Below are 461,373 nucleotides of genomic sequence, written 5' to 3'. Positions count from 1 at the left end.
GGCTTTTACGGCTGCCTGTCCGTGCTCAATGCCATGGGGTTTGCCGCGGTGATGCGGGTCCTCCGGCCCGGGATCCTGACCCGGGTGGTCTGCCACGAGTGGGCCTTTGCCCTCAAGGGCGGGGGCGCTTCCTTTTCCGCCTACGCCATGGTGACCTGGTCCTTTACCCTGGCCCCCATCGCCATGGTGGCGGCGGTGCGGGAGACCAGCATTATTTTTGCCCTGCTCCTTGGGGTGCTGGTGCTCAAGGAGCGGCTGGACCTGATGAAGGTGGTCTCCACCCTCATGACCCTTCTGGGCGTGGGCATCCTGAGGCTGAACCGGTAGGCGGCCATGGCGTGACCGGCGGCCACTTTCTGCAAGTGGGCAGGCCCTGTGCTTTTTTCCATCTGTTCTTTGTCGTCTGATTTGCGGACTTTACCTCCGTCCCTGTCCGATACCCCCGCATCGTAAGGAATAAATCAGTAAAGGCGGTGCTCGGGTATGCCGAATAAATTTGAGAGGTTGGAAACATGACGGTGTGTTCCTTTAGAGGTAGCATTTGTCGCGATATATGGCTTGGTTTTTGAGGGGGACCGATGCCTGTCCGGTATGGTCGGCAGACACGGCTAAGGAACGGAAGGAAAGGAGGCTGCTCTGTATGTTGAAACTCAGTGATATTCCCTTGAAGAAAAAACTGGTGGGAAGTTTTTTGCTGCTCTCGGTGGCAACGGTGGTGATCGGGCTTTTCGGACGATACGCCGCCACCACCATCGGGCGCTACCTTCAGACGGCCACCGAAGAGAGCCTGCCGGCCATGGAGCACATGGCGGAGATGCGTGAGCTGGCAAACCGGTTTGTGCAGGCTCAGCAAGGGCTCCTGAGCGCCTACCTGGACCCGGAGGCCCTCCAGGCTGAATACGAACAGCTGGAGACCATCCGCACGAAATACGGCGAAAGCATGGCGGCCTTTGAGGCCTTTCCCCGGTCACCGGAGGTGGACGCGGCGTGGAAGGCCTACACCCAATCCTTTGATGAGTGGACGGGCGTGAACGACGCCTTCTTTGCCAAGCTCAAAGAGCTGGAGGCCACGGGCATCCTCAATCCCCTTCCCCTCCACGCCGAGACCCTGAAGGCCAAAGGGGCCTTTGACGCCGCCGTCAACCGCATGGCCAGGCGGATCTACACCCTGGAAGACAAGGACGGCACGGACTGGAACGTCATTGCCGAGTCCCTTTATACCTGGGGCCAGAAATACCCCCTCGTCAACGAGGTGATCGAAGGGGAGCTCATGAACATCGAGCTGGAGGCCATGTCCCTGCAGCGGCACTTCAGCCAGATTGATACCTTTGTGGATCAGGGCTTCAGGTCCCGGGCCGCGGGGATTTACCAGCAGGACCTGCTGCCCGTGCAGTCCAGTGTCTCCGAGGCCTTTGCCAGGATCGGCGAGGAGGTGGACAAGGCGGTGGCCGTGAACATCGAACTCAACGCCATGGCCAACGGCCCCTGCCTGGAAAAACAGACCCGGACCCTGGCCCTTCTGGACGAGGCCGTGGCCGCCCTGAGGCAGGACGCCCGGCACCTCACCGAGGACGGGCATGCCCTGTATGCCAAGATCCAGGCCGCCAACTTCATCATCATGGCGGTTGCCGTGGCCCTCTCCCTCTTTTTCGGGGTGGCCATCAGCGTGGCCATCACGTCTCCCCTCCAGGAGGGGGTCGATCTTTCCCGGAGCATGGCCGAAGGGGACCTCACCCGGACCTTGTCGGTGAAACGGGGCGATGAGATCGGGGCCCTGTCGTCGTCGTTGAACAGTGTGGTCAAGAGCCTTCACACCATGATGGGGAGCATCAACGAAGGGGTCGACCACCTGGCCCGTTCTTCCAGTGAACTCTCCGCCGTCACCGCCCAGGTGAAATCCGGGGCCGCAGGGACCTCCGAGCGCTCGGACGCCGTGGCCGCCGCCGCCGAAGAGATGAACACCGGCATCGCCTTTGTGGCCTCCTCCGTGGAAGAGGCGGCCGACAACATCTCCTCGGTGGCCTCCGCTGCCGGGCAGATGGCCTCCACCATCGAAGAGATCGGCAAGAACGCCAACACGGCCAAGGAAATCACGGACTCTGCGGTCTCCGGGACCAAAAACGCCACGGAAAAGGTGGGGGCCCTGGGCGAGTCCGCCCATGAGATCGGCACCATCTCCGAGACCATTTCGGGCATCTCCCAGCAGATCAACCTCTTGGCCCTGAACGCCACCATCGAGGCGGCCCGTGCCGGAGAAGCCGGGCGGGGCTTTGCCGTTGTGGCCGGTGAGATCAAGGACCTGGCCGGTGAGACCTCCGGGGCCACGGAAAAAATCCATGAGCAGGTGGCCGATGTCCAGGCGCAGATCGAGTCCACGGTCTCTGAGATCTCCAATGTCTCCTCCGTGGTGGGAAAGATGGAGGAAATCGTCTCCATCATCGCCTCGGCCATGGAAGAGCAGGCCATTGCCACCAATGAAATCGCCGGAAACATCGAGGCGGCCTCGGCCAAGGTGGAGGATGTGAACCGGCAGGTGGGGAAAAACTCCGCCACCGTGGCCTCCATTGCCCGGGACATCGCCGATGTCAACGTGTCGGCCCGGGAGATCACCGGCAGCACCGACATCCTGACCCGGTGCGCCGGGGACATGAACAGCTTGGCCGGTGAGCTCAAAGGCATGACGGGGCGCTTTACCCTGTAACCCCTCCTTCTTTTGCCTTGTGTTGATTCTGCCCGGATGGCCCACAGCCCGTGAATCTCAGGATTCACGGGCTTTATTTTTGCCCTTTGGCTGGGGGACGGCCCTTTTTCGTCCGTCGGGCGGGCCTGGATCGGGTCGTTTGACAGCGAATCATTGATCGTGGTACGTCCTGTTGACAATAAATCTTCAGCAGGACGGCGGCTTCTTCTTATCCCATTCTTGCTGGCCCGGCCTTTTCTCGCCGGGCATCGCCGCGTCCGTTGCCCGATACAATGACCCCAAACGTAAGTGAATTCGTTTCATGAACTATACATATCGATCCCTTCTTGCTGTCCTTCTGGCCGCCCTTTTGTTTACCGCCTGTGACGAACACGATGAGAACTCTTTATCAGCTGGTGCCGATGTCGCCGACGCCCCGGCCGTGGTGTCGGAAGCACAGGCCCCCGCCCTTCCCCCGGAGCCCCGGGAGACCCTGGTCAAGGGAAAGGTCTCTTCCGGAAACACCGCGGCTTCCATTTTAAAGCAGTGGCTCTCGCCATCGGAAGTCTACGCCTTTGCCGGGGCCTGCACCCCGGTGTACGATCTCACCCTGATCCAGGTGGGCAACACCTGGCAGGTGGCCACCCTGGACGAAGAGTTTGCCCGGTTTGAGTATGCCATTGATTCGGAGAGTTATCTTGAGGTGTCCCGGGAGGGGGAGGACTACACGGCCGTGGTAAAGCCCATCGCCTACGATGTGCGCACCGAGACGGTGACGGGTTCCATTCGGACCTCCCTGTACGGGGCCATGTTTGACGTGGGGGAAAAGCCCGAACTGGCAGTTCGCATCGGCAACCTGATGGGCTGGGAGATCGATTTTGTCCACGACCTGCGGGTGGGGGACACCTTTTCGGTGCTTGTGGAAAAACGGTATGCGGGGGACCGGTTCAAGGGGTACGGAAAGATCCTGGCCGTGGCCTTCACCAATCAGGGGGTGCTCCACGAGGCCTTTCGCATGGAAGAGCCCGACGGCAGCGGTGAGTACTACGCCCCGGACGGCAGGAACCTGCGCCACGTCTTTCTCAAGACCCCCGTGGCCTTTACCCGTATCTCCTCGGGGTTTTCCCTGAGGCGCTACCATCCCATCCAGAAACGCTACAAGCCCCATTACGGCGTGGATTACGCCGCCCCCACCGGAACCCCCATCTACGCCATCGGCAGCGGCACCCTCAAACGGGTGGCCTCCAACAACAGCTCGGGCAACCACATCCTCATCACCCACGGCAACGGCTATGAGAGCGGCTACCTGCACATGTCCCGTTTTGCCAAGGGCATGCGCACCGGCAAAAAGGTCAAGCAGGGAGACCTCATCGGATACGTGGGCTCCACCGGCCTTGCCACCGGGCCCCACCTCTGCTTTCGCATGAAGATCCACGGAAAGCCCGTGGACCCCACCAAGATCGACACCCCCCGTGCCTCGTCCATCGACAAAACCCGCAAAGACGAATTTTCCCGCATCATGGCCCGGTACCGGCCCCAACTTCTGGATTCCATCGCCAAGATCGCAGGCGGCGACCAGAAGGCAGCTGGCGAGGCCACAGAATCCAAAGGGTGATCTATTACCCGTCGCCCGTCCTTAAAGCCAGCCTCCGGCGGGTCGCTTTTTTAAAAAAAAGCTCCGCAAAAAACTCTTCTAAGGCACCCGCGCTACGTTTTGATCGCCCTGAAGGGCGATCAAAACGTAGCGCGGGTGTGAAAATGTCGAAATTATTTCGGCGTAGCCTGGAAGGCTTACTTAAGACCTGTTTGTCAAACTTTTTAAAAGTTTGGCCCCCGGCAGGGCCGCCGGAGGCAATTTTGAGCTGAATAGTTACATGATTTCTAACTATTCAAGGTGCCCCACCTGGCCGCCGGAGACCTGATTTTTCCACCCACTTTAACCATAGAAAGCACAGCTCTTTTTAGTGACTGGCTTCTGCCTGGAAGAGGCAGGCCTCCGGGTCCTTCAGGGCCAGGTGTCCGTCTGTTGCCTGCAGGGTGAGGATACGGCCGTTTTCAGGAAGCCGGATGTCGCCGAGCTCCCAGATGGCCTTGTCCAGGAAGTGGGCCAGGGCTGTTTTGATGGCGATGGCATGGGAAACAAGGAGGATGGCCTGGCCTTGGTGGGCCCGGAAAAGCTCGTCGATGGCGGCAAGGACCCGTGTTTGCACCTGGCTGTACCGTTCGGCCCCGGGCAGGTCAAAGTCCTGGGGCGCTTCCCAGAAGTCCCGGCACGCCTTGGGGTGAATTTTTTCCGCCTCGGCAAGGGGCATGCCCTCCATGGGGCCCAGGCCGATTTCCCGGAGTCCTTCGTGGTGCGTCAGGGAGATGTCGCGGTCTCCGATGATCCCGTTGGCCGTTTCCACGGCGCGGCCCGAGGGGCTTGAAAAGGCTGCGGCGATGGGGGTGCCTGCAAGGATGTCTCCAGCGGCCCGGGCCTGCTTGCGGCCGGTCTCCGTAAGGGGTGAGTTCAGGTGGCCTTGAAGGCGGCGTTCGACGTTCCAGGTGGTCTGGCCGTGACGCACGAGAAAAAGGGTGGTGGGGGCAGGTGTCATGGCAGTATCCCGTCTTCTTGAAGGGTTCATGTGAAAACGTGGATGAGCATACCGCGATGCCTGCAAATTGCAAGGGGGTTGAAAAAAAGAAGGCGATGGTTGCGGGGCGGGTGAGGGACGAGGCAAAGACAGGCCCCCGGGTTCGCAAACACTCCGGGTCCAAAGTCCCTCCACATGTGCTGACGGGTTTAGCAAACAGGCCGTTAAAAAACAGATTCACGCCGATCACCATCAACGGCGAATGCGCTTTTCCCCGAGGAACAAGGGAAAGAGCGCATTGGCAACCTGCTTTGGAGGTGGCTTACCTCTGCGGTTAGTGAAGGACAAGCTCCCGGGCCATTTTGCCTGCGGCACCGGCGTCCGGGGCAAATCCGTCGGCTCCGATGCGGTCCGCAAAGTCCTGGTTCAGGGGCGCGCCGCCCACCATGATCTTCACGGAGTCGCGAAGGCCCGCTTCGTTGATGGCCTCGACGGTCTCTTCCACCACGCACATGGTGGTGGTCAGAAGCGTTGAGAGCCCGATGATGTCTGCCTTGTGTTCGATGGCCGCCTCGATGAATTTTTCTTTCAGCACGTCCACTCCCAGGTCCACCACGTTGAACCCCGCTCCTTCCAGCATGATGCAGACCAGGTTCTTTCCGATGTCGTGCAGGTCCCCGTGCACGGTGCCGATGACGATGGTTCCCACCTTTTGGACGCTCTCCCCGGTGAGCAGGGGTTTCAGGACCTCTACGCCAGCTTTCATGGTGTGGGCGGACATGAGCATTTCGGGGACGAAGGTCTCCCCGGCGGAGAATCGCTCTCCCACAACATCCATGGCCCGGATGAGCCCCTGGTTGAGGATTTCGTCGACGGGGGTTCCGGCTTCAATTTCAGCGTTGACATCTGCAACCACTTTGGCGGGATCAAGGCCGATAACGGCATCGAAGACACTTTCAACAGACATATTGCTTACTCCTTTGATGAAGACGGACAGATGGCATCGTCCTTCCCGGAACCTGGCGGTTGGTTGGGGCCGGGAAGGCGCAACCCAAAGCCTGCGCCTGTGGTCGGGTGCGTACCCGTCCGTCGAAAAAACAGATCGGTTGACTGGACAGGACCTTTTGCGGGGTGCCGTCCTTGCAGCGGGTTCCCTTGAACGGTGCCTGGGCATCAGGGCGTTCCGCTTGCGCGGTGCATGGGGAAGACGGGGGATGGCTGTGTGACAGTGGCTTCCCGGCATCTTCAGGGGCATCATGGCACAGGGGGTATGGGGTGTCAATATAATATGGGAATTAATAATCATTATCCCACAATATGAGAATAATGGGGCGCGGGGGCACCTCGGAACCTGGGATTTTACTTGCAATTTTCTCGGGGCGTGGGTATGTCATCGTTGTGAATTAATGATGGATTCGCGGTATTCTGCAGGCCGGTCCGGCCGAAAGAGAGTGACGGATCCCAAGACACCACAGGTTGGATTCCATGATTCAAGGCGCACAAAGTGTGTATCGTACCCTCAATATATTGAAGATGATCATTCAGCGGGGGGAGTCCCCCACCACCCTCAAAGAGGTGAGCGAGACCATGGAGATCACCACCTCCACGGCCCACAGGCTCCTTTCGGTGCTGACGGACTGCGGGTTCCTCTCCTTTGACCAGAAAAGCAAGACCTACATCATCGGTTCGGACAGCGTGATCTACTCCGGCCTCTCCATGGAGCACTATGTGCGGACGAGCTACGGGGCGCTGGCAGGCAACGTGGCCCGGATGTTCGGGTACACCACCTCCCTGTTTATCCGCGAGGGGGACGACTGCAAATGCGTGGGGATTTACCAGGGCACCAACGTGATCCAGCTGGCCGCCTGTCGGCCCGGAGAGCGGGCGCCCCTGGGATTCGGTTCTCCGTCCATGGGCATGCTGGCCTTCCTCGACGATGCGAGAATTTCAGCCATTCTGGACCGGAACACAGAGCGGCTCCGCGATGTGCTGCTGGTGGACCGTGAGACCTTTATGGAGTTTGTGGCCCTCTCCAGGAAGCTGGGCTACGGGTACGCCGAGTCCTTTCTTGTCCAGGGCGGCCTCGGGGTCTCCTATCCCTTGAAATTCGAGGGGAAAATCGTGGGGGCCATGGCTGTGGATGCCCTTGTGGGGCGTGAATGGGAGTCCAAGCGTGACGAGCTGGTGGGGTACCTGAAGCAGAATATCGTCTGACAGGGCGTTGCCCGGACATGACGTTGCAAGGCTGGCGGATCGCTTTTTTATAAAAGCACCGCCTTTTTTTTTGCAGGTGCCATAAAAAAGCCCCCCTCCACGGATGAAGGGGGGCTGGCTGGCCTTTCGAGTCCACCCTGTGGGGGACCCGGGAGGAAATCAGCAGGCGATGGGGTACTGGCCGAACTCCACGGCGGCCTCCAGCATGGCCACGACATTTTCAGGGGAGATGTCGGACTGCATGTTGTGGACGGAGCCCAGGATGTAGCCGCCGCCCGGGGCGAGGTCCCGGATGCGGGTGGCCACTTCCTTGCGGACGTCGTCCACGCTGCCGTTGGGCAGGACATGGAAGGTGTCGATGGCGCCCCAGAAGGAGAGCTTGTCCCCGAAGCGTTTTTTGAGCTGGTCGGTCTCCATGCCCGTGGCCGAGACCTGGACGGGGTTTAAGATGTCCACGCCGATCTCCACGAGGTCGTCCAGCAGGCCGGTGACGGCTCCGCAGCTGTGGTAGTAGAGCTTTGCCTTGGTCATGCTCTTGATGTAGCTGAAGAGTTCGGCCTGGTAGGGCTTGATGAACTCCCGGTACATGGGCATGGACATGAAGGGGGCGTTCTGCATGGCCAGGTCGTCGGCGCACTGGATGACATCGATGTACTCACCGGCCTCTTGCAGGAAGAGGCGGGCGTTCTCTTTTCGGTGATCGCAGACCTTGCGGAGCAGGGCGTGGGCGAAATCCTTTCTGGCCATCATATCCATGAAAAACTCGGGCATGCCGCGCATGCACCAGCACTGCTCAAAGAGGTTGCCGGGGCTTCCCATGCATCCCACCACCGCATACTCCCCTTCGTCGTGGAGTTTTTTTGCCTCTTCCCGCACATGGCTGAAGTCAAAGTCCGTGGCCGCATGGGGCCACGGGTGGTTTTCAATGGCCTCCAGGGTGGGCTCTTTCATGTTGTACTCATGGATGGTGGCGTATTCACCGTCCACTTTCCTTTTGACTCCCCACTGATCCGTGAAAATTTCGCAGCCGTCTTCGGTGAACTCCTGCTTCACGTCCTCGCCCAGGACCACCATGTTCTTGGGCCGCACATGGCGGAAGTCGGCGTTGTACATTTTCAGGAAGTACTCGTCGATGAAGGCTGTCTGCCACACCTTGGACATGATCTCCGTGGTGAGGTCCTCTTTCCCGTGCTTTTTCTTGAAGGCCTCGTATCCGTTGAGCATGAGGGTGGTGTTGCGACCTCCCAGGTCGATGGGAACCCGGTCCGGCTCTTCGTGGTTCAGGGCGGTGAGTGCGCGTTCTTTATGGTTCATGGATCACTCCTTCATCCCGGAAAGGGATCTCGTGTCTGTGGGTTCACGTCGGTTGAGCACCGGGGCTCCGGGCCCTGTTGCGGGTGCCGGAAAACCCCTTGTTTCTTTAAGCTGCCGTTCAGCTGAACACGGCCGGGGCGGACGCGTGGTCGGCCCGGGGCGTTTTCGGCCGAATCGTCCCCCGGGCCCTTTCAAGGGATCGGGGGACGCCTCCGGTCAGGGTGGCTAACCGGAGGCTGTGGAGGGAAGCACTGGGGTTACTTTGCCTCGAGGGTGGCTTCGACTCGGTCGATGAGGGCCTTGCCGCCGATGAAGTCGTAGAACTCGGGCCAGACCTTCTCCTTGGCCAGGCGGATCCACTCCTCTTCATCGGTGAGGTTGTCCATCTGGACCCCTGCGGCGGCCATGGCTTCTTTGGCCTTGGAGGCTTCGCTCACCTGGAAGAGCAGGTTGTACTGCTGGGCCTCGATACCGGCGCGGGTCAGGATGTCCCGGGTCTTCTGGTCGTATTTCTTCCAGCTGCGCTCACCCACGGAGAGGAACTGCAGGGCATACATGTGGTGCACTTCGGTGCAGTACTTCTGCACTTCCTGGAATTTGGAGGTGTGCATGACGATGTAGGGGTTGTCCTGGCCGTCCACCACGCCCTGCTGAAGGGCGGTGAAGGTCTCGGGCCAGGAGATGGGCACAGGGTTGGCACCCCAGGCCCGGTAGGTGGCCATGTGGATTTTGTTCTGGGGGATACGGATCTTCAGGCCCTTGACGTCCTTGAGGGAGGTCACGGGCCGCTTGTTGTTGGTGAGGTGGCGGAAGTTGGAGTAGACCCAGCCGAGGATACGGAATCCCCCTTTTTTGACGCAGGTCTCGTTCCAGTAAGCGCCGAGTTCGCCGGTGGTGGCTTTCACCGCATCGTACTCGTTTTTGATGAGGTAGGGCATGGTGAGGGTGCCCAGCTCTTTGACAAAGGGAACGGCATTGCCGCTGAAGACCAGGGACATGTCAAGGGTCCCTTTTCGCGTGGTCTGAAGCATCTCGGTTTCGGTGCCTAGGGCGCCGCCGGAGAAGAGCTCCACCTTGATTTCGCCGTCGGAAAGACCCTCCACAACAGCTTTGAAACGCCGGGCGTAAACGCCTTGATCAGATTCTGGGGGATCTCCGTAGCCCAGCTTGATGGTCTGTGCGGCCTGGGCGCCTGAGAGGCCGAACACGGCCAGGGTAAGGAATGAAAGGGCAACGGCAAAAGACTTACGTAACATACTACCTCCTCCTATACGCATTGTTGATTGGGCATATACGGCTTGGGGCGGATTGGGACCCCGGGTCACCATATCAGGGATATATGCCGTGTCCGTTCCCCATGAAGGCAACGGACGGTGTACGCGTTCGCATGGTTCGATCCGCAGCGTTGCGGGTCGAAACAGGGCACCCGGGAGATCGTCGGGCAGAGCGATCCGGGCACCCAGCGGTATGTATCTGGAGGCGGGCCCTGGTGGGCGCCGCGTGGTCTCTTTCTATGGTACGTCCCTGTGACGTCTTGCATTGATGATGTGACCCGTGCCACAGGGCATGGTGGCGCAGTGCAAAGGTTTCAACGTCACAACAGGGATGTCCGTGCCCCTTGGGTTGCGTCGGGGCGGGTTTGCCGAAGAGAGGGGGCATGGACCTCTCTGCTCACCCCGATGGTTGATAAGGTGGCACAACCTTTTGGATGGTGTCAACACAATATGAAAAAATAAAATAGTAATTTCATATTGTGGGAAAATGACAAAAGAAGGATCTACCCGTGCTGTGGTGGATATGCAAGGGTTTGTCTCGTTGATTCAATGGGATATGGGCGATGGATGGTGTGGGCGGGGCACCCGGGGCCGGGAGGTATCTATCCGTCGGGTGGACGACGGATAAGAGGGTGACATGCGTTTTGTGCCCTTTTTCTGGTGTGCGGGTCTTATCTGTGGGGTAACGCGGGGCACATAGGCGAACCCGGGCACCGGCAGGGAAGGAGGGGGCCGAAGCCACAGGGGGACCGCCCCGGTGGTCCGGGGGTGTGGGTTCCCGTTCGTGTTCAGCGGTGCGTGGGACATGGGCTATGGGGTGTCTTCAGGCTGGGTGTGCCCCTTGCAGGGAGAAACGCGATGGGGTGGCGGCGGGGCATTGCCATGGGGCGATGCAGGACAGAGGGCTCTTTTTGTGTCCCGTGTTCGGGTGCTGTGGGGAATGAAAACGCATGGTATCGGCGAGTCGTTGTCACCGGTCAGTACGGGAGGTGGGGATGCCTTGGGGGCTTGTTCAGGGATGCTCTTCCCACCAGCCTTTCCGGATATGGGCTTCCCGCTCCATTTCCGCCACCTGCTTGATCTTGTAAGCGGCGTCCCGGAGGATACCGTAAAGGATCCCGCATCCGCTGTCTTCACGGTCGCTGTCCCCTCTTTCCGCCAGCTGGATCATGGCCTCAACCAGTTCAAGGGTTGTCTTTATGTTGTGGTCACATGCTCTCACGATTTGTCTCCTGCTTGGGTTCCGTTCAACAGGGCGCTCCGCAACGGGCGTTTCCCTGTGATTCAACCTTTCAAGATACATGCCAGAGGTGCGGGAGAACGGGGGATAAGGCAGTGGAAACCGCTGGAGGCCCTTGGGTAACGAAGCAAATGTGCCGTGGCATCAGATAGATCGGGCTGCATGGCGGTCAGGTCATGTCCGGCGGTGCGGCCGAAAATGCGGGGAAGGCTTAAGGGGCGGGCTGTGTCTCACAAAGGAGGAATGAAACAGAGATGTCTTACCAATACAGGGGAGACAGCCCCCGCCGCAGGGGCGGGGGCTGACTCAAAGCTCATCCCGAAGGGACGAATCAGGCCTCTTCCACGGGTTTACCGAAGAAGAAGAGGATGCCGATGAGGGCCGTTACGGCCACGGGCAGGATGATGTACACGGGAACACCGAGGCCTGCGGGGATGTAGCCGAGGAACACGGTGACAAGGGCCACGGTCACGGCGTAGACCAGCTGGGTCCGTGTGTGGTCGATGTGGTCACAGGCCGCCCCCATGGACGAGAGGATGGTGGTGTCGGAGATGGGGGAGCAGTGGTCCCCGAAGATGGCACCGGTGAGGACCGCGCCGATGTTCATGAGCATGTACCCGCTCTCCGGGTTGATGGCGTGGGCCAGGGGAATGGCCAGGGGCATCAGGATCCCCATGGTGCCGTAGGAGGTACCCGTGGCAAAGGAGATAAAGGAGCCCAGGATAAAGATGATGGCCGGCAGCGTAAAGGGCGGGATGGCGTCGGAGAGAACCGACACAAGGTACATGGCGGTGCCGAGCTGCTTGATGACGGAGCTTAAGGACCAGGCCAGAAGGAGGATGACCCCGGTGATGACAAGGGACTTCACGCCCTGGACCCAGGTGTCCACGGCCGCCTCGATGGTGTAGATCTTCTGGGTGACCCCCAGGATCATGGCCACGATGCCGGCGAACAGGGCCGCCTCAAAGAGCACGATGGAGGCGTCCGACGCACCGAAGGCTTCCCGGATGGCGGTGAAGGAGGCCGGGCTCTCGTTGAGGAGCTGGATGAGGGCGGCGTCGTCCCCGCCCATGATGGCGCCCCGACCGTTGAAATAGAAGCCGACGAAGGCCCCCAGGATCAGGGTCATGATGGGGATGATGGCGTTCCAGATGTTGAGCTTGACGGACTCGTCGGGCTCAAGGCCGGTGGACTCGGCGGCCACCATGGGCTTGGCGCCGTCAGCCAGGACCTTGCCGGTTTTGCGTGCCCGCCTCTCGGCGGTGAGCATGGGGCCGAATTCCCGGAGCATCACGGCCGTGGCCACGATGAAGATGAGGATCAGGATGTTGTAGAAGCGAAAGGGGATGGTGCCCACAAAGAGGCCGTAGGCGTTGGCCTCGATGCCAAGCCCTGCGTAGCCGTCCTTGATGAGGCCGATTTCGTAAGCCACCCAGGTGGAGATGAGGGCAATGCCCGCAATGGGGGCGGCCGTGCCGTCGATGATGAAGGCCAGCTTTTCCCTGGAGATCTTCATGCGGTCGGTGACCGGTCGCATGATGGGGCCCACGGTGAGGGAGTTGGCGTAGTCGTCGAAGAAGATCAACAGGCCCATGAACCAGGCGTAGAGCTGGGCGCTGGTGGCGCCGGTGGCTTTTTTGGCCAGGGCCTCGGCGATGGCCTTGGCGCCGCCCATTTTGGAGACCAGGGCGATGAGGCCGCCGATGGCAAGGCACTGCAGGACGATGCCTGCGTTCCAGGGATCGGCAAGGGAGCTCAGAACCTCGTGGTTGAGCTTGATGAAGCCGTTTTGAAAAGCGGAGATCACACCGCCTTCAAGGGAGAGCATGAAGGTGCCGGAGAAGATACCGGCAAACAGGGAGAGCACCACGTTGCGGGTGACAAAGGCCAGCACGATGGCCACCACCGGCGGGATCAGGGTGAGCATCTTGAAATGATCCGCGTTGGCCTTGGCCACCGCAGGATCGGCGGCCAGGAGCATCGCGGGGACTGCAAGGGTCAATAAAAACGAAACGGCCGTAAACAAGGCCATTTTGCGTGAACGAACCATGGGTATCCTCCTTAAACTGTATCGCATGTGTTGCAAGGGTTACCCGGCGGCCAGATCCCACCGGGTCGAGTCGTATGGCAAGGCTGTGTGGCTGCCGTGCAGTGGGGCGTGCCACACCTGTGATGCCGTCAGGGGTATTTCATCGCGCGGCATGCTGACTTTTATGAACGGTTGTCAGTACTTTTCATGAGATTGCCGTCATTGAGAAAAAGCAGGAATGAGGTAGGAAAGCAAGGGAAAAATGAGGGGGATGCCGGGAGAACGTGGTGAGCTGACGGCGGTAAATCAGGGAATAACAGCGCGTTGAAGGGGCGAAAACCCTGTAGGAGAGGGCCTCTGTTCCGGTGGGGTGCGCCCCGCACAGCCCGGATGCGCCGCTGTGCCGGGGAGGCTGTGCCTTGAAAGGAGAAGGCCGATGGGGTATAATTGCACCCATCGAAAATTACCTCAATTTGTCATGTTTCCGTATGGTTTCCCCAGAGTCCTTCTCCACCAGCCCCTTGCAGGGCCACACGGAGGTTGAGCTATGGATGGCGCACCGCTGCAGCAGGCACGTATCACCCAGGCCATAAGGACCCTGCCCCCTGAGATGTCCGGCCTCTTTGTCTCCATGGACCGGAAAAAACATTACCCGGGGAATCCCGACGGCGGCATCCCGGCCATGACCTATTTTACAAACCGGAAGCAGGTTCCCAGGGGCATGCTCAAAGCCATATCCCTGTGGTTTTCCGGGCACGACGCCATGAAAGAGAGTCGCCCGGAATGGGGGGAGTACTATGCCACGGTGCAGGGACTCAGCGGCGGGGAGATGTGCGTCTCCATGCGGGTCCGGGACCAGAAAGGGGCGGGCAGCGTCGAGGTGATGGTGGAGGTCGAAATTATCCACAGCCTGGCCGACGGCAATCCCGTCTCCTGACGCGACGCCCGGACGCTGTGCGATGGGCCGTAAAACGGGGAATCTGTCTTTGTATCTCATGCCTTGTCACCCGGCATGATTCCTAAAATCGTAGCGAAAATCAGTCTTGAATCCTTGAGGCAATGTGAGAACTCATGCGGGGTTGGTCTCGCTTTGGTCTGTGGTATACCCGGGCCCGGAGGAGGGCGCTGCCCGCGCAGAAAGGAGGCATCACCATGGCAAAGGAGAGCAGTGGCGCCAAGCGCATTCCGGGGCGGAAGCATCGCCTGGGCGAACTGATGATGGAGTACGGTTACATCAGCGAAGAGCAGCTGGAGACGGCCCTGAAACGTCAGATGCACGACGGCGGGCAGCTGGGTTCCATCCTCATTGATATGGGGTTCATCGGGGTGGACGATCTGTTGAAGTTTCTGGGCAAGCATTTTGAGGTGAAGCCCGTCAACCTCTTCAGTATCAACATTCCCCAGCATGTCCTGGACATGATCCCCCAGGAGAAGATGCGGACCCTGCGGGTCCTTCCGGTGCGCCTGGAGGGGCATGAGCTTGTCCTTGCCATGGTGGCGCCCCAGGATTTTATGACCATCAACGACCTGGGGTTCTCCCTGGGCATGAAGATCCGGCCCGTGGTGACCCCGAGTTTCATGATGGAGGCGGCCCTCCAGTCCCTTGCAGGAGGCTACGGCGACGGCATCTCCGGGGAGGTGATCCGGCGCACGGCCGAGGCCTTGAGCCTTCGCATCGAAAAGGCGCCGAAGCTGAAAAGCCTGATGGAGGAGATGGTCAAGCAGGGGGCCAGCGATATGTTTATCTCGGCGGGGGCGCCCCCGTCCCTGAAGATCAGCAACCAGCTCAAACGCATGCCCATGGGGGTGCTGTCCCCTGCAGACTGCGAGAAGTATGCCCGCGAGCTGCTCACCGATGATCAGTGGCGCAGGTTCCAGATGGAAAACGATATGGAGATGGCGCTGAACGTCAAGGAGGTGGGGCGGTTCCGTATTGCCCTGTACAAACAGCGCAACACGGTTTCCATCGCCTTTCGGGCCCTGCCCGAGGTGCTGCCCAGCATGGAAGCCCTCGGCCTGCCGGACTGGGTCCATGACTTTGCCCTGAAGCCCCAGGGGCTGATCATGGTGTGCGGACCGGCCGGCCACGGAAAGTCCACCACCCTGGCCAAGATTGTGGACATCATCAATGACAACCGCCGGTGCAACATCATCAGCCTGGAAGACCCGGTGGAGTATCTTCACAAGCACAAGAAGAGCAACGTGAACCAGCGGGAGGTGGGGCGGGACTGCGAGACCTTCCATGACGGGCTGCGAAGCATTTTCCGGCAGTCGCCGGATGTGATCGTGGTGGGAGAGATGCGGGACAAGGAGAGTTTCGAGATCGCACTCCGGGCCGCCAACACCGGGCATCTGGTGGTCAGCACGGTCCATGCCGACAATGCCACGGGGATCATCGAGCAGGTGATCAACATGTTCCCCTCCCATCAGCAGAACCTGATCCGAAGCCTTCTTTCCGCGTCCCTTCTCTGCACGATTTCCCAGCGGCTGATTCCCAGGCAGGACGGCAAGGGCCTGGTTCTGGCTGTTGAAAAGTTCATCAATAGCTACCGCATGAAGAACCTGATTCGCGAAGAGAAGACCCACATGATCCGCACCCAGATGCAGACGGCCGGCGAGGAGTTTGTCCCCCTGGATTTTTCCCTGGCGGACCTTTACTCCAGGGGGGCTGTAAGCTTCGAGGATGCCGCCCGGTACATGGAGAACATCGGGACCCTGCAAAAGGCCTCCACCCGGAACGGGTACATGGCGGCCAGGGAAGGGTAAGGGGCGGAAAGGCTCCCCCGCCCGCGATGTTACTGACCTGATCCCGTTGCCATGTCAGCCTGGTATCGCCTTAACTCTGCGGGAATCCGCTGCACCGCCGCCAGGGAGACACAGGCCATGACGGCTCCCCCTATAAAAGGAATGCGGTAGTCCACCACCCAGAGCAGGCCCCCGATGAAGGGCAGCACCACCGCCGCAATATGGTTGATGGTAAAGCCCGCCGCCATGCTCGGGGCGATGTCCCGGGGATCGGCCACTTTCTGGAAGAAGGTCCGGATGGCGATGGCGAAGTTGAAAAAGATGTGGTCGAGGATGTAGAGGGCGGCCACCAGCACCCTGGACTCCGCAAAGGCGTAGGCGATGAAGATGAAGATAAGGCTCAGGTACTCCAGGGAGAGGATGCGCCGCTCCCCGAAGCGGACGATGGCTTTTCCGATAAAGGGACTCAGGAAATAGTTCACCAGGTTGTTGAAGAGGAACAGCACGGCGATCTCCTGAATGGAGAAGCCAAAGCGCTGAACCATAAGGAAGACCGAAAACGCAACAAAGATCTGCCGCCGTGCCCCGGCCATGAAGGTGAGGAAATAGAAGAGCCAGTAGCGCTTTCGAAAGATCGCCTTTTTGCGCTGGGGAACGGCGTCACTGTGGGTGGGGTCCCCCACAAGGCTGTAGATGCCCAGGGCAACGATGGCCGCGCCGCTGAGGATGTACATGCCCTCAAAGCTCAGGAAGGGGGCGGCGCAGAAGAAGAGGACACTGGCAAAGATGGCGGTGGCGGCCCCGAAACTCCGCAGTTTGCCCAGCACAAGGGGTGCTGTGTCGCGGTCAAAGTATTGAAGGGTAAGGGACTGGTTGACGGTTTCAAAGTAGTGGAACCCGAAGCTCATGGCCAGGGTGGTCAGGGCAAGGCCCCAGAAGCTGGGAAACCATCCCGTGACGCAGACGCCGATGCCGAGAATGATCACGGAAAGCGAGGCGATGCGGTGCTCCTTGAGGAAGAGGGTGACGTACACCACAAGAAGGGCCAGAAAACCCGGGATTTCACGGATGGACTGAATGGCGCCTACATGGCTGCCGTCAAGGCCGATGACCTGTACGGAGAAGTTGTCAAAGAGGATACGCCAGGATTGCAGCCCGAAGGTGGCGCCGAGCGTCAAAAGCAGAAGGAATCGGTACATGGGCCGATTCCACGGTTGGAGAGAGAGTTTTGTCATGGCCTTATATCAGTTGCTGTCTATGGGTAAAGTGCAAAGTATGTCACAGGGTCGCAGGCCGGGCAAGGTCAACCTTTTCCAACGGGGGAGGGTGGTTGAAGGCTCCCCCGCGGAGGAGAGATGAGACAATTGCTGCCGTTCAAGCCCCAGGAGATTGCCCAGGTGGAAGCCCTGGGGGAGTTTCTTCTCAAAGAGGACATGGAAGATTTCAACCGGGATTACTCGGTGTGGTCGCGGCTTCCCGAGTCTGTGTTGAAAATCGCCCTTAAAAAGCGGCTTGCCCTGGAGCGCCAGGTCCTGGAAAAAAACGGGGCCTCATCCAATGAAAATATTCACGCCGTGGTGGACGCCGGGATGCGGCTGATGTCCCTGGCGCGATTCTATTACCAGAGTTCCGAGGCGTATCGCGAGTTGATCCACGAACTCTACCCGGTGCAGCTCCCGTGGTAGCCCCTTGCCAAAAGGGAGGCTCACCATGGAAAGAAGACAAAAGGAGAGGACCATGAATCGCTGGTTTCTGATGGGAAGTGTCTCAATGGTTGTCGGTCTGTTTCTGCTGGTGATGAAAGCCCTGGCCAATCTGATTCCGGGGGATCCCCTTCGGTTCGACTACAGCCTCAAGAGCCTGCTGCCCCCCGAGCGGCTGACGTGGATCGACGGTATCTCCAGCTCCGGGCTCCAGTCCGCAGCCCACTGGATGGAAGCGGCCCCCCTGTATATCTATTGCTTCGGCCTGGGGGCGCTGCTGATTCTTGCCAGCGGGCTGGCACGGGAGTAAAAGACGCTGGTTCCATTTTCTGGGTACGACATGTTCGGCATCAGCGGCAGGACGCCATGATTTTCTCCAGGGTGGCAAGGGCCGAGTAGTAGTTGAAGTTTTCAATGCTGTAGGTGAGCTCTTCGATGAGGTGCACGGCCTCGGGGGGGATGAGGGCCTTGAGAAGGTCTGTTTCCTGGGTGGTCTCAAATTTGTTGTGGGAGAGTTTGTCCCGCAGCCGTACCAGGGTGCGGGTGAGTTGGGCGGTGGTGGCTGATGGGGAGTTGTTCCATTTTTCCGGGGCTTGCTGGGACGGCATGGGCTGGGGGCAGAGGGAACCACGGATCTCCACCAGGCGCCGTGAAAGATGGGTGGGCTTCAGGGGCTTTTTCAGGATGGAGAGGGCCTCAACCTCTTTGAACAGAGACGCCGCGGCGTCGAACATCCCCCCGGAACAGACCGCAAAGGTGTGGGCAATGCCCCGGGGCCAGTCCGGGACAACGGACGGGCCGGAGGGCGACAGCTCGGCATCGGTGAGGAGCCAGAAGGCAAGCTCCCACGGGGGACTGGGGCAGGGCACAGCATGGGCGGGCTGGATGCGGTCCACCCCATAGCCCCACCACTCCAGGCACCGGCGAAGGCCCGTCTCATCAGGGCAGGGGGGCCCGACAAGCACCGCGCGCTCAGAGGACGTGAGGCGCGGTCGGTGCGGGGGGGCTTTCCAGGGGACGGTGAGCTGAAACGTGAAGAGGCTCCCCAGGCCCTGCCTGCTGCGGACGGTGATCTCTCCCCCCAGCAGGGCCACGATTTTTTTGCAGATGGCCAGGCCCAGGCCGGTTCCACCGTACTCCCGGGTGGTGGAGCAGTCCGCCTGGCTGAAGGGCTCGAAGAGAATGCGGGCGTCTCCGTGGGGCAGCCTGGAGAAATCGATGCCGATGCCCGTGTCCCGGACACCGGTCTCCAGGGTGATGAGGTCTGACCCACGCCGGATCACCCGGCAGCAGAGGGTGACGCTCCCCGAGGGGGTGAACTTGACGGCATTGGCCATGAGGTTCACAAGCACCTGCCGGATGCGCAAAGGGTCTCCGGTGACGGTGGCGGGCAGGTCCGGGTCCACCTCCAGGACCAGGGCCAGCCCTTTTTTTTCAGCCTGGGGGGTGAAGGTGTCGGTGACCTCTTCCAGGAGTTCCTGGTAGCTGAAATCAATGACCTCGGCCGTGATTTTTCCCGCATCGGCCCGTGAAAAGTCGAGGATATCGTCGATGAGGGTCATGAGTGCGTGGGACGAGCGCATCATGATCTCAATGTAGTTTCGCTGCTTTTCGGTGAGCCCTTCGGCCTCCAGAAGCTCGGCAACCCCCATGATGGCATTCATGGGGGTTTTTATTTCATGGCTGATGTTGGCCAAAAAGCGGCTTTTGGCCTTGAGGGCGCTCTCGGCCAGGTTTTTGGCCTTGGTGAGCTCCCGGGTCTTTTCCGCCACCTTGTCTTCCAGGCGCTCCCGGTAATCGGTGAGCTCGATCTCAGTGGCTTTTCGGCGGGTGATGTCCGAAAAGGTGCAGAGGGCCGCAGGGCGTCCCAGGTACCTCAGGTGGCTTACGGTGATCTCGATCCACACGGTGCTGCCGTTGCCGTGACGGATGCGGTACGCCCAGGTGCGTGGAGGGCTGTCCGGGTTTCTGAGGGCCGAGTCGAAATAGGTCCAGACGGGGTCGATGTCATCGGGGTGGGTCCACCCCCAGAGGGTGTCGGCGGTGGCTTCGAGGAGTTCCCCGGTGGAGCGGCCGGTGAGGATGCTGCAGGCGGCATTGGTGAAGACGATGCGCTGATCCTGGAGAATCATGACGCCCTGCAGGGTGTTGTCCACCAGGGTCCGGTATTTCTCTTCGTTTTCCTTCAGGGCCTTTTCGGCAATTTTGCGCTTGAGGATCATGCGGTTGGCTGCATCGGCAAGGTGCTTGAACTCGGAGAAGAAGAGCCTGTCCGGGTCGATGGTGGTGAAGTCCCGGGAGGCCTTTTTGAAAAAGGTGCCGAAGGAGGCAAAGGACCGTGCCAGGTGCCTGGCAAAGAACCCCGAGACGATGGCGCTCACGGCAACAGCCGCGCAGAGGATGACGAGGACATAGAGGAGCTGTTCGCGGATTCGTTGCTTCAGGGCATCCTGTTTCTGGCCGAGGGCAAGGCCCATGGCGTGGGTGTCCGCCGACGCTCCGATGACCCACCCCAACCTGGAAAAGGGACGGAGGTAGCCCAGGTAGGCGGTGCTTCCGTCCGGGGCATCGTACTGGATGAATCGCCCCTCCTCCTCCAGGCCCTGGGTGGCAAGGGCGGCGGTGTTTTCTGAGGCAAAGGCGTGGCCGGTCAGGGGAACCCCGGTGTCCGAGAGGATGAAGACGCGGTCGGCCGTGGGGCTTGTGGGGCGGTAGAGCTCCCGGACGATCCGTTTTTTAAGGGTGCGATAGAAGTCGTCATGGTAAAAGCCCGTGCCCACGATCCAGCCCAGGGGCTTGATGAGCCGGATGTAGGTGGTCTTCTGGAAGAGCGGTCCTCCGGGGGCTTCCGGTTTGGGGTAGCGGTAGGTGAGGTACCCCTCTCCGGCGGACAGGGCGAGGTCCACGGCCTGCCTGGCGATGGGAAACTCCTCCTGGGCCGACAGGCGGGCAAAGGGGGTGCCGTCGAGTTCGGGCCGAATGGCGTTGAACATGAGGGTGCCGTCTTCATTCAGGGCGAAGAAGAAACGCTGGTTTTCCTGGGAGCGTGCCTTTCGAAGGGCGTTTCGCATCAGGGCGTGGCGGATCTGGAGGGGCAGCCCGGCCTGGTTTTCCGAATGGATGGCCAAAAGGATGGAGGAGGTCTCCAGGACCCGCTCCTTGAGCTGCTGGCGGCGCTGCTCCTCGGCAATGGTGATGGCCCGGTCCAGGGTTGCCTCCAGGCGATTTGTCATCTCAACGAGGCTCTGCTTGCGGGTCTCCATGAAATGGGTACGGATCTGGTCGGACTGAGCCCGGAGGCGGTTGTTCTCAACCGCAACCCAGAGGGCCCCCAGCCCCGACAGGGCGCAGGTCATCAGGATCATCATGAGGGAGAAGTAGGATTCCGAGATGGTCCAGCGTCTCTTCATGGAGGGGTCAGTTCAGGGGCAGGGTAAAGGTGAACTCAGAGCCCGAGGCGTCGGTGCGCGTCAGGTGGATTTCCCGCCCGTGCCGCGAAAGGATGTGCCGGGTGATGAAGAGCCCCAGCCCCGTGCCTTTGTCGTCGGCTTTTTCAGTAAAAAAGGGTTCGAAGATGGTGTCTATTTTGTCCGGCGGGATGCCGGGGCCGTTGTCCGAGAGGGTGACCCAGGCCGAGTCGTCTGTCTTTCCGGCCCGGATGACGATGGCACCGGAACCGGTGGTGAGAACCTCGGTGGAGTTGTTGATGAGGTTGACAAAGACCTGGGAGATCTGGTGGGGGTCACAGCAGACGCTCAGCTCTTTGGCAACGCCGGAGGTGTTGATCTCCACGCCGCATTTCAGGAGGCGGTACCGGAGCATCTCCAGGGCGTCGTCGATGATGTCGCGCAGCGGGGTCAGGACATTGGAACGTCCCCGTTTCTTGGAGTAGCCCTTGAGCCGGTCGGTGAGGGCGTTGATGCGCTGGGCGCCCTTGACGATGTTGACGGCCCGCTGCTGGATGGAGACCATGTTTCCCCCCAGAATGTCGTCCATGATCATCTCGGCGTTGCCCACCACGTAGTGCAGGGGGTTTTTCACCTCATGGGCGATGGCCGCGGAGAGGGTCCCCAGGGTGGCGAGGCGATCCGAGTGGATGAGCTGGCGGGTGCGGTCGTGGACCAGGCTGTTGAGGCGGTCCCGGTGCATCTTGAGTTCCATGTGGGTGCGCACCCGGGCCTTGACCACCGCAGGGCGGAACGGCTTGGTGATGTAGTCCACGGCCCCCAGCTCCAGGCCGAAGGTCTCGTCTTTTTCGTCGTCCCTGGCCGAGATGAAGATGACGGGGATGTGGGCGTGGTCGGGGTTGTCCTTGATACGCCGGAGGACCTCGTAGCCGTCGATGCCGGGCATCATGATGTCCAGGAGGATGAGGTCCGGGCAATGGTCGTCAACCATCTCAAGGGCTTTGGAGCCGCTCCGGGCAAAGCTGATGTCGTACTCTTTTCTTAAGGTTTCACCGAGAATTTTGATGTTGGTGGGCATGTCGTCCACAATCAGAACGTTCATTCGGTAGGGCGTGGGGCTCATCGTATCTCCTTGCTGCCCGGTTATGACTTGGCCGGTATGTAAGGGGCATGGACGCGGGCATGACTCAATTTGACGTCGGCTCCGGATTTGCATACACAAAGGGCGTTGAGCGGTGCCGAATATCATCGCCAAGGCGGCCGAAACGTGGGATGGTGTGGGTTGTGTGCCGAGCCCCTCACGTACCGGAATATCCTGCGGTGGTCTCTTCCCTGTCGGCATGAATAACTGAGCGAGTCATTTCCTTAGTGATATTCATACCGGATGACAAGGAAGTAAAAAGTGTATCAATATACCTTGTCAAATGCAACATGGATAAGTCTTTTCAATTATGTGTTACCCTATGGGTAACGCGTCTGGTGTGAGATATTCGGGACATGGGAAGGGGCGTTGCCCCCGGTGTGAGATAAGCTGGCCGGATGACAAAAGAAGTTTACGGGACGGAGAGTGTGGAATGGAGATATTGGAGGCCCCCTACGACGAGGTGGTCGGGTATATGAAGGCCCGTTACGGCAAGGGGGCGTTTCATGCCTCGGCGCTGGTACGGGAGGTGATGGTTCACGGCAACCCTCGCTTCTGGGAGGCAAAGGCGTTTTCCGAGGCACCCTCCCTGGCCTCCGCCCTTTCGGAAGAGGTGTGCTTTGCCCCTCCCGGGGTGGAGGAGACTGTTCGACGGGAGGGGGTGGTGAAGGTTCTCCACCGCCTTTCCGACGGCCTGGCCGTGGAGTCGGTGGTGATCCCCATGAAGGGGTATGCCACCTTGTGTGTCTCCACCCAGGTGGGGTGCCGCATGGGGTGCCGGTTTTGTCGTACCGGGCGCATGGGCCTGCATCGGAACCTGACCGCAGCCGAGATCACCGGGCAGCTCTGGAACGCCCGGTTTGTTTTGAAGGCCCCCATCCGAAACGTGGTGTTCATGGGCATGGGGGAGCCCCTGGACAACCTTGAGAACGTGGTGCGGGCCATTCGTGTGATGACGGACGGTCGGGGTTTTTCCATCGGTCCCAGGCGCATCACTGTTTCCACCGTGGGGCTGGCCCATAAGATTTCATCTCTTGCCGACGCAGGGACAGGGGTTCGCCTGGCCCTCTCTCTTAATGCGTCAGACGACGCCGTGCGTTCCGACTTGATGCCGGTGAACAGGCGCTATCCCCTGGCCGCCCTCAAGGACAGCCTGGCGGCCCTGGCCGGGCACAGCGGGATACGGGACGGGGTGCTCTTGGAGTACGTCTTGATCCGGGGGCTAAACGACCGGGGCGAGGACATCTCCAGGCTGGCGGATTTTGCAAGGGGGGTGTCTGCCACCGTGAACCTGATCCCCTTTAATCCCTCCGGGGAAGAGACGTCCTTTGAGCCCCCTTCCGATGCAGAGGTCAACGCCTTCCATGACCGGCTGGTGGCTGAGGGGATCCATGTGCGGCGGCGCTGGTCCCAGGGGGAAGATCTCCTGGCGGCCTGCGGGCAGCTCGGGGAAAAGGCGTGTCCGCACAAAAGCAGGTGACGTCTACAGGGCGGTGTGAAGGAGGACGTCGCCCTCTTTGGCCGGGTCCAGGGAGACAATGCGGTTCCGCCCTGACTCCTTGGCCCGGTAGACGGCGATGTCCGCAAATTTAAGGAGTTGTTCGGGACACCCGGAGTCCCCGGGGGTCATGCAGGAGACGCCGATGCTCAGGGTCACAAAGGGGTGGGTGGGGGATGCCTCGTGGGCAATGCCCAGCTTTTCCGTGGCTCGGACAATGAGGTCGGCCACGATAAGGGCCTTGTCCAGGGGCGTGTGGGGCAGAAGGACCACGAACTCTTCGCCTCCGTACCTGGCCGCCAGGTCGTGGGCGCGTTTGACGCAGGCGTTGATGGCCCCGGCCACCCGTTCCAGGCACCGGTCCCCGGCCTGGTGGCCGTAGTGGTCGTTGAATCGTTTGAAGTGGTCGATGTCGATGAAGATCAGGGAAATGGGGGAGCTTACGCGCGCGGCGCTTCGCCACTGGGCGTCATAGACGGTATCGAAGTGGCGCCTGTTAAATAGGTTGGTGAGGCCGTCGGTGATGGAGATCCGGGCCAGCTTCCGGTTGGTCTCGGCCAGTTTGCGGGCGTTGATGCGCTGGAGCATGGCCTGGAGGAACTCTCGCCGTGCCTCGCTTTCGAGCTGAAAGCATCCGAAGAGGCTGATGAAGAGGGCGGCGCAAAGAACCAGGGCGCTGTTGATCCCCGCCTCCCGCCCCATGGCGGGCATGCTGCCCAGGCTGACGACATAGGCAAAGAGAATGACCGAGGAGGTGATGAGCCCGGTCTTGAACCGGATGCCTGCCACAATGTTACCGAAGATGGCAATGAGGATGATGCCGGTGTAGTAGTGGGCCACATTGGGATGGTGGCTCTGGGTGAGGAGATAGATGATCCCCGAGGAGGTCAGCAGCATCAGCACCATGATAAAGAACTCGCTGTGGCGCCGGAATCGTTTGACGGTCACAAGGCCCATGACCAGCAGGATGGCCGGGGAGACCACAAAAAGCCTGAGCCGCCATGCCGTGGCGGAGATGTCGGGCACCATGATGCGGTCGCTGATGAAAAAGAGGTTGTAGATGACAATGGCCAGGAAGCCGGCCAGGGGGAAGTGGCGGTTCCGTTTGTCGGTTTTCTGATCCCGAAACCGGGACTCCAGGGGCTCGGGAAAAGCGAAGATCCCGAAACGACGGGCCAGGCAACGACGGATGACCTCTTCGTGGGAGAGTCGGCTGTGTGGAGAGTCCAAGGGCACCTCACTCAAGGTCGTCAAGTCCGTGAGAATATCACCGCGCCCGGGGGGGAGGGCCTTGCATGGGATAGGGCAGGGTGCCGGGGCAACCTGAATAGAAACGCATACAAAAAAAGGAGGCAGTCTCCTGCCTCCTTCCTTTGAAAAAATCGAACGGCGATTAGCGCTTGGAGAACTGGAAGCGTGCTCGGGCGCCTTTCTGGCCGTACTTCTTACGCTCTTTGACCCTGGAGTCACGGGTAATGAACCCGGCGCGCTTCAGCACGTCGCGAAGCTCGGGGTCGGCAAGGAGAAGGGCTTTGGTGATGCCGTGACGGATGGCACCGGCCTGTCCCATGATACCGCCGCCTTTGACCTTGACGTTGATGTCATAGGCGTCCTGGGCCTCAACGAGGGCCAGGGGGGAGGCGAGAACAAGGCGAGCCATGGGGTTGGGGAACGCCTCTTCAACAGGTTTATTGTTAACGGTGATTTTGCCGCTACCGGGGGTGATCCAGGTGCGGGCAATGCCGTTTTTCCGTTTGCCGGTGGCGTAGAATACGTTTTCTTTTTCCATGAATATCCTCAGTATCTCTTGATTCGCTGTGATGGTTGCTTAGACTGCGAGGGTCTCAGGCTTCTGGGCCGCATGAGGATGTTCTTCCCCTGCGTACACGAAAAGCTTTTTGTTCAGCTCACGACCCAGTCGGTTCTTGGGCAGCATGCCCTTAACGGCGAAACGGAGCAGATCCTCGGGACGCTTCTCAAGAAGTTTGTCGGCGGTGATGGCGGTGATGCCACCTACGTAGCCGCTGTGACGGTAGTACGTCTTGTTCTTGAGCTTGTTGCCGGTGAGCTTGATCTTGTCGGCGTTGATGACAATGATCCAATCTCCGGTGTCAACATGCGGTGTGTACATGGGGTTGTGCTTACCACGAATGTGTGCTGCGACAACGGAAGCGAGTCGGCCAAGCACCTGATCCTTGGCATCGACGACGAACCATTTCTGTGGATTGTCCGATTTCTTTGCGCTATAGGTATATTTTTTCAATGTTGTATACTCCCGGTCGGTTTTCGTACAAATAACTGAAATTAAATAATTGAATTCACCAGAATTGTCAAGTGGATTCTTAATATTTGGGCACACGTGGTAAAGGCTTGCCGGAGACGTGATACCACAAATCAGATCGTAAAAGAAAGAGGAGATTTCAAAAAAAATGAAAAATGTGGAAGTGGAGGTGAAATACCGTCTGGCCGATGCCGATGCCCTGAGACAACGCCTGATGGATGCCGGGGCAAAGGGGACGGGAAGGGTTTTTGAAGCCAACTCTCGCTATGATACTCCAGATGACGGGATCAGGCAAGCCGGATGTCTGCTCCGACTGAGAAAAGATGGAAAAACACGCCTCACCCACAAAACACCCCACGCCGACACCGGGACGGACGGCTTTAAAATCTTCCGGGAGCTGGAGGTGGAGGTGAGTGACTTCGACACCATGGACAAGATTTTGCACGCCCTGGGCTTTCAGGCGGTCCAGACCTATGAGAAGTGGCGGGAGACCCTTCACTTCAATGGCTGTGAGATCTGCCTGGACACCCTCCCCTACGGCGAGTTCATGGAGATCGAGGGAGAGAAGGCACGCATCGAGGAGGTGGCGGCCCTGCTGGGCCTGGCCCGCAAAGGCCGCATCGCCACCAACTACCTCTCCCTTTTCGAGGCCCTGAAAACCGAGTTTGATCTTCCCTTTTCCGACCTGACCTTCGACAACTTTTCAGGCCTCGCCCACGACTTCGGCACGGTCCTGAAGCGTTTTGAGGCCGCAGGCTGAAACCAAAGGACAGGGCTACGCCTTGACCTTGGCAGCGAAGGGCTTGACCGCCGCTTCTTTGGTCTCGTTGTCGTGGGCGTGGGCCTGTCCCTTGCCGTTGGCGGGCTTGGTACAGGTCACCGCGGCGTTGATCACCCCGCCGGCCTCCACGATGAGGTCTCCGCAGCTCACGGTTCCGGAACAGCAGCCCCCTTTAAGGACAATGAGCTCTTTTTCCGCCTTGAGGGTCCCCTCATAGGTGCCCCCCACGGTGATGGAACTGACGGTGACGTCGCAGAGGGCTTTCCCCTCTTCGGCGATGATGAGGCTGTCCGCCTGGATGGTGCCGTTGACCACCCCTTTGATCACGAGCTGACCCTTGCCGGAGATGTTTCCGGTAAAGGTGAGGCTTTTGTCGATAACGGAGAGATGTTTCGATGGGTTCATTGTGTGACTGTTTCCATATCGTACCCAGGCGGGCCGGGCGGTTAGAGGGTGAATTTTTTCTTATAACGCAGGGCTCCGCCCTGGTCGAAACCGTAGAGGGTGACCTCTTTAAAGGGCAACGTTCCGGGATCTGTTCCAATGGTGAAGGTGTGGTTGGTGAAGTTGCGCATCTTGAACCCTTCCCCGCGGCCGGGGTCTGACGGGACCCCCTTTTTCAGCAGGGCGGGGGGGAGGCAGCGCTGCGCGGTTTCCCCTTTGCCTGGCGGAACCACCAGAAAGAGGGTGCCTTTGATGCGCTTTTTTTCCGGGGTGTCGTTGGCGATCTTGAAGGTGATATTGAGAAAGGAGCCGTCCTCGGTTCTCTGGGCGTCCATGGCGTCCACCCGGATAAAGGGGGGGGCAGGGGGCGCAACAGGTTTTTTGGTTTTGGACGGCGCCTTGGCCGGTGTGGCCTCGGGGGCCTTTGGCTTGACGTTTTTTTCGGCCAGGGCCAGTCGGGCCATGAGCAGCTCCTGGTCGGCGGTCTGTCGGGCCAGGGTCGTGCTGAGGTTGCGTTCCCGCAGGATGCTTTCGGTGAGGGTGTTGCGGGTGTGGAGCCAGAGGCCCGTGATGATGGCAAGGGCGATGAGGAGCAGCCCCATGCATATCAGGGTGGCGGTGACCACCCGGCGGTAGTTGCCGGAGTGGACCATGCGTCCGTCGGTGCTGACAAAAAGGAGGCGCCACTGGCGTGTATGGCGGTAAGGGTTGGGAAGGGCGTAGCGGGCCAGCTCACCTTGCAGGTCTTTGGTGTAGTCGTCCGAGGGCAAAGGATCCTCCTTGAAAACCAGGCCGGGCAGGGGGGCTTCTCCCTCCCGGGGCGTTACAGGGTCGTGCGGCCGGTGGACAGGCTGCGAATATCTCCGGTTAAAACAGGCGTCCTTGAACCGCGTATCCCAAGTGCCTGCAGGCGTCCTGGGAGACCTTTCGCCCGGAGGAGGTTCGGGCGAGAAATCCGATTTTCAGGAGGTAGGGCTCCACCACATCCACAAGGGTGTCGGTCTCCTCCTGAAGGGTGGCGGCAATGGCCTCGATGCCCACGGGGCCGCCGCGGTAGTAGTCGATGATGGTTTTCAAAAAGGCCCGGTCGAGGTTGGTGAGACCCAGACCGTCTACCCCTTCCAGGGCCAGGGCTTTCTCCACCACCTCGTCGGTAAGAACGCCGTCTGCCCTTACATCGGCATAATCCCGCACACGCTTTAGCAGACGGTTCAGGATTCGGGGGGTTCCCCGGGAACGCAGGGCCAGGGCCCGGGCCCCTTCGGGGGTCAGAGGGGTGTTGAGCAGGGCGGCGGATCGCCTGGCAATGCGGATGAGGTCCTCGGTGTCGTAGAAATCCAGGGTGCGGAACATGCCGAAACGGTCCCGCAAGGGGGCCGAGAGCAACCCGATGCGGGTGGTGGCGCCGATGAGGATAAACCGGTTGAGGCGAAACCGATGGCTTCGGGCGTGGACCCCCTTGTCGAAGACGATGTCGATGGAAAAATCTTCCATGGCCGGGTAGAGGAACTCCTCCACGGCCTTGGGGATGCGGTGGATCTCATCGATGAAGAGGATGTCGCCCTGCTTGAGGTTGGTGAGGAGCCCCACGAGGTCTCCTCCCTTTTCCAGGGCCGGGCCCGAGGTGATGGTGAGGTCTCCCCCCATTTCGTTGGCGATGATGTGGGCCAGGGTGGTCTTGCCCAGGCCCGGAGGGCCGTGGAAGAGCACGTGCTCGATGGGCTCGTCTCGTTTTTTGGCCGCTTCGATGGCGATCTCAAGGGTCTCCACGGTCTCCCGTTGTCCGACGTAGTCGGCAAAGGAGTCCGGCCTCAGGGAGAAGACGCTCTCTTCTTCCTCTGGGTTGATGGGATTCCCGGAGACAAGGGGGGTGGTCCGTGGGGACGAACCGGAAGACGAAAATGAGAAGAGATCATCGCTCATCGCGTGGGGGAAACTCCTGGGTTGAGATGGCCGCGGCATGGCGCAAACACACCATGGCAGCGCACCTTCGGGTAAAGGGATGCTTGCATGAATAAGGCCGACACACATCGGGATGATACCTTTTTCCGAAGGTGGAATCAACCGGGAAGCGTGCCGTCTCCGGGGTGGACGGATTTGGCCCCGGCAGGGCTGCCGGGGTCAAAAAACAGGATCCGTTACCCCTTGGGGGCGCGGTAGACTTCGTCCAGGAGCGTCTCGGGGCTGTCGATGTCCGGGTTGCGCGTCATGGCGTCTGCCACCAGGGCCTTGGCATCGCTGCTCTTGTGGCCCAGCTGGTGGGTGAGAACGTCGATGACCTGGTCCACGAAGGCGGCCTTGGGAGGTTCGGGGGCACCGGCTGAAGAGACAGCCTCCAGGGCGAACCGGGCGGTCTTGCCCTCTAAGGTGGCGATGATCTTCTGGGCCGTGCGCTTGCCGATGCCGGGAAGCTTCATGAGGCTCTTTAAGTCTGCCCCCTCGATGGCGGCGGCGATCTCCTCGATGGGAAGGCCCATGGCCTTCACCGCCTTCATGGGGCCGATGTCCTCCACGGAGATGAAGAGCTGGAAGAACTCTTTCTCCTCTTCGGTGTGGAAGCCGATGAGGGTGGCCTTGGGCTGGCGCTCGGTCTGGTGGGTGTAGATGGAAAAGGAGAGCTCGTCTCCGGGCTCGCGTGTGGCGATGGAGGCCATCACCGAGGCGGGAAGCAGGATGTTGTAGCCGACGCCTCCCACGAGAAGGAGAATTTTCTCTTCCTCTTTCTTGAGGAGTCGTCCTTGCAGGTAACCGATCATAGGGGTGTTGTAGCCTCGCAAAAAGTTAGGAGATACGTCTCCTGCGGATGGTGATCAGCGGCGGAGACGGTTGTGCCGGAAGAGGCCGATCATGGCCAGGGCCAGGGCATCGGAGGCATGGTCCGGCCGGATGGGCTCCGGGTGTTTCAGGAAGTCCCGGACAGATCGCTCCAGCTGGGCCTTGCTGGCGTTGCCGTTGCCCGAAAGAATTTTTTTGGCCTCACGCACCGGGACCTCGTTTACCGGAATGCCCGCAGTGCATGCGGCAAGCAAAACCACTCCCACCACCTTGCCCAGCAGGATCCCGGATTTGGGGTAGCGCTCCAGGGAGAAGACGTCTTCCACCACCATGAGGTCCGGGTGCTTGATGGCGATGGCTTCGCTGATCCGGCTGTGGATAAGGTGAAGCCGGGCTGCGGTGCTCATGTCCTTTGTGGTGCGGATGTGACCGAAGGAGTAGTCGGAGACGGTGAGGGCTGCGCCGCTGACCACGCCGATGCCCGTTTCGGCCAGGCCGGGGTCGATCCCCATGACTGTGACCATGCTTTAGGCGCCTTGTTGACGATGCCCCGCCTTGGCATGACGGCGGGGCGGGAAAAAAGAACGGGTGCTGCCGAACCTACTTCTCCAGTTTTTTTCGTGCGATGGAGGCTTCGGCGGTGTCGGGGTATTTTCGCAGGAGTTCCCCCAGGATCAGATGGGCATTTTCGGTTTCGCCCAGGGATTCGAAGGCCAGGCCCTGTTTGAGGTATGCTGCCGGGACCTTGTTGCCGTCCGGGTAGTTTTCAATGACCTTCTGGTACTCGAGGATGGCCTTCTGGAACCATTTTTCCCTGTAGTAGATCTCGCCGATCCAGAACTGGGCGTTGTCCGCGCTGTCCGAAGAGCTGTAGGTCTCCACCACGTCGGAGAATCCTTTTTTGGCGGTGTCCATGTCGCCGGCGTCAAAGGCCTGCTTGGCCTTGAGGTAGGTGCTTTCGGCGTTGGCCTTGGTCTCCGGCGCAGGGGGCTTGCCCTCTGTGGGCTCATAGCCCGTGAAGGCTTCGAGGCGTGCCAGCTTGGCGGCCAGGGCGTCAATACCGGCCTGCATGGCCGTGAGGCTTTTTTCCGTATCGGCTCCCCGGGTGGTGGCCTGGCTGCTGTGGTGGAGGGCTGCCTCCATATCCCCGCGAATGGCCCGGAGCTCCTCTTCCAGTTGCTCGAGTTTGTTGGCCAGACGCACGTTTTTGCTGGTCACAGACTCTTCCACCCCTTTGGAGGCGGACTGGCTTTGGCGCATCTCCTCTTCAAGGAGGGTGATACGTCCGTTCATGGCAACGTAATCCTTTTGAAGGGCGCAGCCGGAGAGACACAGGCCCGCCAGCAGGCAGGCGACGACCTTGGGCTTCATAGCAGGGTACTCCTGATGCAGTCGTGGTTGGGCATGAAAACGAAAACGACCGAAGGGCGTCCGTGGACGCCCTTCGGTAACTTGGATAGACTAAGGTGCTGCCGGCACAGGGCGCCGGAGAGCGAACCTATCGGATGACGAACTCGGCGCGCCGGTTCTTGGCCCAGGCGCTTTCGTTGGCGGCGGGGTCCATGGGACGCTCTTCGCCGTAGCTGACGGTGACCATGCGGTCGGCGTCTACGCCGAGGCTTTCAAGGAAGGCCTTGACGCGTGCGGCACGACGGTCGCCCAGGGCGAGGTTGTAGTCGGTGGTGCCACGGTCGTCGCAGTGTCCTTCGATGGTGATGCGGACGCCGGTGTTCTCTTTGAGCCACTCGGCCTTGGCTTCCAGGACGGCGATCTCAGAGTCCTGAACCGCAGAGCTGTCGTAATTGAAGTAAACAGGGGTGTTTTCAAAGGCGGCACGGGCTTCGGCCCTGGCGGCAGCCTCTTTTTTCATCAGTTCTTCTTCGGCGATCATGGCAGCGTCATCAGCTGCGGCCGCGGCATCGGCGGCTTCCTGGTTCATGGTCTCCTGGGAAGCGGCCTCTGTTGTGGGGTCGGTTTCCACGGGTTTTTGGGAGCACGATACCGCCACCAGCATGGTGAGCAGCACGGTAATGAGCGCTAAGCTTCCTCTCCAGTTTTTTCCCATCATTCCTCCTCGTCAACAAATTTCATTGGGTTAAATTGGGAGACCACACCGGGGCGGTCTGTTCACCGGGCAGTGATACGAGTTGCCGTTGATCTGTGCCGTATGCGTTCATGACATAAATGGATGATCTGCCTCTCCTGTTCGAGGAGAAAACAATCAGGCTGCCATCGGGCGACCAGGACGGGGTCTCGTTATCCCCGGAGTCGTAGGTGAGCTGCATGGGGCGTCCTCCGCGGGCATTGATGACATGAATGTCAAAATGGCCGTTTTTGGATCCGGCGTATGCAATCTGGTCACCTGTAGGGGACCAGGCTGGGCTCGTGTTGTACTTTCCGTCGAAGGTGAGGCGTTCAATGCGGCCGGAGGCCAGGTGTTTGACATAAATCTGGGGGGTGCCAGATCGCTTGGATACAAAGGCCATCCTGTCGCCAGAAGGGGAAAATACCGGAGATACGTCTATTCCCCACTTGCTCCACTTTCTTGTTAACCTTTTACGTATTTTACCCTTTTGGGTCAACAGATAAATCGCTTGATCCCCGTCAATTGTCAACGACGCAGCCATGGTTTTTCCCCCGGGGAGCCACGTCGGCGTGATGTTTGTTGTGCCCTGTGCCGTCACAAGATCGCGTCGGGATCCGGGCCAGGCTCCCTGGATGAAAATATCGGGTTTTTTATTGACATAGGAGGTGTAGGCCAGGGTTGAGCCGTCCGGGGACCAGGAGGGGGTCAGGGTGATGGCGTTGTTCCTGGAAACCTGTACCGGGGCGTGGCCGTCGAAGTCACAGGTCCAGATCTCCTTGATGCCGCTGGTTCCCGTGGAAACAAAGGCGATGCGGCTGCCGAAGAACCCGTGTTTCCCCGAATAGGTCATCATGATCTTGTCGGCGAGTTTCAGAATCAGGGGGCGCAGGGTCTCCCCGGGTGCGCCGGCCCCGCGGAAGCGGACCCCGAAGAGGCTCTTCTGGCGGTAGATATCGTAAAGGTAAAAGTCACCGATGACGGTCTGGGTGCTGACGGTGAGGCTGCCCGTGACAAGGAGCTCCGCACCGGAGGAACGCCACCGGTCGAAGTGGATGTCCTGTTCGGTGATACCGGTGCGGGCAGGCTCTTCCAGGAAGGCGTCGCGGCTGACCATGCGGAAATACCCTGTAAAGGCAAGGGTGTTCTGGAGAAGGGCCACGGCCTCCTCGGCCAGGGCGGCCTCCCGGTCCGTGCTGCCCGTGACCCGGAAGGCGGGAACGGCAACCGGGGTTTTGTTTTCAAAGGGGTTGGTGACTCTCAGGCGCACCCGCTCTTCGGCCTGGGCCGGGGCGGCTGCAACAACAAGAACAATCACAAGGAGAAGATAACGTCCAAGGCTTCTGACTAATGTTTGCATGGCTACCTACAACAGTTCGCTGATGTCAAAGTCAATGACAAAAGGCATCTTTCGATCGGTGATCCCTGCCGGATAAGGGGGCAGGGGAGTGGACTTGTGCACGGCGCTTAGGGCCGAGCGGTCGAAGCTGGCGTTGCCGGACCGCTGGGAAACCCAGACGTCCCGCACGGAGCCGTCGGGCATGACCGTGAAGATGATCTGGGTCTTGAGCTGGGTGTTTGTGCCGACCATCTGGACGGGGTAGGCCCAGTTTTTCCGGATGATGACCTCGATGGTGCGATAGTAGCGCTCTTTCACGGAGATCTGGGCGGCCGTGGGCTGGCCGTCGCTGGTTCCCGACGAGGGCTGGGCCGGAGGCGCTTTGGTGTCGGCCACCTCCTGTTTCAGGCGGTTCATGCGCTCGGAGAGGGGCTCCGGGCTGGATGTCTCCCGGGCCATCTTTTCCAGGGCGCTTTGCACCAGCTCGTCCGGGGTGATCACCTTGTGCTTGCGCTTAACCGATTTTTTCCCGGAGATGGTTTTGGTCACCGGGGTCTGGACCTTTTTCTCGCTTTTTTTGCGAGTGGCCTTCTTGTTCGGCGCGGTGGATGGCTTTGCCTTGGCCGCAGGGGCCGCGGTCTGTTTTTTGCTTTTGGAGACCTTGGCCGGTTTTTTCACGGGCTGTTCAGTCTGCATCAGGTCCACGTCGATGGAGCGCGGGGTCTTGTGAGGCTTGTACCCGCTGGTGGTAAAGACATGGGAGAGGGTGAACAGCAGGACGTGTCCGGTGAGCGAGAGGATCACGGCAAGGGTGAGGAGGCGGTTGTCATCACCGCCGGTGGGGTGCTGTCTGGGCGCAGAAGTCATGTGAGGCGTCTTCGTTCCGGACCTGTGCTGATGATCATTACTTGGTTTCAAGGGGCTCCGTTACCATGCCTAATTTTTCCACGCCGGCGCCCTTGATTTCGGCCATGGTCCGAACCACCGTGCCGTAACTGATGGACTTGTCGGCCCGCAGAAAGACGCGGGTCCCGGGCCGCTCCTTGAGAAGGGCGGTGAGTTTGGGCCGAAGCCTGTCCGAGTCCACGGGAAAATCGTTGATGAAGATCTCTCCGCCACCCTTGATGGTGACGTAAAAGGGCTCGTCGTCATCCCGGGCAAGGGAGCCCGCCGCTGCCTCGGGCAGGGCGACGTCCACCCCCTGGGTCATCATGGGGGCCGCCACCATGAAGATGATGAGGAGCACCAGCATCACGTCCACAAAGGGGGTGACGTTGATCTCGCTCATGAGCTCGTTGTCGTTTCCGCCGGAGATCATTTTCCGTTTCCTTTGCGCAGGATATCCCGCTCCACGATGTTCAAGAAGTCCGAGGAGAAGTTGTTGAGCTCCACCTCGATGATCCGGATGCGCTGGGCAAAATAGTTGTAGGCGATGACCGAGGGGATGGCCACCATGAGGCCCACGGCCGTTGCGATGAGGGCCTCGGCAATGCCGGGGGCCACCACGGCCAGGTTGGCCGAACCTTTGTAGGCGATGCCCTGGAAGGAGTTCATGATGCCCCAGACCGTTCCGAAGAGGCCGATGAAGGGGGCCGTGCTTCCGGCGGTGGCCAGGAAGGGGGTGAGCTGCATGAGTCGGGTGACCTCCTGGGAGGTGGCCCTGCGCAGGGTACGCCGGACGTTGTCCAGGCCGTTGCCGCCCATGACGATGCCCACCTCGCTTGAGGCACCGATGCCCGCGCTGGAGAGCTTCTTCAGCTCGCTGTAGGCGGTGCGGAACACCTTGCCGATGGAGCTGTAGCTGAGCTCTTTGGCCAGGGAGTAGGCGTCGGAGAGGTTTTTGCTCTTCCAGAAGGTTTCCACAAAGACAAGGGACTCCTTGTGGGCGCGCCGGATGGTTCGGAATTTAAGGATGATGATGGTCCAGGAGGTCACGGAAAAGAAGAGAAGCGTTAAGAGGACCAGTTTGACCATGGGGCCGGCCCCGCTGATCATCTGAAAAATACCTAAAGACTCGTTGGCCATGTGTGCCGTCTCCATGTTGGGCAAAAAAAGGAGGTGTCAAGAACGTGCGAAACGACCGCCCGGCCGCTGTTTCACGTTAATCTATACAAGCCGGGGCAGGGTGTCAAGGCTGGAGGTGGAGGGTCGTGCTGCAGGCAAAGTCGGGCAACCCGTTGAAAGCATATAGAAACCCCCTTTTGCCCTGCGGGCAAAAGGGGGAGGATATCAGGGGCTCAGGAAGGCGCCGGGCGGCGCCTTCGCTGAAGCGGTCTTACATCATGCCGCCCATGCCGCCCATGCCACCCATGCCGCCCATGCCGGGTGCGCCGGCGGGCATGGCAGGCTCATCCTTGGAAGGAAGATCAGCGATCATCGCTTCGGTGGTGAGCATGACGGAGGCTACGGAAGCAGCGTTCTGAAGGGCGAGACGAACCACCTTGGTGGGGTCGATAACGCCGGCTTCGAGGAGGTCTTCGTAAACGTCGGTGGCTGCGTTGTAACCGAAGGAACCTTCGCTGTTCTTGACCTTTTCCATGACGACGGAGCCTTCGACACCGGCGTTGTTGGCGATCATGCGGAGGGGCTCTTCGATGGCGCGCATTACGACTTTGACGCCGATCTTCTCTTCGGCTTTTACCTTCATCTTGGTGAGGGCGTCGATGCAGCGAACCAGGGCCACGCCGCCGCCGGGGACGATGCCCTCTTCAACAGCAGCACGGGTGGCGTTGAGTGCATCTTCCACGCGGGCTTTCTTCTCTTTCATCTCGGTCTCGGTGGCTGCGCCGACGCTGATGACGGCAACACCGCCGATGAGCTTGGCCAGACGCTCCTGGAGCTTCTCACGGTCGTAGTCGCTGGTGGACTCTTCGGCCTGGGCGCGGATCATCTTCACGCGGGCTTCCAGAGCGGTGCGGGAACCGGCGCCGTCCACGATGGTGGAGTTGTCTTTGTCGATGACAACGCTCTTGGCCTTGCCGAGGTCTTCCAGGGTGATGCTCTCAAGCTTGACGCCGAGGTCTTCGGAGATGACCTGGCCGCCGGTGAGAACAGCGATGTCTTCGAGCATGGCCTTGCGACGGTCGCCGAAGCCGGGAGCCTTGACGGCGGAGACGTTGAGGGTACCGCGGAGCTTGTTGACCACGAGGGTGGCCAGGGCTTCGCCGTCAACATCTTCGGCAATGATGAGAAGGGGCTTGCCGGTCTTGGCAACCTGCTCAAGGATGGGCAGGAGGTCCTTCATGCTGGAGACCTTCTTCTCGCAGAGGAGGATGAAGGGGTCGTTGAGGGAGCAGACCATCTTCTCGGTTTCGGTGACGAAGTAGGGAGAGAGGTAGCCGCGGTCGAACTGCATGCCTTCCACAACGTCCAGGGTGGTGTCCATGGACTTGGCTTCCTCAACGGTGATGACGCCCTCTTTGCCGACCTTGCTCATGGCCTCGGCGATGATGTTGCCGATGGTGGCGTCGCTGTTGGCGGAGATGGTGCCGACCTGGGCGATCTCATTCTGATCTTTGGTGGGCTTGGAGATCTTGACGAGCTCTTTAACGGCTGTTTCGATGGCTTTGTCGATGCCGCGCTTGATGCTCATGGGGTTGTTGCCGGCAACCACGAGGCGCTGGCCTTCTTCATAGATGGCTCGGGCGAGAACGGTGGCGGTGGTGGTGCCGTCGCCTGCGGTGTCGCTGGTCTTGGAAGAGACTTCCTTGACCATCTGGGCACCCATGTTTTCGAATTTGTCTTCCAGCTCGATCTCTTTGGCGACGGTGACGCCGTCTTTGGTAACCGTGGGGGAACCCCAGGATTTGTCGATGACAACGTTGCGGCCTTTGGGACCTAAGGTAACGACGACAGCGTCAGCAAGGGTCTTAACCCCGGTCAGCATTTTTTCGCGTGCTTTTGCATCGTAAATAATCTGTTTAGCCATGGTTCACCGAACCTCCGTGTATGTTGAAAATGTTGAGTTCAGGTCGTTAGAATATCAATTACAGTCAGGTCGTGGATTGCAAACGGGGCCTAAGCTTCGTCGACGACGCAGAGGATGTCGTCCTGGCCCATGATGAGGAAGTCGTTTCCGTCGAATTTGACTTCGCTTCCGGCGTACTTGCTGAAGAGAACACGGTCGCCGACTTTCAGTTCCATGGGGATGAGGCTGCCGTCTTCTTTGGTTTTACCCTGGCCTGCGGCCACGATACGCCCTTCTGCGGGCTTCTCTTTGGCGGTATCGGGGATGATGATGCCGCCTTTGGTGGTGGTTTGCTCTTCCAGACGTTCTACCAATACTCGGTCCTGTAACGGTCTGATTTTCATGATTCCTGTTCTCCTTTGCGCTGTATCCACGTAAATGGTGTAAGATGTTTATCTGAAGAAGAAATGTCTGGTTAAATAAACACGATATATGCCACGACACCTTAGTAGATCCACAAAAAACAGCTGCCGCCCGGCTTGTTAAAGGCCGCGCCCCCATGGGGGCGGGTGCGTTGCGTTTTTACTGTGTGACGTCCTGCAGGTGCATCATGGTTGCGTCAGAGCCTGGGGGCCCAGGCGTGGCGCCTTGCTTGAAGCCCGGTCGGCCTAAGAGCCGCCGGATGTGCTGGAACCGCCTCCCGTACTGCTGTAGGAGTCAGCGTACCATCCCCCACCCTTTAAGTGGAAGGAACTGTGGGAGATCAGTTTGCGGAGTGGTCCGGAGCATTTTTTGCACCGGGTAAGGGGCGGATCGGTCATTTTCTGGACCGCCTCTTCCACTTCACCGCATTCGGTGCATTCATACTCATAAATCGGCATGGTGGTTACCTCCTCGTCGCTTCTAAGAATCAGATCTCAAAGGCCTTGACGCCTGAGACCTGTGCGTTTGAACGTCTGAAATATAATCAGGATAAAACGCTTGTCAAGAATCCCTTTTAAAAAAAAACACCCGGGGTATGGGCCCAGATTTATTTGCTGCAATGTCGGATCGCCCAGTGTTGGGACATAATTTTTTCAATGCCGGGAAGGCTCGTCCCGGAAAGGATCTCCCGGGTCCGGTCGTGGACCAGTTGCTCTTCGGGCTCCCGCTGGGCCGTGGGCGTGGTGAAACTCTGGAGAAAACGCCCGAAGCGGATGATGTGGACCAGCTCATGCACGAAGATATAGCAGAGGAATGGGAAGATGGCGACGTCGGCGTTGGCCTCCACCTCTTTGAGGATGGCGTGGTCCTGGAGGCAGATCATGTACAGGTCGAATTCCCGGGGGGCGCCCGCGTTGGGGGAGGGAACGCCCCGGTAGCGGATGACCTGGGCAAAGACATCCTGGTTCACGCGCTCCTGATCTGTTAAGTCTTTGCCGGTCTTGACGTCGAACCGGTTTCTAAGCCACTGGCTTTCCGATATTTTGTAATGGTCGCTCACCAGCTCCTCGGAAACGGAGACAGCCCGATTGACCAGGGTGAGTTCGTCGCTGTTGAAAAGGTGTCGGTCCATGGTCTCCTGGAAAAACATGTGGACAAAGTGAGGGTAAAGGTGGTAATTTCTTGTTTTGTGTAACGCCGTAGAATGATGAAAAGGTAAGGAAGTTACATGCTTTCCCGGGTTTACCCAGGGTGAGTGCATGATGGAAGAGACGCTCTTTCCGTGTACCTGACCGTGCAGCGTTTATGTTTCGCTCGGTTTGATTCAGCGGCGGTTACCAAAACACACATTCAATGTGATTATGATTGCATAAAATATCTCTATGAACGGAGGTGGTCTGTTGGGTAGCGTGATTAAAAAACGGCGCAAGAAGATGCGCAAGCACAAGCATAGAAAACTGTTGGCCCGAACTCGTCATCAGCGACGCAAGGGCAAATAGGGTTTCTATCCCGATTTTGTTAAGACAGAAAAAGCACCGGCGCTTGCGCTCAGGTGCTTTTTTTGTGTCCGAGGGCCGGGCAGGGGCCGGCCTGGTAAGCGCGATGTAAGTGCACGGCCCCGAAAGGGCCGTGCACCGAACCTGCTCAGGGGATGCCCCCCTAACGTCTCTCTTTCAGGTACTTGAGAAACTCGGAGTCCGTGGACAGGACCAGGGTGCTCTCTTTGTTGAGGGCGGTCCCGTACACCTCCAGGGATTTGGTGAAGGAGTAGAACTCCGGATCCCGCCCGTAGGCGTCGGCATAGATGCTGGTGACTTCCGCATCGGCCTTACCTTTGAGCTCCTGGGCCGTACGATAGGCCTCGGACTCGATCTTCTTGAGTTCCTTTTCCATCTCACCCTTGATTTTCTGGGCCTCGCCCCGGCCTTCCGACCGGAACTTCTCCACAATCTGGGTTCGCTCGGCGATCATGCGGTCGTAGACCGAATTTCGCACGTCGTCACGGTAGTTGAGCCGCTTGATCTTGACGTCCACCAGGTTGATGCCGAAGCCCTTGAGCTTCTCCCCGGCGTTTGCCATGATCTGGCGGGTGATGACGCTTCGCCCTGCCTTGATGGTCTGGTTGGTCTCGTACTGCTCGGAGACCGCTTTCAGGACCAGGTCGTCCACGTTCTCCAGGCGGCTTGAGTTCCGCACCGTCTCAATGAGGTCGTAGGAGGCGATGGCGTTTTTCACCGCCGGGTCGATGATGTCCCCGATGCGGATGAGGCCGCCGCGGACGTCCCGACAGGTCTGGAAGAAGAGGACCGGGTCCACCACCTGCCAGCGGGCAAAGGTGTTGACCAGGATATAGGTCTTGTTGAGGGTGGGGATCTCACCGCTCTCCCCGTCCCACTGCTGCAGGTTTTTGGGAAAGGGGCTGACCTGGTCCACAAAGGGGAGCTTGAAGTGAAGCCCCGCGTCTGTGGTGGGTTCGCCGATGACCTTACCGAAGCGGGTGATGACCACCTGCTCGGTCTCGTCCACGGTGTAGGCGGACATGACCAGTACGGCCACGGCGGCAAAGACAAGGATCAGTGTTGAAACTGCGGTTGTTTTCATTTGGACATCGCCTCCTTGCCCGGTCCCATGTTCAGCAGGGGAAGCAGGTTCTGCTGCTTTTCATCCACAATGTACTTCCGGCCGAGTTTGGGCAGGATCTCGCCCATTTTTTCCAGGTAGATGCGCCGGGTGGTGACATCTTTGGCCTTGGCGTACTCTTCATACAGGGAGAGGAAGCGTGAGGCGTCACCCTTGGCGCGGTTGATGCGGTCCAGGGCATAGCCTTCGGCCGCCCGGATGGTGCGCTCGGCTTCGCCTCGGGCTGCCGGGATGGCTGTGTTGTAAGCTTCCCGCGCCTTGTAGATCATGGTCTCCTTCTCCTGCTGGGCCTTGTTGACCTCGTTGAAGGAGGGCTGGACCGGTCCCGGGACGTTGGTCTTTTTCATCTCGATGGTGGAGATGGTGATGCCGGTCTTGGCCTCGTTGAGTTCCGTCTGGAGCCTCTCTTTGGCCGCCATGGCGATTTCGTCACGCTTGATGATCACCTCGTTGATGGTGCGGTCCCCCACCACCAGGCGCATGGACGCTTCGGCCATGTCCCGCAGCAGGCTCTCGGGTTGATCCACCTCAAAGAGGTATTTCACCGGATCTTCAATGCGGTACTGCACCAGCCAGGGCACAAGGCCCACGTTGAGGTCGCCGGTGAGCATGAGGGACACATCGTCCCTGGGGGTCACGCCGGGTCGACCGGAATACTGGTTTTCGGTGAACCCGAACTCCTCTTTCCGGATGATGTCGACGTTGACCTTGGTGAGTTTTTCGATGCCGATGGGCAGCTTCAGGTGAAGGCCGGGCAGGGTCTGGCGGGAGTACTGCCCGAACCGCTGGATAACGCCCACTTCACCGACACCGATGGTGTAGATCATGGATTTGCCGAAAAATAGTAGAAAAAGAACGATGAGGATCAGTCCGCCGGGGAGCCTGAAGTTTTTAAACTGATTCATCAGGTCATCCAACTGCGGGGGGTTGGGGCCGTCACCGCCCGATCCTCCGCCGCCACCGAAGGGTTTTTTCTGACTCTGTTGTTCTCTGAGTTTGTCCCAGTCCCAATTCATAGTGGTTCCTGTGGTTTGTGATTGCAGATTCGTGAAGGGTCTCATGCCGAAGGCACACTGTTAAAAATCTAATAAAATGCGTGAAAACTTTCAAGGATCAAAGTGGAAACTCGCATAAAGTTGCGACAGGGACCACACCGGAGGTTGACAGGCAGAGGCAGGTGTGGTGAATCTTCGAGCCATGAAACGACATGAAAAAAAAGACGGGGCCACCCATGTGGGGGATATCCTGTCACAACATATGGGCTCCCTGACCCAGCGTGCGGACCTTGAGCTGCTCTCCCTCTGGAAGACCTGGACCGAGGCCGTGGGCGAGGAGGTGGCACGCCACACCCGCCCCAAGGCCTTTAAAGGGTCCCTGCTCCTCGTGACCGTGGACAGCTCTGTCTGGATTCACCACCTGTCCATGATGAAAGACGAGATCGTGGCAAGGATCAACACCCAGCTCGGGGAGGACACCCTCCGGGAGATCCGTTTTTCCATCGGCCACGTGGCGGAGGACGAGCGTGGGTGATCCCGAGCTCACCGCAGACACCCTGTTTGACGGCGAGCTGGTCCTCTACCAGGAGAAGAGAGGGTACCGGTTCTCCATGGACTCGGTGCTGCTGGCCCATTTTGCAGAGGCCGGAGAAGCGCAATCCCTGCTGGATCTGGGGTGCGGCTGCGGGGTGATGCCCCTGGTCCTGGCGTGTCGGTACCCCGGCCTGAAGCAGGTGGTGGGGGTGGAACTCCAGGCCTCCCTTGCCCGCCTTGCCCGGCGAAACGTCCTGGAAAACAATGTGTCCCACCGGGCCTTCATCCACCATGCCGACATGCGCCGGTGCCGGGGGCCTTACCCCGGCGGTCCCTTTGACCTGGTGATCAGCAACCCCCCTTACACCCCCCTGGGCCGTGGCCGCCTCAACCCCCGGGACCAGAAGGCCATCGCCCGCCATGAGGTAAGCCTCTCCCTTCCCCAGCTCCTGGATGCCGCCCTTGCCAACCTGTCGCCCTCCGGGACCTTTCACCTGGTCTATCCGGCGGAGCGGTGCGAAGAGGTGCTGGCGGCCGCGCAACAGAAAAAACTCTACCCCCGGCGGCTCCGCATGGTCTGTTCCCATGCCGGTGCGCCCCCCAAACGCCTGCTTCTCTCCCTTGGCAGGCTCCCCGGATCCCTCCACACCCTGCCTCCCCTGACGGTCCATGAAAGCGATGGCACCCTGACGGATGAGGTTGATAAAATGTTTAAAAAATAGGATGGTTGATGGCGACGGGTCGTCGCTTCGACCCCCGCGGTCTTTATGGCCCAGCCTGTTGCCTGGTTGACAAAAGGCGTTATCCGCATGGATTGTCCGGCCCTGGCTCCAGGGTGGCTGTGACTCGTGCAACAGCGGGCATGTGAACTCAGCGTTCAAGGAGATGGGGATGAAACGGTTGTTGACGGTTTTTTTCGTGTTGCTGGCAAGCGCGGCAGGGTGGGCGTCGGATGAGGTGACTGTACCGGAACCCCTCGCCCCCTGGCAGGGGTGGGTCATGGACGGTGAGGCGCAGGTGGCCTGCCCCGGACTCAACGGGGAGAGCGGCCGCGTTTTATGCCTCTGGCCGGGAACCCTTCACCTGGTGGCGGATCAGACGCAGGGACGTTTCCGCCAGGAGGTGACCCTTTTTGCCGACGGGTTCGTGGGCCTTCCCGGGGACACCACCCTGAGGCCCCACACGGTGACGGCCGACGGCGCCCCCATCCCCGTGACCCTGGCTGACGGCAGGCCCCGGGTCTACCTTGGGGCCGGGACCCACAGCCTTTCCGGCCGGTTCAGCTGGACCCGCCGTCCCCACGCCATCTCCGTGCCCCCTGCCACAGCCTCCGTTGCCCTGACCGTGGACGGCGGTGTGGTGGAAGCCCCCTACCTTGACGGCGACCATCGCCTCTGGATGAACCGCCCACGGCAGACACCCAGGGAGAACGACCAGCTCTCCGTGGAAGCGGCGCGGCTCTTTGCCGACGTCCTGCCCGCCACCGTCACCACACGCCTTACCCTTTCGGTCTCAGGGGGCAAGCGTCGGGAAACCCTGGAGGGGATTCTCCTGGCCGACACCTCTCCGGTCTCCCTGTCCAGTGACCTGCCTGCCCGCATGGGGGAGGACGGAAGCCTTGAAGTGGACGTGAAACCGGGAAAATGGACGGTGACCGTCACCGCGGTGTACGACGATATCCTTTCCACCCTTGCCCCCTTTGAAGCCCCTTTTGGTTCGGAGGTCTGGGTGTTCAGGCGCTCGTCCTCCATGCGGCTGGTCTCCCTGGAGGGCTTGAAACAGGTGGATCCCCACATGACCCGCCTGCCAGAAGCCTGGAAGCGTTTTCCCGCGTATATGGCGAAAAAGGGCGATGTCCTTGGCGTCACCGAGGTGAGGCGGGGCCAGGGGAAGGGCGCGTCCCGCCTCACCCTGGACCGGGAGGTGTGGCTCGATTTTGACGGGGGCGGGGCCACGGTAAGGGACCGGATCTCCGGTGAGCTCAATGCCCGGCGTTTTGTCTCCCTGCCGGACGGGCCCTTTCAGCCCGGCCGCATCCGCCTGGACGGGCGGGACCGCATGGTGGCTGACTCCGGCCGGAACCGGTTCGGGGTGGAGGTGCAGAAAGGGGCCGTTGCCCTTGATGCCGTCTCCCGCATGGACCGGGACTCCTCGCCCATGGCCCTGCCCGTGGGGTGGAACCTTGCCTTTGACCGGACCTCCATGGTGGTTCACCTGCCCGTGGGCTGGGGGATCCTGGCCGTTGCCGGGGCCGCCGTGGAGTCGGGACGTGTGTTTCTGGATGCCTGGTCCCTCCTTGACTTCTTTTTGATTCTCGTGGTGGGGGTGGCCGCCTTTAAGCTCTGGGGACCGGTCTGGGGGTGCCTCTTTGTCCCCGGCCTGGCCCTTGTGTGGCAGGAGCCCTTTTCACCGGCCCTGCTCTGGCCGGCGGTCCTGGTCACCACCGCCCTGATGCGCCTGGCCGTTGGGGGAGACGGGCGCCTTGCCGGCCTGTGGGGCCGTGGGGTAAGGGGGCTTCACGGAGCCGTCCTCGTCTCCCTTTTTGCCGTCTCCCTTGTGTTTGCATCCCAGCAGCTTCGCCAGGCCCTGTACCCCCAGCTGGAGCTGCGGCATGGGGGGGCGTACCGCGGGGCCGGAATGGAAACGGACGGGGCTGCCCGGTCCATGGAATCCCCCATGGAGTCCATGATGCAGATGGATGAGGTTGTGTCCCGTTCCAGCCTTGCCAAAACAGAGAAAAGGGCCCGCCCGAGGATGGTCCTGCCCCCGGATGAGGGGGAGACCCAGACCGGGCCCGCCCTGCCTGCCTGGCGCTGGATGCGTGTGGCTGCGGTGACGGGCCCGGCCGCAGAGTCCCACAGCGTGACCCTGCACCTTGTCCCCCCGAGCCTTCGGCGCGGGCTCCATGTGGTTCGGGTGGCTGTGCTGCTTCTGCTTCTGTTGCGGGTGGCCCCGGTGGCCCCCGGCGGGTTTTTCCGGCGGAAGGGGGCCCAGCCCCTGTTGCTGGTGGGTGTCTTGCTCTGCATGCTTCCGCGGGTGGCTGCTGCCGACGCCTTTCCTCCGGCCCCTCTCCTTGATGAACTCCGCTCCCGGCTCACGGAACCGCCTCCCTGCGCCCCCTTTTGTGCGGCCCTGTCCCGGGCCGAGCTGGCCCTGCCGCAGAAAGCGTCTGATCCGGCGCGCATGGTGCTGCAGGTGGACGCCCAGGCCCACATGGCTGTTCCCCTTCCGTCCGGGGACGGCAGCTGGCGCCTCGCCTCGGTGGCCGATAAGCGGGGAAAGGCCCTTGAGCTTCTGAAGGTGGACGGGGAGACCTGGGTGCGTGTGACCCCCGGGATCCATACCGTGGTCCTGAGCGCCGAGGGCGGCGGGGCTGAGTGGACCTTCCGGTTCCCCCTTGCGCCGGGAACGGTGCGGGTGAAGGGGGCCAAGGGCTGGCAGGTCTCAGGGCTCACCGATACCCTCCAGGTGGACGGGGTGATCCGGGCCACCCGCATGACAGCCGATGGGGACACGGGCAAGCCCCTTACCGGCAAAGGGCGGCTGTTCAGCTGGTTCCGCGTGCAGCGCCGCATGGAGTTCGGCCTGGAGTGGCGGGTGGTGACCACCGTCACCCGTAACGGAGGGGACCTTTCCGGACCGCCGGTGGTGATGTCCCTGGATCTTTTGGCAGGGGAGGAGATCCGAACCGACCTCAAAGGCGTCAAGCGCACCGGGGACTCCGTTTCCGTGACCTTTCCTTCCGGGGTGACGAGGCGGCGATGGGAGAGCGTGCTTCCCCCGGGCACGCCCCTTGCCCTCAAGGCTCCGGACAGCGGACGCGTGGTGGAAACATGGACCCTTCACCTGGATCCCATCTGGCATCTGGCCTGGAAGGGCATCGCCCCCACAGGGGGCACGGATCGAAAAGGGATGGTGTGGCTGCCCAGGCGGGGAGAGACCGTGAACCTTTCCGTATCGCGCTTTGCAGGTGCCGTGGGACGCACCCTCACCGTGGACCGGGCCCGCGTCACCCTTCGGCCCGGCAGGGGGGAGACCCGCATGGAACTCGAAGCGGGCATCCGCGCCTCCAAGGGATCGGAGGTGGCGGTGGCGAGCCGGTTCAACCCCAACGTCAAGGAGGTGACCGTCTCAGGAGAGCCGGTGCCCGTTCCCGAGGAGGGTGGGGCCCTTACCGTGCCCGTGGACCCGGGAGAAGCCGAGGTACGGGTCTCCTGGCGAGCCTCCGATGCAAAAGGCTTTTCCCTGTTCAGCCTGGTGGTGCCCCGCAAAACCGCCATGCCCGATCTCTCCCTGGGCCGCAGCGCGTCGAACATCGATCTGATCATGCACCTGTCAAGGGATCAATGGATCCTCTGGACCCAAGGGCCCGTGCTGGGCCCTGCCGTGCTGATGTGGAGTCTCGTGGCCCTGGTGATCCTGGCAGGGACCCTGTTGGGCCGGGTTCCCTTTTCGCCCCTGTCCGGTACCGAGTGGGCCCTTCTGGGGCTGGGGCTTGTGACCCGCAGCCTGCCCGCCGTGGTGATGGCCGCCGGATGGTTTTTTGCCCTGGAGGTCAGGCGTCGCAAACGGCCCTCAAGGCGCCTGGTGTTTAACGGCATGCAGCTTGGCCTTGTGGCCTGGGGCGTGTTGGTGGTGCTGGTTCTCTTTGAGGCGGTGAGGTCGGGGCTCCTGGGGATCCCGGACATGCAGGTGTCCGGCAACGGCTCCACCGCCACCCTGCTGCGCTGGACCGTGGACCGTGTGGCCGGGGCTTTTCCCGAACCGGCCGTCTGGACCCTGCCGGTGTGGAGCTTTCGGCTGGTGATGCTTGCCTGGTCCCTCTGGCTGGCCCTGAAGGTGGTGGGCTGGGGCCGGTGGGCCGCAGGCTCCCTGGGGGAAGGCGGTTTTTGGATGAGCAGGCCCGAAAAAAAGAAGGATCCGGAAGCGCCCGCCGCCCATGGGGAACATCCCGAGTCGTAACGTCAAGGCTTCTATGGCCGGTGCTGGCCTCAAAGGCAAGCACCGGCGGCCCTGCCGCAGGGGCAACGCATTTAAAAAGTCAGTTGCCTCCGGCGGGTCGCTTTTTGAAAAAAGCTTCGCAAAAACTTTCCGGTAATAAAATTAAAGAAGAGGGGCTATACCCTGTAGGGACGCACCCTCAAAAAACAAAACCTGTTTGTCAAACTTTTCGAACGTCCCCGGAATCCTTCCGGTTAAAGTCAAGCGAATCCCAAATGCCCCGAAATCGTTTGAAGGATGTCTGCTCCCATGCATTCGCCACAGGGTTTCCAGGTGCCCCACCTGGCCGCCGGAGGCTGGTTTTTTCACCCGCTTTAACCATAGAAGGCCTCTGTTTGTTTGAGCGGGATATAAAAAAAAGCCCCCTTCGATCTGAGTCGAAGGGGGCTTTTTTTTGAAATCTGAAGACACGGGGTGTTCAGCGGTGGTCGTTGATCCTGTCCCGAAGAACCGATGAGCATTTGAAGGTGACGACCTTTCTCTTTTCCAGCATCATGTCGTCTCCGGTGGCCGGGTTGCGCCCTTTTCGTGCGCCTTTTTCTTTGACGCAGAACTTTCCGAACCCGCTGACCAGGACGTCTTCTCCTGACCCGATGGTGTCTTTGATGATTTCAATCAGGGTCTCCACAAGATCACTGCTGCGTTTCCTTGAATACCCTATGCTTTCCTGAACTTGATCCACAATGTTCGTCTTCGTAAGTGCCATTGTCGGTGCTCCCGCAAGATATTTCCAAAACTTGATGTTCCAAGGGTTGCGTGCAAAACAGTTATTCTTTATATGGGTAATTTTAATGAAAATCAAGAGTGTTACGGTGGGGAGGCGCGTTTTTTTTACTGAGGGGCATGTCCGCGTGCTTACCAATTCCCGCTGACTTCACCTGACAATGGGGCGCGAGGATACCCCATGGTTACCACAGGTTCCCGTGGGAGGATCGGTAAATTCGGCGCATCTCCTCAATGACTCCATGGTCGGGGGCGTAGGGGAGGCGGGGACTCCCCGGGGTGGGAAGGGGGAACCGGGCACCTTCCGGGAGCGCGTTTCTGCGCATGCGGCAGGCTTCCACCAGAAGGGGCTCCATGTTGACGGTGTCCGCCACGTTGTAGGCCAGAAGGGTTTCCAGGTAGCGCCGGTCCCCGCTCTGCCTGTAACGGTCCCACATCACCACGGCAGAGGAGCCGTCCACACCGGCCAGGTCCGTGCGCCCCATGCCGAGGGTCTCCTCGCAGCGCTTGAGGCCGCCTTTGATGCCCAGGCTTCCCAGGACGTAGCGCAGGTCGATGTGGGCCATCTCCATGGGAATCCCCAAGACGCGCCGGATGACGGGGATGTCAAAGCATTTTCCGTTGTAGGTCACCACGGTGGTAAAGCCGGAAACAGCCTCTGCGAAGTCTGCCAGGTTCTCCCCGTTGACGTAGGTCCGCACGGTGTTGCCGTCGTACAGGGCAATGGTGGTGATGTCGCACCAGGGACCGTCCCCCGTGGTTTCGATGTCGAGGTAGCAGGTGGTCTCCTGAAAGCCCGGAAAGAGTCTCCAGGCCTCTCCGGCGGGCATGAGCCCCTGGAAGTGGAGGAGGTCGCCTTCCTCATAGCGTCGGCGGGAGGTGCGGATGCCCGGAAGCACGGTGCCGGGCATGGGGAGCTTTTCCCCCCGCTCATGGGCCTCCTCGTAGAGAGACCAGGTGGTGATTCCCCGGTGCCAGAGCTTCTCTTCGGTGGCCTTGCCCACCCCCTGCATGTGGATGAAACTGTGTTGAATCACGGAAATTCCTTTAATGTGTTGACAATGATCTTGCCGGGTTATTATGTTTCCTGTGCCATGACGGCAGGCAGCTTGCCATGCCGTTGCCGGGCGTTTTCCGGTGGTGGCGGCTATGCCGTTTCACTCCGAAAAGATCCGACCGACGACCCATCCATGGGTCAGCCCACCATAAACATCATATTTTCACCAACCTGACAAGGAGTCGTTATGCAGGGACACCCCGTCTCAGAAAGCCGTGTGATCCTCTCCCATCTCATGCTGCCCCAGGACGCCAACCCCGCGGGAAACGTCCACGGCGGCGTGATCATGAAGTACATCGACAACGCCGCAGGGGTGGTGGCCACGCGCCACTCCCGCACCAATTGCGTTACCGCCTCCATCGACCGCCTGGATTTTTTCAAGCCCATGTACATCGGGGAGCTGCTCACCTTGAAGGCAAGCCTCAACATGGTGGGGAGTACCTCCATGGAGATCGGGGTGCGCGTGGAAGGGGAGAATCTTTTGACCGGTGAGAAAAAACACGTGGCCAGCGCGTACCTCACCTTTGTGGCCCTCTACGCCGAGGACTCCAAGGTGAAAAAACTGCTCCCCGTGCTCCCGGAGACCCCGGAGGACAGCCGCCGAAACGAAGAGGCCCGTTACCGAAGGGCCCATCGCCTGGAGGAGAAGCAGCGCATGCTGGCCCGCCAGGAGAAGGCGGGCTCCTGAGTCAGTCCGCGTCAAATGTTTCGATGTATTTTTTTGCGGTGCGCCGGTCCAGCCCCGTGATGCGGGCCACATCGCCGTAGGTGCCGTAACGCCTGTAGAGCATGGCGCAATAGGTGCACGTCAGGGCCTTCAGGTCCATCTCCCCGTTGCGGATTCCCCGGGCAAGGGCCTCGGTGAGGGAGGTGTCGTCCGTATCCCGGGAGAGGAGGTAGCTCTTCTTGATGAGGACCCTTCGGGTGCATTGCTCCAGCTCCCGGACGTTGCCGGGCCATGGGTAATGGGGGCCGAGCTGGCGTTCGATGACCTCCCGGACCATGTCCGTGTACTCGGGGGATGCCTTGCCCACCATGCGGGTGACCGTGTGGTTCAGAAGGGTGGTGAGCTCCTCGGGGTCCTCTTCGATGCGGACCCGCAACGGGGGCACCGTGATGATGTCCGAGCAGAGTCGGTAGAAAAAATCGTCCCGGAACCCCCCGCTGCCCGTGATCTCTTCAAAGGGACGGTTGGTAGCGGCGATGACCCGGCCGTTGAACCGGGTCTTGAGGTGGCTGCCCACCGGGGTGAACTCGCGCTCCTGGAGCACCTGGAGGAGCTTGATCTGGGTGTGGGCCGGGATCTCCCCCAGCTCGTCTAAAAAGATGGCCCCGTTGGGGCTGCACCGCTCCAAAACCCCTTTGTGGTCCTCCACGGCCCCTGTGAAGGCCCCCTTCTTGTGACCGAAAAGTTCCGACTCCAACAGGGTCTCCGGGTACTGGGAGAGGTTCAGGGAGACAAAGGTGCGGGTAAAGCTCTCGGTGAAGGTTTTTCGTTCCGGGTCAAAGGGGATGTAGCCGCTTCGGCCGATGGCGATGGCTGCCGTGCCCTTGCCTGTGCCGGTCTCTCCCAGGAGCAGGGTGGAAAAATCCTCCATGCGGTTGATGAGGTAGCGGGCGTAAAGGCCGATATCGTGGGTGAAGACGTTGTTCCAGAGGTCGCGCCGGAGGTTGCGCATGGCCCGGCTCTCCCCCACCAGGGAGTCCCGGATCAGGAGAAAGGCGCGCCGGAGCTGGTAACACAGGGCCATGTAGTGGCAGAACTGCTCCGTGGTGAACCCCCGGTCCTGAAAAAAAGCCCGGGCCTCGTCGGCAAAGGGGACGGGCAGGGAGGTGTCCCCGGCCTCCACCTGGCGGTGAATCAGGGCGTCGAACCGCTCCCGGAAAAGATAGAAAAATTCAAAGACCAGGGCGTTTTCCACAAGGGTTTTGTCTTTTTTTTCCACCCGGTCGATGCGGGGGCGACCCGACGGCTCAAGGGCCTCCAGTCGGGCGCTGACCTCACGGATGGTCTCGTCGATGAGGCACTCCACACGGGCGCCGGGAAAAAGCCCTGCAATGCGGGTATCGATGGCCTCCCGCTCCTCGGCAAAGGGGTTGGCGTAGATGGCTTCACTGACCAGGGCGAAGAAGATGCGTTGGGTGTCGGTAAGCCGGATCATGGGCTCTCCTCGGGTGGCGCCGGCTGTGCATGAAAAGCACATGGATGACCTTGCGTTGATTTCGGTTGATATGGATGGTACACAAACCATCTGAGTGTGCCCTTGAACCCATGCCTGAGTAAAGGCAAATTTTCGCTCGGCATCAGTTGCCCGGCCCTTCGTCCATCCTTCATGACATGCATTGGGAGACCCGTATGATGATGCCCCGCGAAGACATATCCCCCGACATCCACCAGAAAAAACTGGCCCGGCGCTTCAGCTCGGTGTGGCTCATCGGCCCACCCATGGGAGACGAACTGCAAGCCCTGGTCTGCCATCTTTTTGACCCGGAAGAGGCCCGGGTGGCCCTGGGGCTTCCCTCCTATGTACCCAAAAGACTCAAGGCCGTGGCCCGGCGGGCGCAGATGGCCGAGGCAGAGGCCCTTCCCGTTCTGGAACGCCTTGCCGCGCGGCGGGTGATCTATGGCGGGTCGTCCGGGTATTCTCTTATGCCCCTGATCCCGGGCATCTTTGAGTACTTTCTCATGAACGGCAAAGAGACCCCCATGCACCGGGGCTTCGGGGACCGCATCACCCGGCTCTTCGGCACGGGGTATGTGAAGGATTTCTTAGGCTGGGTCCGGGCCCCTGCCATCCGCAATATTCCCATTGAAGAGCATGTGTCCCACCAGCAGACCGTGGCCGACGCCGACCTGGTGGAAAAACTCCTGGCCGCCCACGACACCTTTGCCGTCTTAAATGTCTGCCAGTGCCGCCAGTCCGTGGCCTTTGCCGGTGGCCGCTGCAAACGGGCCCGGGTGGAGGACGGCTGCCTGCTCTTCGGCTCCTTTGCCGAAGGCGTGGTGCCCCAGGGCACCGGGTACCACGTCACCCGCGAGGAGATGCGGGCCGTGATCCGGGAACGCTGGGAGAGAAACCTCGTGCTGCTCACCGCCAACGTCTCCCACGAAAGCCCCAACGCCATCTGCACCTGCTGCGACTGCTGCTGCCACGGCCTGGAGACCATCAACCACTTCGGCGGCATGGCCCTCATGGCCGAGCCCAGGTTCAAGGCCGTGGTGGATGTTTCCGCCTGCACGAACTGTGGCCGCTGCCTGCGCGCCTGCAACACCCGCGCCCACACCATCGAAAACAAAGAACACCACTACGACCCCACCCGGTGCATCGGCTGCGCCGCCTGCCTCTCCTCGTGCCCGGAAGGGGCCATCTCCCTGGAACCCAACCCCTTGTACATTCCCCCTTCGGAGAGCTTTACCCGCCTTTTCCTCCGGCTGAGCCCCAAGGTGGCCGCCTTCGGCGCCCGCGCCTTCCTGATCCGGTTGAAGGCCAGACTCTAACGATTCAGTTTGCCTTAAAAAGCGTGCCTCCGGCGGCAAGGTGGGGGCACCTTGAAACCCTATGGCGAATGCATGGATGCAGTCATCATGCAAACGTTTTCGGAGCATTCGCGTGATGTGTGATGTCTGGCAACCGCTTTTTCATGATAGGCCCATTTCATTTTTCTGGAAATGCGATGAAGGGTATTGGATATTTGCTTGATTTTAATAAGAAAAGCTATGGCAAGTCGCTTTTTTGAAACAAAGCTCCGCAAATAAAGCGAACAAGTCGAATGTATCCCTGCGAAGCCTGGAAAGTCTTGTTTAAAATTTGGTAACTATTCAGCTTGCCTCCGGCGGGTCGCTTTTTTGAAAAAAGCTCCGCAAAAAACTTTCCGGTAGAAAGGTCAGAACAGTCAGAATCGCTGGAATTCATAGCAAAGCTGTCAAAACCTGTTTGTCAAACTTTTCAAAAGTTTGGCCCCCGGCAGGGCCGCCGGAGGCGTTTTTTATTTATCTTTTGAGTGTTCCAGGGCGTGCCAGATGGAGTGGACGTTGTAGTTCCACCTGGGAAGGATGAGGGTGATGAGAATGGACTCTACGGTGGAGGCCAGGTGGAGGATAGCCGAGAACCGGAAGGGGCCGCTCATGTCCTGGGTGTAGAGGAGGACGAGCAGGGAGATGGAGAGGAGCAGGGTGGCGCTCTTGGAGGTCCAGGTGTGGTAGCTCGGGGTTCTGCCGAACTTGACGTAGCCGCAGGTGAGCTGGGCAAAGCTCCCCACCAGGACGATCATGAAGTAGCGCAGTTCGGCCTCCAGGAGATGGGGCCAGAGCCACCAGATGCAGGGCAGGACCGCCAGGGCCAGGAGGAAGTCGGCCATGCTGTCGAGCTTGGCACCCAGTTCCGTGGTGTGCTTGAGCATGCGTGCAATGGCACCGTCAAAAAGGTCTGAGACCAGGGCAGAGGTGAGGAAGGCCAGGAAAGGGCGTTCTTCTCCGTTCCAGGCAAACCAGAGGATGACCGGTGAACAGGCGAGCCGGAAGAGGCTCAGGGTGTTGGGGACGGCATATAGGATCGTTCGTGCTATCTTTCCAGCCATACGTGGGTGTGCTCCGAGTGAGAATCTGAGGAAAAGTCCCAATGGCAGGGCTTTTGCATTGTTCTTTGAACAATGTACACTTCATATCACCGCAGGTTCCCCTTCGCAAGGAGGATATCCACGAAAAGGTTTGTGTGCGATCTTTTTTTGTGTTCCCGGCCGGGGCAGGGAACATTCCATGGGACGCGCAGGTGATTGAAATATGTTTTTGTTCATAGTACCACTATACCCATTCGTCTTTCAGGCTGTCCACGGAAGCTGACCTTCGGGTAACCCCGGCGGGACACCCTCCGTCAGCCATCAAGGGGCTTTGGATCCCCCGCATGGATTATGGAAACGGCGGCCCCCCGGGATTTCCGGGCCGCACGTTCGATGCGCGGGCTGTTACCATGTCGTTTTTCCGTGGCCCCCAACCCGTGATTTGGAGACCGTCATGTCCCCCATCCGAGACATCTGCATTACCGGCACCGACACCGATGTCGGAAAGAGCGTCCTCTCCCTTCTGGTGATGAAAATCCTTCGCGCCCAGGGCCTGGATCCCCTTTACCTGAAACCCTTTCAGACCGGTTGCCACAGCCCCACGCACCCGTACAGCGACCCCTCCTTTGTCCTGACCCTTATGGGCGGTCGCGACGAGGCCAAGGATTCTGTCCTGTACTGCTTCCGGGAAGCCAAGGCCCCCTATTTCGCGGCCCGGGAAGAGGGAAAAAAAATAGACCCTGAGGCGTTCAAGACCTTTATCCAGGAGAAGAGGGCCCTGGGCCGCCCCCTGGTGGTGGAAGGGGCTGGCGGGGCCCTGGTGCCGGTGACCGAGCGGTTGAACGTCATCGACCTCCTGGCCGAAGAGAAATTTATCCACGTGGTTGCCGCCCGCGCAGGCCTTGGGACCATCAACCATACCCTGCTTACCCTGGAGGCCATGGCCAGCCGGGGCATCACCCACCCCTTTGTGGTCTTCATCGACCGGGACGGCTCCACCGAGCCGGTGATGATCGCCGAACACATGGAAGCGGTGGCGCGCATTACGGGCATCCGTCCCGTGGCGTCCATCGGGCGAATGTGCTGCATCGAAACCGAGGCCGACGCCATGGCCGAGCGCCTGCTCCCCCTGGTGCGGGCCCTGGGGCTCGAAGCGGAATGAGCCGGAGCCCTTATGCGTCCACGGTAACGGTGGGGGAGGCGGTGCCTTCGGGGACCCCCATCCTGGCGTTTCTGGAAGCGCGCTTTCCTGCCGTGCCTTCGGGCACCTGGGAAGCGCGCTTAGACTCCGGGCTCGTCACCGATGAAAAGGGCGCGGCCCTTACCCGGGATGCTGTGGTGGTCCCCATGATGGTGCTGCGCTATTATCGGGAAGTGGCCCATGAAGACCCCATCCCCTTTGCCGAAGAGGTGGTCCATGTGGACGATCACCTCATTGTCGCCTGCAAGCCCCACTTTCTGCCCGTGATCCCTGCCGGTAAGTTCGTGAACGAGACCCTTCTTACCCGATTGCGAAACCGCTTCGAAAATCCGGAGCTGATCCCTGTGAACCGCATCGATCGGGAGACGGCAGGCCTGGTGCTTTTTTCCAGGCGAAAAGAGACCCGCGGGCTCTACCAGGGGCTGTTCATGGAAAAAAAGGTGAGCAAGGTCTACGAGGCCCTCTCCCTGAGCCGTCCGGATGGGGTCGGCCCCTTTCATGTGACGAATCGGCTCGTCAAGGGCGATCCCTGGTTCCGCATGGCCGTAGGGGAAGGGCCCAGCAACGCCGAGTCCACCATTGAGCTTGTGGCACCAAAGGGGGCGGGCGGGTTGTTTCGGATCTCCCCTGTCACCGGCAAGAAACACCAGGTTCGCCTCCACATGTGCGCCATCGGCGCCCCCATTGAAAACGACCACCTCTACCCGGACCTTCTGGACGAGGCCCCGCCCGATTTTGAGCGCCCCTTAAAGCTCCTGGCCAAAGAGGTGCGTTTCATCGATCCCGTCACCCAGACATCCCGTTGCTTTATCTCGCCACGATCCCTTGATTGACTGTGTGCCCCAGGGCAACAACCAGCGCCCCTGGGGGTTGCCTTTCTGTTAACCCTGCGTGGAGACGTAGTTGACAGCTCAGGGGATATGGCTGTATAACGGGCCTTTAAATACAACCAAGGCCCTGTGGCCCGGGGCAAACGCCAGCCGGGCAGCATGCGCAACCGAGACGGTTTTTTGCGGGGCTTTTTATTTAAGGAAAGCGACACGCCACCATGCATACCCATGAACTGATACGCCAACTTATTGCCGACCCCTCCTACCAGGTCGGGGAGGAAGAGGCCCTGCTTCTGTCCGAAGCCGGGCACGAATCCCTCTTTCTCCTGTTTGAAGCCGCCCGGGTGAGGTGCTCCCAGAATCGGGGAGACACGGTGTTCCTCTGCTCCATCGTCAACGCCAAATCGGGCAAATGCTCCCAGGACTGCGCCTTCTGCGCCCAGTCCTCCAGCCACGACACCGGGGTGGACATCTACCCCCTCATGGACGAGGAGACCCTGGTGGAGCGGGGCCATGCCATGGCCCGTGCCGGGGCCACCCGCTTTGGCATCGTCACCAGCGGACACAGCCTGAATGACGCCGAGATCGATCGGGTCTGCCGGGTAACCGAGCGCCTGAGAAAAGAGACAGACCTTGCCATCTGCGGCTCTCTGGGCATGCTGGACGCCAAGCGGGGCGAACGCCTGCGGTCAAGCGGCATGGGGCGGTATCATCACAACCTGGAGACCTCCCGCAGCCACTTCGACGCCATCTGCACCACCCACACCTACGACGAGGACATCGAGACGGTCCAGCTGGCCGCTGAGATGGGCTTCGGCGTCTGCTCCGGCGGAATCCTGGGCATGGGCGAAAGCTGGGCCCAGCGCGTGGAGCTGGCCCTGACCCTGAGGACACTCAACGCCGATACCATCCCCATGAATTTCCTGACCCCGGTGCCCGGGACCCGCATGGAAAATCGTCCCCTGATGCCGGTTTTGGACGCCTTGAAGTCCGTGGCTCTGTTCCGGCTCATCGCCCCTGAAAAGCGCATCACCGTCTGCGGCGGGCGTGAGGTGACCCTCCGGGATTTTCAGTCCTGGCTCTTTCCCGCCGGTGCCGACGGCCTCATGGTGGGCAACTACCTCACCACGGCCGGGCGCTCCCTTGACGACGACCTCAAGATGGTGTCCGACGCCGGGCTCATCGTGGGAGAGGTGTAATGGAAGCCGTCCTGTCCGGACTCTTCCGGTTCGACGGCTCAGACCCTCTGTACAAGGGGCACTTCCCCGGCAACCCCGTGGTACCCGGGAGTCTTGTGGTGGAGGCTTTTTATCATCGCCTCAGGGACGAGGGGCACGCCCCTGTTGCAGCAAAAAATTTCAGGTTCAGGGTGTTTGTTCCGCCCGGGGAGTATCGGTATACGGTCCGTTGCGAAAAGGGGCGGGCAACCTGCACCCTGTTCACCGATGAGGCTCCGGCCGTGACCGGAGAGATGGTGCTGCCATGACGTTTTCCGGACAAACTGTATTGATCGTGGGGGGGAGCTGCGACATGGCTCTCTCTCTGATTCCCTTCCTTGCAGGGGCCGGCCTTCGGCCCGTGTCCACCTTCAGGTCAACGGAAGGGGAACAAAAAATCCGTAATGCTGGCGGCACGCCCTGCGCGTTCGCCCTGCAAAACGCCCTGGAGCCCGATGGGTTTTCAACGCTGGATGCCCTGTTCCAAGACGGCGGCCCCGACTACCTGGTGGACTTTGCCCACGGAAACTTAGAGAGCCTCGTGGCCACGGCCGATGTGGCGGCTGTGGGGCGCTACATGCAGGAGAACGTTACCTGCCGCGCAGCCCTTGTGAAGTGGGCCTCCCGTCGCATGATGGCAGGCCGTTTTGGCCGGATGCTCTACGTCTCCTCCACCGCCGCTGCCCTCCAGAACGGCGGCCAGGGGTTTTACGCCGCCTCCAAGCAGGCCTCGGAATCCCTCTACCGGGGCGCGGGCATCGAGCTGGCCAAAAAGGGCATCACCAGCGCCATCCTGAGGCCCGGCTACGTGTCGGCAGGCCGTGGTACCGATTACCTGGAGACACACGGAGACCGAATTCGCCAGCGGGTACCCCTGGGACGCGCCGCCACCCCCGCCGAGGTGGCCGAGACACTTCTCTTTTTGCTCTCCGACGCCGCACGCCCCATCAACGCCACCGTGGTCACCATGGACGGCGGCCTCACCGCGTGCAAGTAGGGCCTGAAAGCGTGCCTCCGGCGGCGAGGTGAGCCACCTCGAAAGCATTTAGCCCTTGCGCTTTCTCCTTCGTTCCTCAGGAAAAAGCGCAAGGGCCTTTGGCTCGGGCTACGCCCGACATGAACGCTTATGGTTTGTGCGGGTTGGCTCACACGCTTCGAAGCAACAGGATACGTTGTCGCTACTTGCCCAGTATGGATTTAACCGCACTGGCTATAGCATAAATGCTTCAAAAGCAGGTTGCGGGTGAACATCAGGCTCGCTTTTGATTATGCCTGGCACACATGTGGTTTTTTAAAACCTGTTTGTTAAACTTTTTAAAAGTTTAGCCCCCGGCAGGGCCGCCGGAGGCAAGCTGAATCGTTATTCTCTTATATGTGGAGTGATACTGAGCCCATGACTGTTTTTGAAAAAATCCAGGCCACCCTGGCCGATATCCTGGACGTGGACGAAGAGCGCATCGGATCCGAGACCTACCTGTTCCGGGACCTGGACGTGGAGTCCATTGATTTGCTGGAGCTGGCCGTGAGCCTGAGCTCCGAGTTCAACATCGATGTCAACGACGACGAGGTCTTTCTGAAAACCCTGCGGGTCTACCTGAGCGAGCCTGGGGACCACGTCACCGACACCCGGGCCTACCTCATGGAAAAATACCCCTACCTCACCGCGTCCCGCGTGGACGAGATCCTGGCGGACCAGGACGGCGGCCCCGTCCTCAAGGTAAAAGACATCGCGGATTACGTCTCGTGGCGTAGTGATGCTGCATAATTAAGGAGTCTTCATGCGCAGGCGTGTGGTGGTGACGTCCATGGGGGTGGTTTCATCCCTGGGGGCGACATCGGAAGAGATTGGAAAGAGGCTTTCCGTCGGGGCGCCCCGGTTTGTGTTTACCGGGGAGGAGGGGCTCTGGGCGGCGCCGGTGGAGGGCTTTGACCTCAAGGCGTACACCGGGCGTTTCAAGGCCGGGCGGTACCTCAACCGGGGGGCGCAGTTTGCCGTGGCATCGGCTGCCGCGGCCATAGAGGCGTCCGGGCTTTCCGAGAAGCAGCGGGCCGACACCGGGCTGTTCTGTGGGAGCGGGCCCAACTTTGATGTGGGGGAGGAGTTTGCCAGGATCGACCATGGCGAGATCTCCGAGGAGGGTCTCTCTGCCTTGTGGATGCTTCGTTTTCTTCCCAACACGGCGGCATCGGCCATCTCCCGCCTCACCGGCATTCACGGGGAGAACCACACCTGCGGCAGCGCCTGCGCCGCGTCATTGACGGCCCTTGGGGAGGCGTACCGAAAGATCCGGGACGGGTATCTGGACACGGCCCTTGCAGGGGGCGGCGACTCCCGGATCAACCGGGGCGGGCTCCTGGCCTACGGCATGGCCCGGGCCCTGCATCGAAGCGAGATGGACCCGTCCACGGAGTACGCTCCCTTTGATGCCAGCCGAAAGGGCTTCCTGCCCGGGGAGGGCGGGGCGTTTTTCCTTTTTGAAGAGCTGGAACACGCCAGGCGGCGGGGTGCTGAAATCCACGCCGAGGTCCTGGGGTTTGGCTCTTCCCTGGACGGCTACAACATGACGGCCCCGGATCCTTCGGGCACCTGGGCGGAGAAGGCTGTTCGCCTGGCCCTGGACGAGGCCTTTCTGCTGCCCGAAGAGGTGGACGCGGTGTCGGCCCACGGCACGGCCACCGACCTCAACGACCGCATGGAGGCAGATCTTTTCAAACGGGTTTTTACGTCCCGGCAACCGGCCATCCTTGCCCCCAAGGCGTGGCTTGGCCATCTGGCCTCGGCCTGCGGGGCCGTGGAGCTGGCCGTGATGCTGTCAGCCCTGAAGCATGGCGTCCTGCCCTCCAACCCCAACCTCACCGACCCCCTGGACCCGTCCCTGGATGTTGTAACGGGTCCTCGAAGCGCCGACGGGGTCTCGACCCTTTTGTTTGAAAACTTTGGTTTCGGCGGCCAGAACAGCGCCCTGGTGGTGCGCAGGTGGCAACCATGACACAGGTTCTTGAGACCCCTTTTCTGATGCTCTCCCGGATATCGTCCGTTGCGGACAACTCCATGACGGCGGACTCCGCAGAACTGGGCGGCGAGCCCCATGGTCTTCTGGAGGCCATGGCCCAGTGCGCCGCCTATCACGTGCGGCACGTAACCGGTTTTTCCCGCCAGGCCTTTCTCATGAAGGTGACCCGATATCCTTTTCCACCGGCCCCGGTGACAGGGGTGGTACCCCTCACCGCTGTCCTTACGGGATCGGCCACCGATGCCCGGGCCTACCAGGTGTCGGCCGAGGTTGGTGGCGAGACCGTCACGGCCTCCCTTCTCATCGGCACCACCCCCTATGATGACCGTTTCGAGGCGGCCCGCCTCAGCCCCCACTATCAGGAGATTTTTCAATGTTTGACACGCGCTTGAGACAGAAACTGGCCCTCCAGAAAGAGAAGGGGCTTTACCGCAATCCGCCTGTGGTGGAGGGCGGGGACGGGCGCACGGTGACGGTGGATGGCCGTACCCTTGTTAACTTTGCCTCCAACGACTACCTCGGCCTGGGGCGCTGTGAGGCACTTCGCACCAAGGCCGCAGAGGCGTTTTCGCGCTATGGCACCTCCTCGTCGTCCTCACGGCTTGTGTCGGGCAACGGCTCGGCCATCCGCGAGGCGGAAAAAGCCTATGCCGACTACTTCGGCTACGAGGACGCTGTTTTTTTCCCTTCCGGGTACCAGGCCAACCTGGCCATCCTCTCCACCCTTTTCGGGCCGGAGGAGACCCTTTTGTTTGACAAGCACGTCCACGCCAGCACGGTCAAGGGCATGCAGCTGGGATCTGCTCCGTTTAAAGGCTTTCGCCACAACAGCATGGGGCATCTGGAAAAAAGGCTGAAGAGCGCCTCGGGCCAGTCCGTGGTGGTGACCGAATCCCTCTTCAGTATGGACGGGGATACCCCGCCTCTGGCCGAGCTTTCGGACCTGAAAGAGACCCTCGGGTTTCTTACGGTGGTGGATGAGGCCCACGCCTACGGCGCCATGGGCATCGGGGGGCGGGGCATCGCCCGGGGGGTGGCTGACGTGGCTTTAGGTACCTTCGGCAAGGCCATGGGTCTTTTCGGGGCCTTTGTGCTGCTGCCCTCCCTGTACCGGGAGTACCTGTTCAATTTTGCCTCTCCCCTTATTTACACCACGGCCCTGCCCGAAGCCCACGCCGTCACCGCCCTGTCCGTGCTGTCGGAGGTGGAGCAGGGCGATGACCGGAGGGAGCGTCTTTCTTATCTCAGCCGGAAGCTGACCCGGCTCCTCACCGACCGAGGGTTTACCGTCTGCGGCGAGGCCCACATCCTTGCCGTTCAGATCGGCAGCGAAGAGCGTGCCCAGGAGCTGGTGACAAAGCTTTTTAACCAGGGGTACTTTGCCTTTACCGCCCGGTTTCCCACCGTTCCCATGGGGCAGGCCATTATTCGCCTCAGCCTGACGGCCAACCACACCGAAAAAGATCTGGAAGATTTTTCCGACGCACTGGCCGCGTTGGACCGCTAACCCGGATATGCCTCGGGGCATCGACTGAACGCACCGTGCGGCGTGGCGGCGTGTTTGTCCGTGCCGGGGTCCTGGGGCTGTTTCGGCTGGCCGTTCCTTTTTGAATGCATTTGCCAGTTACCGGAAAAGGGTTGATCTTATTTTGTCAAAGTGGTAACAATGTTCACTATAAATAACACGGTGTGAATACAGAATCCGTGACCATGCACTCGGCGTGTTGCCGGCGTGGTTACATGACAACCTCAGGGACCTGTCCCAGCCAGGGAGGACGGCATGGCTTTTTCCGCCCGGGATTTCCGTCGCTATATCGTCTGTGCCTTTTTACTATGTGCCTTTGGTGCGGCAGGGGCTGTGGCGGCCCCCAAGCCCATGAAGGAGTGGGAGCTGGGCGGGGTTGAAGCCAGGACCGGGGTGAACCTGGGGTTCGACAACCTTGTGGTGGATAGAACCGGCGGCAGCTCAAGGTTTGTGCCCGATGATGAGACCAAACCGGACCATTTCCTCGAATTTACCTCCATGGACAGCAGCACCACATACAATGGGGATATCTCCATTGTGGCCGGGAAATACGTTGCCCCACAGCGGCAGTGGTTCATCAAGGACACGGCCAAGGTCCGGAAAGGGGAAGCGGGCATGATCGGCCTGGGCATCGACTGGTACTACAAGCACAAGCGCACGGATCCATACGAGATCAACAAGGGGAGTGACTTTACCCCTCCGGCCGAGGCCCGGGGGGTGACGGCGGTGGTGATCTCCATGGACAACGGCGAGGAGCCCTTTACGGTGGGGGCCAGCAGCAGCAACCTCAATTTTTCCGCCATCGGGTCGTACACGGACATGGGAGAGGACGTCGGTGATCGCATTGTGACCGGGTTGCTGGGGGCGGACACCGGGCTTTTGTCCATGACCGGTGTAAAAAACCTGGGCCAGCGGGTGACCCTCTACCCCATCGGAACCATAGACGGCTACGTCGAAGGGGAGGGCATTGCCCTGGAGCTTCGGAGCAAGACCACCATCGACGAGGTCACCATCTCCCGGGAGATTGGCGGGGAGACCTTCGTCAACCTGAGGGCCTCGGGGATTCACATGCGTGAGAGTTTCAGCCAGGAACTCCATGTTCAGTACAACAGGTGGGGAGACATGGACAAAGACTACTTTGCCAGCGACGCCCCGTCAGAGTACCTGGACAGCACCTACGACCCGGACGGCTTTTTCGGCAGCGACTACAACCCGGACCACCTCATGCTTTCGCGTAACCTGGTGAGGTCCCCGTATACGGGGGGGCCCGGTTATCACAACATGTACGACGGGTTCATGCTCAACGGGAACATCAACCAGATCGATTTTGCCGACCGCATCTCCGGACGAAAGCTGGTTCTGGACCACGGTCAGATGACCGAGGCGGACGTCATTACGGGCAAGAATTTCGACGACCCCGGCAAGCTGGACAACGATTACCAGATCCACAACCAGAACATGGCCAATGACATTGAGATCCTGGAACGTCCCATGACGATCCAGGTGAAGACAGGACGGACCTACAACAGCTTTGATCCGGCAACGGGCCAGCCCGAGCTTGTTTACGATGAGCGGAGTTTTATCGCCATCAACTGGCCTCGCCATGGCTCGGTGCGGGTGGAGGATCTCCAGGGGTTCGTCTCAGATCCCGGGGAGTGGCCCTACAACCAGTTCGGCCCCAGCATGGGGGGCGTGATTCTGGACGGCATGCGTGCCAAGAAGACCTACCTGGAGTTTCCCGGTCGAAAAGAGATGTACGCCATCACGGAACAGAACATCGACAGGTCGGATTCCAATAACTGGGTTCGCCACTACTATCTCTACGAGGCGGGCAAGCTGCCCGATGAGATGAACCCCAACGGCCTTCCCTCCAACCAGCCGGACTGGGACCCCATCGGCCGGGGGCAGCTCGACTTTTTAAGCAAGCTGGGCAATCCGGGAAATCCCACGGGGGGGCGATGGGACATGTACGATATCCAGAAGATCATGCCGGACAACGTGACCTACGACTTCTGGCATATCTACGAGCCGGAGTATCCCGGTTCCGGTGCCCAATGGGTACCGGATCATTGACGGCGATCGAGGCCCTTGAGCGCAAAAGGAGATGGACCATGGGGTGTGAAAACCACAGGCGTGAGTACTCCCGGCGTATCCTGACATGCGTGCTTGTCCTGGCGTGTTTCTGTTCGGGGGCAGCAACGGGGCGTTTTGCCCATGGCGCGGTGTGTCCCATGAGCGACGGTGCCCTGTCCGACATCACGGCCCAGACCAGCCCCATCTCGGTTGATATCGAGCGGGACACGGTGCGGATTTTCATGGACACGTACCTGGAGGTCTATCAGGAGACGGACAGGGTGCGCCTGGGGTACTACTACAAGTCTCCGGCTGAACTCACCACCCGAAAAGGCCTGAACCCGGGGGATTATGTGAGAAAGTACATTCCCTGGTCCGTTCCCGTTTCCTATCACCACCTGTTTGAAAACGGAGATCCCCGGATCGAGTGGCACCCCGGGGATGTGCCGGCCCACGACAGCACACCCTGGGAGAGCAAGCGCTTCAGGGTGGTCATGAACCCCTGGGTCACCGAGGACTCGCAAAAGGTCTATTCCCCCTGGCAGGTGGCCACGGAGTATACCCTGCACAAGGGGGAAGACAGGGACCTCTCCCTGGAGACTGTGTATGTGCCCTACGTGGATGACGACAACTACCTTTACAAGTACAAGTACAAGAAAGTTCTGGATATCGCCCCCTCCCACAGCTGGGTGGACGGGGCGCAAGGGGACAACAACGCCAACGGGCTCTTCTCCACCCGTCCTTATCGCAACCGGAACTATCTGGACTGGGATTTTTCCGTGGACAACCTGAGGATGGGGATCAGCCCGGACGAGCCGGCCCGCATCAACGGGCTTGTGATTCGGCTCAAGTATGACAACATCGCCTCCGCCGATCGAAAGTTGACGGATATCATCGTGGGGACCAACGACCTGCAGGGCGACCTCTCCTTTGATTACAAACGGGCCACGGGGATCTATAGCCCCAAGCTGCCACACCAGGCCCGCCAGATTGCCCTGCAGACCGGAGGGGACGGTAACAGCCTGGCCGGTTCGGACCTCGGAGAAGAGTTCAACTCGACACCCATTCCCGCCATCTATCAACGGGATACCATGATGTCCCTTGTGGATCAGTTCAGCCTGTCCCGCAACTACAAGAACCCCAAGGGAAAATCCTGGGTGGACGCCGTGCCGGACAACCCCTTGAGCAATGCCCAGCATTCGGGATTTTTTATCCGCATCGGCCTGGACCGGAACAGCCCCCATTTCGGGTACCAGCTCGTGGGGGGCTACAGCGAGCGTATTGCCTGCTCGTTCCAGTACAAGGGAGAATCCATCAACACCTCATTGTACAACTGGTGGAACGGCATCGAACCGTCTGCCGCGACGACCCAGTACCCGGCGTCACTCCAGAAGATCTACCAGCATGACCCCAATGTCACCGGGTTTTCCTATTTTGGGCAGGACCCGAACTATTTTCCGTAAACTGTGTGCTGCCCGGTCCGTTCATTTTTATGGGGCGGGTGGCGCGGGATAGGGATCAGGCTTTTGGGTGTCCCGATCAGGTGGCGCACCCTGTAAAAGGAGGCCACAAGGTGTCCGTCCGGTTGAGCACAGTGGGCTCAGCCGGATTTTTCGTTTTGGGAGCCGGGCCACGGCAGGCAGTGCGTCTCCACAGGCGCGTGGGTGTTTACCGGGAACTCCTTTCTTTGCCTTGTGGGATGCCGTTGTGCATTTGCTTCTTTTTCTCTGCGGAAAGGTGTTGCTTTTTATGCATTATTGATATAATTATCCCGCTCGTTTGTTCCTTCTGAATCTCTTCATGTGATTTTCTTTCATCCAATTCGGATCGAGACCTTTGCCCAGAGACGTAAAGTGAGTTCTGTATGACGGCCTTGGAAGAAGCTGAAGGGCGGATTGTGTATGCTGCGTGTGTCGGCTGCCTGCTTGATTGTGGGGGCCGGAAGGCGGAGCATCCGACTCGTCGGGGGGCCCTTTGCGGAAAAGCCGCGGGGTGTGTTTTGCATGCCGGAAGAGATGGTGTGGCAGGGGCAACAGGGCGCGGCGTCATGGGCAGATCCGGGATTTGCCTTGCAAATGATCGCATGAGCCCAAACCGTAACCGTCTATACACATAAGGAAATCAAAATTATGACTCAGGTAAAGAAACATTTTTTCAGCGGCGGCCTGAAAGGGGCTGAAGCAGCATTCGGCGAGCAGGCAGAAAAATACGGAATCTCCGAGACCACCTACGCCTTTGAAGGGCAGACCCTGACCCGGGAGGTGAACGTGGAGATCCTCTCCGAAGAGACCCTCAAAAAGGGCGATGTCAGCATGGAGATCGTCTCTGCCCGCATGGGACGGCGCTACGCCCAGGCCGACAAGATCCGCAAGGTCTTCCAGGTGATTTTTCACATGGTGAACAAAGGCTGCCAGGTGCTGGCCATTGGCTGGATCCAGGACGACAACACCGTCAAAGGCGGCACCGGCTGGGCCGTGGAGCTCGGCAAATTCTTCAACCGCCCCGTCAGCGTTTTCGATCAGGACAAGAACCAGTGGTACACCTGGAAAGAGAACCGCTGGGCCCTGGACACCCCCGTCATCACCCAGGACACCTTCTGCGGCACCGGGACCCGGAACCTTTCCGATGAAGGCAAGGCCGCCATCGACGAGCTGTTCAAACGCTCTTTTGCGTAACGAAAAAAAGCCCCGGCTTTTGCCTGGGGCTTTTAGTGTATTGATCTTTCAAGTGGGGACGTCAGGTGGCGCTTAGGAGTTTTCGTGCTTCATCGCCCACCGTGGTGGTTGCCAGGTCCCAGCCGGTGTAGAGGGTAAAGGGGTGGGAAGATCCCACCAGCTCTTCGGCCTGGGGCCGTGCCGCCTCATCACCCGTGCGGGCGGCAAAGAGCAGGGCAAGGCCTTGCTTGACGGGGTCCGCAGAGCGGAGGTGGCCCCTGACATCGGCCAGGGCAGGCCTCACCTTTTCAGGGTCTGCTTCGGCGAGCCTGCAGAGCCCCCAGAGGGCCCCGCGTTGAAGGATTTCGTGTTCCAGGAAGTTTCCCTCTTCACTGACATAGGAGCAGAGGATACGGTGGTACTCATCGGCGAGCAGCCGGTTGACGGCCGTGATCTCTCCCATGGCCTCGGGCGCTCCCCATCCGATCCCACCGGATTCGTCGTTCAAGGTCCACATCAGGCGTCGCATCACCACCCGCGCCTCTTCCAGATTTTCCCCTGCCAGGGCATCGGTGACCATCCCCAGGGAGGTTACGGCCCGCCATTTAATCTCTTCTTTTCGATCACAGAACAAGCCGATGAGAGGGCTCACCAACCGTCTCAAGGGGAGGCCTAAGAGTGTTGTTTTGACGCTTTCGGGTGTGCCTTCCTCAAGGAGGGGGCGCAGGGTGCGTTTGATCTCCCGTCCACCGGGATTGTCGTTGTCGTTGTCGGTCATGGGCCTCCTTTAGAAATTAATGACGGTGTAACCCTTTTGGATATAGCTTGCCACCGAAGGGTGGCCACTCATATCTGACAAAGGGGCAAGGCCCGATGTTTCAGCGTCGTCTCGTGCACCGAGTTTGGTGGCACACGCAAGGCAATATCCGTCGATAAGGTTTCGCTCAGACGCCTTCTTAAAGAGGGCGGGCAAAGGTGCCTCCTGGGAATCGATGTCGGAAAGCAGGGTGGTGGCCGGTCCCTCCAGAATGATTTTTACGGGGTGACCTTTATCGTCAAGGTCCAGACCGTTTAAGAGTACATGAATGAAGCAGCCGGGTTCCTGGCGGTAAGCGAAGAGAGCAAATGCGGTCGGTTGTGCTGTCATGACGGTCTCCTTGAGGGGACGGATGTGGATCTCTCTGGTGACGACATTTGCCGGAAAGGCTGGGCCCCGGCGGGAATGCCGGAGTCCAACCGGTTTTTATTCCGCGCTTTTGGCCTTGACGGCTTCACCGATGCCGACGCCGTAGTCAAAGCACGCCTTCAGGGCCTCGGAGTCCGGAACGTAGAGGGTGCGCAGGCCGTCGTCGATGCGTTCGAATCCCATGGTGTCCAGCTCGTTGTTGAGGAGCTTGACCGCTTCACCGCTCCAGCCGTAGGAGCCGAAGGCAGCCCCGAGCTTGCCCTTGGGCTTGAGGCCTTTCATGTAGCACAGAACATCGCAGAGGGTGGGAAAGATCCCGTTGTTGAGGGTGGGAGATCCCACCACCAGGGCCCTGGCGTCCATGAGTTCGGTCATGATATCGCTTCGGTGCCAGTTGCGGACGCTCATGGGGATGACCTCGACACCGGTGGACCGGGCGCCGTCCACGATTTTACGGGCCATTTTCTCCGTAGAGTTCCACATGGTGTCGTACATGACGATCACCTTCTCTCTGTTCTCCTGACGTGCCCAGGACGCGTAACGGTCCAGGATCCTCTCCGGATTTTTCCGCCAGAGGATCCCATGGTCCGGGCAGATCATGTTGAGGGGCAGGTCCATGGACTCGATGGATTCCAGGAGTTTTTCCACCCTGGGGGCAAAGGGCAGGAGGATGTTGGCAAAATATTTTTTTGCATGCTCGAAGAGCCCCTCGCCCATCTCATCATCGAAGTTTTCATGGGACGCGTAATGCTGGCCGAAGGCGTCGCTGGAAAAGAGAATGCCGTCCTCTTTGAGGTAGGTGAACATGCTGTCCGGCCAGTGGAGCATGCGGGTTTCGATGAAGCTCAAGGTGCGCTTGCCCAGCTTGAGCTCCGTGCCCGGCTTCACCACGTTCAGGTTGATTTTTTTCCCGTTGAAGTGGGCGGAAAGGGCTTTTTCCCCCATTTTGGAGCAGTAGACAGGGGTCTCTTCTCCAATGAGGTGAAGCACCCGGGGCAGGGCGCCGGAGTGGTCCATCTCCGCATGGTTGCTGATGATCATATCGATTTTCTGGGGATCGATGATCTTGCGGATGTTCTCCATGAACTGATGGGTAAAGGGTTCCTTGACCGTGTCGATGAGCACCACCTTGTCGTCATCGACGATAAGAAAGGCGTTGTAGGTGGTCCCCATGTAGGTGGAGTACCCGTGAAAGTCTCTGATGTTCCAATCCTTGACACCTACATCGTAGATGCCTTCGGCGATTTTAAGTGGTCTCATGGCTTGCTGTCGTCCTTTTTCGTTTCCGGATGGAAAACCCGGATCCCCGTGCGACCATGGTCGAGGGAATCCGGGTTGCAGATACCCGGGGATCTTTCCCGGGGCGTTACCTGTTACACTTCTTCAAACTCAGATTTTCCCACACCGCAGACGGGGCAGAGCCAGTCTTCGGGAAGATCTTCAAAGGCGGTTCCTGCTGCAATTCCGTTTTCGGCGTCTCCCTCTTCCGGGTCGTAGATATAGCCGCATACCGTGCACTCGTACTTTTTCATCGGGTCACCTCACTTGTGTTGTTGGTTGGGTGTGGTTTGGTTTGAAAAAAACCGTCTGTTATTTATCAAAATAGCGTTTCAAAAGCCCGGCAAAGGCCTGGCCGTGTCTTGCCTCGTCCTTGCACATCTCGTGAACGGTGTCGTGGATGGCATCCAGGTTGAGCTGCTTGGCCCGGGTGGCCAGGTCTTTTTTGCCCTGGCAGGCCCCGTGCTCGGCATCCACGCGAACCTGGAGGTTGGTGCGGGTGTCCGCTGCCACCACCTCCCCCAGGAGTTCTGCGAATTTTGCTGCGTGCTCCGCCTCTTCAAAGGCGATGCGCTTGTAGGCTTCGGCCACTTCCGGGTAGCCTTCCCGATCGGCCTGACGGCTCATGGCAAGGTACATGCCCACCTCGGTGCACTCTCCGGTGAAGTTGGCGCGAAGGCCTTCGATGATCTCGGGGTCCACTCCTTGGGCCACACCGATGACGTGTTCGTCGGCCCAGGCCAGGGAGCCACCGGCGCCCTGCTCCCTGAATTTATCTTTGGGGGCCTTGCACTGGGGACAATGGTCCGGGGGCACATCCCCTTCGTGGATGTAACCGCAGACGGTGCACCCCCACTTGGCGGGAGCCTTCTCTTGGGCAACTTCCTTGAATTTATCGGAAGGAACGCCGCACTGGGGGCACGCTTCCGGGGGAGTATCGCCTTCGTGGACATAACCGCATACCGTACAGACAAACGTTTTCATTTCAGCTTTTGCTCCTTTGTTTCCGTTCAATTTTCGCTCCACGTCGCTTCGCTCAGAAGGGCTCAAGGGGTGAGCCCCGGCAAGGAGTGTTTGTATCTCGTTAAAATGATCGATGTTTCCCACCATCTGGCATCCCGTCAGGCAGCCCTTTTGGAACACAATTTTTTTATACGTGCCTTCATCGCTTCGGGTGACGGACTCATGGGTGCCTTCGGCGTCCACGGTCCCAGCCGAAGCAAGGTAGATTCCCGTGACCTTGAGCATGGTGGCAAAGGCGGGCTCGCGGTAGCTGGCAGCCTGGCCGCTCATGTTGAGGCCTGCAATGCGTCCCTGGGCAAGGCCCGTGGACCAGATGCCGTGGACCGTGCCGTTGAAAAGGGCGCAGTCTCCGGCTGCGTAGACCCCGTCAAGGGGCGTCTCCATGGCATCGTTCACAGGAATGCCCTGCTGTGAGGGGATCCCCGAGGCCTCGGCAAGGTCTGAGACCGGCCGGATACCGGCGGAGATCAGCACCATGTCCGCCGGAACCAGGGTGCCCGAGGAGGTGATGACCCCCGTGACCTGCTCATCGCCGGTGATCTCCCTGGCCGCCGCCCCCGTGTGGAACTGAAATCCCTGGGCCACCATTTTTTCCATGAGCAGCTCGGCACCCTTGGCGTCGAGCTGCCGTGGGAGGATTCGGTGGGCATACTCCAGGACGGTGACCTTCTTTCCCCGTTTGATGAGGGCATGCCCTGCTTCCAGGCCCAGGAGACCGCCGCCGATGATCACCACATTGCTGACCTCCGGGGCGTTGGAGATGATTCGCCGTGCGTCTTCGATGCTGCGCAGGGTAACGACTCCTTTTTTCCGGACGCCCTCGATGTCCGGGATGTGGGGGCGCCCTCCGGTGGCGATGAGGGCCTTGTCCCAGCCGATGGATTCTCCCTGTTCCGTGAGGGCCGTGCGGCTGTGGGGATCGAGGTGCGTGATGCGTGTGCCCGTGGCAAGATCCACCCTGTGGGCGGCGTACCACTCCGGGTCCACCCCGGAAAGGTCTGTTTCGGGAAGGTCCCCCGAGATGTAGTCGCAGAGGCGGATCCTGTTGTAAAAAGGGGCCTCTTCGTCGGTCACCATGGTGATGCTGCCGGTGGGATCGTTGTCCCGAATCGTTTCCGCTGCGGTCATTCCGGCAATGCCGCTTCCGATGATCAGGTATCGTTGCATGATGTGTCCGTTGTCTCAGTTGGGCGCGTTACGCACCGGGGGCCCCTGGATGGTGAAGCGGGGCGGCTCATGGGGATTTCAATAAAGCATCTTGCGTGCCAGTATTTTGGATAAAATCAAAAGCTGCCGATTTTACGTTGTTTCCGGGCCTGTGCATGTTTTGCCGGCCTGTTGCCGGGATGGATCCTTCTGTATCAGGGCCTCCCGAATGGATCGAATTGTCTCATTTCCCGTGTGAGACACCCGTGGTTGCGGGCTTAAAGGGTCGGCAGGAGTTTGCGGACCCGGGTTTCCACCTGGCGGATGAGGGCCATGGCCTCGTCGTCGTTTTCCGGGGGGGCCGAAGGCAGGTCCCAGGTGATGTCGGCGGTTATCGTCGGGTTGTTGTTGAGGGAGCCGTCCATATCCACTATCAAACTTGGTGAAAAGGTGTCCAGGGTTTCCTGGAGGGCAAAAACCGGGATGTACCGGATATCCGTTTTCCTGCGTTCCATCCAGGCATCGCACCTGGCCTTGAGCTGGGGCGCAGGCTCAGTGCCTGCATGGCTCACCCAGGTGGTGGATGGCGAAAGGGACATGGCAACGGCCCAGGCAATGCGGCTTTTGACGGCCCCGTCCTTGCACACAAAAAGAAGATGGTGTTTCGGGGGGAACAGGGGCCCTGCGGCGAGGTCGGCGGCTGCGTAGACCCTTTTTTCGGTGTCGGAGCGTTCGGCAAGGGCCCCTTTGCCTTCGGCCCCGCGAAAGGTGAGGGCCCCGGCGTAGGTGGCGTCGATGGCATCAAAAAAGTAGCGGGAGTTGAGGACAAAGGCAGTGAAGAGATCGTCCCCGTGGGTGGCGGCCGAAGAGAGGATATAGCCCCGGCGTCTCTTTTTGCCGGGGTCACTCAGCTTGAGCCTGTATTTGCGTGACCAGAACATCTGGCCCCTGTCCATGGCCGACTTCAACTGGCCGGACGGCCCGTAAAAGTAGACCGGTGAGGCCATGACGATCACCTCGGCCCGGCGAAGCAGGGGGGCGATTTTCAGCGCGTAGTCGTCTTCAAAGATACACCAGCCGCTTTTTTCACACGATCCGCAGCCAATGCAGAATGCGAATTTCAGTTGAGGAATGGGAAGGGTCTCGGTCTGAAAGCCACGATGTTTCAGACGGTTGAGGAAGAGACCCAGGGTATGGTTGTTGTTGCCCCCTTTTCTAGGGCTTCCCTGCAGACCCACTGCTAACATCTGGCGATTCCTTCTTTTGGTGATGAAAGAGAAGCCCGGATCCCGGCAAGAGGGCGGTCACGCCCTTGGGGTAAGGGGCGGGATGCGACGGGCGTTGGCATTTATCTGCCGTGGAATCAGTGCGATAAAGCATTTGTGTCATTATAGCAGTCGGTGAGGCATTTTCAAGGCGGATCTGCAAAAATGGCGGGCCAACGCATTTATAAATTCAGTGGCCTCAGGCGGTTCGCTTTTTTGATAAAAAACTCTGCAAAAACGTAATTATTCAGGACTAAAAACCAGCCTCCGGCGGCAAGGTGTGCCACCTTGAAAGCAGGTAGCCGATGTAATTATTTTTTTATGACCTGTTTGTTAAACTTTTCTAAAAGCTTAGCCCCCGGCAGGGCCGCCGGAGGCAAGATCCAAATGCGCCTGCCCTGGTAAAAGTGGCCGACCCATGCCGGTACGGCGGGTCATGGGGTTGCCCGGGATTCCGTGCAGAGCGCCAGCTGCCCCCCGGTGAGCCGATAGACCCGATCGGCCAGGCGGGCGACCTGGGCCTCGGAGTGGGACACCAGCAGGATGGTGCAGTGTCCTTTCAGGGCCAGGAGCTGGGCCTCGATGTGGTCCCGGCTTTGTGGGTCCAGGGCGGAGGTGGGCTCATCCAGAAGGAGGATCTCCGGTTCGGTGACCAGGGCGCGTGCCAGGGCAAGGCGCTGCTGCTGGCCTCCGGAGAGGTGTGTGGCCGGGGTGTGGAGCCTGTCCTTGACCTCTTCCCAGAGCCCTGCGCGGGTCAGTGCGCGTTCCACCAGCCTGCGGACCTCGTCTTTGTTTTTGATCCCCGCAAAGGAGAGGGGCAGGGAGGCATTTTTGAAGATGGTAAAGGGAAGGGGCGTCGGGGCCTGGAAGACCATGGCCGCTTTGCGCCTCAGGCTGGGCAGGTTAAGGCCAGGGCTCAGCAGGTCCACCTCCCCGTGGGCAAACCTGGCCTTTGCCGAGCCTTCGGCCCGGGCGCCTTCATCGGCGGACCAGAGGCGGTTGACAATGGAAAGCAGGGTGGATTTCCCTTCCCCGGAGGGGCCGGTGACGGCCGTTAAAGAGCCCTCGGGGACCTCCATGGAGACGTTGTCCAGGATGGTGTGGGATCCATAGTAAAAGGAGAGGTCGCGGATGGTTAGTTTCATGGGGCGTCTGCGGCTTTCTTAGGTGTTGGAGGGTTCGGTGCCAAGGCGCTTGGCGATCCCTGCGGAGAGGCCGAAAAGCCCGGCACAGAGCAGCAGGAGGATGAGGGCGGCGCCGTAGCCCCTGGCAAGCTCTTCAGGGCCTGAATACTCCGAGGCGATGGTAAAAACGGTAAAGGAGAGGGCCTCGAACCGCCCGAAGAGGGCGTAGGGCACCCCGGCCGAGGCCACCACCCCGGTGAGCATGATGGCGGCGGTGTCTTCGGCACATCGTCCCAGGGCCAGGATGGCTCCCCGGAAGATACCCGGAGCGGCCATGGGCAGGTAGACCCTGTAGATGGCCTGGACTTGGGTGGCCCCCATGGCCTCGACGGCCCGTCGGGTGTCCGGGCCGATGGCTGCCAGGGCCAGCTGGGTGTTTCGCACGATGCCCGGAAGGACCAGCACCGCAAGGCTGAGGGCGGCCACGCACAACCCGGGGCCGAGGCGGCCGTTGCTGATTTTGTGGAGAAGGACGGCAAAGGAGAACCCGAAGAGCCCCACCACGATGGAGGGGACCCCGGCCAGGGTGTCGATGCACAGTGAAAGGGCCGCTTTTGCCCTTGGGGTGCCGAAGTGGCAGAGCCAGATGCCGGTGAGGACCCCTGCCGGAAGGGCCAGGGCCACGGCCAGGAGCACCAGGCAGAGGGTGCCGCAGATGGCCGGGAAGAGCCCGTCAAAGACGCGGGTGGCAAGGGTGAGGGCCTCCCAGGGGGGCACGTCTCCGAAGATGAGGGACACCTTCAGGGCAGGAAGCCCCTTGAGGACGATGTATCCCAGAAAGCAGCCTGCTCCGCCGAGAAGGGCCAGGGTGGCCATGAGGGCGAATCCGTATAAAAGGGCCCGTTTGAGACGGCTCATGCTTCCGGCCCCCGGGAGAGTCGCCTCACCAGCAGGGTGAGGACAAAGACCAGAAGATAGAGCAACAGGCCGCAGGCAAAGACCGAGCGGAACTCCGGGCTGTCGAAGTCCGCGGCCATGACCAGGGCGATGTGGCTGGTGAGGGTACGGGCCGGTCCCAGGGGGTCGGTGGGGGCTAGCACGGCGTTGCCCGCCAGCATCAGGGCGATGAGGGTGTCCCCGGCGGCACGGCCCAGGCCCAGAAGCAGGGCCCCTGCCATGGCCCGGGAGGCCTGGGGCAGAAGGAGGGTCCACACGGTCTCTTCCGGGGTGGCGCCCATGGCCGCAAAGCTGCGGAGCCACACCCGGGGCACGGCATCAAAGGCGGTGATGAGGATGAGGATCATGGTGGGGCTGATGAGCAGGGCCAGCACAAGGACGGCGGCCACCACCGAAAAGCCGGAGCCCCGCTCCCCCAGCTGCCGGACCAGGGGCACCAGGAGAAAGACGGCGGAAAAACCGTAGACCACCGTGGGGATGCCGGTCATGAAACCGGCCAGGGCCTTGAGGACCCTGCGGAGGCGAACCGGGGCCAGGTGGGTGGCAAAGCAGGCAAACCCAAGGCTCATGGGAAAGGCCAGGAGCGTTGCGGGAAGGGCAACGGCCAGGGTGCCGCCCACCATGGGAAGGATGCCGAAGCGGCCCTGGTCCGGCTGCCATATCGGGGCCAGCAGGGTGGACAGGGCCTCGGTTTTCAGAAGGGGGAGTGCCAGCCAGCCCATGAACCCGAAGATGGCAAGGGTCAGGCCCATGGTGATGAAGGCGGCCCCGGAGGCCGCCTTTTCACCAATGAGCTCGTGGGCTCTCCGGCGTGGTGTCATTACCCCTTCACCGGAATAAAGCCTTTGGCGGCAATGATCTCCTGGCCTCGGGGGGAGTAGAGGGCGTCGATGAACGCCTTGGCAAGGCCCGTTGCTTCCCCTTTGGTGTTGCTGTAAAGACCCCGGGCAATGGGGTATGCGCCGGATTTCACGTTGGCCAGGGTGGGGGCGGTGCCGTCAATGGCAAGGCCTGCCACAGAGGCGTCCAGGTGGCCCACGGAGAGGTAGCCGATGCCGTAGGGGTCCCCTGAAAGGGCGCTTTTCATGGCGCCGTTGGACTTGACGAAGTTGGCCCTGGGGTGGATCTCACCCTTACCCAAAGCCTTTTTCCAGAAGACCGACCGGGTGCCGCTGGAGGCGTCTCGGGTGTAGAGGTTGATGGCGCGGTCCGGGCCGCCCAGCTCCTTCCAGTTGGCCAGGGTTCCGGCGTAGATGGCCCGAAGCTGATCGCTGGTGAGGGCGCGGACCGGGTTGTCCGGGTGCACGGCCACGGCCACGCCGTCCACGGCCCATCGATGGAGGATCAGGCCGTATTTTTTGATCTCGTTGGGTTTCGGGGACCTGCCCGAGTTGCCGATGGTAACGATGCCTTCGCCCACCTGCTTGATGCCGAGGCCGGAACCGCCCCCCGCAATGGAGATCCGCACGGCCGGGGCGGCCTTCATGATCTCGGTGGACAGGGTTTTCATGACGGGGATGTGGGCTGTGCCGCCGGAGATGGCAAGTTCTCCTTTCAAGGGGGCAAAAGCATTCCAGTTGTCTGCCTGGACGTCGGTTGTCAGCGGAGAGAGGGTCCAGGCCAGAAGGGCCGCAAGGATAAAGATGCCACGTTTCACGGGTCGCCTCCTTTGGCGTTTCAGTGATGGTTTTTCCGTATGCGTCATAGTACTATAAAGGGTGAGAGATTCTGCTACCACAAGCGCCCCTCTTCCTCAAATCGATTGATTCAATACAACCTCCCTTTCGTATAGACAAGATCCATGGACCATCTCGGTGCCTGTGGACGCGGCCTCGCCGCTGACCACAAGGCCCCTGCCTCAACCGACACCAGGGGGTGACCCGATGACGCAAGAGAGAGTCGAATCCCGGCCCTTCCATGAGCTGGACAGCCTCTGGCATGCCATCCAGGGGCGCTGGACCATGAACTTTTCACCGGTGGCCACAGGGCTGGCCTTCAGCGACTGGCTCCTTCACCTGGCCAATTCGCCGGGGACCCAGGCCACACTGTGGCTCAGGTTCTGGGAACTGGCCGCCGAGGCCTTAGATGAAAGATCACGTCCCCCGGCCGATGCCACGGAGCTTTCGGATCGGGACCGATCGCGCTGCCGGTGCGACGATCCTGCCTGGGAGTCGGAACCCTACCTCTCCATGCGCGTGATCTATGAAAAGGGCTGCCGGTGGTGGGAGGCCTATGCCACGGACGTGCCGGGCATGAAGCCGAGGCACAAGGCGTTTATCTCCTTTCTCGGCCGGGAAATGCTGGCCTTTTATTCTCCCTGCAATCACCTGTGGACCAACCCGGAGCTCATGCGCCTCACCGCGGAAGAGGGTGGGGCAAACCTTGCCCGTGGGGGGCTTTTCTGGACGGAGGACATGATGCGCCTTTTGGGCTGGCCCGTACCCCGGGATGAACCCGCGCTTTCCGTGGGCAGGGATCTGGCCGTCACCCCCGGAGAGGTCATTTACCGCAACCGCCTCATGGAGCTCATCCAGTATCGGCCCACCACCGGGGAGGTGGTGGACAACCCCGTGCTCATCATTCCTGCCTGGATCATGAAGTACTACATCCTCGATCTCTCCCCGGAAAACTCCATGGTGAAATACCTGGTGGACCAGGGCCACACCGTGTTCATGGTTTCCTGGAAGAATCCGGGGTACGAGGATCGGGAGACCGACCTGGAGGACTACATCGAGCTGGGGGTCATGGAGGCCGTGGATAAGATCGAAGAGGTGATTCCCGGCAAAAAGCTCCATGCCGCGGGCTACTGCCTGGGGGGCACCGTCCTTGCCATGGCTGCTTCGGCCATGGCAAGGGACGGAGATGATCGGTTGAAGAGCCTTACCCTCCTTGCCGCCCAGACCGATTTCAGCGAGGCCGGGGAGCTGATGCTCTTTATCGGCCACGCCCAGCTCAGCTTCCTTGAGGATATCATCCGGTTCCAGGGCTACCTGGACACCGGGCAGATGGCCGCGGCCTTTCAGATGCTCAGGGCCTACGACCTCATCTGGGGTACCTGGGTGACCCGCTACCTCATGGGCAGGCGCGAGCCCTTAAACGATTTGATGACCTGGAACGCCGACGCCACCCGCATGCCGAGCCGCATGCACTGCCGCTACCTTCGGGACCTGTTCCTGAACAACGACTTTTCCGAGGGGCGCTTTCGGGTCAAGGGACGCCCGGTGGTGATCAGCGATATCCACGAACCGGTCTTCCTCGTGGCCACGGAACAGGACCACGTGGCTCCCTGGACCTCGGTCTATAAATTCCACCTCTCCTCGGACGCCCGCTCCGTCACCTTTGTCCTCACCCGGGGCGGCCACAACGCAGGCATCGTCAGCGAACCCGGACACCCCGGGCGCAGATACCGCATCGCCACCATCAGGGAAGGAGATCGCTACATGCCCCCGGGCCACTGGTACCACGACACCCCGGTGAAGGAAGGCTCCTGGTGGATCGACTGGCAGCGGTGGCTCCTGGCAGGGTCCGGGAAAAAGGGGACTCCCCCGCCCATGGGCCGGTTTACAGGCACAGGAGAAGGCTGCCCCGCCCCGGGACGGTACGTGTTCGGAACCTAATCATGGCGTGCATACCTTCTATGGTTAAAGTCGCCGGAAAAAGCATGCCACCGGCGGCGAGGTGGAGCCACCTCGAAAGCTGATAGCCCTTGCGCTTTGCCCTTCGTTCCTCAGGGCAAAGCGCAAGGGCCTTCGGCTCGGGCTGCGCCCGATATAAACGCTGATGGCTTGTGCGGGCTGGCTCACAAGCTTCGACGTTACAGGATACGTTGTCACCACTTGCCCAGTGTTGATTTAACCGCACGGCCTCAGGCGGCAAGGGGCTGTTCCTCTTTACCCCAGGTGCCCGAATGCTTCCGGCCTTCGGGCACCATTGCCAGGGCAGCGCCTGGGAACCAAAGAACATGAAACAGGTCTCTCCTGCAGAGGCGGTTGAGGTATTTCACCCGTCACGCGAATGCCCCGATAATGTACATGTAACGGCTGCCCCCATGCATTCGCCACAGGGTTTCAAGGTGCCCCCACCTTGCCGCCGGAGGCCTTTTATCTCCCTTAATTTATCCCTTTTAATCTCCAGGCTTTTATCGGACTCACCCTTTCTCCAGGCCGTAGGCTTTGATTTTAAGGTGAAGGGTTTTGCGGTTGATGCCCAGGCGCCTTGCGGTTTCGCTTTTGTTGCCTCCGGTCTCCCGGAGGGTGGCGACGATGGCCTCTTTTTCCAGCTCGGCCAGGGGGCGTCCGGCCATGGAGGGGGGGATGTCGTTGTGGGGTGAGGGGTGGTTCCCTGCGGTGAGGGTCATGGGGAGTTCACGTTCGGAGATAAATTCGCCGCACATGAGGATCACGGCCCGTTCCATGGTGTTTTCCAGCTCGCGGACGTTGCCTGGCCAGGGGTGGCGGACAAGGCGGTCCATGGCTTCAGGGGTGATTCCTTTGACTGTTTTCCGGTTTTTTTCAGCGTAGGTGTCGGCAAAGTGCTGGACGAGCAGGGGGATGTCCCCGTGGCGTTTTCGCAGAGGGGGGATGGCAAGGGAGACCACGTTGAGCCGGTAGAAGAGGTCTTCCCGAAAGCGCCCTTCCTTGACCTCCTCGGCCAGGTCCCGGTGGGTGGCGGCGATGATGCGCACGTCCACGGAGATGACGGCCTCTCCCCCCACCCTCTGGAACTCCCGCTCCTGGATCACCCTAAGGAGCTTGGCCTGCATGGCGGCCGAGGTCTCCCCGATCTCGTCCAGAAAGAGGGTGCCGCCGTCGGCCTGCATGAAAAGACCCTCGCGCCGTCGGTCCGCCCCGGTAAAGGCGCCCCGTTCGTGGCCGAAGAGTTCGGACTCCAGAAGGGTGTCGGTGAGGGCGGCGCAGTTCACCACCACCATGGGGTTGTGGTTCCGGGAGCTCTTCCTGTGGATGAGCCGGGCCACCATCTCTTTGCCGGTGCCGCTCTCTCCGGTGATGAGGACCGTGGCCTCGGACGGGGCGATCATCATCAGCATCTCCCCCAGCTCCTTCATGGCCGGGCTGGAGCCGATGATCTCATCCAGGGGCGAATCCCCCATGGTGGCCTTGAGCTTGCGGTTTTCCTCCTTCAGCCCCGCGTGTTCCACGGCCCGGTCCAGGGTCAGCTTCAACAGGTCAAAATCCAAAGGCTTCATCAGGTAGTCGTAAGCCCCGGACTTGAGGGCGCTCACCGCGGTTTCCACCGAGGAGTAGGCGGTCATGATCAAGATGGGGATGGCCGGGTTGTAGGCCTTGATCTCCTTCATGGCGGAGATGCCGTCCATTTCGGCCATGCGCACGTCCATGAGCACGGCATCCCAGGAGGCCTCTTTGATGCTGGATACGGCTTTTTGTCCGTCTTCGGCCATGCCGGTTTCGTGGCCCCAGCTTGTGAGCAGGGTGTTCAATGTGATGCGGTGGCCCCGATCGTCGTCAACGATGAGGACCCGGATTTTTCGGTTCATTTACTCTCCTTGGGGAAGCTCGATGTCAAAGCGCGCGCCTTGTCCCGGGTGGCTGGTTACTTCAATGGTGCCGCCGTGGGCTTCGATGATGTTGTGCACGATGGCAAGGCCCAGGCCCGTTCCGTCGGCTTTGGTGGTGAAATAGGGGTCAAAGAGGCTCGCAAGGGTTTCGGCATTCATACCGCAGCCCGTGTCGGCCACCGACAGGCAGACCGCTCCGGGGGTCTCCTTCAGTGTGACGGCGAGGTGTCCGCCCTGCTGCGCCTTCATGGCCTGAAGGGCGTTGAGGAACAGGTTCAGCAGGGACTGGGTGAGGCGATCCGCGTCCAGAAGGGCCATGACCGGTGCCTCCGGTGCCTCCACCGTGAGGTCCACGCCCAGGGAGTCGGCCTCGGCCTCCACGAGGCGGACGGCGCGCTGCACAATCTCGCCCACGTCGTGGCGGGCCGTGACCAGGCGGGTGGGGCCGGCAATGGTGAGGAGTTCGGTGACGGCCCGGTTGAGGCGGTCCACCTCGTCGATCATGACCTCGGCGGTCTCCCTGGCGTCATGGGATTCGTCAAAGAGCCCCTTGAAATAGGTGGCGATGCCCTTGATGGAGCTTAAGGGGTTTCGGATCTCGTGGGCCACGCCCGCGGCCATGTCCCCGATGGCGGCCAGCTTTTCCTTGTGACGCAGCTCCTTTTCCAGGCGTTTGACCTCCCGCAGGTCCCTTAAGATCACCACGCGCCCCACGCTGTCGCCGTCTTCGTGGACAATGGCGGAGGCGCTGATGCTCACCGGGAGGACCCGATGGGGGGAGAATCGGCAGAGGTGCTCTTCCTCGTGGAGAGGTGTGCCCGCGTCAAGGGCGGAGCTGACGGTCTCCATGAGGCCTGGCAGCACAAAATCGGCGGGTTTGCCCCTCACCTCGTCGTCCGTAAGGCCGGAGAGCTCTTCGGCCGCCTGGTTCATAAAGGCCACGGCCCCGCCTCTGTCCACCACCATGAGCCCCACGGGAAGGGAGGTGACCACCTCCCTTGCCATGGCGCTGGTGTCCCGCAGGCTCTCACGTGTCAGTCGGTAGTTCTGGAACCAGAACAGGGAGGCGATGCCCCCGATTCCCAGCATGAGCAGGAGGCCCGAGATCACCAGGGTGCTTCGCAGGTCCCTGTTTCGCACCACCTCATAGGGGGTCCGGTCCAGGGCCAGCACGATCAGGGGCTTGTCCCTCTCTTCGGGAAAGAGGCGGTGGTCTTTTTTGTCTTTCCATGTCCCCATGTGGTCGTTTCCGTGCATCCTGCCCATGTGATCCCCCATGTGCCCGGCCCGATTGTCGGGGATCAGGGGCCTGAATTCCCGCCAGACCAGGAAGGTGAGGTTTCCGTCTGGCTCTTCTTGCTGAAACATGCGCAGGCCTTTGGCCTCTTTGATTCCCTTGGGAAGCGTCAGGCTCCGGCCCAGAAAATCACGGTCGCTGTGGGCAAGGATCCGTCCCGACGGCGAGGTGATGGCGATAAAGAGGACGCCGGGCTGGTGGCCTGTCTCTTCCAGAAGGTGCTGGAGCTGGCCGCGACCCCACCGCATTCGCAACATCCCGGCCCGGGTGCCCGCTTCAATGGTCCGGATGAGGGCATCCCCCTTTGCAAGGAGGAGCCCCCGGGCGTTATCCACCTCACGGCGATGGTTGCGCACGGCCAGAAGGAGCACCACCAGGATGAGGATCAGGACGGCCCCTGCCGCGACCCAGATTCCGGATCGGTTTGTGTTGGATGATCGTTCCAGTGTCAGTTTCATTGCCGCATACACACCTTTGTTGCAGTGATGGTGAAAAGCGCCTTTCGGCGGATCGGTTCGCGAGGGTCTGTTTGCCGCATGCACGGCTCGGATTCCCCCGATGGGGATTCTTATGCAAGATTGACGCCACCATTATGTGCAGGTGACAGCTGAGGGGCGGGGACCACCCCTGACCGGTGAATCCGGATCTCTGGGGGCGGTCAACACCCCGGGAATAAAATACATCCGTTCCGTGCCTCGGGCCGGGGTGACCCGGAGGGATGACGGTTTTTTTTGGGGGGCGTCTCCCCGTGCCCGGCGCCATGTGGGGCATTTTTGGACACACCCCACCCCGGTCCATGCCCAGTGGGGCATTATACCACACCCTGAGGACGGCTTGCCATGGCCCTACGAAAAGAATGCAGTTTAAATGGGTTGTGTTTTCGGTGGGTTGAAAAATAAAAAACGAACTTGGCACGGCTCTTGGAATATCCTCTTGTCAAACGCCGGCATCTCCAACCGGCATCAGGTTTCAAACCAAACAACACAATCATTTATTTTGGAATACAACAACAAAGGAGTCAGATCATGAAAAAAGTCGCACTTATCCTTATCGCCGTAGCCGTCACCGGGTTCACCGCCACACAGGTCTTTGCAGGACGAGCTCACCAGGGATACAGGGACGGGGGCTGCATCCAGCAGAACCTCACCGATGAACAGATCCAGGCGCGTCAGGCCTTTATGACGGATACCGCCGAGCTTCGCCAGAGCCTTGCGGTAAAGAGGGGAGAGTACCGAGCCCTGATGGCCGGTGAGAACCCCGATGCCAAAGCAGCCGGTAAACTCTCCGGTGAGATCGTGGTCCTCAGGGACCAGCTTCGCGCCAAAGCAGTGGCCGCAGGGGTTCATTACAAAGGAATGGGTATGGGGCCCGGCATGAATCACGGCATGGGTGACGGACCCCACCAGGGGCGTCATCACAACAACTGGTAGCCTCAAACCAAAGGGTCATGACACAACCCCCGGATTGGTACCGAGCGGATCGGTTCGGGGAGTGTCGGCCCTTTTTTTTATGATATGTTTCGTATGATCCGCAAGGAGGTTACGATGTGGCAGTGCGATACCTTATTCGGTTTCTCCGGTATGGGAATTCCCCATGCCTGGGGATGGATTGTTCACCTTCTTTTCTGGGCGGCTCTCATCGGGTTTGTCCTCTGGGCGTTTAAGCGCGTCACCTGCCAGGGGGCCAGTCCGTCCTCTGCCGTGGGAGGCGAGGCCGCCTCCATTCTGGACAGCCGGTTTGCCCGGGGGGAACTGACGGCCGAGGAGTACCGGCAGGCCCGGCAGACCCTCCACAAGAGATGAGCCTGTCCCACATGCTTTCACCCCGAGGAGGGAAAGCATTCGCAACAGGGTTTCCAGGTACCCCAACTGGCCGCCGGAGGCAGCCCGGTTAAAGATGCCTCCGGCGGCCCTGTCGAAGGCTAACGTTTAAAAGTCTGAATAAACAGCGTTTTAAAACAGACTCCGTTTAATCTGAATCAATAGCGAATGAGATTTTCCCTGAGGAACGAAGGGAAAAGTGCATTCGCAACTTGTTTTCGAGGTGGCACACCTCGCCGCCGGAGGCATCGTTTTTGCTTTTTGCTGAGATTTCTTGGTCCTGTGGTTCATTCGACTTTAATCATAACAGGCTTGTTTTACCCGCTTGAATCATGGCCCTGCAGTATCCGAACAACGGTGCATTTTGACTGCACCCGGGTTTCCACCTGTGATATACATGGGGGACACCCAAACCCAATCAGGATGCAGAGAGGCCAGATGACCAATACCCGACCCATGAGTCTTCAGGAAATAACAGAGCAGATGGTGGCCATTGCCTTGGAGTTCGGCGCCTCGGGCGCTGAGGTGGTGGACGCGTCGGCGCTGACGGTGAACCCGGAGCTTGTACGGTACTGCCGTGAACCCCAGTGCCCCAGTTACGGCACCTCCGGGCATTGTCCGCCCCACGGGCCGTCGGCGCGGGAGTTTCAGCTCTCCCTTGCCTGGTATGAAAAGGCGGTGGTGTTCAAGTACGATCTGCCGGTGTCTGTGCTGATGACCGATGAGCGGTTGCCGGTCTCCCGTAAGATCCACGAGACCGCAGCGATTCTGGAGCGGTTTGCCGGACGGGCGGGGTGTGTGGTGACCATGGGTGTGGCCACGGGCGGGTGCAAAACGCTTTTTTGCAGCGGGTTTGACGAGTGCCTGAGGCTCAAAGGGGGGCTCTGCCGTCACGAGGGGCTTTCCAAGCCCTCCATGTCGGGACTCGGCCTGGATTTTACCGCTCTGTGCGAGCTGGCGGGCTGGCCGGTGAACAAGGTGACCTCGGAGAGCTGTGCCTCAGACGGAGAGATGGGGGCCCTGGCCGGTCTGGTTCTTGTGGGCCGGACCCCGTGATGCTGCTTAAACGGCCTCCCTCTGGGTGAGGGTGGCTTTGTGGTTGCTGCAGGTGAGGGTGCAGCTTCCCCCCATGCGGCAGAGGCGGCAGGGAGATCCGGCCTTTGCATCCGTGAACCCCGGGCCGATGGCGATGACCACCGACAGGGTGTTCATGGGGGAGAGGATGGCGTCGTCCCCCTGGGTGATGCCGATGGCGTCCATGGGAAAGAGGGCGCACAGCTCACGCTGGCTGTGGAGTTCCCACCCTTCGATGGAGCCGGGGCTCAAAGGGGGGCTGACACCGACCCCTTCCTGTTTCGCGCGGTTTTCGGCCAGCCGGGTGAGGACTGAGGCGGTGCGGGTGAGGGCGGCCAGGGACCCCATGTTCACGAAGTGGGCCTCCATTTCCCGGTCCTTTGTCGTAAGGCGGTGAAGCAGGGTGTCCACCTTGGGGCCCAGGGTGTACAGGGCGGCCAGGAAACGGGTGGCCCGGTGAAAGTACGGAGAGAATCCGCCGGTGGTGAGGCGGGCCGAGGTGCCGGAGACCGGTTCCGAGATCATGATCTCTCCGTCCAGGACCTTTTCTAAATCAAACCACTGGAACAGGGCCTCGGGGCGGATGATGCGGTTCATCTCCCCCACGATTTTTGCGGCGACGGCCGGGGCCTCCGGTTGGTCGGACCATGCCGAAGCGGCCAGGGCAAGGACCTCTTCCGGCGTGATGCGTGCATCGATGGTAAGGATGCGTCCCGTGTTTCCCATGATGTTACAAAACTCCACAACCTGGTGACCCGTTAGGGACATCGGGTTTTTTTGTGCACAAAAAAAGCCCGCGCGAACGGTCCATCCATAAGGACGTTCAAGCGGGCTACATTGCCGATTATGGGGGCCTACGCCATTGTGGGCACCCGTGATCATTTTTTTTAAAAAAAATAGCACACTCAACGCGCCGAGGGCAAGGCCGAAACGTGGAAGGGCCGCATGCCGTGACATGGGCCCTTCGGGTCGCGCGCGGGATCCGGCACCGGCAGTGTCGGGGGAATACCCCTGCCGGGCAGGGGCGGATCAGGCGACGATGTCGCCGGCGCGCACGGCTTTCAGGTAGTTCATGCAGAAGTTGTCTGCGCCCTTGAGCATGTCGGCGGTTTTCAGCACGGCCATGATCTCTTTGTCCAGGGGATCCATGATGGCCGAATCAAAGCCTTTGGCCATCATCATGGCCAGGAAGATGCGGTTGACCACCTTGCGCTGGGGCAGGCCGTAGGAGATGTTGGAGAGGCCGCCGGTGGTGTGGACCCCTTGGAGTTCGGTCATGATTTTTTCCACGGCGTCCATGGCCATGTTCCCGTTTTCTGGGGCCACGCTCATGGGCTGGATGAGGGGATCGATGAAGATGTCGTCCCGTGCAAAGCCGATGCCTTCGAGTTCGGACACCAGGGTTTTGGCCCGGTGGAAGATATCGTCCACGCTTTTGGGCATGCCCGAGTCGTCCATGCACAGGGCGATGATGCGGCACTCTTTGCCCTTCAGGTACTGCATCATGGGGTCGAACCGGTCTTTCTCCAGGCTGATGGAGTTGATGAGGGGCGTCTGCTCCACCAGGCCGTAGGCCATCTCCAGGATGGCCGGGTCCGGGCTGTCCAGGCACAGGGGGAGCTTGGTGGCCCCCTGGATGACGGAGAGGAGCCACTTCATGTCCTCTTCTTCATGGCCGATGCGGGCCCCGGCGTTGACGTCGATGTAGGTGGCCCCGCAGGCTTCCTGCCGCTTGACGTCTTCTTCGATGTAGTTGGCGTCCCGTTCGGTGACGGCCGCCTTGACCTTTTTCAGGGTGGTGTTGATGCGTTCTCCGATGACGGTAAACATGGTCTCTCCTTACATTGATGAATTCCCGTGAAAAATGAACACCCGCATCGGCAGGTTTACCTGAGCATGGCCTTGGCCAGCTTGCAGGCGGACCCGGCATCGGAGGCGTAGGCGTGGGCGCCGATCTCATCGGCAAAGGCCTGGTTCACCGGTGCCCCGCCCACCATGATCTTCAGGCCCTCGTTTTTGCCGGCCTCGGCGATTTTGTTCACGGTGTCCCGCATGGCCGGCATGGTGGTTGTCAAAAGGGCGGAGAGCCCCACGATATGGGGTTTGAGTTCATTGATGGCTGCGATGAAGGCGTCGGCCTCCACGTCCACGCCCAGGTCGGTTACTTCAAAGCCTGCGCTCTCCATCATCATCACCACGAGGTTTTTCCCGATGTCGTGGAGGTCTCCCTTCACCGTGCCGATGAGCACACGTCCCGCCGAGGTGGCATCCTCTTCGGAGAGCAGGGGTTTTAAGATCTCCACGGCCTCGCCCATGGCCTGGGCGGACATGAGGACTTCGGGGATGAACATCTCCCCGGTCTCCATGCGTTCGCCCACGATGTCCATGCCTGCGATGAGCCCGGAAGAGAGGATATCGTTGGGGGCGGTGCCCTGGGCCAGGGCCTGGTTGACCTGGGCAACGAGGGCGTCGCCGTCTCCGGTGATGAGGGTTTGGGTCAGGGCTGTCATGTCACACATCAAATTAAGGTCTCCGTTGATTGGGTGGTTAGGGCGATGCCCTAAAATAATAATACTTAACGATACGCCGCCTCAAATTCGTTATGTGTCGATGCAACGATCAAAAAACCATGCTGAGGACTTATGGGATGATTCCGTCAAGTGTCATTTATTCTTGGCATGGCCCTTAATCCAGGGCTGCCACGGCTGCGATTTCAACATCCAGGCCGTCGAAAATTCCGGCAGAAGCCACGGTGATCCGGGCCGGAGGATGGTCCGGGAAGTAAGAGGCATAGACGTCGTTGAAGGCATCGAAGTGGTCCATGGAGGAGAGAAAGACGGTGCAGGAGAGGAGGTTTGCCATGGAACTCCCGGCCGCCTCCAGGACGGCTTTGATGTTCTCCATGCAGCGCCGGGTCTGCCGGGCCACGCTTTCCCGCTCAAAAAGGCCTGTGTCGGGGTTCATGGCGAGCTGGCCGGAGAGGTAGAGGGTGTTGCCGTGGCGAACGGCCTGGGCATACGGGCCCACGGCTTCGGGGGCGCGGGGTGTTGTGATGATCTCTTTCACGGTGTGGTCTCCATGATAAACCGGGCGGCAGGGCCGCCCGGAAAGGTTCGGTTAGCGGGGCACTTCATGTTTTTTGAGCAGCTTGACCATGGCAAAGCAGATGGCGATCATCACAAAGATAATCAGCAGGGAGGCGGCGATGGAGGAGAGCTGCAACCCGGAGATCCCTTCCCCGAAGAGCACCAGGGTGACGCTGATGACACCGATGGAGATGGCCCACAGGGCACGGATGGGTTTGGGGGGCACTTCCGGACCCTGGCTTTTCCGCGTGGAGATCTGGGCGCAGACATAGGCAAAGGAGTCCACGGTGGTGGCCAGGAAGAAGAGGACGAGAAAGAGGAACATGACGCCCATGAGGTTGCCGAAGGGCAGGTTGTTCAGCACCGCAAAGATGATATCGCCGGAGCCTGATTTCATCTGGCCCACCAGGTCGATGCCTTGCCTGATCTGCTGGTGCAGGGCGGTGGAGCCGAAGGTGGCGAACCACATCCAGGTGGCAAAAGGGGCCACGGCCATGTGGACAAGAACCACCTCTTTGATGGTGCGGCCCCTGGAGATGGAGGCGATGAACATGCCGGTGGCCGGGGCACAGGCGATCCACCAGGCCCAGTAGAAAATGGTCCACCCCTGGGGAAACCCGCCTGCGGCGATGGGGTCGGTGTGGAAGCTGAACTTGAAGAAGTTGTTGATGTAGATGCCCAGGGAGTTGAAGCCCAGGTCGCAGATGAAAAGCGTGGGACCGAGGACCAGCACCATGGCCATGAGGGCAATGGCCAGGGGGATGTTGATGTTGCTGAGGATTTTGATCCCCTTGTCGATGCCCGAGATGGAGCTTGCCGTGTAGAGGACGAGCCAGATACCGGCGATGAGCAGGTAAAGCACGGTGTTGACCGTCAGCCCGAAGAAGTGGTTGAGGCCCGAGGCAAGCTGCATGATGCCGAAACCGGCCGAGGTTGCGATGCCGAAGATGGTCCCCAGCACGAGGAAGGCATCCAGGGTCTTGCCAAAGCGGCCGTCGGCAAGGGAGCCGATGAGGGGGCGCAGCATGGTGGAGAACCGGGGCGCTTCCTCCCGTCGAAACATCAGGTAGCCGATGGGCGCCGAAATGGCGAGGTACATGGCCCAGGGAGTCCAGCCCCAGTGGAAATAGGTGTAGGCCAGGGCGATCTCTCCGGCCTGCTGGCTCAAGGGGGCGATGCCGAAGGGGGGCGAGGAGTAGAAACTCAGGGGCTCGGCCGCCACCCAGTAGACCACACCGATGCCGTAGCCGCAGGCAAAGATCATGCTGAACCAGGAGAAGAAGGAGAACCGGGGCTTTTCATTGTCTTTTCCCAGCTTGACGTGGCCGAAGGGACCAAAGGCCAGCCAGAGGGCGAAGATGCAGAAAAAGATGCCGGTGATCAGGTAGAGCCAGCCGAACTGGTGGGTTGCGAAGTTGAAAAAGGCCTTCATGGCTTTGCTCATGGCTTCCGGTGCCAGGAGGGTCCAGGCCATGAACCCCACGATGGCTGCCATGGACATGCCCACAACGAACCGGTCCATGCGAAGGAACCAGGCCGCGGAAGGCTCGGCTGGAGTTGGGGTGGGCGGGGTGGTGGTGCTTTCACGTTGACTCATGCTGCTCATCTCACTCCTCCTTACTCTCAGTTGCCGCCGTGTGGGCCGTGACCGTATAGGGGCCAGGGGCACAGGCGGTGGCAGGCATTCCCGACAGGCCCTGGGGCTGCATGGGCCGAGGGCCGGCCGGGAAACAGACGCATACATCATCAAAAAGGGTCGATGGTTTCCGGTCAGGTCAGGTGGTTCAAAACGGTCAGGTCCACTCCTTTTTCCTTCAGGTAATTCTCCAGGGCCTCCTGTGTGTAAGGGGCCAGGGTCGGTTCTTTGTAGGTCCCCACCAGGGACTCCATGGTCTGGTGGACTTTCCCGATGGATGCCTCAAAGGCCGTGGTGCCTTCGGGCAGCGGGCCGCTCACGGCTATGTCGGAGATCCAGGAGGCCTTGCGGCAGTTCTTCATGGTGTGGGGCGAGGTGAGGTATTGCCCCCCCGGGCCTGCCGCCCGCACGGCGTCTACGGCCAGGGCGTCGTCATCCACCGGCGTGTCGGCAAAGAACCGTTCGACCCGGCGGATGATGTCCACATCGGCGATGAATTTCTCAAAGGACATGGCCGCCCACCCGTCAAGGATACCGGCGCTGTGGATGACCAGGCTGACCTGCTCCTGCACCGAGACGAACATGGACATCATGGCTTCGGCCCCGCTTTGGGCCGTGGGGCCGTTGGCGTCGGTGTTGGTGCCGCCGCAGCGGCAGGGGATGCCGTACATGCGGGACAAACCCGCGCAGTAGGTGACGGCCAGGGCGTGGTCCGGTGAGCCGATGTTGACCCCTGCGGTGCGCATGTCCACCGGGGTGGTGTTAATGGCCATGACCACCGGGGTGCCGGGCTGGATGATCTGGGCGATGGCCACACCGGCCAGGGTCTCTGCGTTGCCCTGGGCCAGGCTTCCTGCAAGGGTCACCGGGGCGGTCGTGCCGCACATGACCCCGGCTCCGATGATGACGGGCTGGCGGTGGGTGGCATAAGCCCACAGGGTCTCCAGGGTGTGGGTGTCCATCTGAAGGGGGCTCAGGGTGTTGATGAGGGCGATGAGGCGCGGTTTTTCCCGCAGGGCGTCCGGGCCTCCGAAGAGGATGGCGGCCATCTCCATGACGGCCTCCACCTCCTGGGCGGAGCCGGGCTGGGACATGATGCACTTGTCGGAAAAGCGCATGGCCGCGTAGGTCATGAGGAGCTGGAACTGGTCCGGGGCGATGTCCGAGGGCTGGGCAAGAATCCCCCCGTTGATGCGAAACTCAGGGGTCTGGTGCACCAGCTTGATGAACCGGAGGTAGTCTGCGAAGGTGGCGTTGCGCCTTGACCCGTCGGCTTCGATGATGGCCGGGCTGCCGTATCCGCCGATGTAGGCTGTGGTGCCGGCCCCGACGGTGACGTCATGTTCCGGGTTTCGGGCATGGAGGGTGAAGCTGGACGGGGCCTGGCGAACCCGTTCCATGATCTGCTCCTCGGTGAAGAAGGCGGTGTCTCCCTCCACGCGGATTCCGTTTTTCTTCAAGGTCTCCAGGGTCTGCTGGTGGTGGAGGCGAACGCCCACGTCCCGGAGAATGGTCATGGATGCCTCGTGGATTTTTTGAAGCTTTTGGTTCACGGTGTCCTTATCCTTGGCTTGAAGTGATGGCTTGACTTGTCGTCATTACAGACGGCCCGGCCCCGGGGCACTGGGCCGTTTTTCCCTTACCCCAAGGGCACACGAAGGTACCTGCCGGTGTGTTCCGGGTCCCGGTACTGGTCCATGGGGCCTTGCTCCACAAACCGCCGGTGGCACCGCTCCATGGCTTCCCGGGAGAGGGTCACCCCGAGGCCCGGCCCTTCGGGGACGGGCACGGTGTTGTTGACGACGTTGTACGGCCCTTCCTCAATGACGTCTTCGGTCATGAAGCGGAAGAGGGACTGGTGGGGCTCGCAGATGTGTCGCACGGCGGCGGTGACGTGCATGTAGGCCGTGGTGGCAAGGCCCGTGTCTCCGCTGTAGAACCAGAACCCGATGCCCATGTGCTCACAGGCCGCGATGAACCGCAGGGTCCGGGAGATGCCCCCCAGGGCCGTGAGGTTCAGCACGAAGGTGTCCGGCACCCCGATGCGCGTGGCAAGGGCCAGGTCCGGGGTGTGGGTGGAAAAGGGGATGGCCGAGTGCTTGCGCAGCTTTTCCATCTCCCAGAAGGTGGGGACCGGGTCCTCGAAATTTCTTATGTTGAGGGGTTCGATACCGGCCAGGAGCTGTTGTGCCGAGGGAAGGGTCCAGGCCATGTTGCCGTCCAGGCGGATCATGGCGTCCTCGCCCACGGCCTCCCGTACCGCCCGGGTCACCTCGATGTCCAGGGCGGGGTTGCCTGTGGAGCATTTGCCTTCAAAAAAGGTGGAACCGTGCTCTGCACGCATGCGGGCGCAGTAGTCGGCGATCTCCATGGCTGTTTTCAGGCCCCCGGCGTTTCCGTTTTGGGGGCGGAAGGCGTAGTACTCGGTAAAGGGGATCTCCTTGCGGACCGCGCCCCCGAGCAGCTTGTACAGGGGCATGTCCCAGGCCTTGCCGCGGATGTCCCAGAGGGCCATCTCAATGCCCCCGAAGGATTTCAGGGGGGTGTTGCCGTCCGTGTTGGCCAGAACCTTTGTCTCCGGGACACAGAGGAGTTCGCAGGCTTCCAGGTCAAAGGGGTCCGCCCCCATAAGCCTGGGCGCCATGTGATCGTTGATGTCCGCTTCGCACTCCCAGGACGGCGCCTCTCCGATGCCCACGATCCCGTCATCGGTCTCCACTTCCACGATGACGCGCGTGATGCCCGTGTATTCCCCTACGGACCAGATATAAGGAGCGTCAAAGGGGATGCTGACTGCCGTGGCCTGGACACGAGTTATTTTCATTTGTCTTGTCTCCTGTGTGATGTTGGGCATTGCCTGGTGCATGGGAAAACAAAAACCTCACGGAGGTAACCTTCCGTAAATGGCACTGTTTTTTATTGCAAGAGGAGGGCCATGCTTGCTTTTTTGGCAGGAAAAAAGAGATGAGAGAAGGCCGATTAAAAAAATAGGCTTGTGTTTCAGTGTGTTGTGGCGGAGTGTCGCATTGTAACATGATGGGCGGTTTACGGACAGGGAACACCGGAGGACAAATATTTTTGTCGTTTCTGATGGTGGCTGACAAAAATATTTGTCGGAAAAAGGAAAAAATATTTGTCGGTTTGCTTCACCGGTGCTGTGGGCTGGTGGACGCAGTGAGCACTGGGCTAACGGTGCCGGTCTCCCCGGATGCCGAGTTTTCGCATCTTGTGGTACATGAGCTGGCGGGAAATCCCCAGTGAGCGCGCTGCTTTGGCCGCGTTGCCGTCATGGGTGGCGAGCTGGCGGTCCAGGATGGTCTTTTCATAGGTGTTGAGCAGTTCTGGCAGCGAAGCACCGGTTTTCATGGGCGGCAGGGGGAGAGTCTCCGGGGCCTGGGACGCGGTGCCCTCAACCGGTGGGGCGTCGGGTTGGGTCACCGACGCCATGAAGTGGCTGGGCATGTGGGTGCGTTCAATCTGGTGCCGGTCTCCCACCAGGTTCATGGCCCCTTCGATGACATGCTCCAGCTCCCGGATGTTGCCGGGCCAGGCGTAAGCATGAAAAAGGCCCATGACCTCGTCGGAGATGCTGCGGATGGCCCGGTTGAGCTTGGTGTTGCACTTGGCGATGAAATGATCCACCAGAAGGGGGATGTCCTCCATGCGCTCTCGAAGCGGGGGGATGGCGATGTGGACCACGGCGAGGCGATAGTAGAGGTCCCGCCGAAGGGTGGCGTTCTCGATGGCCTTCCGGGGCTCCTCGTTGACGGAGCTGATCACCTTGAGCTCGATGCTGATCTCCGTGGCCGAGCCCACCCGCCTGATTTTTTTCTCCTGGATGGCCCGAAGCAGTTTGGCCTGGAGCCCCAAGGGCATGGAGTTGACTTCATCCAGGAACAGGGTCCCCCCGTTGGCCTTTTCAAACAGCCCTGCCTTGTCCCGGGCGTCGGTAAAGGCCCCTTTTGAGGTTCCGAAGAGAATACCTTCCAGCAGGGTTTCCGGGATGGCCGAACAGTTGACGGCCACAAAGGGGCTGTCCCGCCAGGGGGCGTCGTTGTGAACGGACTGGGCAAAGAGCTCTTTGCCGGTTCCGCTCTCCCCGTAGATCATGATGGGCGACGGGGAGCCTGCCGCCATCCTGGCGGTGTGAAGGCATTGTTGCAGCCCAGGGGAGCTGCCGACGATGTCACCGAAGGTAAACCGCTTCTCCCTGCCTTTGCCGCCGCTGTTTCCGAGGCGGAACCGCGAGGTTTCGTCCACCTCCCGTTCAATGGCGCTGTACTCCCTGACAAAGCAGATGGCCCCCTTGAGGCGTGGCCCGTCAAAGAGGGGAAACACGTTTTGCATGGCAAAGACCGCCCGCCCGTGCCGGGTTCGGTAAAACTGGGTGTGGTGGATGATGGTTCGGCCCGTGGCCAGGCAGGCAAGGGTGGGGCTGTCCTCTTCGGTGACGGTGTAGACCTCCGTGAGCTGGCGCCCCAGGGCAAGGCTGCGCTCCGTGCTGTCGATGCGGGACAGGGCCTCATTGTAAAAGAGGATCATTCCGTTGGCGTCGGTGATGAGGACCCCGTCGTCGGTTTCGGACAGGATGCCCGTCAGGTCCTCCAGGCTGAGGCCGATGCGTTTGTAGAGAGTGTCCGGATCCGTCATGGCAGCGTCCCTTTTTTAAAGCGGTGGTGGGGTCATGGTGGATGAAAAGAACTCTAAAGGAGGTGGCGTTGTGGTTTCAAGGGGAAAGTGGTTTTAGCCGGGGATAACGCAGTCGCAATCCGGTGGGGCCAGGGGATTGATTCCCTGGCCCCCGGAGGATGGTTTTTCCCGGTGCTTTACGGAAAGCTGAGGGCGTTGATGAAGAGTTCGTTGAACGCCGGGTCATCGGCCAGGTTGAAGACCCGGGTGGTGGCGGCCAGGGCCTCCATGGCGGAGAATTTTTTCCGGTCGCACAGGGCCAGCACCGCCCCGGTACCTGCGGCATTGCCCACAAAGCGGATCTTTCCCCGGCTGCCTTGGGGCAGCATGCCCACGGCCAGGGCATCGTCTTCCCGCAGGACGCTGCCGAAGGCCCCGGCCAGGAGCACCTCGGTGGGGGCGTCCATGCCCGCCCGTTTGAGGAGCAGCTCGATGCCTGCCATGAGGGCGCCCTTGGCCAGCTGCAGGGCCCGGATGTCCTTCTGGGTGATGAGGACCGGCGGAAACCCCGATGCCTTGTTCTCCGGGGCGATGGTGTAGGCCGGGAGCCCTTCGGCGTCCGTGCCCACGGCACCCGGGATGCGCCGGGTGTCAAAGCGGCCGTCCGGGAGCACCAGGCCGGTGCGCAGGAGCTCGGCCATGGCGCCTATGATGCCGGAGCCGCAGATACCGGTGGCCCCGGTGCCGGGCTCGCCGATCTGGGTGAAGCCTGCCCGGCCGGTGTCCGGGTCGATGGTGACGCGGTCCACGGCGCCTTCCACCGCGGGCATGCCGCAGGAAAGGGCGCCGCCTTCAAAGGCAGGGCCCGTGGCGCAGGAGGCGGCGTAGATCCCGTCGTGGTTTTTCAGCATGATCTCCCCGTTGGTGCCGATGTCCACCAGCAGGGTTCCGGGGGGCGCGTTCACCAGGTCCACGGCCAAAGCCGCGCTGACGATGTCGCATCCCAGGAATCCCGAGAGCAGGGGCAGGGTGGTCCACCGTGTGGACGGGGCCAGGGTGAAGACCCGGTCGTCAAAGGCCAGGCGCCTGATATCTGTGAAGACCGGTGCGTAGGGTGCCACGCCCAACGGGGCCGGGCTGACCCCGGCCAGGATGTGGATCATGGTGGTGTTGCCCACGGCCACGATGCTTTTGAGTTGCTCGGCCTGGGTGCCTGCCTGGGTGAGCAATTCCCGGCATCCCCACTCGATGGCTCGCACCACAAGGGTTCGCTGGGTGGCAAGGGCCTCGTCGTTTCTGCGCACCGCGTCGATGCGGGCCATGACGTCGGCCCCGAAGACGGTCTGGGGGTTTTTCACCGACAGGGAGCCCAGGAGTTTTTTGCTGGAGAGGCTCACGAGGTAGAGGGCGATGGTGGTGGTGCCCAGGTCCACGGCCACGCCCAGGTCGTCTTCGCGAAAATCTTCACCTGCCGGGGTGTAGCCCGAGGGGAGCAGGGCCGGGGCCTTGGTGACGGCGGTGGCCGTCATGAGGGTGGCCGCCGGAATGGTGAGTTCGATGTCGCCGTGGACCTTGGTTCGACAGGCCAGGCAGTGAAGCTCCTTGGTGTCGCCACCATCCCCGGAAACACGGTCCGTGGATGACTCCGAGAGGGTGACCCGGCACTTGCCGCAGACCCCCTTGCCCCCGCAGTCCGTGCGCAGGAAGATACCGGCCGATGCCAGGGCCGGTGCGATGAATTCTCCGTCCCGGCAGACGATGACCCGCCGTCCCGGCAGGAGGGTGAGGGTGTGTTGTTTCATTTTAAAAAACATGCCTCCGGCGGCCAGGTGGGGGCACCTGGAAACCCTATGGCGAATGCATGGATGATGTCATTATCTGAACGTTATCGAAGCATTCGCGTGATGTGTGACATGTGGCAACCGTTTTTGCGGGAGATACCCATGTCATTATGTCGAAAGCCAGGATCGTGGTTTTTCTGGTTAACTTGCTTTCTTCTCGGAATAACTCCGGTACCAGGGGGGCTTGGGCCTTAAGGTTGCGCTTTATCAAAATGGAATCAGCCTCTTGATGAATGACGGGAGCGTATTCGGCCTTTTCGACGCGTGGTACCGCTCAATCCAGCCATACCCAGCTTTCGAGGTGTTTTCGCAATCGTGGCTTCGCCACCCTCGCCGCCGGAGGCAGGCTTTTCCATACATTTTAACCCGTGACGGCCTGCGTTTGCCTCTGGCAAATGGGGAAGGGCCGCATGCCAGGCATGGGCCCTTCGGGTCGCGCGCAGGATCCGGTTCCGGCAGGGTCGGGGGAACGCCCCTGCCGGCCAGGGGCGGATCAGGCGACGATGTCGCCGGCACGCACGGCTTTCAGGTAGTTCATGCAGAAGTTGTCTGCGCCTTTGAGCATGTCGGCGGTTTTCAGCACGGCCATGATCTCTTTGTCCAGGGGGTCCATGATGGCTGAGTCGTAGCCCCTGGCCATCATCATGGCCAGGAAGATGCGGTTGACCATTTTGCGCTGGGGCAGGCCGTAGGAGATGTTGGAGAGGCCGCCGGTGGTGTGGACCCCTTCGAGCTCGGTCATGATTCTCTCCACGGCGTCCATGGCCATGTTCCCGTTTTCCGCGGCCACGCTCATGGGCTGGATGAGGGGGTCGATGAAGATGTCGTCCCGTTTGAAGCCAATACCTTCGAGTTCGGCCACCAGGGTTTTGGCCCGGTCGAAGATGTCGTCCACGCTTTTGGGCATGCCCGAGTCGTCCATGCACAGGGCGATGATGCGGCACTCTTTTCCCTTCAGGTACTGCATCATGGGGTCGAACCGGTCCTTTTCCAGGCTGATGGAGTTGATGAGGGGCGTCTGCTCCACCAGGCCGTAGGCCATCTCCAGGATGGCCGGGTCCGGGCTGTCCAGGCACAGGGGAAGCTTGGTGGCTCCCTGGATGACGGAGAGGAGCCACTTCATGTCCTCTTCTTCATGGCCGATGCGGGCCCCGGCGTTGACGTCGATGTAGGTGGCCCCGCATGCTTCCTGCCGTTTGACGTCCTCTGCGATGTAGTCGGCGTCCCGCTCGGTGACGGCCGCCTTGACCTTTTTCAGGGTGGTGTTGATGCGTTCTCCGATGACGGTAAACATGGTCTCTCCTTCATTGATGAATTGCCGTGAAAAATGAACACCCGAACCGGCGGGCTTATTTGAGCATGGCCTTGGCCAGCTTGCAGGCGGACCCGGCATCGGAGGCGTAGGCGTCGGCGCCGATCTCATCGGCAAAGGCCTGGTTCACCGGCGCGCCGCCCACCATGATCTTGATGGCGTCTTTTTTGCCTGCTTCGGCAATTTTGCTCACGGTGTCGCGCATGGCCGGCATGGTGGTTGTCAGAAGGGCGGAGAGCCCGACGATATGGGGGTTGAGCTCTTCGATGGCCTTCATGAAGGCGTCGGCGTCCACGTCCACGCCCAGGTCGGTCACTTCAAAGCCTGCGCTCTCCATCATCATCACCACCAGGTTTTTCCCGATGTCGTGGAGGTCTCCCTTCACCGTGCCGATGACCACGCGGCCTGCGGTGCTGGTCTCTCCTTCGGCAAGCAGGGGTTTCAAGATCTCCACGGCCTCGCCCATGGCCTGGGCGGACATGAGGACCTCGGGGATGAACATCTCCCCGGTTTCCATGCGCTCGCCCACGATGTCCATGCCTGCGATGAGCCCGTCGGACAGGATTTCACCAGCGGGGATTCCCTGGTCGAGGGCCTCTTTGACTTGAACCATGAGGGCGTCGCCGTCGCCGGAGATAAGGGTTTCGGTGATGGTTTTTAAATCAGACATGATGACTCTCCATTGTTGTGTGTCGGGTTGTTGGTGATCCTGTTATCCATCTGCTCAGGCCTTGGGTTTTCCTTCCCGGATCAGTTCCCGGGTGAGGGAGAAGAGAAGGCAGAGCATGACGAAGACAAAGGGAAAGGCTCCGATGATGGAAGCCGTCTGCAGGGCTTTTAGCCCGCCGGACCAGATAAGGACCATGGCAAGGCCGCCCAGCAGCAGGCCCCAGAAGATGATGAGGAGCCGTCCTTCGGGGGATTCCGGCCCCCCTGCGTGGCCGCCGGTGGAAAACCGGCTGATCACGAGGGTGGCGGAATCGGCCGAGGTGATAAAAAACGAGGCGATGAGCAGGTTGGCCAAAAGGGCCAGCACCCCGTAGAGGGGCATGTGCGCCAGGGTTTGGAACAGTGCCGCCTCCAGGCTCTGGCTCACCGCGTTCATCAGGCCCGCTCCCTGCTCCAGCTCCAGCCAGACGGCGGTGCCGCCCAGGGCCGTGGAGAAAAGGATGGAGAAGAGAGCGGGCAGGAACATGACCCCCAGGACGAACTCACGGATGGTCCGGCCCCGGGAGATGGTGGCGATGAAGGCCCCCACAAAGGGGGCCCAGGCGATCCACCACGCCCAGTAAAAGACGGTCCAGCTTTCGGTCCAGGCACGGTTACCGAAGAGGCTGAAGGTCGTGGAGAGCGGGAGGATGCCTGTTGTGTAATCGGCCAGGGCGACCCCCAGGGTTTTGACAATGAACCCGAAGGGGCCCTTGACCATGAAAAAGAGCAGCAGCAGGACCATGAAGGCCACGTTGAGCAGGGAGAGCATGCGGATGCCGCGCTTGACACCGCTCAGGGCCGAGGCGATGTACAGGGCCGTGATGACCCCGATGACTGCCGCCGTGGTGCCCGTGCCTCCGGGAAGTCCCCAGGAGAGGTGAAGCCCGCTGGTGATCTGCAGGGCCCCGAGCCCCAGGGAGGTGACCACCCCCATGACCGTGGCCCAGACCGCCAGCATGTCCACCAGTTTGCCCGTGCCCCGCGAGGCCCCGCCGTTCCGGGCTGCCCGGGGAAAAAGGCAGTTGGAGACGGTTCCGGGCAGGCCCTTGCGGAACTGGAAGTAGGCCAGGGGCAGCCCCACGGCCACGTAAGTCCCCCAGGCATGGATCCCCCAGTGGTGGCAGAAGATCTGGAAGGCCAGGCGGGCCGACTCCGCGGTTGCTCCCGTCCCTTTCGGGGGGGAGGCATAGTGGTAGAGGGGCTCGGCAATGGACCAGAAGACCAGGCCGATACCCATGCCGGCGGAGAAGAGCATGGCAAACCAGCTGAGCCAGCTGTACTCCGGCTTTTCGTCGTCGCGGCCCAGGCGTATCCTGCCGTACGGAGAGAGTGCCAGGGCCAGGGCCGCGACGACGAAGAGGTTGACGCTGGAGAGGTAGAGCCAGCTCCAGCTTTGTGTGAGGTAGCCCAGGGCCGCCCCGCTCATGCTTTTCAGCAGGGCGGGGGCTGCGGCCCCGAGCAGGACAAAGGGAACCACCAGGACGGCTGATCCTGTAAAGACTGCAGTGTCTAGGTGACGTCCGATGCGACGGGTGATTCCTCCGGATTCCATGGTGTGTCCTTTCACGTCTCGGTTAAGCGTTCTTGCGACGGTTCACGTATTCGGTGAGCTCCTTTTCCACGGCCGGGTCGATGTCGGGTTTCTCGTACTTGGCCAGGCGCTGACTCATCTTGTCGCCGGCCACTTCGTGGATGCGCTTCTTGCCTCCGGCGCTCCAGGCATCGTAGTTGGTGCGGGTCATGAGATCGGGAAGGAAGAATTCGGTGCGGCAGAGCTTAAAGGTCTTGGGATTGGTGAGGTACTGCCCGCCGATACCGGTCTGCTTGATCATCTCCACGTCGATGCTCTCTTCGTCAAAGCCGATGGGCTTGAGCATCTGGCGGATCATGCCGGCGAGCTCTTCGTCCATGAGGAATTTTTCAAAGCTCATGGCGATGTAGGAGCCCAGGATGCCTGCGGAGTGGAGGATGAAGTTGATGCCGGACCGGGCTGCCGTGGACAGGGCCAGGGCCGATTCCAGGCCAGCCTGTCCGTCGGGGTAGAGGGCGTCGGTGAGACCCCCGCCGCTTCGGCTGGGCAGGTCGTAGAATCGGGCCATCTGGGCGGTGACGTTGATGTTCTTGGACAGGGCCGGGGCGCCGATGGACAGGGCCCCTGTTTTCATGTCCATGGCAGAGGAGGTGGACCCGTAGATCACCGGGGCCCCTTCCCGCACCATCTGGGCCAGGGTGATGCCGGCCAGGATTTCCGCGTTCTGAAGGGCAGCCACGCCTCCCAGGGTCACGGGGCCCGAGGCACCGGCCATGATGAGGGAGGCCACCACGCAGGCCTGGCCGTGGCGGGCCAGCTCGATGAGGGAGCCCACCATCTCGTCGGAGAACTGCAGGGGGGACAGGGAGTTGATGAGGGAGACCGACACCGGGGTGTCCATGATCTTGTCCTTGCCGCCGAAGACGATGGCAGCCATCTCAATGCCGTCCATGGCGCCCTGGCGCGAGACCGGAGAGCCCATGCAGGGCTTGTCGCAGAGGAGGAAGTTGGAGAGCATCATGTCCATGTGGACGGTCTCCGGCGGCATGTCCGAGGGCTCCACCATCATCCATCCGTTCATGTCGATGTACTTGGAGGTGTGGATGAGCTTGCAGAAGGTGTCGTAGTCTTCCATGACGGCCTCCCGCTGCACCCCGTCGGTGTCGATGATGTACGGGGCGCCGTAGCCGGGGACAAAGACGAAGTCGTCCTTGCCGATGGCCACGTTTTTCGCAGGGTTCCGCCCGGCGACGGTGAAGCTTGCCGGGGCTTTTTCCACGGCGCTTCGCACCTGCGCTTCGGTGAGGAATACTGTCTTGCCCTCTGTTTTCACGCCGTTTTTCCGGAAGATGTCGATGGCTTCCTCATCGTTGAAGACAATTCCCGTGTTCTTGAGAAGATCCATGGCGCTGTCATGGATCCGGGTAAACTCCTCTTGGGTTAGTTCCTGCATTCTGTCGTACATCGATGGTCTCCTTCGTTGGAACATGTCCGGGACATGGTGAAAAACGGGCACCGGCGGAGCCGGTGCCCCGGTTTTGCGGGGCGGCGTCCATGCCCCGCGTGCGGTCTATTCGTCGGGTGTCTCCTTGATGTGTTTGTTCAGCCCCCGGAAGGTGCCCCAGAGGCAGATGAGCAGAAGAAAGATCATGGGAAAGGCCGTGGCGATGGAGGCGGTCTGGATGGCCTTGAGCTTGCCGGTACCGGCAAGGACCGCGGCCACGGCGCCCAGGGCGATGCCCCAGAAGGCCCGCAGGTTGCGTCCCGGGTTCTCTTTGCCGGAGACAAAGCAGGCCAGAGAGAGGGCCGCGGAGTTGGCGCTGGTGACGAAAAAGGTGGTGATGAGAAAGATCAGGAAGATGGCCAGGATGCCGGTTAAGGGCAGGTGCTGGGCAATGGCGAAGATGGCGCTCTCCACCCCGTGCTCCTTGAGGATGGGGGTGACGTCAAAGCTGATGCCCGAGCCGCCCACCACGCCGTACCAGAGGAAGTTCCCCAGGGTAGGAAGGATCAGGACGGCGGCGATGGTCTCACGGATGGAGCGGCCCTTGGAGATGCGGGCGATGAAAACCGAGACAAAGGGCGCCCAGCTCATCCACCACGCCCAGTAGAAGACGGTCCAGCCGCCGATCCAGTTGCCTTCGATGCCCGGTGCCGTGTAGAGGCTCATGGGCAGGAAGTGAACGAGGTACTGGCCCAGGGCGTTGGTGGTGAGGTTGATGAGAAAGATGGTGGGCCCGAAGACGAGGATAAAGAACCAGACCCCGATGAAGACCCACATGTTGACGTCGCCGACGATCTTGATCCCTTTCTCCACCCCGGTGTAGACGGCGATGGTAAAGATGACGGTGAGCACGGCGATGATGATGTAGATGGCGTTGGTGCCCAGCTCCAGGCCGTACTGGTATTTCAGGCCGCTGGAGAGCTGCAGGGCCACCAGGCCCGTGGTGGTGGCAAGCCCCCCTAAGGTGGCGAAGACGGCAAAGATGTCGATGACTTTTCCCCAGATGCCGTAAATGCGTTCACCGATGGCATAGTAGAAGGCGCTGGAAAAATTTAAAGGGAGGTTTTTGGTGTAGCAGGCGTGGGCCAGGGCGATGGTGAGGATGGCGTAGATGGCCCAGGCTGAGAGGCCCCAGTGGAAAAAGGAGTAGGTCATGGCGTTGGCGCCGGTCTCCGGGGTGAGGGCTTCACCGCCGAAGTAAGGGGGCGGGCTCATGAAGTGGTAGGCCGGTTCCGCCGGTCCCCAGAAGACGATGCCTGCGGCAATGGCCGAGCCGAAGAGCATGGCGAACCAGGAGAAGTTGGAAAACTCGGGCTTGTCCCCGGGGAGTCCGAGTTTCAGGCGGCCGTATGTCCCTCCCATGAGGACGAGGCAGCCGGCCACCAGCAGAAACGCCGTCAGGAGATAGAGCCACCCCCACTTCTGGGTGGTCCATCCGAAGACGGCGTTGATGGTTGTGTTCATGTTCTCCGGAAAGAGGATCGACCACAGGATAAACAGCACGGTGACGGATGCCGAAACCCAGAAGATGATCGGATCGAAGGGCCTTGCGTTTTGATGATCGGTCTGAGACATGTGTAACCCCTTTATTAGCCATGATGTTGCATGCGTACGCGGAGGCCGGACGGCCCGGTACGGACTGGAAACCTCATGACCGCACTAAAGAGCAAGGGGTGTGCCAAGGGGTTGTCTTTGCGGTAACATCGGTGGGTTAAAACGTGAGAACGTGCGTGATTGCGGTGGATGGTGCTGAACGCTGTTTTGCGTTGATAGGGCGATCCGGGTGAAAGGATTTTTTCAGTTTTTCGGTTTTGTCAAAATATTTTTCTAAATTCGCAAAATATTTTTCACCCTCCCCCGGACAGACAGGTCCGGGGGAAAAGGCGAGATGATTATTACTTGTTGGTTGGGGATTTTGTTTTTGAGTTCCGTGTGTTGACTTTATTTGATGCGGATGACGCATGGCGGCCCCTAACCGGCGGGTGGATCGGCAAAGGCCTTTCGGTTGAGCTTGTGCTTTTTCATTTTGTAATGGAGGAGCTGCCGGGAGATGCCCAGGATCTTCGAGGCCCTGGAGACGTTGCCGAAGGAGTGGGTAAGGGCATGGGTGATGGTCTGCCGCTCCGTGGCCTTCTGGGACTCCGACAGGTTGTTTGTGGAGGATAGGGGCGCTGCGGCCGGCATGAGCTGGTGAAAAGGACCTGTGTCCGTAGATTCCCAGGCCGTGTCCTCAAGGCTGTCGCCCATGACGTTCAGGGTCTCAAAGGCGGAGGTGAAATGCCGGAGGCCGATGATCTTGTTCTGGCCCGCGCTGTTCATGGCCCCTTCAATGAGGTGCTCCAGCTCCCGGACGTTGCCGGGCCAGCGGTACCCTTTAAACAGGTCGAGGACCCTGGGGGAGACCCCTTTGACGTGGGTCCCGAAGGTGTGGTTGAGGGTGAGGATGAAATGGCTGATGAGGTTTTCCAGGTCATCGAGCCGGTTTCGAAGGGGGGGGATCTGGACGATGACCACGCCCAGGCGATAGAAGAGGTCGGTTCTCAGCTGGCCGTTTTTCACGGCCTCCCTGGGGGAGCCGTTCATGGCGCTGATCACCTTGAGTTCCACCTCCACCTCTTTGTGGGAGCCGATGCGCCGGAATTTTTTCTCCTGCAGGACCCTCAAGAGCTTGGCCTGGAGGGTGGTGGGCATGGCCAGGAGCTCGTCCAGAAAGAGGGTGCCTCCGTTACCCATCTCCAGGAGGCCCGGCTTGTCCAGGGCGCCGGTGAAGGCCCCCTTGACCGTACCGAAGAGCACCCCTTCCAGGAGGTTTTCCGGGATGGCCGCACAGTTAAGGGCGGTATAGGCCTTGTTTTTCCTGGCGCTGTGGTTGTGGATGGACTGGGCAAAGAGCTCTTTGCCCGTGCCGGTCTCGCCGATGAGCATGATGGGTGACGACGAGGATGCCGCCTCCCGGGCCGTGACCATGGCCCGCTGGAGGTCGTAACTGTCTCCGATGATGTCCCCGAAGGTGTAGCGGGTGCCGTTTCCCTTGTTTTTGTTGAAGCTGGGGACGGCGATCATGGGGGTGCTCTTCTGGAGGATGTTGTAGTCTTTGACAAAGCAGATGGCCCCGGTGACGCGGGAGCCGTCGAAAAGGGGAAAGATGGAATGGATGGTGTGGGCCACCTTTCCTTTTAGGGTACGGTAAAAAAAGGTGCGGTTTCGGATGGCGCACTTTTTTTCCATGCATTTGGCAATCATGCTGGTCTCGTCGGAGAGCTCGTAGACCTCGGTGAGATGCTTGCCGATGATCTCCTCGGGATCGGCCCCGTCGATCTGGGCCTGGGTGTCGTTGTAGTAGACGATGATCCCCTGGTGATCGGTGATGATAATGCCTTCGTCAAGCTGGTCCAGCACGCTCAAGAAGTTGATGCGGGTGACATCAAACAGCGACTCGGACCGTGACTTCCTGTGTTGACCCATTGAACAGACTCCACGTATGACTGGGGTTGATACGGTGTTGCCCGGGGCACAGCCTCAGGGCACCGGCCGAGGGCAGTCGGCCGGCCTTGCCGTCCCCGGTGAGGGCGGCAATGCCTTGAGGGTGAATGGTGCCTGATAGGTGTACCTTGAATGATCTCTTCGTGGATGTCAATCTTGTCGGTGCGTTAGACCATATTTATAAGAAGGGAAAACGCGATGCCCCACATGACGAGGCCCACCAGGGTGTCGAGAATGCGCCAGGCCCTTTGCCTCCGAAAGACGGGGGCCAGCAGGTTGCCCCCCAGGCTCAGGAGAAAAAACCAGGCAAAGGAGGCCGTGACCGCACCCAACCCGAACCAGGGGCGCTGCGCCACAGGGTACTGGCCGCTGATGCCCCCCATGAGGACCAGGGTGTCCAGATAGACGTGGGGGTTCAGCAGGGTGACGGCCAGGGTGGCCAGCACCGCGGCTTTAAGGGGCGTGCGTCCCGCCTCTTTAGCCTCCAGGCTGCCTCCCCGGTATGCCGACCGGAAGGCACAGGCCCCGTACCAGAAGAGGAAGGCGGCGCCTCCCCAGGCTGCGATGCGGGTGAGCAGGGGATGGGCGGCCACGGCCGTGCCCACCCCGAGGATGCCCACGGTGATCAACAGGGCGTCGAAGAAGCTGCAGATAAGGGGGATCACCAGGTGATGGTTGCGCTTCACCCCCTGGCTGAGGACAAAGGCGTTTTGGGCGCCTATGGCGATGATCAGGCCTGCGCTGGTGCCGAACCCCTTGAGAAATGGCGAAATCATGATGTCGTGAGTTCCTTGTATTGTAACAGCCGGTGCCACCTCAGGCAGCCGGGATCGTTTCTGTGGAAAGCCGGGGGGCCGTGAGCCTGTCCCTGCGGTGATGACGCCCCCTTTGTAGGGGGATCCGATTGTAAAAGTAAAATTAATTATATATATACATCATAAGAAAAACGAATAATGTGACGGGCCTCAGCCGGTCCGGGGACACGCTTTGTTACGCATTTCGGGAGCACGCCATGCATGACTACAAGCTGATAGAGGCCATGGCCCGCGTGGTTCTGGAGGGGGGCTTTGAAAGGGCGGCCAGGGTTCTCAACATCTCACAATCCGCAGTTTCCCAGCGGGTCAAGCTCCTGGAGGAGCAGGCCGGGCAGGTGCTGTTGAGCCGGACGGCTCCGCCGTCTCCCACCCGGGCCGGAGAGCTCTTCCTGGCTCACTACTTCAAGGTCTCCCACCTGGAGGCGGACCTGGGCGAGACCCTTGCCCCGGGGGCAGATGAAGGCTTTCACACCCTCACCGTGGGGGTCAACGCAGACAGCCTGGAGACCTGGCTCCTGCCCGGGCTGGCCGCATTTCTGGAGAGGGAGCGGGTGCTCCTCGATTTTTGCGTGGATGACCAGGACGAGACCCTGCGTTTTTTAAAGAGCGGAGAGACCGTGGGGTGCATCACCTCCAGTGCGGAGCCTGTCCAGGGGTGCCGCATGGCCTACCTGGGGGCCATGGTGTACCGTATGGTGGCGTCCCCGGCCTTTGCCGAACGCTGGTTTGGCGCCGGGTTCGAAGCTGGCGCCGCGTCGCGGGCCCCGGCAGTGCTCTTCAATCGCAAGGACGAACTCCATGGGCGGTTTCTCAAAGCCTGGTTATCATATCCTCCACGGTCCTTTCCCCGTCATTATGTTCCGTCGTCCGGAAGCGTTGTGACCACCATTGTCCAGGGCATGGGGTATGGCATGGTGCCCATGCAGCAGGCCTCGCCCCTGCTTTCTGCCGGGGCGCTCACGGATGTGGCCCCGGGCAGGGAAATAAAGGTGCCGCTGTTCTGGCATGTCTGGAACGTGAAGTCGGCCCTTTTGGAGCGGTTTTCCCGCGGGCTGGTGGAGGGGGCCCGTCGCACCCTTCTCCAGGAGACGCACGGCGAATCGCCGTGACGGAAGGGCGACGGGGCGAAATGGGAGAGACGTCGCCCTCACGGTGTGATCCGTTCGGCGGGATGCCTCGCCATTCGGTGCATATCAAGGTGGTGGGCGGTGCCGATGCCGCAGGTGAAAAGGGGGAAGGGGGGTGTCTTTTCGTCAACTGGGAATAAAGGTTTTGTCAACTGTGACGAAAAGAACATTAAGGAAAGGCTTGGTGGGGACGTCAGGGTTCGGGGGAAACAATTCACACGGCTGCGTCATGTGGGCCTCCTGTCGGTGCTTTGTATCAGCCTGAAATACATTTGGATTGCCCGGCTGTTTGTGGCCTTGGGATTGCGCCGCAGCTCGGTGCGTGAGCCCCGTTCATCCCGTGTGGGGTGTGCGGCGCTTTTACGAAACACGCAGGGGACATGTGAATGATCAATTTCTCATCATCAACGATGCGCAGACAGACGGAGGGACGAACCGGACGGTTACGTCCATGCGCCCTTTGTTGCCTGTGCCCTGTGGCAGTGCTGCTTTGCCTGGTGGCCTTTCTTTCGGTCTCCTTTGCCGCCCCTTCGGTTCCTGATCCCCTGACTCCCAAACAGCGCAAGTGGCTCGAAGCCCGCAAGGGCCGCCTCACCCTTGCCTTTGAGCCGAACTGGCCCCCGGCCTCCTTTTTCGGAGATGAGGGCCAGGTGCAGGGCATTGCCCCTGAATACATCTCCCTCATCGAAAAAAAACTGGGTTTTGAGTTTACCCGGGTGCGCTACGCCACCTGGGCCGAGATTCTCCAGGCCGGATACCGCGGCGAGGTGGACGTGATCCCCACCATAGCCCGGCTTCCCTCCCGCGAGCAGCACCTGGCATTTACGCGGACCTATTTCCAGGTGCCCACCACCATTGTAACGGGCCCGGAAACGACCGGGGGCATCAACCTGGAGGGCTTGGTGGGCAAGCGGGTCTGCGTGCTGAAAGGGAGCGTGGATCACGAAATCCTGTCCAGAAAGTATCCGGGAATCGTGGTGGACCCCGTGGATTATACCCTTGAGGGGCTTCTCAAGGTGGATCGCCGGGAGGCCGAGGGCCTGGTGTCCGATGTGGCTTCCACCTCCTATCTGATAGAAAAGCACGGGCTGGTGCGGCTTCAGACCCTGGGATACACCCATTACAGCTACGAGATCTGCATGGGGATCTCCCGGCAGCATCCCATGCTGGTGGAGATCATGAACCGGGGACTGTCCCTGATCTCGCCGGAAGAAAAGCGGGATATTTTCAAAAAGTGGCTTTACCTGAAAACCCACCCCGTCTACAGGGATCCTTCCTTTCGTACCTATGCCATCGGCCTGGTGGTGTGCCTGGTGGGGGCGGTCCTCGGCGGTTTTTTTGTCTGGAACCGGAGCCTGCGGCACGCCGTGGACCGCGCCACCCGACTGAGCCGCAGGGCGGAAGAGTCCCTTCGGGCCCAGGCCTCGGAGCTGGAGGGGGCCAGGCAGCGGGTGGCCCGGGCCAACCTGGAGCTGACCCAGGTTTTCAACGCCTCCATTCCCATGCTGATCATTGACCGAAGGTTTCGCCTGCTGCGGATGAACAGCACCTTCAGCGAGCTCTTTGGGGAGGATGCCTCCCTTGCCGTGGGCAAGCACTGCTACGAGGTGATTCGCAGCGATATGTGCCGCACCAATGCCTGTCCCCTGGTCCAGGCCCTCTCCGGGGTCACCCCCGTGCGGGGGGAGAGCCTGTTCTCCACGGCAAGCCGCGAGGGCATCCCCTGCATGGTGGCCGCCAACCCCCTTACGGACCGGGACGGTCGCCTTCTGGGCATCGTGGACAGTTTTATCGATATCTCCCGTCTTTTTCAGGCCGAAGAGGAAAAAGAGCTGTTGCGCGCCCAGCTTCGGAACTCCCAGAAGATGGAGGCCCTGGGCACCCTGGCCGGGGGCATTGCCCACGATTTCAACAATATTCTCTCCCCCATTATCGGGTACGCGGAGATGACCCAGCTTTCCCTGCCCCCGGACAGCCGGGAGGCGGAGAACATGACGGGCATCATCAAGGCTTCCCAACGGGCGAGGGACCTGGTGCGCCGGATCCTGACCCTCTCCAGGCGCCACCAGTCCGAGCTCAAGCCGGTCCATGTCCAGGCCGTGGTCCAGGAGGCCCTGACCCTCCTGCGCTCCACCCTGCCCAGCACCATCGGCATCCGGGAGAGGCTCCACGCCGAAGGCCGCCTGATTTTCGGGGACCCCACCCATGTGCACCAGGTCATCATGAACCTGGGGACCAACGCCTACCACGCCATGGAAGGCATGGGGGGCGGGACCCTGGAGGTGGCCCTGGAGGCGGTCTCCATGAACGAGAAGGAGTCCCCGTTTCCGGGAAATCCCTCGGGATCCTGCCTGAGACTCGTGGTGAAGGACTCGGGGGTGGGCATGGACGCGGCCAGTCGAGACAGGATCTTCGACCCGTACTTCACCACCAAGGAGGAGGGCAAGGGCACGGGCCTGGGATTGTCCGTTGTCCACGGCATCGTCCGGGAGTGCGGCGGCACCATCACCGTGGACAGCGAGCCGGGCAAGGGCAGCACCTTTACCCTCTGTTTCCTTGAGGTGGAAGGGGAGGCCGTGCTTCCGGAGCCCGTTTCCACAGAGGCCCCTCCCAGGGGCCGCGAGACGGTCCTGGTGGTGGACGACGACGAAGAACTCGCCTTTTTGCTCAAGCGGATGCTCAGGCGTGCCGGGTACCGGGTGTCGGTGTTTACGGAGAGCAAAAAGGCGCTGGACCATTACCGGGCGAGCCGGGGCAACTACGATATCGTGGTGAGCGACATGACCATGCCCGGCATGACCGGCATGGCCCTGACCCGGGAGATCAAGGCCATGACTCCCGGGATACCGGTGATCCTCTGCACGGGCTACAACGACCGCAGGGCCCGGCAGGCAGCCGAGACCATCGGCGTTCGGACGTTTTTGATGAAACCCGTGGAGATGCACACCCTGCTCACAGCCGTGCGGCAGGAGCTGGACGCGGGTGATGAGGCGTGGACACCGTCAAAATCAGGTTAAATCCGATGTGTAGCGGGCACAAAGTAAAAGCCAAAAGCGATGTCTTTTAGTGTGAAAGTGCATGGCAAAACCAGCCTCCGGCGGCAAGGTGGGGGCACCTTGAAACCCTATGGCGAATGCATGGAGGCCGTTGCCATGCGAACGCTGTCAGGGCATTGGCGTGAAGGGTGAAGTCTGGCAACCGTCAAGGCAGGGGAGGCCCATGTCATTCTTCTAAAAACATGACGCGGGCGTTCTCAGACTCGTTTGAGTTTTACCGGAATAATTGCCGGTGACAAGGGTGGAGCAACCACTTAAATTAAATGTCCTGAACGCAGGATGCAAATGCGCTTTGTCCGCCGGGAAAAGTCACATTCAACGTGTATAACGGAATCCATTCAAGACGAAATTTTAAGATCTGTTTGTTGGACTTTTTAAAGGTTTAGCCCCCGGCAGGGCCGTCGGGGGCGTCTTTTTACCCTTTTTTCCGTGCCATGCAGCGGATGCCGTCGCCCCTTCGGGCCGGGACAAAGCATCGACAGCAGGAGTTGCACTGGGCGGGGGTGGTGTCTCCCTGTTTCCATCGGGCGATGAGGTTGGGCTCCCGGATGAGGGGGCGGGAGAGACTGATGAGGTCGGCCCGGCCTTCGTCGTGCATGGCAAGGGCGGTCTCAAGGGAGCGGACGCCTCCCACGAGCATCACGGGGACCTGCACCGACTCCTTGACGGCTTTGCCTGCATCGCGGAAGTAGGCTTCTTTTTCCGGGGCGTCGATGCGGGGTCGGATGGGGGCAAGCTCCCCGCTTTCCGGGGTGCCGCCGCTTACCTCGATGGCGTCGATCCCCTCATGGGCCAGACGGACGGCCACGGCGCAGGCCTCGTCCAGGGTAAAGCCACCCTTGACGTGGTCGGCGCTGTTGAGCTTGATGAGCACCGGGTAGTCAGGACCCACGGCATCGCGGATGGCGGTGGTGACCTCCAGGAGAAATCGCATGCGGTGCTCCACGGAGCCGCCGTACCAGTCGCTGCGACGATTTTCCAGGGGGGAGAGGGACTGGCTGAGGAGGTAGCCGTGGGCGCTGTGGATCTGCACCCCGTCGAAACCGGCTTTTTTGGCCCTGACGGCTGCCTCGGCAAAGGCGGTGACCACCAGCTTGAAGTCGCAGGGGCCCATCTCTTTTACCGGGGGCTCTTCGGCTCCGGTGACGGAGATGATGCGCGGGGGACGGCCCGACTCGTCGGTGTTGGCGCGCCTTCCGGCATGGGCCAGCTGGGCCGCAATTTTACCGCCGCGGGCGTGGACCGCCTCCACCATTTTGGTGAGTCCGGGGAGAAACGCGTCGTCGTGGATACCCAACTGTTTCGGGCCTGCCTTGCCTTCGAGTTCCACAAAGGCGTGGCCCGTGATGATGAGGCCCACACCGCCGTCGGCCAGGGTGGCCATGCAGTCGATGAGCCGTTGGGTAACGCAGCCGTCGGGCCCGGCCATCCCTTCCCAGGTGGCGGACCGGACAAAGCGGTTGGCAAGGGTCATGCCGTTGATGGTCATGGGGTCGAAAAGGGGGTGCATTGCGATCTCCTGTCTGGTGTATCAGATATCAATTGTCCTGATGAAGCTATATCAAATGGTTGTGATCACGCCAATAAAAATGTGGCGCTCCTTGTCCGGCCACGGAAGGTCAACCCGATGTCGGCGGGGGAACCGTCGTTTCCACAGGGGTGCCGCCGTATCCTCCCACGGTGACCCCGGTGGGTCTTGTATCATCACAGGCAAGGAGGACATCCATGCGGGACGGGCTGCCCATGGCGTGTCCCTGCTCGAAGATGTAGCGCTCCTGCTGGTGACCGTTCATCCACAGGTAGGCGGCCAGGGCTCCGCTGGCGCTTCCGGTGGCCGACTCCTCATCAATGCCGTATGCCGGGGCAAAGTTCCGGCAGCATGCGGTATGGGCGGGGTTCCGGGGCTCCATGCAGAAGAGGTGGAACCCCACGGTGTCGGTTTCGGTGTTAAAGGCTGCCATGGCCCCGAGGTCCGGGATGACCGCTTCGAGGAGCCTTCGTGAGGGCAGGGGGACCAGGATGTCCGTGAGGCCTGTGGAGACGGGCTGGATGGGCAGGCCCGTTGCGGTGAGCTCCTCGGGCGCAAGCCCCAGGATGGGGGCCACCCGGGCCGGATCAAGTATCGGGTCGAAGGCAGGGGGTTTTTGATCCATCCACACCGCCCCGGAGTTATCCAGGGTCACGCGGATCTCTCCTTCCCTGAGCCCTTGGCGATGTCGTCCCGGTCGCACAAGGCCCAGGTGGGCCATGACAGTCCAGGCCGCCACAGTGGCGTGGCCGCAGAGATCCACTTCGGCCACCGGGGTAAAATAGCGGATGACAGGGCAGCTGCTCAAAAGACCCGAAACAAAGGCGGTTTCCGAGAGTCCCACGTTGCGGGCCAGGGCCTGCATGGCGGCCTCGTCCAAGTCGTCGGCGAAAATCGCCACCCCTGCACCGTTTCCACCGCACCCGGCGTCTGTATAGGCTTGCTGGAGAAAGAGTCGCATCATACTGATTTTGATAGCACGCCGGGGCAACGGGGAAAAGCAGAAACATGGACAAGTAACAACAACGGTTCCTGTTGCGTCGAAACTTGTGATCCAGCCCGCACAAATCATCAGGGTTTATGCCGGGCGAAGCCCGAGTCGAAGGCCCTTGCGCTTTGGCCCGAGGAACGAGGGACAAAGCGCAAGGGCAATATGCTTTCGAGGTGGCTCACCTCGCCGCCGGAGGCACGCTTTTAATGCTGGCTTTGCCATAGACGTCTGCTTTTCTCAATGGCTGGCGCTGATGTCATTGATATTATCATTTTGACATCGGGGGGGCGGCCACACCATTCTACCGTTTACGCCTGAATTTCCCTTACCATGACAGGAGAGACCATTCTCGTGAAAACAGGAAGCCTGCGATCCTTTTCCGACCCTTCCCAATCCATTCTTCCCCGGTGCACCGGCTGCGGCAAGTGCCGGGTGGGGTGCGCTTTTTTGAAAGAGCACGGAAGCCCCCTGGAGATTCGGGAGCTGTTGGAGACCAGGCCGGAGGAGGCCCTTCGCCTGGCGTTTCTCTGCTCTCTGTGCGGGCTCTGCACGGCGGTCTGTCCCGAAGGGGCGGATCCCGCGGCCTTTTTTCTTGCCTTGCGGCGGGAAGCGGCGGAGAGCGGCAAGGTGGATCTGTCGCCTTACACGCGCCTGCTTGCCTACGAGGCCCGGGGGGTGTCCAGACGGTTTACCTGGGCCCATCTGCCCGAAGGGTGCGATACGATCTTTTTTCCGGGGTGCGGCCTGTCGGGAACGCGGTCCCACAAGACCTTTCGCGTCTGGCAGTACATCAGGGAACAGGTCCCCCAGGCGGGCCTGGTTCTGGACTGCTGCACCAAGCCCTCCCATGACCTGGGGCGGCAGGGGGCCTTTGAGAACGCCTTCGGGGAGCTGCATCGCTGGCTTCTGGACCGGGGCGTGCGCCGCGTGGTGGTGGCTTGCCCCAACTGCTTCAAGGTCTTCCATCAGTACGGCTCGGGCCTTGAGACCCAGAGCGTCTATGAGCTCATGGCAGGGGACGCGGACCTTGTCCCAACACCTGTAAGCGGGGCGTTGAGGATGCACGACCCCTGTGCGGTGCGGTTTGAAGAGGGGATCCACGGGGCGACCCGGGAGCTGGCCCTGCGAAGCGGGGTGTCCCTGGTGGAGTCCGCCCGCAGCGGCAGGCGGACCCTCTGCTGCGGGGAGGGGGGCGCTGTGGGGGCGGTCTGTCCCGGCCATGCCGAGGCCTGGCGGCAGAGGATCCAAGGGGATCGGGCCGGAGAGGCGGTCCTCACCTACTGCTCGGGGTGCGCCTCGCGTCTCGGCGGCCGGGGAGGAGCCCGGCATCTTCTGGATTTGTTTTTTAATGACGGCAACACGATTCCCAAAGCCACCGGGAGCCCTCTGACCTATCTTCACCGCCTGGGCCTTAAAAGGCGGGTGAAAAAGATTTCGGAGCCTGCGGTGACCCGTGAGCGGCACGTCTCCATGGGCGGCGGCTCAAAGGGGGCATGGTGGGTCAAGGGGTTGATCCTCATGGCCCTCATCGGCATGGCAGCCGCTTTGAAAATCTCAGGCTTCACGGATTCTCTGGCCCCGGAGGCGGTGAGGCAGTGGGTGGAAGGCTACGGCCTTGCCGCGCCCCTTATCTTTGCGGCCCTCTACTGCATCGGGCCCTGCCTGCTTCTTCCGGCAAGTCCCCTCACCCTTGCCGCAGGGCTTCTTTTTGGTCCGGTCATGGGGCTGGCCTGCACCATGGTGGGTGCCACAGGCGGTGCCACCCTGGCTTTTCTTGTGTCCCGCTACCTGGCAGGGGACTGGGTGCGCGGGAAGGTGGCGGGCACCGGCCTGGAGCGCCTGGACCGCAAGGTGGCCGAGGAGGGGTGGAAGGTGGTGGCCTTTACCCGTCTGGTGCCGGTGTTTCCCTTTGTTCTCCTTAACTACGCATTCGGGCTGACCCGGGTGCGACTCTCCCACTACGTGGCGGCCACCGTTGTCTGCATGTTTCCCGCCACCCTTGCCTTTATTCTCTTTTCCAGCTCCCTGCTGGACCTTCTCCAGGGGCGGATTACCGCGCCCTTTGTGGGGGGATTTCTCCTTTTGTGTGCTGTGGGTACGATTCCTTTTATCGTGAAGCGTTTCTGGAAGAAGGCTCCGTGATACGGCCTCGACAAACAGGCTGTAAGGGGCTATGATACCGGTGCGTTAAGCGGATGAAAGGAGGGGTATGGCGCGTGCTCGGGCTTTGCTTACCGGTGTCTCTCTGTTTTACCTTACCTTCTGGGTTCCCCTGGCGGCGGTTGTCTACACGCCGTTCTGGTACGATGCCGCCTGCGGGATCCATGGCCGTTGCGGGCGTCTGAAAACCGGTCCGCCCAGGGTTCTGGTCCGGGAGCTTACCTCTTTTCTCTCCCATGGCGGGGCCCTTGCCCATGGGGCATGGACGGCCAAAGAGCGCCGTCACCTGGCAGAAGCCCGGGACCGGCTGGACCTTGCTGCGGTGGTCGCGGCAGCGGCCCTTGCCTGCCTTGCCTTTGCCGCGACCCCGTCTTTGCTCAGGGGCAGTGCCCTGGTCAACCTTGCTCTGTTTCCTTTGCTTACGGGGATCTTTCCGTTTTTTTCCACCTTCTGGCGGGACCTGTTTCACCCGCTTCTTTTTTCCAATCAACTCTGGCTCAACACCCCTTTGGATGTCTCCTATTACCTGATGCCCAGGCGATTTTTTTTCTGGACCCTGGCCCTGGGCATCGGTGCTGCCGTGGCTGCCAATCTGATGGTTCTGGCGTGCACACGGATCACGAAACAAAGGGGCGCGAACCGGACCACAACGACAGGAGGCAACATGGCGCGTATCGGCTGGGTGGCAGTGGGGTTGGTGGCAGGGGTTCTTTTGACCTTGGGGGCCCGGATGGTCGTGGGCAGAGGGGATGTCCCGGAACGTGGGATGGATACAGCGGCCCTTGAAGAGACGGTGGCCGGTGAACAGGGCAGTGCGGCCGAGGCCCAAAGCGGTGAAACCGGCGTGAAACCGGTGGCCCGGGAAGCTGAACAGCAGGAGCCCTTTATGCCGGACATGGACCGCATGCGGACAAGCCTTCCCGACAACCTGGCCATCCCGCCCCAGACCGAGGAGGAACGCTGGCAACGGGAGGAGGAGAAAAAGTCCCGCAACGAACTCTTCGGACGCATCAGCGCCAACATCGCCTCCGAGGACGAGGTCCACAGCTATTACGACGAGCAGGCCGTTCTGACACGGGACAGCATCGCCATGCTGGAGTGGATTTTAAAGGAGCATAAATGGGAGATGAGCCAGCGGGACCTGGCCCAGCATCAATTTTTGCTGGAGCAGTTCAAGAAACGGCTGGAGGCCATTCCGGAGCGGGAGGCCCGGGCCCTGGAGCGGATCGAAACCAAGCAGGCCAACGGGTAAGGGCCGAAGGAACCACAGGGACAAGAGGGCCCAGGGAAAAAGCAGGCCCCCGGCAGGGTTGCCGGGGGCCTGAGGTAAATCGTTACGTTGTCTGTCTGTTCCGTGCCTTACAGAGCGCCCATGAGCAGGTCAAGGAGGTCCCAGAGGGGGTAGGGCCTGTTGAGCTCTTCCTCGGTGGGCTCTTCGTAGTACTGCATGGCGGCCATGCCGGCCCCGTTGTTGATGAGGCGGTCGGCGTAGTCTCCCACGTTCATGCCCGTGCCGGTGATGTCGGTGTCGTCAAAGGAGAGGATGCAGGAGCAGTGGCTGTCGTTGAAGGGGCGGTAGTAGGGGACGAAATAGCCGATGTTGCCGTTTTCTGCGTAAAGGTCGTCGTACATGGCCATGAGATAGCCCTGATCCGCGGCCCACATGGCGTGGATCTCTTCTTTGGGCGGGAAGTCGTAGAACCGCTCGTACGAGTAGCCCGAGTAGTTGCCGTCCATGGTGAACTGGGTGTGCGCCAGCTTGTCGGCGGGGTACTGGCGAGACAGGGCCACGCTTAAGCTGCCGTAGTCATCGGCGTCGAAATCACCGGGGATGTCCTGGCCCAGGATGTCGATGACGCTGTCCACGTTCCAGGCACTGCGGATCTTGGTGTGCAGGGGCAACGAGAACTGGGGAGAGTCTTCGGCCGTGGAGTAGATGGGACCGGAGTCGTTGAGGAGGATGGCCTCGCCCACACGATCGCCCAGGCCTTTGCGGATGAAGTGGTAGTTGAGGATGGAGCCGGCGCCTCCGGCGCTGCATCCGCTGACCATGAGCTTGGGAATGGAGTCGAAGTGGTCCTTGAAGGGCCCCTTGGTCATCCAGTTGAGAATTCCCTGGGTGTTGGTGTAGCCGTTGTGGTGCCACTCCAGGCTTTCATCGGAATCCTCGGATTCGTAGGTGGTGGTGTTGTTGCCGATGAAGATGTCCCCGGTGCAGTAGGGGACAAAAATGATGGTCCAGCCCTGGGTGTCCACACGCTCCCAGGGGTGGGCGCGAAAGATAAAGGGCGACATGATGGCGGGGATGGAGAATCCGTCCATGTAGTCGTCGGGGATGCCGTTGGGGTTGGCCGCACCCCGGATTCCGCTTTGTCCCGAGCAGCTGGGGTAGTCCCAGCAGGCCCCGCCGGCCTCAAAATAGATAAGCACATTGTCACTGGTCAAAGACGGGTTGACGAAGAATTTGTAAGGGGACCCGTTTCCGCACACATACTCCACGTCTCCCTCGGGTTCAAGCTGCACAAGGTTCCACTGGTAGTACTTGATGTCCTCGTCGCAGCCCCCGAAAAGAAAGGGGAGCAAAAGCACGATGACCAAAAAAGGAATAACGGACCATCTGCGCATGGCTACATTCTCCTGATTTTGGGTTGGTGGGGTGCCCACGCGGGAAAGGTCCGAAGATCGCCCTGAAAGGGCCGACGCCGGGTGTTGCACGGGGATGACACAGGGAGCCGGTTCCTTTCATGTCGCGTGTGCACGGCATGTCATGGGCGGGGGGGAGGCTCCGGTGGCGGTGTGTGGCCCTGGCGGCTGAGGAATGGGATGAATTGCATTTGGTCTATTAAACGCCGTTCAAATGAAAAAATCAACAATTGATTCATTTCGTTAGGGATGCCCGCGGCTCAACGGCCGTGATGGTGACAAAGCCGTCGTCGTAAAGGGGAGACACCGGGGGATCCAGGTGAGGGGTGAGGCAATCGGCCACGCTCACAAGGTGGATGGGGCGGTCCATGGCACCTATTGTGGCCGCCAGTTTTCGGTACAGGGGAAGGGTCGTCTCCGAAGGCCTCACCGGGCGGTAGAGGTAAAGGAGGGTAACGCCGGAAAGATCGGTGGCAAAGAGGTCCCCGTGGCGCCAGGAGACGCGGTGGTCGGCAATACCCAGGATCCGCTGGAAAAGACGCCCGGCGTTCAGGTGCCCTTTGGAGAGTTCCACCTGCAGGGTGTGGCGGTGGGGGCAAAGGCACTGGAGGAGGAGACCCTGGAGGCCGTTTCCGGCGCCCAGATCGGCCATGCATGTGTCCGGGGAGACAAGCTCCTTTGTCATGAGCAGGGGCAGGAGGCCCCCGGAGAGGCCGTGGAGGCCCTTTTGCTCATCCAGCTGCTTTTTTTCCTCTTCGGTGTATCCGGCTCCTGCGGTGTGGAGGGTGCGGTAGAGCTCCAGCAGGGCATACTCCTGCTCTTCGGTGTCTCCGTCGACCCGGGCGGCGGCAAGGTGGTTGCGCCAGGTTTCGGCTTCCGGGGCGAGACGCAGCACCTCGGGGTGGCCGGCCAGGGTCATGAGGGCTTTTTCGATGATCTCCACCCCCTGTACCGTGCAGATGGTGGCCTCAAGGGCGTTGCGGATGGCGGTGAATCGGTTCTGCAAGGCGTCCATGGTCTCTCCTGGTTCAGCTGGCTCGGGATTGGCAGCACCTGTGGTGCCGGGTCAGTTGACGGCACCTACGGCTCATAGCACAGAGAAGGGCAACTGCAACCAAAAAAGCGTGCCTTCTATGGTTAAAGTGGGCAAGAAAAGCCTGCCTCCGGCGGCCAGGGGATTTTTAGCCTAAGTGGCTTCGCCACCCCTGGACCCCAGGTTGCGAATGCCCTCTCCCTTCGTTCCTCAGGGTGAGGGCATTCGCGAAGGTTTCTGGATAAGTGAGCAAGATCTGTTTACCAAACGTTTCAAAAGTTTGGCCCCCGGCAGGGCCGCCGGAGGCAAACATCTAAATGCGTCAGCCCTGCAAAAAAAGCCCTGCACGCGTGCAGGGCTTTTTTATTATGGCGTTTTCAACGGAATGTGTTTCGGCCTTAGTGGGCGTAAAAATCCTCCTCGGTGACCTTGTGGCTGAAGACGCTGTAGGCCCAGACCTGGTAGGCGATGACCAGGGGGATGAAGATGAGCACCACGGTGAGCATGATCTTCAGGGTCAGGGGGCTGGATGAGGCGTTGAAGGCCGTGAGGCTGAAGGCCGCATCCAGGCTGGAGGGAAAGAGGTTGGGAAAGAGACCGACAATCCCGTAGAAGGTGGCGCCGAAGATGGTGGTGCAGGAGGCGAACCACGCCTTGAACCAGGCTTCTTTGGCGATGAAGAACCGGATGGCCGCAAGGGCCGCCACGGTGATGGCGATGATCACAAAGAGCGCGGGCTGGGCAAGGTAGTTGCCGTAGAGGTCCGTTGCAAACCAGCTGGCGCCCAGGAAGGTGACGGCGGCCACCAGGAGGATGGGCCAGAGGATCCGTGCCGTGCGGATGGTGCGTGCCTGGAGGTCCCCTTCGGTGCGGATGCAGAGCCACAGGGCCCCGTGGAGGGTGAAGAGGAGGACAAAGAGCACGCCCCCTGCCAGGCCGTAGGGATTCAACAGGGTAAAGAGGTTGCCTTCGTACACGCCCTCGCCGTTGAAGGGGATCCCCATGAAGATGTTGGCAAAGGCCACCCCGAAGAGGAGGGCGGGCACAAAGCTGCCGATGAAGATGGTGGTGTCCCAGACCTTTGTCCAGACCGGGCTGACGATCTGGTCCCGGAACTCAAAGGAGACGCCGCGGATGATCAGGGCAAACAGGATGAGCATCAGGGGCGTGTACAGGGCCGAGAACATCACGGCGTACACCGTGGGAAAAGCGGCGAAGGTGACGCCCCCTGCGGTGAGGAGCCACACCTCGTTGCCGTCCCACAAAGGGCCGATGGCGGCCACCATGGTGCGTTTGTCCGTTTCGCTCTTGCCGAGGAAGGGGTAGAGGGTGCCCACCCCGAAGTCAAACCCGTCGGTGATAAAAAAGATGGCCCAGAGGAGCCCCCAGAGAAAAAACCACGTTGACTGCAAAACCATGAATATGTCCTCCCTAATTCAATTCAGAAGATGAGTGCTGCGTGTTCAGCTTAAGCGACGGTTTCCTGTGCAGGCGCCGGACCGGTTTTGGCGTGCTTGATCATGAGCCAGAAGCCCACGAAGCCCAGGAGGCTGTACACCACGATAAATCCGATGAGGCTCGCCAGGACCTGGGACGAGACCACCGGCGATGCTGCCTGGGAGGTCTTCATGAGGCCGTAAACGATCCAGGGCTGCCGTCCCACCTCGGTAAGGACCCATCCGGCTTCGATGGTGAGCAGCGGCAGCGGGATGGCAAGGACCATGGCGGTGAGGAGCCTGCGACTTTCAAGGAGCTTGTTGCGTTTGACAAAGGCCCACACCGTGAGAAAGATCAGCAGGGTGGCGCTGCCCACCATGGTGCGGAAGGCCAGGGAGGTGATGAGGACCGGGGGCCGTTCGTCTTTGGGGATGTCCTTGAGGCCGATGATTTCGGCGTTGAAATCGTGCTTGCCCAGGAAGCTCAGGAGGCCTGGGATGCGGCCGAATTCGATGAGGTTCCGTTCGTTCTTTTCATCGGGAATGGCCAGGATAAAGGAGGGAGCCCGGGTGGTGGTCTCCCAGTGGGATTCCATGGCAGCCAGTTTGGCGGGCTGGGTGTTGGTGACGTTGACCCCGTGCATGTCGCCGGAGACGGCCACCACGATAGCGGAGACAACCCCGAAGATCAGGCCGAGGCGAAAGGCCCGGGTGAAGAGCTCCACGTTCTGCTTCTTAAGAAGGTGCCAGGCGCTGATGCCCATGACAACGAAGGCGCTGTACATGTAAGCGGCCGACAGGGTGTGGGAGATCTCCAGCAAGGCATACTTCTGGGTGATGACCGCCATGAAGTCGGTGAGTTCGGCGCGGCCGTTGCGGATGGTGTAGCCCACGGGGTTCTGCATCCAGGCGTTGGCAATGAGGATCCACACCGAGGAGAGGGAGCCGGCCAGGGCCACCAGCCACATGACCGTGGCGTGGGCTTTGGCCGAGAGCTTTTTCCAGCCGAAGATCCAGATACCGATGAAGGTGGATTCCAGGAAAAAGGCGGCGGTGGCTTCAATGGCGAGCAGGGAGCCGAAGACGTCCCCTACGTATTCGGAGTATCGGGACCAGTTGGTGCCGAACTGAAACTCCAGGGTGATGCCGGTGACCACCCCTAATGCCACGTTGATGAGAAAGAGTTTGCCAAAGAATTTGGTCATGCGAAGCCAGGTCTCATCCCCTGTTTTCGCATAGCGGGTCTCCATGATGGCCACCAGAACGGAGAGCCCCAGGGTCAATGGGACAAAAAGAAAATGGAACATGGTCGCAGCGGCGAACTGCAGACGGGAGAGCATAACGACATCCATGAATTCCTCCTTACAGCCGGGTCCAGGTCAAGATAAATCTTTATAGTAAATTAAGTGGTGTGTACGTCGCCTCCGCACGGACGGCTTCGAATGCCTTGCCAAAGGGGGCCATGCGAAGCCGTCGCGTGTCGGTATGTCCTTGTGTGCATGTTAACCTGCGGTGTTTTTTACATCCAGGATCTCTTTGCAGGAACGGCACGTATGGGTCTTCTCCACTTCGTCCGAGAAAACCTCATTGACGGTCCCGCATTTTTTGCAGGTTACTTCAATGGGTTGAATGCTTTTAAAGGGCTCGTGCCCGGGACAATGTTGGGTGGTGTTCATGGGTGCCTCCTTAAGCGAAAGTGGCTCTTAAACCATCGTTCATTGTTGGGTGGGCCCGGCGGTGTCAACGGTGCGGGCCTCTGCATTCAAACTAGGGACGAAACGGGTCGGCGAACCGAATGCCAGAAAGAAAAGCAAAACATGTGCCAAAAATGAGCGCAGGCAGGGGCCCGGTCGCGGTAACTGGGGTCGGTCAAAAGCAACCACACCGTTGGGTGCGCGGATGGGATCATAATATGGATAGCGGTCGATTCGTCTGTCCAACAGGGGAATCATACGGCTTAATACCATGGGGTGCAAAGGGAAAATGCTTTTTTTTGCTGCAATCTCGAAGGGATGGGGTGTCGCGAGCCATGCGGTCCGGAGACGCTACTGTCTCGAGTCGCTTTTGAGACAGGCCGTGCTGCACATGTGGCGCTTGTTTTTTTTAGTGCATTTCGTACGGGTTAAAGGGGCACCCTGGCTGGGTGCCCGGGGCGGCGCAGCGATGAGGGCGGCCTTCTTGGGGAACGGCGGTCGGTTGGAATGTCTCATTTTTCTAATGGATGGAACAGAGGCCATGGCTCATGATCAGGCCAGGGCGTCGCCTTTGGTGCCCTCCTTGGGAACACTGAAACGCGAAAAATGGCGCACTGACTTGACTTGTTCTGGTTAGGAATTATATATGTGTCTGAAACAGAGGCGGCTAACTGGCGGATTATTAGGGGCTTTGGATGCCCCGTTTTTTTCCGGGACGGTTCGTGCCGCGACGCCGCACCCATCGGGTGGCACGAATCTTGAAACAATTGCCCCTTGAAGTGAAGCACAAGAATATCCGGCTCCGGGGCCTGGCGGCATGAGATTGTCAGTGCCGCAGGGGACTCAATGGCATCAGGCAAAGCCGGAGATGCAGCAGACGTCTAATCGGTTTGAAGGCGAATCGGTTCTTCGCTTTCGACACGTGATCATTTACCATTCTTTAAGGAGAAGAGAGATGGGCCTGGGTTTTAATGCAGACGAAATTTTCGAGATGGCAGAGCAGATTGAACGCAACGGAGCCAAATACTACCGCGATGCAGCCGAGGCGGTAACCAACGCAGATGATAAGGATTTCCTCGTTGAACTGGCCGCCATGGAAGACGACCACGAAGTGACCTTTGCCGGCCTGCGAAAAGAGCTGAGCGCCGACGACAAGGCCGATGTGACCTTTGATCCCGAAGGGGAAGCGGCTCAGTACCTCAAGGCCCTTGCCGACACCCGCGTGTTCTACGACAAGGCCATGGACCTCTCCTCCATGGAGGGCATCCTCAAAGGTGCCATCACCGCGGAAAAAGACTCCATCGTCTTTTACCTCGGCATGAAGGACCTGGTCGCCGGAAACCGCGGCAAAGCCCGCATCGACGACATCATCAAAGAAGAGATGAAGCACATCAAGCTTCTTTCCGGGCGTCTCCTTGCCAACGGCAAGTAAGTGACGGCTTCCGGGGCGCCGTCGACCCGCTGAGGGTGAACCCCCGGATATCAGGATTTCAAGGCACCTGCTCCCTTTACATGACACATGAAGGGGGGCAGGTGTTTTTTTTTGCGGCTTGCCGTGGTTGAAAAACCACGACGCAACGATTCAGGTGTACCTCGGGGGCAATGCTGCCTGGGGAGACAGCAATCCGAATCGTGACAGGATAACTTCTCCTTGAAAAAAAGTCGCAAAAAGGATAAATTTCCAGAATGATTATCAATCATGCCTCAACCGGCTGCCAACGCCCCTTCTTCCTCCTCCTGCGATAGTCCGCCACACTCCTCCGGCGTGTTACTCCCTGCAATCGGTACCGGTTTTTCTGCTTGTGCCGGTGGTGACGTTTTTTAAGCGGCGTCGCCTTCCGGTGTTCTTGATGCGTCCGCCGTTTTATTTGAATCCACGACGAGACCGGCCGTGTCGTCCGAATCACGGGCGACGGCGTTTCCGGTGACTTGCATGAAGGAGGCACGGTATGACCCGACCCGCGTGGCTCACGGGAAAGACCCCCTTAAAAATCCTGGGGTGGGGAGCAGGTTTCGGCATTGTGGCAACGGTGCTTCTGGTGCTTGCCTCAGGGTTTATGATCGAGTCCACCAACACCGACACCTTCTGCGTCCGGTGTCATTACATGAATCCCTTCCGGGATGCCTGGCGCGCGTCCCCCCACGGCGGATCCAACCCCCGGGGCGTGGTTGCCCAGTGCGTGGATTGCCACCTGCCCCACGACAGTTATCTTGAATACCTCATCGTCAAGGCCAAAACCGGCGCCAGCGATTATTACCACAACCTGTTCATCGATCCCTACACCTACGACTGGGCCGCCAACGCCGAAGCCCATCGGCAGTCCTTCACCTTTGACAGCGCCTGCAGGTCCTGCCACATGGACCTGACACCGCCGGGGATGGGGCGTGGGGGCTTTCTGGCCCACCGGGCCAAGCTCCGCGGCGAGACCCAGAAGACATGCACCCAGTGCCATCCCCATGTGGGGCACAAGGACATGCTGGATATGGTGGAACGCTATTTTTCCCAGGGCAAAGCCATGTAAAGCCACCGCACCGTCGGTGGCTTTTTTTATATGTCCTTTCCGGCCCTTTCCCGGGCGGAGAGGCATCCCGTGTTGACCGCAAGGGGCGACCAACCCCCTGCGGCTGGCTCCGCATGGATCATACAGCGCTTTATTATGCAAACCCAAGCAATGGGAGGAGGTGTTCATGTTGAATTCAGGCAGACGGGTTTTGTTGTGGGTGATTGCTTTTCTGACGGGGGTGGTGGCCCACGGGGCTGCGGAGACCGGGTATCCGGACCTGGCGACCAAGGAGTTCAGGATCGTGCGGGGATACAGCCAGGAAGCCCTGGCATGCATCGAATGCCACGCGGCCAAGACCCCCGGGGTGGTGGAAGGGTGGAAGCTGGGGAAGATGGCCCATGCCGGGGTCTCGTGTTACGACTGCCACACCGTGACCAAGCGTTCGCCCATGGCCTCCCAGTGCGAGGGGCTCAAAGGGACGGACACCTTTATTTCCCCCATGGTCTCCTCCGGGACCTGCAGCCGGTGCCATCCCGTGGAGGTGGAGCAGTTCCAGAAGAGCGGCCACGCGGAGCTGGCGGCGGCTCCGGTGGTGGAAAACGAGAAATTCCTGAAGTTGATGTACCACTACGAAGGGGCTGAGTTCATCGGCAACCCCCTGGGTTCCTTTTCCAACCGGGCCGCACGGTCCAGCGGCTGCCAGATGTGTCACGGCACCCAGGTGGAGGTGGGGCCCGACAACAAGCCCATCAAAGAGACCTGGCCCGGCGGTGTGGGGACCCGGTACCCGGACGGCACCATCGGCAACTGCACGGTGTGCCACACCCGTCACCAGTTCTCCATTGCCGAGGCCAGAAAGCCCGAGGCGTGCGCCAGCTGCCACCTGGGGCCGGACCATCCCAACATCGAGATCTATATCGAGAGCAAGCACGGGCAGATGTTCCTTACCCACGGGGAAGAGTGGGAGTGGGACAGCGCCCCGGACACCTGGGAGCCCGGGGACTACACCGCCCCAACCTGCGCCACCTGCCACATGAGCGGCATCGGCGAGCTTGCCACCACCCACAACATCAACGAGCGGCTCAAGTGGGACCTGGTCCATGCGCGAAGCGAGATCCGGAGCGGTGTGCGGGGGGACGGCAAAAAGGGCGAGGAGCTCATGAAGAAGGTGTGCGCCAACTGCCACGGGGCCAGCCATATCAAGGCCCAGCGGGACACCCTGGACAGCACGGTGGAGCTGTACAACTTCTACTGGGACAAGGCCGTGGCCATGAAAGAGGGGCTCCAGGCCAAGGGACTCCTGAAGGACGATCCCTGGAAAGACGGGTTCCAGGAGCTGATGTACTACCTCTGGCACCACACGGGTAGAAGGGCGCGTCACGGCGCAGCCATGGGCGGGCCGGATTATGCCCACTGGCATGGGTTTTTCCAGATTTTCCAGGTCTACAAGGACATGGAAGACCTGTATGATTTTCGTATGAAGGAAAACAAGATCGAACCGTTGAGTCCTGTGATGAGCACCGGTCCCCTTTGATAGCAGGGTAAGTCGGAGACACAAGGGCGGTGCCGCGTGCGGGACCGCCCTTTCTGTGTGGCACGGATCGTGCGTGAGAAACGTCAAGGGAGGAGACGTTCGGCCCGGGCATCGCCCTGGAAAGAAAGAGACCGTGGCCCCTGGCTACAGCTTGCCGTTTTCCGCCAGGTCTTCCAGGCGCTCCACGTCCAGAATAGTGATCTCGCGTCCGGAAACCCGGATGAGTCCCTCGGAGGCCATCTTGGCCTGGATTCGGGAGAGGGTTTCGGGGATGGTGCCCAGAAGGCTTGCCAGCTGGCCTTTGGATATGGTGAGGGTCACTTTCTCCCGGTTGTTCTGTTCTCCGGCAAGGAAAAGCAGGTGGGAGGCAATGCGTCCCGGTACCTCCTTGAGGGAGAGGTTTTCCACCTGGACGGTGAACTGCTTGAGGCGCATGGACAAGACAGCCAGGAGCTTCATGGCCAGGGCCGGTTCTTTGGCGATGAGGCGGATGAAGGCCTCCCTGGGGAAGAAGAGCAGGGTGGTCTTGGCCAGGGTGGCCGCAGAGGCCGGAAAGGGGATGCCTGCAAAGACAGCCACCTCGCCGATGGGCTCACCCGGACCGAAGACATGGAGGATCTGCTCCTTGCCCTCGGCCGAGGCTTTGAACACCTTCACCTGGCCGTCGGCCACGATGTAGAACCCGTCTCCGGGGTCTCCGTCGGAGAAGATGAGTTCGCCTTTCCGGTACTGCTTCTGAATGGCCAGGCCGGCCAGGAGGTCCAGGTCGTGGGGTTCCAGTCCGCTGAACAGGGGAACCGAGGCGAGGATGTCTGGGATGGGTCGGGACATGGGCATACATCTCTTGTGCGGTGAAGGGCCCACGTGCTGTCGGACCTGGTTTAAATAGTGACACGATTTTTTCTGTTTTTGCACGCTCCTTGACCTAAGTCAAGGCACGGGGCCGGGTCGTGGGGTAGGTTGAGATCACGACGGAGAAAGCCCCTTTACCGACAAAACGGCTTTTTCGGCACACACGAACCAACAATGACCCAGACGCCTGGTGAAGGTAAAAATGCCGGCGGGCATGACTCGGGTCCGATAGAGACAACAACCATAAAAAAATGAGCGAGGAGACCACCATGTTTTGTTTTCAGTGTGAGCAAACGGCTAAGGGAACCGGGTGCACCAAGATTGGCGTCTGCGGAAAACAGCCTGAGGTTGCAGCCCTGCAGGACCTTTTGATCCACGCCCTTAAAGGCCTCTCCCTTTACGCGGTGAAGGCAGCCGAGATGGGCCACCGGGATGAGAAGATGGACCTTTTCACCTGTGAGGCCGTTTTTTCCACCCTCACCAACGTGGATTTCGACCCGGCCCGTTTTGTGGAGCTCATCGCCGAGTGCGAGGCATACACCAAGGCCCTGAAAGAGAAGACCAGCCTCAGCCTCGAAGGCGCTTCCTGCACCTGTGCCGGCAAGAGCCAGGCCGAGCTGGTGGCCCTGGGCGAAGGCGTAGGGATCAATGCGGACCCGACCCTGGATGAAGACATCCGCTCTTTGAGGGAGCTCCTCGTGTACGGCATCAAGGGCCTTGCAGCTTACGCAGACCACGCGGCCATCCTCGGTCAGAAGGACCCCGCGGTCTTCGCCTTTGTCTACGAAGCCCTGGCAGCCACCCTGGACAGCACCCTGGGGGTCAACGACCTGGTGGGGCTCTGCCTCAAGTGCGGTGAGGTGAACATCCGCGCCATGGAGCTGCTGGACGCGGGCAACACCGGCACCTACGGCCACCCCGTCCCCACGGAGGTGCCCCTGGGCGCCAAGGCGGGCAAGGCGATCCTCGTCTCCGGCCACGACCTCAAGGACCTGGAGATTCTGCTCAAGCAGACCGAAGGCAAGGGCATCAACATCTACACCCACGGCGAGATGCTTCCCTGCCACGGGTACCCGGAGCTTAAGAAATACGACCACTTCTACGGTCACTACGGCACGGCATGGCAGAACCAGGCCAAGGAGTTCGACGCCTTCCCCGGCGCCATCCTCATGACCACCAACTGCATCCAGAAGCCCAAGGAGACCTACAACGACCGCATCTTCACCACCGGACTGGTGGGATGGCCCGGCGTGTCCCACATCGGCGACAGCAAGGACTTTACCCCGGTGATTGAAAAGGCCCTGGCCAGCGAAGGGTTCCCGGCGGACACCGACAAGGACACCGTCATGGTCGGGTTTGCCAGAAACGCCGTCCTCGGCGTGGCCGACAAGATCATCGACGCGGTGAAGGGCGGGGCCATCCGTCACTTCTTCCTGGTGGGCGGCTGTGACGGCGCCAAGCCGGGTCGAAACTACTACACCGAGATGGTGGAGCAGATCCCCCAGGACTGTGTGGTGCTGACCCTGGCCTGCGGCAAGTTCCGCTTCTTTGACAAGAAACTCGGCGACATCGGCGGCATCCCCAGGCTCCTGGACGTGGGCCAGTGCAACGACGCCTACTCTGCCGTGCGCATCGCCATGGCCTTGGCCGAGGCCTTTGACTGCGGGGTCAACGACCTGCCCCTCTCCTTTATCCTCTCCTGGTACGAGCAGAAGGCCTGCGTCATCCTGCTCTCCCTGCTTCACCTGGGGATCAAGGACATCAAACTGGGGCCCTCCCTGCCGGCCTTTATCTCCCCCAATGTGCTCAACGTACTGGTGGAGAACTTCAACATCGCCCCCACGGGCACCGTTGAGGATGATCTGAAGGCTGCTTTGGGATAGACCAAACCAGGTGATCGCACCACGCGATCACCTTCAGGACCCAAGGCGCCCCGCACCGGATGAGGGGGCGGGGCGCCTTGTTTGAGATCACTGCCGGGCGGGAAACCACCCGAATCAAAGGGGGTGTGCCATGAAATGTCCGGGTCAGGATACCCAGTACTGGGGATACGGTGCCATCTTTGAGGCCGACTGTCCCGAGTGCGGGACCACGGTGGAGTTCTTCAAGGACGACACCATGCGCACCTGCAAGGGGTGCGGCAAGCGGCTGGCCAATCCGAAGCTCGACTTTGGCTGCGCCTCCTATTGTCAGTTCGCCGACGCCTGCCTGGGCTCGTTACCCCCGGAGCTGCTGGCGGAAAAACGGAACCTGATCAAAGACCGGGTGGCCGTTGAAGTGAAAAAACGGTGTGGAAAGGATTTTGCCAGGATCGGCAGGGCCGCACGACTCGCCGCCCATGCCGAGCAGATCGCCACCCGCGAGGCCGGGGCCGATCTTGCGGTCTTGCTCTGCGGGGCCTACCTGGCCGCGCTTTCCCGGGAAGAGGCCCGGGAGGTGCTCGGGGCCATCACCGCACCGGAGGGGCTCATCACCGAGGTGACAGCCCTTTTGGAAGGGGATACCCCTGACCACAAGGCAGATGCGAACCGGATGATCCTTGAGGATGCCCGCCGCATCGCCGATGAAGAGGACCGGTGCGGGGGATCCCCCCTGGATGAGGCGGCCTTTGAAGAGGGACTGGCTCGCCGTCTGAAGACGGCCGGGGCCGTGGACGAGGCCCGCAGGGTCCTTGTGCGGCCGTAAGAACCACCACGCTTAAGATAACATCGCCGTCAGCGGCGTAACGATACAAAGGGGAATGACCATGAAAATCATGCGAAACATCATCGAAATCGACGAAGAAAAATGCACCGGATGCGGGCTCTGCGTTCCGGCCTGTGCCGAAGGGGCCATTGAGATCATCGACGGCAAGGCCAAGGTGATCAAGGACCTGCTCTGCGACGGCCTGGGGGCCTGCATCGGGGAGTGCCCCGAAGACGCCCTGCACATTGTCACCCGCGAGGCCGATGCCTTTGACGAGGAGGCGGTGCACGCCCACCTGGCCGCAAAAGAGACCGCGGACAAAGGGGCTGCCCAGCCCGCGCCACGACCCGGCGGATGCCCGTCTGCGGCCCTCATGGACTTTTCGGGCCCCTCGGCCTGCCAGAAGGCCAATGTGCCCAAGGATCAGGTGTCCGGTGTCTCGGCATTGTCTCACTGGCCGGTACAGATTCGTCTCATTCCCCCCACGGCACCCTTCCTCAAAGGGGCGGACATTCTGGTGACCGCCGACTGCGTTCCCGTCTCGTACCCTGACCTTCACACCACCTATCTCAAGGGTCGCAAGGTGATGCTGGGCTGCCCCAAGTTCGACGACGCCCAGAGCTACATCGAAAAGTTCCGGGACATTTTTTCCGTTGCCGGCATCAAGAGCGTCACCGTGCTCATCATGGAAGTTCCTTGTTGTTCGGGGCTCCCCACCATCGTCAAGAAGGGGATGGAGCTCGCAGGCGTGGATGTTCCCGTGGAAGTGGTGGTTGTCGCCCTTGACGGACGCATCAAAGCATAGGCCTTTTTTAGCCTTTTGTCCCAAAGGCAGGGGCTGCCATGCCGCAACGCATGTTGAGAAAATGATCCCGGTGGGGTATTGTGAAATATACCCCCATCGGCACGAATCATGCAATTGTTTCGGTAAGATCTCCGTATCGGTGACACAGGTGAGGCCTTGAGCCTCACCTGTTCTCCCGCTCGATCTGGTTTGTATTTCGAATGAGACATGATGTCAGGGACTCGGAAACGATGAACGAGGACATACGGAGGTTGCGGCCGGTTCGGCGATGACGCCGACGGTCGGTGAGCCTGGCTGCGTGAGACCGAAACAGCCTTTCAGTCCTCCCCTTGTTGATTTCCATGTCCCTCCCAATCAATCGGTCTGCAGAAGCAGGCTCAACACCAAGATCCGGTGGCCGCGCCACTCCGGTCCAGGTTCCATCCCCGTCTTCGATATCGGCCGGCTGCCCAGGGGAGTGAGTTATGGAAAAATTGGACAAGAAGGTCAAGAAGGCCGTTCCCATCAACGAGGTGACCCAGTGCGAGGCCACCGGCCGCATGCTCGAGAAGGCGAGAAGAGACGGCGTGGTGGTGGCTTTTGACCGGGCCGCTGAGATGAAACCCTGCCCCATCGGGGCGGAGTCGGCCTGTTGCAAGATGTGCTATATGGGGCCTTGCCGCCTCAACGCCAGGGACCCCTACGGCAAGGTGGGGGTGTGCGGCGCCACCATCGATACCATTCAGTCCCGGAACCTGGCCCGCATGGTGGCCTCGGGTTCTGCGGCCCATAACGACCACGGCATGGCGGTCCTGGAACTCTTCAAGGGCGTGGCCAACGGCACCATCACCGATTACACCATCAAAGATCCCTACAAACTCGATGCCCTGTGCGCGGAGCTGGAACTGGACGTGGACGGCATGACCGTTCAGGAGAAGGCCCTGGCCCTGGCCGACGAGCTGGAGAAGACCTATACCCAGACCGAAGGGGAGATCCCCTTTGCCAGGCGCGTGCCCGAAAAGACCCTGGAGACCTGGCGCAAGCTCGATATCGTCCCCCGGGGCGCCATGATCGAGGTGCTGGGCATCATGAGCCGGACCCATATGGGGTGCGATCAGCACTACGAGAACATCACCAAGGCCATCAGCAAGGCGGCCCTAGCCGACGGGTGGGGCGGCTCCATGGTGGCCACGGAGCTTGGGGACATCATGTTCGGAACCCCCTCTCCGGTCCAGGCCGACGTGAACTTCGGGGTCCTTAAAGAGGACCACGTCAACGTCATTGTCCACGGCCACGAACCCAACCTTTTTGAGTCCATGCTGGTGTCGGTGAGCGACCCCTCCCTGGTGAAGATCGCCCGGGAAAAGGGGGCCAAGGGCATTAACCTGGTGGGCATGTGCTGCTCCGGCGCGGAGATGATGTCCCGCCACGGCGTGCCCCATGCCGGAAACTTCATGAGCACCGAGCCTGTCCTTGTGACCGGTGCCGTGGACGCCATGGCCGTGGATATCCAGTGTATCCAGCAGGGCCTGGTGAAAACCGCCGAGTGCTACAAGACCCACCTCATTACCACCAACCCCCGCTGCCACATTGAAGGGGCCCGTCACATCGAGTTCGACGAGCATGTCCCCAGGGAGTGCACCGACGAGATCGTCACCCTGGCCATCGCCCGGTTTGCCGACCGGGGCGTGGACGTGGAGATTCCCAAGATCGTCAACCAGGGGATCCACGGTTTTTCCCACGAGTACATCAACTACATGCTGGGCGGCAGCTTCCGCAGCAGCTATGCCCCCTTGAACGACAACATCATCAACGGCCGTATCCGTGGGGTGGCAGGGGTCGTGGGCTGCGTGAATCCCCGGGTGAAGCAGGACTGGGTCCACGTGGAGCTGGTCAAGGAGCTCATCAAAAACGACGTGCTGGTGATCCAGACCGGCTGTTCCCAGATCGCCCTGGCCAAGGCCGGGCTCACCGTGCCCGAGGCAGCGGTCCTTGCAGGGCCGGGGCTCCGTGAGGTGTGCGAGGCCGTGGGCATGCCGCCGGTATTGGGCCTGGGGTCCTGCGTGGACAACACCCGGATCCTCATCGCCGCCACGGCCATGGTGAACCAGGGTGGCCTGGGGGACTCCATCGCGGATCTGCCCGTGGCCGGAGCCGCGCCCGAGTGGATGAGCGAGAAGGCCGTTGCCATCGGCCAGTACTTTGTGGCCTCGGGTGTGTTCACGGTCTTCGGGGTGGGCTTTCCCACGGTGAAGGATACCAAATTCCACGACCTCCTTTTTGGGGGGTTGGAAAACCAGGGGCTGGGCAAGTGGGGCGTCACCAAAGATCCCTATGAGATGGCCGCCATGATGCTGGCCCATATCGACAAAAAACGTAAAGAACTCGGCATTGACAAGGCGCGGGAACGCGTCCTGACGGACATGGCTTCACGCCGGGAGCTGGCCTGATAAAACACGGGCACAGGGGCGCTGGAGGGCGCCTTGTGCCCGGAAGACAGTGTTGTTCAAAGCGGGGTGCCCGGCACCCGGGCACCCCGCCGCAAGGTTCAGAATTCGTCGATTGGGGCCTTAACGGGCCCTGCGGCACAACCCATGCAGGAAAAAACCATGATTTTATATGACGGCATCTACTCCTGGTCGGGAAAGACAAGCTCGGGAAAGCGGCCGGTCAGCTGGTGGCCCGGGTCCTACCGGGTGAAAATTGTCGACCTGTCCGACACCACGCCGGACGGGGTGTTTCATATCAAGCCCGTGATCTGCCTTTTTGCCGATACGGGTAAAGGGTTCAACGTGCGGAATCATTTTCAGTATTTTGCCCAGTCCATCTGTCAGGAATTCGGGCTTACGTTGAACAAGGTGCTCTGGGTGGAGTATTACCCGGAAGGGACCGCCATGGATGTGGCCACCCTCAACGAAGGGGCCATGGTGGGCAAGGAGAGACTCTATACGGTCCACTGGCGACCCGTCCACGAGGACGAAGCCCAGTTGATCGGGGCCCATAAGGGGACGACAAACGGGCTGTTTGCCTGATCTATACATACGAAGGAGTGAAATCCATGAGCGACGAGCTGATGAAGAACATTGAGATGTCCTGTGCCGTGGTGATGAAAGACCTGGTCTCCTATGCGCCGAATCAGGTGGTGAGCCGGACCCTGGCCACCACCCCCGGGGTGGTCATCACCCTGTTTGCCTTTGACGAGGGCGAGGAGATCAGCGCCCATACCGCCCCCGGGGATGCCCTGGTGCAGGTGCTGGACGGGCGCGTCAAGATCAACATCGACGGTGCTGTCCTGGAGGCTGGGCCCGGAGAATCGGTGGTCATGCCCAAAGACGTGCCCCACGCCCTTGAGGCCCTGACCCCGTTTAAGATGCTGCTGACCGTGGTGAAAAAACCGAAAACCATCGGCACGTTGTGATGCGGCCGTTCCAAGGAAATGGATTGAGCATGAAGTGGACCCAGGAAGCAGAGGCGGCGATCAAAAAGGTTCCGTTTTTTGTCCGCAAACGGGTGAAAACCCGTGTGGAAGAAGAGGCCGCAGAGGCCGGGGTGGACGTGGTGACCCTGAAGGAGGTCAACCGGACCCGGGCGCGGTTTTTAAACAAAATGGAGGACGAAGTGGCAGGCTTTCAGGTGGAAGCCTGTTTCGGCGACGGGGGCTGTCCCCGGCAGGCCTGCGGGAGCAGGGGGCTCCAGGAGAAGGTGAAGGCGCATTTAGAGGACGAAGACATCCTCGGGTTTCTCCGGGAGCGGGTAAAAGGCAAGCTCAAGTTTCACCATGAGCTGCGCGTGGCCTTTGCCGACTGCCCCAACGCCTGTTCGCAGCCCCAGATTCGGGATATCTGCATCATCGGGGCCATGGTGCCGGAGACCTCGGAGACCCCGTGCACCCAGTGCGGTGCCTGCGTCACCGCCTGCGCCGAGGAGGCCGTTACCCTGTCGGATACGGGTCCTGTGCTGGACATGGAGCGCTGCCTGGTCTGCGGCCGGTGCGTTGCGGTCTGCAAACCCGGGACCCTGGTGGGGCTCCGCAGGGGGTATCGCGTCCTTCTGGGCGGGCGATTGGGGCGCCACCCACGCCTTGCCATGGAGGTGCCCGGGATCTTTGATGAAGAAGCCGCCTTTGACATCGTCCGGTACTGCGTGGCCTTTTACAAGGCCCGAAGCACCGGCGGAGAGCGGTTTTCCCGCCTTTTTACCGAGGCTGACTTTCATGAGGTGGTGCTGCGATTCCGCGACAGGTCCCTGACCGCCGTCGGAAGCTCACGGGCTGCCGGTTGAGGAGGAGAAGATGGCTGAGAGGCGTGAATTGAAAGTGGCCGGCATGAACTGCATGCACTGCGCCGGCGCGGTGACCCGGGCCGTGGAGGCGGTGTCCGGCACCGACAACGTCATGGTAAGCCTTGAAGGGGCATGCGTCACCTTTGAGGTGGATGACGACGGGGTCGTGGAGAGGGTCCGGCGGGCCATCACCGCGGCGGGGTATTCCGTCACCATGGCTTGAGCCCGTCCGGGCTCCTGACGGCAGGGGGCAGACCGCGTGAGACGGTGTGCCCTCTTTGCGATGGCAATTGACTTTCCTATCATAATATTCTAACTAAGCTCATTATGAGTGGATTGTCATTGAACAGCATAGTCGGCAACGTCAAGAACCTTGAGCGCATCCTCGATAACCTCAAGGACGGCATCGTTGCACATGATTTCCAGCGCAGGATCTTTTACTTCAACAGTGAAGCCGAGCGCATCACCGGATTCTCCCGGGAAAACGTCATCGGCAAGGATTGCCACGATGCCCTGGGCGGGCCTCTGTGCGGTGCCCGGTGCTCCTTTTGCGGCGAATCTGTGGACCTGGCCGAAACCACCTCCTACCAGACCAATATCGTCACCCGAAGCGGGGAGACCCGCACCGTGGAGATGACCGTCTCCATGATGAAGGACGACGAAGAGCAGCCCTTCGGTGTGCTGGCCGTCTTCCGGGATCTCACCGACCTTCTCGAACTGCGCCGAAAGGCAGGCGAGATGGTGAGCTTCTCCAACATCATCGGGCGCGACGTCAAGATGCTTGATGTGTTTCAGCAGGTGCGGGACGTGGCCGAGTACGATTTCCCCGTTCATCTCTTCGGGGAGACGGGCACCGGCAAGGAGCTGGTGGCCGCGGCCATCCACAACGAAAGCCAGCGGGGCGGCGGCCCCTTTGTGCCCATCAACTGCGGTGCCCTTCCGGAGAACCTCATCGAAAGTGAGCTCTTCGGCCATGTGAAAGGGGCGTTCTCCGGGGCGGTGCGGGACAAGAAGGGACGCTTTGAGCTGGCCGAGGGCGGCACGGTGTTTTTGGACGAGGTGGCCGAGCTCTCCCTGGAGATGCAGGTCAAACTCCTGCGCTTTCTTCAGGAGGGGACCTTTGAAAAGGTGGGGGGCGAAAAGACCCTGACCTCCGACGTCCGCATCATCAGCGCCACCAACAAGGACCTCAAAAAAGAGGTGAAGGCAGGCAGGTTCCGCGAAGACCTTTTTTATCGCCTCAACGTCATTCCCATTATCCTGCCTCCCTTGCGCGAACGGCGCAACGACATCCCCCTTCTCGTGGACCATTTCCTCGATAAGTGCACCATGCGCCACGGCCGCAAGTCCCCCGATTTTTCCAAGGACGCCATGAGCCGTATGGTGGCGTATACCTGGCCCGGGAACGTCCGTGAGCTTGAAAACGCCGTCCAGTTCTCCATTGTCCGGTGCAAGGGAAAAACCGTCATGCCCTCGGACCTGCCCATGGAGCTTGGCGTGGTGCAGGAAGAGTCGGTGAAACGGGGCCCCACCCGGAAGCTGGAGGACGCCTCCGTGCGGGAAGCCCTGGTGAAAACCGGCGGCAACAAAGCCAAGGCGGCCCGTATCCTGGGGGTCGGCCGGGCAACCCTCTACCGGTTTCTGGACGACCACCCGTCCCTTGCCGACGAGTAAACGCCCCACAGACCGTGTTGTGATTTTTTAAGGCGTGCCTTCCTTGTGAGGGCACGCCTTTTTTGTTGCCGGTGGGGGGGGCGGGGTGGCAGACTGAAGGCATCATTGCAACCAGCATGTCAACCCGAGGAGGCCCGGCATGGAGACGTCAGAACCCCGCAGGCAGGTGTTTATCGGATGCAGCGTGATGAAGGAGGAGGCAACCCGCCTTGCCTCCTTGAGCCGGCACCTCACCACCCTGTCGTTCATCGACATGGGGCTCCACGACACACCGAAACGGCTCCATGAATCCATTCAGGAGGCCGTGGACAGCGTGGACGCGTCCCAGGATGTGATCCTTCTGGGCTACGGTCTCTGCAGCAAGGGGCTGGAGGGGATCCGGGCCGGGGAGCTTCCCCTGGTGGTCGCCAGGGCCCACGACTGCGTGACCCTCTTCCTGGGCTCGGCGGAGCGGTACCGTCGCCATTTTTCACGGCACCCCGACACCTACTGGTACATGCCGGGGAGTGTGGAGGGAGGCGAGGTGCGCGGGCCGGAGCGCCATGCCCGGCTCATCCGGGACTACACCGAAAAATACGGGGAGAAAAAGGCCAGGCTCCTCGCCGATCTGGACCGTCAATCCGTGGCCCATTACAGGCGGGCCGCCTTTGTGGACCTGGGCATGGGGGACAGCGCAAAGGCCCGGCAAAAGACACAGGAGGCGGCCCAGTGGCAGGGCTGGGAGTATGAGGAGATCCCCGGAGACAAAGGACTTTTGTCGGATCTCCTGAACGGCCCCTGGGACCGGGAGCGATTTCTTGTGGTCAAGCCCGGTCAGGTCATCGTCCCGGTTTATGACGACACAACCATTTTCGATGCCCGGGACCCGGATGCATAACCACCTGTGCCTCCGTGCGCAGGCAGGCCCGGGCCGTGAATCACTATCTCAATAACCGGGAGCCCCGCTATACCCAGAATTTCTGGGGCTTTCCCTGCTGGATGGGCCGCACCCGTCCTTCAGTTGACCTCTGCTTTATCCCAAAAAACGCCCCCGGTTTCCGGACCGAGCAGGGCGTTTTTTAGTGATCGTCCGGGCAGTCGGTCTTGGGCGGGGAGAGGTAGGTCTCCATGAGGTCAAAGAGGGCGGCCTTTTTAAAGGGCTTGCCCAGGAAGTCATCGCATCCGGCCTCCAGGGCTTTTTGCCGGTCCATGCCGAAGGTGCAGGCCGTCAGGGCGATGACCGGAGTGACGGCCCCTTCGGGGGTGGCCTTGATAAGTTTGGTGGCTTCTATGCCGTCCATCACCGGCATCCGCAGGTCCATGAAGATCAGGTGGGGCCGGATGTCCTGGAACCGGTCAACGGCCTCCTGGCCGTCCACGGCGCAGATGACCTCAAAGCCTGCGGAGGCGAGAAGGCGTTTCAGGAAGAGGCGGTTGGCGGCGTTGTCGTCCACCACCAGGATGCGCCGGGTCTCCGTTGGCATCTCCTTGCCGTCGGCGGACCGCTGCCTGGACGGGGCACAAGGGGGGGCCACCTTTCGGGTGCGCAGGGACAAGCGGAAGAGGGAGCCTTTGCCCGGGGTGCTGGTGACGGTGATGTCCCCGGCCATGAGGCGGGCCAGCTGGCGGCAGATGGTGAGGCCGAGGCCGCTGCCCGGCTTGTTGTGGGGCATGCGCCTGCCCTGGGCAAAGGGGGCGAAGATGTCGGCGAGGTCTTCTGACGGGATGCCCTGGCCCGTGTCCTCAACGTAAAAGAAGAGGTCCGTCAGGTCCTTGTCCCCAGGGCACGGGCGGTGGCTGACATACAGGTGGATATAGCCTGTCTTGGTGAATTTTAGGGCGTTGCCCAGAAGGTTCATCAGCACCTGGCGAAGACGGAGCCGATCCCCCACGATAACCTCGGGGAGCCCCTCCTGCCAGGTGCAGTGAAATTCGATCTCTTTCTCTTTGGCCCGGTGGGCCACGACCTGGAGGATGGAGGCCAGGCCGTTTTGCAGGTGGAAGGGGGCGCTGACAACGGAGATGTCCCCTGATTCGATCTTTGTGAATTCCAGCACATCGTTGATCAGGTCCAGGAGATGTTCGCCGTTTTTCAGGATGATCTCCAGGCTCTCCACGTGACGGCCCGGGAGGTTCTTCTCCTGTTTGATGAGGCCGGAAAACCCGATGATGGCATTAAGGGGGGTCCGCAGCTCGTGGCTCATGTGGGCAAGGAAGGTGCTTTTGGCCCGGTTGGCCGCCTCGGCCTCCTCCTTGGCCCGTTTGAACTGGGCGGTTCGTTCATGGACCTTCTGCTCCAGAAGGGTCCGGGATTGCTCCAGGGTGCGGGCCACCTTCCTGCGGCCCGACAGGTGGACGAGGAGCAGGCAGATGCCCGTGGAGATAAGCAGGGTGTAGGCGCCCACCAGCCACACCAGGGTCTTGTAGGTGGCGTAAAAGGAGAAGGGGCGGTGAACCAGGGTGCTTTCACGGGGAAGGAGATGCTCGGAGATCCCGAATCGTTCAAGCTGGCGGTGGTCGAACAGGTTGCGGTTGGCTCCGCTCTTGACCACGGGGATGGCAAAGGGGGGCGTCCCTGACAACACCTTTTTGGCCAGGACAACCGCCTGCTGCCCCTGGCTGCCGCCGTTGATGAGGTTGCCCCCGAGCAGGCCGTGGCCCAGGTAGAGGTCCAGCAGGCCGTAAACGGGGACGGACGAGGCCCGTGAGATGCGCTCCATGCTCTCCTGTTCGGTGAAGTAGCGGTTGGCGGCGTCCCGGAAATAGACCCCCATAAGGAGGATGGCCGTGTCGGGCAAGGTGGCCAGACGCTTTTCCAGATTTTCCATGGTCAGGTCCGGAAGGTAGGTGATGGCAAGGCGCTCTTCATAGGGTCGCAGCTGCTCCCGTATGGTTCGGGTCCAGGCCAGCCCCGTGGGCAGGTGGTCGTTGAGGACGTAAACGTGGGTGGCATCCGGGTGAATGGCCAGGGCGATGTCCAGGGTCCGGGGGGCATCAAAGGCTTCGGCCACCCCGGTGAAGAGGGGCAGGGCCTCGATCTGTTCGTCGTGGAAAAAGTTGACGCCGCAGAAGACCACCGGCGTTTTGGGAAAAAGGACCTTGTGGCGGGTGCGCATGAATTCAAAGGCGTTGTTGTCGCAGGCGATGACAAGGTCCGGAGGGCGGCGGGAGAACTTGTGTCGGAACAGGTCCGAGAGCTGGGCTTCGTAGGACGGGTCATAGGGCGTCCTTTTGGTGTCCATGTGCTCCACGTGAAGGTCCACGGGGTAGGGAGCGTCCTGCAGTCCCTCCTTGACGGCATGGTAGATCTCCTCTTCCCACACCAGGCTCTGGTGGTAGGAGAAGAGGAGAAGCACCCTGACAGGCGCGGGGGGCGGCTCCGGCCCGGGGACGGAGAACACCGGAGACGGCAGCCAGGTCAGGAGGAGCACCATGCCCCACATAACGGCAGGCCGTGTCCCGGGCCATGGGCGGCCCCGGCGATGTCTGGGGGCAGGGGTCATAACGGTTGTGTCCCTTGATGTTACGACTTTCAAAGGGGCGAGGGCATTTCAGGACAACGGGAGGGCGGTGCGGCAAAAGGGTGCCATGGAGCGGGGAAACGTGATGTCACGGGGGGAATCAGATCCTTTATGTATACCATACTTCCCTGGCGGAGGGGACTCTGAAAAATGAAATCCGGGGCAGCCCCTTTCCCGTCGGGACCTGCACGGATTTCACCAGAAAGCCGTTGACAGGGGCCGCTGTCAACGACTACTTAAGAGCCAGCCACCGGCAGATCCCGGCCGACAGGACAAAGGCCTCGAATATAAACGTGAAGCGTGCCGTGGCGTCCATGGCCCGCAGGGTGTTTTAGAGACGTTTTTGCAAACCTTTTTGAATTCAAAGAGAAAACGAGGGGTACCCATGATGAAACGAGTGATGCTGGCCGTGCTGTGCCTGTGCCTTTCCGCACTGCCCGCCTATGCCGCGGATGAAAAAAATGACGACACACTGGTGATTTACACCTACGACTCCTTTGCCTCGGAGTGGGGCCTGGCCCCCAAGGTGATTCCCTCCTTTGAGAAGATGACCGGGATCAAGGTGGAGCTGATCTCCGTGGGCAGCTCCGGCCAGGTGCTCCAGCGCGCCATGCTGGAGAAGGATCACCCCAGGGCCGACGTGGTCATCGGCATTGACAACAACCTGCTGGCCAAGGCCAGGAAAGCCGATGTGCTCTCCCCCTACCGCTCCAAGGGGATCGATCAGGTGCCCGAGGCCCTTCGGTTTGACCCCGAGTTCCAGGTGACGCCCTTTGATTACGGCTACTTTGCCCTGATCTATGACAGCGAGGTGGTCAAGAACCCTCCCAAAAGCCTGGAAGACCTGACCTCCGAGCGTTTCAAGAAGTCTGTCATCCTCATGGACCCCCGCACCTCCGGCCCCGGCCTCGGTTTTCTGCTCTGGACCGTGTCGGCCTACGGCGACAATTTTGCCGATTACTGGAAGCGCCTGACCCCCAGCATCCTCACCATCACCGACAGCTGGAGCTCCGGCTACGGTCTCTTTACCAACGGCGAAGCCCCGGTGGTGCTGAGCTACAGCAGCAGCCCCGTCTACCATGTGGCCTTTGAAAAGAGTGACCGCTACAAGGCCGCGGCCTTTGAAGAGGGGCACTACATGCAGATCGAAGGGGCAGGGATCCTCAAGGGGGCACCCCATCGCAAGGCCGCCGAGGCCTTCATCGACTTCATGCTCTCCGAGACCTTCCAGAAGGAGATTCCCTTAACCAACATCATGTTCCCGGCCAACAGCGCCACCCCCCTTCCCGAGAGCTTTTCCCACGCGGTGAAGCCCGGGAAAAACCTCCAGCTTTCGCCTGTTGAGATCATGACCAAAAACGAATCCTGGATCTCTACCTGGGTGGATACCGTCTCGAAATGATCCTGTCACCGCACAGGGGGTGGGGGGCGCGGCTTCTCTGGCTCGTGCCCCTCGTTCCCACCCTGATTCTTTTTTACTTCCCCCTGTCGGTGATCCTGATGGAGGCCCTTGACGGGGGGGCGGGAACCTCGCCCTTTGTGCGCCTTTTTTCAAGCCCCTACACCTTCCGGGTCATCGGGTTTACCCTGTGGCAGGCCCTGGTGAGTACGGTGGTCTCCCTGATCCTGGGGCTGCCCGGGGCCTGGCTGCTGGGCCGGGCCTCCTTTCGCGGCAAGCGGCTGCTCAAGGCCCTCACCGCCATTCCCTTTGTGCTGCCCTCCATTCTCGTGGTGCTGGCCTTTGTGATCTTCTACGGCAACAGCGGGGTGCTCAACCGGTTCGCCATGGGGGTTCTGGACCTGAAGCGGCCCCCCTTTCCCATTCTTTACTCCTTTTCCGCCATCATCCTGGCCCACGCCTTTTACAATTTCCCCCTGGCCGCGCGGCTCATCGGCTCGTTCTGGGAACGGCACAACGACGGGCCGGCCCTGGCGGCACGCACCTTGGGGGCCGGGCCATTTCGCACCTTTATTACCGTGACCCTGCCCGGGCTCCTGCCCGCCATCTTTTCCGCCGCCGGGCTCATTTACCTCTTTTGTTTCATGAGCTTTGCCGTGGTCCTGGTGCTGGGGGGCGGGCCCCGGTACACCACCATTGAGGTGGAGATCTACCGCGCCGCCCGCATCAGCCTGGATCTGGACATGGCTGCGGCCCTTGCCGTGGTGGGGGCCGTGCTCACCCTGGCCCTTCTTTTTCTCACCGTAAAGATGCAGCACCGGGCAAGCCATGTGGTGAGGGGCCAGGCCGCCCGGCGCGGCACCATGCGCCTGACGGGACCGATGCGCCTGGTGTGGGGCCTTTACATCCTCATGGTGGTTCTGGTGGTGGCCTCGCCCCTTCTGGCCCTTGTGGGCCGATCGTTCCTGGCCCAGACATCCCGTTCAGGTCCTTTGGTGTGGACCCTGAAATGGTACGGGATGCTCTTTACGGATACCGGGCCGTCCCTTTCCCTTGCGGCGGTGAAAAACAGCCTCACCTTTGCAGGGCTCACCGTCTGTGCCGCCTTGCCCCTGGGCCTTGCCGCGGCCTGGGTCACCACCCGGAGCAAGGGCCCCTTGGGGCGGCTCACGGAAACGGCCATGATGCTTCCCATGGGGGTTTCTTCCGTGGTCCTCGGCCTGGGCTATTTCAAGTGCCTGGCCCTTTTTTTCCCCGATTACAGCGGAAGCCGGGTCGCGGTGGTGGCGGCCCACGTGGTGGTGACCTACCCCTTTGTGCTTCGCTCCGTCTCCGCCTCCCTCAAGCGCATCAGCCCCTCCCTGCCCCAGGCGGCCCGTACCCTGGGTGCCGGGCCCTTTCGCACCTTTTTGACCGTGGAGCTGCCCCTGATCCGGTCCGGCCTGGTGGGCGGGGCCTGTTTTGCCTTTGCCCTCTCCATGGGAGAGATCAACGCCACCTTGATCCTGGCACGGGCCGATACCGTGACCATTCCCCTTGCCCTGTACCGACTCATCGGGGCGTATCGTTATTTTGCCGCCTGTGCCCTGGGAGCCCTTCTCATGGGGTTGTGTGCGGGCTGTTTTTTACTGCTTGAATGGATGGGAGGAGAGAGCCTTGACCCTGAACGTGACTGACCTGTTTCGGACCTACGGCGACTTTCAGTTGCGCGTGGACCTCACCGTGGCCCGGGGGGAGTTTCTGTCGGTGATCGGCCCGTCCGGGTGCGGAAAATCGACCCTCCTGCGCATGGTGGCGGGGCTGGAACCCGCCGACGGCGGAAGCATTGCCTTAAACGGGGACGAGATTTCCGGCCTGGCCCCTGAAAAGCGGGGCATCGGCATGGTGTTCCAGGACTACGCCCTGTTTCCCCACATGCGGGTGGCCGACAACGTGGCCTACGGGCTGAAGCTGAGGCACATGGACAAGGCAGGCAGGAAATCCAGGGTGAGGGAACTCCTGGACCTGGTCCGCCTTACGGACAAGGCCGATGACTTTCCCGCCACCCTCTCCGGCGGGGAGCAGCAGCGGGTGGCCCTGGCCCGGGCCATTGCCCCGAGCCCGTCGGTGCTGCTCCTGGACGAGCCCCTTTCGGCCCTGGACGCAAGACTTCGCATCGATTTGCGTCGGGAGATCAGGGAGGTCCACGACCGTCTTTCCCTCACCACGCTCTACGTGACCCACGACCAGGAGGAGGCCCTGACCCTTTCGGACCGCATCGCCGTTATGAAGCAGGGACGGATTCTCCAGACCGGCAGCCCCCGGTCACTGTACGAGAGCCCGGAGAACCTTTTTACCGGGACGTTCCTGGGGCTTTCCAATGCCCTTGAAGGGCGCCTTCAGGCAGGGTGGTTTGTCACCGAGGAAGGGATCAAGGTAATTCCTGCAGAGGGGGAGGATGGGGACGGGGTGCTGTTTTTTCGGCCCCATCATGTGATGCTTCACGGGGAGCCCGCTCCGGGGAGACTTCCCTTTGAGGTGACGCGGGTGGAGTATTGCGGGGGATGGTCCCTGGTTCATGGAGCCGCAGGGGCCCACAGGGTGGTGGTGTTTGAACCGGCCGAGACCCGGTGGGCCGCAGGCAAAAAAGGCCACCTGGCAGTGGGGGCCGACCGGGCGCGGTTTTTCCGGGGGGAGTAAGGCGTCAGGGGATGTACCCCTCGTTTCTGAGGTAGGCGGCGAATTTCTTGTCGGAGTCGGCCACGTGGGTGGTCCACCAGAATCTCAGAAAGGAGAGCATCTTGTCCGAGAGGTCTTCGACACCCTTTTCATAATCCGAGGCAAACTCTTTGATCCGTTCTGTAAATTTCGAGTGCTCTTTGCTGTGGGCCACGGCCAGGGGATAACTGGTTTCGGCCATGTGGTGGTCTTCGGTGCGGAAGTGGGTCTGGGCAAAGGCCACGAGGACCCGGATGAGGTCCAGAAGCTCTTCGCGGCGTCCCTGGTTGCGCTTGTGGATGATGAGGCGGTTGATGAGCAGGAACAGGTTCCTGTGCTGATCATCGATTTCGTCAATGTGGACCAGCATGTCGTCGGTCCAGTTCAACATGGATACCATGATGTTCTCCTGTATTGACGTGTTGTCATGCGGCCCCTTCAGCTGGGGTGGATGTGGTGGGCGTACAGGGTGTCCGTGTGCGAGACATGGGCGCGCCACCAGTGGGTGAGAAATTCCAGCATGTCGTGAAGCAGGCCCTGTGTGTCGGCCCTGTACTCGTTGATGAACAGGTCCACCTGCTCCATGTAGGCCATGTGTGCCCTGTTGTGCTCCGTAAACCCGGGAAAGTTGTGTTTGGCCATGAGGTTCTCTTCGGTGAGGAAGTGGCGGTCGGAGTAGTCCATGAGGCGCCCGATCTGTGTGAGGACCTCATTGGGGTCCCCGCCCCTTTCATGGATGGCGATGAGGTCGTTGATGATGCCGAACAGGGCCTTGTGCTGGCTGTCGATATCCGGGATGTTTACCGAGATCGCTTCGGTCCATACCAAAGGGTCTGTCATGGGGTGCCTCCCGGGTGAGGGATCGGTCCGGTTGTTGTTTCATGACATGGCCGGGCTATGGCTTGCCGGCGTTGTATCGCTTTTCTGCTGCCTTCCAGTTTGCCAAACCGTCAAAAACACCTTCCACGTATGCCTTTCGCCTGTTCTGCACATCGAGGTAGTAGGCGTGTTCCCACAGATCAATGGTAAAAAGAGGCGTGAGACCTTGGGCAACGGGGGTGTCCGCATTGGCCGTGGTGAGGATGCGAAGGGCACCCTTGTCCCTGACCAGCCATACCCAGCCGCTGCCGAAATGGGAGAGGGACGCCTCAATAAATGCACTCCGAAAGGCATTCCAGCCCCCGAATTCCGTGTTGATGGCCTCGGCCAGTGCGCCTTCGGGCTTTGCGTTGCCTTCCGGGGTGAGGCATGTCCAGAAAAAGGCGTGGTTCCAGGCCTGGGCCGTGTTGTTGAACAGGGCCGTGTGCCTCTTTTTCCCCCGGGTCGCCGCAAGGATCTCCTCAACGGGTTTGCCTTCGTACCGGCTGTTGGCGATGAGCGTGTTGGCCTTGTCCACGTAGGCGGCGTGGTGTTTGCCGTGATGCAGCTTGATGGTGCGCTGGGAGATGAGCGGCTCAAGGGCGTCTGAGGGCCAGGGCAGGGGGGGCAGGGTGAGGGCAGGGCCCTCGGGCTCGGAGCTGCACGCAGCCAGGAGGGCAAGCAGGGCCGCGAAGAGCACGGCGAAACGAACGCCTCGCGGGATGATCCAGTGACAATACGGCGACGACATGGGCATGGCATGGCCTCATCTGTATGGATTCGTAAGGGGGAGACGGTGTGGCGATGTCTCAAAAGGATGTGGGAAAAAGGATTGATATACTTCTATTTATACCTGAGTCGGGTCTGCTTCGCAACTCCACAGTGGCAGGGAACCAGGTCAAACGCATTTAGATTTTGCCTTCGGCGGCCCTGCCGGGGGGCAAGCTTTTGAAAAGTTTGACAAACAGGCTTTATTTTTATGTTTTACCGGAACGTTTTTGCGGAGCTTTTTTCAAAAAGCGACCCGCCGGAGGCAACAGAGGGCAAGGAGCCGTTTATTCGCGGGAAAAGCTCAGCCAGGTGAAGTGAATGAGGCCCGCGGCCATGATGAGGGCGCCTATGGGAAAGGCAAGGCGAAGTTCCAGCAGGTCCATGGTGACCCCGGCGATGAGGGAGCCCAGGAGCATGCCCAGGCTGTGGGCCATGGTGAGAAGGCTCATGACCGACCCGATGCCCTTGACCTCCCGGCCCCGTTCCACGGCCAGGGCCGAGAGGGCAGGAAGGGAGGTGCCCCCGCCGATACCGAAGACAATTACGGCCCCTAAAAGGCTGTAGAATCCCGTGGCCTGGTGGCAGAGCACCATGGAGCCCACGATGAACAGGCCGCCTGCGCCCACCAGGAGTTTCCGGTTCATGCGGTCCGCCACCAGGCCCATGGGGATGTGGAGCAGGCCTCCAGCCAGGACCATCATCATGACGAGGATTCCGGTTTCCGCGCTTCCAAGGCCAAAGGTGACGTCCACGTACAGGGGGAGAAAGCACCAGATCATCCCCACGCAGGTGGTGTAGACCAGCCGGAAGGAGACCAGGGCCAGGATGAGGCGGTCTTTCAAAAGGCCCATGACGGCGATGGATTCGTTGCGGGTGGCGGTGCATCGCTCTTCTGCCACCGGGGGAAGGAAGACCAGGGCCATGACAAAGGCGGCTACGGCAAGGATCCCCATGCCGAGAAAGGCCGCGTCAAGGCCGTAGAGTCGGTTGATAAAGCCCCCCATGAGGGGGCCCATGCTCAGGCTCAGGAACATGGCCATGCTGAAGAGCCCCATGTAAAAACCCTCTTTTCCCTTGGGGGTGATGTCCCCCACATAGGCCTGGGACACGGGCATGATCATGCCCGAGGCAATGCCCTGGAGAAACCGGAGCCCGATGAGGGAGCCCACGGAGCTTGAGATCATGAAACCCAAAGAGACCAGGGCGTAAAAGAGGAGGCCCGGAAGGATAAAGGGCTTTCTTCCGATGCGGTCCGAGGTCTTGCCGAACCAGGGGAGGACCAGGGTGCGGGAGATGGAAAACGCCCCGAAGATCATGCTGATGTAAAGGCCGCTGGCCCCCAGCTCGTGGGCATAGACCGGGAGCAGCGGGATGACGATGCCCACCCCGGTCACTGCCGAGAAGATGGACATGAAGAGGGTGATGAATATTTTTCGATCCTTGGGGTTCATGAAGCGGAGGCCTCGTCGTCCAGCAGGGCAAGCCGGGCAATGCCGTCGATGAGGTGGCCCAGGGCCGCAGCCTCGGTAACGCCCAGGCGCATGCGGTTGCTGATGTCGTAGATCCCCCCGCGGCCTTCGGAGTGCTCCCCGTGGATTCCCCGGACCTGGAGCCCTAAGGCGTTGGCTGTCTTGTGAAGGGCTTCTTCGTCTTCGGCCAGCCCCTTGAGCTTCATGTGCACGCTGGCACGCATGGCCGTGCCCAGGTTGGTGGGGCAGCTGGTGAGGGAGCCCAGGCGCGGGTGGGTCAAGAAGTCCAGATGGGAGGAGAGGGCGGCCACACCGTCGGCCAGGCGCTTGAACACCTCCGTGACGTCACCCCCCTTCTGAAGCGAGATGATCCTGAGCTGGTCCTCTTCGTTGACCCAGACGCTGAAGGCTTCGTCGTGGGAGAGAAAAAGCCCCCGTGCCTCGGGCCAGTCCCGCATAAGGCCCGCCGACAGGAGAAAGCGGTCCTCGTTCTTGAAGAGGAGGTGGCGCTCGATGAGGTCGTCGCGAAGGGCCGGGTCCATCTCCGGCAGGGGATGGTAGGTGCCCTGGAGGTGCTCGGGGAGCCGGGTCAGGGCGGCCTTGATCCTCTCTTCTACCTCACGGCGCTGGCCGGGGGATATGGCAGGCCCCAGGGGAAAGCCCGCAAGGTTCCGCCCCACCCGCACCCGGGTGGAGATGATTTTCCTGGCGGCCGAAACGCTGAGTTCGGGCAGATGGGCCAGGGAGTAGTCCGGGGCGGGATGAGGGCCTGCATTGCCGTGGTACTCCCGGACAACCGGGGTGAGCAACGGGGAAAACAGGTCGTAGGACTCCGCGTCCCCTGCGTAGACACCCACGGAGCTCTCCTGCTGTTCCACGCCGGAGCGGATGAGGTCGGCGGCGGTGTAGCCCGACCCTGTCTCCAGATCCTTCAACTCCTCCCACACACGGCGGGTCAGGTGCCTGCTGAGAAGCGACGCACACCCGGTCCCGAATGCGGGAAACCCTTTTTCTTCCATGAAATCCTCACCCTTTTCAGTCCACAATCATGTGTTTGTGCAAAGTCACTGTATATATCACAACCGAAGACAAAAAGCATGTGGGCCCGGGGCGTTTCACAGGGCCAACGCATTTAACAATTCCGTTGCCTCCGGCGGGGCGCTTTTTGAAAAAAGCTCCGCAAAAATGAGAGGGGCTATGGCTGGCTGCGACGCGTCCAAGAAAATGTAACCTGTTTGTCAAACTTTTCAAAAGTTTGGCCCCCGGCAGGGCCGCCGGAGGCCAAAACCCAGGCCGTCGTCCATCCATAATCGTAGAACCAGAGGCCCGGATATGCTACAAATAAGGGTTTAGAACCGTGTGGGGCGACCGCCCTTTGACCCGAGATGACGCAGCTGAGCAGGAGGAGTGATGATCGCCAGAAGAGCCGAGGAGATGACCTCGTTTATCGTGATGGATGTACTGGAACGTGCCAAGGAGATGGAGCGCGACGGCGTGGATGTCATTCACCTGGAGGTGGGCGAGCCCGACTTCGACACCCCGGACTGCGTGAAGGCCGCGGCCTGCAAAGCCATCAACGAGGGACACACCCACTACACCCACAGCCTGGGGATGATGGAGCTCCGGGAAGCCATCTGCGAGTACTACGACGAGACCTACGGGGTGAGCGTGTCCCCCCACCGTGTGATGGTGACCCAGGGGACCTCCCCGGCCATTTTTTCCGTTTTTTCAGCCATGCTGGAGGCGGGCGATGAGGTGATCCTGTCGGATCCCGGTTACGCCTGCTACCCCAACTTCATCAAGTTTGTCGGGGGCGTGCCCGTGGCTGTTCCCGTCACCGAAGCAGACGGGTTCGAGCTTCGGGTGGCCGAGATCGAAAAGCGGATGACGGACCGCACCAAGGCGATTTTTCTGAACTCCCCGTCCAACCCCACGGGCAACCTTCTCTCCACGGACCGCATGGAACGCATCGCAAAGCTCGGCCCGGCCATTGTCTCCGATGAGATCTACCACGGCCTGGTGTACGAAGGGGAAGAGCACACCATGCTGGAGTTCACGGACAACGCCTTTGTCCTCAACGGGTTTTCCAAGCTCTACGCCATGACCGGCATGCGCCTGGGCTACGTCATCGCTCCGGAAGCCTTTATGCGCCCCTTGCAGAAGATCCAGCAGAATTTTTTCATCTCGGTGAACGCTTCGGCCCAGGTGGCAGGCATTGCCGCCCTGAAAGAGGCCAAGGCCGACACCCAGCGCATGAAGGAGATCTACAACAAACGGCGCCTCTACATGATCGAACGCCTCCGGGCCATGGGCCTGGGGATCACCGTCCCCCCCACCGGCGCCTTCTACGTTTTTGCCAACGCCAAGCACATCTCCATGGACTCGTACAAGCTCGCCTTCGACATCCTGGAAAAAGCCCACGTGGGGGTCACTCCCGGCATCGATTTCGGCAAGAACGCCGAGGGCTACCTGCGCTTCTCCTACGCCAACTCCCTTGAGAACATTGAGCGGGCCATGGATCGGCTTGAGGAATATTTTAAGGCGAAAAGCTAAGGGGGAAAGGCGAGGGGGGCAGGGCAGAGGGGCTGTGATATGAGCGGTGTCGTGGGGTCACGGTTTGAAGGGACGATACGTTCCCTGGGGAGCAAAGGGTTTGGCGTCTGCGACCACCCCGGGGGCGGCGTGTTTTTTGTGCCCGGGACCTGGCCGGGGGATGCGGGGCTGTTTGAGATCACGGATTGTGACAAACGCTACGGCCATGCCCGGCTTGTGGAACTTGTGAGGCCCTCGCCCCACCGGCTGGACCCAGCCTGTCCCCACCACGGGTTCGAAAAGGGGCTTTGCGGGGGCTGCCCCTGGATGTTCGTCTCCTACGAGGCCCAGCTCCGGGAGAAAGAGCGCCAGGTCCGTTACCAGCTGGATCGGGCCGGGTTTTCGTCAACTTCAACGGCGATCCGCTCTGTCATGGGATCCCGGGCGGTCTTCGGGTACCGCAACCGTGCTCAGTTCAAGACCGACGGGAGGACAATCGGTTACGTCTCACCCGTGACCCGCACCCTGGTCCCCGTGTCCGATTGCCCGGTGCTGGACGGGCCCACCCGGGCTCTGTTCCATCAGCTGAAAGGCGAACTTCCCGCCGATGCCTGGCTTCCCGGAGAGGGATTTGCCTGGAACTATCTCGACATCGACAGCGATACCACCCTTGACGCCCTTTCGTTGAACCGGAGGCGCCCCTTCAGGCAGGGCAACGAGGCCCAGAACCGGATCATGAAGGCGTGGCTGAAAGACCGTCTCCACGCCGAAGATCGGAGCGTCGCCATCATGGAGCTGTTTGCAGGCTCCGGGAATTTTACCGAAGAGATCGCGGCCATGGGATTTTCTCAGGTGTGCGTCTCGGAGGTGGCTGGCAACGCGGTTTTGCCCCTTGCCGAACGGGGCCTGCCCGGTGTTACCGTGGTGGCTGCCGACCTGTTCAAACCCCGCACGTGGGCCGATCTTGCCGCGGTCATGCCTTCCCCTGAGATTCTGGTGATGGACCCTCCCCGGGCCGGATTTTCAGGCCTGCCCCGATTCCTCAGGATGTTTCCTTCCATCCGTACGATTTTTTATATCTCATGCGATCTTCCCCACTTTATCCGGGATGTTGCCCAGGCCCGCAAAAAAGGGTTCTCCCTCACCGATCTCCAGCCCCTGGACCTTTTTCCCCATACCCCCCACGTGGAAGTGCTTGGGGTGCTGCAGAAACGGTGAACGTGTCAGGGCGGAGCGACAGCCGGTGGGCATTGCCCATGGCCCAATCCCGGGGAACAAGGCCATGGACAGCCTGATCAAAGCAGGTTGCCTCGCCTTCTGCCGCTTAGCCCGGTTGGGGCTGAAGGGCAGACGGCGAGGTATGTCCGTTATGTTTAGAAAAGTCGACTTGTCGGTAACTTAAGGCCGGCCGAAGTCGCTCGTCAGACCTGTTTGTCAAACTTTCTTGTCGGGCCGTAGCCCTTGGGCGAAGGCGGATTAAATGTTTGGCCCCCGGCAGGGCCGCCGGAGGCGCTTTTGAACTGAATTTAGGTACCACGTCTCATCGTTTGATCTGCCCCCTTTTTTTCATCTGCTTCATCTCCTGGGCCACCCATTGCCAGCGCTCTTTTTCAATGCGGTCCGCGCTTTTGGTCTGTCTGTCGGAGAGGTAGGCAAGCTCCCGTTTCTGCTTGAGGTAGCTCTCCAGCCGCTCGATGTCCAGTTCGCCGGTCCGGCAGGCTTCCCGTACCCTGCACCCGGGTTCCCCCGAATGGGAGCAGTCCGAGAACCGGCACTCGTTGGCCCAGGCCTCGATCTCCGGAAAGGCGCTGTCCGATCCGTCGTCCACATCCCAGAAGGCGATTTCACGAATGCCGGGGTTGTCGATGAGGGCGCCCCCTGTGGGAAGGCGGATGAGGTCCCGGGTGGTGGTGGTGTGGACCCCTTTGCCCACATGGCTGCTCACCTCCCGGGTGGCTTGGATCTCTTCCCCCGCCAGGCAGTTGACCAGGGTGGATTTGCCCGCCCCGGAAGAGCCCAGAAGGGCAACGGTCTGGCCTTTTCCCAGGTAGGGGGCAAGGGCGGCGATGCCATCCTTGTGAACCGATGAGACGGGGTGCACGGGAACGCCGAAGGCCACGGACCCCACCTCGAGAACAAAGGGCTCGGGCGAGTCGTGGAGATCGGCCTTGCTTAAGATAATCACCGGGGTGCATCCGCAGTTGTAGACGAGGGTGAGGTAGCGTTCGATGCGGCGCAGGTTAAAATCCCTGTCCAGGCCGCAGACGATAAAGACCCAGTCCAGGTTGGCGGCAATGATCTGGGTGCGGACGGGGGTGTTCTCTTTTTTGCCCTGCCGCCCGGCAGCCCCCCTTGAAAGGGCGTTTTTTCTGGGGAGCACCGAGGTGATCCTTCCGTCGGTGAGGTGGACCCAGTCCCCGGTGGCCGGAAAGAGCCCGTTTTCATCGGTTTGTTTGTAAAGTTTGCCCGAGGCGGTGGTCAGCGCTTCGGTCTCTCCGTCGCTGACAAGGAAAAAATTCTTCCGAACGCCTGTGACCCTGGCGGTTTTTTCTATGGGGCTTTGGTTGATGTCGGTCTGTTTGTGGTTGTTGATATCCAAGGGTTGTCCCTCCAAAGGGTCTGCACCTGCTTGACGGTGCAGCACATAAAAATCGTGGTGGGGAAGGGCACACCCCCATCCTTGGGATGACGGGTCGAAAGCCTTTCCTGTGTTGTCATGTCATTGATTTTCAGGTGGATACCGTTGCCGGTCCGGAGGGCACACATCTGGTGATGGCGTGCAACGAAAGGTGGGGCTTACGCAAACGCATGGAATGGGTCAAAAGGTGCCGGAGCCTTTGAGGGCCCTTGATGCGGCAGGTGTGACCCGCGTTGAGTCGACGGCCTGGACGGTAAGATAAACCGGGCCTTCGATGTGAGTCCTGTTCCAGTCGTTACCGGGCGGCAACGGGGGATACAAGCTCTTGGAATGTTCCGAACATAAAAAAAACTCCTTTCGGTGCCTGGCACCGTTACGGCCGTCAGGCCGGTGTATCGAATGTCCGATATGTATACCCGGAAAGGGGAGGTGTCAAGATAACGATCACAGGGCCAGCGCATGTACCCGGATATTTCATGAGAAAACAACTGGCCAAAAGGAAAAGTATATAATTTCGGCAGGCTATAATGAAAATGCTGGCTGTTTTGAAAGTGCAAAATGTAAATCAGCGTTTGCTGTTTGATTTTCTCACCCTTCGGGCGAGCCGGGTGCACTCATCTGCTGCGTTATCAGAGCTTTGAGGTAAAAAACTACATCTGCAGCTCTGATGCCTTGCACATGAGTGCACCCGACTCGTGAAATATTCGGGTGTAACAATTCAGTTGCCTCCGGCGGGTCGCTTTTTGAAAAAAGCTCCGCAAAAACGTTCCGGTGAAACATGAAAAGAAGAGGGGTTACGTAAGGTTGATGTGTATACCAAAAAAAACGAAACCTGTTTGTCGAACTTTTCAAAACGTTGGTCCCCGGCAGGGCCGCCGGAGGCAAATATCTAAATGCGTTGGCCCTGGTGACGGTCAGGCGTCGGGGACCTCAAGGGAGACATTGCCCTTGGCGTCCAGATGCCAGAACGGGTTGTGGGCGACCTCCCAGAGGTGGCCGTCCAGATCGGCAAAATAGCCTGAGTAGCCGCCCCAGAACACCTCCTGGGCAGGCTTGACGATGCGTGCCCCTGCCTGTTCAGCCCGTTTCAGGATGTCTTCCACCTCGGTCCGGGAGCGGGCGCAGTACGCAAGGGTTACGCCGGAAAATCCGGAGCCGCGGGCCGGAAGCCCGGCATCTTCGGCAAGGGCCTCCCAGGGGTAGAGGGCAAAGATCACCCCGTTGAGCTGAAAAAACCGGATCTGCTCCTCCGTAGACCCCACGGTCCAGCCCAGCCCTGTTTCGTAAAACCGCTGGGACCGGTCCAGGTTCGCAACGCCCAGTGTCACGACGCTCAATCGCTGGTCCATGGGACCTCCTTCTTATTTTGGCGGGGCACCGTCAGGTATCAGCCGTTTGCCGATGCAGACCACCGGGTCTTGTTTGTAGCCGCAGCCCTCGTAAAAGGAGATCACCGGCTCATTGGTGTCCCGGACCATGAGGTTGATCTTCGGGCACCCCAATTCCACAAGGCGCGATTCCACTTCCCGGAGGAGCGCCACCCCGAACCCTTTTTTCTGATGGCGGGGCAACACGGCCAGGTAGTTGACGGAGCCGCGGTGGCCGTCGTACCCGCCCATGGCCGAGGCCACGACATTGCCCTCCAGCTCGCCCACGAGAAACAGGTCGGCCTTGACGGCCAGTTTGCGCTCAATGTCTTTTTGCGGGTCGTTCCAGGGGACGGTGAGTCCGCATTCCTCCCAGAGGGCGATGACCTCCCGGGCGTCCGAGTCCGTAAAGCAACGTATGTTCATGCTGTGTCCTTTGCAAATAAGCAGAAAGGAGCCCGCTGCCAAGGGCTCCATGGCTTGTTATGACTCCGGGTTGCGTCGAAGGAGCTTGATCTCAAAATGATAGGTGTCGGTGGACGGGTCGTGGCTCACAAGCCTGCAGGAGGAGACATCCACCCACTTTTCAATGGCCAGGATGGTTTTCGGGTAAAACCGAATGTCGGAGTCAAAGCGGATGCCGTAGATCAGCTCGGTGTAGGGGAACCCCTCTTCAACATCTGCCCTGCCCAGAAAGCACACCTCCAACGGGGAGAGCGTCGGCGTTCGGCCCGTTTCATTGCGCTCCATGTCGATGACATGCTCAACGAACAGTTGCCTGTACCTGTCAAAGGCCTTGATGGGGTCCTGGGGCATGTCGGTGCCTCCGTTCAGTCCGAAATGGTTAAAGGGGCCTGAGCCCACGACGATAACTTGAAGTTTACTGCCCTTTTAGGGCTTTGGCAAGATTGACCTGGGGGGTGGGGAATACCGTGGGGAGTGGAGGGGTGGGGCAGGAGAGAGGATACAGCAGCACTAGGGGCAGGCGTGTTTTGCCTGCCCCTGGATCATGCTGTTGCTGGGTCGCCTACTTGGTTTTGTAGGGGCACTTTCTTTTCTCTTTTGCCTTGGCCGTGTACCAGCCGTCTTCCCACTCCATTTTCTGGCCGATGAGGTCGCAGTCGTCCTTTGTCCCTCCGGGTCCGTCTCCCCCTATTCCGTGGCCTTTTTTCTGGGCGTCAAAGCCATAATACCAGCAATCGCATCGTGATGAATCTTCCCTTACTGCCAGGGAAAAAACAGGTATCGCAACCAAAACCATGATGAGAATACCAACTTTAACGAGATGGCGTTTCATGTGCGGTCCTCCTGTTTGGTGACCCGTAGACCGGGTTCTGGGTACACGTGCATGGAAGTGTTGCTTGGTGATGAAATAAGGCAGGCTGTTGTTGATAATGTATATTTCACATACCATGGGGATGGAGGTCAAGTGCTTATTTTGTTTGGTGTTTCTTTTTGTGTTGTGTGGTTTGGAACTGTTGTGAAGCGTGGGGTCAGTTTCATGAAATCTGTCTCAATATGAAAAGGCGAGGAAAAGGGACGGCCCCAATGCCATGGGAGAGAAGCAGGCATTGAGGCCTTTTTTGAAACATCTCAAACTTTCGCCATAAGAGACTATAATAAAACGTTATGTATCTATTTTGGCCTTTAGCCGTTTTCTCATGAAATATCCGGGTCAGGCGGAAAAAGCACGGTTGATGAAGCTTACCAGGGCTTCAACCGCAGCCTCTTTATGCTCGTCGAATATCTGGGTGCCATGGCCGTCGCCAGGGTAGATGGCGAGGGTTTTGGGAGCGTTAAACAGGGTGAGCATGCGATGGTTGTCTGCTGCGCCGTCATCCCCCTCGGAGTTGACCAGCAGCTTGGGAACGGCGATGGCCTTTAACTCTTCGGCGGTGTAAAAAACGGACCCTTCATGCTCAATGGGCGCTGAAAGGGCTGCGACGCCCACGATCTTCTCGTCATGGGGACGTCTTGAGGCCACCTTGAGAGAGGCGACACCGCCCCTGCTCGCCCCGGCAAGGAGGAAGCGGGTGGCACCCATGGAAGCCACATGGGAGATGACCGCTTCAAGGATGTGGGACTGATCAAGGGAAAACCCCGGATAATCATAGGTCACCACCATGTGGGGGCCCGAGGCCAGGGCCTCTACCACGGGCTCCCACTCCCGCTGATCGTTGGTGTCCATGTTGGAGAGGATGACGGCCGTTGTGCCCGAACCATACAGGCTGCCCGAAACGGATGATGTGTTTGACGTGGACTGGCTGATGGAAATGGTCATGGGGGTCATGGTATCTGCCTCTCATTTTTGGCGTAAATCGCGGGTGAACTGTAAGGAAAGATGACAGGGCCGCTTTTGTTATGCCCCGTCATCTTGATGTCAACATGCCGGTGATGGCGCAGGTCAATTCACGTTGCAGACCATGGGCACAAAGACGATGCCGCTTTTTTCCTGCTGCGGGCCTGTGGGGGTGAAGCCGAGTTTTTCATAGGCTGCACGGGCATAGGTCGACGAGTTGACCGTGACCTCCGACAGCTCAGGGTTCATGCTTCGGCACGCTTCCAGGGCGATGCGAAACAGCTCCCTGGCGATTCCCTGGCCGCGGCGTCCCACAAAGAGCAGGGAGACATGGCTGTAGGCGACCATCTCGATAACCCCCACCATGTCGCCTTCGTGCTCTGCAACCACCGCCACCTGGCCTGTGTCGGACCTGGCTGCCATGGCCTCCGGTGAGGCGTATTTGAAAAATTCTCCGATGCCCTCGGGGCTGTATCCGGGGGCCACCAATTCGTTGAAGACTGTTTCAACAAGGGCGCAGGCACGGTGCTCGTCGCCCTTTTTCATGATTCTGTAACGTATGTCCATGGTCATTTCCGTGTTGGCTAGGTCCGCAGCCCCTGCGGCCGGGAAGCGGCACAAGGGCGTGATCGTGTGAAAGAAAAAGTGGAAGACAGCGTAGGCATGTTTGAGCTATTTGGCAAGTTTTTCCTGGGGGATGAAGGAGAAATGGTAAACAGGAAAGAGTGAGCAGGGCATGGTGCATGACAGAAGGGTGTCGGTGGTACTCTGGGGAGACTTTTTTGCTTCTTTTTCCCGGCCGTCTTTCTTTTCACTGTGCTTGTCTTCTCTTTCTTGCGTAAATAGCTAAAAAATATATAGTTACACGAGGGCTTCGGGTGCGAACGGAGGCCGTTCGGATCGTTGCCGTATGGGCAGGTAAACGGAAACACATGAGGGAGGGGGGCGTATGTCTTCAGCAAGGTTTGCCGTCAGGACCATGACTCGACGAGATATGGATATGGCCGTTGCGTGGGCGGCCATGGAGGGGTGGAACCCGGGAATACACGATGCCGAGAGTTTTTTTGCGGCGGATTCCAACGGCTTTTTTATCGGAGAAGTGGACCGGGAGCCGGTGGCCACCCTTTCAGCCGTCTCTTATGGGGACAGGTTCGGGTTCCTTGGCTTTTATATTGTCAAGCCGGAACACCGCGGGAAAGGGTTCGGTATGCAGATATGGAATGCCGGACTGGGCTGGCTCCAGGGACGGAACGTGGGGCTGGACGGCGTGGTTGCCCAGCAGGACAACTATAAAAAGTCCGGCTTTAAGCTGGCGTATCGGAATGTTCGGTACGAGGGGCGCGGCGGGGGACACCTCTCCGCAGACGGCGGACTTCAGCCCCTTACCGCGCTGCCGTTTCAAGCGATAGAGGCCTATGACCGTCCCTTTTTTCCTGAAGAGCGCTCCCGGTTTCTCAGTGCCTGGATTTTTCAGCCCCAGAGCACGGCCCTGGGGGTGGTGAAAAATGGCTCCATTGAAGGGTACGGAGTCATTCGGCCCTGCCAGCGAGGGTTTAAGATTGGCCCCCTCATGGCGGACACGCCCGAGGTGGCGGAGACCCTTTTTCTTGCGTTGAAAGCCGGGGTGCCGCCTTCGGAGCCCGTATATCTCGATGTCCCGGAGGTAAACCGCGAGGCCGTGGCCCTTGCAACCCGCCACCAAATGGATGTCGTCTTTGAGACCGCGCGGATGTACACAGGGGATGCCCCGGAGATCTCCCTGGACCGGCTGTACGGCGTCACCTCCTTTGAACTGGGATGACTCGTGGGGGGCCACTTCTATCCCGGATATGTCATGAGAAAATGATCAGGCCAAGTCCATAGATCCTCAAGCGCCATGTGCTCATCCGAGCCATGGAGAGAATTCACCCAGTCGAGATAGGGCTGTTGAGGCTTGATGATGACTTGTCGATTGATGGAAAACATATGTCCTCGGTATTGATGCTTAGCATTGGTATTTCATGGGTTGAGGCCGGTTGGCTCGCCCGGAGAGACTAAAAAACAGGCCGAAAACGGTTTGTTGCAGTTTGTGTGTTAACACTTGTAAGGGCAGGCTTTTGACTAAATGCCGATAAGCGACAACACGGATTCGGCATCCCTGAAATGGTCCACCTGTTTGGTGTGGCAGAGGCCGTTGCCCACGAGGATAAACTGGTAGTCGAGTTTTCTGCTCGCTTCTTTGTCCCAGGGCCCGTCACCGAAATAGGTTCTGGTGGTAAATTCAGAGTGCCTGCAGCGGGACTCGGCGGTCTGCATGACCCGGGTCCGCTCCACGTGGTCGGAGCAGGAGGCAAAGGCCACGTCCGACGGATCGAATCCGGCTGACCGGAGCTTGGCCTTTGCCGTCTCTTCCCAACCGCCCGTGGCAAGGGCGATCTCCACATCATCCCGTGTCCGCAGCAGGTCCAAAAAGTCCACGGCCCCGTCCACCTCCCGGACTGGCGAACTCTTCAGGTGGGAGGCCACCAGGTGGGTGAACTCCTCTCTGACCTGCCGGTGAAGGGTCGCCCGGTTTTCATGGAGCCCTTCCATGGTAAGGAATTCATCCAGAATGCCCGCGTCCGTGATGTGGGTGTATTGCGTCCAGTCTGTGTTCAGCTCCACCCCGGTTACTTTTTTGACGGCCTGGAGGTAGCATTCCGCGTCAAACCCGCACGATTGGATGAGGGTGCCGTCGATATCAAACATAATGAGGTTCACGCTTCAGTTCCTTTGCAACTGTATCCGTTGCTTCGTTCAAACCGAAAATCACACGTGTGTGAGCCGGTGGGGAGGGTGCCCCGTCGGGTAAAGGTAAAGTTGAGCCGGTCGCCCATCTTGGGATACACGACGTTGTCGATTCTGCACCAGGGAAAGCTCCAGGCGGGGTTGCCGTAAGCTTTGGCAACCTCATGGATAACACAGAAATGGATGTGAAAGGAGAGGGCGTTTTTTGTGTCCTCGATGATCTCCGTGTGGTGGAGCCCTTCCTCAACCGCTGCCTGGACCTGGGCCTTGGTGTACTCGGCAAAGGATCGGAAGCTGTCATCACAAGCCTTGAGGTCGCTTACCGGAACCGCAAAAAGGTTGACGGCCGAGCCTGTTTTCAGCAGCGCCGCCTCTGTCCGTTCGTGGATATCCGTCACCAGGTCCCTGGCCTTTTCCATGCCGAACCGTTCATCCAATACCTTCATCAGGGCGATGAAGTCAAAGGTCGACTCAATGACCGCCCGGGGTGCGCCTCTTTTTTCCAGGGCGAGCCAGTCAGCCTGTTTCATGTGCTTCACTTCGTCGCGCCACCGGTAGAGCACCTTGGGAATGCCCCTGATTCCTACCTCGCGGCGCAAGACGCCCAAGATCTGGCAGAACATCTTTTTTTCGATCTTTTGGAACTCAGGGCCTGCAAGGGAGTCCACGAGCCCGTTGCCGTAATTTGCCATGTGTTCAATATTCATGGGTGCCTCCTTTCATTCCGGGGTTAAGAAGAAACACGCCTGGGATGGGGAGCAACTGCCTGGGTCATGCAAACGATTTGTCTAACCCGGATATTTCTTGAGAAAACGATGGGGGTAGATAAATAATTCATGATTGCAAGAGTTTACTTGGGAAGGCTTAGACGTTTGAAAAATGCAAAATGTTATTCAACATTTTCTGGTCGCATTTTTCACCCTTCGTGAAATATCCGGGCTAAGAAAACGGCTGTGGTGAAAACCAACAGCGTAAACAAGGTGTGCTGTGTCGGCTCAAAGCCGGGTCACCCGAAGAGCCCTGTAAGCTCTGGGGAGACCAGAAAGCAGGCGGGGCCAGGAAGGTGGGTCGCCCAGTCGATGGGAACTCGGTGTACCGGGTGTGCATGGTAACGAGGTCCTGGGGGACCAGTTTCAGTGATGAGAGGGTGGGGCGTGAGGTGAATTTGTCGCTGGCTGAAGTCACACAAGGCCTTCGGGGTCATTCGGGCTGGTGGCTGGTCACTGGAGCGAGCCCGAGGGTATGATGGCCTTGTTTTGAGCGGGGTGCCGATGAGCGGGGGGCTGGTTTTGGAGTCGGTTTATAAAACAGAGCCGATAACACAGTCTACCGGTTTTCTGCTCATAGGGCAAATGATCATATATTTCAGGCTGTCATGGGTGCGGTGTTATCCATGCCTTTACATAAACCTCGCAAGTGATGCCACCAAGAGGGGGGGCTTGCAGGCTCAGGCTAAGAACAGACCGGAATGTACCACTTGGGTTTCATGCGGCCAAAGTCGCGGCGTGTGTTGTGTTTGAGCCCCTTTTTGGAATCAAGGACAACGGACCCTGTGTGTTGCCTGGCAAAGACCACCCAGTGCCAGAACGGCTTGCCGTCTTCCATACGCCATTTGATGGCCAGCAGTGCCTTGTCCGGCAGCTCCTCCCAACCGGTAAAGGGGATTTCAGCCTGTTCCACCGGTACCCCCAGTTCAGAGAGGAGCTGTCTGACATGCCCTGTCTGAGACCATAATGCCTTGTCGCCTGCTAAAATTCCCATGCGGTTGGCGATTGTTCTGCACTCCTGATAGCCGATACCCGCCAGAGCCGCACAGGCAGCAATGCCGCATCCTGTTGTCTCTTCTTGAATGACTGGTTTCATTTTTTTTCCATGCCGGCCTTGGTGCTGAGAGTCGTATGTTTAATCATATGACGTCTTCTGTGTCTTTAAAAACGATACTGGAGAACCTCAGCCAGATCTTTCAGGACAATGTGCCCAAGGGCCAGGAGGTCCTCCGTGGGCTGTGTCATATCGGGAATCTGCACCACGGTCATCCCGGCCGATACGGCGGATTTGACGCCATTGCCTGAGTCTTCCAGGGCAAGGCAATCGGGCGGGGACACGTTGAGCCTGGTTGCCGCCATGGTCTGCACTTTAGATTTTAAACTCCTTTGCCGAGGAAAGGTGGATTTCGACTCGGTTTGACCGCCTTTCGGACACCTCTTCGTCGGTTGCTTGAATAGTTCCCAGGGAACGCTTAATGCTGAAATTATGGGACTCGCCCGGCTGCAGGATCTTGATATTGCTGAGCCAGGTGTTGTCCTGGACGTCAATGAGATTATCCTGTGCATCATAAAATGAGACATTCAGCATGATTTCATTCAGGGGTTGGTTCGAATCGTTGGTAATGGTTGCCACCAGTTTTTCTTTGGTGGGCCAATCGGAGAACGTGTAGTTGACGTTGCTGAAATTGACGTTTTCTTTGATAGCGAGGAATGATCCTATCTCATCAGATTTGTTTTCATCGAGGGTGTGAAAGGCGTTGGAGATGGCGTTAATGGTTTGTGAGGTGAGTTTTGAAATTGCATACTGCGCGGTCAGAGCCGTAAAAACAGGCCAGATGGACAGGGCAATGGCTACGACGATGATGGGACTGTTGAGCAACTTCCAGAGTTTTTTGAGCAAATTCATTGGGGCTCCTTTGAAGAGAGGTGTATGAGGGGGAGTCAGGTAAATGGGGGGGGACGGGTAATAGATACCCCGAACCTTTCGGTGGTTCGGGTACGGTGGGTGTTTTTTGCGGAATGGTGTCATATATGTGTCAGCCGGGCCAGAAATTCTCCATTTTTTGTTTTCTCCAGCCTTTCCGTGTTCCATCCGCAGTCTGAGGCCTTCTCTGACAAGGTGCCGAAATCCACGTGCAGCCAGCGCATCCAGGGGCCGGACTGGCCTTTGAATGAGAGGCGGAATTCTAGTTCTCCCGGGTAGCCAGGGCTGTCGGTGGCCCCCTGGCTCAGGGAGTCGTCCACGGAGTTGGCGAGCAGCTGGCCTCCGGGGGCAAGAAGGGAGGTGCATGTGCTCAGCAATACGGGGATCCGGCTGATGGTTTCGCAGATGCCGATGGTGTGCCCCAGCATGAGGATGGTGTCGAAGGCCTCTTCCGGCATCTCGAAAAAATCGCATTGCCTGATGTCTGTTATCCCGCGTTCTGAAAGGATCTCAACGGCCTGGGGGTTGACCTCCACGGCCGTGACCTTATGTCCTGATTCCTGAAGCGTCACCGCATGGACCCCACCTCCGGCGCCCACGACCAGGATCCGGCCGCGGCACCACGGGAGAACCTTTTCCGTGGGGTAGAACGCCTCCGGGTTTCGGAAAAATTCGGAAACCGGGATGGAGGCCACGCGCCCGGATCTGTATTCATGGTCGAGCCGGGCACCCCTGTCCCCCCGCCAGTAGGCAAGGAGGGCGTTCCCAAAGGGCTCAAGGGCTGAAATATTGCGAGTTTTCATCGTTATTCCCTCAGTTTTTCCTGAAGGTTTTGAAGGTTCTCAGGAAGAGTCCCATTATTGATGGTGCGATATTTGTGTATGAATGTCATGGCGTTTGCATGATCATTGTTGTGGAAATATGAGTAACAGAGCCCTTCAATGATGTGTAAATCACGGGCATATACACCTTTCAGGGACTCTTTTAGAAGTTCGATGGATGCTTCGAACTGCCCTGTTTGAAAGTAGGCTCTGGCAAGTGCCAGGCGATTGTTGACGTTGTCCGTCAATTCAAGTTGTCTCTTCAACTCGTTGATGCCCGGCAACTTTTTGGGTTTTTTCGCTTTTATAATGTTTCTCTTCATCTGTATTTCAGGGAGGTACTCGACGAAAAAATAGATGAGGGAACCGATAACAGGGAAAAAGAGAATGATGAAAATCCAACCGTATCTGCCTGACTTTCCGGCATGAACGCCAAGGTAAATCTGAATGAGAATTTCTACAACACCCATAACCGGCATGGCTGTTTCCTTCCCCAAAGGCATTGAGAGACGAGGCTGAAGCGCATTGTAGCCCGCATAATTCATGAGAAAACCATCGAATCAAAACAATGATGTTTTATCACTGTTCAGCTTATGCATCTGCTTGCCCTGGCGGGGCTAAACTTTAAAAAAGTAGAACAAACAGGGCATAAAAAATACGTTTGAATGAATGTCGTTTAAAGGCGGGTGTGATTTGTCCCGAGGAACGAGGGGCAAAACGCATCCGCTACCTGCTTTCAAGGTGGCACACCTTGCCGCCGGAGGCTGTTATTTGGAGTTGAATGGGTACGATGTAAAGGCCTCATTAGACAAGATACAGGGCTTAGGCCTGGTCTTTGTGCTCAATGAGATTAAAGCTGACCCCTTGCGGATCCTTTACGACGCAGAAACGACCCACGTTGGGAATGTCCGTGGGCGGAAGAACAATCTCTCCGCCGAGTTCCTCGGCCTGTTTTGCCGACAGCTCGACATCGTCAACCGAAAGATAAGGGTCCCAGCAGGGGGCAACATCATCGGGGACGTTGCCCTCCTTGAGCATCATCCCTCCCACAAAGGCACCATCTTTAAAGGCCGTGAGGTATCGGTTTCCGTAGATCGTTTTGGTCTCGGCAAAGCGCCACCCAAACAGGTTGCCATAAAACGCTTTGGCAGCTTCCAGGTCGGTTGTGATGAGCTCGTTCAGGCTGAAAAAGCCGTGTTTCTTAGACGGGTCCGTCATGGTCTGTCACCGATTCATTTTTCAGGTTGGTCACGGGCTGATCCGCTTGCCCTTTGGGCCTTCGACCTCAGCCGGGGGGGGACGCCAAAAGACAGGTCACATGGTCTCGGGGGCCATGGTGCGTGTGTCGCATGCCCGGCATGGGGATACGGACAACCCTGCGCCGGTTTATCTTCTTTGACTTACAGCGGTTTAGCATAAGGAGAGATTGGAGGCAAGGGAGTAAAAGGGACAGGCTCTTTATGCAACACTGAAAGCATAACAGAGCCATGGACCCTGCACATCATGCACGTCATGAACATGAAGTCGAGGTTTGCGTTGCTTGAATCTTGGGAAAGGGGGTTGAAACGCTAACGGGTCAGGGGGTGGGGACAAATCGGGCACAGCTCATCCCGTGGGCTTTGGGGGAGGCCTTCAGGATGCCTAATGTACCAATGTTTTGTCAGGCTCTGTTGCGTCAGTGTCCGGGTTCAGAGCTCTGCCAGACGTTTCAGGGAATACATCCCCTCAACGCCTTTAACTCGCTTTGGAATTTTATCCCGGGTTCCATGAAAATGGGCCTTGAATGTCTGGTAATGTGTCTCCACAAAAGCCCGGGATCCGATAATTCCAGAATCTGTAAAGTATCGTGATCTGTACCGGAAACGTCTCACGCGGTTCATTTCGAACCCTTCTGCGGTCTCTTCCTTCAGCACCTTTTGGGATATGCTTGCTTTGCCACTTTTTTCGATGGCTCCCAAGTGATACAGGTATTTCCGGTACGTTTTGAGCCTCATCAATGGCGTTTCCACTGCCTCATCAGGCATCCCAAAATCCGATGAAAGAAATCTGTCCCTGTTGCCGGTCTGGGCATGGTACCCGATGGAACTCCAGCGGTAATCTTCCGGTCGTTTCACAATACCGGCTCGAACGGCATTTAAATCGATATATGCGAGACAATGGATCAACGTGTTTCCCTGCTCAACAATCACGCTCTTGAATCGTTCTCCCCAGAGGGTTCCCTTTCGCTTTTTACGTTTGTTGTAAAAGCACGAAAACCGTTGTTTGATGTCCTTGACGTAAGCCGACAGGCTGCAGAACCTTTCTCGATATTCTCCCAACCGTGCTTCCGGAAACGCTGCATTCTGACCATAAAGGTGCTTGAATCGCCTTCGCACTTCCTCATCGGAGAGCATGGCGCCGGGACTTACCTCGATCAGCAGGTGAAAATGGTTGCCCATGATGGCAAATCCCAGCACATCTACACAGTAGACCTTTGAAAATTTTTGGATGATTCGCATCAGCTCCTCTTTTTCGATATCCCCAAAGGGAAGACCGTCCAAAGCGGTTCTGCTGATAACATGATACGCGGCTTTTTGTCCTGGATCCGTAACGACAAAACGTGGAATTCGCGGCACGACACCCTCCTTCCTGGCTTTGCGGAGTATGAGGTTTAAGATGACTTGGGACTATATGGAATATTGTATTATTTGGATATGATAAAGATGAAATTAACTTATTCACGGAATGTGTCACATGTCCAGCACAAAACACAAAACATAAAGAGCCTGTCCCCATCCGAATCCGAATTTGAATCAGATAAGCCGACATGAACATGAAATGCCCCGGTTCAGAATGCCTTTTTCCATTGCTCGGTGTCTATGAACCACCGCTCTTCGTAGATTTTGTCGCCTTGGAACTTGAACAGGACGGATAGTTGGGATCCTGCAATTTTTTGGGATTTCCATTCAAGGATTGAGACGACTTCGCCTTCTCCTTCCAGCTGGCGCAGCCCCGTGATTTCAAATCCTGGTGGAAGAATCTCTCCAAGGTGATCCAGCGCCGTACGGAACGCCTCTCGCCCTTTGAGGGTATCGGTCTGGCCCGGCATGATGAATGTCATATCTTTTACGTAATCTGCCACCAAGGCATCATAATTTCCGCTGCCGACCGCATCCCAGCCTCGTTGTACGATATCTGCTAAACGCATGGTTTTGTCCTCTTTTTCAGAAGCCACCTGAAAATAGACGTTTCGCCTGCGTAAATCGAAAACCGGGTGGGGGGCTGGCATGAAAAGGGATGAGTCATCCGCATGGCGGCGGTCCTGTCCGTCTTGCGTCATAGAGATTGAAACCGATGAACACGCTGTCTGTTTTGAGATGGCTTGTGGTGTCCTTGTGTGCAATGCTTTCGCCGAACGCATCAAATACCCGATAACCTGATGGTAACAAGGCTCATTGCGAAGCGGCGAACATTTCGTCATCTTTTGGTTTGTGAACACCCGACACGGGCGTGCATCTCAGAGGGGGCCAGACGTATTGACAGGTCTCCATAAGAGATGCGAAATGTTCCAATGAAACAATAAATTAGCATGCCTGATGGAGCCGGACAAGGGGAGCGTCCGGCCTGTCCGGCAAGCGATATGTGTCGCCGGGGGGGAGAGCTGGGTATATACAGAGCCTGTCTTTAAAAAACACTCCCGGAGCCCTTGGAATATCAGTGCAACCCGGTGATGCGCACGACGCCACTTAACGTGCCTTGCCAGTAAACACCATCCTGGCCGATGTTTCCCGCCATCTGCAAGGTGTCCCCGAATAGCCCGAAGTGGATTTTTTCGCTTTTATCCAGAACCTCGCCGGTATGGAAATCAACGACAGAGAAATAATAACTGTCAACGCCGGTTGTGTTGGGCCCTTCCGATGGCGCCCGGCGTTCGATGGTGTAGATCAGCTCGTCGGCTGTTGATAACTTCGGAACAGCGGCAGAGCGAAGGTTGTTTTCCCAGATGACACAGCATGCCTCGCATGGCTCGTCACAGTCATTGATATCAATACGTACCATGCCGCCGGGAAAATCGGCTTTCTTGGGAACAGAGTCTCCGGCCCCTTCCGGATATTTGGGGTAGGGGTAGCCGTATGTGGATGCAACAATCACTGTATTGTTGATGCCGATGGCTGAGTTTTCCGTCCCGGAATTAAGGGGTGGGGTAAACAGCGATTTGCGGCAAAGCAGATGGCCGTCCTCGGTGTCGCGCACTATAAGGGAAATGCCGCTGTCTGCGTTGTCCGTTATCATGACGTAGTCCGTCCCGGTCATCGGGCCGAAAAATGTGGGCGTGGCGCCGCTGCCGTGGCTTAACTGGCCCGGCTTGCGAGCCGTACCCGCATCGTATCCATGACGCCAGGCAATATGCGGCTGGTTGGCCGTGTCTTGCCATAACACATAAAGAGCCTTGCTGGTTACGATGGCTGCCCTGCCGCATGAGGTTGTGGAAAAGGAATTGTCAATGCGTTCGTCATCGGCAAGTTTTAACCAAGACGTTGACCCTTCTGCCGTATCATATATGCCGACCACGGAGTGTTGGGTGGCGAACCAGATCGTTCCGGCTGTGCCGGGGCTGATGCTCACCACCGAGTCACAGTCACTGCCTCCGCAATGCCCTGTGACAGCAGAAGATATGGTGGCGGTTTCATCAATTGCCAGTGACCATGTGGGGCCATGAAGACCATTCGTCTTTTCAGCTTTAATGCGGATGATCCGTTGGCGTCCGTCCACCATGACCAGGCGGTCCTGACTATCAAGAAACGCGTAAACACCCCCCAGCAGGCTGCCTGCCTCCAATGAAAGTTTCGCCAGTTCCTTGCCGTTACGTTGCTTGAGCAAGCGGGCTACGGGGTGTCTCATGATGTGGTCGGTGCTGAGGACAAAGGGTTTGCCATCGGTTCGTATCAGTACGGTTGGACAGGCAGCCGAGAGGAAGATTTTCGATGACTCCACACCCGAAGAGCCTGGGCCGGGAAGCGGTGTGGTGTCGGATGAGGCAGTATCTCCATGCATGCTGTCGGCACCCTCCATACCGGCATGACAGGGTGTTCCGCAAAGAGGTCCGGCAGTAATAAAGCTGAGAAGAACAACCGTCAAAACACAGGTATTGATCTGTTTCATGTGTACCCTCCTTTTTGCTTTACCCGGATAATCCGTGGGAAAACGGTCTGCCCAAATCAGCGGTGGATTATTGCCGTTGGTTTTATAAGAAACATACGGGTGCTTCAAAATACAATCCAGGAGCACTCCATTTCTCTTCAGCGTTGCCAGGATTTTCAGGTAGATCACATCCTTTGCAGCTCTGCTGCCTTGACTATGGGGCGCGCGTTTGTGACATGTCCGGGTTGGGTGGTTGTGGATGGCGCGTTATTTTTGCGCCGTTACGGTGAATGGGGGGGACGAAAGGTTAGATGCAGGCTTTGCTTGAATGTCGTGAGGTCTCCTGCTCAATTTTGTTACAAAATGATGTTAACTCTTGTCTTCCGTAATCGCTGTCAACGGTAAAGGAGCGAAGGGGGCGCCGGAGAACAAGTTGGGAAAACAGCCTGAAAATCCCGATTAAGTGAAGTTCATGGTAATTGCTGGAAAGCCCCAAGGTCGAGACAAGTGATCCTCCGGCGTTTTGAATTTGCCGGTTCATGGGGGTGAAGATAAAATCAAGCTCAAATCTTTTCAGGGGCGGCCCCCCAAAGGTGGCAAAGGCACTTACGGGCTTGTGTTGAAGTCCCTTGATCTTTTTGAGGTATCGCGCAATGGGGTAGGATGTGTAAGCCCATTTGGGGCCGCCTATACAAACATGATCAAACCCTGACACATCCGGAAACATCGGTGGATGAATATCGTCTTCCGGCTGATGGTAGATGTTGAGCCACCAATGGTAAAAAGAGGCGCTGATCAAAGAGAGACCAACCAGAGGGTATTGGTGGATCTGCCGGAAAAGAAGGCTCCAGCAGCTTTTTTCGCTTTCAACCTCAAGGAAATCCCGTGCGACAGCATGGCCGCGTGATGAGAGCTCATGGGCAATGCGTTCTGCAAGCTTTTCGGTACAACCGGTTCGGGAATAGCAGACAATCAAGATGTTCATGATGCCTCTGACGTGCAGTGAATGCGTTTGTTTTTACCACATGGCCCCTGTTATGGTTTCGTACCAAAATATCGGTCCTTTGTGAATGCATAGACCCATTCGTTTGCATAAAATTCCGACCCGTTTGGAACGTGGCGGAGGGTTTTTACGTATCTCATCCCGATTTTTTCCAAAACCCGTATGGAGGCGATGTTTTGCGGTTTGACGCCTGCAACGATCTCTTCCATGTGTACGCCGGAAAAGCCATAATCCAGAACAGCAGATGCCGCTTCGGTTATGAGGCCTTTGTTCCAGTATACCGGCGTCAGCCCATAAAAGATTTCTGTTTTACAGGGCTCCGGCTCAAAGGGCTGCAACCCGCACCACCCTATGATTTCACAGGTCTCTTTCAGGTGGATCGACAGGTTTGTTCCGGTAAAACCAGTCTCCATGTTGTCCTGGTCTCTTTTGATGAACCACTTGATGATGGCCTCAATATCTTTGAGGAACGGTACATCCTCCGGAAGATAGGCATAAATCTCAGGGTATTGAAGCGCTTTTGCAAATGCCTCTGCATAGTCAAGGCGAAAGGGCTTTAATTCCAGTCTGTCTGTTTCGATATACAAAGATACATTCCTTTTGAACGATTTCGCTATGCCGACGCCGAACGGAAGGTGGGGGGCTGCCCTACACAATGCGTTATGCGTTCAACATAAAGAGCCTGTCCCCTGCTATACTGCTAATTTACAATTCCCGATTCCTTCAGGTGACGCCCGCTTCTTTAAAGGTTTGGATCTCTTCCGGGGTGTAGCCCAGCTCCGTGAGCAATGTGTCTGTGTTCTTTCCAAAGGAGAAGGGGGCGGTGCGGATGCTCCCGGGTGTTTCGCTGAGTTTGACGGGAACGCCAATGGTCTTTGCGGGCTTCCCGTTGCGGTTTCGAGATTCCACCACCATCTCTCGTTCCCGGAACAGTCTGCTGTCCATGGCCTCGGAGAGGGAACTCACCGGGCTCCAGCAGAGGTCCATGGCGTTGAATCGCTCAGACCAGTGGGCCAGTGATTTGGACTTGATGAGGTCGCCCACGGCCTGGATGATCTCTTCCCGTCTGTTGTCGTCGAACTGCAGGGCCTCAAAGCGCTCCAGGCCCGTGGCGCGGCAGAAGGCGACCCAGAACTTGGGCTCCAAGGCGCCCAGGGCGACGAATTTTCCGTCGGCGGTTTCGTAGGTGTTGTAAAAGGCGTAACGGTGGGAGAGGAGGGTGTCGCAGCGCGCGGGCTCTTTGCCTGTCTCCTGGCTGATGTTGAGGGCCAGGTGCATGAGGGCCAAGGTGCCGTCGGTGATGGAGATGTCGATGAACTGGCCCCGGCCGGTGCGCTCCCGGTGGAAGAGGGCCAGAAGGATCCCGGAAACAGCGCTTAAGCTGCCTCCGGCGATGTCGGCCACCTGCAACCCGGGGACATGGGGGGCTTCTCTGGACCCCATGAGGTCCAGGGCCCCTGCTGCGCTCAGGTAGTTGATGTCGTGGCCCGGCGTGTCGCGCAGGGGGCCGGTCTGGCCGTAGCCGGTGATGGAGCAGTAGACAATGCCGGGGTTGACCGCTTTGACGTGGTCGTATCCCACACCCAGGCGATCTGTGACGCCGGGTCGGAAGCCCTCTACGATGACATCGGCCCGGGCGGCCAGCTTCAGGAAGATGGCTCTGCCTGTGTCGGACTTCAGGTCGAGGCCCATGTGCTCTTTGTTGCGGTTGATGAGGTCCGGAAAGGCTCCCTGGGAGGCGTAGCGCGGATTTTCAAGGGCGATGACCCGTGCGCCGTGATCGGCGAGCATCATGGTGCACCAGGGGCCGGGAAGGAGTCGGGACAGGTCGAGGACGGTGATGCCGGACAGTGCGCCGGTGGTCATGGGCTCTCCTTGTACGATTTATTCGGAGCGTAAAATCCGAGATCCGTCACCTGCTTTATGGTAGACTATGGGCACAGGGGACAAACGGGGATGCACATGATTCGGGTACGGCTCGGTGATGGGGCTTTACTGCCCGGGCGGGCCGATCCGGTATTTCGTAACGTTGACTGTAGACGAATGCATCCCATGCCACAACACATTATTTTACGACAATCCGGGGGGAGCGTACCCCCTGGGGTGTTCAGCGAAAGGGGAGCTTATGAAAGTCGTATTGCATCTGGATTCCGATAAGGAGAGGCGCCTTCGCCTGACGTTAAACAACATGAAGAACCTTCTGGCGGCCGTGGAGGGGCGTCCCATCGAAGGGGCCATTGTGGTGAACGGCCCCGGGGCACAGCAGGTGACGGCGAGCATGGACATGGAGCTTTCGGAGCTGGTGACCCGGCTGGCGAATCAGGGCATTGTCTTTTTTGTCTGCAACAACTCACTGACCCAGTTCGGTCTTACCCCTGAGGTGCTCCATCCGGCCTTTAAGGTGACCCGGGCCGGTGTGCTTAAGCTGGTGGAACTCCAGCGGGACGGCTACGCGTACGTGAAACCTTAGAGAGCCACGCAGAGGCACTTTTTGTGGGGAGAACCTGTTTTTTGAAGGGATCGTGCGAAACGGCGATAAACAGGTGTTTATTCTATTTGTTACAGGAGGTTGAGCTCCGGTGTGAGCGTCGGGGGAGAACCGGTTCTATCGCCGCGAAATAATGCGTACGAACAAAAACACCCGGGGCTGTTGAATGCTCAGGGTGTTTTGCGTTGTGGCGAGGATTGTGGTACGTTCGCGCGTATTATATATTGTATACAAAGTATCTACTCGAGGTCGCGAAGCAGCCGTTTCAGAAGGACCCTTTCTTCAAGGCTCAGGTGGGCCAGGGTCTCTTCGTTGGCGTCGGCACGGACCTTGAAAAGGTCGTTGACGATGCTGGAGTTGGCCTGTTCTGTCAGGAGGATACGCTGGACCCGGCGATCGTTCTCATCGCTTTTTTTGGTGATCCAGCCCCCGTCGATGAGCCGGTCGAGGACCCCTGAGACCGTGGCGTTGTCCAGGACGAGACGCTGGCCGATTTCGCTGGCGGTGAGCCCGTTGTTTTCGTAGATGGCACCGAGGACGAGCCCCTGGACCGTGGTGAGGCCATAGGGCTTCATGCGTTTTTTCAGGTTTCTCTGGGCTTTCTGGTTGGCTTTTGCCAGCAGAAAGACAATGCATTCGTTGTACGTAATTTCTGCAGTCATGATGATGTCCGTTGGTCGGGTGTGATGAAACCGCCAAAAGCCGGTGGCACGCGCACTTCATCTGATATCCTGCCCGGCGCATGCGGTGGCTTGGCGTCTGATGTCGGGAAATGTGGGTTGTTGGCTTTAGGAAATGTTTCCAAGATTGATTTGTGCGCAAAGTATCCCGCAAGCTCTGTGCCTGTCAAGGGAAAAGAGACAGTTCCCGCTGAGATGACCACCATCAGGGCAAGGCCCTGCACACGGGGACGTTTTCCAAGCAGTTGTCAAACAGGTTTTGAAGGTATGGCTCCATGCCGCATCAGAGGAGATGCCGGGGGCTCGTGTCGGGGGTGGGGCCTTAGGCGACATCACCAAAAAAAGCGCGCCATGGGAAACCATGGCGCGCTTTTTTAAATCTTTAAGGTCCGGTGTAACTATTTAAGCTTCTCTATCCCGGCTCGCCCGAAGGGTGAGAAAAACAAACAGCAAACCCTGATTTACATTTTGCATTTTATAAAAAGCTGGCATTTTCGTTGTAATATTCTGAAATTATAGAGCTTTTATCTTGGCTGTTTGTTTTCTCATGAAATATCCGGGTTAGAACCGGTAGGAGAGGGTCGTGCCCACGTTCAGCACCGTGCCGTCGGCCACGAGGCTTACCGGGGCGCCTCCGTAGCTGGGGTTCAGAGCCTCGCTCTCCCCGTTGATGGTGCGCTTGCTGGGGATGTCCGCGTAGCTTGCCGCAATGTCCAGGGTGAAGTTCCCGAAGGTGAATCCAGCGCCCAGGGAGAAGGTGTGCTTGTCCCCGTCGGGCCAGATGAAGTCAAGGCTCTCGTCGGGCACGGGAGTGGGATCCCAGACATAGCCGCCGCGAAGGGTCACGGTGGGGTTGACGGTCCATTCCATGCCGATGCTGTATTTGGTGGTGTCGTCCCAGTCGCGGGTAACGGGCAGGCTGGTGACAGGACCTAAAGGGGTCATGAGGGGGGATGAAAACCGCTGGTCCTGAACGTCGTTGATGCTCCATCGGGTCCAGGTGGCGTCCGCTTCCACGAGCAATCCTTTTTTTGCACCAAAGCGATACCCCAGGCCGGCCTGAACCTGCTCAGGGTGATCGTAGTCCAGCATGACCGTGTTGATTTTCGTGCCGTTCACTTTTAGATCCCCTTCAAACTCAGCCTCGGTGCGGCTTCGGTAGGTCAGGCCCATGGAGAGGCGATCCGTGGCCTGGTAGAGGACGCCGATATTGTAGGAGACGTTAAAGTCGTCGGTGAGCTCGGCTTCATAGATATCATTCGTTCCAAGTTGAACGAAATCCGCCCCGGTTTCGGAGCGCCCCAAAGAGACCCCGGCACCCAGGGAGAGTTTTTCGCTGACTTTGTAGGACAGGGCAGGGGTGACGGTGACCCGCTGGTAATACGCCTCGTAGTTGTTGTGGGCCCCGGGGTTGGTTTGCGGGTTTTTGTCCCATTTGACGTGCATGCCCCAGGGCACGCAAAGGGTGATCCCTGCGGCCAGGCGGTCGGACAGGGGCATGGCTGCCCCCAGATGGGGAGCCACCAGGGTACCGGTTTCGTCGGAGAAGTTGGTGGGGGTTTCCAGGTCGGGTCTATGAGGAACTCCCGCAACGCTGTAGTCGTCAATCTCAATGTCCGGGGTGGTGGTCAGGACCCCGGCGGACATGGTGGCGGAAGTGGCCCGGGAAAGACCCGCCGGGTTGTAGTAGGGGGCAAAAACGGGGGAAGGGGCGGCGCTGACAGCGCCTCCCATGGCAGTGGCCCGGGAGCCGATTCCGTAAGTGTCGACCATGCCGGCCCACGTCGGGAGTGCCGAAGTGAGGGTCAGCAGGGCAGTAAGGATGGTCAGGGTTCGTTTCATGGGGCCTCAACATGTTTTCATAAAAAGTTCGTGGGTGCACCGGGTGGCTCCGGTATGTCCAGTCTGTTGCGGTGCGGTGCACCGGTATGGCTCACAAAGCATGCCAGAGCCCCATGGAAAGGCAATATGGAAAGAATAGAGGGGTAATATAGGGTTGAAACCTATATTTTAGAATAGACATTCTATGGAATCGCTTTGGCTGGCAGGGTGTTAATGGAGATGGGAAATCGAGGTGGCTGTGTTATGCCGCGAACGATGTTTTGTCACTGCCCAGGGTACGTGACCCTGTTGTGGCGTCTTATCCCTGCCGCGGCAGGTGGGAACGGTGATTTCATTCAACGCAGGCCATGGCCTCTGGAGAGCCTCGCGGGGCTTTGGGTATATGAATGTCGGAAGAACGGGTTTTTGAGTGTTTTTTGAAGGGGGCTCGGCAGCCAGTTCTTTCCCCTTGCGACCTGCGCACCGTTTCCAAACCAGATTCGCACCTTAAGGGGTGCCCGCTCCGCAGGATGCCCAACGTATACAAAACGACGGATGAATCGGTACCTACCGGGTCAACGAGAGGAGCTGGGTGCGCAGGTTGGCCCCGCTGTTGTTGAGTCCCAGCTTTTTTCGGATGTTGTTGCGGTGAAAATCGATGGTTCCCTTGGAGAGGTGGAGCATGGCCGCCATTTCCTTGGAGGTGTGTCCCTGGCGGATGAACTCGGCAACCTTGAGCTCCATGGGGGTGAGGTTGATAAAGGGGGAGGCCAGGCGCCGGGTGAACGGAGAGATGATCTCAGACAGGCTCGTCATGGCGGCGTCCAGATGCTTTTTCTGGGTGGGGGTCAGGGGGTGGTCTGTGACCTTCTCCAGGGAGGGGAGGACCAGGTGGCGCAGGGTGGCGGTCATGTTCTCACCCAGCTCTTCCTTGTCTTTTTCCCGCTGGGTCAAAAGGGCCCTCAGGGCGGCCTGGCTCTCTTCCAGGCGGCTCACCTTTTCTTCGACTTCTGCCTTGCGGCGTTTCAGGGCCTTTTCCATGCGTACCTGGCGGGTGACGTCCAGAAAGGTCCCGGCCACGGTGAGGACATGGCCGTCGGGCCTTTTTTCCACGGCTTTCCCGCGGGTGCTCATCCAGAGCCAGGCGCCGTCGCGTCCTTTGAACCTGTGGCGTACGTGCACGGCATCTGTTTCACCCTTGAGGTGCAGGGTAAATGAACCGGAGACAAAGGGGCGCTCCGACGGGTGCAGCCGGTCCAGAAACTCGGCCTGGGGCATGGACTCCCCGTCTTTCACCCCGAACCGCTGGCCCCAGCCCCGCTCCAGGGTGACCACTTTTTTGTCCACCCGCCAGTACCAGACCCCGAGCTCTGCCCCTTCCAGGGCCATGATCAGGTTCTCCTCGCGGTTTTTCAGGTCCTCTTCCCGTTTTTTCCGGTCGGTGATGTCCACGGCAATGCCGTGGAGCCGCACAGGCACATCATTTTCCTTGATGAGCCGGGCCCGGGTGGAGATCCAGATGTGGGAACCGTCCTTTCGCCGGACGCGAAACTCCAGGGCTTCGGTGAAGCCTGTTCTCTTTTCCGGGTTACCGAGGATGCCGGTGGCATGGGTTTTCTGGTCTTCCCGGATCAACTCGAAGAAGTTGAGGCCGGGAAGCTCGTGGCGCTGGTAGCCCAGCATCATCAGGGCCGTGTCGTTGGCGTCGATGAAGTTCCCCGAAAAATCAATGACGTATACCGCATCCAGTGCCTTCTCCAGAAGGCCCATAAAGCGGTCGTTGAGTTCCAGTTCATGGATGCGCCGGGTGAGTTCCCGGATTTTGGCGTTTTGGTCCTGCATGGGGGCTCCTGATGAAACGGGTTTTTCCGGTTGCTCGCACCGGGAAAATGAAGCTACCCCTCCTGGTGGCAGATGTCAAATCAAGGGTGTTGTTTTTAAGGGGGATTTTCTATACAATGCCTCCCACATGAGACATGAAGGAAGATCCTTGACAGTGCTTCATGACGGTTGCTGCTCGAGGAACACGAGTTCCATTCGGGCCATGGGGCAGCCGCGATGTCCGAGGCCTCAACCCGCTGCCCGGCGGACCCCGTCGACGGATGCGCACACCACCGAAACCCCCACTCCAATCTGGTGAAAATAACGAAACGGAGTAACGATTCAGTTCAAAAGCGCCTCCGGCGGCCCTGCCGGGGGGCAAACGTTTAAAAAGTTGGACAAACAGGTCTTACGAGCGACTTGGGACGACCTTAAGTTATCGACAAACCGACTCTTCTAAACATAACGGATATGCCTCGCCTTGAGCCGTCCAGCCCCAACAGGGCTGGACGGCTCAAGGCGAGGCCACCGGAACGTTTTTGCGGAGCTTTTTTCAAAAAGCGACCCGCCGGAGGCAACTGAATAGTTACGAAATGGAGAGCCTTTGCACGCATGGAAACGCTGGACCAGGATGTACGGAAAAACCGCGATGTTTCTCGCAGGTCTCCTGGCCCTGTTGGCTTACGGATACCATAACCTGAACTACAACTGGCAGTGGTACAGGGTCTGGCCCTACCTGGTGACGGTCACCGATGAGGGCTTCCGGGCCGGAGTGCTCCTGAAAGGGGCCCTGGTGACCCTGAAGATTTCGGGGCTCAGCCTGGTCCTGACCCTTGTGATCGGCTTTTCCACGGCCTTTATGCGCCTTACCTCCTCTCCGGTGCTCAACGCCCTGGTGGTGGGCTATGTGGAGACCATTCGGAACACGCCGCTTTTGATCCAGCTTTTTGTGATGTATTTCGTGATCTCGCCTGTCATCGACCTGTCTGCGTTCGCCTCGGCCGTCATTGCCCTGTCGCTTTTTGAAGGGGCCTATGCCTCGGAGATCATCCGCTCCGGCATCGCGGCCGTGGACCAGGGGCAGTGGGAGGCCTCCTTCAGCCTCGGCATGACCCCCTTGGGGACCTTTGCCGAGGTGATCCTACCCCAGGCCCTGAGGCAGATGCTCCCCATGCTGGCAGGCCAGGGCGTGTCCCTGATCAAGGACTCAGCGCTGGTGAGCACCATCTCCATTTTTGACCTGACCATGCAGGGCCAGAGCATTGTGGCCGAAACCTTCCTGACCTTTGAGATCTGGTTCACCGTGGCCTTTTGCTACCTGGCCATGACTGCCACCCTGTCCGCCTGTATTGCCCGGTGGGAGGCGAGGGTCAGGATGAGGGGGTAGGGGGGGGGAGGGCAAAAGGCAAAAGGTGAAAGGCGAAGGGCTAAGGGCTAAAGGTGAAAGGCAAAGGTGATGAGTGTTTGGTCTGATTGATCTGGGACATGGCCACCGGCGGAGCTGCCGGGGTTTATCGAATAATAACCCACCGAAGGAGAGAATGATGAGACGATGGCTGGCTTGTGTGATGATGGTATGGGTTCTGCTTGGCTGCGGGCCTCTTTGGGCGGGCGAGAGCGTGATCGAGACGATTCAGAAAAAAGGGGTGATCCGGGTGGGCATGTCCACATTTGTGCCCTGGGCCATGCGGGACAAGACCGGGGAGCTCATGGGCTTTGAGATCGACGTGGCAAGGGAGCTGGCAAAGGACATGGGCGTAAAGGCGGAGTTCGTGCCCACAAACTGGTCGGGCATTATCCCGGCCCTTCTTACGGGCAAATTCGATGTCATCATCGGCGGCATGGGCATCACCCCGGTTCGGAACCTCAAGGTGAATTTTACCGACCCTTATGATTTTACAGGCATGTCCATCGTGGCCCACCGAAAAAAGGCAGAAGGATTTTCCTCCCTTTCGGATTTCAACAAAAAGGAGGTGACCATCGCCGTGCGCATGGGCACCACCGCCGAGATGGCCGCCAAAAAGTACCTGCCCAAAGCTTCCTTTAAGCTTTTTGAAAATGAGAGCCAGGCCCTTCAGGAACTTCACCTGGGGCGGGTCCACGGGGTGGTGTCTTCCGCTCCCCTTCCCCGGTTCCAGGCCTTGAAATACCCGAACAAGCTGACGGTCCCCCTGAAAGAGGATTTTACCCGGGAGCCCATCGGCTTTGCCCTTCGAAAGGGGGACCACGATGCCCTCAACTTTTTTAACAACTGGATTCGCGCCAAACAGGCCGACGGGTTCCTCGCCGAAACCAAGCACTACTGGTTCGAGACCCGGGATTGGGCAGAACGGGTGAAGTAAGCTCTATGATTGGTTTTGGCAAGAAGAGATATCGGTTCGGCATGGTGGACGCCGCGGCCCTGCTGCTGGTGGGGGCGCTTGTTCTGTGGTTTTTCCACCGGGTGGGGGCGGTGCTGGATTACGGATGGGAGTGGGGTGCGGTGCCCTCGTACATCCTGAGGCGGACCGATGAGGGGGGCTGGGTGCCCAACCTGCTTTTGACGGGGTTTTTCACCACGGTGAAGCTCAGCCTCTGGGCCAGTCTCCTGGCCTCGGTCATCGGTATCCCGGCAGGGGCCATGCGGGCCCAGGGCAGCCCGGGTCAGAAGCTTTTGGGCTGGGTGTACGTGGAGACCATCCGGAACATCCCGTCCCTGGTGCTGGTGTTTCTCTTCTACTTTTTCATCAGCAGCCAGTTCCTGGATCTGCTTGGGGTGGATGCCTGGCTCAGGGGGCGTTCAGAAATCACCCGGGCCATTTTTTCCTTTCTCTTTGCAGGTGAGGCCCAGATCAACGCATTCCTCTCGGCCGTCATCACCCTGGCCATCTACGAAGGGGCCTACGTCACGGAGATCGTCCGGGGCGGGCTTTTGGCCGTGCCCTTTGGGCAGAAGGAGGCGGCCCGGGCAACAGGCCTGAAAGAGAGGCAGGTGTTTCGCTACGTGATCCTGCCCCAGGCCTTGCGGAAAATCATCTCGCCCCTGGCCGGTCAGTTTATCTCCACCATCAAGGATTCGGCCATCATGAGCGTTATTTCCATTCAGGAGCTTACCTTCCAGGGCATGGAGGTCATGGCCGCCACCTTTCTCACCTTCGAGGTGTGGCTCACCGTCACCTTCCTCTATTTGATCCTTACCTTCAGCCTCTCACAGGCCGCGGCCTTCATGGACCGCCGCATCGCCAAATACTGAGCCGGTTTATCAGCCAGCCATGCCCCGCACGCCTCGGTAAAATATAGGCGTTGGGTGACCCGGACACTTCGGGTCGTCGGCCACTTGAGACGGTGTCATCAATAAGACCCTGGTGGCCACACGATGACCATGGCCCGGCGAGCCACAAAAGCCCCAGCCTGTGATCTATCCCCCTGTTACCTGATTTACCTGAGTTCTATGTCCGCCTGCCGGATCTGCCGGAGGGCCTGGCGGATGCGCTCTTCGTTCTCCACCAGGGCCAGGCGGAGGTAGCCTTCCCCTTCCTTGCTGAAGCCTGCCCCGGGAGCCACGGCCACGTGGGCTTTTTCCATGAGTTCCATGGCAAAGGCCATGGAGTCGTGGCTGTTTTTGTAGCGTTCGGGGATCTTGACCCAGAGGAACATGCCTGCCTTGGGCGCATCCACTTCCCACTCCATACGCCTGAGGACGTCGCACATGGTGTCCCGTCGTTTCAGGTAGACCTCCACCTGCTCGGCGATGTTGGCCTCGCAGTCGCGAAGGGCCACGATGCCTGCTGCCTGGATGGCGGTGAAGATACCGTAGTCATAGTAGCCCTTGATTTTCTCCAGGCCTGTGATCATCTCGGCGTTGCCCACGCAGTAGCCCATGCGCCATCCGGCCATGTTGTAGGATTTGGAGAAGGAGCCGAACTCCACGCCCACGTCCTTGGCCCCGGGGACCTCGAAGAAGCTGGGGGCCTTGTAGCCGTCGTAGGTGATGCGCGAATAGGCGAAATCCTGGATCACCATGAATCGGTATTTCTTGGCGAGCTTCACCACCTCTTTGAAGAAGTCCACGCTTGTCACCTGACCCGTGGGGTTGTGGGGGTAGTTAAGCATCAGCATCTTGGGCACGGGGTACATGGACTCGCAGAGGTCGGAGATCTGCCTGAGCATGTCCTCGTCCGAGGCCATGGGAAAGCGTACCACGTTGGCCCCGGCGATGATGGCCGCATAAATGTGAACGGGAAACGCGGGGGTGGGCACCATGATGGTGTCGCCGGGGCCCAGGAGGGCCAGGCAGAGGTGGGAAACCCCCTCCTTGGAGCCGATGGTGGTGATCACCTCGGAGCCGGGATCCAGGGAGACCCCGTAGTCTCTGTCGTACATCAGGGCCAGCTCCTGCTTCAGGTGCTTGATGCCTCCGGCCACGGGGTAGCGATGGCTCTTGGGATCCTTGGCCACCTTGCAGAGCATCTCGGTCACCTTGTCCGGTGCCGGGTCCACGGGGTTGCCCATGCCCAGGTCGATGACATCCAGCCCCTTCCGGCGCTTTTCCATCTTCATTTTGTTGATCATGCCGAACAGGTACGGGGGCAGGTGCCCCATTCGTTCCGAGTACTTGATGAGTGGTTCTTCCGTCATGTGTCGCCTCCGGTTGGGTTTGGGGTAAGAAGGCTCAATGGGTCGGTATGTGAGGGCGGGGGCCCCGGGGACAGCCCGGGGCAAAAAAAAAGCCACGGGTTGTCGTCGTCAACCCATGGCGTTCTTACTGCGGTCTATATAATCAGAAGGCAGCGAAACGACAATGGGTTGACCCCATGGCCGCTGCCGCCGCCAATATGTGGCAAGCGTTGTTCATTCTGGTTTCCTTGAGAATAAAAGTTCCCTTTTTGATTACGCGTATTGGCGCCACCTGTCAATCGAAAAACGTGGAGGACGCTTGTCTTCGGAAGGGGCATGGGGGGCGTGCTTTACGTATCCTTGGCCTCAAGGCAGAAGGAACCCAGCGGTTTTGTAACTATTCAGTTTATGTGGGTATGACGCGTTACCGACGGGGTAGGTGAGGTAGGGTGCGCTTGCGCACCGCCGAAGAATCGTAACGGTCATAACAACCAATGTGCGGGTGATCTTCACGCAGCATAGACATGGCAAAAGATGGTGGCTTTCCGAACAAATGGTGCGCAAGCACACCCGACGGGATGTCACATAACAAGCTGTAAATATTATTCTGGCAGTCAGAGGTGGATTGGGCCGAATAGTTGCCTGGTTTTCAAAAATTTGGCCCCCGGCAGGGCCGCCGGAGGCTTTTATTATCGTAATGTCAATGCCGGAAGGTCCACACGATGAGAAGGCCCCCGGCCGTGCCTGTGACGGTGACCTTGTCCAGGGTGGCCTGGATATCCACGCGGGTGAACTCCCGCTTCATCAGGTAGCTTGAAATGAATTTTCGCGATTTCACGGGCAGCTCGGAGTACCTGTCCAGAAGCTCTTGCGGGACCTCAATGGCCCCGGGGATGTACCGTGGATCGTCGGTCAGGCCCCGCGGGCGCGGGCTGACGCGGATGGTCTCCTTGGTGTGCAGCTTCAGGTTGAGGGACTCCTCCGGGCTCAGGTGCACCACCAGGTCCACCGGGGTGTTGTAGCAGCTGAAGTTTGTGAGTTCTGCGGCCCAGTCATTGCCGTTGATGATGTGGTACCAGGGCAGGCCCGGGGTGAGGGAGCCCAGGTTGTCCATGTTTCTCGCGTAGTACCGGTCGTCCCGTTCCCCCAGGGTCAGGTGGGTGGTGTCTCCCTCCCGGTTGTCCAGGATGGTGCCGGACAGGGGGGCACCCGTGGGGTGGAAGGTCCACTGGGTGGTGTCGTCCACCTCGGTGATGTCCTTTTCAAAGTACCCGGTTTCTCCGCCTTCGCTTACGCCTTCCACCCGCAGGGTGCGATGGATGCAGTTACGCCCGATTTTGTGGATGCTGATGCGGTCCGTGATGGTGCCTGAGATTTTCGGGTGGCGGACCCAGTAGGTTGGGATCTGGATGAGGGGGATGAGCTTGTCGCTCTGGTCTTCGTAAGAAGAGGGGAGAAAGGCGTCGGCACCCCCGATATCGAAGTCGTAGAACCGTGTGTACATGTCCCCGTACTTGTTGATGAGAAACAGGTGGGACCCGCTGGTGCTCAGGTTGACGGCCTGGAAGGCCCCCCTTTCCGGCCCGCAGATGCCGTAACTGTAATCCGTTGGCAGCCACGGGTCGTTGTAGATCAGGTCCTGGCCGTTGGGCCCCAGCATCCAGATATGGGAGCATTTGGCCAGCCCCACCTCAAAGAGATTGCCCGCCGGGTCGGTCCAGTACCCGTCTTCCCGCCTTGACACCACGGAAAAATCCCAGGTGATGATCTCGTCGGTGAGTTTCATGCCCGGGCCCATCCAGAAGGGAATACCCCACTCCTTCTGCCAGGTGAAGTCCGATATGTCATCAAGTCCGTTCCACATGGTGTAGATCTGGCGCTCACCGTTCAAGGCGATGATGTGCTCATCGTCCATGGCAAACTCAGTGACCTCTCCGGCAAGGCCTTCGGGAAGCTCAAGCTTGACCCGCGGCTCCGGGGTGTTGACACCGGTTCGCTCCTTGATCCAGATGTCGCCGTCTTTGAGTTTAATGTCGTACCTCGTGTTGAACGATGCCTTGTTGCCCCTGAAACAGACCCGGTCCTCGAAGGTCTCCGCCGAAAGGGCGGTGCATGGGATGAGGGTGAAAAGCAGAAAAACCGTAAGCACGAAACTGTTTTTTCTCATGACGTCTCCCCCTGACTTGATGGTTATGGTTGGCAAATCGTTTGCACAAACCGAGACCGGCAAGAGGGCTCAAACAGCGGGTGCGCAATCCGGGCATGCAGATGCGTGAGCCCTTCGTTCGCGTTGTGTGAGGTGGGATACCCTGAAGTATAGAGAAAGGCGGGGGGAAGTGCAATGAACAAAATAGCCATATGTTCATTTTGTCAGGTTTTGCCTGTTCCGTTGAGAAGGGCTGCAAACCGGGCCTTGAACTCCTGCCGGGAGCCCCCCTGGATCACGGTGACTTTTCGGGAGCCGGTTCGGCTGACCCGGGTTGTGCCGCACCGGTTGTTGGTCTCGTTCTCCGTCATGTCGATGTCCAGGAAGGCCCGGTACGACTGGCAGCTCTGCATGTCCCCGGTCATGACCAGGGTGGCCAGGGGGTCGAAAACGGGGACGGGGATGCCTTCGTTGTGGGGACCGGTTTTCTCAAGGAGGATGCGTTTTGCCAGGGTGGCAAGGGGATCGACGGCGGTAAGTGCCTCTGCCATGTCCGGACCCAGGAGCACGTGGTTGCAGGCGTCCAGGGGAACCAGGGTGAGGGGTATGGGGGAGTCCACGATACGCTTTGCCGCCACAGGGTCGATAAAGACATTCCACTCGGCCCCGTGGTTGGTGGCGTACACCGGGCCCTGGTCCCACGCGTCCCTGGCGTTGTTGAGCAGGGCCACGTTGCCGTCCACATAAACAGCCCCGGCCATGGCGACGATTTTTTCAATGTTGTCGATTCGTGGGGCAGGGAAGGTGTCCATCATGCGGGCAGGGTTGGTGAACCCGCCTAGGCAGAGGAGGGTGATTTTTTCGTCGGTCGCCTCCAGGGTGTCGGCCAGGAACTGCCAGGCCGGGCGCGGCTCCGTTTCAAAGCTGACGGAGGGGTTGAGGCTTCCCAGAAGCCCCATGACACTGTTCATCTCATCCTTGAAGGGTTGGGGAAACCGGTGATCAAACCCCATGGGCGTGCTGGTGCCGGCGCAGACCCGGATCCTGGGCCGGTTGGCCAGCTCTGTGAGGGTTTTGGCGATGAGGGTGCCCCACCGGAGGTCGGTCTCACCGCACCCGGTGACGCAGATGCCGAGGAGATCCACCGAAGGGTGCTTCATGAGGCAGAGAATGGAGAGGATGTCGTCCCATCCCATGTCCGAGTCGACAATGACGCGTTTGCGTGCAGGGTTCACGGAACCTCCTTTGGGCTTTGTGGGGGCGTTCAAACAAAACGTGGGAGTGCGGTTTTTCGCATTTTACACCGGCCGGGCCACCTGAGGCAAAAAACAAAAGCGATGCCTTCCATGGTTAAAGTGGGCAAGAAAAGCCTGCCTCCGGCGGCCAGGGGATTTTTAGCCTAAGAGGCTTCGCCACCCCTGGACCCCAGGTTGCGAATGCCCTCTCCCTTCGTTTCTCAGGGTGAGGACATTCGCGAAGGTTTCTGGATAAGTGAGCAAGACCTGTTTATTAAACGTTTCAAACGTTTGACCCCCGGCAGGTCCGCCTGTGGCTGCTTTTTGGAGCTGAATAGCTACGTTTTACGTTTCAACAGGTTGGCCCAGGAAGGGGAGCCAAACGGAAGTAGCTGCAACAACTCATGCCTTTGCCCGGGGGCGTCCAGGCCCTTCGTTACATTTCTTCACACATTCTCCACAGAATGACACGCACAACCCGTGATAGCCATGGACTCATCGGAAGTCCTGCTGCCCTGAGGCAGCAAAAAACAAACACAAGGCTTGAGGATGCGAGGTGACTATTGTGGGACGGTTTGTTTTTATTGTGATGTGCGTGGTGTTCTGTTGTGCCCCCATGGGCGTATGGGCCGAGGGCCCGGCCCCGGAGGGTGATGAAGGCGGGTTTTACGGCACCGCCATGCTCGGGGGCGGTGTGTCCCATTGGCGGCCCAGTCTTTTGGATGCGGAAGATGGAAACGAAACCATCACCAGCCTGGAGGACACCGCCGATAAAGAGACATCGTTTATCCCCCTGATCACCCTGGAGGGGGGATATTATTTTGATTCCACGGGGACGTGGGTGTCCATGGACGTGGTGGACGGCCTCGAAGAGCTTGAGACAAGCGTCATCGGCAACCTCACCGTGGGACAGTCCCTGGGGGACCTCGGCACCATGGCCTTAAGCTTTTCCCGCCATCGCACCGACGTCTGGAAAGATCCTTACCTCGTGGGGTCGGCCCGGGAGATGACCAAGTCCAAAGACCGCACCCTCGGGCTTTCCTGGGAAGATGTCCTGGGGCTTCCCATCAGCCTGGACGTGGCCTACACCCTTACGCGGGTGCGGGACGACGTATCCGGCAAGAACAACCCGGACCTTGAAAGGGACGGGGAGACCGGTGAAGCCACGGTGTCGTTTCCCCTGTTTTTTGGGGGGCGGTCCATGGTCCTGGCAGGGCTGGGGGGCGTTCAGGGCGACTTTGACGGCAAAAGCAACAGCTACGACGGATACCGCGTGAACCTTATTCACATTCTGGACATGGGGCGCTGGAGCCTCTCTTCGGTGGTGTCCGGAGAGCAGAGACGTTACGATGCCGCCCACCCGGTGTTTGGAAAAACTCGTGAGGACAAGGGGTGGATTTTCAGCACGGAATATGTCTACCACGCCCCGTTGGGGTACGACCGTTATTTCTTTCAGGCAAGGGCGGCCATGGGTGAGATGACAAGCAATATCTCATTTTTTGAAAGCTCTACCCTGATGGTGGGGGCGGGCATCGGGTATACCTTTTAAGCCAGGTATCCTCTTTTACTCTGTTGGGTGGTTCTGCTGATATGACATATCTGAAATTGCTTTCACGGTATGCATTGCCTACAATGCGGAGGCTGATTTTGAGATCAGCTGGCACAGCAGGACATGGCCCTGTAAAGGGGCCAGCCCAAGCGATATCTTGACTGACACACAGAAGGCACACCTTAGGTATGAGAAGCGCGACCAGTGCAGTGGTTTTTTTACTGAGTGTATGGGTTGCAGGGCCTCTTCACGCCCTGACCCTGCAGGACGCCGTAAAGGCGGGCCTGAGAAACAGCCACACCCTGAAAGAGGCGGCCCATGGAACCGATATTGAGAAGTACAGGCGGGACACGGCCCAGGCGGCGCTGATGCCGAAGGTCACCTCCCGCTACGGCTACTCCCGGACAGACCGGTCGGCGGGCGGTGACGGACGGGACAGCTCGTCTGCCGGGGTGACGATGAGCTGGAACCTGTTTAACGGGCTGGCCGACCTCAACGCCTATCGGTCTGCTGCGGCAGGCTATCAGGCCCGGCAGTTTCAGGAGACCGGCCAGGTGGAAGACTACAAGCTCAAGGTGATCAAGGCCTACATCGAGGTGTTGAGTGCCAGAAAGAAGAGGGCGGTGGCCACAGAGTCCGAGGCGCTCCTGCAGTCACAACTCAAGACCACGCGGTTGTCATACAAAGTGGGGCTCTTCCCGAAAAACGAGGTCCTCAAGGTGGAATCCCGGGCCGTGGCCGCCCATCGCAAGGTTCTGGAAGCCCAAAGCAGGGTGCGGGTGGCGATCTTCGACCTGGAGAAGGTGACGGGTCTGTCCCTTTCCAGTGCCGAGCCCCTGACGGATTTCCCGGCGGATACCCCTGGGGTCCCTGCCATGGATCAGCTGAAGGCCATGATGGACACCCACCGCAGCGAGTTGAAATATCTGGACACATTGCTGACCTCCAGGGGGTATGATGCCCGGGCGGCCAAAGGCAGCTGGTGGCCCTCCCTGGACGTGTCCGCCGGGTGGACCCATTACGGGGATTCGGCCATGCCTGATGGCAGGACCTACGGCCACAACGACGATACCGTGGCGCGAGCCGATCTCAGCTGGACCCTTTTTGACGGCACGGCCAGGAAGAGTCGCCTGGCAAGTGCCCGCTCCGAGGTTTCCCGGGCCCAGGAGACCCTTGCAGATACCCGCACGACCCTTGAAACCGCTTTGAAACGGGTGGTGGAGGATTACCGGCTCGCCGTGGCAAGCTATGATGCCGCCCACAGCGAGGTGGCCTCGGCCCGGGAGAACCATCGCGTCACCGAGGCCATGGTCAAGGCCAGGAGCGCCACGCCCACAGATCTCCTGGATGCCAACATGATGCTCACCCAGGCGGAGAACAGCCGCGCCGAGGCGCGGTACGCCATGTACCGGGCCATGGCGGAGATGGAGCGGGCCGTTGAAACGCCCCTGTTTTTTGACGGCGGCAAGAGGTTCTTCGATTATGATTGAGATCAAGGGTCTGCACAAAACATACCCCCTGGGAGAGGGGCGGCTCCATGTGCTCAAGGGCATCGATTTGTCGGTGGGTGAAGGGGAGATGGTGTCGGTGATGGGCTCCTCGGGATCGGGGAAGTCCACCCTTTTGAATATCCTCGGGCTTCTGGACAGCTACGACAGCGGCTCTTACCACCTCAACGGCATGGCCGTGGGTGCCATGGACGAAACCCGGGCAGCACGTCTTCGCAACCGGAACCTGGGCTTCGTCTTCCAGTCCTTTAACCTGATTCCTTTCAAGACAGCCGAAGAGAACGTGGCCCTGCCTTTGTATTACCGGGGCGTTCGGCGGCGCGAGAGAAACCGTCTTGCCAGGTCCCTGTTGGCGCGCGTGGGGCTGGCAGACCGGGCCGGCCACCTTCCCGCAGAGCTCTCCGGCGGGCAGAAGCAGCGGGTGGCCATTGCCCGGGCCCTTATCACCGATCCGCCCCTGATCCTGGCGGACGAGCCCACCGGCGCCCTGGACACCGACACCTCCTACGGGGTGATGGCCCTGCTCCGGGAGATCAACGCCACGGGCAAGACCATCGTCATCATCACCCATGAGCCCGACATCGCGGAGATGACGGACCGCATGATCCGGTTGAAGGACGGACGTATCGAGACCGGCACCCCGGAGCACAAGGGGGGCGGAGATGTTTGACGCGGACAGGTGGCGGGAGGTCTTCGGCGTGCTGAACAGGAATCGCCTGAGGACCCTTCTGACGGGGTTTTCCGTGGCCTGGGGGATCTTTATCCTCATTGTCCTCCTGGGGGCGGGCACCGGCCTTGAAAACGGCCTGCGGGAAAACTTCAAGGGAGAGGCCATGAACGCCATCTCCGTGTACGGCGGGTATACCCAGAAAGACCACGGCGGGGTGTCGGCGGGCCGGGAGATCCGGTTGGCGGAAGGAGATCCAGAGCTGGTCCGCGGACGCATCAGGGGCATTGGCCACATGGCCCCGGTCATTGAACTGAACCTGGAGACCCCGGTGCGCCACGGCAGCGAGTACGGGTTTTTCAACGTGGAGGCCGTCTGCCCGGAGAACCGGCACATTACCCGTGTGGAGATGACCCGGGGGCGCTACCTGAACTCCGTGGATATGCGGGAGACCCGCAAAACAGCGGTGGTGGATGACGAGATTGCCCGGGCTCTCTTTGGAAAGGCAGAGGCCGTGGGCCAGTCCCTTCTCATCGGAGGGATTCCCTTTACCGTGGTGGGTGTCTTCAAGCGCCTTTCCAGCTTCGGCAATCGGACGATCTACATTCCCTTTGCCACGGGACAGCGCCTTTTTCAGGCCGACCGGAAGATCTCGGGGTTTACCTATCTTGTGGACGGCGAGACCCCCCTGGCAAAAAGTCGCCTCATGGAAGCCGGCACCCGGGTTGCCCTGGCCGGCAAGCATCACTTTGACCCGTCGGACAAAGCCGCCCTCATGACCATGAACAGCCAGGAAGAGTCCATCATGATCCGCAAGCTCTTTACGGCCATTCGCCTGTTTCTCTGGATCACAGGTATCGGGACCCTTATTGCGGGCATCGTGGGGATCAGCAACATCATGCTGATCACCGTGCGTGAGCGGACCCGGGAGATCGGTATCCGCAAGGCCGTGGGGGCCACCCCCGCATCCGTGGTGGGCATGGTGGTCACCGAGGCCGTGCTCATCACCGTGGCGGCCGGGTACACCGGCCTGGTGGCAGGGGTGGCCACCCTGGAACTGGTGCAGTGGATTATGGCGGTGACAAGCGCCAAGGCGGCCGAGAGCACAGACGTCCTGGGCAATTTCACCGTGTTTTTGAATCCCACCGTGGATTTCGGCATTGCGGTGAAGGCGTTGCTGCTTCTGTCTGCAGCCGGGGTCCTGGCCGGTTTTTTCCCGGCGCGAAGGGCGGCCCTTGTGAAACCCATTGAGGCCATGCGGGAGTAACGACCATGTTTGATGCGGATTACTGGAAAGAGATTTTCCACACCCTGGGATGCAACAAGACCCGGACGTTTTTGACGGCCTTTGGGGTGTTTTGGGGCCTCTTCATGCTCACCCTCCTGACGGGCGCGGGAAACGCCCTGAGAAACGGAGCCATGAAGGACTTTGACGGGTACGCCAAAAACGGCGCCTATCTCTGGTCCCAGCCCACGGGAAAGCCCGGCGGTGGATACAGCCGGGGTCGGGAGTGGCACATCACCCTGCAGGACGTGGCTGTGCTCAAGCATAAATTGGCCGAGCTCAAAAGCATTGCCCCGCGCCTTCATGCGGGCAGCGGGGCCAAGAACGTTGCCCGGGGGGCCCGGTCGGCCTCCTTCACCGTGGTGGGGGATGTGCCGAGCTGGCGGGATATCGAGTCCATGAAGATTCTGAAGGGCCGGTTTATCAACGGCCTGGACATCCGGGAAAAGCGGAAGGTGTGCGTCATCGGCAAACGGGTGGCCGAGGTGCTCTTTTTACCCGGAGAGGAGCCCATCGGAAAAAAAGTGAAAGTCTTCGGCGGGTATTTCCGGGTGGTGGGGGTGGTGGCCCCCGTCTCCGCCCAGGACCGCCAGAAAAGCCGGACTGTTCACCTGCCCTTTGCCACCCTGGGCGGTCTCCTGAATTTGGGGGACGACATCCATTACATGGGCGTCACCGCCGCCGATGGTGTGAGCGTGGCCACCCTGGAAGAGCGCATCATCGCCATCCTCAAGGAGCGCCACCGCATCGCCCCCGACGATGCCCAGGCCGTGGGCCACCTGAACATCGAGCGCCAGTACAGAAAAATGACGAGCCTCTTTTTCGGGATCTCCGCCCTGTCCTGGGCCGTGGGCTTAGGGACCCTGGCTGCCGGTGTCATCGGGATCTGCAACATCATGCTTCTGGTGATCCGGGAGCGGACCCGCGAAATCGGTATCAAGCGGGCCCTGGGCGCCACGCCCCTCCAGGTCCGGCTCCAGATTGTCTGCGAGTCGGCCCTGCTCACCTGCGTGTCCGGGTATGCGGGCCTGTCTGCCGGGGTGGTGATTCTGGAGGCCGTCAACCGCGTGCTCAAAAAGGCCTCGGCCGTCGGAGAGGGGAGCATGTTCCTCAACCCCTCCATCAGCCTGGACGCGGCCCTGGGAGCCCTGGCCGTCCTGGTGGTGGCAGGCATTCTGGCAGGTCTTCTGCCTGCCCAGCGGGCCGTTCGCATCAAGCCTGTGGAGGCCATCCAGGACGAATAGGTTCGCACATGCTCAGTCCCTTCGTTCCTTAAGGGACGTCTCATTTGCTTACGGGCTGCGCCCGTGAAAAATTGACCGAAGCGGCCTTTTAGTCCGTCGTTACCCGTGCCGCACTGGAGTGCGGCGCTCCAGGGGGCAAAGGGAGGCGGAGGGGATGTAAATTAGGACGACGGTAACTATTAGCGACCCGCCAGAGGCAACCGAATAGTTACGGTAGACGTTTGTTTGAAAGGCGGATGTGATTTGACCCGAGGAACGAGGGGCAAAGCGCATTCGCAACCTGCTTTCAAGGTGGCACACCTTGCCGCCGGAGGCTGCTTTAAGCTGACCCACAATGGTTTGTGGGGGTATGATGCCACGACTATGGAGTGTGATGAAACGATGAAAAAAATAATGACATGCCTTGCTGTGCTTTCCGTTGCCGCTCTGTTTATCGGCACCTTTGTGTTTCTCTACGGCAAGTCCCACGGGCCGGTGGAGACTTTCGGGACGGTTTCGCCGTCCTATGGGGACATTTCCAACCGGATCCTCATCACGGGCCACATCGAGCCGAGAAAGGAGATCAACATCAAGTCCCGGGTGGCGGGCATCATCCAGAATCTGGAAAAAGAGGCGGGCATGTCCGTGAAGAAGGGCGAGATCATCGCCACCATCCAGATCGTGCCTGAGATGATCCAGTTGAGCGCGGCCCGCTCCCGTGTGGAGGTGGCCCGCATCAACCTCGCCAACTGCCGGGATACCCTTCGGCGTAACCGGGAGCTGTTCCAGTCCGCCTCCATTTCAGAGTCCAAGATGGACGAGCACGAGCTCGCCGCCGACCTGGCCCAGGCTGAGCTCAAGGCCGCCAGGGAGAACCTCCAGCTTATTCTGGAGGGACGGGCAGGGGACAGGGACACCGCCTCCAACACCCTTATTCGTTCCACCATCGACGGGATGATCCTGAGTGTTCCGGTGAAGCAGGGGGACTCGGTCATTGAGAGCAACTCCATGAACGAGGGCACCACCATCGCCGTCATCGCGGACATGAAGGACATGATCTTCAAGGGAACCGTGGATGAAATCGACGTGGAAAAGGTGAAGACGGGCATGCCTGTGGCCGTGACCCTGAGCGCGGACCGCCAGAAGGTCCTGTCCGGGGTCACGGAGTTCATCTCCCCCAAGGGCACCCAGACCAACGGGGCAGTGAAGTTTGACCTGCGGGCCACCCTGGACCTTCCCGATGAGGGATTGCTGCGATCGGGCTACAGCGCGGCCGGAGAAATTGTCCTGGCCGAGCGAAAGCACGTGCTCATGATCGATGAAGGGGTGGTGACCTTTGAAGAGAAAGGGGCCTTCGTGAACCTCGTCACCGGTGAAGATCCCCTGGTCTGTGAACACCGCACCGTGACCACGGGCCTCTCCGACGGCATTCACGTGGAGATCGTCGCCGGCCTGGAGTCCGGGGACAAGGTCAAGGCAGACGACAGCCTGGTCAAGAGCCTTGCGGGCCGGCCGGGCGACGAAGAGTCGGACGTGATGTAAGACAACCCGCCATCAGAAAAAAATCATGCCATGAAGAAGATCTTTATCAAATTATACCTGTTGCTGCTGCTGGTTCTGGCGGTGTGGGTCGGGGCGTTTCTGGCCGTGCTGCCCTACCTTGAGTCCCTTGAAAAAGAGAACAACGAGCGCATCATGAAAGGGGTGATGGAACTTGCCGTTCGTGAGTTCCGGGCGGTTCCCCCCTTTCGGTGGCCGGAGCTGGTAAGGGCCTTTGGGGAGGTGTCCGGCAGGCTTGTCTCGGTTGTGCCCCTGGCTGACGTGAAGGGCCTGGAAGACGACGCACTGCAGGGGCTGGTAGACGGTAAGCTCGTGAGTGATTACTCGGAAGACGCCTTTTACCGGCGGCTTGCCAAGAGCGACCAGGTGCTTCTGGTGGAGCCGGGGCGTGACGGGTCGAGCTGGTACACGGGGGAAGACGAGCGGGTCACGGACCTTACCGTGTATCTGATCTCCCGGGAACTTCAGCGACAGGACTCCCTTTCCGCCGAGGAGGCCCTTGCCTCCATCGGGCCGGTCTTCGGGTTTCCCGTTCGGCTGAGCAAGGCCCCTCCCGCCGACGGGGGACAAGGGGCTGTGGACCGCCTGGCACGCAGGGGGATCTGGGTGGACAAGAAGGCAGACATTGCCTGGTGTACCCTCCCCGGTGTTGAGAGTTACCTTGCCCTCGGTTCCCTGGACGAGGGGGAGGCTCTTCTCTATTACGTATCGGTGTACTGTGTCCTTGGCATGTTCCTGGTCCTTATTGCCGCAGGGGTCTTTCTCTGGACCCGGCCCCTGTGGCGGGACCTCGATGCCCTCACCGGGGTGGCCGAGCGGTTCAAAAAAGGGGATCTGTCGGCCCGGGTGGCGGTTTCCAAGGGGTCGGCCGTGCATATCCTTGCCGAAGAGTTCAACGCCATGGCAGCACAGGTCCAGCGGGAGATCTCCTACCGGATAGACCTGGCCGATGCCGTCTCCCATGAGTTGCGCTCGCCCCTGGCGCGCCTCCAGTTTGCCTTCGGGCTGCTGGACGAAGCCACCGATGCCGGGGCAAGGCAGAAACTCAATGCAGAGATCCAGTGCAGCATCGAAGAATTAGACGGGCTGGTGGAAGAGCTGCTCGCTTTTTCCCGCATGGAGCATGGGGGCGAAAAACCTGATTTTCATGAGGTGAACATGACCCGGTGGCTGGAGACGTTTCGTGCCGGGATGTCCGGTGTGAGGCCGGAGGTGGGTGTGGTTTTTCGGGACCTCCTGGAGCCGGAACAGGCAACGGTCCTGGCTGAAGAGCGTCTGTTGGGGCGGGCCCTGGGGAATCTTGTGGGCAATGCGGTGCGGTATGCCCGGAGTGCTGTTGAGGTGTCCCTGGAACGATCAGGGGACGACTTTTTCCTCACCGTGGAGGATGACGGGTGCGGCATTGCCGAGGAACACCGGGAAAACGTCTTTGTGCCCTTTATCCGACTGGATGAGAGCAGGGACAGGGAGTCCGGAAACCACGGCCTGGGCCTTGCCATTGTCCGCAGCATTGCAGAGCGCCACAGGGGCCGCGTGACCATCGGCGAGTCCCGCCTGGGCGGTGCCCTGGTCCGTTTGTCCTGGCCTGTTCAGGCCGTATCTATGACGGATCGTCCCACGCCGTCGTAACAAGCAGGTACCCCGTCGCCCAGACGGTTTTGATTCGTTTGGGGCGCTTGGGGTCATCCCCCACCTTTTTCCTGACCCGGGAGACCAGAACATCCACGGATCGATCCTGCCCGTCGTAGGCCACACCACGAATTGTTGTTGAAATGTCATCACGGCTAACCACCTCGCCCGCCCTGGAGGCCAGGAGGGTGAGCAGGTTGAACTCGTTGGTGGTAAGACTCAAGGGGGTCCCAGAAAGGAACGCGTTTCGGTCCCGGGTGTCGATGACGAGGCTTCCGAACGTGAAGGTGTCCGTGGGATGTCGGGGCTCGGGTTCCGGCTGGGTGCGCCGGAGCAGGGCCGTGAGCCGGGCAAGGAGCACCCGCGGCGTCACGGGCTTGGCCACGTAGTCGTCGGCCCCGAGCTCCAGGCCCACCACGTGGTCGATGTCGTCCCCCTTGGCCGTGAGCATCAGGATGGGGCCGGTAAATGTGGGCCGGATGGCACGGCAAATGGAAAACCCGTCCAGGCCCGGCAGCATGATATCCAGGACAATCACCTTCGGCGAACACTCCGCCAGCCTTTTTTCCGCGCAATCTCCCCGCCGTTCCCATGTCACATCAAATCCATTTTTATCCAGGTACTCTTTGATCATCGGGGCAAGGCGGTTGTCGTCTTCAACCAGCAGCAGGGGGATCTTCTTTTCCATGTCAACAACTCCAGCATGTAACGGAAAAAGATAGCTCTCAGAATCGAAACCCGAGAGGTTTGGCGCGCGGTATCCGACCTTGTCGGGTGGTGCGGCGGGGGAGATACGTAACGACACGAGTCTGGTCGTACCACGGTTTTTTCCGTGGCGGCAACGGGTTTTTGCCATGATGGGAACAGTCACCCCTTTCGGGGACGTATTTCTTCACATTTGTATACATTTTTACACACAATCTCCATAGAATGTGCCCCCTTACCGGCTCTACACTGCGTCTTGAAGTCAACCCCGTCGGCATACCGATGCGTGGTTGCCGGACACACACGCTCCGGCCGCCGCGGCGGAGCTGACCGGACGCTTACTGCAAAGAAAAAGCACAACAAGGAGTCGGAATGAAGGATCAAGGGAACACAGCGGCGGTTGTTTTATTTATTGTCACCCTCATTGCTTGCAGTGTCTGGAGTTCTCCCGTGCTCTCCAAGGGAGCGTGCAGCGGAGGGACGGCACCAGGCATCGGGCCAGTGCCTGCCTCCATGGAGCCAGGCTATAAACGGGCATTCTGCAAGTACACCCGGGTCATGGCACCCAGTGGAAGGCCCATTCATATTTTTGCCCAGGACAAGATCAGCGACCTTCAAATGCTTCGGGCCAAAGGGGTGCTGGAGCATTACCTGAAAGACTTCCCCGGGTCTCTTTACGGCGAGGACAAATCCGCCGTGGCCAACCGAATGGCCGACAACGGCGCGGCGTTGCTTCTGCTCAACGGAAGCGACGATGGGTGGTTTCCGGTGAGGCTGGAGGGGCAACCGCTTTACCAGGATGAAATCCAGGTGGAGGGCGGGGAGTGGTACATGAATCAGGATTACGAACACCACCGGGACGCCACCTTTGAAGAGATCCTGCACCTGGTGCATGATTTCGGCATCGGCGTGGACGGGCCCCATACATTGCCGGGGGTCTTGCCCGGGCTGCAGGCCAGAATTCGTGTGGCCCAGCAATATGCCCTGGCAAACAATTTGATGGGCGACCTGCCGGAGGAGGTGGTTGACGAGTGGAGCCGGGAAAACAGCCTCTCCCAGGAGTACCTGGCCGCCGTGGTGGACAGCTGGTACGGCCTCTGGGGCGCCTGGCCGTGGAATGACCGCGGCATGTACGGGCATTACTGCGCAAAGGACCGGAAAGGCCTTCGACAGAACGATCCCATGGGGGCGGCCATTATGGACAACACCTTTTTTCACCCCTACCTCACCTACAACGCACGCATCGACCCCGGGTTTGAAGGGACCTTCTCCCTGCGGTTCGACCCCGAGCTTCCGTACACCCATCATGCCCGCTACCTCAAAGACATCACCCTGACAGGGGACAAAAACAGCAACGTGCGTGTCAACGGATACAACAACGACATCACGGGCAACAGCGGTGAAAACACCGTGCTGTTCAGCGGAAATTATGCCGAGTACACCATTCGCCTGAGAAGTGGCTTCAGCATCCGCGTTGAGGATGGGGTTTCAAACCGGGACGGCATCAACACCCTGAGAGACGTCGAAGTGCTTACGTTCCGGGATCGTGTTCTGGTGTTGGGCCCCGAGTAACGGTTCAGCTTGCCTCCACCGGAGGGCTTTTTTAGCGGAAGGAGGTTCGGTTTCTCCCGGCGGCCTTGCTTTCGTAAAGGAGGGTGTCGGCGCGTTTGATGAGGCTGTCGATGGAGTCGTCGGGCCGCACGACGGTGGCGCCCATGGAGATGGTGACCCGCAGGGCGTTGCCGTTGTGGATGCATGTGGCATTGGCGATGAGGGTGCGGAGGCGGTTGCCCAGGGACTCCAGGGCCTCGGCCGTGATGTTTCGGATGATGCCGATGAACTCTTCTCCGCCCCATCGCCCGTACAGGTCAAAGGCCCGTGAGTTGGACACGAAGGTATCTGCGATGGCTTTCAGGACCTTGTCTCCGGCGTCATGGCCGTAGGTGTCGTTGACCCTTTTGAAGTGATCGATGTCCATGAAGAGGATGCCGAAGGGCACGCCGTAGCGCTTGTGCTCCTCCAAGTCCCCCTGGAGGGCCCGGAGGATGCCGGTGCGGTTGGCAAGCTGGGTGAGGATGTCCAGGAGAGCCAGCCTTTCCAGCTCCTTGATTCGCTGCTCCGTCAGGGTCTGGTAGCTGATGTCCGTGAAAAGCTCAATGCCCCCCACCACGTTGCCGTCAGGGTCGTTAAGGGTGCTGACCCGGACCGAGACCGGGATGCGGTGGCCGTTTTTGTGGTGCAGGAAGAGCTCGGCCTCCCTCATCTTTTTGTCGGCCATGGTCTTTTCCAGGGGGCACCGGCCGGTGCAGAGCTTGTTTCCCTTGCCGTCCAGGTGGGTGAGGATATTCTCCGAGCATTTTTTGCCGAGGACCTCCCCTGCGGCGTACCCGGTGATGCGTTCTGCGGCTTTGTTCCAGAAGGTGATGGCGCGGTCTTTGTCCACGATGTACAGGCCGTCGTGGATGTTGTCGACGATTTTCGGGAATGCGGTTTTGATGTCCATGGGGCCCTTCTTTCGTGTTTCTGTCTTCAAAGACGGGCCGTGGAGGGGGGTGGAGCGGGGTAAAACCGGGTGTATCTTTTGATGTTACGACCTGTTGCGAGCATATCACAAAGCTTGCGCTGCGGGCAATGAAAGAGACCGGGATGAGCAGGGCGACCAATCCGAAGCGCGGGGACGAAGATGAAAATAACGGTAATTGCGAGGCTGCAAGATAGCCCACAGGTTAATACGTTGTCAGAAGAGATGGCAACGCACCCCGGAGCAGCAGGTACACGCCCCGCTGCCACGTTGCTCATGCGGGTAAACGTCGGTGACGTGATCGTTTGAAAGGCCGTGCAGCCAGAATCGACCACCGTTCACTCGGTTTGCTGCTATTTACAGTACGAAGGAAGATGTATGAAATTTTCACGCCGTATCGAGTCCATGACTTACCACCTTATCAGATCATTAATAACCTTCATCGGGCTGATTCCCCCACAACGAGCCAACCGGCTTGCTCATTTCGTCGGACATGCCTGGTTTAAGTACGATACACGGCATCGAACCGTGGCCATGGACAACCTGACCCACGTCTTCGGTGATTCCATGGACCAGGAAGCGCTTACGGGACTTGCCAAGCTGAATTTTGTCAACACGGTTCGTATTCTTTTTGAAATGGGGCAGAGCACCCGGTGGCCATTGGAGAGTATCTGCCATCGGTTTCGTTATTACGGTATGAACCACGTCATCAATGCCCACAAGAAAGGGAAAGGGGTCTTGCTGGTTATGGCTCATATCGGTAATTGGGAACTTGCGGCCCCAGCTATTATGGCTTCCGGTTTTCAGTCCGCCGCAGTGTATCGAACCCTTGATTTCAAGCCTTTGGACCGATACACCAAGGAGCTTCGGCAAAAGTTTGGGTGCCGTATGTATCCCACGCGAAGGGCTGTCTATGGTATTCGCAAAGAGCTTTTTAAAGGCAATCTCGTGGGGCTGCTTATTGATCAAAATGCCAGCAAACCCCGTCAAAGCGTTTTTGTGGACTTTTTGGGGAGAAAGGCCAGTGCGAATAAAGGTCTGGCCTTCTTTGCCATGGCCACTGACGTGCCCGTAATCTCTCTTTTTGTGGTACGAGAAAACGGCAAATTTCGGGCGGAGTTCGGTCCGGAAGTTCCCGTGGTGAAGACCGGTGACTCGGAGAAGGACCTCGTGGAGAACACCCAGGCCTTTAACCGAGTCATCGAAGAGATGGTGCGGCGCTATCCGGATCAGTGGTTCTGGATCCATCGACGCTGGAAGACAAGACCCCTTCAGGAGAGCGGCTCCGGAAGGGAGGTTGGCCATCTCGAAACCCTGTAGACCTGGTTGGCGTTTGCCTTAAACCGTCGGCCCGTACAGGAACACCGGAGACAAAATCTAAATGCGTTGGACATGCAAGGGTGAGGCGACTTGCTGTTTTCCTGCTTTTGATGACCCTGCTGGGTATTGCCATTATTGGAAATCCATGGCAAGTGAGTGGTGATGTGTTGATGCCGGAATCACCTTTACTCGACGTACAAGGCATAATCTATGACTTCATTTTCATTTCCCCTTATCAGTGATCGCCTCTCTCTCCGTCCCCCCCGGCCAACGGACCGCGATTTTTTCGTGGCCCTTTATGGTGATGAGGACGTGATGCGCTTTATTCCTCCCCACAATGCCCCCCTTGGCGAAGAGGAGGCGGCTCAGCGCCTCTGGGTGCTCATGGACCACTGGCGGGATTTTGGCTACGGGATGTTTGTGGTGTCGTGGAAAGAGACCGACGAACCCCTGGGCTACTGCGGGCTTCGGTACCTTTCGGAAGTGGACGCCATCGAGCTGGGTGCCATCCTGGGCAAGAAGAGCTGGGGGCAGGGTGTGGGCCCCGAGGCCGGGCGGATGTGCATTGCGTTTGCGCGGGATCAGCTGAAGGCGGATCGCATCGTGTCCCTTACAGACCCGGAAAACGCCAGGTCCGGCCATGTCCTCACCGCCTTTGGATTCTCCAGGCGGCCGGAGCTGGACGGGGAGTACCACGGCATGCCCCACCTTTTCTTTGAGATGGCGTTGCAACACGACACCCCTTCGGCCTGATGGGGGCCACCTGTCCCGGTGCAGGCGCTGCTGATCCTTGCTGCGCGCATGCCGGTCCCTCCAACTAAAGAATAATCCCCATGCCCTTGAAGAGTATTCTCCACCCCGGTGCCGAACGCCGGGGTGCCTTGCCCTGAGCCCACGCGCATGACCCTGTTTGGCGGGGCGCTTTTTTTCTGGCGGCCGAGAAGCTGTCGTGGCACGTTTTGTGTAACCTCACTTACCCATACAGAGTTTCATATCAAGTAGACGATTCAGCCGGTGTTGACCGGTATGTATAGCGTAAGGGAGGACCCGTTATGAAGACCGTGAAAAGAGCCTATATGCATGTGGTTTTCACCGCCGTGATCGCAGCATTTGTCATGGCCGTCGCACCGGCCCATGCCGGTTTGTTTGATTTCACTCAAGGCAGGGTGGCTGCTCCGGGCAGTGACCTTCATGCCCTGGGCACCGAGGCCCTTGATCGCGGGCTCGGCGGTGTCAGCTATTTCACCAACGGTGAAGGCCGTGTGGTGGAGGTCCGGGCCAAAGAGATGGCCAACGGGGACCTGCGTGTTGCCGTCAGGCGTGTCCATATCCCGCAAAATTATGTCGCCGATACCCATGATCAGACCCTTGAGGCAGAGCGCACCTGGAACAGCCTGGCAACGCTCTCCGAGCAACAGCCCTGGGTCGGTGGGTACGCAGTGCTGCCCCATGACGAAGGGGTGAAGGCCTATAAACTCGGCGTGATGGTGGAAAACGATTTCAACAGGAACCATCAGCGCGATAACTAAGCCGATCCTGTTTTGCAGGCGATTCCGGGGAGCCCCTTACGGGGGCTCCCCAATATCATAGGGCGAATAAACGGGTGCCTGGCAACATGGTGCCCGCATCTTTACCCCTGAATCCCTTGCCCTTGCACAGACAATGCTGTGTAAATTTGACATAACAATCCGCAGGAAGGAAGCGCGGCACATATTCCGCAGAGATGCGACACCCGGCATGACAACATCCACACGACTCCGCATCCCCCTCCAGTGATCCCTTGACCCGGCTGACCCTTCCCTGGCGTTACCCATATAATCCAACCGCGAACCAGGTATGAGGTGCAGGACCCCATGACAACCGGACGCACATCACACCCTGCGGCATCGGTGCCCCCGGGCATCGCGAAATAAACCGTTTGGCCGGGTTTCACCGGCTTTGATACATCCCAGATAGAGGCAACATCATATGAGAACCTTCAAAGGCATAACGTTTCATATCGTCACCGTAACCGTTGTTATGGTGGCGTTTAGTTTCTCCTCCGGCCCTGCTGTTGCAGGGCTTTTTGACTTTACCAAGGGCACGGTGGCCCAACCCGGCACCGAGCTCCATGAACTGGGGACCCAGGCGTTGATGTCGGGCCTGGACGGCATCAGCTATTTTACCAACGGTGAGGGGAACGTGATGAAGGTCCAGGCCAAGGAGATGAGCAACGGCGATCTGCGTGTCGCCGTGAACAAGGTGCATATCCCCCGGGATTATGTCTCCGAAAACACCGAACAGGTCATGGAGGCGGAGCAAACCTTGAAAGAGCTGGATGTCCTGGCAGATAAGCAGCCCTGGATAGGTGGGTACGCCGTCCTTCCCCATGACGAGGGCGTGAAGGCATACCAGACCGGCGTGATGGTGGAGAACGAGCGGCGGCGAAGTGCCACCGGCGCTTACGACAACAACCGGTCCGATTGCTGCTGGGGTTTCTGATCCGCTTCGGGAACATCCCGACACGGATTCTCTCCGGGCCCTGCCCCGGCTGCTTGTGGAAAGGCCAGCTTCCCGACAGTCGCTGAGAAGGCCCGGGTTACCACATCTTACCCGAACGGGCGCATGAGTTCATGTGCCCGTTTTTTGTTGGGGACGCCTTGCCTCCGGCGGGTCGTTTTTTGAAAAAAGCTTCGCAAAAGCGTTCCGGTAATTAAAAAAGAAGAGGGGCTATGCTTTGCTTTGTAGTGACGCATCTTCAAAAAACAAAACCTGTTTGTCAAACGTTTCAAACGATCTGTCCCCGGCAGGGCCGCCGGAGGCAAAAATCTAAATGCGTTAACCCTGCAAGGGGCCCTTCCCTTCATTGACAGTTTGTCTGCCCTGGCCCATGATGGCCTCCTGAGCTGAATTCATTTGAGGAGATCCCCATGGAACACAACCTGGTTGCCTATACCATCGCCATCACCCTGCTCACCGTCACCCCGGGCGTCGATACCCTCCTGGTGATCCGCAACACCACCCGGGGCGCCGTGAAGGACGGCTTTTTTACCAGCCTGGGCATTTGCTCGGGGCTTTTTGTCCATGCCGCCTTTTCCGCCGTGGGGATCTCAGTGATTCTCCTGCACTCTGCCATGGCCTTCGGACTGCTCAAACTCGCAGGGGCCGCTTACCTTATCTGGCTGGGGATTGTGAGTCTGCGGTCGGCCGTTGCCAAAGGGACCGGGGCTTCGGAAGCAGAGATCCCTCCGGGTTTCGGTGACTTTCGCATGGGCCGCTCCCTTCGGGAGGGGTTTCTCTCCAATGTTTTAAACCCCAAGCCCATTGTCTTTTACATGGCCTTTCTGCCCCAGTTCATCGACCCGGCCCGTCCGGCCCTGGCACAGGCCTTAGGGCTCGCCGGACTGCACTTTGTCATCGCCATGGTATGGCAGACGGGTCTCGCCGCCATGGTGAACCGCGCCAAGGCCATTCTGATGAAAGAGAGGGTTCGCCGCATCATGGACGGCATCACCGGGGTGCTGATGGTGACCTTCGGGGTGCTGTTGGGGTGGGAGAGGTGAGGCAGGAAATAGGTGATAGGAAAAACGGGTGATAGGTTATAGGCGATGGGGTATTTTCTATCACCTATCACCTATCACCTATCACCTATCACCTAATTTACCCGCTTTTTCGGAACACTTCTGCAATGCCCTCCAGGGCCGCCTGGATCACGGGCTCGTTTTTCCGTTTTTTTGCATACCCGAAGGAAAGGGGCAGGGTCAGGTCTTCGCCGTCCCAGACAGCAAGGGTGCCTGATTCTTCTGCCTTTAACGCCTCGTCGCGCAGCATGATGGAGAGGCCGATGCCGGACTGGACCATGGTGCTGATGGTGGACTCGTTGTCCGAGAGCATGGCCGTGCCCGGGCGAATGCCGCCATGCTGCATCAGGGGTGTCAGGGCTTCGTTGTAAGGGCAGTGGGGTGGAAACCCTACCCAGGGCAGGGAGGCGATGGCGTGCCAGGACACTCCTTTGATCCTGTCTGCCCAGGCGGCGGGCCCGGCTATCACCAGGTCGATCTCTTTGAGAAAGAGACCGGAAATCTCGTGGTGGGGGCACGATCCGTAATAGAACCCGCCGTCAATGACACCCGCTTTCAAATCCAGGAGAATTTTGCCGGAAATGCTCTGGTGGTAGGAGAGGTGCACCCCGGGGTGGCGGTTTTTGAGCCAGGTGGCAAAGGGGGCGACCTTGAGTCCGGACGGGTCTGAGTTGAGCCCGATGCGCAGGTCGCCGGTGAGTTCCCGGCGCAGCTTCTGGGCCTGGAGCTCCATGGCGCGGGTTGCCTCCAGGATGGCTTCGGCCGAGGCTTTCAAGACCTTGCCTTCATCGGTAAGGACCATGCCTTTGGGGGTGCGGTGGAACAGGGCGGTGCCCAGGGTCTCTTCAAGGGCCTTGATGTGGGCGCTGACGGCGGGCTGGCTGGTGTTGAGCCGCTCGGCCGCGCGGGTCAGGTGGGCTTCTTCCGCCACCGCCACAAAGGTTTTCAACTGGTAGATTTCCACGGTTTCCCCCTGATCAGGATTTGTGAAGAGGCTGATCCGCTCTTACGATTGGATGAAAATTACCACACCGGTGTAGTGTAAAGACAGTATTATTTACGTTCATTGAGGTGGGGTATGAGACAAACAGTCGGAGCGGTGTGGCAGGTGATCAAAACCCTTTTTACGGCGGAGGATTCCCGGTTGATGAAGGCGGAGTTGCGCTGTACATGGGGAGGAACAAGGTGGGACGGGGTGGTGAAAACCATGGTCTGGTACTGCCTGGCAGGCGCAGGGGTGATGCTGATGGCACGGTTGTAGCCCATTTCTGAATACCCATGGGCCTGAAAACACGGCAATACCCGGTATTCACGTTAAGGTTTTTCAAAGGAACGACCGAAAAGAAAGAGACAAAGCAGCTTCAACGGACGAAAGCCAAGGCAGCGCAGGGGCATCCCGCGGGCTGCCGGATCACACGACACGCGTTGACGGGCACAGGCAATGGTCTCTTTTTTTGGATTTGGAAGCGGAAAACCCGCCGGGCCTCGGCCCCTGGCACCGGGACGGGTGGTGAGGGCCCGGGTGGTTCAGGCCAACCCCGACGGCACCGCCACCCTTAAGATCGGCAAGCGTGAGGTGGAGGCCACCGTGAACCAGCCCATGAAGAGCGGGGCCCTCATGCGCATGCGCGTCACCGATGTGGGCACAGAGCACATCGCCCTGCGCCGCCTGACCTTTGCAAATCATCCCGTGGGCCGCTACCTTGTGGCCCTTCGAAACCTGGGCCGCCAGGGACCGTTCCAACATCTGTTTACCCTCTTTGGCACCGACCTTCCGGCCAAGGGAGCCACCGCCGCCACCCACCTTAAAGAAAAACTCCAGCGCTTTGTCTCCCAGATTGCCGTAAAACCCGGAAAGAGCGGCGTGGAAGATATTCGGCGCATGGTGCGCCAGTCCGGCCTCATGCATGAACACAACCTCATGCAGGGCGGGGGAGAAGGCGAAGAAGACTTAAAGGGACTCTCCCTGAAGCTTTCCCGGGCCGTGAAACGGGAAGAACCCATGGGAAAAGCGGTGAAGGCCCTTATCGACGGCATTGAAAAACTCCAGGTGGTGAACCGCGCCACCGGCGAGGTGTCCGGTCGCTTTCTTTTGCCCCTGCCCATTGTGATGGACGGCAACCTGAGTTTTGGCCAGCTCCTCATCGACCGGGGGGAGGAGGGCGCCTCCGGCGGCGATGCAAAGGACCGGGTGACACGGGTGTCCATGCTTCTGGACCTCACCCGCCTCGGAGAACTCCGGGCCGATATCTCTCTGCTTAAAGGCGCGGTGACCGGTACCTTTTCCGTAACAACCCCGGAGGCCGAAGCCCTCCTCGCAGATGATCTTGAAATGCTGAACCACAGCCTTGCCGAAAGAGGCTTTTCCGTGAGAAAGATGAACGTGCAGCGCGTGGACCGGGCCGTGATGGCGGGAACCTCCCTGGTGGATGAGCTGGTGGATGCAATGGATGGGCTCCATGTCTCCATCTGATAAAAAACGGCAGACCGCCGTGGCCTTAGGGTACAAGACCGGCGAGGGCAACGCGCCCAAAGTCAAGGCCAAGGGCCGCGGGCCCATGGCCGAAAAGATCATCGACCTGGCCCGGGAACACGGGGTGCCCATCCAGAGCGACCCCGACCTGGTGGAAGTCCTGGCAGCCCTGGACCTTGACATGGAGATCCCCGAAGAGATCTACGCCGTGGTGGCCGAACTCCTTGCCTTTGTCTACCGCACCAACAACAAAGCCCCGTAATTCCCCCCTCCTGAGCTTTCATGATCCCCTTTTACTGGGACTGTGCAGCTGAAAAAAGTCTCTGGTGACTCCGCCGGAGGTGCCCCGAATAGTGAAAAAAAAACGAGAAAAATCGATCGAAACGGAGCGCCGCACTCCGGTGCGGCTTTTTAGTCCGTCGTTATGCGTGCCGCACAAAGTGCGGCGCTCCAGGGGGACAAAGGCGTTCGGGGGAGAATACTTACGGGCCTCTCCTGCAAAGACGGTTGCCAGATGTCACACATCATGCGAATGCCCCGATAACGCGGGCAGAATGGTTTCCTTCATGCCTTCGCCAGAGGGCTTCCAGGAGCCCCCACCTTTCCGCCGGAGGTAGTGCGGTTAAATTCGGTAACGGACAAGCGACGACAACGTATCCTGTTGATTCGAAGCTTGTGTGTCAGCCAGCATAAACCATCAGCGTTCATGTCGGGCGAAGCCCGAGCCGAAGGCCCTTGCGCTTTGGCCCGAAGAACGAGGGACAAAGCGCAAGGGCAATATGCTTTCGAGGTGGCTCACCTCGCCGCCGGAGTTATTCCGGTTAAAGTCAAGCGAATCCCAAAAGTTCTGCATCGTGTTTTTAGAAGAATGAAATGGGCCTCTCCTGCAAAGACGGTTGCCGGATGTCACACAACACGCGAATGTCCCGATAACGCAGGCAGAATGGCTGCCTTCATGCATTCGCCATAGGGTTTCAAGGTGCCCCCACCTTGCCGCCGGAGGCCTGTGCCTGCTTTTTCCATCCGTTTTAACCTGTGGGCTAACCGAGGACGATGCCGAAGGGCTGGAGGAGCTGGAAGGCGTTTCCCCGGTCGAAGATGGCCCCTTTGAGGTTGTTGTGGCAGGGGTTGATGATGAAGCCTGCGGCGCCCCTGAAGTCGGCATCTTTGAAGGCACAGCTGGAGAAGGTGGTGGCGCGGAACTGGACGTTGGTAAAATCAGTGTCCCTGAGGGTGCACTCACGGAAGTTGGTCTCTTCGATGGTGCAGTTTGCAAAGGGGGTTTTCCTGAGGTCGAGGCCGGTGAAGGTGCAGGAGATGAGCCTGGTCCCGGCAAAGGCCAGGTTGATGCAGAAATCGTTAAGGGTGCTGAAGTTGATGCCTGCGATTTTGCATGCCTCGAACCGGACCCCGTCAAAGGTGGTACGCAGCACCTCGGACATCATCAGGGAGGAGGAGAGGAAGGTGCAGTCTTCAAAGGTGGTGTTGGTGAGGGTGGTGTCTGCAAAGGTGCAATGTTCGAAGGCACACCCTTCGAAGACCTTGCCGGAGAGGTTGGCGCCCGTGGCGTCCACATGGGTGAAGGTTTCGTCGTAAAAATCGTCCTGGTCGTAAATCATGGCGGTTTGGTGTGTCATCCCGTGGGGTTCCTGTGGTTGAGGCCGTCTTTGTGTCGGGCCCACGATACCACAAGGTGATTTTGTTTCCTATTGGGATTCACGACTTCACATGGGGACGCCCGCGGGCGACCGTTCCTTGAGGAAACGGCCGCCTGCAGGTTGGACGGGCAAGGTGTTCAAGTGCATTCGCGACCTTATCCGATTCCCATGGCAGCCGCCTGGTTGGCGAGCTCGTCACGGAAGTCGGGGTGGGCAATGCTGATGAGGGCCTGGGCCCGCTCCACCGTGGACTTGCCCTTGAGCTGTACCATACCGTATTCGGTGGCCACGTACTGGACCAGGGAGCGGGGCAGGGTGACAATGGAACCCGGGGCCAGGGTGGGGTTGATGCGGGAGTGTACCTCCCCTTTGCTGTCCGTGTAGGTGGAGCTGATACCGATGATCCCCTTGCCGCCCTTGGAGCCGAAGGCGCCGAAGATGAAGTCGAGCTGTCCCCCGGTACCCGAGACCTGGCGGGTGCCTGCGGATTCGGAGCAGACCTGGCTGAAGAGGTCGATGGCCACCGCGTTGTTGACGGCCACCACCTTGGGGTTCAAGGCCACGATCTTGGGGTCGTTGATGTAGTGCACCGGATAGGAGGCGCAGGTGGGGTTGTTGTGGAGGAAGTCGTAGAGCTTCTGGGTGCCCATGGCAAAGGTGTAGGCCATCTTGTACTTGTCGATGACTTTCCTGGCCCCGGTGATCTTGCCGCACTCATAAAGATCCACACAGGAGTCCACCAGCATCTCGGTGTGAACCCCCAGGTCCTTGAGGTCGCTTTCCGCCAGCATGCTGCCGATGACGTTGGGCAGGGCGCCGATGCCCAGCTGGAGACAGGAGCCGTCTTCGATGACCTCCATGATGTGGGCTGCAATGGCCCTGTCGATGTCCGAGGCGTTGGCTCCGGGGACCTCCACGAGGGTGTCGGTGCGACCCTCCACCACCGCGTCCACACGGCTGATGTGGATGGATTCCTGGTTGCCGCCCAGGCAGTTGGGCACGTTGGGGTTCACCTCCACCACCACGCGGCGGGCCTTGTCCACGGCCGCGGAACTCATGGAGTTGGAGAGGCCGTAGTTGAAGTAGCCCCGCTCGTCCATGGGACCTGTGGTGAGGACGACGATGTCGTAGTCCTGGTACTTCCGCATGATGCGGGGGCCCTGGTGATAGGTCAGGGGGATGTAGTTGCAGCGGCCCTGCTTGTGAAGTTTTCGGCTGACGCCTCCGAAGTGCCAGTCGTTGAGGATGAAGTGTTTGCCTTCGGGGTCCACCTCGGCCACTTTGGGCATCTGGGTGAAGCAGACGCTGTCCACGTTGACTCCGGTGACCCGGTCTTTCTGGGCGGCCAGGGCGGCATCGCACAATCTCGGGAAGAGGGTGAACTCCCCGTAAAAGATTCGGTCGCCCGATGTCACTCCCGCCATGGCTTCCGCAGCGCCGGCTCTTTTCAGTTCATATTCACGCTCTACTCGCTCGCTCATCTGGCCCTCCTTACTTGCGGTTCGGTGTGCCGGGAACAACGGTGTTCCCTTGAAAACCACGTGTCGCACCGAGAATAAAAATGATTACACCAGAAAACAGTCACAAATAAAGGAACCGTTATACACGCAAGGTGAGAGAAATTCAATATATTCACAATAAATACACGTCGTTAATATGTGGTAACGCGATTCGCACATAGAAATAGATTCCTGAGTATACGGGGCTGTTTTGTGAGAAATCAGAGGTACGCAATCGCCACCAATTTTAACTTTTGCTGTTTTTTTCCGTGAAAGCCCGGAAAAGGGAATAAAACGGGAACATCAAGTTGACAACACGTTGGTCTTTTTTGGATAGTCAAAAGGTAACCCCGGATATTTCACGAGTCGAGCGCACCCATAGATCTACTGTTTTTCCCCTGGGATGAGGAGGTCGGACCGGCATGAAAATATCAACGATGAGTCTGCTTGAGGAGCTGGAACGCCCCGAGTATGCATCCATGAAAAAAGCCTTTCGAAGGCGGCGCTATGTGAAAAACGAAACCATCGCCTTTCCCGAGGACTCCCCCAACGAGGTGTTTGTGGTGGCTGAAGGACGCCTGCGCGTGTTCAGGGCCTATGAGGAAAAAGAGTTCACCTTTGCAGTGCTGGAGACGGGGGATATCTACAGCAGCCATACCGGCGCCCATGTGGTGGCCCTCACCGACGGGGCCCTTCTCGTCACGGACGTGGGCACCTTTCACCGGGAGATGATGCAGGCCCCGGCCGTGACCCAGGCCATGGTGCGGGTGCTGGGGGGCCTCTTGAAAAATGCCTTTCAGATCATCGACAGCCTGGTCTTCAGCGACAGCACCGCCCGCCTTGCCGCCTTTCTCCTCTCCGAAGCCCGAAATGAGCCACAAGGGCCCGTGGTTCGCCTTGCCGTGACCATCGAAGAGCTTGCCCTTCACCTGGGCATGTCCCGCCAGACCGCCTCCACCCTCCTTGCGGATATGGGCCGCTCCGGCATCATCCAAAAGCTGGGCCGCGGGGTCTACCGCATCGAAGACACCCCACGGCTGGAAGAGTTGGCCCGTCAGGGCAAACGCATTTAGCCCGGATATTTTATGCGTTTCGCTTTACCGGAACGTTCTTGCGGAGCTTTTTTCAAAAAGCGACCCGCCGGAGGCAACTGAATTGTTACGTGCGTTGGCCCTGGTTGGCCTGTTGATTCATCTTACTTCGGTGGGTTATGTCGGCTTGCCGACAGAACCGGGCCATGGGCTGTGCTAGGGTGAAGGTCTAATTCTGGGGTGTTGCGGGCCTTGCCGGAAGGGTTCTGCGAGGCGTGGGCACCGGGAGATGAAGGAGGTCGGCATGGCAAAGGAAAAACGGACGGTGGAAGAGCTTTCCATGTGGGATGACGCCCGGGCGATGATCAAAAAAGCCCGCACCGAAGGCATTGAAACGGCATGGGAGCGCCTTGAACAGCAAACCCCCCATTGCAAATTCTGCGAGCTCGGCACCACGTGTCGGAACTGCACCATGGGGCCCTGCCGCATCAGCCCGAAAAAGGGCGGCAAGATGCAGCGGGGCGTGTGCGGCGCCGACGCAGATGTGGTGGTGGCCCGCAACTTCGGCCGGTTTATCGCCGGCGGGGCTGCGGGTCACTCCGACCACGGCCGGGACCTCATCGAGGTGCTGGCCGGGGTGGCCGAGGGCCAGTGCCCGGACTACGGGATCCGGGACCGGGACAAGCTCATGCGCATTGCCGGGGAGCTGGGCGTGGAGACAGGGGATCGTCCTGACACGGAGATTGCCGGGGACCTTGCCGAGGTGCTCTTCGGGGATTTCGGGAGCCGTAAGGCCGAGGTGGCATTTTTACAGAGGGTGCCTGCACGTCGGCGCGAGACCTGGAAAGAGCTGGGCATGACCCCCCGGGGCGTGGACCGTGAGATCGCCGAGATGATGCACCGAACCCACATGGGCTGCGACAACGACGCCCCGAGCACCCTGATCCACGCGGCGCGCACGGCCCTTGCCGACGGATGGGCCGGGTCCATGATCGGCACCGAGCTTTCGGATATTATCTTCGGCACGCCCACGCCGTCCAAGTCCACGGCCAGCCTGGGGGTGCTCAAGAAAGACCAGGTCAACATCCTGGCTCACGGCCACAATCCCGTGGTCTCTGAGATGATTCTTGCCGCGGCTCGCTTGCCGGAGCTTGTGGACCGGGCCCGGGCAGTCGGGGCGTCCGGCATCAACGTCTGCGGCCTGTGCTGCACGGGCAACGAGCTGCTGATGCGCCAGGGGATTCCCATGGCCGGGAACCACCTCATGACCGAACTCTCCATTGTCACCGGCGCCGTGGAAGCCGTGGTGGTGGACTATCAGTGCATCATGCCCAGCATGGTCCAGATCTCCGGCTGCTACCACACCCGGTTTATCACCACCTCGGGCAAAGCGCGTTTTACAGGGGCCACCCATTTTGACATTCATCCGGAAAACGCCATGGAAAAGGCCACGGAGATCGTTTCCATGGCCGTGGATGCCTTTGCTGAGCGGGATGCCTCCAGGGTAGACATCCCCGACGCGCAGGTCCCCATCATGACCGGGTTCTCCAACGAGGCGATCCTGGCGGCCGTGGGCGGCACCCCCGATCCCCTCATCGAGGCCATGGAGCGAGGTGCCATCCGTGGCGTGGTGGGCATCGTGGGATGCAACAACCCCAAGTTCACCCAGGACGCCCTTAACGTGGGCCTGGCAAAGGCCCTTATTAAAAAGGACATCCTCGTGCTGGTGACGGGCTGCGTCACCACCGCCGCAGGCAAGGCCGGACTCCTCGTGCCCGAGGGCATCGACATGGCCGGTCCCGGGCTCAAAGAGGTGTGCGGATCCCTGGGCATCCCCCCGGTGCTCCACATGGGCAGCTGCGTGGACAACGCCCGCATCCTCCAGCTCTGCGCCCTCCTTGCCGAGACCTGCGGGGTGGATATCTCCGACCTTCCCGTGGCCGCCTCCTCCCCGGAGTGGTACTCGGAAAAAGCCGCCGCCATCGGTCTCTACGCCGTGGCCTCAGGCATCGAGACCCACCTGGGCCATCCCCCCAATATCCTGGGCTCCGACACCGTGACACACCTCGCCACCGAAGGCCTTGAAGACCTTGTGGGCGCGCGGTTTATCATTGAAAAAGATCCGGAAGAGGCCGCTGAACGCCTGGACAGACGCATTACGGCCAAACGGGTGGGGCTGGGGTGGACGCCTTAAGTGAGACAAGGGCTCAGGGAGGAAAAAACAGCCTCCGGCGGCGAGGTGAGCCACCTCGAAAGCTGATTGCCCTTGCGTTTCGCCCTTCGTTCCTCAGGGCAAATCGCAAGGGCGTTCGCCGCGGGCTTCGCCCGCCACCAACGCTGGTGACTGTATGCGTATTGTCACAAGATTTGGCCGGGTGAGGACGTGGTGCTGTTACTTTGTAGAACCGGTATTCATCTGAATGCCTCCGGTGATTTGCCGGGGGCATTTTTTCGTTACGCCGTTGTGAGTTCCTTACTCTCGCTCCCAGGCTCCGCCTGGGTGTGTCGGGCGCAAGGCTTTGCCTTGCCGGAGTATGAAATTAAACAGTGGGGGGACTCACAGGCTTCGGTGGCATCAAAAGACGGAGGCTGAGCCTCCGGGGAGCATTCCCAGGCGGAGCCTGGGAACGAGGAGGCGGTGCCGTTACTTTTTCGGAATGGGTTTTCATCTGAATGCCTCCTGGGATTTGCCGGGGGCATTTTTTCGTTACGCCGTTGTGAGTTCCTTACTCTCGCTCCCAGGCTCTGCCTGGGAGTGTCGGGCGCAAGGCTCTGCCTTGCCGATGTATGAAATCAAACAGTGGGGGGCTCACAGGCTTCGGTGGCATCAAAAGATGGAGGCAGAGCCTCCGGGGAGCATTCCCAGGCGGAGCTTGGGAACGAGGAAGCGGTGCTATTGCTTTACCAGAATCGGTTGACGTTTTTTGACCATGAATACCCAAGCCACTGCCCACGGGCGCAGCCCGTAAGCGAATGCGACACCCCGAGGAACGAGGGGTGGAGCATTCGCGAAACACAGGGTTATTTTTCCCGGATGACTTGGGCCCTTGAGGTAAAGGAGATACCCTGCTGTGCCCGGGTGCTGATCATGATGGTCTCGATGAGGGCCGGAGAGATGGGGCTGCCTGCTTCCCAGGAGACGATGAAGCTGGCGCCGGAGCCTCCGGTCTTGTCGGACTCTTTGAGGATGAAGCGGGTGGCGGCCAGGGGCGCGATGGTCTGGGGCTTGCTGACGTGGCGCCTGAGGAGTTTGCCGTCGGAGCCGTAGTAGTCCACCCGGTTGATGGTGATGGGGCTGTGGGGGTCGGTGTTGCGGATGCTCAAGGTCACGGCCAGGTCAAAGGGCTTTCCCATGTTCCCGCTGTAGATATGGGAGTAGACCGGAACATAGACGGTCTGTCCCTTTGAGGCGGCATGGGCGAAGGGGACGGGCAGGGCGAGAAGGGCCATGAGGGTGAAAGCTGCCAGGGTGCGTGCGAATGTCATGTGTCGGTCCTCTCTGTTGGCTGTTGATGCGTCAGTATACGGTCAGGCGCCCGAAGCCTCTATCTTTTTTTTCTCATGACCTTGGTTTTTCTTTACCAAGGGGCCTATCATACAGCATTTTTCCTATCCCCTATCCCCTATCCCCTATCCCCTATCCCCTATCCCCTATCCCCTGATTTCCCTGCATCTCCTGTTTCAGGTAGCACTTCTGGGCAAAGGCGGCGATTTCCGCTTCCAGGTTGGGCAGCTCCGAATCCCCGAAGACCGCGTCCATGAAGGGCACGATGCGATCGGACGGAGAGCCGGCGTGCATCCTGTGCCTTTGGGTGATGGACTGGATCTGGGAGGTGGCTGCTGTCTCCTGCATGCACCCGAAGGGGCCCACGTGGTAGATGCCGCTGATGCGGGGCATCTCTCCTTTGGTGAAGAGGTAGGCCTCGCCGATGGAAATGGGCGATTCTCCCTGGATGTGCCGGTCGTATACCAGGTCTTTCTGGATCTGGCTGAGGAGGTGCTCGGAGTCGTGGCTCTCCCTGCCTTTGAGAAAGTCCCGGAAGGGAGCGGTGAGTTTTTTGCCCCGGCTCTGCATGTAGCTTTTTTTGATCATGGACAGGACCAGGCGTTTCCAGTTGTAGGCTTTTTTGAACTCCTGGATGGCCGTCTTGTTGGTGTACCCCATCCACTGGCCCAGGGGGGAGAGCATCACCTCCAGCCCGTATTTTTCCAGAAGCAGGATGGACTCCTGGTTCGCGTTGCGGTGGAGCCTTACGAAGATCTCTCCGTTGATGACCACCACGGGTTTTCTGGGGATGCCCGGGTCGATGAGGTCCTGAAATCCTTCCTGGGCCCGGGCCATGAACGCCACAAAGGCCTTGGAGCCGGCGCGCCGGAACACCATGGCGTAGAGCTCGTCGGTGAGGCTGTCGTAGAGGGCCTGGGTCGACCCCGCCTCTTTCTCGTAGGGCCGTGTCCGCAACAGGGCGTTGCCCAGGATGTCCAGGCAGGAGGTTCCCTTGAAGAGCCCGGCCGCCTGCTTCAGGATCTCCCAGTCGGAGACGGGCACGTTGGTGTAATCCTTTTCCGCATCCGGGCTCAGGATGTCCACGTTGCCCAGGCCGTTTTCCCGGAAGAGCTGCTTTAAGATCACATGGTACTGGCCGAACCGGCAGGGGCCCTGGGCCATGGGCTGGAAGACCACGGCTTCGGTGTTGGGGTTGATGCCCTGGTCCATGAGGCTGTAGAGCCACGCCAGGCAGTCCCCCACCTGGTAGGCAAAGGGCATGCAGGTATTGGTGCCCACCATCTTGCGGGCAATCTCCTGGGCCCTGCCGGTCTGGGTGGGCATGACCTCGGCGGTGAAGCCCATGCTTCGGAAGGTGGCGGCCAGCACATGGGAGTTGTCCCCCATGTAGGGAATGCCGATGCGCTTGTTTTTGAGAACCACCGGGCGGATGTTTCGCCGGAAGTCCCCTAAGCGAACGGGTTTGGGCCGATGGGTTTTCACCACCTCGTTGTTGGCCAGGGTGCGGGTGCCGAACTGGGCGTTGCTGGAGTGGCCGTCGGTCTGGAGGATCAGGTGGGGTTTCCCCGCTTTGTTCATGATGGCCTCCTCATGGTAGAGGAGGATGGAGTCGGTGCCGCAGTTGAAGTTGGTGGCCCGCACCGGGTAGAGATTCGGTCCCAGGGCGGTCTCCAGGGTGTACCGGATGATGGTTTTGCCCTGGACCCAGTACATGTTTTCAGCAATGTCGTTGATATCGAACTCCGGGGGCCTGGTGAAAAAGGCGGGCACAAAGTGAAGACCGTGGGAGGCGAAGAGTTCGTGGATACGGGATCCTGCCTTGTTGTCCAGCAGGGTGTAGCCCCGGCCGATGCCCATGAAGATGTTTTCCCCCTTGGCCGTAAGCCCTGCGATGATCTTTTCTCCCCGGCTGTAGATGTCAAAGAGGCATTCGGCCTCGGCTTTGCGGGCACTTTCCACGGCCTCGAACACCCGGCCCAGGGTGAAGCGGGTGCCGAACACCCGGGAGAGGTCCTCCCACACCGCCTTTTCCAGGGGGTGGGCCGGATCATCGAAGTGGAGCACCGGAAGCAGCACGTCCCCGTTGGCAATGCCCACGGCATCTTTGGCCAGGAATCCGTCTCCGGCCACATAGGGGCAGAATCGGTTTTTCTCCCACAGGGCGCCGATGGCGTTGACCAGCAGGATTTTGTCCTTTCCTTGCCGGACGTGCTCTTTGAGAAAGGCGGCGTGGCCGTGGGCCAGTTTCACCGGAAAGCAGGTCTCGGAGTGGGAGTAGTGGATCCCCAAGTTTGTGATCCGGTCGTCGGACTCCGGGGAGAGGGCCACCTCAAAGCCCAGGGAATGATAAAGGGCCGCGTAAAAGATCCCTTTTTCGTTAAGGAAGGTGAGGCTTCGGGGGATCAGGACCCGCTCCGTGTCCGAGGGCGCGTCCAGGGGCGTCGTAAACCGCTGGAGGTGGCGGTTCATGATCTTCTTGTACTTGGCCACGTAGTCCGGCGCCTTGGCCGAGCCCGAGTCCGTGTTTCCCTTGGGGCAGGCCCCGCCCGAGAGGACCCGATCGTGGCCCACGGTGTAGACCTGGAGTTTGCAGTCTTTCAAGGAACAGGAGTCTGGGACCAGGCGGCTGCAGAGGGCCTCGGAGGTGGTGAACTCGGTGTCGGCAAGGCCCAGGCCCCTGAATTTGCAGTCCGCAGGTATTCCCTTTTTGCGGCAGGTCTCCAAGGCCTGGTGGGCGGCAATGGCGGCCCCCAGGGCGCCGAAGAGCTGACGGTGGGGAAAGGCGTGCACCTCCATGTCCGTGTGCAGGGAGAGGGCGGCAAGGCAGGCTTTGCCCTTGAAGGGGCCGCCCTGGGCCGAGGCGAACTCGCCGAAGGGCTCGTTGCCGATGAACTTGTTGACGTAGCCCCCCATGAACCCGTAGGCGATGGCCGCGGCCACCTCCTCCTTGGGAAATCCCAGGGCCACGAGGCGGGCGATGCCGGCCTCGGTGAAGACGCCGCAGGTGTCGTCCACGATGGGGGTCCTTTCGGCCCTTAAGGCGTACTCATGGAAGCTCGTGCCGATATCCAGGCCGATCATCTCCACCATGTTCTGCATGGTCTGGCCGGTGCCGGCCATGCAGCTTAAGTTCATGCGGGATTTTTTGACGGTGCCGTCCGTGTTGAAGAGGGTGAACTTGGCGTCCTGGCCCCCCAGCTCGAAGATGGTGTCCACCTTGTCGTTGAAGTGTTTTACCCCGTAGGCGTGGCAGGTGATCTCGTCCTTGACGATGTCCATGGACGCGAGGTCCGGGTTTTTCCCCGTGTCGGTGAAGAGCTTGTGGTAGAAGGCCCCGGACGAGCCCGTGTAAGCCACGGCCCGGATGGTGAGATCGTTTCCCAGGGTGCCCCGTATCTGTCGGAAGATCTCCTTTGCGGCCTGAAGGGGACGGCCGTTGGTGTTGAGACAGATTTCAGCCACGATGGCAAGGGTTGAGGCGTCGGCCACAATGGCCTTGGTGGTGGTGGAGCCGCCGTCCATGCCCAGGATGACTTCTCGGTGGGCAGGGCCGTCTGTGTCGAACACCGACAGGTCCCTGATTTTGGTGGTGCGGACGGGTTCGTCGTAGATGCGCACCTTGTCCAGGGCCGTGGAGAGGGCAGGGGCGGTCTTGATGGTGCTCTTTTCCGCCTGGGACAGGGCGGTAAGGGCCTCGCTTCGGAAGGTGGCCGGAACATGCCCGGCACAGATCACGGCTCCGATGGCACCTGCACTGCGGAAGAGTTCGGGCACCTCAATGGAGAGGTTTAAGGTACGGGCGAGGAGGGCCACCAGGTGGTGGTTTCCGAAGATCCCCCCGGTGACTACGGCCCGCTCGGATTCGCCGAAGGCCCTGGTTTTGAGGACATCGGACCGGTAGTTTTTGACGATGCGGTCGCACAGGCCTTTCAGGATGTTGGGGATCTCTTCCCCCCGGTTCTGAAGGTGAATCATGTCGGACTGGATCACCACCCCGCAACGGCCCCCCACGTCGATGTCCCGGGTGGCCGCCCCCAAGGCCCCTTCGGCTTTGCCGAAGATGGTCTCCAGTTGCTGCTGGAGAAGAGCCCGGTTGGTTTTGCGGTCGTCCCCCAGGCTGACGGGCACCTCCCCTTCAAAAAATCGGCGGCACTGCTTGGCCATGAGGATGCCGCTGCCCCCGCCGCATTTGGTGCCGGTGGCGTGGTCCGGCACAAAAGCCCTGGATCCGTTTGCCTCCTGGATGGTCTCCCGCTTGAAATAGTAAGGATCCTTGGCCCCGATGTGAAAAATGTGGTCGGCCCACGGCGCAATGAGACCCACGCCGGCGGGGATGGTGAGGGTGTCGTAGAAAAAGGGGACCTTCAGGGCCTGGGCAAAGTATTCGCCGCCGCTTCCGGTAAAGGCCGTGGTGGCGATGTTCTCCTGGCCGTAGCGAGAGATGATTTCGTCAAATATCTCTTTAAGGGCGTCTGCGGGGTTGCCGAAGTGCATCAGGGCCTCCGGGGCGTACTCCACCTCCAACCGGGGCGTCAGAACAACCGAGTGCACAGAATCCGTACCGATGTCAAAACCGACAGCGTAGTGTTTCATGGCAAGTGGTCTTTCATGATGGTTGCGGTTATCTGTTGTGGGAAGGCACGCCATGCGCGGATTGAGCCGCAGGGTTTTCATGGAAAAAAGGCAGGGTGCGGGGCGCTTTGGCGCTGGCGAGCGGCAACGCGTTTCAGAAACGTTCGGGTGTGGTGACGGTCACCCCGGGAAACGGTACGCTCAATGATACCAAAATACCGAAGATAATGAAGAAAAAATTCAATGGGTGTCTTGGGAGAAAAAGTGGCTGGGAAGGCGTATCGCCGCAGATGGCGGGGGGTGGCATGGTGAAAAAAGGTGGTTCGGGTGCGAGGGGATGGAGGGTTCCATTCTGTTGTTCTGTGGCAAAGAGACCCACTTTGTTACCGGTTTTGTCACTGTTCAGCTTGCCTCCGGCGGGTCGCTTTTTTTAAAAAAAAGCTCCGCAAAAAACGTTTCCAATGTGAAAAAGTGGACATTATTTCGGCGGAGCCAGGAAAGGCTTGCTGAATACCTGTTTGTCAAACCCGGTTTTATAAATCAGGCTAATAAGGTTGGCCCCCGGCAGGGCCGCCGGAGGCTTGTTTGAGCTGAATAGTTACAACCGTTTTTTTACTTGATGTACCGGACCCCTTCGCCCTGGGTGACGGTGCCGACGCGGTAGGCTTTTTCGCCCATGGCATCGATGGTGGCCATGACGGCGTCGGCTTCTGCCGGGTCCACGGCGAGGATAAAGCCGATGCCCATGTTAAAGGTCTTGAACATCTCGGCTTCGTCGATGTTGCCCTTCTCCTAGATCAGGGGGAAGAGGGGATGCATCTCCCAGCTGCCCATGGTGATATCGGCACCCAGGCCCTCGGGCAGGACCCGGGGGATGTTTTCGGTAAAGCCCCCGCCGGTGACGTGGACCATGCCGTTGACCGGGTGGTTGGCAAGGATCTCCAGGATCTCTTTGACGTAGATCTTGGTGGGGGCGATGAGGGCCTCGCCCAGGGTCATGCCCAGCTCGTCCACCTGATCGCTTACCTTCATCTCCAGGACGTCGAAGAAGAGCTTGCGCACCAGGGAGTAGCCGTTGGAGTGGATGCCCGAAGAGGGCAGGCCGATGAGGACGTCTCCCTCCTTGATCTTGCTGCCGTCGATGATCTTCTCTTTTTCAACGATGCCCACGGTAAAGCCCGCGATGTCGTACTCGTCGTCGGTGTAGAAACCGGGCATCTCAGCGGTCTCACCGCCGATGAGGGAGGCCCCGGACTGCTTGCAGCCCTCGGCAATGCCCTTGACGATGTCGGCCACCTTGTCGGAGCTGATGCGGCCCGTTGCAATGTAGTCGAGGAAGAAGAGGGGCTTGGCGCCCTGGACCAGGATATCGTTGACGCACATGGCCACCAGGTCGATGCCGGCGGAATCGTGGACGTCCGTGAGAAAAGCGATTTTCAGCTTGGTGCCCACCCCGTCGGTACCGGAGACCAGCACCGGCTTTTTGTAGCCCTCCAGATCCAGCTCAAAGAGCCCGCCAAACCCGCCCAGGCCACCCAGGACACCCTTGGTGAAGGTTTCCTGTACATAGGCTTTCATCTTCTCAACGGCCGCAGCGCCCTCTTCAATATCCACGCCTGCATCAGCATACGTCAGTTTCGTTTTCTCGCTCATATCTTTATCCTCAATATTAGGATGGAATTCTTTAGGGTAAAAAAACAGCCTCCGGCGGCCAGGGGATGATCCCCTGGACCCCATAATGCGAATGCTCACAACCCTCGTTCCTCGGGTTGTTCACATTCGCTGACGGGCTGCGCCCGTAAATAACGGCTCTGGTTGTTTCATTTTCTTCTGCACCCATGATGATGCCGGGAAAATCCACGGGCGAAGCCCGTAAGCAAATGTGACGGCCGAGGAACGAGGCCAGGAGCATTTGCGAACCAGGGGATTTATCCCCTGCTATTCGAACATGAGTTTGTTGACCTCTTCAGGGACGTCCATGGGGTAGTCGCCGTCAAAGCAGGCGGTGCACATGTCGCAGTTGGTCTTGCCCACAGACTCAAGAAGGCCTTTTACGCTGATGTAGCCCAGGGAGTCGGCGCCGATGAGTTCGCGTACTTCTTCGTCGCTCTTGGAGGAGCCCACGAGCTGCTGGCGGTTGGGGGTGTCGATGCCGAAGAAGCAGGGGAATTTCACCGAGGCCGAGCTTACACGCATGTGGACTTCGGTGGCGCCTGCCTTTCTTAAGGCATCCACGATTTTGCGGCTGGTGGTGCCGCGGACGATGGAGTCATCCACCACCACCACGCGCTTGCCCTTGACGTTCTCTTTGAGAACGTTGAGCTTGAGGCGGACGGCCAGCTCCCGGGATTCCTGGTCGGGCTGGATAAAGGTGCGGCCGATGTATTTGTTCTTGATGAGGCCGATGCCGTAGGGGATGCCGGACTCCTGTCCGAAGCCGATGGCCGCGTCGATGCCGGAGTCGGGCACGGCGATGACGATGTCGGCGTCCACGGGGTGCTCCTGGGCCAGGGTTTTACCGGCGCTGCGGCGGGAGCTGGAGACGCTGACCCCGTCGATGACGCTGTCGGGGCGTGCAAAGTAGACGTATTCGAAGATGCAGTGGGCCACGCGCTGGCTGTCGTCGTAGATGATGGACTCCATGCCGTTTTCATCGATGATGACCATCTCGCCGTTTTTCACGTCCCGCACGAGCTCGGCGCCCACCACGTCCAGGGCGCAGCTCTCGGAGGAGAGGACCAGGCCGCCGTCGGGGAGTTTGCCGATGCATAAGGGGCGCAGGCCGTTGGGGTCCCGCACGCCGATGAGCTTGCCCTCGCAGACGATGACCAGGGCAAAGGCCCCTTTGATCTCCCGGACGGTCTTGAGGATGGCGTCCTTAAAGCCCAGGGAGTAGTTCTTGGCGATGAGGTTGGCGATGACCTCGGTGTCGATGGAGGTCTGGAAGATGGAGCCGGAGAGTTCCAGTTCGTCCCGGATCTTGTCGGCGTTCACCAGGTTGCCGTTGTGGGTCAGGGCGATGCTGCCCCCCCGGTAGTTGATGACCAGGGGCTGGGCGTTGGAGACGTGGGACTCCCCTGTGGTGGAGTACCGCACGTGGCCTACGCTGATGGTGCCCTTGAGGGTTTCCAGGATGTCGTTGTTGAAGACGTCCTGGACCAGGCCCATCTCTTTGTAGTGGCGGACCTTGCCTTCGTCGTAGGCGGCGATGCCGGCGCTCTCCTGGCCCCGGTGCTGCAGGGAGATGAGTCCGAAGGCGACCCGGCGTGAAAGGTTTCGGCTTGTCTTGGAGAAGATACCCAGGACACCGCATTCGTCTTTAAACTTGTCGCAATTCATTGTGAATCCTTTGATCATGCCTGTTTACTGGAAGTACCTTACCCCAGACTCAAAAATCTTCATATCGGTTTTGCCGTAAATGTTACCGGCCACATGGTTTCCGATGCGTTCGCTGTGTCCCATTTTGCCCAGGATGCGGCCGTCGGCGCTGGTGATGCCCTCAATGGCGTAGATGGACCCGTTGGGGTTGTAGCTGCCGTCGTAGGTGGCGTTTCCGGCTTCGTCCACGTACTGGGTGGCGATCTGCCCTCCCTTGATGAGTCCGTCAAGGACCTCCTCGTTTGCAAAGAAGCGCCCTTCGCCGTGGGAGAGGGGAGACTCGAACACCTCGCCCACCTCGGTACCTGCAAGCCAGGGCGAGAGGTTGGAGGCCACGCGGGTCTTGGCGTAGCGAGCCACGTGGCGGCCGATCTTGTTGTAGGTGAGGGTGGGGGCTGTCTCCGAGAGGGTGCGGATCTCGCCAAAGGGCAGGAGGCCCAGTTTCACCAGGGCCTGGAAGCCGTTGCAGATGCCGAGCATGAGGCCGTCCCGGTCGTTCAGGAGGCCGTGGACAGCGTCTTTCACCTGCTCGTTTTTGAAAATGGAGGCGATGAATTTACCGGAGCCTTCGGGCTCGTCCCCTGCGGAGAACCCGCCGGGTAGGGCGATGATCTGGGCCCCTTTGATCTTGCCGGCCAGGGTGGCGATGGACTCTTCCACCCAGGCGGCGGTGAGGTTCTTGAAGACCACCACCTCGGCATCGGCACCGGCGCGTTCAAAGGCGCGCTGGGTGTCGAGTTCGCAGTTGGTGCCGGGAAAGGCGGGGATGATCACCTTGGGGCGTGCAACCCGGGTGTTGGCCACATGGACGGTTTTTGCCGTGTGACTTAAGGTTTCGATGGGACCGTGGTGGTCCTCCTTGATTTCGAAGATATCGTTCAAGGGTGCTTCCCACGCGGTGATGAGATCGTCCAGGGCGAGGGTCATCTCGCCGTGGGAGATGGTCGACTCGCCAGTGACCATCCCAAGATCGACATAGGCCGAAGTGAAAAGTTCTGCAAGCTCTTTTTCGGAGCTGACCTCCAGGACCAGGGAGCCGATAGCCTCTTCGGTGAGGATCTCCCGTGTTACCTCGGGGGTGATCTCCATGCCCAGGGTGTTGCCGAAGCACATCTTGGAGATGGCGGCCATGGCCCCGCCCTTGCTGACGGTGTGGGCGCTGATGATGTGCCCTTCGTCCATGAGCCGGGTGATGCGGTCGTACTTTTCCTTGAGGTCGTCAAAGTCGATGACGTCGGCGTCGTTCCGGTTGGCCCGGATCATCACCACGCGGGAGCCTTCCCGCTTGAATTCGGGGGTGATGAGGCGGTTCAGGTCCGTGGCCGCCACGGCAAAGGAGATGAGGGTGGGGGGCACGTCCAGATCTTTAAAGGACCCGCTCATGGAGTCCTTGCCGCCGATGGCGCCGATCTTGAACTCCTTCTGGGCGCGGTAGGCCCCCAGAAGGGCGGCAAAGGGTTTGCCCCAGCGAACCGCTTCCCCTCTCAGTTTTTCAAAGTACTCCTGGAGGGAGAGGTAGATGTTGCGGTAGACGCCGCCCATGGCAACGACCTTGGCCACGCTCTCCACCACGGCGTAGAGGCCGCCGTGGAAGGGGGACCAGATGGCCATCTCCGGGTTGTAGCCGTGGGCCATGAGGGTGCCGGTGCTGGTGTCGCCGTGCTCCACGGGGATCTTGGCGGCCATGCCCTCGGTGGGGGTGCGGTAGGTCTTGCCGCCATGGGGCATGAGGGCGGAACCCGCCCCGATGGTGCTGTCGAAGAGCTCCACCAGGCCCTTCTGGCTGGCCACGTTGAGGTCCGACAGGGTTTCCATCCAGAGGGCGGCGTCATCGCCGCTTTTGTCGCTTTCAAAGACGCTGGCGCCTGCTTCGGGGGATTCCACCTCGATCTTGGTGGATTGGCTCACGCCGTTGGTGTCCAGGAAAGCTCGGGATACGTCGATGATCCAGTTGCCCCGCCACTGGATGCGCAGGCGGCCGGTGTCGGTGATGTCGGCGATGGCCGTGGCTTCCAGGTTCTCGTCCCCTGCCAGGCGGATGAACTCTTCGGCGTTTTCACGCCTCACCACAACGGCCATGCGCTCCTGGGATTCGGAGATGGCAAGCTCGGTGCCGTCCAGGCCGTCGTATTTCTTGGGCACCCGGTCCAGGTAGATGTCGATGCTGTCGGCAAGCTCGCCAACGGCAACGGAGACGCCGCCTGCGCCGAAGTCGTTGCAGCGGATGATCATTTTGGAGACGGTTTCGTTTCGGAAGAGGCGCTGGATCTTACGCTCCTCCGGGGCGTTGCCCTTCTGGACCTCGGCCCCGCAGGTGGCCAGGGACTCTTCGGTGTGCTCCTTGCTGGAGCCGGTGGCCCCGCCGCAGCCGTCGCGGCCGGTTCTGCCGCCCACCAGGATGACGATGTCGCCGGGCTCCGGCACCTCGCGGATCACCTGGTCCTTGGGGGTGGCGGCGATGACGGCCCCCACCTCCATGCGCTTGGCCACGAAGCGGTCGTTGTAGTACTCCTTGACAAAGCCGGTGGTGACGCCGATCTGGTTGCCGTAGGAGCTGTAGCCGTGGGCGGCCCGCTTGCAGATGGTGCGCTGGGGCAGCTTGCCGGGGAGGGTCTCTTCAAAGGGCGTCCTGGGGTCGGCGGCCCCGGTGATGCGCATGGCCTGGTAGACGTAGGAGCGGCCGGAGAGGGGATCCCGGATGGCGCCGCCCAGGCAGGTGGCGGCCCCGCCAAAGGGCTCGATCTCCGTGGGGTGGTTGTGGGTCTCGTTTTTGAACATCACGAGGTAGGGGACTTTTTCCTCGGAGCCGTCCACGTCCACATCCACGTTGATGCTGCAGGCGTTGATCTCCTCGCTGACGTCGATGTCCTTGAGGTAGCCGTCGTTTTTAAGGGATTTTGCCGCGATGCAGGCCAGGTCCATGAGGCATTCGGGTTTTTTGGCGCCGCAGGCGGCCCGGTCTTGCCGGTAGAGGTCGTAGGCTTTCTGGATCTCCTCGGCGTACTTGCCTTCCCGGATCTTGACCTCTTCGATCTCCGTCATGAAGGTGGTGTGGCGGCAGTGATCCGACCAGTAGGTGTCGATGGCCTTCATCTCGGTGATGGTGGGGTTTCGTTTTTCGGTCCCTTTGAAGTAGGCCTGGCAGGAGAGGATGTCCCCCATGCTCATGGCAAAGCCTTCGGCATCTTTAAAGGAGGCCAGCTCGGCTTCGGAAAACTCGGTGAAACCCTCGAACACGGCCACGTCCTCGGGGACCACCGCGTCCATCTCAATGGTTTCGGGCAGCTCCAGGTCCAGCTCGCAGGATTCCACCACGTTGATCATGTGGGTCTTGATCTTGGCCTTGTCCGCATCGGAGAGGCTGCCGTTGACGGCAATGACCTTGGAGGCCCGGATCAGGGGGCGCTCTCCTGCGGTTAAGAGCTGCACGCACTGCATGGCGGAGTCCGCACGCTGATCGAACTGGCCGGGGAGCAGGCCCATGCGGAAGACAAAATCGCACCCCGTAAAACGGGAGGGGTCCTCATACACCTCATCGATGTTGGGTTCGCTGAAGACATTGGCCTTGGCCAGGTCGAAGGTGGCGTCGTCAAAGCCCGTGCACTCATAGCAGTTGATGATGCGCACATCGGAGACCCCGTCGATGTTCAGGTTGTGGGTGAGGTCCGAAAGCAGGTGGTCGGCCTCGACCTTGAAGTTATCTCTCTTTTCAACAAAGACCCGTCTGATTCTGTTTGGCATGGAAAGACCCCTGAATAATGTATGTGTTTCTCGTTCACGGTTCCGCCGGATCCCGGGGGACCGTGAACCGGTATCGCCTCAATGTGGGGCGGGCCCTGGGGGCTCGCTTCCTGATGACACCCTTGACTTACCATAGGTGGTTTTATAAATGTAATTAATAATTGTAACGTCAATAACAGGTATTGCTAATATAAGGGCGGATTGTGAACGTTAATTTTGAATTGTACAAGGTCTTTTACCATGCGGCCAGGCTCCTGAGCTTCACCCGGGCGGCCGAGGCCCTTTTTGTGACCCAGAGCTCCGTCTCCCAGTCCATCAAGCAGCTGGAGACCCAGCTGGGAGCCCTTCTTTTTATCCGCAACCGGCGGAACATGCAGCTCACCAAGGAAGGGGAGATGCTCTTTTTCCATATCTCCGAGGCCTTTGATCTGATCAAGGCCGGGGAGCGGAACATCGAAAACACAAAGGCCCTGGGGTACGGTGAGGTGACCATCGGGGCCAGCGACACCATCTGCCGCTACTTTCTCCTGGATTACATCAAGCGCTTCCACGAAGACTACCCCAACATCAGGATCAGCATCACCAACCAGCCCTCCATGCAGACCCTGGATGAGATTGCCGGGGGGAAGATGGACTTCGGGGTGGTGAACCTGCCGGAGTCCATGGGGGTCAAGGGGGTGAACATCACGGAGATCAAGGGGTTTCAGGAGGTGGCCATTGCCACGGATGCCTATGTCCGGAAGCTTCCGGCCCGCCCCTCCATCAAGGACCTCAAGGACGTGCCCCTGATCACCCTTACCTCCAACACCAACACCCGCAGGTACCTGGACGCCTTTTTCCGGGCGCAGAAGGCGGTGCTGCGGCCGGAGTTCGAACTGGAGAGCATCGACCTCATCGTGGATTTTGTCCGCATCGGTCTGGGCGTGGGGTTTGTCATGGCCGACGCCATCCCCGCAGATGATCCCGTGGTGCGCGTCCTTGATCTTAAAGAGACCCTTCCGTCCCGCTCCATCGGTATCGTCACCCATAAGAACAGCCCATTGAGCATCCCCACCGAGCATTTTATGAAGGTCCTGATCCAGGGCCGGTAACGTCAGGTCCCGGCCGTCGTGACTTGTCTTGCCGGCGATATATGAGGCAATCAAGTTCTGAAAAGGGCCCTTTTCTTATCTCTGTCCTTTGGCGGTGCTTCGTGGCCGTTTTGCATACAGGTCCAATTTTTCAAGGACATCTCGTTGCTGATTTCCGCGAAACACCGTTGGGCCTTTTGCATCGCCATTTTGGGCTTGTTTGCTGCTTTCCTGCGATGGGTGAGCAAACGCCACTAAGGCTTTGATTGTTTGATCAAATGGAGCCGTCATGATTGCTTTATAGCGCTGTTTCACTACTTTTTCTAATGTGAAAAGATATAAAATTCTTTACATGCAATATACTTGTGCCTATGATTTTCCTGTTTTACGTGGTTGTCAGGCGAAATAGGTAGTGTTTTTTATTGATGTATTATTTACTCAATTTGAAATAAAAATCCGGAAAACAGCCCTGCGTATTCCTTATTGTTTGGTTTTTCACGTATCACCGCCTTTTCCTGTATCAGCCAGTATCCGAGGCCTGCCTCGCGACCCTTGATGATTGATGTACCCCCTCACCGCCGAAGTGAGCGTTTTGCGTCCTCCCCCCCCATTTTCAGCCTGTGGCGAGCAACGGGAGATGTGAACTGTGCCCTTCATCCGTGTGAACGGGTTGCGTCTCCGCGTTGAAGGGCCCTTACCGTCTTTACTATCAAAGAAATCCAAAAGGAATGAGACATGAAAAAGTCCCTGTTGCTCACCGCTGTGATGATTTTTTTTCTGTCGGGTGCCGCCCATGCCGCCCTGACCTTCGGGGTAATTCCCTTAGAGGACAAGCAGATCATGGAAGCAAAATTTACCCCCCTTGCCGGGTACCTGAGCAGGGAGCTGGGAGAGCCGGTGACCCTGCGCGTCGGTGACAATTACGAAGCCATTGAAGCGGCCCTGGTCTCCGGCGAGCTGGCCTTTGCCTACATCGGGCCCGTGGGCGCGGTGAAGGTGAACGCTCAGAAAAAAACGGTGATCCCCATCGTCAAGGTTGTGAAGAAAGGCTCGCCCTTCTACAAATCCTATGTGGTTGCCCCCAAAGACTCGTCCCTGGCCTCGGTTGCCGATCTAAAGGGCAAGGTCTTTGCCTTTGGTGACAAGGGCTCCACCTCCTCCTACCTGGTGCCCAGGTACCTGCTGGCCAAGCAGGGCGTGACCCTCGATGCCTTGGGCAACCATCTCCTCACCGGTTCCCACTCCAATGTGGTGCGGGCGGTCCTGGACGGCAAGGCCGCTGCAGGGGGCATCAAGGAGAGCGTGGCCCTGAAAAACAAAGATGCCCTGAAATTCCTCGCCATCTCCAAGCCCATCCCCAACTTTCCCATCTGTGCCAACATCGAGGCCCTGGGCAAGGAAAAGGCAAAAACGCTCCAGAAGCTTCTGGAGACGCTGCCCGCCGACGCCCCGGAGATGAAGTCCATCAACACCAAGTACGACGGATTTGCCAGGGCAACCATCGGGGACTACCGGATCATCCAGGCCATCATGAAGCAGCAGTAGACCGGCTGGTTCCGATCCGGGTCAGGCGCGCAATGCCCCTTTCGGTGCGGGGCGTTGCGCGGTGGCGTGTGCACCGTGAGATGCGAGGGGGATGAGAGTGAAACTCAAGGTTAAGTTGTTGCTGTCCATGATCATCGTGGGGATCCTGCCGGCGTTGTTTGTGGCGGGGTATGCCAGCTACAGGATTTCAGGGTTTATCGAGTCGCGGCAGTCCGAGCAGATGGTGGCGGACAGCCGGATCGCAGCCGAATATCTGGAGGAGGTTCTGGACCACCGGGTCCGGGATATCCGTTTGCTGCTGGCAAACCCCATCCTGGGCCAGTCACTGATCACCGATTTTGATTACGGGGATGTGGACACCCTGCTCACCGGCCTGGTCCGGGACAAGGACAATCCCTTTTCATTTTTCATGGTGACAAATAAAGAGGGCACCTGTGTGTCGGCCAGCGAACCCGGCCTCATCGGTGCCCGGCACGGGGAGGAGGCCTGGTACCGCCAGACCCTGGCCCGTGGAACCTATTGGTCGGACTGGCACGAGCAGCCCGAGGGCTCGGTTCTTACCCAGCCCCCCTTTGGCGGGGATAACCGGTACACCATGGTCATCGCCACGGTAATTCATGATGCGGACGGCGGGGTGCTGGGCACCCTGAGCGCCCGGGTGAAGTGGCAGCTGGTGCAGCAGTGGCTTGAGGGCAGGGTAAGCAGCTTCCGGGATCTCGGCTGGGCAACCAAGTCCCTTACCGTGGTGCGCTCCGACGGCACGGTCATCGGCCATGAAGAGGGAAGCGCCGGGTATGGCCGGAACATCCGGGAGAACCTGGGGGAGGGGTCGGACAATCTGACTATTCTGGAGACAGTGGGGCAAGGCTTTTTCAGCGATACCACCAAAGGTCACGCCACCGTGTACGGGTTTGCCACCGCGGACTTCGGCGACTTCACCTGGAAGGTGCTCACCTCTGCCTCTGAAGATGAGTTTTTCCAGGTCAGGCAGGAGTTTCTTGTGGCCATGGTGGTGGTGTGCATCCTCTGTTTTCTGGTGGCTGTGGGGCTGGGGCTCTTTACAGGCAACGGCATCGTGCGCCCCCTGAACCGGGTGGTCTCCATGCTCCAGGGCATTGCCACCGGAGAGGCGGATCTGACGGCCAGGCTTCCCATGGCCGACGGCCGGGGAAAGCCCGATGAGATCGGGGCCCTGTCCCTTGCCTTCAACACCTTCATCGGCAACCTGGAGCGCCTGGTGCGAAGTATCCGGGGCAACGCCGAGACCATCGGCCATGCATCGGTGAACATGGACCGCATCGCAGGGGAGATGTCCGGGGGAGCCCGCCAGATGTCGGCGGACTTAGGGGCGGTGGCCTCCTCCTCCGGGGAGATGAACGCCAGCATGGATGCCATGGCAACGGCCATCGACGAGTCGGATCGCCTGGTGGGGCTCATGGCCGAGTCGGCCAAGACCATGACCGCGAGCGTGAAGGAGGTGGCCCTTCAGTCGGAGCAGGCCAAGGAGATGACCCGGGAGGCCGTGGCCCAGGCCGAGCTTGCCAACACCAGCGTGGAGGCCCTGGGCAAGGCCGCCGGCCAGATCACCCTGGTGACCGAGACCATCAAGGAGATCGCCGACCAGACCAATCTTCTGGCCTTGAACGCCACCATCGAGGCGGCACGGGCCGGGGAGGCGGGCAAGGGGTTTGCGGTTGTGGCCGATGAGATCAAGGCCCTTGCCAGGCAGACCGCCGAGGCCACCCTGGAGATCGAGGACCGGGTCTCAGGGGTGCAGGATTCCACCAGCCAGACCGTGCAGGTGATCGACCGCATCACCCAGAGCAGCACCCGGGTCAGCGACATGGTGAGCACCATTGCCACGGCCGTGGCCCTGCAGGCCGACGCCAGCCGGGAGATCGTCGCCAAAGCCGACGACGTCTCCCACTCCATGCAGGAGGGAAACGAGCATGTGGTCAGCGCCTCGGGCGTCAACGGCCTGGTCTCCCGGGAGATCTCGTCGGTGAAGGGCGCTGCCGACGGCACCGCCCACCGGTGCATCGAGGTGGGCGGGTTTGCCGGAGAACAGAAACATATCGGGATTGTCCTGCAGGAGGCCATCGGCCGGTTCAAGGTTTCTGCGCCCCCCTTTGACATGGGCAAGGTGAAAAATGCCCACTTTGACTGGAAGATGGGCATTGAAACCGCCCTCCAGGGCATCCGGGCCATGGAGCCCGGCGAGGTGCCCGGCCACGGGGCGTGTGCCTTTGGCCGCTGGTATGCCTCGGTGGGCGATTCCGTGGCCGTCCTGCCCCAGTACCGGGTCGTGGGGGGCTGCCACCAGGAGGTCCACACCCGCGCAGAGGCGGTGGTGGCCCTGCATGCCCAAGGAAAGGCCGAGGAGGCCCGGGCAGAGCTGATCCGCTTTGAAGAGGCCCGAAACGCCCTGTTCGAGGCCCTGGATGAGCTCTATCTGTGTCGGTGACGTCCCGGGGGCCATGCAGGCTTTGATCCGACTATTTTCCGGGGTCAACAAACTCAATGTTGGCTTCCCGTGAAAAGTCATGCAGGGCCCCGACAGCCTCGATGGATTTCGGGTACAGGTCGTGGAAGAGAATGATCCCTTTTCTCCACAACAGGATCAGGGTGGTCACTCGGTCGGAGAGCTGGTCGGGTCCGATTTTCCTGTTCCAATCCTGGCTGTCGATATTCCAGAGGGCCACGGGGCTGTGGTGTACGGTGCGAAGGTGCGCGATCATCTCCGGGGTGCGCTGACCGTACGGAGGGCGAAATCCGATGCGGTTGGAAGGGATTGAAAAAACAGTTGAGATCAGGGCATGGGTCCTGTCTATGGATGATTGCCACTGGGCGTACCTGGGGTGGGCCTTGTGGGTATACCCGTGGGAACCCACATAGTGTCCGGCATAAAGGGCTTGGGCTTTTTCAGGGGGCCATGTTTCCAGGCGCTCCCCCAGTAGAAAGAACGCCGCCTTAAGGTGTCTGCTGTTCAGCTCAGAGATCATTTTCCCGGTGACCCCATTGGGGCTGGGTCCATCATCAAAGGTCAGGATGAATTGCTTGTCGCTGAGTTCAAACCCGTTGCGTTCGGATTGATCCAGTTTCAGAATTTCACTTGTGATCCTGGGGAAGAGGGCAGCCAGGCGCAGTTGCTCGTACACGTAGCGGGTGTGGAATTTTCGGGAACGCTCTTTCCACTGATCGTACTCGGGAGGAAGGGTGAGGTAGTGGGGCCGCATCAGGTCCAGGTAGGTCTCTGCGGAATCAATTTTTGAACCACCGCCCCACCCTTTGGTGTCCTGCCTTTGGGCCGCATTGAAATTTTTAACCAGCTCGTCCCGGGCAAAACGGACCCACCTCCCTACAGATGCCATGTCGGGCTCTTTGACGCCGGTGAATGCCCGGATCGTCTCTGTACTGCCTGTGTCCACGGCGCTCAGCACATCGAGGAAATGATAGCCCTCGAAGGCTGAGGCCCGGTCAAAGGCGGCATTGCTGTCAATGGCTTCCGGCCAGGTCTTTCTGTCATAGGTTGCTATTTTTTCGGGGCCCGCGGCATGGGCGGCGGAGGTGAAGATGAGTAAAAGAACCAGAATGTATCTCATTTGTAACCCCTCTCTTTCGGATCAGGCAAAACAGGGCCCCCGGCAGGATCGCCGGAGGCCGGCAGGGATTACATCCCGAGCTTCTCATTCATGCGGGCGATGCCGGAATCGTAAGCGCTGTGGCTTTTGAACGACTTGGCCCAGATAAAGTTCTGGAGCGCCTCTTCGTACTTGTTCTGCGCCTCGAAGATTCGAGCGATGTTGTAGTAGGAGCTGGCGCTGACGGTTTTCTTGTGTTTTCCCCTTGCCAGGGCAATGGCCTTTCTGTTGGCCCAGATGGCATTGGGGTAGTCGTCTGCCCGCTGGTAAGCCAGCCCGAGGTTGCTGAAGGCCTGGGCATAGGTGGGGTCTTTTTCGATGGACTCTTTGTAGTAGTAAATGGCTTCATCGTATTTTTTCTTGTGATAAAGCTCTTCGCCCTTCTTGTTCATGTCCCGTGAGATTTTACGGGAGAACCGGATCTCCTGGGCTTTTTTGAGGGGGCCGACCAATGCCCTGGGCTTTCCGCCGGAGAGTTCGATCTTGGAGAAGCCGACGGTATCTCCGCTGGCCTTTTCGATGGTGACCTTGAACTGTGTGATGGGCAGGTCTTTTTCAAAAGTCCCGGAAATAAGACCGCTTCCGGGATCAACTTCGTAGTGGCGCTTGTCGTCTCCGTTGAGGGTTACGGAGATGCTCGATGGCATGTGTACGCCGTTTTTCGGAGGGTGGATGGTAAAATGGTCGGCCATAACCGGTTCAGTGAAGTTCAGGGCGATCCACTCTTTCACGCCGCTTCCGGCTACGCCTTCGGCCCAACAGGTGTTTTTGTCCCCATCAACCACAAAGTGGGGTGAGTAGGGGCTTTCGTTGCCTTTCAGGCTGTATCGCCGACTGGATGCGGTCACCCAGCTCGGGGCCTGGTATTGGGTGACATTGTCTGCCAGGGAGTGGCCTGCAAGGGTCAGTTCGACAGATCTCCAGGTGAAATCGTAGGACGGGCGGCGGCTTGCGAAGGTGAGGGTGTAGTTGCCGGAGCTCCCCCCTGCAATCTGGGTGATGATGCGTTTGAACTGGCCTGAGTCCTTGTCGTAGAAGGTACCGCCCAGCTCAGAGGTCATGGCCTTGTACTGGTCGATGTTGGGGCCCACCACGTGGAGCTGGATGTTTCGCTCCGCCAGGTTCGTGATGATCTCCTGCATGGAGAGGGGGGTTATGGCGTCCCGGGCATGGAAGGTCGCGTCGGTGATCAGGATAAAGATGACCCGTGCATCATCTCTGAAGGGCTGGCGGTAAGCGGCCTCTATGGCGTCCAGTGCATTTTCCGGTTCATCCTCGCCTCCGGTCGCTCGCAGGGAGGAGACCCAGGTTTTGAAGTCCTCGGCGTTTTTTGTGCGCCTGAATGGGTTGTTGATGGTGTCTTTGTAGGTGATCAGGCCCAACTCATAGTCAAATCCCGATGACTGGATGATATCGGCAAACTCAATGGTTTTCTCTTTGAGTCCTTTGATTTCGTATGCCATGCTGCCGGTGTCGTCAAAGACGAAGACGATATCCACCTTGTTGTGTTTCATCTCCTCCGCTTTTTTTGCTTCAAATCCTGTCATTTCAACGGATTTTAAATCTTCCATAAGGGAGAATTGCTCAGGCTTCAGGCCGTAAACGGGGTGACCGTTGCTGTCCAGGATGTTCACGTTCAGCTGGATCTGGGGGAAATCAGTGACGATGGGCTGAATGAAGGCTTTGCCTGTGGCTGCGTGTGCTTGGGCAATGGAAAAAATGCCCACGAGAATCAATGAGCAGATTTTAATGATGTTTGACATGGAACTTCCTTTCTCTTTGGCACGTCAGGTTACACCAGTTGGGAGGGCCATCAGAAAAACTTTTCCGGTAGGCAAATAAGAAAACGCTTGGTGAGGGACGTTGGGACGAAATGATGAAGCAAGGTGTCCGGCTATCCGTTGGGAAACATCTTGTAATAGCACCTGTTTTGTATGATTCGCAGGCGAAATTCCGGGTATGATATTTCGAAAAGAATAGAAATGTCAACCTTATCTGACGTGCCGGGGCGAAGAAAAGGGGGATGCATGATATCTGGGGGTTAAGGGGAGGGACGTTGAGCCATGATCTCTTGGTGGTGCTTTTGGGAAAGGGGGTAGAAACCGGCAACGGCAAGAGCCACAATGCTCAAGAGGCAGGGGACAAGGGCGTACAGGGTCCGTAAGGCAAAGATGGCCTCTGGTCCCTGGGGCTGGCCCGCCTCGTAGCCGAAAAATCCGAGGGCCCAGAGGCCGAGGCCTGCCCCTGTGGCACCGGCCATTTTTTTTGCCACGGAGAAGACCCCGATGTACTGGCCTTCGCGTCGTTTGCCGGTGCGGGATTCGTCGAAGTCGATGACATCGGCGGTGAGGGCGGAAGGGAGGGCAAGGCCGGCGCCGAAGCCGATACCCGAGACAAAGACCAGGGCCCCGTAGACCCCTTCGTCACCCGGTCCAAGCCAGAAGACATAGAAGAAGGCGCCGGTGTTGATGGCCATGGAGGCCATCCACGCCGCTTTTTTCCCGATTCGCCTGGCAAGCCGCACCCAGGCGGGGAGAAAAACGACCCCCGAGACAAAATAGAGGAGCAGGAACAGCTCGGCCCGATTGGATTCAAGGACGTGTTCCACATAAAAAAGGATCAGGGTGGCGGGCATCTGGGCGGCGATGGCGCTGAATGCAAAGGCCACGACCAGAATGCCGAAGGGTTTGTTGTCCAGGAGGGGGGCCAGGCTCTCTTTGAGATGAAACGGCTCCGGCACGGCTGTGGTGGCGTGTTCCCGGACCCTGACAACGCAGATGCCGCAGCAGGCCAGGATCAGGGGAATGTAGACAAGGGACATGATGAAAAAGACGGTGTGGTCGGTAAATGAAGTCCCGGTAGATCGCAGGGTGGTGCGGATGATGACGGGGACGATGGCCGCCATCATGGTGCCGGCGATGAGAAACCCGTCCCGATAGCCGAAGAGAACCGTTCGTTCATGGTAATCAAAGGTGAGCTCCGGGCCCAGGGCTTCGTAAGGCACCACCGCAACGGTCCAGAAGAGGAAGACCAGGGCCAGCCAGATGAAAAACCAGGCCGTGGTCCAGGGCAGGCCGAGTTGGGGCGGATTGAAGAGGCAGGCGATGGCCAGGCAGAGAACGGTGGCCCCCACCGCGATATAGGGTCGTCGCCTGCCCAAGGGGCTGGCGGTGCGGTCGGAGAGCATGCCCATGACAGGATCGGTGATGGCGTCAAAGAGCCTCAGCCCCAGAAGTCCCGCCCCCACCACGGCAATGTCCAGGCCCATGACGTCGGTGTAGAATTTGGGGATGTAGATGTAGACGGGGATGCCCACCACGGCCATGGCAAAGGCGGGCAGGGCGTAGGCGAGCTTGACCGGACGGGGCAGCTTATGGGGGCCGGGTTTCACTTCGCCCCCAGGAGTCGCTTTCGAAAGGCCTTGTCGATGGGGGCGTCGCCAAGCCAGACGGCAAACATGGCCCGGGCAAAGTCAGGCCCCTGAAAGGTTCCCAGGAGGATGCCGTTGAGGGTGAGGGCAAGGCCCGATTCCGGCGTGTAGGTGAGGGCGTAGCGGTCGGTGGGGGCAACGGAGCGGAAGGCGCGGCAGAGGCGGTACAGCTCCGGGGCGATGCGGGAAAAGGTATCTGCGTCGGTGTTTCTCTCCACCATGGCGCGGGTGGCCTCGGCAAAGTCCTCGGCCTCGATGGCCTGGAAGTATTCGAGGACCAGGTGCTTGGGCACGTCGTCAAGCACTGCATTTGACGGGGTGGCCCTGGACATGTAGAGGGCCCCGGCATAGGCCTTGATAAACCGAAGGTAGCGCAGGGTGGCAACGCCCCTTAAGTGCAGCGGGGTGGGGGCGTCGGGGTAGACCAGGGCAAAGCGGACCCCGTCGATGGTGGCCGCTGGCTCCAGGCCGTGGGCCGGGATGCTCCAGAGGGCGACAATCAGGAAAAGGGTGGCGCGTTTGATGGCGATCATGGCACTCCTCGGGCCCGGCTTTGTGGTGCGGGCCGCATCGGATAAAATGAGGGTGAGCATTATCCCGTGCTCTCCGTGAGCACCCGGCGACGCAGGGCGTGCTCGTGACTTTCAAGGGCCGAGAAAAGCTGCCTGCGTTCGTCTTCTGACTCACGGGTGCCGGGAAATACATGGGTGCCGTGGGGCCTGCGGTCCAGCCAGAAGAGGCCGGAGCACCGACCGGGCGGCTGAGCTGCGGCAAGCCAGACCAGGGTGTCGGCTCCCTGGGCAGGGGTTCTGAGCAGGGGCCGGATCGTTTTGTGAAATTGGGGCAGGGAAGCGGCAAGACCCGGGGTGTCCACCCAGCCTGGGTGCATGGCGTGGACGGCAAAGGGGCGGTGGCGAAACATTCCGGCCCAGTGCTCGGTCAGGATTACCAGGCCCCGTTTGGCCCATGCGTAGGCGGTGGGCCCGTCGTAAGGGACACGTTCCATCTCCAGGTCGTCCACGTGGATCTTCTGGGTGTACATCCCCCCGGAGGCCACGTTGAGGATGCGTGGCTCCTTTGCCCTGCAGAGGGCGGGCAGGAGCCTCCGGGTGAGGGTGAACACGCCCAGCAGGTTGGTGGCAAAGGTGCGCTCCAGGCCTTCGTCTGTGGTCTCCCGTTGTGGGAACAGGGCTCCGGCGTTGTTGATGAGGACATCGATGCAGGGCGTCTCCAGAAGGATCTCGTCTGCCACCCGGTGGACTTCGGCCATGATGCTCAGGTCTGCGACGGCCACGTTGATCTTATGGTTGCCCGTGACGCGGGTGAGCTCCCGGCTTGTGGCAAGTGCCTTTTGTCTGTTGCGGGCGATGAGGATGAGCCGGGCGTCCCGCCGGGCAAGTCCCAGGGCCGCGGCCTTGCCCAGGCCCGATGTGGGACCGGTGAGGACAACGGTTTTGCCGGTGAGGAGTTCGGTGTCGGGCCGCCAGAAGGGTTTGGCAAGGCTGTGTCCCCACTTGCTGAAGCCCAAGGCCCCTGGCAGCACCAGGCGATCGGCCACGGCATCAACGGGGTGGACCCCCTGGTGAAACAGGGAAACGGACCGGGGCGGTCCCGGGCAGGGGGAGAGGGCCGTCTTCATGCCGTCCATGGCGGCCCGGGCAATGCGTTCCAAGAGGGGGCGCACCACCGGCGCAAGTCGGGGCGGCATGTCGGGCAGGTCAAAGCGGGCCGTGTAGGTCACCGTGGTCCGGGAGCCGCTTTCGGTCATTTTAATGGTGTCGGTGACGGCAAAGGAGTCTCCGGTTCCCTTGAGCACCACCCGGAAGGGGGGATGGTACTCTGTGATGGTGTAGACCATACGCATGGAAAAGATGCCGTACCTGAGGGACAGTGCAAAGGCCGTCCCCACCCCCACGGGGCCGTCGGATACCTTTTGGGACGATACCACGCCGGGATCCCATTGCTCGATGAAGGAAAAGTCGCTGACGACGCGGAAGGCCTCGTTAATGGGCCTTCGAACGGCAATGGCTTTCGTGATTTCAATCATGGATCCCCCTTTGCGTGAGGGTCGAGCTGTTTTTACCCACGGACCGACGGGGCATGGGGCACGTCGGGTGCGCCATGGTGGCCGGGTTCGGGCTGGCGAGCCGGGAGGCAATGAATTTGGGTGACGGGCAATCTGTATGTGGCGTGAGAAGTAACTTTTTAGAATTACCGCAAAATACACGGCAGTGTCAAATGCTTCGGCTGAAGAGGGTGCCCCCGGCGATGGGATTTGCCCCTTTTTTCATTCCACGTCATGACCGATTGGGATATATTTAAGATCTATAGCCCAACCTAAGCCCGGATATATCATGGGAAAACAGACAGTCAGGATGAAAGCTGTATGATTTCAGAGTGCTATGACGAAAATGTCAGCTATTTTGAAAATGTAAACCAGGGTTTGCTGTTTGATTTTCTCACCCTTCGGGCGAGCCGTGTGCACTCATCTGCGGCGTTATCAGAGCCTTGAGATAACAAACCACATCTGCAGCTCTGATGCCTTGCACATGAGCGCACCCGACTCGTGAAATACCCGGGCCATAAGCGACGTCATCCCTCAGGATTTCGGGAGGCGTCGGCGCGTGCCCTGTCGGTCCCCGCCATGTTCCGAGAGTGCAGATATCTCCTTAGAGGACGCAATACAGGACGAGATGTGTATCCCTGATTTAAAGAAATACGAAGGTTACCTACTGGCTCCTCATACAGGCCCGAGGATTCTCTTTTTCAGCGGCGGGACCGCCCTGAGCGAGGTCTCCCGGGAGCTGACGCGGTATACCCACAACACCATTCATATCATGACCCCCTTTGATTCCGGCGGTAGCAGCGGGGAGCTTCGCCGGTGGTTTCACATACCGGCCATGGGCGATATCCGAAGCCGCCTGCTTGCACTGTCGGACGCGGCGACCGGCGAGGGACAAGCCGCCGCCGCACTTTTTTCGCATCGGTTTTCCCGGGACATGCCCCGGCACGAAGCGACCTCGGAGCTCGCCGCCCTGGCAGGGGGGACCCATCACCTGTTCCAGGGGCTCTCCCTGCGGACCGGAGAGGTCCTCTGCCCGCACTTCCGACGGTTTATGGAGTCCATGCCCGAGGCCTTTGACCTGAGGGGCGCCTGCATGGGCAATCTGGTGTTGACCTCCGCCTGCCTTGCCTCAAGCCGCGGCATGGCATCGGGGATCAGTCTGGTGGCGGCCCTTGTGGGGGGGCACGGCGAGGTGCATCCGGTGGTGGCCGAGGACATGCATATTGCCGCTGCCCTGGCCGACGGGTCCGTGGTGGTGGGCCAGCACCTTTTAACCGGCAAAGAGGGCGGGGCCATCCAGTCTAGGATCACCCGGGTGTGGCTGACCTCTTCCCTGGACGACACCTCCCCTGTCAAGGTTGCCATCGACGGGGAGACCGCCAGCCGCATCGCCGATGCCGAGCTGATCTGTTTTCCCATCGGCAGCTTTTTTACCAGCGTGATCGCCAACATCCTGCCGTGGGGCGTGGGAAAGGCCGTTGCCGCCAATCCCTGTCCCAAGGTGTTTGTACCCAACCCCTTCGAAGATCCCGAACTGCTGGGCTACAGCGTGGAGGACCAGGTGGCGACCCTTCTGGCCTACCTTGTTGAGAGCGGGGCTCCCCGGGGGCGGGACGCCCTTCAGTTCGTGCTGGTGGACAGCCGCAAAGGGCACTATCCCGGCGGGCTGGACACACAAGCCATTCAGGCCATGGGGGTTGACGTCATTGATGTGCCCCTCATCGGGGATGGCCCCGGGACGGGCATCGACAAAAGGCTCCTGACCCGGGCCCTGCTTTCGTTTACCTGAGGGCCGTTGGATCCTCTGGTCGCCGTGCCCGTCCCGGGCAGGGCAAAGGAAAGAGGCCATGACAGACAAAACCATGTCATCCGAAGAGGTCGGGCGAAGGCTTTTTCCCCGGCAGGGATTTTCCTCCGAAGTCGCCGAAGGGGACCTGGAACGTTTTCTGGGGCTCGTGGCAACGGAGCTTGCTCCCTGGCAGGTGGAGCAGGTTACACGGCCCCCTGTGGTGCATCATCGCCAGGAGGCGCTCCTGGCGGTTCACTGGCACCCCGAGTTTGTCCCCATGTCCTTGATCAGGCAGCGATTGAAGGCGGCCTTTCCCAATATCCAGGAAGCCCTGATCATTCCCACACAGCACAACCAGATGATGAGCTGGGGCGGCTACAGCGGTGTGGAGGTGGACTGCTACGCCAAAAAGTTCAAAAGCAAGGTGCAGCTGCTGCTCCATTTCACCGACGAGAAGGTCCAGGAAGCCCATGTGCTCAAATCCATGCTGGAGCTCACCGCAAAGTACCGCTCTTCCCAGCTCTTTGATTTCATGGACACCATCATCAAGCCCCGGGAGGAGAGGATCAATCAGGCGGCCATGGCCACGGGGGCCGATGCTGAGGTCGTCGCCTTTACCCGGGCCCAGGTGACCCGCATCCAGACGCTTCTGGATGAAAACTGGCCCAAGGTTCCTGCCATCTCCGTGAAAAACAAGCTCCTCAAAAACTGGTTCGACACCCTGCGCCCCGAGGTGGGTGACCTTGCCATCGGCCGGGTCCAGGCTTACCTGCAGGCGGTCAAGCAGATCGTCAAGGCCCATTTCCCCTTGAGCTATTTCTACCGGGCCTCCGAGGTCATCGAAGAGGCCCGCAACTTGGGGGGAGGGGTTGTGATTCCCCATCCGGAGGAGTTCTGGCCCATCCTTCTTGCCGGCTACGACGTGGACGGCATCGAGACCTGGAACCCCCAGTCCCAGCGCTACACCGAGTTTCTCATCTCCGTTGTGAACGATCAGAACCGAAAGAACGCCGCAACTCGGCGAAAGCAGCTGATTTTCATGGGGGATGACTGCCACATGGGAGAAAAAACCAAGGCCAGGGAGCTTCAGGACGAGGCCAAGGCAAGCCGTGAGATCGGTTACCAGCCTGCCTGGGACAACCTGGATATCCGGAAGAAGCTGGTGATCCACGGCGTCAGCAGGCGCTCTGTCATTCGTGAGTACAGGGAGCGCCTCAAGGGGTAACCGTATCGTGCGCAACAGGCACCCACAGGCCGGAGAGCGTGAGTTGTCTTCGGGTTTGGGACTGACCGGCCATTCCATTCACACCTTCAGGAGCCCTTCCATGTCCGATGAAAAATTTCTTTTCGATTCCCTTCAGGACAACGACACCATCACGGCATTTCTGACCTCCCTTACCGAGGGCTTTCGCAAGGGGGCCATCGCGTTGTCCACCAACGGAGCCGCCATCGACCTCCACCCGTCCGGGCTCCTCAATTTTACGGTGAAAGCCAAAAAAAAGGCGGGTCACACCAAGCTGAGCATCACCGTGAGCTGGCGAGACGGTGAGACCCAGGAGGGGCAAGGGGACCCCCCGTTGCAGGTGAGGTAACCCATGGAGACTCCGGAGGGCCTTGACCAACATTTCCGATTCCTTGTCCTGGCTTTGGAGACCCAGGCCCGGGGGACCCAGATCTTCCTTCTGGACCCCGTGCGGAAGGGCATGCCCAAGCTCCACTCTCGCAAGAGGTACATCGACAACCTGAAAACCGTGGTGGACAACGAGTGCTTCGGGCTCATCCACAGCCGCGCCTCCCTGTCGCGCTCCCTTGTGAACAGGGTTCGTGCCGCCCAGAGAATCTGCGACAGCCTGGCACGTATCGGGGATATCCTGGTAAGCGTTGCGGAGCAGGCCGCGGACCATAGCTGCCGGGAATTCCAGGCGGCGATGGATGTGGAGGGGACTTTTTCACCCATTACAGCGGGCCTTGCGCCGATTCAAAGGGCCCTGGCCAAGGGCAAGATGGACGCCGCCCTGTCCATCTGCCGGGTGGGGTCCGAGCTGGACCGCGCCTGCGCAAACGGTGCGGAGAAGCTCATGGCGGCCCTGCAGGAAGGGGGCGACCCGGGGCACCTTGTTTCCGTCCTCTGTGTTTTGAGGGACCTGGGGCGGGTGGGATGTGAACTCCTCAACATCGGCGAGGCGATTCTTTTTTCCATTCTGGGTGAACACATCGACATCGAGCAGTTTCACGCCCTGAAGAAAACCCTGTCCAAGTCTGGGCGTGCCGACTCCGTGGAAAGCATCGATTACCGTGCCATCAAGGGCACGCGGTCCGGGTGCCGGGTGGGAGAGGTCAGGGGCGCGGGCACCCGGCACGAGGCCGGGAGCCGGATCTACAAAGAGGGACCCTTGGAAAAAATCAGGCGGGAGAAAGAGAACAACAGCCGGTGGCAGCAATACTGCCCGGGCCTGGTGCCCGAGGTCTACAGCTTTCATGCCCAGGGGAAGAACGGGTCCCTTCTCCTTGAGTTCCTGCCGGGGGAGACCCTGGACGCGGTGATTCGATCGGCAGAAGAGGCCGTGGTGAAAAGCGCCCTTGACACCCTTGAGCGCACCCTGTTTGCCGTGTGGGACCGCACAGCCGTAACAGCACCCCGGGCAACGGACTACATCCACCAGATTCAGGCCCGCCTGGCCGATGTGCTGGCGGTGCATCCGGCATTTTTCCGGGAGAGCACCTCCGTGGGCCGCGCCGCCGCCCATTCCGTTCGGGAGCTCCTGACCGGTTGCGCGGCCATTGAAAAGGAGCTGGCAGCTCCGGTGTCCGTGTTTATCCACGGGGATTTCAACACGAGCAACGTGGTGTACAATAACGCCACCGGGCGCGTGCATTTCATCGACCTGCACCGATCCCGGGACTTCGACTACGTTCAGGACGCCTCGGTGTTTCTGGTCTCCCTGTTTCGCACCCCGGTGTTCGACGCCGACTGCCGTCGGCGGATCAACGGGGCCATCGGCAGGTTCCACAAGGGCGTTGAAGCGTTTTCCATACAGCGCGGCGACGCCTCCTTTGCCGTTCGGCTGGCCCTTGCCCTGGCCCGGTCTTTCTATACCTCCACCCGCTTTGAGCTTAACACCGACTTTGCCCGGGCCATGTATAACCGGGCCCTGTTTCTCCTGGAGAAGGTCCAGGGATTCCAGGGCGGAGACTGGGCCGCGTTTCGGTTTCCCGAGGAGGTTCTTTACTATTGACGGGGCCTGACGTCGGGTTTCCCCCAGGGTCGTCATCTTAACTCACCCATGGAGCGCTCGCCCCGGCGGCGCTTTGCAAAAAACCATTGAGGAGGGATGCGGTGAAGATAGGCGTGATCGGCAATCAGGGCGGGTGGTCCTCGGAGCAGCTTGCCGATGCGGTGGCTGCCCGGACCGGACGGCGCATCCTCATCTCCCCGGATGAGATCTGTCTGGACCTGCCCTCGGGCAGAGCGCGGTGCGGTGCCCATGACCTTTCAGGGTTCGATGCCCTGATGATCAAAAAGATCGGCGCACGCTACTCCCCGGACCTCCTGGATCGGCTGGAGCTGTTTCGGTACCTGGAGGGGCGGGGGGTGAAGGTGTTCAGCTCTCCGTTGTCCCTGATTCGCGTTCTGGATCGCCTCTCCTGCACCATCACCCTTCAGCTGGCCGGGATTCCCATGCCCCCCACCACCGTCACCGAGAGTGAAGAAGACGCCCTGGAGGCCCTGAAGGCCTACGGCACGGCCATCCTGAAGCCCCTGTACACCTCAAAGGCCCGGGGCATGGTTCACCTGAAGGACGAGGCCGGGGCAGGTGAGATTATCCGGTCTTACAAGGCGAAAAACCCCATCCTGTATCTCCAGAAATCCATTGCCATAGGGGACCGCGACCTGGGCATCGCCTTTGTGGGCGGAAAGTACCTGGCCACTTACGCACGCAGCAGGCAAGGGGGCTCGTGGAATACCACCACGGCCTCCGGGGGAAGCTACCGGGCCTTTGATCCCCCTGTCGAGGTCGTCGAGCTGGCCCGCAGGGCCCAGGCCCTGTTCAACCTGAGCTTTACCTGTGTGGACGTGGCCCTCACAGACGAGGGTCCCTATGTCTTCGAGGTTTCGGCGTTCGGTGGTTTTCGGGGGATTCTGGAGACCACCGGCATCAACGCGGCGGACCGATACGTGGACCATGTCATGGAAAGGATCATGCCATGATCCTTTCCGGCGGAACCTGCAGAGAGCTCATGGCCCGGGTGCGGAGCCGAATCCCGGCCCCCCATGGGCTCACGCTGGGGTTTGCAGGGTGCCTGGTGCAGGTCACCTCAAGTTCTCGCGGCTTGAAAGAGGCCCTGGCCGATTACTTTCAGGAGTTCCTCTGTGACGGCGGTCCGCCTGCCGTGCGCATCAGCCTCCATGACTCCGAGGTGCTGTCTGTCCCCTTTGCCTTTGCCCCGAAGGCACCGTCCCCCGGCAAGACCAGGGTCAAAGAGGAGTGGGCAGACTTTCCGGACGGGCGCATGGTGCGCAAACGGCTCACGGGCATGCTTTTTCTTTTTGGCGGAGGGGAGCATCTTGCGGTGGGGCCTTGCCGCGCCAACACCAATCAGGTGATCAACTTTATCAACAATCGCTTTATTGAGTGGAAGCTGCGCAAGGGGAGTCTGCTGGGCCATGGGGCGGGGGTCGTGGCAGGGGACAGGGGCCTTGCCGTGGCCGGGGTATCGGGAGCCGGAAAATCCACCCTGGCCCTGCACCTCATGGCCGCAGGGGCCCGGTTTGTGAGCAATGATCGCCTGATGGTGACGCGACGCGGGGCAGGCCTTGAGATGTGTGGGGTGGCCAAGCACCCCCGCATCAACCCGGGGACGGCCCTGACCGTGCCCGGGCTCTCCGGCCTTCTTGGTCCCCGTGAGAGGGCACGGTTCAGGGCCATGCCCCGGGATGTCCTGCGGACCGTGGAAGAGAAGCACGACGTGCCCATCCACCGGTTTTTCGGGCCGGGCCGCTTTATCCTGACGGCGCCCCTCAGCGGCCTGGTGATCCTGAACTGGGCCGGGACCGGCTCTCCCACCGTTGTACGGTCCCTTGAGATGCCCCGGGATGTCCGTCTGCTCTCGGCCTTTGCCAAGGACACAGGCCTTTTTTACGGCCCGTTTCAGGGGCAGGACACCAAGGCCCCGACCCTCTCAGCCTATGCCGACCTGCTGGCGAAAGTGCCCGTGGTGGAATTATCCGGGGGCAGGGATTTTGTCCAGGGGACCAAGGTCTGTCTTGCCATGCTTTCGCTTTGAAGCGGTGGCCGGTTAAAGCCAGAGGTTTTCCACGGAGAGATGGCGCAAAAATCCCCATCGCCTGATGCTGACAATGATGGGGCCTTTGTGGGCAAGCACCTCCGGGGTGTACCAGACGGGGATGCCGTCCACCAGGGCCTTGCGAAAACTGTTTTTCCTGAAGGGGACGCCCCGGCGAACTGTCGGGGTCAGGTCGGCTGCCCGGCCTGAGGGGCGTCAGCCGCCGCAGCTCTTTTTCTTCACCATACGGAGGGTCACGGCTCCTCCCCGTTTGCGCAGGGCGTGCCCTGCATCGTCGGTAAACGCGATTTTGGGGGTATCCAATCCTTTCACCTTTCCCTCCGTTTTTTCCGGTTGTGGTCCATTGCTTTTTTCTATCTCACAACAGGCCCGCCGTAAAGGCCGCCTTTGTGTGCCTTTCGCCGTTACATCTCGTTTTATAAACAGTTTGTCAATGTGATTCCGAGGCTGTTTTTTCAGCTGCACAATCGCCTAAAGTTCCCTGTTTACTGGGTCGATACGTGATGTATCAGTGTGTTTTTCGGCGGTCAGGGTTTTTTGCGGTGTGTGATGTGGCCCTGACGCGGACCATGGACAACGGAGGAAGGTGGATGTTTGCAGCGGTAAGTTTGAGGAAAAAACTGATTGCAGGGTTTGCCCTGCTGGTGGGGGTGCTCCTTGTGGTTGGGGGGACAGGTTATCTCAGTTTGAACCGGGTCATCCGCCAGGCGGACCAGGGGTACATGACCCTGGAGCTTGATACACAGCTTAAAGGGACCTTAAGCGAACAGGTGGCCTACGCCAAGGAGGGGAAACCCGAGCAGTTTGAAGCCCTGAGCAGGGGACTGGACATCGTAAAGGCCATGCTGGAAGAGCTGGGCCGGGTGTCCGGGACCACCGGGGAGGTGGACACGCTCAACACCGGGCGAACGCTCTACGAGAAGAACCTCATCTCCCTGAAAGCGGCCAAGGACAAGAAGGCCGAACTGCGCGGGCACCTTTTGACGAGCGCCGCTGAGGTGAGAGCCACCACACAGGAAGAGGCGCGCCGCATTGAGTCGGCCATTCGCGGGGAGGTGCTGGAGAACAGCACCTATTACCTCAAAAAGACCGCTTTTGCCTCTGTTCGAAACCTCGTGGACGTGGCCCACGACGCCGTTGAGGCCATGTACAAGGCCTCTCGCTCGAGGAAAGAGGCCCTTTCCGTGGTGCGCAAGATGCATTTTGAGGGGAGCAACTACTTTTTTGTGATGCAGCCGGATTTTACCCTGGTGGCCCACGGCGCGGACCGCAGCCTGGAAGGTATGGATTTTTCCAAGATCCAGGACAAGAAGACCGGAAAGCGTTTCATGATTGATGTGGTCAACGGGGCGGTCAAGGACGGCACGTCCATGACCGAGTACTACTGGACCAAGCCGGGCATGGGGGACGCCGTGTTCCCCAAGGTGACGGTGGCGCGTTACTTCAAGGCCTGGGACCTGGTGATCTGCGCCGGGGTGTACGTGGATGACATCGAGACAGCCGGGCGGGAGCTTGGCGGGGTCATAGAAAACGGTTTCACCCGGTTGGAGCAGGTGGCAAAGGTGAACGAGGCCCTGGTGGATGCCCGGTTGGGTGCCCTTTACTACCTGGCTTTTCGCACCGATCCCGGCAAGGTGACCGAGGCCCTGGACGGCCTCATGGAGATGGAGGCGGCCACCGAGGCCATTCGGGCATCGGCAGGAGAGTACAGGGCCACCTGGGACGATTACGTGGCCCAGGACAAACATGAGCTGGCAACCGGCGCCGAGGCCCGGGGGCTCATTGAGGAGGCCTCCGAGACCGTACACACCATGGCGAAGCGCTCCAAGAAGGCCTTTGTGGAGTCGGCCTCCTCGGGCAAGGCCGTCATCGTGATCTTTATCCTCATCGGCGGGGCCCTGGCCGTGGGGGCGGCCCTGGTGCTTATTGTCTCCATTACGCGTCCGTTGAAGCAGGCCGGTGACATGCTTCGTGATATCGCCGAAGGGGACGGTGACCTCACCCAGCGCCTGGCCGTTGCCAGCCGTGATGAGCTGGGGGAGATGGCACGCTGGTTCAACCTCTTTGTGGAGAAGCTCCAGCAGATGATCCGGGAGATCGCGGGCAACTCCGAGACCCTCTCCCGCTCTTCGGCCGGGCTGACGGATCTTGCAGGTCGCATGGCCCAGGGTTCCGAGGCGTCCTCCTCCAAGGCTCACACCGTGGCAGCGGCCTCGGAGCAGATGAGCTGCAACATGGAGGATGTGGCCCGTGAGACCGAGCACTCCGCAGGCAGCCTCAACACCATGGCCTCGGCCACCGAGGAGATGACCTCCACCATCGGGGAGATCTCCCGGAACTCGGAGTCGGCGCGCACCATCACCGGCGACGCGGTGACCCAGGCCCGGCAGGCCAAGGAGAAGGTGGGAGATCTTGGGGAGGCCGCCCTGGCCATCGGAAAGGTCACCGAGACCATTGGCGAGATCTCTGAGCAGATCAACCTGCTGGCCCTGAACGCCACCATTGAGGCGGCACGGGCCGGGGACGCGGGCAAGGGCTTTGCCGTTGTGGCCGATGAGATCAAAGAGCTGGCCAAGCAGACCGCGGTGTCCAACCAGGAGGTGAGGGAGCGCATCGGCGGTGTCCAGGCCTCCACCGAGGAGACCGTGGCCGAGATCGATGGCATTGCAGAGGTCGTGGACCAGGTGAACCAGATCGTCATCACCATTGCCGCGGCCATTGAAGAGCAGTCCGTGACCACCGCCGAGATCTCCGGGAACATCAACCAGGCCTCCTCCGGGATCCAGACGGTCTCCGACAAGATCTCTGAAAGCACCGGGGTCTCCCGGGACATGGCCCGGGAGATCGCGGACGTCAACACCACCGCAGGGGAGATGTCCGATGTCAGCGCCCAGGTGCGCACCAACGCCCGGGAGCTTCACGGCCTTTCAGATCAGCTCAGTGCCCTGGTGGGGCGCTTCAGGGTGTAATGAGGCAGCAGGACCTGGTGGCGGCGCTTGCGGCAACCCCTTGGGCTCTGGGGGAGGCGCCGCAGGTCCCCGCCGGGGCCCCCACCCGGAGGCGGGTGGACCGGCAGGAAACCATCGTCCCCCGGTTCTGTGCCAAGCAGGAGGCTATGGCATCTGCCCGGGGCAGTCGAGGGACGCTTTTTTATTGAACATATGGCGAGGTTGCTGTAGGATTTTAAACAAAATTTCAACCTGTTGAAGCGCGGGATATCGCATCCCGCGCCCACATCGAATTGCCCGTTTGGCGTCGGTGCGTCCCCTTCGATTCCTCCCCCGGCTCAGACGGGCACCAGTCCCCTTTCATCGGTCAAAGCCTTCTGGGATGCCGCCTTTTCCATGGTGAGCCCCGCTTTGGTGCATCCTGCAGGCGGAACGGACTCTTTTTCTTCTGTTTGTGGCAAATGGTGGAGGCGAAATGGAGATGAAACACGCACTGAGTGTCGTGGATCCGGCTTCCGGAAAACGTGTGATGCATGAAAAGGTGGTGCTGATCTGCCACGGCATCGACTCCTCTTCCAATGATGAGACCATTGACAAAGAGTTCGCCTGCGTGATTCTGCGTACCCTGATTCCCGATTTTTCCGACGGCATCGATGTGGAATACATTTTTGCCAGAAGCCGGGATGGTGACACCGCTGCCAGGAAGATGATGACCTTGAGCAAAAGCCGGGGGCTTGATGCCTTTATCATCCCGGATCTTCATGCCATGGTGATGCCGGTGGCCCTGGGTCTTGCCTTTCCCGCTGCCGAAGGGCGTCAGCCCGTCGTGGTGCTGGTCTCCCAGGATGAAACAGATGCGTTTAAGGACCGGATCCGCGTGGCGTCTGTGGCGGAGCCCTTTGAGGCCCCAGAGCCCAGGCCCGCCCCCGGGGTTTCCGTGCCGGAATCGGGGCCTTCCGCCGGAGAGCCTCGCAAACAGGAGGCTGCAAAACCTGTGGCCGTGAAGGAACCACCGGTACAGCCAACGCGCCCACCCGTGAAGGCCGGAGGCCTGGCCCTGAAGCTCATGACCATCGGCCTGTGTGCCGTTGCCGGTTTTTTGTACTATCACCTGCTGATGCTGCTGTGCGGGATGGTTTACAATCTCTTTTGGGAAGGGGCCTTCCAGGGAAGCCTGGAGAGGGCCGGGGGGATTGTGGCCGCCCTTGGGGCGCTGCTGCTCGTCATTACCCTGGTGCCGAGCATCCGGGAGGAGTGGCTGGAGGTCTTCGGCTGGATCTGTATTGCCTTTGCCATTCCCGCCTTTATCGGCGCCATCTCTTTTTACGACCCTGCAGAAACGGCGGGGTTCCAGGCCTTTGTCAGCACCAACGCCAGGTCGGTGGTGCTGATGTGCACAGGGCTGCTTCTGATTGTCTCCGGTTTTTTGTTTGTAAGGTTCAAGCCCTGAAGCGGATGCCCCCGCCCCACGTGTTGTGTTCCACGCCTGCCTGACTTTTCCCCTTAAAAGACGATTTAGTGAAGGGTCACCGGCTCGTCCGGTGTCCCGTCGCTGTAGATCTTTTCCTTCATGACCCAGGCCGCTGACGTGAAGATGTAGAGGCTGAAGAAGATGTTGCAGCTGACCGTAACGGCCGAGGTCAGGGCGTTGCTTCCAATGGACGGGAGCAGCACCGGCAGGATGTATCCTTCAAAGAGAAAGGCCACAACGCTCAGGATGATGAGGAAAAGGGAGTCCGAGACGTTGCCCAGGAGGCACTTGATACCCGTGAACACCGCATGTTTGGCCTGGCCGGTGATGAAGACCAGGGGAAAAACATAGATGGGCAGCACCTTCAGGGTCACCATGACGGTGTAGAACAGGGCCTGGGGATTTCCCGCAAAAAACAGGGCGGACACCAGGATGAGGACGGGGGTGAGGAGCAGCGCAAGGAGCAGGTTGGCCAGCAGGTAGCCCGGGAGTTTTTTGCGGATGAGCAAAAGCACCGGAAGGGGCCGAAGGCCGAAGATCAGCTCGATGATGCGGCCCAGGAAAAAGGTCATCACCAGGTAATTGAGGGCGGTGGAGACGGCAACGTGTGCCGCAAGAGCATTTGAGGCATCTTCTCCGGTTCGTATCCCCGCAAAGAAGATGTCGGTGAACAGGGTCAGGCCGATGAAGCCCAGGATGTATCCCACAAGGGGAAGCATGGTGCTGATGACCCGCTTGGCGTCGTGAAGTCCGTATAGGTGCATGGGCTGGTTCCAGGTGTTTTTGATGTTTCAGGTACGGGCTGTCGACACAAGGTGTCAAAAAGCCCTCCGGTCTTTTCATCTCCATCAGGCCTTAGCCTGTTTCCCGATGTCGTGTCAACACATCCCGTGGGTGGGCCGGCACCGTGAAGCGGATGTATGCTCACATGGTCGGGTGTCGTGTGTCAACGGGATTGCAGGCGACCGGGGTCGCGTGGGGCAGGGAAGGTAACGGTGCGATGGTATGACGATATTGTGTGTTCGTGGCTGTTGTTGAATGGTTGACAATAAATGTTTACAAATGAATTCATCTGTCGTAACTATGTTGACGGACTCGGTTGAAAACCGATGGACAATTCAAGACAACGGGGGAGGACATGCCGCCAAAAACCGTACCTTTCAGTGTGCGAATCACAGAAGATGACGCCGAATTTTTAAGTCGGCTCGATTTTAAAGGGGCCAAGACGCCCAGTGACCGGTTCAGGGCGCTCATTGCCGAAAGGCGTGCAGCGGAAAATGAGATCGAAGGCTATCAGGCCTGGTTTGACGAGATAACACGGCTCATGGGGCCTGCGGTTCGGAAGGTCCGGGCCGACGAGCAAAGGGCCGGGGTCTCCTCGGAACTTGTGACGCGCTCCTTTGAGTGGCTTCCGGATTTACTCGCGTTTTTCCTGTCGTATACCGCCGACCAGGCGGAAAACGCCGAGGACCTGGCAGAACTGGAGCGCGGCCTTACCGAACGCATATCCAGAATGATGGACGTAACGCTTCAGATGGGGGCATCGGATTTTCGCCTCTGCTATGAGCCTGAGGCGGTGAAATCGCGCATCGCATCCACCATGGAACTGTCGGCGCTGATGCAGGAAATCATGACTCGAAAACAAGAAGGAGATCAGTGATGAGTAGTGAACGGCTTTGGAAACGGGTACGCCGCATCGTCAGCGGCAGCGTGAACTCGGTGGTCTCTGCCCTGGAAGGGGCGGTGCCGGAGAGCGTCATGGAAGAGACCATCCGGGACGTGGAAGGCGCCATGGACGAGGTGCGCGAAGAGCTTGGCAAGGTGGTGGCTGGCAAGCATCTTGCCAGCAAGCGCCTCATGGCCATGAACCGGACCTACGAAGAGCTCACCGGCAGCATCGAGCTGGCCGTGCGGGAAAATCGCGACGACCTGGCCGAAGCGGCCATCGGCAAGCAGATGGACATCGAAGCCCAGATCCCCATCTTGGAGTCTGCCGTGGCCGACAACGCGGCCCAGGAAAAAGAGCTGGAGAGCTACCTGAGCGCCCTGAAAGCCCAAAAACGAGAGATGACTGAGGTCCTGGCCCAGTACCGGGAGGCCGTCCGGGCCGAAGGGGAAGCAGGCGACGCCCCCCAGGGAGCCTCTGGCTCAGGGGATGTGGCGCGGCGCGTGGCCGAAGCCCAGGCGACCTTTGAACGGGTCACGGCCAAGGCCAGCGGCATGGGAACGCTCTCCACGGAGACCGGGCGGGCCGATGCGGTGAAGCTGGCCGAGCTTGAAGAGATGGCCCGAAGCAACCGCGTGAGGGAGCGCCTGGCCGCCTTCAAGGGTGAGGGCGCCCATGGTTAAGCTGATCCTGCATCCCGCCAACCTTCCGTTCACCGTCGCCCTTGGGGTGATGCTGTGTATCTCCGTGATGGAAGGGGTGGGGACCCTGCTGGGATTCGGCATCTCCGATCTTATAGACAGCCTGTTTCCGGACGTGGACGCCACCGTGGATATAGACGCCCCGGACGTGGCCGAGTCCGGCCTCACCCGGTTTCTGGGGTGGCTTCAGATTCGCGGGGTGCCGTTTCTCATCCTGCTGGTGGTCTCGCTGACCTCCTTCGGTCTCCTGGGCCTGGGCATTCAGTCCGCGGCCGAGACATTGACCGGGGGCTACCTGCCCTCTGCCCTGGCGGCGGTGGGGGCCCTTTTGATGACCCTTCCGGTGGTGAAGGTGTTCGGCCGAACCTGCGCGCGGTTTCTCCCCAGGGACGAGACCGAGGTGATCTCGGAGAAGAGCTACATCGGCAAGGTGGCCCGGATTACCCTGGGCCGTGCCGAGGTATCCAGCCCTGCCCAGGCAAAATTGAAAGACCGCTACGGCACCACCCACTACATCATGGTGGAGCCCGATGAGGAGAGCCAGGTCCTGGAGCAGGGAGACGCGGTGTTGATCGTGGAGCAGAAGGGCGCGGTGTTCCGCGCTATTTTAAATACCTGTGAAGAGCTTGAAGACTAAACGGACACGTTAGTGTGTGCGGCTTGTGCCGGGGGCACAGCCGAATCAAACGAGGAGAAATGCATGATTGAGATGGGAGGAATGGGCAATATGTTGATTATTGCTGGTATTGTTTTCATATCTTTGCTGTGTGTGGGCATTATTTTTTCCAAGCTGTATACCCGCTCGTCCAAGGAGACGTCCTTTGTAAGGACGGGCTTCGGTGGCCAGCGGGTGATCATGAACGGCGGGGCCCTGGTGCTGCCGGTGCTTCACGAGGTGATTCCCGTGAACATGAACACCCTGCGCCTTGAGGTGCGTCGCGCCGAGACCCAGGCCCTCATCACCATGGACCGCATGCGTGTGGACGTCATGGCCGAGTTCTACGTTCGGGTCAAACCCTCGGAGGAGTCCATTGCCAACTCGGCCCAGACTCTGGGCATGAAGACCATGAACCCGGATGAGTTGAAGGAGCTGGTGGAGGGCAAGTTTGTTGACGCCCTTCGGTCCGTTGCAGCCGAGATGACCATGACCGAACTCCATGAAAAGCGGGTGGATTTCGTGCAGAAGGTGCAGCAGGTGGTCTCAGAGGACCTTCTGAAAAACGGCCTGGAGCTCGAAACCGTCTCCCTCACCGGCCTGGACCAGACCGGCAAGGAGTTTTTCAACCCGGACAACGCCTTTGACGCCGAGGGTCTGACCAAGCTCACCGAAGAGATCCAGGTGCGCCGCATGAAGCGTAACGCCATCGAGCAGGACACCGAGGTCTCCATCTCCAACAAGAACCTGGAAGCGGAAAAACTCAAACTGGAGATCCAGAGGGAAGAGGAGTACGCCCGCCTCAAGCAGGAGCGGGAGATCGAGATCCGCAAGGCAGACCAGGCCGCGGAAATCGCCCGGGAGCGCGCCCAGAAACAGCGTGACGCCGAAGAGGCCAAGATCGAGGCCAAGCAGAAGGTGGATATGGCCACCATCGAAGCGGACCGCGCCGTGGAAGAGGGCAAGATCGACAAGGAGCGTCAGGTACGCGAAAAGGACATCGCCAAGGAGAAGGTCCTGGAGACGGCCAAGATCGAGCAGGAAAAAGCCGTTGAACTGGCTGAGCAGGATCGCTCCATCGCCATCGCCGAAAAATCCAAGGCCAAGTCCGAAGCCCAGGCCGAGGCAGACAAGGCGCGGGCCATGGCCGTTAAAGAGGAAGAGAGCGTGGTCACCGTCCGTGAGAGCCAGGCAGCCGAGCGAGACAAGCTCGTGGAACTCATCGAAGCGGAAAAGGCCGCACAGAAAGACGCCATCAAGATCAAGGTGGCCGCCGAGACCCAGAAACTTGCCGCCGAAGACGAGGCCGAGGCCATTCGCATCGCAGCCACCGCCGAAGCCGACAAGCTCATGATCGAAGCCAAGGCCGCCGCCGACGCCGAGATCCTCAAGGCCGACGCCGAAGAGCGCAGCTACGCCGTGGAAGCCGAGGGCAAGCGGGCCCTGAACGACGCGGACAACACCCTGTCCGAAGCCCAGGTTGCCATGCAGATCCGCATGGCCCTCATCAAGTTCCTCCCCGAGATCATCCGGGAGAGCGTCAAGCCCATGGAGAATATCGACGGCATCAAGATCATCCAGGTAGACGGCCTCAACGGGGCGTCTGCAAACGGCAGCGCGGCAGCGGCCTCAGGGGACGCGAGCCTGTCGGATCAGCTGGTGAACAGCGCCCTGCGCTACCGCGGCCAGGCCCCGCTGGTGGATTCCCTCCTGGCCGATATCGGCCTCAAGGGCAACGACATCAACGGCCTGACCCGGGAGCTTCTGGGCAACGACGCCAACGGCGCAACCCCCGAAACAGAGAATTAATCGTTCACAGACAGAGAAGCCTTCGGCATACGTGCCGAAGGCGCACACAGGGGAAAAAAACTGGCCGCTGCGCAAGGGATATCATTTTGAGGGTCCCTTGGCAGCGGCTTTTGTTTTGAGGGTGGGCGACTAAAACCATTTCTGCCGTTTGAAGAAGAGGAGCTGAAAGCAGATGATTACCCCCAGGATGAGGGTGAACAGGAGAAAACCCCATTCGGAACGAGCGCCGGGGATACCCCCGATGTTGACCCCGAGAAGGCCCGTGAGAAACCCAAGGGGTAGAAAGACGGCAGCCACCAGGGAGAGAACGTACATGCGCCGGCTCATCTGTTCGGAGTGGAGGCTGCTCAGCTCTTCCTGGGTGATAGCCGCCCGGTCCCGAGCTGCTTCGAGGTCTTCCACGTGACGGATGAGGCGGTCGGTTGCTTCCCGAAGGTGAAGCCGGTGGCTATCGGTGAACCAGGGGATTGGTGCGACAGCGAGCCTTTGCATGGCTTCGCGCTGCGGTGTCAGGTAGCGGCGGAGGATGATGGCGCTTCTTCGGGCCTCGGAAAGGGCGCTGCGCAATTCGTGCTTTGCCGTGGTCACCACCTCTTCTTCTATCCTGGCGACAAGCTCTTCGGTATCGGCCACGGTGTCTTCCATGTGCAAGGTGATACGGTCGATGAGCTCCACCAGAAAGTCCCCGGTGTTACGTGGCCCCTCTGCCTGCTCAAGTTGGCTGGCGATGTCCGTGATGGAACGTAAGGGGCGCTGCAGCGTTGTGATAACCCTGTTTTCCGCGGCCAGAATCCTTATCGCCACCATGTCTTCGGGGGCGCAGTCGGGGTTGAGGTTTACCCCCCTGAGGGCCAGAAGTGCCCCTTGGGGCACCGGGCTGAATCGTGGGCGGGTTTCATCGCTGAGCAGGGCCTCCGTGACAATGGAAGACACACCGCTTTGCTCCGTCAGCCATTTGCGGCCCCCCGGATCCGAATAGTCGAGGTGGATCCAGAGGGCCCCCTGATCGGGGCTCCATCGTTGAATCTCCTCCCAGCCGATACGGCGTCCGCCGCCGTTGCCGTTGAGGAGAAAAGCCGTGATAAGCCCTGTTTCTTCCATAAATTACCTCCTGAAGTGAAGGAACACCATTTCGCGGAAGGGGCCTATATCACCTTTGGCCGCTCCGCGATGCCTCGCAAGAGCCTTCCCAGAATATCCGCACCGGTCACCACTTTCTTTGTTTTTCCCCACAAAATAATGAGGTCGTCGTCAATGACGTCGTCGTCGGATCGCTCCGGGTGGACCTTGAGCTTGGGAAGCACCGAGCCCAGGGGCGTGGTGGCGTCTGCCGTGATGATGGGTCGGTGGCAGTGGGCCATGGGGTGGATGGGTGCGGTGTCGAACAGGACGCTTCTCAGGAAGCTGTCGGAGTTCAGGGCAAAGCCGGGGTAGCCCATGTCGTCGATGAGGACGATCCATTTTTTCCCAGAGGACTGGATCTGGTTGATGAACTCCTCAAAGGCCGGGGTGCCCGGGGTGGGAAAACAGGGCACGTTGTTTTTGAACGGCAGGTGGATGATGCTCAAGGGATCGATGAACTCTCCCTCCTTTGCAAGGGGGATGTCGTCGAGATTCAGGAAGTTGATGGCACCCTTGCCCTCCACCGCGTCGATGTCCGACTGGTCGGACTTCATGTGCATGGTGATGAGCTGCTGCATGTCCCGCTCACGCATGAAGTGGAAGGACTCCTTGCCCAGCCACTGGTCCAGCATCATGGCCGTGGGCTTGGCCACCACAAAGAGGAGGCACTGGTAGAGCCTTAGCAGGGGGGCAAATCCGTAGGCCATTTTCAGGGCGTGCCGAGAAAAATAGGCCTGGGGGATGATCTCTCCCAGAAAGGTAATGAGCACCGTGGAGAAGAGAAAGGCGGTGACGCCCGCCATGACGGAATTGGCCAGAAGGGCCAGGAGCACGTTGATGCCAACGTTGCCCCAGAGGATGGTGGTGAGAAGGAAGTTGGAGTCCTTGCGGATCTTGATGACCCGGGCTGCATAGATGTTGCCTTGGGTGGCCTCCACTTCCAGTCGGAGTTTGCTGATGCTGAAAAAGGCCAGGTTCAGGCCGGAAAAGATGGCGGACTGTGTAATACAAAACACAATGCCCGCCCAGGTTATGCCTTCAATCATGGGTTGGGTCTTTACCTCTCGTTGATGGGTTGTGGAGGGAAGGGGTACCCGTGGGGTCCAAAGGGACCCCGGGCGAGCCTGCCTCCGATACCTTTAAGCAAAACATATTTCAACGGAATCTTCCAGAGGATTCCGTCAATCAGGGAAGGTCAACGCATTAAAAAAACCGGTTGCCTCGGGCGGGTCGCTTTTTAAAAAAAGCTCCGCAAAAATTTTCCGGTAATTTAAAAAGAAGAGGGGCTCTGCCCCGCAGAGACGATTCCTCAAAAAAATAAAACCTGTTTGTCCAATTTTTCAAAGGGTTGGCCCCCGGCAGGGCCGCCGGAGGCCAAAATCTAAATGGGGTAACCCTGGTCAATCAGGCGTGATCGCCCCTTAACTCGGAGACCAGGCTGTGCAGCCCGCCTGCGCTGACCTCTTCGGGTGTCACGGCATCTCCCACGGTGTAATGGATCTTGGAGTAGAGCCGCCTGGGGCGCTTGGCAAGGGCCGTGCCGTCCTTGTGGCTGAAAAAACTTCCCCACAGGCCCTTGAGGGCCGTTGGGACCACCGGGGCCGGGGTGCGCTTGATGATCTTTTCGATGCCGCTTTTAAAGGTGTCGATCTCGCCGTTTCGGGTGAGCTTGCCTTCCGGGAAGATGCAGACCACCTGACCGTCTTCCAGCTCCTCGGCAATGCGCTGGAACGCCGCTTCGTAGACCTCCGGGTCTTTGCGCTTGGCTGTGATGGGGATGGTCTTTCCCGTGCGGAAGATAAAGTTGAGGACCGGGATGTTGAAGATGCCCTTGTCCATGACAAAGCGCACAGGGCGTCTGCAGCAGCTCCCGATGATGAGGGCGTCCATGTAGCTGACGTGGTTGCAGACGATGACGGCCGGGCCTTCGGAGGGGATCTTATCCAGGTGCTCGTGGTGGATGCGGTAAAACAAGTGGGTGATGACCCAGACCAGGCAGCGCATGGTGAATTCGGGTACCAGGGTGTAGATGTAAACGGCCACGGCGATGTTCATGAGGGTGATGGTGAGAAACAGGGCCGGGATGGAAAGCCCCATGGGACCTAAGAAGACACCGCCCAGGATGGCGGCCCCCACCATGAACAGGGCGTTTAGGATGTTGTTGGCCGCGATGACGCGGGAGCGGTGGCTCTCCTCGCTTCGGGTCTGGACGATGGCAAACAGGGGCACGATGTAGAGCCCGCCGAAAATGCCGATGAGAACCAGGTCGAGGAGGATGGGGACGCTTCCTTCTGCCCCCAGAAATCCCATGAGGGTGTGGGGTGCCTCGGGCACGGGCAGGCTGCCCGCAGCGGCCAGGTGGATGCCGAAAAGGCTCAGGCCCAGAGAGCCGATGGGCACCAGGCCGTACTCCACCTTCTTGCCGGAGAGGTATTCGCAGAGCATGGAGCCTGCACCGATGCCGATGGAGAACATGGCCAGGAGCAGGGTGGCCACCCCTTCGGTGCTGTGCAGGACGTTTTTGGTGTAGGCCGGGATCTGAGTGACGTAGCAGGCCCCCAGAAACCAGAACCAGGAGATGCCCAGGACCGAAAGGAACACGACCTTCTCTTTTTTTGCGTAGCCCAGGGTGCGGAGGGTCTGGCTGAAGATGTTCCAGTTGATGGCAAGCTCAGGGCTGGCGGCAGGGGCCTTGGGGATTTTACGGCTGGCAAGCCATCCGGCTATGGCCGTGGCCACAACGGCCAGGGCGGCGTACGCGCTTGGAAGCTGGATCAAAAGCCCCCCTGCGATGGTACCGGCCAGGATGGCCACAAAGGTCCCCATCTCAACCAGGGCGTTTCCCCCCACGATTTCGGACGGGTCCAGGTGCTGGGGCATGATGCTGTACTTCACCGGCCCGAAAAAGGCGGACTGGGTCCCCATGAGGAAGAGGAGGGCCAGAAGGGAGGCGGTGCTGCCCAGCATGAGGGCCGCGGCCCCCGCGCACATGATGCCGATCTCCGCCACCTTGATCATGCGGATGAGGCGTCCCTTTTCAAACTTGTCGGCGATCTGGCCGGCAAGGGACGAGAAGAGAAAGAAGGGAAGGATAAAAAGCCCTGCGGCCAGGTTCATGAGAATATCGGTCTGGCCCGGCTGGGCCGCGCGAAAGGCCAGCAGCAGCATGAGGACGTTTTTAAAGATGTTGTCGTTAAAGGCCCCTGCAAACTGGGTCCAGAAAAAGGGGGCGAAGCGGGGGGCCTTAAGAAGGCTCAACGGGCTGTGCTCATGGGTTGTCATGGGGGCTCCTTGGGGTTCGTAACGGTTGACTATGCATACCATAGCGAGTTGATCTTCGCCGGGTGTTTTTTTCTTGGGGACATGTATATCAAAAGCTGTGCCAGAGTTACCGTGTTTTGGTAACGGCTTGATTTTCGAAGGTAAGGGCTATTATGTGACTGCTTGGCGTCTGGATGAGGTGTTGGGGTTAGTGAATTTATGATATGTGTGTATACAAAAAATGACAAACAGGTTTTGAGTTGCCATTTTGAGTCTCCACCGGAGGCAGCTGGGTTAAATCAACCCGCAATGGGCAGGTAGCGACAACGTATCCTGTTGTATCGAAGCTTGTGAGCCTGCTCGCACAAACCATCAGCGTTTATGTCGGGCGCAGCCCGAGCCGAAGGCCATTGCGCTTTGCCCTGAGGAACGAAGGGCAAAGCGCAATGGCAATCAGCTTTCGAGGTGGCTCACCTCGCCGCCGGAGGCATGCTTTTGCAAACGGTTTTCACCATAGAAAGGAGGTATCCGCCGATGGCCCATCGCTTGACAGAACATGAGAGAACCTTTTTTTCCCTGGTGCGCGATGCGGTGCGGGCCAACCCCTTCAGCGAGGAGCGCCAGGTCATCAACCGCCGCATTGCAGGGGTTTACGGCGGCGAGGACGATGCCCTTGCCCGGACCATCGGGGACGTGGAACATCGCATGGCTGAGATGAAGGCCGGGGGCCGGGGGGATCTTTCAGGATATGGCCATGCCGATCAGGAGCTTTTGAAGTATGCCCACCTCTTTGCCCTGTTCCATCGCCACATGGGGGCCTTTGACGCCCATATCCTTGCCCAGTCCGCCGAAGGGGCGCGGGTGCTTCCCGTGCCCTTTGCAGCCGATGCCCTGAAGGAGCTTGTCTCCTCGGGGTTCACCGAGGCCGAAGCCCTGCGTTTTTTTGCCTTGAGTTTCCAGATCCGCCGGGCGTTTTTCTTCATCGACCGGGGGCTTCCCGGCCTGAGCCCCTCCATGGTGGCCCTGCGGGAGGATCTGTGGAACAACGTCTTTACCAGTGACATCGACCTCTACGAGTCCTGGCTGGTGAACCGCATGGAGGATTTCTCCACCCTGCTTCTGGGGGAGACCGGCACCGGCAAAGGCAGCGCGGCCCAGGCCATCGGCAGGTCCGGGTTTATCCCCTTTGACCCCGTCTCCATGCGTTTTACCGAGAGCTTTGCCGCCTCCTTTGTCTCGGTGAACCTCTCCCAGTTCTCTGAAACCCTGGTGGAGTCCGAACTCTTCGGCCACACCAAGGGCTCTTTCACCGGCGCGGTCAAAGACCACGAGGGGCTTTTTGCCGGGTGCAGCCCCCACGGGGCTATCTTCTTAGACGAAATCGGCGAGGTGAGCCCGGGCCTCCAGATCAAGCTGCTAAAAGTGCTGGAAGAGCGCACCTACACCCCGGTGGGCAGCCGCACGGAAAAGCGGTTCTCCGGCCGCATCATCGCCGCCACCAACCGCCCCGCAACAGAACTCACCGCCACAGGCCGCATGCGAGACGATTTTTTCTACCGCCTCTGCTCGGACCTCATTGTCATGCCCCCTTTGCGTACACGGCTCCGGGAATCCCCGGACGAACTCAAGGCCCTGGTGGACTTCACCGTTGCCCGCATCATCGGAAAACCCGCCCCGGACCTTGCTACCATGGTCACCTCCACCATCCAGAAAGATCCCGGCACGGCCTACCCCTGGCCCGGAAACGTCCGCGAACTGGCCCAATGCGTCCGCCGCATCCTCCTCAAGCGTCGCTACACCACCCAGGCCCCCGAAACCGACACCCCCGATTTTGCCCGGGCCATGGCCCAGGGCCGCCTCACCGCCACCGAACTCCTCCAGGCCTACTGCCACCATCTCTGGAACGGCTGCCACAACATCGGCGAAGTGGCCCGCAAAACCGGTCTCGACCGCCGCACCGCCAAAAAGCACATCGACGGTTTTTTGCGCGGGGGGGAAAGCGTGCCTCCGGCGGCGAGGTGAGCCACCTCGAAAGCATATTGCCCTTGCGCGTTACCCTTCGTTCCTCAGGGCAACGCGCAAGGGCCTTCGGCTCGGGCTTCGCCCGACGCAAACGTTGATGGTTTATGCGGGCTGCCTCACAAGTTTCGAGGTCACAGGATACGTTGTTGCCACTTGTCTACTGTCTATTTAAGTGCATTACCTCGACATCATCGGGCTGTTACCCTTGGTTACGGGCGCAGCCCGTCAGCGAATGCGAGCGGCCTGAGGAACGAAGGCCGGGAGCATTCGCGAACCTGGGGCTTTAGCCCCTGCCCGCCGGAGGCATGCTTTTTAAAAAAAGGCAGCGTGGTTGGAGTTGAACACCGGGGGGTCGCGGTGGACGATGGGGGCGATGCGGGGGTGTTTTTTGAACTCTTTTTCGAGGAAGTGGCGGATGAGGGAGCGGTTCCAGCCCAGGGGATGGTTGAATTCGCTGTAGAGGGAGAGGTCGCCGTCGTAGAAGGTGCTGGTGTTCAGGGTCTTTGCTTCGGGGGCGAAGTAAGGGAGGTTAAAGACCGAGAGGTTGAGAAAGCCGATGGCGTCGTGGTGGTGGGCCACGAAGTCCAGGGTTTTCCGGGCGGCGGCTTCGGTTTCCGTGGGGGTACCGAAGAGGAGGTAGACGTAGGTGTTGATGCCCACCTTGCGCAGGGTGGCAAGGGCGCGGGAGACCATCTCCGGGGGCACCCCTTTGTTCATGTCCGACAGGACCGCGGGGTCGCCGGATTCGATGCCGAGCTTGAGCATGCGGCATCCCGAGGCTTTAAGGTCCCTGCAGAACGCTTCGTCGGTGAGGTGTGGGGTGACCCGGGCAAAGGCGTACCAGGGGGTGTTGAACCCGCTGGCAAAGAGCTTTTTCAGGAAGGCCGGTCCCACGGAGTTGTCCACGATGTGCACCAGGGCGGGCTTGAGGGTCTCCACCAGGGTGTTGAGGTGGGCGACGGCGGTGCTGGTCTCCACCGGGGTGTAGGGGTTCTGTTCTGCCCGCTCCGGGCAGAAGGTGCACTTGCGCCACCAGCATCCCCCTGCGGCGCAGAAGGGGAGCACAAACCCCGGGGCAAGGTAGGGGAGGTCCTTGAAATCCCCGTAGTCGGGCAGGTAGTGCTTCTGGTCGGGCTCTTTGCCGAAGAGCCTGAGGAGGGGGTGCTCCCCTTCCCCTGCGATCATCTCGTCCACCAGGTGTTTAAAGGGGTTCTCCCATGAGGGCATGCGCATCCAGGAGGTGACCAGGCCGCCCCCCAGGACGATACGGACGTGGGGATAGGCGGCTTTGAGGTGACCGATGATGGCAAAGGTGGTGAGGGCCTGGTTGAGGTAGTTCATGGAGATGCCCACGGTGGTGAGGCCCCCGCACTCTTCTTCGAGTTCCTTGAACCGCGCCTTGAAGTAGGGAAAGTAGGCGTTTTCTTCCGGAGCCTGAGCGGCCTTGAGGAGATCCTCGCTTTTTACCGGCGAAAGGGTGTCGCTTTTGTAGTTGGCCAGGGAGGCCAGGGCGCCGGTACCGTCCGAGGCCACCTTCAGCACCCGGTTGGTGTCCAGGACCGCGTTGCGGTAGCGGTCGATGTTCTCGTACCCCTGCCCGGAGGTAAGCAGCCCCAGGTTTCGGTCTTTTCGGTTCAGGGCCCGGGTGCTCCACTTGTCGTGGGCTTCCGAGGCGCTGTCAAACAGGTACATCGAGCCTTCAAGGCTCATGTCCACGGATTTCACGGCAACCCCGTGGTGCTTCAGGGCCCCGGCAAGCCGGGCGATGCCCGCCGGGGGCTCGCTGATCTTGGCTGCGGGGGGATAGATAAAGAGCATGTCGGGTGGGGTGGTGCCTCGGGAATGTGTCACTGGCCGGTTCATCCGTTTGAAAAAAGGTTGCAAGGGCCCGGAAAAGGATGGAACCTGTCCGGGCATGGTAAAATTCCGATGGGGTCATAACACAGCCGCAGGTGGCTGGAAACAGTTTACGGAGAAACAATGGACAGGCAACGAAAAGAAGGGGACGGTTCGGTGCGGGCGTCCCTGTTCGAGGGCATCCCGGCCGAGCTTCCCGAAGAGCTCATGACAACCCTTGCATCGGGCAGCGGGGTCACCGTGGAGCGCATCGTCTCCAAGGGACACGCTTCCCCGGACGGGTTCTGGTACGACCAGGAGACCCACGAGTGGGTAATGGTGGCCCAGGGTGAGGCGCGCCTCTGCTTTGAAGGCGAGGAGGAGATCCATCTTCAGGCAGGGGACCATCTCCTGATTCCGGCCCATGCCCGCCACCGGGTCACCTGGACCCCCGAGGACCGGGAGACCATCTGGGTGGCGGTCCATTTCAGCTGACCGACTCCGCCCGTAAATTATGGCCTCCTGCATGCATTTGCCATGGGGTTTTCAGGTTCTCTCGGCGGCCCTGTCGGGGAGTAACCTTTTGAAACGTTGCACAAACGTGTTGCGTTTTTTTTGGGGCATCATAACCGTTTCTATCTTTTTTTGTTGTTTACCAAGGCACTTCTCTTCAGTCCCCCAGGGGCTGAAGAGAAGTGCCTTGGCTATTGGAACGTTTTTGCGGAGCTTTTTTCAAAAAGCGACCCGCCGGAGGCAATTGATTTTTTACTTGCCGTTGGATCTGGCCATTGGCCTTGACAGGATGGGTATGTCTGCTTATTAAATGAATGTTCAATAAATAAGCAGGCGGTGCTGATGACACCGCAAAGGATGGGTATGACAGGACGGAAAAGACAGAGCGCAGACGAGAGAAAACCCGCTATTCTAAAGGCTTTTTACGAGGTGATCGAGGCCGAGGGGTTTGAAAACGCCTCCGTGGCCAAGGTGGCCAAACAGGCCGGGGTCCATGCCAGCCTCATTATCCATTATTTCGGTTCCAAGGAGAAGATGGTGATGGCCCTGGTGGACGAGGTGTTGCGGACCTACGCCGCCCTGTTTGCAAGGCTCCCCGAGGGCGGGGATCCAAAAGAGCGCCTGGAGCGCCTCCTTTCGCTGATCTGGAGCCGGGAGTGGTACGAGGCGGCCAGTTTTTCCGTGGTCTTTTCGTTTCTGGCCCTGAGTCAGCGGGACGCCGAGGTGATGGAGCGGGTTCGGAACCTCTACGGCAACTACCGGCGGTACCTCACCAAGCAGATGGCCCTCCTCTCCGAGGCCGGGGTGATCCGGGTGGACGATCCCCAGGCCACCACCGAGGCCCTGATCTCCCTGTCCGAAGGGTCCCACTACTTCTGCCAGTACCACCTCAAGGCCGGGACCTTCGATGCCCACTGCGCCCACATGATCCGATCGGCCAGGCTCCTTCTCGGGGCCACGTGAGGGAAAAGCCGCCTTCTATGGTTAAAGTAGCCGGAAAAAGCATGCCTCCGGCGGCGAGGTGGAGCCACCTCGAAAGCTGATTGCCATTGCGCTTTGCCCTTCGTTCCTCAGGCCAAAGCGCAATGGCCTTCGGTTCGGGCTTCGCCCGACATAAACGCCGACGGTTTATGCGGGCCGGTTCACAGGCTTCGACCGAACAGGGTAAGTTGTTGCCACTTGTCTATTGTGGATTTGACCGCACTGACTCCTGCGGCCAGGTGGGGCACCTGGAAACCCTATGGCGAATGCATGGAGACAGCCATTTTGCATGCGTTATCAGAGCATTCGCGTGATGTGTGACATATAGCAACCGACTTTGCAGGAGAGGCCCATTTCATTCTTCTAAAAACACGATGCAGAACGTTTGTGATTCGTATGACTTAAACCGGAATAACTCCGGCGGGTCGCTTTTTGACAAAAGATCCGAAAAAACGTTTCGGCTGAACGCCCGATACGTTTGAAGCCGTGGCTTTCCGATAACGTTCGGTCGATCCGAGGCGTTCACAAGACCTGTTTATCAACCTTTTTAAAAGGTTGGCCCCCGGCAGGGCCGCCGGAGGCGTTTTTAAAGCGTTAACCCTGCCGGTGCCATGGCACCGGCTGAAGAATATAACCAACGTGATGAATCTGTACTTGGCATTGGGAGAGAGAAAATGACAGAGACACAGTGGAAGTCCCTTGAGGGGGTGGATCGGGAGTGTTTTGCCTGTGGGACGGAGAACCCCCACGGCCTGAAGATGAGTTTTGAGTCCAACGGGGAGCAGCTTCGCTCCTTTCTGACGGTGAGGCCTCGGTTCAGGGGGTGGAGCAACCTGGTGCACGGGGGGATCCTCTCCACCATGCTGGACGAGATGATGAGCTGGACCGCCATCCACCTGACCGAGCGGTTTATCCTCACCAAGGGGATGAATGTTGCCTTTAAAAAGCCCGTGCGCGTGGGCACTCCCCTGGCACTGACCGGCATCATCAAAGAGCGGCTCAGTGAGCGGAAAGCCCGGGTGGTGGCGGAAATCCGCGATGAGGAGGGGGACGTCTGCGCCTCGTCCGAAGGGGAATTTGTGCTGTTTACCAAGGAGGAGTTCGGGGCCATGGGCATCATGTCCAATGAGGAGCTGGAGACCATGGCAGCATCCATGGGATGATCGGTCTGAAAGGAGAACACATGGCAGGCGAGTTGTTGATTCTGGCGGGCCACAGGGCCTATGAGAGGATCCGCGAGGAGGGGCTCTCCCCGGACGATGTCTCCATGGTGGTGGGGGCATCCGGGGCGGCCAAGTGGCTGGTGCTGCACGGTCTGGAGTCGGCGATTTTCGGTCGGTGGTTCCAGGGGCGGGAAAAGCCCCTTCACCTGTTCGGGACCTCCATCGGGGCATGGAAGTCGGCGGCGGCTGCCCAGGCTGACCCGGAAGGGGCCTTTGACCGGCTGGCCCAGGCCTATATCCACCAGTATTACACGGGCAAGGTAACGCCACGGCAGGTGAGCGACGAGGCCCATCGGATCATGGACACCTGTCTGGGGCCGGGAAAGGCCGAGGAGATCCTGGCCCATCCCTATTGCAGGCTGCATCTGTCCACGGTGCGCTGCCGGGGCCCCCTTGCCTCGGACCATCCCCTGGCCATGATCGCAGGCATTGCCGGAGCCTGGGGTGCAAACCGGATTTCCCGTGAGCTGTTTCGGGCCCAGTGCCGTCCCACGTTGTTCTTTGACCCCCGGGACGTGCCTCCGTTTTCAGGAAACGGTGAATTCACGGGCGGGGCCTCTGCCCTGACGCCGGAAAACCTTCGGCAGGCCCTTTTGGCCAGCGGTTCCATCCCCTACATCATGGAGGGGGTGCGGAACATCCCCGGAGGGCCCAAAGGGGTGTACCGGGACGGGGGGCTGTTTCACTACCACCCGGCCTTTGATTTTATGAACGGGGAAAACGGCCTTGTGCTCTATCCCCATTTTTACAGCGAGGTGACCCTGGGCTGGTTCGACAGGAACCGTCCCAGCCGCATGGCAGGAGGGGCGCTGCTGTCCGATGTGGTGCTCCTGGCGCCCTCTCCCTCCTTTGTGGCTTCCCTGCCCCTGGGGCGGATCCCGGACAGGCGGGATTTTAATCGCCTTGCAGGGCAGGACGCTGAGCGGGTGGCCTTTTGGGAGACGAGCGTTGCCATGGGAAAGGTCTTGGGCGAGCAATTCCTGGAGGCGTCGGCCTCCGGGCGTATTCGTGAATTGGTAAGGAGGATTCCGTGACAGACAGTGAGATAAAGAGGTTTGAGATCTCATTTCAGGTCCCCTCGTGGGACTGTGGTCCCACAGGGCGCATGGTCCCTGCGGCCATGCTGCGCTATTTCCAGGAGGGGGCCATGCGTCATTCGGACGCAGCCCACGGGGCCTTTGACCGGGTCAGCGACTTTGGCCTCTTCTGGGTCATGGCCGGGATGCGGGCAGAGTTCGAGACCCTTCCTATGCGGGGGGAGTCCGTGCACATCACCACCTGGCACGGCGGCAGAGGGCCCCTTCTGTTCTACCGCGCCTTCAAGGCCGTGGGAGACGACGGACGGACCCTGGCCTCGGCCGTGAGCAGTTTTGCGCTGGTGAGCCTTGAGACCCGCAGGATGGTGAGGACCTCGGCCTTTCCCGTGAAGGTTCCTGTGTGTGAACTGGGGGCCGAGCACGAGGCCCTGGTGCCGGAGCGGCTCGGAACCATGGAGGTGCCCGACGGGGGGCTGCACTGGCAGGCGGGCTTTCGGGACCTGGACATCAACGGCCATGTGAACAACGTGCGCTACGCCGAGTGGGTTCTGGAGAGCGTGCCCCCGGAGGTGCTGATGAACCGCGCGCTGGCCCGCCTGGAGCTGGAGTTCAAAAGCGAGATCCGGTTCGGGGAGAGGCTTCGATCCGTGGGGGTGGCAGCCGACACGTCCGGCCTGTTCGAGCACGCCGTGGTCAAAGAGGGCGATGTCCTTGCCTGCAGGGCCCGGACCCTTTGGCGGCAGAGCGGTATCTAACCACCGTCCGGTGGCGGCAGGGTGTCCTTCAGGTGGGGAAACTCCGGCACGGGAACCGGCGGTGACCAGAGGTAGCCCTGGGCCGAGGGGCAGCCGATGGATTCCAGGTAAGCCCGCTGCCACTCCTCCTCCACCCCTTCGGCCACCACATGGATGTCAAAGCGGGTGCCGATTTCCACGATGGTGGCGAGAAGAAACCGGCTTTTGTCATCCTCGGGGCCCAGGGCCGCGATAAACGAACGGTCGATCTTCAGGGTGTCCACCGGCATGTTCCGAAGGTAATTAAGGGAGGAGTAGCCGGTGCCGAAGTCGTCCAGGGCGATGGATATGCCCATGGCCCTCAGCCGGTCCAGGGCGGCCACAGCCCCGGAGAGATTTTTCATGATGGCGGTCTCCGTCACCTCAAGTTCCAGCCACCCGGGCTCGCAGCCCGTCTTTTTCAAGATCTCCATCACCCTGTCCGGGAGCCTGTTGTCCCTGAAGTGCCACGCCGAGACATTGAGGGCAAGGCGCAGCGGGGGCTTGCCGGCCAGGGCCTGGCGCTCCTTGTTCCATATGGCCACCTGGGTGCACCCGGTTTCCATCATCCACGCATCCATGGTTACGATGAGGCCGTTGCGTTCGGCACAGGGGATGAACTCCGCCGGCGAGCAGATCCCTTTCTGGGGGTGGCACCACCGAATGAGCCCTTCCATGCCGAGGAGGGTGTGATCCACCATGTCGACCCGCGGCTGGAGGTACATGGAAAACTCCTTTTTTTCCACGGCGGTCCGCAGGTCCTGTTCCATCTCGAAGCTCTGCCTGGCGTCCCGATCCAGGCGGTGGGTAAAGAAGCTGTAAGTGTCCCCCTGCTGTTTGGCCCGGTACATGGCAAGGTCGGCGTTTCGGATGAGGGTTTCCGCATTTTCCGCATCATCGGGGAACCGTGAGACCCCGATGCTCAGGGTGACGTGGAGCTGGGTGCCGCCCAGGGTAAAGGGGACCCCGAAGGCGGCCTCCAGGCGGTAGAGGATGGCAAGGATGTCCTGGGTGCCCCGGATCTCTTCTGACAGGATGATGAACTCATCGCCGCCCATGCGGGCCACGGTGTCGCTGGTGCGCATGGTGCTCACCAGCCGCTGGGCCACCAGGGTGAGGAGCATGTCTCCGCAGGGGTGGCCCATGGTGTCGTTGACGCTTTTAAAGCCGTCCAGGTCGATGAGGAACAGGGCGATGGGGCGTTGCTTGCGCCGGGCCACATCCAGGGCGTGGGTGAGGGTCTCTTCAAAGAAACGCCGGTTGGCAAGGCCCGTAAGGCTGTCGTAGAACGCCTGGCGGCGCAGCATCTCTTCTGCCTTTTGCTGGCGGGTGATGTCGAAGATCGAGACGATGTGTTCCCGGGTCCCCGGCAGTCGCATGATGTGGATCTTGGCTGTGTGCGTGCCCCCGGGCAGGTCGTGGAAGGTGATCACCACGTTGTCTTCAAAGGAGATGCCCGCTTCTTGTTTTTCCAACAGATAGGCCTCGATCCTTGCGCGGTCTTCGGTGTTGAGAAATTCGGACCAGTGCCGCCCCTGGAGCTCCTGGGGGCTGTCGGCTCCGGCGTACCGGAGGAATTCCCGGTTGAGCTTGGCGATGTGGCCCTTGGCCGAGAAGAGGACACTGGGGGTGGCGGAGTTGTGAAACAGGGTGCGGTAATGGGACTCGGAGCGTTTGGCGTCTTCCAGGGCAGACTCCAGGGCCTGGATGTCCGTGAAGGTCTCGATGCGGATGGGGGTGCCGTGGTAGCTGGTGGCGGTGGTGGCCCGCAGGACGTGGCGGGGCGATTCCCCGCGGAGAATGCCCTTGTCCTGGTGAGGAGCTCCCGGCCTGTGCTCTCCGCTGTCCGAAAGGTAAAACAGCCCATCGGCTCGGTGCCCCACCAGCTCCTCCCGTTTTTTTCCCGTCATCTTCTGCATGCAGGTGTTGGCCTCGTGGATGGTGTCTGATCGGGCATCAATCATGAGGATCCCGACGTTGAGGGCCGTGAGGATGTTCTGGTTGAGGTTCTCCTCTTCCACGATGCGTTTAAAGACGTCGTTGATGTCCATGGCCAGGGCCGAGAGCTCGTCGTTTCCGTATGGCTGGACGTTTGCCACAGGGGTCCTCGGGGCTGCCACAGGGGCCACCTGGTGGCGCAGGAAGAGGAGCCGTTTGAGCAGGGTCCGCTGGATTAGCAGGTAGGTGAGAAGGCTCAGCATGAGGCCGGTAAAGAGGATGCCGCCTTCGGTGAGGCTGAGAAGGTTCCTGCCGGCCAGGGCGATGGTGGCGCTGCCCGTCAGGGTCAGTGTGACGGTGTCCCGGCCCGGATTGCCCGGGAGGGAGCCGGTGCAGAGGTAGTTGGACCGGTTGTCCGTGAAGGCGAAACGGACGGTGGGCGAAGCCGTCGATGCCGGGCGGGTCACAACGGTAATCCTGGTGTCCGGCTCAGGAAAAAGGTCGGCAAAAAAGGTGTCGCTGAGTTTCTGCACCATGATGAGCCAGCCCCGGGACGGACCGGTTTCATCGCTTCGAAGGATCGGGGTGGCGGCCATGATGTGCAAGGCGTTTTCGCAGACGAAAAAGCCGGGGGGCAGTGTCGAGGCCGCCTTCGGATCCCTGAGTTCCCGGAGCAGGGTGTCCGTGGTTCGGGTCAGAAACGGGGGAAGGGGGGCCATGGTGCCGGCTGCGTGATCGTAAAATCCTTCCCATCGCGGTTCGCCCTCAAGGGGAAAAAAACCGATATAGCACAGGCTGGCGTCCACAAATGTTTCTGCCACCAGGTTGCTTTCTATGAACTCCGGGGCCTGGTGGTCCATAAAGGCGTAGGTGTCGTTCCAGGATCCCCAGTCCCTGGTGAGCATTTGCAGGTTGTCGCGGCTGTTGTCCAAGAGGCGAAAAACAAAGCTCAGGCGGCTTCGCGCCCGGTGCTCTTCAAGGGTGCTGAAGCGTGTTGTGATGGTGCGATCGGCAAGCTGGTAAAAGAGACCGATGGAGATCACCACCGCGATGAGGATCGAGAGAATTGTTTTCTGGCGAATACCCATGGGGCCCCTTGTGATTTGTCCCGGGTAAGGGACGACGCAGGTAGAACCCGGGAAGGCCGAGTGGATGTGCCCATATGGCGTCGGCCCCGACGTGCGTGGCGGTGTGATCGCTGCGCCCCTTTAGGACACGGCACAAGCGACCTGCATGCAGACATGTTGTTGGTGGAGATGGCATTTATTTTAGCCTGAACCGCAACACGGGTCAAAGGGAAACAAGGGTGCGGATGGGTCGGTGATGATAGGCGATTTTCGTTGCGATAAGGCTTGTATGCGGGCGTTTTTTTGAGACAATCGGGTGAAACACAGCTGTGTGCAGAGAGGATGGGCCTTGCTAAGGAGAGGCGTTGCAGGTACCCTGAATCTACTTCATATGTGTAATGAATGACGGCAGTGAAATCACCACACCGTATCAACCTGCGGACTCCGGCAAAAAGGTCGGAGCCGCCATGACGCAACGGGGGGAAGGCATGACCATGTGGATGGATGAGGGCATCACGCGTTTTTCAGAACAGGCGGCCCGGTTGTGGGCCGATGGGGACGGGCTTGGGGACGAGGTCCTTTTCGGCCGCCTCTGGGAGCTTGCGGCCGGGGCCGGGCTGTGCCGTGTGGGCATCCCCGAAGCTTACGGTGGAATGGGCGGGGCCGGGCCGGAGATATCCGAGATGGTGCGGCGGCTCTCCCTGGCCACGGGGAACCTGGGGCTGCCCCTTTCCCTGATGATTTCCCAGCTGGTGGCCCATTTTATGCTGGGGGCCCTGGGCAGCGACTCCCAGAAAGCCGCCTGGCTACCTCACATGGCCCAAGGGCGTTTTCCTTCAGCCTTTGCCGTGTCCGAACCCAAGGTGGGGGCCCATCCGGGCAAGCTCACCACCCATGCCGAGAGAGCCGGTGAGGGGTGGCGTCTCAACGGCATGAAATCATACATTTCCAATGGCCCCCTGGCGGGGCTTGCGGTGACGATTGCGGTGGTGGGGGAGGAGAAGGGGCGAAAGCAGTTCAGTGCCTTTCTCCTGGACGGGGACACTCCGGGGGTGGAGCGCTCCGATGCCATGGCCCTGCCTTTTCTGCGCCCCGCCCTTCACGGGAATATCCGCCTTGACGGGGTGGCCTTGGGGGCGGAGGCGGTCCTGGGCGAGCCGGGAAACGCCTACGGTGAGCTTGTGCTTCCCTTCAGGCGCTATGAAGACGCCATGATGATGGGATGCGTGACAGGGGCCCTGCGGTTTGTGTTGAACCGGCTCGGCGATGCCGCGACCATGTGTGACGATGCAGTGTGTGAGACAGCGGGAAAACTGGCGGCCCATGTGACGGCCCTTGAACAGGTTGCGCGGGTGAGCGCGGCCCTGACCGCGGATGCATCGCCGTCTGCCGTGGAGGAGTCCACGGCCCTCTTGATTCATTTTCGGCAGGTGGCAGGCTGTTGCCGAAGCCTGGTGACTTCCCTTGAGGAGGCCGGGGTGGTCCTGGATCCGTCGAGCCGTGCCGTTATGGACGATCTTGCGGCCTCTTCGGGGATTGCCGCGAACATTGCCAGGGCAAAACAGGTCAAGCTCGGCAGGGCCTGCCTTATGGGAGAGGCATAGGTCTTTTTGAAATGAATCATTGAATAAAAAGTTCATTGTTCTATAATTGACCGGGTAGAAAGCGTATTTTTATGCGGGAAGGGCGACGGATGCCGGTATCGCGGCAGCCGTCGGTTTTTAATTGCTTGACCTGATATATGTTCGAAGTGTAAACAATGATAACTTACCGGGAACATGGTTATTGTCAGGGCGCTGTAACGGCACACAAGCCCTGCGGGGTCCCGAATGCCGGGGAGGGCGGATTTCGCAAGGGGGGAATCGGGGAGCCTGCGGCGAGAACCACCCTGAACCGAGGTCATTCACCATGCAAGGAGAGGTCTTTCAAATCATAGGGGGGAGCATGGAACTCAACGCACATAACGTGCTCACGGAACATGACGTGGCAGCCAAGCGCCTTGCCGAACTGGGCAACGGAACACGTCTTGCCATCATTCGATATCTTGTCAACGAAGGGCCTGAAGGGGTACCGGTGGGGCAGGTTCAGAAAGCCCTGGGGGTGCCGCCTTCGACCTTGTCCCACCACATTGCACGCCTCATGTCCGCAGGTCTTCTGCGTCAGGAGCGGAACAGCCGCACCCTGTATTGCCATGCCGAGGTGTCGGCCATTGATTCCCTGGCTTCGTATATCCGTTCCGCCTGTCTGAGCGCGGAAGCCGTGTAAACGAGTCGGTGGAGACCCGGCCGGCCCATGGTGCAGCCGGGACCCGGCACGAAGACCACGTCTCTGTCCCCCCCTTTTTTCCTTTTCAAGGACCCATCATCCATGATGTCGCCCCATGGCCCTTCGGCCATCGCGCGCTGCCGCGCCGTGTTTACGGCCGTTGAGGCACGGGGGCAGCGCACCCTTCCACCGGACATCCTCCGTCACTGGCAAGGGCCTGTCGGGGCCCCTGTCCTTGTCATGATCCTGCCGACACGATATGATGAAAAGATCAATTCATTGGTGCCGCGACATGCCGTATCGTCCAACGAAATCATTGAATCGTCCACCGGCAGAGCAGGGTGAGGCTTTTTTGTGCGGGGTGGGTTCAGCCTTGAGGGGGAGGTGTTGTGAAACGATTTACAGACAGCCGCGTGTTCATTGCAGGGGTCTCCTTTCTGTGTTTTCTGCTTCTTGCAGGGGGCAGCGAGTGCCTTGTTTACCTTGGGAAGGAGCGCTGGCAGGCCCGGGAGCGGGAGGCCTTGATCAAGGAGGCCGGCCGGGTTCGGACCCTCCTGGAGTCTGAGATCAATACCACCCTGAACCTGAATCTCGGGCTGGTGATCTACGTGGCCACCAACCCGGAGGTTCAACCCGAGACCTTTGACGTCATCGCCCGCCGCCTGATCCGAAGGACCCCCCATATCCGCAATATCGGCCTGGCCAGGGACAACGTCATCACCCACATCTATCCCCTGGAAGGGAACGAGGCCGCCATGGGCTTTCGTTACAAGGAGAGTGCGGCCCAGTGGCCCATGGTGGAGCGGGCCATTGACACCCGGCGAACCGTTGTGGCAGGCCCCGTCGAACTGGTGCAGGGTGGGTGGGCCATCATCAGCAGGAGCCCCATTTTTCTTTCCGACGGAGACAATTCGTACTGGGGCATTTCAAGCATGGTCATGGATGTGGACTCCCTGTACGCGGCCAGCGGGCTCATGGATGCCGGTACCCTGGGATATGCCCTGAGGGGAAAAGACGGCATGGGCGCTCAGGGGAAGGTGTTTTACGGGGATCCGACCCTGTTTGAACGCAGCGACGCGGTCCAGCTTCCCATTTCCCTGCCGGTGGGGGCGTGGCTCCTGGCGGCTGCGCCTTATCGGGGCGCCGCCGTCTACAAAGCCGAGGGGTTTCTCCGTGCCGCAGGCCTTGGTCTCTCCCTGGTCATTACGGCCATGTTGTACGCCCTTCTTACCTCCCTTTCCCGGATCCGCTATCTGGCCCACCACGACCCCATTACCGAGTTGCCCAATATCCGGTATTTCGAGGCCTACATCAAGCAGCTGATCACCGTTAACCTGTATAAGGACGAGCCCTTTGCCCTCTTCTATATCGACCTGGATCGCTTCAAGCCCATCAACGAAGCATACGGTCATAAGGCGGGGGATCGGGTCATGAGGGATGCGGCGGAGCGCCTGAAGGAGATGGCCTCGGACGATGCGCTGGTATGCCGCATGGCCGGGGATGAATTCGTGGTGGTGCTTGAGACGGTTCGAACGCGCGAGCAGGCCAATGCAAAGGCGGACGAACTGATGGAAATCCTCGTGAAACCCTACACCCTTCCGGGAAGGGGTGAGGTCGTCATTGACGCGCGGGTGGGGGTCAGCCTCTTCCCGTCCCAGGGCGTGACCTCGGAGATTCTCATCCGGGAAGCGGACCTGGATCTCTCCCTGAGAAAAGGGGAGCCCTTCCTCGCCACCGAGGGGCAGACCGAAACCTGACCTGCCCCCCCCTTCCCTACGACTGTGTGCCGTCCCGGTAGGCGATGACCTCAATGGTCTCCCGGGTGATCATCCCTTTGACCAGGACGGTCTCCAGATCCGACAGAAAGGCCTCGATGCGATGGGGGCGATCCACGATCTCCACCACCACGGGCAGGTCTTCGGAGAGGCGCAGGATTTTGTCCGTGTGGATGCAGCTGCTCGCCCCAAAGCCCATATGGCCGCGAAAAACCGTTGCGCCTGCCATTTTTTTTCGCCTGGCCTCTTCGACAATCCACTGGTACAGGGGCGACCCCATGTGGCGGGCCTGGTCTCCGATGTAGATTCTCAGACGCTGTGCTTCCTCTTGAATGGGCATGATACCTCCTGAAAAAACGGTTCCGATGTGATCAGATCAGGCGGGCCAGGGCGGCACCCGCTGCAAAAAGGGCGAGGCCCGCCCCCACCTGAAGGACGATGTTTCCCATGGCGACCCACCACTGGGCACCCACGGCCAGTTGACCAGTCTCTGAAATAAAGGTGGAAAAGGTGGTGAAGGCCCCCATGAATCCGGTGAGGATAATGGTGCGGGTTTCGGCTCCGATGGCCATGCGGTCGGCCCCCAGGGTCCAGATCAGGCCGAAGAGGAAACATCCGATGATGTTGACGGTGGCCGTTCCCCAGGGAAACCCTCCTCCGGCGAGGCGTTGAACCAGACCTGCCAGCCCGTATCGGGACAGGGTGCCCAGGGAACCGGCCGCGGCGATGCAGAGAAGTTTCTGATAGAGGATCATGGTGTGGAATCTCCCAGTGATGCCCGGCAGGCTCTGCCGGGATTTTTACGCATAAAAAAACCCGCAGTCGGCGGGTCTGTCTGGTAGCTGGATGCCCCCGGACAGACGCAAAGGTACCGTCGGCAGGAGTCATCAGCCCAAGGGCAGTTTGTTCCGGCGCAAGGTCGCCGGATGCTGGGGAACTCCATCCCCGTGCAGGTTCCTTAACCTTACTGGAAGGGGGCCGGCTCGTCAAGGCGGGGGGGAGGGCGGCAAGGCCCCAAGGGCCCCTCAACGGGAAACGGGCGGTTTATTTTGCAAGGCATGCAGGCCCTTTGGCGTCGCTGTGGCGCGTTGTCCCATGGCGGCTTTTTTTTATGTAGTTACCGTATAAATCCCTAAAAAATATTGACAATCGGTGGTCCGGACTGTAAAAGCTCAATCCATATGCATTGGTTCTATATTATGTTAATGTATATCAACCAAGTATACTTAGCGGGAGAGAGGTGGCACAGCCGAGTCGCAGCGGCGTGCGAAACCATAACGCAGAGGAAGCTATGAAAAAGATTGTCATTCTTGGTTCCGGGGCCGGTGGAACCATGGCCGCCGCCCACCTGAGAAAACACCTCAGCGTCGACGAATGGCGCATCACCATTGTCGACAACGATGAAGAGCACCACTACCAGCCAGGCTGGCTGTTTATTCCCTTTGGCATCTACACCCGTGACGATTGCGTGAAACCGAAGCGGGACTTCATTCCCAAAGGGGTGGAGTTCCTTCTGGACGAGGTGGTGGGGATCAACCCGGACCAGAACTACGCGGAAACCAAAGCCAACGGAAAGCTCCCTTATGATATCCTCATCGTTGCCACCGGGTGCGACATCGCACCGGACGAAGTGGAAGGCCTGGAAGAGTGGAAGGCCGACCCGGAAGGCAACGAGCACACCATCTTCAGCCTCTCAGGGGCCCTGGCTCTTGCCAAGCGCCTGAAGCGCTTTGAAAAGGGCAAGCTGGTGTTCAACATCGCCGAGATGCCCCACAAGTGCCCGGTGGTCCCCATGGAGTTTGTTTTCCTTGCGGACTGGTACTTCCGTGAGAACGGGGTGCGTGACGACGTGCAGATCGAACTGGTCACCCCCAACACCGGCATTTTCACCAAGCCCATTGCCACCAAGGTGCTCTCCAAGACCGCTGAGGAGAAGAACATCCTGGTCAAGCCCAACTTCGACCTGGCCGAGGTGGACACCGCAGGCAAGCGCCTGATCTCTCCCTCGGGTGAGACGGCCGATTACGACCTCATGGTCTCCACCATGCCCAACCTGGGGGCGGATTTCATCGACGAGTCCGGCCTGGGAGACGGCATGGGGTATCTCATGACCGATCACCATACCCTCAAGTCCGTGAAGTACGACAACATCTATGCCGTGGGGGATGTCTCCAACGTGCCCACCTCCAAGGCGGGATCCGTGGCCCATTACCAGGCGGAGCTGGTCACCGAGAATATCCTGCGGGAGATCGAGGGGCTGGAGCCCAAGGCCTCCTTTGACGGCCACTCCACCTGCTTTATCGTGTCGGGTTACGACAAGGCCTTTCTCTTTGACTTCAACTACAAGACCGAGCCCCTTCCCGGCAAGTACCCCTTCCCGGCCCTGGGACCCTTCGACCTTGTGGGAGAGTCCCACATGAACTACTGGGGCAAGATGATGTTCAAGTGGGTGTACTGGAACCTGCTCCTCACCGGTAAAGAGTTGCCCCTGGAGCCCCAGATGTCCATGGCAGGCAAGTTCTGGCCCGCATTCGCCAAGTAGGAGGGGCCACATGACCAACGAGGAACTGATACTACAGAAACTTGAAAAGCTCGATCGCCTGGAAGAGCAGCTGGCCCCCATCATCCAGGGCCACAAGGCCCGAACCGAGCTCATGGCGGACCTGGCTCCCCTGGGGCGTCAGGCCGCCGACCTGGTGACCCGGGGCCTCCAGGAGGTGGAGACCAGCTTTCAGGCCGACGATGTCCTGGATCTGCTCACCATGGTGGCGCGCAACACGCGCAACTTTTCCTATGCCCTGCGCCAGTTCGAGAGCCTTCTGGACTTCATGAAGGACATGGCCCCGCTGATGAAATCCACGGTACCCAAGCTTGTCAGCTACCTGGATACCCTGGACCAGCGCGGTGTGTTCCGGGTTCTGAAGATCTGGATGGTGGATTTCAGGGAGAAGATCGCCGCCAACTACGGCCCGGAGGAGTCCGAAGAGATCATCGACGGCATCGTGGCCTTCATCGGCCTTGCCAGGACCCTCTCCGATCCGAAGGCTGTTGAATTCCTGCGACGCGCCGCAGCCCTGCCCGGCCTGGTGGACCTGGACAACGCCCCCAAGGTGGGGCCAGCCGGTCTTGCCGTGGCAAGCTTCAGCGACGAGATGAAAGAGGGACTCGGGGTGGTGGTGGAACTCACCAAGGCCCTGGGGAAACTCAAGGAAACGGAAGACGAAAGCGACTAGGCTTTCTCATCGGCGGGATAAGATAAGAACAGGGCGGTCCATGCAGGGCCGCCCTTTTTTTAACTGTGGGGATCCATGAGGTCGGAGATGGTGACCTGGTCGAGGTTGGCGTACAGAGCCTCGGTGGCATCTTTCCATGCCTGGCGGAACCTGCAGCTGGGGGCCTTGATGCAGGTCTCCGGGGAGCTGATGCACTCCACCAGCTCGTCCTGACCTTCAAAAAGGCGCACCACGCGTCCCAGGCTGATCTCTTCCGGGGGGACGTTGAGGACATGGCCGCCCTTGGGCCCTCGTACGCTCCGCACGATACCGGCCAGCCGCAACAGGCGAATCAACTGCTCCAGGTATTTCATGGGAATGTCCTGGCGGCGTGCGATTTCGCTGACCTGAAGGGGAACTTGCGTGGCATGGTGCCGGGCAAGCTCAACGAGGATGCGGGCGCCGTAACGACTTTTCGTGGAGAGTTTCATGGGGATCCTTGGATGTGACGATTCATATCAACAAAGTCAAGTTAATGGAGTTCCCGCAGACGTGTCAATGTTTTTATGGGGTCCCGGTTTCCATGGGCCGGCCCCCGGGCAACAGGAGGAAAAAGATGCCGGATGCTTACCTCGTAGAGATTCACAGATTTCTCGCCGAGAAAAAAAAGGAAGCCATAAAAGGCCTGGAAGGGGCGGACGACGCGCTGACGCGGGCCTTCTACAGGGGCATGCTCAATGAAGTGGCGGCCATGACGGCCCACGTCACGGAAAGGTACAACATGGCGTTTCGTGATTACGGGGAGGCCGTGTAATGAGCCATACCCATCTGATCGAACTCTACAGCTACATCGACGCAAGGCGCAGCAACGCAGAGACCCTGCGCACGGAGGCCGGGTCCTCCGATGCCGACCGTGAAGCGGCCCGGGGGGCAGAGACCTTCCTTGCCGATACCGCGGCGTTTCTTTCGTCCCGCTACCACGGCAAGCTCCCCAAGCGGCTTCGCGCCAGGCACCTTCCCCGGTAACTGTTGACGTTCCCGGCAATTGTGCCTTTTTGGTCCCTTTTATCTGTGATATGAAACATGGTTTTTAAGTTATAGATATGCAGAAGGAAAGGGGAGAGCCCATGCTCGGTACGATTGTCAACGCATGCGCCATTGTGGCAGGGAGCCTTACAGGCCTGGTGTTCAAAGGCGGCATCGCCGAAAAATACAAGGAGACGGTGATCCATGCCGTGGCCCTGGCCGTGGTTCTTGTGGGGCTTAAGGCCGCCTTTGCCTCCGAGGCCCTCCTCGTGGTGATTCTCTCGCTGGTCATTGGCGCCCTCATGGGCGAGTGGATGGATATCGAAGGCCGTCTCCAAAGGCTCGGGGAGTGGCTGGAGACAAAGGTTCCCGGTGGCGAAGGGTCCCTTGCCAAAGGATTTGTCACGGCCAGCCTGGTCTTCTGCGTGGGCTCCATGGCCATTGTGGGAGCCCTTGAGAGCGGGCTCACCGGCAACCATCAGACCCTCTACGCCAAGGCCATTCTAGACGGCATCATCTCCGTGATCTTCACCACCACCATGGGCATCGGCGTGATCTTCTCCGCCGTGGCCGTCTTCATCTACCAGGGAAGCATCACCCTCACCGCCACGGTCATGAAGCAGTTCCTCACCCCCGAGGTGGTGGCCCAGATGACCTCCGTGGGCGGCCTTCTCATCCTCACCATCGGCCTCAACATGCTTAACGTCACCAAGATCCGCGTGGGCAACATGCTCCCTGCCATCTTCCTGCCCCTGCTCTGGTTCATCGCCAGGGGCGCCCTGCCTCTCTTTTCTTTTTAAATCATGCCTCCGGCGGCTCGCTTTTTGAAAAAAGCTCCGCAAAAACGTTCCAGTTGTCTCGTCTTCCGTCGCCCAGGGCCGGAAGACGAGGCCGGTCCACATGATTTTCGTAGAGCCTGTTTGTCAAACTTTTCAAAAATTTGGCCCCCGGCAGGGCCGCCGGAGGCACGTTTTTTAGCCCTTGATCCCCCTGGGGCTCTCTTTCAAAAATGCCTGGAGTTTTCTTCCCGCCTTTTTGCCGGGCTCCACACCAGAGGGACCGGCGATGCAGCCACCTTCACATCCCATGATCTCCACAAAATTGCCCGGGCATTTCTTTGCATAGGATTTCAGTTTTTTCACCGACCGCTTGTCCAGGCCGTTGACGGCCACAGGCTCTATGGCAGCGCGTTCGCCGATATAGGCCTTGATGCCCTCGGTGACGCCGCCGGAAACGGGAAAGCCCCGGCCCTCGGCCAGGCCTGCCAGGTCAAAGTCGGTATCCTCGCACTGGAGGATCTCGATGTTGCGCGCGGCCAGCAGGGCTCTTAGTTCCCGGAAGGTGAGGACGTGGTCCACAAAGGGATCGTCCGAGGCCTCTTTGCGTTTGGCCACGCAGGGGCCGATGAAGACGGTGACGTCGTCGGGGGCCTCTTCCTTGGCGGTCTGGGCCGTGTAGTGCATGGGGGTGCGGGTGTCCGAGACAAAGGGCTTGAGTTCGGGCAGGTGTTTTTCCACGCACTCGGTGTAGGCTGGGCAGCAGGAGGAGGTCATGAAGGGCGAGCCCTCTTCCATGCGTTCCACAAACTCGTCGGCCTCAAAGGCAGCGGTCTTGTCGGCTCCTGAGGCCACCTCAAAGACATGGGAGAAGCCGGCGGCCTTCAGGGCGCCCACGAGCTGTCCCATGGTGGAAGGGGTCTCCCCAACGATGGCCGGGGCCACCAGGGCGGTGACGCGTTTGCCTTCGGCCATCTCGCGGATGACGTCCACCAGCTGGGAACGCTCCAGGATGGCGTTGAAGGGGCAGGCGGCCAGGCATTTTCCGCAGAAGATGCACTTGTCGTAGTCGATGGTCTCCTTGCTGTTGCTCATCTTGGAGATGGCCCCGGTGGGGCAGGACTCCTCGCAGGGGATGGGGATGCGTACGATGGCGTGATAAGGGCAGACATCCATGCACTTGCCGCACTGGACGCATCGGTCCGGGTCGATGATGGACTTGCCGTTGACGAGTTTTACGGCACCCTTGGGGCAGACATCCACGCAGGCATGGGTGAGGCACCCACGGCAGGCGTTGGTGGCCTCGTAGCGGGTGCGCACGCAGCCGTTGCAGGCCTCGTCGATGACCGTCAGCACGGGGTTGGGGGCGGACTGGCGGGAGAGGCTTAACTCCGCGTATCGGGAGAGGGGCACCATCTCGTCTTCTTCCTCTTCGATGCCGAAACCCAGAAGGGCCATGAGCCGGTACTTCAGAATGGCGCGGTCCCTGTAGACACAGCACCGGGAGTGGTCTCCGTCCCGGGGGCGCATCTCAACGGGGATGCGGTTGACGGTGTCTGAAAAGTCCTGGGAATCAAAGGCCCGGATGAGGCGGACCATGAGCTCAAAGTGGGTGGTGTCACTGTAATTCTTGAAAAACACGGGCGGTTCCTTGGGTTTTGGGTCTGTCTGTGATGCATGTGGCGTAACGCCGTATACGTGCATCCATTGCCCTGTATGTAGCACAGGCTTCTAAGGAAACATGTCGCCTCGGGGACAGGACGCACAAGAAAGCCGCCCTCCACACTCTGGCCCGACGGCCGTGGAAGAGGCTTGTGAACATCATAAAAAATCAAAGCGGTTGTATATCGGATTGCCCCGGGTCGGGTCAATACCGGATTGGGGCTTGCGGGGAAGGGACGCAAAAACGCCCCCGGCCCACAGGGCCGGGGGCGCTTTTATCGTTAGGTTATCGCTTGTTGATGGGGACGTAGTCGGTGGCAATGTTGCCGGTGTACACCTGGCGGGGCCTGCTGATCTTCCAGTTGGGGTCGTCGGCCCCTTCCTTCCACTGGGAGATCCAGCCGGGCAGTCGGCCGATGGCAAACATCACGGTGAACATCTCCGTGGGAATACCCATGGCCCGTAAGACAATGCCGCTGTAAAAGTCCACGTTGGGGTAGAGGTTCTTGTCGATGAAGTAGGGGTCGGTAAGAGCCACCTCTTCGAGCCTTCTGGCGATGTCCAGCAGGGGATCCTCCACCTTGAGCTTGGGCAGGACCGTGTCGCACATCTTTTTCATGATCCTGGCCCGGGGGTCGTAGGTCTTGTAGACCCTGTGGCCGAAGCCCATGAGGCGGAAGGGGTCGTCCTTGTCCTTGGCCCGCCTGACCACATCCTCGATGTCCGCGCCGCTCTTGTGGATGTTGGTGAGCATCTCGATGACCGCCTGGTTGGCTCCGCCGTGCAGGGGCCCCCAGAGGGCGGCGATACCGGCGGAGATGGCTGCGTAGAGGTTGACGCGCCCGCTGCCCACCACGCGGACAGCCGCCGTGGAGCAGTTCTGCTCGTGGTCGGCGTGGAGGATCCAGAAGACGTTCAATGCTTCCACGATGTCCGGGTCGAGCTCGTAGGGCCGCACCGGCGAGTGAAACATCATGTTGAGAAAGTTGGCGCAGTAGGAGTAGTCCGCCCGGGGGTAGACCACCTTGTGGCCCCGGGAGATCCTGTAACTCATGGCCGCCATGGTGCGGATCTTGGAGAGGAGCCGCAGGAAGGTGCGGTTGATGCCTTCCGGGTCCGTGTCTTCGAGTTCGGGGTAGAAGCTTCTCAGGGCGTTGATCATGGCCGAGAGAATCCCCATGGGGTGAGCCCGCCTGGGGAAGTTCTGATAGAAGATCTGCATGTCTTCGTGGATGAGCGAGTCATCGTTAAGCTGAACGCTGGTGCGGGTGAGCTCCTGTTTGTTGGGGAGTCTTCCGTTGATGAGAAGGTAGGCGGTCTCGACGAAGCTGGAGTGCTCGGCAAGCTGTTCCACCGGGATGCCGCGATAGCGCAGAATGCCCTTTTCGCCGTCCATGAAGGTGATGGCGGACGTACAGCTGCCCGTGTTGCCGAATCCGGGGTCCATGGTGATGTACCCGGTTTGCTGGCGCAGTTTGGTAATGTCGAAGGCTTTTTCCCCTTCAGATCCCTCAATCACGGGGAATTCGTAGGTCTTTCCCTCGATGATCATTTTTACCACTTCAGACATGGTATTCCTCCTTTTAACGGTTGCCCTGCGGGGCTGTGCGGATACAGCTTCGGGAAGGTACCGAAGACAGCTTCGGGAAGACTCCGGCCGTGCTGGTTTTTTCGTTAAGCGGGCGGATGCGGTCAGCCAAAGGTGCGGTTCAGCCGCATGCTCATGATTCTCCGACAGGTGGTTCGGGGCAACGTGTTTCGGGTGTCCGGGTGACGCGACCGGATACCGAAATGGCGTTGTTCAAGGCGTGCCATCAAGTGTTCCACGAAAAGACTATCCCCATAGATCCGTGGAGTGAGGCCCCGTGCATGCGCGATTGCTCTGCGCATGTCGTCTATTTAGGTCTTCCGCCCTTGGGTCGGCTCGGTGATAAAACAGTCAATCATCCCATTTGCGTGCCTTTTCAGGGTGCAGGGGGGATCCGTTTCATTTTCATTTCGTGTTGTTGATCATTGCTAATGAGCCTGTCAGAGTGAGGTCAACGGCCTAAAATATCTGATTCATCCTTTGCGGTCAAGGGGTTCACGCGTTCTCTTTCCGGAGACGCGCTTTTTTTCATGGGCCGCGCAAAGAAGATGAAAGCTTGTTATTTAAGCGGTATTCGGCTATTTTGACCTGATTTTACGATGGCATCTCACTGTTTTATAAACGAAATGCCTCAAGGATTGATGTTCCCGGACGATATAGGGGACAACGGGGATGTCCCGCCATAATGATCGGCCCAAAATGATGGAGGAAACAATACGTATGAAACGATGGTTATTCATTCTGCTTGCAGTGGCAGCTGTGATGGTGCCCGGGCGCTCCTTTGCGCTCCTCGGGCTGGTAAGTGTGGAAGGGGCTGTGGGAGGGTTCATGCCGACTCCGTCCGGTGACTTCCAGTACAACGGCGGAACCAGTGGGGATGTGGAATCCATTCTGGGCTTTGACGACGAGGTGTTCCCCGCGGCCCGCCTTCGGGTGGAACTTCCCCTGGTGATTCCCAATGTCTACCTCATGACCACCCCCATGGAGTTCGAGGGGAATCTCACCGAGGAGTTCAAATTCGGGGACGACACCTTTACCGCCAACTCCGAGACCAAGCTGACCCTTGAGCAGTATGACATCGGCCTGTTCTACGGGGTCCCCTTTGTGGGGCTGGCCACCCTGGGCCGTGTGGGCCTGGATGTGGGCCTCAACGTGCGGGTGCTTGACATGGAAGCCGAGATGACCGACTCCGTGTCCAGCGAGACACGCACCGAAAGCGTCACCGTGCCCGTTCCCATGCTGTTTGTGGCAGGCCAGCTCAACCTCATCGGGGGCTTTGCCCTGGAGGCGGAAGTCAGGGGTCTGGACGTGAGCTATGCCCGCATCATCAGTGCCATCGGCCGCGTGAAATACAACACCATGGGGCCGTTTTTCGTGGCCGCCGGGTACCGTCACGAAGAGGTGGAGGTGGATGAGGACGACTTTGACGTCGACCTGACCTTTGCCGGACCCTTTGCCGAGGTGGGATTCTCCTTTTAGTCCGGTCCTCAGCGTTGGTGTGATGATATGATCAAAAGCGGCCTCCTTTGGGGGCCGCTTTTTTATTGGACGCCCATCTCTCTGAGGTCCGCCTCAAGGGCGGCTTTGTTAAAGACCTTGCCCCTTCGCCATACACCCTTGTACTCCAGGGTGGGCACCACCCATTCCCCGCCGTTGATCTCCGAGACCTTGTCCACGATCTCCTTTGGCGCGGTTTCGATGTTGATGGAATCAAAAGGGATATTCTGTTCTTTGAGGTACGCCTCTGTCTTGATGCAGTGGGGGCACCAGGAGGCGGAGTAAACTTTCAGCATGGGTTTCCTTTCTTAAAAAACGCCGGGCCCGGAGGGGAAGGGGCCTGGCGTTTCGTCATTCCGGTATTGTTGATCTTTTCCGGTAAGTGTGGCAGTGTGTTTTCCAGTTGATTTTTAAGGCATCCCGTAAGCAACGTACCGACTCCGTTGCAGATGACCCTGGCGTGGAGAGGTTTACCGGGGAAGTATATCATACTTACAGGGCCGTCCGGAAAAAGTCGACGCCTGAAAATGACCGAATCCCTGTCCGGAGTCACCCACACCATGCGGATGTCAGCAAGGCTGTCCTCGGCAGCGGGGCGGCAACGGCGGGTTTCGTCGCCAATTCATATTCAACTTGTACAGGAATTCTTCATGATGAAAAGAGTATCGATCATCGCTGCCTCCCTTTTTATGATTACCGCTTCCCTGTTGTCTTTCGGGTCCTCGGCATCTGCCGAGGGGCTCAGCCTGGGGATCTCAGCCAACAACCGTGCCGTGGGAACCAACGCCAGCATGTTGACGAGCAGCCCCCTGGGGACCCTTGAGGTCGGCGCTGGGCTGATGTACAACGAAGACCGTTACACCATCGGCAGTGGCCTTGTCAGCGTGAAAAGCGACAACCTCACCCCCGGACTCCGGTACGGCCTGGGCTTCAAGTACGTTCTGGGCTCCATGAAGAACAAGGCAAAGACCGAGCGGGCCGACCTCAGCGCCCTGGGCTTCAACCTCGGCGCCGGCTACGAGCTGCCGGCCACCATCAACCCCTTTAACATTCCCATCGAGGTGACCGGCGACATGACCCTTGCCCCCGAATCCATCACCTTCGATGAGACCAAAGGGTACATGGATTTCACCGTGGGCCTGCGCTTCTACCTCATCGAAAATGCCTACCTGACCCTTACCCACACCTATATCGACGCTGAATTCGACACCGGGAATTCCTGGAGTCGCTACATCAATGAAACCATGTGCGGCGTGGTGCTGACTTACTGATCCGTCAGCGCGTGCAGTGACGGGAAAGCATGTGAGGGTCGGCCACCGGGTGGCCGACCCTTTTTTTATGGCGAGCAGGGCACTCTTCGGATTCAATGGACCTGCCGTGCCGCCGACCCATTTGCCTGACGAGGCAGGAGTGATCGATGGAAGAAAAAGAAGGAACGGGCCTGGGGCTGAGAGCCCGCATCACCATATGGATCTCTGGGGTCCTTGTGGTCATGGCCCTGTTCTTTTATGCCTTTGTGCATTATCAGACACGGTCCGTTTACACAGCAACCCTTGATGGGGCCCTGCTGGCCTGGGGAGAGGCTGCCTCTCCGTCGGGCACGGTGCGTGCCGACGGGGCCCTTTCCATGGGAGGGCTCGTCCAGGGGGAGGGAACCCCGGAGACGTGGGCCCGATTCGGAAAGGCCACGGGTATCCCTGTGGCCGACCTGGCGGCCCATGCGGGCCTGCTTTCGGAGGCAAGGCGACAAGGCCGGGCCGTTGGCCGGACGGCAGCGCTGCCCAGCGGTACCGTTCGCCTGGTGGCCCTGCCCCCCAAGGAAGAGGGCGGCAGGGGCCGGTTGGTGTTTACTCCGGTTTTTGCCCGCCCCGGAGGCACCGAAGAGCTTGGGTCCCGGTTTGCCGTGGCTGCGGTGTGCCTTTTCGGGGTTGTTCTGGTGGGGGGCTCGCTGTTCTCCTGGTTTTTGATTCGCCCCATTGAGGAGCTGCGGGATGTCTCGGAGAAGATTGCCGAAGGAAACCTTGACGAAGGGGTGCGGTTTTCAGGAAGCTCCGAGTTTGTCTCCCTGTCCCGGAGCATCAATCGCATGCGACGGGCCATTGCAGAGATGCTCCATGACTCCGAGGGCCAGAACCGGGCCCTGGCCGATAAGGGAAAAGAGCTCGAATCCTCCAACAAGGCCCTGGAGCGGGCCATCTTTACAGCCAACCAGATGACGGCCGAGGCCGAGATCCGAAGCTATGAGCTGGAGCACGAAATCGTCCAGCGCCACCAGGCGGAAGAGGCCCTCAGGTCCAGTGAGGAGAAGTACCGGACCATCGTGGAGAACATGAAGGAGGGGTATTGCGAGGTGGACCGGGAGGGCTGTGTCACCTTTGTCAACACCGCCATGTGTGAGATCTGCGGGTACGATGCAGATGAGATCCTGGGGATGCACAGGGGCCGGTTCATCGCCGAGGAGAGCCGGGACGAGGTGCTGACCCGGTTTGCAAGGATCCTCAAAGGCGATGAAGAGATGGCCGAATTCGATTACCCCATCATCCGAAAGGCTGGGGATCGGCGCCATATCGGCGTGTCGGTCTCCGTCATCCGGGACAGCACCGGCGAGCGCACCGGGTACCGCACCATTGTACGGGACGTGGAGGCCCGGAAACGCTACGAGCAGGAGTTGATCTACATGGCCTACCACGACCCCCTCACCGGCCTTAAAAACCGGAAGGGCTTCTACGAACGCCTGGAGACGGATATCCTGCGGGCCAAGCGCTACGGAAGCCAGGTGGCCCTGCTCTACATCGATATCGACCGGTTCAAAGAAGTCAACGACACCCTGGGGCACGAGGCCGGAGACGAGGTCCTTCGGGAGATCACCCGGCGCCTGGTGGACAACCTCCGCCAGAGTGACTGCGTGGCACGGGTGGGGGGCGATGAGTTTGCCGTGGTCCTGGACAACGCCGACGGCTGCGATGTGGAGGTGGTGGTGCGCAAGGTGGCTGTGATCCTGGCCCAGCCGTACAGCGCCGGGGGCAGGGATGTGGCCTATGTCTCGGGCAGCGTGGGGGTGGCCGTCTTCCCCGACGACGCGGTGACGGCCAGTGACCTGATCCGGTATGCGGACAGCGCCATGTACGAGGTGAAACGAAGCCGCAAGATCTCACGGTGCCACGGCCGTGTGAAAGGAGTGCATGCCTGATGGAATCCACACCGACTACCAGCTACAAAAACCGGTTTCCCTTTTCCCTTTCCGTGCCCTCCTGGCTTTACCCTGCGGGGTATGAGGAGAACGTGGCCCGCGTGGCTCCCTTTGTGGACGGGGTCGAGCTTCTCTTTTTCGAAGGCAGGCCCGAGTGCCTGCCGGAGGCGAAAACCTTCCGGGCCCTTGCCTCCCTTCAGCAGGCCCACGGCCTCTCCTACAACATCCATATGCCCATCGACGAGAACCTGGCCTCGGTGGACCGTGCCGAACAGGTACGGTCCCTGGACGCCCACAAGCGGCTCTTTGACTTAACGGCCCCCCTTGTCCCTGTGACCCACACCGTTCACCTGGAGCGGCCTTCCGGCACAGACCCCGGGGCGTGGACGGAAGCCGCCCACAGGAGCCTTGAAGCCCTTGCAGGGGCCATGGATCCGGCCAGGGTCACCGTGGAGACCCTGGACTACGACCTGCTGCCCCTGGCCGACACCCTGGAGTCTCTGGGCTACAGGATCTGTCTGGACCTGGGCCATCTGATTCACTTTGGCCTCCCCGTTGAAGAGACCATCCGCCGCCTTGGTCCCCTGTGCCGCATGGTTCACCTCCACGGCGTTGCCAGCGGAAAAGACCACCGCGCCCTTCCCCTCATGGACCCCTCGCTTTTTCACCGCCTCCTTCCCTTTTTGTCCTCCTACACCCACACCCTCTCCATGGAGATCTTCAAAGCCGCCCCTTGCTTTGAATCCATCGATTTTCTCGCCACCCATTTCTGATACCGCCAGCCTTTTACCTGTTTCCAGAAAAATGAAATGGGCCTCTCCTGCAAAAAGCGGTTGCCACATGTCATGCCCCACACGAATGCCCCGAAGCCGTTTGCGGGATGGTTGCCCCCATGCATTCGCCATCTGGGGTCCAGGGGATCATCCCCTGGCCGCCGGAGGCAGGCATTGGCCGCTCACTTTGCTCATAGAAGGCAACTGAATGGTTTAATGCGCTGGTCCTGGCCCCTGCTTGACACGTCCGGATGGGTGGTTAATTTTTCCGTTGAACGCATCGATAAGGACGCTAAAGCTTCTGCGATGGACAAAGCGAAAAGCTGTAAAGGCCCGACCGTGGGGGAAGGGTCTTTCAGGACGAAAAGGAGTGGATGATGCGATTTGATCGATTGACGGTGAAGTCCCAGGAGATGATCCAGGAGGCCCATGAGATGGCCTCGCGCAAGGGCAACCCACAGATTGAGCCCGAACACATGCTGGCGGCCATGGTGGGGGACCGGGAGGGGATTGTCCTCTCGATTTTCCGAAAAATGGGGGTTCCCTTGGAAGGGCTCTCCGGTCAGCTGGCCGAGCTCATGGGGCGCCTGCCCCAGGTGAGCGGGGCCGCAGGGGACGCTGCCCTGTCCCGGGAGTCCAGGCAGGTCTTAAGCCAGGCCTTTGACGAAGCCGAGACCATGAAAGACGAGTACGTCAGCGTGGAACACCTTCTTCTGGCCCTTGCCGGATGCGGGAAAAAAGGGGTGAAGGAACTTTTTGCCCGGTTCGGCCTCACCCGGGAATCCCTGCTTTCAGTGCTCATGGAGATCCGGGGCAGCCAGCGGGTCACCGACCCCAACCCGGAGGCCACCTACCAGGCCCTGGAGAAGTTTTCCCGGGATTTAACGGCGCTGGCCCGGGCCGGCAAGCTGGATCCGGTTATCGGTCGGGACGAAGAGATCCGTCGCGTGGTGCAGGTGCTCTCCAGGCGCCGGAAGAACAACCCGGTGCTTATCGGGGAGCCCGGCGTGGGCAAGACCGCCATTGTGGAGGGGCTGGCCCGCCGCATCGTGGAAGGGGATGTGCCCGAGATCCTCAAGAACAGGCGCCTTGCGGCCCTGGACATGGGGGCCCTGGTGGCCGGCGCCAAGTTTCGGGGTGAGTTTGAAGAGCGGCTGAAGGCTGTCCTTAAAGAGGTGGAGGATGCCGACGGCGAGATCGTCCTGTTCATCGACGAACTTCACACCGTGGTGGGTGCCGGTGCCGCAGAAGGGTCCATGGACGCTTCCAACCTCTTGAAGCCTGCCCTGGCACGCGGTGTGTTGCGCTGCGTGGGGGCCACCACCCTGGATGAGTACCGAAAATACATCGAAAAGGATGCGGCCCTGGAGCGGCGTTTCCAGCCGGTCTTTACCGCTGAGCCCAGTGTGGAGGACACCATCTCCATCCTGCGCGGGCTTAAAGAGAAGTACGAGGTGCACCACGGGGTGCGCATCAAGGATTCGGCCATTGTGGCGGCCGCCACCCTCTCCAACCGCTACATTGCCGACCGCTTCCTGCCGGACAAGGCCATCGACCTCATTGACGAGTGCGCCTCCCGGCTCCGCATCGAGATCGACAGCATGCCCGCTGAGATCGATGAGATGATGCGGCGCATTACCCAGCTGGAGGTGGAAAAGCAGGCCCTCACCAAGGAGAACGACCGGGGCTCCAAAGACCGGCTGGAATCCCTTGAAAAGGAGCTGGGACAGCTTCGGGAAGAGGCCAACAGCAAAAAGGCCCACTGGGCCAACGAGAAGGCGATAATCGATGGGATCCGGGGTCTCAAGGAAGAGCAGGAGCAGCTGGGGATAGAAGAGGAACGGGCCGAGCGCGAAGGGGATCTGGCCAGGGTGGCCGAGCTCCGTTACGGGCGAAGCGATGAACTCAGGAAGGCCCTGGATGAAGCCAAGGAGACCCTTTCCGAGCTCCAGAAAGACCGGAAAATGCTCAAGGAGGAGGTGGACGACGAGGACGTGGCCGAGGTGATCTCCCGCTGGACCGGCATCCCGGTGGCCAAGATGCTGGAAGGGGAGATGGAGCGCCTTTTGGCCATGGAAGAGGGGCTGGGCAAGCGTGTGGTGGGTCAGAAACGGGCCATTTCGGCTGTTTCCGACGCGGTGCGCCGCGCCCGATCCGGGCTCCAGGACGCCAACCGGCCCGTGGGCTCCTTTATCTTCATGGGCCCCACCGGGGTGGGCAAGACCGAGCTGGCCAAGGCCCTGGCCGAGTTTCTCTTTGACGATGAGCGGGCCCTGGTGCGCATCGACATGAGTGAGTACATGGAAAAACATGCGGTGGCGCGGCTCATCGGGGCGCCTCCGGGGTATGTGGGCTACGACGAAGGCGGGTACCTCACCGAGGCCATCCGCAGGCGGCCCTATGCCGTGGTGCTTTTCGACGAGATCGAAAAGGCCCATCCGGACGTCTTCAACCTCCTGCTCCAGATTTTAGACGACGGGCGGATGACGGACAGCCAGGGACGCACCGTGGATTTCCGGAACACCCTCATCATGCTTACCTCCAACATCGGCAGCCACGTGATCCAGGAGTACGGCGGCAGGAACCGCCCGGAGATGGAGGCCAAGGTGGAGGCCATGCTGCAGGCGTCGTTCCGCCCCGAGTTCCTCAACCGCATCGACGAGACCGTGATCTTCGACAGCCTGACCCGGGAAGACCTGTCCCGCATTGTGGCGCTTCAGCTCAAGCGGGTGGGCGAGCGTCTCAAGGCGCGGGGCATCGGTTTTTCCGTGTCCGAGGCGGGGCTGGCACACCTGGTGGACGCCGGATACGACCCTGTGTTCGGAGCCCGGCCCCTGAAGCGCGCCATTCAGCGGGAGGTGGAGAACCCCCTGGCCGTGGAGATCCTCAAAGGGCGTTTTGGGGACGGCGACAGTGTGGCCGTGGATGTGGGGGGCGATGGTCTTGAGTTTCGCATGGGTGATGAGTCAAGATAGCAAACAGAAGTTTCCTTTTCGAGGAAGCTGGAAAACACTCGAAGGTCGGAACAGCAGAGTAATGGATGCTGTTTCGACCTTTTTTTATGTAATTTAGGCGGCGCTTCGGAAGGCGCTCGGAAGTGAAATATTTGCGTAGGATGATTGGGTAAATGAGGATTATTCTGCTTTACTTTGATATGGGGATCATGTAATCATGCTTATTTACGACTCCCTCGTAAAGTGAGGAAATATCCGCCCTATGGGGCGGTACGGTATAGTGAGACCCGCGTCCGCAGGGATGCTCGGGATATGGCCGACGCCATGCACCGACCTGCGGACCATCGCAGTTCCGGCCCGGATTTCGCCATCGCGCCACCGCAACGAAATAAAGACCCACGCCGCAGGAATCGCCGATACATCGGCACTGGGGAACCCCTGCGGCCGGGATTGCGGGTGTGGCGAATCCTTCCTAACGATTTAAAGGAGTTAACTATGGGGAAAACAATGAAGACCATTGACGGCAACACCGCTGCCGTCCATGTCGCCTACGCCTTCAGTGACGTGGCGGCACTGTATCCGATTACGCCTTCAACGCCCATGGGCGAAACCGCCGACGCGTGGGCAGCCGCATCCCGGAAAAACATTTTTGACCAGGAAGTGATGGTTCGCCAGCTCCAGTCCGAGGCCGGTGCGGCCGGTGCGGTTCACGGGTCCCTGGCAGCCGGGGCGCTGACCACCACCTTCACCGCCTCCCAGGGCCTCCTGCTCATGATTCCCAACATGTACAAGATCGCAGGGGAGCTCCTGCCCTGCGTCTTCCATGTGTCGGCCCGTGCTGTTGCCGCCCATGCCCTGTCCATCTTCGGGGATCACCAGGACGTCATGGCCGTTCGTCAGACCGGTTTTGCCCAGCTCTGCTCCGGCAACGTCCAGGAAGTCCAGGACCTGGCCCTGGTGGCCCATCTGGCCACCATCGAGAGCCGGGTGCCCTTTGTCCACTTCTTTGACGGGTTCCGAACCTCCAGCGAGATCCAGAAGATTGAGATGATCGATTACGAGGACATGAAAGACCTCGTGAACATGGACGCCCTGGAAGAGTTCCGCGCCAACGCCATGAACCCTGAGCACCCCGAGATTCGCGGCACCGCCCAGAACCCGGATATCTACTTTCAGGGTCGTGAAGCCGCCAACCTCTATTATGAGGATGTGCCCAACATCGTGGCCGAGTACATGGAGAAGGTCACCAAGCTCACCGGCCGCCCCTACCGTCTCTTCGACTACGTGGGCCACCCCGAGGCCGAGCGGGTTGTCATTGCCATGGGCTCCGGCTGCGAAGCCCTGGAAGAGGCAGTCTCCAAGCTGACCGTCATGGGTGAGAGGGTAGGCCTCGTCAAGGTTCGCCTCTATCGCCCCTTCAGCGCCGAGCACCTCCTGCAGGCCATTCCGGCCACGGCGTCCACCATCACCGTGCTGGACCGCACCAAGGAGTCCGGGAGCATGGGCGAGCCTCTCTACCTGGATGTTGCCGCCGCGTACATGGAGATGGGGGAGATGCCCCAGATTCTCACCGGTCGTTACGGCCTGGGCTCCAAGGAGTTCACCCCGGCCATGGCCAAGGCGGTCTTCGACAACATGAAGGTCACCGGGCCCAGGAACCACTTCACCGTGGGGATCAAGGACGACGTTTCCTACAGCTCCCTGGAAGTGGACGAGAGCTTCGATGCCGGCATCGAAGGCACCGTCAACTGCAAGTTCTGGGGCCTTGGCTCCGACGGAACCGTGGGTGCCAACAAGAGCGCCATCAAGATCATCGGCGACAACACCGACATGTACGCCCAGGGGTACTTTGCCTACGATTCCAAGAAGTCCGGCGGCATCACCGTGTCCCACCTGCGCTTCGGCGACAAGCCCATCAAGAGTACCTACCTTGTGGACAAGCCCGATTTCGTGGCCTGTCACAAGTCCAACTACGTCCACCTCTACGATGTGGTGGAAGGGATTAAAGAGGGCGGCACCTTCCTTATCAACGCCCCCTGGACGGCAGAGGAGATGGAAGCCGAACTTCCCGGTTCCCTCAAGAGCACCCTGGCCGCCAAGAAGATCCGTTTTTACGCCATTGACGCGGTGAAGGTCGCCGCCAATGTGGGACTCGGCGGGCGCATCAACATGATCATGCAGACCGCCTTCTTCAAGCTGGCCAACGTGATGCCCTTTGAGGAGGCCATTGCCCTCCTGAAAAAAGACATCAAGAAGACCTACATGAAGAAGGGCGATGCCATCGTGGACATGAACATCGCCGCCGTGGATCAGGCCCTGGAAGGCCTTGTGGAGATTCCCGTTCCCGAGGCGTGGGCCGAAGCCAAAGATGCCGCCTCCGAAGCCGAAGAGGCCCCGGAGTTCATCACCGATGTGCTTCGACCCGTCAATGCCCAGAAGGGTGACTCCCTGCCCGTTTCCACCTTCCCCGCCGACGGTGTCTTCCCCGTGGGGACCTCGCGCTACGAGAAGCGCGGCGTGGCCATCGAAGTGCCCGAGTGGATCGCTGAAAACTGTATCCAGTGTAACCAGTGCTCCTTTGTCTGCCCCCACGCGGCCATCGTACCCATTGTGGTGAGCGATGCTGAGCTGGCCGATGCGCCGGAAAGCTTTGCCACGCTGCCCGCCGCCGGCAAGGAACTCAAGGAGTACAAGTTCCGCATCCAGGTTAACGCCATGGATTGTCTGGGCTGCGGCAACTGCGCCGACATCTGCCCGGCCAAGACCCCGGCCCTGGTGATGAAGCCCATCGCCTCCCAGGCCGAGGCCGAGGCGGATAACTTCGCCTTCTCCAAGACCGTGGAGTACAAGGAAGGCCTGCTCAAGCGGGAGTCCGTCAAGGGCAGCCAGCTCATGCAGCCCCTTCTGGAGTTCTCCGGTGCCTGTGCGGGCTGTGGGGAGACCCCCTATGTGAAGGTCCTCACCCAGCTCTTCGGCGAGCGCATGACCATCGCCAACGCCACGGGTTGCTCCTCCATCTGGGCGGGGTCCGCCCCCTCCTTCCCCTATTGCGCCAACAAAGACGGGTTCGGCCCCACCTGGGGCAACTCTCTTTTTGAAGACGCAGCCGAGTTTGGTTACGGCATGGCCCTGGCCACGAACCAGCGGCGCCAGAAGCTTGCCGACCTCATGGCCGAGGCCCAGGGTTGCGAGATCTCCGACGAGATGAAGGCCGCCATGAAGAACTGGTCCGAGAACATGGGCGACGCCAAGCTTTCAAGGCAGTACGGGGACGAGATCAAGGCACGCCTTCTCACCGAGATGGGAGACCCCATTTTGGATGAGATCGACGCCATGAACGACCTGTTCACCAAGAAATCCCACTGGATCTTCGGCGGGGACGGCTGGGCCTACGACATCGGTTTCGGCGGCCTGGACCACGTCATTGCCTCCGGGGAGGACGTGAACATCCTGGTCATGGATACCGAGGTCTACTCCAACACCGGCGGTCAGGCCTCCAAGGCGACCCCCACCGGTGCCGTGGCCAAGTTTGCCGCCTCCGGCAAGAAGATCGGCAAGAAGGACCTTGGTCTCATCGCCATGAGCTACGGGTATGTCTACGTGGCCTCTGTCTCCATGGGCGCCAACAAGCAGCAGCTTATGAAGGCCTTTATCGAGGCGGAGAACCACCCCGGACCTTCCGTGGTGATCTGCTACGCCCCGTGTATCAACCAGGGCATCAAAAAAGGCATGGGCAAGACCCAGGAAGAGATGAAGCTTGCGGTGGCCTCCGGGTACTGGCCCCTGTATCGCTACAACCCTGCCCTGGCCGAAGAGGGCAAGAACCCCTTCATCTTTGAATCCAAAGAGCCCGACGGCACCATTCAGGACTTCCTGGCCGGCGAGAACCGTTTTGCCAGCCTGGAGCAGATGTTCCCTGAAGAGTCCAAGAAGCTCCGCGGTCAGATCGAGATGGAGTTCGCCAAGCGCTACGAGCACTACAAGCGTCTTGCCGAGTAACCCGCAGGGATTTGGGTCGCGGCAACACAGCGATCCTTCAGGGTGAAACACCTTGAAAACGTAAGGTAAACAAATCAGGCAGGGGTCTCTTGCGCGGTGCGCAGTTGGCCCTTGCCTTTTTTTCTGGTTTGATGTTTGATGACCTGCGGTATCGCACATGCTTTACGCTTCGTGCCCCAGGCTCATCACATGTGCTTACGGACTGCGCCGTGAACCCGGAAGGCAGGCTGGTGTCTGTGTGAAACCTGGTTGTTGAATTTTTTTAAAAAAAGTTGGTCCCCCCGGCAGGGCCGCCGGAGGCAATGGGGCTCAACATGATCTGTATATAAGGAAGGGCTTTATGGAGTTTTTAACCGGCGGAAACGAAGGATGCAGCGGGTGCAGCGCTGCCCAGACATCATGCAACCACTGCGGCGCCTGCTGCACCGGGGGCGGCCCAGTGCTGCGGTCCCAGGATGAGCGGCTTATCAAGACAGGAAAACTCGACCTTTCCGTGCTGTACACCCTGAGGGCCGGAGAGCGCATGTTCAATAAAGAGTCCCTGAAGATGGAGCCACTGGCCACGGATCAGATCAAGATCAAGGTGGACCCCGAGACTCTGCGCTGCCTGTTCCTGAACCCTGAGAACCGCTGCGACATCTATAGCCAGAGGCCTTTTGAGTGCCGGTCCTTCAAGTGCTGGGACGAGCGGGAGATTGTGGAGGTCTACGCCTCGGATACCCCTCTGGGCCGCGAAGACATCATCGGCGGGATCAAGGGGCTCTGGGACCTGGTGGCAGACCACCACGAGCGCTGCAGCTATGATCTGCTGGACGAGCTGATCCGGAAGGTGGACGACACCGGCGACCAGGAGGCCGCTGAAAAGGTCTGTGAGATGATCGCCTACGACCGGAGCCTCCGGGAGACCCTGGTGGAGAGCGGCCGGGTCAGGGCGGAGATCCTTGATTTTCTATTTGGGCGCCCCCTGACCACCACCATCGTGATGTTCAACTACCGCATCGAGTCACAGGACGGCAAAGATGTCCTTGTGGCTGTCTCCTGAGGCAGAATGCGTTCGTCGGCAGACTGCTGCAGCACCAGTTAAAAAAAGCTCACCGGGAATTCCCGGTGAGCTTTTTTTTATGGTGTGCGGTTCGCATTGCCCTTATGCCGGGCGTTTTGCGGGCTGCTTAGAGGAAATCTTTCTGGTACAGCTGGTAAACGTACGAATGGTACATGTGGTTGGCGATGCGCAGGGGCATGTTCCATGTGCCTCCGCAGAACATCAGGTGATCCAGCCAGTAGACCTTGTCGGCATTGCCGTAGCGGGGGCAGGTGGCGAAGGGGGAGCTGTCGTTCATCTGTCCGTCGGTGTCCACCAGGGGGCAGTTTTTGACATTGATGTGGGTGATGTTGGCCACCATCTCATCGGTCACGGGCTGGCTTGCGCTGTCGATAATGCCCTGCTCAACAAGGGTGGCTGCGGTGAGTCCAGCTGCGTTAAAGCAGGTGGTCTTGACCCCGGTTTTCAGGCCGGTGATCTGCGCCAGGCCACCGCCCAGGCTGTGGCCTGCGATTTCCATGGTGTAGCTGTTGGCATCGGCAAAGGCCTTCAGTCCCACGGCAAGGTTAACGGCTTTTTCGTACTGCACCGACCCGATGGAGTTGACGAAAATATTGAGGGCCTGCCGGACGTCGGCAATCCAGTCGTTGACGTTGAGGGCTTCGGTACCTCTGAAGACCAGGACAAGCTGTCCGGGGTTGTGGATGTTGATGTACACCTTTGCGTCCAGGCCGTCCCAGCCGCCCACATAGGTGTCCAGCAGGGTTGTCACCCCTGAGCGCTGGGCTTCGGTCATGTAGTTCAGGACGTTTTCATCCCGGGCGACGTTGAGGTAGTTGGATGAGTTGCCCACAAAGTCGAGTTTGTTCAGCAGGAAGGGGGCCAGTCGGTCCAGCATCCAGTCCCAGGCGTTGTCGTAGATCCGTGCCGTGAGGTTAGCCATGTCCAGGATGTATTCGTATTCAACCTGGGTCATCTGGGCGGGGAGGCCGGAGCCATCAACGTCGCTGCCATCGGCCGCAAACGCGGACCCGGTTAACACAAAGAAGAAACCAATCATCATCACAAGTCGTCTCATTTCACCTATCTCCTTTTTCAATGGTTAGAATTGATGCACTGTTTACATTGTATGGTCGGCGCACAGGGTGCGCGGTGGCTTTTGTATGTGAGATGGCCCAATCCGGAAGAGGGATGACCGTTTGTCAACAAAGGGTTAAGGGTGCAGGTTGCGTCGCATGTGGCTTGCTTTGGCCACTGAATTTAGGCGAACGCAGGGGGCTGAAGAAAGCATCGGCGACCGGTACCTAACGGCAGGTGGCGGGACGCGATGGTTTCGACTTATTCTTGCGGGTATTTATCCCTTGTCTTCGGTGATGCTCGTGCAGCGATGCGTTTTCAGGGTGTAGTGAAATGGATACTTGGTCTTTTTTATTGATAAATGCCATATTTCTAATAACATCGAATCATTAAATAATGATCATGGGGTGTGCCAATGATTAAAAGGTGATGTCAGTCATATATATATCTACATTTTATGTGTCAATAATAATTTCTAAGGTGGTGCGGGTGTGAGTTAAGGGGAGGGTGGCTTAAGGCATGTGAGAACCCCGTCAAAAGGCTGGGTGTTGTCTTTTTTTCATCTGTGCGGAAACAGGTTAACCACCTGTAAGCTATTGGCTTTGGCGTCGGGGGTTAAAAGTCGGTGCGGGTGTTGGGCAGGAAATAGCGCATGGGGTGGGATCTCACGGCGGTAAGTTTTTTTTGGTCGATGTCTACGAGGTGAAGGCCGTCTGTAAGGCGTGGTGGGGCCGCAAGGTGCCCCGAAGGGTCGAAGGCCAGGGCCAGGGCCGGAAAGGAAAGGTGCGCTTCGTTGGTGCCGCACTGGTTGACGGCAGCCACCCAGAAGCTGTTGTCAAAGGCCCTGGACGGCAGGTGGCGCATCCAGGAATCGTATTTCTCTTCGCTGGTGCCTCTGGGGGATGCGTGGGGGAGGATCACAAGGTCTGCGCCCTGCCGGGCCAGGTGGTGAAAGGCCAGGGGGAAGTGGGCGTCGTAGCAGAGCATCATGCCAATGGAAAACCCCTTGAAGGAAAAGAGGGGCAGGCCGGACCCGGCGCTGTAGAGTCCTTTTTCCGGCGGGGCCAGGTGGAGCTTTCGGTAGGTGGTGTGACTTCCGTCCGGTAAAAGGGCTGTGTGGGAGGCGAACAGGTCGCCGGAGGAGGCCTTTTCCGCATACCCGGCAAGGATCCCTAAGCCGGTTTCGTTTACGGCCTCCTGAATGATGCAGAGGGCCTCTCTTTCAGTGATTGCCCGCTCAAAGGCACCGGTGCCGTTGGCATAGCCGGTGAGGGAGAGCTCGGGAAACACGATGAGGTCGGCCCCGGCCTCCCGGGCCTTGCGACTGCTGCGGTGAAGGGTGTCTCTGTTGCCGGAAGGGTCGGCAAGGGAGGCTGGGACGGCGGCCAGGGCAAGGCGCAGGGCATCCATGGCTACTCCACGGTGAATTCGGCGCGAATTTTAAAGATATGGGTGGCTGGGAGGTTGTAGATACTCGTGACCCCGGTACGCTCGGCAATTTCGGCCAGGTTGGCCTCAATCTGAGCCACGGAGTCTTCGATGAAGGTGAACCAGACGTTGAACTCGTCATCCCGGACGTAGTTGTGGGTAACGCCTTTGTAGCTGTTGACCACTTCGGCAAAGGTCTCCAGTTTCTCCTCCGGAACCCGGGCTCCGCACAGGGTGCTGTGAAAACCCACTTTTTCCGGGCTGAAGTTGCCGCCGATCCGGCGGATGATACCCATCTCTTTGAGCTTTGCCACCCGCGTGATCACCTCGGCTTCATCCATGGACAGCGCGTCGCCGATGGCGGCATAAGGCCGTTTGCAGATGGGAAAATCGGATTGGATGTGGTTGATGATCTGCTTGTCCTTCTCTTCGAGGGTCATGTACGGATGCTCCTTTGGCCGCTCATGGGTAATCGCCTGGCAGGGCCTTGTAATAAAGGGGACCTGCGTGTCGTGTTTCTTGAATTCGATATCTTATGATGCCGGGGCCGTTGCGTCAACCGTTGGAGCCGGCTGCCATCGGGCCAAGGCATTTAACCTTTCAGTTGCCTCCGGCGGGTCGCTTTTTGAAAAAAGCTCCGCAAGAACTTACCGGTAATCAAGGCGCTTCTCTTCTGCCCCTTGATAAAGAAGAATCAGAGGGGCTATGCGCCTGTTGGCGCTGCAGCCCTTCAGGGCCTTACCCCGGAAGGCACTTGAGGACCACCCGGCGTTTGCGGGGGCCGTCGAATTCGGCAAGGTAGATGCCCTGCCAGCTGCCGAGGACGGGGCGTCCCTCTTCAATAAAAATGATCTCTGACGAGCCGGTGAGGCTTGTCATGACGTGGGCATCGGAGTTTCCTTCCAGGTGCCGGAAGGCCGGGTGATCGGGGAACGCCTTTTTCAGGGCGTAGATCACGTCTTCCTGAACGGCGGGATCGGCGTTTTCATTGATGGTGACGGCAGCTGTGGTGTGGGGCACGAACAGGAAGAGCACGCCGTCGTGGCAGCCCCATCGGTCTATTTCTGCCTGCACGTCAGAGGAGATATCCACCAGCTCTTTGTTTTTTGTGGTCTGGATCAGAAGGGAAGTCTGCATGGGCGTTTGGGAAAGGCTTATGGGGTGAGGGGCTTAAACCAAAAAAGGCCCCGCCGTTACCGACAGGGCCTGATTTGATAAACTTAAAAACGGCGTCCGGTGACTATACGCAACCGGTGGGCTTGGGAAGACCAGCCATTTTGCAGGCGCCTTTGCCGGGGCCTGAGGGGAACAGCTCGTAGATGTGCTTGAGCTTGAACTTGGTCAGCTTGGAGAGAACGCGGACCATGGGAGCGATACCGTTTTTACGGTAGTAGTCCTGAAGAACGTCGATAACGAGCTTGTGCTCGTCGTTCAGCTCGGAAATACCTTCTTCTTTCATAACGATCTCCAGCCACTCTTCGGTGAACTGGTTGAAGTCAAGAAGGAAACCATCCTCATCTACGTCAAACGACTTTCCGTTGTATTCAATTGTCTCGGCCATTGAATCAAAACCTCCTGTTGAGAATTATCAATTTGAAAGGCTTATCCCTTATTTTGTCCTGTCCACTTCGAAGAGAAGAAATACAGTAAAGAAAGGGCAATGTCAACCCGTAACATACAATATGTTACGGGTTTAACCGCCTATATTCGTTTACTGATCCTCTTCCGGCATCTCATTGAGCTTGTCGAGGGTGAAGACGGGGCCGTCTTTGCAGACCAGCTCCTTACCGATGTTGCAGCGACCGCACATGCCGATGCCGCATTTCATTCGGTTTTCGAGGCTCATGATGATGTGATCAGGTTTGTAACCAAGCTTGTCCAGGACAGGCTTGGTAAACTTCAGCATCATGGGGGGGCCGCAGAGGATGGCGTAGGTATCGTCATCGGCCTGGGGCGCCTGGGTTTCGGTGATGGTGGGCACGAAACCGGTGTGGTATTTCCAGTCGGGATCATCGGTGCCGTCAACGGTGAGGTTGAGGTTGATGTCGTCCCGTTTTTCCCACTCCACCAGCTCATCCTTATAAAGGATCATGCCGGGGTTCCGCGCACCGTAGATGACATCGAGGCGACCGAAGCGCTTGCGGTTTTCGGGCTCGAGCAGGTACTTGATGGTGGAACGCAGGGTGGTAAAGGCAAAACCGGCGCCGATGATGACGATGTTTTTGCCTTCGAGGTCCTCAATGGGATACCAGTTGCCCAGGGGGCCTCGGATGCCCATGATGTCGCCTACCTTCATGTTGTGAAGGTGGTCGGTCACTTTACCGGTACGGAACACGGTAAACATGACAAAGCCCTTCTCGGAAGGGGAGGAGGCGATGCCGATGGGGATTTCACCCTGACCGGGGATGGAGAGTTCTGCGAACTGTCCAACCTTGTAGGCAAATTTCTCTTCATCTTCCGGGTTGAGAAAGACAAACTTAAAGGTTCTGAGCGTTTTATCCGCGGTCGCAACCTGAATGTCGTCAATGCGAACGGGATACGCCTTATAAGGATTCTGCACAGGTCTTCTCCTTTTTTTAGCTGGCGGCTTCGTAACCGTTCATCTTGTTACAGATGCTGCGGATATCAATGTTGGCAGGGCACTGCTGAACGCAGCGGCCGCAGCCCACGCACATCAGGCCCTTGTCGTACTTGTCGACAAAGTACTTGAGCTTGTGCATGAAACGCTGACGGAAGCGCTGATGCTTCTGTTCCCTGGGGTTGTGGCCGGAGCCGTGCAGGGTGAACAGAGAGGTCATGCAGCTGTCCCAGTTTCTCATGCGCACGCCGTCGTTGCCCTTGTTTTCGTCCTGGATGTCGAAACACCAGCAGGTGGGGCAGGCGTAGGTGCAGGTCCCGCAGTTGATGCATGCAAAGGAGAGTTCTTTCCAGAACGGTGCATCGTAGAGATCGAGGCTGTTTTTGCCCCGAAGCTTGGAGGACTCCACCTTGCAGGTGATCTTGGCTTCGGCTTCGGCTTTTTTGGGCTCGAAGACAGAGGCATCGCCTTCGGCTGCCCAACCGGCCGCTGCCAGGAGCTTCTCCCCTTTTTCCGTCAGGGCTTTGGCCTCGTAGGCATCGCCGCAGTCGGAGAGGAGAATGTCGAGTCCCTCCTCGTGGTAGGGACCGCATCCTGCGCTGGTGCAGAAGCAGGTGTCGCAGGGGGTGTCACAGGCCAGGCCCACAAAGGTGGTGGCTTCGTATGAGTCCATCCAGAAGGGGTCGCGGTAGTCTTCGGTGTCGAAGTTCATGCGGACCAGGGCCAGGGCCTTGGCGTCGCAGGGGCGCATCCCGATGACGGCCCGGGGGGAGTAATCCTTGGGGGCGTCCTTGAGGAGGTGGTGTTCCGGATCAGACTCGTCCAGGCTGTACGTAAACATCGGCTCGGACTGGGGGAAGACCACGGACTTGGGGGAGAGACGGGTGTTGGTGTACGCCATGTCCGGCGTCTCGTCACTCGTCAGTTCCTTGTATTCGTGGGCATCACCCTGCATCACGGGGCCGAAGAGGCGGTAACCGCTTCTCAGGCTGTCAATCCCGCCGGCCCATGTATTTTTATCAATTTTGATGACCTTCATGATATTTGCCCTTGTTCATATGATGGTTCATTCGCTCAGTTCAGATAACACAAGAGAGGCGAACGGGATTACATGATGAATTTTTCGGGATCGTCCAGCTTGAAGCTGTCCAGCGGCGGACGCTGGTCGACGGTAAGTCCCGCTTCCCAACCGTAGAGCTCGTAGCAGTCTTTTTCGAGCTTCTTGGTGAAGTTGCGCACCTTGATGTTCTGGGGGCAGGCCGCTTCGCAGGCGCCGCAGTCGGTGCAGCGGCCGGCACAGTGGTAGGCCCTCAGGAAGTGGTAGGTACGAATATCGATGGGATCGGTTCCTTTGCCTACCCACTGGGGTCGGGACTCATCCACGAAGCAGGTGGGGCAGTAGCACAAGGGGCATGCGTTCTTGCACGCGTAGCAGCGGGTGCAGCCGGAGAGGAGCTCTTCGAAGAAGGCCCATTTCTCCTGGGTGTCCATGGCTTCAACCTTGCGGACGTCTTCGTAACGGTCCACGTCCTTCTGCTCTTCCACGAGGTCTGCACAGAGTTCGTCGTAGATGACGGGGTTTCTGTGGAGACAGGTGGCGCAGTTGGCCTGAAGCTGCTCGGGGTTGTTCTTGTCTACCATCCCTTTGCAGGGCACACCGATGATCACAAGCTGATCGCGGGAGATCTTGTTTTCGATGATGTGGTTGACGATGTTGCGAGAGTCACATCCCTTGGCGACGATGGCAATCTTTTCCGTACGGCCGGTGATGTAGTTGGCCAGGTTCAGACGGCAGTTTGCATCCCAGACAAGGTCTTTGGCGTCCTCGGCTTTGGTGATCATGCAGGGCTCGTTGGTGTTGGCCACGGTTCCTTTACGGAATCCAACAACGCACTCGACGGTGCCGTCGTTCAAGAGCCTTTCCGATATCTCTTTGATTTTTCCGATGTATGATTCCATGGCTTAACCCTTCGCCGCGCTCTTTTTCACGTAATTGGTATTGGGACCCAGGGCCTTGACGGATTCCGTGACCTTTGTCACCACGTCCACGAACTTGGTGGACTCGGCGGACGAGATCCAGGAGAACTGCAGGCGGCCGGGTTCAACGCCCATGTGCTCCATGAGGTTTTTCATCAGGGCGAACTTTCGACGTGCGTAGTAATTACCTTCCAGGTAATGGCAGTCACCGGGATGTCAGCCGGAAACCCAGACGGCATCAGCTCCTTCGCGCAGGGCGGCCAGGAAGAATTTGGGGCTCATGCGACCGGAACAGGGGATCCGGATCACGCGGACGTTGGCAGGGTACTGGGCTCTGCCCACACCTGCGAGGTCAGCGGCTCCGTAACTGCACCAGTTACAGAGAAAGCTGACGATTTTCGGTTCGAATTCAGCCATTTTTATTTAGTCTCCTTTGAATCCCGCCCCTTCGAAACACGCTCGGAAAGGGCGGGACAAACAGGTTTAATGCGAATCTGTCCTTACGCTTCGTTCAGGGCAAAGATCTGCGACATGATCTGGTCGTTATCAAAGCCCCTGTGGCGAATGGCACCGGATCGGCAGGAGCCGACGCAGAGGCCGCAGCCCTTGCAGAGTACGGGGTTGATCTGGGCCTTGCCTGCGTCTCGGCCTTCGGTCATGAAGGAAGGCGCGGAGTAGGGGCAGACGCTGACACAGATCCCGCAGGAGCTGCAGAGCGCGGGGTTCACATGGGCGACCTGGCCGCTGGTGTGAATGGTCTCACGGGCCAGCAGGGTGATGGCGCGGGATGCCGCTGCCTTGGCCTGGCCGATGGCTTCGTCAATGGGCTTGGGATAGTGAGCCATGCCGCAGAGGAAGACGCCGTCGGTTGCGAACTCGCTGGGACCGAGCTTGGCGTGGCGTTCCACGAAGAAGCCGTTGTCGTTCATGGGCAGCTTGAAGAACTGGGCAACCTTTTCATCCCGGTAGGGCACCACGGCGGTGGCCAGGGAGAGGAGGTCTGCTTCGATCTCAACTTCGCGCCGGAGAACGTGATCGACGGCCTTGATGGATACCTTGTCTCCGTTGACGGCGACAACGGGCTTGTTGTCCACGTCGTAACGGATGAAGATAACGCCTTTTTCGCGTGCTTCGCGGTAGAGATGCTCGCGCTCGCCGTAGGTCCGGATGTCGCGGTACAGGATGTATACGTTGGCAAGGGGATTGCGGCGTTTGATTTCCAGGGCGTTGTCGATGCTGTGGGTACAGCAGACACGTGAGCAGAAGGGACGCTCGGGCTCGCGGGAGCCGACGCACTGGATAAATACGGCTGAATTCACGGTGTTCAGAATCGGATCGTCGGCCTTGAGTTTTTCATCCATTTCAAGGCTGGTGACGATGCGGTCGCTGGAGCCGTAAGAGTATTCTGTGGGGGTGTAGGGCTGAGCCCCGGTGGCCATGACGGCAACCCCGTGCTTCAGGACGGTCTCCGCTCCGTTGGAAGCGAGGGTGGATTCGAAGTTGCCCACGAAGCCTTCCACGTTTTCCAGGGTGGTGTTCAGGTGAACGGTGATGTTGTCGTCCTTGGTCACGTCGTCGATGAGCTCGACCAGCTTCTCTGCCACGTTTTCGCCGGAGGCGGTGCGGTAGAGGCGGTTGGCGTTGCCGCCAAGTTTGTCTTCGCGCTCAACGATGTGGGTGGCGTATCCCTGACGGGAGAGGCTCTGGGCAGTGGTGATGCCCGCAAGGCCCCCGCCGAGGACCATGGCGGTCTGGTTGACCTGGAGCTCGGCTTCTTCGAGGGGCTGGAAGAGGGCGACCTTGGCCACGGACATGCGAATGAGGTCCTTGGCTTTTTCGGTGGCCATCTCCGGCTGATCCTTGTGTACCCAGGAGTCCTGGTTACGGATGTTGGTCATCTCGAAGAGGTACTTGTTGAGGCCGGCAGCCAGGAGGGTCTCCTGGAAGAGGCCTTCGTGGGTCTTGGGCGTACAGGCGGCAACCACAACGCGGTTGAGGCCCTTCTCCTTGATGGTCTCAGCAATCTTGTCCTGAGTATCCTGGGAACAGGAGAAGAGGTTGTTGGCCACGAACTCCACGTAGGGGAGGGACTTGGCGTACTCGGAGACAGCCTCCACGTCCACGGTGCCTGCGATGTTGGTACCGCAGGAGCAGACGAAGACGCCGATCTTGGGACGTTCGCCGCCCACGTCGAGCTGGGGTACCGTCTCGGCTTCCTTGGTCACGGTGTTTCGTGCCGAGGCGATGGACTCGCCGGCCGCGGCAGCTGCCGCACTGGCGTCCACGATGGACTCGGGAATGTCTTTGGGGCCCTGGAAGGCGCCGCAGACGTAGATACCCTCACGGCTTGTGGCCACGGGGTTGAAGGCGGAGGTGGCAGCAAAGTTGCTGGGGGTAAGCTCAATGTCCAGCTTCTTGGCCAGTTCCACGGTTTCCGGAGCCGCCTCGAGACCGATGGAGAGGACGATCATGCCGAAGACTTCGGTTTTGATGGTGCCGTCTTCGGTGACGTAGCGTACTTCCAGGTCATCGGTTTCAGGAATGGGGTTGATGGTGTGGACGCGGCTGCGGACAAAGCGGATACCACGGTCCTTGCTCTTCTCGTAGTACTCTTCGAAGTCCTTGCCCGGAGTACGCATGTCCATGAAGAAGATGGCGCAATCCAGATCGTCCCCGTTGTGCTCCTTGGCCATGACCGCTTCTTTGATGGCGTACATACAGCAGACGCTGGAGCAGTGGCCGTTGTCGCAGCGGTTGATGTCCCTTGAACCGATGCACTGGAACCAGGCGATCTTCTTGGGCTCTTCGCCGTCCTTGCTCCGACGGGTCAGGTGACCCTGGGTGGGGCCTGAAGCAGAGAGGATACGCTCGAATTCCAGAGAGGTAACAACGTTGGGAAACTTGGTGTACTGATAGGTGTCGAAAACGGAAGGATCAAAGGGCTTGAAGCCAGTGGCCAGGACCACGGAGCCGACGTTGAGGGTGGTCTCCTTGGCGGTCATCGTGTAATCGATGGCGCCGGTGGGGCAGACCTTCTCGCAGTTTCCGCACCTGTCTTTGGTAAGCTTGAGACAGGTGTCGGGATCAATGGCGTACTTAAGGGGTACGGCCTGATCATACTCGACGTAGATGGCTTTTCGCTTGATCAGATTAGCGTTGTAAGGGTCCGTGACCTTTTTGGGGCATTTCTCGGCACAGAGACCACAGGCGATACATTTGGACTCGTCCACGTATCGGGGTCTCTCGTTGAGGGTAACCTCAAAGTTACCTGCCTCGCCCTGGATGTCGATCACGTCAGAAAGGGTTTTTAACTCAATGTTCAGATGCCGGCCGACCTCGACCAGTTTAGGTGAGATAATTCACATTGCACAGTCGTTGGTCGGAAAAGTCTTGTCCAGCTGGGACATGACACCGCCAATGGAGGCCCCTTTTTCGACCAGGTATACGTAATAACCTGAATCGGCCAGATCCAGGGCAGTTTGCATACCGGCGATACCCCCCCCGACGACCATCACGGATCCGATTACATCCTTAGACATGGCTTCTTTCTCCTGTTGAATGGTGCGCAGGCGCATTCAAATCGCTGAGAACGGCCTTGCAGTGTTACAGAATATTCCAAATAAACCTGAAAAGTTATATTTCCAGAGTCAGCGAGCGCGCTGGCTCGCAGCTATCTTACCTTATATTAAAGATAAAATGAGCAAATACACTTACTACCCGCTATATTGGGTGTTGTCAATAGAATTATATTTATATATTAAGGGACTAAATGTCCGGTATCCGTGCGGCTGTTCAATGGTGGACACCCGGAAAAACCGGAGTGAATCCGTTTAGGCTCGTTTACATTATTTACTGGTATGAATAGAAAAATTGTTGTGATATGTGGACCCACCGGTGTAGGAAAAACCTCTGCGGCCATAGAGGTTTGCAGGCGGTTTTCCGGGGAAGTGGTCGGGGCGGATTCCATGCAGGTTTATCGGCAGATGGACATCGGCACGGCCAAACCCACCGAAGAAGAGCAGCGTCAGGCCGTTCATCACATGATTGACGTGGTGGATCCTGATGAACCCTACGACGCCGCCCTTTTTGCGTCCCAGGCCGACAAGGTCATCGGCACCCTGTGTGATGACGGCGTGCTGCCCGTGGTGGCCGGCGGTACCGGGCTCTATGTCAAAGCTCTGGTTCACGGTCTCTCGGAGGCGATCCCTTCGGATCCCGTCATCACCGAGAGGCTCACGGCCGAGGCGGAAGCCACGGGGCTGGCTCCCCTTTATGCCCGATTGGCTCAGGTGGATCCGGCGTATGCTGAAAAGATCAGCGAAAACGATCCGTTGCGCATTGTCCGCGCCCTTTCGGTTTTCGAGGCCACGGGCAAGCCCTTCAGCGCTCATCACGCCGAGCACGCCTTTGCCCAGGCCCGCTACGATGCCCTCAAGGTCTGTCTCTTTGCAGATCGGGAGATCCTCTACGACCGCATCAACCGGCGCGTGGACCTGATGGTGGCCGAAGGCCTCCTGGACGAGGTCAAAGGACTCCTTGCCCGTGGCTACCACCGGAATCTTAAGCCCATGGGCTCCATCGGGTACCGGCACATGGTGGAGCACCTGGAGGACGGCGTGCCCTGGGAGGAAACCGTCAGGCTCCTGAAACGGGACACGCGGCGGTTTGCCAAGCGACAGCTCACCTGGTTCCGGGCCGACCCCGACATGATCTGGCTGGACCCCGGGGACACCGAAGGTCTTTTTGCGGCCGTGGAATCGTTCATTGCATGACAACCCACTATATTAAGGATGGCCAAAGGGTATGGCGATAAAGAACCCGATGATAAAAAAAGGGGCCCGGGCACTGTTTTTTCTGGTGCTTTTTCTGTGTTTGGTCGGTTGCGGGCAAAAAGGGTATGGCCCGGAGCGGGTCCTGCCGGAAGATGAGCAGCTCTTTGTCCGTGCGGAAGAGGCTTTTGGCGCGCGGAGATACGACCGGGCGCTGGAGATGTACGCCGACGTGGTGGGACGATATCCCGACAGCCACGTGGCCGCGGCGGCCCTGCTGAAACAGGGGATGATCTACGGCCTTACCGGTGCCTACGGCAAGGCCGATGCCGCCCTGGCCCGGGTGGCCGAGGTCTATCCGGATAGCCCCCTTGTGCCCGTGGCCCTGGTGGAGTCCATGATTCTGTCCTATCGCCGGGGGGATTTTCCCGGCACGATTCGAAAGGGTGCGGCCATTCCCGATACCCTCTCCCCGTCGGATTACCTGATGCGAAAATACGCTGTCATGGGGGATGCCTATCTGGCTTTGGGGGACACCGTGGACGCCGTGGGCGCCTATTTTAAGGCGTGTGAGCTGGCCCACCCCGCCGAGCGCAGGGGGGTGACGGTCCGTCTCCGGCAGACCGTGGTGAACCTGACCCTTTCGGAAACCCTGGAGATGCTTTCTCGGGTTCACGACAAGGAGAAGCGGGGGTACCTGCTTCTGAGGCGCATGCGGGCCCTTGCCGATGAAGGTCAGGGGGACGAGGCCCTCCGGGGTGCGGTGGAGTTTTTGAGCCTTTACACAGAGCACCCGGTTCGCGATGAGGTGGTGGCCTTTCGGGAGGCCCTCAGCCAGACCCATTTTAATTCCAGGACACTGGGGTGCCTGTTGCCCTTTACGGGCCGGTATGCAGAGTACGGGCGCCAGGCAAGGGAAGGGATCGAGCTTGCCTTTCAAGTCCTGGCCGCCGACGAACGGTATCGGGATGCTCAGTTGATTTTCCGGGATACGGGCTCCGATGACGAGACGACGCGCCAGGCCGTTCGCGAGTTGGTGGAGGCAGGGGCTGCCGCCATCATCGGGCCGGTGGGCAACGTGGAGAGCGCCGCGGCCGAAGCCCAGCTCAGGGGGATTCCCCTCATGACCATGACGGGCAAGGACGGGATCACGGCCTCCGGCGACTTTATTTTCAGGAATTTCATGACCCCCAGGATGCAGGTTCGCTCCGTGGTCTCCTATGCCTTTGAGGTGCTGGGCTTAAACGATTTTGTGATCCTCTACCCCGATGAACCCTATGGCCGGGATTTCATGAACCTGTTCTGGGATGAAGTGGAGCGCTACGGAGGAGAGATTCGCGGGGTGGAGGCCTACGCGGCCGGCACCGTTGATTTTTCACGGGCCATCAAGAAGCTGACCGGGCTCTGGTACGCCAAGCCCGAGGTGCCCACCGGCATGCAGGCCTGGGGGCGTGTGTTGCCCGAGGATGCCAAAGGTTCGGGCCAGGTGGTGGATTTTGAGGCGATCTTTATCCCGGACGGGCGCAAGAACCTTGAGATGATCCTTCCCCAGCTTGCTTTCCATGACTTGGGGGGTGTGTATACCCTGGGCACGAACCTCTGGCACAATACCGACCTGAGAAAGGGGGTGTCCGGCCACCTCGGGAACAGCATCATTCCCGACGGCTTTTACGCGCGGAGCCGTGACCCCAAGGTCAAAGGGTTTGTGAGGGCCTTCAAGGGCGCCTACGGACGTACCCCTGATTACATTGAGGCCGTGGCCTTTGACTCGGCTTCCCTGGTGCTGGAAACCCTTCTGGATGAGGCGCCCATATCCCGTGGTGCGGTCCGTGACGCCCTTTTGGGGGTGAACGCCTACCCCGGTGTTACCGGAACCACCTCCTTTGACGGGAGTGGTGATGCAGACAAGGCCCTGACCCTTCTGAAGGGGTCGAGGCGGCGGTTTGTGGAAGTGGGGAGGTAAGAGGCAGGCCATAGGAAAAAGGTCATAGGCTATAAGCTTTAGGGGGCGGGGTGCGTCGGCGTTTCACCACCTTATAAAATGGCAGTGCCGCCACGCTGTTTCCGGGAAACATGATGGAACGCGTGGCGGCAACCGAAACGTTTTTGCGGGGCTTGTTTAAACAAGACGACCCGCGGAAGCGTTTTTTTTATGCCTTTTCCGGGGCGGGGTTCTTAAGGGAGCTTTGGCCCGTGGCCTCCAGCACCGTGGCCCAGAGTTTGCCGTCGGGGTCCACTTTTTTGCGCTGGGTGATCACCTGATCCATGGGGACATGGACAAAGTGGTTGTTCCAGTGGCTCACCACCAGCTTGGTCTTGCCCGTCATGCCGGCGTGGACCGCGTCGCGTCCCAGGAAGCTGCAGAACACGTGGTCGTTGGCATTGGCCGGAAGGCTCCGGATGATGTAGCTGGGGTCGATGTACTTCAGGCTCACGGGGATGTCCTTGCTCTTGAAGTGGGCCATGATCTTGCTCTTGATGAGAAGGCCGATGTCGTAAAGCTTGACGTTGCCCGAGGCGTCGTGCATTTTTTTCCGCCCTTCAAAGAACTCCTGGCCCGCGCCTTCGGCCACCACTACCACGGCGTGCCCGCGAAGGGTGAGCCGTTTTTCCAGGTTTTCCAGAAATCCGTTGGGGCCGTCCAGGTCAAAGGGGACCTCGGGGATGAGGACAAAGTTGACGTCCTGGCGGGCCAGGGCGGCCGTGGCGGCCAGGAAGCCGGACTCCCTGCCCATGAGCTTGATGAGGCCGATGCCGTTGGGGTAAGCCTCGGCTTCGTTGTGGGCCCCGCTGATGGCCTGGGTGGCGATGTCCACGGCCGTGTCAAAGCCGAAGGAGCGGGCCACCAGGAAGACGTCGTTGTCGATGGTCTTGGGGATGCCGATGACGCTGATTTTCAGCCCCCGCCGGGTGATGGCGTCGGCGATCTTGGACGCAGCGGCCAGGGTGCCGTCACCGCCGATCATGAAGAGGATGCCGATGTGCATGCGTTCCAGGCTGTCCACCACCTCTTCAATGTCCTGGTCTCCCCGTGAGGACCCCAAAATAGACCCGCCGCTGTCCAGAATGTTGGTGACAGTCTCCGGGGAGAGGTCCACGGTGCTGTGCCCGTATTTGGGGATGAACCCCTGGAGGCCGTGCCGGATCCCGCAGATGTGCTTCACGCCGTAGCGGTGGTAGAGTTCCAGAACCACGGACCGGATGATGTCGTTGAGGCCGGGGCAGAGGCCGCCGCAGGTCACCAGGGCGCATCGGAGCTTGCTGGGGTCAAAGTAGATCTTGCGACGGGGCCCGGCAGATTCAAAGGCGGGGGCGGGGATGCCGTCGGCTTTGAGTTGGGCCACATGCTTTTCGTTGACGTGCAAAAGGATCCGCTCGTCGTCGTCCACGAAATAGGCCCCGCACTCACCGTTATTCGGTTGCAGGAGGGGGGAGGGGATCTTGGCTTCACCAAGGGTCTGGATGGTGGTGTCGATGTGTTCGAATCTCATAATCACTCCCATCATGGTGTTGCGATGTGCCTCCGCATCCGTGTGGGGATGCGGGGGCGTCGGGTATCTGTCATGATCCGGTGCCGGATCAACGGATTTTTCGGATGAACCGCAGGCGTCCCTTTTTTGCGCCCGGTCAAAAAGGAGCGGGGGTCAGTTGCCGTTGAACTGAAACGCTCCTTTTCCGAGGATGTCGTGGAGGTGGAGCAGGCCCTTGACCCTGCCCTGGTCGTCGGTGGCGGGCAGGACCGTGATCTGGTGCGCTTCCATCATGTTGAGGGCGTCGTAGGCCGGGGCGTTGATGGCCACGGAGCGGGGGGACCGGGTCATCACCTCGGAGACGGGGCGGGCGGGGTCGAAGCCCTCGGCTGCCATGAGGTGGCGGACATCCCCGTCGGAGAGGAGCCCCAGGAGCAGGCCCTTGTCGTCGGTGATAAACACGGCACCCAGGCGACGGGCATCCAGGGCGGCCAGGGCGTCGCCAATGGAGGCCGAAGCCGCCACCAGGGGCACCATCTCGCCGGTGACCATCATCTCGGAGACCTGCAGGGAGAGACGCTGGCCCAGGGCGCCCCCGGGGTGGAACTTTTTGAAGTCGTCGGGCTTAAAGCCTTTGGCGTCGATGAGCACCACGGAGAGGGCGTCGCCCATGGCAAGCTGGGCCGTGGTGCTGGAGGTGGGGGCCAGGCCCAGGGGGCATGCCTCTTTTTCCACGCCCGTGTCGATGACCAGGTCCGCGTGCTGCCCCAGGGTAGACTTGGGGTTGCCCGTGAAAGCCACCACCGGACACCCAAGGGCCTTTATGCTGGGCAGCAGGTGGTTGAGCTCGATGGTTTCACCGCTGTTGGAGATGGCCAGCACCACATCCTTGGGGGAGACCATGCCGAGGTCGCCGTGCATGGCTTCCACCGGGTGCATGAAGACGGCACGGGTTCCGGTGCTGCTCAAGGTGGCGGCGATCTTGCGTCCGATGAGGCCGGATTTGCCGATGCCGGTAATGATGACGCGTCCCTGGCTTTCCAGGATGGCGGTTACGGCTTTGTCGAAATTGTCGTCGAGTTTATGGGTCAGGTTGAGGAGGGCATCGGCTTCGGTGCGGATAACCTCGGCGGCCTGTTGGATTCGATTCATGGTGTTGTCCTTCAAGATGGTCTGTATGTATGGAATGCACCATGGACACATATGGACCGTGTGTCCATGATGTTGTGGTTTTGTGTGGGCCTTGCGAAAGGTCGGCTCATCACCTTACTTTCGTAAGTGGCATCAAACGGGCCAAAGATCAAGGGAAAAAGCCGCGCGGGGCCATGGGGAGATGCCCGTGTGCGTCCCCCTTTTCCGGCGGCCTCAGCCGTCCGGGGCACCGGATGGTGCCGGGGAACGGCTGTCGGCGCAGGGGCAGGGCCGAGGCCTTTTTTTAAAAGCCCCCATGAATTTGAATTTGACAAATGGGGCTGAGTTCTTTTATAAATATTTGGTTTAATTTTGATCTATTGAGATACCATGAGTCGGCCCCTGGGCCAAAATCTGTGATATGGAGAGTATATCCAATGATTTGTACAACAGTTCGAAACGGCAGCGATTGCCCTTTCATGACCAAAAGCGGTTGCTCCTACGAGGGCGGCGTCTGCAAACCCATCATCGAAAAGTGCGAAGGCTGCGGCCGCATCGGTGAGTTCGCATCCGAAAAATACTGCACGTCCGCACCCGATCCCGATGCACGCTGGAAAAACGGCAACTGCAACCTTGCCACCCACGTGAAGAACGTGATCGTTGAGAAGAAGCAGAAGATCAACCCCATCAAAGCTTCAAAGCGTGGGGGAAGATAGCGTATCGAGTCGATGCAGAGCCGATCATAGATGCGCCTTTTCGGACGATTCAAAAACCCCCGCCTTTTCACCTTTGTGGTACAACGACGGGGGTTTTTTTATCTTTTGGTTATTGCCTGGAGAATAGGGGCGGCACCTTGCCGCATGACACGTATATGATGACGATGTGGCCGGCCCACATCGGAAGTGTCGAACCGACACAGATTTGAAGGAGCCTGATCCATGAACGAAATCGCCAGACAGCTGAATGAGGAAATCGCCCAGGGTAATGGTTATCTGATGGAAATGTTGTCAGAGGTTGGTAAAAATCTCTTTTTTCCCAAAGGGATCCTGAGCCAGTCCGCTGAAGCAAAACAAAAAGCGCACCGGATCAACGCCACCATCGGCATTGCCAAGGAAGAGGGCGGTATCATGCGTCTTCCGTCCGTCATGGACAGCATCGAGGGGCTGGCACCGGAAAACAGCCTGACCTACGCCCCCTCATTCGGCATCCCCGGACTCCGTGCCGCCTGGAAAGAGGCGATGTACGAGAAGAATCCCTCCCTTGAAGGGGCAGAGGTGAGCCTGCCTGTTGTGACCTGCGGCATCACCCAGGCCATCAGCGTCATGGCCGATGTCTGGGTCGATCCCGGCGACGCGGTGATCCTGCCGGACATGATGTGGGGCAACTACAACCTGATCCTTTCGGTTCGCAAAGGCGCCACCTTGTCCAAGTACAACCTCTTTACCGAAGCCGGCGGCTTTGACCTTGCCGCCTTTGAGGCCAAGGTGAAGGAAGAGGCGGCGGCCCGGGACAAGATCATCGTGCTCCTCAACTTTCCCCAGAACCCCACCGGGTATACGGTGACCAATGCCGAGGCAGCAAGGATCGCCGACATCCTCGAAGAGGTGGCCAAGGGCGGGACCAACGTCATCGCCGTCACCGACGACGCTTACTTCGGCCTGTTCTACGAAGAAGACGTCCTCAAGGAGTCCATCTTCTCCCTGATCAGCGGCCGCCACGAGCGCCTCATGGCCATCAAGATGGACGGGGCCACCAAAGAGGATTATGTCTGGGGGCTTCGCGTGGGCTTTCTCACCTACGGCATTCCCGCCTGCGACAACCAGGCCGGTGTCTACGACGCCCTGGAGAGGAAAACCGCCGGTGCGGTTCGCGGCAGCGTCTCCAACGCCTCGCACCTGAGCCAGTCCATTGTCCTGAAGGCCATGCAGACCGAAGGCTACGCCGAGTCCAAGGACGCCAAGGGCGAGATCCTCAAGGCCCGCGCCAACAAGGTGGCCGAGGTGTCCCGCGATGCCAAGTACGCCGACGCCTGGAGCGTCTACCCCTTTAACTCGGGCTACTTCATGTGCATCCGTCTTAAAAATACCGATGCCGAAACCCTGAGACTCCACCTCCTGGATACCTACGGGGTGGGCCTCATCTCCCTGGGAGCCACCGACCTTCGCGTGGCGTTCTCCTGCATTGAGATCGAGGACGTTCGCGAGCTCTTCGACACCATTTACAAAGGTGTCCAGGACCTGGCGGGCTAACCGGTTCGTTTGTTGCACCCGGGCCTGACCTCGCGTCTGGCCCGGGCTTTTAAGTGCCCTGCAGACTCTCTGCTGTGCGGGGCGGCACATGTGATTGCCCATTGGAGTTTATATGGTCTTGTTGACCAAAGGCGCACGGGGTCGGAAAGGGATCTACAACGCCGGCAAGTGGTTTTCCTACTTTTTGATCATTGGCCTCATTGCCGGATGCGGATCTGTCCTTTTTCACTACCTGTGCCAGCTGGGAATCCACTATTTCATGGATTTCATGGCAGGGTACCGTCCCACGCCTCCCGCCGGAGAGCACCATCTCCTCGAACCCACCACCCGTCCTTTCAATCGGTGGATCCTCCTGTTTCTTCCCGCCCTGGGCGGTCTCGTCAGCGGCTGGCTGGTCTACACCTTTGCCCCGGAGGCCGAAGGCCACGGCACCGATGCAGCCATCGACGCCTACCACAACAAGGGCGGCTTCATCCGGAGCCGGGTGCCCATCATCAAAACCATTGCCTCCACCATCACCCTGACCACGGGCGGCTCAGGCGGCCGGGAGGGTCCCATCGCCCAGATCGGGGCGGGGTTTGCCTCGTTTCTGGCAACGCGTTTCAACCTGTCGGACCGGGAGCGCCGCATCATGATGGCCGCGGGCATCGGCGCAGGGGTGGGCAGTATCTTCCGTGCGCCCCTGGCAGGGGCTCTGTTTGCTTCGGAGGTGCTTTACCGGGACCCCGAGTTTGAGTCCGATGTGATTATTCCTGCGGGGATCTCCTCGGTGGTGGCCTACTGCGTCTACTGCCTGGTTTATGGCTGGGGGTCCCTTTTCGAGTCCCCGGATTTTCTCTTCCGAAACCCCCTGGAACTCGGGCCTTACCTGGTGCTGGCCGGGGTGCTGGTGGCCACGGGCTGGTTCTACGTGAAGGTGTTCTACGGCACGGAAAAGGTGTTCAAAAACCTCACCGGGGTGCCCAATCACCTGAAGCCTGCCATGGGAGGGCTCTGCACGGGCATCATCGGGTTTTTCTTTTCCCATACCCTGGCCTTCGGCTACGGGTTTATCCAGACGGCCCTCACCACGGGGCTGCCCATCACCATGCTGCTCACCCTTGCCATCGGCAAGATCTTCACCACCTCCTTTTCCATCGGATCCGGGGGCAGTGGCGGGGTCTTCGGTCCGTCGGTGGTCATCGGCGGCGCCATGGGCGGCGTGGTGGGCCAGATTTTTCACCAGATCATGCCGGGCGTGGTAACGGCCCCCGGGGCCTTTATCATCGTGGGCATGGCCGGTTTTTTTACGGCTGTCTCCAACACCCCCATCTCCACCATTATCTTCGTCAGCGAGATGACCAACTCGTACCATCTCCTGCTGCCGAGTCTCATGGTCTGCTCCATCTGCTTTCTCATGGGCCAGAAGTTCACCATCTTTGAAAACCAGGTGAAGACCAAGGTGGATTCCCCGGCCCATGCCGGTGAGTTCATGGTGGACATTCTCCAGAAGCTCCGGGTGAAGGACCTCATGCCTGCGGTAAAGCAGGTGCCCCACGTCCATGAAGAGATGGGTTTTCTTGCTTTCAAACGGTTCTTTTCGGAGACCAAGCAGCACTACTTTCCCGTGATGAACAAAGAGGAGCGCCTGGTGGGCATCTTTTCGTCCACAGACATCCGGAGTGTGATTTTTCTTCAAGAGGTGGAGCACCTCATTGTGATGCGGGACATCGCCACCACTGAGATTATCACCACCACCCCGTCCGAAGATTTAAACGCGGTGCTCCAGAAGTTCACCCAGAAGAACATCGACAGCCTGCCCGTGGTGCAGGAGCATGACGCGGGCATCCTCATCGGCATGCTGGATCGTCGCGACGTCATCGCCACCTACAACCGCCAGGTAGAACGCATGAAAACCACCAGGGGTTAAAGCCCCTGGGGATTGCGAATGCTCCTTGGGCTCGTTCCTCGCCCGAGTCGCATTCGCGTACGGGCTGCGCCCGTGGGAAAACGTGGGGTGATGGATAAAAAAAAGGGAGACCACGTCGCTGTGACGTGATCTCCCTTCTTTGTTCGTAAGCCCCGGGCGTCAGCCCGTCAGCGAATGCGATGAGCCTGAGGCACGAAGGTGAAAGAGCATTCGCGAACCTGGGGTCCAGGGGCTTAGCCCCTGGCCGCCGGAGGCATCGCTTTTGTCTGCTTTGCTTTTTTACAGCAGGTCGAGCAGCTCCAGGGGGTGGTTGATGAGGTGCTTGGCGCCGCTTTCTTCGAGCTCTTTTTGCTCGCGGAAGCCCCAGAGGACGCCCACGGGGACCATGCCGGCGCCCACGGCGGTTTTCATGTCCACGGCGGTGTCGCCCAGGTAGAGCATCTCCTCGCCTTTGATGCCGGTGGTCTCAAGGATCTCCAGGGCCCCTGCGGGGTCGGGCTTTCTGGGGACGCTTTCCCGGGCGCCCAGGACCTGATCAAAGGTCCAGTGGGGCATGATGTCGGCGACGCACTCCCCGGCGGATTCGTGGGGCTTGTTGGTGAGGACAAAGAGTTTGATGCCTTTATCCGCAAGGGCGGTGAGGAGCTCGGGGATCCCTTCGTAGGGATGGGCGATGGTGCCGGTGAGCTTGTGGTAGACGGAGAGGAATCGCTCCAGCAGGGGCTCGAATTTGTCGGGGTCGGCTGTGACCTCTTTGGGGGCGGCCCGCTCCACCAGGACCCGGGCCCCGTGGCCTGCAAAGTATTTGAAGGCGTCTTCGGGGTGGGTGGGGTAGCCGAAGGCCTCCAGGGTGCGGTTGGTGGCGGTGGCGATCTCTTCCAGGGAGTCGATGAGGGTGCCGTCCAGGTCGAAGACGACCCCTTTGATATGTGTTGTCATGAATGGTTCTCCTAACAGGGGCCGAGCCAGAGGCCGGCGGGGTAGAGGGGGGAGTCGGTGAACTCTCTCGGTGTGTGGGGCGTGTCTTCATACGCCACGGATACGAGGAACAGGCCCCGGGAAGGGGCGGTGGCACCGGCGTGTTGTCTGTTGCAGGATGCAAGGATTTTCCTGAATCCGTCCGGGGTGGTGCGGGAGAGCCCCACATCCACCAGGGTGCCCACCAGGTTCCGCACCATGAATTTTAAAAAGCCGCTGCCGCAGAAGGTGAGGGTGATAAGACCCTGGCCGTGGTCGTGGACGCAGGCCTCAAAGAGGGTGCGCACGGTGGTGGCCCGGGGGCTGCCTGTGCCTTCGAAGGCTTTGAAATCATGGGTGCCCGCAAGGCATGCTGTTGCCTGCTGCATGGCCGGAATATCCAGCGGATTCTGGATGTGCCAGAAGGTGTCGGCGCTTATGGCCGGGGCCACCGGGCGGTTGATGATGCGGTAGGTGTAGCGCTTGCGCCGGGCGTTGAACCGGGCGTGGAAGGAATCGTCTACCTTTTCGCATGCGTGGATGGTGATGGTCTCCGGGAGCATGCTGTTCAGGGCATCCTGAAACTTTTCAGCGGATATGGCGGTGTCTGCCTTGAAGTGGGCCACCTGGGCCACGGCATGGACGCCGGCGTCCGTGCGGCCTGAGGCGATGACGGTGACGGGTCGGGTGACCATGCGTGTCAGGGCCTTTTGGATCGCCTCCTGCACCGTGGGCTGGTCGGGTTGGATCTGCCAGCCGGCGTAGGACGTTCCGTGGTATCCGATGGTCAGTTTGAAGGTGGTTTCCATATCAGATGCGGTTGATGGGCACGCAGGCCATTTTCCGTTCAAAGGCTTCGTCGATGAGTTCCTTGAGCCGTTCGGGGCGATAGCTTGTGTTGCAGGACCTGCAACGAAAGGTGACGCGGGTTCATGACCGCTGCACCTCAAGGGGGCTTCCGCATTCGGGGCACTCCCCGTGGGTGTCGGTTTGATTGAACATTTCAGAGGTTTCCTGTACATAGGGTAAGGGGCGCGCCGCAGTGAAGGCACGGCCCCGATTTTTTGGGCCGGAAAGCGGCCCGGTGATCGCCATAGGTATATAGAAGAAACGGAGCGGATTCAACCGCTCTTTGGAAGGAGAAGGGGTTGTGACTGAGATTGAGGGGGTGCGCCTCCAGAAATACCTGGCCCATGCAGGGGTCTGTTCCAGGCGGGCTGCCGAAACCCTGATCAAGGAGGGGGCAGTGACCGTGAACGACCGGGTGGTCACAGAGCTGGGGTCCCGGGTGGATCCTGCAAAGGACCGGGTCTGCGTGAAGGGCCAGGCGGTTCGCACCGAAGAAAAACGGGTCTACCTTGCCCTGCACAAGCCCGTGGGGGTGATCACCTCCTGCAATCATGGGGATGCCAGGGTGGTGACGGACCTGGTGGACGTGCCGGAGCGGGTGTTTCCCGTGGGGCGCCTGGACCGGGATTCGTCGGGGCTCCTTATCCTCACCAACGACGGCAGAATTCATCACCGGCTCTCCCACCCTTCCTTTGACCATGAGAAAGAGTACCGGGTACGGGTGTCAGCCGAGATTTCGTCCTCGGAGCTGTCCCGCATGGAAAAGGGGATACGCCTGAAGGAAGGCATGACCCGGCCCTGCAGGATCCGCCGGGAGGAGAAGGACCGTTACACCATTGTGCTCAAAGAGGGCAAAAATCGCCAGATCCGGCGCATGGCGCAAAGCGTGGGCCATGAGGTGGTGACCCTGAAGCGGGTGCGCATGGCCAATATCCGGCTGGGGCAGTTGAAGCCCGGCCAGTGGCGCCATCTCTCGGAAGGGGAGGTGGCCGAGCTCTTGAAGCGAACCGGGGTAGAGGCCGAGAAAGGGAGGCGACGCAGGTGATGGGCTTTTTTGGGCGCAGCACAGGATACAGGTATACGCCCCTGGGGGAGTTTTACTGCCCGGGATGCCGCCAGACCTCAGAGTGTCAGTCCATGGAGACCCTTACGGTGATCCGGCTGCTGGGGGTGCCTGTGCGCACACGTTCCGAAGATGCCGGCCTGGTGCGCTGCCTTCGGTGCGGCGGGGTGTTTGATCGGGATGTGACAGCCCATAGCCCCACGGTGACCCGTGACGGGTTGAAACCCGCGCTTTTGGCTGTGGTGCTGGCGATGATGGATCCCCACGGGGAGGAGGGCGAGGGCGAGAATTGCCCGAAGGGAGCCGGAGTCTCCCAGTTCATTGAGGACGTGACAGGGGTTGTTATGGATGCCGATGCCATGGCTCTGGAAACGCGTCGCTATAAAGCCTATCCAGATGCCCTGGGAGAACGCCTGAAGCGTATCGCTCCGTACCTTGCCAACGCCGAGAAACGGATGCTCCTTGAGTCGGCCCATCGTGTGGCCCAGGCAATGGGGTATGTGTCCGGTCAGGCGGCCCTGTTGCAGCGCATCGCCTCTCTCCTTGAGGTCCCCGACTCCCTGGTCCGGGCAGCCTACGATGCGGCCTCGGGTGCTTGAGCGGGGACAAGGGTTCACCGACCGCGATTTTCTGTGCCCGTAGATGGCGCATCGGGCAGCCATAAAAAAAAGGACACCCTCAGCGGGGTGTCCTTTTATTGTTTGGTGCGAGAAGCAGGCGTTCAGGCTCGGCCTTGATAAGGCTTACCGGCTCGTGAGGGCGGCCCGGGCTTCTCCGGCCACGTAAAGGGAACCTGCCACGAGGACCAGTTCGTCCTGCCGGGCTGTGGCGCGGGCAGACTGGATGGCCTGCGCGATGTCGGGGATCACCGAGACGTCGCGGACGTATTTGGACGCAGCGGCCCGCATGGCTTCCGGGTCGATGCTTCGGTCGGTCTTGGCCTTGACGAGGATGACGCGCCTGCAGAAGGGCAGCAGGTTGGCAAACATCTTGGGATAGGCTTTGTCGTCGAGGATGCCTGTGACCAGGGTGATGTCCCGGCCCCGCTGCTCGTCTTCAAGGTACTGGACGAGGACTTTTATGGCTGCAGGGTTGTGCGCCCCGTCGATGATGGTCTCCGGGTTGCCGGCGACCCGCTCGAGGCGTCCGGGCCAGGGGGTGGTGGCCAGGCCCTGGCGGATGGTCTCGTCGGCGATGCGGAATCTGTCCCCTTTTCTCAAGGTGGCACAGGCTGCCACGGCAAGGGCCGCGTTATCCACCTGGTGTCTGCCGAGCAGGGAGGTGGTGAGGTCGCTGATGGAGATGCCGCTGCAACGGCAGCTGAAGCCCTTGTCGGAGCGTCGGGTGTGGATGTCCCGGCCCAGGCGGATCACGGGGGCGTCGAGCTCCCGGGCGGTCTCTTCCACCACGCCGATGGCGCTGGCCTGGCGTACGCCCACGATGGCGGGAATGCCCTGCTTGATGATCCCTGCTTTTTCGTAGGCAATTTTGGCGATGGTGTCGCCCAGGTGGTCCTTGTGCTCCAGAGAGACGTTGGTGATGACCGACAGGGCCGGGGTGACGATGTTGGTGGCGTCCAGGCGGCCGCCCATGCCCGTTTCGATGATGGCCACCTCCACCCCTTTTTCGGCGAAGAGATCAAAGGCCATGGCCGTGGTCAGCTCGAAGAAGGTACCGGAGCGTTCTCCGACATTGGCGGCTTCCACCCGGTTGTAGCTGGCCACAACGTCTGCATCGGTGACCATCTCGCCGTCCACCACGATGCGTTCGTTGAACCGGACGAGGTGGGGAGATGTATACAGGCCGGTACGGTAGCCGGAAAGGGTCAGGATCCGAGATAGATAAGACGCCACGGAACCCTTGCCGTTGGTGCCCGCCACATGGATGACGGTGAATTTTTTCTCCGGGTTGTCCAGGCGTTCAAGGATCCCTTTCATGGTGTCCAGGCCCAGGATGATGCCGAAGCGGCCGAGTTTGTACATGGTGTCGAGACAGCGCTCGTAGTCGGATTGCATTGTCATGGTGGATGTTACTCTGAAGATGTGGGTGGTCTGCCAATACAAAAAACCCGGCTAAATGCAGAAAATGCCTAAGCCGGGCTTTTTGAAAAGAATCGATAGCGATACAGAAAACGTGTCAGGCCTTAGCGGTTGCGGGCACTGGCAATCCTCTGTCGACGCTGCGCTTCGCGCTGCTTGCGGCGTCGGAATTCGCTCGGCTTTTCGTAGCTCTTCTTGAGCTTCAGCCGCTTGAAAAGGCCGTCGTTCTGAATTTTTTTCTTCAGAATACGCATGGCTTTTTCGAGATCGTTATCGAGTACTTTAACTTCGATTTCCTTCAAATATATCGCCCCTTTCTCAACATCAGAGGCCGGTGATCTCTTGCGTTCGGCGTGATGGTTAGTCTGTATACTATTAAAAAGTAAACTCCTGTAAGGATAAAACAAAAAAAAGGTGATGGCAAGAAAAAAATCCTGCCATCACCTTTTCGGTGTCTTGCTGTCTGAAAGCCTCGGCCCTGGGCCGTTTGCGGGGCCTACAGCTTGGAGATGAGTTCGTCGGTGACGGACTTCATGTCTTTTTCACCGGCCAGGGTGATGTACTTGGTGGCATCGCTCTTGGCGGCAACATCTTTGAAGTAGTAGGCCGCAGCCAGGGTGCCGTCTACTTCGTTGTAGTAGATGGAGTGGCGCTTGTCGATGGCTGCGTCATCCTGGTCGTCGGCACGGGAAGTCAGGGCCCCGCCGCAGACGCGGCATTTGTCGCCGTTGGGCTTGATGGCTTCGATGCCGATGTTGTTGGGGTGGTTGGGGTCGTTTTCGCAGAGGCGTCGGCCGGTGATGCGGAGCTTGGCAATCTCTCGGTCCAGGACAATTTCAACAACGTAGTTGAGTTCCATGCCGGCGGCCTTGAGGGATTCATCGAGTTTTTCGGCCTGCACCTTGTTTCTGGGGAACCCGTCCAGGAGCCAGCCGTTGGCGCAGTCGTCCTGCTTGAGGCGATCAAGGATCATGGGGATGGTGATGTCGTCGGGTACGAGGTCACCGGCGTCGATGTAGCTTTTTGCTTTCTTGCCGAGTTCGGTACCGCCCTTGATGTTCTCGCGGAAGATGGCGCCGGACTCGATGTGGGCAGCATTGTACTTGTCCTTGAGGATGGATCCCTGGGTGCCTTTTCCGCTTCCGTTGGGGCCGAAAAATAAGATGTTCATGCGAAAATCCTTTCAGTTAAAGGGGTAAACGATAACCATATACAATTTTGGGTGGACAGAGTCGTTGCTTCGCGGCCCTGTCTCCTTTGGTCCGTGCGGGGTGCAAAGAAGGGGTTCCTCGCCTGGCCGGTACGAATTATTAGCCAATGGATCGAAAAACGGCAACGCCTTTCGGTGGGCGAGCCTGGTTGAGGAATCCACTCTTCGATTATTTTTTACATAATCATCAAAAAAGTTTAAGTAATAGAATGTAGGTGGCTTGTCAAGGGGAGGGATACATTGTATGGGAGGATGGGGGCTGATTCAGGGCGAATTTTCAATGACGTCCTGGCTGTGGCATTGCACAGAACGTTCCCTGTGGTGTGGGGTATTGTACGATTTCTTGACGTATTGGGGCGCCTTTCGGGTGCTGATTGATGGTCCGACGCGCTGGCGCCGGGTGGAAGGATGATGCGGGGATGGTCAAGGTTGGGTTGACCGGGGGGGCTGCCTCCGGAAAAACGACGGTATGTCGCCTGTTCATGGAAAAGGGTGTGGCGGTGTCCATTGCCGATGAGCTGGCGCGGGAAGCTGTGAGCCCGGGAAGTCCGGGGTTTGATGCGGTGGTGGCCTGGTTTGGTGACGGTGTGGTCGGGGTCGACGGCGGCCTGGATCGTCCTGTTCTGAGGCGAAAGCTGATTTCCGACCCTGAGTCGCGTCGGGTTCTGGAGTCCATTGTGCAGCCCGAGGTCATTCGTCTGATGAAGGTGTTTCTTGAAAGGGAAGAGGCGTCGGGGGCGGTGATGGCTGTGTGCGAGGTGCCCCTGCTGTTTGAGTTGAACCTTGAGGCCATGTTTGATGTGACCCTCCATGTGGGGGTGGATCGTGCCACCCAGTGCGCCCGGTTGATGGAGCGGGATGGCGTTGCCGAAGCGGAGGCCATGCGGCTTCTGGATCTCCAGTTGCCGGATGGCGACAAGCGGGATCGGGCTGATCTGGTGATTGAAAATATGCGGGGGCTTTCTGAATTGAAAGGGGCATTTTATAAGGTGTTTGAAAAAATTGTAAAAAAATGAGGTGCCCATTTATAAGTCCTTGACATGCCGCGCGCGGGATTGTATCTAACCAATAAAACCGCTCTTTTTGTTATTACCAACGTCATGATCCTTATAGGACCTGCAGAACAGACACTCACCTTACAGAAATCATGGTAAAAAATCTGTAACACATCCCGGCCTCACAGGTGACCTGTGTGGCACGATGTGCCTTCCGAAGGGGCCTTTTTATGTTTTCCATTGCGGGTAATACGGAAGGAGTGGGTATTATTGCACCGAATCAATACGGATTGGGACGACGCTGATTGTTGTTCTGGATGAGCATATAAACATGTGGGGAAACTGTTGATGAACATTGTTGAATTGAAAGCGATGCGGATTGAAGAGCTGGCCAAGATGGCGCGGAGTCTCAATATAGAGGGCGCCGGCGGTCTTCCCAAGCAGGAGCTCATTTTTATGCTGCTCCAGGCCCAGATTGAGCGGGAGGGTCAGATTTACGGGGAGGGTACCCTGGAGGTGCTTCCCGACGGGTTCGGTTTTCTTCGGTCTCCGGATTGCAACTACCTGCCCGGGCCCGATGATATCTACGTTTCCCCTTCTCAGATTCGCAGATTCAACCTCAAGACCGGGGACACGGTTTCCGGTCAGATTCGCCAGCCCAAGGAGTCTGAGCGCTACTTCGCCCTCCTGAAGGTGCAGGCGGTCAACTATGAAGACCCCGATGTGGCGCGTGAAAAGATCTTTTTTGACAACCTCACGCCCCTTTACCCCGAAGTAAAGGTTCAGCTGGAGAACGACAAGGACAACTACTCCACCCGCATCATCGAGCTCATGGCTCCCATCGGCTTTGGTCAGAGGGGGCTCATCGTCTCCCCTCCCCGTTCCGGTAAAACCATGATCCTGCAGACCATCGCCAACAGCATGATCAAGAGCCATCCCAATATTGTTCCCTTTATCCTTCTTATTGACGAACGGCCCGAGGAAGTGACCGACATGGCTCGCTCCGTCAAGGCTGAAGTCATCAGCTCGACCTTTGACGAGCCCGCCGAACGTCACGTTCAGGTGGCTGAGATGGTTATCGAGAAGGCCAAGCGCCTTGTGGAGCACAAAAAAGATGTCGTGATCCTTCTGGACAGTATCACCCGTCTGGCCCGTGCCTACAACTCGGTGATGCCTCCGTCGGGCAAGATCCTCTCCGGTGGTGTGGACTCCAACGCCCTGCACCGTCCCAAGCGTTTCTTCGGCGCGGCCCGAAACGTGGAGGAGGGCGGCAGTCTCACCATCATCGCCACGGCGCTTATCGACACAGGCAGCCGCATGGACGAGGTGATCTTCGAGGAATTCAAAGGAACCGGCAATATGGAGCTGGTTCTTGACCGCAAGCTGGCTGATCGCCGCATGTTCCCTGCCATTGACATCAAAAAGTCCGGTACCCGAAAAGAGGAGCTTCTGGTTGAGAAGGGCCAGCTCGACAGGATCTGGATCCTGCGCAAGCTCTTGGCATCCCTCAACACCGTGGACAGCATGGGCTTTTTGCTTGACAAGATTAGTGGAACTAAGGATAATATGGAGTTTCTTGATTCCATGAATTCATGATACCACCGCTGCCTATCATCGGCAGCGTAAGGCGGCCCTTCGGGGTTCCCCTCAGGTGGTATGTTTTCATATATTTATCTTTTAAGGAGTTTTACCTCATGAAAAAGGGCATTCATCCCGAATACAAAGCAGCCACTGCCACCTGCGCATGCGGCAACGTCATGACCGTGGGTTCTACCCGCGAAGAGATCAAGGTGGAAATCTGCTCAAGCTGCCATCCGTTCTTCACCGGTAAGCAGAAGCTTGTGGATACGGCTGGCCGTATCGATCGTTTCCGTAAAAAATTCGCAAACTTCGATGCCAGCAAGGTTGGCAAGTAAGTATCGCGACGAAATCAAGACCGTATGGCTTGGGAGAAGAAGGGGAATCGGTTTTTACGATTTCCCTTTTTGTCGTCCGGACGGCGGGTCCGGGCAACGACGGTGCGAACACTTCCCTTTGTGTGCCGGTGGCGCATGATAAAGGGGTAATGGGGCAGGCAAGATAATGTTTGGTAAACTCGAAGGTGTGGAAGACCGGTTCATAAAACTGGAGCAGCTTCTCAGCGATCCCGCTGTGGTCAGCGATCGGGTTCAGTATCAGAAGTACATCAAAGAGCACGGTGAGATCACCAAGCTGGTGGAAGCGTATCGTCGGTACAAGAAGGTTGTGGCTGAGCTTGAGGAAGCCCGGGAGCTTCTTAACGACGACGATCCCGATATGAAAGAGATGGCCGCAGAAGAGATCGGCCCCCTGGAAGCCCAGGTGGAGGAGATGGAAGGGGAGATTAAGATTCTCCTGGTTCCCAAGGATCCTCTGGATGAGAAGAGCGTCATCGTGGAGCTTCGCGCCGGTACCGGCGGGGACGAGTCCTCGCTGTTTGCCGGGGACCTGTTCAAGATGTACACCCGATATGCCGAAGGTCGGGGTTGGGGTGTGGAGGTTATGGACTCCCACGGATCCGATGTGGGCGGCTACAAGGAAGTCGTCTTTCAGGTGAACGGCAAGGGCGCCTATAGCTCGTTCAAGTATGAGAGCGGGGTTCACAGGGTTCAGCGCGTTCCCGCTACGGAGACCCAGGGGCGTATCCATACCTCTGCTGTGACCGTGGCGGTGCTTCCTGAGGCGGAAGACGTGGAGCTGAAGATCGAGCCCAATGAACTGCGTATCGATATTTTCAGATCCTCCGGCCCCGGCGGCCAGAGCGTCAATACCACGGACTCCGCGGTCCGTATTACGCACCTTCCCACGGGTATTACGGCCACCTGCCAGGATGAAAAGTCCCAGCACAAGAACAAGGACAAGGCCATGAAGGTGCTTCGGTCCCGTATTCTGGATAAGATGATCCAGGAGACGGAAGCCGAACGTTCCGCCGCCAGGAAAGGCCAGATCGGCAGCGGGGACCGCAGTGAGCGTATCCGTACCTACAACTTTCCCCAGGGGCGCATGACCGATCATCGCATCGGGCTGACCCTCTACCGACTGGATGCCATCATGGAAGGGGATATCGAAGAGATCATCGCATCCCTTAGAACCCACGCCCAGGCCCAGGCCCTTCAAAATGAACAAACCCTCTGATTTGCTGTTTGAAACCTCTGCCACCATCGCCCAGATGCTGGCGGAGGCTGCCCGTCTTTTTGAAGATGCCGGGGTGGATGCCCCGAAGCTTGCCGCGGATCTGTTGATGATGCATTACCTCAAGGTGGGGCGTGCCGGGCTTTTGCTGAGAAAAGACGACCCTGCTTCGGCGTCGCTGAAGAAGGGGTACGAAGTCCTTGTCCGGAGGCGGCTGGCGCGGGAGCCCATTGCCTATATTATGGGTGAGACCGGGTTCTGGGATCTTGATTTGACGGTCGCCCCCGGGGTGCTGGTGCCTCGGCCCGATACCGAAACTCTGGTAGAGGCAACTCTGGAGGTTTTGCGGGGAGGGGGCACAAAGGCGCAGCGCGTCGTGGATCTGGGGACAGGATCCGGTGCCATTGCCTTGTCCCTTGCCAAGGCGTGTCCCGAGCACACGGTTTTGGCAACGGACCGTTCCACAACGGCCCTTGGCGTGGCGCGGGAAAATGCCCGGCGTAACGATCTGGAAGGCCGCGTTTCCTTTATTCAGGGCGTCTGGTTTGCCCCTTTTGCCGAGGCTCCGCTGTTTGATGTGGTGGTCTCCAATCCTCCTTACATTCCCACGGCGGATATCGATCTGCTGGAACCGGAAGTGGCGGTTTTTGAGCCTCGCCTGGCCCTGGACGGCGATGCCGACGGTTTGCGGGATCTCTCCCTGATCATCTCCGGGTGTCGAACGCACCTGAAATCCGGGGGATGGCTTCTTCTTGAGATGGGCTGGGATCAACGTGAGGCGGTTCGAGGGCTCCTTGAAGAAGAGGGGATTTTTGATTCCATTCGTTTTTTTGATGACTATGCCGGAAACAACAGGGCGGTGCGTGCTCGTCGCAAGGCTTGATGTCTCTGTGCGGCTTTGAGAGGGTCGGCGTTGTTTTGGCGGGGTATGGAAACGCTTGGCTAAGGTCTGTTTGTCATGCTTTCCAGAGAGGTGTTTTTTTGTGTGATCCCGCCGGAGGCCATTTAAATCTGGGCAGTTGTCTTTTCTTTCTTTCTTATCCCATGCCGCAGGCGCGGCGTCATTTTTCCGGCCTTCCGTGTTCTGGAGGGGCGGTCTTCCTTTATATCTGTTGGGTTCTCGCTGGCCGCTGCCGGGGTTTTTTGATGGCTGGTTGGATTGCCCTTGTCATGCGTCTCTGGACCTGTTATGAATGTTAGGATTTATCGATCGAGGTGTATTTTTGCGCCCGACGGTCCGAGCGTGCCCTCCGGGGTGCCTATTTTCAAGCGGCGTCAACAGCCGCTTTTGTTTAATTTGCCCGATTCACGGGTAGATGCATTTTAATGACACACGCCTTCCGACCCGTATCAGGTTCTTTCTCCGTTTTACCGGGGCGAGTTGATTCCGGGGATGACGGGGGCGGTGGAAAAACCAAAGGAGTAAGGATATGTCTTACGTAAGCATGAAAGAGCTTCTCGAAGCCGGATGCCATTTCGGTCACCAGACCAAACGCTGGAACCCGAAGATGAAGCCGTATATTTTCGGCGCCCGCAACGGTATCTACATCATCAACCTTCAGAAGTCCGTCGGGATGTTCAAGAACGCCTACGACTTCGTTGCTGATGTGGCCGCTGCCGGAAAGTCCGTACTTTTCGTGGGTACCAAGAAGCAGGCCCGAGAAGCCATTTACGAAGAAGCCAACCGCGCTGAGATGTTCTACGTGCAGAACCGCTGGCTCGGCGGCATGCTCACCAACTTCCAGACCGTTAAAACCAGCATCGAGCGCCTCAACAAGCTCAATGAGATCCAGAACGACGGAACCATTGAGAGCTACACCAAAAAAGAGCGCCTCAAGCTCGGTAAAGAGCGCGACAAGCTGGAAGCCGTTATCGGCGGTATCAGCTTCATGAACGGCCTGCCCGGTGCCATCGTCATCGTGGACCCCAAGAAAGAGAGCATCGCCGTCAAAGAAGCTCAGCGTCTCAACATTCCCATCGTTGCTCTTGTGGATACCAACTGTGACCCGGATCCCATCGATTACGTGATCCCCGGTAACGATGATGCCATCCGCTCCATTCGTCTGATCACCTCCCGCCTTGCCGATGCCTGCATCGAAGGCCGCAAGCGCTTCAACGAAAAGCGTGCTGCCGCAAGCGACAAAGGCAACGACGAAGTGGAAACCAAGGCAGCAGCTGTTGCCGAGGCCGCTGCAGGTGACGCAGAAGGGCCCGTGGTTGAAGTGATCCGTAAGAAAACCGAGAATGATGCCCCGGCAGCAGACGCCGCGGCCGATAATGCAGGAGAGTAGTCATGGCAGAAATCAGCGCAGCAATGGTAAAAGAACTTCGTGAAAAGACCGGCTCCGGAATCATGGATTGCAAAAAAGCCCTGAAGGAGAGCGACGGCGATGTGGCCAAGGCCCTCGACTTCCTCCGGAAAAAAGGCCTGGCAGCCGCTGCAAAGCGTTCCGCTCGAGCCACTTCCGAAGGCACCGTCATGAGCTACATCCACATGGGCGGCAAAATCGGTGTTATGGTTGAGATCAACTGCGAAACTGACTTCGTTGCCAAAAACGAAGACTTCCAGGCCTTCGCCAAAGACATCGCCATGCACATTGCAGCCGTCAACCCTGCCGGTCTTGCCCCTGAGGACATTTCCGAAGACGTTGTAGCCAAGGAGCGGGAAATTTACCGTGAGCGCGCCCTTGAGCAGGGCAAGCCTGAGAACATCGTGGACAAGATCGTTGAAGGTCAGGTCCAGAAGTTCTACAAGGATTCCTGCCTCATGAGCCAGGCTTACGTAAAGAATCCCCAGATCACCATTGAGGACTATACAAAAGAGGTTATCGGCAAAATGGGCGAGAACATCCGTATCCGCCGTTTCGTCCGTTACCAGTTAGGAGAGTAGATGACAGCGGCGAAGCCTGCCTTCAAGCGTGTTCTTCTTAAATTAAGTGGTGAAGCTCTGATGGGTGATCAGAGCTTCGGTATCAGCCCCGACATGATGAAATACGTCGCCGAAGAGGTGAAATCGATTCATGAGCTGGGCGTTGAGGTGGCCATTGTCGTTGGCGGCGGCAATATCTTTCGAGGTATCGCCGCAAGCTCTTACGGCATGGACAGGGCACCTGCCGACCATATGGGGATGCTGGCCACCGTTATCAACAGCATCGCCCTTTCCGGTGCCCTTGAAAAGATCGGCATTCCCACCAGGGTCCAGTCCGCCATCAGCATGCATGAGGTGGCCGAACCCTTTATTCTCCGACGGGCGGTTCGCCACCTGGAGAAGGGACGCGCCGTGATTTTCGCCGCAGGGACGGGCAGTCCCTACTTCACCACCGACACGGCGGCGGTGCTTCGCGCCCAGGAGATCCACGCGGAACTCCTGATGAAGGCCACCAAGGTGGACGGCATCTACGACAAAGATCCTGTCAAGGAGAAGGACGCCACGTTCTTCCCCCGGATCAAGTACATGGAAGTCTTGGAGAAGCAGCTCAATGTCATGGACATGACTGCCATCTCCCTTGCCATGGACAACAACCTGCCCTTGTCGGTGTTCAATCTCTCCGGCAAGGGAAATATTTTCAAAGTGGTCACCGGGGCCAAGGATGTAGGCACCCTGATTGACAACTGATGATCTTACGGGTATGAATGAGATCAGGTTCGCGATACGCGGGCCTGATCTTTTTCTGTTTCAGGGGGAGGCACCGGACCTGAGCTCTGACCGGTCTTTGATCCCTTTTTATCCCCCCCCCCTTGCCATACCTGATTTTACAACCATCTAATCTAATCTTAATGAAGACAGGAAAGGTGACGATATGATCAACGCGCTTCTCGAAGAGACCAGTGAGAGAATGGGCAAAACCATGGACGCTCTTGAAAAAGAGATGGGACGTGTTCGCACCGGTCGCGCCTCGGCCAATATGCTCGACAGCGTGAAGGTGGACTATTACGGTACCCTGACCCCCCTGAACCAGATGGCTTCCGTCTCTGTTCCGGAACCTCGCCTGCTCGTCATTCAGCCCTGGGATGCAACAGCCCTCAAAGAGATCGAAAAGGGCATCCTCAAAGCAAACATCGGCCTGACCCCCTCCAGCGACGGCAAGCTGATCCGCATCTCCGTGCCCCCCCTCACCGAGGAGCGGCGTAAAGAGATAGTCAAGCTTGTGCACAAGACCTGTGAAGACCACAAGGTGGCGGTCCGAAATATCCGGCGCGATTCCAACGAGACCCTGAAAAGCCTTAAGAAAGACGGGGAGATCTCCGAGGACGATCAGTTCAAGGCCCAGGATCAGGTCCAGAAGGTCACCGATGATTTTGTGGGCAAGATCGACGCGGTTTACAAAGACAAAGAAAAAGAGATTCTCGAGGTTTGATGGAACGAGAGCTTCCCGACGGACTGTCAGCAGACCAGCTGCCCGAGCATGTCGCCTTTATCATGGACGGCAACGGCAGGTGGGCCAAAAAGCGGGTGATGAACCGTGTCAAGGGCCATGAAAAGGGCGCGGGCGCGGTTCGTACGGTGGTGGAGAGCTGCACGAAGTTCGGCATCCCCTACCTGACCCTCTATGCGTTTTCCACGGAAAACTGGCAGCGGCCGAAAAAAGAGGTGGATGCCCTTATGGGGCTCCTCACGCGGTTTCTTCGAAACGAGAAAGCGCAGCTCGTCAAAAACGGCGTCCGCCTGACGGCCATCGGTGAGCTTCATCGCCTGCCGGAGGAGGTGCGGCGTGAGCTCGACCTGGCCATGGAGGCAACGCGCCATAACGAGCGCCTGACCCTCTGCCTGGCCCTGAGCTACGGCAGCCGTTCCGAGCTGGTGGCGGCGGTGCAGGGCATCGCCGACGAGGTGAGCCAGGGGCGTCTCCGGGCCGCCGATGTGGATGAAGAGATGGTGTCACAGCATCTGTTTACCCGCGGTATCCCCGATCCCGACCTGGTGATTCGTACCAGCGGGGAGATGCGCCTCAGCAACTTTCTGCTCTGGCAGTGCGCCTACAGCGAGATATTTTTTACCGAGACCCTTTGGCCCGATTTTAATGAATCGGAGTTTGCTTCCATTCTCATGGATTTCCAGGCGCGTGAGCGCCGCTATGGAAAGGTGCTTCAGTCCTGAGTCTAGAGTGAACAACGTGGGTACCCGAAGGGAGTATCGGCTGCCGCATGCGGCGGGACCGGTCTCCCTTTTGCTGTATTAAAAAGGATGTGAAACCCATGCACCTGAAACGGATTCTTTCAGCGGTTGTCGCGATTCCCCTGCTTTGGCTTTTTATCTTAAAAGGCGGGGCCCTGCTCTTCACACTTCTCATCATGGCCGTGGCCGTGATCGCCCTGTCCGAGTACTACCCCCTGGTGGACGATACAGCTGACCGGTTCGATGCCCTTCCCCTTCTCGGGTACGGCTCCTCCCTTGTCATGGTGGCTTTGGCCCATGGCATGTCCAACCCCTGGGGCGCCCTTTTGGGTGTGGTGTTCCTCAACATCCCCTTGGGCGGCTTTTTCCTTCTCTCCCGGTTCGAGACCGATCCCAAGGTGGTGAAACACCTTTTGACCCACATCTTCGGCCTCTTGTACATTCCCATGATGCTGGCTGCCGTGATGCGACTTCGCCTGGACCCCGAGCACGGGGTGATGTGGATCTTTACCCTGCTTGTGACCGTGGCTGCCTGCGATACCGGCGCCTTTTACGCAGGGACCTTCTTCGGCAAGCGCAAGCTCTGCCCGGCCGTAAGCCCGGGCAAAACCGTGGAGGGGTTCATGGGCGGCATGGCCGGGGCCCTGGTGGCCGGGTTTGTCATGAAGGCTCTTTTCGTCCCCGAACTTGGCTGGCTTGCCTGTTTGCTGCTCTTTCCCCTGGCCGGGGCTGTGGGGCCTCTGGGTGATCTGTTTGAGTCGTCCCTGAAACGTTCGTCCGGTATCAAGGATTCCGGTCAGCTCATTCCGGGCCACGGCGGCCTGCTCGATCGTATCGACGCCCTTCTCTTCGCGGCGCCTCTGTTCTATTTCTTTATGGTGCTTGGCGCCTGAAGGGGAGTCCCATGAAATACCTGACCCTGCTGGGATCTACCGGGTCCATTGGAAAAAACGTCCTCGAGATTGTCCGGATGTATCCGGACCGCTTTGCGGTAAAAACCCTGTGTGCCGCCACCAGCGTGGAGCTGTTGGCGGAGCAGATCCTTGAGTTTTCGCCGGAGCTTGCCTGCGTCATCGACGAGGCCCACCGGGACCGCCTCAAAGCGCTTCTTCCGCCTTCGTGTGCCACAGAACTCCTCTTCGGGGAGGGTGGGTACAAGGCGGCCGCTTCCTGCGACGGTGTCTCCATGGTGGTTTCCGCCTTTGTGGGGGCTGCAGGCCTTGTGCCTACCCTTGCAGCCATTGAGGCCGGCAAGGCCGTGGCCCTGGCCAACAAGGAGACCCTGGTGACGGCAGGGGATCTGGTCATGCCCCTGGCCGCTGAAAAGGGCGTGCCCATCCTTCCGGTGGACAGCGAGCACAGCGCCATTTTTCAGTGCCTGAACGGTGAGAACCCCCGGGAGGTGAGCAAGTTGATCCTCACGGCTTCGGGGGGGCCGTTTCGCGGCACGCCCAGGGAGGCCATGGGGGATATTTCCCTGGCCCAGGCTTTGAATCATCCCACCTGGAGCATGGGTAAAAAGATCACCATCGATTCGGCCACCCTCATGAATAAGGGCCTGGAAGTCATTGAAGCCCATCATCTTTTTGATGTGGAGGCCCAGCGGATTGAGGTTGTGGTCCATCCCCAGAGTATTGTACATTCCATGGTGGCCTATGTGGACGGGGTGGTGATGGCTCAGTTGGGGCAGCCGGACATGAAGGGTGCCATCGCCTATGCCCTGAATTATCCCAGCCGCATGGACATCGGCATGGATCCCCCGGATTTTGCAGCCCTTGCCGCCCTGACCTTTGAAGCACCCGACTTCTCGAAGTTCCGATGCCTGAAGCTCGCCTTTGAGGCGGCAGGTGCTGGCGGGACGATGCCGACGGTTCTAAACGCCGCCAACGAAGTGGCTGTGGCCTCTTTTCTTGAAGAGCGCATCGGTTTTCTCGACATTCCCCGCATTATCGAAGCAACCATGGATGCCCACCCCGTGGTCACCCGGCCCGCCCTGGACCATGTCCAGGAGGCCGATACCTGGGCCCGGCGAAAAGCAACCGAATTTATTTGCCCTTAGCGGCATCAACCATGCAGGACAATTCATGACGACCAACCTTTTTTCCATCATCATTGTATTGGGCGTTCTCGTCTTTTTCCACGAACTGGGGCACTTTCTTGTGGCCCGCCTGTTCGGCGTGGGGGTGGAAAAGTTCTCCCTGGGCTTCGGCCCCCGGATCTTCGGCCGCAAGGTGGGCATGACCGAGTACCTGGTCTCTGCCATTCCCTTAGGGGGATACGTCAAGATGGTGGGGGAGGAACCCGACGCCGAGATTACTGACGAGCAGCGGCACCTCTCCTTTACCCACAAGGCGGTGTGGCAGCGGATGCTCATCGTGGCCGCAGGGCCTGTCTTTAACCTCGTGCTGGCTGTGGTGATCTACACGGGTCTTTTTGGGGTGCACGGGGTCAACGGCCTTGCCCCGGTGGTGGGCCAGGTGGTGGCGGATACCCCGGCGGCCCGGGCTGGTCTGGCCTATGGCGACCGGGTCACAGAGGTGGGCGATGAGCCCGTGACCCTCTGGAGTGATGTGGTGGAGGCCATAGAATCCAGCAGCGGAAAGCCCCTTTTCCTTACCTACGAGCGAGCCGGAGATACCCGCACCGTGGAGCTCACCCCCGAGGCATCCACCTCCCGGAACCTGTTCGGAGAGGAGGTCCCTTCCTGGGCCGTGGGCATCGGTCCTGTCCAGGATCCCATTATCGGAGGGATCCAGAGTGATTCGCCTGCTGAAAAGGCAGGCCTCAAGGTCAAAGACCGGCTCCTTGCCGTGGATGACACCCCCCTTTCAGTGTGGACCGATGTGGTGACAGCCATTACGGGGAGCAAGGGCAAGGCTGTCACGTTGCTGGTTTTAAGGGATGGCAAAGAGCTTACCGTAAGCCTAACGCCGGAGCAGCTCGACGGCAAAGAGGGCGCCTGGCGCATCGGTATCGCTCCGTATTACGAGGTGGTAAACAAGCGACTCGGATTTTTCGGCTGCATCACCGAAGGGGTTGCCAAAACCTGGTTCCTTGGAAAGCTCATGGTGGTGGGCCTTGTGAAGATGGTGAAGGGCAGCATCCCTGCTGATCTGGGCGGTCCCATCATCATCGCCAAGATGGCCGGGGACCAGGCCCGTGTGGGGCTCTCTTCCCTGATCTCTTTTATCGCCTTTATCAGCATCAACCTGGCCATTCTCAACTTTTTGCCCATCCCGGTGCTGGACGGCGGGCATCTTCTCTTTTTTACCATTGAGTGGATCACCGGAAAACCGGTGAACGACAGGATCCGGGAGACGGCCAGCCAGGCCGGGATGTTTCTCCTGCTCTCCCTTATGGTGTACGTCTTTTACAGCGACATCATGAAACTCTTTTTCAAATGATGATACCTGAGGGCGCGCCTTTTCTCGGCAATGCGTCCCATGACGTGTGATATGAAAAGGCCCCGGGAGAGATTCCGGGGCCTTTTTTTGTAAAGAGTGAACAGTGAGAGTGAGTCGTGAATGGTAAATGGTGAATAGAGAGTCCATGCGGTGGGAGGGGATGACAGGCAAAAGGGTCTCTCCTGCCCGCCACCAAATTTCATGATAGACCGTTTAGGTCTTGATGGAAGCAAGGCCTGACAACCGAAACGTTTTTGCGGAGCTTTTTTCAAAAAGCGACCCGCCGGAGGCAAAAAGATGAATGACTACCGATTGAAATTAACAACCACCGAGGCTGCCACGGGATATTTTGCCGTGGTGCCCGAAGGCGTGGAGGGCCTCGATGCGGCCCTTACGGCCCTGCGCAAGGCTCCCATGGACGCCTTTATGCGCCAGACGGCCCTGACTCTGTTGGGGGGGCTGGGGGAAGAGGGGATCACCGAACAGCTTCAGCGTGCCGATGAGCTGCTGAAGGGGCTTGTCTATGAGGCAACCCTTGCCTTCGACGCGTTTCCGGCCATTCGGGAGGTCCTCGAAAAAGAGGGGTGGGCACCGGAAAAGGTGGAAAGCCCCTTGATCTATGCTCGTTTTGTGTCGGCCCACGGAGTATCTGCCCACCCTTGGGCAGAGATGCTGCAAGGCAATGTGGACCGTCTGGAGGAGCTCCCCTTTATTGATGAGGCTCCGGTTTTGCTGACGGCCCCTGGCCCCATGGGGCCTTCCGAACCCCTTCCCGTGGAGACCATGGCGGATCAGGTGCGACAGGAGGTTCCGCCGGTCCAGCGGGTTTCGGCTGCGGAGACAGCCTCAGTGGCCAAGGCCTTGCTGGAAGCTGCCGGGATCTTCAACGGCGGTGAAATGCGTCACCAGGCCTCCCTCTCCCCCTTTGCCCTGCAGAGGAAGTGGCAGGTCTCGACGCGGGTGAGCCAGGGAGATCTGGCCTACACCCTCACCGGTGAGCAGACCAGTTACGGCAAAGGGCTTTCCGTGGCCGATGCCAGGGCCTCCCTGTACATGGAGATCGCCGAGCGCCTGAGCTCTTATGCCTCCATCGAAGGCGGACGCGTGGTGGGCACGGTCAACGACCATGAGGTGACCAGGGCCCGTTACAGCGAGCTTCTGGCAGGCGGGAAAAGAGCGCTGGACCCCAACGCCTTGATGCTGGATGTCCCCTATGGGGACGAGCCCCTCCATTGGATGGAAGGCGTGACAACATCCCAAGGGGCAGAGGTACCCATCCTGGTTCCGGTTCAGGCGGTGTTTCTCTTTATGAACCTCGACGAACCCGCTCTTTTTTCCAGCCTGGGGTCCACGGGTCTTGCCTCGGGCAACACCTTGGATGAAGCGTGTGTCTCCGGTCTGTATGAAGCCCTGGAGCGAGAGGCAGAGGCCACCCAGCCCTACGATCCGGCCCTGTGCTTTGAGCTCTATACCGCCAACGAAAACCTGGGCCCGCTTCTGTCCGCGTACCGCCAGGAGGGGGTGAACCTGTTTTTCCAGGAACTCACCGGCCGCCTGGGCGTGCCCATCTGCAAAGCCATGGTGATAGATCATGAGGGCGTCGTGGCCAAAGGGTGTGCGGCCCATCTCAACGCCAGGCGGGCCGCGGTTTCGGCCATGACCGAGGTGCCCTTTGCCTTTCCCGGGGGCGAGGCGTCCATGGCCCCTCCGGCACGACCTGTTCCCGTCCACGAAGAGCAACTCCCCGATTACTCCACGGGCTCGGCAACAGGGGACAAAAAGCTTCTTGAGCAGCTCTTGGGGAAAGAAGGGTTTGCTCCTGTGTATGTGGACCTCACCCGAACGGATCTTGAGATTCCCGTTATCAAAACCCTGGTCCCTGGCTTTGCCTTTACTGCCGATTTCGATCGGTTTACCCGCCTGAGCCCGAAGATGATCAGCTGCGCTTCAGCCATGATGAAGGCAAAACACTGCAAGTCGTGATGTTTATGGATGACTTTTGTTGATCTTTTTACTATGAGTAAAATCAAAAACCATCAAGTGGCTGCCTCCGGCGGGCCGCTTTTTTGGAAAAAAACTCCGCAAAAATTTTTCTGGGTACACCCGCACTGCGTTTTGATTGCCCTTGGGGCGATCAAAACGCTGTGCAGGCACGAAGTAGTTTTGGTTTATCCTATAAATTATTCCATATCTGTTTATTTAATATTTCAATGAGTTGGTCTGCAGCGGGGTCGCCGGAGGCGATTGTGCGCGAAGGTCAACAAAAAGGCATCTTGCATATGTCCACCGGCATCAAGACAAGCATCAGTGTGAACCTGGCGTTTCTCTTTCTCTTTGCCATGGGGGTCACCGCCTTTTGCGCCTTGACCCTGGTGCGTCAGGTCATGGTGAAAAAAGAGGCGGAAAGGGCCCTGCATCTGGTACGGGCTGTCGCGGACTACGGGTTCGACGAGGCCGGAAAACGAGACGTGGATAGTCTTCGGTTGGTCCTCGGGGGCATGGTGGAGGGCAGCGCCGTGGCCCTGGTGAAGGTGTCCCTCCTCGACGAGCAGCTGAGCTACGGGTTCGGCACGGATGAGCGCGGGGCAGAGGCTGGGGAGGCCATCGAAAAGGCAGTGACAAAGGGAGAACCGGTTCTTGTCAAAGGGTCCGGTATGGGGCTGTTGGGACTGGGTGGGGCTGTGGTTGCAGCCGTTCCTTTTGAGGCGTCTGTTCGAGGCGGTGTGGCCGCGGTTGTGGACACGGCCAAGGTGAGCGCCTGGCTCACCGACACCATCAAGCTCCTGGCCCTTTATACCCTCATCAACCTTGTGGTGGTCACGTTTGCCGGGGTTAGCCAGGTCTCCAAGGTAGCAGTCAAGCCGGTGAGGCGACTTCTTGCAAAGGCTGAAGATGCAGGAACCGAAGATCCCTTTCTGTTTCAGGAAGAGGCGGGCAGCGAATTTTCAAGGCTCTCCATGGCGTTGAACACCATGGTCAGCCGCATCAACGCCGACCGTGAGAAGCTTAAGATTTCGGTGCGGGAGCTGAAGGAGCTCAATACCGAGCTTTCCCGGGTCCAGGAAGATGTTGTCCGTGCAGAAAAACTCTCGGCCATGGGGCGCCTTGCCTCTGGTGTCGCCCATGAAATCGGCAATCCCCTGGGGATCATCACCGGGTATCTCTCCCTTATTCAATCCGCGGAAACCGATCTGGAACGTTCTGATTATATCGCCCGAACCAACGAGGAGTTGTCACGTATCGACGGCATTATCCGGCAGCTCCTGGATTTTAACCGCAGCGGAGACTGCGGGGACAAAGACGTGGTGGCTGTCCATGACCTGATAACCGAGATTCGCGAACTGGTCCGTGTTCAGCCCCTGTTGAAAGATATTAACGTTAGGACCAATTTAGGGGCCCATGACGATGGCGTCATGGCCACCACAGGCGCCTTACGCCAGGTGTTTCTTAATCTGGTGTTAAACGCTGCCGATGCCATCGACGGTACCGGCAGGGAAAATGGTTCCCTGGTGATCTCCACCCGCAATGTGGTTGAAGACGACAGGCGTCAGTGCCTTGAAGTCGTGGTGGAAGACAACGGTGGCGGGATTTCGGATGCGGACCTGCCCAATATCTTTGATCCGTTTTTTTCCACCAAGGAGCCAGGGCAAGGTACCGGGCTGGGTCTCTCTGTCTCCTTTCTTATCGTGGAGGGACTCGGCGGGAGCCTGCGTGCTGAAAGCCGGCATGGCGAGGGCGCTCGGATGATTCTGTGCCTGGAGACATCGAAGGGGGCAGCGGTTTAGTTGCCTCCGGCGGGTCGCTTTTTTGAAAAAAGCTCCGCAAAAATTTTTCGGTTAGATCATTAGAAGAGCTCAAGATTCAGGAAACACCTTCGAATAGTCAAAAAACGTACGTGAGACCTGTTTGTCAAACTTTTCAAAAGTTTGGCCCCCGGTAGGGCCGCCGGAGGCATGTTTTTTCAGAACTAATTTAGAGGGGGATGGGGTGGCGGGAAAGATCCTGATCATTGACGATGAGAAGAACATGCGGCACATGCTCTCGGTCTTGCTGGAAAAAGAGGGCTATGCCGTGGAGACGGCGGCTTCAGGGGGGACCGGTGTTAAGATGGCCGGCAGGGCCGCGAAGCTCGATTCTCCCTATGATTTTGTCCTCCTTGACGTGAAAATGCCCGGTGTGGACGGGGTCTCCCTGCTCAAGGAAAATAAGGCGGTTTTATCGCGCTCCATGGTGATCATGATGAGCGCCTACGGCACCATCGACACCGCGGTTTCAGCCATGCGACACGGAGCCTTTGATTTTATCTCCAAGCCCTTCAAGTCCGACGAGGTGACCCTTCTCCTCTCTCGTGCCGCAGAGCACAGGGATCTTAAAAACGAAAATCTCTATCTCAAAGACCAGCTGGGCCTCATGGAAGGCCGGTTTCGGTTCTCCAACATGGTGGCAAAAAGCGATGCCATGAAGGATGTTTTTGTCCTGGCACGCAAAGCAGCACGGTATGCTACCACGGTCTTGATCTCCGGCGGTAGCGGAACGGGCAAGGAACTCATCGCACGGGGCATCCACACGGCGAGCGAACGAGCCCAGGGCCCCCTGATCCCCGTGAACTGTGGCGGGATTCCTGATACCCTCATGGAGAGCGAGCTCTTCGGGCACAAAAAAGGGGCCTTTACCGGGGCTGTTCAAGACAAGAAAGGGCTTTTTGAAGAGGCCCACGGCGGAACCCTTTTTTTAGACGAGATCGGAGAGCTGCCCCTGGCCATGCAGGTCAAGCTCCTTCGGGTGCTTCAAGAGGGCGAGGTACGCCCCGTTGGAGGCGTCCAGACCCGGAAAATCGATGTGCGCGTCATCGCTGCCACCTCGCGGGATTTGCGGGCAGAGGTAGCCCAAGGCGCCTTTCGCGAAGATCTCTTTTTTCGCCTCAACGTTCTTCCCATTGACCTTCCCCCATTGTCCGAACGCCCGGAAGACATCCCCTTGCTGTGCGAACACTTTCTGAAGATGTTTAACAGCAAGCTCGGCAGCAGGGTGATCGGCGTCTCTCCAGCCGCAATGAAGCGTCTTTTGGCCTACCCCTGGCCTGGCAACGTCCGTGAGCTGGAGAACGCCATGGAGCGCGCCGTTGTCCTTGCCAACGGCGATCAGGTTGAACCCGATACCCTGCCTGCAGCTATTGTGGGGACACCTCAGGAAAGACCTTGTTCACAGGACGAGTTTTTCCTTGACGGATTTTCCCTCAAAGCCGCTGTACGAAAGCTCGAAGGGATAATGATTCGCCGCGCCCTGGAAGAAACAGGCGGCAACCGCACCAAAGCCTCCAGGCTTCTTGAAATCAGCCATCCCTCCCTTCTGTCCAAAATGAAATTTCATCATTTAAAGTAAGTGTCGGGACGATAAGCACGCCAAGAGTCAACGTACCTGTACAATACACCCTGAAGGCCATCATTCGACGTGCCTTATCCATCACCCCTCCAGTTAAGCCATTGTGGCTTTATAGGCGGCATGGTCGTGCTTTTACTATCCCAAATCATGGGCCCGTCGTCGCATCGTCATGACGCAAAGAAATTTCTTTCGGTTACTTTCTCTCCATAAAAATAAGTGATGCCCTTTGACTTGTGGCACCTCCTTGTGCCCTTTTGCAGGGCTTTTGATTCGTAAACGATCGTAAAATTTTTTTTATCACAGGGTGCAACGCTTGATGAAAAGGTTTTTGTTTATTTTGATCATTATTATAGGTCGTTATAGCTGTTGGTCTGCAGTGAGAGTATAAGGGTAAAAATGTTTTAAAGGTTTATATTTTCATTTAAGGGTATGTTTTTATGGGGTTAACATTTGAAATGTAAAAATATTTAACGATTTTCTGGTTGAGTGAAGTGATTCCGGTGAGTGGTTGGTGTTTTTCGATTATCAAATGAGTGCATCCAAAGAGCAATTAATGGGGTCAAACAAGCTTTTCTCGTGAATCTTCTATATAAGTAGAATAATCAATTTTTAAACAATGTTTACGGGTGGCTTAAGGCTTGCATCAATGAATTTCTGGCTTTGTGTGTCGTTCGTTGTGTTGTGGGTGTTTGATAGAGAATAATAGTACACTCTTAAAGAAAGTATATTTACTATGAGAGTTTCTCAGGAGCGTATCATGAAGAACCAGAGAGGCTTTACCCTTCTTGAGTTGATGGTGGCCGTCGCGTTGGTCGCCATTATCGTCTCGATATCCTCTCCAGCCTGGCAGGAATTTCTTTCGAACAGGCGAACGGCCGGGGCATCAAGGGAACTCTACAACGCCCTTCAGCACGTCCGCATGAAAGCCATCAAGGAGGGGCAAACAATCACAGTGATATATTACGATGACAAGGGCGATGCGGTGTCAGACGCGAGCGATGAGACCCCGAAACCTTTTTCATCGGCTCGGATCAGCTGGGATCAGAATGGAGACGGAACACCTGAAAGCACCGAGGTATTTACTGCATCAAGCCATGTCCTCTGCGATACCAATCAGGAATCCATGGGGTACAACTCACGGGGGATTCTCCTGGGGTGCAACAGCGGGACGTTGAGGGTCTGGAACGACAGGTCCCTTCGCGAATACAGCATTGTTATAAACAACCTGGGCACCATGAGGCAGGCATCTGGGACTCATGAGGCTTCAAGCAGCGGAGGGGCATCTGGATGCGGCCAAGAAGGTGAAGACGATCAAGACCCAGGGGAGGAATCATGAAGACCTTGCATAAGAATGTATCAATACGAACATCGGCCTTGCGGGTTCCTGCTGGCACCATGGGCTTTACGCTCCTTGAAATCCTGGTGGCTTTGGGTATCGGCCTTATTTTAATCACGGCAATTTGTACCCTGATTATCGATCAGACCAAGAGCCACGAAGACCACCAGATGAAGGTGATGATGCAGCAAAATGGCAGGGCGGCGCTGGCTGTCATCGGTAATGACTTGATGCTGGCAGGATATTCCCCTGTGCCTCGGGACGACGGAGGCTCTGGCCGGCTGGCCACCTTCCGCGTTGCCGGTATGACACAGATGGATTTTACCTTTGATTCAAATGCCGATGGTACAATTGTTTTTCACGACTCGGCTGGAAACAACATATACGACGAGCGGACAGTCTTCAGGTACCTTAATGGCAGTAATCAACTCCAGCGAAATAACAACACAAATGCGCTGCTTCAAAACGTTGAAGCGTTTCGGGTGCTGTATGCTTATGATTCTGATGATCTGGGAGCCGGGGCCAGCCGCTATGGTGTATTAGAAAAAGCGACCAACGGGGTGAGATGGGCCTACGACAACACGCCGGAAGATACCGATCTTACGCTCACTCACTTTTACACCTTAAGCGACTTGGGAAAGATAACCGCTGATGATATAAGCGGGACCCCAATTAAGGATCCGAAACCCTCCCTTGACCGGATTCGCGCCGCCAAGATCTGGCTGCTTATGCGAAGCACCAAACGCAAGAATCATGATACATCCGAAACCCAGGTCGACTTTATCCCCAATTTTCCAGTGGATGGCTTGGACACGGGCAACTATTCCTATCGCCTCTACACCACCACGGTGAAATTCAGGAACATGTACTATTGATCGTTAACCGGGATTTTGATCCCCGATTTTGAGTCTGTTGCGGAGACCTGACGATGAAAAACAAAGACGGATTTACCATGCTGGAAGTGCTCTTTGCCATGGCGATTTTTGCCGTGGCCATGCTCGGGGTTATTGGCCTTCAGCTCAATGCCATCCAGACCGACGAAGAGACCCGGCGAAAAGACATGGCAGCGCAATTGCTCACGTCCGGGGTGGAGATGGCAGAGTGTACGGATTACGGTGCCACGGACGGACCCGCCGATCTCTTCCGGGACAGCAACATCCTTTCGGTGAACGGGTTTTCTGCATTTATAGACACAGTTGAGGGTACCGATGATATCGATGGTATTCCCAATGCCTGGATGACATGGGGTAATGGAAAGGCTCGTCTATTTCTAAGGCATCAAGTCGTAGATACGGATGTGGACGGGGATGGGGGTACGGACCTTTCCGTTCGAAACGTTTACCTCGTGGCGGCTTGGAATTCCATTACGGCCCGTAAAATAAAAACCATGTCCCGCATTATGGTCAAGCCACAAAATAACTTGCAATAGGGGGTTGAGATGCCGAATAGCCTGACCGACGAGAGAGGGTCTGTGATGCTTTTTACCTTGATGTTTATCCTCATCATTACCGTGATGGGGCTTATTGCCACCCAGACCTCGGTGTTTGAGATCAAGATTGCTGAAAATGCGAGGCGGTATAGTGAAGAGCTGGCAGGGGCTGAGGCAGCGCTGAACCATGCCATTGCACACTTCAGGCAATTGCGCGATCCGGGCGCCACAACGACAGTTGAAATTGCTAACTTGCTTAATGATACGAAGTACAGTGATTTTAAAACGACCTTTTATGTGAATGATTCTGATGTGTCATATCTGGATGGGTCCGGTAGTGTAGCGAAAATTGAAATTCGTCGCATCGTGAATAAAGCTGAGCCGGTCTGCAGCGGAAGTGACAGCGATGCGGCTATTTGTGTTCTTTCGGACCAAGCAAATGCTGTCCCGCGTCTGAGCCATCGGTACTATGCTGGATCTATTGACAAACGCCGTTTTGCTATAACCGCCACGGCATACAGTCGGCGCCCAAAAATTGTCAACAACAAACGGGTCCCTTCCACCACCTGGGTGCAGAAGGGGATTTCATTGCCTGCAGAACAGGACAGGGATTTATTTTAACATCCGCTACCACCAGGGGGGAAAACGTCATGAAAAAATGGATTATGGGTGTTGTGATGGCTGGGATGGTCAGTGCCAGTGCCTGGGGATACGATACGGATGTGTTCAGCGAGTGCTCCGTGGCAGTGAAGCCCAATGTCTTGTTTTTGATAGATACCTCTTTGTCCATGAGGGAAAAAGATGTGATCACAGATACGGTAGCTCCGTATGACCCAGGATTTGTCTATAAAAAAGCAAGCGCTGATTCGGAAGATCAGGTAGAAAAAAAGATTGCCTCTTACAAAGGCCAAATGAATAAAAAGTCGGACAAAAGATATTACACTTACCCTGGCTCAGATGGGTGGATCATTCAAGCGCCAACTCTTTGCGAGAAAGCGATGACTGCGGTTGAAACGAAAGGGTTTTGGGTCGGGAAATTTAAAATAATCTCAGGCACGTGTGACAGTGGGTTAAAAAAGATCGTCGCCTCAGGGAACTATATCAACTACATGAAGTATGCCGAGGGTGAGTCTGAAAAAATTCCTTGGGCAAGTGCATCAACATCATATGATTCAAGCATTCAATATAGGGACTACTGGAATGACGGAAGCGAAGACGGCTACGGTGACTACGAGACCGATAAAATTTATGTGAAGATGGGAGGGGTTCGTGAGTTTAATTCATTGAATAATTCTATCGATGGCATAGATGATAACGAAGGAATTTACGTTGATAATCGCCATAACGCAAATTACGGTGTGATAGAGTGTGAATCAGCGAGAACGGCGTTGCGTACCAAGGGCTGGACAAAGAGCAAAGTCTGGGAAATTTTTGGTTCGAGTTGTGGTGGTGCGATCAAGTATACATTGATGACCGGAAATTTCTTGAATTATTTGGAAAAGGAGAGATCCAGGCGTTATGTGGGGATTGACGCCCTTTGGAGTGTTATCCAGGATAATGTTCTGGAAGTGCGGTTCGGGGTCATGCAGTTTGACTTGAATTACTACTGGTCAGGTCTCAATGTGGCTCACTGGAAGAGCAATGGTGGGGATATTTCCATTCCGTGCGATGATAATTCCGCAATAGACCTACGACATGCACTCTATGGGCGTTATCCTTGGGAAGATCAAGCGTCGACCGCCGTGTCTCAATACGGGAGGCCGTTGTATTTTGGTTATGAATACTATGGAATGAAGGATGTTTCGAAGGAGACACCGCTTGCGGAAAGCCTCGTCGAGGCCGGGCTTTACTTTTCAGGACAAGATAGCTGGTTTAACGACTATGATGATGCAAATCCCTACACATCCCCCATTCAGTGTCCTGATCAAAAGAATTACATTGTTCTGCTTACGGACGGCGCGCCTAAGGATGACTTCAGCTGGCTTGATTCCAATGGCAAGCTAATCACGTTTGATTCGGATGATTTTACCTATCGATGGATCTATGATGCAAGTAAGAAAACATTTCGCTATTATAATAAAAAAGGTGAAGAGGTTACCGATGAAACGATTGGAAATGCAGACAATGATTTTGAAGATGTTATTTGCTGGAATAGTATTTTCGATAATGACGACGATGATGATACCAATGACTCAGAGGACGATACCCCAGACGACTCATGTAATGCCTCCAACCTGAAAATGAAATGGCTTGATGATGTTGCTTACTTTCTCAAGCATAAAGATTTATCTGCCAAAGATGACGAGCAGCATATTACAACGCATGTTATCGGCTTAAACCTTTCTGTGAATGCGGATGATTTGGATGAAGACCTTTTAGCAGACACTGGTGAAAATGGTGGTGGGGGATACATTCTTGCAACCAATAAGGGGCAAATTATTGATGCGTTGAATGCTGTTCTTCATACCGTCGAAGCGTCATTTTCCTTTTCTCGGGCTGCCACCCCCATAAACCAAGCCGACATGATTTATTCAAGCGATGATATTTTCGTGGCGACCTTTACCCTGAACAGCATCGGCCGTGGTATGGGGAATATCCAGAAGTTTAAGAGGGCTGGCGAGGTTGTTGTCGGGCAGGGAGACACCCCTCTTTTTGAAACCAATGGATCGGTGGACACGGCCGTGAAAGACTATTGGGCCGTATCGAATGGTACAACCACCAAAAAAGACAGTACCGATACCTCGATTCCTGATCAGGGGGTGGCATCAAGGTTGTATCGAAAAATCAATAATGGCCTTATCCTTCCGGATTCCCCTTCTCCGACGGACATCTTTAATGCTGTAAAACAAAGGCGCAGAATTTATGTTGCGTACAAAGGTGGCAGCATCTGGCGGCAGGGCATATTGGGGGATCTGGCAACAGATGGTTTGGGCGAAGGGGCACCGAGCCTTGCCATTAAAAAAGATGATACCAACAATTACGAAGGGGAGAGATTGGCCCATTTTTTAGCCACTGAGGTATACGGTTATGGGTATGAGTGGCCTCTTGGAGACATCATTCATTCCAATATTGTTGTGGCGCAGTATCCGAAAGATGAGATCCGGGATTATGAGAGGCAATCGTACATTTTTGCCGGGGCAAATGACGGTCTGCTGCACTGCTTTGATTCAAACGGAGAAGAAGTATGGGCGTTTGTTTTTCCCGACTTCGTTGACCGGTTACGATACCTCAGTGGAACGTCAGAGGTGTCCGGTCGGTGGTTTGCTGATGGTTTTATGACGTTGTATTACAGTCTTGTTAAATATGACGATTCCGGTACCATGGTTGACAACGATAAAGATAGCTACTCCTATGTCGTGCGGAAACCTGAGTACCTTGTCATTGGAGAGCGTCGCGCCGGATCTTTTTATCATATTATTGATGTATCCAATGTGAATGATGGCGTCAGTAATGTACCTGTGTATAAAGCCCGAGTCGGAGGAACAACGGGGTGGGGGCTCTCATGGAGCAAGCCTCAGCTTTGTCAGGTGGCTACATCGGGCGGGGTGGAAAAAGGATTTCTTGTGGCAGGAGGGTATGATGAAAATCAGGACAAGCTGAGGCCCGGTGTTGACAAGAAGGGACGATTCGTTGCGCTGTTTGATTTTGAAGGCGATTTGATAAAGCGGTTTCCGGATACCGGTTTTGGGAGTGACGCATGTATCATTTCAGCAAGGATTATCGATCATGATCATGAGCGAAATGTAAATGATAAGCGGATTTTTTCACGGATTTATGCCGGAGATCTAAACGGCAATGTGTATCATATGTCTGATGATTTGACCGCTGATTTTCAGGATAAAGTGCCAAATGGCGGATGGAATGTAGGGCACAAGCTTTTCTCGGCACAAACATTCAATGTGGTTGTGACAGAGAACGGTGCCAACCATCAGGTGGATTATCACCAGAAGATTTTTCATGCGCCTGTGGCGGGGTATGCCTGCGATACGAAGATGGTTTTCTTTGGAACGGGTGACCGAGAGCATCCGCTCTACGCGGATCCCGGATTTGTTGACAGTGTGTATGCTGTGCCTGAACGATGGAGCGGGGAGGCACTTGCCTGCAGGGATCTATCACAGGTAATGGTTACCATGAAACCGAATCCTGCGATTGTTGGTTCCGGGGTTGTGTTAGAATCATATTCTATATCCAAGAATCCTCCAAAAAGGACGACGGCCTGCAAGGAGTATTGTTCCGAAGGGGCGGTGGCATGTTCCGAGAATTGTCTGGATGCATATGACCCGGAAAGGTGTGAGACAGAATGCTCCGAGAATTGTTTGGGTGCAGATGACCCGGCAACTTGTGAAACAGCATGTTTTGAAACTTGCTTGGATGCAGTTGACCCGGAGCCATGTGAAACAGAATGTTCGTCTGCCTATCACGATTGTTTGACCCGTTGTGATGAGGGAGAGGTCAAAGGCTGGTTTTTTAATTTCCCTTGCAAAAGGTACAAGGGGAACGTTCTTGTCGATACTCCGGGGGAAAAAATGATTTCAGAGCCTCTCGTAGTAGGCAATAATATGATATTTGGAACATATACTCCGCCAGTAGTCGTGCCTGCGGATCCTTTGGATATATGTAACCCGGCAGCTGAGTGTGAGCCCGGTGCAGGGCGTATTTATGTTGTGAATACTTGTCATAATGCTTTTTCTGTCAAATCGTATCTTATAAAGAACAACCCCATGCCTCAGCCAGCCCTTGTTTTTGATAAAAATACGGGAAAGGTTCTCATCAGCACGGGTGAGGGAAAAATCATAGACCCTGAAATCCCTGTTGTTGTGCCCGATTACTGGAAGCACAGCGGTGCGGATTTGTAATCATTCACTTGTAATGTCGTTTCAATTTTCAAAGCCAACCTGGCATTCATCGGGTTGGCTTTTTCGTTGTCGTAAAATGAATAGGAGTGGCACCTGCACATGGGACAACAACCATCGCTCACCTTGCCGTCGGCGTTGCTTTTTCTATCAACCTGAAAAGATCTGTAAGGTATTGGTTATTTAGGTTTCTGAGGCGGTTGCCAAGGGTGGCAAGGGCTAAGGGGATGTGCTTTTCGAAATTAGCTTTGCCCTTTTGGGTCAACTTACCGAAGGCTCCCAGCATCTGGAGGTTTCGGGTGATGGAGCAGAAAGTGTAGCTGGTGCGAAATTCTTTTTCCGTAGGAATGCCCTGGTTTGCAATTGTCCGGATGGTATAGGAAAGAAGCCGGTCTTGCATGGGGAGGGGCAGGTTTGCGTATGGGTCGATGAGGAGCGATGCGAGATCGTACTGAAAGGGACCGCGGCGAGCGCCTTGGAAGTCGATGATAGTCGGGATGTATGCGCCGGATGCATCTTGATGGACCATGATGTTTCGGGACTGGAAGTCCCGGTGCATGAGGCCGGTGAGGGAACCTTCAAGGGCCTTGTCGGCGATGAGGTTGAAGGCGGCCTGGTAGGGCTCTGCGGATTCGTTCATGCCAAGGTAGCCGTTGATGAAGGCATCCATAAAGTAGCGGCACTCCATGGTGAGGATCATCTCTTTATCGTACGCAGGTGTCTGCCAGCACCATGCGCTCTCAAAGCCCTGGATACCCTCCTGTGAGAAACGGATCAGCGTGTTGATGACCTTTTGGTATAGGCTTTCTACCTCGGGCTCGGGCAGGGTTCTGGCCAATTCGGCGAGGTGAGTGTTGCCGGCGTCTTTGACGAGGACAAGGCCGGAGACGGCATCACCGCTGACAACAGGGGAGATGGGAATGCCTTTGGTGCGGAGGTGGGTACCGATGCGGATCATGGATTCGGCCTCCTCTGTGGCAAAACCTGGATGAATACCGTGCTCACAGGAAATGAGGGTTCCCTCGGGGCTTGTGATGCGGGACCACCTGCGGTCGGAGCCGTCCCCTTTCAAGGGGATTGTTTCAAAGGGGCCCTGGGCCGAGTCAAAGGTGTTTTTGAAGGCCTCCGGGACCATGAGGGCCTTGGTGGCCTCCAGGTAACGGGCCTCGGTGCCGCAGTCGAACCAGAGGCAAGTCTCCAGGGCAATACCCTGAACCTTTTTACCCTTGGCGATGAGGTCCCGGTAGAGGTCCACCATGCCGTACGCTCGTTTGGGAATGGCAGCCATTGCTTCGGGGGACAGCACCTGCATACCGGTGAAGGCAAGCCTTTGCATGTCTTTGGGGGTGGGCTCCCGAAAAGCTCGGATCTGCCCTTGGGTATCCACGGACACATTGTTGAACTCAGGGCGATCCATAAGGGCCAGGGTGGCCGTATTGCCTTGTTCCAGGTGGGCTTCGTAAAGGGCCTTGGGGTCGATGTCCGTTAAGGTATCCCCGTTGACAACCAGCAGGGGGGAGCCGTCCAGAAGGTCCGCCACATTGGCCACGGCACCGGCGCTGTCCAGCAGGGTCTCTTCCTGTCGCAGGTGGACCTTTACCGGCCATGATTTGTGGTCGATAAACCGGTGGATCTCTTCTGCCAGGTGGCAGGTGTTGATGATGACAGCGTCAAATCCTGCGTCGGCCAGGGCATTGATGTGCCGCTCCAGGAGCGTGACCCCGCCAATGGTGAACAAGGGCTTGGGCCGAACCTCGGTGTGGGGAAGCAGCCGGGTCCCAAGCCCCGCCGCCAGTATCATTGCCTGCATGTCATTGCCTTCTATGGTTAAAGTGCATGAAAAAGCCTGCCTCCGGCGGCGAGGTGAGCGACCTCGAAAGCTGATTGCCCTTGCGCTTAGTCCCTCGCTCCTCGGGCCAAACCGCAAGGGCCTTTGACTCGGGCTTCGCCCGACACAAACGCTGATGGTGTGTGCGGACTGCCTCACAAGCTTCGACCCAACAGGATACGTTGTTCCTACTTGGCCATTATGAACTTAACCGCACTGCCTCCGGCGGCCAGCTTTTTGAAAAAAGCTGGACCAAAAACTTTTCGGTTGTAGCTCTCTTTTCCCTCAGCCCCGAGGGGCTGAGGGAAAAGAGAGCTACAGACTTATTAAGTCCAAAGCATATGATTCGCCAGTATCAGTGACGTGGCCGAAATTGCTCTCGAATCCTGTTTGTCAAACTTTTTAAAAGTTTGGCCCCCGGCAGGGCCCCCGGAGGCTTTTTTGATCTCAACAGTTACGCCCTTTTTTTCTATTCACCAAAAAAGCCGTGGGCCACTCCAGCGAGTCGCCCACGGCTTTGATTCATCACGTGACAGCTCCAACCGAAGCTGCTTAAGGTCCTTTAGCCTTTAGCCTTTAGCCTTTAGCCTTTAGCCTTTTTAGCCAAGCTATTTCTCCATCACCTCCAGGTAGTGGCGAATGGAGTTTTTGTAGAAGGAGTGGGTGGCTTCTCCGCTGGTCTCGTCGAGGATGCCTTTGTCCTTGAAGTGGCGGACCGCGTTTTTAAAGGTGATGTCGCTCAGGGCCTCGGGGAGCTCGATCTCGTTTACCTTGAACATTTTTTTGCCGAGGTTCTGGCACTTCTTCACCATGGCTTTGCCGTCCAGCTTGGATGCCTTTTTGGACTCATAGGCGGTGAGGGCCACCAGGTACGACTCCAGGTAGGTCCTGAGGAACCGGGAGAAGAGGGTGAGCTTTCTCAGGCCGTCCGGGGTGATCTCGTAAGTGTCCGGGCTGGATTCGTGGGGCACGATGGTGTGGGTGTCGATGAAGGCCTTGAGGTCTTTTCGCACCATGTACTCCGAGGTGGCCGTGCGGTTGAATGCAAACTCCGGGTCAAAAAGATCGGCCAGGAAGTCGTAGGCTTCCAGAAGTTCTCCTGCCTGGAACTGGAAGCGGTTGACCTCCTTGATGGCAAGGGCCGTCATGGCCGCGGAGATGAAGTGGATGATGCAGTTGTTTTTGTAGTAGTCCAGTACAGGGCGCTGGCCTTCCGGAAGGTTGAAAACCGTTCCCGGGTCCAGGTGGCCTTTGCAGTCGGAGCCGCACTCCAGGAATTTGCGCCTGACGTAGCTGTCCAGAACGCTCTGGAAGGACCGCTCCCGGTTTTCCCCGAGGGAGTCGGCCACCCAGACGTCCATGGCGTCCAGGTGATCGGTGTAGAGGCGGATGTCTTCCAGGGCCTGCTCAAAGGTGAAGCGTTTTTTCATGCTGTTGAGCACCGCGCTTGCCACGACTCCGTAGGGGGTGGCGATGGAGACATCGTTGATGCTGTTGATGATTCGGTAGCCCAGGTCGTTGCAGAAGGTGTTGTGTTGATCCGTGTCCATGCCCTTGAAGTCGAGTCCCTGCTCTTTGACCACGTCGGACAGGGAAATGGGCTCATGGAAGTTGACGTACACTTTGCCGTAGCGGCGTTTCAGGAAACGGCGCGCCTTGATGAGCTGGCCCAGGTTCTCCGACTCTTTGTCCCCGCCTTCCACTTCGTGGAGGTAGGCGTCCTCTTCCAGCACCCTGTCGTAGCCGAAGTAGACCGGCACGAACTGAAGGTCTTCGCAGGCCCCTTGTCTGCAGGCGTCCACCAGCATGGAGAGCAGGCCAACCTTGGGGGAGAGGAGCTTACCGGTCCGGCTTCGGGTGCCTTCGATGAAAAGCTCCACGTTGAACCCTTCGGAGAGGAGCTTGGACATGTATTCGAAGAAGACCCGGGAGTAGAGCTTGGCCCCTTTAAAGGTGCGGCGCATGAAAAAGGCGCCCCCGCCCCTTAAGACAATGCCCAGGGGCCAGAAGGAGAGGTTTCGTCCTGCAGCGATATGGGGACAGGGCATGTTGTGCTTTTTAAAGACGTAGGAGAGGATCAGGTAGTCCAGGTGGCTCTTGTGGCAGGGAACCAGGATCAGCGGGGACTGCTTGGAGCGGATCTTGACCCGGGCGATCCCTTTTTTATCGGTGACGATGCCTTCAAAAAGGCTCTTGAAGAGGCGGTCCAGGAAAACCTCAAAGATGCGGATCCAGCGGGAGCTGTAGTTGGCGGCAATCTCGTCGAGATAGGTGTCCGCTTTCTTGTGCACCTCCTGCAAGGGGGTGTCGCTCTCTTCGGCGTGCTGGATCATAAAGTTTTTGAGGGACTTTCCGGTGAGGATGCTTTCGCGGATCTCCTGGCGGCTTTTCAGGACCGGTCCGGTGATGGTCTGTCGGTGACGGTTGAGCTGCTCGATGAGCTCGCGGCGCAGCAGCAGGGCCTGTTCCCCTATGGACTTTTCTTCCATGCCCGGGGCGGCCAGCCAGGTCTTGAGGCAGACCGGGTCGCAGAACTCCACAAAGCTCTCTTTGTTGCGTTTGAAGATGCCGGCAAGGCGCCGGACTTTGCCCGGACGCTCCCGGGTGCCGAAGAGGATGTCGAAAAAGGAGAGCCCGCTTTTCTTGGGCTTCATGGAAAAGATCATCACTTCGGGGATGATGTACAGGGGCCTGTCGGTTTCGGCCTGGAGTTCCAGCAGGCAGGCGATGGGGTCGGTTTTGGATTTGACGAAGCTTCGGTAAAAGGCGTCCCGACCGATGAGGGGCAGGATGGCGGTTTTGCCGTTTAAGAGCTGGTTTTTGAAGTGGCCGCTTTCCACCGGGTCGGGCACGGAAAAATGGCGGAAAAAATAGCGGATGTGAGAGCCCATGATCCCCAGGAGGTGGCCGAGGGGCTGCCATGCGTAGATGGTGCAGTCAAAACCGATGGTGGGGAAGGGCAGGCCCATCTGTTTGAGCCGGGTGTGAAAGTAGAGAAAAGAGAAGTGGCTCCGGTACTTGGACGCATAGACAAAGATGCCGTTTTCGTCCAGCTGGGTGATCTTTTCTTTCTCCGTCTCGGAGAGCACGATGTTTCTGAACATGAATCGGCGCAGCAGATCGGAGATGGCGCCCCCTCTTTCGGGGATGTAGTTCGAGTAGTGGACCCGCATGGCATCGCCCACGGGGGTCTTGGTTTTGCGTTTTCGTCGAAATGTCAACATGTCTCAAAAATTCCGATTGTTTGGGTGTCCGGATTGCGAGGCTGCCTTGGCAGGCAGGATGCCGGAGAAAGGCACGGCGGCACACGTGGCAAGGCACTTGAGCTCTCTTTGCTAAGTCGCATCGCAGCGGTATAAAAAAGCCTGTTCAGCAACTGCTTCGGTGGGACAAAACAAGAAGCAGGGCTGAGCCATCCAGGGCCCCGTCGTATTCAGTCAAGGGGCCTTATGGTTTAACGCTTGTAAATAATATAGATCCTGTGATTGTGCAACTCTATTATCCCGGGTGAAACAGGGGGTGTGTTGTTAAAGATACACTATTTCAAAACGTTATATGGCTGTTGCAGGGCCGGTGCTCAACCACCGCCGGGGTGATGGCACTCACCCCGTGGGGTACCGGGGCTTTGTCAGACATCTGGCTGCACGGCAGGGGTAAACCAAGGTGGAATGTGATTCATCCTGCCGTGAAATTCTGTGGTAAAAGAGACAATGAACGGTTGTTCATCGCTGCTAATCACTCGTAAATTTATCGGGATTTGGGGTTGCGTAGAATCCGTTGATATGGTACCTTCCACAAGTTATATTCTAAAGAGAAACAGGCGTTATGCCGGGCTCTATTTTGTTGAAATGACATACGTATTTGGTTTGTATTTTGTTGTTTTTATCAAGGTTTAGCCTGCCGCCTCTCCCGCCGGTGTCATCGGCAGTGTTCTTTCGTAAGGATCCCCGGTTGGGGAGATTATAAAGTTAAAAATAAAGAAAATTTATGCTTAAAGGAGGAACTGGTTTATGAAGACGTTAATCGGTGGTGCTATTGCAGCGGTTCTTGGCCTGATTGGTATTGCGGTATGGTTTGATGCACTGCTTCAGCTTCTTGCAGGAACAGTACCCGCGCTTCTTCTTCTCGGTGGCGCACTCGCTCTTTACCTCGGCTTTGACGAGCTGAAGGAATCCTGGAAGAACGACGAAGGGGTTGAGGAAGAAAAACCCGCCGAGAACGACTAGTCAGTTTTTTCAAAGTTCCAAGTGCTTTGTTGGAAAGCCCTGTGGCGTCTTGTCGCCCCAGGGCTTTTTTTGTGCGCGCGCTTCCGGGCCCCTGAATGGGCGGCTGGTCTGGGCCGGTTTATTTGTCTGCCGCAGATACGTTCAGAAAATTTACCCCGGGAATCGGTTTCGGGTTATAATCGTCTGTAGCCGAACACAACGCTTCATTTTTCCAGCCTTCGGGGCGCTCGCCTGTGGCCTGTCTTCGCATTTCCCTCCTGTTGTGGCCAGGCGCTCCGGAAAGGAGCCATCATGGAGACCACCCCAGACGTATTGTACCATCTCACGGACAGCGGTGTGCGTGACAAGCTGCGCGGCATGGACAACCGCTTTGTGTCCGATAAAGAGGTGTATGCCCTCTACAACCATCTCCGCCATGCCTACGACCTCAAACCCGACACCATTCTGGATGCCATCGAGACCGTGCTGACCAAGACCGATCTCGGTCCCTATTTTTACAGGTCCCTGGCCACCGAGGAGATCGCTTTTCTCATTGCGGGCAGCCGCTATCAGGAGGCCATGCTCAAAAACCGCTACGCTTCCGGAAGCGGGGAGGGGATCAATGTCACCGGCCGTTTCGGCAACAAGCACCTTTTTTTCATTTCCGAAACCCGGGAGCTGGTACGTGAAACCCTGGAGGCCATCAAGGCCCTGATGCGGGAGCACCCCATGCAGAGCTTTCGCATGAGTTCCTATGTGGTCTGCCTGGAAGGGAATCCGGAGGCCAACCGTCGGTTGTATATTGTGGAAGGGGAGACCCCCGGGGTGAGAAAGCCGGGGCTCATGAACCATGCGGCCCAGTATATGGAGGAGAAGCTGGGGAAGGTGGCCGGGAAAAAGGAGGTCATGGATTTTTTGGGGACCGCCACCGAGAGGTTTGTCCATGCCCTCCTGCACAACCAGCGCATCCGGACCCTGGAGAACTATTTTACGGCCTGGAACCGGGTGGTGCGCCGCTTGAAAAAGGGGACGACGGTTCACATCTGCATCGACCAGAACATCATCGCCGACGAGCCGGTCCCGGAGCGAAGGCTCCAGCTCTGGCTCCCCTACGAGAATTTTCGAAACAACCTCACGACCATCGAAGGCATTTTCGACAAAAAGGGGATCCCCTTTACCCGGCAGTATTTTGAAACCTTTGTCATGGCCAACCGGCGGATGGTGGCCTTTTCCACCTATATCGCCGATGCCCTCATCACCCCGGAACTCGACGGGTTTCTGCGGAACGAGCTTGCCACCCGGTCCATGCTGATGAAGAGCGATCCCATTCCCACGGGGCAGATAGGGGACTTTCTGGGTAACCTTGCGCTGGCCGATTACAGGGGAAAACTTGCCTATCTGGGCCGCATGCAGGCGCACCGTCACAAAGAGTATCTCATCCCGCTGGTGTCTCTTCTCTCCGATGAGAGCCAAAGGGTAAGGAAGGTGGCCTTTGACACCATCAGGAACTACCTCATGGCACCGGACGGGGAGATGAAGAGCGACTACTACTGGGCCACTCTCTACCATATTTTTGCTGCAGCCACCGTGCCCGTGGAGATTCCCGGTTCTGGAAAAAGGGCTCTTTTCGGCGATGAGATCTCCCGGCTGGTCCGGTTTCGAGGGATTCATTACGAGAACTATTTTGACGATCACTCCGGCAAGAGCTGCCTTTTTATCCGCATGAACGGTGAGGGAATCGGCAAAGGGGGGATCCGCTGCCACAAAACCCATGTCTCCTTTTCCGGGGAAGGGGCCCTGTCCACCAACATGCTGTTCAAGAGCCTCGGGCTCGGGATTCCCTATTATGCCACAGGCAAGGGAGGGATTCTGGGCAGTCTTGGTCAGGGGGAGGTGCGCGAGCGGGTCCTTGCCGCCTACGGCCGTTTTTTGTTTAAAAAAGCGGGGATCGGGCCCTTTTCCGATGTACCGGCAGGGGACGTGGGGGTCGGGCCGCAGGAGATCGGCACGCTCTTTGAAGTGATTACCGACGAGGTCTCCCGGGATCTGGCTGCCATTGCCGACGGGAGCCTGGAGCTTGCCTCGGAGAAAGCCGAGCGCCTGAGACGCCACTTCGGCATTGATGTGGGGAACAAGGCCCTTGTGTCCGCCCTTGCGGCGGATCGGGAAGAGGTCAAGGGGTATACCTCCTCGGCCATCACCGGAAAGCCCGGGGGGCGCGGACTGACCTTGCGGACCGGTGCCACGGCCCGGGGGCTTTACGAGGTGCTGGCGGTGCTCAAAGGCTTTCACCGGTACAACGATCCCGATCTCTGGCTGAACCCTGCGCGTATCGATGAAGCCCTGGACACGGAGCCCCAGTTTTATCACGCCGCGGACGCCAACATTCGCATGCTCTCCTTTGCCGTTCAAGGGTTTGGTAAGGTAGGCGGCGCCTTTGCCGCCATCGTGCACGGCAAGGGCGCGTCCATCCACATGATCTCCGATGCCGGGGGCACCCTGGTGAATTTACGGGGCATTCCCCAGGTGGACGAGCTGGTTCGGGGGGCTGCCTCCGGGAAAATGCTGTCCGAGATGGTGGATGACACCATGGGCCGATTTGTGGAAGGGGACACCACCCGGCCCCTTACCGCCACGGTGGATGTGGTGGTGCCCGCGGCCCTGGAAGAGGTGGTGACCCTGGACGCGGAGATGCGGACCGGTGCCGTCCATGCCTCCAGGGTGGACGCGGATTACATCCTGCAAGGGGCCAACGGTCCCCTGACCCCCGAGGCCGAGACCTATCTGGAGGACCGCGGACGCATTTCCATCCCTGATATCCTGGCCAACGCAGGCGGGGTCCTGGGGTCGTATCTCGAATGGGTGGACGGGCTGATCAAGATGTTCGGGTACGGAAAGGTCCGCAAACACGGATTGGTGCACCCGGTGGTGCAGGGGCTGGTGTCCCGCCATTACGACGATGGCGCAGAAGAAGAACTCTATGCCGTGGATGAGCTGATTTACGGCCGGGCGTTCCGGTTTATCATGCGGGGAACGGCCATGGGGAGCGCTAAGCTGGCTTCGGAGCGGCGCATCTCCCTTCGTACGGCATGGATGGCCGAAGGCATCGCGGCTGCGGCCCGAGAGGGGCGCCTGGACGACAGCTTCAGTGACCGCGTGGATCACCTGAGGCGTCATTTTGCCTCGTCCACGCAGGGTGGACCGCAAAAGGTGAGGCCGGTGGTGGCGCGGTAAGGGGGCGGGGTGGTGGTGTAAGACGGATGTTTTTGAACGTGCGGCCCGAAAAGGGCCGCACGTTTTTTTATGCGTTGAGGCTGGGGCGGGGGCCGTCGGGGCCGGTGATATCCCGGTAGTAGGCGGAGAGGAAGCGCAGGTCGCTCTCCATGTCTCCGGTGGGGGAGAAAAAGACGCTGGAGCTGTCCACGTAAGCCCGGGTGTCGGCGTCGATGGCGTCGCTTCCGGAGAACACCTCGGCTTCGCCGTACTGGTCCGGGTATTTGCCGGTGACGTTGCTGTAGAAACCCTTGATGAGATCCATGTCCGCCTCGATGTCCCCGGTGGGGATCAAGGCCGGGCCGAAGCCTCCCATTTTGAGGGAAAAGTCAAGGAATCCCATGGCAATGGGCACCCCGGCTCCGTTGGCGATATGGTAAAAACCCGTTTTCCAGTACCGGGCCTTGGACCGGGTGCCCTCAGGCGGAATGATGAGGACGAGCTTTTCGTTTTCATTGAAGGCTGCAATGGATTGCTCCACGGTGTTTCCGGCCTTGCTCCGGTCGATGGCGATGCCGCCGAGCCAGCGCATGATGGGACCGGCCGGGCCTTTGAAGAGGGTGTGCTTGCCCATCCAGAAGACCTTGACGCGAAGCTTCAGGGCAATGCAGATGGTCCAGATAAAATCCCAGTTGGAGGTGTGCGGGGCGGCAATGCCGACGTATTTGTCCACGGAGGGCAGGGTGCCTACGGCCTTCCATCCCCCGGCTTTCAGGGTCATGATGGCTGCCCAGCGCATGATGGTGCGCAGGATGGGGGTATCAAAAACAGTGGTTCTCATGGTGCCTCTTGGGTCACAGGTGTCAGGAAAATGGCAGACCGTCATAAATGATGTCTGAAAAAAAATGGCGGGACGTTGTGGAGGGAAAAACCCTTGCAGTGGTGAGCGGTTACAGCGTCGTTTCGTTTTTTTACATTGTCATCACCTTACGGAAGCCCCGGGTCGACCGGTGGTGCCATGGGTAACATAGCAAAATATGTACCCGAATGCGTGCAAAAAGATAACATTCGTGAATCGATGGATAAAATTCGCGGTTCCTCGGTGAGCAGAGCGTGGTGAACGGGGTGAATGTACAAACGGTGATCTGTGCATGTACGGGAAATGAACATGCTGAGGGCGGGGCAGAAATTTCCCTCCGGGCGTCAAAGGGGAAATTTGTGCTGGGGTAAGGGATACTATGCTTTTGATGTATAAGGTCTCGTAAATATGATGAATATTGCCAAGTGTGAAAGGTTGGCATGGGCTTTGCTTTTTGTCTGAGGGCATGCGGTGTCCCACCGGTGGGGCCCGCAAGCCGAACGCACCTGATGACGCAGGGCGGGGGGATTTCGGTAACCCCAGGCAATCCAACCGGGAAAGTGAAGAGGTTCATGCAGACAGCAGTTCAAACCACATCGGAAGCAACCTCGGGCCTTCAGGCCGCGGGCAGGCAACGCGGGGCAAAGGGAAAGCAGCCCGGCGGCTTTGCTGCTCTCCTGACGGCTTTCTTCGGAAAAGGCAACGCGGCCAAGGGCATGGCCCCTGAGACCAAGGGGGAGGGGCCCGAAGCCGGGACATTATTAAAGGGAAAGGCTCCGTCGGGTAAAAAGGCTGTTCTTTCCATGGCGGAAGGAAAAGGACCGGTCAAAAAAGGCGCGTCCGCCGAGGCAGAGGACATCAAGGGCAATGGCGATGAGGCGGTGACCGAGCTTCTTGCCGGGTTGGCGGTCTCCCCGCTGGTTCCGGCTGTGAAATCAGGCGGCCCCGCGTTGGCAGAGGGCCAGCTGGAACACGGACCGGAAAAAAATGCCGGGGCACCCGGGAAGTCCGGGGCAAAAGTGCCCTTTACCAAGGGTGGCATGGCACCCGGCCCCATTCAGGGGGGGGGCGCAGCCCCAGCCGGCAAGGTTCCTCAACCCGCCGGAGAGGTGGGGGTAGACCGGTTCGCCGAGATGGTGCGCGGTGCAGCTGACGGGAAGAAAGCCACGCGGCAGGAGGCTGCTCCTTTGTCAGCGCCTGGCGCATCCCCTGCCTCCGCGGATGTTAAGGTCCCGGCTGCAGCCGCAGGCATTGCAGAAGGGCTTGGCAACACCCTGGCGCGTTCCGGGAACCGGGCCACCGTGCGCGGGGCAAAAGCGGCGTCCCCTGCAGAGGTCGCACCCGACGGTGCCGGTGCAGCCCGGCTGGCCAAGAAAGATCATCCGGCCATGGCTCCCGGCGCCGGAGCCCGACCCAGGACGACCCCGACGGACGAGCCTGCCGCCGCTCCCCTTCAATCTGTAAAATCTGCCGGTGTCGATCGTGCAGGCGCCCCGGTGGTGCCTACCCCCTCGGACGTGGTGGCAGCCGCGGCAAACGAGCTGGAGCCTTCCTCTTCGGTGGATACGCCCAAAAGCGGGCTGACCCGTCAGCTGGCCCTGCAGGTGGGACGGCAGATTGCCACCTCTTTGAAAAAGAACGACCGGGAAGTGACGTTTCAGGTGCGTCCCCCCTCCCTGGGTCGGATTCAGATACGCATCGAAAAAGAGGGCGAAGGCGTTTCGGTACGCATCGTCTCTGAAAAAGAGAAGGCCGGGGAGATTCTTGCCGCGGGCAAGCATGATCTCCGGGCCCTCATGGCCGACCACGGGATTCGCCTGGACCGCATTGAGGTGGCCACCGGGGCGACCATGGACTTCATGGCCCAGAACGGCGGGGGCATGGAAGGCCGCAGCGGAAGAGGGCGTTCGAGCCCTCGGCAGGGCGGCCAGGGAGGGGCGGGAGAACCCGAAGGCGAGGCCTCGGGTCCGGCCAAGCGAGAACATGAGGGCGCCATCAGCGTGGTGGCATGAGCAAGGGGCGGATGCGATGGCGCCCAAACAGGGAATCATCGGTGATAATCAGTAAGGAGAGCGCATGACAACGCCGGGAGTTGAGAGCACATACAACAACCGATCCATTTTCCTCGACGGCCAGTCCCATAACAAGACCGGTCGCACAAAGGATGAGGACGAGGCCCTGGGAAAAAACGCCTTTCTCACCATGATGGTGGCACAGATGAAAAACCAGGATCCCCTGAACCCTCTGGACGGAACCGATTTTACCGCGCAGCTGGCCCAGTTCTCCGGGCTGGAGCAGCAGGTGAACATGAACGACAACTTAAAATCCCTGCTGGCCGTGAACCAGGCCAGCAAGGAGGAGAACAACATCTTCGACTACATCGGCAAGGAGGTGGTCTCAAACGGCAACCCCGTCTCCCTCAGTGCCGGTAGTGTAACCTCCGGCGGGCACTACACCCTGAAGGAGCCGGCCAGGGTCAGCGTGATGGTCTACAACCCCGACGGGGTCCTGGTCAAAGAGATCAGCTCCGGTACCGACTTCATCTCCCAGGGCCGCCAGCAGATCGCCTGGGACGGCACCGATGAAGACGGCAACCGTCTTTCCGACGGCAAGTATGTTTACAAGATCATCGCCCGTAATGCCAAGGGCGACTACGCCTCCGTCTCCACCACCGATCGCGGGATGGTGGAGGGGGTAACCCGGGAGGGGGGGCGCAGCTTTCTGGTGGTGGACGGCCGCAAGGTGGCGCCCGGGAGCGTGGCCACGGTGGTGGCCCCTGAAAAACCCCCGGTGGCAGCCGGGCCTTCACTGCCGGGCGGTGCCGTGCCCGGGGGGCTTCCCCCGGAGATCGCCGCTCAATTGTTCGGAACCCAAGGGGCTCAGCCCCGGGCAGCCATGGCTGCCGCACCGCAGCCCCAGGCAGCTCCGTCTGCCGATGGCGGAAACCGATAGAGGAGAAATCAACGCATGTCACTTACCAGTTCACTCTTTTCAGGCGTCAGCGGCCTCTCGGCCATGGGCAATGCCATGACCGTCATCGGCGACAACATCGCCAACGTCAACACCATCGGTTTCAAATCCAGCCGGGTCACCTTCCAGGATGTCCTGAGCCAGACCGTGGCCACCAACTCCGGAAGCGCTCAGGTGGGTCGCGGTACCTCCGTGGGCGAGATCGCCGGGCAGTTTGCCCAGGGGTCCTTTGAATCCACGGAGTCCCCCACGGACCTTGCCATCGGTGGTGAGGGGTTCTTCATCGTGCGCCATCCCAAAAACGAAGCCGAGCAGTACTTCACCCGGGCCGGTGAGTTCCGGTTCGACAAGGACGGCAACTTCACCACCCCTTCCGGCTACATCACCCAGGGGTGGTCGGTTCGGCGAAACGAGGCCACGGGTGACGTGGAGGATGTGGGTTCCATCCAGGATATCCAGCTGGAGTCCTTTACCTCGCCCCCGGAAAAGACCAACAAGATTTCGGTCATCACCAACCTGGACGCCAGGGGCAAGGACAACACCGTGGGTCCCGGAGTGCCTTTGTCCACAGCCTGGGACGGACGTCCCGGCGCGGGGATCAACATCAGCGACCTTGCCTTTGAGTACCAGACCACGGTCAAGGCCTTCGACGCCCTGGGCAGTACCCATGACCTTACCCTCTACTTCGACAAGGGTGCAGGGGACGGCAGCTACGAGTACATCGTCACCTGCAACCCGGAAGAGGACATGAGGGACATTTTCAACTCCGATGAAGACAGGGGACGGGGCCTTCTGGGACGTGGTACGCTGAACTTCACCACCGACGGCCTGCTGGCAAGCCAGACCTTTGAGCGGTTTGTGGGGAACTCCGGCGGCAACCTCACCGTGGCCAACTCCACCTGGACCAGCGGCACCCCCAAGGTCAGCGGCGACTGGAGCGGCGATCCCGCGGTTCTGGCCGGCGGCCCCCCCGCCACGGAAACCTACAGCTTTACCGTGGCCCCTTCCGCCACGGCGGCAGATCCCGCAGCAGATCCTGCTGCAGGCGGCGGTGTCGTTGGGACCAACCCCATTGTCCTGAACTGGACGGCGGCAGGCAGCGGCAAGACCGGCACCATCACCGTGCCTGCGGACTTCAAGAACGGCAACTCCGTGGAAGGCCCGGACGGCATCGTTCTGCGCCTGGAAGAGGATACCAGTGTGGCCGTGGGCAGCACCTTTGATGTGGTGATCTCCGCAGGGGATCCCGATGCTCTGGACAACGCCGACGGCTGGTCCGACATGAGCGGTGATTTCCAGAATCAGCACTTCACCGTGGCCGCCGACTTCTTGGGGGGCAACAACCGCACCACGGAGATGGGCATTGAGCTGGACATGGGCATCGCCTTTGACGGCACCAACTGGGCCCCTGCAGGGCTCTCCTCCACCCAGTTCGCTTCAGCCTCCACCACGGTGTTCCAGTCTGCCAGCGGCTACGGGGCGGGCAGCCTCCAGAACATCAGCGTGGACGTGGACGGCATCATCACCGGTCAGTACTCCAACGGCCAGGTGACCCCGCTCTTCCGCGTGGCCCTGGGCAAGTTCCAGAATGTTCAGGGGCTTTTCAAGGAAGGGGGCAACCTCTTCAGCGAGACCCGCCTCTCGGGCTCGGTGATCACCAACCGTCCGGGCACCAACGGTCTGGGCAGTCTGGCTCCCAACTCCCTGGAGCAGTCCAACGTGGACATGGCCTCTGAGTTCGTGAAGATGATCACCAACCAGAGGGCCTACCAGGCCAACTCCAAGATCGTCACCACCGTGGACACCATGCTCGGGGACACCATCTCCATGAAGCGATAGCCAGGGTATCTATGGCTTTTTTAGAAAACGCGGCCGAACCGGGGAGCATTGCCCGGGGCCGCGTTTTTTTTGTTCGGGTGTCATGTTTTTGACGATTCTGCCGATACCTGAAAAAGAGGGGGTGCGCCGCAGGGACGCTTGTCATGGGCGGCCTGTGTTGCAATGCCTCGAAATACATCGAACTTTTTTGAGCTCTTGCGAAGAAAAGGGGAATCCAGGGGGTGTTGGCACGGTGGTTGCTCTACCTTCGGGTGGCGCGCTTGGGGCCGTATCCGGGGCCCGGGGCCCGTGGCATTTCCAGTGGGCGTCTCAAGTCCCTGTCGGGCATACCCGGCTGATCCCCTTGGGGTTTGGAGACACAACGAAGGCGAAAGGCGAGTCATGCCGGGTTTCTTGAAAAATAAAAAAATGGTGATCATCCTTGCGGGATGCCTTCTTCTGGCTGTAGCTTGTGCCGGTGCGGCGTGGTTTCTTTTCGGGGAATCCGACAAGGAGGTCGCCGCAGAGACCGAACCCCTGCCGCCGCGTCACAAGGAGCCCTTCCAGGCCCTGTGGCCCCTGACGGACATTCAGGTGCCCCTTTCCGGGCGTATGGGGGACCGGACCCTGACCCTCGGGTTCAGCTTTGACCTCAACTCCGAGGGGCTGGCCGAGGAGATGACCCTTCGCAAGGAGGAGATCGTCGAAGCGCTGGGTCTTGCCCTTGCCGGTCGGTCCGTGGAGGAGATGGAGCGCAGCGGAAGCAGGGTACGCCTCAAGTACGAGACCCTTCGCCTGGTCAACGGTCTTCTGGAGAGCGGGCGCGTTAAGGGCGTTTATATCACTGAATTTTTTATCCTGTAGGTGGCCATGAGCGATATTCTGTCACAGGAGGAGGTGGACAGCCTCCTGTCCGGCCTGAGCACCGGAGACATTGAAACGGAGACCGAATCGGGCCAGCCCGACCCCGACGGGGTGCTTCCCTACGACTTTACCAGCCAGGACCAGGTGGTGCGTGGGCGCATGCCCACCTTTGAGGTCCTGAACGACCGGTTTGCCCGGGAGATCCGCACGAGCCTGTCGGCCCTTCTGCATACCAACGTGGACATTGCGGCAGAGTCCCACGATATCCTGAAGTTTGCCGAATTCGGCCGCAGCCTGCCCGTGCCCACGAGCCTCCATGTGTTTCGGCTGGAGCCCTTGAGGGGCCACGCCCTGTTTGTCATGGAGAGTCGCCTGGTCTTCAACCTCATCGATCAGTTTTTCGGAGGCAAGGGCAACTCCACGGCCCGGGTGGACGGCAGGGAGTTTACCAGCATCGAGCAGGCCATGATCCTCAAGGTGGTGAAGGCCTGCCTCAAGGATTTCGAGACGGCCTGGATGCCGGTGGAGCAGGTGCACCCCGCCATGGTCCGGTCCGAGGTGAACCCCCAGTTTGCCGCCATTGTCATGCCCACGGACCTGGTCATCGTCTCCCGCTTTGAGGTGGAGCTGGAGCAGTCGGCGGGCACCCTCATCGTGTGCATCCCCTATGCCATGATCGAGCCCATCCGCGGCAAGCTCTCCGCCGGGTTCCAGGCGGAAACCGAGGACGTGGACTACACCTGGCAGAAACGCCTCAAGGAGATCATCTTCGACTCCGAGGTGGAGATGGCGGTGAGCCTGGGCACGGCTGAAATTACCGGTGAGCGCCTCATCGGCTTGAAGGAGGGGGATGTCATCGAGCTGACCCAGGATGCCTCAGACACCCTTCTGGCCATGGTGGGCGGCGTGAAGAAGCTCAAGGGCTTTGCCGGGACCCAGCGTGGGTTCCAGGCCTTCAGCATTGAAGAAAAACTCTACACCCGATAGCAAAGGGACAGACCTAAATGGAAGATAACAACGGCAACAAAACTGACGAAATGGACGATTTCGGAGCCGAAACCCAGGACATCGATTTTATCCTGGATATCCCCCTGGAACTCTCCGTGGAGCTGGGCCGTCGAAAGATGCTGGTCAACGACCTGCTCCAGCTTGGCCAGGGCTCCATCGTGGAGCTGGACAAGCTGGCCGGCGAGCCCCTGGAGATCTACATCAACAGGAAGCTGGTGGCCCGGGGCGAGGTGGTGGTGGTCAACGAGAAGTTCGGCGTACGTTTAACCGACATCATCACCCCCATGGAACGGGTGCGCAGCTTGAGGTCGTAAGGGGGGAAGGCCGTGGAGGCGGGAGCGGTTCAGGATATTTCAGCGATCCCCGACATGGGGGCGCTGGTGCTGAAAACCGGGGGCATGCTGCTTGTTGTGCTGGCCGTGCTCATGGGCGTTGTGTTTCTTTTGAAGCGCATCGGCGGCATGCGGCAGCTTGCGGGCCAGGGAGCCGTGGCGGTACGGGGGACTTACCATTTAGGGCCCAAGGAGCGCCTTATGCTCGTGGATGTGGAGGGCGTGCGCCTGCTTCTGGGGGTGACCCCGGCCGGGATCAGTACCCTGCATACCTTTGGTGAGGTTGAGGCCACGGCCGATGCGGACGAGGCCTCTCCGTCTTTTTTCGAGACCCTGCTCAGGCGCCGCATGGCCAGGGGCGAGGCAAAGCAAGGGGAGGCCCCGGATGAGACGTGATCGCAATGGGCTGATAAGGCGCCTCTGCCCGGCCGCTTTAACCGGGGTGTTGTTGCTTTTGCCCGTGAGTGCCTGGGCCGAGTTTCCCATCCCCTCCCTTCAGATCGGGGTGGGGCAGGCCACCTCTCCTTCGGAGGTGGGCGTTGCCCTGGAGGTGCTGGCCCTTCTTACGGTGTTGGCCCTGGCTCCTACCATTCTTATTCTCATGACCTCCTTTACCCGGGTGGTGGTGGTGTTCCACTTTCTCCGCCAGGCCCTGGCCACCCAGTCGGCGCCCCCCAACCAGGTGCTGGTGGGCCTGGCCCTGTTCATTACCTTTTTTGTCATGAAGCCGGTGTGGCAGGAGGCCTACGACAAGGGACTCAACCCCTACCTGGAGGAGAAGATCCCCTTTACCGAGATGGTCCGTGAGGTGGAAAAGCCGGTGAAAAAGTTCATGCTGGCCAACACCCGGGAAAAGGACATCGCCCTGTTTGTCAAGGTCGCCCGGGACAAGCGGCCGGAAACCCATGATGACTTGCCCCTCACCACCCTGGTGCCCGCCTTTGTCATCAGCGAGCTGCAGACGGCCTTTATCATCGGCTTTCTCATCTATGTTCCCTTCATTATCCTGGACATGGTGGTGGCCAGCGTGCTTCTCTCCATGGGCATGATGATGCTGCCCCCTGTGATGATCTCCCTTCCCTTCAAGCTCATGCTGTTTGTGCTGGTGGACGGCTGGAACCTCATCGTGGGGTCCCTGGTCAAAAGCTTCGGGGTATAAGGGATATGCCTCCGGCGGCCCTGCCGGGGGCCAAACTTTTGAAAAGTTTGATAAACAGGTTTTGATGTCAGGGGCAGGCCTTTGTCGAGAATCAGGCAAAAAAATGTCTGCTCGTGTGGCCGACATTGTGATTTTCCCTGAGGCACGAAGGGAAAAGCGCAATGGCAACCTGCTTTCAAGGTGGCACACCTTGCCGCCGGAGGCTTGGCTTTTTGACGTCTGTCATTTAAACGAGGAGTTTGTGTAATGACCCCTGAATTTGTGGTGACCTTTGCCAAGGAGAGCATCATCTTGACGTTGCTGCTCTCTGCTCCCATGCTGCTTCTGGGGCTTCTGGTGGGTCTGTTGATTTCCATTTTTCAGGCGGTCACCTCCATTCAGGAGATGACCTTGAGCTTTGTGCCCAAGATCGTGGCCGTACTTTTGGGGTTTCTCTTCTTTTTACCCTGGATGCTGGAGAAGATCACCACCTTTACCATCCGGGTGATCGAAAACATCCCCATGTACATCCGGTAGGCCCATGGAGATCCTTAATTTTCCCACCGCGGAGTTCCGCATCTTCCTGCTGGTGCTTTTGCGGGTGAGCACCCTTCTTTTTCTCTTTCCTTTCTTCGGCAGCCCGGTGATCCCGGTGCGGGTGAAAACCGCCCTCTCCCTGGTGCTGGCCTTTACCCTCTGGCCCGTGGCAGCCAAAACCGCTCCGGTGTTTCCCCACGGGACCGTGCCCATGGTGATCACCATGGGGGCGGAGTTGATCCTCGGGATGTGCCTGGCCCTTTCCGCCCGTCTCTTTTTTGCGGCCATTCAGCTGGCAGGGGGCATCATCAGTTTTCAGATGGGTTTTTCCATGATCAACACCATCGATCCCCAGTCCGGGTCGCCCATGGCCATCATGAGCCAGGTGGGGTATCTCGTGGCCACGCTCCTTTTTCTGGCCTTCGGGGGGCACCATGTGGTGATCACCGCGTTGGCCGACAGTTTTTTTCTGGTGAAGCCCGGGGGGCTGCTGCTCACCCAGAGCCTCTGGAACACCCTGGAGACCCTGGTTTCCGCCATGTTCACCGTGGGCATACGCGTGGCGGCCCCCACCATGGTGGCCCTTTTCTTTACGAGCTGTGCCTTTGGCATGTGCGCCCGTTTTGTGCCCCAGATGAACGTTCTGGTGCTGGCTTTTCCGGTGAAGATCGCCGTGGGGCTTTTTCTCTTTGGCCTTACCCTTCAGGTGATTCACATCATGGTGGGGCGCTTTGTAGGGGACTACGCCACCCTTCTCACCCACATGCTGGAGATGATGGGAGGCACCCGTGGCTGAAGACTCCATGCAGGAAAAGACTGAACCGGCCACCCCGAAAAAACGGGAGAAGGCACGGGAAGAAGGGGACGTGGCCCGAAGCGCCGAGCTGCCGTCGGTTTTTGTGCTTTTGGGGGCCATTTTCATTCTTTTGTTGACCTCCAGCTTTATCTCCGGGCATTTTGAGGATCTCTTCCGGGACGCCTTTGCCTTTGAGTCGGTGGAGGCGCTGACCCTCAAGGCCGTGGTGGATCTGTGTTTCCATATGGGGTGGCTCTTTCTCCTCATCATGGCACCGGTGCTTCTGGCGGTGTTTGTGCTGGGGCTTTTTTCCAACGTGATCATGGTGGGGTTTGTCATTTCACCCAAGGCGGTGATGCCCAAGATCGAGCGCATCGATCCCATCAAGGGGTTCCAGAACAAGTTTTCCCTTCATGCCGTGGGGGAGCTGGTCAAGAGTCTGGCCAAGCTCACCATCATCATCTATGTGGCGTGGCTGGTGATTAAAGGGGAGCTCTCCCGCATTCCCCTTCTCTACGATGAGTCGGCCCTGCGGATTTTCCTCTACATGGGGAGGGTGGCGTTTAAAATTTTCCTTGCCGTGACCTTGCCCATGGTGGCCGTGGCGGTGGCTGATTACGTTTTTCAACGCTGGCGCTTTGAGGAGAAGCTCAAGATGACCCGCCAGGAGGTCAAGGAAGAGCACAAGGAGATGGAAGGGGACCCTTTGGTGAAGTCCCGTATTCGAAACCTCCAGATCGAGGCCTCCAGAAAGCGGATGATGCACGAGGTGCCCGACGCCGACGTGGTGGTGGTCAACCCCGTGCGCCTGGCCGTGGCCATCTCTTACAAGCCGGGGCAGATGGCCGCCCCCAAGGTGGTGGCCAAGGGGGCGGGAAAAATTGCCCAGCGGATCCGGGAGATTGCCCGGGAAAACGGGGTTCCCCTGGTGGAAAATCGCCCGTTGGCCCGGAATTTGTATAAAGTAGTGGAGGTGGGCAGGGAGATTCCCGACGACCTCTTTCAGGCGGTGGCAGAGCTTCTCGCCTACGTATTCCGACTCAAAGGGCGGTAATGTAATCGCTTTTTGATGCAAAAGACGTGTCGGGACGCTGCCCGCAAGGCCCGGCACCAGGGGGTGACAAAGGGGCGGCAGGGAGGCGGGGTGACAAAATCATGACGCCCGCTGACGGATATCGGACGCAGCCGGACAACACTTCGGATCAGAGCAGGACAGACACGAGATGGCAAGCAGCACAGGCAACGCGCCCCCTCTTTTGGGGGCATTAAAAAAGGAGTCGGCGGAGATCGCCGTGGTGGCAGGCGTCATGGGGATCCTCACCGCCATGATTCTCCCCCTGCCCGCCGTGATTCTGGACCTGCTCCTGGCCCTGAACATCACCCTGGGGATCATCGTTTTGATCACCACCATTTATACGGTGAAACCCACGGATTTTGCCGTGTTTCCACCGTTGCTCCTGGTGCTGACCCTGTTTCGCCTGGCCCTGAACGTGGCCTCCACCCGCCTGATTCTTCTCCACGGTAACGAGGGCGCCTCGGCCGCGGGCTCCGTGATCCAGGCCTTCGGCAATTTTGTGGTGGGGGGCAACTATGTGGTGGGCATGGTGATTTTTGTCATCCTGGTCATCGTGAACTTCAAGGTCATCACCGCCGGTTCCGGCCGTATCGCCGAGGTGGCGGCACGCTTTACCCTGGACGCCATGCCCGGCAAGCAGATGGCCATCGACGCCGACCTGAACGCAGGCAACATCGATGAGGAAGAGGCCCGGAAGCGCCGAGAGCTCATCGCCCGTGAAGCAGAGTTCCACGGGGCCATGGACGGTGCCAGCAAATTTGTCAAAGGCGATGCCGTGGCAGGCATCATCATTACGGGCATCAACATTTTGGGCGGCATCGTCATCGGGGTGATGCAGCTGGACATGGACGTGGCCACGGCCGCAGGAAACTACACCCTGCTCACCGTGGGGGACGGGCTGGTGAGCCAGATCCCTTCGCTGGTCATCTCCACATCCGCCGGTATCCTCGTCTCCCGCTCCGGATCCGAAGGGCGCATGGGCGAGGAGTTTGCCAAGCATATTTTCTCCAGTGCCTTCCCTATTTACGTCGGCTCGGTTATCGTGTTTCTGTTGGGGCTGGTCCCCGGGCTGCCCGGGTTTCCCTTTATGATTCTGGGGCTGGGCCTGGCCGGAGCGACCTATGCCTTCGGTCCCCGTGAAGGCGAATCCGTGGATGAGATATCCCCCGACGAGATGGAAGAGGCCCCGGCCGACTCCGGTCCCGATGACGTGGAGAGCCTTCTGGCCATGGACAGCATGGAGCTGGAGGTGGGCTACGGGCTCATCTCCCTGGTGGACCGGAATCAGGACGGCAGCCTCCTGGGCCGCATCAAAGCCATCAGGCGCCAGTTTGCAACGGAGATGGGCATTGTGGTGCCCCCCATCCATATCCGCGATAACCTGAAGCTCAAGCCTTCCGGGTACCGCATGTTGATTCGCGGGGTGGAGATGGCCGCAGGCGAGATGATGGTCAACCATCTCCTGGCCATGGACCCCGGAGACGTCAATCAGACCATCGACGGCATTCCCACCCGTGAGCCGGCCTTTAACCTGCCGGCCATCTGGATTCCCATTGAACGGGAGGAGGACGCCAAGTTTGCCGGGTACACGGTGGTGGACACCTCCACGGTCATCGCCACCCACATCACCGAGGTGGTGCGAAACAACGCCTACGAGCTGTTGGGGCGCCAGGAGGTGCAGGCCCTTCTGGACAACCTGGCCAAGACCAGCCCCAAGGCCGTGGAGGAGCTGGTGCCCTCCCTCATGACCCTGGGCATGGTGCAGAAGGTGCTCCAGAACCTGTTGCGGGAGCGCGTCTCCATCCGGGACCTTCTCACCATTGTGGAGACCCTGGCCGATTACGCACCCATGAGCAAGGACACGGACCTGTTAACCGAGTACGTGCGCCAGCGCCTTGCAAGGGGCTTTCTCTCCCAGTACCAGCAAGGGGACGGATCATTGCCCGTGATCCTTCTGGACCAGCCCCTGGAAGACCAGCTCAGCGGAGCCCTGCAGAACTCCGAAGGGGGTGCCTGGCTCGCCCTGGACCCCATGGTGTCGGAACAGGTCATCATGGCAATTCAAAAGGAAGTGGACCGAAATATGGGATTGAATGTTCAACCGGTGATTCTCTGTTCGCCGGTGTTGAGACGGCATGTTCGGGCCCTTATCGAACCCTGGATTCCATCGGTGATGGTGGTGTCCCATGGCGAGATCACCCGCAACATGAACATCAAGGCCACGGGCAAGGTCACCCTGCCCGGCGGAATGGAGTCGGCCCATGGCAGTTAAGACCTTTACGGCAGGCAGCATGCAGGCGGCCGTGGCCAAGGTGAAGGAGAGCATCGGGGACGACGCCATCATTTTGTCGACCCGGCGCATTCCTGTAGGGGTGAATAACCCGTACGGACGTGATATCTTTGAGGTGGACGCGGAAAAACCCCCGGCCGGGAACACCGACTCCCTTTTTTCCGAGGCGGTTGCTGTTGCCAAGGGCGGGGTTGACTCCCGTTCGGCACGGGATATAACCGAAGAGGGGCCTTCCCCCGAGGGATGGGCCGCTGTTCAGTCGGAGTTGGCAGCGTTAAAGGAGCTGATGCTCCTCTCCCAGCAGGCCGAGGAGGAACGTCAGATCCTCCGGAACCCGGAAACCCAAAGCATTTTTACGACCCTGCTCCGTGCCGGGGTCTCGGACTCGCGGGCCCGCCAGGTGGTGGCCCGGGCCGAGGAACGGCTGGCGAGCCGGGCAGGCGACGGCGAGGTGCCCGCCGACAGCATCGGGCGGGAGGTGCTCTCCCAGCTTGTGGGGCAGGTGAAGGTGGCCGATCCCTTCGGCCTCTCCGGCCGGGCGCAGGAAGGGCGCCAGGTCGCGACCTTTGTTGGGCCCACAGGATCGGGCAAGACCACGACCATCGCCAAATTGGCAGCGGAGCTGTTCTTAAAGCAGGGGAGAAAGGTGGGACTCATCTCCGTGGACAGCTACCGCATCGGCGCCATCGATCAACTCAAGACCTACGCCTCCATCATGGGCATTCCCTTTGTTCCGGCCTTCAGCCGGGAGGACCTGGTGTCGGCCCTCTCCAAGCTGGAGCGCTGCGAGGTGATCCTCGTGGACACGGCCGGCCAGAGCCATCTGGATACCGCCCGCATGGAGGAACTCAAGACGATTCTGGGCAGTGGCGTGCCCCTGTCGGTGCACCTGGTGGTGAGCGCCGTCACAGGGCGCCTGGATGCCCGGGAGGTGGTGCAGCGATTTTCGGTCTTAAGGCCGGAGACCCTTGTCTTTACCAAGGTGGACGAGACAAGGCGCGCCGCATCGATTTTCGACACCATGGCAGAAGCCCGGCTTCCCTTATCGCTCATTACCAATGGGCAGAGGGTGCCGGAGGACCTGGTGGTCGCAGACAGAAAAAGTGTGCTGGGGCTGGTCCTTTCAAACCCCTCTCAAGAAACCGACATGGAGCAATAGTACAACAGTGGATCAGGCAAGCAGTCTTAGGGAAATGGTTAAGGGCAGAGGGGCCTCTTCCGTTCGCAGGGGGGGCTTACGGGCATCTTCCACGCGCGTGATTTCCATCACCAGCGGCAAAGGAGGCGTGGGCAAGACCAACATGGTGGCCAATCTCGCGGTGGCTTTTGCCGACATGGGAAAGCGGGTGTTGATTTTTGACGCCGACATGGGACTGGCCAACGTGGACATCATTTTCGGGATTCACCCGAAGTACCATGTGGGGCATGTCATTACAGGAGAGAAGGAACTTTCCGAGGTGATTACACCTGCTTCCGGTCGGGTCGGGGTGATTCCGGCTGCGTCCGGGGACACGGCCTTTGCTGACCTGACCGAGGGGCAGAAGCTGAGTCTTTTGGCTGAATTTGAGGGCCTGGATAACCTTTACGATATTATGCTGATCGACACGGCGGCCGGGATTTCCTCAAATGTAATTTACTTTAATTCAGCTGCTGAAGAGTGTATAGTGGTTGTTACCGGTGAGCCGACGTCGGTAACCGATGCCTACGGCATGATCAAGGTCATGTTCCTGAACGGCACCAAGCATTTCAAGTTGCTCGTCAATATGGCCCGCGGCCTTCAGGAAGCCAAGGCGGTCTACGCCACCTTGAGCCAGGCGGCGGACAGGTTCCTTAAAGGGGTTGTGCTTGAGTTTGTGGGGTACGTTCCCTTTGATGATCATTTGAGACAAGCTGTCGTCGGGAGAAAACCCGTAATTGAGCAATACCCTGCAGCCGCATCAAGCAGAAGTATTACTAAAATAGCTGAACAGATCCTCAAATCCCCGTCCGGAACACCCGGTACCGGCAACATATCGTTTTTCATGAACCGCCTGATTTCCGGGGAGAACCCCTAGCGCCTTCAGCGGTCAGACAGTCGAGGGGGGGAGAGGTCCATATCTGCGACCGTTGGCAGGCGATATATTTCGCCGGTGACGGGCGTGTCGGATAATCGGATCGTTTGCATGACGTCTGCCTACGAAAAGAAAATGGAGAAGAGGCGATGCCACTTCTCACCGCTTGAACGGGATGAGATGATCCGCAAGTACGCGTATCTGGTGAAGTACATCGCCGGACGCGTAGCGTCTCGCCTTCCCGCCAACGTCGCCTTTGACGAGCTGGTGAGCGCCGGATCCCTGGGGCTCATCGACGCGGTGGACAAGTTCGATCCTGAAAAGGATGTGGGTCTCAAGACCTACGCCCAGTATCGCATCAAAGGGGCCATTCTGGACGAACTCCGAAGCATGGACTGGTACTCCCGGTCCATGCGGAAAAAGATCCAGGACGTAGAGGCCGCCGTTCAGAAGATCGAAGCCCGCAAAGAGAGGCCCGCCAGCGATCTGGAGGTGGCCGAAGAGCTGGGCATGCCCCTTGAGAAGTACTACAAAACCCTTTCGGACATCCACAGCGCCGCCATTTTGAGCCTTGATGCCTGCATTCGCAACGACGACAGCGACGAGGGCAGCGGGAGTACCTTTTCCGAAGGCATCCGAAGCGAAGACGATCCTTCGGATTCGGTGATGAAAAAGGAGCTGAAACAGGTTCTCATCGAAGCCATCCAACGCTTGACGGACAAGGAGCAGACGGTTATCTCCCTGTACTACTACGAAGAGATGACCTTAAAAGAGATCGGCAAGATCATGGATCTCACCGAGTCCCGTATCTGTCAGATTCACACCCAGTCGCTGATCAAACTTCGATCACGCATTCGCCGGTATCAAAAGTAGCGCCGTATGTCCCGCCCTAATAGCCCATATGCCGATAATTTCGTTTCCCAGGAACAGCTCGACACCCTGCTCAAAGGTCAGGGTGAGTTTGCGTTTCCCGATGGGAACGATTCCCTTGGGGATATTTCGGACTTTATCGATACCGATGAAATAGACCGCCTCCTGAGCGACGACGAACCGGAGGCCACCCCCGAATCCAGCAGGGAGGATGAGATGACTGACGAGCTGCTTCCTGAGGATGATGGCACAGACGACGAAGACCTTTCCATGATCTCCATGGACGATATCCAGCGGGTGCTCTCCGAGGCGGACCCCGGGGCAGATCCCGAGGGGCCGTCCGATGAGCTTTCCCTGGATGATGTCTCTCCGGCAGATACCGGGGAGGCCGAGGGCACCGATGAGGACCTCATCAGCCAGGACGACATCGATCGCCTGCTGAAAAACAGCGGTGTCGATGCCGAAGAGCCTGCACCCTCCGGGGAAGAGGGGTTCCAGATTTCCGATGAAGAGATCGAGACCATCCTCACCGACACCCTGGAAGATCCGCCCCAGACCCGCTCAGACGAGATCGACGCACCTCCCTCCGGAGAGCCTGCCGAGGCTACGGATCCTGAACCCGCCCGGGAGTCCTCCGGCGGGAAGAAGAAGCGGGTGCTCATGGCGGCCGGGGTCGGGCTGTTTTTTATCCTGGGAGGGGTGGCAGGCTGGATTTTTCTTAAAGGGGACGATCCAGCTGTTCCCGTGGCCCAGGTGAGCGAGTCTGCCGGGGTCGAGGAAGCGGAGGCTCTTTTGGATTCCGGTGAGCCCGGCGAACCCCAGGTGGTCTCCCGCCTGGAGAATTTTCTTATCCCTGCCGCCGACGGAAACGACTACGCCTTTGTGGCCACACATGTGGTGCTAACCATCAGAGGGGTAAAAAAAGACCCCCTGGCGGGCTATGAAACCTTTTACCGGAAGCGCATCTACGATGAGCTGGCTGCGCGGCTTGCCTCCGTGTCCAGGGAAAAACCCGTGGAGCGGGAGCTGCGTGAGCTGGTCCGCAAAACCGCCGGAGCCCTTCTTACCGAAGGGGTCATTGACCGGGTCGTCCTGGAGGGGTATCGCCTGATGTAGGCCCGGGGGGTGGTGAGGGGCCGTCGGGCCCTTTGTGTTTGGTACGCGAGATGTTTCGCCATGTTTTATTCCGCACGGGACTTCAGGAGAGGGGGACACGTCCATGACTCTGTATACGATGCTGGCATTTCTGCTCTTCGGCCTTGGTACCGCCTGTCTGGCTCTTGCCCTGTCCGAATTGATCCAGACCCGACGCACACGACAACGCCTGGAGGCTGAGTCCGTGCGTGCGGCCCACACCCGGGTGCTCTCCCTGCTGGAACCCGTCCTCTCCGAGGCCAAGGCCGTGGCCGACGCCTTTGACGGGCATGTGGCCGAAAAACGCCTTATTGTCACCGAACTGAACCAGAGCCTTGAAAAACGCATTGCCTCGCTGAAATTGCACCTGAACCGAGCCGATGCCCTCATGGCCCGTCAACAGCAAACCGCCGCCGAAGAGGAGAACGCCGAGCAGCGCATCTCCGAATCCCGCCAGAGAATCGTTCAGCTTGCCGCCAAGGGCCTGTCTGTGGACGAGATCGCCGAGCGCCTTACCCTGCCCAAAGGGGAGGTGGCCCTGGTGGTGGGACTCCGGGGCGGCAGGTAGGGCCGCGGGAGGCCACAACAGACTGAAGCGTCTCTTTTGAGGGATGGATTGATGCAAAAGGGTTTTTCATGCAGATAGCGTTTGTAACCGTTGGAACCGACGACATGGATGCCTCGGTGAACTTCTACACCGAGGCCCTTGATTTTCAGCTGAGCAGTCGCCTGACCCCGTCCCCCGGGGTGGAGCTGGCCTTTTTGACAGACCCTTCGGGCGTCAAGGTGGAACTTATCAAGCGGGCCACCGACCCTCCTGTGACCAATGCCGCCTGTTCGGTCTCTCTGACCTTCCACGTGGACGACATCGAGGCCACCCACGCCCGGCTTCTGGAGAAAGGAGCGCCGGGACTTGAGAACCCCAAAACCCTGCCCGGCGGATTGCGGCTGCTGCTGGCCAAAGACCCCAACGGCGTGGTGCTTGGGTTTATCGAGGAAACAGGTTAACCCGGGTATTTCCTTTCCATGTCCTGGGCAAACGCCTCCACCCTGTCCTGGGTGATGCCGTGTTCTTCACCGTTTTGAACGCAGAGCAGGGCCGGATTCTTTGCCATGGCAAGGCCGCTGAATTTTTTCCCGGCCCTGATATTCCCCTTGCCCGCGAAGGTGCAGAAGAATCCTGTGGCCGATTCCTTGGTGAGAGGGGCATTTCGGGTGAGCCAGGTGCGGACTGCAGGGGCAAGGTTTCCGTACCACACCGGGGTACCGATGATGATCCGGTCGTAATCCGCCGGATCGTGGGCAGGTTCGCTGATGACGGTCTGCCTCTGAAGCAGGGCGTCTAAGCCCCCCATAAGATTTCCGAAAAAGCCACTCCGATCCTTCAGGTCAAAGACCTCCTCCGTGTCACAGTTCAGCCGCGCCCGGATTGTTTCTGCCAGTGCCTTGGTGGTTCCGGTTCTTGAGTAAAAGACGAGTAATGTTTTTCGCATGTTCTTTGCCCGGTATCTGGTTGTTTCAGGCTGCCACTCAGCCTGGGAATGTCTCTGTTAATTCCTTATCAGATAAGCCGGTGCACGTCATGCGCGGAATAAGCAGGATCCTGCGGAAAAAGCGAAAAGCGGCAGGCGTTCCGGCTGATGGCATGGCTGGGCAGGGGCCATTAATCGGAGATGCTGGCCCATTTATTGATGGCCTCAAGAAAGACAAAGCTCTCTGTTCCCCTCACCCCGCTGACAGTGGCAAGGTCTTCGATGAGGAATTGCCTGAGTTCGCTCCGAGAGTCCACGAAGACCTCGATGACAAGGTCGTACCGGCCGGTGACGTTGTTGACGGACTGAACGCCCTTAAAACGTGAGATCTGTTCCATCACCTCTTTGTTGGCCGGCTCTTCGAGGTTGAGGCCGATCTGGGCCATGATGCAGTTCTCGAAAAAGAGCGGGTCCACCGACGCGCTTATTTTCAGGTAGTTGTTCCTGATCATTTTTTCTACGCGGAGCCTCACCGTACCGTCCGATACCCCAAGCTCCCTTGCGATGTTCTTGTACGATTCGCGTCCGTTTTTCTGCAATGCCTTGATGATGGCCCTGTCGATGTGGTCCGTCTGAAAACTTCGCTCTGACATATGGTTTGTTCCTTGGTTCTGGTGGAAGGGAGAAACATCGGGCAACACGGTCGCCGTTTCGGTCCATGCCTTCGGAGTGTGCAACGCCTCTGCCGCCTGATGAATATACCTTGATTACCCCACGAAGATATCGCTGCACAACTCTTTTTGTTACCCCTGGACTTCCTTTTTTCATACGGGCCGGCTCCGTTTTGTACGGCTGTGGCCCCTCTTGTGCTGGTCACTTCTGGTATCGGTACCACATGCAGGGTTGATGGGTTGGGTTGTTCGAAAATAGAGGTATGCGAAATTAATTGGCGTAAAATTCATTATTATGGATTTTTTGCCAGCAAATTTTGCGCGATGAGAAGTTTTGAGGGTAAAATTCAATTGACAACCCACCGGGAGTGTGTTTTGACAATAATCAGGCGATGATGGACCGATAACGGGGGCTCCAGCTTTCCATGGGGCCGGTACAGGGCCCTTTCTGTTTAACCGGGTGGGCATCATCACAAGCCTTCGATGCGAGAAGGGGCCCGTTTTATTTGCCTCAACCAACCATGGGGGTATGTTATGAAAACGGAATTGCTTACACACCTTGCCAAAGAGACCGAGGCCCTGAAGGCTGCCGGGCTTTACAAAGAGGAGCGCGTCATCACCTCTCAGCAGCAGGCTGAGATCAGTGTAAAGGGACCCCGAGAGGTCATTAACCTGTGCGCCAACAATTACCTGGGCCTCTCCAACAACCAGACGCTCATCGATGCGGCCCACGCCTCCCTGGACCGCTACGGGTTCGGCATGAGCTCTGTTCGGTTTATCTGTGGCACCCTGAATATTCATAAAGAGCTGGAGGCTGCCTTAAGCGAGTTCCTGGGCATGGAGGATACCATCCTCTACAGCTCCTGCTTTGACGCCAACGGCGGTCTCTTCGAGACCCTGCTGGGGCCGGAGGACGCCATCATCAGCGATGCCCTCAACCACGCCAGCATCATCGACGGGGTGCGCCTCAGCAAGGCCAAACGGTTCCGGTACGCCAACAACGACATGGAAGATTTGGAAGCCCAGCTCAAAGCCGCTCAAGGGTCACGCTTTGTCCTCATCGCAACGGACGGGGTTTTTTCCATGGACGGGACCATCGCAGACCTCGCCTCCATCTGCGACCTGGCCGATGCCTACGGGGCCTATGTCATGGTGGATGACTCCCATGCCGTGGGCTTCACCGGCGAGACAGGCAGGGGTACCCACGAGCTTTGCGGCGTCATGGGCCGGGTGGATATCATCACCGGTACCCTGGGCAAGGCCCTGGGGGGCGCCTCCGGTGGATACACCTCGGGCAAAAAAGAGGTCATCGACTGGCTTCGGCAACGCTCCCGCCCTTATCTCTTCTCCAATACCCTGGCTCCTGTGGTCACCGCCACCTCCATCGCCGTCCTTGACCTTTTGAAATCCAGCTCCGAGCTCATCGATACCCTCAAAGCAAACACCCGCTATTTCCGGGCCGCCCTGGAGGAGGCCGGTTTTGACCTCGTCCCCGGAAACCACCCCATCATCCCTGTGATGCTCGGAGACGCCGCCCTGGCCAAAGAGATGGCCACCCGCCTCCTTGCCGAAGGCATCTACGTCATCGGGTTCAGCTTTCCGGTGGTTCCCAAGGGCAAGGCACGGATCCGGACCCAGATGTCCGCAGGCCTCACCAAAGCCCATCTCGATAAGGCCATCGCCGCTTTTGTAAACGTGGGCAAAGCGTTGCATATCATTGAATAAAAAAGCCTCCGGTGGCAAGGTGTGCCACCTTGAAAGCTGGTTACGAATGCGCTTTGCCCCTCGTTCCTCGGGTCAAATCACATCCGTATTTATGTTGGCGCAAACTTAAAATATAGCTTTGGGGTCTGTTTGTTAAACTTTTCAAAAGTTTAGCCCCCGGCAGGGCCGCCGGAGGCTTTTTTCCCATAACCCGACCACAGTAGATGAGGTGAGCGATGGAGACAATGAAGGCGTTAAGCAAGGCAAAGCCCGAAGCCGGGATCTGGATGGAAGAGGTCGAGGTTCCCAGGCCCGGTCACAACGACATCCTGATCAAGGTGAAGAAAACCGCCATCTGCGGCACCGACATCCATATCTACAACTGGGACGAGTGGTCGCAAAAGACGGTGCCGGCCCCTATGGTCATCGGCCATGAGTTCGTGGGGGAGATCGTGGAGGTGGGAAGCGAGGTGGAGGGCTACAAGGTGGGGGACCGGGTGTCTGCCGAGGGGCACATCACCTGCGGCTACTGCCGGAACTGCAAGGCGGGAAAGCGGCATCTCTGCCGCAACACCGAAGGCATCGGCGTGAACCGCACCGGCTGCTTTGCCGAGTACATTGCCGTGCCCGCGGTAAACGCGTTCCGGATTCCCCATGGCATCAGCGATGAGACCGCCTCCATCCTCGATCCCCTGGGCAACGCCACCCACACGGCCCTCTCCTTTGACCTGGTGGGTGAGGATGTGCTCATCACCGGGGCCGGGCCCATCGGCATCATGGCCGTTGCCATCGCCCGGCACGCCGGGGCACGCCATGTGGTCATCAGCGACGTAAACGACTATCGCCTGGATCTGGCCCGGAAAATGGGAGCCACACGGGCCGTGAACGTCTCCGAAAGCAATGGGTCCATCCCAGGCACAATCACCGAGCTGGGCATGAGCGAGGGCTTTGACGTGGGCCTTGAAATGTCGGGCAACCCCCAGGCGTTCCGTGACATGCTCGATGCCCTGAATTTCGGGGGCCACATCGCCCTTCTGGGCATCCAGCCCCCGGAGACCGCCGTGGACTGGTCCCAGATCATCTTCAAAGGCCTCAAGCTCAAAGGGATCTACGGCCGGGAGATGTTTGAGACCTGGTACAAGATGAGCAGCATGCTCCAGAGCGGCCTGGATATCTCTCCGGTCATCACCCACCGCTTCGGCATCGACGACTTCCAGAAAGGCTTTGATGTCATGCGCTCGGGAGAGTCCGGGAAGGTCATTCTGGAGTGGTAGCCGCCGGGTGAACCCGCTTTCAAGGTGGCTCACCTTGAAAGCGGCGGGTCGCTGCTTAAAATCGAGCCCTGAAGGTGACCCCTGCGGTGAGGGGATCGCCGGACTGCCCCACGGGGTCAGACCCGGGAAACTCAAAGGCTACCACGCGGTAGTCGGTATCCAGAAGGTTTTTCGCCCAGAAGACAATGTCGTACCGTTCGCTTTCCAAGCCCATGCTGAGGTTGACGAGTTTATAGTCCTCCTCTTTGATGGTGTTGGCGGTGTCCCAGTAAAAGGAGCCGGTGCCGTTGAGTTCAGAGCGCGTAAAGGCGTCCCAGGTGTGGTTGATGGGGCGTCTGTAGGTGAGGGCCAGGTTGTAGGTGTACGAGGGGGCCATCATGGCTTCGTTTCCCGTATAGTCGGCACCGGAGACATTGTCTTTGTAGTCCTTGAATTCGGCATCGGTATACCCGAATCCGGCGTCCAGGGTCAGGCCCGGGGCCAGCAGGGCACTGGATTCCACCTCAACCCCCATGCTTCGTGACTCTCCCACATTTCGGATCACCGTGTCGGCCGAGGGCAGGAGCTGGACCACCTGCTGATCCTTCAACTCAATGTAAAAAAGGGACGCGTTAACGGTGAAGCGGTTATCAAACCAGCTGGATTTGACGCCGGTCTCGTAGTTCCAGCTGAACTCGCTGTCAAAGGTAAGGTCTTTGGGGTCAAGGTGGGAGGTGTTGAACCCTCCGCTTCGATAGCCCTTTGATACGCCGACATAGGTCATGAGACCCGGTGTCCATCTGTAATCAAGCTGCAGCTTTGGCAGCCATGCATCCTGCGTGTCCGACGCATCGACGCTGCTGTCCATCAGGGTGGTGCCACCTGAGGTGGTATCCATGATGTGGTCTATTTTACTTTTTTCGTGGTCATACCGAAGGCCTGCCGTGACGGAAAGGTGCTCTGTTGCCCGGAGTGTGGCCTGGCCAAAGAGATCGGTGCCCGTTGTGGTGACATTGGAGTCCGTGAGCCGACGGACAGGTCCGGGGACAGGGTACATGCCCGGGGCAAAATCGAGGGCCATCAGGTGGTCTTTGTCTTTTTTGTATCCGTAAAAACCAGCCAGCCATTTCACACGTGCGTTTTCTTCATCCCTGGATGCCAGTCGGAGTTCCTGGGAGAACTCCTTGTCGTCGATGGTTTCATGGGACGTGATCATGGGGTAGGTCGTGAAGTCCTGATCGTTTGATGCCTCGTCCTCGTAGTCTCGATACGCCGAGACGGACGTGAGGTCAAACCAGGGCAGCTGCCAGGCCACCTTCAGGTGGGTGGCGGTGCTGTCCCGGTTGTACTTGCCCTCACGGTCAAAGGCCACCTTGGAGGAGTCCGTGTCAAGGTCCTTGAGCTTGGCCAGGGGGAAGGCCCCGTCCCGAAGCTGCTCCGCATTGAAACCCAGGGAGACATCCAGGGTGTCGCTGGGCAGCCAGCGAAGAAATCCCCTGCCGTTGAGCGACCTGCGGCTGTCCACATCCTTATCCAGAAAACTGTTTTCAAAGTAACCGTCACGTGACTCGCCCCCTGCGCTCAGCCCCAGAAACAGTCGATCTTTTACCAGCGGTGTCCGCAGATAGGCATGACCCCGATTCAGGTTGTAGTTGCCCAGGGTGTATTCCAGGCCGGCGTGGGTTTCGTTGTCCGGCTTTCGGGTGATGATGTTGATGACACCGGCAAGGGAGTTGCGTCCGTAGAGGGTCCCCTGGGGGCCACGAAGCACTTCGATGCGCTCAATGTCAAAGAGCTGGGTGTCAAAGCTTCGGGCATCCATGTAGCCCACATCGTCCACGTAAAACCCCAGGGCGGGCTCGTTGTTCACCGATCCGATGCCCCGGATAAAGGCATAGGAGGTACCCCGGATTCCCCAGTTGGCGATGTAGAGGTTGGGGACCAGCCGGGACATTCCCTGGATGTCGGAAAGGCCTGCGTCTTGAATGTCATTTTCAGACAGGGCCGTGATGCTGACCGGAATATCCTGAACGTTTTCCCGGCGCTTTTCGGCGGTCACCACCATGGCTTCAAGCTGCGTTTTTTCTTCAGCGCCACTTTCGGCCCGGGCCATGACCGTTCCTGCCTGACAGGTCAGAGCCAGGATCACCAGGGCGTGAAGGGCATATTTTAAAGAATGCTTCATCTGTGTCTCCTTGGGCTACGCTTTTCGGGCAATATCAAGTTCCATCTTGCCGATGGGGGTTTCCATGGTTTGGGATTGAACATGGCGGAAACCGGCCCGAAGGGCGGCATCGGCGATCTCTCCCTGGTCGAAGCAGTAATCCAGATCCATCATCATGCAGGGAATAATGGCCCCGAGCATGGTATCGGGCCGGGTCTGCTCGTGGGTGAGACCATCCTGAAAGCTGACGAAATATCCGCCCGGGTTCAGGGCCTGGTGGATTTTCGAGAGCATGTGGTCCATGCGTCCCCGGGCAAAGTTCAGGGTGGCACTGGCGAAGATGAGATCGTAGCCCCGACCCAGGTCGTCGGTGAGATAATCCCCGGGTCGATAAGAGATCCTGTCCTGGGCGTCAAATGATTCGATGAGGGGCTTTGCCGCTTCAAGGACGCCCTTGCGGTCCATGAGTACCCCGGACATTCCCGGGTTCTGCTCCAGGAGATAGAGGGCAAAGACGCCGTGGCCGCACCCCATGTCCATGAAGGTTTTGAGGTGCTCAAAGCCGGGCAGTCCGGCAATGCGGGTTGCAACCCTGCTTCCCACACCACCCAAAACCCACCCGGAGGACGCCTTGACCTCTTCGGCCCAGAGGGTTTCATCGGTCATGTCCATGGGGGATGGGTGGGCTTCCGGCCCTTTGGCGACAAGTGCCTTCAATGCTTCTAAGGGGTTCATGTCGGGGTTTTGTGTCTGTGTGAGAAGGGGGCCGATAAACTGGGGCGAGTGGCTGACCAGAAAGGTGTTCGCCAAGGGGGTGTTTCGGTAGCTCCCCTCTTTTTTCTCCAGGAGCTCCAGGATGGTAAGGCCATCTAATAGCCTGCGGGTGTTGGTGGGATGGGTGTTCAGCTGATGGGCAACGGATTCCGGTGATGCGTGAGCACTCAGCAGATCAAAGATAGAGAGCTCAAGGGCCATGTTGAGGAAGGCTGCCTTAAGGGGACCCATGGCAAGATTGTAGAGGGGACGATAGCTTACATGTGTGTGTGGAAGAGACTCCATGTGATTCCTTTCATTATGATACGAGAGAGATTTTGTTTTATTCTGCCGAAAAAAGTGCGGGCAGACTAACACCTCTGGAACGTATGGTGTCATTTGCTGAATTTGTCGGATTTCGCGATCATGTATGGGGCGTTGAGGGATGGAGAGTCAGGGGCCTTATGGCTGGGGGCCTTGGGGAAGGGAGATGGTCTGTCGGGCCATGACCTGCTTGAGGTAAAGGCTGGGCTGGATGCCGAAATGGTTGAGAAACGCTTTGGCAAAGTGGCTGGGACTGCTGAACCCTGTGGCATAGGCAATTTCACAGAGATTCATCTCTCCGGACTCGATGAGGGTGCGGCTGCGGTTCAAGCGGTACCTTCGCAGGTATCCGAACACGGTTGTGCCGTATACCTCCTTGAACCCGCGGTTCAGCTTCGTGTGATTCATTCCGGCTGTTTTGGCCAGTTCTGCCAGGGTGGGAGGGTTTTCAAGGTTGCGGGACAGATGGGTTCGGGCTTTTTGGATCCGGTCGAGTTCTTTGGGGGTAAACGGTGCCGCCCCCTTGCCAAAGGAAGGGGGGGCCGAGGCGTCAAGTTGCATGGCAATGAGATCAAGGGCCCGGCTTTCGTAGAACATTTTTTTGCCCACTCCTTTGTAAGGGCAATGGAGGAGTTGGGATGCGGCAACGGTCATGGCGGGGTCTGCGGGGATGGTTTTGAAACAATGGGGAAAAGAACCCTGATCCATGGCCTGGTCAAATTCCGGGTACCCCGGTGTCTCCCCGGGTGCTTCAAGGTAGTCTCGGAAAAAAGCGGGGGTTACGTGAAGGGCCACCATGCGAATGGGGAGGTCTGCCGCAAATGTCATGGTGGCCTGTGAGCGTGGGAAGGCAGAGGCGACTCCCAGGCCCGGATGCCCTGTGAAACAGAGTTCTCCTTTATCATGGTTGACTGTGTAGTGCGTGTGGCCGGAAAGATGAAAGGAAAATTCAAAGGGCACCTCACCGGTCTCCATGGTAAGGGAGCCGGGCTGAAGGGGTTTTCCTTCCACAAGGATGAGATCAAGGCCCCGGCGTAACTTAACGCGTTGAAGGGTCATGCCTTCGGGAAGGGCCGGTTCCTTTTCCGAGGTATGGTGTTGTTCCGGTGGGGACAGGGAGATGTGGGTGTTACGGCGTGTCATTGTGTGCTGCCAAATTAAATTGTATTAGACTAACTTTTTTTGAATGGAGCAGAGTTTAGCCATGTGAAAGGGATCTGTCAAGGCCAATCCATGGACCCTCAGGGGAAAGGAATCGACATGAAAAAGCTTGGTTGGGTGTGTGCTCTGTTGCTTACTCTGACCGGATGCCTGGGTGTCCCTGAGCCGGTGGAGCCTGTCCAGGGATTTGACCTCCAGAGGTATCTGGGGACATGGTATGAGATTGCCCGGTTGGACCACTCCTTTGAGCGGGGAATGGAGCAGGTCACCGCAGAGTATGCCATGCGTGAGGACGGCGGTGTCCATGTGAAAAACCGTGGTTTTCTGCCGGATAAAAACCAGTGGCGAGAAGCCGAAGGCAAGGCTTTTTTGGTGGGCAGGCCCAGCGAGGGGTATTTGAAGGTTTCGTTTTTCGGGCCGTTCTACGGCTCCTACGTGATCTTTCACCTGGACAAAGAGAACTATGGGTACGCCTTTGTCTGTGGCCCTGATACCTCGTACCTCTGGCTGCTTTCTCGGCACCCGACGGTTGACGAGGAGGTGCTCAAAGCGTTTGTATCAACGTCAAAGGCCCTCGGCTTCAACACGGATGAGTTGATTTATGTGAACCATGCATCAAAGTAATAGGGACGCTTTGCCGAGGCCCGGCGTCTCTGTCCTATCCCGGATATTTCATGAGAAAACAATCAGTCAAAGGGAAACTGCCAGTATTTCAGGTGTACACAATGAAAATGCTGGCTATTTTGAAAATGCAAAATGTAAATCGACGTTTGCTGTTTGATTTTCTCACCCTTCGGGCGAGCCAAGTGCACTTCTCTTCTGCGTTATCAGAGCTTTGAATATGGGTGCACTCGACCCGTGAAATATCCGGGCTATGCTGGGTTCATTTTTCCCAGCTCCACAGGCTCGATACGAATCACCGTAAACTCCCGCAGCTCACCCATGTGTTTCCACAGGATGTCATGCCCTTTGAGGCGCCGAAACAGGCGAACCTTATCAAGCCAGGCCCGGCGCTCTTCATCTGTTGCCGGGCGACGAACTCCGGCTTCGCAGACCAGGCGTATGGCAGGCTGGCTTTTGAATCGTCCCCTCCACAAAGCGCCCAACCAGAATGCGAAACCCGGGGCCACGGCCATGATGCTCATGCGTGGATCCTGATCCAGGTTGCGTCTCATGCTGTCAGGGAATTTTTCCAAGTAGTACCCTTGCTTTTCTCCGGTGAAAAGAACGGACCCGATGGGAGAGACGCGGGGACTGCCGTCCGGGTCCACCGTTGCGATGGCTGTGTGGGTGACTTTGCCGAAAAGGGATACGACGTCCGACCAGGGGATTTCAGGTTTCATGGTTTCCTCCGTTTTCAGGTGCCGGGTGCAGGCAGGCGATACAGTTCGTTTTTCACCAGATTGATGAGTGCGTCACGTTCGTCTCCGGCAATGGCAGGCGCCACCATGCGCGTGCCCACAAAAAGGGAATACCCGATACGGGACAGGAGGCGCGCCCTCCTGGCATCACCGGAGACTTCCAAAAAGATGTCGAAGAGATACTCCATCCGCATGGCATCGACCCGCTCCAGAAATCGCAGGGCCATGGCATCCCGCTGTGCCCATGCCCGAATGCTTGTTTCAGGGCCATGGGGCAGGTTGTTGGAGCTTTCCACAATGGCATCGAAGCGCGCAACAGCGTTGTCCGCGGTGTTTGCCAGCCGCATGTTCTCGACGGTCCAGTTTTCCACCCAATGCTCCAGCATGCGCTCCAGGTAGTCGTTTCGGCCTTTAAAATGGTGATAAAATGACCCCTTGGTGACATGCAGGGTGTTGCAGAGGGCATCAATGGTCAATTGCTGGATGCTGTGCTCCGCAAGGAGGTTAAGCCCGGCGTCCAGCAACTCAACGGCGCTGCGCCTGGCCTTTTTCTTCTCTTTGTCCTGTGGGTTGCTCAAAGCCGCTCTCCTTTTATTAAATACCATACGGTATGGTATGTTTGCATGGGGGTTTGCTGAGAGTCAAGGGTAAGTGAAGCGTATTTTTGAAATAAGGCGGGGGGGAGCAGCCATGAGTATACCGAAAACCCGAGGGGCAGGAAACAGCATCGCATAACAGGGGCCACCCTTTTTATGGCCAGTGTTTCCCTGGAACGAAGGGACAGATTGCGCTGGACTCTGTGAATGTGCCTGTGAGATACTTGCTGAGTGTATCTGCCTTGAATTAATGATAAACCCTTCTGGGTTTGTCCCCCCCCCCCCCCATGCCGCCCGTCACAACCTCGCCTTACCATGCTTAATCTCACTGGTATGACCGTGTTCCCAAGGGCGACGGGAAAGGAAAAAACGACCCATAACCCCATGAATCAAGGAGAAACGTCATGAGCACGAAGTTGCCGGTTTTCGCCTTGTTGTTTTTTTGTACCATGGTTGGGCTGCCCTCGGACGGGCAGGCTGCCATGAAGATGACCACCGAGGTGCCCGCAGGCATTTCCACGCCGGACAAGCTGGAGACCTCCATCGGGGTGCTCACCGGTTTTGATGGGGTTCCCGATGCGCCCACGATCCAAAAGGTCTACGACCAGCTTGATCTCCAGCGTGCAACCCAGGCCTTTCTGGCCACCATTCCCATTGCCTCGATGTATGCCATGGAAAAGGGGCTTCTGGCATTCGGACCGGCAAACAGCACGGCTCTTCTCTTCGAGGACCTCATGGATTCCAAGGCGCTCTGGCTGACCCCGAACACCGTGTCGGTCTACATGGCGGCCTGGATGGAGCTTGGCGAGGAGCCCATGGTCATTGAGACACCACCCAATGTGCTGGGGTTCATTAACGATGCCTGGTTTCACTATGTCGTGGATTTCGGCAACGCGGGCCCGGACAAGGGTGAGGGCGGAAAACTGCTCATCGTACCGCCCGGTTACAGGGATGATGTGCCGAACGGGTATCATGTGGTACGGACAGACACATACGGGCATTGGGTGATATGGCGGGGGTTTCAGGTGGACGGTTCGCCCAAACCGGCTGTGGATGCAACCAGAAAGGTGTTTCGGATCTATCCCCTTTCAAAAAAGGACAACCCTCCGGAGATGGCATTCGTGAATGTATCCGGTACCTATCATAACACCATCCACAGCATGGATTTTCATTTCTGGGAGGAGATCGACGCTCAGATTCAGGCCGAACCCGTGCAAGGGCTTGACCCTGAAATCCGTGGGCTCCTGGCCTCCATCGGCATTGAAAAGGGAAAAGAGTTCGCACCGGACGAGCGCATGAAGAACATTCTCACCGATGCCGCCAAGATCGGTTCGGTGACGGCGCGGGCCCTTACGGCCGTGCCTCGGGATCAACGTCATTACCTTTATCCGGGAGAGCGTGTCTGGACAAACCCCTTTATCAAGGGACGCTACGATTTTCTTTTGGATGGTGCCCGGTTGCTGGACTCCCGGGTCTACATGCATTTTTATGCCACGGGGATCACCCCTGCCATGGCAAAAAGGAATGTGGGCAAGGGCTCGCAGTACGCCATTGCCTATCGCGACAAGGACGGCAACGCCCTTGACGGAAGCAAGACATACAAGATCAACCTTCCCAAAGACGTACCGGCCAAGAACTTCTGGTCCTTCACCCTCTATGACAACCAGACCCGCTCCATGCTTCAGACCGATCAACGTTTTCCCGGCATCGACAACCTTCGGAAGGGCCTGAAGCAGCGCAAGGACGGATCATACGATATCTACTTCAGCCCGAAGCCGCCCAAAGGCCAGGAGAATAACTGGATCCAGACCGTACCGGGCAAGGGGTGGAACACGATTTTGCGTCTCTATGGCCCCCTGGAGTCGTTTTACGACAAAACCTGGAAGCCCGGAGATCCTGAACTGGTTGAGTCATCAAGCCTGTAACGGTCCCATGGTGCCCCGGTGGGCCGTGGGGTCTTTACAGGCGGCAGCCGGGGCTGGTTGAGAATGAGTGTCCAAAAAAAAGGGCCCCATGGGAATGATTCCCATGGGGCCCTATGTGTTGTCTCTTTATGCGCGAAAGCTTATGCGGCTGCAACCGTTTCGGTTTCGGTTTCAGTTGCGGCAGTGCCTCGGGCGTTAAGATCCGCTGCAGCAGTAAACAGCACGTCGGTGGAGCTGTTCAGCGCGGTTTCGGCGGAGTCCTGGATGACGCCGATGATGAAACCGGCGGCCACGACCTGCATGGAGATCTCGTTGGGAACACCAAAGAGGCTGCAGGCAAGGGGGATCAGAAGGAGCGAACCACCGGCCACACCGGAGGCCCCGCAGGCGGAGACGGAGGCGATGATGCTCAGCAGAAGTGCCGTTGCCATATCGACCTGAATGTTCAGGGTGTGGACGGCAGCCAGGGTCATCACGGTGATGGTGATGGCGGCGCCGGCCATGTTGACGGTGGCACCCAGCGGAATGGAGACGGAGTAGGTGTCTTCGTTGAGGTCGAGGCGCTTGCACAGGTCCATGTTCACGGGGATGTTGGCTGCGGAGCTGCGGGTGAAGAAGGCGGTGACGCCGCTTTCACGCAGGCAGGTGAACACGAGAGGGTAGGGGTTGCGCCGGGTCATGAAGAAGACGATGGCCGGGTTGACGATGAGGGCGATGATGAGCATGGCCCCTAAAAGAACCTGAAGCAGGTGGGTGTAGCCGGAAAGGGCTTCAAAGCCGGTGGTGGCGATGGTCTGTGAGACCAGGCCGAAGATGCCCAGGGGGGCAAACCGGATAACCAGCTTGACGATGCTGGAGACACCGTTGGAGACGTCGTGCAGGAAGGTCTTGGTTGCTTCACCCGTGTGCTGGAAGGCAATGCCCAGGGCAATGGCCCAGGCAAGGATGCCGATGAAGTTCCCCGTAGCCAGGGCGTTGATGGGGTTGTCCACGATTTTGAAGAGAAGGGTGTTGAGAACCTCCCCAATGCCGTTGGGCGGTGTGGCTGCCGTGTCTGTGGCCACCAGGGTCATGTTGGTGGGGAAGAGAAAACTCAAGGTGACGGCTACGAGTGCCGCCATAAAGGTTCCCACCAGGTAGAGACCGATGATGGAGCGCATGTTGGTGTGGGTGCCGCGCTTCTGGTTGGCAATGGAAGAGGCGACGATGACAAAAACGAGGATGGGTGCAACAGCTTTAAGCGCTTTGACGAACAAGCTGCCGAACAGGCCTGCGGAGTTTGCCGTATCCGGTGATACCTGAGAAAGGATGACACCTGCAATGATTCCGATCACAATCTGCAGCACCAGGCTTCCCGAAGCGATTTTTTTAAAAATCCCTGTCACTTGATTCATGAATTTCCCCCAAAGTTGGTTAAATATTCCTTAATTCCACTAACACCAATTCATAGGGGAAATATCGCTTATATGTCAATATTTTATTTCCAAATAGACTTATTCGTAACGAGGGCGTTATGTTTTTGCGCATTCATGAATCTGTGACCGAAATGTAGGTAGCGGAAGATTGAAACATCGCAAAATAAAGGGCAAATGGAGCTGTGGGGGAACATGGGGTCGGCGGACCTGGAAGCCAGGCTGGGGGTGGACCCCAATGGCGGAGTTCTTCTTCGCAACACCTGAAACAACCGTTAATCAAGGTGCTCGAATAAAATGAAATAACGTTCAATCCCTGTTTGCCACATGTGCGGAGCATGGGGTGAACAGCCCTTAATGGTTCTCTTTAAATACCTGCTGCTTTAAGGGCGGATGTGGTTTGACATGAAGGGCAAAGCTTATCCGTAAGCTGGTTTCAACATGTTACTCGCAACAGTGGCTTCACCACCCTTGCCGCCGGAAGGCTTTTTCCCCTTGACGCCCTTTGTCGGTTTCGTGTAGAGGATGGACAGTGCCCGGTAACAGGGTACACATTCAATTTGTCATACGGTGTCATGCAAACGGAACTACGGTGAAAATCCGTGACGGTCCCGCCGCTGTAACCGGGTGGCCCGGCGCAGGTTGGTTTCTCCTCATCATGTGAAGAGATGCCAGCGGTCACTGCCTCTCCTGAAGGGAGGCGGGAAGGCGCGTCGGGAGCTTTTACCCCGGAAGTCAGAAGACGTGCATGAGACTCACGTGACCGAGTTCGATGGCAAAGGGCTCTGAGGTATATCTATATACATACCTCAGAGCCCTTTTTTTATTGCCTGAAATCGGTGCGTTTCACCGGCACGGGTTGGTGTCGGTGGGATATGGTCATGAAATTCCGGCGCTGTCTGTTCGTACTCCTTGCTTTCTTTCGACAGACGGATTTCATGGCGGCATCGGGTGATCTCCCGGGTGGAACCGGGGCGCTGTCGGAGTCGGTGGCCGAACGAATCATGGTGGCGGCACTTTTTTCAAGTGCCCGCCGATATGCTTGTAAGGAGAAGAGATACAATGGCTGTAGACAAGACCCAGATTGAATTGGCCCGGGAGGGCGTGGTTTCCCCCCAGATGCAGCAGGTTGCCGAAAAAGAGGGGCATGCCCCCGAGCGCATTCGTGAGCTGGTGGCCAAAGGGGAGATCGTCATCCCCAACAACCCCAAGCACAAAGGCCCTGCAGTAGGCATCGGCACCGGCCTTCGCACCAAGGTGAACGCTTCCATCGGCACCAGCTCCGATATCTGCGACATCAAGAGTGAAATTGAAAAGGCCCTGGCCGCAGAGGAAGAGGGCGCCGATACCCTCATGGAGCTCTCTGCCGGGGGCGACCTGGACCTTGTCCGCCGCGAAGTGCTGGCAGCCACCAACCTTCCCCTGGGCAATGTGCCCCTTTATCAGGCCTTCAAGGAGACCGGGCGCAAGTACCAGGATCCCTCCAAGCTCGATCCCGAATACCTTTTCGACCTCATCGAGCAGCAGCTCGACGACGGTCTCTCCTTCATGGCCATTCACTGCGGCATCAACCAGTACACCATTGAGCGCCTTCGCGCCCAGGGGTTCCGGTACGGCGGCCTTGCCTCCAAGGGCGGCACCTTCATGGTGGCCTGGATGGACGCCACCAAGCGGGAAAACCCCCTTTACGAGCAGTTTGACCGCGTCTGCGCCCTCATGAAAAAATACGATGCGGTGCTCTCTTTGGGCAACGGCATTCGCGCGGGCGCCATCCACGACAGCCACGACCGCGCCCAGATGGCCGAGATGATCATCAACTGCGAGCTGGCCGAGCTGGGACGCGAGATGGGTTGCCAGATGATGGTGGAAGGCCCCGGCCATGTGCCCCTGGATGAAATCGAAGGCAACATCATGCTTGAAAAGCGCATGAGCGGTAACGCCCCCTACTACGTCCTCGGCCCCATCCCCTGCGACACCGGCGCCGGGTACGACCACATCACGGCGGCCATCGGCGCGGCCAGCTCCGCCCGTTTCGGGGCAGACCTTATCTGCTACATCACCCCCGCCGAGCACCTGGCCCTGCCCACGGTTCAGGATGTGCGCGAGGGCGTGCGCGCCACCCGCCTGGCCACCCGCATCGGAGATATCGCCAAGTACCCCAACCGCCGCGAAACCGAGAAGCTGGCTGCCATGGCCCGTCGCGAGATGCGCTGGGACGATCTGGAAAAACACCTGCTCTTCCCGGAGGTGGCCAAGTCCATCCGTGCAGAGCGCACCCCCGAGCAGGAAGACACCTGCACCATGTGCGGCGACTTCTGCGCCATGAAAAAAGGGATGGAGGTTTTCCAGCCCGACATCAAAGGCGACAAGATCTACAAGGGATAACCCAGGTTCGCGAATGCGCCCGTGAGCAACGGTACGGGTTATTGATGTGTAGCCATTCAGTTTAAAACGCCTCCGGTGGTCCTGCCGGAGGCAAGTTGAATCGCCACAAAGACGATTTGTTACGAACGACCATTCGGTCCCCATGGTGCCATGTCTCCAACCACTGGCATCATGGGGGCGCATGTTTTGATTGGATTGATTGAGGAGGGGTTCTGAATGACATTGCTCGAAAAGACAATCGGTTCCATTGTGGGGATCGATCGCGGGATTGAGACGCTTGCCCTTGCCCGCCTGGCCGACCAGGCGCGGCCCCAGGGGAGTCTTGGGGTGCTGGAACCCCTGTCCGCCCGCCTTGCAGCCATTGCTGGAAAAATCGATGTGAAGCTCGAAAAGAAGGTGGTGGTGACCTGTGCCGGAGACCACGGCGTGGTGGAGGAGGGCGTGAGCCTGTTTCCCCAGGAGGTCACCGAGCAGATGGTCCATAACTTTGTGATCAAGGGCGCCTCCATCAACGTGCTGGCCAAGCACGCCGGGGCCGAGTCCCTGGCAGCCGATATCGGCGTCAAGGCCGAATTTGACCCCTCTCTTCCCATCATCCATAAAAAGGTGGCAAAAGGCACCGAAAACTTCACCAAAGGCCCTGCCATGACCCGCGAGCAGGCTGTGGCTGCCATTGAAGCCGGCATTGAGATCGTGGACGAACTCGTGGCCCAGGGCGGGCTGGACATGCTCGGCACCGGGGACATGGGGATCGGCAACACCACCCCCTCCACGGCCATCATCGCCGTACTCTCCGGGGAAAAGGTGGAAGACCTTACCGGGCGGGGCACGGGTATCAACGATGAGGCCCTCCTGCGCAAGATCGACGTGATCAAAAAAGGGATCGAGGTGAACAACCCCGACCCCAAGGATCCCGTGGACGTGCTGGCAAAGGTGGGTGGCTACGAAATCGGCGCCCTGGCAGGCCTCGTTCTGGGGGCTGCGGCCCATGGCGTCCCTGTGGTGTGCGACGGGTTTATTTCCACGGCAGGGGCCCTGATTGCAGGGGACCTGGCCCCCACGGCCAAGGAGTACCTCTTTGCCAGTCATCGTTCCGTGGAGGTGGGGCACACCTTCATGCACGATCATCTGGGCGTGGACCCCCTCCTGGACCTGGGCTTTCGCCTGGGCGAGGGCACAGGGGCGGCCCTGACCATGGAACTCCTGGACGCCTCCACACGCATCCTGGCCGATGTGCTCACCTTTGACGAGGTGGCCATCAAGGATCCCCACACCAAAGGGTAATGTTATTTTTGTAACCGGTTGTGATACGATGCCCCTGCATGACGCCATGCAGGGGTATTTTTGTCTGTGACTGTGATTTCGGAGAATGTATGGGTGAGATGACACCGTATTTGAAATTCAAAAACGTGCTGACCGGGTATCGCCAGTATCGGTTGCTGGAAGCGGCCTTTGACGCCGGGGTATTTGAGCACGTGGGCGCAGGGCCTGTGACCGCAGAGACCCTCTGCCGCAAGGTTGGGTGGGATCTTGCCTTCGGGACCCGAGCCCTTTCCGCCCTGTGCGTGCTGGGGTTTTTAGAAGAGACTCCCCATGGGATCAGGGTGTCCGAGGGGGGGGCGCTTTTCTTTGGTGCGGATGCGCCCCACCCCATGGCCGGGACCCTGGCCTTTGAAAAACGGCTCTATGATTCCTGGGCTCTCCTGGGAAAGACCCTGGAGCAAGGCGAACGTGTCTACGCCGCATCGGAGAAGAGCGAGGCAGAGTATAAAAAAGACCTGGCCCAGTACATCGAGGCCATGGACGAGGCGGCCCGCATCCGGGCGGCTGAACTCTGGCAGGTGGTGAGGCCGGACAACGGGCAGGGCCTTTTTGTGGAGCTGGGGTTTGGCTCCGGGGCTTACAGCCTCGCCTTTTTGGAACGGCATCCCGGCTGGAGAGGCTCCCTTGCCGACCTGGATGATGTGGTGGGGATTTTTGGCGAGACCAAGGCGAGCCATTCCGCCTTTGACCGTGTGACCCTTTCCTGCGTCAACCTGCTGGAAGAGAGCTGGGACCTGGCTGCCTGTGAAGGGGCCAATCTTCTTCTGCTCTCCAACCTGGTGCACTGCCAGGGGGACGAGGAGACCCTGGGGATCGTTCGGCGTGCTGCCGGGCTCCTGGCACAGGGCGGCACCCTGGTGGTCCATGATTTTTATCGGGACCGGGGCGAGGCCGGTGGGTTGTACGACCTTCACATGATGCTGAACACCTACAACGGGAAAGTGTACACCACCGGCGAGATGCGGGCCATGGTCGAGGCGGCCGGGCTTGTTTTTGCCGGGGACCTTGCCCTGCCATCGGGCTCCTGCGCCGTTCTGGCACGAAAATGTGAGCCCTGAAACCCTTTACAACCCGTCATCCTCTGGCTATGATTCGGGCATTCTTACGTCACACGTGCGTCACGGGTGCAGGCCTTGGGAAGCCCGGGGCCGTGCGTCGGCAATGGTCCTTGGACCGGCGGGGAGCATGGGCGCCCCGGGCGGTGAAAGAGTGGGGTTATGAAGTGGAACAGAGACGTGTTTCTCCATAATCTGGAGGAACTGGTTGCGCAGGAGTGGGGCGGGCGTCTGGGCGAGCTGGATCGTACCGTGGGCCTGACCGGTGCCTTTGAATCATGGAAAAACGGCACGTCCCCCACCATTGATGCCATTTTCAGGATCTGCCAGGCCTTTGACTGCGATATCACCTGGCTGTTGAACGGGTACGCCGGGGGAGAGGGCGCCGGCATGGTCAACGCCCTGGTCTACATTCCCAAGTACCGTGCCACCTTGTCCGGTGGCGGCGGCTCCTTTGAGACCACGGCCGAGGTGCTTGAGACCTGCCCCTTTGGGGAGGTCTGGCTTCGAAAAAAAGGCAACCCGTCGTCCCTTGTGCTGTTTGACGTGGCCGGTGATTCCATGGCCCCCATGATTTTAAGCGGCGATACCGTCATGGTGGACCGCTCACGGACCGGTGACGAGGGCCGGTTCAAGGGGGGTATTTTTGCCTTTCGCGAAGGCGACACCATTAAGGTCAAGCGACTTTATACTGAAGATTCTGCCGTGCGTGTGCTCTCCGACAACAAGGCTGAAGCCGTGGACTATCTGGCCGATCTGACCGGTTTTGAAGTGATCGGGGAGGTGGTCTGGGTGGCCCGGGATCTTTTGGGCATGCACGCGTCATGAACAGCAGCCTGCCTCCGGCGTGAACGAATCTATCGTAAAGCTTCTGCCCTTGGCTTTGACAGCCGAATCCGCTTCAATAAGCCGAATGAGCCTTTGAAACCTGTTTATCAAACTTTTCAAAAGTTTTGCCCCCGGCAGGGCTGCCGGAGGTGCTTTTTTGTCTTTTTATACCAGTGATAGGTGACCTCCATTACCATTATCAATCGCTACATTCTGAAAGAGCTGCTGCAGCCATTTTTACTGTGCCTGGGCTTTCTCAGCCTTGTCTTTCTCCTGACCAAAATCATCGACATCACCGACCTGGTGGTGAATTACCGGGCGAGTCTTTCCACGGTTCTTGCCATGGTGGGCTACACCCTGCCGGTGATGATGCAGTACACCCTGCCCATGTCTGTGATGATGGCGGTGCTGCTGACCCTTTTGCGCATGTCCGCCGACCGGGAGATCGTTGCCATCAAGGCTGGCGGCGCCGGGCTTTCCGCCATCCTGTACCCGGTGGGGGCCTTTTGTGTGGTGGGCTCTCTTCTGACCCTGGGTGTGACGGTTTACGGTGTCCCCTGGGGGAACTACTCCTATAAAAAGATGGTGGTGAACATAGCCTCCGCCGGTGTGGACGCCTCCCTGAAAGAGGGCACCTTTAACACCAACTTCGACGGGGTGATGCTCTATGTGGAGCGCATCAACCCTGAGGACAAGAGCCTCCACGGTGTGTTTATCCGGGACACCCGGAACCCCGAAAGCGAGGTGGCCATCTCAGCTCCCAGGGGGGTGAGGTTTTTCTCCAAGGAGTCTGAAACACTGACCCTGCGCCTTTTTGACGGCGAGGTCAATCAGGTGAACCTGAAGAACCGGTCGGTCAATGCCATTGCCTTTTCCACCTACGACATCCGGGTGAACTTCGGCAAGCTCAGCTCCAAGAAGAAGCTGGGAAGCAAGGCCCGGGACGAAATGAGCCTGTCGGAGCTTTCCGCCCACATCGCATCGGAGAAGAAGGCGGGGCGCAATCCCGATACGGCCATCATGGAGCTCAACGAAAAATTTGCCCTGGCCCTGGCGGCCCTGACCCTGGGGATCCTCTCCATTCCCCTGGGGCTTCGAAGCGCGTTTTCCCGCAAAGGATCGGGCATGGGGCTGGGCCTTGTCTGTTTTCTGCTCTATTATGTAATGCATGCATCGGGATGGTCCCTGGGCAAGTCCGGGGCGGTTCCTCCGGAGCTGGCCCTCTGGATGGGCAACGTGGTCATGGGAAGCGCGGGCCTGGTGTTTCTGGTGAGGGTCTCCCGGGAGAAGACGCTGGGGTTTGATGTGCTGGGCGGGTTGATTCTGTCGTGTGTGCGTCGGGTCATCGGGCCCTTCCGGAAAGGAGGGCAATCATGAACATCATCCAGCGGTATGTTCTGAAGCAGTTTTTCAAGTATTTTGCCATGATCCAGGTGGTGGTCTTCTTTCTGGTGGTGGCCATCGATTACCTTTCGTGGATATCAAAGTTCCTCAGGGCCAATTACAACCTCCTGGACGGGGTGGGGTTCGTGGTGATGAGGAACCTGGGGATTATCGTGATGATGACCCCGGTGTGCGCCCTGTTGTCCAGCGTGGTCCTGTTCGGGCTCATGCGGAGAAACAATGAAGTGGTGGCCCTCATGGGCGGCGGGATCAGCGCCTGGAGGCTGGTGAAGCCCCTGGCGTGGGCGGGTATCATCCTGACCCTCCTCGTGTTTATCCTGGCGGAAACCCTGGTTCCCGTTGCCCTGAACAAGGCCACCTATATTCGCATGGTGGAGATCAAAAAACGCAATATCCAGACGACCCACGGAAACAACATCTGGTTGCGGCACGGGCGGGAGATCATTTACATCAAGCATTACACCATCGCCACCAAGACCCTCTCCGGGGTCTCCATCACCCGGTTTGCCCCTGACTCTTTTGTCCCTGTGCGCCGGGTGGATGCCGCCTCCGGAGTGTATACGGGCAGGGGCTGGTCCCTCAAGGATGTCATTGTCCAGGAACCCGTGGCGTCGGAAGGCCAGCGTTCCCAGTATGTGTCGGCCGCCATCGACATGGTGGGGGTGATGCCCGAGGACCTGGGCAGCGTGGTCAAACAGGCCCGGGAGATGAGTTTTTTTGACCTCTGGGAGTACATCCGAAAGATGGAAAAAGAGGGGTACGATGTCACCCGCTATCGGGTGGATTTTCATGCCAAGATGGCCTTTCCCCTGCTTTGCCTCATGATGGTGATGATCGGCTCCGGCATTGCCCTTACGCGGGAGCGTCATGAAGGGATTCCCGTGTCCGTGGGCATCGGCATCTGCGCCGCCTTTCTCTTCTGGGTCTTCTACAGCCTCTGCCTCTCCCTGGGGTACGGCGAAATGCTGCCCCCCTTTGTTGCCGCCTGGGCCGCCGATGTGGTTTTTCTCTGTGGGGGCGGGCTTCTGTTGCAGGATGTGGAGTGATGGGCTGCCTGGATTTCGTAAAGGGAAGCGAGTGATTGCATGGGGATTATGACGGATTACATTGAACGTGCCTTTGAAGACGATGGGCGGACCTCTCCGGTTTCGCCCAAATTTGCCCTTCTGGGGCTCTCCAAGGTGTACGGCGCCCTGGGGCGGGCCAAGCGGGCGGCCTATGAACAGGGGCTGCTGGAGGCAAAACGACTGCCTGCAAAGGTCGTGGCCATCGGCAACCTCACCGCCGGGGGCACGGGCAAGACCCCCATGACCCTTTTTGCGGCCCGCTGGTTCCAACAGAAAGGGGCCAGGGTGGTCATTGTGAGCCGAGGGTATGGCGGGAGTCTATCAAAAAGGGGGGCCGTGGTCTCCGACGGTGACGTCGTGTTTCTCTCCCCCCATGAGGCCGGCGATGAGCCGGTGATGATGGCCGAGCAGCTTCCCGGAGTGCCCGTGGTCATCGGCAGCGATCGGTATGCGGCGGGCATGGAAGCCTGCGATCGGTTCCGGCCCGATGTGGTGATTCTGGACGACGCCTACCAGCATATCCGTCTGGCCCGGGACCTGAATATCCTTCTGGCCGACGGCCGTCGACCCTTTGGCAACGGCCATGTCCTGCCGAGGGGGTCCTTGCGCGAACCCCTGTCCGCCCTTTCATGGGCCGACGCCGTGGTGTTGACCCGTGCAGGCCAAGGGGATGTCCATGGATTTTCTGACCATCTGCCCGAAGAGTTGAGGGGTATGGCCGCTTCTCTGCCTGTGCTTTCGTCCACTCACCGGGCCACCCTTGTGGACGGCACGGGACGCCCCGTTACCCCGGATGAACTGGGGCCGGTTTTTCTCTTTTCCGGCATCGCCAAGAACCATGCCGTGGAAGAGGGGGCTGAAAAGCTCGGTGTGACCATTGCCGGGCGTCGGTTTTTCGGGGATCATCACCCCTACACCGAGGCGGAGATCGCTGCCCTGGAAGAGCAGGCAAGGTCCTGCGGTGCCTCTGTTCTGCTCACCACGGACAAGGACAGAGTCAAGGTACGATCCATGGCCTCCATGCCCCTTGCCACCATTATGGTTTCCATGGACTTCAATGAGGACCTCCCTGCCGTCACCTCCCTTTTAGAGACCCTGATACGCCAATAAATACCGGTTTTGTTCCTTTGCAGCCGGTTTCGTTGGTAAATCCGGTTCCACCGTACCCGGACCATGGCGTTTTTAAAAATCGCCCCGCCGAAGGTGAGCTGGATCGGTGCGGGGGCCAGATACATACAACGGTGCGATGTTGCTGTTTTTGGTTGTCTCTCTTCCTTTTGGGACTCTCTCTTCACAGGTCAATCCAGCGGTAATCGCATGGCGGATACGCTTTCATGCTGTGAAAACCCGCTGTTGTGTGCTATGGACCTAGTTGACGATTCTATGTCAACGCCGGAGGGGAGTTCGTGTGGGAGCGGCTCCCCTTTGGCACCTTTCCAGGTTCTTCCTGTTTTTTCCCTCCCTTCTTCATCAATGCGCTCCATGGTTCATATGGACGAGCCTTCCATCTTCCCTTCCTGGGATCATCCGGTTCAGTGGTTTTTTTTGCGGCGTTTCTGTGCGGCAGGGGGGGCATTGTGGGGTTTGTCAAGCCTGTCGGGGAGTGGTTGCCGGGAACCGACAACGGAGAAATAGCTTTAATTGCGCGGGTAGATGTATTAAATAGGCCTCCGAATGATGATTCTGCCCCAGGGCTTCGGTAAGGATCATACAAAGAAATCGCACCGGGATGATCGAAGTCTGCTGCCGCTTCTTACAAATAAGAGCGGAGCATGGGAATATGTATCGGTGTGTTTCAGGAGACGTTGTATGCAGTACCCCAGGAAGTTGCGCCTGTCTTGGAAGGCCTTTTGTGTTGAGTTGCAGAAGGATATGAAACTGCTTTTGTTTTTGATCCTTACCTTGCAGCTTTATCGTCTGTTTGTCCTTGTGATGTTTCGAGATGCCGTGACTGGAAGTATCGGCCTGACAGACTATATCCTTGCTTTTTTCAGTGGGCTCCGGTTTGACGGTCGCGTATCCGTGTTGGTTCTGATTCCCACCTTTCTCACCTCGATCATGTGTGCGTTTGCGGACGTCTCAAGGGGCGCTACCGTGGTGCGGGCATGGATGGCTCGCATCGCCCTGCTGTTGAACGCCGTTGTCTTTTCGGTGAACTTCATGTTCGTCACTGAATACAAGGACACCTTTAACCAGTGGATTTTTGGGGCGGTGTACGATGACTTTGGTGCTGTGATCAAGTCGGCGTGGACCAGCTACCCTGTGGTGACCATCACCGTGGCAACGGTTCTTTTTTATCTCTTGGCCCTGAAATGTGCCTTAAGGTTAATCAAGACGCCTGTCTTTCCGGATGCCTGGTTCTCTTATCTTGGCAAATCCCTGCCCATGAAAGCGGTGACCGTGGCCTGCATGCTCTGCATCGTGACCTTCTGCGGACGGGGATCGGTTGTGAGTAGGCCGGTCCAGCTGAAAGATGCTTCCGTCACCCGGGATTCCTTTTTGAACCGCATGGTGCTGAATCCCTGGTCCGCCCTTCGCTACACCGTAAAGCACCATAAGAAGGTGGCAAGCGCGGCAGGCCTTGAGAGCATTTTGCCGGACGGAGATATGCAAGGGGCTGTGAGATCCCTCTTTGGCGAAGTCCCCGGAAATTCCCTGGACGCTGCCATGGCCCGGACCAGTAGGGGAGCGGCAGCGCAGCGGCCCAAGCACATCTTTTATTTTGTCATGGAGAGCATGGACAGCTGGTCCACCCTTGAGCGGTACCGTTCCCTGAACCTGATGCCTGAGATGGCGCGCCTGGGGAAAGAGGGGATGCAGGTGCGATCCTTTATCTCCGCCAGCAGCGGGACCATGGTCTCCCTGTCCGCCATCATGACAGGGCTCCCCGATGTGGGGGTGATCACCAATTACCAGCCCGCAGCCCAGAAACCGTTTCCCACCTCCATGGCTCCTCAATTCAAAGATTTAGGGTATGAGACCAACCTGTTTTACGGGGGCTACCTCTCCTGGCAGCGTCTTGAGGATTTCGCCCTGAACCAGGGGTTCGACAGGTGCTACGGCGGCAACCACATGGGTGATTGGCTCAAGGGCAACGAGTGGGGCGTGGATGACGGGGACCTTTTCGATTTTATCCTGAAACAGCTCGACAAGGAGACACCGTCTTTTAACCTGATCCTCTCCACAACCTATCATCCGCCGTATGATCTGGACGTGTACGGCAAAGGATTCTCTTTAAAGGAGATTCCGCCTGAGCTTTCGGATGTGTACGACGGAAAGATCCCCCTGGCCACCTTTGGCCACCTGTGGTACGCGGACCATGAGCTGGGACGGTTTGTCCGGGAAGCGGAGAAGCGGTTTCCCAAGGCTCTGTTTGCCATTACAGGGGACCACTGGTCCCGGAAATTTTTGAACGAACATCCTTCCCTTTACGAGAGCCGCAGCGTCCCCTTTGTGCTGTACGGAAAAGAGGTGCTCAGCGGGGTACCCATTCCCAAGCAGGTGGCAGGAAGTCATCTGGACATCATGCCCACCTTGCTCGACCTGGCAGCTCCAAAGGGCCATACCTATCACAGCCTGGGCTCCAGCATGCTGGATCCGGACCGCAGGCAGGTGGGCATCGGGCGGGGCATGATGGTGACCCCCGGGTACATGATCTCCGGTAACCGTGTGGAGCACCTTCCTTACGCCGAGGAGGCTGAGGCCCCGGACACCGGCGAGGTGTCACGGCTTGTTCGGAGCTGGCGGGCCCTGGGGTGGTGGCGGATCATGAAAGGAAGCTCCCTGCCTTCAAGCTCCAAGGAGATGGCAGGGCTGACTCCCTGATCATAGGTGACATGCAACACTACGAGTTTGCGTATCCTTTCGTTGCTCAACCCTAAGGGCCGAACAACGAAAGGAGAGGCGGCCGGAAGGTTGTTGCGGAGCTTTATTGAAAAAGCGACCCGCCGGAGGCATAACTGAAGGGTTACGTCAGAGATATGAGAACAAAAAAAGGCGCCACGGATGACCGTGTCGCCTTTTTTTTATGCCGTCTGTTAACGGTGATGGGGACCAGATCTTTACTGCTTGTCTAAAATACGCTGCTCAATGCCCGTGGTGCTACGGCCCTCCATGAGGGGGACGAGTTCCACACGGCCGCCGTAGCTCTCCACCACCTCTTTGCCCACCACCTCATGGGGCTTGTAGTCCGCTCCCTTGACCAGGATATCGGGCTTTAACGCCCGGATCAGCTCGATGGGGGTGTCTTCGTCAAAGATAACCACGAGATCCACGGAGGAGAGGGCGCTCAAGATGGCGCCGCGGTCCTCTTCACCCACGATGGGGCGACGGCTTCCCTTGAGCCTGCGCACCGAGGCGTCGCTGTTGAGACCCACCACCAGGCGGTCTCCCAGGTTCCTGGACTTGTGGAGAATGTCCACGTGGCCGTGGTGGAGCAGGTCGAAGCAGCCGTTGGTGAAGACCACCTTGTCGCCGTTGTCCTGCCAGCGGGCCACGGTGTGCGCGGCTGTTGACCGGTCACAGGTCTTGATGAAATCCGATTTTTTCTTGTCGCTTTCCACCTGCTTGAGCTCGCCGATGGTGACGGGCCTCGTTCCCAGCTTACCCACCACGATGCCTGCGGCTGCGTTGGCCAGGCGCGCGGAGGCGTCAAAGGGGAATCCTGCGGCCACGGCTGCAGCCAGGGTAGCGATGACCGTGTCTCCGGCGCCGGAGACATCAAAGACCTCTCTGGCTTCGGTGGGGATGAACAGGGCGTCCTGCTGCCCTGCCTTGAGGCACATGCCGTCGGCACCTCGGGTGAGGAGAAGGTTGGCCAGGCCGTAGGTGGTTCGGGTCTCTTCCACCTGATCGGTGACGGCTGCTTCGCTTGGGGTGAGGCGATGCCCCAGGACCAGTTCCAGTTCACTGGTGTTGGGGGTGATGCAGGTGGCTCCGTGGTAACGGTCCCAGTCGCTTCCCTTGGGGTCCACGAACACAGGGATCCCTTTGTCTGCGGCCAGCCTTATCAGGGCCTGGCAGGTCCCTTCGGTCTGCATCATCCCTTTTCCGTAATCGGAGAGAATCAGGGCGTCTGCGGTTTCCAGGATTGATTTGCAGGTGGTCATGAGTTGGGCTTCGTCAGCCTCGGAAAGTGTGTCGGCCATTTCGCTGTCCAGGCGGAAGAGCTGCTGCTTCTGGGCCATGATGCGCGTCTTGGTGGTGGTGGGACGTTCTTTGGAAGCCACAAGGCCGTCCGTTGCGATGCCCATGTCCTGTGCAAGCCAGGTGACGCGCCTGCCGGTTTCGTCATCCCCCAGGAGGCCCACCAGGGTCACCTGGCATCCCAATCCGGCCAGGTTGGCAGCCACATTGCCTGCGCCGCCTAAAATTTCGGTGGTCTCACCGGTTTTGACCACAGGGACCGGGGCCTCGGGTGAGATCCGCTCCACCTCTCCCCAGATATATCGGTCCAGCATGACGTCGCCCACCACAAGGACGCGTGTGTTGCTGAAGGTATCGGTGTTGATGTGCATGGTGTGTCGGGTTTCCTTTGTCTGGTTACAGGCGCTCGGGGCGCTACAGGTTGCCGGCTTCGATCTCCATGATGGCCGAGGCCAGCAGGGGGATCATGATCTCGTGGTGGCCTGTGATGGCATAGCCTTTGCCACCCGGCATGACGGGGCGGGAGACCACGTTGACGTGGGGCCGGTAATGTTGGATCATGTCGAAGTTTGCCGTGGTGAAGTGGGTGACCTTGTGCCCCAGGTTTCGGGCCACGGCCAGGGCTTTGAGGAACACTTCGGGCATGATGACGGCGCTGCCGAAGTTCAGGACCACCCCGCCGCCCCCAAGGTTGGAGACGCTGTGGGCAAAGATGCGAAAGTCCCTTAAGGACGCTTCGCCGATGGCGGCTCCCCTGGCGGTGGGGTGCTGATGGACAATGTCGGTGCCCAGGGCCACGTGGAGGGTGTAGGGGATTCCCAGCTCGTGGGTCCTGGCCAACAGGGCCCGGCCCCTGTGGGGGGCGTCTTCTTCGATGAGCATGGCACCCACGGCCTGACCGAACCCTTCGGTTCCTTCCGCTGCCCGTTCGGCGGCTTTGTTGACCAGGGCGGCCGTGTCTTCGGCCATGCCGAAGGAGCCGTCTTCCAGCTGGGCGGCCACGTCTTCCGATGTGTGGCCGAACCGGGCCAGCTCGGTGTCGTGAATTCCGGCCGCGCCGTTGGAGGCAAAGTGGGTGATGAATCCCTGCCGGGCAAGGTCGGCAAGGATGGGGGAGCAGCCTGTCTTGATGACGTGTCCGCCGATCATGGCCATGACGGGCTTGCCCTTGGCCTTTGCTTCCACCACGGCACGGGCCACGGCCAGGAGGTCCCCTGCCTTTAAGATCCCGGGAAGGTTTTGGAAGAATCGGGCCATGGAGGTTCCCGCCTCGCAAGGGGTACCTTCAAGGGAGGTGGTTACTTTGGAAGGGCGCAGGGTGGCGGAGTAGGTCCGGACCTTGGTTATGTCTATCTCTTTGTATCGGGTCATGGTATCACAGTGTCGTTGTTTGGGTTATGGACACACGGGACGGCTGGTGTTGGGCTTCGTGTGAGGCGGCTGTTTGGTGCATCAAGTCATATCACAGCGTTGCCCGGCAGTGGAAGGGGATTTTCCCTCTCCCATGGTTGCCGAAAACATGGCCTTCCGGCAAGGGCAGCACGGCCTTTTGAACCGGCGAGTTACAAACGTGGGAAGGATGTGGGAATGGACAAATTTCCGGCTAAAAAGATATGTGTGATAAGAACATCGGCCCTGGGGGACGTGGTCCATGCCATGGCCCTGGTGGAGGCGCTGCGCCACGGATACCCGGACGCGGAGATTACCTGGGTGCTCCAGCCCCTGGCCTATGAGATGGTCAAGCACCAGGGCGCGGCGGACCACTATGTGCTCTTTGATCGCAAAGGAGGGCGCAAGCACTGGCAGGCGTTGCGAAAACGGTTCAAGGGTGAGGTGTATGACGTGGTCCTCATGCTCCAGGTGAGCATCAAGGCCAGCGCCATCTCCACCCTGATCAAGGGCCGGCTCAAGCTGGGCTTTGACATGGCCCGGTCCCGGGAGTGCCAGTGGCTCTTTTCCAACCGGCGCATCCCCAAAAAGACTCCGGGGCACGTTCAGGACCAGTTTTTTGAGTTTGCGGAGTACCTGGGCGTAACGGATTACCCTGTGGCGTGGAATTTCGGGTTCACCGACGCCGAGCAGGAGGAGCGGGTAGCCTTTTTTGACGGCCTGGGGGCTCCGGCCGTTACCTTTGTGGTGGCTTCGTCCAGTCCGGACAAAGACTGGCCTGCGGCCCGGTACGCCGAGGCCGTGGATCACGTGGCCCGAAAAGGTCTGGTTCCGGTTCTTACCGGGGGCCCCAGTCCGCGGGAGAAGGCCCTTGCCGACGAGATCAGCCGCCTGGCTGAGACCAAACCCGTCATTGCTCTTCAAAACGGTATCCGGGATCTTCTCGTGGTGCTGTCGGGCTCCACGGTGGTGGTCTCCCCGGACACGGGGCCCCTGCATATGGCTGTGGCCCTCAATGTGCCCACCGTGAGTCTGTTCGGGTATTCCAACCCCAGGCGCTGCGGACCCTACAGGCGGTTTCCGGAGCTTCTCATCGACCGGTTCACGGAATCTGCGGAAGAGAACGGAGCCAGGCGCTATTTTAAGACAGGGCGCATGGAGTACATCTCAGTTTCCGACGTCACGGAAAAGATCGACCTGGCCCTTGAGCGCTATGCCGGACCGCCTACAGACCGTCCATGATGCGGATGAAATGACGGCCGAGGGTTTCGGGCAGATTGTGCTTTTTCACGGCCCGGAGCCACCTTTTGACGTAGAGGTCAGCAAGCTCCTGCCGGGGACCGACCTCTTCCCGGGCCTTGTCGAAATCGATGAGAACGGGCAGGTCATCTTTGGTGACGATGATGTTGCCCGGGTGCAGGTCCACATGGTGGATTTCCATATCGAGCAGGGCTTTCATCTGGGGGGCAAGGCGGGCAAAGAGGGTCTCCAGCCGGTCTTCCGGGAGAGGGGCTGTGGCCAGTGTGTGGTCGTGGGGCACGGTCTCCATGAGAAGCCAGCAGCATCGAAGCAGTCTTCCCGATTCAATGAAACCCAAGGGGGCAGGGGCCGTGACGTTTGTTGCAGCCAGTCTGGCAAGGAGCTCATACTCCTGAGCGGCCCTGCTCTTTCCGCATCCCATGTAGAATTTTCGGTTGACCTTGCCCAGGAGTCCTCCCCTCAGGAAAGGCTTGATGGCCACATGCTTTCCGGCGATGCCGTCGATGAACTGCAGGGAGCCCCGTCCTCCCAGGGTTTTGGTTGTCTGTGCCAGGGTGTCGGGCAGGCGCTCGATTAGAAGGGCTGCCTCGTCGGGTGTGAGGGCAAGGGGGCTTGTGACGGTGTAGGGGCCGATCTTCATGAGTGCTCCTCTGCCAGAAGGGTCTCCACGGCGGAGAGCACCTGCTGCGGGGTGATCTCCCGCATGCACGCTTCGGTGCCGTTGGGGCACTCCCGTTTCCCGTGTCGGCCGCAGGGGCGGCAGGGCAGCTCTTTTTCCACCACAATGGCGTTGTTCTTCCAGGGCCCGAAGCCGAAGGCAGGGGTTGTGGAGCAGAAGATGGCCACGTTGGGCACCTTGAGGGCCGATGCCATGTGAAGGGCCATGCTGTCGTTGCAGATGATTACGTTTGCCCGGCTGGCGACCCAGATCATCTCACCGATGCCCGTCTTTCCCGCCAGGTTTATGGCCGGGATTCCCCGGGAAGCCTGACTGCAAGCCTCGGCTTCAGCCGGGCCTCCGGCCACCACAACGAAGAGCCCTTTGTTGATGAGCGCCTTGGCAACCGAACGGTAGCCTTCGGAATACCACATCTTGGTCTCCCAGGCGCTTCCCGGAACCATGAGGGCAAAGGGGCCCGGGGGCATGGCCTGTTTGAGGTTTTCGGAGATGTCGCCATCAGGGGGCGGAAAAAGGCGCATGTCAGCTTTCAAGGTGGTGATATCGGTTTCGCCTTCAAGGATGGCAAGGTTTCTCAGTACGTCATGGACCGACGGATCCCGCCGAAAGGTCCGATGGTAGAGAAAGCGCCCTTTGGCATTGGAAAAACCGATGCGCTCCGGGATTCCTGCAAGGGCCAGCATCACACTGGTGCGGATGGATCGGTGGAGAGAATAGACCCGGTGGAATCCCATGGCTCTCACCTGCGCCGCCATGGCCCGAAGCCCTTTGAGCCCTTTGGCACTCCCTCGTTTGTCATAGGGAATGACCCCGGAGAGCAGTGGGTCGTGGGCCACGAGGTGGCTGGACAGGGGGGTGGTCATCATCCATAGCTCGGCATCGGGGTGGAGGCTTTTGATGCCTTCGATGACGGGCGTTGAGAGGATGGTATCCCCCAGGAAACTGGTCTGGACAATCAGTATTTTCATAAGGGTTTGCTTCAGTGGTGTCTCGCGTAGGTCATTTGGGTGAGATTGTTTCGCCCTCTTTTTTTTCGAAAATCAGAATGAGCGACCGGCTGAACAGCAGGTTGTGGTGAAACATCCAGTTGGGGGATTTTGATGCCTTGTCACCGCTCCACCGGTTACGGAATTTCGGCATCTGGAGCCACGCAAATCCCAGGAGCAGAATCGGAGAGAGAAGAGGGATCAGGATTTTTCGCTTGAACTTGTCTCCGCTTATGCCTATGAGTTCAGCCCCGTGGCATGCGAACAGATATTTGAGCTGAACGATACTCAGGGACGAAATATGGCCCCTGTCGATTTTTTCATGCTCAAGGACGGGCTGGTTGGCGTAGGGCTCGAACTGGAAAAATGTCCCGGTAAAGAGGAACTGGAACCTGCTGTACAGGTTGTGGATATTGGGCAGAGAGATGATCACGCGCCCGTTTGACCGGCAAATTCTGCACAGCTCGGAAATGAGCCGGTTCGGCTCAATCACATGTTCGACCCCTTCAAGGCAAAGGATGGTATCGAAACGCCGATCCTCAAAAGGAAGGCTCGCTTCCATGTCGGCGTATACATAGTCTGGTTTTTCGGCATTGATATCAGCGCAGACGACGTTGTGGCCGGCTTGGGCGAGCTTCTGGGATAGGAGACCATTTCCTGCAGGAATATCAAGGATATCCTGCTTTTCAGCTCGTTTTACGACTTCATGGTACACCTTGGCCATGTACCCTGTGAAATTTTTAACGTGTGAGAATTTTTTCATTATGGTCGCTTTTTTTCGCGCAAGCGCGTTAGTGTCGATTAAGGAAGACTGCTGGAATTTTCGAGCTGAATATATAAACATTGGGGGAAAAAGTCCATTGAATATACGTATGATTTACCGTGGAACGAGGGTAACATCGTGACCTTGCCAATGGCCTTCGGTAAGCGGGAAGCCTGGAATGAGAGCAATGAAACGATATCCCACGACTGCATCAGGCAGGCGGGAAGGACCTTAAATCCTCCGGTTTCTTTTGATGTTCAATGACCTTCGGTTTATGGCGTTGTGACAGCCTCCGGGTTGTGATATCTCTTTTCAAAATACTACCCCGGGCCGTATGACGATTTAGGGGGGCGATGGATTCATCTTGTTTCCATTTCTGTGGAACGTCATGGCTCGTTATGGTGCGGTTATTTTTAAACGTATATTACGGCTGGATCCTGGTTGGCTAAGCTCAGGCGGCTACCGGGGCCGGTTGGGATCACTCGATCGGATACAATGGAAGGAAGAGATCGCTCCACGGAACCAGGACGTCTTAAGCATCAACGTTGTCTCGTCTTCGCGAAAGCCCCTTATTATTATGGCTGGTCATGATGTACCGGTAATTGCCCTTGTTGAGCAATATTAATGAAGCTTGATGATCATGCGATCAGGCTTGCCTGGTGCCATGTTTTGATAATTTTTCAGGAGTTAGGTGTGGAAGAACAGGAACCTTTCGTAGTAAGTAAGCGAGATATATGGGGCGGATATCTGGATAAGGCGACCTTCGGGCTTGCCGTTCTTTTTTGTCTTTTTGTATTTGTCTCCAAGGCAGCCATGAACTCTTTGGGCGGGCTGTTGCTTGTCATGGGGCTTGTCTCTGCGGGCGTGAACAGGCAGCCTCTTTTTAAGGAAAATAATTATCTTTCATTTTTTCTTATTCCCATTGGTGTAGGGTCCGTCACGGCCCTGTTTTCAGTTTCAGGCGGGTTGGCCTCAGTGGCCTCGTTTTTAAACGACATGAAATTTTTCCTTCTTCCTGTTGCTCTCGCCGGCGTGATCCGGGATGAAAAGAGATTTGGCTGGCTTTTGGGGGCCGTGCTTCTCTCGGGCGTTGTGGCAGTGCTCTGGGGGATGGCAGAGCCTGGACAGCGAGTGTTTGGTTTGTTTCATGGCAGGCATGCTGTCGGGCGCACCGCGGACATGCTGATGATCCCTCTTCTGAGCATTGTCGTCTTTCTCGGAAACGGTTATTTCAGGCGAAAAATAGGCGTGGTGGGCATTGCTGTTTTGATCTGTGCCGGAGGGCTGCTTTTCTGGGGGCTGATCATGACCGCCATCCGCGGGGCCTGGCTGGGTGTTATCTTGGGGCTAGGGGTATATGCTCTGCTGTTTAACCGCAGGTGCCTTATTGCAGGTGTTGTTCTGGTGGTGATCGCATGCAGCATCGGTCCTGCAGGCAAGGTGATAACGGAGTTCAAGTCCATCGGGGATACCACCTCCAACCATTCGAACCTTGCCAGGCTCCAGCTGTGGCGAGCAGGCTTGGACTTTTCGAAAGAACATCTGTTCTTGGGAGCCGGTCGGGAGAATATCGACGAACAGTTCAGCGCTTTTTATGCCTCACAGCCCGAGTCCTATCAAAAGAAATACCCCTGGAGTAATACGTTTCCCGGTAACTTTCACAACAGCTATATCCAGCTCCTCGCCGAATGCGGGGTGCTCTTTTTTTCTGTGTTTTCCGTGTGTGGTGCGCTCATGTTCTATCAGCTTTTCCGATCCCTGTCATGGGTCCCCCCTGAACAGGCTGTGTATGTGCAGGCCGCCATTTCCGGTGGGGCGGGGTTTCTGGCAAGCCAGTTTTTTCATGGGGAACTTGTGTCGTACGGCGGGATTTTGCTGGTCTTGGTCCTTTTCGGGGGGTTGATGGTTTCCCGGAATAAAGAACACAGGGTGGTCCCTGCCTCATAAAGATGACGGTGCATCCAGGTGGGTGACGCGACCATCGCAAAAGGAATAAGGAAACGGAGTCTTTCGTATGAACCAACATATTCTTCAATTGTGCCTGTCTCCGGACCTTGGAGGTCTTGAACTTTATGCCTTGAGGCTTTCAACCTTCCTTGCCCCCGAGGTGAACCTGACCTGCATTGTGTCGGAGGCGGGACGATTGAAAGGGGCCTTTGACAAAGCCGGCGTGCCGTGTATTCCCATCCGAAAACCGCCTAAACTCTGGCCGTTTCACGCTGCGAGGATAATTGCGGGCATCATCGACGAAGAGGATATCGACGTTATCCATATCCATTGGACCAAGGATATTCCCCTTGCCGTTCTGGCCAAACTGCTTTCCCGGAAAAAACCAAAGTTGGTGCAGTCCCGGCACATGACCATGACCCGCTTCAAAGGCGATGTGTACCATAAGTTTTTATACAAGCACATGGACATGATGATTGCGGTTACCCGCCAGGTTCAGGAGCAGATCGAGGCGTATGTCCCGGCCGATGTAAGACCCAACGTGGAAACCCATTATATCGGTGCAAAAACACCTCAGCCCATTGATGAGGGTCAAAAACAGGCACTGCGGGCGCAGTATGCCTTGGGGACTTCGTTTACCGTGGGGGTGGTTGCCCGGATCGAGGAGGGAAAGGGACAGTATCTTCTGATTGATGCTATAAAGCAGTTGAAAAAACAGGGGATGGATGTCAAAGCCCTTCTTGTGGGGGACGCCATGACGGATTTGTACCTTGAAGACCTCAAGGCAGGCCTGAAGCGAGACGGGCTGGAGTCCAATATCGTGTTTACCGGGTTTATAACCAACGTGCAGGAGCTCATGCAGACCTGTGATGTGGTGGTGCTGCCTCCGGAGGAGGAGACCTTCGGGATGGTTCTCATTGAAGCCATGAAGTGCGGGGTGCCCGTCATCGGGAGCAACCGCGGAGGCCCCCTTGAAATTATTGAAGACGGCCGGTCTGGTTTGCTGTTTGAGAGCCTTGACAGTCGGGATCTGGCCGATAAGATCGGGTACCTTTACACCCACGGAGAAGAAAGGGACCAGATGGCCCGAGAGGGGTGCAAAAGGGCATCTGATTGCTTTGATGAAGAGGCGCAGTTTCAGGAGATGCTTGATGTTTTGACCTCAATGTAGCATCTGTTCATGGTGGGAACCTCTTTGGGGTGGTTGGGCGGTCGGCCGAAGGGTCTTGTTTTTGGCCTGGAACGGTAATCGTCGTCTTGACCATTAGCACAGCATATTTTTTTTACATGGATACCTAATGAAAATTACCTTGATAATCTCTGCTTACAACCGGTCGGATTTTCTCGATATTGTCCTGCGCTCGGTGGTAAGGCAGAGCTATGAACATTTTGAGGTGATCGTTGCTGAAGACGGACGCAGCACGGCCATCAAAGAGGTCGTGGACTCCTACAGATCACACGCTCCCATTTCAATAACGCACCTGACTCAGGAAGATCGCGGGTTTCGGAAGTGCAGGATCCTTAACCAGGCCGTGATGACAGCGTCAGGGGCCTTTCTGGTCTTTATCGACGGTGATTGCGCGCTGCACCCTCAGTTTATTTCTCAGTATGCAAAACGGTGTCAGGGCGATGTATGCCTTTTTGGCCGTCGGGTGATGCTCGGGCAATCCTTTACGGACAAGTTGATGAGCGGTGCGCTGGGTTTTGCAGGTGTGAACCTGATGTCTGTTGTCTGCTCAGACAGCAAACGAAAGGAAAATGCCATTTGGCTTCCCTTTCGTCTGTCTTTTCGCAAATGTGGTATCGTGGGCTCCAATTTTTGTGTGGCCAAACACAAGATGCTGCAGATCAATGGGTTTGACGAGGATTTTGAAACCGCCTGTATTGGTGAAGACACGGATATCGAACGCCGGCTGAGGCTTGTGGGGGTTCGGTTTGTATCAACCAAGTTCAATACTGTTCAGTACCATCTTCATCATCCGGTGACGGCTCGCGCTGAATCCTACAACAAGAGCTTTGGGGTGTATTCAGAAAAACTGCGGCTGAATTCCCATTGGTGTGCCAACGGAATCGTGAAATAAATGTTACAGCTCGTGCCGGTCAGGTAGGCGTTTTGTCGGCCACGCTGCTTTGGATAGCCGTATTGTGTGGTGGAGAAGGATGATGAGTATGAGAACCTTACTGCTTTACATTCGAAACAAAGTGCGAATCAGCGGGTGTCACCATGTTCAAATAGACCGGACTGCACGGGTCAGACGTTGCTTTATCTCTATTAAGGGACAGAACAACCGGTTGATTATCGGCAAAGGTGCGAGCGTCTGCGGTACTTTTTTGGAGATCAACGGAAATGATTGCTCCATCGTGATCGGCGCCAATTGCCGCATCGGTCACAATAGCTATCTGTCGGCAAGGGAGACGGGTATCTCCATAACCGTTGGCAAGAACTCTTCATTTTCTCGCAATGTGAAGATCATGACGAGCGACGGGCACAATATCCTCCAAGGAGACAGACGAATCAATCCGGCCAGGAGCATTGTCATCGGAGACCATGTCTGGATTGCCGACGGCGGCGTGGTCCTGAAAGGCGGATCTGTAGGGGACCATTCGATTATCGGGATGAACGCGATGGTAACACGGGCCATCGGGTCAAATAAGATTGCTGTGGGGCAGCCCGCCGTCGAAGTCAGGGATGAGGTCTCCTGGTGCGAAGAATTGACACATCATCTGTGATGAGACTGGCGATGTGGCTTTATATATTACAAGCGTTGGCTGGAATGGTCTACGTGGTTTGAGTGGACGGGTAGATGAAAAAAATTCTTGTTGTTCGTAACGATAAAATCGGTGATTTTATGCTGGCATGGCCGAGTTTTGCCATGCTTAAAGCATCCCTCCCGGAGTGCCGGGTCGCAGCGCTGGTGCCATCGTATACTGCGGATCTGGCTCGGCTGTGTCCGTGGATTGATGATGTGATCATCAACCCCACCAAAAAGGGAAGCAACGCCGACCGGGCAAAGGTGGTGGACGAGATCAAGTCCCACCGGTTTGATGCGTCCATCAACCTGTTCTCCACGACCTACAATGCCCTTCTCGTAAGAAAGGCCGGCATCCCTTATCGCCTGGCGCCGGCCACCAAGCTTGCCCAGATTTTTTATACGCGTCGGGTCAGACAGCGACGCTCCCAATCGGCAAAGCCGGAGTATCAGTACAACCTGGACCTGGTTCGCAGCTTTCTTGCCGACCTGGGGCAACCTGCGGTGGAGGTTCAGCCGCCTTATGTGGCGCTGGGTGACGAACGGGTCGCCTTGCAGCGCCAAAAGCTTGCCGGTCAGCTTTCGATTGGCCGGGGCATTCCATGGGTTTTTGTGCACGCGGGGTCAGGCGGATCTGCCAACAATCTTTCTTTAGGGCAGTATGCGGAGTTGATCTGCGGGCTTCCTTCCCATTGCGAGGTGGTGTTGACGGCAGGGCCGGGGGAAGAGGACAATGCCCGGAGGCTGCTGTCCATGGTTGAAGAGCGGGGACGCCACGCGGTGCTGTATGATAAAAACGAGGGACTCGTGGACTTTACGACGTCCATTGCCTGTGCGTCGCTCTTTTTTGCCGGGTCCACGGGACCCCTTCACATTGCCGGGGCCCTGGATGTTCCCACTGTGGGTTTTTTCCCCCGGCGGCGCTCCTCAACCCCCTTGCGATGGATGCCCCTCAACTCGGAGGGGCGGCACCTGGCCTTTTGTCCGCCCGAAGGCGGCGGGGTAGAGGGGGAGACGGACATGGGCCGCATTGATATTTCCGAGGCCCTGTTGAAGATCAATCCATGGGCATCTGATTTTGTCGCATGATCCACAAATGGGCGTATTTCACGAAGGTGGAATGCGCCGACAGCAGGGAGAGCAAAAATCCCTGTTTGCCGTCCAGAAATCCTACCTTGAGAACGTACATCTTTAAAAAACAGCCCAGGGCGTGCAGGATGCCCTGTGAGATGCTTCCCTTTTTTCCGCGAGCTTTCCGTTGGTCAGCCCATGCCTTTGCGTATCCCGCCGATTTGACCAGATAGTGGTGCAGGTCCTTGTATGTGTAGTGGATGGCGTCGCCCGACAGGTCCTCCACGGTCATGTCATCGGTGACCTCCACCTTTTCGTGGACCAGGGAATCGTCATAGCCGGTGAGGCCGGTGGGGTAGAGCCGCACCACCCGGTCCGGGTACCAGCCGCAATGCCGGATATAGCGCCCGAACACCCAACTCAGGCGGGAGATGCGAAAGACCTTTGCAGGAGCGTTGGCCGCAACGGCCGCCTGGATGCTGGCACGGAGTTCCGGGGTGACCCGTTCGTCCGCATCCAGCCAGAGGACAAAATCTGACTGGACGTGGCTCTGGGCCATGCGGCGCTGGGGGCCGAAGCCGGGCCACTGGGCGTTGACAAAGAAGCGGTCGGTAAACTGCCTGGCCACCTCCTCGGTTTCGTCGGTGCTGCCCGAATCGAGGATGATGATTTCATCGACCCATCCCTCAACGGTTTTCAGGCAGGCGGACAGATTGTCCGCTTCATTTTTAACGATGACCGCAACGGCCAGGGTTGGTGTTGTCCGGGGTGTTTCAGGCATGGGGTGGTTTCACTTTATGTGCGCGGTTTAAATTGAATTGGCCCTTTATTGTTGTTCTGCCGGGTTCTTATTTGTCTGGTGTGTGCGCGAGGAGCTGCTCGACGATGGGGATGTCGTCGGGATGATCCACGCCCACGCTTTGATGGCGGGTAATACCCACGTGTATGGGAATGCCGTTTTCAAGGAGCCGGAGCTGCTCCAGTTTTTCCACCTGCTCCAGGGTTCCCTGGGGAAGGGTTGCGAATACCTCCAGGGTCTTCATACGGAAGGCGTAGAGTCCAACGTGTCCCAGGTACCCGTCAAAGGCATCGTCGCGGGGATAGGGGATGGGTGCTCTTGAGAAGTAGAGGGCACGGTGCGCTTCATCGGTGACCACCTTGACGCGATTGGGGTTTGTTGCCTCCTCCGGTGAGATGGGCGTGGCCAGGGTGGTGACCCGGATGGCGGGATCTGTGAAAAAGGGCGCCGTGAGCTCAGTGAGCATGGCCGGGGCAAGGGCTGGCTCGTCACCCTGGATATTGACAATGACGGCGTGCTCGGGGGCATTGATGATTCTGGCCGCCTCAAGGACGCGGTCGGTTCCGCTGCGGTGAGCTGAAGAGGTCATTACCACGGGCACACCGGCTGTTTTGGCCGCGTCATATATCCGGTTGTCGTCGGTGGCCAAGAGAACACGGCTGATGGACGGGCAGCTTGAGGCCCGTTCGTAGACGCGTTGGAACATGGGCTTTCCGGCGATGTGGGCCAGGGGTTTGCCGGGAAACCGGGAGGAGTCGTAGCGTGCCGGAATGATGCCGATACAGGGAATGGATGAGGGCATGGAGGACTCTTTTATTCAAAGGTTAACATGGTGACGTAACTGCTGCGGTTGCGCCCGTGGAGAAAGGCACATTTGCCGCGTGTTGCAGTGTCACCCGGTGGTATTTGCTTGTCGTGACTTCTGCACGGATGCCGCTTTGGCTGTTGTGACATGTTTGGTGGGCGACAGTATACCACCCATGCCTGACCAGGTGAAGGGGTGTTATGGCGCCGGGGAAGGGCTAACGCATTTAGATTTTTGCCTCCGGCGGCCCTGCCGGGGGCCAAGCTTTTAAAAAGTTTGACAAACAGGTCTTAAGTCATCATTCCGAGTCTCCGCCGGAGGCCGTCCGGCTAAACCGATAATGGGCGCGCTACGATAACGTTTTCCGTACCTTTGATGGGTGAGAGTATCTCTGTCTAAACCACCGCAATGTGCTTTCGAGGTGGCTCACCTCGCCGCCGGAAGCCCGCATTGGCCATAGAAGGCAACCTCAATTGCTAAGGGGCATGCTTTTTACATGCCAGCCAGTCGGATGAGGTGTCTGCAGGTGGCCCTGGTGCCCCCACGGCGGCTGGCGATGAGCTCCTGAAAGCGTTTTAAGGTTTTTTGGCGCTCCTGGCAGAGCCCGGCAAGGCGCACCAGCTGTGTTGCGGCCTCGTCGGCGGTCTCGCAGGTGATTAAAAGGCCCGCCTGTTTGAGGTCGTCCCCCACCCACGAGAAGTTGCTGTAGAATGGCCCCATGACGGGGATGAGGCCTGCGGCAAGGGGTTCCAGCATATTCTGCCCGCCCAGGTCGGCAAAGCTGCCGCCCACAAAGGCACTGTGGGCCGAGGCAAAGGCTGCTCCCATCTCACCGAACCGGTCCCAGACAACGAGGCGGGTGTCCGCATCCATAGACGGGCAGCAAGAGCGCCTGACGGGCGCAAGGCAAGCGCTTTCCAGGTCCAGGCATAAGGGGTCTACCCTCTCCATATGACGTGGGAACCAGGCAATGAGGGCATTTTTGTCACGCTCAAGGAGTCCCCGGCACATGTCTGCAACCACCTGCTCTTCTTCTTCCCGAACCGAGGCCAGAAGGTAGATGGTGCGTCCTTCGGCATCGGGGAACAGGTTGGGGACCGGAGCCGCGGGGGAACCCGCTTCAGGTATTCTGTCGAATTTGATATTGGGGATTACCTCCACCGGGGTGGCTGGAAAAAGCGCTTTCAGCCTGTCTGCGTCTCCGGCTGAGATGGCCGAGATGAAATCGGGGGCAAGTGGGGCCAAAAGACCTTTGAATCGGGTATACCCCTTGAAGCTTGAGGGGGTAAGGCGCCCGTTGATAACGGCAATGGTTGTGCCGGCTTTTTTTGCCGCGTCCAGCATGCCCGGCCAGAGTTCCAGCTCCACAAGAACGAGGAGGCGCGGTGCTACCTGTTGAAACGCTTTGTTCATAAGGCTCGGGGCGTCAAAGGGAGCATAGCATGCGGTGACATGTGTCGCATCGGCCCCTGCCAGTTGTTTTTCAAGGACCTCCAGGCCCTGCCGGGTGTGGGTGGTGATGAGGATGCGGGGGGCCTCGTCTCCGGCCAGCTCTGTTGCCAGCTCTGCGGCTATGTAGGACTCTCCAGCGGATGCCGCGTGGATCCAGATATCCGAGGGCGTGAGCCGGTTCTCCGAGAGGGTCCGCTGGGGGTGGCCCTCTTTGAGGCGCTTGTGGTTTCGGGTCAGGGGCACGGCGGCCTTCCAGAGGAGGTTGTATGCCGAAAGGACAAGGCCTGTGGTGAATCGAGAGAGGGTCATATGGGGCCGACTCCGGGGTGGCGGCAGCAGGGGGCTACGCTCACCGGAAAAGGGGTTTTAAGGACATAACAAACCAGTCATGATAGGAGATGCGCCCGGGAGTGTCAATTTAAATGGGAATTGCATGGGGTTGACCCATCTGATATAGATAGACATTTGTAGGAAAAGGGTGGGCGCCTCGGCCTGAAATTTGCTCGGGGCCTGATCCTGCTCCACCCGGATGTTCCCAAATACGAGCCATTAAGCCTTGTGTCCCACAGGCCGTGTGCTGAGCGGTTTTTTGTGGGCATCAATAAAAATAGACACATTTGGATTGGATAATCACATGACGATTTCTCAGGAACTGATCGACATTCTGGCATGCCCGAAGTGCAAAGAGAAGGTGGAACTCAATGAGGCCGGAGACGGCCTGGTGTGCGGGGCCTGCAAGCTCGTGTATGAAATCCGGGACGGCATCCCCGTGATGCTGGCCGAAGAGGCCAAGCCCCTTTCATAGGTCATGCGGCCCACAGAGATGTTGCCCGCAAAGCTGGTGATCGGCGTGCTGACCGAGGAGTCGGGGCTGCTGCGACATGTCGCTTCGGCCCTGGTGGATCGGTTCGGCCCTGTGGATATGGTGAGTCCGTGGATGCCGTTCAGCAGCACCTCCTACTACAAAGCCGAGATGGGAGAGCCCCTTTTCCGGCGGGTTTTCTCCTTTGCCCGGCCCGTGGGCCAGGATGCCCTGGCCGAGATCAAGGGCCTCACCAACGCCCTGGAAGACGATTTTTCAATTCATGCAAGGCGGAGAGTCAATATCGATCCCGGGCTTCTTTTAAATGCCCGGTTCCTGCTGGCCACGGCCAAGGACCATGCCCACAGGGTCTGCATCGGCAAGGGAATCTATGCGGATCTGACCCTGGTATACAGGGCCGGTGCGTTTCGCCCGCTGCCCTGGACATTTCCCGACTACACCGAGCCGTTGATGATTGATTTTCTGACGGATGTCCGCAGGCGCTACGACGCCTTGCTTCATCACACATTTAAGGAATGAATGCCCCATGGTTAAAAGCATGACCGCCTATGCCCGGGCGGAAAAAATGGACGGCAATGTGACCGCTGAAGTGGAACTTCGCAGTTACAACAGCCGTTTTCTGGATACCCATATCAAAGTTCCCCACGGCTACAGCCGATTTGAAGAGAAGGTGCGCGGGGTGATCGCGTCTCGCCTGGAGCGAGGCCGGGTGGAGGCCCGCGTGACGATCCGAAATGAAGCCGACGACGCCATCGCCTTTGAGGCGGACACGGCCAAGGCCCGCGCCTATGGCCTGGCCCTGAAGGAGGCGGCCGAGGCCGCCGGCATTGAGGCGACCGTTACCCTGGATCAGCTGCTGCATATCAACGGCCTGGTGGTGCCCAAGGAGATGGAGACCGACTACGATCATCACTGGCAGGTGGTGGAGGCGTGCCTGACGGAAGCCCTGTCCGGGCTGGATGCCATGCGGGCCAAGGAGGGGGACTTTCTGGCCGACGACTTGAAAGAGCGCCTGAATACCGTGGAGGGTTCCCTGGACACCATCGAAGAGGGGGCCGGTGCCCTGCCTGCCATCTATCGGGAACGCCTTATGGACCGCATCGCCACCCTCTGCGGCGGCGCCGTGGAAGTGGACGAGGCGCGCATTGCCCAGGAGGCAGCCCTTCTGGCCGACCGAAGCGATATTTCCGAGGAGATCACCCGTTCCCGGAGCCACATCGTGCAGTTTCGCTCCATCATGGACGGAGACGAAGAGGCGGGCCGGAAGCTCAACTTCCTTTTGCAGGAGTTCAACCGGGAGTTCAACACCATGGGCTCAAAGATCGGCAAGGCCGAGATTGCCCATATCATTGTAAAGGTGAAGTCCGAACTCGAAAAGATGCGCGAGCAGGTCCAGAACATCGAGTAGGGCCGAGCGGCGTCGGTTGACAACGTGTTGGCGGGTGGCCCGGGGCATGAAGGCCCTGGCGCCCGCAACCCTTACCCCCTTTGGAAATGATTATGGAACAGCAGGCGTTATTAAATATCGGTTTCGGGAGCAGCGTGGTGGCAGAACGCGTCATCGCCATCGTCTCTCCCAACTCAGCCCCCATGAAGCGGTTGAAGGACGATGCCAAGGATGACAAGCGGCTGGTGGACGCCACCCACGGCAGGCGGACCCGTTCCATCATCGTGATGGACAGCAACCACGTTATCCTTTCAGCCATTCAGGCGGAAACCATCTCCCAGCGCTACGCCCAGCTAAGGGACGGTGGGAAAGAGGAGAAGGCCGAGTAGGCCCTCTCAGGAGAGATTTTGAAACGACGAGGCAATATCTATATCGTATCGGCGCCGTCGGGTGCCGGAAAGTCCACTTTGTGCCGGGAGCTCCTCAAGGCCTACCCCGACATCACCTACTCTATTTCCCACACCACCCGGGCTCCCCGCGGGGGCGAGGAGAATGGGAAAGATTACCACTTCATCACCCGTGAGGCCTTTGAAGAGCGCATCGAAAAAGGGCTTATGGCCGAGTGGGCCGAGGTGCACGGCAACTATTACGGCACCTCCCTGGAGACCCTGGAGGACACGGTGGCCAAAGGCGTTGATGTGCTTCTGGACATTGACGTGCAGGGGGCAAGGCAGATGTGTGAATCGCTCCCTGAGTGCGTGACCATTTTTATCATGCCTCCGTCTGTGGACGAGCTTCGGGCGCGCCTTGAAAAACGCGGGACCGATTCCCGTGAGACCATCGAAAAGCGTATGAAAAATGCCGTAGGCGAGATGGATCAGCGTGACTTCTACAGCCATGTGATCGTTAACGACGACCTGAATGAAGCCGTGGCTGCCTTTGTTTCCGTGGTGAAGAGTTGTCGTGAAGGGGTGGCCTCCTGATGAAGCACGGGAAACAGACGAAGCAGGGCAAGGTGCGGAAACCCTCGGCTGATTTGCTGTACGGTATCAATCCGGTCATGGAGGCCCTGAAGGCCGGCAGGCGCCAGGTTCGCAGGCTGATCCTGGCCTCGGGTCGGCGGGATCGGCGGGTGGATGCCCTGGAGTCCCTTGCCCGTGACGCGGGCGTACCGGTGGAGCGGGTGGACGCCGAGACCCTGGAGGGACTGTGCGGAACCCGCCAGCACCAGGGGGCGGCCCTTGACGCCGGTGCCCTCCCCGGCATGGCCCCAGAGGACCTGGTCCGCATTGCGGAAAAAAAAGGGGAGGTCCCCTTTCTCGTGCTGCTGGACAGCATTGAGGATCCCCGGAACCTGGGGGCCATCGTGCGCACAGCCCACTGCGCCGGGGCCCACGGGGTGGTGGTGCCCAAAGATCGCTCGGCCCAGCTCACCGCCCTTGTGTCCAAGGCATCGGCAGGGGCCCTGGAGCATATGCCCGTGGCCGTGGTGACCAACCTGGCCAAGGCCATGGAGGAACTCAAGGCCGACGGGCTCTGGTTCGCAGGGCTTGATGCCGACGGGGACAGCACCCTTTTCGGCGGAGATTTTTCAGCGCCCCTGGGCATTGTTGTGGGCAGCGAAGGCAAGGGGCTTCGTCCCCTTGTGAGAAAAGGGTGTGATTTTATCGTCTCCATTCCCCTGAAAGGGGAGGTGGACTCCCTTAACGCCTCGGTGGCAGCCTCCCTCGTGATGTACGAAGTAGTGCGCCAGCGAGGCTGAGCAGGAAGGCGACTGAATCGTGATGACGGGCTTTGCAAACAGGCTTGAATAAACAGACTCAGGCCTGTCAGAATCAAAGGCGAATGCGATTTTCCCCGAGAAACGGGGGAAAGCGCATTCGCAACCTGCTTTCGAGGTGGCACGCCTCGCCGCCCGAGGCATCGTTTTTATTTTTTTGGGGGCGTGGTTGACCCGACTTTAACCATAGAAGGCGCGTTTCAGGGGGCTGGATGAGGTTGCGGTGGGTTTCGGCAGTGGCGCTGCTGGTGCGGCGCCTGGTGTACCCTCCCCGGTGTCGGATCTGCGGGGTGCTGCTTTCCTGGGAGGCGCCTGTCGGTCTGCAAAGCCCAGGGGAGGCAGACCTGGCCGGTTTGTTTCACGGGGCGCTGTGCGGCGTGATGTGTGCGGCCTGCCGATCCGGGGTTCAGGAGCCTTCGGGGCAGCGGTGTTCTGCCTGTGGGGAGCCCCTCCCAGGGGTCGTCGCCGAACCGCTTCTGTGCGGGGCCTGCATGGACCCGGACCGTGCCCTGACGCGCATGACAGCCCTCTATCTTTACGACGGTGGCCCGGCCCTGGCTGTTCAGGCCTTGAAGTACAAAAACAAGCGAGCATTGGCGCCCCCCATGGGGCGCCTTCTTTTTGTCCGGGCCCTTGGTGCGTATCTGGACGGGGATTCAAAAAGGTGGGATATTGATCTTGTGGTTCCTGTTCCCCTGCATGGGAAACGCCTGAGAAAACGCGGGTTCAATCAGTCGTCCCTTCTTGTGGCTCCTTTTGAAGGCAGGGACGGCATTCGGGTCTGCCACCGCCTGCTGCGTCGCAGTCGGCCCACCGCATCCCAGGCCGGGCTGTCCCGAAGGGCTCGCCTGTCCAATGTGAAAGGCGCCTTTGAGCTGGCATTCGGAGCATCACCCAGGGGCAAGAGGGTGCTTCTGGTGGATGATGTCTACACCACCGGTTCCACCCTGACAGCTTGCGCCGCCCTGCTGAAAAAGCACGGGGCCGCCGAGGTCTCGGCCTTGGTTTTTGCCAGGCGGGACATGACACGTTAACGGTTGAAGGAGCGATTGAGATGAACCCATCGGTTGTGGTCGGAGTTGTGCAGTTTGATGTGGTGGAAGGGGGGCTTGAGGCCAACCTTACGCGGGCCTTTCAGGGGCTGATGAAGCTGGCCGAGGCAGGGTGCCATTTGGCGGTGCTGCCTGAGATGTGGAGCTGCGGGTTCGACAACAAAAACCTTGAGACCATGGCCCGGGAGACCCCGGAGATCCTGGCCCGCCTCCAAGCCTTTGCCGCGAGGGAGAACATGGTGGTGGCAGGCTCTTTGCCCGAAGAGGCGGACGGAGCGGTGGTCAACACCCTGTACGCTGTGGACCGGGACGGGGAGATAAAGGGGGCGTACCGCAAACTTCATCTTTTTTCCCCCACAGGGGAGGATCTCCATTTTACCGCCGGCAGCGAGGCTGTGGTGGCCGAGACCTCCATCGGTCGGCTGGGGCTCATGGTCTGTTATGATCTTCGGTTTCCTGAACTGGCGCGGGGGCTGGTCCTGGATGGCGCCGAAATCCTCGTGGTCCCGGCCCAGTGGCCGGCGGCGCGCCTTGTGCACTGGGAGACGCTCCTCAAGGCCCGGGCCATGGAGAACCAATGCTTTGTGGTGGGGGCCAACCGGGTGGGGCGCTCCGGAAACCTTATTTACAAAGGTGCTTCCCAGGTGGTGTCGCCCCTGGGGGATGAGCTGGCCCACGGGGGCAGTGCGGACGGCGAGGTGGTGGCCCTTATGGACCGGAAGGTCATGGTCTCTGCCCGTGAGCACGTCCCTTGCCTTGAAGAACGGCGCCCCATGTGTTACAGCAGGCGATTGACAGAAAGAGCATGATCGTGCGGGGCATGGGTTTTCAGCGACGGGGTCTCCGCACACCGGCATGTGACAAACCCCCGTCGATACAGGGGAGGTCTCCATGGAACGAAGGTGTTCAGGTGAACTGGTTTACGATTGCTTTCCCGCCCTTTCCAGGGTTTCCTGGCTGTTTCACGGCTGTTTTACGCGCAAAGGCGGGGTGAGTACCGGCCCCTTTCAGGGCCTCAACGCCGGGGTGTCTTCCGGTGATGACGGTGAGGCTGTGGCCGCCAACCGGCAGGCGATTCTGCAGGAGAGCGGCGGCAGCGAGCTGGTGGTGCTCTCCCAGGTCCACGGAAACGCCGTTCATGTTCACGCCGGGCCGGAGCTCGGGCCGGTGGAGGCCGACGCCGTGGTGACGGACCGCCCAGGTGCCATGCTCACCATCCTCACCGCCGACTGCCAGGCCGTGGTTCTTGCCGACCCCGTCAGGAAGGTGGTGGCCAATGCCCATGCGGGATGGCGCGGCAGCGTGGCAGGCGTTCTGTCCGCCACTGTTTCAGTGATGACAGACCGGTTTGGGTGCCGCCCGGAAGATCTCCTGGCGGGCATCGGGCCGTCCCTGGGGCCTTGCTGTGCAGAGTTTGTCCATTACAAAACAGAGCTGCCCCGGTCCTTTTGCACCCATCGGGTGGGGTTCAACCATTTTGATTTCTGGGCCATCAGCCGGGACCAGCTCTGTGATGCCGGCCTTTCGGCGTCGAACATAGCCGCTGCCCAGTGCTGCACCCGATGTGACGAGGAACATTACTATTCGTACCGGCGGAATCATACAACCGGCCGGATGGCCACGGTGATCGGCATCAAACCGTCGGCCCCATAAAGACGATCGACAATTAATGGAATCATGATGAAACTTAGCGATTGTACCCTGCTATGGAACCGGGAGGTAAGCCCCGGATACTATCACATGGGCCTTGAGGCCCCGGCGCGCTACACCGAAGCCGCGCCCGGACAGTTCGTGATGCTCAAAGCAGAAAAGGGCGGCACCCTGCTGCGACGGCCTTTTTCCATCCATGACGTCACAACACAAGGGGACAAGACCGTTGTCACTCTCCTTTACAAAGTGGTGGGCCCCAATACCCGCGTCTACGCCGGGATGAAAGAAGGGGACGTCCTCAGCATGCTCGGTCCCCTGGGCAACAGGTTCACCGAGCCCCAGGCCGGGGAGACCACCTTTCTTGCCGGGGGTGGCATCGGCATTGCGCCCATGCTGCTGCTGGCCAGGCGCATTCTTGCAAAGGGGGGATCGCCTTCGGACCACACCGTTTTTATCGGCGGGCGCACCCGGGAGGATGTCCTGGCCGAAGAGGCGTTCCGTGAGCTCGGGTTCCCTGTCGTGGTGACCACAGACGACGGCTCGGCTGGAGAAAAAGGACGGATTACAGCGCCCATGGCCCGTCTTTTGAACGAAAAAAATCCGGCCAAGGTCTATGCCTGCGGGCCCCATCCCATGCTGGTGGGGGTTGCGGATCTCATGGACGGTCACGACGCCCTGTGTGAGCTCTCCCTGGAGATTATCATGGCCTGCGGCATGGGGGCCTGCATGGGATGCGTGGTGGAATCCAGCGACGAGGATGCGCCGTACCGCCATGTCTGTATCGACGGGCCGGTGTTCGATGCCCGCACCATCAAGGTGTAAGCAAGGAGGGGTTGTGACGGACAGATTGCAGAACATACGCCTCACCGAAAAGGTGAAGGCGGCCGGTTGAGCGGCCAAGGTGGATCCAGGGGTCCTGGATCGCGTGGTCAAAGGGTTGAAGGTGACCCGTCCCCCCGAGCTTCTCGTGGGGGTGGACGGTGCCGATGATGCCGGCGTGTATCAACTCAGCGGGGAGACGGCACTGATCCAGACCCTTGATTTTCTGACGCCGGTCACCGATTCCCCTTACGACTTCGGTCGCATTGCAGCAGCCAACTCCCTGAGCGACGTGTATGCCATGGGTGGGCGGCCGCTGACGGCCATGAACATCGTCTGTTTTCCCACGGACTCCCTGCCCGAAGAGGTGCTGGCCGAGACCCTTGCAGGGGGCCTTGAGACCATCCATGAATCCGGGGCCTGCCTGGTGGGCGGACACAGCGTGGACGACGCCGAGTTCAAATACGGCCTGTCCGTCACCGGCGTGGTGCACCCCAAGCGCCTTCTGACCAATGGCGGGGCGCGCACCGGAGACGCCCTGATCCTCACCAAGCCCCTGGGCAGCGGCCTGCTGTCCACGGCCATCAAGGGGCAGGTGGCCGGAGCCGAGGCGTCGCGCCTTCTCGTGGAGGTGTGTGCCGCCTTGAACAAGTCGGCGGCCGAGGCCCTTGACACCTTTCACCCTACGGCCTGCACCGATGTGACGGGGTTTGGCTTTGCAGGGCACGCCCTGGAGATGGCACGGGGTGCAAAAAAACGATTTGTGGTGTCCGCCTCCTCCCTTCCGGTGATGGAAGGGGCGCTGGAGTATGCGGAGATGGGGCTCCTGCCCGCCGGGGCATACCGGAACCGTGATTTCTGCGGCACGTCGGTGGAGGTCTTTCCTTCGGTGCCCCGCAGCCTTGCGGATCTGATCTTTGACCCCCAGACCTCCGGGGGGCTTCTGGTGACCCTGCCCGCATCCGAGGCTGAATCCTGCCTTTCCGTCATGAAAGGGCTGGGCGTGGAGGCTGCCGTGGTGGGTGAGGTGGCCGGTGAGTCGAGTTGCGGATCGGTGGAGTGCATTTGAGGAATCGGGGTGGCAAGGGAGGGAAGGAATCCCCTGTGGCCCCCTGATTTGATGCGTTTACCGGTAGGCGGTGTGTTGCGGATGTGCCTGAATGTCTCATGGGTTGCGTGATATAAGTCTTTAAAAACTATGATGTTCAGTGCTCTTTGGAATTGACTTTCAGCAATTCGCATGATAGGTGAGTCAAGGCTGAGTTGACTTCCGTAATGCCTTGTGTTGCGGGTTCGAGGAAGGAACACTGTGAACAAAGAGATTGCTCAGATCCTCAAAGAGTTATCGTATTACAGCAGTCTGGGGCTTCAGGTTGCCATTTCGATACTGCTGGGTGTCGGCGTAGGGATTTTTCTGGATCGCTTTTTCGGAACGACCCCCGTGCTGATGCTTGTCTTCCTCGTTTTGGGTATTGCTGCCGCATTTCGGAATCTTCTTCTTGCGGTCAAAAGAAGCAAAAAACTGTAGGCGAATGGGAGATTTACATGGGGGTGCAGCAGAAAATACTGGGGTTCGTTACACGGGCCAATTGGGTGCTTCTTGCCCTGGCTGCTGTGTTGGGACCCATTTTTTTTTCTGCTGACGTGGCCATGGGCCTCACCTGCGGCGCCCTCATCGTAACAGTCAATTTCCATCTCCTTGCCCGTACCCTGGAAAAGGGGCTCAGGCCCAGGAAACTTGCGTCGAGGAATGTGATCCTGGCAAAGTACTATGTCAGGTTTTTGATAAGTGCGGTACTAATCTTTTTTCTCATTTCAAAGCACCTTGTGGATCCGCTGGGGCTCATTCTCGGACTCTCTGTGGTCGTGGTGAGTGTCACCCTGGCAACGGTGTGCGAACTGATGAAACTCATCTTTAAGGAGGCGGTGTAAGGATGGCACATCCCTTTTTGTTCCTGGTTGATTTCTTTGACGTCAATGGGGCTCTTTATCATTATGCTCACAAGTATCCCCATGTGATGTACACGTGGCTGGTGATGCTCCTGCTTGCGGGAATCGGTTTTGTTGCGGCTCGCAAGCCCGCCCTTATCCCCACCAAGGGGCAGAACTTCTTCGAAATCGTCATCGGCGGACTGGAAGATTTCCTCGTCGAGACGGTGGGGGAGGAGGGACGCTGGTTTACCCCCCTTGCAGCCACGATTTTCATTTTTATCTTTGTCTCCAACCTCATCGGTCTGGTGCCGGGTTTCTTTCCGCCCACGGCGACCCTGAACACAACCGGCGCCTGTGCCCTGGTGGTGTTCTGCTTCACCCACTTCATCGGCGTGAAGTATCACGGGGTCAAATACGTGAAGCACTTCATGGGCCCCGTCTGGTGGATGGTTCCCCTCATCATGCCCATTGAGATCATCGGTCACCTGGCCAGGGTGCTCTCCCTCTCGTTCCGTCTTTTCGGCAACATGATGGGTCACGAGCTGGTCCTGGGGATCCTCTTTATGCTGGCCGGTCTTTACTTTGCCCCGCTGCCCATCATGGCCCTGGGGATCTTTGTTGCCTTTGTTCAGGCCTTCGTGTTTTTCCTGCTCTCCATTATTTACTTTCAGGGCTCTCTGGAACACGCACACTGATCGGCATCGCACACTGCTTTTGGATTACACGGCTTACACATTGGGATAATGGAAGAAGCCGAATATCAATACACACTACATTAAGGAGAAACAAATGGAAGCATTACAGTTCTTCGTGGTCAGCTCTTTTTCTGCCGCACTTGCCATCGCCATCGCAGCTTTCGGATGTGGCATCGGCCAGGGTATGGGTCTCAAAGCCGCCGTTGAAGGGATCGCAAGAAACCCCGAATCTTCCGGTAAAGTAACTGTAACCATGCTCATCGGTCTTGCCATGATCGAATCACTCTGTATCTACGCTCTGGTTATCGCGCTGATCCTTATCTACGCGCATCCCCAGGCTGCAGCCATCGCAGGTCTCCTCGGATAATTCCGGGCAACCTCGTTGTCTCTGAGCACATTCAGGGCCGGATCGTTGACAAAACGATCCGGCCCTTTTTTTTGAGCTTGCCTTCGACGGCCAGTTTTTTGAAAAAAGCTGGGCCAACCCTTTTTGCGTGTAGCCCAAAGCACATGGCTCACCCATATCAGTAATGCCGCCGGAGTGGCTCTGAAAAACCTGCTTGACAAACCCAATCCATAAAATCGGGCACAAATCTGGTCCCCGGCAGTGTCACCGTAGGCATTAATGAACTGAACGGCTGCCTGCGCTTTACCATTGAAAACAGACGCTTTGATTGTCTCGGAAAGATCCCTTGACCCCCAGAAAGCCAATCATATATAGTATGAAAGTTAAGGGCATGGTATCGGTAAGGTCGCGGACCCTTCCGGGCATGCTCCCTTTTTTTACCGGCTGCATCTACGTGGTTTTATTGATCGCCCTGCTATCCAACCATTGCCATCGCAACCCGTGTTCCGGCGAAGCGGTGTTGTTACTCTGGAGTTCTGGCCCATGCCGTTCCTGATATTGAAATACCAGGGAAAAATGATCCGGCAATATACCGTGGAGTATGGTCGCCCCTTATCCATCGGTCGCAATGAGAAGAACGATGTCATCATCGGCAACCTGGCCGTCTCCGGCTTTCATGCCCGTGTGGAGTTCCGTGAAAACAACGTGGTCGTATCGGACCTTGAGAGCAAGAACGGAACATACGTCAACGGAAATCGCATCAAAAAGGCGGTGTTGACAAACGGCGACGAGCTCGGGGTGGGCAAGCACCAGCTTCTCTTTTCCGAGCACCGGGCCGATGTCACCTTTCAGGAGACACCCCTGACGGCCACCAAGGCAGGCAGCCTTGATGTGACCATGGCCATTGATACCTCGGAGCTGAAAAACGGCAGGCAAAAGGAGCTGAAGGGCGTTTCAGCCAAGCCCCTGCCCATCCTGGTGTTTAAGAAGGGGGGCAAGGGACGCATCGAGCTGGAGGGGCGCTATACCCGTATGGGAAGCGCCCGATCAAACGAGGTGGTGGTCAAGGGGTTTTTCGTGGGAAAGCGTGCGGCCACCGTGGTTCGTCGTGACGACGGGTATTACCTGAACCACGTCTCCGGCCTTATCAAGCCTAAGCTGAACGGGGCCAAGGTGGGCAAGGAGCCCGTGAAGATGACCCATGGCGACACGGTCTCCCTCGGGCAATCCAATTTGCGGTTTCTCTCCAAGGTGCGTATGCGAAAGGTGGACGGACCGGGAGCTGACGACGCCCCGGAGGTACCGGCTTCCCCGGCCTGATCATCCGGCCTCATTGCGGTTTTGTTTATTCAGCCGCCCCTCCTCAAGCGGGAGGGGCGGCTTTTTTATTGGGCCGCCGGGGTGTTGGGGAGGGACTCCTTGAGATAGCGACCGGTGACGGAGTGCGGGTTGGCCGCGATCTCTTCAGGGGTGCCGACGGCCACGATGGTGCCGCCGCCCTCACCCCCTTCCGGCCCCAGGTCGATGACATGGTCGGCGCACTTGATGACATCCAGGTTGTGCTCGATGATGAGGATGGTGTTCCCCGCGTCCACCAGCCGGTTGAGAACCAGCATGAGCTTTCGGATGTCCTCCAGGTGCAGGCCGGTGGTGGGCTCGTCAAGGATGTAGACGGTGTGGCCGCCTCCCTTTTTAGAAAGCTCCCTGGCAAGCTTGATGCGCTGGGCTTCGCCACCTGACAGGGTGGTGGCGGCCTGGCCCAGGTGGATGTAGCCCATGCCCACCTCGATGAGGGTTTCCAGTTTGGCCCGCAGCACCGGATAGCTTTTGAAGAATTCAAAGGCCTGGTTTACCGTCATGTCCAGCACGTCGGCGATGTTTTTGCCCCGGTAGCGCACATCAAGGGTGTCCCGGTTGTAGCGTTTTCCGCCGCAGACGTCGCAGGGCACATAGACGTCGGGCAAAAAGTGCATTTCGATCTTGACGATGCCGTCCCCCTGGCACGCCTCGCAACGTCCCCCCTTCATGTTGAAGCTGAACCGTCCCTGTTTGTATCCCCGTTCTCTGGCCTCCTTGGTTTTTGCGAAAATATCGCGAATGGCGTTGAAGAGCCCTGTGTAGGTGGCCGGGTTGGACCGTGGGGTCTTGCCGATGGGGGATTGATCGATGCCGATGACGCGGTCCACCAACGAGAGACCCTCAAGGCGCGTGTAATCACCGGGACGTTCTTTGGCGCTCGAAAGCTTCTGGGAGAGGACCCGCTTTAAGGTGGTGAGCACCAGGGTGGATTTGCCCGAGCCCGAGACTCCGGTGACACAGGTGAGGGTTCCCAGGGGAAAGTCCACGGTGACCTCTTTCAGGTTGTTGGCCCGGGCTCCCATGAGGGTCAGGCACCCTTTGTCGTGGGGGCGTCGCTTCAGGGGCGGCTCAATGCCCCGGCGTCCTGAAAAATAGAGGCCGGTGAGGGACTCTTCGCAGGCGGTGATGCCCGAAGGAGGGCCGGAGTAGACCACCTGCCCTCCCCGAATTCCGGCGGCGGGCCCCATGTCGATGAGGTGGTCTGCGGCGTAGATGGTGTCGGTGTCGTGTTCCACCACAAGCACGGTGTTTCCCAGGTCCCGGATTTTTTTCAGGGTGTCGATGAGGCGTCGGTTGTCCCGTTGGTGGAGGCCGATGCTGGGTTCGTCCAGCACATAAAGAACCCCGGAGAGCTTGGAGCCGATCTGGGTGGCCAGGCGGATGCGCTGGCTCTCCCCGCCGGAGAGGGTGGTGGCGCCCCGGGAGAGGGTGAGGTAGGAGAGGCCCACATCGGTGAGAAAGGTGAGGCGGCTGGTGAGCTCCCTCAGAATGGGGGCCGCCACCAGGGCTGTTTTTCCTGAAAAGGAGAATTCCGAGAGGGTGGCAAGGGCCTTTTCTACGGACATGGCGGTGATGTCGGAGATGGCATGGCCGTCGATGCGCACGGCCCGGGCCAGGTCGTTGAGGCGCGAGCCCCGGCATGCAGGGCAGGGGTGTTGGGTCATGAACCGGCGGACGTCCTCTTTTTCCGATGCGGTGGTGGCGTCGTCCAGCCGCTTTTGAAGGGCGGGAATCACCCCTTCAAAGGGGGTTTCATAGGTGACCCGTCGCCCTTTTTTCTCAAAGTAGAACGGGATGGTCTCCTTTCCCGACCCTTTCAGGACCACTTTTTTAAAGGCTGCGGAAAGCTCTCGAAACGGTGTGTAGATGGAGGTGCCGTAATGGTGGGTGAGGGCATCCAGGAATTCTGCGAACTGAACGGAGCTTCGCGACGCCCAGGGTGCCACCGCCCCTTCCCGGAGGGAGAGGTCCGGGTCCGGGACAATGAGTCCCGGGTCGAACCCTTCGGTGGTTCCCAGGCCACCGCAGCGCTGGCAGGCTCCCTGGGGGGAGTTGAAGGAGAAGGTGGCCGGCGTGTAATCGGGCAGGGTGATGCCGCACTCGCTGCACCCTTTTTCTTCGGAGTAGAGGATGGTGTGGCGAACCTCCGTGCTTCCCTCGGCAAGAAGGTCGATCCCCGCCTTTCCGTCTGCGGTGCGGGCGGCAAGCTCCAGGGAGTCGGCCAGGCGGTTTCGCATGCCCTCTTTGATGACGATGCGGTCGATGATCACGTCAAAGGGGTGGTCATCCACACGAAATCCCTCGGGGAGGTCGTCGAGTTCGTAGAGTCGGCTTCCCACGCGGACCCGCGAATACCCTTCTCGCCTGAGGCGCCTGAGCATGGCCGCCGCGGCATCGGGTGCCATGGCCGGAAGGGGGGCCGTGATCAGGATCCGTGTGCCCTCGGGCTCGTCAAGGACCTCACCGATGATCTCATCCAGGGACCGGAAGCCCACCTCCTTGCCGCATGAAGGACAGTGGGGCGTGCCCGCCCGTGCATAGAGAAGTCGCAGGAAATCGTAAATCTCGGTGACGGTTCCCACCGTGGACCGGGGGTTGTGGGAAGAACTCTTCTGCTCGATGGCGATGGCCGGCGAAAGCCCGTCGATAAAGTCGACGTCGGGTTTTTCCATCTGCCCTAAAAACTGACGGGCATAGGTGGAAAGGGACTCAACGTATCGCCTCTGGCCCTCTGCGTAGAGGGTATCAAAGGCCAGGGACGATTTGCCCGATCCCGAAAGCCCGGTGACCACCACCAGGGCATTTTTAGGAAACGAGACGTCGATGTTTTTCAGGTTGTGCTGCCGGGCTCCGGATATTGTGATCTCAGGTTGAACCATGGTGTGTTTGATTCCTGATGAAGGGCATGGTGCGCCGCCTGAGGGCGGCGCAAGGTTTCCGCATCCGTATTTACCTGCGGATTCGGTTTCGTGCCTGCATGGCGGCCATGTGCATGGCGGAAAGGAGGCTGCCTTCCGAGGCGATGTTTTTCCATGCGATGTCGTAGGCAGTGCCGTGATCCACGGAGGTGCGGATGATGGGAAGCCCCAGGGTGGTGTTCACCCCGTCATGGAAATGGACCATCTTAAACGGGATGAGGCCCTGGTCGTGGTACATACAGACCACGGCGTCATAGTGCCCCTCGGCGGCCTTGAAAAAGACCGTGTCCGGGGGCAAGGGATCGCTGATGGCACATTCCGGATGCAGGGCCCGTGCTGTTTCCACGGCCGGGGCAATGAGGCGGCTCTCCTCGTCGCCAAAGAGGCCCTCTTCCCCGGCATGGGGGTTCAGGCCTGCCACGCCGATGCGCGGACTCTCCACCCCGAATCGCTCGGTGAGGGAACGGGCTGTGAGGCTGATGAGGTCGGTGATCTTGGCGGGTGTGAGTTGGCGAACCACCTCCTGCAGGGGGATGTGGATGGTGACCAGCACCACCTTGAGGCGGTCTCCGGCCATCATCATGGCGAACTCCGTGGCGCGGGTGCGGGAGGCGATGAGCTCGGTGTGCCCGTGAAATTCGGATCCGGCCAGCTTCATGGCCACCTTGTGGATGGGGCCGGTGACCATGGCATCGCACTCTCCGGAAAGGGCCAGGTCCACAGAGCGGGTGATGGCATCGATCATGGCCTGGCCCGTACGGGCCGTGGGGGCTCCGGGTACCACTTCGTCGGGGGCCAGGGAGGAGACGGGGAGAAGGTCCATGGTGCCCGGGGTAAAGCGGGCCTCGCTGACCGAGCTGACAGTCCGGATCGTTAAGGGTACGCCGGTGGTTTCAACGGCTCTTGCCATGGTTGCTTCGTCGCCCACGAGCAGGGGGCGCATGTTTTCATGGGCTTTTGGGGAGTGAAAGGCTTTGGCGGCGATTTCCGGGCCGATCCCGCAGGGATCGCCCATGGTCAGGGCCAGCAGGGGAAGCTGGGTCATGTGTGCTCCTTTATTATATAGGGCGGGCACGGATGGTGGGGGCGCCGACACCCTTGGGGTTCTGCTGTATGGTTCCGGAATTCTGCGATAAACATGATGACAGCATGCGAACAGCCGGATACCGGGCTTCTTCCACCTATATATATCAGCAGCGTTGGTTCAGGGGAATGCAAAAAAGAGAATGAAAGGGACCAATGGGTGGGATGAAAATATGTTGCCTCGGGAGGAACTCCCAGGGGCATCCCCTATGTTGTGGTGGGCATCGGGCATGGGGCAACAGGTTGGGGGGAGGCCGTGAAAGGGGTGTTTTATGGGGCCCTTGGGGGCAACGCCCCAGGGGGGTGTGGGAGAAAAAAGGGGAACTCACCTAAGGGGGCTAAATGGTGCAGTATTTGGGGTGATCCGATGGGGTGGCAGGGTGGGTATGCTGAAAAATGGAGCAAATCAGAGCAATATGAAGAAAACGCGAGTTTTTGTATTTGTCGTCTTTGGAAAGGAAACCGTGGATCATTCGAATATAGTTAGATAAAACAGTGTTGAAGAATCGGGAATATTTATGGGGGGTTGCGAGAATCCATAATTGTATTGTGTATCATAACGGTATCTTATGTTGTCATGTGGGGGCGTTGCGGCGGATCCTGAAAATCGAAGATATTCGGGTTGACGGGGTCATCACGTTGGATTAATACCATTTTACATCACTATGGGGGATCCCGTCCTCTGTTTCTATCCTTGGTATTCTACAATGTATCGGGAATAATCAGAAATTTTGGTGGTTTTCTAACGAGCCCTGTAAAGGGAATAGCCTCTTATTGTTTTTTATTTGGTGAGCATACTGTATGGAATCGGTTTGGAATAATGTTAAAGCTGTGCTGGAGGAAAGACTCCCCGGACACAGTTTCCGAATGTGGATTGAACCTGTAAAGTTCGAGGACAGGAGTGGGAATGACTTTCGAGTCTCGTGCCCCAACCTGTTTTCAAAAAAGCGGGTTCAGGATCACTACGGTTCCATGATTCAGAATGAAGTTCGGACCCTTCTCGGGTCAGATATCAGTCTCTGTTTTGATGTTCGCAAGGGAACAAACGGCGTAAGCCGCGGCCCCGTAGTAAAAAAAGGGCTGAAGAAGGTGGATACCCAGCTGGTCATTCCCAACGTGGCCAACCCCGTGATGCACAGCGGTCGCATGCTGAGGCCCGACTTTACCCTGGACGACTTTGTGGTCTCCGGTAACAACGATTTTGCCTACTCAGCGGCCCTGTCCCTTGCCTCATCCACCCAGGCCCAGAACAGCTCCCTGTTTCTGCTGTCCGATACGGGGATGGGCAAAAGCCACCTGACCCAGGCCATCGGTCATCACATCAACCGGAAGAAGCCCGGGGAGCGTGTCTACTACATCACGGCCGAAGACTTCACCAACGAAATGATCGGGTCGTTTAAAAATGACACCGCCGGTCAGTTCAAGGAGAAGTACCGTTCCCAGTGTGATGTGCTGCTGTTGGAAGACGTCCATTTTCTGGGCGGCAAAGAGCGCACCCAGATCGAGCTGGCCATGACACTGGACTACCTCATGGAGTCCGGCAAGAAGATCATGTTCTCCAGCTGCTATCTGCCCAATGACATTCCCAAGATGAACGAGCAGCTGGCATCCCGGTTTACCTCCGGGCTGATCTCTCCCATCGAGGACCCCAATTTCAGGACCCGCGTTCGGATCCTGAAAAAGAAGGCCGCCAAAAAAGGGCACCAGCTTCCCATGGATATCATTGAGTACCTGGCCGGTGAACTCACCGACAACATTCGCCAGCTGGAAAGCGGTCTGGTGTCTGTGACGGCCAAGTCATCTCTCATGGGCGTGCCCCTGGATCTTGATCTGGCCGAAAGCGTGGTGAAGAACATCGCCACCAAGAAGAAGCGCGTTACCATTGATGTGATCAAAAAGCTTGTTTGTCGTGAATTTAATATCACACCCACCGACATTGTATCCAAGTCACGAAAAAAGACCATCGTGAAACCCCGCCAGGTGGCCATCTACCTCTCACGCCGATACACCGACCAGCCCCTTCAGGCCATTGGGAAAAATTTCAATCGGTACCACGCAACGGTCATGCATGCCGTGGGAACCATTGAAAAGGACATCCGTCAGGAAGTCCAGATGCGAAATCAGATCGAGTATCTTTCCAGAAAGATTGAAAACGGCGATTTTTAGGACGGTTTTCTGAAGAAGCATGCAGAGGCATTGCTGCGACGAAGACCGTTTGAAGGCGTGTTGTTTTTGTGCTCTCACGTAAACAATGATCGCGTGTAAGCGAGTGGTTTTTTCCTTTCACCTTCAGCTGGAGGGTCTTATGATTTCATCGAATGAACCCGTCTGGGGATCTGACAATAAAAAGAAACGTCGCATCCAGGAGATCCTGGAAAAGTTGAATCGGGCCGAGGTCATCGCCCGCGGCCTGGGTATTGAACCTCACGAAATTATCCGCCTCAAAGAGGAGGGGCTTCGTGAGTTGGACCGCCAGAAACACTGGTAGTGGGGACAACATGGAATTAAGGAGAAAGGCGCGTTCCGCCCTTGCGAAAATATACGGGAAGGAGCGTCTGAAGACATCAAAGGAAGACTGCGTCTGCTACGCGTACGATGCGCGAAATGCGCGATGCATCCCCGATGCGGTGGTGTTCCCCGTAAGTGCCGAGGAGATCTCCCGCACCCTGGCCCTGGCCTCTGAACTGGGGTTTCCCGTGGTGCCTCGGGGCAGCGGGACAGGAACCACCGGGGGCTCGGTGGCCGTGGAAGGGGGCGTGGTCCTTGTGACCACCCTCATGAACCGCATCGTCGAGATTGATGCGGACAACTTCATCGCCGAGGTGGAGCCCGGGGTGATCACCGGCGATTTTCACAGGGCCGTGGAGGCCAAGGGGATGTTCTACCCGCCGGATCCCTCCAGCGCAGGGATCTCCACCCTGGGGGGGAACGTGGCCGAATGTGCGGGCGGTCCCCGGGCCGTGAAGTATGGTGTGACCCGGGATTATGTCCTGGGCGTGGAGGCGGTCCTGCCCACCGGGGAGATCGTCCATACCGGCGTGCGAACCGCCAAGGGTGTGGTGGGGTACGATCTGACCCGTCTTCTGGTTGGGTCCGAAGGGACCCTGGCCGTTATCACCCGGATCCTGCTCAAGCTCTTGCCCCTGCCTGCAGCCACCGCCACCCTCAAGGTCTCCTTTGAAAGCATGGAAGAGGCGGCCGAGGCCGTCTCAAAGATCATCGCCTCAGGGACCCTGCCCCGCTGCGTGGAGTACATGGACGAAGCCTCCATTGTCTGCGCCCAGTCCATCGCCGATCTGAACCTTCCTGAAGGGTGCCGTTCCATTTTGCTCATCGAGGTGGACGGCTCGGCGTCGGAGGTGGCCACCTCCATGGAAGAGGTGGTAACGATCGTCAAGGAGGCGGGGGCCATGGCCGTGGAGGAGGCCCGTGACGCCGAAGAGGCCAAGCGTCTCTGGACAGTGCGCAAGAAGGTGTCGCCTGCCCTCTACCTCTTCGGGCCGGACAAGATCAACGAAGACATCGTGGTGCCGCGAAGCGCCATTCCCAGGATGGTCAAAAAGATCGAATCCCTCAAAAAAGAGTACGGCCTTCCCATGGTGAGCTTCGGCCACGCCGGGGACGGCAACATCCACTTCAACGTCATGATCGATAAAAAGGACGCAGCCCAAAAGCTCAGGGCCGATGCCGTCATCGACGAGATCTTCGACCACACCCTGGCCCTGGGAGGGACCCTCTCCGGCGAACACGGGGTGGGGATCACCAAGCGGGAGTACATCGGAAGGGAGATCGGGGAGAAAGAGCTGGAGATCATGAGGGGCATCAAAAAACTCTTCGACCCCAAGGGCATCCTCAATCCGTCCAAGATTTTTTGACGCGTAAATGCCTCGCCTCCGGCGGCCAGGGGATAATCCCCTGGACCCCAGGTTGCCAATGGCCTCGGGGACAGTCCATTGGCCTATATTTTTCGATTATTAAGACACGCATCCCAATCTGCTTTCAAGGGGGCACAACGTGCCACCGGAGGCAGCGCGGTTAAATCCATAATGGACTCGTAGCGACAACGTATCCTGTTGCATCGAAGCTTGTGCGTCAGCCCGTACAAACCCTCAGCGGTTATGTCGGGCGTAGCCCGAGCCGAAGGCCATTGCGCTTTGCTCTGAGGAACGAAGGGCAAAGCGCAATGGCAATCAGCTTTCGAGGTGGCTCACCTCGCCGCCGGAGGCTTTTTGCCAGTTACTCTGTTTTTGTATGAAAAAAACAAAAACCCGCCAGGGCACCTCGATATGGGGTGAGGTCCTGTCGGGTTTTTTTGATGGTGTGTCGTGTGGTGCTTACTGGAGCCGTGCGGGCATGGCCTCGGTGTTCATGAGGTCCTCGATGAGCTCCATGCGATCGTTCTGGTCCCGCTCGATGATGCATTTCAGGCAAAGGGCGCAGTGTTTGGTGCACACCTTGTCGTTGATGTCGAAGTTGCCGAAGCAGTCGAGGTAGGCTTCCGATTTCTGGACGAAGACAATATCGTTATGCATAGGTCCCCTTATGGTTTAATGGCGTTTCGGTACCCTGTTGGTGCCTCAGGCCGTTGATGTCGTCAGCAGTGTCATCATGTCGTTGTGAATCTTGCCGTTGGTGGCAAGCATTTCTGCGTCCCCGGGCGTAAAGGTCTCGCCGCTGAAGCCGGTGACGCGGGCCCCTGCCTCCTGGGCGATGAGGACCCCGGCAGCCGTGTCCCATGCCTTGAGATTTTCTTCCCAGAAGCCGTCGAATCGTCCGGCGGCCAGGTAGCAGAGGTCCAGGGCGGCGGATCCCAGGCGGCGGACCCCCTGGGCAGCGTCCAGGCAGGCCTCGAAGCGTGCCATGAGGCCGGGCAGGATCTCTCGGGCGTTGTAGGGAAACCCGGTGACCAGAAGGCTCTCTTCCAGGGTCGGGGCGTCGCTCACCGAGATGGAACGCCCGCAGAGAAAGGCGCCTTCGCCTTTGGTTGCCGTGAAGAGTTCGTTGGTGACGGGGTTGAAGACCACCCCGAAGCAGGTCTCGCCGTGGGCCTGGAAGGCAATGGAGATGGAGAAGAGCGGCAGGCCGTGGGCAAAGTTTGTGGTGCCGTCCAATGGGTCGATGACCCAGCGGTACGGGCTTTTTTTCTCGGTTGCCCCGCTCTCCTCAGCCAGGATGTCGTGATCCGGGAAGGCCCGGGTCAAGGTTTCGATGATGGCCTTTTCCGAGGCGGTGTCCGCCTCGGTGACCAGATCGATGCGCCCTTTGCGGTCGATGTGGAAGGAGCTGTCGACCATGGAGGAGAGAATTTGCCCGCCTTTAAAAACAGCGGAAAGGGCCGTATTTTTAATTGCTTCCATCTTCATGGGTACCACATGTATCCTTTTTGTCCCGGCGAGTCAACATCTATGATGGCACACGGTGCATGACAGCACATCTTGTGTTGCGGTCTACTCCTCAAGGTCCGGGTCATCCTCCGGGAGCTGGTCGGTGATGAGGGTCTCGATCTGGTCTTCGATGCGGTGGAGCAGCGGGGTCAGTGTGGCCCGGTTGAGGGCGGAGATGAGCAGGCCGCCGTGTTCCCGTGAAAGCGCTTCACGCCGCTCTTCATCGGTCTGGTCCATTTTGTTGAAGATTTTAAGGACCGGGATGGCGTCGAGTTTCAGGTCCGAGAGGATCTTTTCCACGGAGTCGATCTGTTTTTCACACTGAGGGTTGGAGGCATCGATGATGTGAAGCAGGAGGTCCGCCGACTCCAGCTCCTCCAGGGTGGCCCGGAAGGAGACCATGAGCTCTTTGGGCAGGTCCCGGATAAACCCCACGGTGTCGGTGATGATCACCTCGATGTCCTTGGGAAACCTTAAGCGCCGGCTGGACGGGTCCAGGGTGGCAAAGAGGCGGTCTTCGGCCAGGACCTTGCTCTGGGTGAGGGTGTTCAAGAGGGTGGATTTCCCAGCGTTGGTGTAGCCCACGATGGAGACCACGGGCACCCCTTTGCGGTTTCGCCGGGCCCGCTGCTGGCCTCGCTGCTTTTTGACGTTTTCGATCTGTTTGGTCAGGGTGGTGATGCGGTCCCTGACCCGCCGCCGGTTGAGTTCCAGCTTGGTCTCGCCGGGGCCCCTGCCGCCGATGCCACCGGTGAGGCGGCTCATGGCGGTGTTCAAGGTGATAAGCCGGGGCAGCATGTACTTGAGCTGGGCCAGCTCCACCTGGAGTTTGCCCTCCCGGGTCTGGGCGCGCCGGGCAAAGATGTCCAGGATCATCTGGGTTCTGTCGATGACCTTGATCTCCACCTGGTCGGTGATGGACCGGATCTGCGCCGGGGAGAGTTCCTGGTCGAAGATGAGGATGGAGGCCCCTTTCTGCATGGCGGCGATGGTGATCTCACTGAGCTTGCCCCGCCCCAGAAGGTGCTTGGGGTCGCTTTTTTTGCGGATCTGGAGCACGGTCTCCAGGATGTCGATGTTGCAGGAGCGGGCCAGTTCATCGAGCTCCCTGAGGGAGGCCATGGCTTCTTTTCTGGGGCGGGTGGTGACGCTTACCAGGATGGCGCGCTCTTCGGCGTCTCCGGCGGCCAGGACCCGCTCTTTGCGGGAGAGCTCCTCTTCCACTTCGCGGACGATGACGTCGAGGTCGTCCCGGAGATGGCCCGGGGCCATGGGGGGGAGCTCACGGGTGGGCTCACCGGTGGCGCCGGTGGTGACATGGGCGGTGTATACCCTGTGGACCGAGCCGTCTGCGGTGAGGGTGACGGCGGCCATGAGGTCGAAGCGCAACAGGGCCAGGTCGGTGTGGTCGTCCCGGGTCAGCCCCTCGTTCTCCTTGAGGTGGGTGTGGATGTAGCGCAGGCCCGACAGGCGGCCGGGCAGGGGGCTGTACCCTTTGAGCTCCGGGATGTAGATCTGGTCCGGGGTCCCTGCGATGACAAACTCCACCTTTCCGGCGCGGTTCGCCAGGACGGCCACCTGCCTGCGGATGTCGTGGCTGATGGCGGCCAGCTCATGGGCCAGCTCGGCGTTGACCGCATAGCCCTGGGGAAGCCTGCGTCGGTAGAGGGATTCGAGTCGTTTTTTCTGGTTGGCCTTCAGGCCGTCGGTGTGACCGTGTACTTTTTTCATTCGCTGTCCGGAAGGGCGTAGTCGCCGATGGCGGCGTTTTCAAATCGGGTGTATTTGCCGATAAAGGTGAGGTGGGCCGTGCCCACGGCACCGTTACGGTTTTTGGCGACGATGATTTCGGCCTTGCCTTTGTTGGGGTTGTTCTCTTCCTTATTATAGACCTCGTCGCGGTAGATGAAGGCGACGATGTCGGCGTCCTGCTCCAGGGAGCCCGATTCCCTCAAGTCCGAGAGGAGGGGGCGTTTTTCCGCACGCTGCTCCAGCATACGGTTCAGCTGGGAGAGGGCGATGACCGGTACATCCATCTCCTTGGCAAGTCCCTTGAGGGAGCGGGAGATCTCCGCGATCTCAAGGTCACGGCGGTCCCCGGTGGTTCCGGAGCCTCGCATGAGCTGAAGGTAGTCCACGATGATGAGGCCCAGCTCGCGGTCGGCTTTGAGACGACGGCACTTGGCCCGGATCTCCATGACGCTGATGTTGGGGGTGTCGTCGATGTAGAGGGGGGCCTGGCTGATGACGCCGGCCGCTTCGGTGACACGCTCCCAGTCTTCGGCGCCGATGGTGCCGCTTTTGAGTTTTTCAGAGTTGACCCTTGCCTCGGCGGTGAGCAGTCGCATGGAGAGCTGCTCACAGCCCATTTCAAGGGAGAAGATGGCCACCAGCTTCTCTTCGAGGACCGCCACGTTCCGTGCCAGGTTGAGAACAAAGGCGGTTTTGCCCATACTGGGTCGGGCCGCCAGGATGATGAGGTCGGTTTTCTGAAGGCCCGAGGTGAGCTTGTCCACCTGGGTATAGCCCGTGGGAACTCCGGTGAAGTCGCTGCCGCTGTTCTGGCGCTCCTCCAGGGTGGTGATGTTGCTGTTGATGAGATCGTTGATATGGGAGAAGGAGGGTTTGATCTTTGAGTTGGAGATCTCGTAGATGGATCCTTCGGCCGTGTCGATGATGGACTCCACGGCTCCCTGCTCTTCCATGCAGTCGTTGATGATGTGAGAGCAGGTCTCAATCATGCGCCGCAGGGAGGACTTGTCCCGGATGATCTCGGCGTGTTTTACCGCGTTGACCGAGTAGGGGGCGCGGTCCACCAGCTGGGAGAGATAGGCGGCACCGCCCACCTCGTCTAATTGCCCTTTTTCCTTGAGCCGGTTGGCCAGGGTCACGATATCCACCGGTTCGGACCGGGCAAAGAGTTCGGCCATGGACTCGAAGATCTTTTCGTGGGCCGGCTTGTAAAAGTCCGGGGGGGTCAGCATCTCAATGACATCCACCAGGGTGTCGTTGTCGATGAGAATAGAGCTCAGGATGGATTCTTCCGCGTCCAGGGCGTGGGGCGGCAGTTTCCCCCGGGTGCCGCCTTCGTCGTTTGACGGGTAGCCGTCCATGGGGCGGTTGCCGGTGGATTTCTTCCTGGGCTTGGGTGGGGCAAAGTTCGTGAGCATGGTGCGCTGGTCTCTTTTTTATCGTCTTTGGGTCTGTCGGGTTTCGGGGTGGACATGCGCTGGTTAAGAGCTATCAGGTCCCTGGGGTGTTGGCAATGTTTTTGCTCATGCCTGTGGCGCAGCCCGGCGGGAAGAGCCGTAAGGGGCGGCTTCCCAGGGTCGGCGCCAAACGAAAAAAGGGGGGCTGCCGGTCTTCGGCTGCCCCCCTTTGCGGCTTTTCACTGGTGGAACGGAGAGGTGATTACTCCTCTTCGCCTTCCTTGGCTTCCGCCTTCACCTCAACGGTGATTTCAGGCTCCACGTCCTTGTAGAGACGGACGGGAATCTTGTAGGTGCCCAGCTCCTTGATGGGAGCGGCCAGAAGCAGCATGCGCTTCTCGATGGTGACTTCCTGGCCCTTGAGGGCTTCCAGGATGTCCTGGGCAGTGATGGAACCGTAGAGGCGCTCTTCCTGGCTGACCTTGGCCATGAGGGTGCAGGAAATTTCCTGTACTTTCTTGGCCAGCTCTTCAGCCTGCTCGCGCTCTTTGGCGATCTGGAGTTCAAATCGAGCTTTCTGCTGCTCCAGAAGCTTTCTGTTCTGGGGCGTGGCAAGAACGGCTTTCCCGCGGGGGAGGAGGTAGTTGCGTGCGTAGCCGTCCGCAACGGTAGCCTCGGTGCCGATGATGCCCAGAGTATCGATGGTTTCCGTTAAAATAACTTTCGTTGCCATATTATCCTCCGCTGAAGGGGGGCACCCCTTCAAAGTGAACCCGGAACCGTGTCCGGATTTCCGGCGTTGTTCAGTTGGTCATCGAAGCGGCGCAAAGCCGCTTTTCGCATTATGATTCCAGGTTTCCGACGTAAGGAAGCAGTGCGATGGTACGTGCACGCTTGATCTCACGGGTAAGAATTCGCTGGTGCTTGGCACAGGTGCCGGTAATGCGACGGGGAATAATCTTGCCGCGCTCAGAGATGAAGTACTTGAGTACGCGGGTTTCCTTGTAGTCGATGACGATGCTGGAGTCGGCACAGAAACGGCAGACCTTCCTGCGGTGGTAAGTCCTTTTACGGCCTCCCTTGCGTCCGGGTTTCCCTTTTCCTTTTCCTCGTGCTGGTGCGGCCATCTTAGTCCTCCTCTTTGGTCTCAGGTTCTGCAGGTTCCTCAGCTTTTTCCTCTTCGGCAGGTGCGTCGGCAGCGGGAGCTTCTTCGGCTTTTTCTGCTTCAGCCTCAGGTGCAGTTTCTGCCTCAGCGGCAGCGGCTTCAGCCTGCTCTTTTTCTGCGAGGACGTCGTCAGGGTTGACGTCGTCGCCGAGGATGATGGTCATGAACTTGAGGAATTTGTCGTCAAGACGGAAGTTTCGTTCCAGCTCGGAAATGAGGGTGCCGTCGCCGCAGAAATCAACGCGAACATACTGTCCACGGGCTTTTTTGCGGATGTCGTAAGCCAGCTTGCGTACGCCCCAGTCATCGAACTCGATCAGGACGCCTTTGTAGGCAGCGATGATCTCTTTGACCTTGTCGTAACGCTGGTTGCGGACCTCCTCGCCCAGATCGGGATCGAGGATGAATACGGTTTCGTAACGTCTCATGTAACCTCCTTATGGATGTAAAGCCCTGTAATTTAAGACAGAGCAAGGATCGGTAGGCCGGTATCGGCCTCGAAAAAACTATCCTTATTAACACCCTTTCCAAAAAGATGTCAAGGGATGATGCGCAGGGCATGGGCGCGTGCCAGTTCCCGTATCTTTTTCTTGTCCAGTTTCTGCACGGCGGTCAGGGGCATTTCGTCCACAAAAAATACGGACCGGGGAACCGCGTAACGGGCCACGCGCTCCTTGAGAAAGGTGATGAAGTCCTCCGGGGTGATGCGTCCCTTGTACCCTGCCTTGGGCTGAACGCAGATGATGACCCGTTCGCTTCCCTCCCGGTTGCCGTCCGGGACCCCGACAGTTGCTGCGTGTTCTGTGGCCGGGTGGCTGTAAAGGATATCGTCCACCTCCCGGGAGTATACCTTGTATCCGGAGACGTTGATCATGTCTTTGGTGCGGTCCACGATGCGGAAGTAACCCTGGGCGTCCACGGTGACCACATCGCCGGTGCGGATATAGCCTGCCTCGTCGATGCCGCTTCCCGCGTCGGGCCAGTAGCCTTTCATGCGCTGGGGGCCTTTAAGGAGCATCTCCCCACGGGTCCCGGAGGGGAAATTATCCATATCGGCAAGGGGCTCTCCCGTTGCCGTATCGGTGATGCGTACGCGGGTGTCGGGCAGGGGGATGCCCGTGGCCCCCGGTTTTTCCACGGCGGGTTTTTCGGTGCCGGACGGGCGGGAGAGTTTGAGGAGAAGGGCGATGGTCCGGGTGACCACGGTCCCGACGATCCTGGGGCCGAGCAGCCCAAGGGCGCGGTTGAGCACAGGGCAGAGGCCCGGGATTCCCAGTACGGCGGTGAGAATGCGCTGGGGCAGCCGTCCTCCGGCGATGCGCAGGAGAAGGGAGGGGTTTAAATGGGTGCTGGGGGACATCTCCGACAGGCCGTAGCCTTCCATGATGGCTCCCTTGCCCTTGGTTTCAAATTGTTTCTGGGTGCTCGGGGGCAGGGGAGCCGAGCCGGAAACCCCCAGGACGGCAAATCCTTTCAGTTCTTTTTCTGCCATTTTCATGAACTGGGCCGGGACCCCTAGCTGCAGCAGGGGCCGGTGGGTGCGGATCATGTCCACCATGGCTTCGGTGTCCCTGGCGTCGGGGAGAAGGATCTGGTTGTAACCCTCCAGGGTCATGGTGTGCATGATGACATGGCCGTAGGAGTGAAAGAGGGGCAGGCCGATAAGGGCGGTGATATTGCCCCGGAGCAGCGTTTTGACGCGTCCGAAGGCCCAGCTGTTCTGGAGGGAGTTGCAGTAGATGTTGCGGTGGGTAAGCATGCATCCCTTGGGGACGCCGGTGGTCCCGCCGGTGAAGAGGATCATCTCCAGGTCTTTTTCCGGGTCAATGGGCCTGTCCGGCGGGGCGCAGGGCGTCTCTGCGATGAGCTGAGTCAGCCAGTGGCCCTGGCACGGGAGCCCGGGCAGCGGTTCCGGAGGGGCGGGGTGGGCGGAGTAGTCGGACAGTCTGGAGACGATCACCTGCTCCAGTGCGGTTGTTTCGGCAAGGGCACTGGCGTGGGGCAGGGCGTCGTCCAGGGTGATGAGGGCCCGCGGCGTGCATGCGTCGAATTTCTGTTGAAGATGGGGCACGGGCTCCAGGGTGGAGCAGGGGACGTGGACCAGGCCGGCCCGGCTGATGGCGTAGTCCGCCACCACAAACTGGACGGAGGTGGGCAGCAGGGTGGCCACGCGGTCGCCTTTGGCGAGGCCGAACCCGGCCAGGGCCGTGGCCAGGCGATGGGCCATTTCGCGGACCCGGGGGTAGGTGACCAGGGAACCCATCTGGATCAGGCCTCGTTTTGGAAAGCGCCGGGCCGCTTGATCGAGGATGGCGTATGCCGGTGCGTCGGGATAGGGCTCCAGTGTTTCCGGGATGCCCAGGATGCGGTACTCCCTGCTCCAGGGCAGGGCGGTCTCCTTGCGGGTGGTCATGCCGCTCTCCTTTGGGGTTGGCGCGGGTCGGCCAGGGGGCTCCGCTCAGCGGTGGGGCTGCGTTGGGTCTGGGAGTCTTCGGCGGACCTGCGGCGGTGTATGAAGAGGTGTGTGGGGTGTGGCTCGTTGGGTGATGTTTGTGGGGTGCTATGTTCTGTTGTAAGGGGGTGGAACAGTGTTTGTCAATAGAAAGTGTGTTTTGTGAGGGAACAATACGAGGGGCGGGGTGGCCCGTGGCTGGGCAACATAAGGAGGGCTTTCTGTGGTGTATTAAATGTCTTGCGGGGCGCCGGTCCGACGGCCGCCCCGCAAAGGGCAGAAAAGGGGCTTTTTATGCGCCCGAAAGGTGCTCGTCGATGGCGCGGCTCACTTCATTTAAATGGATGGAGAAGAAGTGGTCGGCGCTCTCGATGACGTGGAGCCGGGCGTCGGGGTTCCAGGCAGGGACCATGCCCTTGACGGTTTCAAAGTCGGCAAAGCTGTCCTGGGTGCCGGAGATGACAAGGTTGGGGCCCCGGAGGCACGGTGTCGCCTGGAAATCGAGGAAGGTGACCGGGGGAGCCACCATCACGTCGGTGGTGACGGGGTGGGCCAGGGAAGCGGAGAGGCAGATCCAGGTTCCGAAGGAGTAGCCGGCGCAGGTGACGTCCTCAATGCCCTCGGACTTCAGGCGATAGACAGCGGCCAGAAGGTCGCGGACCGCGCCGTGGCCTTCGTCGAAGTCTCCCTCGCTGTTGCCTGCGCCCCGAAAGTTGAACCGCAGGGTGGCAAACCCGGCTTTCCGGTAGCTTTCGGTGATGGCAAGGACCACGGGGTTGTCCATGTCGCCCCCGTAGAGGGGGTGCGGATGGGTGATGACGACCCCGCGTTTGGTGCCGGGGGTTTCGAGCATGCCTTCAAGGATGGTGCCTTCAGACGTGAAGGTGATGCGATGTTCCATGGGGTTCCTCATGCGGGCGATGTCGGGCATCGCCCTGTGATCGGGTCGTGGGGTGACGTATACTCCGGTGGCCCGTCGGTCGGCAGCCGACGGCGACGGGCTCCGCCTTTTTAAGCTTCCTGGCGCAGGGCGGTGATGATGCCCTGGCCCAGGGTACTGATCTGCCACCGGCGCAGTCCGTCGATGGTGCCAAGTTCATCCACGGTGTCGGGATTGCGCACGGCGATGGCGGTCATCAGCGCTTTGTTGATCAGGATGGGAGGATCCAGGGCCAGCCTGTGGGCCATGTCGTCCCGGTAGCTTTTTATGGCATCCATGCGTTTGGGGATCTCGGGGTTGAAGCTGGGCCGTTTGCCCCTGGGGTACCTGGGCAGCTCCTCTTCGGGCAGGGCGATGCCCTGTTCCACTGCTTTGAGGATCTGGGCACCGTGGGCTGCGGTCTGTCTCGGGGACAGCGCACCGCAGGCCTTGAGTCGTCTCGTGGATGTGGGCTTTTCCTTGGCCAGGGTGTGCAGGGAGGCGTTGCTGAACACCTTGAACGGAGGGCGGTCCTTCTTCTCGGAAAGGACGAGGCGGAGTTTCAGCAGCTCTTCCAGGACGGCCAGGCTGCGCCTGTCGAGTTTGCCCGCGCCCTTTACCTTAGTAAACAGGGGGGCGTCGCCGTTGTCCTGATGGCGGACGCCGGACAGCAGGAGGCACTCTTCTTCCACCCAGGCGGTGCGGCCCTTCTCTTCGAGTTCACGGTCGAGGATGGCGGCGAGGCGGGGCAGGTAGATGACGTCTCCGGCACCGTACTTGATCATGCCCTCGGTGAGGGGGCGCTTGGACCAGTCCTTTTTCTGGTAGGTCTTGTCCAGCTCCACGCCGAATCGCTGTTTCATGACCGAGCCGAGGCCGGTTTCGGGGATGCCGAGGAACCGGGAGGCCAGCTCTGTGTCAAAGAGGTTGTGGATGGTGATGCCGAAATCCCGGTTGAGGGAGCGGACATCGTAGTCGCTTCCGTGGAAGATCTTGCGGATCTCGGGGCGCTCGAAGACTGGAACGATGGGAGCCATGTCCTCGACGCTCAGGGGATCGATGACGGCGATGAAGTCACCGACAGCCATCTGGATGAGGCACACTTTTTCTCGGAAATGGAACATGGAGTCGGCTTCGAGGTCCACGCCGATGCAATCGGCGTTCAGGAACACATCGGCGACCTCCTTGAGGGCATCTGCGGTCTCCACGTAATGGAGGTTGTCTATCATATCGGTCATGGGAAAATCGGGGCTCGTTTCGACGGCCATTCCATGCGCTGGGCATGCGAAAAAAAATCCAGGCACATCAGGCCTCGGTGTGATGCCGAACCGGCTTGGCAAAAAGGTGCGCTGCGCGGCATGGATCCCGGACAATAACCCGAGACGTTTTGGAGGCCATGGTACCTTGAGCACAACCGCCGGCCCACCGACGGTGCGAGTGAGTTTGATTTATGTTTGTGTATCATTTTTTTCCAAGGAAGACCATACACTTTCCGGGAGAGGGAAAGAGCTTTTGTCTTGACCCTCCCGGGGAATTGCCCTAAATTCACAGATTAGTCCTGTTTTCAGTGTGGTGCGTGCACCCTGCTGGATTTAAAGGTATTGGCAAGGCATCGCCTGTTGCGCGGTTCCTTTTATAATTCGAGGCGATACGGATACGGATATGGTTAAGATCACTCTACCGGATGGAAGCAAACGAGAGTTTAATGAGGCCCCCTCAGGGGGCGATATAGCCCTTTCAATCTCCGAAGGCTTTGCGCGCTCCTGCGTGGCCATGGAGATTAACGGGGACCTTTTGGACCTGTCGGAAAAGGTTGCGGACGGCGCTACCGTCCGCCTTATCACCACCAAGGATTCGGAAGCCCTCGAGATCATGCGGCACAGCGCCGCCCACGTCATGGCCCAGGCCATCACGAACCTCTATAAAGATGCCCACCTGACCATCGGACCTGTGGTGGAAGGGGGCTTTTATTACGATATCGACATGGAGCCCATCGGCGAGGAGGCATTCCCCGCCATCGAGCAGGAGATCAACCGCCTCGTGAAGGCCAAGCTCCCCTTTGCCCGCAAGGAGATCTCCAAAGAGGAGGCCCTGGAGCGCTTCAAGGACGAACCCTACAAGCTCGAACTCATCGAAGACCTTGAGGGCACCATCTCCCTGTACGAGCAGGGCGATTTCACGGACCTCTGCCGGGGCCCCCACGTTCCCCATACCGGGATGATCAAGGCCGTCAAGCTCATGCGCGTTTCCGGCGCTTACTGGCGTGCCGACCAGACCAGGGCCCAGCTCCAGCGTGTCTACGGCACGGCGTTCTTCGACAAAAAGGAGCTCAAGGCTCACCTGCACATGATCGAAGAGGCCAAGAAGAGGGACCACCGCAAGCTCGGCACCCAGCTTGATCTTTTCAGCTTCCATGATGAAGCGCCGGGCATGCCCTTTTTCCACGCCCGGGGCATGGCCATGTGGAACGCCCTTTTGGACTACTGGCGCGAAGAACACGCCAAGGACGAGTACGTGGAGACCAAGACCCCCATCATGCTCAACCGCGCCCTCTGGGAGCGCAGCGGGCACTGGGAGAACTACCGAGAAAACATGTACACCTCCAGCGTGGACGGCTTCGATTACGCCATCAAGCCCATGAACTGCCCCGGCGGGATGCTCCTCTTCCGTATGAAGAGCCCCTCCTACAGGGAACTCCCCTACCGCGCCGGTGAGATCGGCCTGGTGCATCGCCACGAGCTCTCCGGGGCCCTTTCCGGGCTCTTCCGCGTGCGGGCCTTCCACCAGGATGACGCCCACATCTTCATGACCCCGGAGCAGATCCACGATGAGATCCTGGGGGTCCTGAAGCTCGACGAGCGGATTTACGGCACCTTCGGCCTTGATTTTCACCTGGAGCTCTCCACCCGTCCGGAAAAGTCCATCGGCTCGGACGAGCAGTGGGAGAAGGCCACCGAGGGCCTGAAGTCTGCCCTGGACGCCTACGGCAAGGGGTATGTCATTAATGAAGGGGACGGCGCCTTTTACGGACCCAAGATCGACATCCACATCAAGGACGCCATCGGGCGAACCTGGCAGTGCGGCACCATCCAGCTGGACATGAGCCTGCCCGAGCGGTTCGATCTCTCCTACATCGGCGCAGACAACGAAAAACACCGCCCCGTGATGATCCATCGCGTGGCTTTCGGTTCCATCGAGCGGTTCTTCGGGATCCTGGTGGAGCACTATGCCGGACGTTTCCCCCTGTGGCTGGCTCCGGTCCAGGTGGTCCTTCTGCCCATGAACGACGACCTTCTGGACTACACCCGCCAGGTGAAAAAAGAGCTGGAAGCCGAAGGGCTCCGCGTGGAAGTGGACGCCCGGGGCGAGAGCCTCAAGCGCAAGGTGCGCGATGCCCAGCTCGAGCAGGTTCCGGTGATTGTCACCATCGGCGAGAAAGAGCGGGAAGGCGGGGTCTTCTCCGTGCGTACCCTGGACGGCAAGGTCACCTACGGGGTTTCCCGTGAGGCCTTCCTCTCCGTGGTGAAAGCGGATATCCGTGCCAGGAAAAACGAAAGCGTTCCTGTATTCGGCTAAGTTTCGGGGCGGCCCGATGGACGTGATGTCACCGGTCATCGGGCCCCCTGCACGGGGATGATGGGAAGGGAGAACACCATGAGGATTTCGGAGTCAAAGGGGGTGCGCAACTGGTTTGCCGTGCTTCTTTTCTGTGCGCTGATATTTCTTCCCTCCCTGGTTCACCTGCCCATGCCCAGGGGGCCCTTCAATGACAAGGTCGCCCACCTCCTTGTGTACGCAGTGGCCGGGTACCTTGTTCTAAGGGGCGTTCGTTCCCTGCCCATGGCGCAGAGCCGTGTGGCTGCTGTGTGCTTCGCCTTTCTGGTGTCCGTGCTTATCGGCATGGCCGATGAGGTGCACCAGCTTTTTGTTCCGCGGCGGTCCATGGACCGCGTGGATTTTTTATGCGATATTGTGGGTGTCGTACTGGGGATTGCCCTCTACCTTATCGTCTGGGTGCGTGACGAACGAAGGGTGCCCGACCGGCCGCCCACGGACTGATACGCGCAGCCCCGCACCCGGCCCGTCTGCCCGGAAACACACGAGTCCCCGGACCCTTGCGGCCGCTATTTCTGAAAACCTGATACGATCTGCCACCACAAATAACAGGAAACAACACCATGCGAATCGTTACACGACCCGATTTTGACGGGGTGGTTTGCGCCGTCGTGCTGGAAGAGGCCCTGGCCCTGACCGAACCGACCCTCTGGGTCGAACCCAACGACATGCAGCAGGGCAAGGTTGAGGTCCGTCACGGCGATGTCATCGCCAACCTGCCCTTTGACCCCCGGTGCAGCCTCTGGTTTGATCACCATGCCACCAACCGCGTGACAGCTCCCTTTGAAGGCTCCTTTGATGTGGTGCCCTCGGCTGCGGGCCTGGTCTGGGACTACTACCGTCGCGGCCTGTCCGCGGACCTTTCCGAGTTGATCCGTGAGACGGATCGCATCGACTCCGCGGACCTGACCCGGGATGAGGTGGAAGCTCCGGAGTCCAACCCCTACGTGCTGCTCTCCATGACCATCTTCGGTCGCAAGCAGCAGGACGCCCCTTACTGGGACCGCCTGGTGGGCCTTCTGCGGTCACGGCCCATCCATGAGGTGATGGCCGACCCTGAGGTTAAGCGCCGCTGTGAAGCGGTGGTGGCCCAGAACAAGGAGTACCGGGAGCATCTGAACTCCTGTACCCACGTGAAAGAGGGGGTCTCCATCACCGATTTCAGGGGGTATGAAGAGGCACCGGAAGGGAACCGGTTTCTCGTTTATGCCATGTTCCCCGACGCCGTTGTCAGCGTGAAAATTCGCTACGTGGACCGGGCCAGGACCCGTGTGGTGCTCAGCGTGGGGCACAGCATCTTCAACATCGGATGCAACGTCCATGCAGGGCATCTTTTGTCGAAGTTCAACGGAGGCGGCCACTTCGGGGCTGCGGCCTGTACCTTTGACGCCTCCCTGGCCGATAAATACATTCCCCGCATCATCGGGACCCTGCAGGAAAATAAGCCCCATGAGCATTGATCTGGTCTCCCTTGCCGATGCCGCTGAGAAAATGGCGTCCCTGTGCAACCGGTGCGGCCTGTGCCAGGCGGTCTGTCCTGTCTACAAACGCACCGGCCTTGAAGGGGATTCGGCACGGGGAAAGCTGGCCCTTATCACGGCCCTTCACGAAAACCTCACCGATGCCCCGGCCGAAACCCTGGCCCGTCTGAACCGATGCACCCTCTGCGGTGGGTGCAAGGCCACCTGCCCCAGGGGCGTGGCCACGGTGGATGCCTTTCTCCTGGCAAGAAAGGCTCTGGCCGAGGCCGCACGGCTGTCCGGCGCCAGGCGCGCCCTGCTTCGGCAGGCCTTTGCCGACCCGAAGCGCACCGCCACCCTTGCCGCCCGGTTTGCGGCGGTGCAGCGGCGCATGGTCACCTCGCCGGAGGATGCACGGGTGGCCCTTGCCGGTCGCTATCCGGTGCCGAAGATCACCCGCCCCTTTTTCAGCGAGGCCTACACTCCGAAAGAGGGCGATGCGCCGGCAGCCAAAGAGGCCGATGCCCCGAAGGCGGAGGTGCTTCTCTTTGCCGGGTGCCTGGTGGACAAGGTCTACCCCTTTGTTGGGGAGGGCCTTGCGGGGCTGCTCACCGATGCCGGGGCCCGGGTTCACGTACCCAAAGAGCAGGGATGCTGCGGGATCCCCTTTCTCACCGAAGGGGATGAAGAGGCCTTTCTCCAGGCGGTGAAGCGTCACCTCGACCTTTTTTCGACCCAGGACTTCACCCATGTGGTGACTCCCTGCGCCACCTGCACCCACGCCATCAAGCATCTCTGGCCCAAGGTGAAGGAGCAACTCTCCGATGCCGAAGCCGCCCTGGTGGACCGCATCGCAGGGGCGGTGTGCGACGGCAGCGATCTGCTGGCACAGCTTGGGGACGGCCCCGGGCTGGAAAAAGAGGCAGGCGGGCTCACCGTCACTGTTCATGACCCCTGTCATGGTCGCCATAGCCTTAAAAATACAGAAAATACCCGGTCGCTCTTGAAAAAGGCAGGCCATACCCTGGTGGAGATGGAGCAGGGGTGTTGCGGGCTGGGGGGAAGCTTCGGCATGAAGAACCGCGACCTCTCCCTTGCCATCGGTGAGGGGTGCCTTGCCCGCATCGAGGCCACCGGGGCCGACGTGGTGGTCACCTCCTGCCCGGGGTGCATGGCCCAGATTGAAGCCCTTCTCCGGGGGGCCGGGTCCCGGATCCGGGTGCTGCACGTGGTGGAAATTCTGGAAAATCCCCTTGACAGCCCTGGAGACTCCTGATTTATATTCGGGTAGACGAAAAAAAATGCCTATTGTAAAAAATACTGTTTACAAACGCATCAACCATACAGATGGGGTTAAATCTCTGATGTCGCAGATTGAAGAACTCAGTGCAAGCCTGGAAGACTACCTTGAGGCGATCTATCACGTTGTCTCGGAAAAGCAGGCCGCCCGTGCCAAAGATATTGCCAAAAAGACCGGGGTGAACAGCTCGTCGGTCACCGGCGCCCTGAGGGCTTTGGCTGAAAAAGGGTATATCAACTACGCCCCCTACGACCTGATCACCCTGACACCCAAAGGTCAGAAACACGCACGGGACGTGGTTCGGCGCCATGAGGCCCTGAAAGATTTTTTCATCCGGGTTCTGTTTATCGAGCCCATGGAAGCCGAAGAAACTGCGTGTAAGATGGAACACACCGTCTCTCGCTCTGTTCTGGACCGCATTATCTCCCTTATGGAGTTCATTGACCTGTGTCCCCGGGCCGGTACCGAGTGGCTCGGCCAGTTTGCCGCCCGCTGTGAGAAAGAGTCTCCCCTTGATGAGTGCAAGGGCTGCCTGGAACAGTGCATCGGCGGACTGCGGGACCTGGGCGGGCTGGATCCCGATTCCGGGGTGACCCAGAGCCTCTCGTCCCTCGGCAGCGGGGAGCGGGGCCTCATCGTCAAGATTGCCGGTAAAGGCAACGTGGCTCGGCAGCTCAAGGAGTCCGGGGCGGACGTGGGGAACATCATTGAAGTGGAAGCCGTTGACGATTCCGGTGAGGTGATCCGGGCCAAGGTGATGGGATATCATCTGGACCTGCGCAAGGAAGACGCCGAAAAGGTCGTCGTAAAAATGTTTTAGCATAAACGATGCCGTGAGAGTCGTTGCTGCCCTCAGATCGAGGGCGGCAACGGATCGGGTCGGGGGTGGGGGACTGCTCCCTTTTTTTTGTATACAAAGTTTGGTTTGCCTAAATTTATTAGGAGGTAAAAATGTTTGAGGGCCTGCTGGAAGGAATTGGAATGGAACCTGCGGCAAAGGAGACCGAGGACTCTGTGCTTTTTCAATCCTTTTGGGATATACCGACGTCCTTGAAATGCCCGGTGGTTGGGCTGGGAATCAGCGACGAGGAGGGGCGGCGCATTCTGAAAAAATGCGGGCGCCGGATCAAGGCCCTGGCACCCTGGGAGGTGCACCGGGATATCATGGAGGAGGTGGGCTCGGGCACGGCCGTGGCCCGGCGCGTGGATGCGGTATTGAAGCGCAAGTTCGCCGACGCCCTGGACAAGGTAAAAGCCCTTCCCGAAAAAGAGCTTCTGCCCCTTCTCAAGGCAGCCATCGCCAACGGGGAGGCCGCCGAGGCCCTGTATTGCGTGGCCATGCGAAAGAACCTTGCCGTGGATGTGCTGGTGTCCGTGGTGGGGGAGGCCCACATGATGGGGCACACCACCGCAACGGATCTTCTGGAGGCGCGGAAAAAAGAGGTGAAAAGCGCGGGAAAAGTCAAGGAACTCACGGAGAGCCTGGACACCGAGAGGCGCGAACGGCGCCGCCTGGGTCGCGAACTGCAGGCGATGGCCGATGAAGTGCGGGAGCTTCGCCAGGCCCTTTCAAAACAGGCCGAAGCGTCCGTGGTGGCCCCTGAGGTCCGGTCGGAACCCAAAGCAGCGTCAGTGGATTCCGATGCCCTGAGGCAGGAGAGGGACAAGCGCAAAGAACGGGAACGGGAACGTGACGCCCTGGTCCGTGAAAGCCGAAAGATCGAACGGGAAAAGCGCAAACTCAAGATCAGGATCCTGGAGCTTGAAAGCGAAAACAAGGCCCTGGGCGATGAAGTGATGAGCCTGGCCATCGGAAGGCCGGCTCCGTCCTTTGGCTCGTTGCCCTGTGAGGGAAGGGGGTGCAGCACCTGCCCGGAGATGGAGACCTGCAGTCGACGTATTTTGATGGTGGGGGGCCTTTCCCGCATGGAACCCCACTACAGGCGCGTGGCCGAAGCCAAGGGCCTGGGATTTGAGTACCACGACGGCACCATGAGCGGGGGGAGAAAATGCCTTGAAAAGCAGGTGAGCCGATGCGATATGGTGGTCTGCCCCGTGACCTGCAACAGCCACAACGCCTGTCGAAGCGTAAAGAAACTCTGCTCCAAGCACAACAAGGAGATCCGGTTTCTCCCCACCTCCAGCATTTCTGCCCTCACCGGCGTGCTTCTCGATATGCCTGCGTAGGGAAACCAAAAAGTGTGCCTCCGGCGGGCAGGGGCTACAGCCCCTGCACCCCAGGTTTGCAAATGCTCCGCACCTTCGTTTCTCAGGTACTTCACATTTGCTGACGGGCTACGCCCGTGGTCAACGCCGTGGATTATTCAAGTTTCTCCATGTTCTTCATGGTTAAAAAACATGAAGACCGTGTAGGGTGCGCTTGCGCACCGCCGAACCCCCCCCCTGTGTAAGGAGCCAATGTGGCGGTGTGGCACCTAAAGCTGTCGGATGCATTCATGAAACCTTTCCAGGGTGGAACGCATCGTTAATGGGAGGGTGTTTTGTCGGGATAAGAGGGGGGACGACATGGGTCGCTTGAGCACTACGGAATCTGGTTTTCCCTAACAATGCAACGCGAGATTCTGAGAATAATCGGTAACGGTGAAAGATTTTACACGTTTTGCATCCCATAACAGGCGCTCCGCAGGAGCGCCTGTTATGGGATGCCACCTGGGGTGCAGGGGATCATCCCCTGCCCGCCGGAGGCATTTTTTTAATTCAGGCAGAATCGGATGTACTTGATGAGGCGACCTTCCTTGATGTAGCGCTTTTCGTAGGTGGTCTGGACGGCGGTGGCATCGCCCAGGTCCTCGTTTACGCTGTAGAGGTCGTTGGTGTGGAAGAGGATGTCGGCCCCGTTTTCCTTAAGGCTCTCCAGGGAGAACTCGTAAAGGGTCGGGTCGTCGGTTTTCAGGTGGAGCAGGGCTCCGGGCTCCACGATGTGTCTGTATACGTCCAGAAACGATCCGGCCGTCAGTCGCTTTCTGCCGTTGACGGTGCGGTTGTACGGATCGGGAAAGGTGATCCAGGCTTCGGAGAGCTTCTGGTCCCCCAGGAAGGGGATGAGGTACTCCACCCGGATTCTCACGAACATCACGTTGGTGAGTCCTTCCTCTTGGGCTTTCAGGGCTCCGATGTAAAGGCGGTCCGCCTTCAGATCGACCCCCACATAGTTTTTGTGGGGGTTGCGCCGGGCCAGGTCGATGCAGTACTCGCCCCTTCCGCAGCCGATCTCCACCACGGTCTCCTGCGCCTTTGCAAAGGCGTGATCGTCCCAGCTTCGATTGACAATGCGGTTTTCCGCGTCCACGATTTCCGTGTAGATGACGTTGGGAAAATTGTGGATCTCCTCGTAACGCATCAGTTTTTTCTTGGCCATACCTTCCGATCCATCAATACAGGTTGTATTTGCAGAGCCTTCCGTCCAGGCCGCCGTTCATGAGCGGACGCTTCCACTCGGCTTTGAGGCCCAGGCTCCCGATGAGCTCGCGGTTTCCGAAGTAGATGAAGGCGGTGGACCCCTTGCATTCGTTTTTCAGAAAATCACCGAACTCTTTGTAAAACTGTTTCATGTCCTCTTCCCTGCCGAGCCGGATGCCGTAAGGCGGGTTGCAGACGATGAGGCTCTCTTCCTGAATTTCAAGCTTCCGGAAGTCCTTGGCGATGATGGGCACCTGGTCGCCGCCGGGGAGGTTGGACATGTTCTCCCAGGCCGAGGCCACCGTGTTTTTGCAGATATCGCTGCCCATGATCAGGCCCTCTTCCGGGGGCTGGATGCGCCGGGTGGCCTTCTGGCGCTCGGCTTCCCACAGCTTCTTGTTGAAGTTGGGCAACCGGGAGAGGCCGAAGTGCTTTCGCAGGTAGCCTGCCGGGATGCCGCATGCGAACATGTGGGCTTCGGACAAGATGGTGCCGGAGCCGCACATGGGGTCCACCAGCGGGGTCTCCAGGTCCCATTCGGTCATGGAGAGGATGGCGGCCGCCAGGGTCTCCTGCATGGGCGCTTCCACACCCTGGGTGCGGTATCCGCGTCGGTGCAGGGAGCCGCCGGAGGTGTCCACGCTGATGCTGGCCCGGCCCTTGCGGATGTGGAGGTGAAAGATGACATCCGGTGCTTTTTTGTCCACATCCGGGCGAACCCCGGTGCGTGCGCGGAAGTAGTCGCAGATGGCGTCTTTGAGTTTGAGTGCCGCAAAATGGGAGTTATTGAACGCCTCGGTTTCCGAAACGTTGGCCACAATGGCAAAAGACCCGGTGGGGCGGAGGAAATCGCGCCACTCCATGGTCCGTGTCGCCCGGTAGAGTTTATCGGCATCCGGGCACCGGAACGAAATCAGGGGGGCCAGGATGCGGGTGGCGAGACGTGACCGGAGATTGATGCGATAGAGCCCTGCCTTGTCGGTCGTGAAGGTCAGAATTCCGAATTCGGTTTTGATCACCTCGGCGCCAAGCCATGAAAGCTCACGCGTCAGCTCCTCTTCAATACCGGGAAGTACCTGTGCATAATAGAGATTCTGTTTTTGATACGTATACATGGGAAGGCAATATACACCTATTTTGTGGGTTCCTCAATACCAATATAAGCCCTGGGGACAGGCGAATGAATACAGGCTGAGCAGCCGGGTCAAACTGGTTGAAAAAGGTGGGAAAGCAGCCACGGCCCAAGGGGCGGCCTGAGAAAAAAAAGCCGGGTGTTCCCTGGCAGGGGGCGACCCGGGCGAGATGTGACAGGAATCACTGTAAATGGGACCCATTGTGGTGTATGGGGAATGGGTGGGTTGGTTTTGGTTTTCGGATGCGCCGTGGGCGCACGCTGATACTCTAAAATGAAGGGGGGACAATGAGTCGGACAATGGGCTGGATGGTATTTCTGTGTTCATTATGTATGACTGCGGCGATTTCCTTTGCCGCTGAATGCTCCTGCTGGGATGACCGTGAACGCCATGAGGTGGAGGGTTTCTCCGAAATCGAAGGGGCCGTGGTCCTCTCCTTCAAAGACGCCGTAAGCTGCCTTCCCCTTTCAGGGGCCGAGGTGGTGCTCTCCTTTCCCGACGGGGAGCGAACCCTCCGCACCGGGCCCAAGGGCTACATCGTCATGCCGGAAGAGGTGGTGGAGGCCATGGACGAACGGACCATCGGCGTTTCCCTCACCAGGGAGGGCTACATCCCTTTTCAGGCCTCCCTTCCCGTGGAAGCCGGCACCCTTCGCCACCGGCGGTTTCTGGTCTCCAGAAAGATTCCCCTTTCGAGCGTCCGTTTTGTTCTCCAGTGGGATGAAACACCCAAAGACCTCGACCTTCACCTTCTCAAAGACACCAGCCTCCATATCTCCTACAGGCACATGCGCTCCGTCCCGGACCTTGCCCGCCTCGACCGGGACGACATGGATGGCCTCGGCCCCGAGACCCTCACCCTGGACCGCATCGACAAAGGCGCCTCCTACCGTCTTTTTGTCCACAATTATTCCGGTGAAGCCTCGCTGGGCGGGGCCCGTGTGAGCGTTTACGCCAACGGCAAGCTGGATCGGGTGGTGACCCTGCCCGAGAATTCAGGGGCCAGGGCCGACGTTCTGATGATCAAAAACGGCGAGATACGTTAATCCCCGGTGTTGACGCGGCAATGAAAATTCGCTTTATTTATGTTCCTTAAGTTAAAAAAAATGTCTGGTTAGCGTGCCAGGTTTATGAAGAACTCATGCTTGGGGTGTGATCCTTAATTTTACGATGATGTGGAGTGGGGCATGAAAATCGTTCGATGGGCAGTCGCTCTTTTGTTTCTTTCCGCCATGGCAGCCGTGTCTGTGCAGCCGGTGCGGTACCATTTTCTGACGAGCAAAGAGGTGGCCCCGATTCCGGATCACACCTCCTATCGTAAATCCATGGAGGAACTTCTCCCGGAGAGGGTCCGGGCCATGGCCGAGGGCAGGGAGTGCCGGGATTTTCTCATTCCGCCTGTCGCCGTGACAGGGGATTCCCAGGGGCTGCCCCATCTTCTCATGGATGTACGCATGGCCTTGGGGAGCCACGCCGGGTGGCAGCTCTGCGTGGATGACGGCGTAAAAGAGGCCATGATCAAGCGCTGGGACGAACGCTTCAAACTCTGGGGTGCCATGGGGACCGGCCGGGAGATGATCGCCCACGTACGGAGCCAGAAAGACGCGGCCATGAAAATCCGGTATTCGGCCCTCTGCTCGGTCCAGGTGCTCACAGGAGGCGGCAACGACCGGCGGGTGGTGGTGACGGTCAACGATGAAAAGCTCCAGAGCAAGCTTTTTGATGTGTCGGTCTCCTTTATGGCGCCGGACACCTTGAATGCCCTGACGTCTCAAAGGGACGCGGCCCTTGCCGGTCTGGCAGAGGAAAAGGCGCGGGCCGCACGGCAGCTTACCTTCCTGGGGGGCCTGGGGGTGGCGTTCCTGATCTACCTTCTGGGCTGGGGGCTGTATGCCCGCGGGGCAAAAAAGAAAAAGGCGGCCTATCACGCATACCTCATCGACGAGATTGAAAAACGGGAAGAGCTGATCCGAAACGGTCATTACGTGGCTGCCCTGGACCTTGCCGACGAGTACCTGTCCGTGTTCTCCAAAGACACGGACGTCAAGGCCTTCAGGGAGAGGCTGGTGGACTTTACGGGCGGGGATCCCAAAAAAGCGCAGCTCGCCTGGGTGGAGGCCAAAAAGCTGGCCCAGCGCCTGGCCTCTGACGCGCCCTTGGAGAACGGCAGGTACCTTCTGCCCGATGAAAAGCGCGACATCGCAGGCCTGCTTCCCTACCATGCGGACCTGAAAAACTCCTTTGACCGGCTCCTGGCCATGGACGAGGCCGCTGAACAGGAGCGGGCGGCAGCTGCCGAGGGCCGTTTTGTCGAGGTTCGGGAAGCTTTCCGGCAAGGGGACCTGGACAGAGGGCGCTCTCTTTTGGAACATTTTCTGGCGGTCTACCCCGAGTATCCCGAAGCCGTCTCCATGAAAGGGGCGCTGGCGTCACCTCGCGGGCGGCATTTTACCTTAAAAACCGGTCAGGGGGCCGAGGTAACGGTGGTGGCCGGGGACCGGTTGACCCTGGGGCGCGGGGACGAAGTGGCTGTTCCTGACGTGGTGCTTTCCGACCGCAGGGTCAGCAGGCAGCACCTTTCCCTGGCCCTGGACACGGGGACGCTTACGGCCTCGGACCTGGGCAGCGCCGGGGGCACCTACCTCAACGGCGATGCCATTGAAGGCGGGGCCACCCTGAGCGAGGGAGACCTGCTGACACTCTCCCGGGTGATCAATTTTGATGTGTCGTGCGTTCAGGCAAACGGGGAGGGTGTCACCGGTGCCCTGCTCCAGGGAGATGATTCTTTCCTCTGCGTGGTGCGGAGCAAGCTGGCCCTTTCGTTTTCAGATAGCGGCGCAGGGTGCAAGGAAGGCCGCGTGACGGTCTGGCGATCAGGGGAGACTGTGTGGGTGGCCACCCCGACCTCCCTTGTGTTCCCCGCAGAACAAAGCGTGTACCGGGTGGAGGACACCCTGGAGATTAAGGAGGTGACGGCATGAAGACCGGATTCAGGATGACGGCAATGGTGATGATGGCGCTTCTTCTGGCGGGTTGCCTCGGGGCAAAGCCGGCACCGGAGAAGGGGGCGGTGGATAACGTTCCCCCAGCCGAAGCCGCGGCGGAACGCATCCGGCTCAAGGCCATGCGGGCCGAAGCCAGGGCCTTCATCGCGGAAAAGAGAAAGGACCCGTCCCTTTATATCGGTGAGGGCACGGCCAACATCGGGGCGGACCTGGGCAAGGGAAAGCTTGAAGCGAAAGACCGCGCCAGAGAGGAGCTGGCTAGGCAGATCCGCGTGAAGGTGGAGTCTGATTTTCAGCTCATCACCGAAAAACGCGGGGTTGGGGCCTCGGCTGCGGTGCAGCAGGAGATCACCCAGCGCCTGGAGACCTATACCAGCCAGGTCCTCACCAATGTCCGGGAGAGCGACTTTTTCATCGATTACCCCAAAACCGGCACCGTCACCGTGCTGGTGTTTATCCCCAAGGAAGCCTACGAGGTGCAGGTTAAAGAGGACCTGAACCAGAAAAAAGAGATGGTGGTGGAGGCGGTGAGGCAGGCGGAAAAGGCCCTGAAAAACGGGGAGCACGTGCGGGCCCTCAAGCAGTTCCTGGAAGCCGGATCCATGCAGAAGGCTTTTTTCGGGCGGGTGCCGGTCTATGCCGAGATCGACGGGGACGGGCTGCGAGACGAGCTGTCCAACCACGTGGCCTTCCGGGTGGCAGGCATCACCGGCCGTATCCAGCTGAGTCTGCTTAACGACACCTTTCTCTATGACCCCGAAGGCCGCCTGGAAAAACAGCCCCGGATCATGGCGCGGTATTTAGGGGCCACAGGCTCCGGGCAGCCCGTGACCAACCTGCCCCTGGCCGTCTCCTTTGCCGAGGGGCAAGGGCAGGTGACCCCCGGCGTCACCGGGGTCTACGGCCAGGCCGAACTGGCCGTGGGCAGTGTGGATCCCAGCCTGAAAACCGCAGTCCTCAAAGTGACCCCCGACTTTTCCGCCCTGGGCGATTTTTCAGCCTACGACCTGTCCCCCATGCGCCCCCTGAAGGTGGACCTCACCCGGAAACGGGCCGTGGCCCTTTTGGTGCGTTGCAAACACGCGGACAAAGGGCTGAACGTGAGCGGCCTCACCGATGCCGTGACGTCCCTGCTCCTGAACCGCAAACTCACCGTTGTTCCCGTGGACCAGGGCCTGACGCCCGCTTCCGTTAACGGGGACGCCCTCAACGCCGATTACCTCCTGACCGTGGAGGTGGACCCCAGCGGCGGGGGCACCGTGGGAAGCTACGCCAACATGCACGCTGCAAGGTGCGGTGCAGGCCTTTCGCTTTACACCCTTCCCGCCAAGAGCCTCACCCGGAAAGAGACGCTCCCTTCACAGGAGGGGTTTGGCGTGACAGCCGAAAGCGCCGTGTGGGATGCCTTCGGCAAAAGCCGTGAGCCCATTGTCAAGGCTGCGGGAACGATGATGAAAGGGATTCAATAGCAGGTGGAAAACCCAGGCCTCCGGCGGCCAGGGCCCCAGGTTGCGGATGCTTTCCCCTTTGTTTCTCGGGGATGAACATCCGCGAAGAGGTTTATAAAACCACCCCCCATCTGATTGTCAAATTTTTCAAAAGTTTTGCCCCCGGCAGGACCGCCGGGGGGCTTTTCCATGAGGGATATCATGAGTCAATTTTGTGAGACCTGCGGTGAAAAGGTCGAGGCGCTTCACCTCTATTGCACGGCCTGCGGGGCCCAGGCACCTGTGAAGACCATCGTGGGAAGCTTTGCCGAGCCAGCCTGCGAGAACCCGGTGTATTGCTGCGGCTGCGGCAAGCCAGGGGCAAAAGAGTCGGCGTTTTGCGGCTGGTGCGGGGGCGATCTTTACAAAAAAGAGGCGGGTTCTTTGTTTTTTTGTCCCTGGTGCGGGCAGCAGGCCGGAACCAATGCGAAGATCTGCTCGTCCTGCGGTGGCTCCATGGACGAGTGGTTTGCCATGAAGGGGGCCGTGGCACGGGAGCTGGGCTACAGTGGCGGGTTGGTGCTCACGGAAAAGATGACAGGGCTCACCTACCGTTTCAGGCCGGGAAAAGGCGTCACCATCGGACGGGCGCCGGACAACGATATTCCCATCACCTGTGCCTGGGTCTCGTCCCGTCACGTGCGCATCGATGGACCAAAGGGCTCCCTTGCGGACCTTTCCAGCTCCAACGGCACCTACATCAACCGCAGCCCGGAGCGCATCGGGACGGTGCCTCTCTATGACGTCCGGGAGTTCAACATCGCGGGGAGTTTTACCTTTACCCTGGAAAAAGGCCCGGGCCTTTTTGCCTTTCGCCTCACAGCCATCCTGGACGAGGAGGAGTGCCTAAAAAACGGCGACCCGGCTTGCTTTGAGTCCCTTCGGAATCAGTACACCATCCTCTTTGAGGGGGACCAGGTCCTTTATATCCGAAAACTCGACGGACTCCTGACCCTTGCCCCGGACCCTGCCTACGATCATTACAAGGTCGAGGTGGCCGACGGCTGCTACCATTACACCGACGAAAAGCGGGGGATAAACGGGGTGCTGCTCAAAAAAAATCGGGGGAACTGGCCGGTGAACTGGGTGATCACAGCGGGTGGATAGGGCATCGTGCCGGGGCTAAACAGTTTACCTTCTATGGCTCGTTGGTACCAAAAGCTGCCTCCGGCGGGTCGCTTTTTTGAAAAAAAGCTCCGCAAAAAATTTTCCGGTTGCTCACTCTCTTCGTTTTCTGCCCCGCAGGGGCAGAAAACGAAGAGAGTGAGCAGAAAAATTAGAACAGTCAAAATAGCTGGAATTCATGCCAAAGCTATCAAGACCTGTTTGTCAAACTTTTCAAAAGTTTGGCCCCCGGCAGGGCCGCCGGAGGCTCTTTTGTACTAGTGATGCGTCAACTTTATATGGGATACTGGAGGGGTGATGGCGTTTTGTGCTTCGTGTGGCAAGGAGTTGGATGCTGGGGGAAAGTTTTGCATCCATTGTGGCACGCCGGTGGGCTCCACGGCGGCAGGGGGAGACGGCAGCGGAACCGGAGCGGTGGATCCGTACAAGACGGTGGTGAAAGGGGCCCCTGCCTACGGCGTGGTGAACCTGGAGCAGCTGCCCGAAGGGCACGTCATCGATGATCGCTATGAAGTCAGGGCAAAGCTCGGCCAGGGGGGCTTTGGGGCGGTGTACCGGGTCCATGACCGGAAGATGGAGTGCGACAAGGCCCTGAAGGTGCTGCCCGAGGCCGTGGCTTCGGACATTGAGGCCATGGAGAGCATCCGCAAGGAAGCCGTGACCATGGCCAAGCTCAACCACCCCAACATTGTGCGCATTTTTGAGTTCCAGGACCGGGGGGCCGTTACCTACATCGACATGGAGTTCGTGGACGGCAAGAGCCTCACCGAGGTGAAGATGGATGCCCCGGACAAAACGCTCCCGGAAGCCGAGGTGGCAAAGGTTGCCGAGGGCATTGCCCGGGGCCTTTCCTACGCCCACGAAAAGGGGGTGATCCACAAGGACATCAAACCCCAGAATATCCTCATCACCACGGATGGCACCCCCAAGGTTACGGATTTCGGTATCTCCGAAACCGTCAAGAGCTCCATGAGCCGCATCGCCAACTCCAGCTCGTCCGGGACCCTTCTCTACATGGCACCGGAACAGGTGAGGGGGCGGGACGTGGGGCGCGAGTCCGATATCTACAGCTTCGGGGCCCTGCTCTACGAACTTCTCTCCGGCCATCCGCCCTTTCATAAAGGCGCCATCGAGCATCAGATCCTCAACGAAGCCGTGCCACCCCTGAAAGGGGGCAGTACGTCCATGAATGCCCTTGTCCTGCGGTGCCTGGAAAAGGAGTACTCGGCTCGATACCGGAGCTTTGAAGAGGTGCTGGCAGCCCTTGAGGGCAAGACGGTCTCTCCTGCATCCGCATCGAAGCTCCCACGTGACGCAGGGTCACAGGAACCCAAAGGCAAGAAAACCCTGGGCCTCGTGGCAGCCGCTTTGATTGTGATGGTCCTTGCCGTCGGTGGCATTGCCCTCATGGGCGATGGGGGGGATCCGTCGGATCCCGTTGCGGAGAAAAAAAGCTCCCAGGGGGCGGTGGACATGGCAACCCTCTCCTTTCCTGAGCAGCAAGACGTGAAGATTGCCGCCTGCCGTGAGGAGATTTCCAGTCTTTCAACCGCCGTGAGCGACATGAAAGCCCGCATGGATTCCGGCCAACCCCTTGAAGGAGACAGCACCAAGGCCATGCTGGGCCTGATCAAGGAGAAACGGGCCAAGGCAGAAGCCATGACCGCCCTCATTGAGGAAAAAGAGGTCTGGGCCAGAAAGCGCCTGGAAGAGGACATCGCCACCTACAAGGGGCTGGTGGCCACCGAAGAGGGGAGAAGCCTTCAGGCCGCGGCCTGGAACGAGCTCATCGGCAAGTACCCGGAGAGGGCCGAAGGCATCGTGGCCTACGACACCGACGCCCTGCTGGACGGGTGCCGCCTCTTTGTGGAGACCGAGCCCCAGGGTGCAGAGGTAAAGATTACCAACATCCGTCCCGCCTTTTTTTCGGGCATCCGGCTGACGCCGGGCACCTACGACATCAGCGCGACACATGAGGGGTATATCCCCGAGGCCTCATCGGTGATGATCACCGAAGGCGGCGGCGAGATGCGGGTGAGCCTGCGCCTGGAGCCTTACGCAAGCCTCACCGTGACGACCCGACCCGAAGGCGCCCGGGTCATCCTGAAGGGGATCAAAGAAACCTACAGCCCAGGGGTGCGGCTGAAAGCCGGTGCCTACAAGGTGCTGGTGACCGCCGAGAACCACATGCCCGTGGAGCGCAAGGTGACCCTTAAAGCGGGTGAATCCGAAAACCTCTCCATTGACCTGGTTGCCATGCCACGTCTTTACGTGTCTACCACGCCCAAGGATGCCACCATTCGGATCAAGGGGACCAACGCGTCCTATTCGCCGGGCATGCGCCTTGCCCCGGGGCGCTACACGGTGGTGGCCAGTGCCGAAACCTATCGGGTCGCCTCACGATCCGTTACCCTGGATGGCAAGGGCGACACCAGGCTTGACCTCATCCTGGAGAAAAACACGGACGATTGCCTCTTTCCCATGAACGGCATCACCCTGGGCGTCAGCACGGTAAGGGACTTACGGGCCGCGGGTGTGCAGTGCAAAAGCATCGACGACGATACGGGCAAGCCCTACCTATACTACACCGTGGACGGCATCGACTTCTGGTACGACAAAGACTCCGGCATGGTGGATTACCTGCCCTTCAGCAAAGGCGACATGCTCCACGAGAGTCTTGTGGCCATGGGGTTTGACCACGACAAATCCTACAACGACTGGTTAAAGGTTCTCAAAGACAACGGGTTTGAGGTCACCGTTGCCAAAAAGCCCACCACGGACAGCTACAAAGGGCGAAAGTGGCTCAGGGCCGAACTCAAAGGCACCAAGACCACCCCGTGCGGCATCAGCATCAAAATCAAGCTCGACTTCAGCTGGGGAAAAGGCCGGTACGTCACAGACCAAAAAACCCTGAACGGAATCTATATCTGGGGGAAAAAGGTGTGAGACGGTAAGTAGGTAATAGGTAATAGGAGATAGGAGATAGGGCGTGGGGTGTTGGTGAAGACAGGGGCTGTTACTGTTCAGCACCCGTTTGCCTCGGGCGGCTCTTCCGGGGACTGAATAGTTTGGATTTCCTATGGTTTTTTTGCCGTGGGCAGACCAGAGAGATGGACGCGTTATGTTTTCTTTTTTGAAGGGAGAGGATTCTCTCCATGCAGCGAAAAGCGACATCGGGAAAAAGTACACCCACAACGAGGATTCGTTTTTTATCCCCGAGGCAGATGCCACCTGGGCGATTACGGATGAAAAAATTGACGCGGGGGGCAGGCTCTACCTGCTGTGTGACGGCATGGGGGGCGGCCAGGCAGGAGAGGTGGCCAGCAGCCTGGCTTCAGGGTGGCTGGCCCGGGATTTTTATGGGGATCCCAAGGAAGAGATCCCGCCGGTTCGGCGCCTGGCTGAGCTGGCCTGCGAGACCAACGCACGGCTTTACGCCCTGGCTGAGGCCCATGACGCCTACAAGGGCATGGGCACCACCCTTGTGGCCGCCCACGTGCGGGACGGTCTCCTGAGCCTGGTTTCCATGGGCGACAGCCGGGCCTATCTTTTCCGAAACGGTTGCCTTCGCCAGCTCACCGAAGATCACTCCGAGATCTGGCCTCTCTACACAAGCGGGGCCCTCACCAAGGAAGAGCTTCGAACCCACCCCCGGAGCCATGTCCTCACAAAAGCCCTGGTGGTCAGGCAAGATCTCACCGAGGACGATCTTTTCATGGCTACCGAATCCCTTGAAGAGGGCGATTTTCTCCTTCTGTGCAGCGACGGCTTAACGGACATGGTGCCCGAAGAGGAGATCCGGGGGGTGATGATGAAAAAGAAAAAGATGGCGTGGAAAGCCCAGGCGCTTGTAGATGCCGCCAACCGGCATGGGGGGCGGGACAACATCACGGTGGTTTTGGTGAGGGCGTAGCCGTACCGTTGGTCTTCGTGGTATCAGGCGGTGCGTGTTGGGGGTGTGGCGCCGGTGGTCTGCGTGGCGTCGGGCGGTGCGGGAGCCGCACCCTACCGTGTGACGCATGGGGTCGGCGTCGGGATGTTGGACCGGATTCGCACGTACCGACAACCTATTTCCCTATCTTCTATAGCCTGTTTTTTAAAGCACCAACTCCTGAATAAAATCAACAAGCTGATTTAAATTGCCGCAGGCGCGGACTTCGTGGCAGTGGGCTTTGTAGGTGTACATCTCGGAATCGCCTTCGGTCCACTGTTTTTCCTGTTCGGGGTTGAGCCAGATGATGCGGCGGCATTTGTCCCGGAGTTGCCTTAAGATGTGGTCCTGGGGGTTCTGGTAGTTGGAGCGGGCGTCGCCGATGATGATGAGGGTGGTTTTTTTGTCCAGGTCCTGGAGGTGGTCGTTTTTGAAGGTCTGGAAGGCCATGCCGTAGTCGGTCTGGGCGTAGTAGTTGATGGGGGCGTCCTTCATGATGGCCTCGATGGCGTCGTTGACCTCTTTTTCGATGAAGTGGTCGGTGACCTCGGCCAGCTCCGAGACAAAGATAAAGCTCTTTACCTTGCTGAAGCACTCCTGCAGGGCATACAGGATGTTGAGCATGAAGCGTGCCGTGGACCACACCGAGCCCGACACGTCACAGAGCACCACGATTTTCCCTTTCCGAAGGGGCTTGTCTTTTCGGATGATTTCGATGGGGATGCCCAGGTATTTTCCAGCCCGACGCAGGGTCTTCTTGACGTCGATCTCCCCTTTCTTGGCCACGGAGTAGCGAAGCGTGGCGATCTCTTCGAGTTTTTTCACCAGCTGGCGGATCACGTCCCGCACCTCTTCGATCTCGTCGTCGGAGAGGGAGG

Annotated in this window: 392 protein-coding genes, 2 pseudogenes and 2 riboswitches (2 of these 396 only partly in view); of the genes and pseudogenes, 211 read left to right on the top strand and 183 right to left on the bottom strand. The window is 59.1% G+C overall.

The features are described from left to right. From MSL71_RS02795 to MSL71_RS02785, 3 genes are all read left to right on the top strand, one after another. Nucleotides 1-327 carry the 3' end of a DMT family transporter gene (locus MSL71_RS02795; RefSeq protein ID WP_180137144.1) on the top strand. Its footprint begins 519 nt before the window's first position, so the window shows 327 of its 846 coding nt (coding positions 520-846); its start codon lies off the left edge, out of view; the stop codon is at nt 325-327. A 313-nt stretch (nt 328-640) separates the two neighbouring features. Continuing rightward, the gene (locus MSL71_RS02790; protein ID WP_180137143.1) at nt 641-2,701 is read left to right on the top strand and encodes a methyl-accepting chemotaxis protein; all 2,061 of its coding nucleotides are present in this window, start codon (nt 641-643) and stop codon (nt 2,699-2,701) included. Nucleotides 2,702-3,002: 301 nt separating this feature from the next. Continuing rightward, nucleotides 3,003-4,295 carry a M23 family metallopeptidase gene (locus tag MSL71_RS02785; protein WP_180137142.1) on the top strand — a complete coding sequence of 431 codons (1,293 nt, stop codon included), beginning with the start codon at nt 3,003-3,005 and terminating at the stop codon, nt 4,293-4,295. A gap of 346 nt (nt 4,296-4,641) precedes the next feature. On the opposite strand, the gene MSL71_RS02780 is transcribed toward MSL71_RS02785, so the two are convergent. After that, complete coding sequence (locus MSL71_RS02780; protein ID WP_180137141.1) at nt 4,642-5,274, bottom strand: histidine phosphatase family protein; 633 nt, start codon at nt 5,272-5,274, stop codon at nt 4,642-4,644. Between the two features lie 313 nt (nt 5,275-5,587). Further along, complete coding sequence (locus tag MSL71_RS02775; RefSeq protein WP_180137140.1) at nt 5,588-6,220, bottom strand: corrinoid protein; 633 nt, start codon at nt 6,218-6,220, stop codon at nt 5,588-5,590. A gap of 518 nt (nt 6,221-6,738) precedes the next feature. On the opposite strand from MSL71_RS02775, the gene MSL71_RS02770 reads away from it, so the two are divergent. Beyond that, nucleotides 6,739-7,467 carry an IclR family transcriptional regulator gene (locus tag MSL71_RS02770; protein ID WP_180137139.1) on the top strand — a complete coding sequence of 243 codons (729 nt, stop codon included), beginning with the start codon at nt 6,739-6,741 and terminating at the stop codon, nt 7,465-7,467. Between the two features lie 159 nt (nt 7,468-7,626). Here MSL71_RS02770 and MSL71_RS02765 read toward each other — a convergent pair whose 3' ends face one another. The 4 genes from MSL71_RS02765 to MSL71_RS02750 all read right to left on the bottom strand — a co-directional run bounded on the left by MSL71_RS02765 (nt 7,627) and on the right by MSL71_RS02750 (nt 13,345). Then, on the bottom strand, nt 7,627-8,781 hold the full coding sequence (locus MSL71_RS02765) for a uroporphyrinogen decarboxylase family protein (protein WP_180137138.1): 1,155 nt from the start codon (nt 8,779-8,781) through the stop codon (nt 7,627-7,629). Nucleotides 8,782-9,038: 257 nt separating this feature from the next. Continuing rightward, complete coding sequence (locus MSL71_RS02760) at nt 9,039-10,037, bottom strand: TRAP transporter substrate-binding protein (protein WP_180137137.1); 999 nt, start codon at nt 10,035-10,037, stop codon at nt 9,039-9,041. A 1,030-nt stretch (nt 10,038-11,067) separates the two neighbouring features. Then, nucleotides 11,068-11,277: a hypothetical protein gene (locus MSL71_RS02755; protein WP_180136638.1), complete on the bottom strand. Its 210-nt coding sequence runs from the start codon at nt 11,275-11,277 to the stop codon at nt 11,068-11,070. Between the two features lie 349 nt (nt 11,278-11,626). Beyond that, nucleotides 11,627-13,345, bottom strand: coding sequence for a Na+/H+ antiporter NhaC family protein (locus tag MSL71_RS02750; RefSeq protein WP_180137136.1), 1,719 nt, complete (start codon nt 13,343-13,345; stop codon nt 11,627-11,629). 526 nt (nt 13,346-13,871) lie between these two features. On the opposite strand from MSL71_RS02750, the gene MSL71_RS02745 reads away from it, so the two are divergent. Together MSL71_RS02745 and MSL71_RS02740 are read left to right on the top strand one after the other, a co-directional pair. Beyond that, a complete protein-coding gene (locus tag MSL71_RS02745) occupies nt 13,872-14,261 on the top strand; it encodes a hypothetical protein (RefSeq protein ID WP_180137135.1) in 390 nt (129 codons plus the stop codon). A 215-nt stretch (nt 14,262-14,476) separates the two neighbouring features. Continuing rightward, a complete protein-coding gene (locus tag MSL71_RS02740; RefSeq protein ID WP_180137134.1) occupies nt 14,477-16,090 on the top strand; it encodes a PilT/PilU family type 4a pilus ATPase in 1,614 nt (537 codons plus the stop codon). A gap of 29 nt (nt 16,091-16,119) precedes the next feature. Here the strand turns inward: MSL71_RS02740 and MSL71_RS02735 are convergent, their stop codons facing one another. Then, on the bottom strand, nt 16,120-17,268 hold the full coding sequence (locus tag MSL71_RS02735; protein ID WP_246317696.1) for an MFS transporter: 1,149 nt from the start codon (nt 17,266-17,268) through the stop codon (nt 16,120-16,122). Between the two features lie 156 nt (nt 17,269-17,424). Between MSL71_RS02735 and MSL71_RS02730 the strand changes: the two genes are divergently transcribed. Then, on the top strand, nt 17,425-17,754 hold the full coding sequence (locus MSL71_RS02730; protein ID WP_180137132.1) for a hypothetical protein: 330 nt from the start codon (nt 17,425-17,427) through the stop codon (nt 17,752-17,754). A 52-nt stretch (nt 17,755-17,806) separates the two neighbouring features. Continuing rightward, nucleotides 17,807-18,082, top strand: a complete 276-nt coding sequence (locus tag MSL71_RS02725; RefSeq protein ID WP_180137131.1) for a hypothetical protein — start codon at nt 17,807-17,809, stop codon at nt 18,080-18,082. A 40-nt stretch (nt 18,083-18,122) separates the two neighbouring features. On the opposite strand, the gene MSL71_RS02720 is transcribed toward MSL71_RS02725, so the two are convergent. Together MSL71_RS02720 and MSL71_RS02715 are read right to left on the bottom strand one after the other, a co-directional pair. Beyond that, on the bottom strand, nt 18,123-21,182 hold the full coding sequence (locus tag MSL71_RS02720) for a cache domain-containing protein (RefSeq protein WP_180137130.1): 3,060 nt from the start codon (nt 21,180-21,182) through the stop codon (nt 18,123-18,125). Nucleotides 21,183-21,189: 7 nt separating this feature from the next. Further along, the gene (locus MSL71_RS02715) at nt 21,190-22,302 is read right to left on the bottom strand and encodes a sensor histidine kinase (RefSeq protein ID WP_180137129.1); all 1,113 of its coding nucleotides are present in this window, start codon (nt 22,300-22,302) and stop codon (nt 21,190-21,192) included. A gap of 451 nt (nt 22,303-22,753) precedes the next feature. Here MSL71_RS02715 and rlmN point away from each other — a divergent pair, with 451 nt between their 5' ends. Continuing rightward, complete coding sequence (gene rlmN / locus MSL71_RS02710) at nt 22,754-23,800, top strand: 23S rRNA (adenine(2503)-C(2))-methyltransferase RlmN (protein WP_180137128.1); 1,047 nt, start codon at nt 22,754-22,756, stop codon at nt 23,798-23,800. A 3-nt stretch (nt 23,801-23,803) separates the two neighbouring features. Here the strand turns inward: rlmN and MSL71_RS02705 are convergent, their stop codons facing one another. The 3 genes from MSL71_RS02705 to rplM all read right to left on the bottom strand — a co-directional run bounded on the left by MSL71_RS02705 (nt 23,804) and on the right by rplM (nt 26,081). Next, nucleotides 23,804-25,048, bottom strand: a complete 1,245-nt coding sequence (locus tag MSL71_RS02705; protein WP_180137127.1) for a GGDEF domain-containing protein — start codon at nt 25,046-25,048, stop codon at nt 23,804-23,806. 163 nt (nt 25,049-25,211) lie between these two features. After that, complete coding sequence (gene rpsI / locus MSL71_RS02700; RefSeq protein WP_180137126.1) at nt 25,212-25,607, bottom strand: 30S ribosomal protein S9; 396 nt, start codon at nt 25,605-25,607, stop codon at nt 25,212-25,214. 39 nt (nt 25,608-25,646) lie between these two features. Further along, on the bottom strand, nt 25,647-26,081 hold the full coding sequence (rplM, locus tag MSL71_RS02695; RefSeq protein ID WP_180137125.1) for a 50S ribosomal protein L13: 435 nt from the start codon (nt 26,079-26,081) through the stop codon (nt 25,647-25,649). A 166-nt stretch (nt 26,082-26,247) separates the two neighbouring features. On the opposite strand from rplM, the gene cyaB reads away from it, so the two are divergent. Continuing rightward, on the top strand, nt 26,248-26,859 hold the full coding sequence (gene cyaB, locus MSL71_RS02690) for a class IV adenylate cyclase (protein ID WP_180137124.1): 612 nt from the start codon (nt 26,248-26,250) through the stop codon (nt 26,857-26,859). Nucleotides 26,860-26,874: 15 nt separating this feature from the next. Here the strand turns inward: cyaB and MSL71_RS02685 are convergent, their stop codons facing one another. From MSL71_RS02685 to MSL71_RS02615, 15 genes are all read right to left on the bottom strand, one after another. Next, a complete protein-coding gene (locus MSL71_RS02685) occupies nt 26,875-27,285 on the bottom strand; it encodes a bactofilin family protein (protein WP_180137123.1) in 411 nt (136 codons plus the stop codon). 41 nt (nt 27,286-27,326) lie between these two features. Beyond that, nucleotides 27,327-28,094 carry a hypothetical protein gene (locus tag MSL71_RS02680; RefSeq protein WP_180137122.1) on the bottom strand — a complete coding sequence of 256 codons (768 nt, stop codon included), beginning with the start codon at nt 28,092-28,094 and terminating at the stop codon, nt 27,327-27,329. Nucleotides 28,095-28,191: 97 nt separating this feature from the next. Continuing rightward, the gene (gene ruvB, locus MSL71_RS02675) at nt 28,192-29,247 is read right to left on the bottom strand and encodes a Holliday junction branch migration DNA helicase RuvB (protein ID WP_180137121.1); all 1,056 of its coding nucleotides are present in this window, start codon (nt 29,245-29,247) and stop codon (nt 28,192-28,194) included. Nucleotides 29,248-29,462: 215 nt separating this feature from the next. Beyond that, entirely contained in the window at nt 29,463-30,080 is a 618-nt protein-coding gene (gene ruvA, locus MSL71_RS02670) for a Holliday junction branch migration protein RuvA (RefSeq protein ID WP_180137120.1), read from the bottom strand. A 54-nt stretch (nt 30,081-30,134) separates the two neighbouring features. Continuing rightward, a complete protein-coding gene (locus MSL71_RS02665; RefSeq protein WP_180137119.1) occupies nt 30,135-30,623 on the bottom strand; it encodes a crossover junction endodeoxyribonuclease RuvC in 489 nt (162 codons plus the stop codon). Between the two features lie 76 nt (nt 30,624-30,699). After that, on the bottom strand, nt 30,700-31,470 hold the full coding sequence (gene ybgF / locus MSL71_RS02660; RefSeq protein ID WP_180137118.1) for a tol-pal system protein YbgF: 771 nt from the start codon (nt 31,468-31,470) through the stop codon (nt 30,700-30,702). 127 nt (nt 31,471-31,597) lie between these two features. Then, complete coding sequence (gene pal, locus MSL71_RS02655) at nt 31,598-32,167, bottom strand: peptidoglycan-associated lipoprotein Pal (RefSeq protein ID WP_246317695.1); 570 nt, start codon at nt 32,165-32,167, stop codon at nt 31,598-31,600. A 19-nt stretch (nt 32,168-32,186) separates the two neighbouring features. Next, nucleotides 32,187-33,542, bottom strand: a complete 1,356-nt coding sequence (gene tolB / locus MSL71_RS02650) for a Tol-Pal system beta propeller repeat protein TolB (protein ID WP_180137117.1) — start codon at nt 33,540-33,542, stop codon at nt 32,187-32,189. 6 nt (nt 33,543-33,548) lie between these two features. Further along, nucleotides 33,549-34,388, bottom strand: coding sequence for an energy transducer TonB (locus tag MSL71_RS02645; RefSeq protein ID WP_180137116.1), 840 nt, complete (start codon nt 34,386-34,388; stop codon nt 33,549-33,551). Between the two features lie 37 nt (nt 34,389-34,425). Beyond that, nucleotides 34,426-34,839 (bottom strand): protein TolR, encoded by a 414-nt coding sequence (gene tolR / locus MSL71_RS02640; protein ID WP_180137115.1) that lies wholly within the window; start codon nt 34,837-34,839, stop codon nt 34,426-34,428. Then, nucleotides 34,836-35,546 carry a protein TolQ gene (gene tolQ, locus MSL71_RS02635; RefSeq protein WP_180137114.1) on the bottom strand — a complete coding sequence of 237 codons (711 nt, stop codon included), beginning with the start codon at nt 35,544-35,546 and terminating at the stop codon, nt 34,836-34,838. The genes tolR and tolQ overlap by 4 nt, the downstream gene beginning before the upstream one ends. 250 nt (nt 35,547-35,796) lie before the next feature. Next, nucleotides 35,797-37,449 carry a chaperonin GroEL gene (groL, locus tag MSL71_RS02630; RefSeq protein ID WP_180137113.1) on the bottom strand — a complete coding sequence of 551 codons (1,653 nt, stop codon included), beginning with the start codon at nt 37,447-37,449 and terminating at the stop codon, nt 35,797-35,799. 89 nt (nt 37,450-37,538) lie between these two features. Next, nucleotides 37,539-37,832 carry a co-chaperone GroES gene (gene groES, locus MSL71_RS02625; protein WP_092207912.1) on the bottom strand — a complete coding sequence of 98 codons (294 nt, stop codon included), beginning with the start codon at nt 37,830-37,832 and terminating at the stop codon, nt 37,539-37,541. A 264-nt stretch (nt 37,833-38,096) separates the two neighbouring features. Further along, the gene (locus MSL71_RS02620; protein ID WP_180137112.1) at nt 38,097-38,309 is read right to left on the bottom strand and encodes an FmdB family zinc ribbon protein; all 213 of its coding nucleotides are present in this window, start codon (nt 38,307-38,309) and stop codon (nt 38,097-38,099) included. Between the two features lie 149 nt (nt 38,310-38,458). Further along, the gene (locus tag MSL71_RS02615; RefSeq protein WP_180137111.1) at nt 38,459-38,983 is read right to left on the bottom strand and encodes a hypothetical protein; all 525 of its coding nucleotides are present in this window, start codon (nt 38,981-38,983) and stop codon (nt 38,459-38,461) included. Between the two features lie 268 nt (nt 38,984-39,251). Here MSL71_RS02615 and MSL71_RS02610 point away from each other — a divergent pair, with 268 nt between their 5' ends. Beyond that, on the top strand, nt 39,252-39,350 hold the full coding sequence (locus MSL71_RS02610; protein ID WP_073474648.1) for a 30S ribosomal protein bS22: 99 nt from the start codon (nt 39,252-39,254) through the stop codon (nt 39,348-39,350). 160 nt (nt 39,351-39,510) lie between these two features. Here the strand turns inward: MSL71_RS02610 and hflC are convergent, their stop codons facing one another. Both hflC and hflK read right to left on the bottom strand, forming a co-directional pair. Continuing rightward, nucleotides 39,511-40,452: a protease modulator HflC gene (gene hflC, locus MSL71_RS02605; protein WP_180137110.1), complete on the bottom strand. Its 942-nt coding sequence runs from the start codon at nt 40,450-40,452 to the stop codon at nt 39,511-39,513. Continuing rightward, nucleotides 40,449-41,396, bottom strand: a complete 948-nt coding sequence (gene hflK / locus MSL71_RS02600; protein WP_343052485.1) for an FtsH protease activity modulator HflK — start codon at nt 41,394-41,396, stop codon at nt 40,449-40,451. Before hflK ends, hflC begins: the two co-directional genes overlap by 4 nt. A gap of 292 nt (nt 41,397-41,688) precedes the next feature. Between hflK and MSL71_RS02595 the strand changes: the two genes are divergently transcribed. From MSL71_RS02595 to MSL71_RS02585, 3 genes are all read left to right on the top strand, one after another. Next, nucleotides 41,689-42,021 (top strand): DciA family protein, encoded by a 333-nt coding sequence (locus MSL71_RS02595; RefSeq protein ID WP_180137108.1) that lies wholly within the window; start codon nt 41,689-41,691, stop codon nt 42,019-42,021. Then, nucleotides 42,014-42,742 (top strand): tRNA1(Val) (adenine(37)-N6)-methyltransferase, encoded by a 729-nt coding sequence (locus MSL71_RS02590; RefSeq protein ID WP_180137107.1) that lies wholly within the window; start codon nt 42,014-42,016, stop codon nt 42,740-42,742. Before MSL71_RS02595 ends, MSL71_RS02590 begins: the two co-directional genes overlap by 8 nt. Before the next feature lie 169 nt (nt 42,743-42,911). Then, nucleotides 42,912-46,982 carry a hypothetical protein gene (locus tag MSL71_RS02585; RefSeq protein ID WP_180137106.1) on the top strand — a complete coding sequence of 1,357 codons (4,071 nt, stop codon included), beginning with the start codon at nt 42,912-42,914 and terminating at the stop codon, nt 46,980-46,982. 457 nt (nt 46,983-47,439) lie between these two features. On the opposite strand, the gene MSL71_RS02580 is transcribed toward MSL71_RS02585, so the two are convergent. Together MSL71_RS02580 and MSL71_RS02575 are read right to left on the bottom strand one after the other, a co-directional pair. After that, the gene (locus MSL71_RS02580; protein ID WP_180137105.1) at nt 47,440-47,727 is read right to left on the bottom strand and encodes an integration host factor subunit alpha; all 288 of its coding nucleotides are present in this window, start codon (nt 47,725-47,727) and stop codon (nt 47,440-47,442) included. Nucleotides 47,728-47,929: 202 nt separating this feature from the next. Then, nucleotides 47,930-48,781 (bottom strand): ribonuclease H-like domain-containing protein, encoded by an 852-nt coding sequence (locus MSL71_RS02575; protein ID WP_180137104.1) that lies wholly within the window; start codon nt 48,779-48,781, stop codon nt 47,930-47,932. A 207-nt stretch (nt 48,782-48,988) separates the two neighbouring features. On the opposite strand from MSL71_RS02575, the gene MSL71_RS02570 reads away from it, so the two are divergent. Then, complete coding sequence (locus MSL71_RS02570; RefSeq protein ID WP_180137103.1) at nt 48,989-49,489, top strand: acyl-CoA thioesterase; 501 nt, start codon at nt 48,989-48,991, stop codon at nt 49,487-49,489. A gap of 1 nt (nt 49,490) precedes the next feature. Here MSL71_RS02570 and MSL71_RS02565 read toward each other — a convergent pair whose 3' ends face one another. Continuing rightward, nucleotides 49,491-50,963, bottom strand: a complete 1,473-nt coding sequence (locus MSL71_RS02565; protein WP_180137102.1) for a sigma-54-dependent transcriptional regulator — start codon at nt 50,961-50,963, stop codon at nt 49,491-49,493. 194 nt (nt 50,964-51,157) lie between these two features. On the opposite strand from MSL71_RS02565, the gene MSL71_RS02560 reads away from it, so the two are divergent. After that, the gene (locus MSL71_RS02560; protein ID WP_180137101.1) at nt 51,158-52,300 is read left to right on the top strand and encodes an ATP-binding protein; all 1,143 of its coding nucleotides are present in this window, start codon (nt 51,158-51,160) and stop codon (nt 52,298-52,300) included. A 488-nt stretch (nt 52,301-52,788) separates the two neighbouring features. Here the strand turns inward: MSL71_RS02560 and MSL71_RS02555 are convergent, their stop codons facing one another. Continuing rightward, complete coding sequence (locus MSL71_RS02555; RefSeq protein ID WP_180137100.1) at nt 52,789-53,379, bottom strand: CDP-alcohol phosphatidyltransferase family protein; 591 nt, start codon at nt 53,377-53,379, stop codon at nt 52,789-52,791. Between the two features lie 433 nt (nt 53,380-53,812). Between MSL71_RS02555 and bioD the strand changes: the two genes are divergently transcribed. From bioD to MSL71_RS02495, 12 genes are all read left to right on the top strand, one after another. Further along, nucleotides 53,813-54,520 (top strand): dethiobiotin synthase, encoded by a 708-nt coding sequence (gene bioD / locus MSL71_RS02550; protein ID WP_180137099.1) that lies wholly within the window; start codon nt 53,813-53,815, stop codon nt 54,518-54,520. After that, nucleotides 54,517-55,392 carry a pseudouridine synthase gene (locus tag MSL71_RS02545; RefSeq protein ID WP_180137098.1) on the top strand — a complete coding sequence of 292 codons (876 nt, stop codon included), beginning with the start codon at nt 54,517-54,519 and terminating at the stop codon, nt 55,390-55,392. Before bioD ends, MSL71_RS02545 begins: the two co-directional genes overlap by 4 nt. A gap of 215 nt (nt 55,393-55,607) precedes the next feature. After that, the gene (bioB, locus tag MSL71_RS02540; protein WP_180137097.1) at nt 55,608-56,588 is read left to right on the top strand and encodes a biotin synthase BioB; all 981 of its coding nucleotides are present in this window, start codon (nt 55,608-55,610) and stop codon (nt 56,586-56,588) included. Then, complete coding sequence (locus MSL71_RS02535; protein WP_180137096.1) at nt 56,588-56,875, top strand: ApeI family dehydratase; 288 nt, start codon at nt 56,588-56,590, stop codon at nt 56,873-56,875. Before bioB ends, MSL71_RS02535 begins: the two co-directional genes overlap by 1 nt. Nucleotides 56,876-56,919: 44 nt before the next feature. Continuing rightward, the gene (locus MSL71_RS02530; protein WP_180137095.1) at nt 56,920-57,603 is read left to right on the top strand and encodes an SDR family NAD(P)-dependent oxidoreductase; all 684 of its coding nucleotides are present in this window, start codon (nt 56,920-56,922) and stop codon (nt 57,601-57,603) included. A gap of 396 nt (nt 57,604-57,999) precedes the next feature. Next, nucleotides 58,000-58,371 (top strand): acyl carrier protein, encoded by a 372-nt coding sequence (locus MSL71_RS02525; RefSeq protein WP_180137094.1) that lies wholly within the window; start codon nt 58,000-58,002, stop codon nt 58,369-58,371. A gap of 13 nt (nt 58,372-58,384) precedes the next feature. After that, complete coding sequence (locus tag MSL71_RS02520) at nt 58,385-59,596, top strand: beta-ketoacyl-[acyl-carrier-protein] synthase family protein (protein ID WP_180137093.1); 1,212 nt, start codon at nt 58,385-58,387, stop codon at nt 59,594-59,596. Next, nucleotides 59,593-60,012, top strand: coding sequence for a hypothetical protein (locus MSL71_RS02515; RefSeq protein WP_180137092.1), 420 nt, complete (start codon nt 59,593-59,595; stop codon nt 60,010-60,012). The genes MSL71_RS02520 and MSL71_RS02515 overlap by 4 nt, the downstream gene beginning before the upstream one ends. After that, complete coding sequence (locus tag MSL71_RS02510) at nt 59,994-61,127, top strand: aminotransferase class I/II-fold pyridoxal phosphate-dependent enzyme (protein WP_180137091.1); 1,134 nt, start codon at nt 59,994-59,996, stop codon at nt 61,125-61,127. The genes MSL71_RS02515 and MSL71_RS02510 overlap by 19 nt, the downstream gene beginning before the upstream one ends. 273 nt (nt 61,128-61,400) lie before the next feature. Beyond that, nucleotides 61,401-63,218 (top strand): hypothetical protein, encoded by a 1,818-nt coding sequence (locus tag MSL71_RS02505; RefSeq protein WP_180137090.1) that lies wholly within the window; start codon nt 61,401-61,403, stop codon nt 63,216-63,218. Between the two features lie 38 nt (nt 63,219-63,256). Then, nucleotides 63,257-64,681 (top strand): hypothetical protein, encoded by a 1,425-nt coding sequence (locus tag MSL71_RS02500; protein WP_180137089.1) that lies wholly within the window; start codon nt 63,257-63,259, stop codon nt 64,679-64,681. A 666-nt stretch (nt 64,682-65,347) separates the two neighbouring features. Further along, a complete protein-coding gene (locus MSL71_RS02495) occupies nt 65,348-65,893 on the top strand; it encodes a hypothetical protein (protein ID WP_180137088.1) in 546 nt (181 codons plus the stop codon). 61 nt (nt 65,894-65,954) lie between these two features. On the opposite strand, the gene MSL71_RS02490 is transcribed toward MSL71_RS02495, so the two are convergent. The 10 genes from MSL71_RS02490 to MSL71_RS02445 all read right to left on the bottom strand — a co-directional run bounded on the left by MSL71_RS02490 (nt 65,955) and on the right by MSL71_RS02445 (nt 75,508). Further along, complete coding sequence (locus MSL71_RS02490; RefSeq protein WP_180137087.1) at nt 65,955-66,650, bottom strand: DVU0298 family protein; 696 nt, start codon at nt 66,648-66,650, stop codon at nt 65,955-65,957. Between the two features lie 9 nt (nt 66,651-66,659). Continuing rightward, on the bottom strand, nt 66,660-67,019 hold the full coding sequence (locus MSL71_RS02485; RefSeq protein WP_180137086.1) for a DsrE family protein: 360 nt from the start codon (nt 67,017-67,019) through the stop codon (nt 66,660-66,662). Nucleotides 67,020-67,115: 96 nt separating this feature from the next. Beyond that, nucleotides 67,116-68,318, bottom strand: coding sequence for an FprA family A-type flavoprotein (locus MSL71_RS02480; protein WP_180137085.1), 1,203 nt, complete (start codon nt 68,316-68,318; stop codon nt 67,116-67,118). A 113-nt stretch (nt 68,319-68,431) separates the two neighbouring features. Next, nucleotides 68,432-68,590, bottom strand: coding sequence for a rubredoxin (gene rd, locus MSL71_RS02475; RefSeq protein WP_180137084.1), 159 nt, complete (start codon nt 68,588-68,590; stop codon nt 68,432-68,434). Nucleotides 68,591-68,648: 58 nt separating this feature from the next. Continuing rightward, nucleotides 68,649-70,526, bottom strand: a complete 1,878-nt coding sequence (locus MSL71_RS26630; RefSeq protein WP_180137083.1) for an FAD-dependent oxidoreductase — start codon at nt 70,524-70,526, stop codon at nt 68,649-68,651. 257 nt (nt 70,527-70,783) lie between these two features. Next, nucleotides 70,784-71,752 (bottom strand): flavodoxin family protein, encoded by a 969-nt coding sequence (locus tag MSL71_RS02465; protein ID WP_180137082.1) that lies wholly within the window; start codon nt 71,750-71,752, stop codon nt 70,784-70,786. A gap of 452 nt (nt 71,753-72,204) precedes the next feature. Then, nucleotides 72,205-72,915, bottom strand: a complete 711-nt coding sequence (locus MSL71_RS02460) for a phosphate ABC transporter ATP-binding protein (protein WP_180137081.1) — start codon at nt 72,913-72,915, stop codon at nt 72,205-72,207. Between the two features lie 18 nt (nt 72,916-72,933). After that, nucleotides 72,934-73,812, bottom strand: a complete 879-nt coding sequence (locus tag MSL71_RS02455; protein ID WP_180137080.1) for a PstA family ABC transporter permease — start codon at nt 73,810-73,812, stop codon at nt 72,934-72,936. Then, the gene (locus MSL71_RS02450) at nt 73,809-74,672 is read right to left on the bottom strand and encodes a PstC family ABC transporter permease (protein ID WP_180137079.1); all 864 of its coding nucleotides are present in this window, start codon (nt 74,670-74,672) and stop codon (nt 73,809-73,811) included. Before MSL71_RS02450 ends, MSL71_RS02455 begins: the two co-directional genes overlap by 4 nt. Continuing rightward, a complete protein-coding gene (locus MSL71_RS02445) occupies nt 74,672-75,508 on the bottom strand; it encodes a phosphate ABC transporter substrate-binding protein (RefSeq protein ID WP_246317694.1) in 837 nt (278 codons plus the stop codon). The genes MSL71_RS02450 and MSL71_RS02445 overlap by 1 nt, the downstream gene beginning before the upstream one ends. Nucleotides 75,509-75,734: 226 nt before the next feature. On the opposite strand from MSL71_RS02445, the gene MSL71_RS02440 reads away from it, so the two are divergent. After that, the gene (locus MSL71_RS02440) at nt 75,735-77,468 is read left to right on the top strand and encodes a PHA/PHB synthase family protein (RefSeq protein ID WP_180137078.1); all 1,734 of its coding nucleotides are present in this window, start codon (nt 75,735-75,737) and stop codon (nt 77,466-77,468) included. A gap of 530 nt (nt 77,469-77,998) precedes the next feature. Here the strand turns inward: MSL71_RS02440 and MSL71_RS02435 are convergent. Then, complete coding sequence (locus MSL71_RS02435) at nt 77,999-79,366, bottom strand: sigma 54-interacting transcriptional regulator (protein ID WP_180137077.1); 1,368 nt, start codon at nt 79,364-79,366, stop codon at nt 77,999-78,001. Beyond that, nucleotides 79,367-81,142: an ATP-binding protein gene (locus MSL71_RS02430; RefSeq protein WP_180137076.1), complete on the bottom strand. Its 1,776-nt coding sequence runs from the start codon at nt 81,140-81,142 to the stop codon at nt 79,367-79,369. It lies immediately after the preceding gene. 567 nt (nt 81,143-81,709) lie between these two features. On the opposite strand from MSL71_RS02430, the gene MSL71_RS02425 reads away from it, so the two are divergent. The 3 genes from MSL71_RS02425 to MSL71_RS02415 all read left to right on the top strand — a co-directional run bounded on the left by MSL71_RS02425 (nt 81,710) and on the right by MSL71_RS02415 (nt 83,560). Beyond that, entirely contained in the window at nt 81,710-82,114 is a 405-nt protein-coding gene (locus MSL71_RS02425; RefSeq protein ID WP_180137075.1) for a hypothetical protein, read from the top strand. Nucleotides 82,115-82,228: 114 nt separating this feature from the next. Continuing rightward, a complete protein-coding gene (locus MSL71_RS02420; RefSeq protein WP_180137074.1) occupies nt 82,229-82,486 on the top strand; it encodes an SHOCT domain-containing protein in 258 nt (85 codons plus the stop codon). A 456-nt stretch (nt 82,487-82,942) separates the two neighbouring features. After that, complete coding sequence (locus MSL71_RS02415) at nt 82,943-83,560, top strand: DUF2284 domain-containing protein (RefSeq protein ID WP_180137073.1); 618 nt, start codon at nt 82,943-82,945, stop codon at nt 83,558-83,560. 6 nt (nt 83,561-83,566) lie between these two features. Here the strand turns inward: MSL71_RS02415 and MSL71_RS02410 are convergent, their stop codons facing one another. The 17 genes from MSL71_RS02410 to MSL71_RS02330 all read right to left on the bottom strand — a co-directional run bounded on the left by MSL71_RS02410 (nt 83,567) and on the right by MSL71_RS02330 (nt 104,087). Then, nucleotides 83,567-84,304 (bottom strand): hypothetical protein, encoded by a 738-nt coding sequence (locus MSL71_RS02410; protein ID WP_180137072.1) that lies wholly within the window; start codon nt 84,302-84,304, stop codon nt 83,567-83,569. 303 nt (nt 84,305-84,607) lie between these two features. After that, nucleotides 84,608-85,408: a dihydropteroate synthase gene (locus MSL71_RS02405; protein ID WP_180137071.1), complete on the bottom strand. Its 801-nt coding sequence runs from the start codon at nt 85,406-85,408 to the stop codon at nt 84,608-84,610. 56 nt (nt 85,409-85,464) lie between these two features. Further along, the gene (locus MSL71_RS02400) at nt 85,465-86,097 is read right to left on the bottom strand and encodes a cobalamin B12-binding domain-containing protein (protein ID WP_180137070.1); all 633 of its coding nucleotides are present in this window, start codon (nt 86,095-86,097) and stop codon (nt 85,465-85,467) included. A 166-nt stretch (nt 86,098-86,263) separates the two neighbouring features. Beyond that, nucleotides 86,264-86,644 (bottom strand): RidA family protein, encoded by a 381-nt coding sequence (locus MSL71_RS02395; RefSeq protein ID WP_180137069.1) that lies wholly within the window; start codon nt 86,642-86,644, stop codon nt 86,264-86,266. Nucleotides 86,645-86,695: 51 nt separating this feature from the next. Then, nucleotides 86,696-88,261 (bottom strand): BCCT family transporter, encoded by a 1,566-nt coding sequence (locus MSL71_RS02390; protein ID WP_180137068.1) that lies wholly within the window; start codon nt 88,259-88,261, stop codon nt 86,696-86,698. Between the two features lie 173 nt (nt 88,262-88,434). Then, the gene (locus MSL71_RS02385) at nt 88,435-89,853 is read right to left on the bottom strand and encodes a trimethylamine methyltransferase family protein (protein WP_180137067.1); all 1,419 of its coding nucleotides are present in this window, start codon (nt 89,851-89,853) and stop codon (nt 88,435-88,437) included. A gap of 86 nt (nt 89,854-89,939) precedes the next feature. Beyond that, entirely contained in the window at nt 89,940-91,124 is a 1,185-nt protein-coding gene (locus MSL71_RS02380; protein WP_180137066.1) for a mandelate racemase/muconate lactonizing enzyme family protein, read from the bottom strand. Between the two features lie 362 nt (nt 91,125-91,486). After that, complete coding sequence (locus MSL71_RS02375; RefSeq protein WP_180137065.1) at nt 91,487-92,950, bottom strand: sigma-54 interaction domain-containing protein; 1,464 nt, start codon at nt 92,948-92,950, stop codon at nt 91,487-91,489. 176 nt (nt 92,951-93,126) lie between these two features. Continuing rightward, nucleotides 93,127-94,731, bottom strand: coding sequence for an ASKHA domain-containing protein (locus MSL71_RS02370; protein ID WP_180137064.1), 1,605 nt, complete (start codon nt 94,729-94,731; stop codon nt 93,127-93,129). 532 nt (nt 94,732-95,263) lie between these two features. After that, nucleotides 95,264-96,064 carry a dihydropteroate synthase gene (locus MSL71_RS02365; protein ID WP_180137063.1) on the bottom strand — a complete coding sequence of 267 codons (801 nt, stop codon included), beginning with the start codon at nt 96,062-96,064 and terminating at the stop codon, nt 95,264-95,266. 55 nt (nt 96,065-96,119) lie between these two features. Further along, complete coding sequence (locus MSL71_RS02360; protein WP_180137062.1) at nt 96,120-96,752, bottom strand: cobalamin B12-binding domain-containing protein; 633 nt, start codon at nt 96,750-96,752, stop codon at nt 96,120-96,122. Between the two features lie 54 nt (nt 96,753-96,806). Then, a complete protein-coding gene (locus tag MSL71_RS02355) occupies nt 96,807-98,345 on the bottom strand; it encodes a BCCT family transporter (RefSeq protein ID WP_180137061.1) in 1,539 nt (512 codons plus the stop codon). A gap of 22 nt (nt 98,346-98,367) precedes the next feature. Beyond that, nucleotides 98,368-99,789, bottom strand: a complete 1,422-nt coding sequence (locus MSL71_RS02350) for a trimethylamine methyltransferase family protein (RefSeq protein WP_180137060.1) — start codon at nt 99,787-99,789, stop codon at nt 98,368-98,370. A gap of 105 nt (nt 99,790-99,894) precedes the next feature. Then, nucleotides 99,895-101,403: a BCCT family transporter gene (locus tag MSL71_RS02345; protein ID WP_180137059.1), complete on the bottom strand. Its 1,509-nt coding sequence runs from the start codon at nt 101,401-101,403 to the stop codon at nt 99,895-99,897. 136 nt (nt 101,404-101,539) lie between these two features. Further along, complete coding sequence (locus MSL71_RS02340) at nt 101,540-101,791, bottom strand: hypothetical protein (RefSeq protein WP_180137058.1); 252 nt, start codon at nt 101,789-101,791, stop codon at nt 101,540-101,542. 8 nt (nt 101,792-101,799) lie between these two features. Further along, nucleotides 101,800-103,293: a sigma-54 interaction domain-containing protein gene (locus MSL71_RS02335; RefSeq protein ID WP_180137057.1), complete on the bottom strand. Its 1,494-nt coding sequence runs from the start codon at nt 103,291-103,293 to the stop codon at nt 101,800-101,802. A gap of 185 nt (nt 103,294-103,478) precedes the next feature. Further along, a complete protein-coding gene (locus tag MSL71_RS02330; protein WP_180137056.1) occupies nt 103,479-104,087 on the bottom strand; it encodes a LysE/ArgO family amino acid transporter in 609 nt (202 codons plus the stop codon). A gap of 236 nt (nt 104,088-104,323) precedes the next feature. On the opposite strand from MSL71_RS02330, the gene MSL71_RS02325 reads away from it, so the two are divergent. Together MSL71_RS02325 and MSL71_RS02320 are read left to right on the top strand one after the other, a co-directional pair. After that, on the top strand, nt 104,324-105,235 hold the full coding sequence (locus MSL71_RS02325) for a LysR family transcriptional regulator ArgP (protein WP_180137055.1): 912 nt from the start codon (nt 104,324-104,326) through the stop codon (nt 105,233-105,235). A gap of 494 nt (nt 105,236-105,729) precedes the next feature. Then, nucleotides 105,730-108,270 (top strand): response regulator, encoded by a 2,541-nt coding sequence (locus tag MSL71_RS02320; RefSeq protein WP_180137054.1) that lies wholly within the window; start codon nt 105,730-105,732, stop codon nt 108,268-108,270. Between the two features lie 454 nt (nt 108,271-108,724). Here the strand turns inward: MSL71_RS02320 and MSL71_RS02315 are convergent, their stop codons facing one another. Continuing rightward, nucleotides 108,725-109,819, bottom strand: a complete 1,095-nt coding sequence (locus tag MSL71_RS02315) for an NADH:flavin oxidoreductase (protein WP_180137053.1) — start codon at nt 109,817-109,819, stop codon at nt 108,725-108,727. Between the two features lie 109 nt (nt 109,820-109,928). After that, nucleotides 109,929-110,801, bottom strand: coding sequence for a PhzF family phenazine biosynthesis protein (locus tag MSL71_RS02310; protein ID WP_180137052.1), 873 nt, complete (start codon nt 110,799-110,801; stop codon nt 109,929-109,931). Nucleotides 110,802-111,179: 378 nt separating this feature from the next. On the opposite strand from MSL71_RS02310, the gene MSL71_RS02305 reads away from it, so the two are divergent. Both MSL71_RS02305 and MSL71_RS02300 read left to right on the top strand, forming a co-directional pair. Further along, entirely contained in the window at nt 111,180-112,970 is a 1,791-nt protein-coding gene (locus tag MSL71_RS02305; protein WP_180137051.1) for a VTT domain-containing protein, read from the top strand. Nucleotides 112,971-113,037: 67 nt separating this feature from the next. Then, nucleotides 113,038-114,240: a hypothetical protein gene (locus tag MSL71_RS02300; RefSeq protein ID WP_180137050.1), complete on the top strand. Its 1,203-nt coding sequence runs from the start codon at nt 113,038-113,040 to the stop codon at nt 114,238-114,240. A 107-nt stretch (nt 114,241-114,347) separates the two neighbouring features. On the opposite strand, the gene MSL71_RS02295 is transcribed toward MSL71_RS02300, so the two are convergent. The 5 genes from MSL71_RS02295 to MSL71_RS02275 all read right to left on the bottom strand — a co-directional run bounded on the left by MSL71_RS02295 (nt 114,348) and on the right by MSL71_RS02275 (nt 119,776). Then, nucleotides 114,348-115,613 carry a pectin acetylesterase-family hydrolase gene (locus MSL71_RS02295; protein WP_180137049.1) on the bottom strand — a complete coding sequence of 422 codons (1,266 nt, stop codon included), beginning with the start codon at nt 115,611-115,613 and terminating at the stop codon, nt 114,348-114,350. 253 nt (nt 115,614-115,866) lie between these two features. Continuing rightward, nucleotides 115,867-116,646, bottom strand: coding sequence for a hypothetical protein (locus tag MSL71_RS02290; protein ID WP_180137048.1), 780 nt, complete (start codon nt 116,644-116,646; stop codon nt 115,867-115,869). A 416-nt stretch (nt 116,647-117,062) separates the two neighbouring features. Next, entirely contained in the window at nt 117,063-118,082 is a 1,020-nt protein-coding gene (cydB, locus tag MSL71_RS02285; protein ID WP_180137047.1) for a cytochrome d ubiquinol oxidase subunit II, read from the bottom strand. A 50-nt stretch (nt 118,083-118,132) separates the two neighbouring features. Next, complete coding sequence (locus MSL71_RS02280) at nt 118,133-119,452, bottom strand: cytochrome ubiquinol oxidase subunit I (RefSeq protein ID WP_180137046.1); 1,320 nt, start codon at nt 119,450-119,452, stop codon at nt 118,133-118,135. Nucleotides 119,453-119,602: 150 nt separating this feature from the next. After that, nucleotides 119,603-119,776: a hypothetical protein gene (locus tag MSL71_RS02275; protein WP_180137045.1), complete on the bottom strand. Its 174-nt coding sequence runs from the start codon at nt 119,774-119,776 to the stop codon at nt 119,603-119,605. Between the two features lie 973 nt (nt 119,777-120,749). Between MSL71_RS02275 and MSL71_RS02270 the strand changes: the two genes are divergently transcribed. The 3 genes from MSL71_RS02270 to MSL71_RS02260 all read left to right on the top strand — a co-directional run bounded on the left by MSL71_RS02270 (nt 120,750) and on the right by MSL71_RS02260 (nt 123,832). Further along, complete coding sequence (locus MSL71_RS02270) at nt 120,750-121,226, top strand: ferritin-like domain-containing protein (RefSeq protein ID WP_180137044.1); 477 nt, start codon at nt 120,750-120,752, stop codon at nt 121,224-121,226. Nucleotides 121,227-121,743: 517 nt separating this feature from the next. After that, nucleotides 121,744-122,316, top strand: a complete 573-nt coding sequence (locus MSL71_RS02265; RefSeq protein ID WP_180137043.1) for a cytochrome c3 family protein — start codon at nt 121,744-121,746, stop codon at nt 122,314-122,316. 166 nt (nt 122,317-122,482) lie between these two features. Continuing rightward, nucleotides 122,483-123,832 (top strand): multiheme c-type cytochrome, encoded by a 1,350-nt coding sequence (locus MSL71_RS02260; protein ID WP_180137042.1) that lies wholly within the window; start codon nt 122,483-122,485, stop codon nt 123,830-123,832. Nucleotides 123,833-123,976: 144 nt separating this feature from the next. On the opposite strand, the gene MSL71_RS02255 is transcribed toward MSL71_RS02260, so the two are convergent. Continuing rightward, nucleotides 123,977-124,663, bottom strand: a complete 687-nt coding sequence (locus MSL71_RS02255; RefSeq protein ID WP_180137041.1) for a Crp/Fnr family transcriptional regulator — start codon at nt 124,661-124,663, stop codon at nt 123,977-123,979. Between the two features lie 290 nt (nt 124,664-124,953). Between MSL71_RS02255 and hcp the strand changes: the two genes are divergently transcribed. The 10 genes from hcp to MSL71_RS02205 all read left to right on the top strand — a co-directional run bounded on the left by hcp (nt 124,954) and on the right by MSL71_RS02205 (nt 134,985). Continuing rightward, nucleotides 124,954-126,567 (top strand): hydroxylamine reductase, encoded by a 1,614-nt coding sequence (hcp, locus tag MSL71_RS02250; RefSeq protein ID WP_180137040.1) that lies wholly within the window; start codon nt 124,954-124,956, stop codon nt 126,565-126,567. Nucleotides 126,568-126,697: 130 nt separating this feature from the next. Further along, nucleotides 126,698-127,369, top strand: coding sequence for a phosphohydrolase (locus MSL71_RS02245; protein ID WP_180137039.1), 672 nt, complete (start codon nt 126,698-126,700; stop codon nt 127,367-127,369). Nucleotides 127,370-127,430: 61 nt separating this feature from the next. Next, nucleotides 127,431-128,174: an ATP-binding protein gene (locus tag MSL71_RS02240; RefSeq protein WP_180137038.1), complete on the top strand. Its 744-nt coding sequence runs from the start codon at nt 127,431-127,433 to the stop codon at nt 128,172-128,174. A gap of 464 nt (nt 128,175-128,638) precedes the next feature. Beyond that, a complete protein-coding gene (cooS, locus tag MSL71_RS02235; RefSeq protein WP_180137037.1) occupies nt 128,639-130,603 on the top strand; it encodes an anaerobic carbon-monoxide dehydrogenase catalytic subunit in 1,965 nt (654 codons plus the stop codon). A gap of 159 nt (nt 130,604-130,762) precedes the next feature. After that, nucleotides 130,763-131,185: a hypothetical protein gene (locus MSL71_RS02230; protein ID WP_180137036.1), complete on the top strand. Its 423-nt coding sequence runs from the start codon at nt 130,763-130,765 to the stop codon at nt 131,183-131,185. Between the two features lie 26 nt (nt 131,186-131,211). Then, the gene (locus MSL71_RS02225) at nt 131,212-131,571 is read left to right on the top strand and encodes a cupin domain-containing protein (protein WP_180137035.1); all 360 of its coding nucleotides are present in this window, start codon (nt 131,212-131,214) and stop codon (nt 131,569-131,571) included. A gap of 29 nt (nt 131,572-131,600) precedes the next feature. After that, nucleotides 131,601-132,434 (top strand): 4Fe-4S dicluster domain-containing protein, encoded by an 834-nt coding sequence (locus tag MSL71_RS02220; protein WP_180137034.1) that lies wholly within the window; start codon nt 131,601-131,603, stop codon nt 132,432-132,434. A 10-nt stretch (nt 132,435-132,444) separates the two neighbouring features. Next, nucleotides 132,445-132,657: a heavy-metal-associated domain-containing protein gene (locus MSL71_RS02215; protein WP_180137033.1), complete on the top strand. Its 213-nt coding sequence runs from the start codon at nt 132,445-132,447 to the stop codon at nt 132,655-132,657. Nucleotides 132,658-132,776: 119 nt separating this feature from the next. Beyond that, complete coding sequence (locus MSL71_RS02210) at nt 132,777-134,108, top strand: sigma-54 interaction domain-containing protein (RefSeq protein ID WP_246317693.1); 1,332 nt, start codon at nt 132,777-132,779, stop codon at nt 134,106-134,108. Between the two features lie 139 nt (nt 134,109-134,247). After that, the gene (locus tag MSL71_RS02205) at nt 134,248-134,985 is read left to right on the top strand and encodes a DUF1638 domain-containing protein (RefSeq protein WP_180137031.1); all 738 of its coding nucleotides are present in this window, start codon (nt 134,248-134,250) and stop codon (nt 134,983-134,985) included. 181 nt (nt 134,986-135,166) lie between these two features. Here MSL71_RS02205 and MSL71_RS02200 read toward each other — a convergent pair whose 3' ends face one another. Beyond that, nucleotides 135,167-137,530 (bottom strand): ATP-binding protein, encoded by a 2,364-nt coding sequence (locus MSL71_RS02200; protein WP_180137030.1) that lies wholly within the window; start codon nt 137,528-137,530, stop codon nt 135,167-135,169. Nucleotides 137,531-137,993: 463 nt separating this feature from the next. Here MSL71_RS02200 and MSL71_RS02195 point away from each other — a divergent pair, with 463 nt between their 5' ends. From MSL71_RS02195 to MSL71_RS02185, 3 genes are read left to right on the top strand one after another with little or no spacing between them, the layout of a single operon-like run. After that, nucleotides 137,994-139,010: a thiamine ABC transporter substrate-binding protein gene (locus MSL71_RS02195; protein ID WP_218950926.1), complete on the top strand. Its 1,017-nt coding sequence runs from the start codon at nt 137,994-137,996 to the stop codon at nt 139,008-139,010. Then, nucleotides 139,007-140,683 carry an ABC transporter permease gene (locus tag MSL71_RS02190; protein ID WP_180137029.1) on the top strand — a complete coding sequence of 559 codons (1,677 nt, stop codon included), beginning with the start codon at nt 139,007-139,009 and terminating at the stop codon, nt 140,681-140,683. The genes MSL71_RS02195 and MSL71_RS02190 overlap by 4 nt, the downstream gene beginning before the upstream one ends. Then, on the top strand, nt 140,664-141,686 hold the full coding sequence (locus tag MSL71_RS02185; RefSeq protein WP_180137028.1) for an ABC transporter ATP-binding protein: 1,023 nt from the start codon (nt 140,664-140,666) through the stop codon (nt 141,684-141,686). Before MSL71_RS02190 ends, MSL71_RS02185 begins: the two co-directional genes overlap by 20 nt. Before the next feature lie 4 nt (nt 141,687-141,690). Here the strand turns inward: MSL71_RS02185 and MSL71_RS02180 are convergent, their stop codons facing one another. The 5 genes from MSL71_RS02180 to MSL71_RS02160 all read right to left on the bottom strand — a co-directional run bounded on the left by MSL71_RS02180 (nt 141,691) and on the right by MSL71_RS02160 (nt 145,821). After that, nucleotides 141,691-142,104: a bacteriohemerythrin gene (locus tag MSL71_RS02180; protein ID WP_180137027.1), complete on the bottom strand. Its 414-nt coding sequence runs from the start codon at nt 142,102-142,104 to the stop codon at nt 141,691-141,693. A 38-nt stretch (nt 142,105-142,142) separates the two neighbouring features. Then, nucleotides 142,143-142,544 (bottom strand): bacteriohemerythrin, encoded by a 402-nt coding sequence (locus MSL71_RS02175; RefSeq protein WP_180137026.1) that lies wholly within the window; start codon nt 142,542-142,544, stop codon nt 142,143-142,145. Nucleotides 142,545-142,599: 55 nt separating this feature from the next. After that, nucleotides 142,600-143,319 (bottom strand): superoxide dismutase, encoded by a 720-nt coding sequence (locus MSL71_RS02170; RefSeq protein ID WP_246317692.1) that lies wholly within the window; start codon nt 143,317-143,319, stop codon nt 142,600-142,602. 298 nt (nt 143,320-143,617) lie between these two features. Beyond that, nucleotides 143,618-144,784, bottom strand: coding sequence for an MFS transporter (locus MSL71_RS02165; protein WP_180137025.1), 1,167 nt, complete (start codon nt 144,782-144,784; stop codon nt 143,618-143,620). Continuing rightward, entirely contained in the window at nt 144,781-145,821 is a 1,041-nt protein-coding gene (locus tag MSL71_RS02160) for a phosphagen kinase (RefSeq protein WP_180137024.1), read from the bottom strand. Before MSL71_RS02160 ends, MSL71_RS02165 begins: the two co-directional genes overlap by 4 nt. A gap of 391 nt (nt 145,822-146,212) precedes the next feature. Between MSL71_RS02160 and MSL71_RS02155 the strand changes: the two genes are divergently transcribed. Then, on the top strand, nt 146,213-147,355 hold the full coding sequence (locus MSL71_RS02155; protein ID WP_180137023.1) for a pyridoxal phosphate-dependent aminotransferase: 1,143 nt from the start codon (nt 146,213-146,215) through the stop codon (nt 147,353-147,355). A gap of 39 nt (nt 147,356-147,394) precedes the next feature. Beyond that, complete coding sequence (locus MSL71_RS02150; RefSeq protein ID WP_180137022.1) at nt 147,395-148,552, top strand: class I SAM-dependent RNA methyltransferase; 1,158 nt, start codon at nt 147,395-147,397, stop codon at nt 148,550-148,552. Between the two features lie 322 nt (nt 148,553-148,874). On the opposite strand, the gene rsgA is transcribed toward MSL71_RS02150, so the two are convergent. From rsgA to MSL71_RS02115, 7 genes are all read right to left on the bottom strand, one after another. Beyond that, the gene (gene rsgA / locus MSL71_RS02145; protein WP_246317691.1) at nt 148,875-149,933 is read right to left on the bottom strand and encodes a ribosome small subunit-dependent GTPase A; all 1,059 of its coding nucleotides are present in this window, start codon (nt 149,931-149,933) and stop codon (nt 148,875-148,877) included. Between the two features lie 953 nt (nt 149,934-150,886). Continuing rightward, the gene (locus MSL71_RS02140) at nt 150,887-151,321 is read right to left on the bottom strand and encodes a VOC family protein (protein WP_180137020.1); all 435 of its coding nucleotides are present in this window, start codon (nt 151,319-151,321) and stop codon (nt 150,887-150,889) included. A 12-nt stretch (nt 151,322-151,333) separates the two neighbouring features. After that, complete coding sequence (locus MSL71_RS02135) at nt 151,334-151,765, bottom strand: GNAT family acetyltransferase (RefSeq protein ID WP_180137019.1); 432 nt, start codon at nt 151,763-151,765, stop codon at nt 151,334-151,336. A gap of 57 nt (nt 151,766-151,822) precedes the next feature. Continuing rightward, a complete protein-coding gene (locus MSL71_RS02130) occupies nt 151,823-152,155 on the bottom strand; it encodes a hypothetical protein (RefSeq protein WP_180137018.1) in 333 nt (110 codons plus the stop codon). A gap of 211 nt (nt 152,156-152,366) precedes the next feature. Continuing rightward, a complete protein-coding gene (locus tag MSL71_RS02125; RefSeq protein ID WP_180137017.1) occupies nt 152,367-152,636 on the bottom strand; it encodes a hypothetical protein in 270 nt (89 codons plus the stop codon). Between the two features lie 378 nt (nt 152,637-153,014). After that, on the bottom strand, nt 153,015-153,629 hold the full coding sequence (locus MSL71_RS02120; RefSeq protein ID WP_180137016.1) for an alpha/beta fold hydrolase: 615 nt from the start codon (nt 153,627-153,629) through the stop codon (nt 153,015-153,017). A 114-nt stretch (nt 153,630-153,743) separates the two neighbouring features. Next, a complete protein-coding gene (locus tag MSL71_RS02115) occupies nt 153,744-154,205 on the bottom strand; it encodes a GNAT family N-acetyltransferase (protein ID WP_180137015.1) in 462 nt (153 codons plus the stop codon). Nucleotides 154,206-154,617: 412 nt separating this feature from the next. Between MSL71_RS02115 and MSL71_RS02110 the strand changes: the two genes are divergently transcribed. Then, nucleotides 154,618-155,439 (top strand): GNAT family N-acetyltransferase, encoded by an 822-nt coding sequence (locus MSL71_RS02110; RefSeq protein WP_246317690.1) that lies wholly within the window; start codon nt 154,618-154,620, stop codon nt 155,437-155,439. A gap of 299 nt (nt 155,440-155,738) precedes the next feature. On the opposite strand, the gene MSL71_RS02105 is transcribed toward MSL71_RS02110, so the two are convergent. The 14 genes from MSL71_RS02105 to MSL71_RS02040 all read right to left on the bottom strand — a co-directional run bounded on the left by MSL71_RS02105 (nt 155,739) and on the right by MSL71_RS02040 (nt 167,906). Beyond that, a complete protein-coding gene (locus MSL71_RS02105) occupies nt 155,739-156,377 on the bottom strand; it encodes an HAD family hydrolase (protein ID WP_180137013.1) in 639 nt (212 codons plus the stop codon). Continuing rightward, nucleotides 156,374-157,111: an L-2-amino-thiazoline-4-carboxylic acid hydrolase gene (locus MSL71_RS02100; RefSeq protein ID WP_180137012.1), complete on the bottom strand. Its 738-nt coding sequence runs from the start codon at nt 157,109-157,111 to the stop codon at nt 156,374-156,376. Before MSL71_RS02100 ends, MSL71_RS02105 begins: the two co-directional genes overlap by 4 nt. A gap of 745 nt (nt 157,112-157,856) precedes the next feature. After that, on the bottom strand, nt 157,857-158,267 hold the full coding sequence (locus MSL71_RS02095) for a hypothetical protein (RefSeq protein WP_180137011.1): 411 nt from the start codon (nt 158,265-158,267) through the stop codon (nt 157,857-157,859). 65 nt (nt 158,268-158,332) lie between these two features. After that, on the bottom strand, nt 158,333-158,530 hold the full coding sequence (locus tag MSL71_RS02090; protein ID WP_180137010.1) for an HAD family hydrolase: 198 nt from the start codon (nt 158,528-158,530) through the stop codon (nt 158,333-158,335). 10 nt (nt 158,531-158,540) lie between these two features. Continuing rightward, a complete protein-coding gene (locus MSL71_RS02085) occupies nt 158,541-159,077 on the bottom strand; it encodes an FxLYD domain-containing protein (protein WP_180137009.1) in 537 nt (178 codons plus the stop codon). A 119-nt stretch (nt 159,078-159,196) separates the two neighbouring features. Continuing rightward, the gene (locus MSL71_RS02080) at nt 159,197-159,898 is read right to left on the bottom strand and encodes a class I SAM-dependent methyltransferase (RefSeq protein ID WP_180137008.1); all 702 of its coding nucleotides are present in this window, start codon (nt 159,896-159,898) and stop codon (nt 159,197-159,199) included. Between the two features lie 2 nt (nt 159,899-159,900). Next, the gene (locus MSL71_RS02075; RefSeq protein ID WP_180137007.1) at nt 159,901-160,395 is read right to left on the bottom strand and encodes a PLDc N-terminal domain-containing protein; all 495 of its coding nucleotides are present in this window, start codon (nt 160,393-160,395) and stop codon (nt 159,901-159,903) included. Between the two features lie 343 nt (nt 160,396-160,738). After that, entirely contained in the window at nt 160,739-161,134 is a 396-nt protein-coding gene (locus MSL71_RS02070) for a VOC family protein (RefSeq protein ID WP_180137006.1), read from the bottom strand. A gap of 470 nt (nt 161,135-161,604) precedes the next feature. Next, nucleotides 161,605-162,531: a transposase gene (locus MSL71_RS02065; protein ID WP_218950924.1), complete on the bottom strand. Its 927-nt coding sequence runs from the start codon at nt 162,529-162,531 to the stop codon at nt 161,605-161,607. Between the two features lie 212 nt (nt 162,532-162,743). After that, nucleotides 162,744-163,235, bottom strand: a complete 492-nt coding sequence (locus MSL71_RS02060; protein ID WP_218950923.1) for a nuclear transport factor 2 family protein — start codon at nt 163,233-163,235, stop codon at nt 162,744-162,746. Nucleotides 163,236-163,609: 374 nt separating this feature from the next. After that, nucleotides 163,610-165,058 (bottom strand): hypothetical protein, encoded by a 1,449-nt coding sequence (locus tag MSL71_RS02055; RefSeq protein ID WP_180137005.1) that lies wholly within the window; start codon nt 165,056-165,058, stop codon nt 163,610-163,612. A gap of 286 nt (nt 165,059-165,344) precedes the next feature. Continuing rightward, the gene (locus MSL71_RS02050; RefSeq protein WP_180137004.1) at nt 165,345-166,022 is read right to left on the bottom strand and encodes a flavodoxin family protein; all 678 of its coding nucleotides are present in this window, start codon (nt 166,020-166,022) and stop codon (nt 165,345-165,347) included. Between the two features lie 50 nt (nt 166,023-166,072). After that, nucleotides 166,073-166,627 (bottom strand): GNAT family N-acetyltransferase, encoded by a 555-nt coding sequence (locus MSL71_RS02045; RefSeq protein ID WP_180137003.1) that lies wholly within the window; start codon nt 166,625-166,627, stop codon nt 166,073-166,075. 136 nt (nt 166,628-166,763) lie between these two features. Beyond that, nucleotides 166,764-167,906, bottom strand: coding sequence for a CaiB/BaiF CoA transferase family protein (locus MSL71_RS02040; RefSeq protein WP_180137002.1), 1,143 nt, complete (start codon nt 167,904-167,906; stop codon nt 166,764-166,766). Between the two features lie 259 nt (nt 167,907-168,165). Between MSL71_RS02040 and MSL71_RS02035 the strand changes: the two genes are divergently transcribed. Next, the gene (locus MSL71_RS02035) at nt 168,166-168,510 is read left to right on the top strand and encodes a DsrE family protein (protein WP_180137001.1); all 345 of its coding nucleotides are present in this window, start codon (nt 168,166-168,168) and stop codon (nt 168,508-168,510) included. A gap of 257 nt (nt 168,511-168,767) precedes the next feature. Here the strand turns inward: MSL71_RS02035 and MSL71_RS02030 are convergent, their stop codons facing one another. The 3 genes from MSL71_RS02030 to MSL71_RS02020 all read right to left on the bottom strand — a co-directional run bounded on the left by MSL71_RS02030 (nt 168,768) and on the right by MSL71_RS02020 (nt 172,871). Beyond that, the gene (locus MSL71_RS02030; RefSeq protein WP_180137000.1) at nt 168,768-169,190 is read right to left on the bottom strand and encodes a MarR family winged helix-turn-helix transcriptional regulator; all 423 of its coding nucleotides are present in this window, start codon (nt 169,188-169,190) and stop codon (nt 168,768-168,770) included. Nucleotides 169,191-169,769: 579 nt separating this feature from the next. Next, nucleotides 169,770-171,050 (bottom strand): OmpP1/FadL family transporter, encoded by a 1,281-nt coding sequence (locus tag MSL71_RS02025; protein WP_180136999.1) that lies wholly within the window; start codon nt 171,048-171,050, stop codon nt 169,770-169,772. Nucleotides 171,051-171,596: 546 nt separating this feature from the next. Then, nucleotides 171,597-172,871: a helix-turn-helix transcriptional regulator gene (locus MSL71_RS02020; RefSeq protein ID WP_180136998.1), complete on the bottom strand. Its 1,275-nt coding sequence runs from the start codon at nt 172,869-172,871 to the stop codon at nt 171,597-171,599. A gap of 628 nt (nt 172,872-173,499) precedes the next feature. Here MSL71_RS02020 and MSL71_RS02015 point away from each other — a divergent pair. The 3 genes from MSL71_RS02015 (at nt 173,500) to MSL71_RS02005 (ending at nt 176,082) form a co-directional block, all read left to right on the top strand. Continuing rightward, nucleotides 173,500-174,237 carry an amino acid ABC transporter permease gene (locus MSL71_RS02015; protein WP_246317689.1) on the top strand — a complete coding sequence of 246 codons (738 nt, stop codon included), beginning with the start codon at nt 173,500-173,502 and terminating at the stop codon, nt 174,235-174,237. A gap of 154 nt (nt 174,238-174,391) precedes the next feature. Then, a complete protein-coding gene (locus tag MSL71_RS02010) occupies nt 174,392-175,192 on the top strand; it encodes a transporter substrate-binding domain-containing protein (RefSeq protein ID WP_218950922.1) in 801 nt (266 codons plus the stop codon). A 5-nt stretch (nt 175,193-175,197) separates the two neighbouring features. After that, nucleotides 175,198-176,082 (top strand): amino acid ABC transporter permease, encoded by an 885-nt coding sequence (locus tag MSL71_RS02005; protein WP_180136997.1) that lies wholly within the window; start codon nt 175,198-175,200, stop codon nt 176,080-176,082. A gap of 185 nt (nt 176,083-176,267) precedes the next feature. Here MSL71_RS02005 and MSL71_RS02000 read toward each other — a convergent pair whose 3' ends face one another. The 3 genes from MSL71_RS02000 to MSL71_RS01990 all read right to left on the bottom strand — a co-directional run bounded on the left by MSL71_RS02000 (nt 176,268) and on the right by MSL71_RS01990 (nt 180,827). Next, the gene (locus tag MSL71_RS02000) at nt 176,268-177,467 is read right to left on the bottom strand and encodes an aminotransferase class I/II-fold pyridoxal phosphate-dependent enzyme (protein ID WP_180136996.1); all 1,200 of its coding nucleotides are present in this window, start codon (nt 177,465-177,467) and stop codon (nt 176,268-176,270) included. A gap of 679 nt (nt 177,468-178,146) precedes the next feature. Then, nucleotides 178,147-179,613, bottom strand: coding sequence for a hypothetical protein (locus MSL71_RS01995; RefSeq protein ID WP_180136995.1), 1,467 nt, complete (start codon nt 179,611-179,613; stop codon nt 178,147-178,149). 203 nt (nt 179,614-179,816) lie between these two features. Continuing rightward, a complete protein-coding gene (locus tag MSL71_RS01990) occupies nt 179,817-180,827 on the bottom strand; it encodes a nucleoside hydrolase (protein WP_218950921.1) in 1,011 nt (336 codons plus the stop codon). A 556-nt stretch (nt 180,828-181,383) separates the two neighbouring features. Between MSL71_RS01990 and MSL71_RS01985 the strand changes: the two genes are divergently transcribed. The 7 genes from MSL71_RS01985 to MSL71_RS01955 all read left to right on the top strand — a co-directional run bounded on the left by MSL71_RS01985 (nt 181,384) and on the right by MSL71_RS01955 (nt 190,248). Then, complete coding sequence (locus tag MSL71_RS01985; protein WP_180136994.1) at nt 181,384-182,376, top strand: DUF2860 family protein; 993 nt, start codon at nt 181,384-181,386, stop codon at nt 182,374-182,376. Between the two features lie 188 nt (nt 182,377-182,564). Continuing rightward, entirely contained in the window at nt 182,565-183,866 is a 1,302-nt protein-coding gene (locus MSL71_RS01980; RefSeq protein ID WP_180136993.1) for a TolC family protein, read from the top strand. Further along, nucleotides 183,859-184,554, top strand: a complete 696-nt coding sequence (locus MSL71_RS01975) for an ABC transporter ATP-binding protein (protein ID WP_180136992.1) — start codon at nt 183,859-183,861, stop codon at nt 184,552-184,554. The genes MSL71_RS01980 and MSL71_RS01975 overlap by 8 nt, the downstream gene beginning before the upstream one ends. Then, nucleotides 184,547-185,818, top strand: a complete 1,272-nt coding sequence (locus MSL71_RS01970; RefSeq protein WP_180136991.1) for an ABC transporter permease — start codon at nt 184,547-184,549, stop codon at nt 185,816-185,818. The genes MSL71_RS01975 and MSL71_RS01970 overlap by 8 nt, the downstream gene beginning before the upstream one ends. A 5-nt stretch (nt 185,819-185,823) precedes the next feature. Next, nucleotides 185,824-187,080, top strand: coding sequence for an ABC transporter permease (locus tag MSL71_RS01965; RefSeq protein WP_180136990.1), 1,257 nt, complete (start codon nt 185,824-185,826; stop codon nt 187,078-187,080). Between the two features lie 393 nt (nt 187,081-187,473). Beyond that, a complete protein-coding gene (locus tag MSL71_RS01960) occupies nt 187,474-188,601 on the top strand; it encodes an efflux RND transporter periplasmic adaptor subunit (protein WP_180136989.1) in 1,128 nt (375 codons plus the stop codon). Nucleotides 188,602-188,631: 30 nt separating this feature from the next. Then, nucleotides 188,632-190,248 (top strand): ATP-binding protein, encoded by a 1,617-nt coding sequence (locus MSL71_RS01955; RefSeq protein ID WP_180136988.1) that lies wholly within the window; start codon nt 188,632-188,634, stop codon nt 190,246-190,248. Here the strand turns inward: MSL71_RS01955 and MSL71_RS01950 are convergent. Next, nucleotides 190,220-190,936, bottom strand: a complete 717-nt coding sequence (locus tag MSL71_RS01950; RefSeq protein WP_180136987.1) for a winged helix-turn-helix domain-containing protein — start codon at nt 190,934-190,936, stop codon at nt 190,220-190,222. The two genes, MSL71_RS01955 and MSL71_RS01950, sit on opposite strands and share 29 nt — an antisense overlap. A 389-nt stretch (nt 190,937-191,325) precedes the next feature. Here MSL71_RS01950 and MSL71_RS01945 point away from each other — a divergent pair, with 389 nt between their 5' ends. After that, a complete protein-coding gene (locus MSL71_RS01945; RefSeq protein WP_180136986.1) occupies nt 191,326-192,525 on the top strand; it encodes a hypothetical protein in 1,200 nt (399 codons plus the stop codon). 31 nt (nt 192,526-192,556) lie between these two features. On the opposite strand, the gene MSL71_RS01940 is transcribed toward MSL71_RS01945, so the two are convergent. Beyond that, nucleotides 192,557-193,456, bottom strand: a complete 900-nt coding sequence (locus MSL71_RS01940) for a sensor domain-containing diguanylate cyclase (RefSeq protein WP_180136985.1) — start codon at nt 193,454-193,456, stop codon at nt 192,557-192,559. Nucleotides 193,457-193,852: 396 nt separating this feature from the next. Between MSL71_RS01940 and MSL71_RS01935 the strand changes: the two genes are divergently transcribed. The 5 genes from MSL71_RS01935 (at nt 193,853) to MSL71_RS01915 (ending at nt 198,336) form a co-directional block, all read left to right on the top strand. Then, nucleotides 193,853-194,794 carry a lysophospholipid acyltransferase family protein gene (locus MSL71_RS01935; RefSeq protein WP_180136984.1) on the top strand — a complete coding sequence of 314 codons (942 nt, stop codon included), beginning with the start codon at nt 193,853-193,855 and terminating at the stop codon, nt 194,792-194,794. Nucleotides 194,795-195,004: 210 nt separating this feature from the next. Beyond that, nucleotides 195,005-195,547, top strand: a complete 543-nt coding sequence (locus MSL71_RS01930) for a GNAT family N-acetyltransferase (RefSeq protein ID WP_180136983.1) — start codon at nt 195,005-195,007, stop codon at nt 195,545-195,547. Nucleotides 195,548-195,846: 299 nt separating this feature from the next. After that, entirely contained in the window at nt 195,847-196,323 is a 477-nt protein-coding gene (locus tag MSL71_RS01925) for a hypothetical protein (RefSeq protein ID WP_180136982.1), read from the top strand. A 439-nt stretch (nt 196,324-196,762) separates the two neighbouring features. Next, nucleotides 196,763-197,275, top strand: a complete 513-nt coding sequence (locus MSL71_RS01920; protein WP_180136981.1) for a hypothetical protein — start codon at nt 196,763-196,765, stop codon at nt 197,273-197,275. A gap of 428 nt (nt 197,276-197,703) precedes the next feature. Beyond that, complete coding sequence (locus MSL71_RS01915; protein ID WP_180136980.1) at nt 197,704-198,336, top strand: LysE family translocator; 633 nt, start codon at nt 197,704-197,706, stop codon at nt 198,334-198,336. A 97-nt stretch (nt 198,337-198,433) separates the two neighbouring features. Here MSL71_RS01915 and MSL71_RS01910 read toward each other — a convergent pair whose 3' ends face one another. Then, a complete protein-coding gene (locus MSL71_RS01910; RefSeq protein WP_180136979.1) occupies nt 198,434-199,318 on the bottom strand; it encodes a LysR family transcriptional regulator in 885 nt (294 codons plus the stop codon). Between the two features lie 114 nt (nt 199,319-199,432). Here MSL71_RS01910 and MSL71_RS01905 point away from each other — a divergent pair, with 114 nt between their 5' ends. From MSL71_RS01905 to MSL71_RS01895, 3 genes are all read left to right on the top strand, one after another. Next, a complete protein-coding gene (locus MSL71_RS01905) occupies nt 199,433-199,615 on the top strand; it encodes a hypothetical protein (protein ID WP_180136978.1) in 183 nt (60 codons plus the stop codon). 180 nt (nt 199,616-199,795) lie between these two features. Further along, nucleotides 199,796-200,827, top strand: coding sequence for a flagellar hook-length control protein FliK (gene fliK / locus MSL71_RS01900; RefSeq protein ID WP_180136977.1), 1,032 nt, complete (start codon nt 199,796-199,798; stop codon nt 200,825-200,827). Continuing rightward, the gene (locus tag MSL71_RS01895; RefSeq protein ID WP_218950920.1) at nt 200,814-201,089 is read left to right on the top strand and encodes an EscU/YscU/HrcU family type III secretion system export apparatus switch protein; all 276 of its coding nucleotides are present in this window, start codon (nt 200,814-200,816) and stop codon (nt 201,087-201,089) included. Before fliK ends, MSL71_RS01895 begins: the two co-directional genes overlap by 14 nt. Before the next feature lie 778 nt (nt 201,090-201,867). Here the strand turns inward: MSL71_RS01895 and MSL71_RS01890 are convergent. Continuing rightward, nucleotides 201,868-202,464: a pentapeptide repeat-containing protein gene (locus tag MSL71_RS01890; RefSeq protein ID WP_180136975.1), complete on the bottom strand. Its 597-nt coding sequence runs from the start codon at nt 202,462-202,464 to the stop codon at nt 201,868-201,870. Between the two features lie 176 nt (nt 202,465-202,640). Beyond that, nucleotides 202,641-203,966 (bottom strand): acetyl-CoA hydrolase/transferase family protein, encoded by a 1,326-nt coding sequence (locus MSL71_RS01885; RefSeq protein ID WP_180136974.1) that lies wholly within the window; start codon nt 203,964-203,966, stop codon nt 202,641-202,643. 440 nt (nt 203,967-204,406) lie between these two features. Between MSL71_RS01885 and MSL71_RS01880 the strand changes: the two genes are divergently transcribed. After that, the gene (locus MSL71_RS01880; RefSeq protein ID WP_180136973.1) at nt 204,407-205,057 is read left to right on the top strand and encodes a Crp/Fnr family transcriptional regulator; all 651 of its coding nucleotides are present in this window, start codon (nt 204,407-204,409) and stop codon (nt 205,055-205,057) included. Nucleotides 205,058-205,319: 262 nt separating this feature from the next. Next, nucleotides 205,320-207,209, top strand: a complete 1,890-nt coding sequence (gene cooS / locus MSL71_RS01875; protein WP_180136972.1) for an anaerobic carbon-monoxide dehydrogenase catalytic subunit — start codon at nt 205,320-205,322, stop codon at nt 207,207-207,209. A gap of 827 nt (nt 207,210-208,036) precedes the next feature. Here cooS (MSL71_RS01875) and MSL71_RS01870 read toward each other — a convergent pair. From MSL71_RS01870 to MSL71_RS01850, 5 genes and pseudogenes are all read right to left on the bottom strand, one after another. Then, a complete protein-coding gene (locus MSL71_RS01870) occupies nt 208,037-208,501 on the bottom strand; it encodes a DUF3124 domain-containing protein (protein WP_180136971.1) in 465 nt (154 codons plus the stop codon). Nucleotides 208,502-208,652: 151 nt separating this feature from the next. Further along, entirely contained in the window at nt 208,653-213,116 is a 4,464-nt protein-coding gene (locus tag MSL71_RS01865) for an acyl-CoA dehydratase activase-related protein (RefSeq protein ID WP_180136970.1), read from the bottom strand. A 591-nt stretch (nt 213,117-213,707) separates the two neighbouring features. Further along, nucleotides 213,708-214,748, bottom strand: a pseudogene (gene purM / locus MSL71_RS01860) (phosphoribosylformylglycinamidine cyclo-ligase). Nucleotides 214,749-215,033: 285 nt separating this feature from the next. After that, nucleotides 215,034-216,434, bottom strand: a complete 1,401-nt coding sequence (gene purF, locus MSL71_RS01855; protein WP_218950919.1) for an amidophosphoribosyltransferase — start codon at nt 216,432-216,434, stop codon at nt 215,034-215,036. A 24-nt stretch (nt 216,435-216,458) separates the two neighbouring features. After that, on the bottom strand, nt 216,459-220,214 hold the full coding sequence (locus MSL71_RS01850; protein WP_180136968.1) for a phosphoribosylformylglycinamidine synthase: 3,756 nt from the start codon (nt 220,212-220,214) through the stop codon (nt 216,459-216,461). 203 nt (nt 220,215-220,417) lie between these two features. On the opposite strand from MSL71_RS01850, the gene MSL71_RS26370 reads away from it, so the two are divergent. After that, complete coding sequence (locus MSL71_RS26370) at nt 220,418-221,305, top strand: LysR family transcriptional regulator (protein WP_281374413.1); 888 nt, start codon at nt 220,418-220,420, stop codon at nt 221,303-221,305. 75 nt (nt 221,306-221,380) lie between these two features. Here MSL71_RS26370 and MSL71_RS01840 read toward each other — a convergent pair whose 3' ends face one another. Next, entirely contained in the window at nt 221,381-221,599 is a 219-nt protein-coding gene (locus MSL71_RS01840) for a hypothetical protein (RefSeq protein WP_180136967.1), read from the bottom strand. Between the two features lie 420 nt (nt 221,600-222,019). Here MSL71_RS01840 and MSL71_RS01835 point away from each other — a divergent pair, with 420 nt between their 5' ends. After that, on the top strand, nt 222,020-222,829 hold the full coding sequence (locus tag MSL71_RS01835) for a phosphate/phosphite/phosphonate ABC transporter substrate-binding protein (protein ID WP_180136966.1): 810 nt from the start codon (nt 222,020-222,022) through the stop codon (nt 222,827-222,829). A 97-nt stretch (nt 222,830-222,926) separates the two neighbouring features. Further along, nucleotides 222,927-225,293, top strand: coding sequence for a methyl-accepting chemotaxis protein (locus tag MSL71_RS01830; RefSeq protein ID WP_180136965.1), 2,367 nt, complete (start codon nt 222,927-222,929; stop codon nt 225,291-225,293). Between the two features lie 31 nt (nt 225,294-225,324). Here the strand turns inward: MSL71_RS01830 and MSL71_RS01825 are convergent, their stop codons facing one another. The 5 genes from MSL71_RS01825 to MSL71_RS01805 all read right to left on the bottom strand — a co-directional run bounded on the left by MSL71_RS01825 (nt 225,325) and on the right by MSL71_RS01805 (nt 231,947). Next, entirely contained in the window at nt 225,325-226,431 is a 1,107-nt protein-coding gene (locus tag MSL71_RS01825; protein ID WP_180136964.1) for a polysaccharide deacetylase family protein, read from the bottom strand. A 68-nt stretch (nt 226,432-226,499) separates the two neighbouring features. Continuing rightward, complete coding sequence (locus MSL71_RS01820; RefSeq protein WP_180136963.1) at nt 226,500-228,233, bottom strand: tetratricopeptide repeat protein; 1,734 nt, start codon at nt 228,231-228,233, stop codon at nt 226,500-226,502. 278 nt (nt 228,234-228,511) lie between these two features. Beyond that, the gene (locus tag MSL71_RS01815; RefSeq protein WP_246317688.1) at nt 228,512-229,861 is read right to left on the bottom strand and encodes an MFS transporter; all 1,350 of its coding nucleotides are present in this window, start codon (nt 229,859-229,861) and stop codon (nt 228,512-228,514) included. Continuing rightward, nucleotides 229,858-230,493 (bottom strand): chalcone isomerase family protein, encoded by a 636-nt coding sequence (locus tag MSL71_RS01810; RefSeq protein WP_180136962.1) that lies wholly within the window; start codon nt 230,491-230,493, stop codon nt 229,858-229,860. The genes MSL71_RS01815 and MSL71_RS01810 overlap by 4 nt, the downstream gene beginning before the upstream one ends. Next, entirely contained in the window at nt 230,493-231,947 is a 1,455-nt protein-coding gene (locus MSL71_RS01805) for an SDR family NAD(P)-dependent oxidoreductase (protein ID WP_180136961.1), read from the bottom strand. Before MSL71_RS01805 ends, MSL71_RS01810 begins: the two co-directional genes overlap by 1 nt. Before the next feature lie 646 nt (nt 231,948-232,593). Here MSL71_RS01805 and MSL71_RS01800 point away from each other — a divergent pair. The 8 genes from MSL71_RS01800 (at nt 232,594) to MSL71_RS01765 (ending at nt 243,459) form a co-directional block, all read left to right on the top strand. Beyond that, on the top strand, nt 232,594-233,754 hold the full coding sequence (locus MSL71_RS01800; protein WP_180136960.1) for a GAK system CofD-like protein: 1,161 nt from the start codon (nt 232,594-232,596) through the stop codon (nt 233,752-233,754). A 58-nt stretch (nt 233,755-233,812) separates the two neighbouring features. Beyond that, nucleotides 233,813-234,979: a hypothetical protein gene (locus MSL71_RS01795; protein WP_246317687.1), complete on the top strand. Its 1,167-nt coding sequence runs from the start codon at nt 233,813-233,815 to the stop codon at nt 234,977-234,979. A gap of 100 nt (nt 234,980-235,079) precedes the next feature. Then, complete coding sequence (locus tag MSL71_RS01790) at nt 235,080-235,346, top strand: amphi-Trp domain-containing protein (protein ID WP_180136959.1); 267 nt, start codon at nt 235,080-235,082, stop codon at nt 235,344-235,346. A 3-nt stretch (nt 235,347-235,349) separates the two neighbouring features. Beyond that, nucleotides 235,350-236,990, top strand: a complete 1,641-nt coding sequence (locus tag MSL71_RS01785; RefSeq protein WP_180136958.1) for a phosphotransferase — start codon at nt 235,350-235,352, stop codon at nt 236,988-236,990. A gap of 101 nt (nt 236,991-237,091) precedes the next feature. Next, complete coding sequence (locus MSL71_RS01780; RefSeq protein ID WP_180136957.1) at nt 237,092-237,964, top strand: GAK system ATP-grasp enzyme; 873 nt, start codon at nt 237,092-237,094, stop codon at nt 237,962-237,964. Continuing rightward, nucleotides 237,961-239,040: an HprK-related kinase B gene (locus MSL71_RS01775; RefSeq protein WP_180136956.1), complete on the top strand. Its 1,080-nt coding sequence runs from the start codon at nt 237,961-237,963 to the stop codon at nt 239,038-239,040. The genes MSL71_RS01780 and MSL71_RS01775 overlap by 4 nt, the downstream gene beginning before the upstream one ends. A gap of 611 nt (nt 239,041-239,651) precedes the next feature. Further along, nucleotides 239,652-242,030: a methyl-accepting chemotaxis protein gene (locus MSL71_RS01770; RefSeq protein ID WP_180136955.1), complete on the top strand. Its 2,379-nt coding sequence runs from the start codon at nt 239,652-239,654 to the stop codon at nt 242,028-242,030. A gap of 460 nt (nt 242,031-242,490) precedes the next feature. Continuing rightward, the gene (locus MSL71_RS01765; RefSeq protein ID WP_180136954.1) at nt 242,491-243,459 is read left to right on the top strand and encodes a hypothetical protein; all 969 of its coding nucleotides are present in this window, start codon (nt 242,491-242,493) and stop codon (nt 243,457-243,459) included. A gap of 65 nt (nt 243,460-243,524) precedes the next feature. Here MSL71_RS01765 and MSL71_RS01760 read toward each other — a convergent pair whose 3' ends face one another. After that, a complete protein-coding gene (locus MSL71_RS01760) occupies nt 243,525-244,244 on the bottom strand; it encodes a hypothetical protein (protein WP_180136953.1) in 720 nt (239 codons plus the stop codon). 374 nt (nt 244,245-244,618) lie between these two features. On the opposite strand from MSL71_RS01760, the gene MSL71_RS01755 reads away from it, so the two are divergent. From MSL71_RS01755 to MSL71_RS01740, 4 genes are all read left to right on the top strand, one after another. Continuing rightward, the gene (locus tag MSL71_RS01755; RefSeq protein ID WP_180136952.1) at nt 244,619-245,140 is read left to right on the top strand and encodes a hypothetical protein; all 522 of its coding nucleotides are present in this window, start codon (nt 244,619-244,621) and stop codon (nt 245,138-245,140) included. Then, the gene (locus MSL71_RS01750) at nt 245,140-245,829 is read left to right on the top strand and encodes a PspA/IM30 family protein (RefSeq protein WP_180136951.1); all 690 of its coding nucleotides are present in this window, start codon (nt 245,140-245,142) and stop codon (nt 245,827-245,829) included. Before MSL71_RS01755 ends, MSL71_RS01750 begins: the two co-directional genes overlap by 1 nt. After that, complete coding sequence (locus MSL71_RS01745) at nt 245,822-246,484, top strand: YqiJ family protein (RefSeq protein WP_180136950.1); 663 nt, start codon at nt 245,822-245,824, stop codon at nt 246,482-246,484. Before MSL71_RS01750 ends, MSL71_RS01745 begins: the two co-directional genes overlap by 8 nt. A gap of 63 nt (nt 246,485-246,547) precedes the next feature. Further along, nucleotides 246,548-248,311 (top strand): flotillin family protein, encoded by a 1,764-nt coding sequence (locus MSL71_RS01740; RefSeq protein ID WP_246317686.1) that lies wholly within the window; start codon nt 246,548-246,550, stop codon nt 248,309-248,311. 129 nt (nt 248,312-248,440) lie between these two features. On the opposite strand, the gene MSL71_RS01735 is transcribed toward MSL71_RS01740, so the two are convergent. From MSL71_RS01735 to MSL71_RS01725, 3 genes are all read right to left on the bottom strand, one after another. Continuing rightward, nucleotides 248,441-249,412, bottom strand: coding sequence for a zinc transporter ZntB (locus tag MSL71_RS01735; RefSeq protein ID WP_180136949.1), 972 nt, complete (start codon nt 249,410-249,412; stop codon nt 248,441-248,443). 44 nt (nt 249,413-249,456) lie between these two features. Then, a complete protein-coding gene (locus MSL71_RS01730; protein ID WP_180136948.1) occupies nt 249,457-250,479 on the bottom strand; it encodes a DUF21 domain-containing protein in 1,023 nt (340 codons plus the stop codon). A gap of 358 nt (nt 250,480-250,837) precedes the next feature. Then, nucleotides 250,838-252,715: an MFS transporter gene (locus MSL71_RS01725; RefSeq protein ID WP_180136947.1), complete on the bottom strand. Its 1,878-nt coding sequence runs from the start codon at nt 252,713-252,715 to the stop codon at nt 250,838-250,840. Between the two features lie 513 nt (nt 252,716-253,228). Here MSL71_RS01725 and MSL71_RS01720 point away from each other — a divergent pair. Beyond that, nucleotides 253,229-254,716: a sigma-54-dependent transcriptional regulator gene (locus MSL71_RS01720; RefSeq protein WP_180136946.1), complete on the top strand. Its 1,488-nt coding sequence runs from the start codon at nt 253,229-253,231 to the stop codon at nt 254,714-254,716. Nucleotides 254,717-255,028: 312 nt separating this feature from the next. Here MSL71_RS01720 and MSL71_RS01715 read toward each other — a convergent pair whose 3' ends face one another. After that, nucleotides 255,029-256,567 carry a B12-binding domain-containing radical SAM protein gene (locus MSL71_RS01715; protein WP_218950918.1) on the bottom strand — a complete coding sequence of 513 codons (1,539 nt, stop codon included), beginning with the start codon at nt 256,565-256,567 and terminating at the stop codon, nt 255,029-255,031. 129 nt (nt 256,568-256,696) lie between these two features. Here MSL71_RS01715 and MSL71_RS01710 point away from each other — a divergent pair, with 129 nt between their 5' ends. The 5 genes from MSL71_RS01710 (at nt 256,697) to MSL71_RS01690 (ending at nt 261,061) form a co-directional block, all read left to right on the top strand. Further along, nucleotides 256,697-257,047 (top strand): cupin domain-containing protein, encoded by a 351-nt coding sequence (locus MSL71_RS01710; RefSeq protein ID WP_180136945.1) that lies wholly within the window; start codon nt 256,697-256,699, stop codon nt 257,045-257,047. Nucleotides 257,048-257,428: 381 nt separating this feature from the next. Beyond that, nucleotides 257,429-258,028 carry a TetR/AcrR family transcriptional regulator gene (locus MSL71_RS01705; RefSeq protein ID WP_180136944.1) on the top strand — a complete coding sequence of 200 codons (600 nt, stop codon included), beginning with the start codon at nt 257,429-257,431 and terminating at the stop codon, nt 258,026-258,028. A gap of 692 nt (nt 258,029-258,720) precedes the next feature. Continuing rightward, nucleotides 258,721-259,209, top strand: coding sequence for a PaaI family thioesterase (locus MSL71_RS01700; RefSeq protein ID WP_180136943.1), 489 nt, complete (start codon nt 258,721-258,723; stop codon nt 259,207-259,209). A 20-nt stretch (nt 259,210-259,229) separates the two neighbouring features. Next, nucleotides 259,230-260,303, top strand: coding sequence for a patatin-like phospholipase family protein (locus MSL71_RS01695; protein ID WP_180136942.1), 1,074 nt, complete (start codon nt 259,230-259,232; stop codon nt 260,301-260,303). Beyond that, nucleotides 260,300-261,061, top strand: coding sequence for an acyl-[acyl-carrier-protein] thioesterase (locus MSL71_RS01690; RefSeq protein WP_180136941.1), 762 nt, complete (start codon nt 260,300-260,302; stop codon nt 261,059-261,061). Before MSL71_RS01695 ends, MSL71_RS01690 begins: the two co-directional genes overlap by 4 nt. Here MSL71_RS01690 and MSL71_RS01685 read toward each other — a convergent pair. Then, nucleotides 261,058-264,105, bottom strand: a complete 3,048-nt coding sequence (locus MSL71_RS01685; RefSeq protein WP_180136940.1) for an EAL domain-containing protein — start codon at nt 264,103-264,105, stop codon at nt 261,058-261,060. The two genes, MSL71_RS01690 and MSL71_RS01685, sit on opposite strands and share 4 nt — an antisense overlap. 446 nt (nt 264,106-264,551) lie before the next feature. Here MSL71_RS01685 and MSL71_RS01680 point away from each other — a divergent pair, with 446 nt between their 5' ends. From MSL71_RS01680 to MSL71_RS01665, 4 genes are all read left to right on the top strand, one after another. Further along, a complete protein-coding gene (locus tag MSL71_RS01680; RefSeq protein WP_180136939.1) occupies nt 264,552-265,688 on the top strand; it encodes an acyl-CoA dehydrogenase family protein in 1,137 nt (378 codons plus the stop codon). A 340-nt stretch (nt 265,689-266,028) separates the two neighbouring features. Continuing rightward, on the top strand, nt 266,029-266,349 hold the full coding sequence (locus MSL71_RS01675) for an ArsR/SmtB family transcription factor (RefSeq protein ID WP_180136938.1): 321 nt from the start codon (nt 266,029-266,031) through the stop codon (nt 266,347-266,349). Nucleotides 266,350-266,451: 102 nt separating this feature from the next. After that, nucleotides 266,452-266,694, top strand: coding sequence for a hypothetical protein (locus MSL71_RS01670; RefSeq protein ID WP_180136937.1), 243 nt, complete (start codon nt 266,452-266,454; stop codon nt 266,692-266,694). Between the two features lie 44 nt (nt 266,695-266,738). Beyond that, nucleotides 266,739-268,106, top strand: a complete 1,368-nt coding sequence (locus tag MSL71_RS01665; protein WP_180136936.1) for a diguanylate cyclase domain-containing protein — start codon at nt 266,739-266,741, stop codon at nt 268,104-268,106. Nucleotides 268,107-268,122: 16 nt separating this feature from the next. On the opposite strand, the gene MSL71_RS01660 is transcribed toward MSL71_RS01665, so the two are convergent. Next, the gene (locus MSL71_RS01660; protein WP_180136935.1) at nt 268,123-268,464 is read right to left on the bottom strand and encodes a DUF190 domain-containing protein; all 342 of its coding nucleotides are present in this window, start codon (nt 268,462-268,464) and stop codon (nt 268,123-268,125) included. A gap of 31 nt (nt 268,465-268,495) precedes the next feature. Then, nucleotides 268,496-268,879, bottom strand: a complete 384-nt coding sequence (locus tag MSL71_RS01655) for a fluoride efflux transporter FluC (protein ID WP_180136934.1) — start codon at nt 268,877-268,879, stop codon at nt 268,496-268,498. 116 nt (nt 268,880-268,995) lie between these two features. Next, nucleotides 268,996-269,080: riboswitch (Fluoride riboswitch) on the bottom strand. A 335-nt stretch (nt 269,081-269,415) separates the two neighbouring features. Here MSL71_RS01655 and sqr point away from each other — a divergent pair. Together sqr and MSL71_RS01645 are read left to right on the top strand one after the other, a co-directional pair. After that, nucleotides 269,416-270,666 carry a type III sulfide quinone reductase, selenoprotein subtype gene (sqr, locus tag MSL71_RS01650; protein WP_180136933.1) on the top strand — a complete coding sequence of 417 codons (1,251 nt, stop codon included), beginning with the start codon at nt 269,416-269,418 and terminating at the stop codon, nt 270,664-270,666. 10 nt (nt 270,667-270,676) lie between these two features. Continuing rightward, nucleotides 270,677-271,357 carry a DUF1641 domain-containing protein gene (locus MSL71_RS01645; protein ID WP_180136932.1) on the top strand — a complete coding sequence of 227 codons (681 nt, stop codon included), beginning with the start codon at nt 270,677-270,679 and terminating at the stop codon, nt 271,355-271,357. A gap of 59 nt (nt 271,358-271,416) precedes the next feature. Here the strand turns inward: MSL71_RS01645 and MSL71_RS01640 are convergent, their stop codons facing one another. Beyond that, nucleotides 271,417-271,827: an RrF2 family transcriptional regulator gene (locus MSL71_RS01640; protein WP_180136931.1), complete on the bottom strand. Its 411-nt coding sequence runs from the start codon at nt 271,825-271,827 to the stop codon at nt 271,417-271,419. 125 nt (nt 271,828-271,952) lie between these two features. Here MSL71_RS01640 and MSL71_RS01635 point away from each other — a divergent pair, with 125 nt between their 5' ends. The 3 genes from MSL71_RS01635 to MSL71_RS01625 all read left to right on the top strand — a co-directional run bounded on the left by MSL71_RS01635 (nt 271,953) and on the right by MSL71_RS01625 (nt 273,162). Beyond that, on the top strand, nt 271,953-272,150 hold the full coding sequence (locus tag MSL71_RS01635; RefSeq protein ID WP_180136930.1) for a hypothetical protein: 198 nt from the start codon (nt 271,953-271,955) through the stop codon (nt 272,148-272,150). After that, the gene (locus tag MSL71_RS01630; RefSeq protein WP_180136929.1) at nt 272,150-272,362 is read left to right on the top strand and encodes a hypothetical protein; all 213 of its coding nucleotides are present in this window, start codon (nt 272,150-272,152) and stop codon (nt 272,360-272,362) included. The genes MSL71_RS01635 and MSL71_RS01630 overlap by 1 nt, the downstream gene beginning before the upstream one ends. 101 nt (nt 272,363-272,463) lie before the next feature. Further along, nucleotides 272,464-273,162, top strand: a complete 699-nt coding sequence (locus MSL71_RS01625; protein WP_180136928.1) for a DUF554 domain-containing protein — start codon at nt 272,464-272,466, stop codon at nt 273,160-273,162. A gap of 174 nt (nt 273,163-273,336) precedes the next feature. On the opposite strand, the gene MSL71_RS01620 is transcribed toward MSL71_RS01625, so the two are convergent. After that, a complete protein-coding gene (locus MSL71_RS01620) occupies nt 273,337-274,779 on the bottom strand; it encodes a monomeric [FeFe] hydrogenase (RefSeq protein WP_180136927.1) in 1,443 nt (480 codons plus the stop codon). A 307-nt stretch (nt 274,780-275,086) separates the two neighbouring features. Next, complete coding sequence (locus MSL71_RS01615) at nt 275,087-276,370, bottom strand: citrate synthase (RefSeq protein ID WP_180136926.1); 1,284 nt, start codon at nt 276,368-276,370, stop codon at nt 275,087-275,089. Between the two features lie 738 nt (nt 276,371-277,108). Between MSL71_RS01615 and MSL71_RS01610 the strand changes: the two genes are divergently transcribed. After that, nucleotides 277,109-277,867, top strand: a complete 759-nt coding sequence (locus tag MSL71_RS01610; RefSeq protein WP_180136925.1) for a TIGR04219 family outer membrane beta-barrel protein — start codon at nt 277,109-277,111, stop codon at nt 277,865-277,867. 62 nt (nt 277,868-277,929) lie between these two features. Here MSL71_RS01610 and MSL71_RS01605 read toward each other — a convergent pair whose 3' ends face one another. Continuing rightward, the gene (locus MSL71_RS01605; protein WP_180136924.1) at nt 277,930-278,181 is read right to left on the bottom strand and encodes a glutaredoxin family protein; all 252 of its coding nucleotides are present in this window, start codon (nt 278,179-278,181) and stop codon (nt 277,930-277,932) included. Between the two features lie 354 nt (nt 278,182-278,535). Between MSL71_RS01605 and MSL71_RS01600 the strand changes: the two genes are divergently transcribed. The 6 genes from MSL71_RS01600 to MSL71_RS01575 all read left to right on the top strand — a co-directional run bounded on the left by MSL71_RS01600 (nt 278,536) and on the right by MSL71_RS01575 (nt 289,843). After that, a complete protein-coding gene (locus tag MSL71_RS01600) occupies nt 278,536-279,156 on the top strand; it encodes a hypothetical protein (RefSeq protein WP_180136923.1) in 621 nt (206 codons plus the stop codon). Nucleotides 279,157-279,302: 146 nt separating this feature from the next. Continuing rightward, nucleotides 279,303-281,075 (top strand): diguanylate cyclase domain-containing protein, encoded by a 1,773-nt coding sequence (locus MSL71_RS01595; RefSeq protein WP_180136922.1) that lies wholly within the window; start codon nt 279,303-279,305, stop codon nt 281,073-281,075. Next, nucleotides 281,075-281,848 carry a cobamide remodeling phosphodiesterase CbiR gene (gene cbiR, locus MSL71_RS01590; RefSeq protein WP_180136921.1) on the top strand — a complete coding sequence of 258 codons (774 nt, stop codon included), beginning with the start codon at nt 281,075-281,077 and terminating at the stop codon, nt 281,846-281,848. Before MSL71_RS01595 ends, cbiR begins: the two co-directional genes overlap by 1 nt. Nucleotides 281,849-282,225: 377 nt before the next feature. Further along, nucleotides 282,226-284,823, top strand: a complete 2,598-nt coding sequence (gene clpB / locus MSL71_RS01585) for an ATP-dependent chaperone ClpB (protein WP_180137558.1) — start codon at nt 282,226-282,228, stop codon at nt 284,821-284,823. 474 nt (nt 284,824-285,297) lie between these two features. Next, nucleotides 285,298-288,801, top strand: a complete 3,504-nt coding sequence (gene nifJ, locus MSL71_RS01580; protein ID WP_180136920.1) for a pyruvate:ferredoxin (flavodoxin) oxidoreductase — start codon at nt 285,298-285,300, stop codon at nt 288,799-288,801. Nucleotides 288,802-289,141: 340 nt separating this feature from the next. Beyond that, nucleotides 289,142-289,843, top strand: coding sequence for a YkgJ family cysteine cluster protein (locus tag MSL71_RS01575; RefSeq protein ID WP_180136919.1), 702 nt, complete (start codon nt 289,142-289,144; stop codon nt 289,841-289,843). A 127-nt stretch (nt 289,844-289,970) separates the two neighbouring features. On the opposite strand, the gene MSL71_RS01570 is transcribed toward MSL71_RS01575, so the two are convergent. The 10 genes from MSL71_RS01570 to MSL71_RS01525 form a co-directional block, all read right to left on the bottom strand. Next, entirely contained in the window at nt 289,971-290,921 is a 951-nt protein-coding gene (locus MSL71_RS01570; RefSeq protein WP_180136918.1) for a Tle-like phospholipase domain-containing protein, read from the bottom strand. 614 nt (nt 290,922-291,535) lie between these two features. Next, nucleotides 291,536-292,330: a nitrilase-related carbon-nitrogen hydrolase gene (locus MSL71_RS01565; protein ID WP_180136917.1), complete on the bottom strand. Its 795-nt coding sequence runs from the start codon at nt 292,328-292,330 to the stop codon at nt 291,536-291,538. Between the two features lie 2 nt (nt 292,331-292,332). Next, nucleotides 292,333-292,788 (bottom strand): siroheme decarboxylase subunit alpha, encoded by a 456-nt coding sequence (ahbA, locus tag MSL71_RS01560; protein WP_180136916.1) that lies wholly within the window; start codon nt 292,786-292,788, stop codon nt 292,333-292,335. Between the two features lie 298 nt (nt 292,789-293,086). After that, nucleotides 293,087-293,485 carry a secondary thiamine-phosphate synthase enzyme YjbQ gene (locus MSL71_RS01555; RefSeq protein WP_180136915.1) on the bottom strand — a complete coding sequence of 133 codons (399 nt, stop codon included), beginning with the start codon at nt 293,483-293,485 and terminating at the stop codon, nt 293,087-293,089. A 103-nt stretch (nt 293,486-293,588) separates the two neighbouring features. Further along, on the bottom strand, nt 293,589-293,909 hold the full coding sequence (locus MSL71_RS01550) for a TusE/DsrC/DsvC family sulfur relay protein (RefSeq protein WP_180136914.1): 321 nt from the start codon (nt 293,907-293,909) through the stop codon (nt 293,589-293,591). Nucleotides 293,910-294,059: 150 nt separating this feature from the next. After that, nucleotides 294,060-294,908 (bottom strand): FAD/NAD(P)-binding protein, encoded by an 849-nt coding sequence (locus tag MSL71_RS01545; protein WP_180136913.1) that lies wholly within the window; start codon nt 294,906-294,908, stop codon nt 294,060-294,062. A gap of 16 nt (nt 294,909-294,924) precedes the next feature. After that, nucleotides 294,925-295,965, bottom strand: a complete 1,041-nt coding sequence (locus tag MSL71_RS01540) for a 4Fe-4S dicluster domain-containing protein (protein WP_180136912.1) — start codon at nt 295,963-295,965, stop codon at nt 294,925-294,927. 68 nt (nt 295,966-296,033) lie between these two features. Beyond that, nucleotides 296,034-296,885, bottom strand: a complete 852-nt coding sequence (locus MSL71_RS01535) for a 4Fe-4S dicluster domain-containing protein (RefSeq protein WP_180136911.1) — start codon at nt 296,883-296,885, stop codon at nt 296,034-296,036. A 3-nt stretch (nt 296,886-296,888) separates the two neighbouring features. Next, on the bottom strand, nt 296,889-297,320 hold the full coding sequence (locus MSL71_RS01530) for a hydrogenase iron-sulfur subunit (RefSeq protein ID WP_180136910.1): 432 nt from the start codon (nt 297,318-297,320) through the stop codon (nt 296,889-296,891). Nucleotides 297,321-297,403: 83 nt separating this feature from the next. Next, a complete protein-coding gene (locus MSL71_RS01525) occupies nt 297,404-300,442 on the bottom strand; it encodes a CoB--CoM heterodisulfide reductase iron-sulfur subunit A family protein (RefSeq protein ID WP_180136909.1) in 3,039 nt (1,012 codons plus the stop codon). A gap of 318 nt (nt 300,443-300,760) precedes the next feature. Between MSL71_RS01525 and miaA the strand changes: the two genes are divergently transcribed. Both miaA and MSL71_RS01515 read left to right on the top strand, forming a co-directional pair. After that, nucleotides 300,761-301,675, top strand: a complete 915-nt coding sequence (gene miaA, locus MSL71_RS01520) for a tRNA (adenosine(37)-N6)-dimethylallyltransferase MiaA (RefSeq protein ID WP_180136908.1) — start codon at nt 300,761-300,763, stop codon at nt 301,673-301,675. Between the two features lie 31 nt (nt 301,676-301,706). Further along, on the top strand, nt 301,707-303,635 hold the full coding sequence (locus MSL71_RS01515) for a penicillin-binding protein activator (RefSeq protein WP_180136907.1): 1,929 nt from the start codon (nt 301,707-301,709) through the stop codon (nt 303,633-303,635). Between the two features lie 187 nt (nt 303,636-303,822). On the opposite strand, the gene MSL71_RS01510 is transcribed toward MSL71_RS01515, so the two are convergent. After that, nucleotides 303,823-305,163, bottom strand: a complete 1,341-nt coding sequence (locus MSL71_RS01510; RefSeq protein ID WP_180136906.1) for an ATP-dependent 6-phosphofructokinase — start codon at nt 305,161-305,163, stop codon at nt 303,823-303,825. A 153-nt stretch (nt 305,164-305,316) separates the two neighbouring features. Next, nucleotides 305,317-306,294: a KpsF/GutQ family sugar-phosphate isomerase gene (locus MSL71_RS01505; protein ID WP_180136905.1), complete on the bottom strand. Its 978-nt coding sequence runs from the start codon at nt 306,292-306,294 to the stop codon at nt 305,317-305,319. 416 nt (nt 306,295-306,710) lie between these two features. Between MSL71_RS01505 and MSL71_RS01500 the strand changes: the two genes are divergently transcribed. The 3 genes from MSL71_RS01500 to MSL71_RS01490 all read left to right on the top strand — a co-directional run bounded on the left by MSL71_RS01500 (nt 306,711) and on the right by MSL71_RS01490 (nt 310,431). Further along, nucleotides 306,711-306,989, top strand: a complete 279-nt coding sequence (locus MSL71_RS01500) for a PxxKW family cysteine-rich protein (RefSeq protein WP_180136904.1) — start codon at nt 306,711-306,713, stop codon at nt 306,987-306,989. A gap of 222 nt (nt 306,990-307,211) precedes the next feature. Further along, complete coding sequence (locus MSL71_RS01495; RefSeq protein ID WP_180136903.1) at nt 307,212-308,522, top strand: aminotransferase class I/II-fold pyridoxal phosphate-dependent enzyme; 1,311 nt, start codon at nt 307,212-307,214, stop codon at nt 308,520-308,522. Between the two features lie 112 nt (nt 308,523-308,634). After that, the gene (locus MSL71_RS01490) at nt 308,635-310,431 is read left to right on the top strand and encodes a chloride channel protein (protein ID WP_180136902.1); all 1,797 of its coding nucleotides are present in this window, start codon (nt 308,635-308,637) and stop codon (nt 310,429-310,431) included. 279 nt (nt 310,432-310,710) lie between these two features. On the opposite strand, the gene MSL71_RS01485 is transcribed toward MSL71_RS01490, so the two are convergent. The 3 genes and pseudogenes from MSL71_RS01485 to MSL71_RS26840 form a co-directional block, all read right to left on the bottom strand. Beyond that, complete coding sequence (locus MSL71_RS01485) at nt 310,711-311,370, bottom strand: HAD family hydrolase (RefSeq protein WP_180136901.1); 660 nt, start codon at nt 311,368-311,370, stop codon at nt 310,711-310,713. A gap of 11 nt (nt 311,371-311,381) precedes the next feature. Further along, a complete protein-coding gene (gene truA, locus MSL71_RS01480; RefSeq protein WP_180136900.1) occupies nt 311,382-312,197 on the bottom strand; it encodes a tRNA pseudouridine(38-40) synthase TruA in 816 nt (271 codons plus the stop codon). A 1-nt stretch (nt 312,198) separates the two neighbouring features. After that, a pseudogene (locus tag MSL71_RS26840) lies at nt 312,199-312,306 on the bottom strand (dual CXXC motif small (seleno)protein); the annotation flags it as partial. Nucleotides 312,307-312,538: 232 nt separating this feature from the next. Between MSL71_RS26840 and MSL71_RS01475 the strand changes: the two are divergent. Further along, nucleotides 312,539-313,282: a pseudouridine synthase gene (locus MSL71_RS01475; protein WP_343052477.1), complete on the top strand. Its 744-nt coding sequence runs from the start codon at nt 312,539-312,541 to the stop codon at nt 313,280-313,282. Then, nucleotides 313,279-313,899: a hypothetical protein gene (locus MSL71_RS01470; RefSeq protein WP_180136899.1), complete on the top strand. Its 621-nt coding sequence runs from the start codon at nt 313,279-313,281 to the stop codon at nt 313,897-313,899. Before MSL71_RS01475 ends, MSL71_RS01470 begins: the two co-directional genes overlap by 4 nt. Before the next feature lie 144 nt (nt 313,900-314,043). Here the strand turns inward: MSL71_RS01470 and MSL71_RS01465 are convergent, their stop codons facing one another. The 3 genes from MSL71_RS01465 to MSL71_RS01455 all read right to left on the bottom strand — a co-directional run bounded on the left by MSL71_RS01465 (nt 314,044) and on the right by MSL71_RS01455 (nt 316,510). Beyond that, the gene (locus MSL71_RS01465) at nt 314,044-315,321 is read right to left on the bottom strand and encodes a bifunctional folylpolyglutamate synthase/dihydrofolate synthase (RefSeq protein ID WP_246317685.1); all 1,278 of its coding nucleotides are present in this window, start codon (nt 315,319-315,321) and stop codon (nt 314,044-314,046) included. A gap of 122 nt (nt 315,322-315,443) precedes the next feature. After that, on the bottom strand, nt 315,444-315,641 hold the full coding sequence (rpsU, locus tag MSL71_RS01460; RefSeq protein ID WP_092207517.1) for a 30S ribosomal protein S21: 198 nt from the start codon (nt 315,639-315,641) through the stop codon (nt 315,444-315,446). A gap of 194 nt (nt 315,642-315,835) precedes the next feature. Further along, nucleotides 315,836-316,510, bottom strand: coding sequence for an adenylate kinase (locus MSL71_RS01455; protein WP_180136898.1), 675 nt, complete (start codon nt 316,508-316,510; stop codon nt 315,836-315,838). Between the two features lie 416 nt (nt 316,511-316,926). Between MSL71_RS01455 and coaE the strand changes: the two genes are divergently transcribed. The 21 genes from coaE (at nt 316,927) to MSL71_RS01350 (ending at nt 342,217) form a co-directional block, all read left to right on the top strand. After that, nucleotides 316,927-317,565 carry a dephospho-CoA kinase gene (coaE, locus tag MSL71_RS01450; RefSeq protein WP_180136897.1) on the top strand — a complete coding sequence of 213 codons (639 nt, stop codon included), beginning with the start codon at nt 316,927-316,929 and terminating at the stop codon, nt 317,563-317,565. Between the two features lie 327 nt (nt 317,566-317,892). After that, complete coding sequence (gene rho, locus MSL71_RS01445) at nt 317,893-319,140, top strand: transcription termination factor Rho (protein WP_180136896.1); 1,248 nt, start codon at nt 317,893-317,895, stop codon at nt 319,138-319,140. A 98-nt stretch (nt 319,141-319,238) separates the two neighbouring features. Continuing rightward, nucleotides 319,239-319,460 carry a 50S ribosomal protein L31 gene (gene rpmE / locus MSL71_RS01440; RefSeq protein ID WP_180136895.1) on the top strand — a complete coding sequence of 74 codons (222 nt, stop codon included), beginning with the start codon at nt 319,239-319,241 and terminating at the stop codon, nt 319,458-319,460. 166 nt (nt 319,461-319,626) lie between these two features. Continuing rightward, nucleotides 319,627-320,697, top strand: coding sequence for a peptide chain release factor 1 (gene prfA / locus MSL71_RS01435; RefSeq protein WP_180136894.1), 1,071 nt, complete (start codon nt 319,627-319,629; stop codon nt 320,695-320,697). After that, on the top strand, nt 320,681-321,577 hold the full coding sequence (gene prmC / locus MSL71_RS01430) for a peptide chain release factor N(5)-glutamine methyltransferase (protein ID WP_180136893.1): 897 nt from the start codon (nt 320,681-320,683) through the stop codon (nt 321,575-321,577). Before prfA ends, prmC begins: the two co-directional genes overlap by 17 nt. Nucleotides 321,578-322,124: 547 nt before the next feature. Further along, nucleotides 322,125-322,985: a 30S ribosomal protein S2 gene (gene rpsB, locus MSL71_RS01425; RefSeq protein WP_180136892.1), complete on the top strand. Its 861-nt coding sequence runs from the start codon at nt 322,125-322,127 to the stop codon at nt 322,983-322,985. A 2-nt stretch (nt 322,986-322,987) separates the two neighbouring features. Further along, nucleotides 322,988-323,584 (top strand): translation elongation factor Ts, encoded by a 597-nt coding sequence (tsf, locus tag MSL71_RS01420; RefSeq protein ID WP_180136891.1) that lies wholly within the window; start codon nt 322,988-322,990, stop codon nt 323,582-323,584. Next, entirely contained in the window at nt 323,585-324,310 is a 726-nt protein-coding gene (pyrH, locus tag MSL71_RS01415) for a UMP kinase (protein WP_180136890.1), read from the top strand. It begins immediately after the preceding gene. 184 nt (nt 324,311-324,494) lie between these two features. Continuing rightward, a complete protein-coding gene (frr, locus tag MSL71_RS01410) occupies nt 324,495-325,052 on the top strand; it encodes a ribosome recycling factor (protein ID WP_180136889.1) in 558 nt (185 codons plus the stop codon). Next, entirely contained in the window at nt 325,052-325,792 is a 741-nt protein-coding gene (gene uppS / locus MSL71_RS01405; protein ID WP_180137555.1) for an undecaprenyl pyrophosphate synthase, read from the top strand. Before frr ends, uppS begins: the two co-directional genes overlap by 1 nt. A gap of 98 nt (nt 325,793-325,890) precedes the next feature. After that, entirely contained in the window at nt 325,891-326,703 is an 813-nt protein-coding gene (locus MSL71_RS01400; RefSeq protein WP_180136888.1) for a phosphatidate cytidylyltransferase, read from the top strand. 11 nt (nt 326,704-326,714) lie between these two features. Next, complete coding sequence (locus MSL71_RS01395; RefSeq protein WP_180136887.1) at nt 326,715-327,869, top strand: 1-deoxy-D-xylulose-5-phosphate reductoisomerase; 1,155 nt, start codon at nt 326,715-326,717, stop codon at nt 327,867-327,869. A 25-nt stretch (nt 327,870-327,894) separates the two neighbouring features. After that, nucleotides 327,895-329,214, top strand: coding sequence for an RIP metalloprotease RseP (rseP, locus tag MSL71_RS01390; protein WP_180136886.1), 1,320 nt, complete (start codon nt 327,895-327,897; stop codon nt 329,212-329,214). A 297-nt stretch (nt 329,215-329,511) separates the two neighbouring features. Beyond that, entirely contained in the window at nt 329,512-331,197 is a 1,686-nt protein-coding gene (locus MSL71_RS01385) for a YcaO-like family protein (protein WP_180136885.1), read from the top strand. Nucleotides 331,198-331,493: 296 nt separating this feature from the next. After that, entirely contained in the window at nt 331,494-332,999 is a 1,506-nt protein-coding gene (locus MSL71_RS01380; RefSeq protein ID WP_180136884.1) for a sensor histidine kinase, read from the top strand. 202 nt (nt 333,000-333,201) lie between these two features. Next, nucleotides 333,202-334,596: a sigma-54-dependent transcriptional regulator gene (locus tag MSL71_RS01375; protein WP_180136883.1), complete on the top strand. Its 1,395-nt coding sequence runs from the start codon at nt 333,202-333,204 to the stop codon at nt 334,594-334,596. Nucleotides 334,597-335,353: 757 nt separating this feature from the next. Further along, on the top strand, nt 335,354-335,932 hold the full coding sequence (locus MSL71_RS01370; protein ID WP_180136882.1) for a GspH/FimT family pseudopilin: 579 nt from the start codon (nt 335,354-335,356) through the stop codon (nt 335,930-335,932). Continuing rightward, complete coding sequence (locus MSL71_RS01365) at nt 335,929-336,807, top strand: PilW family protein (RefSeq protein WP_180136881.1); 879 nt, start codon at nt 335,929-335,931, stop codon at nt 336,805-336,807. Before MSL71_RS01370 ends, MSL71_RS01365 begins: the two co-directional genes overlap by 4 nt. Before the next feature lie 53 nt (nt 336,808-336,860). Continuing rightward, nucleotides 336,861-337,361 carry a prepilin-type N-terminal cleavage/methylation domain-containing protein gene (locus MSL71_RS01360; RefSeq protein WP_180136880.1) on the top strand — a complete coding sequence of 167 codons (501 nt, stop codon included), beginning with the start codon at nt 336,861-336,863 and terminating at the stop codon, nt 337,359-337,361. 9 nt (nt 337,362-337,370) lie between these two features. Beyond that, nucleotides 337,371-337,982: a pilus assembly PilX family protein gene (locus MSL71_RS01355; protein WP_180136879.1), complete on the top strand. Its 612-nt coding sequence runs from the start codon at nt 337,371-337,373 to the stop codon at nt 337,980-337,982. A gap of 29 nt (nt 337,983-338,011) precedes the next feature. Continuing rightward, a complete protein-coding gene (locus MSL71_RS01350; RefSeq protein ID WP_180136878.1) occupies nt 338,012-342,217 on the top strand; it encodes a PilC/PilY family type IV pilus protein in 4,206 nt (1,401 codons plus the stop codon). 118 nt (nt 342,218-342,335) lie between these two features. On the opposite strand, the gene MSL71_RS01345 is transcribed toward MSL71_RS01350, so the two are convergent. Both MSL71_RS01345 and MSL71_RS01340 read right to left on the bottom strand, forming a co-directional pair. After that, the gene (locus tag MSL71_RS01345) at nt 342,336-344,024 is read right to left on the bottom strand and encodes a sugar phosphate nucleotidyltransferase (RefSeq protein WP_180136877.1); all 1,689 of its coding nucleotides are present in this window, start codon (nt 344,022-344,024) and stop codon (nt 342,336-342,338) included. A gap of 626 nt (nt 344,025-344,650) precedes the next feature. Then, nucleotides 344,651-347,266: a 1-acyl-sn-glycerol-3-phosphate acyltransferase gene (locus MSL71_RS01340; protein ID WP_180136876.1), complete on the bottom strand. Its 2,616-nt coding sequence runs from the start codon at nt 347,264-347,266 to the stop codon at nt 344,651-344,653. A gap of 786 nt (nt 347,267-348,052) precedes the next feature. Here MSL71_RS01340 and MSL71_RS01335 point away from each other — a divergent pair. After that, nucleotides 348,053-348,268, top strand: coding sequence for a hypothetical protein (locus tag MSL71_RS01335; protein WP_092207469.1), 216 nt, complete (start codon nt 348,053-348,055; stop codon nt 348,266-348,268). A gap of 291 nt (nt 348,269-348,559) precedes the next feature. Continuing rightward, a complete protein-coding gene (locus MSL71_RS01330; protein ID WP_180136875.1) occupies nt 348,560-351,481 on the top strand; it encodes a Glu/Leu/Phe/Val dehydrogenase dimerization domain-containing protein in 2,922 nt (973 codons plus the stop codon). A gap of 67 nt (nt 351,482-351,548) precedes the next feature. Here MSL71_RS01330 and MSL71_RS01325 read toward each other — a convergent pair whose 3' ends face one another. Beyond that, nucleotides 351,549-352,301, bottom strand: coding sequence for a lysophospholipid acyltransferase family protein (locus MSL71_RS01325; protein ID WP_180136874.1), 753 nt, complete (start codon nt 352,299-352,301; stop codon nt 351,549-351,551). A gap of 590 nt (nt 352,302-352,891) precedes the next feature. Between MSL71_RS01325 and MSL71_RS01320 the strand changes: the two genes are divergently transcribed. From MSL71_RS01320 to MSL71_RS01235, 18 genes are all read left to right on the top strand, one after another. Next, nucleotides 352,892-354,331 carry a flagellar hook-length control protein FliK gene (locus MSL71_RS01320; protein WP_180136873.1) on the top strand — a complete coding sequence of 480 codons (1,440 nt, stop codon included), beginning with the start codon at nt 352,892-352,894 and terminating at the stop codon, nt 354,329-354,331. A 64-nt stretch (nt 354,332-354,395) separates the two neighbouring features. Continuing rightward, nucleotides 354,396-355,271, top strand: coding sequence for a flagellar hook assembly protein FlgD (locus MSL71_RS01315; protein WP_180136872.1), 876 nt, complete (start codon nt 354,396-354,398; stop codon nt 355,269-355,271). Between the two features lie 15 nt (nt 355,272-355,286). Next, nucleotides 355,287-357,128, top strand: a complete 1,842-nt coding sequence (locus MSL71_RS01310) for a flagellar hook protein FlgE (RefSeq protein ID WP_180136871.1) — start codon at nt 355,287-355,289, stop codon at nt 357,126-357,128. Nucleotides 357,129-357,521: 393 nt separating this feature from the next. Continuing rightward, nucleotides 357,522-357,971: a flagellar basal body-associated FliL family protein gene (locus MSL71_RS01305; protein ID WP_180136870.1), complete on the top strand. Its 450-nt coding sequence runs from the start codon at nt 357,522-357,524 to the stop codon at nt 357,969-357,971. Nucleotides 357,972-357,977: 6 nt separating this feature from the next. Beyond that, entirely contained in the window at nt 357,978-358,958 is a 981-nt protein-coding gene (gene fliM / locus MSL71_RS01300; protein WP_180136869.1) for a flagellar motor switch protein FliM, read from the top strand. A 17-nt stretch (nt 358,959-358,975) separates the two neighbouring features. Continuing rightward, nucleotides 358,976-359,293, top strand: a complete 318-nt coding sequence (fliN, locus tag MSL71_RS01295; protein ID WP_180136868.1) for a flagellar motor switch protein FliN — start codon at nt 358,976-358,978, stop codon at nt 359,291-359,293. A 12-nt stretch (nt 359,294-359,305) separates the two neighbouring features. Beyond that, nucleotides 359,306-359,707, top strand: a complete 402-nt coding sequence (fliO, locus tag MSL71_RS01290) for a flagellar biosynthetic protein FliO (RefSeq protein ID WP_180136867.1) — start codon at nt 359,306-359,308, stop codon at nt 359,705-359,707. Continuing rightward, nucleotides 359,697-360,470: a flagellar type III secretion system pore protein FliP gene (fliP, locus tag MSL71_RS01285; protein WP_281374411.1), complete on the top strand. Its 774-nt coding sequence runs from the start codon at nt 359,697-359,699 to the stop codon at nt 360,468-360,470. The genes fliO and fliP overlap by 11 nt, the downstream gene beginning before the upstream one ends. A 246-nt stretch (nt 360,471-360,716) precedes the next feature. Then, nucleotides 360,717-360,986, top strand: a complete 270-nt coding sequence (gene fliQ / locus MSL71_RS01280; protein ID WP_180136866.1) for a flagellar biosynthesis protein FliQ — start codon at nt 360,717-360,719, stop codon at nt 360,984-360,986. 4 nt (nt 360,987-360,990) lie between these two features. Continuing rightward, nucleotides 360,991-361,782 (top strand): flagellar biosynthetic protein FliR, encoded by a 792-nt coding sequence (gene fliR / locus MSL71_RS01275; RefSeq protein ID WP_180136865.1) that lies wholly within the window; start codon nt 360,991-360,993, stop codon nt 361,780-361,782. Continuing rightward, a complete protein-coding gene (gene flhB / locus MSL71_RS01270; RefSeq protein ID WP_246317684.1) occupies nt 361,775-362,836 on the top strand; it encodes a flagellar biosynthesis protein FlhB in 1,062 nt (353 codons plus the stop codon). The genes fliR and flhB overlap by 8 nt, the downstream gene beginning before the upstream one ends. Before the next feature lie 169 nt (nt 362,837-363,005). Next, nucleotides 363,006-365,129 (top strand): flagellar biosynthesis protein FlhA, encoded by a 2,124-nt coding sequence (gene flhA / locus MSL71_RS01265; protein ID WP_180136864.1) that lies wholly within the window; start codon nt 363,006-363,008, stop codon nt 365,127-365,129. After that, on the top strand, nt 365,119-366,306 hold the full coding sequence (gene flhF / locus MSL71_RS01260; protein ID WP_180136863.1) for a flagellar biosynthesis GTPase FlhF: 1,188 nt from the start codon (nt 365,119-365,121) through the stop codon (nt 366,304-366,306). Before flhA ends, flhF begins: the two co-directional genes overlap by 11 nt. Before the next feature lie 97 nt (nt 366,307-366,403). Next, nucleotides 366,404-367,201 (top strand): MinD/ParA family protein, encoded by a 798-nt coding sequence (locus MSL71_RS01255; RefSeq protein WP_246317683.1) that lies wholly within the window; start codon nt 366,404-366,406, stop codon nt 367,199-367,201. Between the two features lie 108 nt (nt 367,202-367,309). Continuing rightward, nucleotides 367,310-368,071: a FliA/WhiG family RNA polymerase sigma factor gene (locus MSL71_RS01250; RefSeq protein WP_246317682.1), complete on the top strand. Its 762-nt coding sequence runs from the start codon at nt 367,310-367,312 to the stop codon at nt 368,069-368,071. 6 nt (nt 368,072-368,077) lie between these two features. Next, nucleotides 368,078-369,184, top strand: coding sequence for a hypothetical protein (locus MSL71_RS01245; RefSeq protein ID WP_180136861.1), 1,107 nt, complete (start codon nt 368,078-368,080; stop codon nt 369,182-369,184). Nucleotides 369,185-369,287: 103 nt separating this feature from the next. Continuing rightward, nucleotides 369,288-369,770, top strand: a complete 483-nt coding sequence (locus MSL71_RS01240) for a DUF6115 domain-containing protein (protein WP_180136860.1) — start codon at nt 369,288-369,290, stop codon at nt 369,768-369,770. 68 nt (nt 369,771-369,838) lie between these two features. Further along, nucleotides 369,839-370,210: a VOC family protein gene (locus MSL71_RS01235; protein ID WP_180136859.1), complete on the top strand. Its 372-nt coding sequence runs from the start codon at nt 369,839-369,841 to the stop codon at nt 370,208-370,210. Here the strand turns inward: MSL71_RS01235 and MSL71_RS01230 are convergent. Next, on the bottom strand, nt 370,207-370,695 hold the full coding sequence (locus MSL71_RS01230; protein ID WP_180136858.1) for a flavodoxin family protein: 489 nt from the start codon (nt 370,693-370,695) through the stop codon (nt 370,207-370,209). The two genes, MSL71_RS01235 and MSL71_RS01230, sit on opposite strands and share 4 nt — an antisense overlap. A gap of 170 nt (nt 370,696-370,865) precedes the next feature. Beyond that, nucleotides 370,866-371,327, bottom strand: coding sequence for an Lrp/AsnC family transcriptional regulator (locus MSL71_RS01225; RefSeq protein ID WP_180136857.1), 462 nt, complete (start codon nt 371,325-371,327; stop codon nt 370,866-370,868). A 552-nt stretch (nt 371,328-371,879) separates the two neighbouring features. Here MSL71_RS01225 and MSL71_RS01220 point away from each other — a divergent pair. Further along, entirely contained in the window at nt 371,880-373,070 is a 1,191-nt protein-coding gene (locus tag MSL71_RS01220; RefSeq protein ID WP_180136856.1) for a glycine C-acetyltransferase, read from the top strand. Between the two features lie 215 nt (nt 373,071-373,285). Continuing rightward, complete coding sequence (tdh, locus tag MSL71_RS01215) at nt 373,286-374,323, top strand: L-threonine 3-dehydrogenase (protein WP_246317681.1); 1,038 nt, start codon at nt 373,286-373,288, stop codon at nt 374,321-374,323. A gap of 55 nt (nt 374,324-374,378) precedes the next feature. On the opposite strand, the gene MSL71_RS01210 is transcribed toward tdh, so the two are convergent. The 3 genes from MSL71_RS01210 to MSL71_RS01200 all read right to left on the bottom strand — a co-directional run bounded on the left by MSL71_RS01210 (nt 374,379) and on the right by MSL71_RS01200 (nt 378,686). Further along, entirely contained in the window at nt 374,379-376,487 is a 2,109-nt protein-coding gene (locus MSL71_RS01210; RefSeq protein ID WP_218950917.1) for a TonB-dependent receptor, read from the bottom strand. Between the two features lie 15 nt (nt 376,488-376,502). Further along, nucleotides 376,503-377,525, bottom strand: coding sequence for a methyltransferase family protein (locus tag MSL71_RS01205; protein WP_180136855.1), 1,023 nt, complete (start codon nt 377,523-377,525; stop codon nt 376,503-376,505). 156 nt (nt 377,526-377,681) lie between these two features. Continuing rightward, nucleotides 377,682-378,686 carry an AraC family transcriptional regulator gene (locus tag MSL71_RS01200; protein WP_180136854.1) on the bottom strand — a complete coding sequence of 335 codons (1,005 nt, stop codon included), beginning with the start codon at nt 378,684-378,686 and terminating at the stop codon, nt 377,682-377,684. 117 nt (nt 378,687-378,803) lie between these two features. Between MSL71_RS01200 and MSL71_RS01195 the strand changes: the two genes are divergently transcribed. Continuing rightward, nucleotides 378,804-379,328, top strand: a complete 525-nt coding sequence (locus tag MSL71_RS01195; protein WP_180136853.1) for a lipocalin family protein — start codon at nt 378,804-378,806, stop codon at nt 379,326-379,328. A 248-nt stretch (nt 379,329-379,576) separates the two neighbouring features. Here MSL71_RS01195 and MSL71_RS01190 read toward each other — a convergent pair whose 3' ends face one another. Next, complete coding sequence (locus MSL71_RS01190) at nt 379,577-380,047, bottom strand: pyridoxamine 5'-phosphate oxidase family protein (protein ID WP_180136852.1); 471 nt, start codon at nt 380,045-380,047, stop codon at nt 379,577-379,579. A 14-nt stretch (nt 380,048-380,061) separates the two neighbouring features. Next, nucleotides 380,062-380,643 (bottom strand): TetR/AcrR family transcriptional regulator, encoded by a 582-nt coding sequence (locus tag MSL71_RS01185; protein WP_180136851.1) that lies wholly within the window; start codon nt 380,641-380,643, stop codon nt 380,062-380,064. A 422-nt stretch (nt 380,644-381,065) separates the two neighbouring features. Here MSL71_RS01185 and MSL71_RS01180 point away from each other — a divergent pair, with 422 nt between their 5' ends. Further along, the gene (locus MSL71_RS01180; RefSeq protein ID WP_180136850.1) at nt 381,066-382,586 is read left to right on the top strand and encodes a DUF1254 domain-containing protein; all 1,521 of its coding nucleotides are present in this window, start codon (nt 381,066-381,068) and stop codon (nt 382,584-382,586) included. A 140-nt stretch (nt 382,587-382,726) separates the two neighbouring features. Here the strand turns inward: MSL71_RS01180 and sstT are convergent, their stop codons facing one another. Then, the gene (gene sstT / locus MSL71_RS01175) at nt 382,727-383,980 is read right to left on the bottom strand and encodes a serine/threonine transporter SstT (RefSeq protein ID WP_180136849.1); all 1,254 of its coding nucleotides are present in this window, start codon (nt 383,978-383,980) and stop codon (nt 382,727-382,729) included. A 558-nt stretch (nt 383,981-384,538) separates the two neighbouring features. Then, a riboswitch (cobalamin riboswitch) is annotated at nt 384,539-384,764 on the top strand. Between the two features lie 296 nt (nt 384,765-385,060). Between sstT and thiC the strand changes: the two genes are divergently transcribed. From thiC to MSL71_RS01135, 8 genes are all read left to right on the top strand, one after another. Beyond that, on the top strand, nt 385,061-386,383 hold the full coding sequence (gene thiC, locus MSL71_RS01170) for a phosphomethylpyrimidine synthase ThiC (RefSeq protein WP_180136848.1): 1,323 nt from the start codon (nt 385,061-385,063) through the stop codon (nt 386,381-386,383). A gap of 216 nt (nt 386,384-386,599) precedes the next feature. Beyond that, nucleotides 386,600-387,667, top strand: coding sequence for a nicotinate-nucleotide--dimethylbenzimidazole phosphoribosyltransferase (gene cobT, locus MSL71_RS01165; protein WP_180136847.1), 1,068 nt, complete (start codon nt 386,600-386,602; stop codon nt 387,665-387,667). Nucleotides 387,668-387,756: 89 nt separating this feature from the next. Further along, entirely contained in the window at nt 387,757-388,764 is a 1,008-nt protein-coding gene (locus MSL71_RS01160) for a methyltransferase (protein ID WP_180136846.1), read from the top strand. 159 nt (nt 388,765-388,923) lie between these two features. Beyond that, on the top strand, nt 388,924-389,589 hold the full coding sequence (locus MSL71_RS01155; protein WP_180136845.1) for a helix-turn-helix transcriptional regulator: 666 nt from the start codon (nt 388,924-388,926) through the stop codon (nt 389,587-389,589). Nucleotides 389,590-389,769: 180 nt separating this feature from the next. Continuing rightward, nucleotides 389,770-390,966, top strand: coding sequence for an LPS export ABC transporter permease LptF (gene lptF / locus MSL71_RS01150; protein ID WP_180136844.1), 1,197 nt, complete (start codon nt 389,770-389,772; stop codon nt 390,964-390,966). Then, nucleotides 390,963-392,039 (top strand): LPS export ABC transporter permease LptG, encoded by a 1,077-nt coding sequence (gene lptG, locus MSL71_RS01145; protein ID WP_180136843.1) that lies wholly within the window; start codon nt 390,963-390,965, stop codon nt 392,037-392,039. The genes lptF and lptG overlap by 4 nt, the downstream gene beginning before the upstream one ends. A 48-nt stretch (nt 392,040-392,087) precedes the next feature. Next, nucleotides 392,088-393,170: a tetraacyldisaccharide 4'-kinase gene (gene lpxK / locus MSL71_RS01140; RefSeq protein ID WP_180136842.1), complete on the top strand. Its 1,083-nt coding sequence runs from the start codon at nt 392,088-392,090 to the stop codon at nt 393,168-393,170. A gap of 762 nt (nt 393,171-393,932) precedes the next feature. Continuing rightward, nucleotides 393,933-395,885 carry an LTA synthase family protein gene (locus tag MSL71_RS01135; RefSeq protein WP_180136841.1) on the top strand — a complete coding sequence of 651 codons (1,953 nt, stop codon included), beginning with the start codon at nt 393,933-393,935 and terminating at the stop codon, nt 395,883-395,885. A 236-nt stretch (nt 395,886-396,121) separates the two neighbouring features. Here the strand turns inward: MSL71_RS01135 and hldE are convergent, their stop codons facing one another. Together hldE and MSL71_RS01125 are read right to left on the bottom strand one after the other, a co-directional pair. Next, nucleotides 396,122-397,576, bottom strand: a complete 1,455-nt coding sequence (gene hldE / locus MSL71_RS01130) for a bifunctional D-glycero-beta-D-manno-heptose-7-phosphate kinase/D-glycero-beta-D-manno-heptose 1-phosphate adenylyltransferase HldE (protein WP_180136840.1) — start codon at nt 397,574-397,576, stop codon at nt 396,122-396,124. Nucleotides 397,577-397,619: 43 nt separating this feature from the next. After that, a complete protein-coding gene (locus MSL71_RS01125) occupies nt 397,620-398,576 on the bottom strand; it encodes a GSU2086 family protein (RefSeq protein WP_180136839.1) in 957 nt (318 codons plus the stop codon). 216 nt (nt 398,577-398,792) lie between these two features. On the opposite strand from MSL71_RS01125, the gene MSL71_RS01120 reads away from it, so the two are divergent. Beyond that, entirely contained in the window at nt 398,793-399,836 is a 1,044-nt protein-coding gene (locus tag MSL71_RS01120; protein WP_180136838.1) for a glycosyltransferase family 9 protein, read from the top strand. On the opposite strand, the gene MSL71_RS01115 is transcribed toward MSL71_RS01120, so the two are convergent. The 3 genes from MSL71_RS01115 to MSL71_RS01105 are packed head-to-tail and all read right to left on the bottom strand — an operon-like array spanning nt 399,820 to nt 402,363. Then, the gene (locus tag MSL71_RS01115) at nt 399,820-400,494 is read right to left on the bottom strand and encodes a lipopolysaccharide kinase InaA family protein (RefSeq protein WP_180136837.1); all 675 of its coding nucleotides are present in this window, start codon (nt 400,492-400,494) and stop codon (nt 399,820-399,822) included. The genes MSL71_RS01120 and MSL71_RS01115 overlap by 17 nt on opposite strands. Next, the gene (locus MSL71_RS01110; protein ID WP_180136836.1) at nt 400,491-401,501 is read right to left on the bottom strand and encodes a glycosyltransferase family 9 protein; all 1,011 of its coding nucleotides are present in this window, start codon (nt 401,499-401,501) and stop codon (nt 400,491-400,493) included. The genes MSL71_RS01115 and MSL71_RS01110 overlap by 4 nt, the downstream gene beginning before the upstream one ends. 31 nt (nt 401,502-401,532) lie before the next feature. Then, a complete protein-coding gene (locus tag MSL71_RS01105; protein ID WP_180136835.1) occupies nt 401,533-402,363 on the bottom strand; it encodes a class I SAM-dependent methyltransferase in 831 nt (276 codons plus the stop codon). Nucleotides 402,364-402,906: 543 nt separating this feature from the next. On the opposite strand from MSL71_RS01105, the gene MSL71_RS01100 reads away from it, so the two are divergent. From MSL71_RS01100 to MSL71_RS01080, 5 genes are all read left to right on the top strand, one after another. Beyond that, nucleotides 402,907-404,229, top strand: a complete 1,323-nt coding sequence (locus MSL71_RS01100) for an O-antigen ligase family protein (RefSeq protein WP_180136834.1) — start codon at nt 402,907-402,909, stop codon at nt 404,227-404,229. Nucleotides 404,230-404,296: 67 nt separating this feature from the next. Then, a complete protein-coding gene (locus tag MSL71_RS01095) occupies nt 404,297-405,400 on the top strand; it encodes a glycosyltransferase family 4 protein (RefSeq protein ID WP_180136833.1) in 1,104 nt (367 codons plus the stop codon). A gap of 127 nt (nt 405,401-405,527) precedes the next feature. After that, nucleotides 405,528-406,310 (top strand): glycosyltransferase, encoded by a 783-nt coding sequence (locus MSL71_RS01090; protein WP_180136832.1) that lies wholly within the window; start codon nt 405,528-405,530, stop codon nt 406,308-406,310. A gap of 88 nt (nt 406,311-406,398) precedes the next feature. Beyond that, on the top strand, nt 406,399-406,959 hold the full coding sequence (locus MSL71_RS01085; RefSeq protein ID WP_180136831.1) for an acyltransferase: 561 nt from the start codon (nt 406,399-406,401) through the stop codon (nt 406,957-406,959). 74 nt (nt 406,960-407,033) lie between these two features. Further along, nucleotides 407,034-408,068, top strand: coding sequence for a glycosyltransferase family 9 protein (locus tag MSL71_RS01080; RefSeq protein ID WP_180136830.1), 1,035 nt, complete (start codon nt 407,034-407,036; stop codon nt 408,066-408,068). Here MSL71_RS01080 and MSL71_RS01075 read toward each other — a convergent pair. The 3 genes from MSL71_RS01075 to MSL71_RS01065 form a co-directional block, all read right to left on the bottom strand. Beyond that, nucleotides 408,037-408,831: a glycosyltransferase family 2 protein gene (locus MSL71_RS01075; protein WP_180136829.1), complete on the bottom strand. Its 795-nt coding sequence runs from the start codon at nt 408,829-408,831 to the stop codon at nt 408,037-408,039. The two genes, MSL71_RS01080 and MSL71_RS01075, sit on opposite strands and share 32 nt — an antisense overlap. Nucleotides 408,832-408,898: 67 nt before the next feature. Continuing rightward, entirely contained in the window at nt 408,899-409,651 is a 753-nt protein-coding gene (gene kdsB, locus MSL71_RS01070) for a 3-deoxy-manno-octulosonate cytidylyltransferase (protein WP_180136828.1), read from the bottom strand. 495 nt (nt 409,652-410,146) lie between these two features. After that, the gene (locus MSL71_RS01065; protein WP_180136827.1) at nt 410,147-411,415 is read right to left on the bottom strand and encodes a 3-deoxy-D-manno-octulosonic acid transferase; all 1,269 of its coding nucleotides are present in this window, start codon (nt 411,413-411,415) and stop codon (nt 410,147-410,149) included. A 325-nt stretch (nt 411,416-411,740) separates the two neighbouring features. Between MSL71_RS01065 and MSL71_RS01060 the strand changes: the two genes are divergently transcribed. The 16 genes from MSL71_RS01060 to MSL71_RS00985 all read left to right on the top strand — a co-directional run bounded on the left by MSL71_RS01060 (nt 411,741) and on the right by MSL71_RS00985 (nt 422,910). After that, the gene (locus MSL71_RS01060) at nt 411,741-411,911 is read left to right on the top strand and encodes a Trm112 family protein (protein WP_092207376.1); all 171 of its coding nucleotides are present in this window, start codon (nt 411,741-411,743) and stop codon (nt 411,909-411,911) included. Between the two features lie 18 nt (nt 411,912-411,929). After that, on the top strand, nt 411,930-412,448 hold the full coding sequence (locus tag MSL71_RS01055) for a DUF4416 family protein (protein WP_246317680.1): 519 nt from the start codon (nt 411,930-411,932) through the stop codon (nt 412,446-412,448). Nucleotides 412,449-412,455: 7 nt separating this feature from the next. Further along, nucleotides 412,456-413,337: a YicC/YloC family endoribonuclease gene (locus MSL71_RS01050; protein WP_180136825.1), complete on the top strand. Its 882-nt coding sequence runs from the start codon at nt 412,456-412,458 to the stop codon at nt 413,335-413,337. Nucleotides 413,338-413,429: 92 nt separating this feature from the next. Next, the gene (locus tag MSL71_RS01045; protein WP_092208119.1) at nt 413,430-413,705 is read left to right on the top strand and encodes a DUF370 domain-containing protein; all 276 of its coding nucleotides are present in this window, start codon (nt 413,430-413,432) and stop codon (nt 413,703-413,705) included. Between the two features lie 18 nt (nt 413,706-413,723). Beyond that, complete coding sequence (gene gmk, locus MSL71_RS01040; RefSeq protein ID WP_180136824.1) at nt 413,724-414,299, top strand: guanylate kinase; 576 nt, start codon at nt 413,724-413,726, stop codon at nt 414,297-414,299. Next, on the top strand, nt 414,299-415,078 hold the full coding sequence (gene rlmB, locus MSL71_RS01035; RefSeq protein ID WP_180136823.1) for a 23S rRNA (guanosine(2251)-2'-O)-methyltransferase RlmB: 780 nt from the start codon (nt 414,299-414,301) through the stop codon (nt 415,076-415,078). Before gmk ends, rlmB begins: the two co-directional genes overlap by 1 nt. A gap of 230 nt (nt 415,079-415,308) precedes the next feature. Further along, entirely contained in the window at nt 415,309-416,130 is an 822-nt protein-coding gene (locus MSL71_RS01030) for a ComFC family protein (protein ID WP_180136822.1), read from the top strand. 20 nt (nt 416,131-416,150) lie between these two features. Continuing rightward, complete coding sequence (locus MSL71_RS01025) at nt 416,151-416,957, top strand: carbon-nitrogen family hydrolase (protein ID WP_180136821.1); 807 nt, start codon at nt 416,151-416,153, stop codon at nt 416,955-416,957. An 82-nt stretch (nt 416,958-417,039) separates the two neighbouring features. Then, nucleotides 417,040-417,801 carry a peptidoglycan editing factor PgeF gene (pgeF, locus tag MSL71_RS01020; RefSeq protein WP_180136820.1) on the top strand — a complete coding sequence of 254 codons (762 nt, stop codon included), beginning with the start codon at nt 417,040-417,042 and terminating at the stop codon, nt 417,799-417,801. Between the two features lie 24 nt (nt 417,802-417,825). Further along, nucleotides 417,826-418,620: a dihydroorotate dehydrogenase electron transfer subunit gene (locus MSL71_RS01015; RefSeq protein WP_180136819.1), complete on the top strand. Its 795-nt coding sequence runs from the start codon at nt 417,826-417,828 to the stop codon at nt 418,618-418,620. Next, a complete protein-coding gene (gene selD, locus MSL71_RS01010; protein WP_180136818.1) occupies nt 418,598-419,686 on the top strand; it encodes a selenide, water dikinase SelD in 1,089 nt (362 codons plus the stop codon). Before MSL71_RS01015 ends, selD begins: the two co-directional genes overlap by 23 nt. Before the next feature lie 240 nt (nt 419,687-419,926). Further along, on the top strand, nt 419,927-420,145 hold the full coding sequence (locus tag MSL71_RS01005; RefSeq protein WP_180136817.1) for an AtpZ/AtpI family protein: 219 nt from the start codon (nt 419,927-419,929) through the stop codon (nt 420,143-420,145). A gap of 17 nt (nt 420,146-420,162) precedes the next feature. Beyond that, entirely contained in the window at nt 420,163-420,549 is a 387-nt protein-coding gene (locus MSL71_RS01000; protein ID WP_180136816.1) for an ATP synthase subunit I, read from the top strand. A gap of 2 nt (nt 420,550-420,551) precedes the next feature. Then, nucleotides 420,552-421,244: a F0F1 ATP synthase subunit A gene (gene atpB, locus MSL71_RS00995; RefSeq protein WP_180136815.1), complete on the top strand. Its 693-nt coding sequence runs from the start codon at nt 420,552-420,554 to the stop codon at nt 421,242-421,244. Between the two features lie 94 nt (nt 421,245-421,338). Further along, on the top strand, nt 421,339-421,611 hold the full coding sequence (atpE, locus tag MSL71_RS00990; RefSeq protein WP_092207350.1) for an ATP synthase F0 subunit C: 273 nt from the start codon (nt 421,339-421,341) through the stop codon (nt 421,609-421,611). Nucleotides 421,612-422,133: 522 nt separating this feature from the next. Next, nucleotides 422,134-422,910, top strand: a complete 777-nt coding sequence (locus tag MSL71_RS00985; RefSeq protein WP_180136814.1) for an FHA domain-containing protein — start codon at nt 422,134-422,136, stop codon at nt 422,908-422,910. 65 nt (nt 422,911-422,975) lie between these two features. Here the strand turns inward: MSL71_RS00985 and uvrA are convergent, their stop codons facing one another. Both uvrA and pdxA read right to left on the bottom strand, forming a co-directional pair. Further along, nucleotides 422,976-425,828 carry an excinuclease ABC subunit UvrA gene (gene uvrA / locus MSL71_RS00980; RefSeq protein ID WP_180136813.1) on the bottom strand — a complete coding sequence of 951 codons (2,853 nt, stop codon included), beginning with the start codon at nt 425,826-425,828 and terminating at the stop codon, nt 422,976-422,978. 70 nt (nt 425,829-425,898) lie between these two features. Next, the gene (gene pdxA / locus MSL71_RS00975; RefSeq protein WP_180136812.1) at nt 425,899-426,912 is read right to left on the bottom strand and encodes a 4-hydroxythreonine-4-phosphate dehydrogenase PdxA; all 1,014 of its coding nucleotides are present in this window, start codon (nt 426,910-426,912) and stop codon (nt 425,899-425,901) included. An 839-nt stretch (nt 426,913-427,751) separates the two neighbouring features. On the opposite strand from pdxA, the gene dnaA reads away from it, so the two are divergent. The 3 genes from dnaA to MSL71_RS00960 all read left to right on the top strand — a co-directional run bounded on the left by dnaA (nt 427,752) and on the right by MSL71_RS00960 (nt 430,825). Next, nucleotides 427,752-429,116: a chromosomal replication initiator protein DnaA gene (gene dnaA, locus MSL71_RS00970; protein WP_180136811.1), complete on the top strand. Its 1,365-nt coding sequence runs from the start codon at nt 427,752-427,754 to the stop codon at nt 429,114-429,116. 139 nt (nt 429,117-429,255) lie between these two features. Continuing rightward, entirely contained in the window at nt 429,256-429,438 is a 183-nt protein-coding gene (locus MSL71_RS00965) for a hypothetical protein (protein WP_180136810.1), read from the top strand. 10 nt (nt 429,439-429,448) lie between these two features. Further along, nucleotides 429,449-430,825 (top strand): FAD-binding oxidoreductase, encoded by a 1,377-nt coding sequence (locus tag MSL71_RS00960; protein WP_180136809.1) that lies wholly within the window; start codon nt 429,449-429,451, stop codon nt 430,823-430,825. A 459-nt stretch (nt 430,826-431,284) separates the two neighbouring features. Here the strand turns inward: MSL71_RS00960 and MSL71_RS00955 are convergent, their stop codons facing one another. The 10 genes from MSL71_RS00955 to MSL71_RS00910 all read right to left on the bottom strand — a co-directional run bounded on the left by MSL71_RS00955 (nt 431,285) and on the right by MSL71_RS00910 (nt 441,257). After that, entirely contained in the window at nt 431,285-431,482 is a 198-nt protein-coding gene (locus MSL71_RS00955) for a hypothetical protein (RefSeq protein WP_092207334.1), read from the bottom strand. A 45-nt stretch (nt 431,483-431,527) separates the two neighbouring features. Further along, entirely contained in the window at nt 431,528-432,313 is a 786-nt protein-coding gene (locus tag MSL71_RS00950; RefSeq protein WP_180136808.1) for an inositol monophosphatase family protein, read from the bottom strand. A gap of 84 nt (nt 432,314-432,397) precedes the next feature. After that, nucleotides 432,398-434,065: a GTPase HflX gene (hflX, locus tag MSL71_RS00945; protein WP_180136807.1), complete on the bottom strand. Its 1,668-nt coding sequence runs from the start codon at nt 434,063-434,065 to the stop codon at nt 432,398-432,400. Next, on the bottom strand, nt 434,062-435,504 hold the full coding sequence (gene dnaB / locus MSL71_RS00940; RefSeq protein ID WP_343052475.1) for a replicative DNA helicase: 1,443 nt from the start codon (nt 435,502-435,504) through the stop codon (nt 434,062-434,064). Before dnaB ends, hflX begins: the two co-directional genes overlap by 4 nt. Nucleotides 435,505-435,745: 241 nt before the next feature. Beyond that, a complete protein-coding gene (gene rplI / locus MSL71_RS00935; RefSeq protein ID WP_180136806.1) occupies nt 435,746-436,216 on the bottom strand; it encodes a 50S ribosomal protein L9 in 471 nt (156 codons plus the stop codon). 109 nt (nt 436,217-436,325) lie between these two features. After that, nucleotides 436,326-436,610, bottom strand: coding sequence for a 30S ribosomal protein S18 (gene rpsR, locus MSL71_RS00930; protein WP_180136805.1), 285 nt, complete (start codon nt 436,608-436,610; stop codon nt 436,326-436,328). Nucleotide 436,611: 1 nt separating this feature from the next. Continuing rightward, the gene (gene rpsF, locus MSL71_RS00925) at nt 436,612-437,076 is read right to left on the bottom strand and encodes a 30S ribosomal protein S6 (protein WP_180136804.1); all 465 of its coding nucleotides are present in this window, start codon (nt 437,074-437,076) and stop codon (nt 436,612-436,614) included. A 110-nt stretch (nt 437,077-437,186) separates the two neighbouring features. Continuing rightward, nucleotides 437,187-439,061: an AMP-binding protein gene (locus MSL71_RS00920; protein ID WP_180136803.1), complete on the bottom strand. Its 1,875-nt coding sequence runs from the start codon at nt 439,059-439,061 to the stop codon at nt 437,187-437,189. A 331-nt stretch (nt 439,062-439,392) separates the two neighbouring features. Then, nucleotides 439,393-440,001 (bottom strand): alpha/beta hydrolase, encoded by a 609-nt coding sequence (locus tag MSL71_RS00915; RefSeq protein ID WP_180136802.1) that lies wholly within the window; start codon nt 439,999-440,001, stop codon nt 439,393-439,395. Nucleotides 440,002-440,111: 110 nt separating this feature from the next. Continuing rightward, the gene (locus tag MSL71_RS00910; RefSeq protein ID WP_180136801.1) at nt 440,112-441,257 is read right to left on the bottom strand and encodes a ribonuclease D; all 1,146 of its coding nucleotides are present in this window, start codon (nt 441,255-441,257) and stop codon (nt 440,112-440,114) included. Nucleotides 441,258-441,681: 424 nt separating this feature from the next. Here MSL71_RS00910 and thrS point away from each other — a divergent pair, with 424 nt between their 5' ends. The 6 genes from thrS (at nt 441,682) to MSL71_RS00880 (ending at nt 448,581) form a co-directional block, all read left to right on the top strand. After that, the gene (thrS, locus tag MSL71_RS00905) at nt 441,682-443,595 is read left to right on the top strand and encodes a threonine--tRNA ligase (RefSeq protein ID WP_180136800.1); all 1,914 of its coding nucleotides are present in this window, start codon (nt 441,682-441,684) and stop codon (nt 443,593-443,595) included. A 78-nt stretch (nt 443,596-443,673) separates the two neighbouring features. Further along, nucleotides 443,674-444,078, top strand: coding sequence for a VanZ family protein (locus MSL71_RS00900; protein ID WP_180136799.1), 405 nt, complete (start codon nt 443,674-443,676; stop codon nt 444,076-444,078). Between the two features lie 119 nt (nt 444,079-444,197). After that, nucleotides 444,198-445,094: an exopolyphosphatase gene (locus MSL71_RS00895; protein ID WP_180136798.1), complete on the top strand. Its 897-nt coding sequence runs from the start codon at nt 444,198-444,200 to the stop codon at nt 445,092-445,094. Further along, complete coding sequence (locus tag MSL71_RS00890) at nt 445,084-446,370, top strand: (Fe-S)-binding protein (protein ID WP_180136797.1); 1,287 nt, start codon at nt 445,084-445,086, stop codon at nt 446,368-446,370. The genes MSL71_RS00895 and MSL71_RS00890 overlap by 11 nt, the downstream gene beginning before the upstream one ends. 88 nt (nt 446,371-446,458) lie before the next feature. After that, nucleotides 446,459-447,214: a metal-dependent transcriptional regulator gene (locus MSL71_RS00885; protein WP_180136796.1), complete on the top strand. Its 756-nt coding sequence runs from the start codon at nt 446,459-446,461 to the stop codon at nt 447,212-447,214. 131 nt (nt 447,215-447,345) lie between these two features. Then, the gene (locus MSL71_RS00880; RefSeq protein WP_180136795.1) at nt 447,346-448,581 is read left to right on the top strand and encodes a DUF2325 domain-containing protein; all 1,236 of its coding nucleotides are present in this window, start codon (nt 447,346-447,348) and stop codon (nt 448,579-448,581) included. A 526-nt stretch (nt 448,582-449,107) separates the two neighbouring features. On the opposite strand, the gene trmB is transcribed toward MSL71_RS00880, so the two are convergent. Together trmB and MSL71_RS00870 are read right to left on the bottom strand one after the other, a co-directional pair. After that, nucleotides 449,108-449,773 carry a tRNA (guanosine(46)-N7)-methyltransferase TrmB gene (gene trmB / locus MSL71_RS00875; RefSeq protein ID WP_180136794.1) on the bottom strand — a complete coding sequence of 222 codons (666 nt, stop codon included), beginning with the start codon at nt 449,771-449,773 and terminating at the stop codon, nt 449,108-449,110. A 13-nt stretch (nt 449,774-449,786) separates the two neighbouring features. After that, a complete protein-coding gene (locus MSL71_RS00870) occupies nt 449,787-450,929 on the bottom strand; it encodes a THUMP domain-containing class I SAM-dependent RNA methyltransferase (RefSeq protein ID WP_180136793.1) in 1,143 nt (380 codons plus the stop codon). Nucleotides 450,930-451,279: 350 nt separating this feature from the next. On the opposite strand from MSL71_RS00870, the gene MSL71_RS00865 reads away from it, so the two are divergent. From MSL71_RS00865 to MSL71_RS00840, 6 genes are all read left to right on the top strand, one after another. Then, nucleotides 451,280-451,993 carry a YfaP family protein gene (locus tag MSL71_RS00865; RefSeq protein WP_180136792.1) on the top strand — a complete coding sequence of 238 codons (714 nt, stop codon included), beginning with the start codon at nt 451,280-451,282 and terminating at the stop codon, nt 451,991-451,993. Nucleotides 451,994-452,134: 141 nt separating this feature from the next. Further along, on the top strand, nt 452,135-453,928 hold the full coding sequence (locus tag MSL71_RS00860; RefSeq protein WP_180136791.1) for an FHA domain-containing protein: 1,794 nt from the start codon (nt 452,135-452,137) through the stop codon (nt 453,926-453,928). Beyond that, nucleotides 453,925-455,421, top strand: a complete 1,497-nt coding sequence (locus MSL71_RS00855; protein WP_180136790.1) for a hypothetical protein — start codon at nt 453,925-453,927, stop codon at nt 455,419-455,421. The genes MSL71_RS00860 and MSL71_RS00855 overlap by 4 nt, the downstream gene beginning before the upstream one ends. A gap of 180 nt (nt 455,422-455,601) precedes the next feature. Continuing rightward, nucleotides 455,602-456,546: a double zinc ribbon and FHA domain-containing protein gene (locus MSL71_RS00850; RefSeq protein ID WP_180136789.1), complete on the top strand. Its 945-nt coding sequence runs from the start codon at nt 455,602-455,604 to the stop codon at nt 456,544-456,546. Between the two features lie 315 nt (nt 456,547-456,861). Then, the gene (locus MSL71_RS00845) at nt 456,862-459,510 is read left to right on the top strand and encodes a serine/threonine protein kinase (RefSeq protein ID WP_180136788.1); all 2,649 of its coding nucleotides are present in this window, start codon (nt 456,862-456,864) and stop codon (nt 459,508-459,510) included. A gap of 175 nt (nt 459,511-459,685) precedes the next feature. Further along, nucleotides 459,686-460,477, top strand: coding sequence for a protein phosphatase 2C domain-containing protein (locus MSL71_RS00840; RefSeq protein ID WP_180136787.1), 792 nt, complete (start codon nt 459,686-459,688; stop codon nt 460,475-460,477). A gap of 183 nt (nt 460,478-460,660) precedes the next feature. On the opposite strand, the gene MSL71_RS00835 is transcribed toward MSL71_RS00840, so the two are convergent. Further along, a protein-coding gene (locus MSL71_RS00835; protein ID WP_180136786.1) for a vWA domain-containing protein crosses the window boundary here: on the bottom strand, nt 460,661-461,373 show its 3' portion. The gene runs 676 nt beyond the window's last position; 713 of the gene's 1,389 nt are visible here — the last part of the coding sequence; its start codon lies off the right edge, out of view; the stop codon is at nt 460,661-460,663.

Source organism: Desulfoluna butyratoxydans (assembly GCF_900699765.1).
Lineage (GTDB): Bacteria > Desulfobacterota > Desulfobacteria > Desulfobacterales > Desulfolunaceae > Desulfoluna > Desulfoluna butyratoxydans.
Note: the sequence above shows the minus strand (reverse complement) of the source record. Positions and strands in the feature narration are given on the sequence as shown.

Excerpts from the sequence above, each read along its gene's own strand:
- MSL71_RS01340 (WP_180136876.1), bottom strand. The coding sequence starts at position 347,266 with ATGTTGACATTTCGACGAAAACGCAAAACCAAGACCCCCGTGGGCGAT.
- MSL71_RS01730 (WP_180136948.1), bottom strand. The coding sequence starts at position 250,479 with ATGATTGAAGGCATAACCTGGGCGGGCATTGTGTTTTGTATTACACAG.
- MSL71_RS02230 (WP_180137036.1), top strand. The coding sequence starts at position 130,763 with ATGATTTTATATGACGGCATCTACTCCTGGTCGGGAAAGACAAGCTCG.
- MSL71_RS00865 (WP_180136792.1), top strand. The coding sequence starts at position 451,280 with ATGACTGCGGCGATTTCCTTTGCCGCTGAATGCTCCTGCTGGGATGAC.
- MSL71_RS02735 (WP_246317696.1), bottom strand. The coding sequence starts at position 17,268 with ATGTACCGATTCCTTCTGCTTTTGACGCTCGGCGCCACCTTCGGGCTG.
- trmB (WP_180136794.1), bottom strand. The coding sequence starts at position 449,773 with ATGGCCAAGAAAAAACTGATGCGTTACGAGGAGATCCACAATTTTCCC.
- MSL71_RS01770 (WP_180136955.1), top strand. The coding sequence starts at position 239,652 with ATGTTTGCAGCGGTAAGTTTGAGGAAAAAACTGATTGCAGGGTTTGCC.
- MSL71_RS02020 (WP_180136998.1), bottom strand. The coding sequence starts at position 172,871 with ATGCAGGACCAAAACGCCAAAATCCGGGAACTCACCCGGCGCATCCAT.
- bioB (WP_180137097.1), top strand. The coding sequence starts at position 55,608 with ATGCATACCCATGAACTGATACGCCAACTTATTGCCGACCCCTCCTAC.
- MSL71_RS01075 (WP_180136829.1), bottom strand. The coding sequence starts at position 408,831 with ATGCCTGAAACACCCCGGACAACACCAACCCTGGCCGTTGCGGTCATC.
- uppS (WP_180137555.1), top strand. The coding sequence starts at position 325,052 with ATGGAACGAGAGCTTCCCGACGGACTGTCAGCAGACCAGCTGCCCGAG.
- MSL71_RS01220 (WP_180136856.1), top strand. The coding sequence starts at position 371,880 with ATGAAAACGGAATTGCTTACACACCTTGCCAAAGAGACCGAGGCCCTG.
- MSL71_RS02340 (WP_180137058.1), bottom strand. The coding sequence starts at position 101,791 with ATGCGTCATCCGCATCAAATAAAGTCAACACACGGAACTCAAAAACAA.
- MSL71_RS01210 (WP_218950917.1), bottom strand. The coding sequence starts at position 376,487 with ATGAAGCATTCTTTAAAATATGCCCTTCACGCCCTGGTGATCCTGGCT.
- MSL71_RS02015 (WP_246317689.1), top strand. The coding sequence starts at position 173,500 with ATGTTTCTCGCAGGTCTCCTGGCCCTGTTGGCTTACGGATACCATAAC.
- MSL71_RS02130 (WP_180137018.1), bottom strand. The coding sequence starts at position 152,155 with ATGCCCCAGGACCCCATCAAGGCCTTTGACAGGTACAGGCAACTGTTC.
- rho (WP_180136896.1), top strand. The coding sequence starts at position 317,893 with ATGAACATTGTTGAATTGAAAGCGATGCGGATTGAAGAGCTGGCCAAG.
- MSL71_RS02780 (WP_180137141.1), bottom strand. The coding sequence starts at position 5,274 with ATGACACCTGCCCCCACCACCCTTTTTCTCGTGCGTCACGGCCAGACC.
- MSL71_RS01325 (WP_180136874.1), bottom strand. The coding sequence starts at position 352,301 with ATGAGAACCACTGTTTTTGATACCCCCATCCTGCGCACCATCATGCGC.
- MSL71_RS01380 (WP_180136884.1), top strand. The coding sequence starts at position 331,494 with ATGTCCACCGGCATCAAGACAAGCATCAGTGTGAACCTGGCGTTTCTC.
- MSL71_RS00910 (WP_180136801.1), bottom strand. The coding sequence starts at position 441,257 with ATGACCGATATGATAGACAACCTCCATTACGTGGAGACCGCAGATGCC.
- ruvA (WP_180137120.1), bottom strand. The coding sequence starts at position 30,080 with ATGATCGGTTACCTGCAAGGACGACTCCTCAAGAAAGAGGAAGAGAAA.
- MSL71_RS01320 (WP_180136873.1), top strand. The coding sequence starts at position 352,892 with ATGCAGACAGCAGTTCAAACCACATCGGAAGCAACCTCGGGCCTTCAG.
- MSL71_RS01760 (WP_180136953.1), bottom strand. The coding sequence starts at position 244,244 with ATGCACCTATACGGACTTCACGACGCCAAGCGGGTCATCAGCACCATG.
- MSL71_RS02265 (WP_180137043.1), top strand. The coding sequence starts at position 121,744 with ATGACCCGACCCGCGTGGCTCACGGGAAAGACCCCCTTAAAAATCCTG.
- prfA (WP_180136894.1), top strand. The coding sequence starts at position 319,627 with ATGTTTGGTAAACTCGAAGGTGTGGAAGACCGGTTCATAAAACTGGAG.
- MSL71_RS02570 (WP_180137103.1), top strand. The coding sequence starts at position 48,989 with ATGCAGGGACACCCCGTCTCAGAAAGCCGTGTGATCCTCTCCCATCTC.
- MSL71_RS01495 (WP_180136903.1), top strand. The coding sequence starts at position 307,212 with ATGAACGAAATCGCCAGACAGCTGAATGAGGAAATCGCCCAGGGTAAT.
- cooS (WP_180136972.1), top strand. The coding sequence starts at position 205,320 with ATGGCAAAGGAAAAACGGACGGTGGAAGAGCTTTCCATGTGGGATGAC.
- MSL71_RS02330 (WP_180137056.1), bottom strand. The coding sequence starts at position 104,087 with ATGATTTCGCCATTTCTCAAGGGGTTCGGCACCAGCGCAGGCCTGATC.
- MSL71_RS01595 (WP_180136922.1), top strand. The coding sequence starts at position 279,303 with ATGGAAGAAAAAGAAGGAACGGGCCTGGGGCTGAGAGCCCGCATCACC.
- MSL71_RS02450 (WP_180137079.1), bottom strand. The coding sequence starts at position 74,672 with ATGACACCACGCCGGAGAGCCCACGAGCTCATTGGTGAAAAGGCGGCC.
- MSL71_RS02745 (WP_180137135.1), top strand. The coding sequence starts at position 13,872 with ATGGATGGCGCACCGCTGCAGCAGGCACGTATCACCCAGGCCATAAGG.
- MSL71_RS01905 (WP_180136978.1), top strand. The coding sequence starts at position 199,433 with ATGAGACAAACAGTCGGAGCGGTGTGGCAGGTGATCAAAACCCTTTTT.
- MSL71_RS02770 (WP_180137139.1), top strand. The coding sequence starts at position 6,739 with ATGATTCAAGGCGCACAAAGTGTGTATCGTACCCTCAATATATTGAAG.
- MSL71_RS02360 (WP_180137062.1), bottom strand. The coding sequence starts at position 96,752 with ATGTCTGATTTAAAAACCATCACCGAAACCCTTATCTCCGGCGACGGC.
- MSL71_RS02775 (WP_180137140.1), bottom strand. The coding sequence starts at position 6,220 with ATGTCTGTTGAAAGTGTCTTCGATGCCGTTATCGGCCTTGATCCCGCC.
- MSL71_RS01310 (WP_180136871.1), top strand. The coding sequence starts at position 355,287 with ATGTCACTTACCAGTTCACTCTTTTCAGGCGTCAGCGGCCTCTCGGCC.
- rplI (WP_180136806.1), bottom strand. The coding sequence starts at position 436,216 with ATGGCAACGAAAGTTATTTTAACGGAAACCATCGATACTCTGGGCATC.
- MSL71_RS02355 (WP_180137061.1), bottom strand. The coding sequence starts at position 98,345 with ATGGAATCCGGAGGAATCACCCGTCGCATCGGACGTCACCTAGACACT.
- cobT (WP_180136847.1), top strand. The coding sequence starts at position 386,600 with ATGACATTGCTCGAAAAGACAATCGGTTCCATTGTGGGGATCGATCGC.
- MSL71_RS02615 (WP_180137111.1), bottom strand. The coding sequence starts at position 38,983 with ATGGACCGACACCTTTTCAACAGCGACGAACTCACCCTGGTCAATCGG.
- MSL71_RS00915 (WP_180136802.1), bottom strand. The coding sequence starts at position 440,001 with ATGGAACATCGCATCACCTTCACGTCTGAAGGCACCATCCTTGAAGGC.
- MSL71_RS02200 (WP_180137030.1), bottom strand. The coding sequence starts at position 137,530 with ATGTGGGGCATGGTGCTCCTCCTGACCTGGCTGCCGTCTCCGGTGTTC.
- MSL71_RS02390 (WP_180137068.1), bottom strand. The coding sequence starts at position 88,261 with ATGAGTCAACGTGAAAGCACCACCACCCCGCCCACCCCAACTCCAGCC.
- MSL71_RS02580 (WP_180137105.1), bottom strand. The coding sequence starts at position 47,727 with ATGGCACTTACGAAGACGAACATTGTGGATCAAGTTCAGGAAAGCATA.
- MSL71_RS01720 (WP_180136946.1), top strand. The coding sequence starts at position 253,229 with ATGGCCCATCGCTTGACAGAACATGAGAGAACCTTTTTTTCCCTGGTG.
- hflC (WP_180137110.1), bottom strand. The coding sequence starts at position 40,452 with ATGAAAACAACCGCAGTTTCAACACTGATCCTTGTCTTTGCCGCCGTG.
- MSL71_RS01995 (WP_180136995.1), bottom strand. The coding sequence starts at position 179,613 with ATGAGAAAAAACAGTTTCGTGCTTACGGTTTTTCTGCTTTTCACCCTC.
- MSL71_RS01820 (WP_180136963.1), bottom strand. The coding sequence starts at position 228,233 with ATGTCAAACATCATTAAAATCTGCTCATTGATTCTCGTGGGCATTTTT.
- MSL71_RS01015 (WP_180136819.1), top strand. The coding sequence starts at position 417,826 with ATGATGAAACTTAGCGATTGTACCCTGCTATGGAACCGGGAGGTAAGC.
- MSL71_RS00895 (WP_180136798.1), top strand. The coding sequence starts at position 444,198 with ATGCGAATCGTTACACGACCCGATTTTGACGGGGTGGTTTGCGCCGTC.
- sstT (WP_180136849.1), bottom strand. The coding sequence starts at position 383,980 with ATGAATCAAGTGACAGGGATTTTTAAAAAAATCGCTTCGGGAAGCCTG.
- MSL71_RS02595 (WP_180137108.1), top strand. The coding sequence starts at position 41,689 with ATGAAACGACATGAAAAAAAAGACGGGGCCACCCATGTGGGGGATATC.
- MSL71_RS01865 (WP_180136970.1), bottom strand. The coding sequence starts at position 213,116 with ATGAAACACTACGCTGTCGGTTTTGACATCGGTACGGATTCTGTGCAC.
- MSL71_RS02520 (WP_180137093.1), top strand. The coding sequence starts at position 58,385 with ATGCGCAGGCGTGTGGTGGTGACGTCCATGGGGGTGGTTTCATCCCTG.
- MSL71_RS02300 (WP_180137050.1), top strand. The coding sequence starts at position 113,038 with ATGGCGCGTGCTCGGGCTTTGCTTACCGGTGTCTCTCTGTTTTACCTT.
- tolQ (WP_180137114.1), bottom strand. The coding sequence starts at position 35,546 with ATGGCCAACGAGTCTTTAGGTATTTTTCAGATGATCAGCGGGGCCGGC.
- MSL71_RS01765 (WP_180136954.1), top strand. The coding sequence starts at position 242,491 with ATGAAACACGCACTGAGTGTCGTGGATCCGGCTTCCGGAAAACGTGTG.
- MSL71_RS02435 (WP_180137077.1), bottom strand. The coding sequence starts at position 79,366 with ATGAACCGAAAAATCCGGGTCCTCATCGTTGACGACGATCGGGGCCAC.
- lpxK (WP_180136842.1), top strand. The coding sequence starts at position 392,088 with ATGACGGATTACATTGAACGTGCCTTTGAAGACGATGGGCGGACCTCT.
- MSL71_RS01935 (WP_180136984.1), top strand. The coding sequence starts at position 193,853 with ATGAAATTTTCACGCCGTATCGAGTCCATGACTTACCACCTTATCAGA.
- MSL71_RS01060 (WP_092207376.1), top strand. The coding sequence starts at position 411,741 with ATGACGATTTCTCAGGAACTGATCGACATTCTGGCATGCCCGAAGTGC.
- MSL71_RS00850 (WP_180136789.1), top strand. The coding sequence starts at position 455,602 with ATGAGTCAATTTTGTGAGACCTGCGGTGAAAAGGTCGAGGCGCTTCAC.
- MSL71_RS01155 (WP_180136845.1), top strand. The coding sequence starts at position 388,924 with ATGAAGTGGAACAGAGACGTGTTTCTCCATAATCTGGAGGAACTGGTT.
- MSL71_RS01100 (WP_180136834.1), top strand. The coding sequence starts at position 402,907 with ATGAAGCTTGATGATCATGCGATCAGGCTTGCCTGGTGCCATGTTTTG.
- MSL71_RS02785 (WP_180137142.1), top strand. The coding sequence starts at position 3,003 with ATGAACTATACATATCGATCCCTTCTTGCTGTCCTTCTGGCCGCCCTT.
- MSL71_RS02070 (WP_180137006.1), bottom strand. The coding sequence starts at position 161,134 with ATGACGGACCCGTCTAAGAAACACGGCTTTTTCAGCCTGAACGAGCTC.
- tolB (WP_180137117.1), bottom strand. The coding sequence starts at position 33,542 with ATGCAAACATTAGTCAGAAGCCTTGGACGTTATCTTCTCCTTGTGATT.
- MSL71_RS02135 (WP_180137019.1), bottom strand. The coding sequence starts at position 151,765 with ATGAACATACGTTGCTTTACGGACTCGGACGCCCGGGAGGTCATCGCC.
- thrS (WP_180136800.1), top strand. The coding sequence starts at position 441,682 with ATGGTTAAGATCACTCTACCGGATGGAAGCAAACGAGAGTTTAATGAG.
- ruvB (WP_180137121.1), bottom strand. The coding sequence starts at position 29,247 with ATGAGCGATGATCTCTTCTCATTTTCGTCTTCCGGTTCGTCCCCACGG.
- MSL71_RS01645 (WP_180136932.1), top strand. The coding sequence starts at position 270,677 with ATGACCAACGAGGAACTGATACTACAGAAACTTGAAAAGCTCGATCGC.
- sqr (WP_180136933.1), top strand. The coding sequence starts at position 269,416 with ATGAAAAAGATTGTCATTCTTGGTTCCGGGGCCGGTGGAACCATGGCC.
- MSL71_RS01970 (WP_180136991.1), top strand. The coding sequence starts at position 184,547 with ATGTTTGACGCGGACAGGTGGCGGGAGGTCTTCGGCGTGCTGAACAGG.
- MSL71_RS02060 (WP_218950923.1), bottom strand. The coding sequence starts at position 163,235 with ATGACGCAAGACGGACAGGACCGCCGCCATGCGGATGACTCATCCCTT.
- MSL71_RS02035 (WP_180137001.1), top strand. The coding sequence starts at position 168,166 with ATGAAAGTCGTATTGCATCTGGATTCCGATAAGGAGAGGCGCCTTCGC.
- MSL71_RS01695 (WP_180136942.1), top strand. The coding sequence starts at position 259,230 with ATGGCAGGCGAGTTGTTGATTCTGGCGGGCCACAGGGCCTATGAGAGG.
- MSL71_RS01795 (WP_246317687.1), top strand. The coding sequence starts at position 233,813 with ATGACAGACAAAACCATGTCATCCGAAGAGGTCGGGCGAAGGCTTTTT.
- bioD (WP_180137099.1), top strand. The coding sequence starts at position 53,813 with ATGTCCCCCATCCGAGACATCTGCATTACCGGCACCGACACCGATGTC.
- lptG (WP_180136843.1), top strand. The coding sequence starts at position 390,963 with ATGAACATCATCCAGCGGTATGTTCTGAAGCAGTTTTTCAAGTATTTT.
- MSL71_RS00890 (WP_180136797.1), top strand. The coding sequence starts at position 445,084 with ATGAGCATTGATCTGGTCTCCCTTGCCGATGCCGCTGAGAAAATGGCG.
- MSL71_RS02050 (WP_180137004.1), bottom strand. The coding sequence starts at position 166,022 with ATGAACATCTTGATTGTCTGCTATTCCCGAACCGGTTGTACCGAAAAG.
- MSL71_RS02350 (WP_180137060.1), bottom strand. The coding sequence starts at position 99,789 with ATGTACGACAGAATGCAGGAACTAACCCAAGAGGAGTTTACCCGGATC.
- MSL71_RS01335 (WP_092207469.1), top strand. The coding sequence starts at position 348,053 with ATGAAGACGTTAATCGGTGGTGCTATTGCAGCGGTTCTTGGCCTGATT.
- MSL71_RS02195 (WP_218950926.1), top strand. The coding sequence starts at position 137,994 with ATGATGAAACGAGTGATGCTGGCCGTGCTGTGCCTGTGCCTTTCCGCA.
- fliR (WP_180136865.1), top strand. The coding sequence starts at position 360,991 with ATGGAGATCCTTAATTTTCCCACCGCGGAGTTCCGCATCTTCCTGCTG.
- MSL71_RS00965 (WP_180136810.1), top strand. The coding sequence starts at position 429,256 with ATGATTTCATCGAATGAACCCGTCTGGGGATCTGACAATAAAAAGAAA.
- MSL71_RS02150 (WP_180137022.1), top strand. The coding sequence starts at position 147,395 with ATGAGCGGTGTCGTGGGGTCACGGTTTGAAGGGACGATACGTTCCCTG.
- MSL71_RS02290 (WP_180137048.1), bottom strand. The coding sequence starts at position 116,646 with ATGGACGCCTTGCAGAACCGATTCACCGCCATCCGCAACGCCCTTGAG.
- MSL71_RS01190 (WP_180136852.1), bottom strand. The coding sequence starts at position 380,047 with ATGAAACCTGAAATCCCCTGGTCGGACGTCGTATCCCTTTTCGGCAAA.
- MSL71_RS02090 (WP_180137010.1), bottom strand. The coding sequence starts at position 158,530 with ATGGCGGCAACCAGGCTCAACGTGTCCCCGCCCGATTGCCTTGCCCTG.
- frr (WP_180136889.1), top strand. The coding sequence starts at position 324,495 with ATGATCAACGCGCTTCTCGAAGAGACCAGTGAGAGAATGGGCAAAACC.
- ybgF (WP_180137118.1), bottom strand. The coding sequence starts at position 31,470 with ATGAAGCCCAAGGTCGTCGCCTGCCTGCTGGCGGGCCTGTGTCTCTCC.
- MSL71_RS02025 (WP_180136999.1), bottom strand. The coding sequence starts at position 171,050 with ATGAAACGAACCCTGACCATCCTTACTGCCCTGCTGACCCTCACTTCG.
- hflX (WP_180136807.1), bottom strand. The coding sequence starts at position 434,065 with ATGAAAAAAGTACACGGTCACACCGACGGCCTGAAGGCCAACCAGAAA.
- MSL71_RS02100 (WP_180137012.1), bottom strand. The coding sequence starts at position 157,111 with ATGAATATTGAACACATGGCAAATTACGGCAACGGGCTCGTGGACTCC.
- rpsR (WP_180136805.1), bottom strand. The coding sequence starts at position 436,610 with ATGGCCGCACCAGCACGAGGAAAAGGAAAAGGGAAACCCGGACGCAAG.
- MSL71_RS01775 (WP_180136956.1), top strand. The coding sequence starts at position 237,961 with ATGATCCTTTCCGGCGGAACCTGCAGAGAGCTCATGGCCCGGGTGCGG.
- MSL71_RS02220 (WP_180137034.1), top strand. The coding sequence starts at position 131,601 with ATGAAGTGGACCCAGGAAGCAGAGGCGGCGATCAAAAAGGTTCCGTTT.
- MSL71_RS01575 (WP_180136919.1), top strand. The coding sequence starts at position 289,142 with ATGGAGTTTTTAACCGGCGGAAACGAAGGATGCAGCGGGTGCAGCGCT.
- prmC (WP_180136893.1), top strand. The coding sequence starts at position 320,681 with ATGAACAAACCCTCTGATTTGCTGTTTGAAACCTCTGCCACCATCGCC.
- groES (WP_092207912.1), bottom strand. The coding sequence starts at position 37,832 with ATGAAAATCAGACCGTTACAGGACCGAGTATTGGTAGAACGTCTGGAA.
- MSL71_RS01945 (WP_180136986.1), top strand. The coding sequence starts at position 191,326 with ATGAAGGATCAAGGGAACACAGCGGCGGTTGTTTTATTTATTGTCACC.
- MSL71_RS01095 (WP_180136833.1), top strand. The coding sequence starts at position 404,297 with ATGAACCAACATATTCTTCAATTGTGCCTGTCTCCGGACCTTGGAGGT.
- MSL71_RS01785 (WP_180136958.1), top strand. The coding sequence starts at position 235,350 with ATGGAGACTCCGGAGGGCCTTGACCAACATTTCCGATTCCTTGTCCTG.
- MSL71_RS01955 (WP_180136988.1), top strand. The coding sequence starts at position 188,632 with ATGAAGAAGATCTTTATCAAATTATACCTGTTGCTGCTGCTGGTTCTG.
- MSL71_RS01630 (WP_180136929.1), top strand. The coding sequence starts at position 272,150 with ATGAGCCATACCCATCTGATCGAACTCTACAGCTACATCGACGCAAGG.
- MSL71_RS02495 (WP_180137088.1), top strand. The coding sequence starts at position 65,348 with ATGACTCAGGTAAAGAAACATTTTTTCAGCGGCGGCCTGAAAGGGGCT.
- MSL71_RS02030 (WP_180137000.1), bottom strand. The coding sequence starts at position 169,190 with ATGACTGCAGAAATTACGTACAACGAATGCATTGTCTTTCTGCTGGCA.
- MSL71_RS01370 (WP_180136882.1), top strand. The coding sequence starts at position 335,354 with ATGAAGAACCAGAGAGGCTTTACCCTTCTTGAGTTGATGGTGGCCGTC.
- MSL71_RS01025 (WP_180136821.1), top strand. The coding sequence starts at position 416,151 with ATGAACCCATCGGTTGTGGTCGGAGTTGTGCAGTTTGATGTGGTGGAA.
- MSL71_RS02405 (WP_180137071.1), bottom strand. The coding sequence starts at position 85,408 with ATGTTTACCGTCATCGGAGAACGCATCAACACCACCCTGAAAAAGGTC.
- MSL71_RS01605 (WP_180136924.1), bottom strand. The coding sequence starts at position 278,181 with ATGCTGAAAGTTTACTCCGCCTCCTGGTGCCCCCACTGCATCAAGACA.
- MSL71_RS02410 (WP_180137072.1), bottom strand. The coding sequence starts at position 84,304 with ATGGGAAACACGGGACGCATCCTTACCATCGATGCACGCATCACGCCG.
- MSL71_RS02155 (WP_180137023.1), top strand. The coding sequence starts at position 146,213 with ATGATCGCCAGAAGAGCCGAGGAGATGACCTCGTTTATCGTGATGGAT.
- MSL71_RS02335 (WP_180137057.1), bottom strand. The coding sequence starts at position 103,293 with ATGGGTCAACACAGGAAGTCACGGTCCGAGTCGCTGTTTGATGTCACC.
- MSL71_RS02485 (WP_180137086.1), bottom strand. The coding sequence starts at position 67,019 with ATGACAGCACAACCGACCGCATTTGCTCTCTTCGCTTACCGCCAGGAA.
- cooS (WP_180137037.1), top strand. The coding sequence starts at position 128,639 with ATGGAAAAATTGGACAAGAAGGTCAAGAAGGCCGTTCCCATCAACGAG.
- MSL71_RS01700 (WP_180136943.1), top strand. The coding sequence starts at position 258,721 with ATGACAGAGACACAGTGGAAGTCCCTTGAGGGGGTGGATCGGGAGTGT.
- MSL71_RS01090 (WP_180136832.1), top strand. The coding sequence starts at position 405,528 with ATGAAAATTACCTTGATAATCTCTGCTTACAACCGGTCGGATTTTCTC.
- MSL71_RS01510 (WP_180136906.1), bottom strand. The coding sequence starts at position 305,163 with ATGAGATTCGAACACATCGACACCACCATCCAGACCCTTGGTGAAGCC.
- MSL71_RS02525 (WP_180137094.1), top strand. The coding sequence starts at position 58,000 with ATGACTGTTTTTGAAAAAATCCAGGCCACCCTGGCCGATATCCTGGAC.
- MSL71_RS01110 (WP_180136836.1), bottom strand. The coding sequence starts at position 401,501 with ATGAAAATACTGATTGTCCAGACCAGTTTCCTGGGGGATACCATCCTC.
- MSL71_RS01550 (WP_180136914.1), bottom strand. The coding sequence starts at position 293,909 with ATGGCCGAGACAATTGAATACAACGGAAAGTCGTTTGACGTAGATGAG.
- MSL71_RS01360 (WP_180136880.1), top strand. The coding sequence starts at position 336,861 with ATGAAAAACAAAGACGGATTTACCATGCTGGAAGTGCTCTTTGCCATG.
- MSL71_RS01385 (WP_180136885.1), top strand. The coding sequence starts at position 329,512 with ATGAATGACTACCGATTGAAATTAACAACCACCGAGGCTGCCACGGGA.
- MSL71_RS00855 (WP_180136790.1), top strand. The coding sequence starts at position 453,925 with ATGAAGACCGGATTCAGGATGACGGCAATGGTGATGATGGCGCTTCTT.
- MSL71_RS01965 (WP_180136990.1), top strand. The coding sequence starts at position 185,824 with ATGTTTGATGCGGATTACTGGAAAGAGATTTTCCACACCCTGGGATGC.
- MSL71_RS01250 (WP_246317682.1), top strand. The coding sequence starts at position 367,310 with ATGACGTCTGCCTACGAAAAGAAAATGGAGAAGAGGCGATGCCACTTC.
- MSL71_RS02455 (WP_180137080.1), bottom strand. The coding sequence starts at position 73,812 with ATGAGCCGTCTCAAACGGGCCCTTTTATACGGATTCGCCCTCATGGCC.
- pgeF (WP_180136820.1), top strand. The coding sequence starts at position 417,040 with ATGGAACGAAGGTGTTCAGGTGAACTGGTTTACGATTGCTTTCCCGCC.
- MSL71_RS02530 (WP_180137095.1), top strand. The coding sequence starts at position 56,920 with ATGGCTCTCTCTCTGATTCCCTTCCTTGCAGGGGCCGGCCTTCGGCCC.
- MSL71_RS01915 (WP_180136980.1), top strand. The coding sequence starts at position 197,704 with ATGGAACACAACCTGGTTGCCTATACCATCGCCATCACCCTGCTCACC.
- MSL71_RS01240 (WP_180136860.1), top strand. The coding sequence starts at position 369,288 with ATGACTCTGTATACGATGCTGGCATTTCTGCTCTTCGGCCTTGGTACC.
- dnaB (WP_343052475.1), bottom strand. The coding sequence starts at position 435,504 with ATGCTCACGAACTTTGCCCCACCCAAGCCCAGGAAGAAATCCACCGGC.
- pal (WP_246317695.1), bottom strand. The coding sequence starts at position 32,167 with ATGATGGGAAAAAACTGGAGAGGAAGCTTAGCGCTCATTACCGTGCTG.
- MSL71_RS02415 (WP_180137073.1), top strand. The coding sequence starts at position 82,943 with ATGACCAATACCCGACCCATGAGTCTTCAGGAAATAACAGAGCAGATG.
- MSL71_RS02480 (WP_180137085.1), bottom strand. The coding sequence starts at position 68,318 with ATGAGACCACTTAAAATCGCCGAAGGCATCTACGATGTAGGTGTCAAG.
- rlmN (WP_180137128.1), top strand. The coding sequence starts at position 22,754 with ATGGAGATATTGGAGGCCCCCTACGACGAGGTGGTCGGGTATATGAAG.
- MSL71_RS02115 (WP_180137015.1), bottom strand. The coding sequence starts at position 154,205 with ATGGACATACGTTACAGAATCATGAAAAAGGGCGACGAGCACCGTGCC.
- MSL71_RS01200 (WP_180136854.1), bottom strand. The coding sequence starts at position 378,686 with ATGACACGCCGTAACACCCACATCTCCCTGTCCCCACCGGAACAACAC.
- nifJ (WP_180136920.1), top strand. The coding sequence starts at position 285,298 with ATGGGGAAAACAATGAAGACCATTGACGGCAACACCGCTGCCGTCCAT.
- MSL71_RS02140 (WP_180137020.1), bottom strand. The coding sequence starts at position 151,321 with ATGGACCAGCGATTGAGCGTCGTGACACTGGGCGTTGCGAACCTGGAC.
- MSL71_RS01930 (WP_180136983.1), top strand. The coding sequence starts at position 195,005 with ATGACTTCATTTTCATTTCCCCTTATCAGTGATCGCCTCTCTCTCCGT.
- MSL71_RS02365 (WP_180137063.1), bottom strand. The coding sequence starts at position 96,064 with ATGTTTACCGTCATCGGAGAACGCATCAACACCACCCTGAAAAAGGTC.
- MSL71_RS02295 (WP_180137049.1), bottom strand. The coding sequence starts at position 115,613 with ATGCGCAGATGGTCCGTTATTCCTTTTTTGGTCATCGTGCTTTTGCTC.
- MSL71_RS01485 (WP_180136901.1), bottom strand. The coding sequence starts at position 311,370 with ATGACAACACATATCAAAGGGGTCGTCTTCGACCTGGACGGCACCCTC.
- MSL71_RS02620 (WP_180137112.1), bottom strand. The coding sequence starts at position 38,309 with ATGCCGATTTATGAGTATGAATGCACCGAATGCGGTGAAGTGGAAGAG.
- MSL71_RS00920 (WP_180136803.1), bottom strand. The coding sequence starts at position 439,061 with ATGACCACCCGCAAGGAGACCGCCCTGCCCTGGAGCAGGGAGTACCGC.
- truA (WP_180136900.1), bottom strand. The coding sequence starts at position 312,197 with ATGGAAACCACCTTCAAACTGACCATCGGATACCACGGAACGTCCTAC.
- rlmB (WP_180136823.1), top strand. The coding sequence starts at position 414,299 with ATGAAGCACGGGAAACAGACGAAGCAGGGCAAGGTGCGGAAACCCTCG.
- MSL71_RS01660 (WP_180136935.1), bottom strand. The coding sequence starts at position 268,464 with ATGCCCATTCAAGAGGAAGCACAGCGTCTGAGAATCTACATCGGAGAC.
- MSL71_RS02240 (WP_180137038.1), top strand. The coding sequence starts at position 127,431 with ATGAAAATCATGCGAAACATCATCGAAATCGACGAAGAAAAATGCACC.
- MSL71_RS01670 (WP_180136937.1), top strand. The coding sequence starts at position 266,452 with ATGATGTCGCCCCATGGCCCTTCGGCCATCGCGCGCTGCCGCGCCGTG.
- MSL71_RS02375 (WP_180137065.1), bottom strand. The coding sequence starts at position 92,950 with ATGACGGATCCGGACACTCTCTACAAACGCATCGGCCTCAGCCTGGAG.
- MSL71_RS02280 (WP_180137046.1), bottom strand. The coding sequence starts at position 119,452 with ATGGATGTCGTTATGCTCTCCCGTCTGCAGTTCGCCGCTGCGACCATG.
- MSL71_RS02215 (WP_180137033.1), top strand. The coding sequence starts at position 132,445 with ATGGCTGAGAGGCGTGAATTGAAAGTGGCCGGCATGAACTGCATGCAC.
- MSL71_RS01625 (WP_180136928.1), top strand. The coding sequence starts at position 272,464 with ATGCTCGGTACGATTGTCAACGCATGCGCCATTGTGGCAGGGAGCCTT.
- MSL71_RS01115 (WP_180136837.1), bottom strand. The coding sequence starts at position 400,494 with ATGAAGATCGGCCCCTACACCGTCACAAGCCCCCTTGCCCTCACACCC.
- rseP (WP_180136886.1), top strand. The coding sequence starts at position 327,895 with ATGACGACCAACCTTTTTTCCATCATCATTGTATTGGGCGTTCTCGTC.
- MSL71_RS01750 (WP_180136951.1), top strand. The coding sequence starts at position 245,140 with ATGAGTAGTGAACGGCTTTGGAAACGGGTACGCCGCATCGTCAGCGGC.
- MSL71_RS01455 (WP_180136898.1), bottom strand. The coding sequence starts at position 316,510 with ATGAACATCTTATTTTTCGGCCCCAACGGAAGCGGAAAAGGCACCCAG.
- hldE (WP_180136840.1), bottom strand. The coding sequence starts at position 397,576 with ATGCACATCAACACCGATACCTTCAGCAACACACGCGTCCTTGTGGTG.
- rpmE (WP_180136895.1), top strand. The coding sequence starts at position 319,239 with ATGAAAAAGGGCATTCATCCCGAATACAAAGCAGCCACTGCCACCTGC.
- MSL71_RS01745 (WP_180136950.1), top strand. The coding sequence starts at position 245,822 with ATGGTTAAGCTGATCCTGCATCCCGCCAACCTTCCGTTCACCGTCGCC.
- MSL71_RS01055 (WP_246317680.1), top strand. The coding sequence starts at position 411,930 with ATGTTGCCCGCAAAGCTGGTGATCGGCGTGCTGACCGAGGAGTCGGGG.
- cyaB (WP_180137124.1), top strand. The coding sequence starts at position 26,248 with ATGAAAAATGTGGAAGTGGAGGTGAAATACCGTCTGGCCGATGCCGAT.
- MSL71_RS02685 (WP_180137123.1), bottom strand. The coding sequence starts at position 27,285 with ATGAACCCATCGAAACATCTCTCCGTTATCGACAAAAGCCTCACCTTT.
- fliP (WP_281374411.1), top strand. The coding sequence starts at position 359,697 with ATGAGACGTGATCGCAATGGGCTGATAAGGCGCCTCTGCCCGGCCGCT.
- MSL71_RS01180 (WP_180136850.1), top strand. The coding sequence starts at position 381,066 with ATGAGCACGAAGTTGCCGGTTTTCGCCTTGTTGTTTTTTTGTACCATG.
- MSL71_RS00960 (WP_180136809.1), top strand. The coding sequence starts at position 429,449 with ATGGAATTAAGGAGAAAGGCGCGTTCCGCCCTTGCGAAAATATACGGG.
- MSL71_RS02165 (WP_180137025.1), bottom strand. The coding sequence starts at position 144,784 with ATGAACCCCAAGGATCGAAAAATATTCATCACCCTCTTCATGTCCATC.
- MSL71_RS02380 (WP_180137066.1), bottom strand. The coding sequence starts at position 91,124 with ATGAAAATAACTCGTGTCCAGGCCACGGCAGTCAGCATCCCCTTTGAC.
- MSL71_RS01315 (WP_180136872.1), top strand. The coding sequence starts at position 354,396 with ATGACAACGCCGGGAGTTGAGAGCACATACAACAACCGATCCATTTTC.
- MSL71_RS02170 (WP_246317692.1), bottom strand. The coding sequence starts at position 143,319 with ATGCCCATGTCGTCGCCGTATTGTCACTGGATCATCCCGCGAGGCGTT.
- MSL71_RS01835 (WP_180136966.1), top strand. The coding sequence starts at position 222,020 with ATGAAAAAGTCCCTGTTGCTCACCGCTGTGATGATTTTTTTTCTGTCG.
- MSL71_RS02500 (WP_180137089.1), top strand. The coding sequence starts at position 63,257 with ATGGGGTGTGAAAACCACAGGCGTGAGTACTCCCGGCGTATCCTGACA.
- hflK (WP_343052485.1), bottom strand. The coding sequence starts at position 41,396 with ATGAATCAGTTTAAAAACTTCAGGCTCCCCGGCGGACTGATCCTCATC.
- MSL71_RS01675 (WP_180136938.1), top strand. The coding sequence starts at position 266,029 with ATGGAACTCAACGCACATAACGTGCTCACGGAACATGACGTGGCAGCC.
- MSL71_RS00845 (WP_180136788.1), top strand. The coding sequence starts at position 456,862 with ATGGCGTTTTGTGCTTCGTGTGGCAAGGAGTTGGATGCTGGGGGAAAG.
- MSL71_RS02205 (WP_180137031.1), top strand. The coding sequence starts at position 134,248 with ATGGAGACGTCAGAACCCCGCAGGCAGGTGTTTATCGGATGCAGCGTG.
- MSL71_RS01135 (WP_180136841.1), top strand. The coding sequence starts at position 393,933 with ATGAAACTGCTTTTGTTTTTGATCCTTACCTTGCAGCTTTATCGTCTG.
- MSL71_RS02005 (WP_180136997.1), top strand. The coding sequence starts at position 175,198 with ATGATTGGTTTTGGCAAGAAGAGATATCGGTTCGGCATGGTGGACGCC.
- MSL71_RS01085 (WP_180136831.1), top strand. The coding sequence starts at position 406,399 with ATGAGAACCTTACTGCTTTACATTCGAAACAAAGTGCGAATCAGCGGG.
- MSL71_RS01885 (WP_180136974.1), bottom strand. The coding sequence starts at position 203,966 with ATGAGCGAGCGAGTAGAGCGTGAATATGAACTGAAAAGAGCCGGCGCT.
- MSL71_RS26630 (WP_180137083.1), bottom strand. The coding sequence starts at position 70,526 with ATGCAACGATACCTGATCATCGGAAGCGGCATTGCCGGAATGACCGCA.
- MSL71_RS02665 (WP_180137119.1), bottom strand. The coding sequence starts at position 30,623 with ATGGTCACAGTCATGGGGATCGACCCCGGCCTGGCCGAAACGGGCATC.
- MSL71_RS01870 (WP_180136971.1), bottom strand. The coding sequence starts at position 208,501 with ATGACATTCGCACGCACCCTGGCAGCTTTCACCCTCATGGCCCTTCTC.
- MSL71_RS01615 (WP_180136926.1), bottom strand. The coding sequence starts at position 276,370 with ATGTCTGAAGTGGTAAAAATGATCATCGAGGGAAAGACCTACGAATTC.
- MSL71_RS02190 (WP_180137029.1), top strand. The coding sequence starts at position 139,007 with ATGATCCTGTCACCGCACAGGGGGTGGGGGGCGCGGCTTCTCTGGCTC.
- MSL71_RS01635 (WP_180136930.1), top strand. The coding sequence starts at position 271,953 with ATGCCGGATGCTTACCTCGTAGAGATTCACAGATTTCTCGCCGAGAAA.
- MSL71_RS01610 (WP_180136925.1), top strand. The coding sequence starts at position 277,109 with ATGAAACGATGGTTATTCATTCTGCTTGCAGTGGCAGCTGTGATGGTG.
- MSL71_RS01045 (WP_092208119.1), top strand. The coding sequence starts at position 413,430 with ATGGAACAGCAGGCGTTATTAAATATCGGTTTCGGGAGCAGCGTGGTG.
- MSL71_RS02080 (WP_180137008.1), bottom strand. The coding sequence starts at position 159,898 with ATGAAAACTCGCAATATTTCAGCCCTTGAGCCCTTTGGGAACGCCCTC.
- MSL71_RS00985 (WP_180136814.1), top strand. The coding sequence starts at position 422,134 with ATGCCGTTCCTGATATTGAAATACCAGGGAAAAATGATCCGGCAATAT.
- MSL71_RS01120 (WP_180136838.1), top strand. The coding sequence starts at position 398,793 with ATGGACAAATTTCCGGCTAAAAAGATATGTGTGATAAGAACATCGGCC.
- MSL71_RS01400 (WP_180136888.1), top strand. The coding sequence starts at position 325,891 with ATGCACCTGAAACGGATTCTTTCAGCGGTTGTCGCGATTCCCCTGCTT.
- tsf (WP_180136891.1), top strand. The coding sequence starts at position 322,988 with ATGGCAGAAATCAGCGCAGCAATGGTAAAAGAACTTCGTGAAAAGACC.
- MSL71_RS01960 (WP_180136989.1), top strand. The coding sequence starts at position 187,474 with ATGACATGCCTTGCTGTGCTTTCCGTTGCCGCTCTGTTTATCGGCACC.
- MSL71_RS01890 (WP_180136975.1), bottom strand. The coding sequence starts at position 202,464 with ATGACACACCAAACCGCCATGATTTACGACCAGGACGATTTTTACGAC.
- MSL71_RS02255 (WP_180137041.1), bottom strand. The coding sequence starts at position 124,663 with ATGTCCCGACCCATCCCAGACATCCTCGCCTCGGTTCCCCTGTTCAGC.
- dnaA (WP_180136811.1), top strand. The coding sequence starts at position 427,752 with ATGGAATCGGTTTGGAATAATGTTAAAGCTGTGCTGGAGGAAAGACTC.
- MSL71_RS02740 (WP_180137134.1), top strand. The coding sequence starts at position 14,477 with ATGGCAAAGGAGAGCAGTGGCGCCAAGCGCATTCCGGGGCGGAAGCAT.
- MSL71_RS02465 (WP_180137082.1), bottom strand. The coding sequence starts at position 71,752 with ATGTTAGCAGTGGGTCTGCAGGGAAGCCCTAGAAAAGGGGGCAACAAC.
- fliN (WP_180136868.1), top strand. The coding sequence starts at position 358,976 with ATGGAAGATAACAACGGCAACAAAACTGACGAAATGGACGATTTCGGA.
- MSL71_RS02085 (WP_180137009.1), bottom strand. The coding sequence starts at position 159,077 with ATGAATTTGCTCAAAAAACTCTGGAAGTTGCTCAACAGTCCCATCATC.
- purF (WP_218950919.1), bottom strand. The coding sequence starts at position 216,434 with ATGAATTGCGACAAGTTTAAAGACGAATGCGGTGTCCTGGGTATCTTC.
- MSL71_RS02585 (WP_180137106.1), top strand. The coding sequence starts at position 42,912 with ATGAAACGGTTGTTGACGGTTTTTTTCGTGTTGCTGGCAAGCGCGGCA.
- MSL71_RS01735 (WP_180136949.1), bottom strand. The coding sequence starts at position 249,412 with ATGGAAGAAACAGGGCTTATCACGGCTTTTCTCCTCAACGGCAACGGC.
- MSL71_RS00870 (WP_180136793.1), bottom strand. The coding sequence starts at position 450,929 with ATGTATACGTATCAAAAACAGAATCTCTATTATGCACAGGTACTTCCC.
- MSL71_RS01350 (WP_180136878.1), top strand. The coding sequence starts at position 338,012 with ATGAAAAAATGGATTATGGGTGTTGTGATGGCTGGGATGGTCAGTGCC.
- MSL71_RS00860 (WP_180136791.1), top strand. The coding sequence starts at position 452,135 with ATGAAAATCGTTCGATGGGCAGTCGCTCTTTTGTTTCTTTCCGCCATG.
- MSL71_RS00950 (WP_180136808.1), bottom strand. The coding sequence starts at position 432,313 with ATGAAGATGGAAGCAATTAAAAATACGGCCCTTTCCGCTGTTTTTAAA.
- MSL71_RS02510 (WP_180137091.1), top strand. The coding sequence starts at position 59,994 with ATGTTTGACACGCGCTTGAGACAGAAACTGGCCCTCCAGAAAGAGAAG.
- MSL71_RS01655 (WP_180136934.1), bottom strand. The coding sequence starts at position 268,879 with ATGATCCTCTATCAGAAACTTCTCTGCATCGCCGCGGCCGGTTCCCTG.
- atpB (WP_180136815.1), top strand. The coding sequence starts at position 420,552 with ATGGCACATCCCTTTTTGTTCCTGGTTGATTTCTTTGACGTCAATGGG.
- MSL71_RS01505 (WP_180136905.1), bottom strand. The coding sequence starts at position 306,294 with ATGAATCGAATCCAACAGGCCGCCGAGGTTATCCGCACCGAAGCCGAT.
- MSL71_RS01570 (WP_180136918.1), bottom strand. The coding sequence starts at position 290,921 with ATGAGACGACTTGTGATGATGATTGGTTTCTTCTTTGTGTTAACCGGG.
- MSL71_RS01685 (WP_180136940.1), bottom strand. The coding sequence starts at position 264,105 with ATGGGTATTCGCCAGAAAACAATTCTCTCGATCCTCATCGCGGTGGTG.
- MSL71_RS01975 (WP_180136992.1), top strand. The coding sequence starts at position 183,859 with ATGATTGAGATCAAGGGTCTGCACAAAACATACCCCCTGGGAGAGGGG.
- MSL71_RS01365 (WP_180136881.1), top strand. The coding sequence starts at position 335,929 with ATGAAGACCTTGCATAAGAATGTATCAATACGAACATCGGCCTTGCGG.
- MSL71_RS02325 (WP_180137055.1), top strand. The coding sequence starts at position 104,324 with ATGCATGACTACAAGCTGATAGAGGCCATGGCCCGCGTGGTTCTGGAG.
- MSL71_RS01600 (WP_180136923.1), top strand. The coding sequence starts at position 278,536 with ATGATGAAAAGAGTATCGATCATCGCTGCCTCCCTTTTTATGATTACC.
- MSL71_RS01395 (WP_180136887.1), top strand. The coding sequence starts at position 326,715 with ATGAAATACCTGACCCTGCTGGGATCTACCGGGTCCATTGGAAAAAAC.
- fliK (WP_180136977.1), top strand. The coding sequence starts at position 199,796 with ATGGTCTCTTTTTTTGGATTTGGAAGCGGAAAACCCGCCGGGCCTCGG.
- MSL71_RS01080 (WP_180136830.1), top strand. The coding sequence starts at position 407,034 with ATGAAAAAAATTCTTGTTGTTCGTAACGATAAAATCGGTGATTTTATG.
- MSL71_RS02460 (WP_180137081.1), bottom strand. The coding sequence starts at position 72,915 with ATGAAACTAACCATCCGCGACCTCTCCTTTTACTATGGATCCCACACC.
- MSL71_RS01330 (WP_180136875.1), top strand. The coding sequence starts at position 348,560 with ATGGAGACCACCCCAGACGTATTGTACCATCTCACGGACAGCGGTGTG.
- MSL71_RS02175 (WP_180137026.1), bottom strand. The coding sequence starts at position 142,544 with ATGACAGACCCTTTGGTATGGACCGAAGCGATCTCGGTAAACATCCCG.
- MSL71_RS01880 (WP_180136973.1), top strand. The coding sequence starts at position 204,407 with ATGAAAATATCAACGATGAGTCTGCTTGAGGAGCTGGAACGCCCCGAG.
- MSL71_RS02315 (WP_180137053.1), bottom strand. The coding sequence starts at position 109,819 with ATGCACCCCCTTTTCGACCCCATGACCATCAACGGCATGACCCTTGCC.
- MSL71_RS01895 (WP_218950920.1), top strand. The coding sequence starts at position 200,814 with ATGTCTCCATCTGATAAAAAACGGCAGACCGCCGTGGCCTTAGGGTAC.
- MSL71_RS02725 (WP_180137131.1), top strand. The coding sequence starts at position 17,807 with ATGAATCGCTGGTTTCTGATGGGAAGTGTCTCAATGGTTGTCGGTCTG.
- MSL71_RS02505 (WP_180137090.1), top strand. The coding sequence starts at position 61,401 with ATGGCTTTTTCCGCCCGGGATTTCCGTCGCTATATCGTCTGTGCCTTT.
- MSL71_RS02075 (WP_180137007.1), bottom strand. The coding sequence starts at position 160,395 with ATGCCGGTTATGGGTGTTGTAGAAATTCTCATTCAGATTTACCTTGGC.
- tolR (WP_180137115.1), bottom strand. The coding sequence starts at position 34,839 with ATGATCTCCGGCGGAAACGACAACGAGCTCATGAGCGAGATCAACGTC.
- MSL71_RS02715 (WP_180137129.1), bottom strand. The coding sequence starts at position 22,302 with ATGAGCCCCACGCCCTACCGAATGAACGTTCTGATTGTGGACGACATG.
- MSL71_RS02120 (WP_180137016.1), bottom strand. The coding sequence starts at position 153,629 with ATGACCCCCATGACCATTTCCATCAGCCAGTCCACGTCAAACACATCA.
- MSL71_RS01125 (WP_180136839.1), bottom strand. The coding sequence starts at position 398,576 with ATGACCCGATACAAAGAGATAGACATAACCAAGGTCCGGACCTACTCC.
- MSL71_RS02555 (WP_180137100.1), bottom strand. The coding sequence starts at position 53,379 with ATGGCTGGAAAGATAGCACGAACGATCCTATATGCCGTCCCCAACACC.
- flhA (WP_180136864.1), top strand. The coding sequence starts at position 363,006 with ATGGCAAGCAGCACAGGCAACGCGCCCCCTCTTTTGGGGGCATTAAAA.
- MSL71_RS00840 (WP_180136787.1), top strand. The coding sequence starts at position 459,686 with ATGTTTTCTTTTTTGAAGGGAGAGGATTCTCTCCATGCAGCGAAAAGC.
- MSL71_RS02425 (WP_180137075.1), top strand. The coding sequence starts at position 81,710 with ATGAAAAAAGTCGCACTTATCCTTATCGCCGTAGCCGTCACCGGGTTC.
- MSL71_RS01755 (WP_180136952.1), top strand. The coding sequence starts at position 244,619 with ATGCCGCCAAAAACCGTACCTTTCAGTGTGCGAATCACAGAAGATGAC.
- MSL71_RS01515 (WP_180136907.1), top strand. The coding sequence starts at position 301,707 with ATGGCGATAAAGAACCCGATGATAAAAAAAGGGGCCCGGGCACTGTTT.
- MSL71_RS02565 (WP_180137102.1), bottom strand. The coding sequence starts at position 50,963 with ATGATCCGGCTTACCGACACCCAACGCATCTTCTTCGCCCTGGTCAGT.
- miaA (WP_180136908.1), top strand. The coding sequence starts at position 300,761 with ATGAATAGAAAAATTGTTGTGATATGTGGACCCACCGGTGTAGGAAAA.
- MSL71_RS01810 (WP_180136962.1), bottom strand. The coding sequence starts at position 230,493 with ATGCTCACCCTCATTTTATCCGATGCGGCCCGCACCACAAAGCCGGGC.
- MSL71_RS01465 (WP_246317685.1), bottom strand. The coding sequence starts at position 315,321 with ATGACAATGCAATCCGACTACGAGCGCTGTCTCGACACCATGTACAAA.
- MSL71_RS02270 (WP_180137044.1), top strand. The coding sequence starts at position 120,750 with ATGGGCCTGGGTTTTAATGCAGACGAAATTTTCGAGATGGCAGAGCAG.
- MSL71_RS01345 (WP_180136877.1), bottom strand. The coding sequence starts at position 344,024 with ATGCAGGCAATGATACTGGCGGCGGGGCTTGGGACCCGGCTGCTTCCC.
- MSL71_RS02010 (WP_218950922.1), top strand. The coding sequence starts at position 174,392 with ATGATGAGACGATGGCTGGCTTGTGTGATGATGGTATGGGTTCTGCTT.
- MSL71_RS02180 (WP_180137027.1), bottom strand. The coding sequence starts at position 142,104 with ATGGTATCCATGTTGAACTGGACCGACGACATGCTGGTCCACATTGAC.
- MSL71_RS02345 (WP_180137059.1), bottom strand. The coding sequence starts at position 101,403 with ATGTCTCAGACCGATCATCAAAACGCAAGGCCCTTCGATCCGATCATC.
- fliM (WP_180136869.1), top strand. The coding sequence starts at position 357,978 with ATGAGCGATATTCTGTCACAGGAGGAGGTGGACAGCCTCCTGTCCGGC.
- cbiR (WP_180136921.1), top strand. The coding sequence starts at position 281,075 with ATGGAATCCACACCGACTACCAGCTACAAAAACCGGTTTCCCTTTTCC.
- MSL71_RS02160 (WP_180137024.1), bottom strand. The coding sequence starts at position 145,821 with ATGGAAGAAAAAGGGTTTCCCGCATTCGGGACCGGGTGTGCGTCGCTT.
- tdh (WP_246317681.1), top strand. The coding sequence starts at position 373,286 with ATGGAGACAATGAAGGCGTTAAGCAAGGCAAAGCCCGAAGCCGGGATC.
- MSL71_RS02545 (WP_180137098.1), top strand. The coding sequence starts at position 54,517 with ATGAGCCGGAGCCCTTATGCGTCCACGGTAACGGTGGGGGAGGCGGTG.
- atpE (WP_092207350.1), top strand. The coding sequence starts at position 421,339 with ATGGAAGCATTACAGTTCTTCGTGGTCAGCTCTTTTTCTGCCGCACTT.
- rd (WP_180137084.1), bottom strand. The coding sequence starts at position 68,590 with ATGAAAAAGTACGAGTGCACGGTATGCGGCTATATCTACGACCCGGAA.
- MSL71_RS00880 (WP_180136795.1), top strand. The coding sequence starts at position 447,346 with ATGTTTGAGGGCCTGCTGGAAGGAATTGGAATGGAACCTGCGGCAAAG.
- MSL71_RS01065 (WP_180136827.1), bottom strand. The coding sequence starts at position 411,415 with ATGACCCTCTCTCGATTCACCACAGGCCTTGTCCTTTCGGCATACAAC.
- MSL71_RS02110 (WP_246317690.1), top strand. The coding sequence starts at position 154,618 with ATGACTCGACGAGATATGGATATGGCCGTTGCGTGGGCGGCCATGGAG.
- MSL71_RS01850 (WP_180136968.1), bottom strand. The coding sequence starts at position 220,214 with ATGCCAAACAGAATCAGACGGGTCTTTGTTGAAAAGAGAGATAACTTC.
- MSL71_RS01235 (WP_180136859.1), top strand. The coding sequence starts at position 369,839 with ATGCAGATAGCGTTTGTAACCGTTGGAACCGACGACATGGATGCCTCG.
- rpsI (WP_180137126.1), bottom strand. The coding sequence starts at position 25,607 with ATGGAAAAAGAAAACGTATTCTACGCCACCGGCAAACGGAAAAACGGC.
- MSL71_RS01230 (WP_180136858.1), bottom strand. The coding sequence starts at position 370,695 with ATGCGAAAAACATTACTCGTCTTTTACTCAAGAACCGGAACCACCAAG.
- MSL71_RS01535 (WP_180136911.1), bottom strand. The coding sequence starts at position 296,885 with ATGGAATCATACATCGGAAAAATCAAAGAGATATCGGAAAGGCTCTTG.
- MSL71_RS02440 (WP_180137078.1), top strand. The coding sequence starts at position 75,735 with ATGACGCAAGAGAGAGTCGAATCCCGGCCCTTCCATGAGCTGGACAGC.
- pyrH (WP_180136890.1), top strand. The coding sequence starts at position 323,585 with ATGACAGCGGCGAAGCCTGCCTTCAAGCGTGTTCTTCTTAAATTAAGT.
- MSL71_RS02515 (WP_180137092.1), top strand. The coding sequence starts at position 59,593 with ATGACACAGGTTCTTGAGACCCCTTTTCTGATGCTCTCCCGGATATCG.
- MSL71_RS01705 (WP_180136944.1), top strand. The coding sequence starts at position 257,429 with ATGACAGGACGGAAAAGACAGAGCGCAGACGAGAGAAAACCCGCTATT.
- MSL71_RS01490 (WP_180136902.1), top strand. The coding sequence starts at position 308,635 with ATGGTCTTGTTGACCAAAGGCGCACGGGGTCGGAAAGGGATCTACAAC.
- MSL71_RS01925 (WP_180136982.1), top strand. The coding sequence starts at position 195,847 with ATGAAGACCGTGAAAAGAGCCTATATGCATGTGGTTTTCACCGCCGTG.
- MSL71_RS01160 (WP_180136846.1), top strand. The coding sequence starts at position 387,757 with ATGGGTGAGATGACACCGTATTTGAAATTCAAAAACGTGCTGACCGGG.
- MSL71_RS02310 (WP_180137052.1), bottom strand. The coding sequence starts at position 110,801 with ATGATGCGACTCTTTCTCCAGCAAGCCTATACAGACGCCGGGTGCGGT.
- MSL71_RS02760 (WP_180137137.1), bottom strand. The coding sequence starts at position 10,037 with ATGTTACGTAAGTCTTTTGCCGTTGCCCTTTCATTCCTTACCCTGGCC.
- MSL71_RS01710 (WP_180136945.1), top strand. The coding sequence starts at position 256,697 with ATGGACAGGCAACGAAAAGAAGGGGACGGTTCGGTGCGGGCGTCCCTG.
- MSL71_RS01805 (WP_180136961.1), bottom strand. The coding sequence starts at position 231,947 with ATGATTGAAATCACGAAAGCCATTGCCGTTCGAAGGCCCATTAACGAG.
- MSL71_RS01245 (WP_180136861.1), top strand. The coding sequence starts at position 368,078 with ATGTCCCGCCCTAATAGCCCATATGCCGATAATTTCGTTTCCCAGGAA.
- uvrA (WP_180136813.1), bottom strand. The coding sequence starts at position 425,828 with ATGGTTCAACCTGAGATCACAATATCCGGAGCCCGGCAGCACAACCTG.
- MSL71_RS00885 (WP_180136796.1), top strand. The coding sequence starts at position 446,459 with ATGTCGCAGATTGAAGAACTCAGTGCAAGCCTGGAAGACTACCTTGAG.
- MSL71_RS02560 (WP_180137101.1), top strand. The coding sequence starts at position 51,158 with ATGATGATGCCCCGCGAAGACATATCCCCCGACATCCACCAGAAAAAA.
- MSL71_RS02040 (WP_180137002.1), bottom strand. The coding sequence starts at position 167,906 with ATGACCACCGGCGCACTGTCCGGCATCACCGTCCTCGACCTGTCCCGA.
- MSL71_RS02645 (WP_180137116.1), bottom strand. The coding sequence starts at position 34,388 with ATGACTTCTGCGCCCAGACAGCACCCCACCGGCGGTGATGACAACCGC.
- MSL71_RS01980 (WP_180136993.1), top strand. The coding sequence starts at position 182,565 with ATGAGAAGCGCGACCAGTGCAGTGGTTTTTTTACTGAGTGTATGGGTT.
- MSL71_RS01565 (WP_180136917.1), bottom strand. The coding sequence starts at position 292,330 with ATGGATGCCCTGCGCCTTGCCCTGGCCGCCGTCCCAGCCTCCCTTGCC.
- MSL71_RS02125 (WP_180137017.1), bottom strand. The coding sequence starts at position 152,636 with ATGAAACGCCATCTCGTTAAAGTTGGTATTCTCATCATGGTTTTGGTT.
- MSL71_RS02000 (WP_180136996.1), bottom strand. The coding sequence starts at position 177,467 with ATGACGGAAGAACCACTCATCAAGTACTCGGAACGAATGGGGCACCTG.
- MSL71_RS01205 (WP_180136855.1), bottom strand. The coding sequence starts at position 377,525 with ATGGAGTCTCTTCCACACACACATGTAAGCTATCGTCCCCTCTACAAT.
- MSL71_RS02720 (WP_180137130.1), bottom strand. The coding sequence starts at position 21,182 with ATGAAGAGACGCTGGACCATCTCGGAATCCTACTTCTCCCTCATGATG.
- pdxA (WP_180136812.1), bottom strand. The coding sequence starts at position 426,912 with ATGACCCAGCTTCCCCTGCTGGCCCTGACCATGGGCGATCCCTGCGGG.
- MSL71_RS02535 (WP_180137096.1), top strand. The coding sequence starts at position 56,588 with ATGGAAGCCGTCCTGTCCGGACTCTTCCGGTTCGACGGCTCAGACCCT.
- MSL71_RS00900 (WP_180136799.1), top strand. The coding sequence starts at position 443,674 with ATGAGGATTTCGGAGTCAAAGGGGGTGCGCAACTGGTTTGCCGTGCTT.
- MSL71_RS02730 (WP_180137132.1), top strand. The coding sequence starts at position 17,425 with ATGAGACAATTGCTGCCGTTCAAGCCCCAGGAGATTGCCCAGGTGGAA.
- MSL71_RS01680 (WP_180136939.1), top strand. The coding sequence starts at position 264,552 with ATGACGCAACGGGGGGAAGGCATGACCATGTGGATGGATGAGGGCATC.
- thiC (WP_180136848.1), top strand. The coding sequence starts at position 385,061 with ATGGCTGTAGACAAGACCCAGATTGAATTGGCCCGGGAGGGCGTGGTT.
- MSL71_RS01940 (WP_180136985.1), bottom strand. The coding sequence starts at position 193,456 with ATGGACATCAAAACCGCATTCCCGAAAATCGTCGACAACATCCACGAC.
- cydB (WP_180137047.1), bottom strand. The coding sequence starts at position 118,082 with ATGGTTTTGCAGTCAACGTGGTTTTTTCTCTGGGGGCTCCTCTGGGCC.
- hcp (WP_180137040.1), top strand. The coding sequence starts at position 124,954 with ATGTTTTGTTTTCAGTGTGAGCAAACGGCTAAGGGAACCGGGTGCACC.
- MSL71_RS02225 (WP_180137035.1), top strand. The coding sequence starts at position 131,212 with ATGAGCGACGAGCTGATGAAGAACATTGAGATGTCCTGTGCCGTGGTG.
- groL (WP_180137113.1), bottom strand. The coding sequence starts at position 37,449 with ATGGCTAAACAGATTATTTACGATGCAAAAGCACGCGAAAAAATGCTG.
- MSL71_RS02490 (WP_180137087.1), bottom strand. The coding sequence starts at position 66,650 with ATGACCGACAACGACAACGACAATCCCGGTGGACGGGAGATCAAACGC.
- rpsF (WP_180136804.1), bottom strand. The coding sequence starts at position 437,076 with ATGAGACGTTACGAAACCGTATTCATCCTCGATCCCGATCTGGGCGAG.
- MSL71_RS00955 (WP_092207334.1), bottom strand. The coding sequence starts at position 431,482 with ATGCATAACGATATTGTCTTCGTCCAGAAATCGGAAGCCTACCTCGAC.
- MSL71_RS02260 (WP_180137042.1), top strand. The coding sequence starts at position 122,483 with ATGTTGAATTCAGGCAGACGGGTTTTGTTGTGGGTGATTGCTTTTCTG.
- ahbA (WP_180136916.1), bottom strand. The coding sequence starts at position 292,788 with ATGACCCTCGAAGAGAAGGACAAGCAGATCATCAACCACATCCAATCC.
- MSL71_RS01355 (WP_180136879.1), top strand. The coding sequence starts at position 337,371 with ATGCCGAATAGCCTGACCGACGAGAGAGGGTCTGTGATGCTTTTTACC.
- MSL71_RS02095 (WP_180137011.1), bottom strand. The coding sequence starts at position 158,267 with ATGAAACCAGTCATTCAAGAAGAGACAACAGGATGCGGCATTGCTGCC.
- fliQ (WP_180136866.1), top strand. The coding sequence starts at position 360,717 with ATGACCCCTGAATTTGTGGTGACCTTTGCCAAGGAGAGCATCATCTTG.
- MSL71_RS01825 (WP_180136964.1), bottom strand. The coding sequence starts at position 226,431 with ATGAGATACATTCTGGTTCTTTTACTCATCTTCACCTCCGCCGCCCAT.
- MSL71_RS02430 (WP_180137076.1), bottom strand. The coding sequence starts at position 81,142 with ATGAAACTGACACTGGAACGATCATCCAACACAAACCGATCCGGAATC.
- MSL71_RS02790 (WP_180137143.1), top strand. The coding sequence starts at position 641 with ATGTTGAAACTCAGTGATATTCCCTTGAAGAAAAAACTGGTGGGAAGT.
- MSL71_RS01950 (WP_180136987.1), bottom strand. The coding sequence starts at position 190,936 with ATGGAAAAGAAGATCCCCCTGCTGCTGGTTGAAGACGACAACCGCCTT.
- coaE (WP_180136897.1), top strand. The coding sequence starts at position 316,927 with ATGGTCCGACGCGCTGGCGCCGGGTGGAAGGATGATGCGGGGATGGTC.
- clpB (WP_180137558.1), top strand. The coding sequence starts at position 282,226 with ATGCGATTTGATCGATTGACGGTGAAGTCCCAGGAGATGATCCAGGAG.
- MSL71_RS01000 (WP_180136816.1), top strand. The coding sequence starts at position 420,163 with ATGGGGGTGCAGCAGAAAATACTGGGGTTCGTTACACGGGCCAATTGG.
- MSL71_RS01540 (WP_180136912.1), bottom strand. The coding sequence starts at position 295,965 with ATGAAGGTCATCAAAATTGATAAAAATACATGGGCCGGCGGGATTGAC.
- MSL71_RS02370 (WP_180137064.1), bottom strand. The coding sequence starts at position 94,731 with ATGAAACAACACACCCTCACCCTCCTGCCGGGACGGCGGGTCATCGTC.
- kdsB (WP_180136828.1), bottom strand. The coding sequence starts at position 409,651 with ATGCCCTCATCCATTCCCTGTATCGGCATCATTCCGGCACGCTACGAC.
- MSL71_RS01790 (WP_180136959.1), top strand. The coding sequence starts at position 235,080 with ATGTCCGATGAAAAATTTCTTTTCGATTCCCTTCAGGACAACGACACC.
- MSL71_RS02400 (WP_180137070.1), bottom strand. The coding sequence starts at position 86,097 with ATGTGTGACATGACAGCCCTGACCCAAACCCTCATCACCGGAGACGGC.
- MSL71_RS01225 (WP_180136857.1), bottom strand. The coding sequence starts at position 371,327 with ATGTCAGAGCGAAGTTTTCAGACGGACCACATCGACAGGGCCATCATC.
- MSL71_RS01030 (WP_180136822.1), top strand. The coding sequence starts at position 415,309 with ATGAGGTTGCGGTGGGTTTCGGCAGTGGCGCTGCTGGTGCGGCGCCTG.
- MSL71_RS01800 (WP_180136960.1), top strand. The coding sequence starts at position 232,594 with ATGTGTATCCCTGATTTAAAGAAATACGAAGGTTACCTACTGGCTCCT.
- MSL71_RS02765 (WP_180137138.1), bottom strand. The coding sequence starts at position 8,781 with ATGAACCATAAAGAACGCGCACTCACCGCCCTGAACCACGAAGAGCCG.
- MSL71_RS01640 (WP_180136931.1), bottom strand. The coding sequence starts at position 271,827 with ATGAAACTCTCCACGAAAAGTCGTTACGGCGCCCGCATCCTCGTTGAG.
- MSL71_RS02245 (WP_180137039.1), top strand. The coding sequence starts at position 126,698 with ATGAAATGTCCGGGTCAGGATACCCAGTACTGGGGATACGGTGCCATC.
- MSL71_RS01105 (WP_180136835.1), bottom strand. The coding sequence starts at position 402,363 with ATGTTTATATATTCAGCTCGAAAATTCCAGCAGTCTTCCTTAATCGAC.
- MSL71_RS01050 (WP_180136825.1), top strand. The coding sequence starts at position 412,456 with ATGGTTAAAAGCATGACCGCCTATGCCCGGGCGGAAAAAATGGACGGC.
- flhF (WP_180136863.1), top strand. The coding sequence starts at position 365,119 with ATGGCAGTTAAGACCTTTACGGCAGGCAGCATGCAGGCGGCCGTGGCC.
- MSL71_RS01725 (WP_180136947.1), bottom strand. The coding sequence starts at position 252,715 with ATGACAACCCATGAGCACAGCCCGTTGAGCCTTCTTAAGGCCCCCCGC.
- MSL71_RS01500 (WP_180136904.1), top strand. The coding sequence starts at position 306,711 with ATGATTTGTACAACAGTTCGAAACGGCAGCGATTGCCCTTTCATGACC.
- rpsB (WP_180136892.1), top strand. The coding sequence starts at position 322,125 with ATGTCTTACGTAAGCATGAAAGAGCTTCTCGAAGCCGGATGCCATTTC.
- MSL71_RS02275 (WP_180137045.1), bottom strand. The coding sequence starts at position 119,776 with ATGAACACCACCCAACATTGTCCCGGGCACGAGCCCTTTAAAAGCATT.
- MSL71_RS01740 (WP_246317686.1), top strand. The coding sequence starts at position 246,548 with ATGATTGAGATGGGAGGAATGGGCAATATGTTGATTATTGCTGGTATT.
- MSL71_RS01920 (WP_180136981.1), top strand. The coding sequence starts at position 196,763 with ATGAGAACCTTCAAAGGCATAACGTTTCATATCGTCACCGTAACCGTT.
- MSL71_RS01555 (WP_180136915.1), bottom strand. The coding sequence starts at position 293,485 with ATGCAGACTTCCCTTCTGATCCAGACCACAAAAAACAAAGAGCTGGTG.
- MSL71_RS01195 (WP_180136853.1), top strand. The coding sequence starts at position 378,804 with ATGAAAAAGCTTGGTTGGGTGTGTGCTCTGTTGCTTACTCTGACCGGA.
- MSL71_RS02420 (WP_180137074.1), top strand. The coding sequence starts at position 82,229 with ATGTGGCAGTGCGATACCTTATTCGGTTTCTCCGGTATGGGAATTCCC.
- MSL71_RS02055 (WP_180137005.1), bottom strand. The coding sequence starts at position 165,058 with ATGAAACAGATCAATACCTGTGTTTTGACGGTTGTTCTTCTCAGCTTT.
- MSL71_RS02750 (WP_180137136.1), bottom strand. The coding sequence starts at position 13,345 with ATGGTTCGTTCACGCAAAATGGCCTTGTTTACGGCCGTTTCGTTTTTA.